Source organism: Azonexus sp. MM2026_4 (assembly GCF_055901855.1).
The window spans coordinates 2414744-2864306 of record NZ_CM148380.1 but is presented as its reverse complement, the minus strand read 5'-3'; the positions used below and the strand labels follow the sequence as shown (position 1 = coordinate 2864306).

424 protein-coding genes, 2 tRNA genes, 2 other RNA genes and 3 riboswitches (2 of these 431 cut by a window edge) are annotated in these 449563 nt (G+C 66.4%); of the genes, 223 read left to right on the top strand and 205 right to left on the bottom strand.

What is annotated here, in order from left to right:
* Both mpl and AC0KWY_RS13525 read left to right on the top strand, forming a co-directional pair.
* Positions 1-1156, top strand: the 3' portion of a protein-coding gene (gene mpl / locus AC0KWY_RS13530; RefSeq protein WP_474026022.1) for a UDP-N-acetylmuramate:L-alanyl-gamma-D-glutamyl-meso-diaminopimelate ligase. Its footprint begins 191 nt before the window's first position; 1156 of the gene's 1347 nt are visible here — the last part of the coding sequence; its start codon lies off the left edge, out of view; its stop codon occupies positions 1154-1156.
* Positions 1153-1740: an SCO family protein gene (locus AC0KWY_RS13525; RefSeq protein ID WP_474026021.1), complete on the top strand. Its 588-nt coding sequence runs from the start codon at positions 1153-1155 to the stop codon at positions 1738-1740. Before mpl ends, AC0KWY_RS13525 begins: the two co-directional genes overlap by 4 nt.
* Positions 1741-1800: 60 nt before the next feature.
* On the opposite strand, the gene AC0KWY_RS13520 is transcribed toward AC0KWY_RS13525, so the two are convergent.
* From AC0KWY_RS13520 to AC0KWY_RS13490, 7 genes are all read right to left on the bottom strand, one after another.
* Entirely contained in the window at positions 1801-4077 is a 2277-nt protein-coding gene (locus AC0KWY_RS13520; RefSeq protein WP_474026020.1) for an NADP-dependent malic enzyme, read from the bottom strand.
* A gap of 129 nt (positions 4078-4206) precedes the next feature.
* Positions 4207-5001: an energy-coupling factor ABC transporter ATP-binding protein gene (locus tag AC0KWY_RS13515; protein WP_474026019.1), complete on the bottom strand. Its 795-nt coding sequence runs from the start codon at positions 4999-5001 to the stop codon at positions 4207-4209.
* On the bottom strand, positions 4994-5548 hold the full coding sequence (locus tag AC0KWY_RS13510; RefSeq protein WP_474026018.1) for a hypothetical protein: 555 nt from the start codon (positions 5546-5548) through the stop codon (positions 4994-4996). The genes AC0KWY_RS13515 and AC0KWY_RS13510 overlap by 8 nt, the downstream gene beginning before the upstream one ends.
* Complete coding sequence (locus tag AC0KWY_RS13505) at positions 5545-6189, bottom strand: energy-coupling factor ABC transporter permease (RefSeq protein ID WP_474026017.1); 645 nt, start codon at positions 6187-6189, stop codon at positions 5545-5547. The genes AC0KWY_RS13510 and AC0KWY_RS13505 overlap by 4 nt, the downstream gene beginning before the upstream one ends.
* A 9-nt stretch (positions 6190-6198) precedes the next feature.
* Entirely contained in the window at positions 6199-7185 is a 987-nt protein-coding gene (locus tag AC0KWY_RS13500) for a hypothetical protein (RefSeq protein ID WP_474026016.1), read from the bottom strand.
* Positions 7182-7607 (bottom strand): hypothetical protein, encoded by a 426-nt coding sequence (locus AC0KWY_RS13495; RefSeq protein WP_474026015.1) that lies wholly within the window; start codon positions 7605-7607, stop codon positions 7182-7184. The genes AC0KWY_RS13500 and AC0KWY_RS13495 overlap by 4 nt, the downstream gene beginning before the upstream one ends.
* Positions 7604-8296 (bottom strand): DUF4198 domain-containing protein, encoded by a 693-nt coding sequence (locus tag AC0KWY_RS13490; protein WP_474026014.1) that lies wholly within the window; start codon positions 8294-8296, stop codon positions 7604-7606. The genes AC0KWY_RS13495 and AC0KWY_RS13490 overlap by 4 nt, the downstream gene beginning before the upstream one ends.
* Before the next feature lie 286 nt (positions 8297-8582).
* On the opposite strand from AC0KWY_RS13490, the gene AC0KWY_RS13485 reads away from it, so the two are divergent.
* From AC0KWY_RS13485 to AC0KWY_RS13465, 5 genes are all read left to right on the top strand, one after another.
* Complete coding sequence (locus tag AC0KWY_RS13485) at positions 8583-9848, top strand: nitrate- and nitrite sensing domain-containing protein (RefSeq protein ID WP_474026013.1); 1266 nt, start codon at positions 8583-8585, stop codon at positions 9846-9848.
* A 338-nt stretch (positions 9849-10186) separates the two neighbouring features.
* Positions 10187-12706 (top strand): nitrite reductase large subunit NirB, encoded by a 2520-nt coding sequence (gene nirB, locus AC0KWY_RS13480; protein ID WP_474026012.1) that lies wholly within the window; start codon positions 10187-10189, stop codon positions 12704-12706.
* 21 nt (positions 12707-12727) lie between these two features.
* Positions 12728-13066: a nitrite reductase small subunit NirD gene (gene nirD, locus AC0KWY_RS13475; RefSeq protein ID WP_474026011.1), complete on the top strand. Its 339-nt coding sequence runs from the start codon at positions 12728-12730 to the stop codon at positions 13064-13066.
* 22 nt (positions 13067-13088) lie between these two features.
* Positions 13089-13901, top strand: a complete 813-nt coding sequence (locus tag AC0KWY_RS13470) for a formate/nitrite transporter family protein (RefSeq protein WP_474026010.1) — start codon at positions 13089-13091, stop codon at positions 13899-13901.
* Complete coding sequence (locus AC0KWY_RS13465; RefSeq protein WP_474026009.1) at positions 13888-15630, top strand: bifunctional protein-serine/threonine kinase/phosphatase; 1743 nt, start codon at positions 13888-13890, stop codon at positions 15628-15630. The genes AC0KWY_RS13470 and AC0KWY_RS13465 overlap by 14 nt, the downstream gene beginning before the upstream one ends.
* A 12-nt stretch (positions 15631-15642) precedes the next feature.
* Here AC0KWY_RS13465 and AC0KWY_RS13460 read toward each other — a convergent pair whose 3' ends face one another.
* Positions 15643-16968 carry a PAS domain-containing sensor histidine kinase gene (locus tag AC0KWY_RS13460; protein ID WP_474026008.1) on the bottom strand — a complete coding sequence of 442 codons (1326 nt, stop codon included), beginning with the start codon at positions 16966-16968 and terminating at the stop codon, positions 15643-15645.
* Positions 16943-17407 (bottom strand): nickel-responsive transcriptional regulator NikR, encoded by a 465-nt coding sequence (gene nikR / locus AC0KWY_RS13455; protein WP_474026007.1) that lies wholly within the window; start codon positions 17405-17407, stop codon positions 16943-16945. The genes AC0KWY_RS13460 and nikR overlap by 26 nt, the downstream gene beginning before the upstream one ends.
* Before the next feature lie 152 nt (positions 17408-17559).
* Here nikR and AC0KWY_RS13450 point away from each other — a divergent pair, with 152 nt between their 5' ends.
* Together AC0KWY_RS13450 and AC0KWY_RS13445 are read left to right on the top strand one after the other, a co-directional pair.
* Positions 17560-18525: an AAA family ATPase gene (locus AC0KWY_RS13450; protein WP_474026006.1), complete on the top strand. Its 966-nt coding sequence runs from the start codon at positions 17560-17562 to the stop codon at positions 18523-18525.
* Positions 18526-18641: 116 nt separating this feature from the next.
* On the top strand, positions 18642-21584 hold the full coding sequence (locus tag AC0KWY_RS13445; protein ID WP_474026005.1) for a PAS domain S-box protein: 2943 nt from the start codon (positions 18642-18644) through the stop codon (positions 21582-21584).
* 14 nt (positions 21585-21598) lie between these two features.
* Here the strand turns inward: AC0KWY_RS13445 and speG are convergent, their stop codons facing one another.
* Genes speG through AC0KWY_RS13420 form a run of 5 tightly spaced genes read right to left on the bottom strand, consistent with a single transcriptional unit; the run spans position 21599 to position 27728 of the window.
* Positions 21599-22120, bottom strand: coding sequence for a spermidine N1-acetyltransferase (gene speG, locus AC0KWY_RS13440; protein ID WP_474026004.1), 522 nt, complete (start codon positions 22118-22120; stop codon positions 21599-21601).
* 46 nt (positions 22121-22166) lie between these two features.
* On the bottom strand, positions 22167-23588 hold the full coding sequence (locus AC0KWY_RS13435; protein WP_474026003.1) for a nickel-dependent hydrogenase large subunit: 1422 nt from the start codon (positions 23586-23588) through the stop codon (positions 22167-22169).
* A complete protein-coding gene (locus AC0KWY_RS13430) occupies positions 23585-24580 on the bottom strand; it encodes an NADH-quinone oxidoreductase subunit B family protein (RefSeq protein WP_474026002.1) in 996 nt (331 codons plus the stop codon). Before AC0KWY_RS13430 ends, AC0KWY_RS13435 begins: the two co-directional genes overlap by 4 nt.
* Positions 24577-26055, bottom strand: coding sequence for a sigma-54-dependent transcriptional regulator (locus AC0KWY_RS13425; RefSeq protein WP_474026001.1), 1479 nt, complete (start codon positions 26053-26055; stop codon positions 24577-24579). The genes AC0KWY_RS13430 and AC0KWY_RS13425 overlap by 4 nt, the downstream gene beginning before the upstream one ends.
* A complete protein-coding gene (locus AC0KWY_RS13420) occupies positions 26052-27728 on the bottom strand; it encodes an enoyl-CoA hydratase-related protein (protein ID WP_474026000.1) in 1677 nt (558 codons plus the stop codon). Before AC0KWY_RS13420 ends, AC0KWY_RS13425 begins: the two co-directional genes overlap by 4 nt.
* 164 nt (positions 27729-27892) lie before the next feature.
* On the opposite strand from AC0KWY_RS13420, the gene AC0KWY_RS13415 reads away from it, so the two are divergent.
* Positions 27893-28099, top strand: coding sequence for a hypothetical protein (locus AC0KWY_RS13415; protein WP_474025999.1), 207 nt, complete (start codon positions 27893-27895; stop codon positions 28097-28099).
* A 9-nt stretch (positions 28100-28108) separates the two neighbouring features.
* Here the strand turns inward: AC0KWY_RS13415 and hypE are convergent, their stop codons facing one another.
* The 17 genes from hypE to AC0KWY_RS13330 form a co-directional block, all read right to left on the bottom strand.
* Positions 28109-29161 carry a hydrogenase expression/formation protein HypE gene (gene hypE, locus AC0KWY_RS13410; protein ID WP_474025998.1) on the bottom strand — a complete coding sequence of 351 codons (1053 nt, stop codon included), beginning with the start codon at positions 29159-29161 and terminating at the stop codon, positions 28109-28111.
* Positions 29162-29898: 737 nt separating this feature from the next.
* Positions 29899-31026, bottom strand: coding sequence for a hydrogenase formation protein HypD (gene hypD / locus AC0KWY_RS13405; protein ID WP_474025997.1), 1128 nt, complete (start codon positions 31024-31026; stop codon positions 29899-29901).
* Complete coding sequence (locus AC0KWY_RS13400; protein ID WP_474025996.1) at positions 31026-31274, bottom strand: HypC/HybG/HupF family hydrogenase formation chaperone; 249 nt, start codon at positions 31272-31274, stop codon at positions 31026-31028. The genes hypD and AC0KWY_RS13400 overlap by 1 nt, the downstream gene beginning before the upstream one ends.
* Before the next feature lie 21 nt (positions 31275-31295).
* Positions 31296-31793, bottom strand: coding sequence for a [NiFe]-hydrogenase assembly chaperone HybE (gene hybE / locus AC0KWY_RS13395; RefSeq protein WP_474025995.1), 498 nt, complete (start codon positions 31791-31793; stop codon positions 31296-31298).
* On the bottom strand, positions 31790-34099 hold the full coding sequence (gene hypF, locus AC0KWY_RS13390) for a carbamoyltransferase HypF (RefSeq protein WP_474025994.1): 2310 nt from the start codon (positions 34097-34099) through the stop codon (positions 31790-31792). Before hypF ends, hybE (AC0KWY_RS13395) begins: the two co-directional genes overlap by 4 nt.
* Positions 34096-35184, bottom strand: a complete 1089-nt coding sequence (hypB, locus tag AC0KWY_RS13385) for a hydrogenase nickel incorporation protein HypB (protein WP_474025993.1) — start codon at positions 35182-35184, stop codon at positions 34096-34098. Before hypB ends, hypF begins: the two co-directional genes overlap by 4 nt.
* 17 nt (positions 35185-35201) lie before the next feature.
* Positions 35202-35543, bottom strand: coding sequence for a hydrogenase maturation nickel metallochaperone HypA (hypA, locus tag AC0KWY_RS13380; RefSeq protein ID WP_474025992.1), 342 nt, complete (start codon positions 35541-35543; stop codon positions 35202-35204).
* Positions 35536-36435, bottom strand: coding sequence for a hypothetical protein (locus tag AC0KWY_RS13375; protein ID WP_474025991.1), 900 nt, complete (start codon positions 36433-36435; stop codon positions 35536-35538). The genes hypA and AC0KWY_RS13375 overlap by 8 nt, the downstream gene beginning before the upstream one ends.
* A complete protein-coding gene (gene hybE, locus AC0KWY_RS13370; protein ID WP_474025990.1) occupies positions 36432-36899 on the bottom strand; it encodes a [NiFe]-hydrogenase assembly chaperone HybE in 468 nt (155 codons plus the stop codon). The genes AC0KWY_RS13375 and hybE (AC0KWY_RS13370) overlap by 4 nt, the downstream gene beginning before the upstream one ends.
* Positions 36896-37096: a rubredoxin gene (locus tag AC0KWY_RS13365; RefSeq protein WP_416690409.1), complete on the bottom strand. Its 201-nt coding sequence runs from the start codon at positions 37094-37096 to the stop codon at positions 36896-36898. Before AC0KWY_RS13365 ends, hybE (AC0KWY_RS13370) begins: the two co-directional genes overlap by 4 nt.
* On the bottom strand, positions 37093-37956 hold the full coding sequence (locus AC0KWY_RS13360) for a hydrogenase expression/formation protein (RefSeq protein ID WP_474025989.1): 864 nt from the start codon (positions 37954-37956) through the stop codon (positions 37093-37095). The genes AC0KWY_RS13365 and AC0KWY_RS13360 overlap by 4 nt, the downstream gene beginning before the upstream one ends.
* On the bottom strand, positions 37953-38411 hold the full coding sequence (locus tag AC0KWY_RS13355) for a thioredoxin domain-containing protein (RefSeq protein WP_474025988.1): 459 nt from the start codon (positions 38409-38411) through the stop codon (positions 37953-37955). The genes AC0KWY_RS13360 and AC0KWY_RS13355 overlap by 4 nt, the downstream gene beginning before the upstream one ends.
* Positions 38408-38710, bottom strand: coding sequence for a HypC/HybG/HupF family hydrogenase formation chaperone (locus AC0KWY_RS13350; protein WP_474025987.1), 303 nt, complete (start codon positions 38708-38710; stop codon positions 38408-38410). Before AC0KWY_RS13350 ends, AC0KWY_RS13355 begins: the two co-directional genes overlap by 4 nt.
* Positions 38710-39324, bottom strand: coding sequence for a HyaD/HybD family hydrogenase maturation endopeptidase (locus AC0KWY_RS13345; RefSeq protein ID WP_474025986.1), 615 nt, complete (start codon positions 39322-39324; stop codon positions 38710-38712). The genes AC0KWY_RS13350 and AC0KWY_RS13345 overlap by 1 nt, the downstream gene beginning before the upstream one ends.
* Before the next feature lie 110 nt (positions 39325-39434).
* Positions 39435-40139 (bottom strand): Ni/Fe-hydrogenase, b-type cytochrome subunit, encoded by a 705-nt coding sequence (cybH, locus tag AC0KWY_RS13340; protein ID WP_474025985.1) that lies wholly within the window; start codon positions 40137-40139, stop codon positions 39435-39437.
* Positions 40140-40161: 22 nt separating this feature from the next.
* Positions 40162-41958, bottom strand: coding sequence for a nickel-dependent hydrogenase large subunit (locus tag AC0KWY_RS13335; RefSeq protein ID WP_474025984.1), 1797 nt, complete (start codon positions 41956-41958; stop codon positions 40162-40164).
* Position 41959: 1 nt separating this feature from the next.
* Positions 41960-43054 carry a hydrogenase small subunit gene (locus AC0KWY_RS13330; RefSeq protein ID WP_474025983.1) on the bottom strand — a complete coding sequence of 365 codons (1095 nt, stop codon included), beginning with the start codon at positions 43052-43054 and terminating at the stop codon, positions 41960-41962.
* Positions 43055-43326: 272 nt separating this feature from the next.
* Here AC0KWY_RS13330 and AC0KWY_RS13325 point away from each other — a divergent pair, with 272 nt between their 5' ends.
* On the top strand, positions 43327-47946 hold the full coding sequence (locus AC0KWY_RS13325) for an EAL domain-containing protein (RefSeq protein WP_474025982.1): 4620 nt from the start codon (positions 43327-43329) through the stop codon (positions 47944-47946).
* Here AC0KWY_RS13325 and AC0KWY_RS13320 read toward each other — a convergent pair.
* Positions 47928-48833 carry a hydrogen peroxide-inducible genes activator gene (locus tag AC0KWY_RS13320; protein ID WP_474025981.1) on the bottom strand — a complete coding sequence of 302 codons (906 nt, stop codon included), beginning with the start codon at positions 48831-48833 and terminating at the stop codon, positions 47928-47930. The two genes, AC0KWY_RS13325 and AC0KWY_RS13320, sit on opposite strands and share 19 nt — an antisense overlap.
* A gap of 162 nt (positions 48834-48995) precedes the next feature.
* Here AC0KWY_RS13320 and AC0KWY_RS13315 point away from each other — a divergent pair, with 162 nt between their 5' ends.
* The 10 genes from AC0KWY_RS13315 (at position 48996) to ccmI (ending at position 56729) form a co-directional block, all read left to right on the top strand.
* Positions 48996-50000, top strand: coding sequence for a cytochrome-c peroxidase (locus AC0KWY_RS13315; RefSeq protein WP_474025980.1), 1005 nt, complete (start codon positions 48996-48998; stop codon positions 49998-50000).
* A gap of 124 nt (positions 50001-50124) precedes the next feature.
* Positions 50125-50739, top strand: coding sequence for a cytochrome c biogenesis heme-transporting ATPase CcmA (ccmA, locus tag AC0KWY_RS13310; RefSeq protein WP_474025979.1), 615 nt, complete (start codon positions 50125-50127; stop codon positions 50737-50739).
* Between the two features lie 9 nt (positions 50740-50748).
* Complete coding sequence (gene ccmB, locus AC0KWY_RS13305) at positions 50749-51417, top strand: heme exporter protein CcmB (protein ID WP_474025978.1); 669 nt, start codon at positions 50749-50751, stop codon at positions 51415-51417.
* Positions 51414-52166, top strand: coding sequence for a heme ABC transporter permease CcmC (gene ccmC, locus AC0KWY_RS13300; RefSeq protein WP_474025976.1), 753 nt, complete (start codon positions 51414-51416; stop codon positions 52164-52166). The genes ccmB and ccmC overlap by 4 nt, the downstream gene beginning before the upstream one ends.
* Positions 52163-52351, top strand: a complete 189-nt coding sequence (gene ccmD, locus AC0KWY_RS13295) for a heme exporter protein CcmD (protein WP_474025975.1) — start codon at positions 52163-52165, stop codon at positions 52349-52351. Before ccmC ends, ccmD begins: the two co-directional genes overlap by 4 nt.
* A complete protein-coding gene (ccmE, locus tag AC0KWY_RS13290) occupies positions 52348-52839 on the top strand; it encodes a cytochrome c maturation protein CcmE (RefSeq protein WP_474025974.1) in 492 nt (163 codons plus the stop codon). Before ccmD ends, ccmE begins: the two co-directional genes overlap by 4 nt.
* A gap of 2 nt (positions 52840-52841) precedes the next feature.
* Positions 52842-54839, top strand: a complete 1998-nt coding sequence (locus tag AC0KWY_RS13285; protein ID WP_474025973.1) for a heme lyase CcmF/NrfE family subunit — start codon at positions 52842-52844, stop codon at positions 54837-54839.
* Positions 54836-55420, top strand: a complete 585-nt coding sequence (locus AC0KWY_RS13280; RefSeq protein WP_474025972.1) for a DsbE family thiol:disulfide interchange protein — start codon at positions 54836-54838, stop codon at positions 55418-55420. The genes AC0KWY_RS13285 and AC0KWY_RS13280 overlap by 4 nt, the downstream gene beginning before the upstream one ends.
* A complete protein-coding gene (locus AC0KWY_RS13275; RefSeq protein WP_474025971.1) occupies positions 55417-55896 on the top strand; it encodes a cytochrome c-type biogenesis protein in 480 nt (159 codons plus the stop codon). The genes AC0KWY_RS13280 and AC0KWY_RS13275 overlap by 4 nt, the downstream gene beginning before the upstream one ends.
* Positions 55893-56729 carry a c-type cytochrome biogenesis protein CcmI gene (gene ccmI, locus AC0KWY_RS13270; protein WP_474025970.1) on the top strand — a complete coding sequence of 279 codons (837 nt, stop codon included), beginning with the start codon at positions 55893-55895 and terminating at the stop codon, positions 56727-56729. The genes AC0KWY_RS13275 and ccmI overlap by 4 nt, the downstream gene beginning before the upstream one ends.
* Positions 56730-56737: 8 nt before the next feature.
* Here the strand turns inward: ccmI and AC0KWY_RS13265 are convergent, their stop codons facing one another.
* The 5 genes from AC0KWY_RS13265 to scpA all read right to left on the bottom strand — a co-directional run bounded on the left by AC0KWY_RS13265 (position 56738) and on the right by scpA (position 63838).
* Entirely contained in the window at positions 56738-56998 is a 261-nt protein-coding gene (locus AC0KWY_RS13265) for a hypothetical protein (RefSeq protein ID WP_474025969.1), read from the bottom strand.
* Between the two features lie 73 nt (positions 56999-57071).
* Positions 57072-59084 carry an acetyl-CoA carboxylase biotin carboxylase subunit gene (gene accC, locus AC0KWY_RS13260; RefSeq protein WP_474025968.1) on the bottom strand — a complete coding sequence of 671 codons (2013 nt, stop codon included), beginning with the start codon at positions 59082-59084 and terminating at the stop codon, positions 57072-57074.
* A 21-nt stretch (positions 59085-59105) separates the two neighbouring features.
* Positions 59106-60641, bottom strand: coding sequence for an acyl-CoA carboxylase subunit beta (locus AC0KWY_RS13255; RefSeq protein WP_474025967.1), 1536 nt, complete (start codon positions 60639-60641; stop codon positions 59106-59108).
* Between the two features lie 28 nt (positions 60642-60669).
* Positions 60670-61680, bottom strand: a complete 1011-nt coding sequence (meaB, locus tag AC0KWY_RS13250) for a methylmalonyl Co-A mutase-associated GTPase MeaB (RefSeq protein WP_474025966.1) — start codon at positions 61678-61680, stop codon at positions 60670-60672.
* A 7-nt stretch (positions 61681-61687) separates the two neighbouring features.
* Positions 61688-63838: a methylmalonyl-CoA mutase gene (gene scpA, locus AC0KWY_RS13245; RefSeq protein WP_474025965.1), complete on the bottom strand. Its 2151-nt coding sequence runs from the start codon at positions 63836-63838 to the stop codon at positions 61688-61690.
* A 168-nt stretch (positions 63839-64006) separates the two neighbouring features.
* Here scpA and AC0KWY_RS13240 point away from each other — a divergent pair, with 168 nt between their 5' ends.
* Entirely contained in the window at positions 64007-64675 is a 669-nt protein-coding gene (locus tag AC0KWY_RS13240) for a GntR family transcriptional regulator (RefSeq protein ID WP_474025964.1), read from the top strand.
* Between the two features lie 13 nt (positions 64676-64688).
* Here the strand turns inward: AC0KWY_RS13240 and AC0KWY_RS13235 are convergent, their stop codons facing one another.
* The 9 genes from AC0KWY_RS13235 to AC0KWY_RS13195 form a co-directional block, all read right to left on the bottom strand.
* Positions 64689-65393, bottom strand: a complete 705-nt coding sequence (locus tag AC0KWY_RS13235; RefSeq protein ID WP_474025963.1) for a phospholipase D-like domain-containing protein — start codon at positions 65391-65393, stop codon at positions 64689-64691.
* Positions 65390-70666, bottom strand: coding sequence for a DNA repair ATPase (locus AC0KWY_RS13230; protein ID WP_474025962.1), 5277 nt, complete (start codon positions 70664-70666; stop codon positions 65390-65392). Before AC0KWY_RS13230 ends, AC0KWY_RS13235 begins: the two co-directional genes overlap by 4 nt.
* Before the next feature lie 78 nt (positions 70667-70744).
* Positions 70745-72856 carry a flotillin family protein gene (locus AC0KWY_RS13225; RefSeq protein ID WP_474025961.1) on the bottom strand — a complete coding sequence of 704 codons (2112 nt, stop codon included), beginning with the start codon at positions 72854-72856 and terminating at the stop codon, positions 70745-70747.
* Between the two features lie 40 nt (positions 72857-72896).
* Positions 72897-73538 carry a hypothetical protein gene (locus AC0KWY_RS13220; RefSeq protein WP_474025960.1) on the bottom strand — a complete coding sequence of 214 codons (642 nt, stop codon included), beginning with the start codon at positions 73536-73538 and terminating at the stop codon, positions 72897-72899.
* Positions 73535-73876, bottom strand: a complete 342-nt coding sequence (locus AC0KWY_RS13215; RefSeq protein ID WP_474025959.1) for a hypothetical protein — start codon at positions 73874-73876, stop codon at positions 73535-73537. Before AC0KWY_RS13215 ends, AC0KWY_RS13220 begins: the two co-directional genes overlap by 4 nt.
* Positions 73873-74580 carry a PspA/IM30 family protein gene (locus AC0KWY_RS13210; RefSeq protein ID WP_474025958.1) on the bottom strand — a complete coding sequence of 236 codons (708 nt, stop codon included), beginning with the start codon at positions 74578-74580 and terminating at the stop codon, positions 73873-73875. Before AC0KWY_RS13210 ends, AC0KWY_RS13215 begins: the two co-directional genes overlap by 4 nt.
* 11 nt (positions 74581-74591) lie before the next feature.
* Entirely contained in the window at positions 74592-75011 is a 420-nt protein-coding gene (locus AC0KWY_RS13205; RefSeq protein ID WP_474025957.1) for a DUF2170 family protein, read from the bottom strand.
* Between the two features lie 196 nt (positions 75012-75207).
* Positions 75208-76875, bottom strand: coding sequence for a cation acetate symporter (locus AC0KWY_RS13200; protein ID WP_474025956.1), 1668 nt, complete (start codon positions 76873-76875; stop codon positions 75208-75210).
* A complete protein-coding gene (locus AC0KWY_RS13195) occupies positions 76875-77195 on the bottom strand; it encodes a DUF485 domain-containing protein (RefSeq protein WP_474025955.1) in 321 nt (106 codons plus the stop codon). Before AC0KWY_RS13195 ends, AC0KWY_RS13200 begins: the two co-directional genes overlap by 1 nt.
* A gap of 115 nt (positions 77196-77310) precedes the next feature.
* On the opposite strand from AC0KWY_RS13195, the gene AC0KWY_RS13190 reads away from it, so the two are divergent.
* Complete coding sequence (locus AC0KWY_RS13190; RefSeq protein ID WP_474025954.1) at positions 77311-78087, top strand: enoyl-CoA hydratase/isomerase family protein; 777 nt, start codon at positions 77311-77313, stop codon at positions 78085-78087.
* Between the two features lie 10 nt (positions 78088-78097).
* Here the strand turns inward: AC0KWY_RS13190 and AC0KWY_RS13185 are convergent, their stop codons facing one another.
* The 11 genes from AC0KWY_RS13185 to dctP are packed head-to-tail and all read right to left on the bottom strand — an operon-like array spanning position 78098 to position 87918.
* Positions 78098-78904: a sulfite exporter TauE/SafE family protein gene (locus tag AC0KWY_RS13185; protein ID WP_474025953.1), complete on the bottom strand. Its 807-nt coding sequence runs from the start codon at positions 78902-78904 to the stop codon at positions 78098-78100.
* A gap of 10 nt (positions 78905-78914) precedes the next feature.
* Positions 78915-79829, bottom strand: a complete 915-nt coding sequence (mdcH, locus tag AC0KWY_RS13180; protein ID WP_474025951.1) for a malonate decarboxylase subunit epsilon — start codon at positions 79827-79829, stop codon at positions 78915-78917.
* Between the two features lies 1 nt (position 79830).
* Complete coding sequence (mdcB, locus tag AC0KWY_RS13175; protein ID WP_474025950.1) at positions 79831-80709, bottom strand: triphosphoribosyl-dephospho-CoA synthase MdcB; 879 nt, start codon at positions 80707-80709, stop codon at positions 79831-79833.
* A complete protein-coding gene (mdcG, locus tag AC0KWY_RS13170) occupies positions 80702-81370 on the bottom strand; it encodes a malonate decarboxylase holo-[acyl-carrier-protein] synthase (RefSeq protein WP_474025949.1) in 669 nt (222 codons plus the stop codon). Before mdcG ends, mdcB begins: the two co-directional genes overlap by 8 nt.
* Positions 81371-81374: 4 nt before the next feature.
* On the bottom strand, positions 81375-82097 hold the full coding sequence (mdcE, locus tag AC0KWY_RS13165) for a biotin-independent malonate decarboxylase subunit gamma (protein WP_474025948.1): 723 nt from the start codon (positions 82095-82097) through the stop codon (positions 81375-81377).
* Positions 82094-82996, bottom strand: coding sequence for a biotin-independent malonate decarboxylase subunit beta (locus AC0KWY_RS13160; RefSeq protein WP_474025947.1), 903 nt, complete (start codon positions 82994-82996; stop codon positions 82094-82096). The genes mdcE and AC0KWY_RS13160 overlap by 4 nt, the downstream gene beginning before the upstream one ends.
* Entirely contained in the window at positions 82993-83307 is a 315-nt protein-coding gene (gene mdcC, locus AC0KWY_RS13155) for a malonate decarboxylase acyl carrier protein (protein WP_474025946.1), read from the bottom strand. The genes AC0KWY_RS13160 and mdcC overlap by 4 nt, the downstream gene beginning before the upstream one ends.
* Positions 83308-83312: 5 nt before the next feature.
* Positions 83313-84977: a malonate decarboxylase subunit alpha gene (gene mdcA, locus AC0KWY_RS13150; protein ID WP_474025945.1), complete on the bottom strand. Its 1665-nt coding sequence runs from the start codon at positions 84975-84977 to the stop codon at positions 83313-83315.
* Between the two features lie 13 nt (positions 84978-84990).
* Positions 84991-86343 carry a TRAP transporter large permease gene (locus AC0KWY_RS13145; protein ID WP_474025944.1) on the bottom strand — a complete coding sequence of 451 codons (1353 nt, stop codon included), beginning with the start codon at positions 86341-86343 and terminating at the stop codon, positions 84991-84993.
* Between the two features lies 1 nt (position 86344).
* Positions 86345-86896 carry a TRAP transporter small permease gene (locus AC0KWY_RS13140; RefSeq protein ID WP_474025943.1) on the bottom strand — a complete coding sequence of 184 codons (552 nt, stop codon included), beginning with the start codon at positions 86894-86896 and terminating at the stop codon, positions 86345-86347.
* Positions 86893-87918, bottom strand: a complete 1026-nt coding sequence (gene dctP / locus AC0KWY_RS13135; protein WP_474025942.1) for a TRAP transporter substrate-binding protein DctP — start codon at positions 87916-87918, stop codon at positions 86893-86895. Before dctP ends, AC0KWY_RS13140 begins: the two co-directional genes overlap by 4 nt.
* Positions 87919-88111: 193 nt before the next feature.
* Here dctP and AC0KWY_RS13130 point away from each other — a divergent pair, with 193 nt between their 5' ends.
* Positions 88112-88798: a GntR family transcriptional regulator gene (locus AC0KWY_RS13130; RefSeq protein ID WP_474025941.1), complete on the top strand. Its 687-nt coding sequence runs from the start codon at positions 88112-88114 to the stop codon at positions 88796-88798.
* A 6-nt stretch (positions 88799-88804) separates the two neighbouring features.
* Here AC0KWY_RS13130 and AC0KWY_RS13125 read toward each other — a convergent pair whose 3' ends face one another.
* From AC0KWY_RS13125 to AC0KWY_RS13105, 5 genes are all read right to left on the bottom strand, one after another.
* Entirely contained in the window at positions 88805-89605 is an 801-nt protein-coding gene (locus tag AC0KWY_RS13125) for a sulfite exporter TauE/SafE family protein (RefSeq protein WP_474025940.1), read from the bottom strand.
* Positions 89602-90054 (bottom strand): EVE domain-containing protein, encoded by a 453-nt coding sequence (locus AC0KWY_RS13120; RefSeq protein ID WP_474025939.1) that lies wholly within the window; start codon positions 90052-90054, stop codon positions 89602-89604. Before AC0KWY_RS13120 ends, AC0KWY_RS13125 begins: the two co-directional genes overlap by 4 nt.
* A gap of 67 nt (positions 90055-90121) precedes the next feature.
* Positions 90122-90301, bottom strand: a non-coding RNA gene (gene ssrS, locus AC0KWY_RS13115) — 6S RNA.
* A gap of 24 nt (positions 90302-90325) precedes the next feature.
* Positions 90326-90652 carry a cell division protein ZapA gene (locus tag AC0KWY_RS13110; protein ID WP_474025938.1) on the bottom strand — a complete coding sequence of 109 codons (327 nt, stop codon included), beginning with the start codon at positions 90650-90652 and terminating at the stop codon, positions 90326-90328.
* Positions 90652-90849 (bottom strand): hypothetical protein, encoded by a 198-nt coding sequence (locus AC0KWY_RS13105; protein WP_374325247.1) that lies wholly within the window; start codon positions 90847-90849, stop codon positions 90652-90654. The genes AC0KWY_RS13110 and AC0KWY_RS13105 overlap by 1 nt, the downstream gene beginning before the upstream one ends.
* A 114-nt stretch (positions 90850-90963) precedes the next feature.
* Positions 90964-91169, top strand: a riboswitch (cobalamin riboswitch).
* Positions 91170-91274: 105 nt separating this feature from the next.
* Here AC0KWY_RS13105 and AC0KWY_RS13100 point away from each other — a divergent pair.
* From AC0KWY_RS13100 to AC0KWY_RS13075, 6 genes are all read left to right on the top strand, one after another.
* On the top strand, positions 91275-93104 hold the full coding sequence (locus AC0KWY_RS13100; protein WP_474025937.1) for a TonB-dependent receptor domain-containing protein: 1830 nt from the start codon (positions 91275-91277) through the stop codon (positions 93102-93104).
* Positions 93105-93110: 6 nt separating this feature from the next.
* Positions 93111-94088 (top strand): FecCD family ABC transporter permease, encoded by a 978-nt coding sequence (locus AC0KWY_RS13095; RefSeq protein ID WP_474025936.1) that lies wholly within the window; start codon positions 93111-93113, stop codon positions 94086-94088.
* Entirely contained in the window at positions 94085-94858 is a 774-nt protein-coding gene (locus AC0KWY_RS13090) for an ABC transporter ATP-binding protein (RefSeq protein ID WP_474025935.1), read from the top strand. Before AC0KWY_RS13095 ends, AC0KWY_RS13090 begins: the two co-directional genes overlap by 4 nt.
* A gap of 4 nt (positions 94859-94862) precedes the next feature.
* Entirely contained in the window at positions 94863-95453 is a 591-nt protein-coding gene (gene cobO / locus AC0KWY_RS13085) for a cob(I)yrinic acid a,c-diamide adenosyltransferase (protein WP_474025934.1), read from the top strand.
* Positions 95453-96733, top strand: a complete 1281-nt coding sequence (locus tag AC0KWY_RS13080) for a cobyrinate a,c-diamide synthase (protein ID WP_474025933.1) — start codon at positions 95453-95455, stop codon at positions 96731-96733. Before cobO ends, AC0KWY_RS13080 begins: the two co-directional genes overlap by 1 nt.
* Before the next feature lie 98 nt (positions 96734-96831).
* Positions 96832-97713, top strand: a complete 882-nt coding sequence (locus tag AC0KWY_RS13075) for a Tim44 domain-containing protein (protein ID WP_474025932.1) — start codon at positions 96832-96834, stop codon at positions 97711-97713.
* Positions 97714-97771: 58 nt separating this feature from the next.
* Here AC0KWY_RS13075 and cobA read toward each other — a convergent pair whose 3' ends face one another.
* The 19 genes from cobA to AC0KWY_RS12980 all read right to left on the bottom strand — a co-directional run bounded on the left by cobA (position 97772) and on the right by AC0KWY_RS12980 (position 111775).
* On the bottom strand, positions 97772-98521 hold the full coding sequence (cobA, locus tag AC0KWY_RS13070) for a uroporphyrinogen-III C-methyltransferase (protein WP_474025931.1): 750 nt from the start codon (positions 98519-98521) through the stop codon (positions 97772-97774).
* The gene (locus AC0KWY_RS13065; RefSeq protein ID WP_474025930.1) at positions 98515-98889 is read right to left on the bottom strand and encodes a (2Fe-2S) ferredoxin domain-containing protein; all 375 of its coding nucleotides are present in this window, start codon (positions 98887-98889) and stop codon (positions 98515-98517) included. The genes cobA and AC0KWY_RS13065 overlap by 7 nt, the downstream gene beginning before the upstream one ends.
* On the bottom strand, positions 98879-99865 hold the full coding sequence (gene cobJ / locus AC0KWY_RS13060; protein WP_474025929.1) for a precorrin-3B C(17)-methyltransferase: 987 nt from the start codon (positions 99863-99865) through the stop codon (positions 98879-98881). Before cobJ ends, AC0KWY_RS13065 begins: the two co-directional genes overlap by 11 nt.
* Positions 99852-100256, bottom strand: a complete 405-nt coding sequence (locus AC0KWY_RS13055; protein ID WP_474025928.1) for a cobalamin biosynthesis protein — start codon at positions 100254-100256, stop codon at positions 99852-99854. The genes cobJ and AC0KWY_RS13055 overlap by 14 nt, the downstream gene beginning before the upstream one ends.
* A 352-nt stretch (positions 100257-100608) precedes the next feature.
* A complete protein-coding gene (locus AC0KWY_RS13050; RefSeq protein ID WP_474025927.1) occupies positions 100609-101340 on the bottom strand; it encodes a cobalamin biosynthesis central domain-containing protein in 732 nt (243 codons plus the stop codon).
* Positions 101337-101810 (bottom strand): GNAT family N-acetyltransferase, encoded by a 474-nt coding sequence (locus AC0KWY_RS13045; protein ID WP_474025926.1) that lies wholly within the window; start codon positions 101808-101810, stop codon positions 101337-101339. Before AC0KWY_RS13045 ends, AC0KWY_RS13050 begins: the two co-directional genes overlap by 4 nt.
* Complete coding sequence (gene cobI, locus AC0KWY_RS13040; protein ID WP_474025925.1) at positions 101803-102597, bottom strand: precorrin-2 C(20)-methyltransferase; 795 nt, start codon at positions 102595-102597, stop codon at positions 101803-101805. The genes AC0KWY_RS13045 and cobI overlap by 8 nt, the downstream gene beginning before the upstream one ends.
* The gene (locus AC0KWY_RS13035) at positions 102590-102946 is read right to left on the bottom strand and encodes an antibiotic biosynthesis monooxygenase family protein (RefSeq protein ID WP_474029728.1); all 357 of its coding nucleotides are present in this window, start codon (positions 102944-102946) and stop codon (positions 102590-102592) included. Before AC0KWY_RS13035 ends, cobI begins: the two co-directional genes overlap by 8 nt.
* Positions 102947-102951: 5 nt before the next feature.
* Positions 102952-104256 carry a precorrin-6y C5,15-methyltransferase (decarboxylating) subunit CbiE gene (cbiE, locus tag AC0KWY_RS13030; RefSeq protein ID WP_474025924.1) on the bottom strand — a complete coding sequence of 435 codons (1305 nt, stop codon included), beginning with the start codon at positions 104254-104256 and terminating at the stop codon, positions 102952-102954.
* Entirely contained in the window at positions 104253-105404 is a 1152-nt protein-coding gene (locus tag AC0KWY_RS13025) for a cobalt-precorrin-5B (C(1))-methyltransferase (protein WP_474025923.1), read from the bottom strand. Before AC0KWY_RS13025 ends, cbiE begins: the two co-directional genes overlap by 4 nt.
* On the bottom strand, positions 105401-106072 hold the full coding sequence (locus AC0KWY_RS13020; protein ID WP_474025922.1) for a precorrin-8X methylmutase: 672 nt from the start codon (positions 106070-106072) through the stop codon (positions 105401-105403). Before AC0KWY_RS13020 ends, AC0KWY_RS13025 begins: the two co-directional genes overlap by 4 nt.
* Before the next feature lie 12 nt (positions 106073-106084).
* Complete coding sequence (locus tag AC0KWY_RS13015; RefSeq protein WP_474025921.1) at positions 106085-106993, bottom strand: sirohydrochlorin chelatase; 909 nt, start codon at positions 106991-106993, stop codon at positions 106085-106087.
* Positions 106990-107799 (bottom strand): precorrin-4 C(11)-methyltransferase, encoded by an 810-nt coding sequence (gene cobM, locus AC0KWY_RS13010; RefSeq protein ID WP_474025919.1) that lies wholly within the window; start codon positions 107797-107799, stop codon positions 106990-106992. The genes AC0KWY_RS13015 and cobM overlap by 4 nt, the downstream gene beginning before the upstream one ends.
* Positions 107800-107839: 40 nt before the next feature.
* Entirely contained in the window at positions 107840-108670 is an 831-nt protein-coding gene (locus tag AC0KWY_RS13005) for an energy-coupling factor ABC transporter ATP-binding protein (protein WP_474025918.1), read from the bottom strand.
* Positions 108670-109401 carry a cobalt ECF transporter T component CbiQ gene (gene cbiQ / locus AC0KWY_RS13000; protein WP_474025917.1) on the bottom strand — a complete coding sequence of 244 codons (732 nt, stop codon included), beginning with the start codon at positions 109399-109401 and terminating at the stop codon, positions 108670-108672. Before cbiQ ends, AC0KWY_RS13005 begins: the two co-directional genes overlap by 1 nt.
* Complete coding sequence (locus AC0KWY_RS12995) at positions 109391-109723, bottom strand: energy-coupling factor ABC transporter substrate-binding protein (protein WP_474025916.1); 333 nt, start codon at positions 109721-109723, stop codon at positions 109391-109393. Before AC0KWY_RS12995 ends, cbiQ begins: the two co-directional genes overlap by 11 nt.
* On the bottom strand, positions 109720-110397 hold the full coding sequence (locus AC0KWY_RS12990; protein ID WP_474025915.1) for an energy-coupling factor ABC transporter permease: 678 nt from the start codon (positions 110395-110397) through the stop codon (positions 109720-109722). The genes AC0KWY_RS12995 and AC0KWY_RS12990 overlap by 4 nt, the downstream gene beginning before the upstream one ends.
* A gap of 118 nt (positions 110398-110515) precedes the next feature.
* Positions 110516-110722: riboswitch (cobalamin riboswitch) on the bottom strand.
* Between the two features lie 100 nt (positions 110723-110822).
* Positions 110823-111038: a hypothetical protein gene (locus AC0KWY_RS12985; protein ID WP_474025914.1), complete on the bottom strand. Its 216-nt coding sequence runs from the start codon at positions 111036-111038 to the stop codon at positions 110823-110825.
* Positions 111038-111775, bottom strand: a complete 738-nt coding sequence (locus tag AC0KWY_RS12980) for a sulfite exporter TauE/SafE family protein (RefSeq protein ID WP_474025913.1) — start codon at positions 111773-111775, stop codon at positions 111038-111040. Before AC0KWY_RS12980 ends, AC0KWY_RS12985 begins: the two co-directional genes overlap by 1 nt.
* An 83-nt stretch (positions 111776-111858) precedes the next feature.
* Between AC0KWY_RS12980 and AC0KWY_RS12975 the strand changes: the two genes are divergently transcribed.
* Both AC0KWY_RS12975 and AC0KWY_RS12970 read left to right on the top strand, forming a co-directional pair.
* A complete protein-coding gene (locus tag AC0KWY_RS12975; RefSeq protein ID WP_474025912.1) occupies positions 111859-112773 on the top strand; it encodes a LysR family transcriptional regulator in 915 nt (304 codons plus the stop codon).
* A gap of 233 nt (positions 112774-113006) precedes the next feature.
* Positions 113007-113870, top strand: coding sequence for a hypothetical protein (locus AC0KWY_RS12970; RefSeq protein ID WP_474025911.1), 864 nt, complete (start codon positions 113007-113009; stop codon positions 113868-113870).
* An 85-nt stretch (positions 113871-113955) separates the two neighbouring features.
* Here AC0KWY_RS12970 and AC0KWY_RS12965 read toward each other — a convergent pair whose 3' ends face one another.
* The 6 genes from AC0KWY_RS12965 to AC0KWY_RS12940 form a co-directional block, all read right to left on the bottom strand.
* On the bottom strand, positions 113956-115320 hold the full coding sequence (locus AC0KWY_RS12965) for an IS110 family RNA-guided transposase (RefSeq protein ID WP_474025910.1): 1365 nt from the start codon (positions 115318-115320) through the stop codon (positions 113956-113958).
* Positions 115321-115577: 257 nt separating this feature from the next.
* Positions 115578-116252 (bottom strand): DsbA family oxidoreductase, encoded by a 675-nt coding sequence (locus AC0KWY_RS12960; RefSeq protein ID WP_474025909.1) that lies wholly within the window; start codon positions 116250-116252, stop codon positions 115578-115580.
* A complete protein-coding gene (locus tag AC0KWY_RS12955) occupies positions 116249-116938 on the bottom strand; it encodes an HD domain-containing protein (protein WP_474025908.1) in 690 nt (229 codons plus the stop codon). The genes AC0KWY_RS12960 and AC0KWY_RS12955 overlap by 4 nt, the downstream gene beginning before the upstream one ends.
* Positions 116939-116951: 13 nt before the next feature.
* Positions 116952-117317: a hypothetical protein gene (locus AC0KWY_RS12950; RefSeq protein ID WP_474025907.1), complete on the bottom strand. Its 366-nt coding sequence runs from the start codon at positions 117315-117317 to the stop codon at positions 116952-116954.
* Positions 117318-117319: 2 nt separating this feature from the next.
* On the bottom strand, positions 117320-117685 hold the full coding sequence (locus tag AC0KWY_RS12945; protein WP_416690473.1) for a YajD family HNH nuclease: 366 nt from the start codon (positions 117683-117685) through the stop codon (positions 117320-117322).
* Between the two features lie 13 nt (positions 117686-117698).
* Complete coding sequence (locus tag AC0KWY_RS12940; protein WP_474025906.1) at positions 117699-118709, bottom strand: MBL fold metallo-hydrolase; 1011 nt, start codon at positions 118707-118709, stop codon at positions 117699-117701.
* A gap of 50 nt (positions 118710-118759) precedes the next feature.
* Between AC0KWY_RS12940 and AC0KWY_RS12935 the strand changes: the two genes are divergently transcribed.
* On the top strand, positions 118760-119005 hold the full coding sequence (locus tag AC0KWY_RS12935; RefSeq protein ID WP_474025905.1) for a hypothetical protein: 246 nt from the start codon (positions 118760-118762) through the stop codon (positions 119003-119005).
* Here AC0KWY_RS12935 and AC0KWY_RS12930 read toward each other — a convergent pair.
* The gene (locus AC0KWY_RS12930; protein ID WP_474025904.1) at positions 119002-120102 is read right to left on the bottom strand and encodes a YeeE/YedE family protein; all 1101 of its coding nucleotides are present in this window, start codon (positions 120100-120102) and stop codon (positions 119002-119004) included. The two genes, AC0KWY_RS12935 and AC0KWY_RS12930, sit on opposite strands and share 4 nt — an antisense overlap.
* Before the next feature lies 1 nt (position 120103).
* Positions 120104-120781, bottom strand: coding sequence for a 7-cyano-7-deazaguanine synthase QueC (gene queC, locus AC0KWY_RS12925; protein ID WP_474025903.1), 678 nt, complete (start codon positions 120779-120781; stop codon positions 120104-120106).
* A 98-nt stretch (positions 120782-120879) separates the two neighbouring features.
* Between queC and AC0KWY_RS12920 the strand changes: the two genes are divergently transcribed.
* The 5 genes from AC0KWY_RS12920 to AC0KWY_RS12900 are packed head-to-tail and all read left to right on the top strand — an operon-like array spanning position 120880 to position 125360.
* Positions 120880-122046: an ABC transporter substrate-binding protein gene (locus AC0KWY_RS12920; RefSeq protein ID WP_474025902.1), complete on the top strand. Its 1167-nt coding sequence runs from the start codon at positions 120880-120882 to the stop codon at positions 122044-122046.
* On the top strand, positions 122043-122957 hold the full coding sequence (locus tag AC0KWY_RS12915; protein ID WP_474025901.1) for a branched-chain amino acid ABC transporter permease: 915 nt from the start codon (positions 122043-122045) through the stop codon (positions 122955-122957). The genes AC0KWY_RS12920 and AC0KWY_RS12915 overlap by 4 nt, the downstream gene beginning before the upstream one ends.
* The gene (locus tag AC0KWY_RS12910) at positions 122958-123905 is read left to right on the top strand and encodes a branched-chain amino acid ABC transporter permease (RefSeq protein WP_474025899.1); all 948 of its coding nucleotides are present in this window, start codon (positions 122958-122960) and stop codon (positions 123903-123905) included.
* Positions 123898-124653 carry an ABC transporter ATP-binding protein gene (locus tag AC0KWY_RS12905; RefSeq protein WP_474025898.1) on the top strand — a complete coding sequence of 252 codons (756 nt, stop codon included), beginning with the start codon at positions 123898-123900 and terminating at the stop codon, positions 124651-124653. The genes AC0KWY_RS12910 and AC0KWY_RS12905 overlap by 8 nt, the downstream gene beginning before the upstream one ends.
* The gene (locus tag AC0KWY_RS12900; RefSeq protein ID WP_474025897.1) at positions 124650-125360 is read left to right on the top strand and encodes an ABC transporter ATP-binding protein; all 711 of its coding nucleotides are present in this window, start codon (positions 124650-124652) and stop codon (positions 125358-125360) included. The genes AC0KWY_RS12905 and AC0KWY_RS12900 overlap by 4 nt, the downstream gene beginning before the upstream one ends.
* On the opposite strand, the gene AC0KWY_RS12895 is transcribed toward AC0KWY_RS12900, so the two are convergent.
* From AC0KWY_RS12895 to ybgC, 10 genes are all read right to left on the bottom strand, one after another.
* Entirely contained in the window at positions 125357-127075 is a 1719-nt protein-coding gene (locus AC0KWY_RS12895; protein WP_474025896.1) for a putative bifunctional diguanylate cyclase/phosphodiesterase, read from the bottom strand. The genes AC0KWY_RS12900 and AC0KWY_RS12895 overlap by 4 nt on opposite strands.
* A gap of 102 nt (positions 127076-127177) precedes the next feature.
* On the bottom strand, positions 127178-127540 hold the full coding sequence (locus tag AC0KWY_RS12890) for a PilZ domain-containing protein (RefSeq protein ID WP_474025895.1): 363 nt from the start codon (positions 127538-127540) through the stop codon (positions 127178-127180).
* A gap of 17 nt (positions 127541-127557) precedes the next feature.
* Positions 127558-128196, bottom strand: a complete 639-nt coding sequence (gene queE / locus AC0KWY_RS12885; protein WP_474025894.1) for a 7-carboxy-7-deazaguanine synthase QueE — start codon at positions 128194-128196, stop codon at positions 127558-127560.
* A complete protein-coding gene (gene ybgF, locus AC0KWY_RS12880) occupies positions 128197-128922 on the bottom strand; it encodes a tol-pal system protein YbgF (protein WP_474025893.1) in 726 nt (241 codons plus the stop codon).
* Positions 128923-128924: 2 nt separating this feature from the next.
* Positions 128925-129473: a peptidoglycan-associated lipoprotein Pal gene (gene pal, locus AC0KWY_RS12875; protein ID WP_474025892.1), complete on the bottom strand. Its 549-nt coding sequence runs from the start codon at positions 129471-129473 to the stop codon at positions 128925-128927.
* Between the two features lie 19 nt (positions 129474-129492).
* On the bottom strand, positions 129493-130764 hold the full coding sequence (tolB, locus tag AC0KWY_RS12870; RefSeq protein ID WP_474025891.1) for a Tol-Pal system beta propeller repeat protein TolB: 1272 nt from the start codon (positions 130762-130764) through the stop codon (positions 129493-129495).
* A gap of 31 nt (positions 130765-130795) precedes the next feature.
* Positions 130796-131593 carry an energy transducer TonB gene (locus tag AC0KWY_RS12865; RefSeq protein WP_474025890.1) on the bottom strand — a complete coding sequence of 266 codons (798 nt, stop codon included), beginning with the start codon at positions 131591-131593 and terminating at the stop codon, positions 130796-130798.
* A gap of 4 nt (positions 131594-131597) precedes the next feature.
* Complete coding sequence (locus tag AC0KWY_RS12860) at positions 131598-131996, bottom strand: ExbD/TolR family protein (protein ID WP_474025889.1); 399 nt, start codon at positions 131994-131996, stop codon at positions 131598-131600.
* A 3-nt stretch (positions 131997-131999) separates the two neighbouring features.
* Positions 132000-132677, bottom strand: a complete 678-nt coding sequence (gene tolQ, locus AC0KWY_RS12855; RefSeq protein WP_474025888.1) for a protein TolQ — start codon at positions 132675-132677, stop codon at positions 132000-132002.
* Positions 132674-133096 carry a tol-pal system-associated acyl-CoA thioesterase gene (gene ybgC / locus AC0KWY_RS12850; protein WP_474025887.1) on the bottom strand — a complete coding sequence of 141 codons (423 nt, stop codon included), beginning with the start codon at positions 133094-133096 and terminating at the stop codon, positions 132674-132676. The genes tolQ and ybgC overlap by 4 nt, the downstream gene beginning before the upstream one ends.
* A gap of 124 nt (positions 133097-133220) precedes the next feature.
* On the opposite strand from ybgC, the gene AC0KWY_RS12845 reads away from it, so the two are divergent.
* On the top strand, positions 133221-134681 hold the full coding sequence (locus tag AC0KWY_RS12845; RefSeq protein WP_474025886.1) for a sensor domain-containing diguanylate cyclase: 1461 nt from the start codon (positions 133221-133223) through the stop codon (positions 134679-134681).
* A 1-nt stretch (position 134682) separates the two neighbouring features.
* On the opposite strand, the gene ruvB is transcribed toward AC0KWY_RS12845, so the two are convergent.
* The 6 genes from ruvB to AC0KWY_RS12815 are packed head-to-tail and all read right to left on the bottom strand — an operon-like array spanning position 134683 to position 139559.
* Positions 134683-135741 (bottom strand): Holliday junction branch migration DNA helicase RuvB, encoded by a 1059-nt coding sequence (gene ruvB / locus AC0KWY_RS12840; protein ID WP_474025885.1) that lies wholly within the window; start codon positions 135739-135741, stop codon positions 134683-134685.
* The gene (locus tag AC0KWY_RS12835) at positions 135738-136793 is read right to left on the bottom strand and encodes an AI-2E family transporter (protein ID WP_474025884.1); all 1056 of its coding nucleotides are present in this window, start codon (positions 136791-136793) and stop codon (positions 135738-135740) included. The genes ruvB and AC0KWY_RS12835 overlap by 4 nt, the downstream gene beginning before the upstream one ends.
* The gene (ruvA, locus tag AC0KWY_RS12830; RefSeq protein WP_474025883.1) at positions 136793-137371 is read right to left on the bottom strand and encodes a Holliday junction branch migration protein RuvA; all 579 of its coding nucleotides are present in this window, start codon (positions 137369-137371) and stop codon (positions 136793-136795) included. Before ruvA ends, AC0KWY_RS12835 begins: the two co-directional genes overlap by 1 nt.
* 34 nt (positions 137372-137405) lie before the next feature.
* Positions 137406-137930, bottom strand: coding sequence for a crossover junction endodeoxyribonuclease RuvC (gene ruvC / locus AC0KWY_RS12825; RefSeq protein ID WP_474025882.1), 525 nt, complete (start codon positions 137928-137930; stop codon positions 137406-137408).
* Between the two features lie 5 nt (positions 137931-137935).
* The gene (locus AC0KWY_RS12820) at positions 137936-138793 is read right to left on the bottom strand and encodes a DMT family transporter (protein WP_474025881.1); all 858 of its coding nucleotides are present in this window, start codon (positions 138791-138793) and stop codon (positions 137936-137938) included.
* 40 nt (positions 138794-138833) lie between these two features.
* Positions 138834-139559 (bottom strand): YebC/PmpR family DNA-binding transcriptional regulator, encoded by a 726-nt coding sequence (locus AC0KWY_RS12815; RefSeq protein ID WP_474025880.1) that lies wholly within the window; start codon positions 139557-139559, stop codon positions 138834-138836.
* Positions 139560-139572: 13 nt separating this feature from the next.
* Here AC0KWY_RS12815 and AC0KWY_RS12810 point away from each other — a divergent pair, with 13 nt between their 5' ends.
* From AC0KWY_RS12810 to AC0KWY_RS12785, 6 genes are all read left to right on the top strand, one after another.
* Entirely contained in the window at positions 139573-140031 is a 459-nt protein-coding gene (locus tag AC0KWY_RS12810) for a hypothetical protein (RefSeq protein ID WP_474025879.1), read from the top strand.
* A gap of 97 nt (positions 140032-140128) precedes the next feature.
* Positions 140129-140977 carry a DUF4034 domain-containing protein gene (locus AC0KWY_RS12805; RefSeq protein WP_474025878.1) on the top strand — a complete coding sequence of 283 codons (849 nt, stop codon included), beginning with the start codon at positions 140129-140131 and terminating at the stop codon, positions 140975-140977.
* A gap of 143 nt (positions 140978-141120) precedes the next feature.
* Positions 141121-142710: a helicase HerA-like domain-containing protein gene (locus tag AC0KWY_RS12800; RefSeq protein WP_474025877.1), complete on the top strand. Its 1590-nt coding sequence runs from the start codon at positions 141121-141123 to the stop codon at positions 142708-142710.
* A gap of 44 nt (positions 142711-142754) precedes the next feature.
* Positions 142755-143081, top strand: coding sequence for a DUF1294 domain-containing protein (locus AC0KWY_RS12795; RefSeq protein ID WP_474025876.1), 327 nt, complete (start codon positions 142755-142757; stop codon positions 143079-143081).
* A gap of 78 nt (positions 143082-143159) precedes the next feature.
* The gene (locus tag AC0KWY_RS12790; RefSeq protein WP_474025875.1) at positions 143160-143669 is read left to right on the top strand and encodes a DUF2059 domain-containing protein; all 510 of its coding nucleotides are present in this window, start codon (positions 143160-143162) and stop codon (positions 143667-143669) included.
* Between the two features lie 7 nt (positions 143670-143676).
* Positions 143677-144618 carry a LysR substrate-binding domain-containing protein gene (locus AC0KWY_RS12785; RefSeq protein ID WP_474025874.1) on the top strand — a complete coding sequence of 314 codons (942 nt, stop codon included), beginning with the start codon at positions 143677-143679 and terminating at the stop codon, positions 144616-144618.
* Here AC0KWY_RS12785 and AC0KWY_RS12780 read toward each other — a convergent pair.
* Together AC0KWY_RS12780 and AC0KWY_RS12775 are read right to left on the bottom strand one after the other, a co-directional pair.
* Positions 144543-145901 (bottom strand): tetratricopeptide repeat protein, encoded by a 1359-nt coding sequence (locus tag AC0KWY_RS12780; protein WP_474025873.1) that lies wholly within the window; start codon positions 145899-145901, stop codon positions 144543-144545. The two genes, AC0KWY_RS12785 and AC0KWY_RS12780, sit on opposite strands and share 76 nt — an antisense overlap.
* Before the next feature lie 52 nt (positions 145902-145953).
* On the bottom strand, positions 145954-146961 hold the full coding sequence (locus AC0KWY_RS12775) for a GGDEF domain-containing protein (RefSeq protein ID WP_474025872.1): 1008 nt from the start codon (positions 146959-146961) through the stop codon (positions 145954-145956).
* Between the two features lie 490 nt (positions 146962-147451).
* Between AC0KWY_RS12775 and AC0KWY_RS12770 the strand changes: the two genes are divergently transcribed.
* Positions 147452-148366: a branched-chain amino acid transaminase gene (locus tag AC0KWY_RS12770; protein ID WP_474025871.1), complete on the top strand. Its 915-nt coding sequence runs from the start codon at positions 147452-147454 to the stop codon at positions 148364-148366.
* A gap of 4 nt (positions 148367-148370) precedes the next feature.
* Here AC0KWY_RS12770 and AC0KWY_RS12765 read toward each other — a convergent pair whose 3' ends face one another.
* Positions 148371-149252, bottom strand: a complete 882-nt coding sequence (locus AC0KWY_RS12765; protein ID WP_474025870.1) for a LysR family transcriptional regulator — start codon at positions 149250-149252, stop codon at positions 148371-148373.
* Between the two features lie 98 nt (positions 149253-149350).
* Here AC0KWY_RS12765 and AC0KWY_RS12760 point away from each other — a divergent pair, with 98 nt between their 5' ends.
* The 11 genes from AC0KWY_RS12760 to AC0KWY_RS12710 all read left to right on the top strand — a co-directional run bounded on the left by AC0KWY_RS12760 (position 149351) and on the right by AC0KWY_RS12710 (position 160713).
* Entirely contained in the window at positions 149351-150523 is a 1173-nt protein-coding gene (locus AC0KWY_RS12760) for an MFS transporter (RefSeq protein WP_474025869.1), read from the top strand.
* A 9-nt stretch (positions 150524-150532) separates the two neighbouring features.
* Positions 150533-151450, top strand: coding sequence for a DMT family transporter (locus tag AC0KWY_RS12755; RefSeq protein ID WP_474025868.1), 918 nt, complete (start codon positions 150533-150535; stop codon positions 151448-151450).
* A gap of 75 nt (positions 151451-151525) precedes the next feature.
* Positions 151526-152578, top strand: coding sequence for a hypothetical protein (locus AC0KWY_RS12750; protein ID WP_474025867.1), 1053 nt, complete (start codon positions 151526-151528; stop codon positions 152576-152578).
* Positions 152565-152882, top strand: a complete 318-nt coding sequence (locus AC0KWY_RS12745) for a PqqD family peptide modification chaperone (RefSeq protein ID WP_474025866.1) — start codon at positions 152565-152567, stop codon at positions 152880-152882. The genes AC0KWY_RS12750 and AC0KWY_RS12745 overlap by 14 nt, the downstream gene beginning before the upstream one ends.
* Positions 152879-153013: a hypothetical protein gene (locus AC0KWY_RS12740; RefSeq protein ID WP_474025865.1), complete on the top strand. Its 135-nt coding sequence runs from the start codon at positions 152879-152881 to the stop codon at positions 153011-153013. Before AC0KWY_RS12745 ends, AC0KWY_RS12740 begins: the two co-directional genes overlap by 4 nt.
* A 160-nt stretch (positions 153014-153173) precedes the next feature.
* Positions 153174-155096, top strand: a complete 1923-nt coding sequence (locus AC0KWY_RS12735; RefSeq protein WP_474025864.1) for an asparagine synthase-related protein — start codon at positions 153174-153176, stop codon at positions 155094-155096.
* Between the two features lie 128 nt (positions 155097-155224).
* Positions 155225-155614, top strand: coding sequence for a PTS sugar transporter subunit IIA (locus AC0KWY_RS12730; protein WP_474029727.1), 390 nt, complete (start codon positions 155225-155227; stop codon positions 155612-155614).
* 3 nt (positions 155615-155617) lie between these two features.
* Positions 155618-155887, top strand: a complete 270-nt coding sequence (locus AC0KWY_RS12725) for an HPr family phosphocarrier protein (protein WP_121458751.1) — start codon at positions 155618-155620, stop codon at positions 155885-155887.
* 5 nt (positions 155888-155892) lie between these two features.
* Complete coding sequence (ptsP, locus tag AC0KWY_RS12720; protein WP_474025863.1) at positions 155893-157635, top strand: phosphoenolpyruvate--protein phosphotransferase; 1743 nt, start codon at positions 155893-155895, stop codon at positions 157633-157635.
* Positions 157636-157767: 132 nt separating this feature from the next.
* Positions 157768-160071 carry a TonB-dependent receptor plug domain-containing protein gene (locus AC0KWY_RS12715; RefSeq protein WP_474025862.1) on the top strand — a complete coding sequence of 768 codons (2304 nt, stop codon included), beginning with the start codon at positions 157768-157770 and terminating at the stop codon, positions 160069-160071.
* 66 nt (positions 160072-160137) lie between these two features.
* Complete coding sequence (locus AC0KWY_RS12710) at positions 160138-160713, top strand: Crp/Fnr family transcriptional regulator (protein WP_474025861.1); 576 nt, start codon at positions 160138-160140, stop codon at positions 160711-160713.
* Between the two features lie 16 nt (positions 160714-160729).
* Here the strand turns inward: AC0KWY_RS12710 and ssrA are convergent.
* The 4 genes from ssrA to AC0KWY_RS12690 all read right to left on the bottom strand — a co-directional run bounded on the left by ssrA (position 160730) and on the right by AC0KWY_RS12690 (position 163951).
* Positions 160730-161061, bottom strand: a transfer-messenger RNA (tmRNA) gene (gene ssrA / locus AC0KWY_RS12705).
* A 5-nt stretch (positions 161062-161066) separates the two neighbouring features.
* Complete coding sequence (locus tag AC0KWY_RS12700) at positions 161067-161579, bottom strand: hypothetical protein (protein WP_474025860.1); 513 nt, start codon at positions 161577-161579, stop codon at positions 161067-161069.
* Between the two features lie 5 nt (positions 161580-161584).
* On the bottom strand, positions 161585-162181 hold the full coding sequence (locus AC0KWY_RS12695) for a riboflavin synthase (protein ID WP_474025859.1): 597 nt from the start codon (positions 162179-162181) through the stop codon (positions 161585-161587).
* Positions 162182-162241: 60 nt separating this feature from the next.
* Positions 162242-163951 carry a response regulator gene (locus tag AC0KWY_RS12690; protein ID WP_474025858.1) on the bottom strand — a complete coding sequence of 570 codons (1710 nt, stop codon included), beginning with the start codon at positions 163949-163951 and terminating at the stop codon, positions 162242-162244.
* 142 nt (positions 163952-164093) lie between these two features.
* Here AC0KWY_RS12690 and mnmG point away from each other — a divergent pair, with 142 nt between their 5' ends.
* The 22 genes from mnmG (at position 164094) to mgtE (ending at position 184334) form a co-directional block, all read left to right on the top strand.
* A complete protein-coding gene (gene mnmG / locus AC0KWY_RS12685) occupies positions 164094-165992 on the top strand; it encodes a tRNA uridine-5-carboxymethylaminomethyl(34) synthesis enzyme MnmG (RefSeq protein ID WP_474025857.1) in 1899 nt (632 codons plus the stop codon).
* A complete protein-coding gene (gene rsmG, locus AC0KWY_RS12680; protein ID WP_474025856.1) occupies positions 165989-166606 on the top strand; it encodes a 16S rRNA (guanine(527)-N(7))-methyltransferase RsmG in 618 nt (205 codons plus the stop codon). The genes mnmG and rsmG overlap by 4 nt, the downstream gene beginning before the upstream one ends.
* Entirely contained in the window at positions 166603-167364 is a 762-nt protein-coding gene (locus tag AC0KWY_RS12675; protein WP_474025855.1) for a ParA family protein, read from the top strand. Before rsmG ends, AC0KWY_RS12675 begins: the two co-directional genes overlap by 4 nt.
* Complete coding sequence (locus AC0KWY_RS12670; RefSeq protein ID WP_474025854.1) at positions 167361-168221, top strand: ParB/RepB/Spo0J family partition protein; 861 nt, start codon at positions 167361-167363, stop codon at positions 168219-168221. The genes AC0KWY_RS12675 and AC0KWY_RS12670 overlap by 4 nt, the downstream gene beginning before the upstream one ends.
* A 96-nt stretch (positions 168222-168317) precedes the next feature.
* Complete coding sequence (locus tag AC0KWY_RS12665; protein ID WP_474025853.1) at positions 168318-168659, top strand: ATP synthase subunit I; 342 nt, start codon at positions 168318-168320, stop codon at positions 168657-168659.
* Between the two features lie 2 nt (positions 168660-168661).
* Complete coding sequence (atpB, locus tag AC0KWY_RS12660; RefSeq protein ID WP_474025852.1) at positions 168662-169528, top strand: F0F1 ATP synthase subunit A; 867 nt, start codon at positions 168662-168664, stop codon at positions 169526-169528.
* A gap of 78 nt (positions 169529-169606) precedes the next feature.
* Positions 169607-169861 carry a F0F1 ATP synthase subunit C gene (gene atpE / locus AC0KWY_RS12655; RefSeq protein WP_076097435.1) on the top strand — a complete coding sequence of 85 codons (255 nt, stop codon included), beginning with the start codon at positions 169607-169609 and terminating at the stop codon, positions 169859-169861.
* 42 nt (positions 169862-169903) lie between these two features.
* Positions 169904-170374: a F0F1 ATP synthase subunit B gene (locus AC0KWY_RS12650; RefSeq protein WP_374325118.1), complete on the top strand. Its 471-nt coding sequence runs from the start codon at positions 169904-169906 to the stop codon at positions 170372-170374.
* 5 nt (positions 170375-170379) lie between these two features.
* The gene (locus tag AC0KWY_RS12645) at positions 170380-170913 is read left to right on the top strand and encodes a F0F1 ATP synthase subunit delta (protein WP_474025851.1); all 534 of its coding nucleotides are present in this window, start codon (positions 170380-170382) and stop codon (positions 170911-170913) included.
* Between the two features lie 9 nt (positions 170914-170922).
* Positions 170923-172461, top strand: coding sequence for a F0F1 ATP synthase subunit alpha (gene atpA / locus AC0KWY_RS12640; protein WP_474025850.1), 1539 nt, complete (start codon positions 170923-170925; stop codon positions 172459-172461).
* A gap of 15 nt (positions 172462-172476) precedes the next feature.
* Positions 172477-173340, top strand: a complete 864-nt coding sequence (gene atpG, locus AC0KWY_RS12635; RefSeq protein ID WP_474025849.1) for a F0F1 ATP synthase subunit gamma — start codon at positions 172477-172479, stop codon at positions 173338-173340.
* Positions 173341-173377: 37 nt separating this feature from the next.
* The gene (gene atpD, locus AC0KWY_RS12630) at positions 173378-174781 is read left to right on the top strand and encodes a F0F1 ATP synthase subunit beta (protein ID WP_474025848.1); all 1404 of its coding nucleotides are present in this window, start codon (positions 173378-173380) and stop codon (positions 174779-174781) included.
* 25 nt (positions 174782-174806) lie between these two features.
* Complete coding sequence (locus AC0KWY_RS12625) at positions 174807-175232, top strand: F0F1 ATP synthase subunit epsilon (protein ID WP_474025846.1); 426 nt, start codon at positions 174807-174809, stop codon at positions 175230-175232.
* A 228-nt stretch (positions 175233-175460) separates the two neighbouring features.
* Positions 175461-176819: a chloride channel protein gene (locus tag AC0KWY_RS12620; RefSeq protein WP_474025845.1), complete on the top strand. Its 1359-nt coding sequence runs from the start codon at positions 175461-175463 to the stop codon at positions 176817-176819.
* Positions 176816-177064, top strand: coding sequence for a YkgJ family cysteine cluster protein (locus AC0KWY_RS12615; RefSeq protein ID WP_474025844.1), 249 nt, complete (start codon positions 176816-176818; stop codon positions 177062-177064). Before AC0KWY_RS12620 ends, AC0KWY_RS12615 begins: the two co-directional genes overlap by 4 nt.
* Before the next feature lie 31 nt (positions 177065-177095).
* Positions 177096-177917 carry an undecaprenyl-diphosphate phosphatase gene (locus AC0KWY_RS12610; RefSeq protein WP_474025843.1) on the top strand — a complete coding sequence of 274 codons (822 nt, stop codon included), beginning with the start codon at positions 177096-177098 and terminating at the stop codon, positions 177915-177917.
* A complete protein-coding gene (locus tag AC0KWY_RS12605) occupies positions 177905-178471 on the top strand; it encodes a YqiA/YcfP family alpha/beta fold hydrolase (protein ID WP_474025842.1) in 567 nt (188 codons plus the stop codon). The genes AC0KWY_RS12610 and AC0KWY_RS12605 overlap by 13 nt, the downstream gene beginning before the upstream one ends.
* A 7-nt stretch (positions 178472-178478) precedes the next feature.
* Positions 178479-180380 carry a ribonuclease catalytic domain-containing protein gene (locus AC0KWY_RS12600; protein WP_474025841.1) on the top strand — a complete coding sequence of 634 codons (1902 nt, stop codon included), beginning with the start codon at positions 178479-178481 and terminating at the stop codon, positions 180378-180380.
* Complete coding sequence (locus AC0KWY_RS12595; protein WP_474025840.1) at positions 180377-181264, top strand: energy transducer TonB; 888 nt, start codon at positions 180377-180379, stop codon at positions 181262-181264. Before AC0KWY_RS12600 ends, AC0KWY_RS12595 begins: the two co-directional genes overlap by 4 nt.
* Positions 181265-181272: 8 nt before the next feature.
* Complete coding sequence (gene aroE / locus AC0KWY_RS12590; protein ID WP_474025839.1) at positions 181273-182097, top strand: shikimate dehydrogenase; 825 nt, start codon at positions 181273-181275, stop codon at positions 182095-182097.
* Positions 182094-182789: a monofunctional biosynthetic peptidoglycan transglycosylase gene (gene mtgA, locus AC0KWY_RS12585; RefSeq protein ID WP_474025838.1), complete on the top strand. Its 696-nt coding sequence runs from the start codon at positions 182094-182096 to the stop codon at positions 182787-182789. The genes aroE and mtgA overlap by 4 nt, the downstream gene beginning before the upstream one ends.
* Positions 182790-182891: 102 nt before the next feature.
* Complete coding sequence (mgtE, locus tag AC0KWY_RS12580; protein ID WP_474025837.1) at positions 182892-184334, top strand: magnesium transporter; 1443 nt, start codon at positions 182892-182894, stop codon at positions 184332-184334.
* A 6-nt stretch (positions 184335-184340) separates the two neighbouring features.
* On the opposite strand, the gene AC0KWY_RS12575 is transcribed toward mgtE, so the two are convergent.
* From AC0KWY_RS12575 to thiD, 5 genes are all read right to left on the bottom strand, one after another.
* Positions 184341-186983 carry a cache domain-containing protein gene (locus tag AC0KWY_RS12575; protein WP_474025836.1) on the bottom strand — a complete coding sequence of 881 codons (2643 nt, stop codon included), beginning with the start codon at positions 186981-186983 and terminating at the stop codon, positions 184341-184343.
* Between the two features lie 209 nt (positions 186984-187192).
* On the bottom strand, positions 187193-187531 hold the full coding sequence (gene sugE / locus AC0KWY_RS12570; protein ID WP_474025835.1) for a quaternary ammonium compound efflux SMR transporter SugE: 339 nt from the start codon (positions 187529-187531) through the stop codon (positions 187193-187195).
* Positions 187528-188811 carry a glutamate-1-semialdehyde 2,1-aminomutase gene (gene hemL, locus AC0KWY_RS12565; protein ID WP_474025834.1) on the bottom strand — a complete coding sequence of 428 codons (1284 nt, stop codon included), beginning with the start codon at positions 188809-188811 and terminating at the stop codon, positions 187528-187530. Before hemL ends, sugE begins: the two co-directional genes overlap by 4 nt.
* 1 nt (position 188812) lies before the next feature.
* Positions 188813-189442 carry a thiamine phosphate synthase gene (gene thiE / locus AC0KWY_RS12560; protein ID WP_474025833.1) on the bottom strand — a complete coding sequence of 210 codons (630 nt, stop codon included), beginning with the start codon at positions 189440-189442 and terminating at the stop codon, positions 188813-188815.
* Positions 189429-190274: a bifunctional hydroxymethylpyrimidine kinase/phosphomethylpyrimidine kinase gene (gene thiD / locus AC0KWY_RS12555; RefSeq protein ID WP_474025832.1), complete on the bottom strand. Its 846-nt coding sequence runs from the start codon at positions 190272-190274 to the stop codon at positions 189429-189431. Before thiD ends, thiE begins: the two co-directional genes overlap by 14 nt.
* 218 nt (positions 190275-190492) lie before the next feature.
* Between thiD and AC0KWY_RS12550 the strand changes: the two genes are divergently transcribed.
* Genes AC0KWY_RS12550 through AC0KWY_RS12530 form a run of 5 tightly spaced genes read left to right on the top strand, consistent with a single transcriptional unit; the run spans position 190493 to position 199340 of the window.
* Complete coding sequence (locus AC0KWY_RS12550; RefSeq protein WP_374325082.1) at positions 190493-190867, top strand: response regulator; 375 nt, start codon at positions 190493-190495, stop codon at positions 190865-190867.
* A gap of 14 nt (positions 190868-190881) precedes the next feature.
* Positions 190882-191247 (top strand): response regulator, encoded by a 366-nt coding sequence (locus AC0KWY_RS12545; protein WP_374325081.1) that lies wholly within the window; start codon positions 190882-190884, stop codon positions 191245-191247.
* A gap of 5 nt (positions 191248-191252) precedes the next feature.
* Positions 191253-191765: a chemotaxis protein CheW gene (locus AC0KWY_RS12540; protein ID WP_474025831.1), complete on the top strand. Its 513-nt coding sequence runs from the start codon at positions 191253-191255 to the stop codon at positions 191763-191765.
* A 40-nt stretch (positions 191766-191805) separates the two neighbouring features.
* Positions 191806-193917, top strand: coding sequence for a methyl-accepting chemotaxis protein (locus AC0KWY_RS12535; protein WP_474025830.1), 2112 nt, complete (start codon positions 191806-191808; stop codon positions 193915-193917).
* A gap of 17 nt (positions 193918-193934) precedes the next feature.
* Positions 193935-199340, top strand: coding sequence for a hybrid sensor histidine kinase/response regulator (locus AC0KWY_RS12530; RefSeq protein WP_474025829.1), 5406 nt, complete (start codon positions 193935-193937; stop codon positions 199338-199340).
* Positions 199341-199380: 40 nt separating this feature from the next.
* Here AC0KWY_RS12530 and AC0KWY_RS12525 read toward each other — a convergent pair whose 3' ends face one another.
* The 15 genes from AC0KWY_RS12525 to AC0KWY_RS12455 all read right to left on the bottom strand — a co-directional run bounded on the left by AC0KWY_RS12525 (position 199381) and on the right by AC0KWY_RS12455 (position 215553).
* Positions 199381-200790 (bottom strand): cryptochrome/photolyase family protein, encoded by a 1410-nt coding sequence (locus tag AC0KWY_RS12525; RefSeq protein ID WP_474025828.1) that lies wholly within the window; start codon positions 200788-200790, stop codon positions 199381-199383.
* A gap of 81 nt (positions 200791-200871) precedes the next feature.
* A complete protein-coding gene (locus tag AC0KWY_RS12520; protein ID WP_474025827.1) occupies positions 200872-202944 on the bottom strand; it encodes an esterase-like activity of phytase family protein in 2073 nt (690 codons plus the stop codon).
* A 67-nt stretch (positions 202945-203011) separates the two neighbouring features.
* Complete coding sequence (locus AC0KWY_RS12515) at positions 203012-205237, bottom strand: PhoX family protein (protein WP_474025826.1); 2226 nt, start codon at positions 205235-205237, stop codon at positions 203012-203014.
* An 81-nt stretch (positions 205238-205318) separates the two neighbouring features.
* Positions 205319-206032, bottom strand: coding sequence for a hypothetical protein (locus AC0KWY_RS12510; RefSeq protein ID WP_474025825.1), 714 nt, complete (start codon positions 206030-206032; stop codon positions 205319-205321).
* On the bottom strand, positions 206029-206532 hold the full coding sequence (gspM, locus tag AC0KWY_RS12505; RefSeq protein WP_474025824.1) for a type II secretion system protein GspM: 504 nt from the start codon (positions 206530-206532) through the stop codon (positions 206029-206031). The genes AC0KWY_RS12510 and gspM overlap by 4 nt, the downstream gene beginning before the upstream one ends.
* Positions 206529-207683, bottom strand: coding sequence for a type II secretion system protein GspL (gene gspL / locus AC0KWY_RS12500; protein ID WP_474025823.1), 1155 nt, complete (start codon positions 207681-207683; stop codon positions 206529-206531). Before gspL ends, gspM begins: the two co-directional genes overlap by 4 nt.
* Positions 207680-208576, bottom strand: coding sequence for a type II secretion system minor pseudopilin GspK (gene gspK / locus AC0KWY_RS12495; RefSeq protein WP_474025822.1), 897 nt, complete (start codon positions 208574-208576; stop codon positions 207680-207682). Before gspK ends, gspL begins: the two co-directional genes overlap by 4 nt.
* Positions 208557-209114 carry a type II secretion system protein GspJ gene (locus AC0KWY_RS12490; RefSeq protein ID WP_474025821.1) on the bottom strand — a complete coding sequence of 186 codons (558 nt, stop codon included), beginning with the start codon at positions 209112-209114 and terminating at the stop codon, positions 208557-208559. The genes gspK and AC0KWY_RS12490 overlap by 20 nt, the downstream gene beginning before the upstream one ends.
* A complete protein-coding gene (gspI, locus tag AC0KWY_RS12485; protein WP_474025820.1) occupies positions 209114-209485 on the bottom strand; it encodes a type II secretion system minor pseudopilin GspI in 372 nt (123 codons plus the stop codon). The genes AC0KWY_RS12490 and gspI overlap by 1 nt, the downstream gene beginning before the upstream one ends.
* A complete protein-coding gene (locus AC0KWY_RS12480; protein ID WP_474025819.1) occupies positions 209482-210003 on the bottom strand; it encodes a type II secretion system protein in 522 nt (173 codons plus the stop codon). The genes gspI and AC0KWY_RS12480 overlap by 4 nt, the downstream gene beginning before the upstream one ends.
* Positions 209927-210361, bottom strand: a complete 435-nt coding sequence (gspG, locus tag AC0KWY_RS12475) for a type II secretion system major pseudopilin GspG (protein WP_474025818.1) — start codon at positions 210359-210361, stop codon at positions 209927-209929. Before gspG ends, AC0KWY_RS12480 begins: the two co-directional genes overlap by 77 nt.
* Positions 210362-210366: 5 nt before the next feature.
* Positions 210367-211566 carry a type II secretion system inner membrane protein GspF gene (gene gspF, locus AC0KWY_RS12470; protein WP_474025817.1) on the bottom strand — a complete coding sequence of 400 codons (1200 nt, stop codon included), beginning with the start codon at positions 211564-211566 and terminating at the stop codon, positions 210367-210369.
* A gap of 12 nt (positions 211567-211578) precedes the next feature.
* Positions 211579-213048, bottom strand: coding sequence for a type II secretion system ATPase GspE (gene gspE, locus AC0KWY_RS12465; RefSeq protein ID WP_474025816.1), 1470 nt, complete (start codon positions 213046-213048; stop codon positions 211579-211581).
* The gene (gspD, locus tag AC0KWY_RS12460; protein ID WP_474025815.1) at positions 213045-215075 is read right to left on the bottom strand and encodes a type II secretion system secretin GspD; all 2031 of its coding nucleotides are present in this window, start codon (positions 215073-215075) and stop codon (positions 213045-213047) included. Before gspD ends, gspE begins: the two co-directional genes overlap by 4 nt.
* Positions 215068-215553, bottom strand: coding sequence for a type II secretion system protein N (locus AC0KWY_RS12455; protein WP_474025814.1), 486 nt, complete (start codon positions 215551-215553; stop codon positions 215068-215070). Before AC0KWY_RS12455 ends, gspD begins: the two co-directional genes overlap by 8 nt.
* A 109-nt stretch (positions 215554-215662) precedes the next feature.
* Between AC0KWY_RS12455 and AC0KWY_RS12450 the strand changes: the two genes are divergently transcribed.
* The 6 genes from AC0KWY_RS12450 to AC0KWY_RS12425 all read left to right on the top strand — a co-directional run bounded on the left by AC0KWY_RS12450 (position 215663) and on the right by AC0KWY_RS12425 (position 219815).
* On the top strand, positions 215663-216223 hold the full coding sequence (locus AC0KWY_RS12450; RefSeq protein WP_474025813.1) for a YqgE/AlgH family protein: 561 nt from the start codon (positions 215663-215665) through the stop codon (positions 216221-216223).
* A 1-nt stretch (position 216224) separates the two neighbouring features.
* Entirely contained in the window at positions 216225-216650 is a 426-nt protein-coding gene (gene ruvX / locus AC0KWY_RS12445; RefSeq protein WP_474025812.1) for a Holliday junction resolvase RuvX, read from the top strand.
* Positions 216637-217143, top strand: a complete 507-nt coding sequence (pyrR, locus tag AC0KWY_RS12440) for a bifunctional pyr operon transcriptional regulator/uracil phosphoribosyltransferase PyrR (protein ID WP_474025811.1) — start codon at positions 216637-216639, stop codon at positions 217141-217143. Before ruvX ends, pyrR begins: the two co-directional genes overlap by 14 nt.
* Complete coding sequence (locus tag AC0KWY_RS12435; protein WP_474025810.1) at positions 217136-218095, top strand: aspartate carbamoyltransferase catalytic subunit; 960 nt, start codon at positions 217136-217138, stop codon at positions 218093-218095. The genes pyrR and AC0KWY_RS12435 overlap by 8 nt, the downstream gene beginning before the upstream one ends.
* 67 nt (positions 218096-218162) lie before the next feature.
* Complete coding sequence (locus tag AC0KWY_RS12430) at positions 218163-219407, top strand: dihydroorotase (protein WP_474025809.1); 1245 nt, start codon at positions 218163-218165, stop codon at positions 219405-219407.
* Between the two features lie 141 nt (positions 219408-219548).
* The gene (locus AC0KWY_RS12425; RefSeq protein ID WP_474025808.1) at positions 219549-219815 is read left to right on the top strand and encodes a ComEA family DNA-binding protein; all 267 of its coding nucleotides are present in this window, start codon (positions 219549-219551) and stop codon (positions 219813-219815) included.
* 33 nt (positions 219816-219848) lie between these two features.
* On the opposite strand, the gene AC0KWY_RS12420 is transcribed toward AC0KWY_RS12425, so the two are convergent.
* The 4 genes from AC0KWY_RS12420 to AC0KWY_RS12405 are packed head-to-tail and all read right to left on the bottom strand — an operon-like array spanning position 219849 to position 222170.
* The gene (locus tag AC0KWY_RS12420; RefSeq protein ID WP_474025807.1) at positions 219849-220139 is read right to left on the bottom strand and encodes a DUF167 domain-containing protein; all 291 of its coding nucleotides are present in this window, start codon (positions 220137-220139) and stop codon (positions 219849-219851) included.
* Positions 220139-220672, bottom strand: coding sequence for a YggT family protein (locus tag AC0KWY_RS12415; protein WP_474025806.1), 534 nt, complete (start codon positions 220670-220672; stop codon positions 220139-220141). Before AC0KWY_RS12415 ends, AC0KWY_RS12420 begins: the two co-directional genes overlap by 1 nt.
* Positions 220672-221484: a pyrroline-5-carboxylate reductase gene (proC, locus tag AC0KWY_RS12410; protein ID WP_474025805.1), complete on the bottom strand. Its 813-nt coding sequence runs from the start codon at positions 221482-221484 to the stop codon at positions 220672-220674. The genes AC0KWY_RS12415 and proC overlap by 1 nt, the downstream gene beginning before the upstream one ends.
* A complete protein-coding gene (locus tag AC0KWY_RS12405; protein ID WP_474025804.1) occupies positions 221481-222170 on the bottom strand; it encodes a YggS family pyridoxal phosphate-dependent enzyme in 690 nt (229 codons plus the stop codon). Before AC0KWY_RS12405 ends, proC begins: the two co-directional genes overlap by 4 nt.
* 55 nt (positions 222171-222225) lie before the next feature.
* Here AC0KWY_RS12405 and AC0KWY_RS12400 point away from each other — a divergent pair, with 55 nt between their 5' ends.
* The 5 genes from AC0KWY_RS12400 (at position 222226) to AC0KWY_RS12380 (ending at position 227612) form a co-directional block, all read left to right on the top strand.
* Positions 222226-223269: a type IV pilus twitching motility protein PilT gene (locus AC0KWY_RS12400; RefSeq protein WP_474025803.1), complete on the top strand. Its 1044-nt coding sequence runs from the start codon at positions 222226-222228 to the stop codon at positions 223267-223269.
* A gap of 30 nt (positions 223270-223299) precedes the next feature.
* Positions 223300-224436, top strand: coding sequence for a PilT/PilU family type 4a pilus ATPase (locus AC0KWY_RS12395; RefSeq protein ID WP_474025802.1), 1137 nt, complete (start codon positions 223300-223302; stop codon positions 224434-224436).
* 18 nt (positions 224437-224454) lie between these two features.
* A complete protein-coding gene (locus AC0KWY_RS12390) occupies positions 224455-225153 on the top strand; it encodes a DUF4197 domain-containing protein (RefSeq protein WP_474025801.1) in 699 nt (232 codons plus the stop codon).
* 71 nt (positions 225154-225224) lie between these two features.
* A complete protein-coding gene (locus tag AC0KWY_RS12385; protein WP_474025800.1) occupies positions 225225-225542 on the top strand; it encodes a hypothetical protein in 318 nt (105 codons plus the stop codon).
* Positions 225543-225623: 81 nt separating this feature from the next.
* Complete coding sequence (locus tag AC0KWY_RS12380; RefSeq protein ID WP_474025799.1) at positions 225624-227612, top strand: UvrD-helicase domain-containing protein; 1989 nt, start codon at positions 225624-225626, stop codon at positions 227610-227612.
* A gap of 69 nt (positions 227613-227681) precedes the next feature.
* On the opposite strand, the gene AC0KWY_RS12375 is transcribed toward AC0KWY_RS12380, so the two are convergent.
* Complete coding sequence (locus AC0KWY_RS12375; RefSeq protein WP_474025798.1) at positions 227682-228137, bottom strand: c-type cytochrome; 456 nt, start codon at positions 228135-228137, stop codon at positions 227682-227684.
* Between the two features lie 255 nt (positions 228138-228392).
* On the opposite strand from AC0KWY_RS12375, the gene pncC reads away from it, so the two are divergent.
* On the top strand, positions 228393-228893 hold the full coding sequence (pncC, locus tag AC0KWY_RS12370; RefSeq protein ID WP_474025797.1) for a nicotinamide-nucleotide amidase: 501 nt from the start codon (positions 228393-228395) through the stop codon (positions 228891-228893).
* 1 nt (position 228894) lies between these two features.
* Here the strand turns inward: pncC and AC0KWY_RS12365 are convergent, their stop codons facing one another.
* From AC0KWY_RS12365 to ubiB, 3 genes are all read right to left on the bottom strand, one after another.
* Positions 228895-229338, bottom strand: a complete 444-nt coding sequence (locus tag AC0KWY_RS12365; RefSeq protein WP_474025796.1) for a DUF302 domain-containing protein — start codon at positions 229336-229338, stop codon at positions 228895-228897.
* Between the two features lie 63 nt (positions 229339-229401).
* Positions 229402-232683 carry a DEAD/DEAH box helicase gene (locus tag AC0KWY_RS12360; protein WP_474025795.1) on the bottom strand — a complete coding sequence of 1094 codons (3282 nt, stop codon included), beginning with the start codon at positions 232681-232683 and terminating at the stop codon, positions 229402-229404.
* Positions 232683-234203 carry a ubiquinone biosynthesis regulatory protein kinase UbiB gene (gene ubiB, locus AC0KWY_RS12355; protein WP_474025794.1) on the bottom strand — a complete coding sequence of 507 codons (1521 nt, stop codon included), beginning with the start codon at positions 234201-234203 and terminating at the stop codon, positions 232683-232685. Before ubiB ends, AC0KWY_RS12360 begins: the two co-directional genes overlap by 1 nt.
* Positions 234204-234381: 178 nt before the next feature.
* On the opposite strand from ubiB, the gene AC0KWY_RS12350 reads away from it, so the two are divergent.
* The 6 genes from AC0KWY_RS12350 (at position 234382) to AC0KWY_RS12325 (ending at position 240553) form a co-directional block, all read left to right on the top strand.
* Positions 234382-235884, top strand: coding sequence for a GGDEF domain-containing protein (locus AC0KWY_RS12350; protein WP_474025793.1), 1503 nt, complete (start codon positions 234382-234384; stop codon positions 235882-235884).
* A gap of 10 nt (positions 235885-235894) precedes the next feature.
* Complete coding sequence (locus AC0KWY_RS12345; RefSeq protein ID WP_474025792.1) at positions 235895-236416, top strand: DNA-deoxyinosine glycosylase; 522 nt, start codon at positions 235895-235897, stop codon at positions 236414-236416.
* 33 nt (positions 236417-236449) lie between these two features.
* Positions 236450-238213 (top strand): arginine--tRNA ligase, encoded by a 1764-nt coding sequence (gene argS, locus AC0KWY_RS12340; protein WP_474025791.1) that lies wholly within the window; start codon positions 236450-236452, stop codon positions 238211-238213.
* Between the two features lie 8 nt (positions 238214-238221).
* On the top strand, positions 238222-238839 hold the full coding sequence (locus tag AC0KWY_RS12335) for an SPOR domain-containing protein (RefSeq protein WP_474025790.1): 618 nt from the start codon (positions 238222-238224) through the stop codon (positions 238837-238839).
* An 11-nt stretch (positions 238840-238850) separates the two neighbouring features.
* Positions 238851-239495, top strand: coding sequence for a thiol:disulfide interchange protein DsbA/DsbL (locus AC0KWY_RS12330; protein WP_474025789.1), 645 nt, complete (start codon positions 238851-238853; stop codon positions 239493-239495).
* 287 nt (positions 239496-239782) lie between these two features.
* Positions 239783-240553 carry an SDR family oxidoreductase gene (locus AC0KWY_RS12325; protein WP_474025788.1) on the top strand — a complete coding sequence of 257 codons (771 nt, stop codon included), beginning with the start codon at positions 239783-239785 and terminating at the stop codon, positions 240551-240553.
* 12 nt (positions 240554-240565) lie between these two features.
* Here AC0KWY_RS12325 and AC0KWY_RS12320 read toward each other — a convergent pair whose 3' ends face one another.
* On the bottom strand, positions 240566-240766 hold the full coding sequence (locus tag AC0KWY_RS12320) for a hypothetical protein (protein WP_474025787.1): 201 nt from the start codon (positions 240764-240766) through the stop codon (positions 240566-240568).
* Positions 240767-240865: 99 nt separating this feature from the next.
* Between AC0KWY_RS12320 and thiS the strand changes: the two genes are divergently transcribed.
* From thiS to AC0KWY_RS12290, 6 genes are all read left to right on the top strand, one after another.
* Positions 240866-241069, top strand: coding sequence for a sulfur carrier protein ThiS (thiS, locus tag AC0KWY_RS12315; protein ID WP_474029726.1), 204 nt, complete (start codon positions 240866-240868; stop codon positions 241067-241069).
* A 13-nt stretch (positions 241070-241082) separates the two neighbouring features.
* Positions 241083-241865 carry a thiazole synthase gene (locus AC0KWY_RS12310; protein ID WP_474025786.1) on the top strand — a complete coding sequence of 261 codons (783 nt, stop codon included), beginning with the start codon at positions 241083-241085 and terminating at the stop codon, positions 241863-241865.
* Positions 241862-242680 carry a tRNA (guanosine(46)-N7)-methyltransferase TrmB gene (gene trmB, locus AC0KWY_RS12305; protein ID WP_474025785.1) on the top strand — a complete coding sequence of 273 codons (819 nt, stop codon included), beginning with the start codon at positions 241862-241864 and terminating at the stop codon, positions 242678-242680. Before AC0KWY_RS12310 ends, trmB begins: the two co-directional genes overlap by 4 nt.
* Before the next feature lie 34 nt (positions 242681-242714).
* Positions 242715-243317, top strand: a complete 603-nt coding sequence (locus AC0KWY_RS12300; protein WP_474025784.1) for a c-type cytochrome — start codon at positions 242715-242717, stop codon at positions 243315-243317.
* Between the two features lie 76 nt (positions 243318-243393).
* On the top strand, positions 243394-244356 hold the full coding sequence (locus AC0KWY_RS12295; protein ID WP_474025783.1) for a recombination-associated protein RdgC: 963 nt from the start codon (positions 243394-243396) through the stop codon (positions 244354-244356).
* Entirely contained in the window at positions 244353-244739 is a 387-nt protein-coding gene (locus AC0KWY_RS12290) for a YchJ family protein (protein ID WP_474029725.1), read from the top strand. Before AC0KWY_RS12295 ends, AC0KWY_RS12290 begins: the two co-directional genes overlap by 4 nt.
* Positions 244740-244802: 63 nt before the next feature.
* Here AC0KWY_RS12290 and AC0KWY_RS12285 read toward each other — a convergent pair whose 3' ends face one another.
* From AC0KWY_RS12285 to AC0KWY_RS12230, 12 genes are all read right to left on the bottom strand, one after another.
* Positions 244803-245957: an iron-containing alcohol dehydrogenase gene (locus AC0KWY_RS12285; RefSeq protein ID WP_474025782.1), complete on the bottom strand. Its 1155-nt coding sequence runs from the start codon at positions 245955-245957 to the stop codon at positions 244803-244805.
* Positions 245958-246014: 57 nt separating this feature from the next.
* The gene (locus tag AC0KWY_RS12280; protein WP_474025781.1) at positions 246015-247013 is read right to left on the bottom strand and encodes an LLM class flavin-dependent oxidoreductase; all 999 of its coding nucleotides are present in this window, start codon (positions 247011-247013) and stop codon (positions 246015-246017) included.
* Positions 247010-247939, bottom strand: a complete 930-nt coding sequence (locus AC0KWY_RS12275) for a DMT family transporter (RefSeq protein WP_474025780.1) — start codon at positions 247937-247939, stop codon at positions 247010-247012. Before AC0KWY_RS12275 ends, AC0KWY_RS12280 begins: the two co-directional genes overlap by 4 nt.
* A gap of 63 nt (positions 247940-248002) precedes the next feature.
* Positions 248003-249079: an alkene reductase gene (locus AC0KWY_RS12270; protein ID WP_474025779.1), complete on the bottom strand. Its 1077-nt coding sequence runs from the start codon at positions 249077-249079 to the stop codon at positions 248003-248005.
* A 95-nt stretch (positions 249080-249174) separates the two neighbouring features.
* On the bottom strand, positions 249175-249756 hold the full coding sequence (locus AC0KWY_RS12265; RefSeq protein ID WP_474025778.1) for a TetR/AcrR family transcriptional regulator: 582 nt from the start codon (positions 249754-249756) through the stop codon (positions 249175-249177).
* Positions 249757-250398: 642 nt separating this feature from the next.
* Positions 250399-251277: a hypothetical protein gene (locus tag AC0KWY_RS12260; protein ID WP_474025777.1), complete on the bottom strand. Its 879-nt coding sequence runs from the start codon at positions 251275-251277 to the stop codon at positions 250399-250401.
* Between the two features lie 680 nt (positions 251278-251957).
* Positions 251958-252641 carry a DUF2894 domain-containing protein gene (locus AC0KWY_RS12255; protein ID WP_474025776.1) on the bottom strand — a complete coding sequence of 228 codons (684 nt, stop codon included), beginning with the start codon at positions 252639-252641 and terminating at the stop codon, positions 251958-251960.
* Entirely contained in the window at positions 252634-253278 is a 645-nt protein-coding gene (locus tag AC0KWY_RS12250) for an OmpA family protein (protein WP_474025775.1), read from the bottom strand. Before AC0KWY_RS12250 ends, AC0KWY_RS12255 begins: the two co-directional genes overlap by 8 nt.
* 2 nt (positions 253279-253280) lie before the next feature.
* Positions 253281-255758 carry a DUF802 domain-containing protein gene (locus AC0KWY_RS12245; protein WP_474025774.1) on the bottom strand — a complete coding sequence of 826 codons (2478 nt, stop codon included), beginning with the start codon at positions 255756-255758 and terminating at the stop codon, positions 253281-253283.
* A complete protein-coding gene (locus AC0KWY_RS12240; RefSeq protein WP_474025773.1) occupies positions 255755-256525 on the bottom strand; it encodes a DUF3348 domain-containing protein in 771 nt (256 codons plus the stop codon). Before AC0KWY_RS12240 ends, AC0KWY_RS12245 begins: the two co-directional genes overlap by 4 nt.
* 146 nt (positions 256526-256671) lie before the next feature.
* Positions 256672-257778 carry a methyltransferase gene (locus AC0KWY_RS12235; RefSeq protein ID WP_474025772.1) on the bottom strand — a complete coding sequence of 369 codons (1107 nt, stop codon included), beginning with the start codon at positions 257776-257778 and terminating at the stop codon, positions 256672-256674.
* Complete coding sequence (locus AC0KWY_RS12230) at positions 257775-258434, bottom strand: TetR/AcrR family transcriptional regulator (RefSeq protein WP_474025771.1); 660 nt, start codon at positions 258432-258434, stop codon at positions 257775-257777. Before AC0KWY_RS12230 ends, AC0KWY_RS12235 begins: the two co-directional genes overlap by 4 nt.
* 147 nt (positions 258435-258581) lie before the next feature.
* On the opposite strand from AC0KWY_RS12230, the gene AC0KWY_RS12225 reads away from it, so the two are divergent.
* Together AC0KWY_RS12225 and AC0KWY_RS12220 are read left to right on the top strand one after the other, a co-directional pair.
* Positions 258582-258992: a YidB family protein gene (locus AC0KWY_RS12225; protein ID WP_474025770.1), complete on the top strand. Its 411-nt coding sequence runs from the start codon at positions 258582-258584 to the stop codon at positions 258990-258992.
* 96 nt (positions 258993-259088) lie between these two features.
* Positions 259089-259472: a VOC family protein gene (locus AC0KWY_RS12220; RefSeq protein ID WP_474025769.1), complete on the top strand. Its 384-nt coding sequence runs from the start codon at positions 259089-259091 to the stop codon at positions 259470-259472.
* Here AC0KWY_RS12220 and AC0KWY_RS12215 read toward each other — a convergent pair.
* From AC0KWY_RS12215 to AC0KWY_RS12180, 8 genes are all read right to left on the bottom strand, one after another.
* The gene (locus AC0KWY_RS12215) at positions 259469-260146 is read right to left on the bottom strand and encodes a helix-turn-helix transcriptional regulator (RefSeq protein ID WP_474025768.1); all 678 of its coding nucleotides are present in this window, start codon (positions 260144-260146) and stop codon (positions 259469-259471) included. The genes AC0KWY_RS12220 and AC0KWY_RS12215 overlap by 4 nt on opposite strands.
* The gene (hemW, locus tag AC0KWY_RS12210; RefSeq protein ID WP_474025767.1) at positions 260136-261362 is read right to left on the bottom strand and encodes a radical SAM family heme chaperone HemW; all 1227 of its coding nucleotides are present in this window, start codon (positions 261360-261362) and stop codon (positions 260136-260138) included. The genes AC0KWY_RS12215 and hemW overlap by 11 nt, the downstream gene beginning before the upstream one ends.
* 5 nt (positions 261363-261367) lie before the next feature.
* Positions 261368-262477, bottom strand: coding sequence for a Fic family protein (locus AC0KWY_RS12205; RefSeq protein WP_474025766.1), 1110 nt, complete (start codon positions 262475-262477; stop codon positions 261368-261370).
* A 150-nt stretch (positions 262478-262627) separates the two neighbouring features.
* Entirely contained in the window at positions 262628-263668 is a 1041-nt protein-coding gene (locus AC0KWY_RS12200) for a PDDEXK nuclease domain-containing protein (protein WP_474025765.1), read from the bottom strand.
* Positions 263669-263744: 76 nt separating this feature from the next.
* Positions 263745-264341: an RdgB/HAM1 family non-canonical purine NTP pyrophosphatase gene (rdgB, locus tag AC0KWY_RS12195; protein ID WP_474025764.1), complete on the bottom strand. Its 597-nt coding sequence runs from the start codon at positions 264339-264341 to the stop codon at positions 263745-263747.
* A complete protein-coding gene (rph, locus tag AC0KWY_RS12190) occupies positions 264338-265054 on the bottom strand; it encodes a ribonuclease PH (protein ID WP_474025763.1) in 717 nt (238 codons plus the stop codon). The genes rdgB and rph overlap by 4 nt, the downstream gene beginning before the upstream one ends.
* Before the next feature lie 10 nt (positions 265055-265064).
* The gene (locus AC0KWY_RS12185; RefSeq protein ID WP_474025762.1) at positions 265065-265982 is read right to left on the bottom strand and encodes a PP2C family protein-serine/threonine phosphatase; all 918 of its coding nucleotides are present in this window, start codon (positions 265980-265982) and stop codon (positions 265065-265067) included.
* Positions 265979-266926 (bottom strand): serine/threonine protein kinase, encoded by a 948-nt coding sequence (locus AC0KWY_RS12180; RefSeq protein ID WP_474025761.1) that lies wholly within the window; start codon positions 266924-266926, stop codon positions 265979-265981. Before AC0KWY_RS12180 ends, AC0KWY_RS12185 begins: the two co-directional genes overlap by 4 nt.
* Positions 266927-267003: 77 nt before the next feature.
* Here AC0KWY_RS12180 and AC0KWY_RS12175 point away from each other — a divergent pair, with 77 nt between their 5' ends.
* From AC0KWY_RS12175 to AC0KWY_RS12150, 6 genes are read left to right on the top strand one after another with little or no spacing between them, the layout of a single operon-like run.
* On the top strand, positions 267004-267870 hold the full coding sequence (locus AC0KWY_RS12175; protein ID WP_474025760.1) for a YicC/YloC family endoribonuclease: 867 nt from the start codon (positions 267004-267006) through the stop codon (positions 267868-267870).
* A 14-nt stretch (positions 267871-267884) separates the two neighbouring features.
* Positions 267885-268493 carry a guanylate kinase gene (gmk, locus tag AC0KWY_RS12170; RefSeq protein ID WP_474025759.1) on the top strand — a complete coding sequence of 203 codons (609 nt, stop codon included), beginning with the start codon at positions 267885-267887 and terminating at the stop codon, positions 268491-268493.
* Between the two features lie 23 nt (positions 268494-268516).
* Complete coding sequence (gene rpoZ, locus AC0KWY_RS12165) at positions 268517-268723, top strand: DNA-directed RNA polymerase subunit omega (protein ID WP_416690607.1); 207 nt, start codon at positions 268517-268519, stop codon at positions 268721-268723.
* A gap of 22 nt (positions 268724-268745) precedes the next feature.
* Positions 268746-270899, top strand: a complete 2154-nt coding sequence (locus AC0KWY_RS12160) for a RelA/SpoT family protein (protein ID WP_474025758.1) — start codon at positions 268746-268748, stop codon at positions 270897-270899.
* Positions 270896-272152: a D-amino acid dehydrogenase gene (locus AC0KWY_RS12155; RefSeq protein ID WP_474025757.1), complete on the top strand. Its 1257-nt coding sequence runs from the start codon at positions 270896-270898 to the stop codon at positions 272150-272152. Before AC0KWY_RS12160 ends, AC0KWY_RS12155 begins: the two co-directional genes overlap by 4 nt.
* Complete coding sequence (locus tag AC0KWY_RS12150) at positions 272149-272907, top strand: TatD family hydrolase (protein ID WP_474025756.1); 759 nt, start codon at positions 272149-272151, stop codon at positions 272905-272907. The genes AC0KWY_RS12155 and AC0KWY_RS12150 overlap by 4 nt, the downstream gene beginning before the upstream one ends.
* A 53-nt stretch (positions 272908-272960) precedes the next feature.
* On the opposite strand, the gene AC0KWY_RS12145 is transcribed toward AC0KWY_RS12150, so the two are convergent.
* Positions 272961-287897 (bottom strand): retention module-containing protein, encoded by a 14937-nt coding sequence (locus AC0KWY_RS12145; protein WP_474025755.1) that lies wholly within the window; start codon positions 287895-287897, stop codon positions 272961-272963.
* A gap of 193 nt (positions 287898-288090) precedes the next feature.
* The gene (gene rpoH / locus AC0KWY_RS12140; protein ID WP_474025754.1) at positions 288091-288951 is read right to left on the bottom strand and encodes an RNA polymerase sigma factor RpoH; all 861 of its coding nucleotides are present in this window, start codon (positions 288949-288951) and stop codon (positions 288091-288093) included.
* A gap of 112 nt (positions 288952-289063) precedes the next feature.
* Between rpoH and gluQRS the strand changes: the two genes are divergently transcribed.
* On the top strand, positions 289064-289996 hold the full coding sequence (gene gluQRS / locus AC0KWY_RS12135; protein ID WP_474029724.1) for a tRNA glutamyl-Q(34) synthetase GluQRS: 933 nt from the start codon (positions 289064-289066) through the stop codon (positions 289994-289996).
* On the opposite strand, the gene clsB is transcribed toward gluQRS, so the two are convergent.
* From clsB to AC0KWY_RS12115, 4 genes are read right to left on the bottom strand one after another with little or no spacing between them, the layout of a single operon-like run.
* Complete coding sequence (clsB, locus tag AC0KWY_RS12130) at positions 289971-291173, bottom strand: cardiolipin synthase ClsB (protein WP_474025753.1); 1203 nt, start codon at positions 291171-291173, stop codon at positions 289971-289973. The two genes, gluQRS and clsB, sit on opposite strands and share 26 nt — an antisense overlap.
* Positions 291163-291918 carry an endonuclease/exonuclease/phosphatase family protein gene (locus AC0KWY_RS12125; protein ID WP_474025752.1) on the bottom strand — a complete coding sequence of 252 codons (756 nt, stop codon included), beginning with the start codon at positions 291916-291918 and terminating at the stop codon, positions 291163-291165. The genes clsB and AC0KWY_RS12125 overlap by 11 nt, the downstream gene beginning before the upstream one ends.
* A 10-nt stretch (positions 291919-291928) precedes the next feature.
* Positions 291929-293026 (bottom strand): quinolinate synthase NadA, encoded by a 1098-nt coding sequence (nadA, locus tag AC0KWY_RS12120; RefSeq protein ID WP_474025750.1) that lies wholly within the window; start codon positions 293024-293026, stop codon positions 291929-291931.
* Between the two features lie 43 nt (positions 293027-293069).
* The gene (locus AC0KWY_RS12115; protein WP_474025749.1) at positions 293070-293522 is read right to left on the bottom strand and encodes a rhodanese-like domain-containing protein; all 453 of its coding nucleotides are present in this window, start codon (positions 293520-293522) and stop codon (positions 293070-293072) included.
* 49 nt (positions 293523-293571) lie between these two features.
* Between AC0KWY_RS12115 and AC0KWY_RS12110 the strand changes: the two genes are divergently transcribed.
* The 3 genes from AC0KWY_RS12110 (at position 293572) to AC0KWY_RS12100 (ending at position 296902) form a co-directional block, all read left to right on the top strand.
* Positions 293572-294738, top strand: coding sequence for a cation diffusion facilitator family transporter (locus tag AC0KWY_RS12110; protein ID WP_474025748.1), 1167 nt, complete (start codon positions 293572-293574; stop codon positions 294736-294738).
* Positions 294739-294925: 187 nt separating this feature from the next.
* The gene (glnA, locus tag AC0KWY_RS12105) at positions 294926-296341 is read left to right on the top strand and encodes a type I glutamate--ammonia ligase (protein WP_474025747.1); all 1416 of its coding nucleotides are present in this window, start codon (positions 294926-294928) and stop codon (positions 296339-296341) included.
* Positions 296342-296452: 111 nt separating this feature from the next.
* Positions 296453-296902: a DUF4124 domain-containing protein gene (locus AC0KWY_RS12100; protein ID WP_474025746.1), complete on the top strand. Its 450-nt coding sequence runs from the start codon at positions 296453-296455 to the stop codon at positions 296900-296902.
* Here AC0KWY_RS12100 and AC0KWY_RS12095 read toward each other — a convergent pair.
* The gene (locus AC0KWY_RS12095) at positions 296894-300046 is read right to left on the bottom strand and encodes an efflux RND transporter permease subunit (RefSeq protein ID WP_474025745.1); all 3153 of its coding nucleotides are present in this window, start codon (positions 300044-300046) and stop codon (positions 296894-296896) included. The genes AC0KWY_RS12100 and AC0KWY_RS12095 overlap by 9 nt on opposite strands.
* Before the next feature lies 1 nt (position 300047).
* The gene (locus AC0KWY_RS12090; protein WP_474025744.1) at positions 300048-301136 is read right to left on the bottom strand and encodes an efflux RND transporter periplasmic adaptor subunit; all 1089 of its coding nucleotides are present in this window, start codon (positions 301134-301136) and stop codon (positions 300048-300050) included.
* Between the two features lie 86 nt (positions 301137-301222).
* Here AC0KWY_RS12090 and glnL point away from each other — a divergent pair, with 86 nt between their 5' ends.
* The 7 genes from glnL to AC0KWY_RS12055 all read left to right on the top strand — a co-directional run bounded on the left by glnL (position 301223) and on the right by AC0KWY_RS12055 (position 309493).
* Positions 301223-302284: a nitrogen regulation protein NR(II) gene (gene glnL / locus AC0KWY_RS12085; RefSeq protein ID WP_474025743.1), complete on the top strand. Its 1062-nt coding sequence runs from the start codon at positions 301223-301225 to the stop codon at positions 302282-302284.
* A gap of 44 nt (positions 302285-302328) precedes the next feature.
* Positions 302329-303741 carry a nitrogen regulation protein NR(I) gene (gene ntrC / locus AC0KWY_RS12080; RefSeq protein WP_474025742.1) on the top strand — a complete coding sequence of 471 codons (1413 nt, stop codon included), beginning with the start codon at positions 302329-302331 and terminating at the stop codon, positions 303739-303741.
* Between the two features lie 10 nt (positions 303742-303751).
* The gene (locus AC0KWY_RS12075; protein ID WP_474025741.1) at positions 303752-304546 is read left to right on the top strand and encodes a biotin--[acetyl-CoA-carboxylase] ligase; all 795 of its coding nucleotides are present in this window, start codon (positions 303752-303754) and stop codon (positions 304544-304546) included.
* A 236-nt stretch (positions 304547-304782) separates the two neighbouring features.
* Positions 304783-305511, top strand: coding sequence for a type III pantothenate kinase (locus tag AC0KWY_RS12070; RefSeq protein ID WP_474025740.1), 729 nt, complete (start codon positions 304783-304785; stop codon positions 305509-305511).
* Between the two features lie 3 nt (positions 305512-305514).
* Positions 305515-306819 carry an HD-GYP domain-containing protein gene (locus tag AC0KWY_RS12065; RefSeq protein ID WP_474025739.1) on the top strand — a complete coding sequence of 435 codons (1305 nt, stop codon included), beginning with the start codon at positions 305515-305517 and terminating at the stop codon, positions 306817-306819.
* Complete coding sequence (locus tag AC0KWY_RS12060) at positions 306800-308491, top strand: putative bifunctional diguanylate cyclase/phosphodiesterase (RefSeq protein WP_474025738.1); 1692 nt, start codon at positions 306800-306802, stop codon at positions 308489-308491. The genes AC0KWY_RS12065 and AC0KWY_RS12060 overlap by 20 nt, the downstream gene beginning before the upstream one ends.
* Positions 308492-308506: 15 nt before the next feature.
* On the top strand, positions 308507-309493 hold the full coding sequence (locus AC0KWY_RS12055) for an SPFH domain-containing protein (protein ID WP_474025737.1): 987 nt from the start codon (positions 308507-308509) through the stop codon (positions 309491-309493).
* A gap of 8 nt (positions 309494-309501) precedes the next feature.
* On the opposite strand, the gene AC0KWY_RS12050 is transcribed toward AC0KWY_RS12055, so the two are convergent.
* The gene (locus AC0KWY_RS12050; protein ID WP_474025736.1) at positions 309502-310164 is read right to left on the bottom strand and encodes a glycine-rich domain-containing protein; all 663 of its coding nucleotides are present in this window, start codon (positions 310162-310164) and stop codon (positions 309502-309504) included.
* Positions 310164-311615, bottom strand: coding sequence for an NAD-dependent succinate-semialdehyde dehydrogenase (locus AC0KWY_RS12045; RefSeq protein ID WP_474025735.1), 1452 nt, complete (start codon positions 311613-311615; stop codon positions 310164-310166). The genes AC0KWY_RS12050 and AC0KWY_RS12045 overlap by 1 nt, the downstream gene beginning before the upstream one ends.
* 62 nt (positions 311616-311677) lie before the next feature.
* Here AC0KWY_RS12045 and AC0KWY_RS12040 point away from each other — a divergent pair, with 62 nt between their 5' ends.
* Together AC0KWY_RS12040 and AC0KWY_RS12035 are read left to right on the top strand one after the other, a co-directional pair.
* Entirely contained in the window at positions 311678-312169 is a 492-nt protein-coding gene (locus tag AC0KWY_RS12040) for an NlpC/P60 family protein (protein ID WP_474025734.1), read from the top strand.
* A 54-nt stretch (positions 312170-312223) separates the two neighbouring features.
* Positions 312224-312300: transfer RNA gene (locus tag AC0KWY_RS12035), tRNA-Arg, on the top strand.
* Positions 312301-312525: 225 nt separating this feature from the next.
* On the opposite strand, the gene AC0KWY_RS12030 is transcribed toward AC0KWY_RS12035, so the two are convergent.
* Complete coding sequence (locus AC0KWY_RS12030; protein WP_474025733.1) at positions 312526-313695, bottom strand: multidrug effflux MFS transporter; 1170 nt, start codon at positions 313693-313695, stop codon at positions 312526-312528.
* Positions 313696-313963: 268 nt separating this feature from the next.
* Between AC0KWY_RS12030 and AC0KWY_RS12025 the strand changes: the two genes are divergently transcribed.
* From AC0KWY_RS12025 to AC0KWY_RS12015, 3 genes are all read left to right on the top strand, one after another.
* Positions 313964-314998, top strand: coding sequence for a TRAP transporter substrate-binding protein (locus AC0KWY_RS12025; RefSeq protein ID WP_474025732.1), 1035 nt, complete (start codon positions 313964-313966; stop codon positions 314996-314998).
* Between the two features lie 68 nt (positions 314999-315066).
* Positions 315067-315591, top strand: a complete 525-nt coding sequence (locus AC0KWY_RS12020; RefSeq protein WP_474025731.1) for a TRAP transporter small permease — start codon at positions 315067-315069, stop codon at positions 315589-315591.
* On the top strand, positions 315584-316909 hold the full coding sequence (locus AC0KWY_RS12015) for a TRAP transporter large permease (RefSeq protein WP_474025730.1): 1326 nt from the start codon (positions 315584-315586) through the stop codon (positions 316907-316909). The genes AC0KWY_RS12020 and AC0KWY_RS12015 overlap by 8 nt, the downstream gene beginning before the upstream one ends.
* Before the next feature lie 38 nt (positions 316910-316947).
* Here the strand turns inward: AC0KWY_RS12015 and AC0KWY_RS12010 are convergent, their stop codons facing one another.
* The gene (locus tag AC0KWY_RS12010) at positions 316948-317820 is read right to left on the bottom strand and encodes a helix-turn-helix domain-containing protein (RefSeq protein WP_474025729.1); all 873 of its coding nucleotides are present in this window, start codon (positions 317818-317820) and stop codon (positions 316948-316950) included.
* A 407-nt stretch (positions 317821-318227) separates the two neighbouring features.
* Between AC0KWY_RS12010 and pobA the strand changes: the two genes are divergently transcribed.
* Entirely contained in the window at positions 318228-319397 is a 1170-nt protein-coding gene (pobA, locus tag AC0KWY_RS12005; protein ID WP_474025728.1) for a 4-hydroxybenzoate 3-monooxygenase, read from the top strand.
* 21 nt (positions 319398-319418) lie between these two features.
* Here pobA and AC0KWY_RS12000 read toward each other — a convergent pair whose 3' ends face one another.
* Together AC0KWY_RS12000 and AC0KWY_RS11995 are read right to left on the bottom strand one after the other, a co-directional pair.
* Positions 319419-320315, bottom strand: coding sequence for a LysR substrate-binding domain-containing protein (locus AC0KWY_RS12000; RefSeq protein WP_474025727.1), 897 nt, complete (start codon positions 320313-320315; stop codon positions 319419-319421).
* 58 nt (positions 320316-320373) lie between these two features.
* Positions 320374-320877, bottom strand: coding sequence for a MarR family winged helix-turn-helix transcriptional regulator (locus AC0KWY_RS11995; protein WP_474025726.1), 504 nt, complete (start codon positions 320875-320877; stop codon positions 320374-320376).
* Positions 320878-321097: 220 nt separating this feature from the next.
* Between AC0KWY_RS11995 and AC0KWY_RS11990 the strand changes: the two genes are divergently transcribed.
* The 19 genes from AC0KWY_RS11990 (at position 321098) to AC0KWY_RS11900 (ending at position 342249) form a co-directional block, all read left to right on the top strand.
* Positions 321098-321934: a p-hydroxycinnamoyl CoA hydratase/lyase gene (locus AC0KWY_RS11990; RefSeq protein ID WP_474025725.1), complete on the top strand. Its 837-nt coding sequence runs from the start codon at positions 321098-321100 to the stop codon at positions 321932-321934.
* 65 nt (positions 321935-321999) lie between these two features.
* Complete coding sequence (locus AC0KWY_RS11985; RefSeq protein ID WP_474025724.1) at positions 322000-323454, top strand: aldehyde dehydrogenase; 1455 nt, start codon at positions 322000-322002, stop codon at positions 323452-323454.
* 75 nt (positions 323455-323529) lie between these two features.
* Positions 323530-325314 (top strand): acyl-CoA dehydrogenase, encoded by a 1785-nt coding sequence (locus AC0KWY_RS11980; protein WP_474025723.1) that lies wholly within the window; start codon positions 323530-323532, stop codon positions 325312-325314.
* 36 nt (positions 325315-325350) lie between these two features.
* Positions 325351-327210, top strand: coding sequence for a feruloyl-CoA synthase (locus AC0KWY_RS11975; protein ID WP_474025722.1), 1860 nt, complete (start codon positions 325351-325353; stop codon positions 327208-327210).
* Between the two features lie 7 nt (positions 327211-327217).
* Complete coding sequence (locus AC0KWY_RS11970) at positions 327218-327967, top strand: crotonase/enoyl-CoA hydratase family protein (RefSeq protein WP_474025721.1); 750 nt, start codon at positions 327218-327220, stop codon at positions 327965-327967.
* On the top strand, positions 327964-328854 hold the full coding sequence (locus AC0KWY_RS11965; protein ID WP_474025720.1) for an amidohydrolase family protein: 891 nt from the start codon (positions 327964-327966) through the stop codon (positions 328852-328854). Before AC0KWY_RS11970 ends, AC0KWY_RS11965 begins: the two co-directional genes overlap by 4 nt.
* Complete coding sequence (locus tag AC0KWY_RS11960; protein ID WP_474025719.1) at positions 328851-329600, top strand: electron transfer flavoprotein subunit beta/FixA family protein; 750 nt, start codon at positions 328851-328853, stop codon at positions 329598-329600. The genes AC0KWY_RS11965 and AC0KWY_RS11960 overlap by 4 nt, the downstream gene beginning before the upstream one ends.
* Before the next feature lie 2 nt (positions 329601-329602).
* Complete coding sequence (locus tag AC0KWY_RS11955; protein WP_474025718.1) at positions 329603-330547, top strand: electron transfer flavoprotein subunit alpha/FixB family protein; 945 nt, start codon at positions 329603-329605, stop codon at positions 330545-330547.
* A 468-nt stretch (positions 330548-331015) separates the two neighbouring features.
* Positions 331016-332104, top strand: a complete 1089-nt coding sequence (locus AC0KWY_RS11950) for a 4-oxalomesaconate tautomerase (protein ID WP_474025717.1) — start codon at positions 331016-331018, stop codon at positions 332102-332104.
* Between the two features lie 49 nt (positions 332105-332153).
* Positions 332154-333548 carry an MFS transporter gene (locus tag AC0KWY_RS11945; RefSeq protein ID WP_474025716.1) on the top strand — a complete coding sequence of 465 codons (1395 nt, stop codon included), beginning with the start codon at positions 332154-332156 and terminating at the stop codon, positions 333546-333548.
* A gap of 163 nt (positions 333549-333711) precedes the next feature.
* Positions 333712-334854, top strand: coding sequence for a porin (locus AC0KWY_RS11940; RefSeq protein WP_474025715.1), 1143 nt, complete (start codon positions 333712-333714; stop codon positions 334852-334854).
* A gap of 224 nt (positions 334855-335078) precedes the next feature.
* Positions 335079-336104, top strand: a complete 1026-nt coding sequence (locus AC0KWY_RS11935; protein ID WP_474025714.1) for an amidohydrolase family protein — start codon at positions 335079-335081, stop codon at positions 336102-336104.
* A gap of 10 nt (positions 336105-336114) precedes the next feature.
* On the top strand, positions 336115-336810 hold the full coding sequence (gene ligK, locus AC0KWY_RS11930; RefSeq protein ID WP_474025713.1) for a 4-carboxy-4-hydroxy-2-oxoadipate aldolase/oxaloacetate decarboxylase: 696 nt from the start codon (positions 336115-336117) through the stop codon (positions 336808-336810).
* Between the two features lie 2 nt (positions 336811-336812).
* Positions 336813-337754 (top strand): amidohydrolase family protein, encoded by a 942-nt coding sequence (locus tag AC0KWY_RS11925; protein WP_474025712.1) that lies wholly within the window; start codon positions 336813-336815, stop codon positions 337752-337754.
* 3 nt (positions 337755-337757) lie between these two features.
* On the top strand, positions 337758-338201 hold the full coding sequence (gene ligA, locus AC0KWY_RS11920; protein WP_474025711.1) for a protocatechuate 4,5-dioxygenase subunit alpha: 444 nt from the start codon (positions 337758-337760) through the stop codon (positions 338199-338201).
* Positions 338202-339056, top strand: coding sequence for a class III extradiol dioxygenase subunit beta (locus tag AC0KWY_RS11915; protein WP_474025710.1), 855 nt, complete (start codon positions 338202-338204; stop codon positions 339054-339056).
* Positions 339053-340009, top strand: a complete 957-nt coding sequence (locus tag AC0KWY_RS11910; protein WP_474025709.1) for a Gfo/Idh/MocA family oxidoreductase — start codon at positions 339053-339055, stop codon at positions 340007-340009. Before AC0KWY_RS11915 ends, AC0KWY_RS11910 begins: the two co-directional genes overlap by 4 nt.
* A gap of 12 nt (positions 340010-340021) precedes the next feature.
* Positions 340022-341017, top strand: coding sequence for an aldo/keto reductase (locus AC0KWY_RS11905; RefSeq protein ID WP_474025708.1), 996 nt, complete (start codon positions 340022-340024; stop codon positions 341015-341017).
* Entirely contained in the window at positions 341014-342249 is a 1236-nt protein-coding gene (locus AC0KWY_RS11900; RefSeq protein ID WP_474025707.1) for an MFS transporter, read from the top strand. Before AC0KWY_RS11905 ends, AC0KWY_RS11900 begins: the two co-directional genes overlap by 4 nt.
* On the opposite strand, the gene AC0KWY_RS11895 is transcribed toward AC0KWY_RS11900, so the two are convergent.
* Entirely contained in the window at positions 342221-343129 is a 909-nt protein-coding gene (locus AC0KWY_RS11895) for a LysR family transcriptional regulator (protein WP_474025706.1), read from the bottom strand. The genes AC0KWY_RS11900 and AC0KWY_RS11895 overlap by 29 nt on opposite strands.
* Before the next feature lie 121 nt (positions 343130-343250).
* On the opposite strand from AC0KWY_RS11895, the gene AC0KWY_RS11890 reads away from it, so the two are divergent.
* From AC0KWY_RS11890 to AC0KWY_RS11880, 3 genes are all read left to right on the top strand, one after another.
* Positions 343251-343607, top strand: coding sequence for a protocatechuate 4,5-dioxygenase subunit alpha (locus AC0KWY_RS11890; protein WP_474025705.1), 357 nt, complete (start codon positions 343251-343253; stop codon positions 343605-343607).
* Between the two features lie 3 nt (positions 343608-343610).
* The gene (locus AC0KWY_RS11885) at positions 343611-344447 is read left to right on the top strand and encodes a class III extradiol dioxygenase family protein (RefSeq protein ID WP_474025704.1); all 837 of its coding nucleotides are present in this window, start codon (positions 343611-343613) and stop codon (positions 344445-344447) included.
* Positions 344448-344608: 161 nt separating this feature from the next.
* Positions 344609-344950 (top strand): hypothetical protein, encoded by a 342-nt coding sequence (locus tag AC0KWY_RS11880; protein ID WP_416690661.1) that lies wholly within the window; start codon positions 344609-344611, stop codon positions 344948-344950.
* Between the two features lie 14 nt (positions 344951-344964).
* On the opposite strand, the gene AC0KWY_RS11875 is transcribed toward AC0KWY_RS11880, so the two are convergent.
* On the bottom strand, positions 344965-345741 hold the full coding sequence (locus AC0KWY_RS11875; RefSeq protein WP_474025703.1) for a ferredoxin--NADP reductase: 777 nt from the start codon (positions 345739-345741) through the stop codon (positions 344965-344967).
* A 97-nt stretch (positions 345742-345838) separates the two neighbouring features.
* Here AC0KWY_RS11875 and AC0KWY_RS11870 point away from each other — a divergent pair, with 97 nt between their 5' ends.
* The 26 genes from AC0KWY_RS11870 to AC0KWY_RS11745 all read left to right on the top strand — a co-directional run bounded on the left by AC0KWY_RS11870 (position 345839) and on the right by AC0KWY_RS11745 (position 373378).
* Positions 345839-346762 carry a LysR family transcriptional regulator gene (locus tag AC0KWY_RS11870; protein WP_474025702.1) on the top strand — a complete coding sequence of 308 codons (924 nt, stop codon included), beginning with the start codon at positions 345839-345841 and terminating at the stop codon, positions 346760-346762.
* Positions 346763-346926: 164 nt separating this feature from the next.
* Complete coding sequence (locus AC0KWY_RS11865; protein ID WP_474025701.1) at positions 346927-348210, top strand: hemolysin family protein; 1284 nt, start codon at positions 346927-346929, stop codon at positions 348208-348210.
* A gap of 96 nt (positions 348211-348306) precedes the next feature.
* Entirely contained in the window at positions 348307-349326 is a 1020-nt protein-coding gene (locus AC0KWY_RS11860) for a sulfate ABC transporter substrate-binding protein (RefSeq protein WP_474025700.1), read from the top strand.
* Between the two features lie 152 nt (positions 349327-349478).
* Positions 349479-350477, top strand: coding sequence for a sulfate ABC transporter substrate-binding protein (locus AC0KWY_RS11855; protein ID WP_474025699.1), 999 nt, complete (start codon positions 349479-349481; stop codon positions 350475-350477).
* A complete protein-coding gene (cysT, locus tag AC0KWY_RS11850) occupies positions 350477-351313 on the top strand; it encodes a sulfate ABC transporter permease subunit CysT (protein ID WP_474025698.1) in 837 nt (278 codons plus the stop codon). Before AC0KWY_RS11855 ends, cysT begins: the two co-directional genes overlap by 1 nt.
* Positions 351313-352212, top strand: a complete 900-nt coding sequence (gene cysW / locus AC0KWY_RS11845; RefSeq protein ID WP_474025697.1) for a sulfate ABC transporter permease subunit CysW — start codon at positions 351313-351315, stop codon at positions 352210-352212. The genes cysT and cysW overlap by 1 nt, the downstream gene beginning before the upstream one ends.
* On the top strand, positions 352209-353288 hold the full coding sequence (locus AC0KWY_RS11840) for a sulfate/molybdate ABC transporter ATP-binding protein (RefSeq protein WP_474025696.1): 1080 nt from the start codon (positions 352209-352211) through the stop codon (positions 353286-353288). Before cysW ends, AC0KWY_RS11840 begins: the two co-directional genes overlap by 4 nt.
* Before the next feature lie 560 nt (positions 353289-353848).
* The gene (locus tag AC0KWY_RS11835; RefSeq protein WP_474025695.1) at positions 353849-354214 is read left to right on the top strand and encodes a response regulator; all 366 of its coding nucleotides are present in this window, start codon (positions 353849-353851) and stop codon (positions 354212-354214) included.
* On the top strand, positions 354214-355470 hold the full coding sequence (locus AC0KWY_RS11830; RefSeq protein ID WP_474025694.1) for a methyl-accepting chemotaxis protein: 1257 nt from the start codon (positions 354214-354216) through the stop codon (positions 355468-355470). Before AC0KWY_RS11835 ends, AC0KWY_RS11830 begins: the two co-directional genes overlap by 1 nt.
* A 10-nt stretch (positions 355471-355480) precedes the next feature.
* Entirely contained in the window at positions 355481-355786 is a 306-nt protein-coding gene (locus AC0KWY_RS11825; protein ID WP_474025693.1) for an STAS domain-containing protein, read from the top strand.
* A gap of 16 nt (positions 355787-355802) precedes the next feature.
* A complete protein-coding gene (locus AC0KWY_RS11820; RefSeq protein WP_474025692.1) occupies positions 355803-358028 on the top strand; it encodes a chemotaxis protein CheA in 2226 nt (741 codons plus the stop codon).
* Between the two features lie 15 nt (positions 358029-358043).
* Complete coding sequence (locus AC0KWY_RS11815) at positions 358044-359657, top strand: methyl-accepting chemotaxis protein (RefSeq protein WP_474025691.1); 1614 nt, start codon at positions 358044-358046, stop codon at positions 359655-359657.
* Positions 359658-359666: 9 nt separating this feature from the next.
* Entirely contained in the window at positions 359667-360212 is a 546-nt protein-coding gene (locus tag AC0KWY_RS11810) for a chemotaxis protein CheW (RefSeq protein ID WP_474025690.1), read from the top strand.
* A gap of 32 nt (positions 360213-360244) precedes the next feature.
* The gene (locus AC0KWY_RS11805; RefSeq protein WP_474025689.1) at positions 360245-360838 is read left to right on the top strand and encodes a chemotaxis protein CheD; all 594 of its coding nucleotides are present in this window, start codon (positions 360245-360247) and stop codon (positions 360836-360838) included.
* Positions 360838-361650: a CheR family methyltransferase gene (locus tag AC0KWY_RS11800; RefSeq protein WP_474025688.1), complete on the top strand. Its 813-nt coding sequence runs from the start codon at positions 360838-360840 to the stop codon at positions 361648-361650. Before AC0KWY_RS11805 ends, AC0KWY_RS11800 begins: the two co-directional genes overlap by 1 nt.
* Complete coding sequence (locus AC0KWY_RS11795) at positions 361647-362183, top strand: chemotaxis protein CheD (RefSeq protein WP_474025687.1); 537 nt, start codon at positions 361647-361649, stop codon at positions 362181-362183. The genes AC0KWY_RS11800 and AC0KWY_RS11795 overlap by 4 nt, the downstream gene beginning before the upstream one ends.
* Before the next feature lie 4 nt (positions 362184-362187).
* Positions 362188-363024 (top strand): HDOD domain-containing protein, encoded by an 837-nt coding sequence (locus AC0KWY_RS11790; protein WP_474025686.1) that lies wholly within the window; start codon positions 362188-362190, stop codon positions 363022-363024.
* A 588-nt stretch (positions 363025-363612) separates the two neighbouring features.
* Positions 363613-364806, top strand: coding sequence for a methyl-accepting chemotaxis protein (locus tag AC0KWY_RS11785; protein ID WP_474025685.1), 1194 nt, complete (start codon positions 363613-363615; stop codon positions 364804-364806).
* A 12-nt stretch (positions 364807-364818) separates the two neighbouring features.
* Positions 364819-365187: a response regulator gene (locus tag AC0KWY_RS11780; RefSeq protein WP_416691645.1), complete on the top strand. Its 369-nt coding sequence runs from the start codon at positions 364819-364821 to the stop codon at positions 365185-365187.
* Between the two features lie 14 nt (positions 365188-365201).
* Positions 365202-365522, top strand: coding sequence for an STAS domain-containing protein (locus AC0KWY_RS11775; protein WP_474025684.1), 321 nt, complete (start codon positions 365202-365204; stop codon positions 365520-365522).
* A gap of 7 nt (positions 365523-365529) precedes the next feature.
* A complete protein-coding gene (locus tag AC0KWY_RS11770) occupies positions 365530-367794 on the top strand; it encodes a chemotaxis protein CheA (RefSeq protein ID WP_474025683.1) in 2265 nt (754 codons plus the stop codon).
* A 59-nt stretch (positions 367795-367853) separates the two neighbouring features.
* Positions 367854-370295, top strand: a complete 2442-nt coding sequence (locus tag AC0KWY_RS11765) for a methyl-accepting chemotaxis protein (protein ID WP_474025682.1) — start codon at positions 367854-367856, stop codon at positions 370293-370295.
* An 18-nt stretch (positions 370296-370313) separates the two neighbouring features.
* Positions 370314-370871 carry a chemotaxis protein CheW gene (locus tag AC0KWY_RS11760; RefSeq protein ID WP_474025681.1) on the top strand — a complete coding sequence of 186 codons (558 nt, stop codon included), beginning with the start codon at positions 370314-370316 and terminating at the stop codon, positions 370869-370871.
* An 84-nt stretch (positions 370872-370955) separates the two neighbouring features.
* Positions 370956-371774: a CheR family methyltransferase gene (locus AC0KWY_RS11755; RefSeq protein ID WP_474025680.1), complete on the top strand. Its 819-nt coding sequence runs from the start codon at positions 370956-370958 to the stop codon at positions 371772-371774.
* 12 nt (positions 371775-371786) lie between these two features.
* Complete coding sequence (locus AC0KWY_RS11750) at positions 371787-372290, top strand: chemotaxis protein CheD (protein ID WP_474025679.1); 504 nt, start codon at positions 371787-371789, stop codon at positions 372288-372290.
* Positions 372287-373378: a protein-glutamate methylesterase/protein-glutamine glutaminase gene (locus AC0KWY_RS11745; protein WP_474029723.1), complete on the top strand. Its 1092-nt coding sequence runs from the start codon at positions 372287-372289 to the stop codon at positions 373376-373378. The genes AC0KWY_RS11750 and AC0KWY_RS11745 overlap by 4 nt, the downstream gene beginning before the upstream one ends.
* A gap of 13 nt (positions 373379-373391) precedes the next feature.
* Here AC0KWY_RS11745 and AC0KWY_RS11740 read toward each other — a convergent pair whose 3' ends face one another.
* Both AC0KWY_RS11740 and mutM read right to left on the bottom strand, forming a co-directional pair.
* Entirely contained in the window at positions 373392-375341 is a 1950-nt protein-coding gene (locus AC0KWY_RS11740) for a dynamin family protein (RefSeq protein WP_474025678.1), read from the bottom strand.
* 65 nt (positions 375342-375406) lie between these two features.
* Positions 375407-376240, bottom strand: coding sequence for a bifunctional DNA-formamidopyrimidine glycosylase/DNA-(apurinic or apyrimidinic site) lyase (gene mutM, locus AC0KWY_RS11735; protein WP_474025677.1), 834 nt, complete (start codon positions 376238-376240; stop codon positions 375407-375409).
* Positions 376241-376327: 87 nt separating this feature from the next.
* Between mutM and AC0KWY_RS11730 the strand changes: the two genes are divergently transcribed.
* The 14 genes from AC0KWY_RS11730 (at position 376328) to AC0KWY_RS11665 (ending at position 388339) form a co-directional block, all read left to right on the top strand.
* Positions 376328-377992 (top strand): tetratricopeptide repeat protein, encoded by a 1665-nt coding sequence (locus tag AC0KWY_RS11730; RefSeq protein WP_474025675.1) that lies wholly within the window; start codon positions 376328-376330, stop codon positions 377990-377992.
* Entirely contained in the window at positions 377989-378558 is a 570-nt protein-coding gene (gene lolB / locus AC0KWY_RS11725; RefSeq protein WP_474025674.1) for a lipoprotein insertase outer membrane protein LolB, read from the top strand. Before AC0KWY_RS11730 ends, lolB begins: the two co-directional genes overlap by 4 nt.
* Positions 378555-379406 (top strand): 4-(cytidine 5'-diphospho)-2-C-methyl-D-erythritol kinase, encoded by an 852-nt coding sequence (gene ispE / locus AC0KWY_RS11720; RefSeq protein WP_474025673.1) that lies wholly within the window; start codon positions 378555-378557, stop codon positions 379404-379406. The genes lolB and ispE overlap by 4 nt, the downstream gene beginning before the upstream one ends.
* Positions 379407-379478: 72 nt before the next feature.
* Positions 379479-379555: transfer RNA gene (locus tag AC0KWY_RS11715), tRNA-Gln, on the top strand.
* 86 nt (positions 379556-379641) lie between these two features.
* Entirely contained in the window at positions 379642-380592 is a 951-nt protein-coding gene (locus tag AC0KWY_RS11710; protein ID WP_474025672.1) for a ribose-phosphate pyrophosphokinase, read from the top strand.
* 57 nt (positions 380593-380649) lie between these two features.
* Entirely contained in the window at positions 380650-381249 is a 600-nt protein-coding gene (locus AC0KWY_RS11705) for a 50S ribosomal protein L25/general stress protein Ctc (RefSeq protein ID WP_474025671.1), read from the top strand.
* 67 nt (positions 381250-381316) lie between these two features.
* A complete protein-coding gene (gene pth / locus AC0KWY_RS11700; RefSeq protein ID WP_474025670.1) occupies positions 381317-381895 on the top strand; it encodes an aminoacyl-tRNA hydrolase in 579 nt (192 codons plus the stop codon).
* Between the two features lie 10 nt (positions 381896-381905).
* A complete protein-coding gene (ychF, locus tag AC0KWY_RS11695) occupies positions 381906-382997 on the top strand; it encodes a redox-regulated ATPase YchF (protein ID WP_474025669.1) in 1092 nt (363 codons plus the stop codon).
* 8 nt (positions 382998-383005) lie between these two features.
* Positions 383006-384751, top strand: a complete 1746-nt coding sequence (locus AC0KWY_RS11690; RefSeq protein ID WP_474025668.1) for a putative bifunctional diguanylate cyclase/phosphodiesterase — start codon at positions 383006-383008, stop codon at positions 384749-384751.
* A 60-nt stretch (positions 384752-384811) separates the two neighbouring features.
* Entirely contained in the window at positions 384812-385933 is a 1122-nt protein-coding gene (gene ribBA, locus AC0KWY_RS11685; protein ID WP_474025667.1) for a bifunctional 3,4-dihydroxy-2-butanone-4-phosphate synthase/GTP cyclohydrolase II, read from the top strand.
* A 3-nt stretch (positions 385934-385936) separates the two neighbouring features.
* Positions 385937-386413 carry a 6,7-dimethyl-8-ribityllumazine synthase gene (ribH, locus tag AC0KWY_RS11680; protein WP_474025666.1) on the top strand — a complete coding sequence of 159 codons (477 nt, stop codon included), beginning with the start codon at positions 385937-385939 and terminating at the stop codon, positions 386411-386413.
* Positions 386406-386876 (top strand): transcription antitermination factor NusB, encoded by a 471-nt coding sequence (gene nusB / locus AC0KWY_RS11675; protein WP_474025665.1) that lies wholly within the window; start codon positions 386406-386408, stop codon positions 386874-386876. The genes ribH and nusB overlap by 8 nt, the downstream gene beginning before the upstream one ends.
* Positions 386877-386880: 4 nt before the next feature.
* Positions 386881-387861 (top strand): thiamine-phosphate kinase, encoded by a 981-nt coding sequence (gene thiL, locus AC0KWY_RS11670; protein WP_474025664.1) that lies wholly within the window; start codon positions 386881-386883, stop codon positions 387859-387861.
* Positions 387854-388339 carry a phosphatidylglycerophosphatase A family protein gene (locus tag AC0KWY_RS11665; RefSeq protein ID WP_474025663.1) on the top strand — a complete coding sequence of 162 codons (486 nt, stop codon included), beginning with the start codon at positions 387854-387856 and terminating at the stop codon, positions 388337-388339. The genes thiL and AC0KWY_RS11665 overlap by 8 nt, the downstream gene beginning before the upstream one ends.
* Before the next feature lie 4 nt (positions 388340-388343).
* Here the strand turns inward: AC0KWY_RS11665 and AC0KWY_RS11660 are convergent, their stop codons facing one another.
* The 3 genes from AC0KWY_RS11660 to AC0KWY_RS11650 are packed head-to-tail and all read right to left on the bottom strand — an operon-like array spanning position 388344 to position 397505.
* The gene (locus AC0KWY_RS11660; protein ID WP_474025662.1) at positions 388344-390194 is read right to left on the bottom strand and encodes a TolC family outer membrane protein; all 1851 of its coding nucleotides are present in this window, start codon (positions 390192-390194) and stop codon (positions 388344-388346) included.
* Between the two features lie 3 nt (positions 390195-390197).
* Positions 390198-390524: a helix-turn-helix domain-containing protein gene (locus AC0KWY_RS11655; protein WP_474025661.1), complete on the bottom strand. Its 327-nt coding sequence runs from the start codon at positions 390522-390524 to the stop codon at positions 390198-390200.
* Between the two features lie 24 nt (positions 390525-390548).
* Complete coding sequence (locus AC0KWY_RS11650) at positions 390549-397505, bottom strand: retention module-containing protein (protein ID WP_474025660.1); 6957 nt, start codon at positions 397503-397505, stop codon at positions 390549-390551.
* A 239-nt stretch (positions 397506-397744) separates the two neighbouring features.
* A riboswitch (cyclic di-GMP riboswitch) is annotated at positions 397745-397824 on the top strand.
* Positions 397825-397918: 94 nt separating this feature from the next.
* Between AC0KWY_RS11650 and AC0KWY_RS11645 the strand changes: the two genes are divergently transcribed.
* Both AC0KWY_RS11645 and AC0KWY_RS11640 read left to right on the top strand, forming a co-directional pair.
* Entirely contained in the window at positions 397919-398158 is a 240-nt protein-coding gene (locus AC0KWY_RS11645) for a hypothetical protein (protein ID WP_474025659.1), read from the top strand.
* A 53-nt stretch (positions 398159-398211) separates the two neighbouring features.
* Positions 398212-399900, top strand: a complete 1689-nt coding sequence (locus AC0KWY_RS11640; RefSeq protein WP_474025658.1) for a two-component system response regulator — start codon at positions 398212-398214, stop codon at positions 399898-399900.
* Here the strand turns inward: AC0KWY_RS11640 and AC0KWY_RS11635 are convergent.
* The 6 genes from AC0KWY_RS11635 to AC0KWY_RS11610 form a co-directional block, all read right to left on the bottom strand.
* The gene (locus tag AC0KWY_RS11635) at positions 399893-401329 is read right to left on the bottom strand and encodes a TolC family protein (RefSeq protein ID WP_474025657.1); all 1437 of its coding nucleotides are present in this window, start codon (positions 401327-401329) and stop codon (positions 399893-399895) included. The genes AC0KWY_RS11640 and AC0KWY_RS11635 overlap by 8 nt on opposite strands.
* Positions 401326-403482, bottom strand: coding sequence for a peptidase domain-containing ABC transporter (locus tag AC0KWY_RS11630; protein WP_474025656.1), 2157 nt, complete (start codon positions 403480-403482; stop codon positions 401326-401328). The genes AC0KWY_RS11635 and AC0KWY_RS11630 overlap by 4 nt, the downstream gene beginning before the upstream one ends.
* A 28-nt stretch (positions 403483-403510) precedes the next feature.
* Complete coding sequence (locus AC0KWY_RS11625) at positions 403511-404779, bottom strand: HlyD family secretion protein (RefSeq protein ID WP_474025655.1); 1269 nt, start codon at positions 404777-404779, stop codon at positions 403511-403513.
* Between the two features lie 165 nt (positions 404780-404944).
* Positions 404945-405160: a hypothetical protein gene (locus AC0KWY_RS11620; protein WP_474025654.1), complete on the bottom strand. Its 216-nt coding sequence runs from the start codon at positions 405158-405160 to the stop codon at positions 404945-404947.
* 59 nt (positions 405161-405219) lie between these two features.
* Positions 405220-405426 (bottom strand): hypothetical protein, encoded by a 207-nt coding sequence (locus AC0KWY_RS11615; RefSeq protein WP_474025653.1) that lies wholly within the window; start codon positions 405424-405426, stop codon positions 405220-405222.
* 49 nt (positions 405427-405475) lie between these two features.
* A complete protein-coding gene (locus AC0KWY_RS11610) occupies positions 405476-405688 on the bottom strand; it encodes a hypothetical protein (RefSeq protein WP_474025652.1) in 213 nt (70 codons plus the stop codon).
* A gap of 182 nt (positions 405689-405870) precedes the next feature.
* Here AC0KWY_RS11610 and AC0KWY_RS11605 point away from each other — a divergent pair, with 182 nt between their 5' ends.
* From AC0KWY_RS11605 to AC0KWY_RS11535, 15 genes are all read left to right on the top strand, one after another.
* Positions 405871-408072: a PAS domain-containing sensor histidine kinase gene (locus AC0KWY_RS11605; RefSeq protein WP_474025651.1), complete on the top strand. Its 2202-nt coding sequence runs from the start codon at positions 405871-405873 to the stop codon at positions 408070-408072.
* The gene (locus AC0KWY_RS11600; RefSeq protein ID WP_474025650.1) at positions 408069-408434 is read left to right on the top strand and encodes a response regulator; all 366 of its coding nucleotides are present in this window, start codon (positions 408069-408071) and stop codon (positions 408432-408434) included. Before AC0KWY_RS11605 ends, AC0KWY_RS11600 begins: the two co-directional genes overlap by 4 nt.
* A gap of 74 nt (positions 408435-408508) precedes the next feature.
* On the top strand, positions 408509-408673 hold the full coding sequence (locus tag AC0KWY_RS11595; RefSeq protein WP_474025649.1) for a Flp family type IVb pilin: 165 nt from the start codon (positions 408509-408511) through the stop codon (positions 408671-408673).
* Between the two features lie 48 nt (positions 408674-408721).
* On the top strand, positions 408722-409201 hold the full coding sequence (locus AC0KWY_RS11590) for a prepilin peptidase (RefSeq protein WP_474025648.1): 480 nt from the start codon (positions 408722-408724) through the stop codon (positions 409199-409201).
* 15 nt (positions 409202-409216) lie between these two features.
* Entirely contained in the window at positions 409217-409648 is a 432-nt protein-coding gene (locus AC0KWY_RS11585) for a TadE/TadG family type IV pilus assembly protein (protein ID WP_474025647.1), read from the top strand.
* Positions 409649-409709: 61 nt separating this feature from the next.
* On the top strand, positions 409710-410600 hold the full coding sequence (cpaB, locus tag AC0KWY_RS11580) for a Flp pilus assembly protein CpaB (protein ID WP_474025646.1): 891 nt from the start codon (positions 409710-409712) through the stop codon (positions 410598-410600).
* Entirely contained in the window at positions 410597-411952 is a 1356-nt protein-coding gene (locus tag AC0KWY_RS11575; protein ID WP_474025645.1) for a type II and III secretion system protein family protein, read from the top strand. The genes cpaB and AC0KWY_RS11575 overlap by 4 nt, the downstream gene beginning before the upstream one ends.
* A gap of 17 nt (positions 411953-411969) precedes the next feature.
* The gene (locus tag AC0KWY_RS11570) at positions 411970-413157 is read left to right on the top strand and encodes a CpaE/TadZ family protein (protein ID WP_474025644.1); all 1188 of its coding nucleotides are present in this window, start codon (positions 411970-411972) and stop codon (positions 413155-413157) included.
* A gap of 4 nt (positions 413158-413161) precedes the next feature.
* Positions 413162-414463, top strand: a complete 1302-nt coding sequence (locus tag AC0KWY_RS11565; protein ID WP_474025643.1) for a CpaF family protein — start codon at positions 413162-413164, stop codon at positions 414461-414463.
* Positions 414456-415370 carry a type II secretion system F family protein gene (locus tag AC0KWY_RS11560; RefSeq protein ID WP_474025642.1) on the top strand — a complete coding sequence of 305 codons (915 nt, stop codon included), beginning with the start codon at positions 414456-414458 and terminating at the stop codon, positions 415368-415370. The genes AC0KWY_RS11565 and AC0KWY_RS11560 overlap by 8 nt, the downstream gene beginning before the upstream one ends.
* Positions 415371-415372: 2 nt before the next feature.
* Entirely contained in the window at positions 415373-416326 is a 954-nt protein-coding gene (locus AC0KWY_RS11555; protein ID WP_474025641.1) for a type II secretion system F family protein, read from the top strand.
* On the top strand, positions 416323-417042 hold the full coding sequence (locus AC0KWY_RS11550) for a hypothetical protein (RefSeq protein WP_474025640.1): 720 nt from the start codon (positions 416323-416325) through the stop codon (positions 417040-417042). The genes AC0KWY_RS11555 and AC0KWY_RS11550 overlap by 4 nt, the downstream gene beginning before the upstream one ends.
* 68 nt (positions 417043-417110) lie before the next feature.
* On the top strand, positions 417111-417773 hold the full coding sequence (locus AC0KWY_RS11545) for a helix-turn-helix domain-containing protein (protein ID WP_474025639.1): 663 nt from the start codon (positions 417111-417113) through the stop codon (positions 417771-417773).
* Positions 417760-418059 (top strand): DUF3613 domain-containing protein, encoded by a 300-nt coding sequence (locus AC0KWY_RS11540; protein WP_474025638.1) that lies wholly within the window; start codon positions 417760-417762, stop codon positions 418057-418059. The genes AC0KWY_RS11545 and AC0KWY_RS11540 overlap by 14 nt, the downstream gene beginning before the upstream one ends.
* A 20-nt stretch (positions 418060-418079) precedes the next feature.
* Positions 418080-419717 (top strand): TadG family pilus assembly protein, encoded by a 1638-nt coding sequence (locus AC0KWY_RS11535; protein WP_474025637.1) that lies wholly within the window; start codon positions 418080-418082, stop codon positions 419715-419717.
* A 77-nt stretch (positions 419718-419794) separates the two neighbouring features.
* On the opposite strand, the gene AC0KWY_RS11530 is transcribed toward AC0KWY_RS11535, so the two are convergent.
* Genes AC0KWY_RS11530 through AC0KWY_RS11510 form a run of 5 tightly spaced genes read right to left on the bottom strand, consistent with a single transcriptional unit; the run spans position 419795 to position 423762 of the window.
* Positions 419795-420052 (bottom strand): YfhL family 4Fe-4S dicluster ferredoxin, encoded by a 258-nt coding sequence (locus tag AC0KWY_RS11530; protein WP_474025636.1) that lies wholly within the window; start codon positions 420050-420052, stop codon positions 419795-419797.
* 20 nt (positions 420053-420072) lie between these two features.
* Positions 420073-420558, bottom strand: coding sequence for a pantetheine-phosphate adenylyltransferase (gene coaD / locus AC0KWY_RS11525; protein ID WP_474029722.1), 486 nt, complete (start codon positions 420556-420558; stop codon positions 420073-420075).
* Between the two features lie 5 nt (positions 420559-420563).
* Positions 420564-421106: a 16S rRNA (guanine(966)-N(2))-methyltransferase RsmD gene (rsmD, locus tag AC0KWY_RS11520; RefSeq protein WP_474025635.1), complete on the bottom strand. Its 543-nt coding sequence runs from the start codon at positions 421104-421106 to the stop codon at positions 420564-420566.
* Positions 421103-422392, bottom strand: a complete 1290-nt coding sequence (locus AC0KWY_RS11515) for a M16 family metallopeptidase (RefSeq protein ID WP_474025634.1) — start codon at positions 422390-422392, stop codon at positions 421103-421105. Before AC0KWY_RS11515 ends, rsmD begins: the two co-directional genes overlap by 4 nt.
* Positions 422393-422403: 11 nt before the next feature.
* On the bottom strand, positions 422404-423762 hold the full coding sequence (locus AC0KWY_RS11510) for a M16 family metallopeptidase (RefSeq protein ID WP_474025633.1): 1359 nt from the start codon (positions 423760-423762) through the stop codon (positions 422404-422406).
* A gap of 108 nt (positions 423763-423870) precedes the next feature.
* On the opposite strand from AC0KWY_RS11510, the gene ftsY reads away from it, so the two are divergent.
* The 5 genes from ftsY (at position 423871) to AC0KWY_RS11485 (ending at position 428268) form a co-directional block, all read left to right on the top strand.
* The gene (gene ftsY / locus AC0KWY_RS11505; protein ID WP_474025632.1) at positions 423871-424848 is read left to right on the top strand and encodes a signal recognition particle-docking protein FtsY; all 978 of its coding nucleotides are present in this window, start codon (positions 423871-423873) and stop codon (positions 424846-424848) included.
* Positions 424845-425495 (top strand): cell division ATP-binding protein FtsE, encoded by a 651-nt coding sequence (locus AC0KWY_RS11500; protein WP_474025631.1) that lies wholly within the window; start codon positions 424845-424847, stop codon positions 425493-425495. The genes ftsY and AC0KWY_RS11500 overlap by 4 nt, the downstream gene beginning before the upstream one ends.
* Positions 425492-426391 (top strand): permease-like cell division protein FtsX, encoded by a 900-nt coding sequence (gene ftsX / locus AC0KWY_RS11495; RefSeq protein ID WP_474025630.1) that lies wholly within the window; start codon positions 425492-425494, stop codon positions 426389-426391. Before AC0KWY_RS11500 ends, ftsX begins: the two co-directional genes overlap by 4 nt.
* A 571-nt stretch (positions 426392-426962) precedes the next feature.
* A complete protein-coding gene (locus AC0KWY_RS11490) occupies positions 426963-428033 on the top strand; it encodes an IS30 family transposase (protein ID WP_474025629.1) in 1071 nt (356 codons plus the stop codon).
* On the top strand, positions 428014-428268 hold the full coding sequence (locus AC0KWY_RS11485) for a hypothetical protein (protein WP_474025628.1): 255 nt from the start codon (positions 428014-428016) through the stop codon (positions 428266-428268). Before AC0KWY_RS11490 ends, AC0KWY_RS11485 begins: the two co-directional genes overlap by 20 nt.
* A 55-nt stretch (positions 428269-428323) precedes the next feature.
* Here the strand turns inward: AC0KWY_RS11485 and purD are convergent, their stop codons facing one another.
* From purD to dusB, 4 genes are all read right to left on the bottom strand, one after another.
* Positions 428324-429601, bottom strand: coding sequence for a phosphoribosylamine--glycine ligase (gene purD / locus AC0KWY_RS11480; RefSeq protein ID WP_474025627.1), 1278 nt, complete (start codon positions 429599-429601; stop codon positions 428324-428326).
* Between the two features lie 133 nt (positions 429602-429734).
* On the bottom strand, positions 429735-431327 hold the full coding sequence (gene purH, locus AC0KWY_RS11475; RefSeq protein ID WP_474025626.1) for a bifunctional phosphoribosylaminoimidazolecarboxamide formyltransferase/IMP cyclohydrolase: 1593 nt from the start codon (positions 431325-431327) through the stop codon (positions 429735-429737).
* A 6-nt stretch (positions 431328-431333) separates the two neighbouring features.
* Entirely contained in the window at positions 431334-431567 is a 234-nt protein-coding gene (locus tag AC0KWY_RS11470; protein WP_028994262.1) for a Fis family transcriptional regulator, read from the bottom strand.
* Positions 431564-432598, bottom strand: coding sequence for a tRNA dihydrouridine synthase DusB (dusB, locus tag AC0KWY_RS11465; RefSeq protein ID WP_474025625.1), 1035 nt, complete (start codon positions 432596-432598; stop codon positions 431564-431566). Before dusB ends, AC0KWY_RS11470 begins: the two co-directional genes overlap by 4 nt.
* 310 nt (positions 432599-432908) lie before the next feature.
* Here dusB and AC0KWY_RS11460 point away from each other — a divergent pair, with 310 nt between their 5' ends.
* The gene (locus tag AC0KWY_RS11460) at positions 432909-436274 is read left to right on the top strand and encodes an autotransporter domain-containing protein (RefSeq protein ID WP_474025624.1); all 3366 of its coding nucleotides are present in this window, start codon (positions 432909-432911) and stop codon (positions 436272-436274) included.
* 18 nt (positions 436275-436292) lie between these two features.
* Here the strand turns inward: AC0KWY_RS11460 and AC0KWY_RS11455 are convergent, their stop codons facing one another.
* The 8 genes from AC0KWY_RS11455 to AC0KWY_RS11420 all read right to left on the bottom strand — a co-directional run bounded on the left by AC0KWY_RS11455 (position 436293) and on the right by AC0KWY_RS11420 (position 443221).
* On the bottom strand, positions 436293-436853 hold the full coding sequence (locus AC0KWY_RS11455) for a hypoxanthine-guanine phosphoribosyltransferase (protein WP_474025623.1): 561 nt from the start codon (positions 436851-436853) through the stop codon (positions 436293-436295).
* A gap of 28 nt (positions 436854-436881) precedes the next feature.
* A complete protein-coding gene (gene menA / locus AC0KWY_RS11450; RefSeq protein WP_474025622.1) occupies positions 436882-437760 on the bottom strand; it encodes a 1,4-dihydroxy-2-naphthoate octaprenyltransferase in 879 nt (292 codons plus the stop codon).
* A gap of 82 nt (positions 437761-437842) precedes the next feature.
* Positions 437843-438976 (bottom strand): FAD-dependent monooxygenase, encoded by a 1134-nt coding sequence (locus AC0KWY_RS11445; protein ID WP_474025621.1) that lies wholly within the window; start codon positions 438974-438976, stop codon positions 437843-437845.
* On the bottom strand, positions 438969-440267 hold the full coding sequence (locus tag AC0KWY_RS11440) for an aminopeptidase P N-terminal domain-containing protein (protein ID WP_474025620.1): 1299 nt from the start codon (positions 440265-440267) through the stop codon (positions 438969-438971). The genes AC0KWY_RS11445 and AC0KWY_RS11440 overlap by 8 nt, the downstream gene beginning before the upstream one ends.
* Positions 440268-441119: a DNA damage-inducible protein D gene (gene dinD, locus AC0KWY_RS11435; protein WP_474025619.1), complete on the bottom strand. Its 852-nt coding sequence runs from the start codon at positions 441117-441119 to the stop codon at positions 440268-440270.
* A gap of 43 nt (positions 441120-441162) precedes the next feature.
* On the bottom strand, positions 441163-441840 hold the full coding sequence (murU, locus tag AC0KWY_RS11430) for an N-acetylmuramate alpha-1-phosphate uridylyltransferase MurU (RefSeq protein WP_474029721.1): 678 nt from the start codon (positions 441838-441840) through the stop codon (positions 441163-441165).
* Between the two features lie 5 nt (positions 441841-441845).
* Complete coding sequence (locus AC0KWY_RS11425; RefSeq protein ID WP_474025618.1) at positions 441846-442208, bottom strand: hypothetical protein; 363 nt, start codon at positions 442206-442208, stop codon at positions 441846-441848.
* On the bottom strand, positions 442205-443221 hold the full coding sequence (locus AC0KWY_RS11420) for an aminoglycoside phosphotransferase family protein (RefSeq protein ID WP_474025617.1): 1017 nt from the start codon (positions 443219-443221) through the stop codon (positions 442205-442207). Before AC0KWY_RS11420 ends, AC0KWY_RS11425 begins: the two co-directional genes overlap by 4 nt.
* Positions 443222-443308: 87 nt before the next feature.
* Between AC0KWY_RS11420 and AC0KWY_RS11415 the strand changes: the two genes are divergently transcribed.
* The 5 genes in view from AC0KWY_RS11415 to AC0KWY_RS11395 are tightly spaced (at most 55 nt apart) and all read left to right on the top strand, a layout consistent with a single transcriptional unit that may run on beyond the window.
* Entirely contained in the window at positions 443309-445807 is a 2499-nt protein-coding gene (locus tag AC0KWY_RS11415) for an LPS-assembly protein LptD (protein WP_474025616.1), read from the top strand.
* 5 nt (positions 445808-445812) lie between these two features.
* The gene (locus AC0KWY_RS11410) at positions 445813-447108 is read left to right on the top strand and encodes a peptidylprolyl isomerase (protein WP_474025615.1); all 1296 of its coding nucleotides are present in this window, start codon (positions 445813-445815) and stop codon (positions 447106-447108) included.
* Entirely contained in the window at positions 447105-448097 is a 993-nt protein-coding gene (pdxA, locus tag AC0KWY_RS11405; RefSeq protein ID WP_474025614.1) for a 4-hydroxythreonine-4-phosphate dehydrogenase PdxA, read from the top strand. The genes AC0KWY_RS11410 and pdxA overlap by 4 nt, the downstream gene beginning before the upstream one ends.
* The gene (rsmA, locus tag AC0KWY_RS11400; protein ID WP_474025613.1) at positions 448094-448864 is read left to right on the top strand and encodes a 16S rRNA (adenine(1518)-N(6)/adenine(1519)-N(6))-dimethyltransferase RsmA; all 771 of its coding nucleotides are present in this window, start codon (positions 448094-448096) and stop codon (positions 448862-448864) included. The genes pdxA and rsmA overlap by 4 nt, the downstream gene beginning before the upstream one ends.
* Before the next feature lie 55 nt (positions 448865-448919).
* A protein-coding gene (locus tag AC0KWY_RS11395) for a DMT family transporter (protein WP_474025612.1) crosses the window boundary here: on the top strand, positions 448920-449563 show its 5' portion. The gene runs 232 nt beyond the window's last position; 644 of the gene's 876 nt are visible here — the first part of the coding sequence; its start codon is at positions 448920-448922; the stop codon falls past the right edge of the window.

Here is a 449563-nt window from a genome sequence, read left to right as displayed (position 1 = left end):
CTTCGTCGTCGGCAACGCGATCTCGCGCGGCAATCCCCTGCTCGAAGCCATTCTCGACCGCGGTCTGCCCTACGTTTCCGGGCCGCAATGGTTGGCCGAAAACGTCCTGCAGGGGCGCTGGGTACTCGGTGTCGCCGGTACCCACGGCAAGACGACGACCAGCGCGATGCTGGCCTGGATCCTGGAGGACGCGGGCCTCGCGCCGGGTTTCCTGATCGGCGGCGTGCCGCTCGACTTCGGCGTCTCGGCGCGGCTTGGCGAAACCCCCTTCTTCGTCATCGAGGCCGACGAATACGACACCGCCTTCTGCGACAAGCGTTCCAAGTTCATTCACTATCGGCCGCGGACGGCGATCCTCAACAACCTTGAGTTCGATCATGCGGACATCTTCGCCGATCTGGCGGCGATCGAAACGCAGTTCCACCATCTGGTGCGGACCATGCCGGCTTCCGGGCTGATCGTCGCCAACGCCGGCGAAGCCAGTCTCGAACGCGTCCTGCAACGCGGATGCTGGACGCCGGTTGAGCGTTTCAATGCGCCCGCCGGCTATCGGACGACCGGCGACGACGCCGATGGCAGCCTGATCCTGCACGACGCGAACGGTGAGATCGGTCGCTGCCAGTGGCAACTGACCGGCGAGCACAACCGCGCCAACGCCTGCGCCGCGCTGCTGGCGGCGCGCCATGTCGGCGTGCCCTTCGCCAAGGGGCTGGAAGCGCTGGCGCGCTTCGCCAACGTCAAGCGGCGCATGGAAGTGCGCGGCGTGGTCAATGGCGTCACCGTTTACGACGATTTCGCGCATCACCCGACGGCGCTGGCGACAACGCTCGCCGGCCTGCGGCGCAAGGTCGGCGCGGACCGCATCCTGGCCGTCTTCGAGCCGCGTTCGAATACCATGAAGCTGGGCACGATGAAGGCACTGTTGCCGGACAGCCTGCGCGATGCCGACCTCGCCTTCTGCTACGCCGGCAACCTGGGCTGGGATGCGGCGGCGACGCTGGCGCCGATGGGCGAGCGCGCCGTCGTCAGCGAGGATCTGCCAGCGCTGGTGGCGGCCATCGTTGCTGCCGCCCGGCCGGGCGATCATCTGCTGGTGATGAGCAACGGCGGTTTTGGCGGCATCCACCAGAAATTGCTGGAAAGGCTGGTCCGATGAAGCGCCGCGCCTTCATCACTCTGGCCGGCGCGCTCGCCCTGGCGGGTTGTGGCAGCGAGGCGCCGGGTTTCAGGAACACCGACCTTTCGTCGGGCCAGCTGTTTCCCCGGGCGACCCTCTATGACGGTCAGGGTCACACCCGCAGTTTCGAGGAGTTCCGCGGCAAGGCGGTGATCGTTTTTTTCGGCTATACCAGTTGCCCGGACATCTGCCCAAGCGCACTGCGCAAGTTCGCCAGCCTGTTGCGCACGCTGCGCGACCGCGACGCGGCGCGGGTTCAGGTGGTCTTCATCTCGGTCGATCCAGAGCGCGATACGCCGGAGCGGACCGACACCTTCGTCAAGTGGTTCCATCCCGATTTTCTCGGGCTATCCGGAACGGCCGAGCAGATTGCCGAAGTTGCCACCCAGTTCAAGGTGGTTTATGGCAAGAAAGAGATCGGTGGCGGCATGGGTTACGTCATCGACCATACTGCCGCCGCCTACGTGCTCGATCCGGCCGGCCAGCTACGCCTGATGCTGGCCGAGACGGCGCCGCTGGAGCCGATCATCGCCGATCTGCAGAGCCTGCTGGCGACGCCATGAAAAAGGCCCCGCCGGTTGGCGGGGCCTTGTCGTGCAGCCGTTCGGCAGATGTGCCGGCGCTCAGCGTTCCATCGATTCGACGACGGCCAGCGCCGTCATGTTGACCAGGCGACGGACGGTGGCCGTCGAGGTCAGCACGTGCACCGGGCGGGCTGCGCCGAGCAGGATGGGGCCAATGGTGACGCCTTCGCCGCCGGTCATCTTCAACAGGTTGTAGGAGATGTTGGCGGCGTCGATGTTGGGCATCACCAGCAGGTTGGCTTCGCCCTTGAGCGGCGAATCCGGGTTGGCTTCCCGACGGATTCCCTCATTCAGCGCCGAATCGCCGTGCATTTCGCCGTCGACTTCGAGCTCGCCGGACGACATCGCCGAGATCAGGCTGGCGGCGACGCTCATCTTGCGCGCCGATTCCGAGCTGCCGGAACCGAAGTTGGAGTGCGAGAGCAGCGCGATCTTCGGCTGGCTGCCGAAGCGCTTGACCTGTTCCGCCGCCATCAGCGTCATTTCGGCGATTTCCTCGGCGTTCGGATTCTCGTTGACGTGGGTGTCGCAAATGAACAGCGAACGGCCCGGCAGCATCAGGTAGTTCATCGCCGCCAGGGTGTTCACGCCGCTGCGCTTGCCGATGATCTGGTTGATCACGCCGAGGTGATGGCTGTACTGGCCGGTCATGCCGCAGATCATGCCGTCGGCGTAGCCAAGCTTGAGCAGCATGGCGCCGATCACCGTCGGCTTGCGGCGCAGCGATTCCTTGGCGATCGCCGGCGTCACGCCGCGGCGGGCCATCAGCTTGTGATAGGCGGTCCAGCATTCGCGGTAGCGCTCGTCGGATTGCGGATTGACGATGTCGAAATCGACGCCGGGCTTGATCCGCAACTTGGCCTTGTCGAGGCGGTGTTCGATGATGTCGGGGCGACCGATGAGGATCGGACGGGCGAATTTTTCCTCGATCACGACCTGAACGGCGCGCAACACGCGCTCTTCTTCACCTTCCGCGAAGATGATGCGCTTGCCCTTGGCTTGCCGCGCGGCCTGGAAGATGGCGCGCATGCCGACGCCGGTGTGATAGACGAATTCCGACAGCTTGGCGCGATAGGCGTCCCAGTCGGTGATCGGCCGCGTGGCGACGCCGGAGTCGATGGCGGCCTGGGCGACGGCGGGGGCGATCTTGACGATCAGGCGCGGGTCGAAAGGCGTCGGGATCAGGTATTCGGGACCGAAGGTCAGGTCGCGGCCGGGATAGGCCATGGCCACTTCGTCGGTGGCTTCGGCTTCGGCCAGCTCGGCGATGGCGCGTACCGAAGCCAGCTTCATTTCCTCGGTGATGCGAGTGGCGCCGACGTCGAGGGCGCCGCGGAAGATGAACGGGAAGCAGAGGACGTTGTTGACCTGGTTCACGTAGTCGGAACGGCCGGTGGCGATGATCGCCTCCGGGCGGACTTCCTTGACCAGTTCCGGCATGATTTCCGGGGTCGGGTTGGCCAGTGCGAAGACCATCGGCTTCTCAGCCATGCTCTTGACCATGTCCTGGTTGACCACGCCGGCCGCCGACAGACCGAGGAAGATGTCGGCGCCGACCATCGCCTCGGCCAGAGTCCGCTTGTCGGTGTTCTGGGCGTAGCGGGCCTTGGTTTCGTCCATGCCGCCCGGACGGCCGACGTAGATGACGCCCTTCGAGTCGCAGATGGTGATGTTCTCGCGCTTGACGCCGAGATCGCACCACAGGTTCACACAGGAAATCGCGGCCGCACCGGCGCCGGAGACGACGACCTTGATCTCGTCGATCTTCTTGCCGACGACTTTCAGGCCGTTGAGCATGGCGGCGCCGGAAATGATCGCGGTGCCGTGCTGGTCGTCGTGGAAGACCGGGATGTTCATCCGCTCCTTGAGCTTCTGCTCGATGTAGAAGCACTCGGGGGCCTTGATGTCTTCCAGGTTGATGCCGCCGAGCGTTGGCTCCAGCGCGGCGATCATGTCGATCAGCTTGTCCGGGTCGTTCTCGGCCAGTTCGATGTCGAAGACGTCGATGCCGGCGAACTTCTTGAACAGGCAGCCCTTGCCTTCCATCACCGGCTTCGAGGCCAGAGGGCCGATGTTGCCGAGGCCGAGGACGGCGGTGCCGTTGGTGACGACGCCGACCAGATTGGCGCGCGAGGTGTACAGCGCGGCGGTCGATTCGTCTTCGACGATCGCGTCGCAGGCGGCGGCGACGCCCGGCGAGTAGGCCAGCGCCAGGTCGCGCTGGTTGGTCAGGCCCTTGGTCGGGCGGACGGAAATCTTGCCCGGGGTGGGCCAGCGGTGATATTCGAGTGCGGCTTCGCGCAAATCCTTTTCCACGGATAATCCTCGGCAAACGTGTTGGGGAAAACCCTGTAGGTTACTCCAAAGCTTCGTGACAGGGTGTGTAATTATGGATTATGGGGGAGCCCGCGGCTTTTGACTACTGGCCGGAAAATGGCACCCGGATCACGACGATTCCCAGTCATGCACGTGCAGATGGGCATGCGTTTCGCCGCCGTGGCGATGCCGGTGGCGGTGTGCCAGGCCGGCGGCCTGCAGCAGCGGCAGATCGCCCAGCGCGCGCTCGAGCGGGCCGTCGTAGAGCAGGCGGCCGTTGCCGTCGAGAATCAGCGCGCGTTCGCCGAGTTCGGCGGCGAGGCCGAGGTTGTGCGTGCTGATCAGCAGGGTCCGTCCGGAATCGAGCAGGGTGTCGATCAGCCAGCCGACCGTCGCCGGGTCGAGCGAGGCGCTCGGTTCGTCGAGGGCGAGGAATTCTGGGTCGAGGGCGAGCAGGCAGGCCAGCGCGACTTTCTGCTTCTGGCCGCCGGAAAGGGTGAACGGCGCCGCATCGAGCAGCGTTTGCAGGCCGAGTTCGGCCGCCCAGCGCTCGACGCGGGCGGCGCTGTCGGCGAGGCCGAGCTGCTGCGGGCCGTAGGCGATTTCCTCGCGCACCGTCGGGTTGAACAGCATCGCTTCAGGGTGCTGGAAGAGCAGCACGTTGGCCTGCCGGAAGACGCGCACGAAATCGCGCTGGCGCAGCAGCGTCGGGCTGAGTGCCTGGCCCTGCCAGGCGATGCTGCCGGCGCTCGGGGTCAGCAGGCCGTTGGCGAGGCGCAGCAGCGTCGACTTGCCGGCGCCGTTGGCGCCGAGCAACACCACCTTCTCGCCGGCGGCGATGCGAAAGCTCAGGTCGGCGAAAACCGGCCGGCCATCCGGCCAGGCGTAGGCGACACCGGAAAATTCAAGCAGCGCGTCAGGCATCGAAAGCTCCCCGGGAACGCATGGCCTGCGCCGCCTGTTCGGCGTCGTGCAGGGATTTGTCGAGCAAGCTGCCGGCCTGTGCGCCGGCGTGCCGGAGCATGGCGGCGGCGCCAGGCGGCGCCGGGTTGCGGCTGCGGAAGGCGAGCCGGAAGTCGTCGAGCAGCCGGCGATAGACGGCGATCTGGCCGAGCGCCAGGGTGGCGATCATCGACAGTACGGGCCAGCCGGCCAGCGCGTCGAGCAGGCGCACGCGGTCGACCAGCCAGAAGCCGAGAAAGACCAGCAGCAGCACGCGCAGGTTGATCAGCAACAAGGCGTCGCCGAGCGGCCGGCCCTGCCACCAGGCGAGGCCGGCGTAGGCCAGGCTGACGCTGGCGTTGACCAGCAGCAGCGCCAGCGCCGCCCGCTGCAGCAGCCGCCAGCGCGCCGCGCCGGCGGCGGCCAGGGCGCCGGCCAGGCCGGCGGCGAGTGTAGCGGGCTGGTGGATAAAGCTGATCGCCAGCACGGCGGCGACATAGGCGAGCAGCCAGGCGCGCGCCCGGTTCATGCGGCGACCCAGCCCTTGCGCTTGGCGTAGCGCCAGACGAGGACGGTCAGCGCCGCTTCGCCGATGCCGATCAGCAGGTGCGGCAGCAGCACGGCCGGCACGGTGACGGCGAAGCCGAGCGGGAAGAACAGCGGGCTGCCATCCTCGCGTTGGGCGATCAGCGGCTGGACGCCGAGCACCAGGGCGACCAGCAACGCCGACACCTGCAGCGAGACGAAGGCGGCCAGCGCCACCGCGACGCTGTCGCCGCAACCGGCGAGCAGGCGGCGCAGGCCGACGGCGACGGCGGCGCCGACCAAGCCGAGGGCCAGCGCATTGACGCCGAGCGCGGTGATACCGCCGGCGCCGAAGAGCAGCGCCTGCAGCAGCAGGACGCCGCTGTAGGCGAGAAAGGCCAGGCGAACGCCGAAGATCAAGGCCAGCGCGGCGACACCGATGGCGTGCCCGGAAGTTCCGCCGGGCAGCGGCAGCATGATCAGGCCCAGCGCGTAAGCCAGCGCGGTCAGCATCGCCAGCCGTGGCACCAAGGTTTCGTCCAGCCGCTGCGCCAGGCCGCGGCCGGCCCAGGCCCAGGCCACCGTCGCCACGCCCCAGGCCGGCAGGTAGGTCTGCGGTGACAGGAATCCGTCGGGAATATGCATCGATCAGCCTTAGAACATCAGCGAAGCGGAGAAGATCAGGCGGTATTTCTCCTTGCCTTCGGCGCCCTGCTGCGTGCTCGATTCGTTGAGGTCGGTCCACACCGGCTTCTTGATGCCGAGCGCGAAGCTGGCATTGTGCCAGTAGGCGCGGACGCCAGGCACCAGATAGACCATGCGGCCGCCGGTACCGTCTTCGCCGACGCCGTTGCTGCGGTCGCGGCCGATGCTCAGGTATTGCACTTCAAGCACCGGGTCGAGGCGGAAGGATTTTTCCGGCACGGTCAGCGCCCGCCAGGCGAGCGCCGCGTTGAGGCGGTTCTCGGCGCCGAACTGCACGCGTTCGCCGCTATCGTAGGTATAGGGCTGGAAGCGGAAGGTCAACGCCTCCAGGCTCAGGGTCAGCGTCTGGCTGAGCATCTTGCTGGCGGTGACGCCGAGCGTCCACGCCGGCTTGCCGAAACCGAGCGACTTGCCGGGGTCGATCGAACCGTCGCTCAGGCGGTGGTTGGGCGCGCCGGTCGGCAGCGTGGCGCCGGCAAAGACGCTGAAGTGCCAGTCCTCGAGGTCGTCAAGGCTCTCGCTGGCCGGGGTCAGGCGCCAGCCGTCCTGATCGTACTTGAAGCCAACCTGGCCCATCAGCGACATGTCGGCCCAGCCGCGCGAATCGAGACCGCCGGATTCCTCGACCTTGGTGTTGTGCGGCACGAAGGCGTAGGCGGACAACCACGGGGTGACGCCGTAGCCGAGGCCGAGCATGGTGAAGCGGGCGTAGTCGGCGTTCGGCGCCGCCCAGTTGTATTGCTTGAAGCGCGCCTGGTTGACCTTCAGGTAGGCGAGCACGCCGCCCTCCGGCAACAGCGAGGAGGCTGCCGATTCGATCGGCGCCCCCGGTCCCTGCAGGCCAACCGCGCCGACGCCGGCGACGCCGTGGTGGGCGAGCGCCGGTGGCGTTGCCGCCGCCAGGAAAGCGAGAGCGCAAAGCCAGGATCGTTTCATCGTTTTTTCCTCCCCAGATAGAGTTGCGCCAGGCCGAACAGGCCGAAAATCGTTCCCAGGCCGCCCAGCCAGAGCGCGGCGCGCGGCGTTTCGGCGGCGGGCGCCGTGGCTGCCGCCGGGTCGCCGGCCAGTGCCGTGAGCTTGCGGTCGACGCCATGGCCGTCGTCCGACCAGGCTTTCAGCCGCCACTCGCCGGCGCTGTCAGCGAGCAGCGCGATGCGGCCCCGGCCGTCCGTGCGGCCGACCTGGCCCGGCGTCTCGCTGCCGGCCGGGTAGAGTTCGTAGGCCTCGAAGGCGAAGGGCTGGCCGTCGGCGTAGTGCAAGGTGATCACCGTCGCGCTCGACCCGCTAACGTCGAGCCGGATTTCGTGGGCCGTTGCCGTCGCGGCGGCGAACAACGCGAGTAAGGGCAGCCACTTCATGGCGCGATCTCGAACTGCAGCGTCGCGCTGCGCAGCGAACGGTCGGCCTTGCCGTCGGTCAGCGGCGCCTCCTGCGTCGTCGTGATCAACTGGGTGCCGCCGTGGCGCAGGCGGATGGCGATTTTGCCGTCGCCGTCGCTTACGCCGCGGGTGTCGTCGCCGTAGGCCACCGGCACGCCGGCCACTGGCTTGCCGTCGTCGCTGACCAGAACAGTGAGCTTGTCGCCCGGCTGCAGTGGCAGCGGATCGCGCAGCGGGGTGATTTCCAGGCCGCGACCGAGCGGCTTGCCGGCGGCGGCAATCCACTGGCCGATGCGTTTCACCGATTCGGCCGAATGCCAGCTGCGCAGCACGCCGGCGATCCCGGTTTTCGGGATGTTCTTCGTTTCCCAGGCGGTCTTGGTCCAGTAGCCGGAAACGTAATCCGCCTGCAGCACCGCGCAGGGACCGGCAAACCGCACGGGAGCGTTGGGCGATGGCGTGGCCGGGCGGGGTTTGCCTGCGCCATCGAGGCACAGCGAGCTCGTCACCTTGCGGCCGTCGTAGTCGATGCTGTCGGCGCCGGCATGACCGGAATGGCGGTGGCCTTGCAGCAGCAGGTAATCGTTGCCTTCGGGCGCAAACCACAGGTCGTGGGCGTAGCTGGCCGAAGACGTCAGGCAGAGCAGCAGGAAGAGCGTGCGGCGCATGATGGGCTGGTTGTATGAAAGAAGTAAATATCTTCATACAAATTCCGTGCCCAGGCAATAAGTCATTGAACGTATTGCCTGCTGGCGCAACGCCAGGAGCGTCAGGGGGCTAAACTGGAATGTCGGCTTCCATCTGGATGGAAAGAAATCATCCGTTGTTTCCGCGGAAGCTTTTCAACGGGTATCGAGGACGATGCCGGATGTCCGGCACTGGTTTGCATCTTGCTTGACCACAGCGGCGGTACCCGATCGGGCGGTGCCGCGAACGATCACCCTGGAAAAAGCGATGAACAGTGTCCTGAGTTACCTGGCGGCCGCGCGGCGCAGCGAGGAAAGCGAACTGGAAAATCTGGCGCGCACCTGCGACCTGGTGCTGGCGGCGAGCGAACTGGTGCATCACCTGCAGCAGGAGCGCGGCAGTTCGAATCTCTTCCTCGCTTCGGCCGGTCGCCGCTTCGCCGAGTTGCGGGCGCAGCGCGTGGCCGCCAGCGATCAGGCGATGCTGCTGCTCGACGCCTGGCTGGAACGGCGCGAAAGCCAGCTCGGCATGAGCGGCGGCGCCCGCTTCTACACCCGGGTGGCGATCGCCCTGCAAGCGCTGGCCGGCCTGCCGGAAATCCGCCGCGGCGTCGCCGCGCTGACGCTGACGCCGGCCCAGGCGAGCGAGCAGTACAGTCAGTTGGTCGCCGCCCTGCTCGCCCTGGTGTTCGAAGCCGCCGACGTCGCCATCGATCCGGCCATATCGCGCCTGCTGATCGCCCTCTTCCACCTGATGCAGGGCAAGGAGTCGGCCGGCCGCGAACGCGCCACCGGCGCCGCTGCCTTCGCCGCCGGCCGGATCGGCGAAGCCGAGGTGCAGGCCATCGAGTACCTGATCGAGATGCAGGAAAATTCCTTCCGGCATTTCGTTGCCTTCTGCGACGAGTTGGGCGCCGAGTGGCGCGCGCTGCAGTCGCTGCTGCCGCTGTCCTCGCTCGAACGGCTGCGCCGCAAGCTGCTGTCCGGGCTTGGACGGCAGCTCGACAGCGCGCTGGCGGACGAGTGGTATACCTGCTGCTCGGCGCGGATGGACGAACTGCATCGGGTCGAGAACCATCTCGCCGGTCTGCTGCAGGGACTCTGCCGGCAGCGCATCGAGCAGTTGCAGCGCGATAGCGCCGACCAGCAGCAACGTTTGTCGGAACTTCGCGGATCGCTCCCGCTGCCGCCGCAGGCGGCGTTCGCTGCCGGCATCGGCGGGCCCGTCGCCGCTGCTGGCGACGGCATCGGTCCGCACCTGACCCAGGCGGTGGTCGACATGCTGCAGTCGCAGTCGCAGCGCCTGCAGACGCTGACCGACGAACTGGCGACGGTGCGCGCCAACCTCGAGGAGCGCAAGCTGATCGAACGGGCCAAGGGCATCCTGATGGCGACGCAGGGCCTCGACGAGGCGGCCGCCTACCGCTTGCTGCGCCAGAACGCGATGAACCAGAATCGGCGCCTGGCCGATGTTGCCGAAGCGCTGCTCGGCGTCGCCGGTTTGCTGCCGGGTCAGGTCGGGCTGGAGCGTTAGGTCGGCGTTTTCGGCACCAATTTGGCGGGCGACGCACAGGCCTGGTGCAGAAAATTCCCGGCGGCGCCCGTCCCCAAACCCGGAAACCCTTGCCGATCCGTGATGAAACGGTTCTGGCATGCAAGCTGCTAATCACTCCCTGCCCGCGTGCAATGTTGCATCGGGCAACAGCCTCCGCCAATGACGGTGGAATCCGGTAGCCGCAACCCCTGTTGCGCCTGCCGTCATTTCAGACCGACATAACCGCGTACCGCGGGGGCTTCCATGCTGGCGACGGGCTTCAGTGCCGTCGCCCGGGTATCACGAAGTCTCCGCCGAAGCGAGAGAGTGATACCGACATGAAGATCATCGTCATCGGCCACGGCATGGTTGGCCACAAGTTTCTCGAGGAACTGCATCAGCTTGGCCTGCCCGGCGCGGAAGTCACCGTGCTGGGCGAGGAAAGCCGCGCCGCCTACGACCGCGTCCACCTGTCCGAATTCTTCGCCGGCAAGACCGCCGAAGACCTGTCGCTGGTCGCCCCCGGTTTCTTCCCGACCAGCGGTTTCACGCTGCGTCTGGGCAGTCGGGCCGTCGCCATCGACCGCCGGACGCGCACGGTGAGCACGGCGGACGGCCAGACCCTCGCCTACGACAAGTTGGTGCTGGCCACCGGCTCCTATCCCTTCGTTCCGCTGCTCAAGGGCAACGACCGCCCCCACAGCTTCGTCTACCGGACGCTCGACGATCTCGAGGCGATGCGTGCCTCGGGCGTCGTCTCGCGCAGCGGCATCGTCGTCGGCGGCGGTCTGCTCGGGCTCGAATGCGCCAAGGCGCTGCGCGACCTCGGCCTGCAGACGCATGTCGTCGAATACGCGCCGCGTCTGATGGCGGCGCAGGTCGACGACGACGGCGGGCGCGTCCTCCGGGCCAAGATCGAGGCGCTCGGCGTCAAGGTCCATACCGAGCGTAATACGGTCGATATCCGCGACGGCGCGACGGCGCGCCATCGCATGGTGTTCAGCGACGGCAGCCATCTCGAGGCCGACATGATCGTCTTCTCGGCCGGCATCCGGCCGCGCGACGAACTGGCGCGCAATAACGCACTGGCGGTCGGCGCCCGCGGCGGCATCGCCATCGATGACCACTGCCGGACCAGCGATCACGACATCTACGCGATCGGCGAATGTGCCGCCTGGAAGGACCAGCTGTTCGGCCTGGTCGCGCCGGGTTACGACATGGCGCGCATTGCCGCCCGCCATCTGGCCGGCGATGCGAGCGCCGCCTTTGCCGGCGCCGACATGAGCACCAAGCTCAAGCTGATGGGCGTCAACGTCGCCAGCATCGGCGACGCGCACGGCCGCACGGCCGGCTGCCGCAGCTTCCGCTATGTCGACGAATGCAAGCAGATCTACAAGAAGATCGTCGTCAGCGCGGACGGCAAGCACCTGCTCGGCGCCGTGCTGGTCGGCAACGCCGACGAATACGGCACGCTGCTGCAGATGGCGCTGAACGGCATCGCCCTGCCGGCCGACTCGGAATTCCTCATCCTGCCGGCCGGCGACGGCAAGGCCAAGCCCGGCCTCGGCCCGGACGCCCTACCCGACAGCGCGCAGATCTGTTCCTGCAACAACGTCAGCAAGGGGCAGATTGCCGCCGCCGTTGCCGACGGAGCGACGACGATCGGCCAGATCAAGGCCTGCACCAAGGCCGGCGCCACCTGCGGCGGTTGCGTGCCGCTGGTGACGCAGATCATGAAGGCGGAAATGGCGCGCCGCGGCATGACGGTCAACAACCACCTGTGCGAGCACTTCCCCTATTCCCGCCAGGAACTGTTCCATTTGATCCGCGTCGGCAACATCCGCAGCTTCGCCGACTTGCTGGAAAAGCACGGCCAGGGCCTCGGCTGCGACATCTGCAAGCCGACGGCGGCGTCGATCTTCGCCTCGTGCTGGAACGACTTCGTGCTGCAGGGCGAACTCGCCAGTCTGCAGGACAGCAACGACTACTTCCTCGGCAACATCCAGAAGAACGGCACCTACTCCGTGGTACCGCGCATGCCGGGCGGCGAGGTGACGCCGGACGGGCTGATCGCGGTCGGCCAGGTGGCCAAGAAGTACGGCCTGTACACCAAGGTCACCGGCGGCCAGCGTGTCGACCTGTTCGGCGCCCGCGTCGAGCAGTTGCCGCTGATCTGGGAAGAGCTGATCGCCGCCGGCTTCGAATCCGGTCACGCCTACGGCAAGTCGCTGCGCACCGTGAAGTCCTGCGTCGGCAGCACCTGGTGCCGCTACGGCGTCGATGACTCGGTCGGCCTCGCCGTCGAACTGGAACACCGTTACAAGGGCTTGCGCGCGCCGCACAAGATCAAGTTCGGCGTCTCTGGCTGCACCCGCGAGTGCGCCGAAGCGCAGGGCAAGGACATCGGCGTGATCGCCACCGAACGCGGCTGGAACCTCTACGTTTGCGGCAACGGCGGCATGAAGCCGCGCCACGCCGAGCTGCTCGCCGCCGACCTCGACAAGGCGATGCTGATCCGCCTGATCGACCGCTTCCTGATGTTCTACGTGCGCACCGCCGACCGCCTGCAACGCACCAGCACCTGGCGCGAAAGCCTGGAAGGCGGGCTCGACTACCTGAAGTCGGTGCTGCTCGACGATACGCTCGGCCTCTGTGTCGAACTGGAAGGGCAGATGCAGTACGTGGTCGATACCTACCAGTGCGAGTGGAAGACGGCGGTCAGCGACCCCGATGTCCGCAAGCGTTTCCGTACCTTCATCAACGACGAACAGGCCGACGCCGGCATCGTTTTCGTCAGCGAACGCGGCCAGAAGCGGCCGGCGCGCGCCGACGAATGCGACAGCGTGTCGCTGGCCTGAACCTGCCCGGAGAACTCTGCCATGAAAACTCCCGAACCCCTTTGGCTGCCGGTCTGCGGGATCGCCGACATCCTGCCCGGCACCGGTGTCTGCGCCCTGCTCGGCGCCAAGCACATTGCCGTCTTCCGCGTCGGCGACGATCAACTGTTCGCCCTCGACAACGTCGACCCGCGTTCCGGGGCGAGCGTCCTGTCGCGCGGCCTGACCGGCAATCTCGGCGACCACCTGGTCGTCGCCTCGCCGCTCTACAAGAACCACTTCGACCTGCGCACCGGCGAATGTCTGGAATCCCCGGAACATTCGGTCCGCACCTACCCGGTGCAGGTGCACGACGGCGTCGTTTCCGTTTCCCTTTCCTGATCCTTCACAAGAGGTAAATACCATGGCCTACCTTGCTCCTGCCGAATTCGTCACCAAAATGATCGACGCTGGCGAATCCAAACTCCTGATGTCCACCCGCGACACCCTGATCCGTTCCTACATGGCCGGCGCCATCCTCGCGCTGGCCGCCGCCTTCGCCGTGTCCGTCACGGTCAACACCGGCAACCCGCTGATCGGCGCGCTGCTCTTCCCGGTCGGCTTCTGCATGCTCTATCTGCTCGGCTTCGACTTGCTGACTGGTGTGTTCACGCTGGCTCCGCTCGCCGTGCTCGACAAGCGCCCGGGCGCTACCTGGAACGGCGTCATGCGCAACTGGTCGCTGGTCTTCTGCGGCAACTTCGCCGGCGCGCTGACCGTTGCCGTGTTCATGGCGATCATCTTCACCAGTGGCTTCTCCGAAGCGCCCAACGCCATCGGCCAGAAGATCGGCCATATCGGCGAAGGCCGCACCCTCGGTTACGCCGCGCACGGTGCCGCCGGCATGCTGACGCTGTTCGTGCGCGCCGTGATGTGCAACTGGATGGTGTCGACCGGCGTCGTCGCGGCGATGATGTCGACCTCGGTGTCGGGCAAGGTGATCGCCATGTGGATGCCGATCCTGGTCTTCTTCTACATGGGCTTCGAACACAGCATCGTGAACATGTACCTGTTCCCGTCCGGCCTGATGCTCGGCGGCAACTTCACGATCATGGACTACCTGATCTGGAACGAAATCCCGACCGTCCTCGGCAACCTGGTCGGCGGCCTGACCTTCGTCGGCGCCACGCTCTACTCGACGCACTACAAGACGGCGCCGAAGCGTGCCATCGCCTGAGAGCGGACCGCGTGTCTCGCTCGGCCAGCACTCGCTGGCCGGCGAGCATCCGGTCAATCAGGATTTCCACGGCGCGCTGCTGCCCGGCGGCCACCTGCTGGCCGCCAAAGGCATCGCCCTGGCCATCGCCGACGGCATCAGCTCAAGCCGGGTCGGCCATGTCGCCAGCCAGACGGCGGTACGCAGTTTCCTCGACGACTATTACGCCACCGCCGAAGCGTGGACCGTCCGCCGCTCGGCGCAGCGCGTGCTCGATGCCGTCAATGCCTGGCTGTACAGCCAGACCATGCACGGCGCTGGTCGTTTCGACCGCGATAGCGGCTACGTCTGCACCTTCAGCGCGCTGATCCTGAAAGGGCGGCAACTGCACCTGCTGCATGTCGGCGATGCGCGCATCTACCGCCTGCACGCGCAGGCGCTGGAACAGTTGAGCGAAGACCATCGCGTCCGTCATGCGCCGGGCGAAAGCTACCTGGCGCGCGCGCTCGGCGTCGGCAGCCATGTCGAGATCGACTACCACTGCTGGGATGCCGAGCCGGGTGAGATCTATCTGCTCGCTACCGACGGCGTGCACGAATTTCTCGACGCCGCCCGCGTGCACGCTGCGCTGGATCAGCATGGCGACGCGCTCGACGCCGTCGCCGCCAGCCTGGTTGAAGCGGCGCGCGCCGCCGGCAGTCGCGACGACGCCACCGTCCAGCTACTGCGCATCGACGCCCTGCCGCCGCCCGCGGCCGACCAGCTACGGGCGCAGCGCCAGGCTTTGCCGTTGCCGCCGCCGGTGCGGCCGGGCATGCGTTTCGAGGGCTTCAGCATCGTCCGCGAGCTGCAGGTCAGTGCGCGCAGCCATGTCTATCTGGCCGAGGACGAAGCCAGCCGGATGCCGGTCGTGCTCAAGCTGCCGTCCATCGATCTGCGGGAGAACGCCGCCTATCTCGACGGCTTCGTGCTCGAAGAGTGGGTGGCGCGGCGCGTCGACAGCCCGCACGTGATCAAGGCCTGGCCCGGCGCGCGGCCGCGCCAATCGCTCTATGTGGCGCTGGAGTACATCGCCGGCCAGACCCTGGCGCAGTGGATGATCGACCATCCGCAACCGCCGCTCGACGCGGTGCGCGGCATCATCGTCCAGTTGGCGCAGGGCCTCCAGGCGCTGCACCGGCGCGACATGCTGCACCGCGACCTGCGTCCGGAAAACGTGATGATCGACGCCAGCGGCACGGTCCGCCTGATCGATCTGGCCAGCGTCCAGGTCGGCGGGCTGGCCGAAGCCGGGCAGACCGCCGAGGCCACGCCGCCGGGCACCGTGCAGTATCTGGCACCGGAATGCCTGACCGGCGAGCCGGCGACCCCGGCCGCCGACCTCTACGCGCTGGCCGCCATCGCCTACCGCATGCTGAGCGGTGAACTGCCCTACGGGCTGGCCGCGGCACGCGTCCGCACGGCGCCCGAGGCACGCCGTCTGCGGCGGCAGCCGATGGCCGCCTTCCGGCCCGATCTGCCGGCCTGGGTCGACGCCGTGCTGGGCAAGGCGCTGCAGGTCGACCCGCGACGCCGCCAGGAGGCGCTCAGCGAGTTCGTCCGCGACTTGCAGCAGCCCGGGCCGCAATTTCTGCGCACGCGCCGCCTGCCGTTGCTCGAACGCGATCCGCTGCGTTTCTGGAAGCTGTTGAGTGCCGGACTGGGCCTGCTGGTCTTCGTCCTGCTCTGGCGCTGCCGCTTGGGTGGCTGAAGCGTCGCCGCTTCAGAGCGGCAGGCGCAGGACGAACTCGGCACCGCCTTCGGGCCGGTTGCTGGCGCTCAGGTTGCCGCCGTGGCGTTCGACGATGCCGTAGCTGATCGACAACCCGAGGCCGGTGCCCTGGCCGACCGGCTTGGTCGTGAAGAAGGGCTCGAAGATGTGCGCCAGGTTGGCTTCCGGGATGCCGGGACCGTTGTCGGCGAAACGCAGGACGATCTGCTGGTCGACGATTGCGCCGCTGATGCGCAGCTTGGCATCGCCGCGGTCGGCGGTGGCATCGCAGGCGTTCTGCACCAGGTTCATCACCACCTGCTGCAACTGCCCTGAAGAACCCCGGCAACGCATGGCCGGCGGCAGTTCGAGATCGACCGCGAACTGGCCCGGACCGCTGCGCGTCACCCAGCGCACCGAGCGTTCGATCACCTCGTTCAGGTCGACCTCTTCCGGCGCCGCCTTGTCCACCGCCGAGAAGCGCTTCAGCGCATCGACGATGTCGCGGGTACGCTCGGCGCCCTCGATCATGCCGTCGATCAGGTTGGGCATGTCGGCCAGGACGCGGTCGATGCGCAGTTCGTCGCGCAGCGCCGGCAGGCCGTCCTGATCGCCGGCGCCGCTGCTGTGCACGGCGTCGAGGTAACGGCCGAGGCGGGTCGCGTAGCGCTGCAGCGAGAGCACGTTGCCCAGGACGAAGCTGATCGGGTTGTTCAGTTCGTGAGCGACGCCGGCGACCAGGCGGCCGAGCGAGACCATCTTCTCGGCGTGCAGCAACTGGCCCTGCGTCCGCTTCAGGTCTTCGTGCGCCTGGCGCAGCGCCTGGTAGGCCTTGCGCAACTCGCCGACCGGTCGGCCGGTGACGACGACGCCCATCAGCTTGCCGGTCTGCGAGACGCGCGGCGTGCAGTTCATCGACACCGGCACCGTCGAACCGTCGCTGGCGCGCAGGAAGAACTCGCAATCGTGCAGGCCGTCGCGCGCGTAGCGGGTGAAGGCATCGCGAGCCTTGGCCTGCTCCGTCTCGTCGGCGAAGAGGTTGAACACCGGCGTGCTGACCAGTTCGTCGGACGAGCGGCCGGAAAGGTGGCAGAGCGCCGGGTTGACCTCGACGATGCCGCCGTTGCGGTCGCAGACGATGAGGATGTCCGACATCGCCGCCAGCACGCTCTCGATGAACTGGTGCGATTCCTCGAGGGCGGCGTTCTTTTCTTCGAGCGCCACTTCGTATTGGAGGAGGTCGTTGTACACCTCGTCCATCTTCTGGATCACCTCGATCCAGGCCTGCTCGCCGGTGGCGGCGAGCAGCGGGTCAGCGGGTGGGATGGTAGTGGACATGGTCGCTGCCGTGCGCGTCGTGGGCGTGGTGGTATTCCGCTTCGAGGGCGATCATGTTGAGCTTGCCGTGGCGGACGCCGCGCTCGGCGATCATGGCGTCGGCGAATTGTCGGACAGCCGCGGTCGAGCCCTTGAGAATGACGGATTCCAGACAATGGTTGTGGTCGAGGTGGGCATGCATCGCCGCCACCGTCAGGTCGTGGTGGTCGTGCTGCAGGCCGGTCAGGCGTTCGCTCAGTTCGCGCTCGTGGTGGTTGTACACGTAGGACAGGTTGGCGACGCACTGGCCGGTCGGCTCGCCCTGCTGGCGGTCGTGCTCGATGGCGCCGCGGATCAGGTCGCGCACCGCTTCCGAGCGGTTGACGTAGCCGCGGGCGGCGATCAGTTCGTCGAACTGGCGGGCCAGCGATTCATCGAGCGAAATGGTGAAGCGTTCCATGGCGTTCCTGCGGTCGGGGGCGATGCAACGCATTATTTCCCAAACCGGTTGGAACGGGAAATGCTTGTTGAAACCGGGGTGGCCGGATTCAACCCCGGCCATCGTCCACCCGTTAAGGCAGTCAACTGCAGTCGCGTCAGGAGGAAGTCATCATGGCAAGCACCGACATCCGTCTCACCGTCGCCGAGGAGCGCACCATCTACGACGTCGCGGCGATCGACCGCGCCCTCGAGGACGCCGCCGGCAACCGCAACGAAGCGCTGGCCGCCCTCTACGAGAAGATGAAGCAGCGCGGTGGCGGCCGCTTCCTGATCCGGCCGAGCGGTACCGACATGCTCGACGACCTCTACGACAGTTGCCCGAACTTCGGCGAAGTCGTCGACGACCTGCGCAAATACCTGGCGCTGTCGGTCGCCGGCAACGAGCCGATGCAGTTCACGCCGATCCTGCTGCTCGGCGAGCCGGGCATCGGCAAGACCCACTTCGCGCGCGAACTGGCGGCCCGCCTGGGCACCGGCCACGAATTCGTGTCGATGAGTTCGCTCACCGCCGGCTGGGTGCTGTCCGGCGCCTCGGCGCAGTGGAACAACGCCCGCCCGGGCAAGGTGGCGCACACCTTGGTGCATGGCGACTACGCCAACCCCATCGTGGTGCTCGACGAGATCGACAAGGCCGGCGGCGATTCACGCTACGATCCGATGGGCGCCCTCTACAGTCTGCTCGAACACGATACCGCGAAGGCTTTCAAGGACGAGTTCGTCGATATCGACATCGACGCCTCGCACATCCTCTGGGTGACGACGGCCAATGACGAACGCGGCATCCCCGAGCCGATCCTCAACCGGATGAACGTCTACGAAGTGCCGCGTCCCGACGCCGACGCCTCGCTGGCCATCGCCCGCAGCCTGTACCGCGACTGCATCGCCGAACACGACTGGGGTTTCCCCGAACAGGCCGACGACGCCGTGCTCGAACGGCTGGCGGCGCTGCCGCCGCGCGACATGAAGAAGCGCCTGCTGGCCGCCTTCGGTACCGCCAAGCTGGCTGGCCGTAGTTGGCTGGAAGCGGGCGATTTCGAACAGATGCGCAGCGGGCGTAGTCGCAAGATCGGCTTCTAGGGTACGCCTGCCGCGGCTGGCGCGGCATGCTGGAGAGGAGTAACCTGAGACGCTAAAGAGCAACGACTCAGGGGGGGTTCGTGTCGCCTAGCAAGCATTCCGTCAGCCGGCCTGCCGTGCCCGCTAGCCGCCTGCCGCTGGCCGGCTGGTTGCTGGCCGGCATCCTGCTGATCAATGCGCTGGTCATGACGCTGGGTGCCCTGAATCTGCTCGACAGCCACCGCCACAAGTTCGAAGCGGTACGCAGCAACACCGCCAACATCGCTCGCCTGCTCGAGAGCAATCTGGCCGAATCGGTCCACCGTATCGATCTTGGCCTGCTCAACGTCGTCGACCATGTCGAGCACGAGCTGCGCCGCGGTACCCTGGACGGCGCCGAACTGGAGGCCGTGTTGCGTCTTCAGGTCGAGCACATGAATTCGGTCGACGCCATGCGTGTCACCGATGCCCGGGGCGTCGTGCGCTGGGGCGGCAACCCGGGGGCCGGTGTCTCCTATGGCGATCGGGACTTCTTCAAGCAGCACCTGCAGTCGGCAACGTCGACGCTGATCATTTCGTCGCCGCTCGCCGGCCGTCTCGATGCCCGGCCGCTGATCGCCTTCAGCCGCCCCTACCGCCTGCCCGACGGGCGCTTCGGCGGCGTCGTCAGCGCCGCCGTGCCGATCGCCTGGTACCAGAGCCTGCTGTCCACGCTCAATCTCGGCCCGCACGGATCGGCCGTCCTCCGCGGGCTCGACCTCGGTCTCATCACCCGTTTCCCGCCGGTTGCCGGCAAGGCCGGGGAAACCGGGAACAAGGGGGTGTCGCCCGAGTTCAGGGCGCTGTTCGACAGCGCCGTCGAGGCGGGGCATTTCCATACGCCGCAGGCGCCGGACGGCTATGCGCGGACCTACGCCTTCCAGCGCATCCGTAACATGCCGGCCCTGATCACCGTCGGCATGGCGCCCGAGGACTATCTCGAACCGTGGTGGCGGGAAGTCTGGAAAACCGTTTCCCTGCTCGCCGTCTTCGCCGCGGTCACCCTGCTCGGCGGCTGGCTGATCTGGCGCTCCTGGCGCCGCCACGAGGCCGACACGCGCAACCTGCAGGCCAACGAAGCGCTGCTCGAGCAGATTTATCAGGCCTCCAGCGTCGCCATCTTCCTGGTCGATCCGGCGGGCCGGATCACCCGCGCCAACCAGCGGATGGCCGACATGTTCGGCGTCGCCCCGGGCGAGCTTTCCGGCGCCGAATATGTCTCGCTGATCGATCCCAGCGAGCGCGAGACGGGGCGGGCCCGGATGCTCGCCCTGCTCGCCAGCCAGACCGATGCCGTCGACCTCGAACGGCTCTACTGGCGCAGCGACCACACGCAGTTCTGGGGGCATCTCACCGGCCGTCGTCTGCTGGCGCCGGATGGCAGCCTGCAGGGACTGGTCGGTGTGATCGCCGACATCAACGAGCGCAAGCTGGCCGAGGCGGCGCTGCGCGAAAGCGAACAGCACTTCCGCACCCTCGCCGACGGTGGCTCGGCGCTGATCTGGACCTCCGGGCTGGACAAGGGCTGCGACTATTTCAACCGGCCCTGGCTCGAATTCACCGGGCGCGCCCTGCGCCAGGAACTCGGCAACGGCTGGGCGGAAGGCGTGCATGCCGACGATTTCGCGCGCTGCCTGGAGATTTACGTCGACCATTTCGATCGTCGCCAGCCGTTCTCGATGGAATACCGGCTGCGTCACCGCAGCGGTGAATACCGCTGGATCCGCGACGACGGCAACCCCCGCTACGACAGCAAGGGCAATTTCCTCGGCTTCATCGGCTTCTGCTACGACATCACCCGGGAAAAGGCGGCGGCCGAGGTGCTGGCCCTGCACCACCAGCAGCTCGAACAACTGGTCGAGCAGCGCACCCTGGACCTGCGCCAGGCCAAGGAGGCGGCCGAGGCCGCCAACGTCGCCAAGAGCGCCTTCCTGGCCAACATGTCACACGAGATCCGGACGCCGCTCAACGCCATCACCGGCATGGCCTACATGCTGCGCAAGAGCGGCCTCGACGCGCGGCAGACCGACCGCCTGGACAAGCTGGAAGCGGCGAGCCACCACCTGCTCGACATCATCAACGCGGTGCTCGACCTGTCGAAGATCGAAGCCGGCAAGTTCGCCCTTGAGGAAGTCCGCCTCGATGTCGGGTCGTTGGTCGCCAATCTGCTGTCCATCATGCAGGGCAAGGCGGCGGAAAAGGGGCTGGGCATCCACAGCGAGCTGCCCGCCGAGCTGCCGCCCTTCCTCGGCGACCCGGTCCGCCTGCAGCAGGCCCTGCTCAATTTTGTCGCCAACGCGGTCAAGTTCACCGATCAGGGAGCGATCGGCATCCAGGTCGAGGTGCTCGAGCAAGCACCGGACAGCATGCTGCTGCGTTTCACCGTCAGCGATACCGGGATCGGCATCGCCCCAGCCGACCTGCCGCGTTTGTTCCAGGCTTTCGAACAGGCCGACAACTCGCTGACCCGCCGCTACGGCGGGACCGGGCTCGGCCTGGCGATCACCCGCAAGATCGCCGAGATGATGGGCGGCACCACCGGCGTCGAAAGTCAGCCCGGCATCGGCAGCCGTTTCTGGATGACGGTGCGGCTGCGCCTGGCCGGGCAAAGCAGCGCCGAGCGCAGCCGCTTGGCGGGTGCCGGCAGTACGCCCGGTTTCGCCGGTCAGCGTCTGCTGCTGGTCGACGACGAACCGATCAATCGCGAGATCACCCTGCAGATTCTCGAGGATAGCCAGCTCGACATCAGCGTCGCCGAGGATGGCGAAGCCGCCGTCGCCGCGGTTGCCGGCGGCGATTACGCGCTGCTGCTGATGGACCTGCAGATGCCGAAGATGAACGGTCTCGACGCGACGCGGGCGATCCGCGCGCTCGGCGCGCGCGGCACCATGCCGATCATCGCCATGACCGCCAACGCCTTTGCCGAGGACCGGGAGCAATGTCTGGCCGCCGGCATGGACGATTTCATCGCCAAGCCGGTGGCGCCGGACGAACTGCTGGCCAAGCTGCGGCAGTGGCTGGCGCCGCACGGCCAGCCTTAGCCAGTGCCGGTCAGCTACTTGCCGCGGGCGCGCAGGTATTCCGGTTGGAAAATCGCCATCCGCAGCACGTCGCGGTATTCGCCGCCGACGAAGAACTCGTGGCGCAGTCGTCCTTCCTCGCTGAAACCGAGTTTCTGATAGACGCGGGTCGCCCGTTCGTTGTCGCAATCGACGATCAGGTAGAGCTTGTACAGGTTGAGTACGGTGAAGGCGTAATCCATCGCCAGTTTGGTCGCGAGCGTTGCGTAGCCTTTTCCCTGGTGAGTCGGCGCGATGATGATCTGGAATTCCGCCCGGCGGTGGATGTGGTTGATCTCGACCAGTTCGACCAGTCCGACCCGTTCGCCGTCCATCTCGGCGATGAAGCGGCGTTCGCTCTGGTCGTGGATGTGGCGGTCGTAGAGATCGGCGAGTTCGACGAAAGCCTCGTAAGGCTCCTCGAACCAGTAGTGCATGACCGTTTCGTTGTTGTCCAGCTCATGGACGAAGCGCAGGTCTTCGCGCTCCAGCGGGCGCAGGATCAGAGATTCCGGCATGGCGGCTCCAGGCGATGGCAGACCCGGAGGATTCTACGCTGTGGCCTCAGTGGACCGTACATACCATGCACGGATCGAAGCTGCGTACCACGTGCTGTACGGTCGGCGGTGCGCCGTCGCCGGCGGGCAGGCCGACCAGGGCTTGTTCGAGGGCGCCGGGGGTGCCGGCGGCGTCGCGTGGGGAGAAGTTCCAGGTGGTCGGGGCGATGATCTGGTAGCGCTCGATGCGCCCGCGTTTGACGCTCAGCCAGTGGCCGAGGCTGCCGCGCGCGGCTTCGACGAGGCCGACGGCGTGGCCGCTGTCGGGCAGCGGCGCCGGCAGGCAGAAGGGGGCGCCGGGTTCGATCGCGCGTAGCCAGTCCTCCATCGCCGGCAGCACGCGGGCGACTTCGATCAGGCGGGCGACGATGCGGGCGACGACGTTGCCGCCGTGGCGGGCGACCAGCGAGCGCAGCAGCGGCTGACCGGCGACCAGTTGGCGGGCGAGCGCGCCGGTCTCGACGACCTCGCCGGCGTAGCGCGGCGCCTTGCACCAGGTGTAGGCACCGGCCTTGTCGGCAGCGACACGGGTTTCGCCCTCGGTCGGCGGCAGCGGCGCGTCGCCGTAGAGCCAGGCGTGGCTGACATCTTCGGCGATCTTGCCGGTATCGAGCGCGGATGCTTCACTGCCGGGTTGCCAGACGCCTGCCGGGAACAGTTCGTAGGCGCCGTAGGAGAGGAAGCGCTCGCTGCCGCGGCCGATGGCGTCGAGGCCGAGATCTGTGGCGGCGCGCAGGAACGGCGCGGCGTCGCTGCTGCGGCCGGCGGCCCAGGCGTGCAGGGCGTCGGCGTCGGGCAGCGCGGCGAAGGCTTCGAGGCGGTCGCCGAGCAGCCGCCCCTCGACGAAGGCGCGGAATTCGCGCAGCAGCGCCTGGATGCGGATGCGTTCGCCGGCGCCGATCGCTTTGGTGCTGCCGCCGGCCTGCAGCGCCAGCGTGTGCGGCCAGCGGCCGGCAAGGAAGCCGGCCAGGTTGAACAGCCGAGCGCGTGCCTGCAGCCAGGGGGCGACGGCACTACCGGTCTGCGCCGTGAAGCGTTCGGCGGTGGCGGTATGCCAGGGCCGGTCGCCGTAGGCCGGGCGGCAGAAGTCCGGCATGAAGAAGAGGTAGAAATGGGTCAGGTGGTCGGCCAGGTTTTCGGCCGCCAGCACCAGACGGGCGGCGAGTTCGCCGTTCGGCGGCGGCGTGACGCCGGCCAGCCGGCTCAGCGCGTTGGCGGCGGCGGCCGACTGGGCGACCGAGCAGATGCCGCAGATACGCGGCACGACGGCCAGCGCATCGGCCGGGTGGCGGCCGACCAGGACTTGCTCGAAACCGCGGAACAGCGGCGAATTGACACGCGCGGCGACGACCCGGCCGGCGTCGACGTCGAGGCCGATCTCGAGGTCGCCCTCGACACGGTTGAAGGGGCCGACCTGAATTCGCTTCACTTGCCGCCCTTCTTGACGCCCGGACGGACCACGGTGTGGTCGACGACGGCGTTGTCGCGCACCCGCTTCGGCGTTGCCGACTTGGACAGCGCGGCGAGCGCGACGAACCAGGCCTTCGGCATGTCGGCCGGCAGGCCGATCGGGATGCCGGCCAGCTTGGGCGTTTCCTGGAAAGCGTGGCCGGGCGACTCGAAGCCCGGCTCGGTGCAGGCGATGCAGGCGTAGCCGCCCTTCAGGCAGGAGCCGACGCCGTTCCACGGCCGCGTGTTGCAGTCGGCGTGCGCCTGGGTGCCCTTGCAGCCGAGGTTTTCCATCATGCAGCCGAGGTCGGAGTGCTTTTCGGCGCTCGCCTTGAATTCGTAGAACTCATTGCGCGGGCAGCCGTGGTGCACCAGTTGCTCGGCGTAGAGCAGCGGGCGGCCGACCTCGTCGAGGTCGGCGGCACTCAGTCCTTCGAGTGCCAGTTTTTCCAGCGTATCGACGATCCAGCCCGGGTGCGTCGGGCAACCGGCGAGATTGACCACCGGCAGGCCTCCTTGCGAGCGGAAGGTCTTGCCGAGCAGGCCGCCGGGCGTGTCGGTGTCGTACTGCAGGCCGCAGGCTTCCAGCGGATTGCCCGGCGTGTTCGCCGAAAAACCGCCCCAGGCGGAGCAAGAGCCAATGGCAAAGACCCATTTGGCGCGCTCGGCGAGGCGCTGCACCCATTCGGTCAGCGGTCGGCCGCTGCCGGCCATCAGGTGGAACTTGCCGCTACCGTTGGGGCCGCGCAGCATCGCCCCCTCGATACAGAGGACGTCGAACTCGCGCCGGCCGCTGGCGCAGTCGTCGAGGATGGCCAGCGCTTCCTCGCCGCTGGCTTCCGACAGCGCCGGGTGCCAGACGAACTCGATGCCGGCGCCGCGCAGCTCGTCGAACAGCGGGCGCGGCTCGTGGCAGAGCAGCGACTGGGTGCAGCCGCCGCAGCCGCCGCTTTGCAGCCAGAGCACTTTCATTCGTCGCCCTTCCCGTCGTCGGCCAGGCCGTGGCGCGCCAGCTTGGCGCGCAGGCCGACGCGCGACAGCCCGAGTTCGTTGGCGGCGCGCGACTTGTTGCCGTGATGGCGCTGCATCGCCGCCAGCAGGACACGGCGTTCGAGTTGGTCCATGCGCTGGCGCAGGTTGCCGGAGAGGCCATCGGTCCATTCGTCGCTCGCCGGCGTCGCCGGTCCGTGCAACAGGCGTGGCGAGAGCAGTTCGGGGCCGAGCAGGTCGCCGTCGGCAAGCGCCACCAGGCGCAGGATCTCGTTCTGCAGTTCGCGCACGTTGCCCGGCCAGGGGTAGGCGGCGAGGCGGGTGAGCGTTGCCTCGGCGAAACCGCGCACGCGCTTGCCCAGCGTCGCGCAGCTCTGTTCGAGCAGGCGGGCGGCGAGCAGCGGCAGGTCCATCGGCCGCTGGCGCAGCGGCGGCACATGCACCGGGATGGTCGCCAACCGGTAGTAGAGGTCTTCGCGGAAGCGGCCGGTGCGCACGTCTTCTTCGAGGTCGCGGTTGGTGGCGGCAATCACCCGGACGTCGACCGAGACCATCTTGTTGCTGCCCAGCGGCCGGAATTCTCCCTCCTGCAGCGCGCGCAGCAGCTTGACCTGGAAGGCCGGGCTGGTCTCGCCGATCTCGTCGAGAAAGAGCGTGCCGCCGTCGGCCTGCTGGAACAGGCCGATGCGGTCGTCGACGGCGCCGGTGAAGGCGCCGCGCTTGTAGCCGAAGAGTTCGGATTCGAGCAGGGTGTCGGGAACGGCGCCGCAGTTCTCGGTGATGAAAGGCTTGTCGGCGCGGCTGCTCTCGTAGTGGATGGCGCGGGCGACCATTTCCTTGCCGGTGCCGGATTCGCCGGTGACCATCACCGACAGGTCGTAGGGGGCGATGCGCGCGACCAGGTCGCAGACCGGGTCGAGCGGGCTGCCCGGCGCGCGTACCAGCGCGGCCAGACCGAAGGCGCTGCGTACCTTTTCCTGCTTGTGTTCGACCCGGCGGCGCAGCGTCGGCTCGGCGGTGCGCAGGTCGAGCGACAGGCGCTGGTTTTCCTGCTGCAGCCGCCAGACTTCCGAAGCGCGCAGCAGGGTCAGCAGCAGTTGCTCGGGCTGCCAGGGCTTGAGCAGGTACTGCCAGATGCCGGCCTCGTTGACGCCGCTGATGATGTCCTCGGCGTCGGTGTAGCCGGAAAGGATGATGCGGACGATGTCCGGCCAGCGCTGGCGCACTTCCTTGAGGAACTGGACGCCGGTGGTGCCGGGCATGCGCTGGTCGCAGAGGACGACGCGGATGCCGGCGCTGGCTTCTTCCATCTCCAGGATTTCCCAGCCTTCGGCGGCGCTGGACGCGCAGAACACCTCGAAATCCTCTTCCAGCGTGCGGCGCAACGCTTCCTGCGAACGCAGCTCGTCGTCGATGACGAGGACGGCGGGCAGGCGGCGCAACACGGGTGGGGTCATGCGGGGGGGTTCCAGTCGAGGTCGCGGTGCCGGGCGAGATGCCGCGGCGTCCACGAATGCGGGCTCTTATGGACGAAATGATAACGCGCGACGTGGTAGGCCGGATCGAAGCCGTAGAAATTGCGCCGCATCGCCGCCAGTTCCTCGGCGCGGTACTGCGCCAGCGGTTTCGCCGCTTCGTCGGCGGCCCGGCGCGCCGCCTTGTCCGCCAGTTGCGCGGCGAAATCCGGCGCCTGCGCCATTTCCAGCGCCCGCCGGGCGACATCGACGGCGAAGCCGGGCGCCGGCAGGCAGGCGTCGTAGAAGCCGCAGGCGACCGCTTCGGCGGCCGGCATCGGCAGGCGGTGCTGCATGATCGCCCGGGCACCGTCGGCGCCGACGCGCGGCGGCAGCAGGTAGGTCCAGAACTCGGAACCGTAGAGGTTGCCCATGTTCTTGTAGTGCGGGTTGAGGACGACGCCGTCGCGCACCCAGACCCGGTCGCAGGCACGCGCCAGGAAACAGCCGCCGGCCCCGGCATTGCCGCCGACCGCGGCAACCGTCAATTGCGTGTCACAGCGCAGGATGGCCTCGGCGAGGTCGTCGATCGCGTTGATGTTGGCCCAGGATTCGTCGGCCGGGCTGTCGGCGGCCTCGATCAGGTTGAGGTGGATGCCGTTCGACCAGAAGTCGCCACCGCCGTCGAGGACGATCACCCGCACCGGCCGCGTCGTCGCCCAGCCGAAGGCCTCGGTCAGCCTGCGGCACTGCGCCGTGCCCATCGCCCCGTTGTAGAAGCGGAAGGACAGGAAACCCACGTCGTCGGCCTCGCGCCAGGCGATGTCCTGCCAGGTCGAATGGTCGGCCTGCCACCAGTCGGTCAGCGGCGCCTCGGGCAACTCAGCCGCTTCCGGGAAGGCGACGGTGGCCGGCAGCTTGATTCCGTCCGGCTTCTTGACGTGGCCGATCCACACCGCACCGTCGGCGGTCGCCCGGCACAGTGCCGTCTCGCGGCGCGCCAGCAGTGTTCCCGGCGCACCGCGCAGGCGCCCTTCCGGCCAGGCGTCGAACAGTTGGCAGGGTTGGCCGAAGAGTTCGTCGGCAACACCCGGGAAACCGTCGGCGGCGCGCAGCCGGGCGAGGACGTCAGCGGTCGATTGCGTCGTCCAGTCGATCTGGCGGTCGGCCTGGCGGATCGCCGGATGCGCGGCGCCGGGCACGCGTTGCGGCTGGAAATCGCCGGCGGCGAAACGCTCAACCGCCTGCAGCACGGCGCGCACCGCCGCTTCGGTGACCTCGTTGCGGTAGAGCGAACCCTTGCTCGCCGGGCGCATCGCGAACTCCGCCGAGGCCCAGACCGGACCGGCATCCATCTCCGCCTCGGCCTGCAGCACGGTGACGCCCCAGCGCGTCTCGCCACGCTGGATCGCCCAGTCGAGCGCGGCCGGGCCGCGGTCGCCGGGAATGCCGGGGTGCACGATGAAACAGGGAACGGTTGACCATACCGATTCGGGAATCGCCCGCTTCAGGAAGGGCGCCAGCACCAGGTCGGGTCGGAAGCGGGCAACGGCATCTTCGGTCACCGAATCGGCGATGTCGAACTCGATGCTGAGCAGGTGACCGCGTTGGGTCAGTTCGCAGAAAAGTCGTTGGGTCAGACTGTTGAATCCATGCGTTAGGAATAACAGCCGCATGCTGGGAGTATTTTTTTTCATCATCTATTCATCATGGATCGCGCTGCGGTGGCCTTTGCCGGGGTGGGCATTGTCCGAATCGGGCGCTGTATGACCTTCGCGCTATTTTTCAGGGACTTGCCATTCGCTACGATGCGCAAAAATGTCACAGGGAGAACAACATCATGGCCGCAACGCAACGCAAGGCATCTCGTCCCCGGGTTCAACCCGTCACTCAACGTCGGGTCGAATACGTCGCCGCCGTCCGTTATCCCGATGGTGGCCGCGAACTGTTTTACGTCCGCAATGCCGACAATCTGGCCGATGCCCGCGAGCTGGTGATGCTCGAAGTGGGTGACGTACGCAGCCTGATGATCGCCGAACGACACTGAATTCTTCCCCTAACAGATTCTTGGCAGTTGTTCGCCGGACAGCCAGTCCACGATGCGCCGGCCGCCGAAAGCGGTGGTCATCTGGACAAAATGGTGATCGTCCGCGTGAACTTCGCCGATGATCGCGGCATCCCTGCCCAGCGGGTGCGTGCGCATGGCGGTTAACACTGTTTCGGCATCCGCCGCCGCGCAGATGGCGATCAGTTTTCCTTCGTTCGCCACATAGAGCGGGTCCAGCCCGAGCAGCTCGCAAGCCGCATTGACCGCCGGTTTCACCGGCAGCGCCTTTTCCTGCAGCATCATGCCGACGCCCGACTGACGGGCGATCTCGTTCAGCGTCGTGGCCAGCCCGCCGCGCGTCGGGTCGCGCAGCACGCGCAGGTCGGCGCTTGTCGCCAGCAGCGTTTCGATCAGCCCGTGCAGCGCCGCCGTGTCGGAAACGATCGGCGACTCGAAACCGAGGCTTTCGCGTTCGGCCATGATCGCCATGCCGTGATCGCCGAGCGTGCCGGAAACCAGGATCACATCGCCCGGCCGCGCCCGCCGCCCGGACAGCTCGCGCCCCGGCGGCACGACGCCGACGCCGGTGGTGGTGATGAACACCCCGTCGCCCTTGCCACGCTCGACCACCTTGGTATCGCCGGTCACCACGGGCACCCCGGCGGCGCTCGCCGCCGCCGCCATGCTCTGCACGATGCGGGCGAGATCGCCGAGCGGGAAGCCCTCCTCGAGGATGAAACTGGCCGCCAGATAAAGCGGCTTCGCCCCCATCACCGCGACGTCGTTGACCGTGCCATGCACCGACAGACAGCCGATGTCGCCGCCCGGGAAGAACAGCGGCGAGACGACGTGGGCGTCGGTTGCCATGACTAGCCGGCCTTCACTCGGCAGCGGCAGCACGGCACCGTCGTCGCCCTGGCCGAGGTATTCGTTGCCGAGGTGGCGGGCGAAAAGTTCGTCGATCAACTGCGCCATCGCCCGGCCGCCGGAACCGTGGGCCATGTTGACCTGGCCGTGCTTGAGGTCGAGGGGGCGGATGTAGGGTTTACGGGAGGAGGTCATGGTTTTGGGTATGGGTTTTTAGGGGTGGTTGCTTTTGCTGAACCGCTGGCTGTCGTCGCTGACTGGTGGGGCAGTGGTGTTTCTGAACCGTCGGGTTCTGCGCCTGACGGGCGGGCGTTTTTGATTTCTGAACCGCTGGGTTCCGCCGCTGACCGGCGGGCGTACTTTCTTCTTGTTTCGCCAAGAAGAAAGTAGCCAAAGAAGAAGGCGACCCTAGGTCGGCGCCCGCTACGCGGGTACCCTGCGCTACTCGTCGTTGGCGGGGGCTGCGCAACTCGGGGCTGCGCCCCTCAAACAGTGCTCGCCCTTTTTCCGCCAACGCCTGCGTTGCTCGGCGCCTCCCAAGGGGCCCGGCAAACCGATCGCTGCTGGACGCGCAATGTTCTTTCAACCGCCTGTTTTCGTGAACCTCCGGTTTTCGGGGCCCCCCTGAGAGGCGCTGAGCAACGCAGGCGTGCCGGGGGAAGTCGGCGAGGACTGTCTGAGGCCCGTAGGGCCGAGTTCCGCAGCCGCCCGGCGCGCCGAGTAGCGCAAGGGACCGGGCGTAGCCCGGCGCCGACCTGGGGGTGGCTTTTTCTTTGGCTACTTTCTTTTTTCCACAAAAAAGAAAGTACGCCCGCGCGTCAGGCGCGGAACCCAGCGCTTCAGAAACCAAAGTCGCTCGCCGGTCAACGGCGGAACCCAGCGGTTCAGCAAACAAGCACGCCCGCACGTCAGTAACCAAAAAGGCCCGCGCCTCAGGCCACATCCTTATACCGCCCGTAAGTGTAATGCGCCGCACAGGCGCCCTCCGACGACACCATGCACGACCCCACCGGATTCTCCGGCGTACACACCGTCCCGAAGATCTTGCAGTCCTGCGGCCGCTTCACCCCGCGCAAAATCGCCCCGCATTCACAAGCCTTGTGATCCGCCACCGAGGCATAGGCCACAGGAAAGCGCTTCTCCGCATCAAATTCGGCGAACGCGCCGCGAATGCGCAGCGCCGAGTACGGCAACACATTCAAGCCCCGCCATTCGAAGTGCTTGCGCATCTCGAAAACTTCGGCGACCAAGGCCTGCGCCTTCAGGTTGCCGTCACGGTTGACGGCGCGCGAGAACTCGTTTTCGACTTCGGCGCGGCCTTCGTTGACCTGGCGGATCAGCATGCGGATCGCCTGCATCACGTCGAGCGGCTCAAACCCGGCGATGACTACCGGCTTGCGGTATTCCTCGGCGAAGAATTCGTAGGGCCGGCTGCCGATGATCGTCAACACGTGCGCCGGGCCGACGAAGCCGTCGAGCGGGACGGTGCCCCACTGGCGCACTTCCGGCGATTCGAGGATGCTGGCGATCGCCGACGGGGTCAGCACGTGGCAGCAGAGCACCGAGAAGTTCTTCAGGCCGAGCGCGGCGGCCTGCTTGATCGCCACCGCGGTGGGCGGCGTCGTCGTTTCGAAGCCGATGGCGAAGAAGACGACCTGTTTGTCCGGGTTCTTTTGCGCCAATGTGACGGCGTCGGCGCTGGAGTACACCATGCGGATGTCGCCGCCCTTGGCCTTCGCTTTCAACAGCGACAGGCTGTCGGAGGCCGGCACGCGCAGGCAGTCGCCGTAGGTGCATAGCGTCACACCTTCGTCGAGGGCCAGGCGGATGGCCTGGTTGACGCGGCCGATCGGCAACACACAGACCGGGCAGCCGGGGCCGTGGATCATGCGCACGTTGGCCGGCAGCAGGTCGGAGACGCCGTAGCGCGAGATGGCGTGGGTGTGGCCGCCGCAGAATTCCATGAAATGGTAGTTGCGCTTCGGGTCGGCCTCGGCGCGGATGCTGGCGGCTATCTTCTGCGCCACCTCGCCGTCGCGGAATTCGTCGATGTATTTCATCAGTGCAGCGTCAGTCCGTCGCCATCGGCGGTCAACTGGCCCATTTCGGCGAAGAGCTTGAGCGTTTGCTCGGCTTCTTCCGGGTCGAGCTTGTTCAGCGCGAAACCGACATGGACGATGACGTAGTCGCCGACGGCGACGCCGTCGACCAGCGACAGCGAGATTTCCTTGCGCACGCCGGCAAGATCGACGACGGCGTTGTCGCCGTCACGCAGTTCAACGACCTGGGCGGGAATCGCGAGACACATGGGGCTTCCTTTCGGGGGAGTTCAACCGCGCCCGGCCAGGCGGCGGAAGAAGCCGCGCCGGTCGACCGGTTGCGGCTCGGGGTTCTGGGGCGTCGGCGCGGCGGCCGGCGGTTCGAAAAGCAGGTGCAGCGCATCCATCGCGGTGCGCAGTGCGGCGTCCTGGTCGGCGAGTTCATCGACCGGCGCCAGGATGGAGATGAAGAAGCTCGCCGGCAGGTCGGCGTCGTCGCTGCGTTCGCTGATCAGGTCGAGATCGCCGGCCGGGAAGCCGACGCGCAGGGTCTGTTCGACCGGCAGCTCGCGCCACAGTTCGCCGCCGCCGGGGAGCAGCAAGAGGTGGATGAACCACGGGGTGACGACGGCGCCGATCCAGTCGCCGCGATAGCGCCGGAAGCCGGCGATGTCGACCGAGAGGCCGGGGTGGCCGCCGTTCAGCGCGGACTGCCAGCGCCGGTAACGGGCGAGCACGCGCGGCGCCGGGTTGTCGGTGTGGATGGCGGCGCTGGCCAGATCGTTCATGCCTTGTCTCCGTGCATCTGCCGCGCGACCCAGGCCTGGCCCAGCGCCAGACCGCCGTCGCCGGCGGGGACGGCGCGCGCTTCGAGGACTTCGATGCCGGCCGCTGTCAAACGGCGGCGCAGCGCGTCGAGGAGGATCGCGTTCGCCGCGCAGCCGCCGCCGACCGCCATTTTCGCAAGTTTTTCGCGGTCGACCGCAAACATCGCCCACTCGGCGAGGCCGGCGGCAACGGTGGCGTGGAACAGCGCGGCGCCTTGTCCGGCATCCGTGCTGTCGAGCAGCGCCGGCAGCAGCGCCGGCAGCAGCGGCGAGAAGTCGAGCACTCCGCCGGCTATCCGCCAGCCGCCGGCCAAGGGTTCGACCGGTCTGTGCGCCGCCGCCCGGCCTTCGAGTTCCATCGCCGCCTGACCTTCGTAGCGCGAAACGTCGCGCACGCCGAGCAGGCCGGCGGCGGCGTCAAACCAGCGGCCGAGGCTGGAGGTCGGCGGGCAGCGCAGTTGCCGGTCAAGCAGCGTCAGCAGCGGGCCGGCCTCGCGTTCCGGCCAGGTCCGTGCCAGCCAGCCGGCGACCTGGTCGCCGAGGCCGGCGCCGTGCAGCGCGGCAATCGCCATTCGCCACGGCTCGCGCGCCGCGCGGTCGCCGCCAGGCAGCGCCAGCTGGCGCAAGTGGCCGAGGCGACGACAGTTGGCACCGTCGACGCGCAGCAGTTCACCGCCCCAGGCGCTGCCGTCCGGGCCGAGGCCGACGCCGTCGAGCGCCAGCCCGAGCAGCGGGCCATTGACACCATGTTCGGCGCAGATCGCACCAACATGCGCGTGATGATGGCCGACGGCGCGCGTCGGCACGCCGAGTTCGCCGGCCAGACGCAGGGCCAGCGCGGTCGACGCGTAGTCGGGGTGCAGATCGTGGGCAATCAGCGCCGGTTTGACGTCGAGCACGGCGAGCAGATGAGCGACGGTTTCTTCGAGGAAGGCCAGCGTCGCCGCGTTGTCGAGGCTGCCGATGTGCTGCGAGACGAAAGCCTCGCGCCCGCGCAGCACGCAGACGGCGTTCTTCAGGTGGGCGCCGAGCGCCAGCACCGGCGGGCCGTCGTCGGCGAGCGTGATGGGCAGCGGCACGTAACCGCGGGCGCGGCGCAGGAAGGCTGGCGCGCCATCGGCCACGCGAACCACCGAATCGTCGCAGCGGACGACGATGTCGCGGTCGTGCATCAGGAAGGCGTCGGCGATGCCGTTCAGGCGCTGCAGCGCTTCGGCGTTGCCGGTGACCAGCGGTTCGCCCTGCGGGTTGGCGCTGGTCATCACCAGCAGCAGCTCGTTTTCCTCGGTGAGCCAGGCGGTACCGGCGGGACGGCCGGCGGCTTCGTGCCAGAGCAGCAGATGCACGGGCGTCGCCGGGCGCATGACGCCGAGCCAGGGCAGGCCGGGGGCGACGCCGGCCAGTTCGGCGGCGCCCTTGCGGCAGAGGACGATGGGCGCGGCGACGTCGGCGAAAAGCGCCCGCTCGCCGTCGCCGAACTCAGCAAAAGCAGCGAGCGCGCCGGGGTTGAGGCCCATCACCGCGAAGGGCTTGGCCTCGCGCGCCTTGCGCCGACGCAGTTCGGCGACGGCTTCAGGGTTGCGCGCGTCGCAGGCGAGGTGGAAGCCGCCCAGACCCTTGATCGCGACGATGCGGCCGGCGCGTAGCAGGGCGAGCGTGGAGGCCACCGGATCGTCACCGTCGGCAGCAAGATCAGCGCCGTTTTCATCGAGCAGTTGCAACTGCGGGCCGCAATCGGGGCAGCAGGTGGTTTCGGCGTGGAAGCGGCGGTCGGCGGGATCGGTGTATTCGCTCGTGCACGGCGCGCACAGCGGAAAAGCAGCCAGGCTGGTGCGGGCGCGGTCGTAGGGAATGCCGGCGCTGACGGTATAGCGCGGGCCGCAGTGGGTGCAGGTGGTGAAGGCGTAACGCCAGCGGCGGTTGGTCGGGTCGCAGAGGTCGGCGATGCAGGCCGGGCAGATCGCTGCGTCCGGGCCGATGGCGGTGCGCACCGCGCCGGCGACGCTGTCGCGGATGACGAAGCCGGGCGCGGGGCGTTCGTCGCTGCTGCCGCTGTCGATGGCGTCGATGCGGGCGAGCGGCGGGATTTCGCGCGGCAGCCGGGTGAGGAAGTCGTCCAGCCGCGCGCCGGCGGCGAGCAGCGTGACGCCGTCGCCGTCGTTGCGCACCCAGCCGGCGATGCCGAGTTCGCCGGCCAGGCGCCAGACGTAGGGGCGAAAGCCGACGCCCTGGACGAGGCCGCGGATGTGCAGCAGGCGAGCGTTCACTTGGCCGCCAGCTGTCGCTCCAGGTCGGCGATGCGCGCCTTCAGCGCGGCGACGTTATCGGCCAGGCGGGCGCGCTGGCCGGCGACGCCGGCTTCGATCCAGGCTAGCCAGTCGGCCATCCCCTCGCCGCTGGTCGCCGAGACGCGGAACACGGTCAGCTTGGGATTGACGCGGCGGGCGTTGGCTTCGGCGAGGTCGGCGTCGAACTGCAGGTAGGGCAGCAGGTCGCACTTGTTGAGCAGCATCACGTCGGCGGCGGCGAACATGTCCGGGTACTTGAGCGGCTTGTCCTCGCCCTCGGTGACCGAGAGGATCGCCACCTTGTGCTGCTCGCCGAGGTCGAAGGCGGCCGGGCAGACGAGATTGCCGACGTTCTCGATGAGGAACAGCGAGCCGTCGGCCGGCTGCAGGCGTTCCATCGCGTGGCCGACCATGTGCGCGTCGAGGTGGCAGCCCTTGCCGGTGTTGATCTGCAGCGCCGGGGCGCCGGTGGCGCGGATGCGCTCGGCGTCGTTGGCGGTCTGCTGGTCGCCTTCGACGACGGCGATGGCGAGCCGCGCCTGCAGCGCCTCGATGGTCTTGACCAGCAGCGTCGTCTTGCCCGAGCCCGGGCTGGACACCAGGTTGAGCGCGAAGACGCCGTGCTCGTCGAACCAGGCGCGGTTCTTGGCGGCGTAGCCGTCGTTCTTGGACAGGATGTCGCGCTCGATCTGCACCATGCGCGCCTGGCTCATGCCGGGAACGTGGGCGCGCGCCGGGCCGCTGCCGTAGTCGAGGTCGCCGTGGTGGTGATCGTGACTGTGTCCGTGCTCGCCATGCGCCGCCTTCTGCGGCCGGTAGGCGTGGTCGTGACCGTGGGCGTGTTCGCCGTGATGGACGTGCTCGTGCACATGCGTCGTACCGTCGGCGTGCGTATGGGCATGGCCGTGGGCGTCGGCGATCTCGCTGGCGTGGTCGTGCGCATGTTCGTGATCGTGCGCGTGGCCGTGCTCATGCACCGTCCCGTCGGCATGGACATGGCGGTGCGCGTGCGCCCCGCCTTCGATTTTCACTTCGCCGTCACCGCAGCCGCAAACTGTACACATCCTTGTCCCCTTGTTATCTAGTCGATGGCGATTTCGCGCACCCGCATCTCGGTGCCGGCCGTCGGTTGTACCTGGTGGCTGCCGCAGACCGGGCAGGCGCCGTAAAGCTCGCTGATCGGCACCGTTGCCGCGCACGGCATGCACCAGCCGGCGCCGGGTACGGCGACGATCTCCAGCGCCGCGCCGTCGGCGATGCCGCCCCTGGTCACGACGTCGAAGCAGAAGCGCAGCGCTTCCGGCTCGACCGACGCCAACTGGCCGATCTCGAGCACGACCAGGCCGACCCGGGCGGCGTTCTCGCGCCGCGCGGTGTCCTCGACCAGTTCGATGATGCCTTCGGCCAGCGACATTTCATGCATCTTGCCACTCCACTTGGTAAGGCAGGCAGGGATCGAGCGCCAGGATCGCCGCCTCCAGTCCCTGGCGGGCTGCCTCGGCCGTTGCATAGCGCCGGTCGACGAGCAGTGCCGCGAGTTTTGCCGGCCCAGCAAAACTCGCATCGGTCGGCGCTTCGAGATGATACCGCGCGACCTTGCCGTCGCGTAGCGCGATCGCATGCGTCAGGACACCGCGCGCGGTCAGCGTCTGGGCGACGCCCAGCCCGTCGCCGCCGGCGGCGGCGAGCGGAAACGGCTGGCCGGCTTCGAGCGCGGCGGCCGCCCGGGCAACGTCGGCGACGCGCGCCAGGTAGGCGGCGGCGATGTCGGCGGTACTGGCCAGGGCTGGCCGTTCGCTTCCCGGCGTACGCCACCAGGCGAGCCAGGCGGCGACGTCGAGTTGCGGCCAGGTCGGCGCGACGCCACGGTCGTCGAGGATGATCCGGCAGCGCTCGACCAGCGGACACAGCGTTTCCTCGATCAGGCGGCGGGTGGCGCCGTTGCCGTCGACGCCGAGACGGGCGGTGCGCCAAGCGGCGAATTCCTCGCGCGCCGCCGGCAGAGCACAGGCCACCGGCCAGTCGAGGAGCAGCCGCCACAGGTTTTCGTGCAGCACTTCCAACCACAGCAGGCGGGTGTCGATCGCGTCGCAGGCGGCGCTGCGCCCTTCGGCGGCGGCCAGGGCGGCGCGCGCGGTGACCCGCTGTGCTTCGGCACATAGCGCGTAGAGATGCGGGATCAGGCGCACCGCGGCGTCCGGGTTCTGGCCGACGAAGAGGCGCGTCATCGCCGGCCGTTCGAGGACGACGCCGTCGATGCGCACCCTGTTTTCCGTGAAACCGGCGCGGATGGTCAGGCTGCCGGCTGGGTTCATCCGCGCAGGCCGAGGAAGGCGCGCCGGCTGGCGGGCGGCGTGGCCGCCGCTGGTGCCGCGAGCGGGTCGTTGAAGAGCGCGGTGAGCGCCGCCAGTGCGGTCAACCGCGCTTGCTCGTGACTGGCGAAGTCGCCGGCCGGCGAGAACAGCGAGCAGAGGTGATAGCGGCCGAGCCGGTCCTCGTCGGCGACGATGAACTCGTAGACGCCGGACGGAAAGCGCCAGTCGCAATGGCTGCCGGCCGCCGCCGCCGGCCAGTCGGCGTGGCCGGGCAGACACAGCAGGTTGATCGCCCACGGGGTAACCAGGGCGCCGACCCAGTGACCGGATTCGGCACGCCGGAAGCCGAGCGCTTCGACGCGCAGCGCCGGGTTGCAGATCGGCAGGCCGGCCATGCGCGTCGCCGCGATGTCGGCGAAGACGGCCGCAATGTCGGCCGTCGGATCTTCCGTCCAGGGGGTCACGCGGCGATCACCATGAACTTGTGCTTCGGCGCGTCGCAACCGGGGCAGCACCAGTCGTCGGGCAGCTCGGCGAAGGGCGTGCCGGGGGCGATGCCGCGCACGTCGTCGCCCTCCGCCGGGTCGTAGACCCACCAGCAGACGCCGCATTCGAGGCGGTCGGCGGGCTGCACGGCGCGGAAGCTGCCCTCGAAGATCACAGCGGCTCCGCCATCATGTCGAGGTATTCGATCAGGCGTTCCAGCGAATCGGTGAAATCGTCGTCGGCGGCGAGCGCCACTTCCGGCATGCCGACGATCTCGATCGAATTGAGGATCAGCGCGTCCATGCTGTTGAAGTACTGCACCCACCAGACGTTCTTCAGTCGCGTGCTGGTGATCCGGCAGTTGCCGTAGCCGCGCGACAGGATTGACACCTCGCGGTGGCCGAGCCAGCCGTAGAGCGCGTCGAGGTCGCCTTCGCTGACCGGCAGCAGGCTCAGGTTGATGACGTGGGCGGCGTCGCCCGGCTGCCAGGCGGCGGCCTGCATGCGGATTTCCTCGACCAGGGCCGGCGCGTTCATGCAGTCGGCGGCGTATTCCGGCGCGGCGAGGACGCTGCTCGCGCACTCCTGCATCGCGTCGACGAGGACCGCGGGAATGCTGGCGGTTTCCAGGCGATCGGCGAGGATGGCGCCGTCGTCGGCGATTTCCAGCACGCGCCAGACGCCGGCGAAGGCGGTTTCCTGGACGCGCCAGTGGCGCGGCGCGGTGGTGAAGGCGCTGACTTCGCCGAAACCGAGCGACTGGGTGATCACGTCGCGCACGCCGGCCGGCAGTCCGGCCAGGTCGGCCGTCGCGCCGCCGTCGAGGCCGGCGTCGGCGGCGCGGACGACGAAGTCGCCGAGCAACTGGAGCACGGCGGCGACGGTTTCGGGTGCCACGTTCTCCGGCAGGTAGGGCGCCGCGAAGGTCTGCATGTCCTTCGGCATCGGCAGGTAGTCGGGCGCTTCTTCGCCTTGCGAGCCGGGACCCATGGCGACGACGGAAATCGGGAAGGGACGCAGGGTGGACGGGTTCATGCGCAGGCTCCGGGTTGGCCGGCGCCGAGCACCGGGATGGAAATCGGGCGCGGCCGGGCCGGGCCGGCGGCGAGACGGGCGACTTCGTCGCGGTATTCCTGCCAGTTGCGGATGCCGTTCAGGCTGCCGAGATAGTCGCCGTCGCGCAGGAAGACGACGGCCGGGGCGCGCGCCACGGCAAAGCGCTGCAGCAGCGCGGCGGCGGCTTCCGGGCCGGCGACCAGGCGGGCGACGTCGGCACCGAGCGCGAGCAGCGCTTCCGGCAGGATGACGCAGGCGTCGAGCACTTCCAGGTTGCGTTGCGGGTCGTCGGTCAGCAACAGCGCCGCCAGGCCGGCCGGGAAAGCCGGCTGGTCGGCGCTGACGCGGACGAAGCCGTGCTTCTGCTGCATGCGGGCGATGGCGGTTTCCAGGCGTTCGAGCGAGGTCGGGCCGGCTTTCAGTTCGAAACTCATGGGTGCGTCGTCCTCAGGAATTCGGGCAGTTGGGGTTCGCGGTCGAGATCGGCGAAGAAGGCGGAAAGATCGGTCTCTCCGGCGTTGACCGCGTCCAGTGCGGCAAGGGCGGCGGTGATGGCGGCGGCGCGTTCGGCGTCGATCACCTCGCGCGCCGCGTCGAGAAAACAGAGCAGCCAGGTGCCCGGCGCCTGGGCGCCGACCAGCCGGATGTCGATGCGCAGTTCCTGGCCTCGGCTGAGGCAGCGCGCGTAGTGCTCAGCGCAATCGACGACCTGCGCCGGAATGCCGAGGCACATCAGGCCGCCTCCAGGTTGAGGAAACGGGCGTCGCCCAGGCGGTAGGCCTGGTCGGCGGGCGGCCGCTCGCCTTCGTAGAGGTCGATGGCCAGCGCCGCGTCGGTGATCGGCTCGGCTTCGCTGTCGCGCAGGCGGCCGGTGGCACCCCAGCGCTCCAGCCAGTCGAGGGCGAGGTTGAGTGCCGGCGCCATCTGCGCCTTGACCACGTCGCGCAGGCTGCCACCAAAGTCTTCCAGCTCTTCCGGCTGGACGCCGATGAGGACCAGTTCGGCCGGCAGCTTGCCGGTCAGTTCGGCGGCCATCAGCACTTCCTGGAAGCCGGTCTGGTGCAGGCTCATCTTCTTGGCGCCCATGAAACGCGGCACCTGGTCGCCGACCACCTCGCGCAGGTCGCCCGGTGTGTCGCCGTAATCGACGGCGTCGAAGACCAGCAGACAGTCGGCTTCCTGGACGTAGGGCAGGAGATAAAGGCCCTGCGTGCCGCCGTCCATCAGCGTCACCTGCGGCGGAAACTGCCAACTGGCGTTGAGCGCCTCGACGCAGCGCACGCCGAAGCCTTCGTCGGCCCACAGCAGGTTGCCGATACCGAGTACGAGAATTCTTTTCGGGTTCATGGGTTCCAGTTACCTCTGACGGAAAAGCGCCGCCGGAGCAAGGCGGCCTGCGCGCAGACAGTGCGTGAGCACGGCAAGCGCAGGCCAACGCTGCTCCGGCAAGCTTCCTCCTAGTCCTTGAACATCCGCCAGCCGCTGACCATGGTCGAGATCAGCGACTGCCGGCTCATGATGTCCTCGCGGACCGCCGCGTAGATATGGACGACGGCGAAGGTCATCATGATCCACATGCCCAGGCGGTGCAGGTTATGCACCTGCAGCGAACCGCCGAGGGCCGGGATCACCCAGCCGAACAGCGCGTCCTGCCAACTGCCCAGGCCGGCGCCTTCGCTGTACAGCGCGAAGCCGGTGAACACCATGCCGACGGCCAGCACCGTGAAGAAGAAGAACATCATCAACTGCGCCATCGGGTTGTGGCCGACGTATTTCTTCGGCGTCTTCTCGAGGAAAAGATACCAGCGCAGTTCGAAGAAGACTTCGCTCCACCATTGCGGGTTGGTGATCGGCAGCTTGAAGATCTGCCGCGCGTGGTGGTTGCCGACCAGCGCCCAGTAGATGCGGCCGAGCAGGCCGACGGCGAAGATGTAGGCGGCGGCAAAATGAGCGAAGCGGATGTAGCCCATGACGAAGTTTTCCGCCGCCTCGCCCGGAACCGTCGGCAAGGGCTTGCCGATGAAGTAGCCGGTCACCGCCAGCACGACCATCGCCAGCGCGTTGATCCAGTGCCAGAGGCGTACCGGCGCCTCGTACACGTAGATCGAACGTACCTGCCGACCGTGTCGCTCGGCCTCCAGCATGTCCTGTTGTGAAAGCATTTCAGCCTCCTTTCCGGCCCGCTCAGCGGACCTTGACCGACGTCATTTCCTGGCCGTCCGGGCTCATCACGTGCGTCGAGCAGGCCAGGCAGGGATCGAAGGAATGCAGCGTGCGCAGGATTTCCAGCGGCTCGTCGGCCTTGGCCACCGGGGTGTCCATCAGCGACGCTTCGAAGGCGCCGATCTGCCCCTTGTGGTCGCGCGGACCGCCGTTCCACGTGGTCGGCACGACGCACTGGTAGTTGTCGATCTTGGTGTCCTTGATCTTGATCCAGTGACCGAGCGCGCCGCGCGGGGCTTCGGTGAAGCCGGCGCCCATGGCTTCCTTCGGCCAGGTGCTCGGCTCCCACTTCTCGATGTTGGCGGTGTTGAGGTCGCCGGCCTTCAGGTTGGCCATCAGCTTGTCGAACTGCTGGCTCTGCAGCTTGACGCAGTACGCCGTTTCCAGGCCGCGCGCGGCGGTCCGGCCGAGCGTCGAGAACAGCGCGGTGACCGGCACGTCGAGGTGCTTGAGGGCGCCGTCGACCAGGGCGTGGATTTCCGGGTACTGCTTCGGCTGCAGGTAACCGAGCACCATGCGCGACAGGCAGCCGACTTCCATGGCGTGGCCGCGCCAGCGCGGGGCCTTGATCCAGGAATACTTGGCGCCTTCGTCGAGTTCCTTGATGTTGGTCTTGGTCCCCTTGGTGTTGGGGCCGAGCACGAAGTTCGGTTCGGTGACGCCGTCGAAGGGGTGCAGGCCGACGGTTTCGTCCGGGTACTTGTACCAGCTATGGGCGACGAACTCCTGCACCTGTTCCGGGTCCTTGAGGTCGACCGGATGGATCTCGTCGAGCTTGCCGTTGATGATCGCGCCGCGCGGCAGCAGCAGGTTGCCGGCCGAGTAGTCATTGGCGATCTGCGGGATGTCGCCGTAGGAGAGCAGGTTCTTCGACGACAGGCCGCCGCCGTGCAGCCAGCCCTTGTAGAAGGAGCCGATGGCGAGCAGGTCGGGGATATAGACCTGTTCGACGAACTCGGTGCAGCGGTCGATGATGCTCTTGACCAGGTTCAGGCGTTCCATGTTGATGGCGCCGACCGCTCCCGTGCCTTCGAGGTTGATGGCGCAGGGCACGCCGCCGACCAGCCAGTTGGGGTGCGGGTTCTTGCCGCCGAAGATGGTGTGCACCTTGACGATTTCCTTCTGGAAATCGAGCGCTTCCAGGTAGTGGGCGACCGCCATCAGGTTGGCTTCCGGCGGCAGCTTGTACGCCGGGTTGCCCCAGTAACCGTTCATGAAGGGGCCGAGCTGGCCGGATTCGACGAACTTCTTCAGGCGGTTCTGGATGTCGCGGAAGTAACCGGGCGACGACAGCGGCCACGACGAGATGCTCTGCGCCAGCGTCGAGGTTGCCTTCGGATCGGCCTTCAGTGCCGACACGACATCGACCCAGTCGAGCGCGTGCAGGTGGTAGAAGTGCACCAGATGGTCATGAACGTAGAGGTTCAACTGCATCAGGTTGCGGATGGTGTTGGCGTTCTCCGGAATCTTGATCGCCAGTGCGTCCTCGACGGCGCGCACCGAGGTCAGCGCGTGGGTGCCGGTACACACGCCGCAGATACGCTCGGTGAAGGCCCAGGCGTCGCGCGGATCGCGGCCCTTGAGGATGACTTCCAGACCGCGCCACATGGTGCCGGTGGACACCGCGTTGCGGATCACGTTGTTGGAATCGAGGTTCACTTCCACCCGCAGGTGGCCCTCGATGCGGCAGACCGGGTCGACGACGACGCGCTTGCCGGTGTTGTCGAGCTTGAAGCCCTGGGTTTCGTACACGCCCATCTCAGTTTTCCCCCTGTTGTTCGGTTGCGGACTCGCCGGCCTTCTGGCGGGCACGGGCCAGCGCGGTCACCGCGGCATGCGCGGCGATCGCCGCGCCGACGGTGCCGGCGGCGGCCTTGCCGATGGTGTCGGCGTTGTGTTCGGCGCCGAACGGCGTGATGCTGGTGACGCGGTCGTAGAAGCTGCCCTTGTCCCAGAAGCCCTCTTCCGAACAGCCGATGCAGCCGTGGCCGGATTGCACCGGCCACGACACGCCGCCGTTCCAGCGCATCGACGAGCAGGCGTTGTAGGTGGTCGGGCCCTTGCAGCCCATCTTGTACAGGCAGTAGCCCTTGCGCGAACCTTCGTCGTCCCAGGCTTCGGCGAACTGGCCGGCGTCGAAGTGGCCGCGCCGGTAGCACTTGTCGTGGATGCGCTGGCCGTAGAACATCTTCGGCCGGCCCTGACGGTCGAGTTCGGGAATGCGGTCGAAGGTCAGCATGTAGGTGACGACGCCGGTCATCACTTCGGCGATCGGCGGGCAGCCCGGGACGTTGATGATCGGCTTGCCGGAGATCACCTTGTGCACCGGCGTGGCGCGCGTCGGGTTCGGTTTGGCGGCCTGCACGCAGCCGTAGGAGGCACAGGCGCCCCAGCTGATGATGGCCTTGGCGTCGGCGCAGGTTTCCTTGAGCACTTCGACGAAGGGCCGGCCGCCGTGGATGCAGAACATGCCGTCCTCGTTGAGCGGCGGATTGCCTTCGACGGCGACGATGTAGTTGCCCTTGTACTTCTTCTTGACCTCTTCGATGATCGCCTCGGCCTGGTGACCGGCGGCGGCCATCAGCGTGTCGTCGTAATCGAGCGACAGCATCGACAGCACGACGTCCTTGGTCAGCGGATGCGCCGAGCGGATGAAGGACTCCGAGCAGCAGGTGCATTCGAGGCCATGCAGCCAGATCACCGGCGTCCGTGGCTTGGTTTCCATCGCCTGGGCGATGCGCGGCGCGGCGGCGCTGCCCAGCCCGAGCGAGGTCGCCGTCAGGCTGCAGAATTTCAGGAAGCTGCGCCGGGTGATCCCCTGGCGACGCAGCACTTCATAGAATGTTTCAGTCACTTTGCTCCCCCCGATGGTCAGTCTTGCGGTGGTGAGCTTCCGCAAAGGTCGTGCCACACCCGGTGTTTCGCCGATTAGTGTTGAAAACCAAGGCTTTGGCTGGAAGCTCCCGGTATCGGCGCCGGCCCTTGCGAAGGTGATGATGAAAGCTTGATTACCGCTTGTGGAAACTAATTTTGCATTGCTTGGCAATCGCCGAAAATTGCCGTGAATGCCCCGAGAATCTTGCACTCGATCAACACAAGCCGGCCGCGCCTGAATAGAATCCGGGGATGCCGACCGTAGCCGACCTGATGACCCTGCACGCCGACAGCGTGGCCCCTTCCGCAACGCTTGCCGAAGCGGCGGCACTGATGGTCGAGGCGAGAATTTCCTCGGTGGTTGTCGTCAACGCGACGCGGGTGGTCGGCATCCTGACCGAACGCGACATGCTGCACGCGATGCGCCGGCACGAGGATCACCGGCGGCCGGTGGCGCACTTCATGACCGCGCCGGTGCACACGGTGAGCCACGATACCGAGGTGCGCAGCGCCTTCCGCCAGGCGACGCGGCTGGGCATCCGTCATCTGGTGGTGACCGGCAGCGAAGGCCGGCTGCTCGGCATCGTCAGCGAGACCGATTTCCGCCGCTTCTTCGGGCTCGATTTCTACCGCCAGCTCAATACCGTCGAAGGCCTGATGGACCGGGTCTTTCCCCGCCTGCCGCGGCAGGCGTCGCTGGACGAGGCGCTGGCGGCGATGGAAACGGCGCGGGCGACCAGCGTCGTCGTCGTCGACGCCGGTCAGCCCTGCGGTATCGTCACCGAGCGCGATGTCGTCCGCCTCTACCTGCAGGCTTCCGGCAATCCGACGCTGGGCGAGGTGATGACGCAGCCGCTGACCAGCGTCCTGCCCGAAACCTCGGCCGCCGAAGCGGCGGCGCTGATGCTGGAAAGTCGCATCCGCCACCTCACCGTGGTCGATCGCGAAGGTCGCCTGCTCGGCCTGCTCACCGAGCACAGCCTGATCCGGCCGCTGGAAATGGACCTGCTCGACGAGACGATCAGCGAGCAGCGCGGCCTGCAGACCCGCTACGACGAGGCGCTGCTGATCCGCAACGCGGCGATGACCGGCATGCTGCGCGGCGAACGGCTCGCCGGCCTGCTCGAACTGATCGCCCTCTCCGCCGAGCACGAGGTGCCCGGCATCCTGTGCTCGATCATGCTGGCCGATGCCGACGGCGCCCACCTGCAGGTCGTTGCGGCGCCGGGGCTGGCCGAGGATGCGCGCGCCCTGCTGGCGAAGATGCCGGTCGCCGAAGGGGTCGGTGTTTCCGGGGCGGCGGCCTGGCGGCGCGGCGAAGCCTACATCGAGAACATCAATGACCATGCGGGCGGCGTCGATTACCGCGATTTCGCCCGCCGGATCGGCGTTACCTCCGGCTGGGCGGAAGCCCTGCTTGGTCCCGACGGCCGCCTGCTCGGCACCTTTGCCGTCTATCGCGAGCAGGCCGGTCGCCTGCCCGACGGCAGCCGCGAAACCATCCGCCAGGCCAGTCGCCTGGCCGCCCTGCTGATCGCCCACCAGCAGCAGGCCGAGGAACTCGGGCGCAGCCAGCAGACCTTCCGCGAATTGTTCGAATCGGCGGGCGATGCGCTGTTCGTCATCGACGGCAACGGCCGCTGCCTCGACGCCAACCCGGCTGCCGAGCGGATGACCGGCTACCGGCGCGAGGAACTGCGCGGCCATGCGCCGGATTTCCTGGCCGCCCAAGGCTTGAACGACCTCGCCCGGACCGCCTCGGCGATCCGTTCGGCCGTCGAGGGGGCGCCGCAGGAACTGGAGTTCTGGGGGCGCGACCGCGACGGCCGGGTGCTGCTGGTGCGTCTGCAGATTTCCGCCACGCAGTACGCCGGCAAGCCGGCGCTGATCGTCACCGCGATCGATATCAGCGTCACCCGTGCCGAGCAGTTGCGGCTGGGCATCGAGCGCGATCTGGCCAACGCCCTGAATGCCGAGGGCGACCCCGAAGCGCTGCTGGCGACGATGCTCGACCTCGCCTTGCGTTACCCGGAATTCGACAGCGGCGGATTCTATTGGCAGAACGCCGGCGGCGATTACGAACTGCGCGTGCACAAGGGGCTGTCGCCGGCTTTCGTCGCCGCCGCCCGCTGTTGCCTGGCGAATTCCCCGAAGGCCGAACTGATCCGCAGCGGCAAGGTGGTGTGCAGTTGTCATTCCTGCTGTCAGCAGCTCGATCACTGCCGCCTGTTCGATCCCGCGCAATACGCCGGCGAAGGCCTGCGCTGCCTGATCGCCCTGCCGATCGTCGTCAACGGGCGGGCGATCGCCTGCCTCAACCTCGCCGGGCACCGCACGGCGCAGATTTCCGTCGCCACTTGCCAGGCGGTGCAGCATCTGGTCAGCCAGTACGCGATGGCACTCGAACGCATCGAAGCCCGCGAGGCGGCGCGGCAGTCGCGGGACAACCTGAGCGGGCTGTTCGCTTCGCTCGACGACCTGATCTTCGTCATCGATGCCGAGCGGCGCATCGTCCATTACAACCCGGCGGTCGATCAGGCGCTCGGCTACGCGCCCGGCGTCCTCAACGGCGAGCCGGCCGCCCGCCTCTACCCGGCGGCCTGGTGCGAGCAGGCGCAGCGCGATCTCGACGAGATGTTCGGCGGTCGCCTGAGCGCCTGTCCGGCGCCCTTGCTGGCCGCCGACGGTCGCCTCGTGCAGACCGAGTTGCGGGTCGTCCACGGGCACTGGAATGGCAAGACGGCGCTGATCGCCGTCGCCCGCGACGTCGGCGAAAGGCTGGCGGCGGAAGAGCGCCTGCGCCTGGCGGCCAGCGTCTTTGCCAACGCCCACGAAGGGATCATGATCACCGATGTTTCCGGGCACATCGTCGAAGTGAACCCGACCTTCAGCGAACTGACCGGCTACAGCCGCGACGAGGCGATCGGCCAGAACGCGGGGATGCTCAATTCCGGCCATCATGACGCCGCCTTCTACCGCAACATGTGGGAAGCGATCCGCGATCAAGGCCACTGGCGCGGCGAAGTCTGGAACCGCAAGAAATCCGGCGAGATCTTCGTCGAGCTGCTGACCATCTCGGCGGTGCGCGACGCCGAGCGGACGATCACCCACTTCGTCGGCATCTTCTCCGACATCACGCTGCTCAAGGAGCACCAGCAACGCCTGGAGCATCTCGCGCATTTCGACGCCCTGACGCAGTTGCCCAACCGCATGCTGCTCGCCGACCGCCTGCAGCTGGCGATGGCCAATGCCGCCCGCAATCGCGGCCTGCTGGCGGTCTGCTACCTCGACCTCGACGGCTTCAAGCCGATCAACGATCGCTTCGGCCACGCCGCCGGCGACCACCTGCTGGTCGAGGTTGCCCAGCGCTTGCGCAACTGCGTGCGCGGCGGCGATACCGTGGCCCGGCTGGGCGGCGACGAATTCGTGCTGCTGCTGTCCACGCTCAACGACCTCAACGAGTGTGACCTGGCGCTGAACCGGATTTCCGGGTCGCTGACCCAGCCCTTCCCGGTGGCCGACGAGCTCGTGACGATTTCGGCCAGCATCGGCGTCACCCTCTACCCGCACGACGGTTCCGATGCCGACACCCTGCTCCGCCACGCCGACCAGGCGATGTACGTCGCCAAGCAGGCCGGGCGCAACCGTCATCACCTGTTCGATCCCGAGAAGGACCGCCGGGCGCGCCGTCGCCGCGAGGATATCGCCCGCATCGGGCAGGGCCTGGCGGCTGGCGAGTTCGTCCTCCATTACCAGCCCAAGGTCAACATGCGGCAGGGCCGCGTGGTCGGCGCCGAAGCCCTGATCCGCTGGCAGCATCCGCAACGCGGCCTGCTCTTGCCGCAGGAGTTCCTGCCGGCGATCGAAGGCAGCGAGCTGGCGATCGACCTCGGCAACTGGGTCATCACCACGGCGCTCGACCAGTTGTCGAGCTGGGCGGCGGCCGGTATCGACCTCAAGCTGAGCATCAACATTGCCGGCGAACATCTGCAGCATCCCGGCTTCGCCGCTGAACTCGGGCGTCAGTTGGCGGCGCACCCGGAACTCGATCCGTCGCGGCTCGAGCTGGAGGTGCTGGAAACCGCGGCGATCGAGGATGTCGGGCGCGTCGCCCAGCTATTTACCGAGTGCCGCCAGCTCGGCGTCAGCTTCGCGCTCGACGATTTCGGTACCGGCTATTCGTCGCTCACCTATTTCCGGCGCTTGCCGGCGGAAATCCTGAAGATCGACCAGTCCTTCGTGCGCGACATGCTCGACGACCCGGAAGACCTCGCCATCGTCGAAGGGGTGATCGGCCTGACCCGTGCCTTCCGCCGCCAGGTGATCGCCGAGGGGGTCGAATCGATCGAGCACGGCCTCGTCCTGCTGCTGCTCGGCTGCGACCTGGCGCAGGGCTTCGGCATCGCCCGGCCGATGCCGGCGGCGAGCCTGCCGCAATGGATGGCGGAGTTTCGCCCGGACGAACTGTGGTCGGCGGCCTCCGCCTTCACCTGGGCGCGCGAGGATCTGCCGATGCTGATCGCCGAAGTCGATCACCGACGCTGGATGAAGGCCCTGGAGGCCGGCCTCGCGGCGGCGCCGGGCGGCGCGCCGGCCGTCGAGCTCGATCACCTGGCCTGCGGCTTCGGGCGCTGGTACCAGGGGCCGGGCCGCAAGCGCTACGGGGAAATGCCGACCTTCGCGGCGATCGACCCGATCCACCAGCATCTGCATTCCCTCGCCCGGCAGATGCTCGATCAGCAGCAGGCCGGCTGCGAGGAATCGCTGGCCGAGTCCTGGCAAGCGCTATATGCGGCCAGCCGGGAAATGAGCGAGCTGCTGCAGCAACTGCAGGCCGAAATCCTGATCGGCAGTCAGACCAGCAAGCGGTAGGCCGGCGAATCCAGGGCGCGCACGGCGGCGAGCAAGGCGTCGATCGCCTTCGGCCGGACGAAGCAACTGCGCCAGGCCAGCGCGACACGGCGCGACGGTTCCGGGGCGAGGAAGGGAATGGCGCTGATCATGTCGTTGCCGTAAGGCTCCTGCAGCGCGCTTTCCGGTAGCACCGAGACGCTCAGGCCGGACGCCACCATGCAGCGGATGGTTTCGATCGAATGGCCGAGGCGGATGTCGGTTTCCGGGCTGCTCACCTGCGGACAGGCGTCCAGCACCTGGTCGCGGAAACAGTTGCCGGCCTTGAGCAGCAGCACCTCGTCGCCAGCGACTTCTTCCGGCGCGATGGCGGTGCGCTTTTCCCAGGGGTGGCCACGCGGCACGATGACCTTGAAACGCTCGTCGTACAGGGGGCGGTTGAGGACACCCGGGAGGTCGAAGGGCAGCGCGATGATGGCGACGTCGATGTCGTTGTCGCGCAGCATGTCTGCCAGCTTGGCGGTCATGTTCTCCTCGATCGCCAGCGGCATGTTCGGCGCGATGTTCTTCAACGAATGGATCAGTTGCGGCAGCAGGTAGGGACCGATGGTGTGGATGATGCCCAGGCGCAGGTGGCCGTCGAGCTGGTCGCGGCCGCGCTGGGCGATCTGCCGCACTTTCTCCGCCTCGTTGAGGGCCAGTTGCGCCTGTTCGACGACCTTGCTGCCGACCAGGCTGGGGCTGACGAAGCCCTTGCCACGCTCGAACAACTGCACGCCAAGCTCGTCCTCGAGGCGGGCGATGGCCACGCTCAGGGTCGGTTGGCTGACCGAACAGCGCTCGGCGGCACGGCTGAAATTCTTTTCCTGGGCAAGCGCGACGATGTAACGCAGTTCGGTCAGGGTCATGCCGGTTTCCTCCTCAGACCGCGGATCATACCCTCAAGATTTATAGGGGATACCTATGGTCACTATAGGAAAATCCCATAAAAGCCATTGATTTGGATCAAGTTTTTAAATCTCTCGGGGGTGAGAATGGCCCGGCAAATTTCACAACGAGGGAGATCAATAATGAAACCTACCGTCCTTTCCGCCGCCATCCTCCTGCTCTCCGGCATGGTTCTGCAGGGCGCCGTGCAGGCCGCCGGCGACGAACCGATCCAGCCGATCAAGCCGCCCGCCAGCATCAACGTCGGCATGGTCGAACTGGGCAAGAAGCTGTACTTCGACCCGCGCCTGTCGAAGTCCGGCATCATGTCGTGCAACACCTGCCACAACCTGTCGATGGGCGGTACCGACAACATTCCAACCTCGGTCGGCGACCACTGGCAGCAAGGCCCGATCAACGCGCCGACGGTGCTCAACTCCAGCCTCAACCTGGCCCAGTTCTGGGACGGCCGCGCCGCCGACCTCAAGGCGCAGGCCGGCGGTCCGATCGCCAACCCGGGCGAGATGGCGTTCACGCACACCCTGGCGATCAACGTCCTCGAATCGATCCCGGCCTATGTCCGCGAATTCAAGATGGTCTTCGGCAAGGACAGGATCGACATCGACCAGGTCACCCTGGCCATCGCCGAATTCGAAAAGACGCTGGTCACGCCGAACTCGCGCTTCGACCAGTGGCTGCTCGGCAACAAGGCGGCGCTGACCCAGCAGGAGCAGGAAGGTTATGCGCTGTTCAAGGACAGCGGTTGCGTCGCTTGCCACAACGGCGAAGCGGTCGGCGGCAATTCCTTCCAGAAGATGGGTCTGGTCGAGCCGTACAAGGGCAACACCAAGGGCGTCGAAGGTCGTGCCGGCGTCACCGGCAAGGATGCCGACCGCTTCAACTTCAAGGTACCGACGTTGCGCAACGTCGAAATGACCTATCCCTACTTCCACGACGGTGCCGCCAACACGCTGACCGAAGCGGTCAACATCATGGGCCGCCTGCAATTGGGCAAGAAGTTCACCAAGGACGAGAACGCCAAGGTCGTCGCTTTCCTGAACACCCTGACCGGTGAGCAGCCGAACTTCACGCTGCCGATCCTGCCGCCGTCTTCCGATACCACCCCGCGTCCGACGCCGTTCAAATAAGCAGCCGTACCGCCTCTCGATTTACGGGGGCTGCGGCCCCCGTTTTTTTCGATTTGATTCACCGCAAACTGTCGGTACACTTGCGCGTCCATAATACGCGCCGGATAGATCCCGGGCCCTGACCATGCTGGAAGCCGACAATCTGGAATGCGTGCGCGGCGAGCGCCGCCTGTTCGCAGGCCTGAGCTTCACGCTGGAAGCCGGTGAACTTCTTTACCTGCAGGGGCGCAACGGTGCCGGCAAGACCAGCCTGCTGCGCATGCTGATCGGCCTGCTGCCGCCGGAGGGCGGCGAAATCCGCTGGCAGGGCGAAGCGATCGGTCGCCACCGCGACGACTACCACGCCGCCCTCTGTTATCTCGGCCACCTCAACGCGATCAAGGAAGAGCTGACGCCGCTCGAAAACCTGCTCGCCGGCGCCCGCCTGGCCGGCGAAGTCCTGTCCGAGGACGACGCGATCGACGCCCTCGAACAGGTCGGCCTTGCCGGGCGCGAGGATCTCGCCTGCAAGTACCTGTCGCAGGGGCAGAAGCGCCGCGTCGCGCTGGCCCGCCTGGTGACCGACCGGCGGCCGCTGTGGATCCTCGACGAACCCTTCGTTGCCCTCGATGTCGGCGCCGTCAACTGGCTGGCCGGGGTGATCTCGGCACATCTGCAGCGCGGCGGCATGGCGGTGATGACGACGCACCAGCCGGTGGCGATCCCCGCCGGCACGGTGCGCGAACTGCGCATCGGCTGAGGACGACAGATGTTCGATATCGTATTCACCGTCATCGGCCGCGACCTGAAGCTGGCCATGCGTCGCCAGGCCGACATCGTTTCCGCGCTCTTCTTCTTCATCATCGTGGTCAGCCTTTTCCCGCTCGGGGTCGGTCCGGAGCCCGACCTGCTGCGCCAGCTGGCGCCCGGCGTGCTGTGGGTTGCCGCGCTGCTGGCGACGATGCTCTCGCTGCCCCGCCTGTTCGCCGACGACCTGCGCGACGGCACGCTGGAGCAACTGGCCCTGTCGCCGCACCCGCTGGGCCTGGTGGTGACCGGCAAGGTGATCGCCCACTGGCTGGTTTCCGGCCTGCCGCTGGCGCTGATCGCGCCGGTGCTCGGCGTCCAGTTCGATCTCTCGGGCGACGCCCTGTTCGTACTCACCGCCGCCATCCTGCTCGGCACCCCGGCGCTGTCCGGCATCGGCGCCATCGGCGCGGCGCTGACCCTGGGCCTGCGCGGCGGCGGTGTACTTTTGTCGCTGCTTGTTCTCCCTCTCTACATTCCGGTGCTAATATTCGGCGCTGGCGCAGTTGATGCGACGGTGTCCGGTCTCGGGGGGGAAGGACACCTATCACTGCTCGCTGCAATGACCATCGCCGCAATCGGTTTTGCCCCCTGGGCGTCGGCTGCGGCCCTGAAGATCGCCCTCGAATGAACGACCGTTTCAACCTATACCGTTTCGCATCACCGGCCCTGTTCTATCCGCTGGCCGGCAAGATGATCCCCTGGTTCGTCGCCCTCGCCGTCCTCTTCGGGATCGCCGGCCTTTACATCGGGATGCTGGTGGCGCCGACCGATTTCCAGCAGGGCGAGGGTTACCGGATCATCTTCATCCACGTGCCCACCTCCTGGCTGAGCATGTTCATCTACCTGGTGATGGCTTTCTGGGCGGCGATCGGGCTGGCCTTCAACACCCGTCTGTCGGGCATGATGGCGCGCGCGCTGGCGCCGACCGGCGCGCTGATGGCCTTCCTGTCGCTGTGGACCGGCGCCCTGTGGGGCAAGCCGATGTGGGGCACGTGGTGGGTCTGGGACGCGCGTCTGACTTCGGAGCTGATCCTGCTCTTCCTCTACATCGGTTACCTGGCGCTGGTCGCCGCGATCGACGACGCGCGCCGCGCCGACAAGGCCGGCGGCATCCTGCTGCTGGTCGGCGTGGTCAACGTGCCGATCATCTATTTTTCGGTCAAATGGTGGAACACCCTGCACCAGGGCTCCAGCGTCAACCTCGCCAAGTCGTCGATGGCCGAGGTCATGCTGTGGGGCATGCTGCTGATGGCCCTGTCGTTCTGGATGTACAGCATTGCCGTCGCGCTGGCGCGGGTCCGTACCCTGATGCTCGAACGCGAGCGCAACACCGACTGGGTCAGGGCAGAACTGATGCGGACCGGGGAAATGCAATGATCTACTGGAACAGTTTCGCCGATTTCATCGCCATGGGCGGCTACGGATTCTATGTCTGGGGCTCCTTTGGCGTTACCGCGCTGGTCATGGCGATCGAACCGATAGTTGTCGGTCGCTCGCGCAAGACGACCATCGCCCGCCTGAAGCGCCAGTTGCGCGCAGAATCCCGGAGCAAGGAAGCATGAAGTCCCGCCACAAGAAACTGGCCCTGATCGTCGGGGCGCTGGCGCTCGTCGGTGTCATTTCGGCCCTGGTGCTGAACGCGCTGAACAGCAACATCGCCCTTTACATCTCGCCGACCGACGTCGCCAAGGGCAAGGCCCCGCAGGACAAGCTGTTCCGCATCGGCGGCCTGGTCAAGGAAGCCAGCATCCAGCGGCAGGCCGACGGGGTGACCATCCGTTTCATCGTCACCGATACCGAACACGACATCGTCGTAGACTACGTCGGCATCCTTCCCGACCTCTTCATGGAAGGCAAGGGCGCGGTCGCCCAGGGCCGCCTGTTGCCGGACGGGACGTTCAAGGCCCAGGAAGTCCTGGCCAAGCACGACGAGAACTATATGCCACCGGAAGCGGCCAAGGCGCTCAACGACGCGCACGAGCGCGGCGTCCAGAAGGCCGCCGCCCAGGGACAGCCGGCGGCGACGGCACCGAAACCCGCGAGTAACTGAGCATGATTCCTGAACTTGGCCATTTCGCCCTGATCCTGGCGGCGCTGGTAGCGCTCCTGCTGGGCACGCTTCCCCTGCTCGGCGCCCATAACGGTCACCAGCCGTGGATCGCCATCTGCCGGCCGGCGGCCAGCGCTTTTTCGCTGCTGATCACGGTTTCCTTCGCCTGCCTGACCTGGGCCTTCGTCAATAACGATTTTTCGGTTGCCTACGTCGCCCAGCATTCCAATTCCCTGCTGCCGCTTCCCTATCGCGTCGCCGCGGTGTGGGGCGGCCACGAGGGCTCGCTGCTCTTGTGGATGCAGATGCTCGCCTGCTGGCTGCTGGCGGTGCGCTTCTTCTCCCGGCAACTGCCCGAGGTGATGCTGGCCCGCGTGCTCGGCGCTCTGGGGCTGGTCTCGTTCGGTTTCCTGCTCTTCATCCTGATCACGTCGAATCCCTTCGAGCGCCTGCTGCCGGGCGTCGCCGAAGGGCGCGACCTCAATCCCCTGCTCCAGGACCCGGGCATGGTCATCCACCCGCCGCTGCTCTACATGGGCTACGTCGGTTTCTCGGTGGCCTACGCCTTTGCCATCGCCGCCCTCCTCTCCGGCAAGCTCGATGCCGCCTGGGCGCGCTGGTCGCGGCCGTGGACGACGGGGGCGTGGATCTTCCTCACCCTCGGCATCGCCATGGGCTCGTGGTGGGCCTATTACGAACTGGGCTGGGGCGGCTGGTGGTTCTGGGACCCGGTCGAGAACGCTTCCTTCATGCCCTGGCTGGTCGGTACGGCGCTGATCCATTCGCTGGCGGTTACCGAGAAGCGCGGCAGCTTCAAGAACTGGACCGTGCTGCTGGCGATTTCGGCGTTTTCGCTGTCGCTGCTCGGTACCTTCCTGGTCCGTTCCGGCGTGCTGACCTCGGTGCATGCCTTCGCCACCGATCCGACGCGCGGCATCTTCATCCTGGTCTTCCTGGTCGCCGTGATCGGCACCTCGCTCGCCCTGTTTGCCTGGCGGGCGCCGTCGGTCGGCCTCGGTGGCCGCTTCGGCCTGGTTTCCCGGGAGTCGCTGCTGCTCACCAACAACGTGCTGCTGGTCGTCGCCTGCGCCACCGTCCTGCTCGGCACGCTTTACCCGCTGCTCATCGACGCCCTCGGCATCGGCAAGATTTCGGTCGGTCCGCCGTATTTCGACACGGTCTTCTTCCCGGTCATGATGCCGGTGCTGTTCCTGATGGGGATCGGGCCTTTTGCCCGCTGGAAGGATGCTTCGCTGAACGAGGTCGCGCGCCTCCTGCGCTGGGCCTTTGCCGTCGCCGTCGTGGTGGCGATCGCTGTGCCGCTGCTGTATGGACAGTGGAAGGCGCTGACGGCGCTCGGCCTGCTGCTGGCGGCCTGGATCGTCGTCACCGCGGTGATCCACTTCGTTCGCCGCGTCAACCAGACCCGCGGCGGCCGCAGCTTTGTCGCTGCCGCGCTGGATCAGCCGGCCAGTTTCGTCGGCATGCATGTCGCGCACATCGGTATCGCCGTCTTTGTCGTCGGCGTCGGCATGGTCAGCAGCTTCGAGCAGGAAAAGGACGTCAAGATGGGGCCGGGCGATGTCGTCGAAGTCGGCGGCTACCAGTTCCGCTTCAACGGCGTCCAGTCGCTGCAGGGGCCGAACTACCAGGCGGCGCAGGGCGATTTCGACCTGCTCCTGGGCGGCAAGCTGGAGCGCAAGCTGTACCCGGAAAAGCGCAACTACTTCTCGTCGTCGATGCCGATGACCGAGGCGGCGATCGATGCCGGTCTGCTGCGCGATGTCTATGTCTCGCTCGGCGAGCCGATCGATCCCGATCAGCCGCAAGCGGAGTGGGCGGTGCGCGTCTATTACAAGCCCTATGTCAACTGGATCTGGGGCGGCTGCGGGATCATGGCGCTGGGCGGCTTGCTGGCCATCCTTGACCGCCGCTATCGCGGTCGGCGCAAAGTCGCTGCTGATGTTGCCGCGAACGCGGCGGGGGGAAATCAGGGATGAATCGCTATTACTGGATACTCGGCGCCTTCGCCGCGCTGGTCGTGCTGTTGGCCGTCGGTCTCAACCTGAATCCGCGCGAGGTGCCGTCGCCGCTGGTCGGCAAGCCGGCACCGGCGTTCCGCCTGGCCGTCCTGGGTAAGGAGGGCGCGACGATGGGGCCGGAAGACATGAAGGGCAAGGTCTGGCTGCTCAACGTCTGGTCCACCTGGTGCGTTTCCTGCCGCCAGGAACACCCGGTGCTGGTCGAATTTTCGCGCAACGGCCAGGTGCCGGTGGTCGGCCTGAATTACAAGGAACTGCGCGGCGACGGCGAGATCGACATGCGTCGCGTGCCGGCCGAGCAGGAGGTGCCGTTGGCCGTGAAGCGGGCCGAGGGCTGGCTGACCGAGCACGGTAACCCTTACCTGCTGACGGTGATGGACATCGACGGCCGGGTCGGCATCGACTACGGCGTTTACGGCGTGCCGGAAACCTACGTCATCGACAAGATGGGCGTGATCCGCATGAAACATACCGGGCCGATCAGCCCGCAGGTCTTGAGCGAGAAGATCCTGCCCCTGGTGACGGAGCTGAATCGATGAACTTCGCCCGTACCCTGTTCCTGGTCCTCAGTCTGCTGTCGACGGCGGCCTACGCCTCGCGCACCAACGAAGCGGCGGTGGCCGACGATCCGGTCGCCGAGAAGCGCCTGCAGGAGTTGTCCAAGGAACTGCGCTGCCTGGTCTGTCAGAACGAGACGATTGCCGATTCCAACGCCGAACTGGCGGTGGACCTGCGGCGGGAAATCCGCGGCATGATCCACGACGGCCGCTCCGACAGCGAAATCCTCGATTTCATGGTCACCCGCTACGGCGATTTCGTGCTCTACCGGCCACCGGTCAAGGGCATCACCATGCTGCTCTGGGGCGGACCGCTTGCCTTGCTGCTGATCGCCATCTTGTCCCTGCGTTCCTATCTCAAGCGGCGCACTCAGCAGACCGCTGCCCAGGCCAGGCCGCTATCGGTCGAGGAAGCCCGTCGCGCCGAAGCGCTGCTCAAGGAAAACGAAGAGAAATGACCCAGTTCGCCCTGTTTGCCACCCTCCTCGTCGTCGTCACGGCGCTGCTGATCCTTCCCGGTCTGTGGTTCGGGCGTCGCCGCGGTCGTCCGACCGATGCCGATCGCAAGGCCGCCAACCTGGAAATTTTCCGCGACCAGCTGGCCGACCTCGAACGCGAACGCGTCGAGGGCAATCTTGGCGAAGCCGATTTTGCGCAGGCCAAGGTGGAGCTGCAGAAGCGTCTGCTCGAAGAAGTGGGCGAAGTCCAGGCGGCCGAGGCCGGGCCGGCCACCAGCCGCAAGACCGCGGTGGCGGTGATGCTGCTGCTGCCGCTGACGGCGGTGGCGGGCTACCTCCTGCTCGGCAATCCGCAGGCGATCGATCCGGCGGCAACGGCGCCGCAAAAGCAGATGACGGCGGCCGATATCGACGCCATGGTCGCCAAGCTGGCGGCCCGCATGCAGGAGAACCCTGACGACATGAACGGCTGGCTGATGCTGGCGCGTTCGTACAAGATGCTGGGTCGCTACGGCGAGGCGGTCGACGCCTATGCCAAGGCCGAACCGGCGGTCGAGAAAGATCCGGAGCTGCTGGCGAGCTATGCCGAAACGCTGGCGATGGCGAACGGCAAGGGATTGACCGGCAAGGCCAGGGAATTGATCGACAAGGCGCTGAAGCTCGATCCCAAGCACGCCCACACCCTGTTCCTGGCTGGCGCCGCAGCAATGGAAGCCGGTGACCGGAAGAACGGCATCGCCTACTGGGAAGCCCTGCTGCCGCAGGTCGAAGCGGGTTCCGAACTCGATCAGATGCTGCGCAAGGGTATCGAGGAAATGAAGAAGGGCGGCTGAGACGTCGCTCAGTCTTCGGTCGTCACCGGCAGCAAGGGCGGTGGCGACATGCCCTGTTCGATCATTTCCGTTTCCACCTTGATGCGCAGGATCAGCAGCCCGCGCAGCGATTCCCGGGACTTGTCGTCAGCCCAGGCGTCGTGATGCTCGGCGAGGCAGGCGTCGATTTCGTGCCGCTTGCCGAGATCGACACCGCAGAGCATGGCGTATTTGTGAATCTCGTGGTCCAGGCCGGCAATTTCCTGCCGGTAGTGTTCGAAGCCGCTCATCGTCGTTATCCCTGAAATGAAAAGGGCCTGTTCGCGAACAGGCCCTTTTTGCTGCTAGACCGTGCCGGTCAGTTTATTCGAACTCGATGATGATCTGGTCGACCGACAGGCTTTCGCCGACGGCGGCGGAGATCTTCTTGACCTTGCAATCCTGCTCGGCCTTGAGGATGTTCTCCATCTTCATCGCTTCGATCACCGCCAGCTTCTCGCCGGCCTTCACTTCCTGGCCGACCTGGACGGCAACTTCGCGCAGCAGGCCGGGCATCGGCGAGAGCAGGAACTTCGACAGGTCGGGGGCGGGCTTCTCCGGCATCAGCGCCAGCAGTTCGGCGGCGCGCGCGCTCATCACCATGAAATCGGCGCGCGTGCCCCAGTGGAACAGCGAGTACTTGGTCTTGTGACGCTCGACCTGCAGCGTGAATTCCTGGCCGTTGCAGGTGCCGGTGAACAGCGACTCGCCGAGCTTCCAGTTGGACAGGATCTCGTAGGGCTGGCCGGCGTATTCGACGTGGTAACCGCCCGGGATCGGCCGTGCCGTGACCGGGTGGTTTTCCTTCTCGGCGCCGTTCAGGCGCACCACCATCCACTGGTCGCCGACGATGCGCTCGTGGCCTTGCAACTGGCCGGTGATCGAGGCGGAACGGTCGGTGAAGGCGCGGTAGACGTAGGCGGCAACCGAAACCAGAAGGGCGGGATCGTCGTGCGGCACCATCGAGGCGTCAAAGCCCTTCGGGTATTCCTTGGCGATGAAGCTGGTGTCGAAGATGCCGGACTGGAAGCGCGGATGCTGCATCAGCGCGGCCTGGAACGGAATGTTCGAGGAAATGCCGCGGATCACGAAGCCGTTCAGCGCATCGCGCATGCGGGCGATGGCGGCGTCGCGGTCCTTGCCGTGCACGATCAGCTTGGCGATCATCGAGTCGTAGAACATCGAGATTTCGCCACCGTCGTAGACGCCGGTATCGACGCGGGTGGCGCCGTTGGCGTCAACGCTTTCCTTCGGCGGCAGGAATTTGACCAGGCGGCCGGTGGAAGGCAGGAAGCCGCGGAACGGGTCCTCGGCGTTGATCCGGCACTCCATCGCCCAGCCGTCGATCTTGACGTCGGCCTGGGTCAGCGGCAGCTTCTCGCCGTAGGCGACGCGGATCATCTGCTCGACCAGGTCGAGGCCGGTGATCAGTTCGGTGACCGGGTGCTCCACCTGCAGGCGGGTGTTCATTTCCAGGAAGTAGAATTCCTTGGTCGCGCCGGAGACGACGAACTCGACCGTACCGGCCGATTCGTAATTCACGGCACGGGCCAGGGCGACGGCCTGCTCGCCCATCGCCTTGCGCATTTCGGCGTTGACGAAGGGGCTCGGCGCTTCTTCGATGACCTTCTGGTGACGACGCTGGATCGAGCAGTCGCGCTCGTTCAGGTACACGTAGTTGCCATGGCTGTCGCCGAGCACCTGGATTTCGATGTGGCGCGGTTCGAGCACGTACTTTTCGATGAAGACGCGGTCGTCGCCGAAGGAGTTGCGCGCTTCATTGACGCAGGAGGAGAAGCCTTCGTGCGCTTCGGCGTCGTTGTAGGCCACGCGCAGACCCTTGCCGCCGCCGCCGGCGGAGGCCTTGATCATCACCGGGTAACCGATGCCCTGGGCGATCTTGACGGCTTCGTCGGGACCGGCGATGGCGTCGTTGTAGCCGGGAATGGTGTTGACCTTGGCTTCGATGGCCAGCTTCTTGGACTCGATCTTGTCGCCCATCTTGGCGACCGAGTAGTGCTTCGGACCGATGAACTTGATGCCTTCTTCTTCCAGACGACGGGAGAAGGTGGCGTTTTCCGAGAGGAAGCCGTAGCCCGGGTGAACCGCTTCAGCGCCGGTCTGCTTGCAGGCGGCGATGATCTTGTCCATGACCAGGTAGGACTCTTTCGACGCGGCCGGTCCGATGCAGACGGCTTCGTCGGCCAGATCGACGTGCAGCGCGTCCTTGTCGGCTTCGGAATAGACGGCGACGGTGGCGATGCCCATCTTGCGGGCGGTCTTGATGACGCGGCAGGCAATTTCACCGCGGTTGGCAATCAGAATTTTCTTGAACATGTTCCTTTTTCTCCCTGACGCTTACAGAGGAATATTGCCGTGCTTGCGCCACGGATTTTCGAGTTTCTTGTCGCGCAGCATGGCCAGCGAGCGGGCGATCCGCTTGCGCGTGGCGTGCGGCATGATGACGTCGTCGATGAAGCCGCGGGCGCCGGCGACAAACGGATTGGCGAACTTTTCCTTGTACTCGGCTTCGCGCTGGGCGAGCTTGGCGGGGTCGTTCTTTTCTTCGCGGAAGATGATCTCGACCGCGCCCTTCGGGCCCATGACGGCGATTTCAGCCGACGGCCAGGCGAGGTTGACGTCGCCGCGCAGGTGCTTGGACGACATCACGTCGTAGGCACCGCCGTAGGCCTTGCGGGTGATGATGGTGACCTTCGGCACGGTGCATTCGGCGTAGGCGTAGAGCAGCTTGGCGCCGTGCTTGATGATGCCGCCGTATTCCTGTTGCGTGCCCGGCATGAAGCCCGGGACGTCGACGAAGGTGACGACCGGAATGTTGAAGGCGTCGCAGAAGCGGACGAAGCGGGCGGCCTTGATCGACGACTTGATGTCCAGGCAGCCGGCCAGGACCAGCGGCTGGTTGGCGACGATGCCGACCGGGTGGCCGTCCATGCGGCCGAAGCCGATGATGATGTTCTTGGCGTAGTCGGCCTGCAGTTCGAAGAAGTCGTTGTCATCGACCACCTTGATGATCAATTCCTTCATGTCGTACGGCTTGTTCGCGTTGTCCGGCACCAGGGTGTCGAGCGAATAGTCGAAGCGGTTGACCGGGTCGTTGGTCGGCGTGACCGGCGGCTTTTCCTTGTTGTTGGCCGGGATGAAGTTCATGAAGCGGCGCAGCATGGAGAGCGCTTCGACGTCGTTCTCGAAGGCGAGGTCGGCCACACCGGACTTGCTGGTGTGGGTGACGGCGCCGCCCAGTTCTTCGGCAGTGACGTCTTCGTGGGTGACGGTCTTGACCACTTCCGGACCGGTCACGAACATGTAGGACGAGTCCTTGACCATGAAGATGAAGTCGGTCATCGACGGCGAGTACACCGCGCCGCCGGCACAGGGGCCCATGATCATCGAGATCTGCGGCACGACGCCGGAGGCCATCACGTTGCGCTGGAAGACGTCGGCGTAACCGCCGAGGGAGGCAACGCCTTCCTGGATACGGGCGCCGCCCGAATCGTTGAGGCCGATCACCGGGGCGCCGACCTTCATCGCCTGGTCCATGACCTTGCAGATCTTCTCGGCGTGGGTTTCCGACAGCGAGCCGCCGAAGACGGTGAAGTCCTGCGAGAAGACGAAGACGAGACGGCCGTTGATCGTGCCGTAGCCGACGACGACGCCGTCGCCCGGGGTCTTCTCGGCCTGGTCCATGCCGAAGTTGACGCAGCGGTGCTCCTTGAACATGTCCCATTCTTCGAAGGACTCCGGGTCGAGCAACAGTTCGATGCGTTCGCGGGCGGTCAGCTTGCCCTTCTTGTGCTGGCTGTCGATACGCTTCTGGCCACCGCCGAGGCGGGCCAGTTCACGCTTCTTCTCAAGCTGGCGGATGATGTCATGCATGGAAAAACTCCCTCAATGGAACGGGTGATCAGTGTTTCAGATAGTCGAGCAGCGCATACGCGGCGGCGGCCGGGGTCGTATATCCTGCTTCGACGGAACGGGTCAGCGCGGGCAGGTTTTCCTGCACGCGCGGATGATTGCGGAAATGCTGGCGCAGGCCGGCGTCGATCAGTTGCCACATCCAGGCCAGCGACTGGTGCTGGCGCTTGGCGGCGAATTCGCCGGTCGGCTTGAGCGCCGCCTGGTATTTCTCTACTTCGGCCCAGAACTCGGCGATGCCCAGCTTGTGCAGCGCCGACAGCGCGATCACTGGCGGTGCCCAGTTGGGCGAGGCCGGGCGCAGCATGTGCAACGCATTGCGCCACTGGGCACGGACAACGGCGGTAGCCTGCTTGTCGATGTCGGCCTTGTTGATGACCACCATGTCGGCGATCTCGACGATACCCTTCTTGATTGCCTGCAGGTCGTCGCCGGCGTTCGGCAACTGCAGCAGGCAGAACATGTCGACCATGCCGGCGACCGTCGTTTCCGACTGGCCGACCCCCACGGTCTCGATGATGATCACGTCGTAGCCGGCCGCTTCGCAGAGCAGCATGGCTTCGCGCGTCTTCTCGGCAACGCCGCCGAGCGAACCGGCCGACGGACTGGGGCGGATGAAGGCTTCCTCGCGCTGGCTGAGCAGTTCCATGCGTGTCTTGTCGCCGAGGATGGAACCGCCGGAGACCGACGACGACGGATCGACGGCGAGTACGGCGAGCTTCTTGCCCTGCTCGATCAACCAGACGCCGAGCGCCTCGATGAAGGTGGATTTGCCGGCCCCGGGAACGCCCGAGATGCCGACCCGGATCGCGCCGCCGGTCTTCGGCAGCAGCGCGGTCAGCACCTGCTGAGCGCGCCGCTGGTGATCGGCGCGGGTCGACTCGATCAGCGTGATCGCCTTGGCCAGCGCCCGGCGCTGACCCTGGCTCACGCCATCGACCAACTGCCGGTCGGCGTCCGAGAGGAGATTCGCCTGCACCGGCGCCTCGTCCAGTTTCATCCCGGCCTTAGCCGCGTGCCTTGCGGATTTCTTCGAGCACGCGCTTGGCCGAATCCTCGATCCGGGTGCCCGGGCCGAAGATCGCCTTGGCGCCGGCCGCGTACAGCGCATCGTAGTCCTGCGCCGGAATCACGCCGCCGGCGAAAACGATGATGTCGTCGGCGCCCTGATCCTTCAGCGACTGGATGATCTGCGGCACCAGCGTCTTGTGGCCGGCGGCCAGCGACGAGCAGCCGATGGCGTGCACGTCGTTCTCGATCGCCTGGCGGGCGGCCTCTTCCGGCGTCTGGAAGAGCGGACCCATGTCGATGTCGAAGCCGAGGTCGGCGTAGGCCGTGGCGACGACCTTGGCGCCGCGGTCATGGCCGTCCTGACCGAGCTTGGCGATCATGATGCGCGGGCGACGGCCTTCTTCCTCGGCGAACTTGGCGACGTCGGCCTTGATCTCTTCCCAGCTTTCCATGCCTTCGACGACGCCTCCGTAAACCCCGGAAATGGTCTGGTTGTTGGCGCGGAAACGGCCGAAGACCTTTTCCAGCGCATCCGACACTTCGCCGACCGTGGCGCGCAGGCGGATTGCCTTGACGGTCAGGTCGAGCAGATTGCCTTCGCCGGTTTCGGCAGCCTTGGTCAGCGCGTCCAGCGCCGCGTTTACCGCAGCGCTGTCGCGCGTGGCGCGGATCTGCTTGAGACGGGCGACCTGTGCCTCGCGCACGGCGTGGTTGTCGATATCGAGGATGTCGATCGGGTCTTCCTTGGCCAGCTTGTACTTGTTGACGCCAACAATGACGTCCTTGCCCGAATCGATGCGCGCCTGTTTGTCGGCGGCACAGGTTTCGACCTGCATCTTGGCCCAGCCGGATTCGACGGCCTTGGTCATGCCGCCCATCGCTTCGATTTCCTGGATGATGCCCCAAGCCTTGTCGGCCATGTCCTGGGTCAGCTTTTCCATCATGTAGGAACCGGCCCACGGGTTGACGACGTTGGTGATGTGCGTTTCTTCCTGGATGATCAGCTGCGTGTTGCGGGCGATGCGGGCCGAGAACTCGGTCGGCAGCGCGATCGCTTCGTCGAGCGCATTGGTGTGCAGCGACTGGGTGCCGCCGAAGACCGCCGCCATCGCTTCGATGGTGGTACGCACGACGTTGTTGTACGGGTCCTGCTCGGTCAGCGACCAGCCGGAGGTCTGGCTGTGCGTGCGCAGCATCATCGACTTCGGGCTCTTGGCGTTGAAGCCGGACATGATGCGGTGCCAGAGCAGACGCGCGGCGCGCATCTTGGCGATTTCGAGATAGAAGTTCATCCCGACCGCCCAGAAGAAGGACAGGCGGCCGGCGAAGGTGTCGACGTCCATGCCGGAAGCGATGCCGGTGCGCACGTATTCCATGCCGTCGGCCAGCGTGAAGGCCAGTTCGATCGCCTGGTTGGCGCCGGCTTCCTGGATGTGATAACCCGAAATCGAGATCGAGTTGAACTTCGGCATGTGCTGCGCCGTGTAGCCGAAAATGTCGGCGATGATCTTCATCGACGGCTTGGGCGGATAGATGTAGGTGTTCCGCACCATGAACTCTTTGAGGATGTCGTTCTGGATCGTGCCGGACAGCTTGTCCTGGCTGACACCCTGTTCCTCGGCGGCGACGATGTAACCGGCGAGGATGGGCAGGACGGCGCCGTTCATCGTCATCGACACGGAAATCTTGTCGAGCGGGATGCCGTCGAAGAGGATTTTCATGTCCTCGACCGAGTCGATCGCCACGCCGGCCTTGCCGACGTCGCCGGTGACGCGGGCGTTGTCCGAGTCGTAGCCGCGGTGCGTGGCCAGGTCGAAAGCGACGGAAACGCCCTGGCCGCCGGCGGCGAGCGCCTTGCGGTAGAAGGCGTTGGAGGCTTCGGCGGTGGAGAAGCCGGCGTACTGGCGGATGGTCCACGGCTTGACCGCGTACATCGTCGGTTGCGGGCCGCGCAGGAAAGGCGCGACGCCCGGCAGGGTGTCGGCGAACTCGAGGCCGTCGACGTCCTTTTTCGTATACAGCGCCTTGACGGCAAGGCCTTCGGGGGTATTCCACACCAGGTTGTTGACGTCGCCACCCGGGGACTGTTTTGCTGCAGCCTTTTCCCAGGCATCCAGGTTGTTGGAATCAAAGAACTTTTCAGACATGAAACACCTCTCGCCGATTCGATTTTTTCGGGCCGATGATGCAGAATTCAAAATTCTACGCTTTCAGGGCCCAGCTTGACATGGTCAGCCCTAGATAATACTGTATCCATAATTACAGAGGCAAGCCGGCAATGCACCGGCCTGTCCGGCTCACAACTCTTCGAGACAATGAACCGCATCGCTCCCACCGCGCTTTACCAGGAAGTCGCCGAACGTCTGCGACAACGCATCTACGCTCACGAACTGCCGCCCGGCACCTGGATCGACGAGCAGAAGCTGGCCGAACAGTACGGCATCTCGCGCACGCCCTTGCGCGAAGCCCTGAAAGTGCTCGCCTCGGAAGGCCTGGTCGAATTGAAACCGCGCCGCGGTTGCTACGTCACCGAAATCTCCCGCCAGGATCTCGACGACATCTTTCCGCTGATCGCCCTCCTCGAGGGCCGCTGCGCGGCGGAGGCCGTGAAGCGGGCCAAGGCGGCGGATCTGACAGCACTCCGGACGATCCACGAGAAGCTCGAAGCGGCGGCGCGCGACACGCGTGTCGATGCCTTCTTCGAGGCCAACCAGGAATTCCACCGGAAGATACAGGAGCTGTCCGGCAATCGCTGGCTGCTGTCGGTGATCCAGGACCTGCGCAAGGTCCTCAAGATGTCTCGCCTGCATTCGCTGTCGCTGGAAGGCCGCCTGCAGCAATCGCTGGAAGAGCACCGGGCGATCCTCGCCTGCATGCTGGCCGGCGACGCGGCGGGCGCCGAGCGGCAGATGTACGAGCACTTGCTGTCCGGCCGCGAGGCGCTGGCCAGGATGCAGGAACAGCCGGGCAGCAAGGCCGCCTGAGCCGGGGCGGCGCTCAGTCGCCCAGTTGGCGCCAGAGTTTCTCGAACTGCGCCGAAAATTCCCCGACCAGTTGCCGGTCGTTGCTGAGCACCAGATTTTCCTCGTTGTACTGGCCGGCGCTGCGCGTCCAGTTGTAGCTGCCGTTGAGCAGCTTTTCGCCGTCGAAGATGGCGAACTTGTGGTGCATGTGCGCCTCCGTTCGGTCGACGACGACGGCGATCCCCACGTCACGCAGGCGGGAGATGTCGCTGCCGGCGTCGTACTCCTTGTCGTTGTCGGTGATGATGCGGACCGCGACGCCGCGCCGGTGGGCGGCCAGGACTTCTTCGGCGATGCGGTCGTCGGACAGCGTGAACACGCAGATGTCGATGCGCTGGCGGGCGTGGCGCAGGCAGCGCTGGATCGTTTGCAGGCACTCGGCGCCGGGGCTGAAGCTGGCTTCCTGGACAATTTGCGCGCTCGGCAGGCGCTGGGCGTCGAGGCTGCGGACGACGCCTTCCAGCCATTTCAGCAGCGCCAGTTGCAGCGGGTCGGCAAGGCGTTCCCGGACCAGGTCGAAGGAGTGGTTGCGCAAGCGGCGCAGGTCCTCGTCGCGCAGTGCGGCGGCATCCAGGGCGGCGGCCAGCGCGCGTTTCTCGTCGTCGCTCAGCCGGCCATCGGCGATGCCGCCGGCGAGCAGGGCCAGGATGTCCTCGATGCTGATCGCTGCGCCGCTCATGGTTTGCTCCGGGGTTTGGGTTTTTCCGGCGGCGGATTGCCGCCGGCTTCCTTCTCGAGCTTGTCGAGGTAGGTGCTGACCCGCTTCATCTCGTCCCACATCGAGTGGTCGAGGCGGATCTTGTGGTAAGTCGCGGTGACCAGCGGCAGCAGCACCTTTTCGTAGGCCTTGACCATGTCGCCGACGACGCCGGCGAACTGCGAGAGGTCGCCGGACTCGACATGGACGCTCGGCTTGACCGCGCGCAGCCCGGCCTCGATGCGGTCGAGGCCGTCGCCCAGGCGTTCGGCGAGCGCGCTGTCGGGCTTCAGGCCGTCGACGGCTCGAGCCACGTCGAGCAGCGAGGCGGCAATGCGCGTGCCGGCATCGCTGTCGTCGCCGCCCAGCTTGCGCTGGCGGACGAAGGCTTCCTTGATCGCGGTCCACCGCGCCCGCTCGTCGGCGCTTGGGGTGCCGAGCAGTTCGGCGAGCTTGAGCAGGTTTTCCTCGGCGCCGGTGGTCAGCGTCTGCGCTTCGCCGCGGTAATGGTCGCGCAGCAAGGCGTCGATCTCTTCGTCGCGCATGATCGCGGTGACCTTGCCGGCGAGCTTGGTCATGTTGCGGTAGCTGCCCTGCAGCTTGAACGGCGGCTCGCTGCGGTAAGCGTCCTTCTGCGCCGCCGACTCGATGTAGGCCAGGTTGACCTTGAGCAGCAGGTCGCGGATGCGGAACAGGCGTCGCATCAGGGCGACCAGCTCTTCCTGTTCGAGAGCGCTGTAGGGATGGCTGAAAGCGCTGCCGGGGATTTCCTCGCCTTCGGCGAGGCGGACCAGCAGCTGGACATCCTTCGGATCGCGCGAGGCGAGTGGCAGCAGTGCCGGGTTGGCGGTCAGGCTGTTCTCGATGTAGGAGAGGGCGAACAGCGCTTCGCGGCCGTCGAGGACGTCGCCCAGGTTGTAGATGTCGGCGCGGTTGGCCAGCATGTCGGGAATCTTGAAGACGTCGCCGGACTCGGTGTAGGGGTTGCCGGCCATGACCACGGCGAAACGCTTGCCGCGCATGTCGTAGGTGCGCGCCTCGCCCTTCCAGACGCCTTCGATACGCCGCGTGCCGTCGGCCAGGGCGATGAACTTCTGCAGGAACTCGGGGCTGGTGTGCTGGATGTCGTCGAGGTAGAGCATCACGTTGCTGCCCATGGCCAGGCCGAGGTTGAGCTTCTCCAGCTCCTGGCGCGCGGCGCCGTTGGTGGCGGCGGGGTCGAGGGCGGTGACCGAGTGGCCGAGCACCGGGCAGTTGATGCGGACGAAGACCAGGCCGAGACGGTCGGCGACGTATTCCATCAGCGTCGTCTTGCCGTAGCCGGGCGGCGAGATCAGCAGCAGCAGGCCCATGCGGTCGGTGCGGTTGCCGGCGCCGGCGGTGCCGAGCTGTTTGGCCAGGTTGTCGCCGAGCAGCGGCAGGTAGACTTCGTCAATCAGCCGGTTGCGGACGAAGGTCGACAGCGGCTTGGCCTGGAACTGGGCGAGGCCCAGGCGGGCCTTTTCGGCACCGAGCAGTTCGTGGCGCAACTGGTGGAACTGCTCGAAGGCGGGAACGATGCGGCTGCGATGGTCGTGGAAGCGCTGCCAGAAATCGTTGAGGTTGAGCGCCAGGCGCCCGTCGACGATGCGCGGGTGTTCGCTGCGCAGGCCGTCGATGCCGACCGCGAGGTCGGCGTTGATGCGCAGGCGCGGCAGGGCGACGGCCAGGCGGCCGGCGGCGTCGTCGATCCAGTCGGCGGCGCCGGCATGGTGCGCGGCGGCGAAGGCCGCCACCCAGGCGCGGACCAGTTGCCAGCGTTCGGCCGGTTCGGCGCTGTCGAGGTCGCGCTGCCAGTCGGCCAGTTGCTGCGTGCGTTCGAGTTCCTTCAATAGCGCGTCGGCAAGGTCGTCGGCCGGGCCGGCGATCACCCACCTGGCCTCGCCGCGTTCGGCGGCCAGTTGGCGGATCAGGTAGGCCGCCGCCTGGGCGCAGAGGACCGGCAACTGTGCCTCGGCCTCCGCTGCCGTCGGCGGCGCGAATTCCCGGGCGAAGCGCAGCAGGGCCTGGGCGGTGGCGGCTTCGAGTCGGCTCAGGGCGTCGCCGGCGGCGAAGCGCTGCTGCAGGTGCAGCGCGCTGCGCGCCTGGCGCAACAGCGCCTCGCGCTCGCCGACGAAGCAGCCGTGCTGCCAGTAGAGGAGCGCCAGCACGCGCTGCTGCGGACTCCAGGCGAGCAGCCCGGCTTCGTCCTGCATGCGGATCAGCGCGCCGAGCAGGCGGGCCGCATCGTCGTCGTGGATGCCTTTCTGGTAACCCTCGCGGTAGCGCGTCGCGGCGTGTTGGCGAACCAGCGCCGGCAAGGTCGGTGTGTCGCCGCTTGCCGCCTGGCGCAGTTCCGCCCAGCCCGGGGCATCGGGCTGGCCGTTGAGGGCGGCGTGGAGCAGGCTGCCGGCCAGGTATTCGGCGCGCGCCAGCGCTGGCGTCTCCGACACCAGCGGCTGTTCCCAGAAGGCGCGGTAGGCGGCGAGACGGCTGTCGTCCACCGCATCGTAGTAATCGGTGCCGGTCAGGTGCCAGGCCAGTCCCTGTTCGCGCGGCAGCAGCGTCAGGTCGAGCGCCTGCTGGCTGACGGTGAAGGCATGGCGGCCGAAGCGCAGCGTGTTGCCGTCGTCGCCGAGCAGTTCGCGGCGGTCGCGGACGCTGCGCAGGGCCTGGTCGCGGGCAGTCTTGATGCGGGTGTCGAGGTCGTCGGCGGCGACGCCGTCGCCGAGCGCGCGCAGGTCTTCGACCAGTTTCTGCAGCTTGCCGATCAGCGGGTCGGCGGCGAAGTAGCCATGAACTTCGGCAATTTCCTGGAACTTGGCGACGCGTCGGGGGATGCCGTCGAGGATGCGGGCGCCGGCCTCGTTGAGCGAGCGAACGCGTCGCTGGCGGGCGTCGAGCAGGCTCTGGCGGCGCGCCGACAGGGCTTCATAGACGGCTTCGCGCTGGCTGGCGATGTCGGCCAGGAAATTGTCCTGCTCGGCAAAGCGCCCTTCCAGTTCCTCCAGCCGGGCGAGCAGCCGGGTCAGCGCTTCGTCGCATTTCTCCGGGGTGTCGGCGAACTCCAGCGCGCTTTCGACGGTCTGGCCGAACAGCTTGAACTGGGCGCCGAACTCGGCGGCGGCTTCGGCGCTGCCCAGGTTGCGCCGGCGGTTGCGGGCTTCGGCGCGCAGGCGGTTGGTTTCGGCGTAGAGCGCCGAGATGCGGTCGAGGATGTCGGTGCGCTGCACGGCGTCGCCGCCGGGCAGGCCGCCCAGTTGTTCGCTCAGCAGATCGAGACCGGCGGCGACGGCGTCGAGCTCGCCGAGAATCTGCTCGAGCACCTGGGCGGTCGCCGCCTGCGGGATGCGCGCAGCGAGGCCGTCGAGCAACTGGCGCTGGCCGCTAAAGGCGTCCGCCGTCGCCAGGAATTGCATGGCGCGCTCGCCGACCCGATTCTGTTCCTCGGCCAGCGCCTGATCCATCGCCTCGATCCGCGGCAGGTCGGCGTAGCGGAGCTCCTTAAGGGGCTGCAGGCGGCCGCGCCGTTCGCGCAGCAGGTTGAGGGCGCTGACGAATTCGTCCGAACTGCGCCACAGCATGCCGGCGATCCGGTTCAGCAACTCGCGCTGCTCGGTCTCGGCGGCAGCCAGCGCCTGCGCCGTCTCGCGGCGGATGCTGTCGACCTTCTCGAATTCGGCCAGGGTCAGCCGGGCGCCTTCGGCGATCGCCTGCAATTCGCCGCCGAGGCCACCGGCCTCGGCTTCGGATAGCCAGAAATAGGCGTCCTGGGCCCGGCTGCACTGGCGGATCAGGTCTTCGTAGGCGGTGCGCGTCGGCACCTGTTCGCGCACGGCGCGGGCGATCGCGTTCAGTTCGGAGATGCCGCGCACCAGGTCGGCATTGCCGATGCGGCCGAAAAAGCCCTGGCCGGCGGCCTGCTTGCCGGCGTGTTCGTCGCTGCAGAATGGCGTCTGCCACAACTGCATCGGGTGCACCCGGGTCGGCTCGCCGCCGTCGGCCTGGAAGACCAGGATGCGGCCGTCCGGGAAGCGGGCGTAGCCGTTGCCGAGAATCGGCGCGCCGAGGGTCTTGTCGATCAGGTTGTAGGTGAACAGCGCGTAATGGCCGAGGCCGGGCTGGTAGAAGACGTAGAGCACGTCTTCGCCGTTCGGCGAGCGCAGGACGCGCTTGAAGCGCAGGTTGTCGAGCATCGCTTCCGGCAGGTCGAAACGCTTGTGCTCGCCGGACTGCAGGTAGTAGCCACCGGGAAAGATGATGCCGTGGTCTTCCGGCAACTGGATGCAGGAGACGCCGATGGCGTCGATCCGGGTGACGCTTTGCGTGCGCGTGTTGTAGACCAGGTAGCGCACCGTCTGCTCGCGGTAGGGCTTGATGCGCAGCAGGATCAGCAGGCCGAGCCGGGCGTAGGCGACTTCGGCGTCGTCGAGCGACTGCGTCTTGTCCTCGACCGCTTCGCTGTAGATGCCGAGCCCGCTCTCGGTGTTGTTTTCGATCTTGACCGTCAGGTCGCCGCCGATGGTTTCGACGAAGACCGTGTCGAGAATGTTGACGTGCGGATGGCGGCCGCCGACCTGGTCCTCGCGCCGGGTCGGCGTCCATTCGAAATCATGGCTCGGCGGCAGCGCCATGTCGCGCTCGCCGCGGTTGTCGATGTAGCGCAGGCTGCCGTCGTTTTCCAGGCTCCAGCGGAAGACGCGCAGGTCGTGCAGTTGCTGGCCGATCTGGAAGGCGGCGAGCAGCTTGTCCTGGGTGACGCGCAACTGGATCAGCGTCGCCTGCTTGTAATAGGCGTGCAGTTCGCGGAAATCGGAAACGAAGCGCTGGTCCTCGAGGAAGCTGCCGGTCAGCGGCAGGGCTTCGAGTTCGTCGCCGCCGCCCGCCTCGGCCAGCCGGTAGAGGGCGAAGACGTCGCCGACCGCGGTTTCCTTGCGCAGGCCGATGAAGACGTTGTAGCCGAAGAGCAGGCGGTCGCCGATGCGGACGATGTCGCGGGCGACGCAGTTGTTCTCGGTGCGGGCGCGGGTGCGCAGGATCAGCGACTGCTCGTTGCGGCCGAATTCGGCGACGCGCGCCGCGTTCAGCGCCTGGGTCCGGGTCAGCAGCGCGTCGCCGTGACCGGCGAGGCGTTTCTTCAGTAGCTCGTAACTGCCGCTGTCGCCGACCATCGCGTCGGTCGGGTCGGTCGTCGCGGTAGCCGGGATTTCAGGTGCAGGCGTATTCGTGGAAGCCATGGCGGGGCGCCCCTAGAGGTGGTTCACAGCGCTCCGCCCGGCGGCGGGCGGAGCGTATCCGGAGAATCGCGCCGGTCGTCAGTCGGCGCGCTTGCCGATGCCGGCGAGCAGGGTGCGCAAGGCTGCCTGCTGTTCGGCGCTGCCGTCGCGCATGACCTTGGTCAGCAAGGCGGCGACCGAGAGATTCTGCAGTTCGCCGGCCGAACCGCCGAGGGCGCCGACGATGTCGCGGACGTCGCCGACCAGGTCGCGGTCGCCGCTCAGGTGATCCTTGAGCGCCACCTGCAGCGTGCTGCTCTTGCCGATCGTCGCGTCGATGCCCTTGCCGATCGACAGGGCGTTGACGAAGCGGTCGAAGTAATCGCCCTCGCCGCCGACGATGTCGATCTTCGCGTTGGCCAGCGCGGTGCCGAGCACTTCCGCCTGCTGGCGGGCGATCGAGGTCTGCGCGTCGATTGCCTTGAGGGTGGCGATCTGCGCGTTGTCGAGACGCATGCGGAATTCTTCGTGTTCGCGCGTCGCCGGGTTCATCGCCTGCATCGCCTCGAACTTCTCGCGCAGGCCCTTGGCTTCGGCCTGGAAGCGGGCTTCGACGACTTCCGCCTCGGCCTGGCCGGTCTTGGCGATGACCTCGGCGTCGGCGGCACGCACCGTGACCTCGGCCAGGCCCAGCTTTTCCTTGCCTTGGGCTTCGGCTTCGAGCTTGGCGCGCAGCGCCTCGGCCTCGGCCAAGCCGAACTTGCTGACCGCGTCGGCGTCGGCCATCTTTACCTTGGCGGCGACCATGCCCTGCTTTTCCTCGGCGTCGGCGGTGACCATCATCACCTTGGCCTGGGCCAGGCCGGTGGCGGCGGCCAGCGCTTCGACACCTTCGGCTTCGCGCTTCTTGGCTTCGGCTTCCTTCTCGGCGACCTTGAGGTGGGCTTCGGCCAGGGTCTGTTCCTCGGCCGCCTTGTGCCGCGCCTTGCGTTCCTGCGCTTCGGCCGCCTTGACTTCGAGGACCAGTTTTTCTTCCGCCTGACCCTCGGCCAGGATGACGACCGATTTCTTGGTGCGGTCGGCTTCGGCGACGACGCGGACTTCCTTGATTGCCTCTTCCTGCTCGGCAACCGTGCGCTCGACGATGACCCGTTCGCGGATGACGTCGGCGATTGCCTTCTTCTGTACTTCGACGGCGCGGTCCTTGTCGATGCGCTGCAGCGTGACTTCCTTCTCGCGGTCGACGATTTCCAGTTCGCGGGCGCGGGTGACCTTTTCTTCCTCGACGGCGACCGCTCGCTTGCGGTTGTTTTCTGCCACTTCCTTCTCGCGCTGGGCGTTTTCCTGCTGCACGGCGATCGCCTGTTCGGCGAGCAGACGAGCGAGTTCGGCCTTGGTGTGTTCCTCGGCCTGGATCTTGGCCGTTTCCGCCTGTTCGCGGGCGCGCACCGAGGCGACCTCGCGCTGCTGGCGCGACTGGGCATCGGCCTGCTGGCGCTCCAGTTCGAGCAGCGCTTCCTGGGTCTCGACGTCCTTCTTCTTGATCTGCATTTCCTCGTTGCGGCGCAGCTCGTTGGTTCGCACGTGCTCGACGGCGGTCAGTTCGGTGATCTTCTTGATCCCCTGGGCGTCGAGGATGTTGTTGGTATCCAGCTTCTGCAGCGGCGTTTGTTCCAGGTAGTCGATGGCGGCATCTTCGAGCACGTAACCGGAAAGATCGTCGCCGATCTGGCGCACGATCTCGTCGCGGAAACGGTCGCGCGCCTGGTAAAGCTCGATGAAGTCCATCGCCTTGCCGACCGTCTTCAGCGCTTCGGAGAACTTCGCCGAGAACAGGTCTTCGAGGATTTCCGGGCTGGAGGCACGCTCGCAACCGATCCCCTGGGCCACCTTGAGGACGTCTTCGGCGGTCTTGTTCACGCGGACGAAGAACTTGACCTTGATGTCGGCGCGGATGTTGTCCCGGCAGATCAGGCCTTCGCTGCCCGAACGGTCGATCTCGATGGTCTTCAGCGAGATTTCCATCAGTTCGGCCTTGTGGATGATCGGATAGACCATGCGGCCGGTGAAGGTGACTTCAGGTTCGGCGCGCAGCGTGTTGACGATCATCGCGTAGCCCTGTTCGACCTTGTGATAGAACTTGGCGAACAGCGCGATCATGCCGAGGCTGAGCAATACCAGCACCGCGACGGCGATTATTACCGGCTCCATGGATTTCCCCTTGCTTGTGTTTGAGTGAATTGAAAAAGGATCAGTCGATGCGTTCGTCGGCAGCGATCAGATAGCGGGCGCCGGCTGCGTCGTAATCGAGGATGCGGGCAGCCGAACCCTTGCTCAGGGTATTCGGCGTTTCCGCCCAGACCCGGATGTTGACCGGGGTGCCGCGGGTGGCGACTTCGGCGCGCCCGAATTTCTCGTCCACTGTCGCCGTCAGTACCTTGCATTCCTGACCGACCAGCGCCGCGTTGGAGATCGCGGTGTGGGTGACGAACAGGCCGCGCAGCGGGCGGATCAGGCGGGCGGTGACGGGAATCGCCAGGGCCAGCGCGACGGCCATGACGGCCAGTCCGGCAATGCCGCGCAGCAGGCTGGTCGGCACCAGCGGCAGCAGCCACATCGCCGCCAGGCAGGTGACGGTCCACGAGACCAGCACGAGCAGGCTGAGGACGACCGAGAACGGTACGCCGTTCAGCCCCATGGCGACCAGGTAACTGGCCAGATCGCCGATTTCGTCGACGTCGGCATCGGTATGCAGTTCGGCCTCGATGACCGGGCCCGAGTCGATATCGACGATGCCGATCAGCGAGAGTAGCCAATACACCAGGACGACGCCGAGCAGGACCGTGTAGATCACGCTGGGGAAGGAAGTTGCTGCGTCGAGGAAACCGATCATGCTGTCTGTCTTTCTGCCCGCGAGTTTGCGAAGTCGATCAATACGCGCGTCACCCGCTCCTTGATCGCCAGCCGGTCGTCCGCCGCTAGCCCATAGCGTTCGCCCAGCAGCGCGTAGTCGGCGGCGGTCAGCGAGACGGTCAGGCGCGGGCGTTTCGGCCGGCTGGCGGTGGGCAGGCCGAGCAGGTGACGAATCTGGTCGGAGGTCGAGCGGTTCTCCTCGAAGGCGGTGCGGCGCACCGTCTCGAGTACCTTTTCCTCGACGTCGAAGGCCACCTGGACGGCCTTGATCGCTGCGTCCGAACTTTGCCAGCGCGCCGGTTTGCGGGCGACGCTCATGCGTTTCCGGTCGGCTTCGCTTGGCGGGCGCGGATGCGCTCCATGACCTTGCGCTGGCGGTCGGCATCCTGGCCGATGCCGGCCTCGGCGAGCTTGGTCGCCAGCGCCTTTTCGCCCAGTTCGCGGTCGAGCTGGTCGGCCGCCTGCATGCGGTCGGCCAGGTGTTCGTGACGCTGCTTGATGCGCTCCAGCGATTCGCGGGCGCTGGCCAGGCGCGAGCCGCTGCTGCCGATGTTGTCGGAAATCGACTGGGTCGCCTTGTAGACGCTTTCGGTGGTCTTGGCGATGGCGATTTCGCGCTCGTGTTCGCGGATTTTCGCTTCCGAGGCTTTGATCAGTTCCTTCAGCTTGCTCACCTGGCTGGCGAACGAGGCCTGCGCCTTGCGCTGTTCCTCGAGTTCCAGTTCGATCGCCGCCACCTTGCCGGCGACTTCTTCGGCCAGCGTTTCCTGGGATTTCTCCAGGGCTTCCAGCGCCAGACCTTCGTAGCGCGCCATCTCGCCTTCCAGGCGGGTGACCGCCCGGGCGCTCTGCATTTCCCTGGCCATCACGTCAGCCAGACTGCTGCGCGCTTCGAGGATGCTCTGCTTGGCGTCGATGATTTCCTGCTCGTAGATGCGCGTGGCGTTGGCGTCGACGACATTTTCAGCCAGTTCGCGGGCGCTGCCGCGCAGCAGGGTCACCACTTTCTTGATCACGGACATGTTCGTCTCCTTCAGTGCAGAAATTCGGACAGGGCGTCCAGCGCGTCGAGTGCGTTGTCGCTCAGGGCGGCGATGTCCTGCGCGATGTCCTCGCCGCGCGCGTCGCGCGCCAGGGCGCCGGACAGCACGTAGCGCTCGCCGATGCGGCCGAACGAGGAAAGCGGTACCGACGGGTTGAGGTCGAGCAGCGTTTCGAGCAGTTCGGTGCGGCGTTCCGGCATGACTTCGCTGTCGCTCCACAGGTAGCACAGGCACAGGATTTGCGAATCCGAACAGGTGATGAAGATTGGCAGTTCTTCGCGCGTCTCGATGCTGACCTGGACCACCGGCACCGGTCCGGCAATCGGATGCAGCTGCACGGCGAGGCCGCCCATCAGGCCGCCGACCAGCGTATCCAGTCCCTCCAGCTTTTCCTTCAGTGTGTTTTCCATGTTGTCCTCGTTATGGGTCGTGTGGCATCCAGACTAGGGGTGCTGACATAAAATGTCAAGACATTTTATGTCGAGAAACGTATCCCGCTATGATATGACATTTGCCCGGAATTCATGACAAGGGTGTGATGCGAAGACAATAAAAAAACCCCGACCGGCGAACCGGTCGGGGTTTCGGGTGAAAGCCGCAGCGGGTTTAGTGCTTGGCTGCGCCAGCAGCGCCGTAGCCGGTCTGGGCACGGACGTACTGGTCGTCGAAGGCTTCGATTTCGCTCTTGGCGCGGACGCTCGAGTCGCTCTTCGAGAAGATGAAGGCGAGCAGGAAGGCGACCGGCATCGCGAACAGCGCCGGCTGGGTGTAGGGGAAGAGCGGGGCGGCATTGCCCAGCACGTTGACCCACACCGACTTCGAGAAGAGCACGAACAGCACCGCCGAGATCAGGCCGCCGTAACCGCCCCACAGCGCGCCGCGGGTGGTCAGGCCCTTCCAGTACATGGAGAGGATCAGCACCGGGAAGTTGGCAGCGGCAGCAACACCGAAGGCGAGGCCGACCATGAAGGCGATGTTCTGCTTTTCGAAGGCGATGCCGAGGATGATGGCGACGAAGCCGAGGGCGATGGTGGCCATCTTGGAGACGCGGATTTCCGCAGCTTCGGAAGCCGTACCCTTCTTGATCACACGGGCATAGATATCGTGCGAGATCGCCGAAGCGCCGGCCAGTGCCAGGCCGGAAACGACCGCCAGGATGGTGGCGAAGGCAACCGCAGCGAGGAAGCCGAGCAGCATGTCGCCGCCGACCGCCTTGGCCAGGTGCATGGCGACCATGTTGCCGCCGCCGATCAGCTTCTTGCCGATTTCGCCGCCTTCGAAGAACTCGGGGTTCTGGCCGACGATGATGACGCCGGCGAGGCCCATCAGGAAGATGACGTTGAAGAAGTAGGCGACGAAGCCGGAAGCGTAGAGCACCGACTTGCGGGCTTCCTTGGCGTCGGTGACGGTGAAGAAGCGCATCAGGATGTGCGGCAGGCCGGCGGTACCGAACATCAGGCCGAGGCCGAGCGAGATTGCGGTGATCGGGTCGGCGAGCAGGCTACCCGGGTGCATCAGCTTTTCACCCAGGGTGTGCACCGACATCGCTTGGTCGACCAGGGTGCTGAACGAGAAACCGAATTGGCTCATCGCCAGCACCATGACCAGCGTGCCACCGGCCAGCAGCATGCAGGCCTTGATGATCTGCACCCAGGTAGTGGCGACCATGCCGCCGAAGGTGACATAGACCATCATCAGGATGCCGACCGCGAAAATCGCGACGTTGTACTCGAGGCCGAAGAGCAGCTTGATCAGTTGGCCGGCGCCGACCATCTGGGCGATCAGGTAGAAGCAGACGACGACCAGCGACGAAATCGCGGCCATGGTCCGCACCTTGCCCTGGTCGAGGCGGTAGGCGGTGATGTCGGAGAAGGTGAATTTACCCAGGTTGCGCAGGCGTTCGGCCATCAGGAAGAGGATGATCGGCCAGCCGGCGAAGAAGCACAGCATGTAGATGTAGCCGTCGTAACCCTTGCTGTAGACCATGGCGGTCAGACCGAGCAGGGTCGCTGCCGACATGTAGTCACCGGCGATCGCCAGGCCGTTCTGGAAGCCGGTGATGCCGCCGCCGGCCGTGTAGAAGTCGGACGTCGACTTGGTGCGGCTGGCTGCCCAGTAGGTGATGCCCATCGTCATCGCGACGAACAGGCAGAACATCACGATGGCGTGCCAGTTGGTCGCCTGTTTCTCGGTCGGACCGAGGGCATCGCCGGCGGCAACGGCGAGGGTGCACAGGCCGAGCAGGCCGAGTGCGGGAATGATCTTGCGCAGCATTATTTGTTCTCCTTCCAGGCGTCACGCACCACTTCCTGGGAAAGGGCGTCGAATTCGGTATTGGCGCGGCGGACATAGACCGCGGTCAGCACCCAGAAGAAAATGAACATGAAAAGTTCGGCGACGACGCCAACGGTCCACCGCGAACCTTCGGCAATCGGTTGGCCCAGCGACGCGGGCGCGAAGGCCACGATCATCACGAAACCGTAGAACATGGTCAACACAATCGCGGCCAGGGTCCAGGCAAAACGTCCCCTCTTTGCGACCAGCTCCTGGAATTTGGGATTTACCCGCATCCTTTCGTACATCACGCTGCTCATATCTGTTCTCCTTATTAATAATTACCGCAGGACGGCGACAGCATTGTATCTTATACAAGACCTCATAACCTTACAGTGTATGTAAGTTTACGCATGCGTAATTTTGGAACGAAGAATGAGCAGCATCGACCTGAAAATTGACGGCGAAATCGCCACCCTGACCCTGAACAACCCGGACAAGCTGAACGCCATCGATCTGGCGATGTGGCGCGCGTTGAGCCGCCACATGGCAAGCCTTGCCGCCGATTCCAGCGTCCGTTGCATCGTCCTGCGCGGTGCCGGCGAAGCCGCCTTCGCCGCCGGCGGCGATCTCGAGGAATTCGTCAGCGCCCGGACGACACTGGATCAGGCGCTGCTGTACCACGGCGAAGTCGCCGCAGCGCTCAACGCCATCGCCGATTCGCCGCACCCGACGGTGGCGTTGATCCAGGGCGCCTGCATCGGTGGCGGGCTGGAAATCGCCGGCGCCTGCGACCTGCGCATCGCCGGCGAGAGCGCCAAGTTCGGCGCGCCGATCAACAAGCTCGGCTTCTCGATGTATCCCGGCGAAATGGAAGGCCTGCTGCGTCTCGCCGGTGCCGCCGTGGTCAAGGAAATCCTGCTCGAAGGACGCATCCTCGGCGCCCGCGAGGCGTATGAAAAGGGGCTGCTGACGCGCGTCGTGCCGGACGTTCAGGTCGGCGACGAAGCCTATGCCACGGCCCGCCGCATCTGTCAGGGGGCGCCGCTGGTTGCCGGCTGGCACAAGCAGTGGATACGCCGCCTGCAGGACAGCCGGCCGCTGACCGACGCGGAAAAGGCCGCCTCCTTCGCTTTTCTCGAGACCGAGGATTACCGCGAGGGGCTGGCCGCCTTCCTGGAAAAGCGCAAGCCGCAGTTCAAGGCGCGCTGAAGCGCCGGACTCAGGGGGCGAAAAGGTTCCACAGCATCTTCGCCGAAAGCAGCAGCAACAGCCCGGCGAAGATGCCGCGCAGCAGGCGCACCGGTAGCTGGTGCGTGAGGCGCGCGCCGAGCGGCGCGACCAGCATGCTGGCGACGAGGATGACCGCCAGCGCCGGCAGATAGACGAACCCGAGACTGCCCGGCGGCAGCGCGGCATATCCCCAGCCGTGCCAGACATAGCCGCAGGTACCGCCGATGGCGATCGGCAGGCCGACCGCGGCCGAGCTTCCGATCGCCTGCTGGGGGCGAACGCCGCACCAGATCAGGAAAGGTACCGTCAGGGCGCCGCCGCCGATCGCCACCAGACTCGAGAAAGCGCCGATCACGCCGCCGGCCAGGCTCAGACCGAGCGCGCCGGGCAGGCTGCGGCCGGCTGGCGGACGTCGTTGAGCAATCATCTGGCCGGCGACGAAGAGCATGAAGACAACGAAGATCAAGGCCAGGACCCGCGACGAGACGAAAGCCGCGAGATAGGCGCCGCACAAGGTACCAAGCAGGATGCCCGGGGTCAGCCGATGCACCACTGGCCAGAGCACGGCCCGGTGGGCGTGGTGGGCGCGCAGACTGGAAGCCGCGGTGAACAGGATGGTCGCCATCGAGGTGCCGAGCGCCAGATGCAGCACTTCGTTTTCCGGGAAGCCTTGCCCGGCGAACAGCAAGGCCAGCATCGGCACCACCACGACGCCGCCGCCGACGCCGAGCAGGCCGGCGAAGAAACCGGCGACCGCGCCGGTCGCCAGGTAGGCGGCAAGCAGCGCCAGCGACATCAGGCCTGCGTCAGCCGGCGCATGAGGCCAGCCAGCCGACGATGCCATCGATGCTGCGGAAATCGTCGCAGGCACGCACCGGAATCTCCGGCGCCAGTTCGCCGAACAGGCGTGCCAGGGCGTTGCCCGGGCCGATTTCGAGGACCGCATCCGGCTGCATCTCGCGGATCGCCTGCAGGCAGGCCGCCCAATCGAGCGGCTCGGCCAGTTGACGGGCCAGCGCAGCAAGGGCCGGCGCGGCGCGGCGCGCCGACGTCGCGTCGATGGCGCTGAATACCGGGAAACGCAGACGGGCGTCGGCCAGCGTCGCTAGCTGCTGCCCGAAGGCCTGTGCCGCCGGCGCCAGCCGCGCCGTATGCGAAGGCGTCCGCACCGCCAGTGCCACCAGGCGCGTCGCGCCGGCCGCCGCCAACTCGCTGGCGAGCGCGGCCTGGGCGGCCTGCGGACCGGCCAGGACCAGATGACGCGGCGCGTTGCGGATGGCGATGGCGAACCCGGCCGCGGTCGCAAGCCGGGCGACCCGCGCTTGATCCAGGCCGAGCACGGCGAGCATGCCGTACTCGCCGGGGGCCGCCCGATCCATCAAGGCCGCCCGCAGCGCGCACAAGGCAACCCCCTGAATCGGCGAAAAAGCGCCGGCGACGCAACAGGCGGCCATTTCGCCGAGCGAATAACCGGCGACACAGATCGGTTGCGGCAGGCGATCGCGCAACTCGCCCCACAACGCCATCTGCTGGGCGAAAATCAAGGGCTGGGCGACCGTGTTGTCGGCCAGCCGGTCGGGCGGTGGCGGATTTTGCGAAGAGAGTTCGGGCACAACCGCCGACAACGCGGAAAGCAAAACGGCATCGCCGGTTTCGACGAGCTGCCGCCAGTGTGCCGGCGTCTGCCCGCCCTGACCGCTGAACAGAAGCGCCAGCCGCATCTCAGGCGAGCCCGTCGAGTTCGGCCAGGAACAGCGTCACCCCGAGCAGGTCGGCGCTGCCGCCGGGGCTCAGGCGGCGGGCGATGAAGGCGGCATCGATCGCCTTCGCCCGGTCGCGCCAATCGCTGGCCAGGACGCCGCCGGCGGCGAGAAAGTCAGCCGCCAGTTGGCGCCCGAAAACGAGCCCGTCCGGACCGCCGCGCCATAGGAGATTGCTGTCCTCGACTTCGGCGATCAGTGCAAAGAGGGCTTGTTCAGCCGCCAGTTCGGGATCGCCGGTGGCGGCCAGGATGCCGCGGTAGGCCGGCAAACCGATCGCCAGCGCCGCCGGGAAACCGGCCGCCGCTTCCTGACGGGCGCCGCCGCTACCGTAACGCCTGGCGACGACCAGCCCATGGCTGTCCGCCGGCGCTTGCGCAAGATCGGCCAGAATTTCCTCGCTCCAGCGCTCGGCCACGCAGCGGCAGGCGCTGGCCGCGTCGAGCGCGCGACCGCCGGCGAGCAGGTAGCCGCTGGCGGCACACAACAAGCCGAGATTGAAAATGGCGCCGCGGTGCGTGTTGATGCCGCCGGTCGCCGCCAGCATGCGCCGCTCGGCGGCGATCCCCAGCGTTTGCAGCGAAGCCAGTGCGGGATCGTGGCGGCCGCAATCGGCGATTGCCGGAAAATAGTCGCGCAGCGCCTGCAGACTGCGCACGAAACTGGTGAAATCCATATCGGCATGGCTGCCCGGGCTGCTCGGGCAGACCAGCCCGGGTTTCAGCGCCAGGGCCACCTCGCGGTAGAGGCTGCGGATCGCCAGGCGGCCGACGTGCCCGAGCGCCGGGGTCAGGCCCTGAAACCCGGGTGCGATCGATGCGCGCGCGGCAATTTCAAGCATCACAATGCTCCGGCGCCAAGGTCGCGATCAGGCGCGCCAGCGGCAGCAGGGCGACGTCGCGCTGGCCTTTTGCCAATACCGGCGTCTCCGGGGTCTGCCGATGGGCAAGGATTTCCCGCCAGGCAACGGCATTGCCGTCGGGAAAACGGATTTCGCCGTCGAGACGACAAGGCAAACGGGCCGCCGTCCGCTCCAGTTCGCCAAGCATGGCAATCAACTGCCCCTCGCTGGCGACATCGCAGATCAGGTCGATATCCGACGCCTGGTGGCGATAGGACTCGCCGCTGATCGCTTCCCAGGCCAGCGAGCCGTAGACGCCAAGCGCGATTGCGCCGGCCCGCGCCCGTTCGGCCAGCGTGCGGAGTTCCAGGGCGTGCGCGGCGGGCAGGCGATGCAGGCACTGCTCCAGTTTCAAGGGCGGCCGGCAGCGCGCCACCGCCGCTGCCGCGACGCGGATGGCCAGGCGTTGCCGCCCCTGCTCCGTCGGCAGCGTCAGACCGAGCAGCAGCATTTCGTCATCGGCTGGCTGGCGCGCCGCCACCAATGGCCGGCCAGCGGCGAGCCAGCGCTGCGCAGCCTGCGCCAGCGGGCTGCCGGGCGCCGCGCAAGGCGATTGCCAGGCTGCCTCCGGCTGCAGATAAACCAGGTCGTGGCGCAACATGCGGTCAGCCGGCGAACACCGCATGTTGCACCTGTCCGCTCACGCCGGCCGCCAGTTGCCGCCCGCCACGCGCCGTGGCGAGGGTTTGGCGTTGGTCGCCGCCATCCCGGGTCTGAGCGACTTCGCGCAAGGCATCGAGCAGTAGCGTCGCCGTCGGTGCCGGCCAGATCGCCGCGATCGCGCCCATCTTCTGGTAGTTTTCCGCGCCCGGGGCGAAGGTCGGTGAACTCGCCGCCAGTTCGACCAGCCGTTCGTGGGCGATCTTGGTCACCCGCGCCATTGCCCGCAAGTCCATCACCCGGACCTGGGCATCGGCCAGCGCATAGGCCCGGTCGGCCATCAGGCCGAAGGACAGGAAGCCGCCGCTGACCGCATTGGCGGTCACCAGGGCGAGCGAGGGATGACCCTGACGACGGGCGAAATCGACACAACTGGCGAGATGCGCCAGCGAACCGTTCAGGCAGAGCAGTTCCTGGCTGCGCGACAGCGCCTGGCCGCTGGTGTTGACCAGGAAGACCAGCGGCCGGCCGGGGTGTTGTTCGACCGTGTCGAGGACAGCGCCGGCCAGCGCCAGCGCCATCGCATGATCGATTGCCGCCGCGTCGGTGGTGCCGAGCACGGCGACCGGTCCCAGAGCGGTCTGCGCTTCGCCGGTGATCACCTGGTTGGCCACGGTCACCGCGTGACCGGCCGGAAACAGCGCATCGAGAATGACGTTGAGCTTCATGTCGGCAATCCTTCCTTCAAGGCGACCAGGTCGTCGCAGTCGAGCAGCGGTACGCGTTCCGGCTCGGCGACACCGAGCGCCGCCCAGACTTCGAGGCCGTCGCGGCAACCGGCGTAGGTGGCCAGTCGGCCTTGCAGACGCACCTGTTCGGCGCGCAGGCTGGCCAGCGTATTCGGCCTTTCCTGCCAGCCGTCGAGGAGCGCGCTGGCGCCGTCGCGGAAAGCGGCGATATCGTCGTCGACCAGCGCCGCGCAATCGTCCATCAGGTAGCGGTGCTTGCCGCCGGTGACGCGCCAGACCAGGGCGCGATCCTTGGCGTCGAACTCCTCGACGCCGGCCACCGTTTCGATGACCTCGGGACCGGACAGCGCCAGCCGCCCTTCTTCGGACATGATCACCGCCGAACACAGTTTGGCGACGATGCCCATGCCGCCAAAGGCGCCGCAACTGCCGCCGACCAGGGCAATGACCGGCACGCCGGCAGCACGCGCATCGAGCACGGCGCGCATGATTTCCGAGATGGCGATCAACCCGGCATTGGCCTCGTGCAGGCGAACGCCGCCGGAATCGATGAGAAACAGCAAGGCTGCCGGCTTTTCGGCGACGGCGCGCCGCAGCAGGCCGACGATCTTGGCGCCGTGGATTTCGCCGACGGCGCCGCCCATGAACTGCCCCTCCTGGGCAGCAACCAGGACCTGCCGGCCGACCAGTCGGCCTGCGCCAACGACGACGCCGTCGTCGAAAGCGCCGGGCAGGTCGAGCTGGGCCAGGTGCGGACTCGGTTGCGCGACGGCCGGCGGCAGGATTTCGCAGAAGCTGCCGGAATCGAGCAGACCGGCCAGGCGCTGGCGGGCGGTGGCCTCGAAGCAGCTATGACGGGCGGCGAGTGACAGGCTCATTGCGCAGCTCCACGATAGTCGGCCAGCGCCTGCGCCAGGCGCAGACTGACGACCGCCGGGGTCGCCCCCATGTCGTTGATGGCGATACTCGTCCCACCGACCGCCTGGCTGGCGGCGAAAGTCGCCAGCACAGCGCGCCAGGTTTCGCCGAAACCGCGCGCCGAAGTATTGACGCTGACTGCGCAAAGCTGCGGGTCGACGCCGGCACGGACCAGGATTTCGAGGTTGCCGGAGCCGACCACGCCGCACAGCGCGGGCGGCGCGGTGGCGACCAGCGCTTGCGAGGGGAACTTGAATTCGAGTTTTTCCATGGCGTTCACCAATTGCGGAAACGGGAAGGCGGCGCGTAGAGACCGCCGGACCAGCGCACCAGGTCCTTGACCGAGCGCGCCGCGAGCAGGTCGCGGCTGGCCTGCCGGGGGTTGATGCCGAGGTCTTCGGGACGGCGGACGATGCCGCGGTCGCGCAGGTTCTCCACCATCGCCTTGTCGCGCGCCATGCCCACCGGGGTGAAGCCGGCGACGCCGCGGATCGCCTGCTCGCGCTCTTCCGGCGTCCGGCAGAGCAGCAGGTTGGCGATCCCTTCCTCGGTGACGATGTGACTGACGTCGTCGCCGTGGATCATGATCGGCGGCAGCTCGGCGCCCATGCTGCGCTGCAGTTGCCAGGCGTCGAGCTCCTCGACGAAGACCGGTGCCATGTGTTCGCGGAAGGTCTCGACCATCTGCACGACCAGCTTGCGCCCGCGCGTCGCCTGCGGCCCGTAGGCCTCGCGGCCGGCCTTGAGCCAGGCCGGACTGGCGTGACGGCGGCCGTGCGGGTCGGAACCCATGTTCGGGGCGCCGCCGAAGCCGGTGATCCGGCCCAGCGTCGCCGTCGAACTGTTGCCGGCGAGATCGAGCTGCAGGGTCGAGCCGATGAACATGTCGCAAGCGTACAGCCCGGCCGTCTGGCAGAAGGCGCGATTGGAACGCATGCTGCCGTCGGCGCCGGTGAAGAAGACGTCGGAGCGGGCGGCGATGTAGGCGTCCATGCCGACTTCGGAACCGAAGCAATGCACCGATTCGACGAAGCCGGATTCGATCGCCGGGATCAGCGTCGGATGCGGATTCAGCGCCCAGTGGGTGCAGATCTTGCCTTTCAGGCCAAGCTCGGCGGCGTAGGTCGGCAACAACAGCTCGATCGCCGCCGTGTCGAAACCGATGCCGTGGTTCAGGCGGGTGACGCCGTATTCGGCGTAGATGCCCTTGATCGCCATCATCGCCATCAGCACCTGGACCTCGGTAATCTGCGCCGGGTCGCGGGTGAACAGCGGCTCGATGTAGTTCGGTTTCGGGGCGAGAACGGTGAAATCGACCCAGTCGGCCGGTACATCGACGCGCGGCAACTGGTCGAGGCGTTCGTTGACCTGGGCGATGACGATGCCGCCCTTGAACGCGGTCGCTTCGACGATGGCCGGCGTATCTTCGGTGTTCGGCCCGAGGTAGAGATTGCCCTGGGCGTCCGCCGCCTGCGCCGCGATCAGCGCGATGTTCGGCGTCAGGTCGAGGAAGTAGCGGCCGAACAGTTCGAGATAGGTGTGGATGGCGCCGATCTCGATGCGCTGTTCCTGCACCAGCTTGGCCAGGCGGGCGCCCTGCGGGCCGCTGAAGGAAAAGTCGAGGCGGTTTGCCAGGCCGCGCTCGAAAAGGTCCACATGGCTCGGTAGCGCCAGGACAGACTGGACCATCTGGAGTTGATTGATGCGCGCCGGATCGCAGTCGGCCAGCGACTCGGCGAGGAAGTCGGCCTGCTTCTGGTTGTTGCCTTCCAGGCAGACGCGGTCGCCCGGCTGGATGATGGCTTCGAGCAGGTCGATGATGCGGTCGGCCGGGATTTCCTTGCCGTTTTTGCCAACCAAGCCGAGGCTGGCCGCCCGTTCGAGGCGCTTGCCGCGGCTCTGGCGCAGGCTGTCCCATTCGCGATGAAGAGGTGCGTTCATGATCGTCGCCTGCTCAGCTCGCCACGCCCATGACCACGTCCGGCAACCAGGTTGCGATACCGGGGAACAGGCAGAGCAGGATTACGGCAAGGAACATCAGGCCGACGAAGGGCAGCACGCCCCAGACGATGTCCTTGAGCGGAATGTCCGGTGCGACGTTCTTGATGACGAAGATGTTGAGGCCGACCGGCGGATGGATCAGGCCCATTTCCATGACCACGGTCATCACGATGCCGAACCAGATCAGGTCGAAACCGGCATCTTTCAGCGGCGGCAGGATGATCGGCGCAGTCATCAGGATGATCGAGACCGGCGGCAGGAAGAAGCCGAGAATGATCACGAAGATCAGGATCGCCGAGAGCAGCAGCCACTTCGACAAGTGCATGGCGACGATCCATTCGGCCGCCGACTGGCTGATGTGCAGATAGCTCATCACGTAGGAGTAGAGCAGCGACATGCCGATGATGAACATCAACATCGTCGATTCCTTGAGCGTGCTGTTGAGGATCGGCTTCAACTGGTGCGGCCGCCAGACGCCGTAGATGCCGGCAATCAGCGCAAGAGCCAGAATCCCGCCAAGGCCGGCGGTTTCCGACGGTGTTGCGTAGCCACCATAAAGCGCAGCCATGACGCCGATCAACAGCAGCACGAAGGGAATGACGCGCGGCAGCATGCGGGTCTTGTCGGCCCGGGTCATTTTCATTTCGTCGAGGTAAGCCGATTTGGCGCCGCCGGAATGCCAGACGTCGAGTGCCGAGTTGTATTCGACCTTGAAGCGGAACACGGCGTAGCCAGCGAAAAGACCGACCAGCAACAGTCCCGGGAAGATGCCGGCAAGGAACAGACGGCCCAGCGACTGCTCGGCGGCGACCGCGAAAAGGATCATCGTGATCGACGGCGGCAACAGGATGCCGAGCGTCCCGCCCGCCGCGATGATGCCGGCGGCGAAGCCCGGCGAATAACCGCGCGAGCGCATTTCCGGAATGCCGGCACCGCCGATCGCGGAGCAGGTTGCCGGGCTGGAGCCGGCCATCGCGGCGAACAGCGCGCAGGCAAAAACGTTGGCAATGCCCAGACCACCGGGAATCTTGTGCATCCAGGCATGAATCGCCAGATAGAGATCGGCACCCGCCCGCGAGCGGCCGATGGCGGCCCCCTTCAGGATGAACAAGGGAATGGACAGCAGCGTGATGTTGGCCATTTCCTCGAACACGTTCTGGGTAATCGTGTCAGTGGCCGCGGCCGGCATGAACACCAGCATGAACAGCACGGCAATGGTGCCGAGGGCAAAGGCAATCGGGATGCCGGAGAACATCACGATCAGGGTGCCCAGCCCGTAGAGAATGCCAATAGTGGATTCGGCCATGTTATTTCTCCTTGCGAACGAGGCCGGCGACCAGTTGCAGCAGGATCTGCAACGACAACAGAGTCATACCGAGGGTCATGAAGCCGTAGGGAATCCACAGCGGTGGCGCCCACGAGGACGAGGTCGTCTGACCGTCAACCCAGGCTTCGTGCAGCAGCAACATCGATTTCCAGGTGAAGAAGCTGCAGAACAGGAAGGACACCAGATCGCAGAAGATCAGCCGCAGCTTGTTGATGAAGGGCGGCAGCAGGCCGCCCAATGCCTCGATGCCGATGTGGCCGCGCTGCGACTGGACGTAGGCGGCGCACATGAAGGTGGCACCGACGAGCAGGAAAACCGACATCTCGTCCTGCCAGTCGGTCGGGATCTTCAGGAAATAGCGCAGGAAGACGCTGCTGCACAGGATCAGCGAAGCGGCGAGCAGCGCGATGGACGACAGGAACATGATCGCCGTGTTCAAACCCTGCATCAGGCGATTGATTCCCCCCAGAATCCCCTCCTCGGGGATTTCGGGCGCCTTGACGGCGCCCTCCAGTTCGAAGCCGTGGCTCACAGCGTTGCCTCGGCCAGCTTGAGGATGCGGGCGCAGCTTTCATTCTTGCCGGCGAAGTCCTTCCATGCCGTATCGCGGGCAATCGCCTGCCAGCGCTTGACGGTCGCGTCGCTCATGTCATAGGCCTTGCCGCCAGCCTTCTGATAGACCGCCGCCACTGCCTGGTCGTCAGCCTTGGCGCCTTCCAGCGCGAAAGCCTCCATCTCGGCACCGACTGCCATGATCACATCCTGCTGCGCCTTCGGCAGCCTCTCGAAAACAGCACGCGAGATCAGCAGCGGCTCGAACATGAACCAATAGGTCTTGCCACGTCCGGTGGTCAGCGCCTTGCCGACTTCTTCCAGGCGGAAGGAGATCAGGCTGGTCGACGAAGTCATTGCCGCATCGAGCGCGCCGGTCTGCATCGCGGCGTAGATTTCGTTCGAAGGCAGGGTCAGCACGGTGGAACCGGCCGCCTTCAACACCATGTCCATTTCGCGACTGCCGCCGCGTACTTTCAGGCCCTTGGCGTCTTCCGGCTCGATGATCGGCTTGGCGCGGCTGGCAACACCACCTGCCTGCCAGATCCAGCTGACGATCAAAACCCCCTTGTCGGCCAGGATATTGGCCAGCGCCTTGCCAATCTCGGCCTTCTTCCAGCTTACCGCTTGCTCGTAGGAAGTGACGATGCCCGGCATCAGGCCGATATTGGTTTCCGGCACTTCGCCGCCGGCGTAGGACAGCGGAACCAGTGTCATGTCGAGCGCCCCCTTGCGCACCGAACTGAACTGGGCGTTGGTCTTCATCAGCGATGAACCCGGGTAGACCGTGCCTTTCAAGGCACCATTGGTCCGCTTGGCAATCTCGGCACTGAAACGACGGCAGAGGCGGTCGCGGAAGTCACCTTCGGTCGCCGTGCCGCCGGGAAACTGGTGCGAAATCTTGAGTTCACCGGCTGTTTGCGCCCACAGCAGATTGGGAGCGAAAGCCAAAGCTGGCGTAGCAGCCAGGCCTTTAAGGATATTGCGCCGTGTTTCGTTCATGATGTCTCCTCCTGATGAATGAACAAATAACGAAGACGGTGAAACCTCACTGGCTGGCTCCTCCTCGCCTCAGGAAGGCCGCTCTATTGTTTTGTGTTCAAAAATCACCGTCGTGTATACAAGATATCAGAGATTGAATACTGGTCAACTAATTTCGTATAATTCAATCACTGCCAATCGTTGGAGACCAAGCGTGAACAGTCCTGTTGAAATTCCAGCTACCGCACGACAGTCGGAGCGGCTTGGCGAGTTGATCGAAGAGCGCATCGTTACTGGTGTTTACCCGCCTGGTACGCGACTTGACGAGCAAGAACTCGCCGATACCTTCGGCGTCTCACGAACCCCAGTACGCGAAGCGCTGATTCAGCTTTCTTCGGCTGGCTTGATCGAGATTCGTCCTCGGCGCGGCGCCACCGTGCCGGAAGTGGGGGCCGATCGGGTCTGCGAGATGTTCGAGGTGATGGCCGAACTGGAGGCCATGTGCGGGCGCCTGGCCGCCCGGCGGATCACTGCGGGCGAGCAGCTTGCCCTGCAGGAGGCGCATCGTGCCTGCGAAGCGGCGCGCGATGCCGGCATGCCGGATGTCTATTACCAGTTGAATGAGGTATTCCACCAGCGCATCTACGAAGCCAGTCACAACGGCTTTCTGGTGGAGCAGGCGACTGCCCTGCACCGCCGCCTGCGTCCCTACCGGCGGCTGCAACTGCGCGTCAGGAATCGCATGGCGACATCGTTCAACGAGCATCAGGCCATCGTCGATGCCATAGTCAAGGGGGACAGCGACCTCGCCTCGGCACAATTGCGAGCCCACGTGACGGTCCAGGGCGAACGCTTTGCCGACCTTGTCGCTACCTTGCGCGACTTCAAGGCCGGCACTTGATCCGTTTCAGCCGATCAGGCTATGCAGCATCTTGGTGGCGAGCAAGGCGAGAAAACCGCCGAAAGCCCGTTTCAGTTGCTTGACCGGCAATTTGTGCGCCAGTCTGGCACCGACCGGTGCCATCAGGATGCTCATGACGACGATGCCGATGAAGGCGGGCAGATAGATGTAGCCCACCGTGTAATCGGGCAAACCGCTATCGCTCAGACCGGCAACGAGATAGCCGAGCGCCCCGGCGACGGCAATCGGGAAACCCAGCGCTGACGAGGTACCGACGGCGTTGTGGATCGCCACGTTGCAGAACAGCATGAAGGGCACCGAGAGGAAACCGCCGCCGGCGGCAACCAGACTGGAGATGACGCCGATAACGCCCCCGGCGATGAAGCGCCCCCAGCCATTGGGCATCTGGCGATGGGCGTGCGGCTTGAAATCAAGCATCATCTGGATGGACGCGTAATAGACGATAACGACGAAAATCGCCGTCATCGGTCCGGTTGGTACCTGGCCGGCAACCAATGAGCCGCCGAAGGTGCCGAGTACCAAGCCGGGTGCCATCGTCCGAACGATGTCCCAGCGCACGGCGCCGTGCGCATGATGGGCGCGCATGCTCGAAATCGACGTGAACATAATGGTCGCCATCGAGGTGCCAAGCGCCAGATGCATCACGTGCGCGGGCGGGAAATCCTGGGCGACGAACAGCATGTACATGAAAGGCACCAGCGTCAGTCCTCCGCCAACGCCGAACAGGCCGGCGACAAAGCCGCCAAAAATTCCCAGCAGAGGATAAGTGAGCCACCAAAGCGTCATGTATCGGTTTCCAGCAAGCGGTTAATGAAGATCCATTCGGCCGTCGTCACCGGCGTGATCGACAGCCGGTTGCCGCGCGCCAGCACGCGCATGCCGGCCAGTTCCGGATGGCGGCGCAGCTCGCCGAGGCCGAGCAGCCGGGAGCGGCTGACGAAACGCACGTCGCGCAGCCACCAGCGCGGCTGTTCGTGTGTCGATTTCGGGTCGTGATACTTGTCGGTGGCGGAAAACTGGGTCGGGTCCGGATAGCTGTCCGAGCAGATTTCGCAAATGCCGGCGATGCCCGGTTCGGCACAGCCGGAATGGTAGAAGAAGGCGAGGTCGCCGGGCTGCATGGCGTCGCGCATGAAGTTGCGCGCCTGGTAGTTGCGCACGCCGGTCCACGGAAAGGCGCGTTGCGGCGCGGCCGCCAGATCGTCGATCGAAACCTCGTCCGGTTCCGATTTCATCAGCCAGTACTGCATCTTCCGGTCACAAAATGAAAACAGGTGGCAGACCAGCTGCCACCTGTCAAAAAAAGCCCCCGCGAGTGCCGTCAGGCCGGCATCCTGAACCTGGGTTCAGAGTGGCTGCTTCCCTTCCGCATCAGGCACGTTCGACGAAGAGCGCGCACAACAGCGGGTTTCTGGTCCGCAACCGATGCCAATCAGCATTGGTTCAAGGAATATATGGCCTTAACAAACACCGCAGGGGACACTCGGCGGGCCACCCCGCAACCGGTCAGAAGTCCAGTTGCTGCTGGGGTGCCAGCACGGCATCCAACCGTGCTCCCATGACTTCGATTCTACGCTTCGTTTCCGGCGACGCAACCGTTTCTTGGTTGTCTTCCGGCACGGGCTGGCCGAGGTGCTCGTGGGCGATGTTGAGCGCCGCCATCACCGCCACGCGTTCGGCGATGGTGCTGCGCGTGCGCTGGGCGATGTCGCGCATCTTGCCGTCGACCATGTTGACCGCCGCCAGCAGGGCATCGCGTTCTTCGGGCAGGCAGGCAACGCGGTACTCGCGGCCCATGATCTTGACGTCGAGAAAATTCTGCTCGCCGCTCATCAGGCATCCTCGGGAATCTGTTCGATCAGGCCTTCGAGGCGTTCGCGGGCGGCCGTCATGGTCGACCGCAAATGCAGGCGTTCCGCTTCGGCAGCGGCGATCTGGTTCTTCAAGACTTCGTTTTCGGCGCGCAACTGGTGCACCAGGGCGACGACCTGATCGATCTTGGCTTCGAGCGCTTCGAGTTCGCTATTCATGGGCCGCACTATAGAGGGATAAATGTAGTCCGGTCAAGGACTAAGCGGCTATTTTCAAAGTGATTTATTGCTTTGGCGCCGGGGCGTGGCTCGCGCTGCTCGGAGCGGCGATGTAGAATGCGCGGCTTGTCAGGTGCCGTACTCGGAATTCATTCCATACGGTTAAACGGGAAAGCGGTGCGTCTCCAACGAGACCAAGCCGCTGCTGCCCCCGCAACGGTAAGCAAGTGCGGGCGTATCACGAAGCCACTGGGGAAACCTGGGAAGGCGATGCGTCAAGACTTGCGAGCCCGGATACCGGCCTGCCATGCCTCACGGAAATGCCACGGGGTGGTGGCGCCGGTTTCTCGACCTGCGCTCCGCCCGTGCGTTTCCTTTTCAACGCATTCCGGCATGCGGGGACGCCTGCCGGGAAAGGGAAAACCATGTCCATCCGTTTCCGGCCCCTGCTCGGCCTGGTACCGGCCGCTTTCGTCGCGGCCGCTGGCGGCGCTGAATCCGTCAGCCTCGACGATGTCGTCGTCACTGCCACCCGCCAAGCCATGCGTGCCGACGAAGTCCTCACCGATACGACCGTCCTCGAGCGCGCCGAGATCGAGGCCGCCGGCCATTCCAGCCTGGAACAGATCCTCGCCGCGCAACCCGGCATCCAGATGGCGGCCAACGGCAGTCCGGGCGCAGCGTCCTACTTGTACGTCCGCGGCGCCAATCCCAAACACGTCCTGCTGCTGATCGACGGCATGCGCGTCGGCTCGGCAACTTCCGGCGAGCCGACCTGGTCGCGCATCCCGGCGGCGCAGATCGAGCGCATCGAGATCGTCCGCGGGCCGGCGTCGTCGCTCTACGGCAGCGATGCGATCGGCGGCGTGGTCCAGGTATTTACCCGGCGTGGCAGCGGGCCGCTGCAGTTCTCGGTGGCGGCCGGCGGCGGCAGCGACGGCGCCCGCTCGGCCAGCGCCGGGTTGGCCGGCAGCCAGAGCGGCTGGCGCTACGCGCTGAATCTGAGCGAAGACGCGAGCGACGGCTTCAACAGCAAGCCGAAGGACCCGAAAGCCAATCCCGACCGCGACGGTTTCCGCAACCGGGCGGCCGCCGGCAGCCTCGGCTACCAGTTCGCGCCCGGCCACGAACTCGGCCTGACTGTCCTGCATGCTGAGGGGCGCAGTCGCTACGACGGTTCCGGCGCCAAGGTGAACTGGGTCAATAGCACGCGCAACGGCGCGGCCAGTCTGGTCCTGCAGAACGCCCTGAGCGCGCAATGGACCAGTCGCCTCAGCGTCGGCCGCAGCATCGACGATTCCAGCAACCTCAAGGACGGTATCCGTAACAGCCGTTTCAACACCGAACAGCGGCAATACGCCTGGCAGCACGACATTCAGGGCAGCCTCGGCAATTTCCTGGTCGGTGTCGAGCGTCTCGAACAACAGATCGACACCAGCGGCAACTATGCCCGCGACGAGCGCCGCAACGACGCCGTCCAGCTCGGCTGGAACCGCGGCTTCGGCGCGCACCGGCTGCAGGCGTCGGTTCGCCACGACGACGATTCGCTGTTCGGCGACAAGACTTCCGGCTCGCTCGCCTACGGCTACCGCTTCTCGCCCAACTGGCGGGCCAGCCTGAGTGCCGGCACCGCCTTCAAGGCGCCGACCTTCAACGAACTCTACTATCCGGCGAGCGGCAGCTACGTCGGCAACCCGGACCTGCGCCCGGAGTCGTCGCGCAACCGCGAAGCGGCGCTGCATTACGAAACCGGTGCCCAGCATGTCTCGCTGACCTGGTACCTCAACCGGATCGAGGACATGATCGTGTGGACCAAGGTCGGCGCGCTGAATCAGCCGACCAACGTCGAAAACGCACGCATCGAGGGAACGACGCTCGCCTGGCAGGGGCGACTGGCCGGCTTCGACCTGCAGGCCAGCCACGACTGGCTGGACGCCGCAGACCGCAGCAACCACCGCCAGTTGCCGCGTCGGGCCCGGCACACGGTAGCGGCGGCGGTGGCGCGCAGCGTTGGCGACTGGGACTGGCGGGTCGAGCTGACGGCAAGCGGCAAGCGCTACGAGTACAAATCGAATGCGCGCGTCGGCCTGAGCGGCTACACTCTCGCCAACCTTTACGCCGCCTACCGTTTTTCGCCGGACTGGGCCGTCTTCGCCCGCATCAACAACCTGTTCGACCGCGACTACACGCTCGCCGACGGTTATGCGACGGCGGGACGCAACGCCTTCATCGGCATCCGCTACAGTCCGAAGTAAGTCCGCATGCCGACCCGTCGCCGCGCTTTCCTGATCCTTTCCTCGCTCGCCCTGCTTAGCCTGGCGAGTTTTGCGCTGGCGCTGGCGGCCGGCAGCCTGCGCGTGGCGCCGGGGGAAATCGTCGCCGCGCTGTTTGGCCAGGGCGAAGGGGCCGGCGACGTGGTCGTCCAGTTGCGCCTGCCGCGCGCCCTCGCCGGCTTTGCCTGCGGTGGCCTGCTGGCGCTGGCCGGCGCGCTGATGCAGGTGCTGCTGCGCAATCCGCTGGCCGATCCCTATGTGCTGGGGATTTCCGGTGGTGCCGGAGTCGGCGCGATGTTCGCGATGCTGCTCGGGTTGCCGCTGCTGGCTGTCGACGGACTGGCCTTTGCCGGCGCTTTCGGCGCCATGTTCCTGGTTTTCGGGCTGGCGCACGGCGACGGCAGCTGGACGCAGACCCGCCTGCTGCTCACCGGCGTCATCGTCGCTGCCGGCTGCGGCGCGCTGATCGCGCTGATGCTGTCGATTGCCGAAGAGAGCAAGCTGCACGGCATGCTGTTCTGGCTGATGGGCGACCTCGGCCAGACCTTCACCTGGTGGCCGCCGCTGCTGGTCCTGGCGCTGGCGCTGCTGGCGGCCATGCCCTTCGCCCGCGAACTCAACCTGCTGTCGCGCGGCCTGATGCAGGCGCAGGCGCTGGGGGTGGCGATCGACCGCCTGCGCGTCGCCATCTACCTGCTCGCCTCGCTGGCCACCGCCGCTTCGGTGACCACCGCCGGCTCGATCGGCTTCGTCGGGCTGGTCGTGCCGCATCTGGTGCGGCTGGCGCTCGGCAACGACCAGCGCCTGCTGCTGCCGGCCTCGGTGCTGGCTGGCGGTTCGCTGCTGGTCTTCGCCGACACCGCGGCGCGCACCGTGATCGCCCCGCAGCAGTTGCCGGTCGGCGTCCTCACCGCGCTGATCGGCGTGCCGGTCTTCCTCTTCCTGCTGTCGAGGCAGCCGAAGTGAGCGCCCCCTTGCTCGAAGCTCGGCAGCTCAGCGTCGATATCGGCGGCAAGACCGTTGTCGACCGCCTGAACCTGAGCCTGCAGCCGGGCGAAAGCCTGGCCATCCTCGGTCGCAACGGGGCCGGCAAGTCGACGCTGCTGTCCACGCTGGCCGGACTGCGCCCGCCGCAAGCCGGCGCCGTGTTGCTCGACGGCGAGGACTGCGCTTTGCTGCCGCCACGCCAGGCGGCCTTGCGCCGAGCCTGGCTCGGCCAGTTCCAGAACGATCCGTTCGGTTCGACCGTGCTCGAAACCGCGCTCACCGGCCGCCATCCCCACCTCGGCCGCTGGGACTGGGAGTCGAAGCGCGACGCCGAACTGGCGCGCGGTGCGCTGCAGGCGCTCGGCCTGGCCGGCATGGAAGCGCGCCAGGTGCACACGCTGTCCGGCGGCGAACGCCAGCGCCTGGCGATCGCCACCCTGCTCACCCAGGCGGCGCCGCTCTACCTGCTCGACGAACCGCTGTCGCACCTTGACCTCAACCACCAGATGGCGGTCCTCGAACTGTTCGCCGGCACCGCCCGCGACTGCGGCGCCGCTGTCGTCATGGTCCTGCATGACCCGGCGCTGGCCCACCGCTTCTGCGACCGGGCGCTGCTGGTTTACGGCGACGGCCGTTGCGAGCAGGGCGCGGTCGACGCGATCCTCACCGCGGAAACGCTGTCCGGACTCTACGGCTACGGGCTGCGGCAGATCGAAGACCACGGCCAGCGCTGTTTCATTCCGGAGTAAGCCCATGACGATCAGCCACGAACAACGCATGCAGAAGAAAAAGGCCGTGATCGACGGCAAGATCGACGCCGCCCAACAGGAACGCGGCGTGCTGGTGATCAACACCGGCAACGGCAAGGGCAAGTCCTCGGCCGCCTTCGGCGTCGTCGCCCGGGCGCTCGGCCACGGCTTCAAGGTCGGCGTCGTCCAGTTCGTCAAGGGGCGCTCGGACACCGGCGAGGAAGCCTTCTTCCGCCAGCAGCCGAACGTCGCCTGGCACGTCGGCGGCGAAGGCTTCACCTGGGAAACCCAGGACAAGGAGCGCGACGCCCAGGCCGCCCAGGCCGCCTGGGAAGTCGCCTGCCGTCACCTGCAAAATCCGGAGATCGGCCTCGTCGTCCTCGACGAAATGACCTACGCCTTCAAGTACGGCTGGCTCGACCTCGACGCGGTGATCGCCAAACTGCGTTCGCGCCCGGCGCTGCAGCACGTCATCGTCACCGGCCGTGCCGCCCCGCAGGCATTGCGCGACGCCGCCGACACGGTGAGCGAGATCGGCATGGAAAAACACGCCTTTCAGGCCGGCGTGAAAGCCATGCCCGGACTGGAATACTGATGCCCGCCTGCCCCGCCCTGCTCGTCGCTGCCCCCGCCTCCGGCCAGGGCAAGACCACCGTCACCGCCGCGCTGGCCCGCCTGCATGCGCGCCAGGGGCGGCGCGTGACCGTGTTCAAGTGCGGGCCGGATTTCCTCGACCCACAGATTCATGCCTTCGCCAGCGGTCAACCGTGCCAGAACCTCGACCTCGGCATGTGTGGGGAGGCCGATGCGCGCTGGCGGCTGGCGCGGGCGGCGGCGGAATCCGACCTGATCCTGGTCGAGGGCGTGATGGGCCTGTTCGACGGCCAGCCGTCGGCGGCCGACATCGCCGAGCGTTTCGCCATCCCGGTGCTGGCGTTGATCGACGCCGGTTCGATGGCCCAGACCTTCGGGGCGGTCGCCCACGGGCTGGCCACCTACCGGCCCGGCTTGCCGTTCGCCGGGGTGCTCGCCAACCGCGTCGCCAGTGCGCGGCATGCTGCCATGCTTCAGGAAAGCTTGAGGCCGGGCATGGGCTGGTTCGGCGCCCTGCCGAAGAGCGGCGACAGCCTGCCCGAACGCCACCTCGGCCTGCTCCAGGCGGTCGAGATCGACGACCTGGAAAGTCGCCTCGACCGCCTGGCCGACGCACTCGCCGACAGTGCCACGGTCAACCTGCCCGCACCGGTGAATTTCACCGAAGTGCCACCGCCGACCTTGCCACCCCTGCTCGCCGGCCGGCGCATCGCCATCGCCCGCGACGCCGCCTATGGCTTCATCTACCCGGCGAACCTGGAAACTCTGCAAGGGCTTGGCGCCGAACTGCGCTTCTTCTCACCGGTGGCCGGCGATGCACTGCCCGAGTGCGATGCCGTCTGGCTGCCCGGCGGCTACCCGGAACTGCACGCCGCCGCACTGAGCGCCAACGCTGGGCTGTGGCAGGCGTTGCACGCCCATGTCGACGCCGGCAAGCCGCTGCTCGCCGAATGCGGTGGCATGATGAGCCTGTTCGAGGAAGTGGTGGATAAGGCCGGCCAGGCCCACCGCTTCGCCGGCCTGCTGCCCGGGCGGGCGGTGATGCAGCCGCGGCTGGCGGCGCTCGGCACGCAGTTCGCCGAACTGCCGGAAGGCCGGCTGGCCGGCCACACTTTCCATTATTCGAAGAGCGAGACGCCGCTGTCGCCGCTGTGCCGTGCCGTCACTGCCGAAGGCCGCGAGGGCGAGGCGATCTACCGCCGGCAGCGGCTGACCGCCTCCTACGTGCATTTCTATTTCCCGTCGCTGCCGCCGGCAGCGGCAGCCTTGTTTGGCGTCTGAAGATTCGTCTTTTTCGGATCGTCAATTAGCGTCACCCTGTTTTTTGGAAGGGGTTAGCTGCGTACAATGGCCCCACTTGTTCCCCAAAGGAGACATTCATGAACAAATTCATCGCCATGGCGGCTGCCGTGATCCTCGGCCTGACGCTCAACATCAACGACGCCGAAGCCAAGCGCCTGGGCGGCGGCGGCTCGACCGGCATGCAGCGTCAGGCGACGCCGCCGAGCAACAACTTCAACCAGGCCCAGCGCCCGCAGCCGGCAGCCCCGACCGCGGCCCCGCAAGCCCAGCCGAAGCGCTCGTGGATGGGGCCGCTTGCCGGCCTCGCCGCCGGTCTCGGTCTTGCTGCGCTGGCTTCCCACTTTGGCTTCGGCGAGGGACTGGCCAACTTCATGATGATCGCCCTGCTCGCTTTCGCCGTGATTGCCGCCATTGGTTTCTTCATGCGCAAGAAGGCCGGCGCTCAGGCGCAGGGCATGCAGTATGCCGGTGCCGGCGCCAATTACGGCGGTCAGCCTGGCAATGTCGCTCGACCGGATTTCACCCCGGCCGGTGGTTCTGCCTTTACGCCGGCGGCCCAGGCCGTTGAATCGACCGGTGGCAAGATTCCGGCCGACTTCGACGTCGAAGCCTTCGTGCGTAGCGCCAAGGTCAATTTCATCCGCCTGCAGGCCGCCAACGACGCCGGCAACCTCGACGACCTGCGCGAATTCACTTCGCCGGAAATGTTCGCCGAGATCAAGATGGCGATCGCCGAGCGCAACGGTGCCAGCCAGGAAACCGATGTCGTCAAGCTTGACGCCCAGGTCATCGACGTCGTCGAGGAAGCCAGCCGCTACATCGTCAGCGTCCATTTCAGCGGCCAGATCCGTGAGGAGCGCAATGGTCCGGTCGAGAACTTCTCGGAGGTCTGGCACATGACCAAGCCGGTCGATGGCAACCGCGGCTGGGTCATCGCCGGCATCCAGCAAGTTCAGTAAGCGCTGCTGCGCTAGGATGCAAAAGCCGACCGGGGCAACCCGGTCGGTTTTTTTTCGCTCAGGGATTCTCCGCCAGCGCGACGACGTCGCCGATGACGAGCAAGGCCGGCGGCGCGACCGCGTGGCGCTGGGCGATTTCCGGCAGCGTTGCCAGTGTCGCCGGGTAGATCTTCTGGTTCGGCCAGGTGGCGCGGTAGATCAGCGCTGCCGGTGTCGTTCCGGGCAGCCCGTGCGCCTGTAGCTGGTGGGCGATGATGTCGAGCCCCTTGACGCCCATGTAGATCGCGATCGTCTGCTGCGGCTGGGCGAGCGCCTGCCAGTTCAGGTCGATGCTGTGATCCTTGTAGTGCCCGGTGACGAAGACGCAGCTCTGGGCATGGTCGCGGTGTGTCAGCGGAAAGCCGAAGGCGGCAGCGGCGCCGAGCGCGGCGGTGATGCCGGGAACGATCTCGACTTCGATGCCGTGCTCGACGAGCAGCGCCATCTCCTCGCCGCCGCGCCCGAAGACGAAGGGATCGCCGCCCTTCAGCCGGACCACGCGGCGGCCGGCGCGGGCCAGGTCGAGCAGGCGCTGGCTGATTTCCTCCTGCGGCAGCGTGTGGTTGCCGGCCGATTTGCCGACATAGATGCGGTCCACGGTCAACGGGCAGAAATCGACGATTTCCGGGCTGACCAGGTTGTCGTAGAGCATCACCTCGGCCTGCTGCAGGCGCCGGTAGGCCTTCAGCGTCAGCAGCTCGGGGTCGCCGGGGCCGGCGCCGATCAGCGCGACGCGCCCGGCCGGAAATTCGCTGCCGCGGCTCAGCATGCTTCGTCTCCGCCGTCGTTACGGTGAAAGACCAGGTCTTCGACGACCTCGCCGCCTTTCAGGTGCTGTTCGACGATGCGGTCGATGTTCTCGTCGCTGACGTTGTAATACCAGACGCCGTCCGGCTGCACGGCGACAATCGGCCCGCCCTGGCAGGCGGCGACGCAGCCGGTGCGCGTGCGCTTGACCCGCGCCGGGCCGGCATCGACGCCGAGACCGGCGGCGCGCAGCTTGCCCTGCAAGGCGTTGAACAGCGCCTCGCCCTCGCCGTTCTGCGTACAGCGCGGGCCGGTGCACACCAGGATCTGCCGGCTGTAGTCGCGGATCTTCGGCTTGATGATCTTGCTCTCGTCGCGTTCAGCGTTCAATTTCGGTCTCCTCGCCTGCCGGCGGCAGTTCGCTCAGCAACGCGGCGGCGATGTAGTCCTCCGGCAGGCCGTAGTCGGCGGCCAGTTCGGCGGCGCTGCGGCTGCTCGCCTGGATCGTCGCCAGCCAGCCGTTGAGGCCGGTGGACAAGGAACGCCCGGCCTGTTCGCCGACATGCGTGTTGCGCTCGCCGGCCTCCACCGCGTATTTGTTGGCGTAGCCGCGCGGCGTCACCATCAGGCCGTGCCGCACGAAGGTGTTGGAATTGCCGATCAGCACCGTCGACAGCATGCCGATCTCGGCCTCGGCCATGCGTTCCAGCGTCGTCAGCTCGATGCGCTGCTTCGGGCGGTGGCCGGACTTGACGATGGCCACCGGCGTCTGCGGGTCGCGGTGGCGCAGGAACAGGCGCTGTGCCTCGACGATCTGCTGCGTGCGCCGGCCGCTCTTCGGGTTGTACAGCGCGACGACGAAATCGGCGTAGGCCACCGCATCGAGCCGGCGGGCGATGGTCGGCCACGGCGTCAGCAGGTCGGACAGCGAAATGGCGCAGAAATCGTGGGTCAGCGGTGCGCCGACCAGCGCCGCGCAGGTGTTGATCGCCGAGGCGCCGGGGACGATCTCGACCTCGATATCGCTGTCGGGGGTCCAGCCGGCCTGGAACAGCACCTCGAAGGTCGGCCCGGCCATGCCGTAAACGCCTGCATCGCCCGAGGAAATCAGCGCCACCTTCTTGCCCTGACGGGCGCGCTCGAGCGCCTCGACGGCGCGGTCGAGTTCTTCGGTCATCGACTTCTTGATGACTTCCTTGCCCTCGACCAGGTCGGCGATCAGGCGGATGTAGGTGACGTAGCCGATGATCGTGTCGGCCTCGGCAATCGCCGCGCGGGCGCGCGCCGTCAGGTGGTCGTGGCTGCCCGGGCCGAGGCCGACGAGCATGATCTTGCCTTGGGCGGCGGGATGTTCAGGTGCGTTCATGGGGAATCCTGGCAATGGAGACGGTAGCGTTGCGGCCGTCCGGGCCGCGCAGCCGGTGTTTTTCGATAAGGAGATGCGTTTTGTCGGCACCGGCCGCAAGCAACGCTGCCGCTTCCGAGACCGATGGCGTGCCGGTGTACTTGCGCACGGTTTCCGACGGATTGGGCACGGCGACCGCGGCCAGTTCGCTGGCCGGGTAGAACAGCGCCGGCCAGCCGTGGCGGGCGATGACTTCGAGCAGGCCCGGTTCGTCGGCCTTGAGGTCGATGCTGGCCACGGCGATGACATCGCCGGGCAGGCGCCCGCAGGCGGCCAGTGCCTCGCGGATGCAGCGTTCGAGGGTGCTGGCGGAGGTATTGCGGTCGCAACCGAGGCCGAGGGTGATTTTCAAAATACCCTCGCTCTCGGTGCGCAACTACGGAGCGCGGCTCCTTCCTCCTTCGAGAGCGCCGAGCCGCGCGAGCCAGGCGAATACGAGCGGCGTTCCAATTCGGCCGCTGTTTTCCGCCGTTGACCGGCGTCTCCCTTTCTTTGCTTCGCCAAAGAAAGGAAGCAAAGAAAGGCGACCCCCACGTTCGCGCCGGGCCGTCGGCCCGGTTCCCTGCGCTGCTCGACCGGCCGGGCGGTTCGCAAAACTCGCCTGCGGCTCAGACATTGCGAACCGACTGCCCCCGGCCGACCTGCGCTGCTCGGCGCTCGCGAGGGGGGAAGTGGCGCTCCGTGGCTGCGCATGCGGTGGTCTTTCATGGGCGATAGATCACGCGGCGGCCGGCCAGTTGAGCCGTGTAGCTTGCCGGCATCGCCCGTTCGCTGATCCACAGCACGGCGGCGTAGCGGTCAACGTCAACTTCCTCCAGTTTTGCGAAGCGCGTCACGTTGGCCGGCAGCGGCCCGCTGCGGCCGTTGGCGTGGCTTGCCCACCAGTCCGGCGAGCCGGCTTCCTGAACGAGGGCGACCGGCTCGTCGTTGACCATCGCCGCGCTGCAGCGCACCAGTTCGTTGTGCGTCGCCTCGAAGCTCCAGCCGAGTTCGCGGCCGAGGATGTCGACGCCGATGGTTTCGCGCGCGTCGGACGCGGTGGTCAGCACCGCCTGGGCGCCGAGCGCGGCGGCGAGGTGGCCGGCGAGCTGGTTGGCGCCGCCGAGGTGGCCGGAAAGGACCGGGATGGCGAATTTGCCGGCTTCGTCGACGACGACCACCGCCGGGTCGACTTCCTTGCCCTTCAAGTGTGGCGCGATCAGGCGGACGACGGCACCGAGCGAGACGATGGCGACGATGCCGTCGAAAGCGGCGAACAGCGCCGGCACCTGCTCGCCGACCTTGCCGGTGTAGCAGTGGGCGGCGCCGGGCGCGGCGGCCTCGGCTTCGGCGCGGAATTTCTCCGGTGCGAACAGTTGCGCGCCGGGCAGCGCGGCGACGACCCGGCCGGCCAGCGCGATACCGTGTTTGGTGATGGAGACGACGGCAAATTTCATTCAGTTGCTCCGACAAGGTCGGGCGCGCGGCGCATCGGGACGTAGCGCACGCCATTCCGCTCCTGTACTTCTGCCGTCGCGACGAACCCGAAGCGTTGATAGACCGGTACGGCAAATTCGGAGGAGTTGACGGTGACTGTTGCCGGTACGGGCAACTCGGCCTGGATGGCACGCCATAGACTGCGGGCGATCCCTCGGTGATGCGCGTCCGGGCTGACGAAGAGATGGTGCAGATGAGCCGGGCGGTGCAAGGTGATGACGCCGAGCAGACAGCCGGCTTCTTCTATCGCCAGACAGACGAACTCCGGCTTGGCCAGCAACTCGGCGATGGCAGGTGGGTGAAAGGTCGCGAGGAAAGGCTGGACGCTGGCGGCTGCGGCATCGGCAACAAAATAATGACTCAGCTTGCCGATCAGGGCCGCAATCGCTTCGGCATCGGCCGGCGTACACCTGCGGATTGTTTCAGGCAATTGTCACCTCCTGGCGCTTGCGGCAGCCCCGGCGCAACTCGCCGCGCACGCGTTTGGGGTTCTGCACCAGCAGCAGCGACAGGTAATTGACCTTCTCGCCCTTCAGGCTGGCGACGTCGCGCACGATGCGTTCTTCCGGCGAGCCGACTTTTTCGATGAACACCGAGGTCGCCAGCAGCTCGCGGCGTTCGAGCAGGTCGATGACCTCGTCGAGCAGCGGCTTCACTTTCAGCAGCGCCAGCGTGTCGAATTCGTCGAGCAGGTAGTTGATGACCTCGACGCCGTAGGCGGCCGGGATGATGGCGAAGGTTTCGTCCTCCTCGGCGAGCGTGACGCCGGTGGTCGCCGCGGCGGCGGCGAAGGAGGAGACGCCGGGAATGGTCTCGACTTCGACCTCAGGCGCCAGTTCGCGCACGACGCGGGCGAGGTGGCCGAAGGTGGCGAAGGTCGAGGCGTCGCCTTCGACCAGGAAGACGAGGTCGCGGCCGCTGGCGAGCAGTGCTACGGTCTGTGTTGCGGCGCGCGCCCAGGCCTTGGCCAGGATCTCGGCGTCGCGCGTCATCGGGAAGACCAGTTCGACCGCGTCGGCCGGCACGGCGATGCCGCCGCGCTCGACGATGGCCAGTGCGTAGGACGATTCCTCGGCCTTCTTCACCGGGTACAGCCAGCGCGCGCCGGATTGCAGCGCCGCCCAGGCGCGGCGGGTGATCAGTTCGGGGTCGCCGGGGCCGAGCGAGGCGCCGATGAGTCGGCCGAAATTCGGGCCGTAGTGTTTTCGTTCACTCATGGTCTTGTCTGTTGAGTGAGCGATCTTTCGGCTCGCTGCCCGGAAGCTGGGATAGTTTGCCGTCGCCATAAGTTCGGACGACTTCTGAAATGATGACCTGGTATCCGTCGAGCCAGTTCGCCTGCGCAGCTTTGGCCTCCAGGTGAGCGGGATGTTGCATCAGCGCCTGTAGCGCCTCGAGCGATTCCCAGTAATAGACATTCAAGACGAGGCCCGATGCCGCGTTTTCCCATGCTTCTTCACCCAGGTAGCCCGGCGTTTCCTTGGCGGCTTGCGCAATGATTTTGTCCAGACGATAAAACTCGTCGTCAAAGGGCTTCGCGGCAAAAATAAAACTTGATGAGTACATGTGTTTCAACTTTCTCCATCTGCGAGAGATTTCAGCTTTCTAGCGGGCGATTGTGCCGTCACCACCCACACCGGGTTCTGCGCCGCCATGCGGTGCATGTCGAGAATCGGCTGGCTGCGGCTGGCCTGCAGTTGCACCACGTCCCAGCCGGCGCCGACGGCCTTGAGTGCGCTCGTCGCCGTCGCCAGGTTTTCCAGCGTGACGAAATTCATCACCAGCCGGCCGCCCGGCTTCAGGCGGGCGAGGATCAGGCGGATCAGTTCGTCCAGCTCACCGCCCGAACCGCCGATGAACACCGCGTCCGGGTCCGGCCAGGTGTCGAGCAGCGCCGGCGCCTTGCCTTCGCCCAACGTGTAGTTGCCGATGCGGAAGCGCTCGGCGTTGGCGCGCGCGTTGGCGGCGTCGGCGGCGTTCTTCTCGATCGCCCAGACATGGCCCAGCGGCGCCAGCCCGGCGGCTTCGAGGCCGACCGAACCGGAACCGGCGCCGATATCCCAGACCACGCTATCGGCCTTCAGGCGCAGTTTGGCCAGCGATAGCGCGCGCGCCTCCTGCTTGGTGATCAGGCCCTTTTCGGGCGAGCGCTGGAGGTAATCGAGGTCGTCGCGGCCGAAGACCGGCGCGGCGTCCAGCGAACGCTCGATCAGCACGACGCTGGGGTCGGAAAATTGCCGATGGGCGACGTCGACCGCCGACAAATCGCAGGCCACCATTTCATCCGCCAGCAGCAGCCGGCTGGCCACCGACAGGCGGACTTCGTCGCCGTAGCCGGCGGTGATCAGCGCCCGTGCCAGCCGCGCCGGGTCGTTGTCCGGGCCGGTGAAGGCGAAGACACGGCGGTTCAATGCAACCGCCCGCAGCAAGGGGTAAAGCCCGTGCGCCGGCGTCGCGCCCAACTGCCATTCGCCGGCGTCCTGGCTGTGGCAGGAAGCGATGGCCACGTCCTGCCAGGGTTTCTGCCAGCGGGCGAAAGCGATCTGCAAGGTCGAAGGCGCCGGCAGCACGCAGACGCCGGCGCCGCCAATCTGCCCGAGCAGGTAGCCGCCAATGCCGTGGCAGAGCGGGTCGCCGGTCGCCAGCACGGCGACCGTCTGGCCGGCGGCGCGCGCCTCGGCAATCCAGCCCGGCACGCGCGCGAGCGCGCCGTCCATGGCGCGCAGTTCGGCGTCCGGCAACTGCGTTTTCAGCAGGTCGAGCGTGCGGCCGACGCCGATCACCAGCCCGGCCCCGCTCAGCGCCTGGCGAGCGGCGTCGCCGAGGCCGGCCCAGCCATCATCGAGGATGCCGACGATGAAAACCTCAGCACTCATAGCGCTGCCTCCTCATCGACGCGGCAAATGAAATTGCCGTCGAAATCGCAGACCAGCACAGCCAGCCGGTAACTGCCGGGGTATTGGCCCTTCAGCGCGCGGATCGCCTTCTGCGCCAGTTGTTCATGGAAGGCCACCGACAGGCCGAGCGTCGCCAGGCGTTCGGCGGCGAAGCGGGCGGTTTCGGCGGCGCGGATTTCCTCGACCAGTTCGTCCGGCGCGCCGACTTCGCGCGCCGAGTCGGCGAGGATGTCGCGGTCGACCTCGGCCTTCCAGGCGTGCGTCACGGCCAGGCCCTGGCACATCTTGGTCAGCTTGCCGACCATGGCGCCGATGTAAACCTGCGGCAGCTTGCGCTTGAGCGCGCTGGCAAAGGCCGCCTTGACGAAGTCGCCCATCTGTACGAAACAGGATTCGTCGAGTTCGGGCAACTGGCGCATGGCGAATTTCTCAGTACGCCCGCCCGTCGTGAACACCACGCTGGTCTGCCCCTGCTTCGCCGCGACATCGACCGCCTGCACGACGCTGGCGCGGAAGGCGGCGGTCGAGTACGGGCGGACGATGCCGGTGGTGCCGAGGATGGAAATGCCGCCGAGGATGCCGAGACGGGCGTTCAGCGTCTTCTTCGCCATCTCGTCGCCGCGGGGCACCGAAATGCTCACTTCCAGGCCGTCGTGTTCGAGCAGCTCGCCGGCCACGGCGCGCACGTTGTCGAGAATGTTGCGGCGCGGCACCGGGTTGATCGCCGGCCCGCCGACTTCCAGCCCCAGCCCTTCCTTGGTCACCACGCCGACGCCGACGCCGCCCTTGAGCACGATTTCGCCGGCGCGGTGCGGCAGCAGGCGGACGTCGGCGGTCAGGTGGGCGCCGTTGGTCGCGTCGGGGTCGTCGCCGGCATCCTTGACGACGACGGCGTGCGCCAGCCCGGCGGCTTCCTCGACGCTGCCGTCGAGCACCGGAAAGGCCTGGTCCTGGCCGTTGGGCAGGCGGCTGACGATGCTCTCCGGCACTTCACTGAGCAGCAGCCCGAGGCTGGCGGCGCGCGCCGCCGCCGCGGCACAGGCGCCGGTGGTGAAGCCGGTGCGGTTGCCGCGCGCGCGCTTGCCGTCGCCCTTGCGGACCTTGGCGGGTTTTTCGGCGGCGCTCATGCGGCCTTTTTCTGTTCCGCTTCGGCCAGCGACAGCATCGCGTGGATCGCCGCGACGACCAGCGTCGAGCCGCCCTTGCGCCCCTTGATCGCGACCCAGGGCACTTCATCGACCGTCATCAGCAAGTCCTTCGATTCGGCCGCCGAGACGAAGCCGACCGGCATGCCGACGACCAGCGCCGGGCGCACGCCTTCCTCGCGGATCAGGCGGACCAGTTCGATCAACGCGGTCGGCGCATTGCCGATGCCGACGATGGCGCCGTCGAGCTGGCCGAGGCGCTGCGCCTTGCGCATCGCCTGCACGGCGCGCGTCGTATCGGCGGCCTTGGCCGCTGCGATCACATCGGCGTCGGAAATGTAGTGGTGCGTGCTCAGGCCGAAATGCTGCAAGCGCGGCTTGGACAGGCCGACGCAGATCATCTCGACGTCGGCGACGATGGGCGTGCCGCCCTTCAGCACCGCTTGCATGCCGGCCTGCATGGCATCGGGGTGGAAGGCGGTGAGGCCGTTGAACTCGAAATCGGCGTTGGCGTGGATCATCCGCCGCACCAGCGGCCATTGCTCGGCGCTGTAGGCGTGCGGGCCGGCCTCGGCGTCGATGATGGCGAAGGAGTCGTGCTCGATGGCGCGGCCGGCGGCGGTCAGTTGTTCGGTGACGGTGTTGGACATGCGGTTTCCGGGTCAGGCGTGGCTGTGGGCGCAGCCGTGGTGGGCGTGCTCGTGCGCATGGTCGTGGCCATGGGCCGGGCTGGCGATGGCGGTGTGGCTGTGGTCGTGCAGGTGCTCGGCCTCGGCCAGCTCGCGGTACTTGCAGCCGTCGCATTCGAGCAGGCCACCGGCCAGCGCGTCGGGCGACACACGGGCATCGAGCAGCGCGAAGATGCCTTCGTCGAAACCGAAATGCTGGCCCAGCGCAAAGGCCAGTTGCGGGTACTGCTGGCGCAGGCGGGCGACCTGCTCGCCGATGCGCTCAATAAGCACGCCGGTGAACAGATAGACCGGGATGATGGCGATCTGCATCATGCCCAGCCGTGCCTGCCGCTGCACGATGGTTTCCAGACGCGGCCAGGTGACGCCGGTGAAAGCCAGGTCGACCAGTTCGTGCTCGTTTTCCTCGTACAGCCAGCGCGCCATCTTGGCCAGTTCGCCGTTGGCGCCGACATCGGAGGAACCGCGGCCGAGCAGGACGACGCCGGTAGTCTGCGGGTCGGGCACGGCCAGTTGCTTCATCAGGTGGTCGAGCTGGCCTTGCAGGACGGCAAACAGCTCGCGCCCCATGCCGAGGTGGCGGGTGACGATGAACTGCACCTGCGGATGCCGCGCGCGCGCCGCTTCCACCGCCGCCGGCAGTTCCATCTTGACGTGACCGGCGGCGTTGAGGATGAAGGGAATGGCGACCACCGTGCCGGCCCCGGCGGCGGCGCGGTCCAGGCCTTCGTCGAGCAACAGGTCGGCGTGCTCGATGAAGCACACCTCGATGCGCCAGTCCGGGTGGCGGGCCTGCCACTGCGCGGCGAAGGCTAGGGTTTCCCGGTTGCCGTCGCGGCCGCGCGAGCCGTGCGCAACGAGCAGGTAGGTGGTGGATTTCATGAGCTGGACTCCGGAGAAAGTTCGGGGGAAAGGCTGGCGCGGCGGAAGCGGTGGGCAAAGGCCGGGTCGTAGAGCTTGGAGCGGATGAGGTCGGGCCAGTCGGCGGCGCCCAGCGTCGGGCTGGCGACGATCATCGCCTGGCTGCCGATCTTCGCGGCCTGGCAGCGCTGCTTGATGTCGGCCAGGGTGCCGCGCACGATCTTTTCCTCGCCCGGCCAGCTCGCCTTCTGGACGACCAGGATAGGCGCGTCCTCGGCCCAGCCGGCGGCGCGCAGCGCGTCCTGCACCTTGTGCAGGAGCGTGATCGACAGGTAGATGCACAGCGTCGTCTGGTGCGCGGCCAGGGCTGCGAGTTCCTCGCCCGGCGGCATCGGCGTGCGCCCGGCGACGCGGGTGAGGATCACCGTCTGCGTCACTTCCGGCAGGGTCAGCGTCTCGCCGGCCGCCGCCATCGAAGCCATCGCCGACGAGACGCCGGGGACCACCGCCCATTCGATGCCGGCGGCGGTGAGCGGGCGCGTCATCTCGATCAGCGCGCCGTAGAGGCCGGGGTCGCCGGTTTGCAGGCGGACCACGGTTTCATGCCGGGCGGCGGCGGCGAGCAGCCAGTCGGTCATTTCCTCCAGAGTCATGTCCTTGGAGTCGCGGATGTCGCAGCCGGCCGGCGCGTACAGCGTCGCCGCCTGATCGACCAGCGAACCGGCGAAGAGCACGGCACCGGCCTGTTCGAGCAGCTTGCGCCCCTTGACGGTAATCAGGTCGGGATCGCCGGGGCCGGCGCCGACAAACCAGATCTTGCCGCTCATCGGCAAAATCCCACGGTCAACCGCAAAAATCGGCCAAATTTCATCGAGCTTCCTCCAGGGAAAGTTGCGCCAGCAGCGCGTCCAGGCTGCGGGCCGGTGTGCCAGCGGCGATGCCGCGCGCGGCCAGCGCGCCTTGCAGCGCGACGACCGCCGGCAGCGGCTGCCCGGCCTGGCGCAGCGCCTCGGCCTGCGCCGGCAGTTCGGCGGCGGCAAAGGACGCGAGGCAGCGGCCGGCGGCAAGCAGATGGATGTCGTCGGCCCAGCGATAGGCGAAATCGACGTCGTGCGTAGACAGCACGATGGTGATGCCCTGCCCCGCCAGGCGGTCGAGCACGGCCAGCAACTCGTGCTGCATGGCGGCGTCGAGCCCGGCCATCGGTTCGTCGAGCAGCAGCACCTCCGGCTGCATGGCGAGCACGCCGGCAATGCACACGCGCTTTTTCTGGCCGAAGCTGAGGTGATGCACCGGCCGCTTGGCCTGTTCGCTCATGCCCACCGCCGCCAGCGCCTCGGCGACGCGACCGCGCACCGTCGCCTCGTCGAGGCCGAGATTGAGCGGGCCGAAGGACACGTCCTCGACGACGCTGGCCGAAAACAACTGCCGGTCCGGGTTCTGGAAGACCAGCCCGACCCGCCGGCGCAAAGCGGCCAGCCCGGCGCGGCTCATGTCGAGCGGCGCGCCGGCAAAGCGCAGGCTGCCGGCGCTCGGTTGCAGCAGGCCGTTGCAATGCATGAGCAAGGTGGTCTTGCCGGAGCCATTGGCGCCGAGCAGCGCATTGCGGCTGCCACGGCGGATGGCCAGCGAACAGCCGTCGAGGCCGAGGCTGCCGTCGGCGTAGCGGTGGCTGAGCGAAACAGCTTCGAGCAACATCAGGAGGCCCACCGCGCCAGGATCAGCAGGCCGCCGCCGGCCAGCACGGCGAGCGCGGTGTCGCGCCCGGTGTGGGCGAACTGCGGCGTCAGGAAGCGCAGGCTGCCGTCGCCGTTGCGCGCCAGCGCCGCCAGATGCAGCGCCTGCGCGCGCTGCCAGACCTGCAGCGCCAGGTTGGCCGTGAGTTGGCCGAGCGAGCGCAGGCTGTGGCGCAGCGTCGCATCGCCCAGACGCGCCTGCTGCGCCGTGCGCACCTCATGCACCGCCTGCGAGAAGACGAAGAGCATGCGGTAGCAAAGCACCATCAGGTCGAGCAGCACGGCCGGGCAGCGCAGGCGGCGCAGCAGCGCGATCAGGTCGGACAGCGGCGTCGTCAGCACCAGCCCGAGCAAGGCCGCCAGCGCGGCGAGCGAGCGGCCGGCGAGCGCGGCGACCTGCGGCCAGGCTTCCGGCGCCCAGCGCCAGCCGCTGTCGGGATCGACCGCCACCAGCAGCCCGACGCAGGACAAGCCGAGAAAACCCGCCGCCGGCGCCGCGACGCGCAGGTAGAGGCCCGCCGGCACGCCGGCACCGACGCAGGTCAGCACGGCGGAGCACAGTGCCAGGCGCAGCGCTGCCCCCGGCGACACCGCGGCAAAGGCCGCCAGTAGCCCGGCCAGCGCGAACGCCGCCTTGGCCGCCGGGCTGACGCCGCGCCAGCGGTTGGCGTAGGCCGCCTGCTCAATCAGCATGCGGCGCCTGTGCTTCGCCTTGTTTGCGCAGCTTGTCGCGGGTTACCGCGCAACCCAGCCAGTAACCGATGACGCCGGCCCCCAGCGCCGCCTGCAAGGCAAACAGCAAGGAGGCGATCTCGCCGCTGGCCGGTTCCAGTAGCGGCTCGAACCAACGCTGGTAGCCCGGCGCGACGGTAGCGATGGCCTGCTGCGCCTTGTCGTCGGCGCCGCCGAACAGCTCGCCGTCGGCGCCGCCGATGCCCAGATAAGGCACCAGCCACAGCGGCAGCACGGTCAACAGCACAACGGCGGCCAAAATCAACAGATTCTGCTTCTTCATGCCTTGCCCCCGTTTCCGGCAAACAGCGGCAAGCCTTGCAGTTCCTGAGCGTTGAAGCGGGTCAGGGTATTGACCACCAGCACCGTCAGCAGCCCTTCGCTGATCGCCAGCGGAATCTGCGTGATCGCGAAGATGCCGCCGAACTTGAGCAAGGAGGCGGCAAAACCGCCGGCCGGATCGGGAAAGGCCCAGGCCAGCTGGATCGCGGTGGTCAGATAGGTGGCGAGATCGCCCAGGCAGGCAGCAGTGAACACGCAGACGGCGAGCGACAGGCCGAGCCGGCGACCGAGCCGGAACAGCCCGGCGGCGACGAAAGGCCCGACGATGGCCATCGAAAACACATTGGCGCCCAGCGTCGTCAGCCCGCCGTGCGCCAGCAACAGCGCCTGGAACAACAGGACGACGAAGCCGACCGGCACCATCGCCAGCGGCCCGAACAACAGCGCGCCGAGCCCGACGCCGGTGGGATGCGAGCAACTGCCGGTGACCGACGGCAGCTTGAGCGCGGAGAGGACAAAAGCAAAGGCGGCGGCAACGCCGAGCAACATGCGCTGCTCCGGCTGCGCCTGCAATTGCCGGCGCACCGAATGCACGCCCCAGGCAAGAAACGGCGCCGACGCCAGCGACCAGCCGATGGCATGGTCCACCGGCAAAAAACCTTCCATGATGTGCATGACTTCCTCCCCGAAGCGATGAAACCCCCGGGGAAAATCAGCACGAATCGGAGAAGGTCAGGGCGTGCCCAGCACGCGCGCATCTGTCTCAGAACCGCTCTCATCACCCCGGAGAATGGCACTACCTGGCTTTGAGGTCGGTCTTCTGGCTCGCCGTCATCCTTCCCTGCACCTTCCCGTGTGCGAACACACAGTGGCAAAAACAGGGTCGTCAGGCTTACAGCAGCGGGGGCTGCGCCGGAATTGCCACGCAAGGTGACGCACCGGCTTCCCGTTTAAACCCGATCCGCAATGCGAAACGGGTACCTGAAAGCGGGGCCGATTCTAACACCGGCATCATGGCGAAGGAAACCGCAGGCGGGGAAAAGCCGGTTTGCCCACCCGTTTCGGGAAAATGGGGACGGGCTGGATGGCGATTGACGCAGTCATGAGCGAGGATCGAACGGTACCAGCAGTCCCGCGCGCAGTTCATCGAGGAGGCTGAGGAGTTCGGCAGCAAGCAACCACTGCGTCAGATCGACGAAAGCGGGATCGCCATCGCCCAATCTTTGCCGCGCGGCGGCCTCCACACCCAGCGCCATACGGTAAGCCCGCTCCAGGGCCTGCGCCGGCGCTTCCCGAGCGCTCGCCTTGGGGATCATCACAGGGCCCGGCTCAGCATGATCGAGCCCAGCGCGACAAAAACCCCATAAAGCGCGCGCTGAAACTGGCTCGGATTCAACCGCCCTCGCAGTCGGCCACCCATCCAGAGGCCCAGAAAGGCGGCGACCAGGGCCGTGGCGCAGCCGGGAAGGTTGGCGAGCAGTTCCTCCGCGTTGGCCGTGCCAAGCCGGATGCTCAGCGCCACGGTGGCAATCATGAAACTGATCCCCAGCCCTTGCATGAACTCCTCCTTGGCCAGGCGCAGCGACTGCAGGTAAGGCACCAGCGGCATCACGAACACGCCGGTCGCTGCCGCGACCAGACCGGACAAGGCACCGACGAGCGCTGCGGTCCACCGGGCTTCTGCGCGCATTTCCGGCAGGCTCGGCTTCCACAGACCCCAGATTCCATAGGCGATCAGCACGACAGCGAGGATAGCGGTGGCCCGACTTCCCGCCGTCTCGATGCTGGCGAGCGGGCTGTAGAGGGTGAGCAGCGCCAGGCAAGCCCACAGGGGCCAGAAATTCCGGGCCAGGCGCCGCCAATGCGGACCGAAGCACTGCGCGATATTGGTCGCAAACGAAGGCAGGACCATGAGCATCGCGGCCTTGGCCGGCGCCATCAGCAAGCTGAGCAGCGCCATCGAAATGGTCGGCAGTCCCAGCCCGGAGATTCCCTTGACCACCCCGGCGGCGAGAAACACGGCAGCAATGATCAGATACGTTTCGGTGTCCATGTCTCGATGATCAGCCAGAGGATGGCGCCTGTCGATCACAGCTTGGCGGTGGTAACCTCTGCCAAAACCGAAGGATGACGACCATGCCGCTCAACCGATCCGTCTTGCCGCATCGTATTTCCACTTACGACCTGCACGTCTTCGCAGCCATTGCCGAGGCCGGATCGATCACCCGTGGCGCAGAAAATGTGCATCTTTCGCTGGCCGCCGCCAGCACGCGCTTGCAGAAGATGGAGCATGCCCTGGGCACGGCGCTGCTGCAGCGCTCGAAACACGGCGTCAAATTGACCGACGCCGGGCGGACGCTGCTCAGGCATGCGGGCCGGCTGGAGCGCGAACTGGAGATGCTGCACGCCGAAATGGCCGCCTTCGCGCACGGCGTCCGCAGCACCGTCCGGGTGCTGTGCAATACCGCCGCGATGACGGAATACCTGCCGCCGCTGATCGGCCGCTTCCTTGTCGAACACCAGGCGCTTGATATCGATCTGCGCGAACTGGGTAGCCAGGATGTGCTGTCGGCGATGCGCCAGGAGCAGGCCGACATCGGCATCGTCGCCAACTACGTGCGGACCGAGGGGCTGAACACCCGTTTCTTTCGCGAGGATCGGCTGGTGGCGGTATTTCCTACCGCGCAGTGCCCGCGACAGAAAGCCAGTGTGCCATTCGCCGACCTCCTGCAACATCCCTTCGTCGGCCTGCCGTCCGAAAGCGGCCTGAGCCGCTTCATACAAAACCAGGCCATCCAGTACGGGCGCGGCATCCACTACCGCGTGCGGGTACGCAGCCTGGACGCGGTAGTGAGCCTCGTCGCGGACGAGGTCGGCATCGCGATCCTTCCCGAGACCACCGCCCGCCGCCTGACCAGCCCGAAAATCGATTGGCTGCCGCTGGCAGACCCGTGGGCGAACCGGAAACTGCTGCTGTGCACCGCCAGCGACGCGACCCTGGCAGGCCCGGCGGCGGCGCTTCTGGATTTTCTGTCGGGGGCGGTTCGGTAGGGGGCGTGCTTGCAGATGATTTCCATGAAAGGCTTTTGGTGACGCTGGAAATCGGCCGGCGTGCCGCTCTTCGTCTTGGGTGCATTGGAACCTTGATATTCCATATGGTTCACGGCACGATCCGGGCATGAAGATGTTTTTTACAGCACCGTTAGGCGTCAGAGGAACTCTTGGCTACTCGTTGCATATTCTGCAAGCGCGACTCATCAGGTTCACGCAGCGTTGAGCACATCATGCCCGAGTCAATCGGAAGTAAGAGACGCATCCTCCCATCGGGGGTTGTCTGCGACAAGTGCAACAATTACTTTGCGCGAAAGGTTGAACAGCCGGTACTGAATCATTCGTGGATGAGGAACCTTCGAGCTTGGCATCAGGTTCCAAATAAAAAAGGCACCTACCCGTCGATGCTTGGTTACATTGCTAGCTCTGAGATTCAGGTTAACTGGCGTCGCGGACAGGATGGCCAACCGCTGCTTTCTGCAGAAAACCAAAGCGACAGTTCCCACTTGGCAAGGACCATTGCTGGAGGCTTCGAGCAGCCGCTTATCTTCACAATCGAAGACAATCCCCCACCAAGAGAAATGTCGCGGTTTCTGTGCAAGATGGCGCTGGAGGCCGTCGCTGAAGTATTCAGTGCCGAGCCAGGAAAGATAGAGCACCTAGTAGATGAACCTTTCTTCGACAACATACGGGAGTATGCTCGCCGTGGTATGAACTTCAAAGAGTGGCCGTATTCGCAGCGTCGAATTTTTCCTCTAGACACTCTGATGCGTCATCCGGAGACTGATCAATGGGTTCAGGCGGGATTTGGCTGTTGCCTCTTCATGAACAAACGCCAGGAAACGCTATTTGCGTTCGTCTTCTACGGCGTTGAGTTTGTTGTCAATGTCGGTGGGCCATCCATAGCCGGCTATCAAGAATGGCTGCGGCTTCACAATGACATTAGCCCGCTTATTGAGCGTCTTGGTTGTCTGCTGGTTGTTGAGGGTGAAGGCGATTCAAGAGTTCATTACTTACACGGCAGCTTCAATTCGAACGCGGGCTTGCAGTTCGACAAAGCACATGGCTACCATCAGTTCCGAAGCACTAATGCCTAAAGCTGTGTTCGAAGCAACCTGCGCAAAAAGCCGCGCAGGAACCTCTCAAGAAACACCACCCAAGTGATTGATTTTAATGAGTGACTCAAGCGAGCTGTTCGGAGGCAACGAGTTTCATACCCATTTTTTCGGCACGCTGCGCCAAATGGCGGAGTACCCGTTGGCGGTAGCGTTCCTCGTAGTAATCCTGTCCTTGATCGGTGTATTCCTCGCCCTTGGTCAGGATCGTATAAATCAGGCGGGCCAGCTTGTGAGCTGCTGCGGTCACGGCCTTGGGCTTGTCCATACGAGCGCACATCCGCCGGAAGTAGGCGCCCAAAGCCGACTGACTACTACGCAGCGCCGCGGCGGCCAGCCGCAAGGCCTGGGCCGCCCGGTTTGCGCAGCGCTTGGTCTTGCCGCTCATGACCTTGCCGCCAGTAATCTTGGTGCCCGGGCAGAGGCCCAGCCAACATGTGAAGTGCTTGACCGTGGCAAAGCGTGACATGTCCGTGCCGGTCTCGGAGATCACCGCCAGCGCCGTGGTTACGTCGATGCCATCGATGCGCGTCAGATCCACACCACACATCCGGAAGAGTTGGGTACGCAGATCAAACTTCGGTGCGTTGCGGGCACGACCCCGCTTCTTGCCTTTGGCCGGATCGCCGTCATGAACCTGCAAACCTTCGAGTTGCGCCTCGATCTCCCGGTCGCACTCGGTCAGCTGGGTACCGATGAAATCGAAGGCCGCCAGTGCTTGCTTGAGTGCGAACAGGTGCTCGGCACGCCAGTTACCTTGCAGACTCTTGGCAATTTCATCAACGCTGGCCCGAATGCGGACGTTCTTCATGGCGGCCAGCACCCGACCATCACGCTCGCCGGCGACGATAGCCCGCAGAATCTTCTGGCCGGTTTCGCCCACCACATCCGAGATGACGTTGCTCAACTGAATGTTCATCTGGGTCAGCGCCTTTTGCATGTGCTGCACATGCCGCCCCTGACTCTTCAAGAGCATGCCGCGCTGACGCCACAGCGAACGCAAGGCACAGACTTCATCGTTCGGCCGAAACGCCCCACTGAGCAGTCCATAGGTCATGAGTTGTTGCAGCCACTGGCAGTCGAGTACGTCGGATTTGCGCCCCGAGACGTTCTTGACGTGACGGGCGTTGACCAGCAGCACCGTGAAGCCCCGCGTCTCAAGCAGTTCGAACAGGGGAATCCAGTACACGCCCGTCGATTCCATCGCCACGGTATCCACGCCACAACGGGTCAGCCAGTCGGCCAAGGCGTTGAGGTCGACCGTGAAACTGGGAAACTCTCGCACCGGTTCGTCATCCCGCTCCGGCGGCACAGCCACGAAATGGGAGGCGCTGCCAATATCGATGCCGGCGGCGTTGGGGTGGGTGATCGTCAGGGCGGCTCGGGACTTGCCCGGTTTAAGGTTGAGGCTTGCACGATTGCGTTGGGCCATGGCTTGCTCCATCATTCGTTGCGGAAAGTGGTGCCGCATCGGGTACGTCGTCTTGCTCACTCTCTCAAACGGGATATTGGCCCGACGGCTGCGAACCGCCTGACCAATTCACCAATGTCGATGACGTCACCCAGGACCACGCTAACCCGCGGGCAATATGCACCATTGCTACTCCGGTCTTCCGCGGCACCGCTTTCCACCTTGCCACAACGCGCTCGCCGCGTGTTTCTTCGGGGCGATTTGCGGCGCCGACCCGATTACTTCGCTAACCCCTCCATCGCAACCCACGCCTGCCGAATCCCATCCGCCAGCACGCGCGGTTCCTCCGCCCCCTGAATACCTGACTGGCGGGCGAAGACGAAGGTCGGTACGGAGCTGACGCCCCAGCTTCGGGATTCGCGTTCCATTTGCTGGACGGTGGCGGCGTCTTCGTCGGAGTGCAGGTAGGCAAGCACGGTGGCCGGGTCGTGGCCGCAGGTTGCGGCGACCTGGGCGAGGACTTCGGGGGCGCCGACGTTTTTGCCCTGCTCGAACTGGGCCTTGAACAGTCCTTCGACCAGGCCGGCGGCGTCGCCCTGTTGTTGCGCCCAGTGGATCAGGCGGTGCGCCGCCAGCGTGTTGGCGCGCACTTCGATTTTCTCGAAGCGGTAGTCGATACCGAGCGGGGCGCCGATTTCGCGGATGCGCTGCCAGATGCCTTCGACTTGCGCCCGGCTGCCGAATTTCTGCACGAGAAAAGGCAGGTAGGGTTCGCCTGCCGGCGGCGTGTCCGGGTTGAGGAAGAAGGGGCGCCAGCGGATTTCATGGCGGAAGTCGGGCACTTCGGCGCGGAGAAGGTCGATGGCTTTCGCCAGTCGGCGTTGGCCGATGAAGCACCAGGGGCAGACGACGTCGGAGACGACTTCGATGATCAGTGGTTGGTGGTGGCTCATGCGCTTCCCCATTCTTCGAGAAAGCGTGAGACAAAGCTTTCCATGAATTGGTGCCGTTCTTCCGCCAGTTTGCGGCCGCTGGCGGTGTTCATGCGGTCCTTGAGGAGGAACAGCTTCTCGTAGAAGTGGTTCAGGCTGTGCCCCTTGGCGGCCTTGTATTGCTCGGCGCTGGCGTGCATCACCGGCGGCACGGCGGGGTCGTAGAGTGGCCGGCCGGCGTGGCCGCCGTAGGCGAAGCAGCGGGCGATGCCGATGGCGCCGATGGCGTCGAGGCGGTCGGCGTCCTGCACGCACTGGCCTTCCAGCGTGCGCATCGCGGTGTGCACGCCGGCACCCTTGAACGAGATGCTGCGGACGATTTCCACCACTGCCGCGATGACTTCCGCTGGTGTGCCTTCTTCGGTCAGCAGGCGTTCGGCTTCGCGCGGGCCGATGGCGTCGTCGCCGCCGTGGAATTTCCAGTCGGCGATGTCATGGACGAGCGCCGCCAGTTCGGTGATTTCTGGGTCCGCGCCTTCGGCGGCGGCGATCCGCCGCGCCAGCCGGCGGACGCGGTCGATGTGGTGCCAGTCGTGGCCGGAGCCTTCGCCGCTGAATCTGGCCTGGATGTGGGCGGCGACGCGGGAAATCAGGTCGCTCGGTAGCGGGGTCGGCGGTGCGGAGGGGGTTGGCGCTGGGGCAGTCATCGGTGATGGTGTGTCAGTCGGCATCGAGCAGACGCTCGCACTCGACCATCAGCGTCCGGGCGAGCTCGGAGTGGTAGTTGGGATCGAGCGCCTGCATCATTTCGTGCGCGGTGAACAGGCCGGCTTCGCGGGAGAGCGTGCTGCGCATGGTGCGCGCCATGTCGTCGCTGAGGCGGGAGAGATGGAGCCGCTCTTCCTGCGTCAGGCTGCGCCTGCTGCGGGCAAGCCAGTCGGCGGCGAGGGCGGCGCCCTGGGCCGGGGTGAGTTCCTGGCCGTGTTCGTAGTAGCTGTCGAGGCGCTGGGCGACCAGCGCGAACAGCAGGGCGATGCGGGCTCCCCGGTCGGTGGCTGCCGGGCTGGGGCGTTGCGGGCGCTGCATTGTTACTTGTCTTTGTCGAGCAGTGATTTCAGCGCGGCAAACGGCGAATGGGTGGCCACTGACGCGTTGTTGCGGCTGTCGGTATAGCCGCGGTCGGCCTCGATCTGCTTCTGGTGCTCGTTGTCGTGACAGTACAGACAGAGCAGCTCCCAGTTGCTGCCGTCGGCCGGGTTGTTGTCGTGGTTGTGGTCGCGGTGATGCACGGTCAGTTCGCGCAGGTTGGCGTGCGTGAATTCGCGGGCGCAGCGGCCGCATATCCACGGGTAAAGCTTCAGCGCCCGCTCGCGGTAGCCCTTTGCGCGCTCGTCGGCGGCCTTGCGGGCGTCGGCGACGACTTTATCGAGGCGTTGGTGGTTGATCTCTTTCATGCATCTTTCCGGTTCAGAAGGCAGCCGCTTCGGCTTCCAGGTAGGCGAGACTGACATACTTGCCGATGTTGTTGTCGAAGCCCTTGGTTTCCTTGGCCCGGCTGGCGACGCGCGGGTCGCGCAGGACCAGCGCCTTGGCTTCCTCCATCGGCTGGCCGGCCTGCACGGCTTTGACGCAGCTTTCGTAGATGCCGGCGAACAGTTCGCGGTTCCATTGCAGCACGCCGGCGCCGGCTTCGCCGTGGCCGGGCAGCCAGATTTTCGTTTTGGTGTTCTTTTCCAGCGCCTCGTAGGCTTTCAGCGTGCCGACGTAGGAGCCGTCGTCCATGTTGGCGATGCGCCCGTTCATTGCCACGTCGCCGACGCAGGTCAGGCCGTCGCCGACCACTTCGACGCAGATGTCGGACGGCGTGTGCGCCTTGCCGTAATGGTGCAGGCGCAGCACGACGTCGCCGAATTTGAGTTCCTGGCCGTGGTCGACGGCGACGGTCGGCGCCACCACCTTGGTCCCCATCGTCGCCTGGTTGGTCCATTGCTCCATCAGGCGGCGCCAGGTGTTGCCTTCCATGCCCTTGATCTGCTCGATGGTGCCGGCGTGGGCGTGGATCGGGATGTCGCCGTAGGCTTCGACGAAGGCCTGGTTACCGAGGAAATGGTCGCCGTGGTAATGCGTGTTGATGATCGCAACGACCGGCTTCTTCAGCGTCTTCTTCAACTGGCGGATGGCCATTTCGCCGATCTGCACCGAGGCGCCGGTATCGACGGCGACCAGGCCCTTGGGCGTGTCGATGAAGGTGAGATTGCACATCATCCCCTGGTTTTCCGGGGTCGGGAAACCGTCGGGTGAGAAGATCATCCAGACGTGTTTCGACAGCTGGCGCAGCGGATGATCCTTGACTGCCGGACCGCGCACGAAGTTGTCGAGGTCCTGGGCGAAGGCGCCGACGGCATGCCAGGGGGCAAATTCGGCGGCGCTGGCGGCCGATACGGCGGCCAGGGCGCGAAGGAAATGGCGGCGGTTCATCAGTGTCTCCTGAATTATTAAAGTGTCCGCCTATCTTCGCGCCGAAGCCGGTGCTCGTCTACACTTGCCGCATGCGACGTTTCCCGATTTCCTTCCTGCTTCTCACGGCGCTCGGCGCGCTCTGCGCGCTGGTCGGCCTGCTCAGCGTCGCCGGCTTCGGCGCCCTGCTGCACCCGGTGCTCGACGACCCGATGGCCGGTCTCGCCTTTCTTGTTTCCGCGGTGGCGCTGATCGGTTCCGGCGCCTTCCCGCTGGTCATCGAGAAATTGAAGGAAGACGACGGCCAGACCGGTTAGTCGCGCATCAGCCGCCAGTACTGGACCTTGATCGCCAGCACCGAGCCGGCGATGATCGCTGCCAGCGTGATGAAGGAGCCGAGCGCCAGCGTGGACACGCCGGTGATGCCCTGGCCGACCGTGCAGCCAAAGGCGGTGACGCCGCCGAAGCCCATCAGCGCGGCGCCGATCAGGTGGCTGGCAGTGTCCTCGACGCTGGCGAAACCTTCCCAGCGGAAGCTGCGGGTAGCCAGCGACCACGCCGCCGAGCCGGCGATGACGCCGAAGACGGAAACGATGGCGACGGTCAGGACGCGGCTGCTGTCCGACCACAGCATGAACAGCTCTAGCGTGTAGGCGACCGGCGCGACGAAGGTCAGCGATTCCATGCGCCCGCTGTTGGTGGCGAGGAAAGCCTCTTCCAGCGTGTCCGGATGTTCCGGGAGATAGCCGAGGTGGCCGCTGACATACCAGGCGCCGACGACGAGCAGGCCGGTGCCGAGACCGCCGAGCAGGTTGTCCAGGGTCCAGAAGTCGCGGCGCAGCAGGCAGAAGGCGAGCAGGCCGCCGCCGATGGCGAGGACGGCCAGTGTCGCGGCGCTCGTTTCGTCGAGGCCGAGGCCGCCGAGCAGCGACGGAATGTCCTGCCCTTCCGGCATGGCCACGGCGACCGGGTCGAGGAACTTGACGCGGAAGACGCCGAAGACGCCGCGCATCGTCATGTAGGCGAAGAGGCCGAGGACGAGGAAGACGACCAGCGACTTCAGGTTGCCGCTGCCGATGCGGATCAGCGTCTTCGAGCCGCAGCCGGAAGCCAGCACCATGCCGACGCCGAAGCTGAAGCCGCCGACCAGGTAGGACAGCCAGGTCAGGCTGGTAGTCCGGTAGATCGACTTGTCGAGGTCGATCAGGCCGCCGGCGTCAAGCGCGCCGGCGCCGAGGATGGCGACGGCAATGGCGAGCAGCCACATGCGCATGCGGCTCCAGTCATTCATGTTGAGGATGTCGGAAACCGCGCCCATGGTGCAGAAATGGGTTTTCTGGCCGATCGCCCCGAAGACGAAGGCGATGGCGAAAGTGAGCCAGAGTACGGTGTTCGGGGAAACGTTGACGTCCATGTCAGGTCCGGTAAGGCGTGGGATCGGGAAGGCCGGCGGCGGCGAAGCCCTCGGCGCGCAGCCGGCAGGAGTCACAGACAGCGCAGGCGCGGCCGAGTTCATCGGCCTGGTAGCAGGAAACGGTGAGCCCGTAGTCGACGCCCAGCGCATGGCCGGTGCGGATGATTTCGGCTTTGGAAAGGTCGATCAGCGGCGCGTGGATGTGCAGCTTCTGCCCTTCGACGCCGGCCCGGGTCGCCAGGTTGGCCATGGTCTCGAAGGCGGCGATGTATTCCGGGCGGCAGTCCGGGTAGCCCGAGTAGTCGACCGCGTTCACGCCGACGAAGATGTCGCGGCTGCCCAGCACTTCGGCCCAGGCCAGGGCCAGCGAGAGCATGATGGTGTTGCGCGCCGGCACGTAGGTGACCGGGATGCCCGGTTGCACGCCGCCGGTCGGCACGGCGATCGAGGTGTCGGTGAGCGCCGAACCGCCGAACTGGGCGAGGCCGAAATTGATCACCCGGTGTTCGGCGGCGCCGAGCGCCTTGACCACGCGGTCGGCGGCCTGCAGTTCGGCGCTGTGCCGCTGCCCGTAATCGAAGGACAGGCAGTAGCAGTCGAAACCCCGGCTGCGGGCGATGGCGAGGCAGGTGGCGGAGTCCAGGCCGCCGGACAGAAGGACTACGGCTTTTTCGTTCATGGGGCGCGAATATACCCGAATTTGCCGGTCCACCGGGACGGTATCTGCTTGTTCCTGCGCTACAATTTGCCGCTCGCCCCACCGCTCCGGAGAACCAGATGCCGATCCGCCTGACCGCCCTCGCCGCCGCTTTGCTGCTGGCCGGCGCCGCCCACGCCGCCGACCAGATCAAGGTCGGTTTCGTTTCCACCCTGTCCGGTCCCGGGGCCGGTCTCGGCGTCAACATCCGCGACGGTTTCCAGCTGGCGATGAAGCAACTGAACGGCAAGCTCGGCGGCCTGCCGGCCGAAGTCCTGGTCGCCGACGACCAGCAGAACCCGGATGTCGCCAAGCAGGCGACCGACAAGCTGTTGAAGAAGGACAAGGTCGATTTCATGACCGGCATCGTCTTCTCCAACCTGATGCTGGCCGTCGGGCCGGCCGTCTTCCAGAACCAGACCTTCTACATCTCGGCCAATGCCGGTCCGTCGCAGTACGCGGGCGAGCAGTGCAACCCCTTCTTTTTCAACGTCGCCTGGCAGAACGACAACCTGCACGAGGCAGTCGGCAAGGTCGTGCAGGACAAGGGCTTCAAGAATGTCGTCATCGTCACCCCCAACTACCCGGGCGGCAAGGATGCGGTGTCCGGCTTCAAGCGCTACTACAAGGGCCAGGTCAGCGAGGAGATCTACACCAAGCTCGGCCAGCTCGATTACGCCGCCGAACTGGCCAAGGTCCGCGCCGGCAAGCCGGATGCGCTGTTCTTCTTCCTGCCGGGCGGCATGGGCATCAACTTCGTCAAGCAGTTCGTCGCCGCCGGCCTGTCGCGCGACACCCAGCTCTTCGCGCCCGGCTTCTCGGCCGACGAGGACGTGATCAAGGCGGTCGGCGCGCCGATGATGGGCATGTTCAACTCGTCGCACTGGGCGCACGACATGGACAACGCCGAGAACAAGCGCTTCGTTGCCGCCTTCGAGAAGGAATACGGTCGCCTGCCGTCGCTCTACGCCTCGCAGGGTTACGACGCGGCGCTGATGATGGATGCCGCGGTGCGCGACGTGAAGGGCAACGTCGCCGACAAGAAGGCGCTGCAGAAGGCGCTGGAGGCCAAGCGCTTCAAGTCGGTGCGCGGCGACTTCAAGTTCAACAGCAACCATTACCCGGTGCAGAACTACTACCTGCGCGTGATCGGCAAGGACGCCCAGGGTCGCGTCACCAACAAGACGATGGGCACCATCTTCACCAACCATGCCGATGCCTACGTGGCGCAGTGCAAGATGAAGTGACCCAGCTGTTCCTCGAACAGGCCCTCAACGGCCTGCAATTCGGCCTCATGCTGTTCCTGCTCGCCGCCGGGCTGACGCTCGTCTTCGGCATCATGGACTGCATCAACCTGGCGCATGGCTCGCTGTACATGGTCGGCGCCTACTTCGTCGCCGCCGCGGCGCAGGCCGCCGATTCGTTCTGGCTCGGCCTGGGCGCCGGTGTCGCCGGCACCGCCGGGCTCGGCCTGCTGCTCGAACTGACGCTGTTTCGCCAGCTCTACCGGCGCGACCACCTGTCGCAGGTGCTGGCGACCTTTGCCCTGATCCTGATCGCCAACGAGGCGGTGCGCCTGATCTGGGGGCCGGCGCCACTCATGCTCAACCCGCCGGAAGCGCTGGCCGGGCCGGTCGAGATCGGCGGCTTCTTCTATCCGGCCTACCGGCTGCTGATCATCGGCTGCGGCCTGGCGGTCGCCGCCCTGCTCTACCTGCTGGTGGCGAAGAGCCGGGTCGGCATGTGGGTGCGCGCCGGCGCCGCCAACCGGGAGATCACCGAAGCCCTCGGCATCAACGTGCGGGCGCTGTTCACCGCCGTCTTCGTCTTCGGCGCCGCCCTCTGCGCGCTCGCCGGCGGTCTGCTCGGGCCGCTGCTGGCGGTCCAGGTCGGCATGGGCGAGAGCGTGCTGATCCTCGCTTTCGTCGTCATCATCATCGGCGGCATCGGTTCGATCCGCGGCGCCCTGGTCGGCGCACTGATCGTCGGCGCCGTCGATACCCTGGGCCGGGCGCTGCTGCCGACCTTGCTCGGCGCCGTCCTGCCGACGGCAGCGGCGTCCACGCTGGGGCCGGCGCTGGCGTCGATCCTGATCTACCTGCTGATGGCCGGCATCCTCTTCTTCCGGCCGCAAGGCCTGTTCCCGGCGCGCGCCTAGATGGCCTTCCACCGTTCCGCTCCCTGGCAGCCCGTTGCCGCCCTCGTCGCCCTGCTGGCGCTGGGCGCCCTGCCCCCATTGCTCGACGCCTTCGAGCAGAGCTACTACCTTGGCCTGGCGACGCGCATGCTGATCTTCGCGCTGGCCGCCAGCAGCCTCAACCTGGTGCTCGGCTTCGGCGGCATGGTGTCGCTCGGTCACGCCGCCTTCCTCGGTATCGGCGCCTACGTCGCGGCGATCTGCCACCAGGCCGGCATCCAGCAAGGGCTGCTGGTGCTGCCGCTGGCGATGGCGGTGGCCGGGCTGTTCGCGCTGCTGGTCGGGGCGATCAGCCTGCGCACGCGCAGCGTCTACTTCATCATGATCACGCTGGCCTTCGCCCAGATGGTCTATTACCTGTTCGTCTCCGCCAGCGCCTGGGGCGGCGACGACGGGCTGCCGATCTATGAGCGCCTGCAACTCGGCAGCTTCAGTCTGGTCGGCGACGCGGCGCTCTACTACACCGCGCTCGGCGCGCTGGCGCTCGCCATGTTCCTTTTCGGGCGCCTGGCCGAGGCCCGTTTCGGGCGCACCGTGCAGGCGATCCGCGAGAACGAGACGCGCATGGAGGCGCTTGGCTACCCGGTCTTCCGCTACCGCCTGGTCTGTTTCGCGCTGGGCGGTGCCTGCGCCGGCCTGGCCGGGGCGCTGCTCGCCAACCAGAGCGGGCTGGCCAGCCCCAGCCTGCTGCAATGGACGCAGTCGGGCACGCTGCTGGTGATGGTGATCATCGGCGGCGTCGGCTACCTCTACGGCGGCGTCGTCGGCGCCATCGTCCTGCTCGGTCTGGAGGAGCTGCTGCTGAGCTGGTTCGCGCACTGGCACATCGTTCTCGGCCTGCTCCTGCTCGGCATCGTGCTGTTCGCGCCAAAGGGCGTCGCCGCGCTGTTCGGGAGGTCGCGTGACTGACAATCTGCTCGAAGTTGCCGGGCTGACGCGCCGCTTTGCCGCGGTCGAGGCGCTGAAGGCGGTCGATTTCGCGGTCGCAGCCGGCGAGGTGCATGCGCTGATCGGCCCCAACGGCGCCGGCAAGACGACCTTCATCCATCACCTGTCGGGGGCGCTGTTGCCCGACGCCGGCCAGATCCGTTTCGCCGGCCGCGAGGTCACCCGGCTGTCGATGCACGAGCGGGTGCGCGCCGGCATGGCGCGTTCCTACCAGATCACCAACGTCTTCCTCGGCCTCGCCGCCCTCGACAACGTCGCGCTGGCGGTCCAGGGGCGGCCCGACGCCGGCAGCAGCTTCCGCTTCTGGCGGCCGGTCCGGCGCGAGGCCCGGCTGTTCGACGAAGCCCGGGAGTTCCTCGCCCAGGTCGGCCTCGCTGCAAAGGCGGCGACGCTCGCCGGCAATCTCTCGCACGGCGAGCAGCGGGCGCTGGAGCTGGCGATGGCGCTGGCGACCCAACCGCAACTGCTGCTCCTCGACGAGCCGATGGCCGGCACCGGTCCCGAGGAATCGGCGCGCATGGTCGAGTTGATCGAACACCTCGCCCGCCACGTCACGATCCTGCTGGTCGAGCACGACATGGACGCCGTCTTCCGCCTCGCCGACCGCATCTCGGTGCTGGTCAACGGCGACCTGATCTGCACCGGCACACCGGACGCAGTGCGCAACGATGCCGGCGTGCGCCGCGCCTACCTGGGAGACCACCTGTGAGCGCGCTGCTCGAAATCGTCGGCCTGGAAGTCGCCTACGGCCCGAGCCAGGTACTGTTCGGGATCGACCTGACCATGGCCGAGGGCGAGGCGGCGACCTTGCTCGGTCGCAACGGCATGGGCAAGACGACGACGCTGCGCGCGCTGTGCGGCCTGCAGCCGGTGCGCGCCGGCAGCATCCGCTTCGCCGGCGAGCGGATCGACGGCTGGCGCCCGGACCGCATCGGCCGTGCCGGCATCGCGCTGGTGCCGGAAGGCCGGCAGTGTTTTCCCAACCTGACGGTCGACGAGCATCTGCTTGCCTTCCAGGCCAACCGGCGCGGCATCACCGGGCCGTGGACGCCGGCCCGCGTCTACGAACTCTTCCCGCGCCTCGCCGAACGCCGCAAGAACCTCGGCAACCAGCTCTCCGGCGGCGAACAGCAGATGCTGGCGATCGGCCGGGCGCTCGTCACCAACCCGCGCCTGCTCGTCCTCGACGAGGCGACCGAGGGCCTGGCGCCGCTGATCCGCGACGAGATCTGGGCCTGCCTCGACCGCCTGCGCGGCGAGGGACAGAGCGTGCTGGTGGTCGACAAGTACGTGGAAAAGCTGATTGCGCTGGCCGACCGCCACACCATCGTCGAACGCGGTCGCGTCGTCTGGGCGGGCAGTTCGGCCGAGCTCGATGCCGATCACGCGATCTGGCATCGCTACCTGGGGATTTAGGGCGCTGCCTCGAAGTCCGCGAGCGGTGCGGGGCGGCCGAACAGGTAGCCCTGGAAGGCGCGGCAGCCGTGCTCGGTGAGGTAGGCGTACTGGGCCTCGTTTTCGACCCCTTCGGCGACGACGTCGAGGCGCAGCGCGTCGCCCATGGCGACGATGGCGCGGACGATCGCCGCGTCGTCCGGGTCGCTGGTGATGTCGCGGATGAAGGAGCGGTCGATCTTCAATTGCTCGAAGGGGAAGCGCTTCAGGTAGGCGAGCGAGGCGTAGCCGGTGCCGAAGTCGTCGAGCGAGAAACGGACGCCGAGCGCGTGCAGCGCCCGCATCTTGGCCACCACCTCGTCGACCTTGTCGAGCAGCAGGCTTTCGGTCAGTTCGAGTTTCAGGCGTTGCGGCGCGATACCGTGGCGGGCCAGCGCGCCGGCCACCTGTTCGACGAAATCGGGCTGGCGGAATTGCCGGGCGCTGACGTTCACCGCCAGCGACAGGCCGGCGCGCCGCGGATCGGCGGCCCAGCGGCGCAGCGTGATGCAGGCGCTGTGCAGCACCCAGAGGCCGATCGGCACGATCAGGCCGCTTTCCTCGGCGAGCGGGATGAAATCGTTGGGCAGCACCAGCGCTTGTCCCGGCGGCTGCCAGCGCAGCAGCAGTTCGGCGCCAATCAGGGCGCCTTCGGCATTCACTTGCGGCTGGGCGTAGAGGACGAATTCGTCGCGCGCCAGCGCGTGGCGCAGGCCGGCTTCGAGACCGGCGCGGTGGTCGAGCGTCGTCTGCATCGCCTGATCGAAGAAGCGGGTCGCGTTGCGGCCGGCTTCCTTGGCCTTGTACATGGCGATGTCGGCCTGCTTGAGCAGGGTATCGACGGATTTCTCGCGGCCGCGGAACAGGGTGACGCCGATGCTCGCGGTGCAGTAATGCTCATGCCCTTCGGCCAGCGGGACCGGATGGGAGAGCACTTCGCGGATTTTTTCGGCGATCGCTCCGGCGCTGATCGCCGCCGATTGCGGATGGGGGTCGAGGTCTTCGAGCATCACCGCGAATTCGTCGCCGCCCTGGCGGGCGGCGGTGTCGCATTGCCGGATGCACTGCCGGAGGCGGCAGGCGATCTCGATCAGCAGGTGGTCGCCGATGTCGTGGCCGAGGGTGTCGTTGAGGATCTTGAAATTGTCGATGTCGATGATCAGCAACGCCCCGTGTTCGCCCCGGCGCTTCCCTACCGTGCAGGCCTGGGCGAGACGATCGCGCAGCAGGCGGCGGTTGGGCAGGGCGGTCAGCGGATCGTAGAAGGCGAGGTGCTGGACCTCCGATTCGGCATGTTTCAGTTTGCTGATGTCGGAAAAGGTCGCGACGTAACCGGAAAGATCGCCGGCTGCGTCATGGCAGCGATTGATGATCAACCACTCGGGGTAAATTTCACCGTTCTTGCGGCGGTTCCAGATTTCGCCTTCCCAGTGTCCGGCGCTGTCGAGCGCCTGCCACATGCGCGAATAGAAGATCGGCGACTGGCGCCCGGAAGCGAGGAGTTTCGGCGTCCGGCCGATGATTTCGTCGGGGCGGTAGCCGGTCAGGCGGGTGAAGGCCTCATTGATCCACAGGATGCGCTCGTCGGCATCGGTGAACATGACGGCGGCGCCAATCTGGTTGAGGATGGCATGCTGCTGGCTCCCCGAGGCGAGCGAATTATCAGCAGGCGCCTCCGGAAACTCGAAATTCGACATGACACTCCCTCATGCCCATGGTTCTAAAGGCGATTTCCATCTTTTTTGTATGGATAACGGAGTATGCCTTAAGTAAGGTCTGACCAGCAAGAACGCTTCTCATCAGGCCCGGGACAGCAGGCCGATTTCGCGCTCCAGGACGGATTCGTCGCCGAGATTGAGTTCGACCAGACGGCGCAGGTGGGTCACGCTGTCGAGGTCGATTTCATGGCAGGCCAGGCCGTAGGTGTCGCCCTGGTGGTGGACGACGGTGACCGCCATGCGGATGTCGGTTTCACCGCCGTCGAGGCGCAGATGCAGTACGCCCTGGCCGCCGATGCGGGTGTACATCTCGGCGCAGGGACGGATCAGGGCGCCTTTCAGGGAGAGGTCGAGGACGTCGACCGGGTGCTCGCCGTCGGCCAGGAACAGGCGGGCCGGTCCGGAAAACACGATGCGGGTGAATTGCCTGCGATTCTCGGCCATGTTTGTCTCCGGGTGGGCTATTTGCCCTGCATGTTACCCCAAAGCAGCTTGTGTAACTGCAACTGAAAGCGCACCGGCAGGCCATCTTCGAGGATCCAGCCGGCCAGCGCCGCCGGCTCGACGCTGCCTTGCGCCGGCGAAAAGAGGACCGGGCAGCGCGCGTCGAGGCCGTGCGCGTGGACGACTTCGCGCGCCCATTCGTAGTCCTCGCGCGAGGCGATGACGATCTTGATCTCGTCGCGTGGCTTCAGATGCGCCAGGTTGGCCCACAGGTTCTTTGCCGTTTCCCCGGAATCTGGCGCCTTGAGGTCCATGATGCAGGAAACGCGCGCGTCGACCGGCGCGATGTCGAAGGCGCCGGAGGTTTCCAGCGAGACGTCGTAGCCGGCATCGGACAAGGCCGTCAGTAGCGGCAGGCATTCCTTCTGTGCCAGCGGCTCGCCGCCGGTGACGCAGACCTGATGCGCCGGGTGAGCGGCGACAGCAGCCAGGATGTCGGCGATTTCCATGATTTCGCCGCCGCTGAAGCTGTAGGTGGTGTCGCACCAGGTGCAGCGCAACGGGCAGCCGGTGAGGCGGACGAAGACGGTCGGCAGGCCGACGCGCGACGCTTCGCCTTGCAGCGAGTAAAAAATTTCGGTGATGCGCAATGCCACTTAGTTCTTCTTCAGGCGTTCCCTGGCCTTGTTGGCGGCCGGCGAGGACGGGTATTTCTGGAGCAGGGTTTCCAGCGATTGCGCGGCGCCCTTGCGGTTGCCCAGTTCCTGCTGACAGGTCGAGATTGCCAGCAGCGCGTCCGGTGCCTTGTCGCTGTCCGGATAGCGGGTGATGACCTGGCTCTGGGCTTCGATCGCCTTGTTGCAGTTGTGTTGCGCCGACCAGGCATTGCCCAGCCAGTACTGCGCGTTGGGCGCCAGCGTGGCGGTCGGGTATTGCTGCACGAAGCTGGCGAAGGCGGCGGCGGCTTCCGCGTATTTCGCCGCCTTGAAGAGGTCGAGGGCGGCGTCGTAGCTGCGCGTTTCCGCGCCTTGATCGCCGGCCACCGTCGCCTGCGGGCCGGCAGCGTTGCCGGCCGCGGGGGCGGTCTCGAAGCGGCGCAGCCGGCTGTCGAGGTCGAGATAGAAGTCCTGCTGCCGCTGCTTGGCTTGTTCCAGTTCGTAGCTCAGGGTTTCGACCTGGCCGCGCAGGCGGGCGATTTCTTCCGCCTGACGCTGGATCTGTGCCGCTAGTTCGAGTTGGGCCCGGGCCTGTTGGTCGAAGCGTGATTCGCTGGCGATCTTCAGATCGGCGATCTGGCGCCGGGCCTCGTTGTCGTCGAACAGCGCCCAGGCAGGCTGGCTGCCCAGGAGCCCGACCAGCATCAGCAGCGGCAGGCGGCGCATGATCAGAACTCGCCGCGGCCGTCGGGGGCGCGATAGAGGATGTCGGCGCGACGGTTTTCGGCGAAGGCCGTTTCGTCATGACCCGGGTTGCGCGGCTTTTCCTCGCCGAGGCTGACCGATTCGACCTGGTCTTCGCGGGCGCCGAGCAGGACCAGAGCACGCTTGACGGCATCGGAACGCTTCTGGCCGAGCGACAGGTTGTATTCGCGGCTGCCGCGTTCGTCGGTGTTGCCTTGCAGCAGGACCTTGAAGTCGCGGTTGGCGACCAGGAACTTGGCGTGGGCAGCGACCAGTGCCTGGTATTCGCTCTTCACTTCGTACTTGTCGAGGTCGAAGTAGATGCTGCGCTGCGACAGCTGGCTCTTCGGGTCGGTCAGGACGCGCGGCAGGCCGCTGGCGTCGAGGCCTTCGGCAACCACCGAGGTGACGTCGGGCTGCTGGCTGCCGGTGCGGCTTTCGACCGGGGCGCCGGCGTTTTCATCGGGGGCGGGGGTGGTGCTGCAACCGGCGATCAGGGCGAGCAGCAGGGAAATCGACAATAGTTTTTTCATGAGTTTCTCCGACGAGGTTCTATTTCAGGAATGGGCCCCATGCCGGCTCGCGGACGTCGCCAGCGGCAATGGTGAGGCGTTGTTTTATGCGACCGTCGGCGGAGACGGCGGAAAGTACGCCGCGCCCGCCGGTTTCCGTGGCGATCAGGATCATCCGGCCGTTCGGGGCAAAGCTCGGCGATTCGTCCTTGGTCGAATCGGTGAGTACCTGCACCTGACGACTGGCGAGGTCCATGACCGCCAGCTGGAAACGTCCCTCGCGCCGGGAGATGAAGGCCAGCGTGCGGCCGTCCGGCGAGGGACGGGGCGAAACGTTGTAGCTGCCTTCGAAAGTGACGCGCTGGGCGGAGCCCCCGTTGGCGTCAACCCGGTAGATCTGCGGACTGCCGCCGCGATCCGAGGTGAAATAGATGCTCGATCCGTCCGCCGCATAGCGCGGCTCGGTGTCGATGCCGGACGACTGGCTCAGGCGTTGCAGGCCGCTGCCGTCGGCGTTGACCGAGTACAACTGGGAATTGCCGTCCTTGGAGAGGACGACCGCCAGCTTGCGACCGTCCGGCGACCAGGCCGGGGCCGAGTTGGAGCCCTTGAAGTTGGCGACGATGCGACGCTGGCCGGAAGCCAGCGAATGCACGTAGATCATCGGCTTCTTCTTTTCGAAGGAGACGTAGGCCAGGCGGCTGCCGTCCGGCGACCAGACCGGCGAGATGATCGGCTCGGCCGAGGTCAGCGCGGTAGCCGCGCTCTGGCCGTCGGCGTCGGCGACCTGCAGCAGGTACTGGCCGCGCGACTTGACGACGTAGGCGATGCGCGTCGAGAAGACGCCGCGTTCGCCGGTCAGCTTTTCGTAGATGAAATCGGCGATGCGGTGGCCGGCCATGCGCATCTGCGCCTTGCCAGTGACGTAGACGGCGCCGCCCAGTGGCTCGCCCTTCTGCGTGTCGTAGAGGCGGAAACGCGCTTCGATGCGGCCGTCGGCCGAGCGCAGCACGCTGCCGGCGGCCAGCGCATCGGCGCCACGCGCTTTCCAGGCGGCGTAATCGACCGGCGCGTTTTCATCCATCGCGCCCGCGTTTGGCGGAAGCATGCGGAACAGGCCGCTGCGTTCGAGGTCGGCGCGGACGACGTCGGTGATGTCGCGCGACAACGCGGCATCACCGGCAAATTCGGCGATGGTGACGGGAATCCGGCTGGCGCCGGCGCCGGTGATCTCGATCGAGAGCTGGGCCTGGGCCAGGCCGGCGCCGAGCAGGCCAAAAATCAGGAAGATACGGCGGGAAATTCTGGACATTGGTGGCGGTTTCTCTGAATTGTGCGCGATTTTACTCTTCAAACGGCTTGTATTTGATTTCGAGCGTGCGCTGGAATTGGTTGGGGTCGTCGGGTTTCGGCAGCGGCGAGGATTTGCGGATCGCCCGTTCGATGGCTTCGTCGAGCGCCGGTACGCCGCTCGAACGCTTCAGGCGGATCGACAGGACGTCGCCGCCGGGCAGCTGGGTGAGCTCGAACACCGCTTCCGGGTTGCCGGGAAGGTTGGGCGGCAGCACGATGTTGCCGCGCACCTTGTTCCGGATCTTCGCCGCGTAGCTTTCCAGGCCGCGCCGGTTGGCGGCCGCCTTCTGCGCCTGGTTAGCGAGTTCGGCCAGGCGGTCCTGCTCGGCGACGGCCTGGCGCTGGTGGTTTTCGCGTTCGAGCATTTCCTTGAACGGGTCGTTCTTCGGCTTCGGCACCGGCTTGGGTTCGGGCTTCGGTTCCGGTTTGGGCGGCTCGGGCTTGGGCTCCGGCTTCTTCGGTTCGGGCTTCTTCTGCTCTTCCTTGACGACGATGGCCGGCGGCTTCGGCGTTTCCACCTTTTTCGGCGGCTCGGGCTTCGGTTCCGGTTTCGGCTCGGGCTTGGGTTCGGGCTTGGGTTCGGGCTTCGGCTCCGGCGCCGGTTCCGGCGGGGCGGCGCGCGTCGCCTTCTGCGGCGTCGGCGACCACAGCTCGACCTGCATCGCCTCCGGTTCGCTGCGTTTCCACTGCACGCCGAGGAAGAGGGCGCCGATCAGCGCCAGGTGGACCAGCAACGTGAAGGTCAGCGCCTTCTTGCGGCCGGGTTCGACGGGGGTTTCCGGGCGCATTGCCTTACTTGACTGCCGTTTCCAGGGCGACGCGGGAGAAGCCGGCCTTCTTGACCTCGTCCAGCACGCGGATCACTTCCTTGTACGGCGCTTCGCCGTCGCCGGCGACCAGGACCGCAGTCTCGCGGGCTTCCCGGCGACCGGCGAGCTGTTCGCGCAGCTCGCGCATGTCGGCCAGCGGGCGTTCCTTGCCGTCGAGGTCGAACAGCACCAGGGCGCCGTCCTTGTCGACCTGCACCTTCAGGTACTTGTCCGGCTTCTGCGGCGCCGTGCCGGCGCTCGGCAACTCGACCGAGCCGGTCGTCATCATCGGCGTCGCCACCATGAAGATGACGAGCAGCACCAGCATCACGTCGATGTAGGGGACGACGTTGATTTCGTTCTTGAGGCGGCGCTGGCGCATGGCTTAACGCATCTGCCGCTGCAGGATGTTGGAGAATTCTTCCATGAACGACTCGTAGCGCACCGCCAGGCGGTCGATGTCGTGCGAGAAGCGGTTGTAGGCGAGCACCGCCGGGATCGCCGCGAACAGGCCGATCGCCGTCGCCACCAGGGCTTCGGCGATGCCGGGAGCGACCGAAGCGAGCGTCGCCTGGCCGACGTTGGAGAGGCCGCGGAAGGCATGCATGATCCCCCAGACGGTGCCGAACAGGCCGATGTAGGGCGATACCGAGCCGACCGAGGCGAGGAAGGCGAGGTGCGCTTCCAGCCCGTCCATCTCGCGCTGGTAGGTGGCACGCATGGCGCGCCGCGAACCGTCGACCACGTCCTTCGAATCGAGGTGCTTCTGGCCGCGCAGCTTGGTGAATTCGCGGAAGCCGGCCTCGAAGACGCGTTCCATCGAGCCGGTCTGGTGGCGGCCTTCGACCGCGCTCTGGTAGAGGTTGCTGAGGTCGCCGCCGGACCAGAAGTCGCGTTCGAAATCCTCGGTCTTGGCGCGCGCCTGGCGTACCGCGAACCACTTCATCGCGATGTAGTACCAGGACATGAAGGAGACGCCGGCAAGCAGCGCCATGACGACCTGAACGACGGCCGAAGCCTCGAGGATCAGGTGGAGGATGGAAAGGTCCTGGGTGACGTTCATTTGAGCTGTTCGAGTCGGGAATGCAGGAAATCGGGGATCGGGGCGGGGGTCATCGTCGCCATGTTGACGCAGGCGATTTCAATCTCGCCGGTAACCAGTTCCTCGTCGCCGCGGCGTACCGACTGGCGGAAGACGACGCGGACGCGGGTGAGTTTTTCAACGCTCAGGCCGACCTCGATCAGGTCGTCGAGCCGCGCCGGTTTTAGGTACTCGCAACTGGCCTTGCGGGCGACGAAGCCGATGCCGGCGTCATTGGCGAGCTGGGCCTGGCCGTAGCCGGCGCTGCGCATCCATTCGGTGCGGCAGCGCTCGAAGAAGCGCAGGTAATTGGCGTAATAGACGACGCCGCCGGCGTCCGTGTCTTCGTAATAGACGCGGACCGGGATGGAGAAACTGGGCTGGTGGGGCTGGGATGACATCCGGCGATTTTATCTTGTGCTGGAACATCCTATTGTAACGGCTTGTTTCCACGAAAATATCGCCATATTGAACTGTCGCCCGGGAGGCTGGTCTTCTGGCGGCCCCTTGCGCATAATGTCCCCCATGCCCGGAAAACTCCGCCTCATCGATCGCCGCAGCCTGATCCTGCTGCTCGGCCTGCTGCTCAGCGTTGGCTTCTTCGCCACCACGCTGTTCGGCTACTTCGTCTCGCGCGAGGCGATCCGCAGTGCGATCATCGGCCAGGACCTGCCGCTGACGGCGAGCAACATCTACTCGGAAATCCAGAAGGACCTGGTGCGGCCGGTGCTGATCTCGTCGACCATGGCGCACGATACCTTCCTGCGCGACTGGGTGCTCGGCGGCGAGCACGACGTGCGGGCGATGGCGCGCTACCTGCAGGAGGTCAAGATCAGGCACAAGGCGTTCAGCAGCTTCTTCGTTTCCGAGAAGAGTGCCAACTACTACACCGGCGACGGCATCCTGAAACAGGTGGCGCCTGGCGAGCCGCGCGACCTCTGGTACTACCGGGTGCGCGACATGGCCGAGGACTACGAGATCAACGTCGATCCCGACCTGGCCAACCGCGACGCGCTGACCATCTTCATCAACTACCGGGTCTTCGATTTCGACAACCGCTACATCGGCGCCACCGGCATCGGCCTCACCGTCGATTCGGTGCGCCGGCTGATCCGCGAATACCAGGCGCGTTTCCATCGCACCATCTACTTCACCGACGCCAGCGGCCGCGTCGTCGTCCAGGGCGATCAGGCGCCGGTGCCCGACCTGCGCCAGCGGCCGGGGCTGGCGGCGCAGCTCGACAGCATCCTCAAGCAGGGCGGCGGCATGTACCAGTTCGTCGATGACGGCGACAATCACATCCTCAACGTCAATTACCTGCCCGAGCTGAAGTGGTACCTGTTCGTCGAGCAGAACGAGGACGTCGCGCTCGCCGGCGTTCGCCAGACCCTCTACATCAACCTGGCGATCAGCTTGCTGGTGACGCTGATCGTCACCTGGCTCTGCTACATCACGCTCGGCCATTACCAGTCGCGGATCGAGAAGATGGCCTCGACCGACAAGCTGACCGGGCTGCTCAACCGGCACGCCTTCGGCATCCTGATCGACAAGCTGATCGCCAGCTACCGGCGCAGCCCGCGGCCGATCAGTTTCCTCCTCGCCGACATCGACCACTTCAAGGCGGTCAACGACGGTTACGGGCATCGCGTCGGCGATCGCGTCCTGGTCCAGGTCGCTGCCGCGCTGCGCGCCCAGTTACGCGAGGCCGATTTCGCGGTGCGCTGGGGGGGCGAGGAATTCTTGCTGGTATTGCCCGGTTGTACTGCCGACGAAGCGCGCGGCGTCGCCGAGAAACTGCGCCAGGCGGTTGCCGACGCGACACCCTGCGCCGAATGGCAGGAACTGCGGGTGACGATCAGCATCGGGGTCAGCGAGTTCGACGGCGAGGAAACCCCGGACCAGGCGATCGGCCGCGCCGACAACGCGCTCTATGCGGTCAAGCAGGGCGGCCGCAACGGCGTGGCGATGGCCGCCGCCAACGCCTGAATCAGCTGTCCGAGAGCAGGTCGCGCACCGCCGCGCCGGCCGGTTCCTGCAGGCCGAGGTGGCGGTAGATCGCCGGCGTCGCGATGCGCCCGCGCAGCGTGCGCTGCAGGTAGCCCTGCTGGATCAGGTAGGGTTCGAGGACGTCCTCGATCGTGTCGCGTGCCTCGCCGATCGCCGCCGCCAGGTTGTCCACGCCGACCGGTCCGCCGCCGAACTTGTCGATCACCGCCGACAGCAGCTTGCGGTCCATCAGGTCGAGGCCGGCCGGGTCCACGTCGAGCATGTGCAGCGCCAGGTCGGCAATTCCGCGGCTGATCTTGCCGTCGGCCTTGACCTCGGCATAGTCGCGCACCCGGCGCAGCAGGCGGTTGGCGATGCGCGGCGTGCCGCGTGAGCGCTTGGCGATTTCCAGCGCGCCGTCGGGGTCGATCGGCGCATTCAACAGCGTCGCCGAGCGGCTGACGATGCTTTTCAGTTCCTCGGCGTTGTAGAACTCGAGCCGGGCGACGATGCCGAAGCGGTCGCGCAGCGGGTTGGTCAGCATGCCGGCGCGGGTGGTCGCGCCGACCAGCGTGAATGGCGGCAGGTCGAGTTTCACCGAGCGCGCCGCCGGGCCTTCGCCGATCATGATGTCGATCTGGAAATCTTCCAGCGCCGGGTAGAGGATTTCCTCGACGACCGGGCTCAAACGGTGGATTTCGTCGATGAACAGCACGTCGTGCGGTTCGAGGTTGGTCAGGATGGCGGCCAGATCGCCGGCGCGTTCGAGCACCGGGCCGGAAGTCTGGCGCAGGTTCACGCCCATTTCGGCGGCGACGATGTGCGCCAGCGTCGTCTTGCCCAGGCCGGGCGGGCCGAACAGCAGCACGTGGTCGAGCGATTCGCCGCGCTTCTTCGCCGCCTCGATGAAGATCTCGAGTTGTTCGCGGATCTTCTGCTGGCCGGTGTAGTCGGCCAGGCGCTTGGGCCGCAGCGCGCGTTCGAGCGCCTCTTCCTGGGCGGATTTGGCGGTCGGCGCGATGATGCGTTCCAGCGGCGCCAGCTTGTCGGTTTCGATCATGATTTCGTTTCCTCGCGCAACCAGCGCGTCAGGAGCATGTGGCCGAGCGCCAGCAACACCGGGCCGAGGAAGATACCGATGAAGCCGAACACCAGCACGCCGCCGAACACGCCGAGGGCGACGATGAGCACGGAAAGGCCGGCGCCGCGCGCCATCAGGACGGGTTTGACGACGTTGTCGATGCTGCTGATGATGAGCAGGCCGTAGAGCGCCATGAAGATTGCCCAGCCGGTCTGGCCGTCGCCGTAGAGCCAGAGGGCGGCGCCGCCCCAGATCAGTGGCGGGCCGACCGGGATCATTGACAGGAAGAAGGTGGCGAAGCCGAGCAGTACCGGCGCCGGCGCGCCGGCGACGAAGAAGCCGAGCATTGCCACCGAACTTTGCGCAGCGGCGGTGCCGACGATGCCGAGCATGACCCCGAGGACGGTGCCGCGCGCCTTGTCGACCAACTCCTTGCCCAGTTCTCCGCCGAGTTTGCTGGCGCCGCCGTAGAGTGCGGCGGCGACGACTTCGCCGTCGCGGTAGAGGAAGAAGACGACGAACAGCACCAGCGCCAGTTGCAGCAGGCCGTTGGCGACGATCGTGCCGGCGGCCAGGAAGAACTGGCGGGCCGGCGCAACCATCTGGCCGAGCAAGGTGTTGAGCGCTTCGCGGCTGCTTGCCACCTCGTGCCAGAAATCGATCATCCGCTGCCCGAACAGCGGCACCTCGGCAAACCAGGCCGGCGGCTCGGCCGGCAGGCCCTGATCGACGTAGGGCTTGACCAGGTCGATCAGGTGATCGGCGCCGCTGGCCAGCGCGCCAGCCAGAAAAATGGTCGGTACCAGCAGGATCAGCACCAGCAGCAGGACCATCAGCGAAGCACCGAGCGTGTCGCGCCCGCGCAGCCGCGGCAACACATGGTCGCGGTAACTCTCCCAGGTGCACACCCAGATCACCAGCGCGAACAGCAGCGCGCCGACGAAGGGCAGCAGCACGGCGACGCAGCCGACGATGATCAGCACCACCAGCGCAATCTGCGCCAGCCGTTTGGGTTCGTCGTCGAGCAGCATCAGCCCTTGGACAACAGCTTGAGTGCCTGGCGGATGCCGTCGGAGGTGCCGACGTCGGCCGGCAACTGCTTCATCGCGGCGGCAGCTTCCTTCTCGTTGTAGCCGAGCGCCAGCAGGGCATTGGCAATGTCGGCGCGGGCGTCGTCGGCGGCGACATTGAGTGTCACGCCACCGACCTGGGCCAGCTTGCCTTTCAGTTCGAGGAGCAGGCGTTCGGCGGTTTTCTTGCCGATCCCGGGAATCTTCACCAGGCGGCCGAGTTCCTGCTGCGCCACGGCCACCGCCAGGTCATTGACCGACAGGCCGGAGAGCACCGACAGCGCGGTGCGGGCGCCGATTCCCGAAACCTTGAGCAACTGGCGGAAAGCGAAGCGCTCGGCCTCGCCGAGAAAGCCGTAGAGGAAATGCCCGTCCTCGCGCACCGCGAAGTGGGTGAGCAGCGTCACCTTCTCGCCGACCGAGGGCAGGTTGTAGAAGGTGCTCATCGGCACGTCGAGCTCGTAGCCGACGCCGTTTACGTCGAGCACGATCTGCGGCGGGTTCTTTTCGACGACGAGGCCGGTGAGTCTTCCGATCATGGGGCAATCCGATACTGTATGTCCAAACAGGTTCTCATCCTATCAGCCGCCCGCCGCGAACGCGATACCCCGCTGTCGCCAGCGCCCCCAAACCCTGTCCGCCGTGCGCGTGGGCAATCGCGCAGGCGAGCGCGTCAGCGGCATCCGCCGTCGGCGCGCCGGGCAGGTTCAGGAGGCGGACAACCATCTCCTGCACCTGTTCCTTGGCCGCCTTGCCGTGCCCGACCACCGCCTGCTTGACCTGCAGCGCGGTGTATTCGGCCACCGGCAGCCCGCCATGAACCAGCGCCGACATCGCCGCCCCGCGCGCCTGGCCGAGCAGCAGCGTGGACTGCGGATTGACGTTCACAAACACCTTCTCGATCGCCGACTGATCCGGCCGGTAGGTCGCGATCACCTCGCCGATGCCGGCGAACAAGGTGCCGATGCGCTCGGGCAACGATTCCTTGTCGTTCGACTTGATGCAGCCGCTGGCGACATAGACCAACTGGCTGCCGTGCTTCTCGATGACGCCAAAGCCGGTCACGCGCAAGCCCGGATCGATGCCAAGGATACGCACGCCGCTCACTTCGCCGGCCTCGCCACCAGATACACGCCGCCGACCGCCACCGCCATGCCGAGCACCGCAACCGGCGTCAGCGTCTCGCCGAACACCACCCAGGCGATCAGCGCCGTCGTCGGCGGCGTCAGGTAGAAGAGGCTGGCGACATTGACCGCGCTGCCGTTGCGGATCAAGAGGTTGAGCAGGCTGATCGCGCCGAGCGAGAGGACCAGCACCAGCCAGCCGAGCGCGAACAGGAATTCGCCGCTCCAGTCGATGCGGTAGTCCTCGAACAGCGCGACAGCGATACCGGTGACGATGGCGCTCGGCACGAACTGGATCAACGCACCGGTGCGCAGATCGAAGCGGGCGCAGAAACGTTTCTGGTACAGCGTGCCGGCGGTGATCGCCAGCAGCGCGACCAGCGCTGGCAGCAGCATCGGGCCGAGCGCGCCGTCGCCGAACTTGCCGGAGACGACCAGGGCGACGCCGACAAAACCCATCGCCAGCCCGCCCCACTGGCGGCCGCTGACTTTCTCGCCAAGCAGCCAGCCGGCGCTGCAGGCGGTGAGCAGCGGCTGCATGCCGACCACCAATGCGGTGATCCCGGCCGGCAGGCCGTGGCCGATGGCGACAAAGACGCCGCCCAGGTAAAGCGCGTGGACCAGCAAGCCGGAAACCGCGATGTGCAGCCATTGTTGCGCATCGCGCGGCCAGGGCGCGCGCGTCGCCAGCGCCACCGGCAGCATCAGCGCGACGACCAGACAGTAGCGGGTAAGCAGGAAAGACAGCGGTTCGGTGTGCGGCAGGCCGAACTTGGCACCGATGAAACCGGTGCTCCACAGGAAGACGAACAACAGGGGCCAGGCTGCGGCGGTCATTGCCCGGCCCCGCCCCGCGATGTCGTCTCCCGTCCCAGGGTCACTCCTCGATGACCGCCGTGGTGTAGATTTCCTGGACGTCGTCCAGGCCTTCCAATGCGTCGAGCAGCTTCTGCATCTTCAGCGCGTCGTCGCCGACAAAGACGTTCTCGCCTTCCGGCTTCATCGTCACTTCCGAGAATTCCGGCGTGAAACCGGCCGCTTCCAGCGCGTCCTTGACGGCGATGAACTCGGTCGGCGCGGTCAGCACCTCGATCGAACCGTCGTCGTTGGTCGCCACGTCGTCGGCGCCGGCTTCGATGGCGGCGTCCATCAGTGCTGCCTCGTCGGTGCCGGGGGCGAAGATCAGCTGGCCGCAGTGCTTGAACTGGAAGGCCACGCAGCCGTCGGTGCCCATGTTGCCGCCGTACTTGTTGAAAGCGTGGCGGACTTCGGCCACCGTGCGGGTCTTGTTGTCGGTCAGGCAGTCGACCATGATCGCCGCGCCGCCGATGCCGTAGCCTTCATAGCGGATCTCGACGTACTCGACGCCTTCCAGCTCGCCGGTGCCCTTCTTGATCGCCGTGTCGATCTTGTCCTTGGGCATGTTGACGCCCTTCGCCTTGTCCACGGCAACACGCAGGCGCGGGTTGAAACCCGGATCACCCCCGCCCATCTTGGCGGCGACGGTGATTTCCTTGGCGATCTTGGAGAAAGTCGCGCCGCGCTTCTCGTCCTGACGGCCCTTGCGGTGCTGAATGTTTGCCCACTTCGAGTGACCTGCCATGCTGATTTCCTGAATGCGAATAACGAAGAAGCGGCGATTTTACCCGTCCGGCGTTTTCCCGTCAGGCCGCCGCGCCGCTTTTTGGGTCCGCTTGTTGCTTGCTTTGTCGATCTTCTCGCCGGAATCCGACCTCATCATGAAAAAACCCACCCTCAGCCAGAGCCTCAAAGCCCGCCGCCGCAGCCGGCAGATGGTCATCGGCGTCACCTGGTACACCCCGGAAACCTGGGCCCGCGTCAAAGCCACCGCGACCGATCCGGAATGCTTCGAAGACAGCTTCGACAAGTGGAAAGCCATGGCCGTCGCGGCCCGCCGCAATTTCCAGCGCTCCGGCGTGATGGCCCTGGAATGCCAGATCGACCCCGACGAGTTCGCCGCCTGGTGTGCTGCCAATCAGCAGGAAAACAACTCGACCTCGCGCGGGGAGTTCGTTTCGGTGGTGCTCGGGGCGGTACACGACAAAATGGGGTGAAGTCGTCAGGAATTGGCGCAGAAAGAACAAATGGCTTGCTTGGTGACAATGACATAAGCACAATCGGCAGCACCATGTTGCCTCTTGGATATCCGCCATGCGTAGATTCGTCTCGTTTGTTCTTTGCGTTTTCCTTCTTGGTCATCAGTTGCTGCATGCGCAAACATCGGCTCCGCTTGAGCAACTGAGGTCAAACAGCGTTGCGCAAGTTGAAGCTGCGTATGCCGGGCTTCAAGAGCGATTCGAAGCAGGGGCGGCATCCGAATATGAACTCCTGGATGCCTACAAGGCTTTTTATCAACGCCAGGATCAATATCGTGCTGATTTAGGAAACTGGATAAAACAATACCCGGCTTCCGCCTCCGCGTATCTTGCGCGCGGGGTCTACTATCGAAAACTGGGCGAGTTCACTCGCGGTACAGCCTATATTTCCCAGGTGCCCCAGGAGAATATCGCCTACATGCAACGCATGCATCAGCTTGCGAAGGAAGACCTGTCGACATGGTTGCGTTTGAATCCCAAGTCGTACATCACCATTCTTCATTTGCTCAATATCGCGCAATTTGAGAGCGATGATCGTGCAGCCGACAAGTATCTCGCGCTGGGAAATGCTGTTTTGCCATCCAACTTTCTTGTCCGGGCACGCTATCTGATTCACTTGACGCCGAAATGGGGTGGTTCCCATCAACAAATGAAACAGTTTATTGAGCGATGCCGAACCGAAGGGCTTTCTCAAGACAAGCTCGACATGCTGAATGCGATCAGGTTTGACGATCAGGGTACTGTTGCAGAAGAAGGAGGAAGCATCGGTCAGGCACGTGCTGAATATGTCAAGGCACTTGTCCTTGCGCGTTCCTCGGGAAAGAGGTTCCGCCAGGATTATCTGTGGCGTTCCGCCAGGATGTGCGAGGAACCCGGGCACAAGGGGAAAGACTACTGTTCCTGACTTGTCGGAACGCTCGAGGGGGGCGGTCAAGGCGCTCGGAAGGTGAGGGGTTTCCCGAAGATGATCGCTTTACCCTCCTTCACCCCAGCCAGCCGCCCGGGCGCTAGAATGCCGGCATCTGATCCCGCCCGGAGTTTTTTCCCATGTCCGAACCGCTTTACCTCGCCAAATCCGCCGACGATTTTCCCGCCCTGCTGCCGCAGATGACCAACCGCCACGGGCTGATCACCGGGGCGACCGGGACCGGCAAGACGGTGACCCTGCAGACGCTGGCCGAACGGCTGTCCTACATCGGCGTGCCGGTGTTCATGGCCGACGTCAAGGGCGACCTGTCCGGCATGGGGGCGGTCGGTACGCCGAGTCCCAAGCTCCTGAAGCGGGTCGAGGAGCTGGGGCTGGAGGGTTATGCCAACTACGCCAATACCGTCGCCTTCTGGGATGTCTTCGGCGAGAACGGCGTGCCGGTGCGGGCGACGGTGTCCGACATGGGGCCGCTGCTGCTGGCCCGCCTGCTCAACCTCAACGACACCCAGTCCGGCGTGCTGCAGATGGTGTTCAAGATCGCCGACGACCAGGGCCTGCTGCTGCTCGATCTCAAGGACTTGCGGGCGATGGTCCAGCACGTCGGCGACAACGCGGCGCAGTTCAAGACCGAGTACGGTAACGTGTCGACGGCGTCGATCGGCGCCATCCAGCGCGGCCTGCTGACGCTCGAGGAGCAGGGCGGCGACGTCTTCTTCGGCGAGCCGATGCTCGACATCGCCGACCTGATGCAGGTCGACAGCAACGGCCGCGGCGTCATCAACGTGCTCGCCGCCGAGAAGCTGATCCATGCGCCGGCGCTCTACTCGACCTTCCTGCTCTGGCTGCTCGCCGAACTGTTCGAGCAGTTGCCGGAAGCCGGCGATCTCGACCAGCCGAAGCTGGTGTTCTTCTTCGACGAGGCGCATCTGCTCTTCGACGGTGCGCCGGCGGCGCTGGTGGACAAGGTCGAGCAGGTGGTGCGGCTGATCCGTTCGAAGGGCGTCGGCGTCTTCTTCGTGACGCAGAACCCGCTCGACGTCCCGGAAAAGATCCTCGGCCAGCTCGGCAACCGCGTCCAGCACGCGCTGCGCGCCTTCACGCCGCGCGACCAGAAGGCGGTGCAGTCGGCCGCCGAGACGATGCGCGCCAACCCCAAGTTCAACGCCGCCGAGGCGATCACCGAACTGGGCGTCGGCGAGGCGCTGGTTTCCTTCCTCGACGACAAGGGGCGGCCCAACATCGTCGATCGCGCCTTCATCTTCCCGCCCGCTTCACGCCTCGGCCCGCTGAGCGTCGACGAACGGCGCGCCAGCATCGAGGCCTCGCCGATGCTCGCCACCTACGGGACGACGGTCGATCGCGAATCGGCCTACGAAATCCTGCGCGGCCAGCCGGCGGCGCCGAAGAAGGCCGGTCCCGGCGCCATTCCGGCGCCGGCCGCGCCCGGCGGCCCGGCCCGGCCGACGGCGATGCCGCGCCCGCAGCCGGCGCCGGTACCTGAGGTAGCAGAAACCTCGGGCGGCGGTTTCCTGGGCGGGCTGGGTGACATGCTGACCGGTACCACCGGCCCGCGCGGCGGCCGCCGCGAAGGGGTGCTGGAAGCCGCCGCCAAGAGCGCTGCACGCAGCGTCGCCGGCACCGTCGGCCGCGAGCTCGGCCGGCAGATCCTGCGTGGCGTGCTCGGTTCCATCCTCGGCGGCCGGCGCTGAAGCGCAGCGGCCGCCGCTCGCCGGCGATCCGGCCGGGTCTGCCGGTGAGCGCCGCCTTCCTGCTCCTGCTTGGCGGGCTGGCGGCAAGCGGGCGTTTGCCGGTGGCGCTGGCCGCGGTCTACCTGGTCGCCAGCGTTTGCGCTGTCGTCATCTACTGGCGGGACAAATCGGCCGCCCGTCAGCAGCGCCCGCGGACGCCGGAGCGCCGGCTGCACCTGATCGCCTTGTTCGGCGGCTGGCCGGGGGCGCTGGCGGCGCAGCAAGTGTTGCGGCACAAGTCGGCGAAGCCGTCCTTCCTGCGCGTTTTCCGGCTTACCGTGCTGGCCAATTGCGGCGCGCTCGGCGCCTGGCTGTGGCTGGCAAGGCCCTGAAGGCGATTATTGTCGGCGTCGGGGCGGTCGCCGGACTACAATGGCAGGCCAATTCCTTGTCATAACCCGAGAAGTGCCATGACCCGACTGCGCCTGCTCTTTGCCGCCCTGTTGTTTTCCACCTCTACCGCTGTTCTTGCCGCCGAGCCGGCGAGCGAAGCATCGATTCGCGCGTTGCTGGCGGTCACCCAGGCGCGCGAACTGCTCGACGGCATGAATGCCCAGTTCGAAGCGCAGATGAACGCCGGCATCCTCGCCGCACTCGGCGAACGCCGGCCGAGCCCGCGCCAGCAACAGGCGATCGACCGCATGAAGGCGCGCATGCTGGTGGTGCTGCGCGAGGAGCTGGCCTGGGAACGGATGGAGCCGATGCACCTGCGCATTTACCGCGAAACGCTGACCGAGGACGAGGTCGCCGGCATGCTCGCCTTTTACCAGACGCCGGCCGGCCAGGCCCTGATCCGCAAGATGCCGCTGGTGATGCGGAAGATCATGCCGGAGATACAGGGGCTGATGGCCTCGGCCATGCCGAAGATGCAGCAGATTCAGAGCGAATTCATGGCCGAAATGCGGGCCACCGGCGAATAAGTCCGCGATGACCGACCTGCCGCCGCTGCACACGCTGCCCGCCTTCGAGGCGGCGGCGCGCCTGGGCAGTTTCCTGGCGGCGGCGCAGGCGCTGCATCTGACGCCGTCGGCGATCAGTCACCGCATCCGGTTGCTCGAGGCGCACCTCGGCCAGCCGCTGTTCGAACGCCGTCACCGGGCGGTGGCGCTGACCCCGGTCGGTCGCCGTTACCTCGCCGTGGTGCGCGATGCGCTGCTGCGTGTCGACGAAGCGAGCGCTCACCTGCGCTCGCCGCGCCAGGAGCGCCTGCGCATTTCGGCGGCGCCAGCGCTCGGCAGCCAGTGGCTGGTCGGCCGCGTCGCCGCTTACCAGGCGCGCCACCCGGCGCTGGAGTTCGCGCTTGCCACCGCCACCGGACTGGGGCCGCTGCTCGCCGGCGAGGCCGACATCGGCCTGCGCTACGGCGAGGAGGAATGGCCCGGCCTGCTCGCCTGGAAGTTGTTCGAGGAACGCGTCTTCCCGGTGTGCAGCCCGGCGCTGGCCGCCGGCCTGACGGTGCCGGCCGATCTCGACGCCTGCCGCCTGTTGCGTCACCCGCTGCTCTCCTGGGCTCGCTGGTTCGCCGCCGCCGGCTTGCAGCGGCCGGAGCCGGCGAGCGGGCCGCTGTACGAGGATGCACTGCTGATGCTCGAAGGCGCCGTCGCCGGGCACGGCGTGGCGCTGATGGCCGGCAGCCTGGCCGCGCCCTACCTGACCGACGGGCGGCTGTGCCGGCCGTTTGCTGTCGATTGTCCGGACCGCAGTTTCTACGTCGTGGCGCCGCCGGCGATCCAGGAGCGGCCAGCGGCGATGGCCTTCATCCGCTGGCTGGTGCGCGGCGCGCACGACGCCGTTCAGGTGGCGGCGAAGGCACCGAGCGCGGCGGCGACAGCATCGATCACCGGCGACCAGCCGCCGCCCGGCGGCTGACGGAAGAGACGGACGACGCCCGGGTACCAGGGCGTATCGGTGCGCCCGTCCAGCCAGCGCCAGTCGGTCTTGTAATCCGGCAGCAGCACCCAGCACGGTTTGCCGAGCGCGCCGGCAAGGTGGGCGACAGCGGTGTCGACGGCAATCACCAGGTCGAGGTTGGCGACGATCGCCGCCGTATCGGCGAAGTCGTCGATTTCCGCCGCCAGGTCGGTGAGCGGGAAGGGCGGCGCGGTCGCTTCGTCCTCGCCAGCCCCCTTCTGCAGGCTGAAGAAACGCAGGCCGGGGATGCCGGCCAGCGGGGCCAGCGTGCCTAGCGACGGTAGCGAGCGCTCGCGGTCGTTCTCGAAGCGCGGGTTGCCCTTCCACACCAGGCCGACACGCCGTCCCTCGTCAGCCCCAAGGCGGGCGGCCCAGGCGGCGACGGCAGCAGGCTCGGCGCTCAGGTAGGGGAGTTCGGCGGGGATCGAGTCGAGCCGGGTGGCGAAGCGGTAGGGCAGGCTCAGGGGCGGCGTCCAGTAATCCCAGTGCGGGTCGGCGACGCCGTCGCCGAGCGCGATGCAGTCGTTGACGCCGGGCAGGCCGCGCAGCAGACGGGCCAGCGGCGGGTGGCAGAGCACCGAGACGCGCCGCGCTCCGGCTGCCTTCAGTTGCGCCGTGTAGCGGCAGAACTGGATCATGTCGCCGTGCCCGGCTTCTAGCCCGATCAGGATCGCCTTGCCGGAGAGCGGCTCGCCCTGCCAGCGCGGCAGGCCCAGTTCGCGGTCGAGCGCGGCGTACCAGTCGCGCGCTTCCAGGCGGGCCCAGCCTTCCTCGTAGCGCCCCTGGCGCAACAGCACGTAGGCCAGGTTGAAGGCGGCGCCGCCATGCCCGGGGTCAAGCGCCAGCGCCGTGCGGTAGCACTGCTCGGCTGCGGCCTCCCGCTTGTGGCAGGCGTAGAGGACGCCGAGCTGGCTCCAGGCAGCCGCCGCCTGCGGCTCGTCCTGCAGAGCGCGCAGGTAGCAGCCCTCGGCCTCGGCGAAACGCTTCTGCGCGGCGAGCAGCAGGCCGAAATTGAGGCGCGCCTGCACTAGCTCCGGCGCCAGCGCCAGGGTTTGCCGGTAGGCGGCTTCGGCCAGTTCGCTGCGGCCCTGCCGGTCGTACACCAGGGCGAGGTTGGCCCGGGCTTCGGCGAGGTCGGGCGCGGCGCGCAGGATGTCCTGCAGCAGCACCTCGGCGGCGCCTAGTTCGCCGTCGCCGAGCAGGCGGCTGGCGCTCAGGAAGAGGGTTTCGAGGTCGGGCATGTGGTGGTGGACAGCGTCGGTGCTGGCGATTTAGACAATTTGCTTCGTCGCATCATCCTTGGGGCACGCCGTATGCGCCCCGGATCTGCTTGCGGCCGTCCGCCTTGGCCCGATACATGGCACTGTCGGCCTCGGCCAGCAATTGGGAAAAACACGCTTCGATGTCCGGTGCGATTCCCCGTTCCGGTGTCAGGGTCGCCACGCCGATACTGATGCTGCAGGGGACGACGGTCTCGGTATCAAGGGGAAGCGCTTGTTCGGCGACCGAGTCGCACAGCCATTGGGCGAGTCGCCAGGCGTCGGAGTAGCCGGTTGCCGGCAACAGGATGGCGAACTCTTCGCCACCGATCCTGGCCACGACGTCGATGTCGGAACGGAAGCGGCTCCGGCAGAGATCGGCGACCGCCCGGATCACGCGGTCGCCTGCCGGATGCCCCCAGGTGTCGTTGATGCATTTGAAGTGATCGATGTCGACGATCAGCAACGACAGGGGCTGGTCTTGGCGCTGGGCGCGGCGGCATTCCTTCTCGCCCATCTCGAACAGACGGCGCCGGTTGGCCAGGCCAGTCAGCGCGTCGGTGGTCGCCAGCGTCTGCAGGATTGCGTTCATGCGGTCGAGTTCGCGGTTCTGCTCGGCCAGCTTGTAATTGGCGGCGGAGATTTCCTCTTCGCGGCGCTTGCGGTCGTCGATATTGAAAGTGACGCCGATGAAGCGGCGGCCGGCGGGCTCGGCAACCGTCATGATCTTGCCGTAGTTGGCATACCAGACCCAGGCGCCGTCGCGCGAGCGCAGCCGGAATTCGCAGCGGTACTGCCGCGTCTTGCCGTTCAGGTGGTCGGCGATGGCGGCCTGCACCCGCGCCAGGTCACCCGGATGCACGAGCGCGAACAGATCGTCCATGTAGGCCAGCGATTCCTGCTCGTCGTAGCCGAGGTCGCAGAGTATGCGGGAGACGCGGTGCGTCACCTCGCCGCTGATCAGATCGTTCTCCCAGAGATCCATGCCGGCGGCTTCCAGCGCCAGGTGCAGGCGCTCCCGGTAAGGTGCGCTATCGATCACGATACTCGGCGCTGCATTCCGGCATTGCACCGGCGCAACCGATGCGGCGCGACAGCCCGACCGGCGATGCGCAGGAAGTCGTCAAGCCTGTACTCGTCGTACCTCACTGCGTCTCCTCCCGAATATCGTTTTGCGCACGCCAGAGCACGCCGATGTGTCGAAATAGTATTGCCGTGGAATCTGTTCTCCGTCAATGCAAGCGGCGCAAAGCGCCGCGGTCAACCGGCCGGGCGAGGCAGCGGCGTGGCGCGTGGCGGTTTTCTGCGTCGGGAGCGCGGCTGAGGGAGCTATGATGAATCAATTTCATTCGATATGGTGACAATTCGTTTGTTTTCACCATTGGCGACCCTCATCCTTTCCTCACCGTTCATTCCGTCAGCGCGCGCCTACCCGGTGCTTGTCGCAGCGGACACCGTCGCGCTCACCCGGGCGCGCGCTTCAGTGGGCCGCGGTCGCGGTCAACCGAGATATCTCAATGAGGAAAACCACCATGCAAGACAAGGACGGATTCATCTGGCTCGACGGCCACTGGTTGCCCTGGCGCGATGCCAAGGTGCACGTGCTGACCCATACCCTGCACTACGGCTACGGCTGCTTCGAAGGCCTGCGCGCCTACGCGACGCCGGCCGGCCCGGCGATCTTCCGGCTCGCCGAGCACCTCAAGCGCCTGGAAGATTCGGCGCACATCCTGGCCATCGACCTGCCTTTCGACCGGGCGACGCTGGCCGCCGCCTGCCGTGAAGCGGTGACACGCAACGGTCTGCAGAGCGGCTACATCCGGCCGCTGCTCTTTCTCGGCGCCGAAAAGACCGGCGTCGACCCGGCCGGCGCCGCCACCCACGCCATGGTCGCTGCCTGGGACTGGGGCGCCTACCTCGGCCAGTCAGCGCTGGAGAACGGCATCCGCGTGCGCGTTTCGTCGTACGCGCGGCACCACCCGAACGTGCAGATGTGCCGGGCCAAGGCGATCTCGATCTACGCCAACTCCATCCTCGCCGTGCGCGAAGCGCGCCGCGACGGCTACGACGAGGCGCTGCTGCTCGACACCGAGGGCTACGTCGCCGAAGGTTCGAGCGAAAACCTCTTCCTGGTCCGCGACGGCGAGCTGCTGCAGCCGGAAACCACCTCGGCGCTCGACGGCATCACCCGCCGCACGGTGTGTACGCTGGCCGGCGAACTCGGTCTGGCGGTGCGCAGCAAGCGCATCACCCGCGACGAGCTGTACTGCGCCGACGAGGTCTTCCTGACCGGTACCGCCGCCGAAATCACGCCGGTAATCGAGGTCGACCGCCGGAAAATCGGCAGTGGCTGTCCCGGCCCGCTGACCCGCCGGTTGCAGCAGGCCTTCTTCGCCTGCGTACGCGGCGAGGATGCGCGCCACGTCGACTGGCTGACCCTGGTCTGAGGTCTCAGTTGCTCATCGCCGCCAGGTGGTCGAACAGGGCGCGCGCCGCCGGATTCAGTGCGCTGCGTTCGCGGACGCACAGGTGAAGGTCGCGCGGCGCCCAGGCGTCGGCGATTTCCACCGTCTGCAGGCGCTCGTCGGCGGCAACCGACGAGCGCGGCACCATGCCGATGCCGACCCCGGCGCCGACCATGCGGCAGACGGCGGCGAAGCTGCGTACCTGGATGCGCACGTCGAGCCGGCCACCGAGGCGCGCCGCGTGGTTCATCATGAAGGTATGGATGGCGCTGCCGGCGTGCAGGCAGACGAAGGACTCGCTCAACACGTCGGCGAAGGCGATCTCGGTTTTTTGTGCCAGCGGATGCTCGGCGGGAACGATCAGCACCAGCCGGTCGCGCCGGTAGGGCGTCACTTCCAGGCCGCCGAAATCGCCTTCGGCGGCGACCACGCCGATGTTGACCTGGCCGGCGGCGACCGCGCCGACGATCGCCGGGCTCGGCTGTTCTTCCAGGCTGACGCGAATCTGCGGATGCTCGCGCAGGAAGTCGCCGAGGTCTTCGGGCAGGAAGCAGTTGATCGCGTTGGTGTTGGCGAATACCGTGACCTGGGCGTTCAGGCCGCTGGCGTAAGGCGCCAGGTCAGCGTGCATCTGTTCGAGCTGGGCGAACACCTGGCGGGCGTGGCGGAGCAGCGACTCACCGGCGACGGTCGGCGTCAGGCCGCGCGCGTGGCGTTCGAACAGAGCCACGCCGAGGCTTGCTTCGAGTTGCGTCAGGCGGTGGCTGGCCGACGACGGCGCCAGGTGCACGCGCTCGGCGGCGCGGCTCAGGGCGCCGCAGTCGGCGATCGCGGCGACGAGCCGGAGGTCGGGAAGGTCGTAATGCAAGGTTTCGTCCTGGGCGAATGCTCGCTTGCGATAATACCAATTGCCGACGGCGCCGGCCCGGCGTTCAATCGATCCCCTGAACCTTGCCGGGAAACGCCTTGTCTTCGCCCCTTTCGTTCCGCATCACGCTGGCCTTGTCGCTGGCGGGATTTTCCTGCTTCCTGCTGCTCTACGGCACGCAGCCGCTGCTGCCGCAACTGACGGTCGCCTTCGGCATCACGCCGGGAAGCGCCAGCCTGGCGGTGACCGCCGGCACCGGCATGATGGCCTTGCTGCTCATCCCGCTCAGCCTGATCGCCGACCGCTGGGGGCGCGAACGGCTGATGCGCATCGGCCTTGCCGGCGCCGCTGTCTTTTCGCTGGCCTCCGCCTGGGCGCCCGATTTCTGGTTGCTGGTGCTGGCCCGCGCCGGGCTCGGCGTCTGCATCGCCGGCGTGCCGGCGGCGGCGATGGCTTACCTCGGCGAGGAACTGCCGGCCGCCGAGCGGGCGCGAGCGATGGGCCTCTACATCGGCGCCAACGCGCTTGGCGGCATGGCCGGCCGCCTGCTCGCCGCCGCCGTCAGCGACTGGGCCGGCAACTGGCACGACGGCCTGCTCGCCGTCAGCCTGCTCGGCCTGCTGGTTGCCGTCGCCTTCTGGCGCCTGCTGCCGCCGGCCGCGCATTTCCGGCCACATTCGCTGCAGCCGCGGCAGCTGTTTGCCGATGTCCGCCGCATCTACGCCGATCCCGGGCTGCCCTGGCTGTTCTGCACCGCCTTCCTGAGCATGGGAACGCTGGTCGGCCTCTACAACTACCTGCCCTTCCGCCTCGGCCTGGCGCCTTACGAACTGGGGCCGGCGGCGATCGGCAGCATCTTCCTGCTCTATGCGGTGGGCAGTTATTCGTCGGCCTGGGCCGGCCGCCAGGTTGCCCGCCATGGCCGCCAGCGCATGCAGTTGCTGATGGCGCTGCTGATGACCGCCGGCATCGCGCTGACGCTGGCGACGCCGCTGTGGCTGATCGTCGGCGCGCTGGCGCTGTATACCTTCGGCTTCTTCGCCGTCCATTCGGTGGCCAGCGCCTGGGTCGGCCACCGCGCCGGGCCGCGTCGCGGTTTCGTTGCGGCGCTTTACCTGTCGAGCTACTACCTCGGCGGCAGCGTCGTCGGCACCGCCACCGGCTGGGCCTGGAGCCATGCCGGCTGGCTCGGTGTCTGTGCGGCGATGCTCGTCTGCGGGCTGGCGGTGATCGGTATTGCCTGGCGGCTGCGCCGCCTGTTCGCCGACTGAGCAGGCAATATGGAGAAAGCAAATTCCTTCGGCATTTTGCTGGCACTGATCGCCGCGCTGGGTTTCTCGATGAAGGCGATTTTCATCAAGCTCGCCTATCCCTACGGCGTCGATGCGATCACGCTGCTGGCGCTACGCATGGCTTTCGCGCTGCCTGTCTTCCTCTGGGTCGGGCTGGCCCGGCATCGCCCGGATGCGGCTCTGAGCAGTGCTGACTGGGTGCGCGTCGGCATCCTCGGATGCCTTGGCTACTATGGTGCAAGCATTCTCGATTTCATGGGTCTGCAGTACATTTCGGCCGGCCTGGAACGGCTGATCCTGTTCACTTACCCGACGCTGACCCTCCTCATTGGCGTGCTTTTTCAGGGCAAGACTTTCAGCCGCCGCGAGTTCGTCGCCTGCTTGTTGTGCTACGCCGGAATCGGTTTCGCCTTCGTCCATGATCTTGGGCTCGGCGAGCCGCGCGATGTTCTCGTCGGGGGGGCGCTGGTCTTCGCTTCCAGCGTCGCTTACGCGTTATATCTGTCAGGCAGTGCGCCGATGATTGCAAAACTGGGTGCGATGCGCTTTTCGGCATTGGCGATGCTGGTATCGACCGCCATCACGCTGCTGCATTTCTGTCTTGTCCAGCCGCTGACCGCAATCGTCCAGCCACTGCCTGTCTATGGCTGGAGCCTGGCGATGGCGGTCCTCTCGACGGTAATCCCTGTATTCGCGCTGTCGGCGGCGATCCGCCAGCTCGGTGCCGGACGAACTTCGCTGTACGGCATGGTCGGGCCGATGCTGACCATCGGCTTCGGGTGGTGCTTGCTTGACGAACAGATATCGATGCCTCAGTTGGCCGGTGCCGTGCTAGTCGTCGCAGGCGTCCTCAAGGCAAGTATGCCAATGCCAAAATCCGAGATGTCAAAAGACTCCAGCTCCTGAGAGTTTGTCTCGCGGTGTGCCGGTGAAATTAATGGTCAGTCGAGAAGCAATGAACTCGGGGGTAGGCGTTTAGGGATGCGTCCTTGTAACAGAGGCGGCGCGTCAAGCGATACAACACGATCCAAAGATGCAATACTGGCCATTGGTTTGGTTGAGAAGTCGATTTGTCTTATGTATTTAAACGATCTGTCCGCTGGGGCCCGGAATGCTGTTACTTACAGTGTGTTTGGCCTGACGGTCGTATCGGAACTCACGCTGCCCGAACTTCCACTGGCGCATGGCAATGCCGATGTATACATTCGCTACGGCAAGGTACCGCTCGACCTCGACAATGTGCTGTTCAGACAAGAAAACTGTCAGGTCGGCCCGTCTCAATTACTGCTCAATGTCCCCGCAGCCGGTCGTTTCCATGTTGAAAATGGCAAAAATATAACTATTGAGCCCGCTGCGGCTGCCGATGAAAAGACGGTTCGTCTCTTCCTGCTCGGTACAGCCTTCGGTGCACTTCTAATGCAGCGGGGCATTCTGCCGATACATGGCAGTGCGATTGCACTCGATGGGCGTGGCATCATCTTTACCGGGGCCTCGGGGGTGGGCAAATCCTCCTTGCTCGCTGCTTTCCGTCAGCAAGGGGCGAAGTTTCTGACCGACGATGTTGCAGCAGTGAGTTTCGAGGCCGACGGCGCACCTTGGCTGAGCCCGGCCTATCCTCAGCAAAAATTGTGGCGCGACAGCGCCGAAGCGATGGGGTTGAACATCGATGGACACGCTCGCGTGCTACCAGATATGGATAAATACGCACTGCCCTCGGCCGCAGGATTCTGCTCCACGGCTGTTCCACTCGTCGCAATTTGTGAATTGCAGCCTACACCGTGTGCGGATGTCAGCATTCACCCTTTGGACAAAGGGGATACGTTGTCCATTCTTATTCAGAACACCTACCGGCCGTGGCTGGTGCGCGGGTTGGGGCTTAAGCCTCAGCATTTCAGGCAATGTGTGGAATTGTGCGCCAGAATTCGCGGCTTGCGTCTGATACGGACATCTGGGACTTTTTCGCTTGCCGAACAAATGCGCGTGGTGCGGGCACAAATGGATATCGCTCAGGAGGAAAGTCATGGCCATTGTTGAACAGTTGGGACCGTACAGCGTCGTCGCCCGAATGCCGGATTTGATTGCCACAGACCTTGATGGCAACAAGGTGATGATGAATATGGAAAGCGGAAAATATTACATGCTTGATGGAATTGCGAGTCGAATCTGGCAGTTGCTGGAGACTTCTCCCTCCATTATCGAGATTGTGAGCGCACTTATTCGTGAGTATGATGTCGATCCGGAGCAATGTCTGGCGGACCTGCTTCGATTTTTCACCAAAATGGCACAGGCCGGTCTTGTTGCCCTTCCTTCCAATCGATCAGATAGAGACCAAGCATGATTGAAGATACCAAGGTCGTTGTTCAGAACGTCAAACAGGTCTGGGCCCAACCGGATGTCAAAGAGCTTGCTGTCGAAGACACGGCAGGCAATGGAGTAGCCGGCACCGACTTCGCCTCCGAATTGAGTTGAGCCGCTGCTGGAACATCGACGCTTCCAGCCACCGGTATTCGGCCGGAAGCGCCAGGAGCCGGCACCATAAAATCAGCGCTGCCTTGCGGTGTAGCGTTGATCTCCCTTGATACTATCGCCGCTCATTCGTGGTTTCTGATCTTCTTCCTGCGAACGCTCGATGAGCGCTATCTGCGGCATTTTTTTTGCTGACGGAAGGCCACTTGATCCATCCCTGTTGGCGCGGCAGTTGCAAACTCTGGATCACCGCGGCATCGATGGCCGCGGCGCTTGGCATGCGGGTCCGGTCGGCCTTGGCCACCAGATGCTGCACATTACGCCAGAGTCCCTGACCGAAACTCTTCCATTTCATCAAGCCGCGCCCGCTCTCGCCATTACCGCGGATACCAGACTCGATAACCGCGAACAGCTATTCGCCCTTTTGTCCATCGACAAGCAGGCACAGCGGGAAATGCCGGACAGCCAGCTGCTGATAAAGGCCTATGAGCGCTGGGGTAAAAACTGTCCTGAATATCTTCTCGGCGATTTTGCCTTTGCCATTTGGGATGCGGCGCGCCAGGAGCTCTTCTGCGCCACCGACCCCATGGGTCTCCGGCCGCTGTTTTACCATTGGCGGCCCGGGATGTTCGTCTTTGCGTCTGAAATCCGGGCCATCCACTCCATTCCTTCTATCAAGAGATCGCCGGATCTGCGAAGCCTTGCGTCGATAAGCACGCCGGGGCTGTTGTATGCCGATGGAGAATGGACTTTTTTTGAGGGCATTCGTTGTCTTCCGGCATCATCAACGCTGACGGTTGGCGCTAACGGCCTGTCTCTTCGGCGGTACTGGGAGCCTGACAGCGCACGGCGCCTAACTATCAGCACCGAAGATGATTGCGTTGACGCCTTTCAGGAGTTATTTCGCCAGTCCGTTGGCGCACGCCTGCGCAGCGCCTTCCCCGTCGCCAGCATGTTCAGTGGAGGGCTCGATTCATCGGCGATAACCGGCGTAGCAGCAGACCTGCTCGCCGAGCGGGGGCAGCGTCTGACAGCCCTTTCAGCTGTACTCCCTCCGGGTTACAGCGGCCAGGTTTGCGATGAACGTGCTTACATCGATTCGCTGAAGGTCAAAACCAATCTCGATATCGAATATGTCTGTGCTCCCGGACGTGGTCCATTCGACAATCTCGCGCAGTTGATTGCCAGCGCCGAAATGCCAAGCTGCCCATCCACCCACTACCTGACTACGGCAATGGCGGAAGCGGCTAGCCACCACAAGGCACGCGTGATACTCAACGGTATTGGCGGAGAAACCGGCGCAACCTTCAATGGCGTCGGCGTTATGGTCGAATGGTTACTGAAGGGAAAGCCAGGGCTGCTGCTAAGGGAATTGCGAGCTCGCACCAGTCAGGAACAACGCTCGTGGACAAGTCTCGTCAAGGGCGAGTTGATCCTGCCGCTCCTACCCGATTGGCTGGTCTCACGTTGGAGGCCTCATTTTGCCCTCGCACAGCTTCAACGATCTTCGGTTATTCGGAATAGTTTCGTCGCGCGACAGTTAGGTGGCTACGCAGATGCAGCCATAGCGTCCAATGCGTATGGCCGCACATCGGTTGACCATCGCACCAATCAGATCAATCTGATCAACTACTACCGCAACTATGGTCGGCGCCTGCTAAATTTTGGAGCCCATGTCGGCCATGAACAAACGACTCTGTGGACGCCGTTTTTTGACAAGCGCATCATTGAATTCTGCCTCGCGCTACCCGGGCACATGAAGATCCACAACGGTTACAAGCGCTACATGATCCGTTCCGGCATGCGCGGCATCCTGCCTGATGCGCTGCGTTGGCGTACCAGCAAAGAGCCCTATTCCGCCGATTTCCATGACCGTTATAACCGCCAGTTGCAGCAGGTACGGCAAGCCGTTCACGTATGCCGCCGAACAGCCTTGATCGATGAAATTATCGATATGGAACGGCTGGTTGCGCTGCTGGAATATCGCATGCAGGGTAATCGTGGCAATACTCCTGATGAATTTGCCGCGATGCATAACGTGCCCCGAGCTTTGTACCTGTTATTTTTCCTGCAGACATTTGGTTAGGGCTGGCCAAGCACTTGCGTAGCTGGCTTCTAAAGCGCTAAGACGACCGCAGTCAATGCGTAGCAGTGGGGGTAGGCTCATCCGCGTCGTCAGCCGAAAACTAGGTCTCGCGGGTTAGAATGGCCCGCATGATCGGCATCTTCCTCATCACTCACGGTTGTTACGGCGAAGCGCTGGTGCAGGACGTCTGCAACGTCCTCAACCAGCGGCCGCCGCTGCTGGCCCAGCTCGGCGTCGCGCCGCAGGACGATCCGCTCGACCTGCTGCCAGCGGCGCGCGAACTGCTGGCCACGGTCGACCGCGGTAGTGGTGCGCTGGTGCTGAGTGACCTGTTCGGCGCGACGCCGGCCAATCTTGCCCTCAAACTCCTGCAGCCCGGCCGCGTTGTCGGGCTGGCCGGCGTCAACCTGCCGATGCTGCTGTCGGCGCTGACCCACCGCGACAAGGACCTCGAAACCCTGCTCATGCGCGCCCGCGATGGCGGCCGCAACGGCATCCTCAACCTGCTCGACCACTGAACCATGCTCACCCGGGAAACCCAGATCATCAACAAGCTCGGCCTGCACGCCCGCGCTTCCGCCAAACTGACCCAGCTCGCCGGCAAGTTCGCCTGCGAGGTGTGGATGAGCAAGGGCAGCCGCCGCATCAACGCCAAGAGCATCATGGGCGTGATGATGCTGGCCGCCGGCAAGGGCTCGACGGTCACCATCGAAACCGACGGCAAGGACGAGGCCGAAGCGATGGAAGCCCTGCTGGCGCTGATCGCCGACTATTTCGGCGAGGGGGAATAGGCGCGATGAGCTTCATCCTGCACGGACTGGGCGTTTCCACCGGCATCGCCATCGGCCGCGCGATGCTGATGTCGCACGCGACGCTGGAGGTGTCGCACCTGACGCTGGCGCCGCGTCTGGTGGACAAGGAAATCGCCCGTTTCGACGCCGCCGTCGCGGCGGTCAAGCAGGAACTGGTGCAGATGCGCGAGCACGCCGAGCACGCGCCGGCCGAACTGGGCGCCTTCATCGACATCCACACGATGTTCCTCGAGGACAACGAACTGGTCGGCAAGCCGCGCGAGATCATCCGCGAGCGTCGCTGCAATGCCGAGTGGGCGCTGGTCCAGCAGATGGAGCACCTGGTCGGGCAGTTCGAGCAGTTCGACGACATCTACCTGCGCGAGCGCCGTTTCGACGTCATCCAGGTGGTCGAGCGGGTGATCAAGGAACTGCTCGGCCATCCCGGGCGCGCCTCGCTGAAGGCCGGCAAGCAGACCAAGGAAGAATCGCTGATCGTCGTCGCCCACGACCTGTCGCCGGCCGATACCATCGCCTTCAAGGACCACCGCTTCGCTTCCTTCATCACCGACGTCGGCGGCGCCACCTCGCACACGGCGATCCTCGCCCGCAGCATGGCGATTCCCGCCGTGCTCGGCCTGGAAAACGCCCGCGCGCTGATTCGCGATGGCGAGCAACTGATCGTCGACGGCCTGCGCGGCGTCGTCATCGTCAATCCCGACGCGCGCGTGCTCGACGAATACCGCTTGCGCGCCGAGCAGATCGAACTCGAAAAGACCAAGCTGCGACAACTGCGCAGCGCGCCGACGCAGACCATCGACGGCATCGAGGTGGCGCTGCACGCCAACATCGAACTGCCCGGCGACGTGCCCGACGCGCTCGACGGCGGTGCCGAGGGCGTCGGCCTGTTCCGTACCGAGTTCCTCTTCCTCGACCGCGGCGACATGCCCGACGAGCAGGAGCAGTTCGATGCCTACAAAAAGGTGGTCAAGGGCATGGGCGGTCGGCCGGTGACCATCCGTACCTTCGACCTCGGCGCCGACAAGGACATCAAGCCGGAGGCCACCGCCGGCGACCGCGTCAAGACCAACCCGGCGCTCGGCCGGCGGGCGATCCGCCTGTCGCTGGCCGAGCCGAAGATGTTCCAGACCCAGTTGCGGGCGATCCTGCGCGCCTCGCGCTTCGGGCCGATCAAGCTGCTGATCCCGATGCTGGCGCACGCGCACGAGATCGACCAGACGCTGGCCGCCGTCGAACAGGCCAAATCCAGCCTGCGCGGCGAGAAGATCGTCTTCGACGAGCACATCCAGGTCGGTGGCATGATCGAGATTCCCGCCGCCGCGCTGGCCGTCGGCATCTTCCTGCGCCGTCTCGATTTCCTGTCGATCGGCACCAACGACCTGATCCAGTACACGCTGGCCATCGACCGTTCCGACGAGCAGGTCGCCGCGCTCTACGACCCGCTGCACCCGGCGGTGCTGATGCTGCTGGCGCATACCATTTCCAGCGCCGAGAAGGCCGGCGTGCCGGTCTCGGTATGCGGCGAAATGGCCGGCGACCCCAAGCTGACCCGCCTGCTGCTCGGCATGGGGCTGCGCATTTTCTCGATGCATCCGTCGCAGATCCTCAAGGTCAAGAGCCGCGTCCTCAAATCGGAACTCGCCGAGCTGGCGCCCAACGTGCGCAAGATGCTGCGTCTGGACGAGCCGGCCCGCTTGCGAGAGGCGCTGGAAAAGCTCAACGCCTGAGCCGGCGGCCCCGGAAACGGCGTCGCGGCGCCGTTTGCCGCAGGGGTGCGACGATTTGTCACATTCCCGTGGGCAACTTCCTTGCCGACAATCGCCCCCTTGTCGTCCATCAAAAAATAATCGGGGGTTTGCATGTCCTTTCCTGTCCGGCCGCTGGCGGCGGCCATCGGCTTTGCCTTTTCTTCGCTCGCCCTGAGCCTTCCCGCAACGGCGCAGACCCTCGGTGAAATCACCGTCAGCGCCGAGCGCGACAAGAGCGCCGGCAGCACCACTCAACTCGACGCCGCAGCCTTCCGCCGCCAGGGCGCGCGCAGCAGCGATGTCGCCGGCCTGTTGCAGGACGTGCCCGGCGTCAGCTTCTACGGTGCCGGGGCCGTTTCCAGCCTGCCGGCGATCCATGGCCTGGCCGACGACCGCCTGCGCATCAAGGTCGATGGCATGGACTTCATCGCCGCCTGCCCCAATCACATGAACCCGGCGCTTTCCTATCTCGATCCGAGCCAGGTCGGCGCGCTTACCGTCTATGCCGGGATCAGCCCGGTCAGCGTCGGCGGCGACAGCATCGGCGGCAGCATCGTCGCCGAGACGCGGGCGCCGGAATTCGCCGCCCCGGGCGAGCGCCTGGTCAAGGGCGAAGTCGGCGCCTTCTACCGCAGCAACAACGACGCCCGCGGCGTCAACGCCAGCGCCACCGTCGCCAGCGACAACCTCAGCCTGAGCTACACCGGCGCCTACAGCGCCGCCGACAACTACAGCGCCGGCAGCAACTTCAAGAACTACACCGCCACCGGTCGCGCTGGTCACCGCCTCGACCGCGACGAAGTCGGCTCGACCAGCTACCGGACCGGCAACCACACCCTCGGCCTGGCCTTCCGCAACGCCAACCACCTGTTCGAAGCCAAGCTCGGTTACCAGGACATGCCCGAGCAGCTCTACCCCAACCAGCGCATGGACCTGCTCGACAACGAACAGAAACGCATCAACCTGCGCTGGCTCGGCGACTACGACTGGGGTCGCATGGAGGCCCGCGTCTACCACGAGAGCGTCGATCATTTCATGGACTTCGGCGACGACAAACGCTACTGGTACGGCTCGAATTCAGGCGGCGTCGATGGTTCCCCCTGTACGCCGATCCGCTACGCCGGCGATCCGGCCGGTACCTGCGCCGCCGGGATGCCGATGAAGACCGCGAGCAAGACCACCGGCGCCAGCCTGAAGGCCGATGTGCGGCTCGGCAGCAAGGATCTGCTGCGCGTCGGTGGCGAACTGCAGAAATACCGCCTCGACGACTGGTGGCCGGCATCCGGCGGCGGCATGGGGCCGGGGACCTTCGTCAATATCAACGACGGCCAGCGCGACCGCAGTGCCTTGTTCGCCGAATGGGAAAGCCGTCGCGGCGAACGCTGGACGACCTCGCTGGGCCTGCGTTTCGAGCGGGTGACGATGGATGCCGGCAAGGTGCGCGGCTACGACGTTGACCCGGCGCCGCCGGGCAGCTTCGGCATGACCAGCGCCGATGCCGCGCGCTTCAATGCCAGCGACCGTTCGCGCCACGACAACAACTGGGATTTCACGGCGCTCGCCCGCTACGCGGCCAGCAGCTCGCTCGACATCGACGTCGGTTTCGCGCGCAAGACGCGCTCGCCCGGTCTGTACGAGGCCTATCCGTGGTCGACCTGGCCGATGGCGGCGACGATGAACAACTACGTCGGCGACGGCAACGGTTACGTCGGCAACCCCGATCTCGATCCGGAGAAGGCCTACACGCTGTCGACCACCTTCGACTGGCACAACGCCGAGCGCAGCCGCGAACTCAAGCTGACGCCGTACTACACGCATGTCGACGACTACATCGACGCCGTCCAGTGGAACGCCGCCACCAACGCGCCGCGCAGCACGCTCCTCACCGACCAGTTCACGGTGCTGCGCTATGCCAACCAGTCGGCTCGTCTCTATGGTCTCGACCTGTCCGGCAAGACGCCGCTGGCCAGCACCGGTTTCGGCCAGTTCGGCCTGAAGGGCGTGCTCAGCTACACGCGTGGCAAGAACCGCAAGACCGGCGACGATCTCTACAACATCATGCCGCTCAACGCGACCCTGACGCTGACCCAGAAGCTGGCTGGCTGGGACAACGCGCTGGAAGTGGTCGGCGTGGCGGCGAAGAACAAGGTGTCCGACATGCGCAACGAGGTCAAGACGTCAGGTTACGGGCTGGTCAATCTGCGCCTGAGCCACACCTGGAAGCAGGTCCGTCTCGACTTCGGGATCGAAAACCTGTTCGACCGCTACTACGAGATGCCGTTGGGCGGCGCTTATCTGGGCCAGGGACGGACGATGTCGATGAATCCGCCGGTGGCCGACGGCATGATCGGCTGGGGCAACCCGGTGCCCGGCATGGGACGGTCGCTGTATGCCGGCATCAACATCAAGTTCTGAGATGTCCGCTTGAAATGACCCCGGTCGATTCCGACCGGGGTCTTGTCGTTTGCGAAGGAGTGAAAGATGGGCTTGTTCAGGATCGATCGCCAGACGCCGGCTGTCGCCGGACCGCGTCGTCTCGACTGCGGCGCCAGTCTCTACCGCGCCGGCGACGAAGGGGTGGCCTGGCGTCTGCGCCGCGGCGTGCTACGCCTCGACAGCCCGCAGGCGGGCGGCGAGCGCTTCGCCAGCCTGGCCATCGGCAACGACATCGTCGGTTGCGAAACCCTGCTGTTCGGCGTTTATACCTTCTCGGCGAGCGCTCTGACCGATTGCGAAATCGTCCCCTGGCCGGAGGGCGAGGCCGGGCTGGCCGGCGAGTCCCTGCTCGCCACGCTGGCCCGCGCCCAGCAGCGGGCGGCCGAAGTGGTGGCGCTGCGCGGAGGTCAGGCGGTCGACCGCATCCTGGCGCTGGTCCGGCTGCTGGTCGAGGGCGACGGGCAGGTGGTGCTGCCGACCCGCCAGGCCATCGCCGACATCACCGACCTGCGCTTCGAGACGGTGTCGCGGGTGATCAAGCAACTGGAGCGCAGCGGCGTCCTCAACCCGGCGCGCGTCGTCGGTGTCCATGCCACGCGCAGCTTCCATTACGCCGGCTGAACGCCGGTCGTAAACGTGACGACGGGGACCGAAGTCCCCGCCGGCTGTCTTTGGTAACAAGGCTTCAGCAGCCCCGGCTATCCGTTTTTAGGCGGCAATAGCGAATTGCTCATCGTTGGCAATTATGGATTTGCGCGGATTACGTCCGTCGCCTTTCGAGTTGCCTGCGCACCTTTGTCCGCCCTGTCGAAACCAGTACACCCCCATCGCAAGGACACTCTTGGAATGTCCTTGGGTGGAGGTGAGGGGAATCGAACCCCTGTCCAGAACGCCTCCAGATTGCCGGAATTACAACCATGCTCTGGATTATGGGGGCGGCCGGGGGCTTTTTCAAGGGCGCCGCGGAAATCGTTTCAGCGACTGCACCAGCCGCGGAAGTCGCCGAATCCGCCGAGGCCGCGCAAATCTTCGGAGGCGGCGTAGGTCGAGCGGACGCGCCGGGTGCTGCCGTCGAACATGACGTCGAAGCGGGCGGGTTCGTTCCAGTCGTCGCAATAGCGCCATTCCCAGACCAGCTCGTCGCGTGCTTCGAAGTAGGTGGTCCAGTGCGGGACCGGCGGTCCGAACAGGCGGAGGACTTCTTTCTCGCTCATCTGCGGCCGGATTTTCGCGAACTGCGCGGCGACCAGCACGTTGTCGCGGGCGATGACGCGGCCGTCGCCGTCGCTGCGCACGAACCAGGTCCGGTAGCCGAGCGGTCCTTCCGGGTAGGCCAGGGTTTCGCCGCCGTCCGCCTCGGTCCAGCGCATGGCTGGCGGGCCGAGGCGCTGTTCGAGTTCGGCGACGGTGAGACTGGCGGGGAGCGGCCCGCCGCCGGCGCAACCGGCGAGCAGGGCGGCCGCCAGGAGGCTCGCGGCGGCGCGCATCGGGGTCAGCCGGCGTGGTCGGCGCTGAGCAGGCGTTCGCAGTAGCGGGCGATCAGGTTGACTTCGAGATTGACCTTGCTGCCCGGTTGCAGGCGGTTGAGCGTGGTGTTTTCCAGCGTGTGCGGGATCAGGTTGATGGTGAAGTCGGTGCCCTTGACCTCGTTGGTGGTCAGGCTGGTGCCATCGACGGCGACCGATCCCTTGCGCGCAATGTACTTGGCAATGTCTTGCGGGGCGCGGATTTCGAGCAGTCGGTTGTCACCGACGGCATCGAAGCGCAGCACCTCGCCGACGCCGTCGACGTGGCCGGAAACGAGGTGACCGCCGATGACGTCGGCCAGGCGCAGCGCCTTTTCCAGGTTGACCGGGCCGGGGGCGTCGAGGCCGACGGTGCAGGACAGGGTTTCCGGCGAAACGTCGACCATGAAGCAGTTGCCCGTCTTGGCGACGACGGTGAGGCAGACGCCGTTATGGGCCATCGAGTCGCCGATGGCGAGGTCGCTGATGTCCAGCTTGCCGGCGTCTACGGTCAGACGGTAGCCGACTTCGCGCGGCGTGAGTTCGGTGATGCGGCCGACGGCCGCGACGATTCCAGAGAACATGGCAGGGTCCGTGGTGGGAAAGACGGCGACTTTATCACGCCGCTCCCGGTACGAGATGTCTCAGACCTCCGGTCCGACACCGTATTTCTTGGCTACGGCGAGCTGCATCTGCCGGGCCGACACGACTTTCGGGCTCTTGCGGTCCTTCTGCTGGGCGCGCGCCAGGTATTCCCCGGCGCGTTGGGCGAGATCGTCGTTCCAGCCGCGCTTGTCGAGCAGGGTGTAGATGGCCTTTGCCGCGTTGACCAGGAACTGCAGGTTGGGCATCTGGTCCGCGGCCTGCATCAGCAACCTGACCGATTCCTCGAAATTGCCGGCGCGCGCGCCCATCACGCCTTCGTTGTTGAGGCGGACGATTTCCTTGCTGACTTCGGCGAGCAGCGCCTTGCCGGTGTCGGCCTGGCCGGTTTTCTCGAACACGTTGTGGATGTGGCCGAGCAGATGGTTGTCGTCGTTGTTCTCGGCGGCGACCTGGCGCATGATGCGCTCGGCGTCGCTTTGCTTGCCGGTGGCGATGCAGGCGTGGGCGAGATCGACGGCGAGACGTTGCGATACCGGGCGGCCTTTTTCGGCGGCTTCGGTGCTCAGCTCCTGCTGCATTTCCAGTGCCTGATCGATCAGTTGGGAGGCCTTGGCCGGCGCTCCCTCGCGTTCGAGGCAAAGGCTTTCGACGACCAGCGCGGCAAGCGTCGCCTGTTTGTCGCCGCGCAGTTCGCGCTTCATTTCGCCGACGATGCGCCGCGAGGCTTCGACATCGCCGCGTTCGACGAGGACGCGCGACAGGTTGGCGAAGTCGTTGACGCTGCGCAGCGTCGATCCCCGGCTGCGTTCCATCACCTTGCCGTAAGCTTTTTCGGCGACCAGGAAATCCTTGTTGCGGGCGGCGACGTCGCCGACCAGACGCTGCCGCACCGTGTTGTGCGGCGAGGCGTCGGCAGCCCGCTGCAGGACCTGCTGCGCTTCCTGGAGGCGGCCCTGGGCCTCGTGAACCGAGGCCAGGAAGTCGTAGGCGGAGAGAAACTCCGGGGATTCGAGCAGCACCTGCTCGGCGAGCTGCTTTGCTTCGTCGAGTGCGTCGCGGTCGCGCAGTGCGGTGGCCAGGCCCATTTTTGCCCAGGGCACGACGCGGCCTTCGAGCACGCGCCGATAGACCTCTTCGGCCTCCCGGGGGCGGCCCAGCTGGTGCAGCAGTTCGCCCTTGAAGCGCAGCGCGTCGTACATGTAGAGCGGTTGCTGCTGGATGACGCGGTCGCAGGCGGCAATCGCTTCCAGCAGTTCGCTGGCTTCGATGTGTTCGTAGATCTTGCGCAGGACGTGTTTCTTGTAGATGGCACGGACCAGGCGTCCCTGCAGTTGCTCGGCGGTGAAGGGCTTGATCAGGTAGTCGTCGGGGGCCAGTTCGGCGAGGGCGACGACATTGGTGTAGCCGCGCTCGCTGGTGATGATCATGTACACCGTCGCCAGCGGGATCAGGTGGGCGTAGCGCAGTTCCTCGAGCAGTTGCTGGCCGTCGCGGCCATCGTCGAGGACGAAGTCGGAGAGGATGATGTCGAACCGGTTGGCCTTGACCTGGCGGATCACTTCGGCCGAATTGCCGGCGCCATGCACGGCGGTCACGCCGAGTGCGCCGAGCATCAGGCGTAGCGCGTCGCGCGCCGGCGGGTGGCGGTCGATGAGCAGGACGCGTTTCTTGGTCAGAGAATGCTGGAGGACGAGCAGCATTTCCTCGTCGTCGAGCGGACTTCCGTTGCCGGCGGTTTTTCGATTCATTTCCGGAAAATTACTGTAGAAGGCCGACGACGGCAAGCCGAACCTCGTGTTGTCGTCGGCCGGCGTGCTTAAGTCTGTGTTTTTCCAGTTGCCTGACGTAAAATCGCCGGTCCCATACTGCGCCGCAACATACCCTTTCCCCATGCTTTATCCCACCCGTTTCGATGTCATCGTCGTCGGCGGCGGTCACGCCGGCACCGAGGCCGCGCTTGCCGCGGCGCGGGCCGGTGCGGCCACGCTGTTGCTGACGCACAACCTCGAAACCCTGGGGGCGATGAGCTGCAACCCGTCGATCGGCGGCATCGGCAAGGGCCATCTGGTGCGCGAGGTCGATGCGCTGGGCGGCGCGATGGCGGCGGCGACCGACGAAGCCGGCATCCAGTTCCGCATCCTCAATGCGTCGAAAGGCCCGGCGGTACGCGCGACGCGCGCCCAGGCCGACCGCGTGCTGTACCGCCAGGCGATCCGCTCGCGGCTGGAAAACCAGCCCAAGCTGACCCTTTTTGCGCAGGCCGTCGACGACCTGATCGTTGACGGCGACCGAGTCTGCGGCGCAATCACCCAGTTGGGCATCCGTTTCATGGCCGACGCCGTCGTCCTCACCGCCGGCACTTTCCTCAACGGCAAGATCCACGTCGGGCTGGAGAACTACACCGGCGGTCGCATGGGCGATCCGGCGTCGGTTTCGCTGGCCAGCCGCCTGCAGGAACTGCAGTTGCCGCAAGGGCGCCTGAAGACCGGGACGCCGGCGCGCCTGGACGGCAAGACGATCGATTTCTCGGTGATGGAGGAGCAGCACTCGGACGATCCGCTGCCGGTCTTCTCCTTCCTCGGCAACGCCGCCCAGCATCCGCGCCAGTTGCCGTGCTGGATCACCGAGACCAACGAGCGCACGCATGAGATCATCCGCGGCGGGCTTGACCGCTCGCCGATGTACACCGGGGTCATCGAGGGGGTCGGTCCGCGCTACTGCCCGTCGATCGAAGACAAGATCCATCGCTTCGCCGACAAGACCAGTCACCACGTCTTCCTCGAACCGGAAGGCCTGGGGACGCACGAGATCTACCCGAACGGGATTTCCACCAGTCTGCCCTTCGACATCCAGCTGGCGCTGGTGCGCTCGATCCGTGGCCTGGAAAACTGCCACATCCTGCGTCCCGGCTACGCCATCGAATACGACTTCTACGATCCGCGCGGACTCAAGGACACGCTGGAGAGCAAGGCGATCAGCGGCCTTTTCTTCGCCGGTCAGATCAACGGCACCACCGGTTACGAGGAAGCGGCGGCGCAGGGCCTGCTCGCCGGCATCAACGCGGTGCGTCACGGGCGCGGCGAGGCTGGCTGGTGTCCGAAGCGCAACGAGGCCTACCTCGGCGTGATGGTCGACGACCTGGTGACGCGCGGTGTCGCCGATCCTTACCGGATGTTCACCAGCCGCGCCGAGTACCGCCTGAGCCTGCGCGAGGACAACGCCGACTTGCGCCTGACCGAGCAGGGCCGCGCACTCGGCCTGGTCGACGACGTGCGCTGGGCGGCCTTCTGCCGCAAACGCGACGCGATCGCCGCCGAACAGGAGCGGCTGAAGACGACCTGGATCAATCCGAAGATCGTCGCCGCCGACGACTGCCAGCGCGTGCTGGGCAAGCCGATCGAGCACGAATACAGCCTGTTCGAGCTGCTGCGGCGGCCGGAGGTGGTCTGGCGCGAACTGGTCTCGCTGCCGATCGACGGCGTCTTGCCGGCGGCGCCGGAAATCGACGCGGCGGTGATCGAGCAACTTGAGATTGCCGCCAAGTACCAGGGCTACATCGACCGCCAGGCCGAAGAAGTGGCGAAGTCGGCCAGCTACGAAAGCACCGAACTGCCGGTCGATCTCGATTACGCGACGGTCGCCGGTCTGTCCAACGAGGTCCGCCAGAAGCTGCAGCAGCACCGGCCGCAGACCATCGGCCAGGCGTCGCGCATTCAGGGCATCACGCCGGCGGCGATTTCGCTGCTGCTGATCCACCTGAAGCGCCTCAACCTGTCGCGGGCGGCATGAGCGCGATCACCCTTCCGGAAGGTCTCGCCGCACTCGGCATCGACCTGCCCGACGCCGCGCAGCAGCAACTGCTCGCCTTCCGCGACCTGCTGCTGAAGTGGAACAAGACCTACAACCTGACCGCGCTGCGCGATCCGGCGCAGGCGATCTCGCATCATCTGCTCGATTCGCTGGCGATCCTGCCCTACGTCAATGACGGCGCCCTGCTCGACGTCGGTTCCGGCGGCGGCCTGCCCGGCATCCCGCTGGCCATCGCCCGCCCGCAGCTTTCCGTGCGCATGGTCGATACCGTGCAGAAGAAGGCGACCTTCCTGCAGCAGGCGGCGATCCAGCTCGGCCTGAAGAACGTCGCGGTCGATCATGCGCGGGTCGAGGAGCTGGGCGGCCAGTACGCGCAGATCAGTTCGCGTGCCTTTGCCGAACTCAAACTTTTCGTTGAACTCACCCGCCACCTGCTGGCCCCCGGCGGTCGCTGGCTGGCGATGAAGGGCGTCCGCCCCGACGCGGAAATCGCCGCCCTGCCGGCCGACATCGTCGTCGACCGCATCGTCCCCTTGGCCGTGCCCGGGCTGGACGCCGACAGACACCTGATCATCCTGAAAGCGGGCCAATGAAAGTACTCGCCATCACCAACCAGAAGGGCGGCGTCGGCAAGACGACCACCGCCGTCAACCTCGCCGCCTCGCTCGGTGCCGAAGGTCAGCGCGTGCTGCTGATCGACATGGATCCGCAGGGCAACGCGACGACCGGTTCGGGCATCACCAAGAAGGAGGCGTTGCCGACCGTCTATCAGTTGCTGATCGGCGCCGCTTCCCTGCTCGAAGTCTGCATCAAGACCGATTTTGACTTCGACATCCTGCCCGCCAACCGCGAACTGGCCGGTGCCGAAGTCGAGTTGATCGAACTCGACCGGCGCGAATACCGGCTCAAGGAAGCGCTGGCCCAGAATCACGACGAATACGATTTCGTCCTCATCGACTGCCCGCCGGCGCTCAACATGCTGACCGTCAACGCGCTGGTTGCCGCCGATTCGGTGCTGATCCCGATGCAGTGCGAGTACTACGCGCTGGAAGGTCTCTCCGATCTCGTCGAGACGCTGCGCAAGGTGCGCCACCACCTCAATTCCCGGCTCGAAATCGAGGGCCTGCTGCGCACCATGTACAACGGCCAGAGCACGCTGACCCAGCAGGTCTCCAACGAACTCGAAAGCCACTTCGGCAGCAAGGTCTACCAGACCATCGTGCCGCGCAACGTCCGGCTCGCCGAGGCGCCGTCGTACGGCAAGCCGGTCAATGCCTTTGACAAAAACTCCAAGGGGGCGCAGGCCTACACCTCGCTTGCCCGCGAAATTCTCGAAAGGGTCGCCAAATGATCAAGATGAAGGGACTCGGCCGCGGCCTCGACGCGCTGCTTGCCGGCAGCGATGCGAAACCCGAGGACGAATTGCGCAACCTGCCGGTTGATCGCCTGAAGCCCGGCAAGTACCAGCCGCGCACCCAGATGGACCCGGAATCGCTCGCCGAACTGGCAAGCTCGATCAAGGCTCAAGGCGTGATGCAGCCGATCCTGGTGCGTGCCGTAGACAGGACGCCGGGCGCCGAGCGCTACGAGATCGTCGCCGGCGAACGGCGCTGGCGGGCGGCGCAGCAGGCCGGCCTCGGTGAAGTCCCGGTGCTGGTGCGGACGATACCCGACGAGCAGGCGCTGGCGATGGCGCTGATCGAGAACATCCAGCGCGAAAACCTCAATCCGCTCGAAGAAGCGCAAGGCCTGCAGCGCCTGATCCAGGAATTCGGCCTCACCCATCAGCAAGCCGCCGACGCCGTCGGCCGCTCGCGTCCGGCAGCGTCCAACCTGATGCGCCTGCTGCAGTTGTCGGCGCCGGTCCAGGAACTGCTGATGAGCGGCAAGCTCGACATGGGTCACGCCCGCGCCCTGCTGCCCCTGCCCGGCGCGCAACAGGTGGCGGTGGCGCAGCGGGTGGTGCAGAAGGAACTGACCGTCCGCGAGACCGAGCGACTGGTGCAGCAGATCGTCAATCCGCCGAAAAAAACGTCGGCGCCGGCCGTCGATCGCGACCTGGTGCGTCTGCAGGAAGAAATCTCGGATGCTGTCGGGGCGGCCGTCGCCATCCGCAGCAACAAGAAGGGAGCGGGCAAGGTGACTATCGAATTCGGCAATCTCGACCAGCTCGAAGGCATCCTCGGCAAGTTGCGTCAGGGAACTTAGATTGCGGTAAACCCTTATTTTTCATTGACGCTATTTTTTGAAGTCTTGTATCATTTAGGTCTGTGTGGCTAAGCCGGTCAGCGATTGCGTGACACCATGTTGAAAGCGATATACCTGCAACTTGGTGCAGCATTGATAACAGCGATCGCGGCTGGTGCTATCGTGGGAACCCGGGGGCTGGTTTCGGTTGGGATTGCAGCTGTGGCTGCTATCGTGCCCAACCTGTTCTTTGCTGTCCGGCTGACGATGTTGAAGAATCGCGCGGGGGCGTCCTACGCTGCGAACTTCTTTGTCGGCGAATTCCTGAAGATTGGCGCCACCATAGGATTATTGGCAATCGCCATCAAGGGGTATCCCGGGATGCACTGGCCCAGCTTGCTGATTGGTCTGGCGATTGTTTTACATGCTGGTTTTATTGCGTTTTGGAAGAAATCCTGATCATGTCTACAGCAGGCCACGAAGCAGCAGCGAACGCGCCCACCGCCGGCGAATATATCGTTCACCACCTGACCCATCTCAACAGCACGGGTCACGCGCAGAAGAGCATCATCGACTTCAGCGTCATCAACCTCGATACGGTGGTTTTTTCCGTATTGATGGGCGTTCTCGGCCTCTTCGTCATGTGGCGCGTCGCCAAGAGCGTGACCTCGGGCGTGCCGGGGCGCATGCAGGCTGCCGTCGAAATCGTTCTCGAAATGGTCAATGAACAGGCCAAGGGCATCGTCCATAGCGCCGAGTCGCGCAAGGCTGTCGGTCCGCTGGCGCTGACCGTCTTCATCTGGATCTTCCTGATGAACTCGATGGACTTCCTGCCGCTCGACCTGCTGCCGACCATCTGGCAGACTGCTACCGGCAATCCCCACGCCTACCTGCGCGTGGTGCCGACCGCCGACCTGAACGGCACGCTGGGCATGTCGATCGGCGTCCTGCTCGTCTGCCTCTACTACAACGTCAAGATCAAGGGTTTCGGTGGCTGGATGCACGAACTCTTCACGGCGCCTTTCGGCAGCCATCCGCTGCTCTACCCGATCAACTTCGCGATGCAGATGATCGAGTTCCTGGCCAAGACCGTTTCGCACGGCATGCGGTTGTTCGGCAACATGTACGCCGGCGAACTGGTGTTCATGCTGATCGCCCTCATGGGTGCCGCCTGGGCGGGGACCACCACCGGTGTTTTCCTGTTCATCGGACACATCCTGTCCGGTTCGATCTGGGCTATCTTCCACATTCTGATCGTTGCCCTGCAGGCTTTCATCTTCATGATGCTGACCCTGGTGTACATCGGTCAGGCTCACGAAGCACACTAAGACTCACCCAACAGATTTTCCTGTAGTAACCCTGTTTTCGCTTTATCTTTTCATTACTTAAACTAGCAAGGAGTTGTCATGGAACACGTTCTCGGTTTTGTTGCTCTGGCTGCCGGCCTGATCATTGGTCTGGGTGCTATCGGTGCCTGTATCGGTATCGGCCTGATGGGCGGCAAGTACATTGAAGCTTCGGCTCGTCAGCCGGAACTGATGAACGCCCTGCAGACCAAGATGTTCCTGCTGGCCGGTCTGATCGACGCCGCATTCCTGATTGGCGTCGGTATCGCCATGATGTTCGCCTTTGCCAACCCGTTCCAACTGGTCGCAGGTTAATTACTCCTCTTCCGATCAACCCTTTAGAAGAGGACTAACACCGTGAATCTGAACGCAACGTTGTTTGCACAGCTCGTTGTGTTCTTCATTCTGGCGTGGTTCACGATGCAATTCGTGTGGCCCCCCATTGTGAAGGCGCTCGACGAGCGTGCGAAGAAGATCGCGGATGGTCTGGCTGCTGCTGAACGCGGCAAGCAGGATCTTGAACTGGCCACCAAGCGCTCCACGGATGCCCTCCGTGAAGGCAAGGAAAAGGCTGCCGAACTGATCGCCAACGCTGAAAAGCGCGGCGCCCAACTGATCGAGGAAGCCAAGGCGAATGCCAAGGTCGAAGCCGACCGCATCGTCGCCGGTGCCAAGGCCGAAATCGAACAGGAGGCCGTCCGTGCCAAGGAACAGCTGCGCGAACAGGTCGCTGCCCTGGTGGTCACCGGTGCCGAGCAGATTCTGCGCCGCGAGATCAACGCCCAGGCTCATTCCGACATTCTGGCCACGATCAAACAGGATCTGTAACGCTTATGGCTGAATCCGTCACCATCGCTCGCCCCTACGCCGACGCCGCTTTCATGCTGGCCAAGGAAGGCGGGGCCCAGGGCATCTGGTCGCAGCGCCTGCAAAGGCTGGCGCTGATCGCCCAGGACGGGGACATGGCTCAGGTCATGGGCAATCCCCGGCTCTCCGCTGAACAGATTGCAGAATTGTTCATTTCGCTGTCTGATGACAGCGACCCGATTCTCGCCAATTTTGTTCGTACCCTCGCAGAAAACCGGCGTCTCGCACTCCTGCCGGAGGTTTCCCGGCTTTTCGATCTGGCGCGCAGCCAGGAAGAAGGGGTCCAGGAGGCGGTGGTGTATTCCGCATTCCCGATTGACGACGCCCAGGTCGCTGCTCTGCTGCAGCAACTGGAGCCGCGTTTCGGAACCCGCCTGACCGCCCGCGTCGAAGTCGATGCGAGCCTGATCGGTGGTGTGCGGGTTACCGTCGGTGACCAGATGCTGGATGCTTCAGTCCGCGGCAAGCTTGACGCGATGGCCGTGGCACTGAACAACTAGGAGATTTTCATGCAGTTGAATCCTTCCGAAATTTCTGAACTGATCAAGAGCAAGATCCAGAACCTGCAAGGCGCATCGGAAGTGCGTACGCAGGGCACCGTGGTTTCCGTCACCGACGGTATCTGCCGCGTGCATGGCTTGCAGGACGTCATGCAAGGTGAAATGCTGGAATTCCCCGGCAACACCATCGGCATGGCACTCAACCTCGAGCGCGACTCCGTCGGCGCCGTCATCCTGGGCGAATACGAGCACATCTCCGAAGGCGACACGGTCAAGACGACCGGCCGCATCCTGGAAGTGCCGGTGGGTCCGGAACTGCTCGGCCGTGTGGTCAACACCCTCGGTCAGCCGATCGACGGCAAGGGCCCGATCAACGCCAAGGAAACCGACAAGCTGGAAAAGGTCGCCCCTGGCGTCATCTGGCGTAAGTCGGTTTCGCAGCCGGTGCAGACCGGTCTGAAGTGCGTCGACTCGATGGTTCCGGTTGGCCGTGGCCAGCGCGAACTGATCATCGGCGACCGCCAGACCGGCAAGACCGCCGTCGCTGTCGATGCGATCATCAACCAGAAGGGCAAGAACCTCTTCTGCGTTTATGTCGCTATCGGCCAGAAGGCCTCCACCATCGCCAACGTCGTGCGCAAGCTCGAAGAGCACGGCGCCATGGAATACACCATCGTCGTCGCTGCCTCCGCTTCGGAATCGGCCGCGCTGCAGTACCTGGCCCCGTACGCCGGCTGCTCGATGGGCGAATACTTCCGTGACCGCGGTCAAGATGCCCTGATCATCTACGACGATCTGACCAAGCAAGCTTGGGGCTACCGTCAGGTTTCCCTGCTGCTGCGCCGTCCGCCGGGCCGTGAAGCTTACCCGGGCGACGTCTTCTACCTCCACTCCCGTCTGCTGGAACGTGCTGCCCGCGTTTCCGAAGCCTGGGTCGAGCGTTTCACCAACGGCGCCGTGACGGGCAAGAGCGGTTCGCTGACCGCACTGCCGGTCATCGAAACGCAAGCCGGTGACGTTTCCGCTTTCGTTCCGACCAACGTGATCTCGATCACCGACGGTCAGATCTTCCTGGAAACCGACCTCTTCAACGCCGGTATCCGTCCCGCGATCAACGCCGGTATCTCGGTGTCGCGCGTCGGTGGCGCTGCTCAGACCAAGCTGATCAAGAAGCTCGGCGGCGGTGTCCGTCTGGCCCTGGCCCAGTACCGCGAACTCGCGGCCTTCGCCCAGTTCGCCTCCGACCTCGACGAAGCGACCCGCAAGCAGCTGGAACGCGGCCGTCTGGTCACGGAACTGATGAAGCAGCCGCAATACGCACCGATGAGCATCTCCGAGATGGCCGTTACCCTTTACGCTGCCGACAAGGGCTACTTCGACGACGTCGAAGTCAAGCGCGCGCTGGAATGCGAAAAGGCCATGATCAGCTACCTCAAGGCCAATCACGGCGAAGTCATGAACACCATGGAATCGTCGGCCGACCTGAGCGGTGATACCGAAAAGGCGCTGGCTGCCGGCATCCAGGCTTTCAAGAGCACCTGGGCCTGATCTTAGGAGAACGCCATGCCTAGCGGCAAGGAAATTCGCAACAAGATCAAGAGCGTAGAAAATACGCGCAAGATCACCAAGGCCATGGAGATGGTGGCTGCATCCAAAATGCGCAAGGCGCAGGACCGGATGCGGGCCGCCCGCCCCTACGGCGAGAAGATCCGGCGCGTGGCCAGCAACTTGTCGCATGCGCTGACCGAGTACAAGCACCCCTTCCTCGAGAAGCGCGAGCAGAAGGCGATCGGCATTGTCCTCGTCACTTCCGACAAGGGTCTTTGCGGCGGTCTGAACTCCAACGTCCTGCGCCTGGTTCTGGGCAAGATGAAGGAACTCGACAGCCAGCAGATCAAGTTCCAGGCAACCTGCATTGGCAACAAGGGGCTGGGTTTCATGCAACGCGCCGGCGCGAAGATCGTTTCGCACGTCGTCGCGCTGGGTGACACCCCGCACCTGGAAAAGCTGATCGGCCCGCTCAAGGTTCAGCTCGACGCCTACATGAAGGGCGAAATCGACGCGCTGTACATCGGCTACACCCGCTTCATCAACACGATGAAGCAGGAACCGGTTTTCGAAAAACTGCTCCCGCTGGCTGACGATATCGTCAAGACCGATCATCAGCCGGGTTGGGACTATGTCTACGAGCCGGAAGCCCAGCCAGTTATCGACGATCTGTTGATCCGCTATGTCGAAGCTTTGATTTACCAGGCCGTGGCTGAAAACATGGCCTCCGAGCAGTCTGCCCGGATGGTCGCCATGAAGTCTGCTTCCGATAACGCCAAGAACGTCATCGGTGAATTGAAGCTGGTCTATAACAAGGCCCGTCAGGCCGCGATTACCAAGGAACTCTCGGAAATCGTCAGCGGCGCCGCCGCAGTCTGACGCCTGCGCGCAGCTTTTAATTATTGGGGATTTGAATATGAGTCAAGGTTCCATCGTTCAGTGTATCGGCGCAGTTGTGGACATCCACTTCCCGCGCGACGCGATGCCGAAGGTCTACGACGCACTCAAGCTCGACGCCTCCGAAGAAAACGGCATGGTTGAAGCCGGCCTGACCTTCGAAGTGCAGCAGCAACTGGGTGACGGCGTCGTCCGTACCATCGCCATGGGTTCATCCGACGGCCTGCGCCGCGGCATGAAGGTTAACAACACCGGTGCCGGCATCTCGGTGCCGGTCGGCATGGGCACGCTGGGTCGCATCATGGACGTGCTTGGCCGTCCGATCGACGAAGCTGGCCCGATCGACAGCAACGAGCTGCGTGAAATCCACGCCGCCGCGCCGAAGTTCGACGAACTGTCGTCTTCCGTCGATCTGCTCGAAACCGGCATCAAGGTTATCGACCTCATCTGTCCGTTTGCCAAGGGCGGCAAGGTCGGTCTGTTCGGCGGCGCCGGCGTCGGCAAGACCGTCAACATGATGGAGCTGATCAACAACATCGCCAAGCAACACTCGGGTCTGTCCGTGTTTGCCGGCGTTGGTGAGCGTACCCGCGAAGGTAACGACTTCTATCATGAAATGAAGGACTCCAACGTTCTCGACAAGGTCGCGATGGTGTTCGGTCAGATGAACGAACCCCCGGGCAACCGTCTGCGCGTCGCGCTGACCGGTCTGACCATGGCCGAACGTTTCCGTGATGATGGTCGTGACATTCTGTTCTTCGTCGACAACATCTATCGCTACACGCTGGCCGGTACCGAAGTGTCCGCACTGCTCGGCCGTATGCCTTCCGCCGTGGGCTATCAGCCGACGCTGGCTGAAGAAATGGGCCGTCTGCAAGAGCGTATCACCTCGACCAAGGTTGGCTCGATCACCTCGATCCAGGCCGTATATGTGCCTGCCGATGACTTGACCGACCCGTCGCCGGCCACCACCTTCCTGCACTTGGACTCCACGGTCGTGCTGTCGCGTGACATCGCCTCGCTGGGTATCTACCCGGCCGTCGATCCGCTCGACTCCACTTCCCGCCAGCTCGATCCGCAGATCGTCGGCGAAGAGCACTACTCGGTCGCCCGTGCCGTGCAGATGAACCTGCAGCGCTACAAGGAACTGCGCGACATCATCGCGATTCTGGGCATGGACGAACTGTCGCCGGAAGACAAGCTGGCCGTCAGCCGCGCCCGCAAGATTCAGCGCTTCCTGTCGCAGCCCTTCCACGTTGCCGAAGTGTTCACCGGTTCCCCGGGCAAGTTCGTTCCGCTCAAGGATACGATCAAGGGCTTCAAGGGCATCGTCAGCGGCGAATACGATCACCTGCCGGAACAGGCCTTCTACATGGTCGGCGGCATCGAAGAAGCTGTCGAAAAGGCGAAGACGCTGCAGTAATGCGGCCTCAGCATAGGAGCCAGTAATGGTTATGACCGTTCATTGTGATGTCGTCAGTGCCGAAGAATCGATTTTCTCCGGCCTGGTGGAAATCGCAGTGTTCCCCGGCGAAGCCGGGGAACTCGGCATCCTGCCGCAACATACCCCGCTGTTGACCCGCATCAAGCCCGGCACCATTCGTCTCAAGGTGCCGGAACAAAGCGAGTTCGAACTGGTGTATGTCTCCGGCGGCATGCTGGAAGTCCAGCCCAACATGATCACCGTGTTGGCGGATACCGCGATTCGTGCCCATGACCTCGACGAGGCCAAGGCACTGGAAGCCAAGAAGCGCGCCGAGGAAGCACTGGCCAATCGTCAGGCGGAGATGGACTACGCCGCAGCGGAGGCCGAGTTGGCCGAAGCCATTGCCCAGTTGCAGGCGATTCAGCGTCTGCGCAAGCATACCCACTGATACGGCGACGTATCCTGCACAAAGAGCAGCCTTCGGGCTGCTTTTTTATTTCTTGCTGCCGGTACGCCCGACGCATTTGCCAGACTGGGCTGTGTCCGGCTGACGAATCCTGTCAAAATGCCGCCATGGATTGTTCTTCATTTCGTTTTGGGCGCTCGATCGTCCGTCAGGGTACGGAGCGCTGCGGTGGCTGACGATGCCGCAAAAACAGCGGGCCTGACCGGAAAAATGCGCAGTTTCCTGGAAGACAGGTTCGTCCGTGCGCAAACCTACATCCGCGCCAACCAGAACTATCTGCTGGCGCAAGTCCGAATCTGGCTCGGTCAACTGGTTTTCTGGGGCTGCGGCATCGTCGTCGGGCTGGCCGCCGTGGCTTTCGCGCTACTCAGCGACGGCGCTGGCGAGAGCTTTGCCCACTGGGCGGCACTGTATCCCTGGCTGCCTTTCGCCGTCACGCCGCTGGCCGGCGTTGCCCTGCTCTGGGCGACCCGCAACTTCTTTCCCGGCGCCCAGGGGAGCGGCATCCCGCAGGTGATCGCGGAGATGAAGCGGCCCGCCGTCCCGGGCTGGAAGCCGCTGGTGTCGTTGCGGATTGCCGTCGGCAAGATCCTGCTCGGCGTCGCCGCGGTGGGCAGCGGCTTCTCTTTCGGGCGCGAGGGGCCGACGGTGCAGGTCGGCGCCAGTCTGATGGCAGCCGCCGGACGCTTCATGCCGGCAACCTTGCGCATCCACCGCCAGCACCTGCTGGTCGCCGGCGGCGCCGCCGGCATCGCTGCCGCCTTCAATGCCCCGCTGGCGGGAATCGTCTTCGCCATCGAGGAACTGTCGCGTTCCGTAGAATCGCGCCTGAGTGGTGTGGTCATCGCGGCGATCGTGCTGGCCGGCGTGATCGCCCAGCATTTTCTGGGCAGCGACAACTACTTCGGTCGCGTCGTGGTATTCGGCGAGAGCGGCGAACTGCTGACGACCATTCTCACCTGCGCCATCGTCACCGGCGTCGCCGGCGGTCTTTTTGCCCGCATGCTGATCGTCTCTGCCACCGCCTGGAAGGGCTCGCTGGCGACCTTGCGCAACCGCCATCCCTATCTCTTCGTCGCTTGCTGTGGCCTGCTGCTCGCCGCCCTGGGCTGGGTGACGGGCGGTGTCACCTGGGGCAGCGGGTTCGCCGAGACCAAGGCTCATCTGATCGGTCAAGCCGATCTGCCGTGGTATTTCGGGCCGACCAAATTCGTCGCTACCGTCGTTTCCTACCTCAGTGGCCTGCCCGGCGGGATTTTCGCGCCGTCCCTGGCGATCGGCGCCGGCATCGGCCAGGATCTGGTGCCTGTCCTCGACGGCCAGGCTTTCCCAACCACCATCGTCGTCCTCTGCATGGTCGGTTTCCTGGCCGCCGCAACGCAGGCGCCGATCACCGCCTTCATCATCGTCATGGAGATGGTCGATGGCTACTCGCTGGTGATCGGCCTGATGGCGACCGCGCTGATTGCCTCGGCGGTGTCCCGGATGTTTTCCAAGTCGCTGTACACGACCCTGGCTGAACACATGCTGCGGCAGCAGTTGCCGGCGGAAAATCCGCCAGCGCGATGAGTGCTGTCTGCCGTCCCGGCTGCGCTGCCTGCTGCATCGCGCCGTCGATTTCCTCGCTCGACAAACCGGCGGGCGTGCCCTGTGCGCATCTCGATGCCGACCGGCGTTGCCGGATATTCGGCCGGCCGGAGCGACCCGCCTGCTGCGCCGGCTTGCAAGCCTCGGCGGAAATGTGCGGCGAAACCCCTGTACAGGCGCTGCAATGGCTGGCCGATTTGGAGGCGGCGACGCGCCCGCAGGGGTAAAATGCGCGCTCTTGTCATAGCGCTTCCCCCCATGGACCCGATTCTCCTCCTCAAAGCCCTGTTCCTCGGTATCGTCGAGGGGCTGACCGAATTCCTGCCGATTTCCTCGACCGGCCACCTGATCATCGTCGGCAGCCTGCTCGACTACACCAACGAACAGAGCAAGGTGTTCAAGATCGTCATCCAGCTCGGTGCCATCCTTGCGGTCTGCTGGGATTTCCGTGAACGGATCGGCAAGGCCTTGGGCGGACTGGGCAGCGATCCGGTGCAGCAGCGTTTTGCCAGCCTGCTGCTGCTTGGCTTCCTGCCCGCCGCCATCCTCGGCCTGCTGTTTCACAGCACGATCAAGACTTACCTGTTCAATCCCTTGAGTGTTGCCGGGGCGCTGATCGTCGGCGGTTTCCTGATTCTTTACATCGAGCGCAAGGCTTACCATCCGCGCGTCAACAGCGTCGACGACATGCGCTGGCCGGATGCACTGAAGGTCGGTTTCGCGCAGGCGATGGCGATGTTCCCGGGGACCTCACGCTCCGGGGCGACGATCATGGGCGGTCTGATCTTCGGTCTGTCGCGCAAGACGGCGACCGAATTCTCCTTTTTCCTCGCCATCCCAACCATGTTCGCCGCCACCGTCTATGACGTGTACAAGAACTGGTCGCTGCTGCACATGGCGGACCTGCCGGTCTTCGCCGTCGGTTTCCTGGCCTCCTTCGTCGCCGCGATGCTCACCGTCAAGGCCTTGCTGCGCTACGTGTCCAACCACGACTTCACGGTGTTCGCCTGGTATCGCATCGTCTTCGGCGTGATCGTCCTGCTCACCGCGGAGATGGGCTGGGTCGAATGGACGGCCTGATCCTCTACCTGCACGGCTTCTGTTCGTCGCCGGCGTCGTGGAAGGCCCGCCTGCTCGGCGAGGAAATGGCCCGCCGCGGTCTGGCGGCGCACTTCGTCTGTCCGGCGTTGTCGCCAGTTCCGGCGCAGGCGGTTGCCGACCTGTCGCGCTTTCTCGAAAGTGCCGGGTGCCCAGTGACGCTGATCGGCTCGTCGCTGGGCGGCCATTACGCCAGCTATCTGGCGGCGAAGTTCGGACTGCCGGCGGCGCTGATCAATCCGGCGGTGGTCAGCGCGCTGTCGGCGGAGCAGTTCATCGGCGAACATGCCAATTTCCACAGCGGCGAGCGTTTCGTGTTCACCGTCGAGCACGCGGCGCAACTCGCCGCCCAGGTAGCCCGGCCCGACCCGGCACAGCTCTGGCTGCTGCTGGAAACGGGCGATGAAGTGCTCGATTACCGCGCCGCCCAGGCGCACTGGTTCGGTTGCCGGCAAAGCGTCTACGAAGGCGGCGACCACAGCTTCACGCGGTTTCCCGAATTGATGCCGCAACTCATTGAATTTGCCGGGTTATAATCCGCCGATGAACGTATTGTTTGAAGAAGATGGCGGTTTCAAGGCGGGCAGCATCCTGGCCGACAACGACAGCTCGTTGCAGGTCGAAATGCCCTCCGGCAAACGCAGCAAGATCAAGGCGGCCAGCATCCTGCTGCGCTTTGCCCAGCCGGCGGCCGGTGCCCTGCTCGAACAGGCGACGCCGCTTGCCGCAGAGATCGAGGCGGATTTCCTCTGGGAGTGTGTCAGCGATGGCGAATTTTCGTTTCTGGATTTTGCCCGTGATTACTACGGACACGACCCCGCGCCGGTCGAAGCGACGGCGGTGCTGCTTGCCCTGCACGCTGCGCCCGTCTATTTCCACCGCAAGGGCAAGGGCCGCTTCCGCAAGGCGCCCGCCGACATTCTCGCAGCTGCTCTGGCCAATCTTGAAAAGAAGCGTCAGCAAGCGCTGGCGATGGAAGGCTGGCTCGCCGAGCTGAAGGAATTCCGTCTGCCGCCGGAGATCGCCGTGCTGACCGACGCGCTGCTCTACGCGCCGGACCGCAACAAGCCGGAAACCAAGGCCTTCGAGACGGCCTGCGCCGAAACCGGCCTTTCTGCTGCTCAGCTCCTGTTCAAATGCGGCGCCATCAAGTCGCCCTACCACCTGCACTACAAGCGTTTCCTGCACGAGCAGTTCCCCCGCGGTACGGGTTTCCCGGTGCTCGACGCGCCGCCGCTGCCGGTCGACCTGGCGCGCGCCGAGGTGCGTGCCTTCTCGATCGACGACGCCAACACCACCGAGATCGACGACGCGCTGTCGGTCACCTGGTTGCCCGGCATCGGCAGCCGTATCGGCATCCACATCGCGGCGCCGGGGTTGGCCATCGAACACGGTTCGCCGCTCGACGGCGTTGCCCGCGCCCGGCTGTCGACCGTGTACATGCCCGGCAACAAGATCACCATGCTGCCCGACGCCGTGGTCCAGAATTACACGCTGGCCGGCGGCACCGATTGTCCGGCGATATCGCTCTACCTGACGGTCAACGAGCAGTACGAAGTGCTGGCGCATGAATCCTGCATCGAACGCGTGCACATCGCCGAGAACCTGCGTCACCACGATGTCGAGCCCTGGTTCAACAGCGAGACGGTCGCTGCCGCGCTGCCCGACAAGCCCTTCGCCCGCGAGCTGCTTCACCTCTGGCACTTCGCCAACGCCTGCGAAGGCCGGCGCGGCAAGCCGTCGGCGATGCAGGGCGTGAACGACTACAACTTCGCGATCGCCGGCGACCTCGCCGACCCGGAAACCTGCAGCGTCGACATCAGCGAACGCAAGCGCGGCAGTCCGCTCGACAAGCTGGTCGCCGAGTTGATGATCGTCGCCAACTCGACCTGGGGCGGCCTGCTCGCCGAGAACAACATCGCCTGCCTGTACCGCGCGCAGACCCAGGGCAAGGTGCGCATGACCACCTCGCCGCTGCCGCACGAAGGCCTCGGGGTGCCGCAGTACGCCTGGATGACTTCGCCGCTGCGCCGCTACTGCGACCTGGTCAATCAATGGCAGTTGATCGCCTGTCTGCGGGAAACGCCGCCGCCCTTCCCGCAGAAGTCGGCCGAGCTGTTCGCGGCGATGCGCGATTTCGAGCTGACCTACGCCGCCTACGCCGAGTTCCAGCGCCTGATGGAACGCTACTGGTGCCTGCGCTGGCTGCAACAGCACGGCATCGCCGAAATCGATGCCACCCTGCGCCGCGAGCAGATGGTCAAGCTCGACCACCTGCCGCTGCTGGCGCGGGTCGCCTCGGTACCCGCCGATCTGCCGCCCGGTCAGCGTTTGCACCTGGCGATCGAGGAGATCGACCTGCTGCGGCCGGAAGTGGCGCTGCGTTTCGTCGGCCTGCTTGACGTCGCCGATGACGCTGCGCTCCCGGAGGAGGAGGCCGCGTGACCCGCCAGCTCCGCCCGCTGACGACCCCGCGCGGCGATCGTCGCCTATGGCTGGCGATCGGCATTTCCGTGCTGTTGCACGGGGTGCTGCTCAGCCTGCATTTCGCGTTTCCGGAAGCCTCCCGGGTTGCCCGCGAAAAGGCGCTCGACATCATCCTGGTCAATGCCGGCGCTCAGCGCCCGCCCAGCGATGCGCAGGCGCTGGCGCAGGCGAATCTCGACGGCGGCGGCAATACCGACGAAAACCTGCGCGCCAAGACGCCCTTGCCGCCGACCGAGCAGCAATCCAGCGGCGAGGACATGCAGCAGATGCGGCGCCGGGTCCGCGAACTCGAGGCGGCGCAACACAAGATGCTGACCCAGGCGGCCAATCTCGCCCGCGTCGCGGCCGCCGAAACACGCAGCGAACAACCCGAGCCGACGCCGCAGCTGACCGGTACCGACCTCGCCGACACGGCGCGGGCGATGGCCCGTCTCGAAGGCGAGATCGCCAAATCGATCGAGGAATACAACAAGCGGCCGCAGAAGAAGTTCATCGGCGCGCGTACCAAGGAGTACCGTCTGGCGCCGTATTTCGACGCCTGGAAACAGAAGATCGAGCGCATCGGCACGCTCAATTACCCGGAAGCGGCGCGCGGCAAGCTCTACGGCAAGGTGGTCATCTTCGTCGAATTGCGGGTCAACGACGGCAGCCTGTACAACGTCGAAATCTCCCGATCGTCCGGGCACAAGCTGCTCGACGAAGCGGCCCTGCGCATCCTGCGCATGGCGGCGCCGTTCGGGCCGATCCCGCGCGAGGCGATGGATGGCGCGACGGTGCTGTCGTTCGCCCGGGAATGGAATTTCGTCCCCGGCGATACCCTGGCGACCCGCAACAGCAACTAGCCCTTCCCATGCCCGACCTTTACGCCGTTTTCGGCAACCCGATCGCCCACTCGAAATCGCCTTTCATTCACGCCGCCTTCGCCGCGCAGACCGGCGCCGACCTGGTTTACCAGGCGCGTCTGGCGCCTGTCGATGACTTTGCCGGCGCCCTGCGCGCCTTCGTCGCCGAGGGCGGGCGCGGTGCCAACGTCACGGTGCCGTTCAAGGAACAAGCGTTCCGCCTGTGCGACGAGCTGACGCCACGGGCGGCGCGGGCCGGCGCGGTCAACACGCTGAGCTTCGCCGATGGTCGCGTAGGTGGCGACAATACCGACGGTGCCGGTCTGGTCGCCGACATCGAGGGCAACCTGGGCGTTGCCCTGGCCGGCAAGCGGGTGCTGCTGCTCGGCGCCGGCGGTGCCGCACGCGGCGTCATCGAGCCGCTGCTGGCGGCAGGTGTCGGCGAGCTGGCGGTCGCCAACCGCAGTGCCGACAAGGCGGTCGCCCTGGCGGCGGCGTTCGCCGATCTGGCGCCGGTCGCCGGCGGCAGTTTCGCCAGCCTGACCGGGCGCCGCTTCGACGTCGTCATCAACGCCACCTCGGCCAGCCTGGCCGGCGACCGCCTGCTCTTGCCGGAAGGACTTTTCGCCACGGGCGCGCTGGCCTACGACATGATGTACGGCAAGGGCGAAACGCCCTTCCTGGCGCAGGCCCGGGAGGCGGGCGCGGCGCAGCGGGCCGACGGTCTCGGCATGCTGGTCGGCCAGGCGGCGGAAGCCTTCGCGGTCTGGCGCGGCGTCCGTCCCGCCAGTGCGCCGGTGTTGCAGGCGCTGCGCGCCCAACTGGCGGCATGAAACGTTTCGGCCGCTGGTTGCGCTGGGGGCTGCTGGCGCCGTTCGCGCTCGCTTTTCTCTGGCTGCTCTGGCTGTTCCTGTGGGTCGTCTATTGGGGGCAGTTCAACCCGGGAACCACCCGCTTCATGGAAATCCGCCTCGCCGAGCTGCGCGAGAAGAACCCGGAAGCCGTGCTGCGTCAGCAGTGGGTGCCCTACGCCAACATCTCGCCGCACCTGAAGCGGGCGATCATCGCCGCCGAGGACGCCAAGTTCGTCGATCACGAAGGCTTCGACTGGGAAGGCATCCAGAAGGCGATGGAAAAGAACCAGAAGAAGGGGCGTTTCGTCGCCGGCGGGTCGACGATCAGCCAGCAACTCGCCAAGAACCTGTTCCTGACGCCGACCAAGTCCTACTTCCGCAAGGCCGAGGAAGCGGTGATCACGCTGATGCTGGAGAACCTGTGGAGCAAGCGCCGCATCTTCGAGGTCTATCTCAACGTGATCGAATGGGGCAATGGCGTCTTCGGCGCCGAAGCGGCGGCCCGCCATTACTTCGCCATCGGTGCCGGCCAGCTCGGCCCGGCGCAGGCGGCACGGCTGGCCGGCATGGTGCCCAATCCGCGCTTCTACGACCGCAATCGCAATGCGCCGGGGCTCGGTCGCAAGACGGCGATCATCCTGGCCCGCATGCCGTCGGCCGAAGTGCCCTGAGTCGTTCGAGAAAGCGCCGGCCTAAGGGAAATCCGCAGCAATTCGGCGGCTGGCCGGCACCATGGCGGTGCTAAAATGGCGCACCTATTGCGGCGCTGCACCATGAGCGAAGAAAACCAGCTGACCGATGCCGAAGACCTGCAGGAGCGCCTCGCCGAGGTGCAGACCCTGCTCGCCCGGCACAAGCTGGTGGAAGATCTGGTGCACCGGCAGGAAGGGCCGCGTCACGACCTGGTCGAAGACATCGTGCACAAGCAGCACCTGTACGAACTCCAGCACAAGCTGGAGCCGATGCACCCGGCCGACGTCGCCTACATCCTCGAAGCGCTGCCGCCCGACGAACGCCTGATCGTCTGGGACCTGGTCAAGGCCGAACACGACGGCGAAATCCTGCTCGAAGTCTCGGATGCGGTCCGCGAAAGCCTGATCGAGTCGATGGCCCGCAACGAGCTGGTCGCCGCCGCCGAAACGCTGGACGCCGACGAGCTCGCCGACCTCGCCCCCGACCTGCCGCAGGGCGTCATCGACGACGTCTTCCGCAGCCTGCCGGCCGAGGAGCGCGAGCACCTGCGGGCGGCGATGTCCTATCCCGAGGAATCGGTCGGCTCGATCATGGACTTCGACATGGTCACCGTGCGCGAAGACGTCACGCTCGAAGTCGTGCTCCGTTATCTGCGTCGTTTCGACGAACTGCCCGACCACACCGATCAGCTTTTCGTCGTCGACCGCGACGAGCACCTGAAGGGCGTGCTGCCGCTGAACATCCTGCTGGTCAACGAAGTCGAGGTTGAGGTCGGCAGCCTGATGCATACCGATTTCGTCGAGTTCGAGCCGGACGACGAGGCCGAGGACGCCGCCAAGGCCTTCGAGCGCTACGACCTGGTGTCGGCGCCGGTGGTCGATGCCGACGGCAAGCTGCTTGGCCGGGTCACCGTCAATGAGGTGGTCGACTTCATCCGCGAGGAAGCCGAGCAGGAACAACTGGCCAACGCCGGTCTGGCCGAGGAGGAAGACATCTTCGCCTCGGTCTGGGATTCGGTGAAGAACCGCTGGGCCTGGCTGGCGGTCAACCTGATCACCGCTTTCGTCGCCTCGCGCGTGATCGGCGCTTTCGAGGATTCGATCGAGAAGCTGGTGGCGCTCGCCGCGCTGATGCCGATCGTCGCCGGCATCGGCGGCAATTCCGGCAACCAGACGATCACCATGATCGTCCGCGCGATCGCCATGGGCCAGGTCCAGCCGGACGCGATGCGCCGGTTGCTGCGCAAGGAGCTCGGCGTCGCCAGCATCAACGGCCTGATCTGGGGCGGCTTGCTCGGCGTCGCCGCCTGGTGGTTGTACGGCAGCTACCAGCTCGGCCTGGTGATGACCGCGGCGATGACCCTCAACCTGTTGCTCGCCGCCTCGGCCGGCGTCGGCATTCCGCTGATGCGGCAGAAGTTCGGTGCCGATCCGGCAATCGGCGGCTCGGTGATGATCACCGCGCTCACCGACTCCGGTGGCTTCTTCATCTTCCTCGGCCTGGCGACGCTGTTCCTGATGTAGCCTCGCTCAGGGGTTCCGGCCAAGCAGGCCGGGCAGCCAGCTACCTTCTTCCGGCAGGGCGCTCATGCCGCTCCGCCTGAGGATGCGGTCTACGCCGAGAACCATCAGGATGCGCCGCTCGTCATCATCGCCGCCCGGCCTGACCAGGCTTTCGATCAAGGAATCGCCCTCGCTCATCAGCGCCGGCAGCGGCTCGATGCGGGCCAGCGGCACCTCGCGCACCGGCGCCAGGCGGTCAACCAGGATGGCGAACATCGCCTGCCGGGTCGGCGAGCGCAGCACCAGGATCTGTCGCCGTCCGGCTGCCGGCGGCCGGCGCCGTTCCTCGTCCGGCTGGCGGGCGCGCAGCATGAGCGCCGGATCGATGACGCCGATCGCCTGTTCGCCGTACATCAGGCAGCCGCACTGACCATCGGGCAGGCCCGGCATCGGTGTCAGGCGGTCGATATCGACCGCCTCGATGACGCAGTCGGCGCGCAGTCCGTACCAGTTGCGACCGACATGGAAACAGGCGATGTCCACGCTTTCGCCGTGGCCATGCCGCCGGTAGGGCGCGGCGCCTGCCGCGCCGGGCTCGGGCAGCATGGCTGGATCGATCACCCGCTCCGAGAGCGGCGTGAAGATCAGCGCCTGCAGCGCTCCCGTCCGTCCGTCGCGGTCGGCCGGGTATTCGCGGTAGCCGGCGCCGGCCGCCGAGCCGACCGCGTAGTAGCGGCCGTCGTAGATGATCACGTTGCTGTAGTGTGCGCCGGGCTCGACATGGAAGAACTCGTTGCCGATCATGAGCGGCGTGCCCGGCGGCAGAGCGTGGTCGGTGCTGGCGATCACATGCCCCTGGCGGTCGGCAAAGACGGCGAAGGCGCCGCCAGCGACCCGGCCGTCGGCGCCGCGCGGCAGCGCATCGTGCAGCATGGCCTGTAACTGCGGCTCGGCGTCGAACACCACGGCAATGCCGCCGACCGGCTCCCGGCTTTGCGGATCGAGCACCGGTGCAGCGAAGACGTAGGTCGGGCGGCCGTCGTAAAGGGCGCTGGCGCGGAACGGAGAAACGACGTAGCGGCCGCTGTCGGTCAGCGCCAGCGTCGGCCGCAGCCAGGGTTCGTCGAGGACGCGGCCGACGCAGTCGTTGTAGGCCGGACTGGAAACCGCGACCACCCGGCCGCCCTGGTCGAACAGGATGAGGTTGGTGTAGACCGTGTAGAGGCTGTTGAGCTGGCGCAGGATCGCGGTCAGCGGCGCCCGTTCCGGCGTTGCGCCCTGCTGGGCGGCGGCCAGCGCGCTGCGGAAGCGGCCGGTCAGCGCCCACCAGCGGCAATCGTTGGCCCGTTCGTAGAGATTGCGCTCCAGGATGTCGATGGCCATCGCCGCATGCGCCGAAGCGTCGAACAGCGCCGACGACACTACCGTCTTGTACAGGTTGTTGATCGATTCGCCGAATACCGCCCGCGTCCGCACGCCGGTATTGCCGATCTCGCCGAGCAGGACCTTGGCGAAGCTGCCGCTTTGCGCCGCTTCCGGTTCCCGCGCCAGCCAGACGTGGCCGTTCCACACCGCCCGGTTGAGGTCGTTTTCGATCCGCGCCGCCTCGCGCGGGACGCGGCGCAGTTCGGAAGAGAGCAAGGTGGTCGTTTCCAGCACGCAAGCCAGGAAATCCTCCGCCACCGCCGCCAGCTCATGGGCCTCGGAGAGGTCGAAAGCATGTTCCAGCGGTGCCAACGCCAGCCCGTGCCAGCCCGGGCCGGCATAGCCCTGGTAAGCCTGGGCCGGGCGGCCGCAGGCGAGGTATTCGCGGCCGGCGAAGCGGGCGATGCGGGGAGCGCCGTCGGCGCACACGGCAAGCCGGGCACCGGCGGGAAATTGCCAGGGATCGCTGCTGGCCAGGATGCGCCCATCGTCGTCGACCAGGGTGATCACCCGCCAGTCGTCGCCGCTCAGCAGGTTGGCGAAGATCCGTTCGCATTCGTCCTGGAAGCGGAAGCACAGGCAGAGGACGCCGAGCGGCGTGCCGTCGTCACCGACCACCCGGCTGGCGTAGAGGAGCGGGCTGGTTTCGTCGGGCAGCAGGTCGGTACGGCGGAAGACCTCGAGGTAGGGGCGTTCGCCGCTCAGCGCGGCGGCGACGAAGGCATCGTTCGTCCGCCGGCATGGGTTGCCGGCATCGAGGCGCGCGAGGACGTCGCCTTGCGGGGAAAGCAGGACGACGTCGTGATACACGGTGTATTTATCGACGTAATCGGCAAAGCGTTCCCGCAGCCGCTCCCGGGCGGCCTCGTCGGCAGCGGCGCCCGCCGTCTGCGCGAAGGCGACGATCTCGGCATCGGTGGCCAGGAAACCAATATCGGCGGTGCGCTCGTAGAGGTTGCGCACCATGACGTCGATCGCGGCGCGGGCCGAGGATTCGAGGCCGAGCACCGCCTTGCGGAAATGTTCGTCGGCGAGTTGCGCGAGCAGGCTGTCGGCCAGTTCGCCGAAAGCCTGGCGCATCGCCGAGATGTCGGTGCCGGCGCACAGCAATTGGCCGAGCAAGGCCAGGTTGTCGTAGGCCGACTGGATCTCGGCCAGGCGTTTGGCGTCCGGCCGCAGCCCGCGCATGTACTCGCGCAATTCCCCGGCCCGGGCGGGCAGTGGCTTGGCTTGCTGTTTTTTCATGGTTCCCTTTCTGCTGTTCTACCGTGGCGCACCACGCAGGCGCGACCTGGCGGGTTCAGCAAGAAGGGTGCCGGGCGGGAAATGCACGAAAACGGTGAAAAGCGCCGCCTGGCAATCGCCTTTGCAGGCGCCCGGATGAGGCATCAGCACCAGAATGGTGCTTGTCCGGGCTTCGTCGGCCGCGTTGCGCCGGCTGGCGCGGCGGCGATCTAGTGCGGGTCCGGCGTCAGCAGTTTGAGACCGACGATGCCGGCGACGATCAGTGCGATGCTGGCCAGGCGCAGCGCCTCGCGCGATTCGCCAAAGAGGATCATGCCGCAGAGCGCGGTGCCGACCGCGCCGATGCCGGTCCACACCGCGTAGGCGGTACCCAGCGGCAGGACGCGCAGCGACCAGCCGAGCAGGACGACGCTAGCCACCATCAGGCCGACCGTCCACACGCTCGGCCAAAGCCGGGAAAACCCCTCGGTGTATTTCAGCCCGACCGCCCAGCCGACCTCGCAGAGGCCGGCGAAGAAGAGGACGATCCAGGCGGCGCCGGCGTTCATGATTGCTGCGCGAACCAGGCGTCGGCGGCGGCGACGGTCGCCGCGATCTCGGCGTCGCTGTGCGCGGCCGAGACGAAACCGGCCTCGAAGGCTGACGGCGCGAAGTAGTGGCCGGCGGCGATCATGGCGTGGAAGAAGCGGTTGAAGGCTTCCTTGTCGCAGGCCAGCACTTCGTCGTAGCTGCCCGGGCAGCGCTCGGCGAAGTAGAGGCCGAACATGCCGCCGACGTTCTGGGCGGCGAAGGCGACGCCGTGTTTCCTGGCGGCGGCGACCAGGCCGTCGCACAGCGCCTTGGTTTTCGCCGTCAGCGCCGCGTGGAAGCCCGGCGCCTGGATCAGCTTCAGCGTCGCCAGGCCGGCGGCGGTGGCGATCGGGTTGCCGGATAGCGTGCCGGCCTGGTAGACCGGGCCGAGCGGGGCGATCTTTTCCATGATCTCGCGGCGGCCGCCGAAGGCGCCCAGCGGCATGCCGCCGCCGACCACCTTGCCGAAGGTGGACAGGTCCGGGGTGATGCCGAACAGGCCCTGCGCGCACTTCAGGTCGACGCGGAAGCCGGTCATCACTTCGTCGAAAATGAGCACGGCGCCGTACTGCGCGGTCAGTTCGCGCAGTGCTTTGAGGAACTCCGGGGTCGGCGCGATCAGGTTCATGTTGCCGACCACCGGCTCGAGGATGACGGCGGCAATTTTGTCGCCGTGCGCCTTGAACGCTTCGGCCAGACCTTGCGGGTCGTTATAGGTCAATACCATGGTCGTTTCGACGGTGCCGGCGGGGACGCCGCCCGACGACGGATTGCCGAAGGTGAGCAGGCCGGAGCCGGCCTTGACCAGCAGGTGGTCGGCGTGGCCGTGGTAGCAGCCCTCGAACTTGACCAGGATGTCGCGGCCGGTGAAACCGCGCGCCAGGCGGATTGCGCTCATCGTCGCCTCGGTGCCGGACGAAACCAGGCGGACCATGTCGAGCGACGGCACCATTTCACACAGCAGGTCGGCGATGTCGACTTCGCGCTCGGTCGGCGCGCCGAAGGACAGGCCGTCGACGACGGCTTCCTGGACGGCGGCGATGACTTCCGGGTGGGCGTGGCCGAGGATCATCGGGCCCCAGGAGCCGACGTAGTCGGTGTACCACTTGCCGTCGGCGTCCTGCACCTGGCTGCCAACGCCTTTCTGGAAGAACAGCGGCGTGCCGCCGACCGAGCGGAAGGCGCGCACCGGCGAATTGACGCCGCCGGGGATGTGTTTCTGGGCACGGGCAAAGAGTTCTTCGTTACGCGAGGTCATGTCAGGCTTTCTCGAAAAGTCGTTGGTATTGGGCGGCGCGGGCGGCGATGTCCGGCGCCGAGAAGAGGTCGGTGATGACGGCCAGCAGGTCGACGCCGGCGTCAAGCAGCGGCGCCGCGTTGGTGGCGGTGATGCCGCCGATGGCGCAGACGGCGATCGGTAGCTCGGCGCGCGCCCGGGCATAGAGTTCGCGCGGGGCGCGGACGGCGTCCGGCTTGGTGGGCGACGGGAAGGCGGTGCCGAAGGCGACGTAGTCGACACCCGCCGCAGCGGCGGCGCGGGCACGCTCGAGGTCGGCATAGCAGGAGGCGCCAAGCAGTCGTTGCGGGCCGAGGATGGCGCGGGCGACACGCAGGTCGCCGTCGTCCGCGCCGAGGTGCAGGCCGTCGGCATCGACCAGTTGGCAGAGGGCGAGGTCGTCGTTGATGATCAGTCGGGCGCCGTGCTCGCGGGTCAGCCGGCGCAGGGCGTGGGCGCGGGCGAGACGTTCCGGCATCGGGCTCGTCTTGTCGCGCAGTTGGACGATGCGGCAGCCGCCGGCCAGCGCGGCGGCGACGCCAGCGAGCAGGGGCTGCCGCGGCAGATCGTCGGGGGTGACCGCGTACAGGCCGCGCAGTTCAGCTTGCGGCATCGGCGGTTTCCTTGTTGTCGTCTTCCCGGGCCCAGAACAGGCGGTCCGGGATGAACTGGCCCATGCCGCCGCGGAAACCGTGGCGGAGCGCCTGCCAGGTGTAGTCCTGGGCATCGCGCACCGCTTCTTCGACGCTGGCGCCGCCGGCCAGGCAGCCGGCAATCGCCGAGGCCAGCGTGCAGCCCGAACCGTGATAGCTGCCGGGCAGGCGTTCCCAGCGATCGTGGCGGATCACGCCGTCCGGGCCGTAGAGGGTGTTGATCACCTCCGGCGTGCTTTCGTGGGTGCCGGTGATCAGCACGTACTGCGCGCCCATTTCGATCAGCCGGGCGGCGCAGACGTCGAGCGCCGGCTCGTTCTCGTCTTCGTCGCTTTCGGCGAGGCGGCGTGCCTCGGGCGCGTTGGGGGTGATGATCGTCGTCTGCGGCAGCAGCATCTCGCGCATGGCGGCGATGATCTCCTCGCCGGACAGGGAATCGCCGCGGCCCGAGGCGAGCACCGGATCGAAGACGAGCGGGATCTCCGGGTAGTCGCCGACGATCTCGGCAATCGCCAGCACGTTCTCGACGCTGCCGATCAGGCCGATCTTGAAGGCGGCCACCGGCATGTCCTCAAGCACAGTGCGCGCCTGCTGTTCGAGCAGTTCGGCAGCGACCGGCTGCATCGAGACGACACCCGAGGTGTCCTGCACGGTGAGCGCGGTGAGCGCGCTCAGCGGGTGGCAACCGAGGCTGGCCAGAGTCAGCAGGTCGGCCTGGATGCCGGCACCGCCGGTCGGGTCGCTGGCGGCGAAAACGAGAACTTGCGGCAGATTGGCGGAAACAATGGGCATGGGCGGGTGTGGCGCGGATGTCCCGGCGCGGGCGGTAAAGCGCGATTTTATCCGAATACGCTGTACTGCCGCGGGATTCTGGGCTTATGCTTGGCGACTTCCGGTTGGCGATTGTTATCCGTTCCGTAGTAATATGTTCGCCATATGCTAAGTGCGCCAAGAGACACTCGGGGAGCTGGGAATTGACTGATTTATCGAGACTGCGCGGTATCCGTGTCATGGTCATCGACGACAGCAACACGATACGCCGCAGTGCCGAGATTTTTCTCGTCCAGGCCGGTTGCCAGGTCGTTCTTGCCGAAGACGGCTTCGACGCCCTGGCCAAGATCGCCGATCATCAACCTGCGGTCATCTTCTGCGACATCATGATGCCGCGTCTGGACGGTTATCAGACCTGCGCGCTGATCAAGAAGAATCCCCGTTTCAAGGCAACGCCGGTGATCATGCTGTCCTCCAAGGATGGCCTGTTCGACCGGGCGCGCGGTCGCATGGTCGGTTCCGACCAATATCTCACCAAGCCATTCACCAAGGATAGCCTGCTGCAGACTGTCGCCAGTTTCGCGCTGCCGGCCGAACCGGAAATCAAACCGTAGTCCAGGGAGCAACAATGCCCGTGAAGAACATTCTCGTTGTCGACGACTCTCCGACAGAGCGTTTTTTCGCCGTCGACCTGCTGACCAGAGCGGGTTATCTGGTGGCCACCGCTGAAAACGGCGAAGAAGGGATCGCCAAGGCCAAGGCGACCAAGCCCGACCTGATCCTGATGGATGTCGTGATGCCCGGCCTCAATGGCTACCAGGCGACGCGCACGCTGACCCGCGACGAGGAAACCAAGCACATCCCGATCATCGTCTGCACCTCGAAGGGGCAGGAAACCGACAAGATCTGGGGGTTGCGTCAGGGAGCGGTGGATTATCTGGTCAAGCCGCTCAACCCGGAAGAGCTTCTGCAACGCATCGCCGCGCTGCCGTAAGCGATATGGCCCGCAAGAGCAGTCTGCGCGATTTCCAGACCTACCTGGCCGGTCGCCTCAGCGACGCGGCGCAGGGTCATGGTGGCGCTTCCTGGCTGGGGCTTGAAATCGGCGACGACGGGTGGTTGATCGATCTCGCCGACGGCGGGGAAATCGTCCAGGCGCCGCAACTGGCCGGCGTGCCGCTGGTCCGGCCGTGGTTTTCCGGGATCGCCAACGTGCGCGGCAACCTTTACGCGGTGACCGATTTTGCCGCTTTCCTCGGTGCCCGGCCGACGCCGAGGAATGCCAATGCCCGGCTGCTGCTGGTTGGCGTCCGTCATGGCTCGAACGCGGCGCTGCTGGTGCCGCGCATGCTGGGCCTGAAGAAGCCGGAAAATTTTACCGAACAGGCTGCCGACGAAGCGTTCCCGGCATGGGGGCGGCGACGCTACGTCGATGAAGAAGGGCGCCTGTGGCGCAAGTTATCGGTGCGCGAGCTGCTTGCCGATCCGGATTTCATGAATATCGGACTATGAAAAGGGGTCCCGCCGGGGCGGGGTCGAGTGGAGGTAAGACATGGCTTTAGGCTTCAAACTCCCGAAAATCGGGTCATCCAGGAAAAACGAGGCGCCGCTGACGGTGACTGGCGACGAACCGCCGGGCAAGCCTTCGCGGGCGGCTGCCGCGCCGGCGCTGCTGGCTGGCAAGTCGGCCAACCAGCAGATGAAGGTGCTGGGCGGGGTGTTCGTGCTGATCCTCGTGCTGGCAGCCATTCTCGTTGCCCGCGATGGTCGGGATTCCTCCAATACCACCGCCTATGTTTCCGCCGCCGGTGAAATGCGCATGCACTCGCAGCGTTTGGCCAAGGCCTCGTCGCTGGCGCTGCAGGGGAACTCGGCGGCCTTCGCGCAATTGCGCGAATCGCGGTTGACCTTCAACGACCTGATCCAGAAGCTCGCCGCTGGCGGCGAAATCGGACTGGTCAGCGTGCCGCCGTCGCCGGATTCGGTCCAGGCGCAGCTCGATGCCTTGAACCAGCGTTGGGCGCAGGTCGACAAGGATGCGGCGAGCGTGCTCGGTCAGGAGAAACAGCTGATCGAGCTGGGCAAGAGTGTCGCCCTGATCGACAGCAAGAACCCCGCCCTGCTGGAACTGGCGGAAAGCGTCGCCGCCGCCAAGCTGCAAGGCGGTGTGGCGCGCGAGATCGGCGCCGCCAACCACCTGGTGGTGCTGACCCAGCGCATCGCCAAGAATGCGTCGGCGCTGCTGGTCGGCGCCGAAATCAATCCGCAGGTCGCCTTCGCACTGGGCAAGGATGCCAAGAGCTTCCACGAGTTGCTGCAGATGCTCGGCCGCGGCGGCGATGCCGGCAAGGTCGAGGCACTGGAAGCCGCCTTCAAGGATTACGACGTGGCGATCAGCGGCATCCTCGCCAACATGCAGCCGCTGGTGCTGTCCAAGCAGGCCGGTTCGCGCATTTTCCGCGACAGCGAGGAATTGCTGGCGGCGACCGATGCGCTGGCCCAGGGCTACCAGGAATCGCGCGGCAGCAAGCTGTTGTTCATCCTCTTCATGTTCATTCTGGTTGGCGCCGCGCTGGCCGTGCTGGTGATGCTGGTGCGCGTCTATCTGGAAGATGCGAAGCGCCGGACCCAGGAAGTCGATAAGCAGCGCCAGGTGTCCGAACATACCAACCGCGAGAATCAGGAAGCTATCCTGCGCCTGATGAACGAACTGGGGGACCTCGCCGACGGCGACCTGACGGTGACGGCGACGGTGTCCGAGAACATCACCGGCGCCATCGCCGACTCGATCAACTACACCATTGAAGAACTGCGCGTGCTGGTCGGCCGCATCAACGATGCGGCGAACCGAGTCACCGCGGCAACCGAGATTGCCCGCCGCACGTCGGCCGAACTGCTCGACGCGGCGGGACGTCAGTCGAGCGAAATTCAGGAAGCCGGCCAGTCGGCGCTGGACATGGCGCGCTCGATGAACGAAGTGTCGGGCAACGCCGCGCAGTCGGCCCAGGTTGCGAACCAGTCGCTGTCGGCAGCGGAAAAGGGCACGCAGGCGGTGCAGGACTCGATCAAGGGCATGAACGAAATCCGCAACCAGATCCAGGAAACCTCGAAGCGGATCAAGCGCCTTGGCGAAAGCTCGCAGGAAATCGGCGAAATCGTCGAACTGATTTCCGACATTACCGAGCAGACCAACGTGCTGGCGTTGAACGCCGCCATCCAGGCCGCTTCCGCCGGCGATGCCGGGCGCGGCTTCACGGTGGTTGCCGAGGAAGTGCAGCGACTGGCCGAACGCTCCGGCGAGGCGACCAAGCAGATCGCGGCGATCGTCAAGACGATTCAGACCGATACCCAGGACGCGGTTTCCGCGATGGAGCAATCGACCCAGGGCGTGGTCGAGGGGGCCAAGCTGTCCGACGCCGCCGGTCAGGCGCTGGCCGAAATCGGCCAGGTGTCGCGCAATCTGGCCGAACTGATCGAGGGTATTTCCAGTTCCACGCAGAGCCAGGCCGATTCTGCGACCAACGTGGCCCGCTTGATGCAGGACATCCTGCGCGTCAACGAGCAAACCACGGCAGGTACCCAGCGGACCGCCGAGGCGGTGGATGAACTGTCGGCACTGGCTTCCGAACTCAAGGGTTCGGTCGCTGGCTTCAAGGTCGACTGACCGGCGAACGAGAGAGCATGAACGCGGCAACGGAATTCGATTTGGGCCCGCTGACGTGGGTCAAGGGCGAGATCGACCAGGCGCTCGGACGCGCCGACGAAGCGCTGGGCCTGTTCGCCGACAATGGCGACCGGACGCAGCTTAAGTTCTGTCGCACCCATGTCCACCAGGTTCATGGCGCGCTCGACATCGTCGGTCTCAACGGCATCACCGAACTCACCGAGTCGCTCGAGGAAGTCCTCAAGGCGCTCGAGGAAGACCGCCTGGCGGCCGGCGCCGCCGCCCTGCCGGTGGTCCGCGAAGCGATCGCCGCCCTGCGCCAGTACCTCGACGACCTGATGGCCGGCGAACCGCACCAGCCTTTGCGCATGTTGCCGGTGTGCAGCCGGCTGGCCGAACTGCGCGGTTTGCCGCCGGTGCACCCGGGCGATCTCTTCTACCCCGACCTCAGCCTGCGTCCGCCGCGTTCCGGCGTGGTGCCGCCGGTCCTGCCGCCGGAACAGATGCAGGCCGTGCTGCGCAAGCAGCGCATGCGTTTCCAGAAGGGCCTGCTCAAGTGGCTGACCAGCCCCGAACAGCGCGCCAGCGGCAAGGAGGCAATGGCCGAGGCGCTGGCCGCCATCGAGGCGCTGCAGCCGACGCCCGGTGCCCGTTCGTTCTGGTGGGTGTCGCAGGCCTTCCTCGAAGCGCTCGACGATCCCGAGGTTTCCGCCGACCAGCTGGCGCGTCAGCTATGCGCCCGCATCGACCTGCAGATCCGCCGCCTGCTCGAAGGCTCCGGCAACCTCGCCGAGCGGGTGATGCGCGAGGCGCTGTACTACGTCGCCCGCACCCCGGCCACGCCCGATTCGCTGGTCGCCCAGGCGCAGCAGATCTATGCCCTGCCGGCGCAACTGCCCAGTCTGGCCGCGGTGCAGACCCTGCCCAAATCCCAGGAACAGGCCCTGCGTCAACTGCGCGAACTGCTTGCCGGCGTCGAGGAGGTCTGGAACAAGTACTGCGCCGGCAGCCCGGCCAGCCTGAACACCTTCTGCGACCAGGCGCGCGCCTGCGCCCAGGTCACCGGCGACCTCGGCCACACCGATCTCAAGCGGCTCGGTCAGGCGCTGGCGGCGATCGCTGGCTGGCTCCAGGAAGACGCCAAGCGTTTCAGCGACGGCGTCGCCATGGAAGTGGCGACGACCATCCTGCTGCTGCAGAACGCCCACGAGAATTTCCGCCATCTCGGCAACGATTTCGCCCAGCAGGTCGATCTCATGGTCGATCGCATCCATGCCTGCATTGCCGGACGGCCGGCGGCGGGCGGCGATCTGCCGCTGCTCGACGAGATGACCCGGCGCGCCCAGGAAAAGCTGCTGATCGCCCAGGTCGGGCGCGAGATCCAGAGCAACCTGGCGCAGATCGAACAGACGCTCGACGCCTTTTTCCGGGCGCCGACCAAGGGCTTTTCGATGGCCCAGGTCGAAGGCCCGCTCAAGCAGGTCAGCGGCGCCTTGGCAATGCTCGGCCACTTTCCGGCGGTCAGCAGCCTCAAGAACATCATCGCTCATATCGAGACCTTCGCCGCCGCCGATTATCAAGCGCAGGAAAGCGACTTCCAGCGCGTCGCCGACGAACTCTCGGTGCTCGGCTTCTTCGTCGATGCCCTGCAGCACGGCGAAAGCAGTTTCGACGCCTTTGTCCGTCGCCTGAACGGCGAGACCGTCGTCGTCGCCGAGGAGGCGCCGACGCCGAGCGTCGAGGCCGAAGTTGCCGCCCAGACCCGGCAGGCCCGGGCGCTCGCCGAAGCCCTGCGCGAAGCACCGGACGATCGCCGGCTGCAGGACGAGCTGAAGCAGAACCTGGAAAGCCTGCAGAAAGATGCCGACCTCGTCGCTGACCGCGAACTCGGCGAATCGACGAAGGCGGCACTGGCCGCGCTGGAATCCGGCGAAGCCGTCGCCGCGCTGGCCGGTCTGCTGACGCCGCAGGTCGAAGCGCCGCAGCCGTCGGCCGAGACCCTGCTGCTCGCCGAGTCCAGCCACGAGGAAATCGACGCCGAGCTGCTCGCCATCTTCATCGAGGAAGGTCATGAGGTGCTGGCCGAGATGGCGACGCAGAAAGCAGCGCTGGCCGTCGATCCGCTCGACCGCGAAGCGCTGACGACGATCCGTCGCTGCACGCACACGCTCAAAGGCTCCGGCCGCATGGTCGGGCTGACCGATTTCGGCGAAACCGCCTGGGCCGTCGAGCAGACGCTCAACCTCTGGTTGCGCCAGGACATGGCGGTGACCCCGGAACTGCTGGCGCTGATCGACGAGGAACAGCGCGTGTTCGCAATCTGGATCGAGCATCTGGCGCAAGGCAGCGGGATGGCGCCCGACCCCTCGGGACTGGTGGCGCAAGCTGTTGCCCTGCGTGGCGGCACGGTCAACGCCCTGCCGGCGGTGCCGGCTGCCGCAGCGCCCGTCGAGCCGCCGCCGGCGCCTGTCGAACCGGCACCGGCCGAGCCGGGGGTAGCGCCGGCAGCGCCGGCTGAGCCGGTTGGCGAGCCGCTGCTCGACGCTTTCGAAATCGATTTGCCCGAAGCCAGCGACATCGCCGAGGAACTGGCCGAAGCGGAAGCCGAAGTGATCAGCGCCGCTGCCGCGGCGCCGGCGACCGACAGTGCGCAGACGCTCTACGAGATTTTCCGGACCGAAGCGCAAGGCCACCTGCAGTCGCTGGCCGAATCCTTTGCCGTGCTCGAAGCTGAACCGGCGACGCCGACCAATTCCGAAATGACGCGGGCGGCCCACACGCTGGGCGGCATCGCCGCCATCGTCGGTCTGAAGCCGCTCAATCACCTGTCGATCGCCCTCGAACACGCCTTGCTGCGCCGCGATGCCGCGCTCCAGCCGGACAGCCTGGAAGGCCTGGAAGCGATGCGCCAGGCGATCCTGATGCTGCACGAAATGTACGCCGGGCTGGCCGAAGAACGGGCGCCGGTGGAACAGCCGGCGCTGGTAGCAGCGCTTGAGGACAGTTACCCGCCGGCCCCGGCCTCGGAAGTCGACAGCAGCGGCGGTCGGGTCATCCCGCTACCCGGCCTGGCCGGCGAATTCACCCTCGACCGTCCGGTCGAAGCCGCACCGCCACCACCGGCGGAGCCGGTTCGCCAACTGGTCGACGAGCTCGACGAACAATTGCTGCCGATCTTCCTCGAGGAAGCCGCCGACCAGGTTCGCGAGCTGACCGAACAACTGCGCGCCTGGCGTGCGGCACCCGGCGACGGTGCGCCGCCGCAGGCGATCGCCCGTCTGCTGCATACCTTCAAGGGCAATTCGCGGATGGCCGGGGCGATGAACCTAGGCGAAGCCACCCACCTGCTGGAAACCCGTGTCCAGGACGCGCTCCGGGCCGGTACGGCAAGCCCGCAACTGATCGACGAGATCGAGGCGGGTTGCGATGCGCTGGCGCTGGCCGCCGACGAATTGCGCAACGGGCCGGCGCCGGCTGTCGAAGCGGCGCCCGCTGTCGCCACCCCGGCCATGACCACGCCCGCCACCCCGCTCGCGCCGGTCGTTCCGACCCCGCCGGCGGCGGATGCCGAAAGCGAAGGCGAGAGCGGTGGCCAGCGAGCGATGCTGCGGGTCCGTGCCGACCTCGTCGACCGCCTGGTCAACGAAGCCGGCGAACTGTCGATCGCCCGGGCGCGGATCGAAGGCGAAATGCGCAGCCTGAAAACCTCGCTGCTCGACCTCACGGAAAACGTCATCCGCCTGCGCCGCCAGTTGCGCGAGATCGAAATCCAGGCGGAAACCCAGATCCAGGCGCGGGTTGCCCAGGCGCACGACGGCCAGGCCGATTTCGACCCGCTCGAACTCGACCGCTTCACCCGCTTCCAGGAACTGACCCGCTTCATGGCCGAGTCGGTCAATGACGTGGCGACGGTGCAGCAGAACCTGTTCAAGAACCTCGACGACGCCAACGCGGCGATCCTCGCCCAGGCGCGCCTCAACCGCGGTCTGCAGCAGGAACTGATGGGCGTGCGCATGCTGCCCTTCTCCAGCCAGGCCGAGCGTCTCTACCGCATCGTCCGGCAAACCGCCAAGGAAGTCGGCAAGCGCGCCAACTTCGACATCGTCGGCGGTCAGGTTGAAATCGACCGTTCGGTGCTGGAAAAGATGATGGCGCCGATCGAGCACATGCTGCGCAACTCGGTGACCCATGGCGTCGAGACGCGCGAGCAGCGCGCCGCGGCAGGCAAGCCGGAAACCGGCGAAGTGACGCTGAAGCTGGCCCAGGAAGCCAACGAAATCGTCCTCAGCCTCAGCGACGACGGCCGCGGTCTCGACCGCCAGCGCATCCGCGCCCGCGCCGAGGCCATGGGCCTGCTGCAGCCGGGCCAGGAAGTCGCCGATGGCGCCCTGCTCGACTTCATCTTCCGGCCGGGTTTCTCGACCGCCACCGAAGTGACCCAGGTCGCCGGTCGCGGCGTCGGCATGGACGTGGTCAGGAATGCCGTGATCGAACTCGGCGGGCGTATCGAAATCGTCTCCGAAGCCGGTCGCGGCAGCACCTTCCGGCTTTACCTGCCGCTCACCCTGGCCGTCACCCAGACCCTGCTGGTCCGCGCCGGCAGCACCGTGTATGCGGTGCCCTCGACGATGATCGAGCAGGTGCTCGAGGTCAAGGAAAAGGGCCTGGCCGAAATCCGCGACGCCGGTGCTGCCGACTGGCAGGGACATCGTTACCCCTTCCATTTCCTGCCCTGCTTGCTGGGCGACGCCGGAGCCCTGCCGGAAACCCGCCGCCGCTACTGGATCCTGCTGCTGCGCGCCGGTTCGCAACGGATCGCCCTGCTCGTCGATGAACTGCAGGGCAACCAGGAAGTCGTCGTCAAGAACATCGGTAGCCAGCTCGCCCGCGTCGCCGGCATCGCCGGTGCCACCGTGCTCGGCGACGGCCGCGTCGTGCTGATCCTCAACCCGGTGGCGCTCGCCGCCCGGGCGCCGCAGATCGCGCTGGCCGAGGTCGCCAGTCCGGCCGCCGCCTCGGCGCCGGCCCCGCTGCCGGTCGCCGCGCCGCACCTGCCGACGGTGATGGTGGTCGACGACTCGCTGACCGTGCGCAAGATCACCAGCCGCCTGCTGCTGCGCGAAGGCTACCAGGTGGTGGTCGCCAAGGACGGCGTCGATGCGCTCGAACAACTGATCGACACGTTGCCCGACGTCATCCTCTCCGACATCGAGATGCCGCGCATGGACGGTTTCGACTTCGTCCGCAACCTGCGTGCCGACGAGCGCCTGCGCGAGATCCCGGTGATCATGATCACCTCGCGCACCGCCGACAAGCACCGCAATTACGCGCTCGAGATCGGCGCCAACCACTACCTCGGCAAGCCCTACGACGAAGACGCGCTGCTCGGTCTGCTCGCCGGCTACTGCGGGAAATCCGCGTAAAACGACGGTCGATCGCGGCGTCTCCCGCGATCGACCGTGTTCAATCCGCCTTCTTCACCACCGCATAGCGCGCCAGCGTTTGCTCGCGTGCTGCCGCGTGGTCGACGATCGGCGCCGGATAGTCGCGGCCGATGACGACGCCGAGCGCTTCCTGCGCCAGCCGGCCCATGGTCCACGGCGCGTGGATGAACTTGTCGGGCACCCGCGCCAGTTCCGGGACGTAGTGGCGGATGAATTTGCCCTCGGGGTCGAATTTCTCCGACTGCGTCACCGGGTTGAAGATGCGGAACCAAGGCTGCGCATCGCAGCCGCTCGACGCCGCCCACTGCCAGCCGCCGTTGTTGGCGGCGAGGTCGAAGTCGTTGAGGCGCTCGGCGAAGTAGCGTTCGCCAAGCCGCCAGTCGAGGCCGAGGTCCTTGCACAGGAAGGAAGCGACGACCATGCGCAGGCGGTTGTGCATCCAGCCGCTGTGGTTCAACTGGCGCATCGCCGCGTCCACCAGCGGGTAGCCGGTGCGCCCCTGCTGCCAGGCGGCCAGGCCTTCCGGCCAGTCGGCCCAGCGGATGGCGTCGTATCCCGGCTTGAAGGCGCGGTCGACGACATGCGGGAAGCGGTCGAGGATCATGAAGTAGAAATCGCGCCAGATCAGCTCGTTGAGCCAGGCCTCGGCCTTTTCCGCAAGCGCGGCGCTGACCAGTTCGCGAATCGAAATGGTGCCGAAGCGCAGGTGCACCGACAGGTAGCTGACGCCTTTCTCCGCTGGAAAATCGCGCAGCGCGCCGTAGCGGCGGATACGTCCGGCGCGGAATTCGTCCCACAACCGGCGGGCGCCGCTCATCCCGGGAACGATGCCGAGTTGGCCGAGATCGGTCGGCGCGAAGCCGAGTTCGGCCAGCGTCGGCAGGCTGGCCGGCGCTGGCGCGAAACGCCCTTGCGGGGTGAAGGGCGCATGGTCGGCGGCGCTCAGGCGCTTCAGCCAGGCGTTCTTGTACGGCGTGAACACCGTATAAGGACGCCCGGCGCCGGTGAGCAGCTCGTCGCGCTCGAAGATGACCTGGTCCTTGTATAGCTGCAGGCGACCGCCGGCCGCCACCAGTTGCCGGTCGACGGCGGCGTCGCGGGCCAGGGCCGCCGGTTCGTAGTCGCGGTTGGCGTAGACCTCGGCGACGCCGAGTTCGCCGGCGAGCCGGGGAATCTCGTCGACGGCGCGGCCATGGCGGACGATCAGCCCGCCGCCGCGGCAGCGCAGCGCAGCGTCGAGTTGCTGCAGGCTGCCGAGGATGAACTCGACGCGGCGGTCGGTGCGGCTGGGCAGGGCATCGAGGATGTCGCGGTCGAAGACGAAGGCGCAATGCACCGGGCGGCCGCTCGCCAGGGCGGCGGCGAGGGCGGCGTGATCGTGGTCGCGCAGGTCGCGGCGGAACCAGACGAGGGTGGGGGCGTTTTCCATCGGCCGATTATAGAGGCCGGCGGGCATGAAAAAGGCCACCCCGCGCGGGGTGGCCGAAAGTGAGTCGCTCTGGCGGCGGCTTCAGTTGATCGTGTAGCTGTTCAGCAGTTGCGGCAGCTTCAGCAACCACAGCCGGGTCGGCCTTTCGGAAGGCTTGCCGCGGGTGACGCGGGCGCCAGTGGCAGCGTTCGGGCAGTTGCTCAGCGCACCGGTCGAGGCGTCGAGCGTGCAGTCTTCCGGGCTGCCATCGACTTCGTTGCCGGCGGCGTCGACCAGGATCGAGCGCAGGCCGAAGTCGTTGTCGTTGATCAGAGCGACCGTCTGCCCGTCGACCAGGGTCAGCCCCTCGGCCTTCTCGGCCTTCCAGCCGAGTGCGTTGAGATCGACCAGCAGGCGCTTGCGCAGCGGCACGACGCTGGCCCAGCTACGTGTCGTGTCGGTCAGCGTGCTGCCGTCGATGCTGTTCATTTCCAGACCGTAACCGTCGCCCGCGATGTCGGTCGCGTTGGCCGGCAGCTCGACCAGCATCAGGAAGTTGCGGACCACACCGTTGGCGTCGGCGCCCTGTTCGATGACCAGGAAGCGGTTGTTGCCCAGCGCCAGCACGTCGCCCAGCTTGGCGCTGCCGCTCCGGTTCTTGGACCACTTTTCGCCGGCAATCGCGTAATCGAGCGGATAGGCGTAAAGGCGCGAAGTGCCGGTCGCCGGGTCGAAGGCGAGCCAGCGGGCGAAGCGGGCGAAGTCCTTGACCTTGACCTTGTCGCCGGTCTTGCCGTCTTCGTCGAGATCGCTGACGTTGACCGCCTCGATCGACTTGCCCTTGGCGTCGAGCGGGTCGATCGGGCTCTGCAGGAAGCCGTGCAGGATGCCGCCGCTCAGCGTCAGGCCTTCCATGCCGCGGTTGGCGCGACGATGGGCGAGCACCGCCGGCAGGTCGCCGGCGGCGCTGCCCGGCTGGTACTTCTGCAGGATCTTGCCGGTGGCGGCGTCGATCTTGGCGATGAAGGGGCCGTACTCGTCGGAGGTCCAGAAGACGCCGTTGGCGCTGTCGTAGACCAGGCTTTCCGGGTCGAGACCGTTGCTGTCGTAGCCGGCGCGCGCGGCGTCGTAGGTGAAGGCGTCGGTGAGCGGGATTTCGCCCGAATTGCCAACTGCGCCGGCCGGCACCGGGCGGCCGCTGAGCGGCGTGCCGGCGGCGGTCTGCAGCGGCAGCAACTGATCGATGCGGGCGCCGTTGCGGTCGATGACGATGGTGGCGATCGACGGTACGAAGTCGGGCGCCGGAAAGACCTTGCTCGCCTTGCCGTCGGGATTGCTGACCGTGGCCGGCGCGTCGCCGTTGGGGCCGCGGTCGGTGATGCCGTAGAAGCTCAGGGTGCCGTCGCTGGCCTTGCCCTTGAAGGCGAGGCCGGAGCCGGCGGCGGGAAAGAAGCCGTGCGGGAAATCGGCGCGGATGGCGGCGTTGCTGCCCGGGTAGGGGACGTGCAGGGCGTCCGCGGCGGTGATCGTGTACTTGCTGACGGCGATCGTGCCGCCGGCGCTGGCCTGCGTCTGCGACGAGGTCTCGCCCTGGCCGAGCGCGGTCGCCAGGGTGCCTTCGAAGTGCTCGCGGGCGAGCGCTTCGCGCTCGTCGTCCGGGACGCGGGCGGCGTAGGGCTGGCCGAAGGCGTCATTGACGCCAGCCGGCAGCAGGGCTGCCAGCGCGTTCCGGAACTCGCCGGCGGCGAGGTTGAAGTCAATGGTCTTGCCGGCCAGGGCGGCGATCACTGCCGGCGTGATGCGGATGCCGTTGGCCGGGTTGTCGTCGTCGTCGAGGATCTGCAGCAACAGCAGGCGGTTGTAGACGCCCTGGGTGCTCGCGCTCCAGGCGGTGACGCCGGCCAGTTCGAGCGGGGTGACGGTGGCGGCGCAGGCGGCGTTGCCGAGTTCGATGTCGGCCAGCGAGAAGCTGACGGTGTCGCCCTTGCGGCATTCGAAACGGCCGTCGTCGCCAGTCGTGCCGCTCTTGCCGGAACGCGAGGCCTGCCAGTCGATGCCGCTCACCGCGGCGTCGAGGAAGCGGCCGCTGACGGTGCTCGAGCCGCCGTCGCTGCCAAGGCAGCCGGCGAGGCTGAAGAGGAGGGCGCAGGCGAGGGCGATGCGGGTTTTCTTCATCTGGATTCTTCCCTGGTAAAAAAACTGCCCACCGTCGCGGGTGGGCAGTGATGGGTGGCGGAGAGGATCAGGCGCCGACGATGCCGCCGTCGTCCTTGGTGATGACGACGGTCGTCGAGCGCGGCCGGGCATTGCCGCCTTCCGGCCAGTGGCTCTGGAAGTTGGCCGGGGTGGCGATGTCGGCGGCGGTGGTGCGTTCGCCCGGGTGCTGGATGTTGACGAAGATCGTCTTGCCGTCCGGCGTCTCGGTGATGCCGGTGATCTCGCAGCCCTTCGGGCCGACCAGGAAGCGGCGCAGGGTGGCCGCCGTGGCGTCGGTGCCGGCCTGCGTGGTCACCGTCTGATCGGCGTTGCCGTTGCTCGGTACGGCGGTGCTGGTGACGTTGACCGGTCCGCCGTCGCCCTGTTTGCCGGGCAGCGCTGCCAGCATCATGCAGTTGGTGACGTCGGTGTAGGCGCCGTCGTCGGTCTGCAGCCACATCAGGCCGGGAACCGCCTGGCTGAACCAGAGACCGTCCGGGCTCGAAAAGTCGTTGTCGTTGGTGAGGCCGGAGATGTTGATCGAGGCGTTGCCGAACTGGTCGTTCTCGGCGCCGAACAGGTAGACGTCCCAGGCGAAGGTGGTTGCCGCGTGGTCGCCGCCGGTTTCGTGGATGCGCACGATATGGCCGTTGGGATTGCCCTTGCCGCCTTCGCCGTCGTCGTAGTAGCGCGGGTTGGCGGCGTCCAGAGCATAGGACTTGCCGCCGGTGGTCAGGCTGGTCGAGCCGCGCTTGCTGTTGTTGGTCAGCGTGACGTAGATGTCGCCGGTGACCGGATGGACGCCGGTCCATTCCGGGCGGTCCATCGGCGTCGCGCCGACGGCGTCGGCGGCCAGGCGGCAGTTGATGCAGACGTCGGCCTGGTCGGCGAAGCCGTAGGCGGCAGCGGCAATCGCCGCGTTGGTGATGGTGAGTTCGGTCCACGTACCCGAGCCGTCGGCGTTGAAGGTAGCGACGTAGAGCTTGCCGTCGTCCAGGTACTTGTTGCCGGCGGTCAGGCCGCCGTTGGCGTCGGCGGCGTCCCAGTTGGCGTTGGAGACATACTTGTAGATGTATTCGCCCTGGGCGTCGTCGCCCATGTAGTAGACCAGCGGCTTGCCGGCAACCGCCTTGGCCGGCATCGCGCCTTCGTGGCCGAAGCGGCCCATGGCGGTACGCTTGCGCGGCGTCGCGCCGGGGGCGAAGGGATCGATCTCGACCACCCAGCCCATGGTATTGGCGGCGTTGCGGTAATCGTCGGCGGCGCTGGCGCCGGTCGGCGCGATGTTCCAGCGATCGTACTGACCCGTGCCGCTGGTATCGCCACCGGCCGGGTTGGCCCAGCCGTAGCTGCCGTTGCTGGCGCCGCTGCCCAGATAGCGGTTCTGCGCGGCGGCGGCCTTGGCGCTCAAGGTGCTGCTCGCCGGACGCTTGAAGTAGCCGGCCCAGTTTTCCTCGCAGGTCAGGAAGGTGCCCCACGGGGTGACGCCGTTGGCGCAGTTGTTCAACGTGCCGCGGGTGGCGCTGCCGGTGGTCGAGTAATGGGTGACCAGCAGGTCGTCGGCGGCGGCCGGACCGCTGATCGCCATCTCGCTCGCCGCCGTGTAGCGGCGGTTGAAGCCGGAAACCTGGTTGATCGAGAAGTTCGTGCCCTTGACGACTTCGATCACCGAGATGCCGTGCGCGTTGACTTCCTTGTCGATCTGCGCCGGAACGCGGGCGCTGTTGTTGAAGCCGGCACCGACTTCGGCAGCGGTGTGCAGGAAGATCTGCGTGATGTTTTCGTGGTTCATGCACAGCAGGCCACGCGCGTTGTTGCTCAGGTCCTTGGCCAGGCCGGCGGTGTTGAGGCCGAAGTAGGCCATCCCGTCGTGGTGGTCGCCGGCGCGGAACTGGAAGCTGGCGGCGCTGTCGCTGCCGTCGTTGGCGAAAGCGCCAGTGGTCGCGTTGAGCGGATCGCCGAGGCGGTAGAGGGCGCTGAAGCTGTAGCCGGTCGGGATGCGCAGCGCATCGTCGATGCCCTTGGCGACCGCGCTGAAGCCGAGCTTGAAGGCATCGTCGTTTTTGCTGCTGCCGCCGCTGCTCAGGCAGCCGGTCAGGCCGAAACTCATGAAGCTGCTGGCAGCCAGCCCGAAGCCGCCCTTGAGCAGGTTGCGGCGCGACAGGCGGGCGTCGAGGACGCTGGCAAATTCGGTGTTGCCGGAATCGTTGTGGCGAATCTCGTCGCAGCCGTTCGGCGACTCGGGATGGTGCTTGGTCAGGGTTTCGGACATGAGCGTGGTCTCGGAATGGAGTGGGAGGAAAACGCCGCTGATTATCGGTAGCGATGATGACGTGCCGATGACCGGGGTGTTTCAGCGCCAGCGGTAATCGACCGCGTAGCGGCCATCTCCGCCGCCGGCAACGGCCGGCAGCAGGCTCAGGTAAGGGGCGAGCGCGGCGCGGGCAGCACCCTGCAGTTCGACCTTGCCGTGCAGGCGGGCGGGTTCGAGGCGGCCATCGATGCGGATTTCGCCGGGGCGGCCGCCGCTGATCACGGCGCCCGCCGTCTCGCCGTCCCAGCGCCAGTCGAAACGATAGTCGCCGAGCGCTCGTGCGCCGAGCAGGCCGCTGGCTGCGCCTAGCCAGAGAACTTCGCCGCTCGCCCGTGGTGTTCTTGATGTGAGCGCCCACTGCAATTGGGTTGCCCGTATTTGCATGGTGCCCTGCCAGCTGGCGAGCGGCAGCTCGAGCGCCGGCTGGGAGAGCAGCGCGGCGGCGGGGAGAGCGATGCCGTCGAGGTTGACGCGACCGGGCGCCGACCAGACGAGACTGCCCTGCGCCAGCCGGGCGCGCGCGAGCGCGTCGGCGGCCGGCACTTGCCAGGCGACCTGGCCGAGGGCGTACCAGTCCTTGCCGCTGGCGACGTACAACTGACCCTGGCCGCGCCACAGCGTGCCGCTGGTCGCCGCCAGCCGGCACTGGTCGGCGCAGGCGGCGGCGAGCAGGCGGCCGGCGAGGTGGGCCGGCAACTGGGCCAGGATCAGCATCAGGCAGGCCAGCGCCAGCAGCAGGCGGGCGCCGTTCATGACGCCTTGCCGGCGGCCCGGTAGCTGGCCTCGATCTGCAAGGTTTCGCCGCTGCCGGTGATGCGGCAGCTTTCCAGGCGCAGTCGGTGCTCCTGATGCACGGCGGCGGTCCATCGCAGCCAGCCGGCCAGCCCGGCGCTACCACGCAGCGTCAGGCGGCCGTCGTCTTCCCAGTGCGCGGCGATGCCCGGTCCGAGTTCGCCCAGGCGCGTCTGCACGACGCTGCGCAGCGCCGCCGCGTCGACCGGGGCGGCCGGTGTCGCCGCCAGGCGCTGCCAGGCGTTGGCGAGTGCCGTCATCTGCGCCGCCTGCGCGGCGAGTTCCGGTAACTGGCGCAACTGGCGGCGCCGGGCGTCTTCCAGTTGCCACAGCAGTTGCCCGGCAAGCGCCAGGGCAAGGACGCCGGCGGCCAGGCGCAGGATGCCCTGTTCGCGCGGCGAGCGGGCGGCCCAGAAGATGGCGGCGCGGCGCCGCCAGGCGGGGGCGAGATCGGCTTTCATCGGCGTTCTCCGGCACTCAGGGTGAATTCGGACGGCGTTCCGGCCGGCTGGCTCAGCGTCAGGTCGCGCTGGCGGGCGGCGGCGGCAAGGCGTTCGGCGGCAGCGGCGTCGAGGCCGGCGACGCTGACGCGCAGGCGGCCGTCGGCGTAAGCCAGTGCCTGCAGCGGCAGTTGTTCGGGGGGCAGATCGGCGAGCGCATCGGCGAGGACCAGGAAGTCGTCGGCGGCGAGGGCGCCGCTGTTCTGCAAGCGGCTGGCGAGCTGGCGCTGCGCTTGCAGGACGGGATCGACCATTGGCGTTTGCGGCAGGATTTCGTGGAACTGGCGGGCGATCTCGCCGCGCAACTGGCGCGCCTGCCAGGCGTGCCAAGCCCATTGCCCGGCCGCCGTGAGCACGAGCAGCGCGCCGAGGCCGGCGGCGAGGCGCAGCGTAGGCCGCAGGCGGCGCGCCCAGTCTACATGCGGCCGGGGCGGCGCCAGCTCGTCGACCAGGAAGCCGGGGCCATCGGGGATTTGCAGCGCCGGCAAAGGAGCCGTTTGCAGGAGGGGGCTCGCCGCCGCCAGGGCATGCGCGGTGTCGGCGTCGAGCGCGCTGGCGCGGATCGGCGCGGCGGGCGCCAGCAGCGCCAGCCAGTCGGCCAGCGTGGCATCGAGCGGCAGGGCGATGAAGCCGTCGTCCTGGCGCAAGCTCAGTTCGCCGCCGAGCGCTGCCGCCTGATCCGGCGCCAGCGTCAGCGCCAGCGGCCAGGCGGCGGTGGGCGGCCAGCCCAGTTCGCGCAGGCGCTGGCAAAGGGCGGCGAGGCGGGCGCGGCCGACGCTGGCGACGCAGCGCCGACCATCGGCCAGCGGCGTCGGGGCAAGCGCGAACAGGAGGTGCTCGGCCGGTTCGAGCAGGCTGTCTTCCAGGGCGGCGGCGATCACCGCCTGGCGTTCGCCCTGCGGGGGCGGCGGCAGGCGGGCCGGCTGGGCGGCGACCTGGCGGCCGGCGAGCAGCAGGCGGCAATGGTCGCCGTCGCCCGCCGTCGGCCATTGGCCGGGGTCGTCGCAGCCCTGCGCCAGCAGGCGGCCGTCGGTGGCGTGCAGTTGCCAGGGGCAGGCGCGGGTTTCCTGCGGCCAGCCGGAGGGGACGATCAGGGTCAGAATCTGGTTCATAACAGGGTTTGCCAGACGATTTCCGGCAGTTTGCCGTTGGCGTTGCGGCGGACCAGACTGGCGACGCGGCTGCGCGCCCGGTCGCGGTCGACCGCGATTTCGATCAGGAAATGCCGGCTGGCGGCAGCGATCGGCAGCAGGCTGCCGGGCAGGCCGGGGTCGCCTAGGCGGTTGCGGAAGTCGGCGCTGTCGCGGAAGGGCAGGCCGCGCCGGCCGGCGGCGAGGCTGGCGGCGGCGGCCGGCGACAGCCCCGGCTGCAGCGCCGAGAGCACGGCCGGCGACGCCGTGTTGACGTTGACCGGCTGAACACCGGCCAGCACGCAGACATGCTCGGCCAGCCGGGCGCGGGTTGCCGCGTCGTAGCCGGGCAGGCCGGCCAGTTCGCCGAGGCTGGCCAGGGGGCGGCCGGCACCGGTGGCGGCCGGGGCTTCGGTGTCGCGCTCGCCGCTCAGGTGAGCGGCCAGTTCGCCGGCCAGCCGGTCGGGCAGGCCGAGGATGGCGAGCAGGCGGCGGTAGGCGGCAAAGGCCTGGCGGTCGAGGCGGCCGTCCTCGCGGCGCAGGTTGTTGAGGTTGAAGCGGCCCTGCTGGTCGGCGATATGGCCGCCGATCAGAGCGCCTTCGTGGCGCAGCGGCGGCAATTGGCGCGCCCAGTCCTCGTCCAGCGTGTCGATGGCGTTGCCGGCGCCGTCGGCGGCGAGCAGGGCGCGCGCATAGCCGACCGCGTTGCGCGCCAGTTCGGCGGCCTGCGCCTTGTCGCGGGCGCCCGTCACTTCTTCGATCCAGGCGTCGATGCCGGCGAGCAGCGTCGTCATCGTCGCCGCCACCAGGGCGACGACGAGCAGCGCGGCGATCACGGCGGCGCCGCGCTGGCGGTCATTCGGCGGCGGCGACATCGAAGATCCTCTCGATCATTCCGCCTTCGGCGAGCGTCAGGCGCAGGCGCAGGGCGCGCGGCAGCGCCCGCCCGCCGGTCGCTGGCCAGGCGGCGTGCCAGCGCCGTGCGTCGTCGAGCACCGTCAGCTCGCAGCCGGAGACGCCGTCGAGCAGGCGGTGGCGGTGGCCGGCGGCCGGCGCGTCGTAGGCCGGCCAGAGCAGCAGTTCGAGTCCGCCATCCTGGCAGCGATAGGCGAGGCGGCGCAGTTCGCCGCCGGCGACGGCACGGCTCAGGGTCAGTTGCGCCGGCCGCCCGCCCAACTGCCAGGCCGGCAGTTCGCGGCCGTCGGCGTCGCGGCCGGCGACGGCGATCGCCTGCCGGCTGTCGTCGCCGACCCGGGCCAGGGCCAGTGCGATGTCCTGCCAGCGTTCGGCCGTACCGGCGAGATGGGCGGCGTTGGCGGTGGCCGCGGCGACGCCGCGGTAGCCGAGGACGCCGAGCACCGCCAGCAGGCTGACGGCGACGAGGATTTCGATCAGCGTGAAGCCGCGCTGCATCACGGCTGCTCCAGGTAGCCGACGAAGCGGGCGGCGACGCTGTCGGCCGGTGCGCCGGCGCTGCGGACGACGACCTCGACGCGCCGGAACTGCCCCTGGGCGGCCGCCGTCACCTGCATCCGCCAGGCGAAGTCCTGCCCGGCCAGGCGGCTGCTGCCGTCGCTGCTGCCGGGGTCGGGCCAGGCCCGCTCGGCGTGCAGCAGGGCCAGCCGGTTCTCGGCGACCCAGCCGGCGAGCAGGCGTTCGCGCAGCGCGCCGGCGCTCTCGCTGGCGTTGCCGCCGGCGCGCGCCGCGGCCCCCAGGGCAAGGGCGAGGATGGCGAGGGCGACGAGAATCTCGAGCAGGGTGAAGCCGGCCGCCCGGCGCTTCATGGCAGTTGCTCCAGCGTCACCCGGCCGTTCGGCTGACCGGCGATGCGCCAGCGGCGGCCGGCGGCGGCTAGGTTGACGGCGAAGATCGGCGGCACCGCGGCGAAAACGATGGCGGTGCCGGGCGGCCGCCGGACGCCGTCGATTTCCGGCCCGCCAATGCCCAGCCCGGTACTGCCGACGCGCTCGCCGACCGCCTGCCAGCGGCCGTCTTCCTCGACCAGAAGGCGGCCGCCGTCGGCGTTGACCTGCCAGGCCCAGGGCCGGGCCTCGGCGCGTGCGCGGCGGGCGGCGTGCGCCGCCTGCGCGTGCAGGGTCTGCACTGTCGCCAGTTGGGCGGCGCGCGCCGGATCGGGCAGGGTCAGCGCGACGCCGCCGGCCAGGATGGCGACGATGGCCAGCGCGACCAGGATCTCGACCAGCGTGAAGCCGGCCTGCCCGGTCTCACAGCGCCCAGTTGCCGATGTCCGCATCTGCGCCCTCGCCGCCCGCGACACCGTCGGCGCCGAAACTGAAGACATCGATCTCGCCGCGCAGCCCGGGGTTCAGGTACTGGTAGGGCTGGCCCCAGGGGTCGAGCGGCAGGCGCTCGACGTAGCCGCCGGCCTTCCAGTTGTCGGGCAGCGGCTGCTGCGCCGGCTTTTCGACCAGCGCCGACAGCCCCTGTTCGCTGCTCGGGTAGCGGCGGTTGTCGAGGCGATACAGCTTGAGCGCCTGCAGCAGGCCGCCGATGTCCTGGCGGGCGGCGACCAGGCGCGCCTCGTCGGGGCGGCTCATCACCTTGGGCACGACGAGGGCGGCGAGGATGCCGAGGATGACGACGACGACCATGACTTCGATCAGGGTGAAGCCGGTCTGGCGGGCGGGGGTTTTGGGCATGGCGTTCAGTGCAGCAGTTGGTTGATCTCGATGATCGGTTGCAGGATGGCGAGGACGATGACCAGGACGATGCCGCCCATGGCCAGGATGAGCAGCGGTTCGAGCAGCGCGGTGGCGGTGCCGAGGCGGGCGGCGACCTCGTCGCTTTGCTGGCGGGCGGCCTTCTCCAGCATTTCGCCGAGGCGCCCGGACGCTTCGCCGCTGCCGATCATGTGCACCAGCAAGGGCGGAAAACGCCCGGAGCGGGCGAGCGCGCGGTGCAGGCTGGCGCCTTCGCGCACTTCGCCGCTCGCCGTCGCCAGCGCGCGGCGCAGCGGCAGCAGCCAGAGCACGGCACAACCGGCGTCGAGGGCGGCAAGCAGCGGCACGCCGCTGGCCACCAGGATGGCCATGGTCTGCGCCAGGCGGGCGCTGTCCAGTGCCTGCAGCAGGCGGCCGAGGACCGGCAGGCGCAGCAGTTGCAACTGGCGGGCGTGGCGGAAATCCTCGTTGTGCCAGGCGCGGCGGAAGGCCCACAGGCCGCCGCCGAAAACGACGGCGAGCAGCGGCCAGGTGGTGCGCAGGAGATCGCTGACGGCGATCAGCGCCCGCGTCAGGAAGGGCAGCGCGTGCTTGCCGCTGTTGAAGACGGCGACCACCTGCGGCACGACGTAGAGCATCAGGGCGCCGATCACGGCACTGGCGACGATGACCACAAGGACCGGGTAGATGGTCGCCTGCAACACCTTCTGGCGCAGCGCGCCGCTGCTTTCCAGGCTGTCGGCGAGGCGCTGCATGACCTGGTCGAGCTGGCCGCTCTGCTCGCCGGCGGCGACCAGCGCGCAGTAGAGGCGGTTGAAGGTGTGCGGGAAATTCTCCAGCGCCCGGTGCAGCGGATGGCCGGCCTGCAGTTCTTCGCGGATGGCGCCGAGCAGGCTGCGCGTCGGGGCGTCGTCGCTCTGTTCGGCGAGCGCCGCCAGCGCCCGCTCGACCGGGATGCCGGCAGCGAGCAGCGTCGACCACTGGCGGGTGAGCAGCATCAGCGCCGTGTTGCCGAGGCGCGGCAGCTTGCGCTGGGTACCGGCGGCCCGCGCCGCCTGCAGGTCGACGGCGAGCAAGCCTTGCTCGCGCAAGCTGGCGCGCGCCTGGCGGCTGCTCTCGGCGTCGACGGTGCCGCTGCTTTCGCGGCCGTCGAGGGCAATGGCGCGGTAGTGGAAGGCGGGCATGCTCGGCGTCCGTCAAGCGCGCGTCACGCGCAGCAGTTCTTCAAGCGAGGTTTCGCCGCTCTGCAGCCAGCGTTGCCCGTCCTCGTGCAGCAGGCGCAGCAGGCTCGCGCCACGGGCGGGGTCGCGCGCCGCCGCGCGCAGCGCCGCCTCGCCGCTTTGTTGATGGACCAGCGGGCGCAGCGCGTCGTCGATCTCGAGCAGTTCGTAGATGCCGAGCCGCCCGAGGTAACCGGTGTGGCCGCAGTGCGCGCAGCCGACGGCCTGCCAGAGGCGGCCGATCTCGGCCGGCAGGCCGGCGTCGCTGGCCGCTGGGCCGGGTTGCCGGCAATGCGGGCAGAGGCGGCGCACCAGGCGTTGGGCGAGGACGCCGAGCAGCGACGAGGAGAGCAGGAAGGGTTCGATGCCCATGTCGGTCAGCCGGGTGGCGGCGCTCACCGCGTCGTTGGTGTGCAGCGTGGCCAGTACCAGGTGGCCGGTCAGGCTGGCCTGGACGGCAATCTGCGCGGTTTCGGCGTCGCGGATTTCGCCGATCATGACGACGTCCGGGTCCTGGCGCAGGATGGCGCGCAGGGCCTTGGCGAAATCGAGTTCGATGCGCGGATTGACTTGGGTCTGGCCGATCCCCGGCAGGTCGTATTCGACCGGGTCCTCGACCGTCATGATGTTGAGGCGGCGGGCGTCGAGGCGGGACAGCGCGGCGTACAGCGTCGTCGTCTTGCCCGAGCCGGTCGGCCCGGTGACGAGCAGGATGCCGTGCGGCTGGCGGATCAGGCCGTCGACCCGGGCCAGCGTGTCGGCGGCCATGCCCAGGCGGGCGAGGTCGAGACGTTGCGGGTCCTTGTCGAGCAGGCGCAGGACGACGCGTTCGCCGTGGCTGGCGGGCAGCGTCGATACACGCACGTCCATGCCGCGGCCGGCGATGCGCACGCTCAGCCGGCCGTCCTGCGGCAGGCGTTTTTCGGCGATGTCGAGGCCGGCCATGATCTTGATCCGCGACACCATCGCCGCGTGCAGCGCGCGCTTCGGCGCGACGACGTCGTGCAGCACGCCGTCGAGGCGGAAGCGGACGACCGATTGCCGCTCGTAGGCCTCGATGTGGATGTCGGAGGCGTTCTCGCGCGCCGCCTGGGTGAGCAGGGCGTTGATCATGCGGATGATCGGCGCGTCGTGGCGGGCGTCGAGCAGGTCCTCGACTGGCGGCAACTCCTCGACCAGGCGGGCGAGGTCGAGATCCTGGCCGATGTCGCTGGCGACTTCGGCGGCGCTCTGTTCGCCGCCCGCATAGGCGCTGGCGAGGCGGCGCTCGAACTCGTCGGCGGGCAGCGGCAACGGGCGCAGCGGGCGGTCGGCGGTGCGCGCCAGTTCAGCCAGCGCGGCCAGCGGCGAGGCGCCGTCGGCGCGGTAGAAGACGCTGTCCGCCTGCTCGCCGGGCAGGATGCCGGCGGCGCGGGCGAAGGCGTAGGGCAGGCGGGGCAGGCTCATGGCGTCGCCGGGGGCGCGGGCAGCGCCGGCAGCGTCGGCGTCGAACGGTCGCCCCAGGGCGGCGGATTGAGCGTGCGTTGCCGTGCCTGGACGTCGAGCAGTTCGCGGTAGCGGTCTTCGGTCAGTGCTTCGTAGTCGCGCGTGTCGCGGACGATGCTCGGGCGCAGGAAGACCATCAGGTTGGTCTTCTTGCGGCTGCGGTTTTCGTAGCGGAAGAGGTTGCGTAGTACCGGCACGTCGCCGAGGACCGGCACCTTTTCCTCGTCGTTGCCCAGCTTGTCCTCGATCAGTCCACCGAGGACGATCAGCCGGCCGTCGTCGACCAGCACGCTGGATTCCAGCGAGCGCTTGTTGGTGACCGGGCCGGACGCGTTGCTGGCGGTGCCGGTCTGCACCGACGAGGCTTCCTGGTAAATCTGCAGATGGACGACGCCGCCCTCGGTGATCTTCGGCTTGACCTTGAGCGTCAGCCCGACGTCGCGCCGCTCGTAGGTCTGGAACGGCGTCACCGCGTTGCTGCCGCTGGTTGCGCTGTAGGAGCCGGTGATGAAGGGCAGGTTCTGACCGATGACGATCTTCGCCTCTTCGTTGTCCAGCGTCATGATGCTCGGCGTCGACAGGATATTGGCCTGCGCTTCGCTTTCCAGGAAACGGGCGAGCAGGCCGAGGTTGGTGATGGTGCCGAGACCGGGCACGTTGATGGTGCCGTTGACGATGCCGAAGTTGAGGCCGCGCCCGGCATTGGCGACGCTGGTCGCGGCCGAGACGATGTTCTGGCTGCTGTTGCCGAAGTTGGTGCCGCCGATGACGCTGACGCCGTTCTTCGACAGCCCGCTCAGATCCTGCCACTGGATGCCGAACTCGGCGGCGCGCTCGGCCGATAGTTCGACGATCAAGGCCTCGATGTGCACCTGGGCGCGGCGCCGGTCGAGCATGCCGACGACGTTCTGCAGGTTGGCGAAGATGCTGTCGGGGGCGGTGATGAGCAGCGAATTGCTGGCCGCGTCGGCCTGGATCATGCTGCCGGCGAGCAGCCCGTTGCCGTTACTGTTGCCGCTGCTGAAGCTGGTGGTTTCGGCGGCCTTGGCGGTCGAATTGTCGCTGCCGGTCTTGGCTGTGCCCGAACTGGAAAGCGGCGCGCTGGTCGTGGCGTTGCTCGTGCCGCCGCCGTTTTCGCCGCCGAGCAGGGCGCGCAGGGTGTCGGCGATGCGCGTCGCGTCGGCGTGGCGCAGCGGGATGACGCGGATGTTGCCGAGACCGGCCTCCGGCTTGTCCATCGCCACCGCGATGCCGGCGGCGCGCAGCAGCAGCGCCGGGTTGTCGGCGCGCAGGAAGAGGCGGTTGCCGCGCAGGTCGGCGCTGACCGCGAAGGCGCCGTTGCCGCCGCCGCCGAACAGGACCTGCAGGTGGCGGGCCACCTCGAGCGCCGAGACGTGCTGCAGCGTCAGCGCCTGCGGCTCGTCGCCGCGCGGCACGTCGATGGCGGCCAGGATGCGCTCGATGCGGCGCAGGTTGTCGGCCGATTCCGAAATGACCAGCGTGTTGCTGGCGGCATTGGCGGTGATCGACTGGTTGGCGCCGACCAGCGGCTTCAGCGCGTTGACCAGTTGCGGCGCCGATTCGTAGCGCACGGTGAACACCCGGGTGACGATCTCCTCGCCGCTGCCGGCGTTGCCGCGCACCGGGCCGGGCTGGGCGCGCGCGTCGGCCTCGGGCAGGATGCGCGTGACGTTCTTGCCCTCGACGACCGCGAAGCCCTGCAGGCGCAGCGCGGCGACCAGCGTCTGGTAGGCGGTTTCCGGCGCCATCGGCCGGCTCGAGACGATGTTGATGCTGCCCTTGACGCGCGGGTCGATGACGAAATTGCGCCCGGTTACCTGGCCGACCGCCTTCACCGCCGATTCGACGTCGACGCCGACGAAGTTGATGGTCAGCGGTTCCTGCGGCGCGGCGTGGCCGGCCAGCGGCAGGCAGAGGCCGGCCAGCAGCCCGGCAAGGCGGCAGACGTGGCGGAACGGATCAGTCATCGGAATGGGGCGTGGCAGAAAGAGGTGCGGGTTTGGGCAGGCTCAGCCGGCTGTCGCCGGCGGGCCCGGCGAGGGTTACGGCATCGGTTTCGATGGCGCGCAGGCGCAGGCCGTTGCCGACCTCGTCGCCGATGGCGAGCAGGCGCAGGCCGGGCTGGCCTTCGACGCGGATCAGCGCGCGTGCCACGCCGGCGTTGGCGGAGGCGCTGATGCCGGCCAGCGTCAGGTTGAGCGGTGCCGTCGTCGCGCCCGGCGCGCTGCCGGCAAAGGCGAGCCGGCCGGCCAGGCGTTCGGCGAGCGGCAGCGGGCGATGTTCGGCGATGCGCACCGGGGCACTGTCCGGCAGCAGGAAATCGCCGGCCAGCCCGCCGAACAGCCAGCTGGCGGCGAGCGCCACGCACGCCGTCGCCGTCGGCGCGACGAAGCGCTGCAGGGCGGCCGGGGAGGGCAGGTGGCGGGGAAGGGAAAGGCTGGGCATGCCGGAGGTCTGCGAGGCGCTGGGGAGGGCAGATTAATGCAGCGCTGTTACCGTTCCGTGACGGCGATCGCCGCCGAGGCGGCCAGGTTTTCCTTTAAAATTGCCGCCCATGGACAACGTCAACCTGACCGACAACTTCCTGATCGCCATGCCGGCGCTGGAAGACCCCTATTTCTCGAATGCGCTCGTCTATATCTGCGAGCACAACGAGAACGGCGCGCTGGGCATCATCGTCAACCGGCCGATCGACATGAATCTCGCCGCTCTGTTCGAGAAGATCGATATCCAGCTCGAACAGCCGACGCTGGCCGGCCTGCCGGTGTATTTCGGCGGACCGGTGCAGCTCGACCGCGGTTTCGTGCTGCACCGGCCGGTCGGTCACTGGCAGTCGACGCTGGCGATCAACAGCGAGATCGGGCTGACCAGCTCGCGCGACATCCTCGCCGCCGTCGGCAAGGATGGCCTGCCGGCGGAAATCCTGGTGACACTCGGTTATTCCGGCTGGGATGCCGGCCAGCTCGAGGAGGAGCTGGCGCAGAACTCCTGGCTGACGGTGCCGGCGAAGTCGGCGATCCTCTTCGACCTGCCGCCGGAAGAGCGTCTGCCGGCGGCGATGCAGAAACTGGGCGTCAGTTTCTCGCAGCTTTCCGACGTCGCCGGTCACGCCTGACGTGGGAACGGTGCTCGCCTTCGATTTCGGCGAAAAGCGGATCGGCGTCGCCACCGGCGAGACGTTGCTGGCTTCGGCGCATCCGCTGACGGTGATCCATGCCGAATCGAACGACGCGCGCTTTACGGCGATCGGCAAGCTGATCGCCGAATGGCAGCCGGAGCGGCTGGTCGTCGGCCTGCCGACGCACGCCGACGGCACCCCGCACGAAATGACACGGCTGGCGACGAAGTTCGCCGAGCGTCTGCAAAAACGGTTCAATCTGCCGGTTGCCATGGCCGACGAGCGGCTCAGTTCGCTCGACGCCGAGGCGCGCCTGCGCGAGACCGGACGCAATGCCAAGTCGGCGAAACCGCTGCTCGATGCGGTCGCCGCCCAACTGATTCTCCAAACCTGGTTCGAAAGTTCGTCGCATGCTAGCCAATGACCCCCTGCCCGATGCCGAAGCCCAGTGCCGGCAACTGGCCGAACTGATCCGTCCGCTGTTGCCGAAGAATCCCGCGCTGGTCGGCATCTACAGCGGCGGCGCCTGGATCGCCGAGCGCCTGCGCGAATTGCTCGGCCTCACCGAGGAAATCGGCCTGATCGACGTTTCCTTCTACCGCGACGATTTCGCCGAGAAGGGCCTGCATCCGCAAGTCAAGCCGACGCTGATTCCGTTCGAGGTCGAAGGCCGCCACTTGGTCCTGGTCGACGACGTGCTCTATACCGGGCGGACGACGCGGGCGGCGATCAACGAACTGTTCGATTACGGGCGGCCGGCGGCGGTCGATCTCGCCGTCCTCGCCGACCGCGGTGGGCGCGAGCTGCCGGTGGCGGCGACCTGGCGGGTCTGGGATGTCGATCTGGCAGCCGGGCAGAGCCTGGTCCTGGGCCGCGACGAACGCGATCAACTGGCCTGGAGGCTGGAAAATGCATAATCCGCAGCTGAACAAGAACGGCGAACTGATCCATCTGCTGTCCACCGAAGGTCTGCCGCGTTCGATCATGACGCAGATCCTCGATACTGCCGAGTCCTTCATGGAGGTTTCGGCGCGCGAGGTGAAGAAGGTGCCGCTGCTGCGCGGCAAGAGCGTCTTCAACCTGTTCTTCGAGAACTCGACGCGCACCCGCACCACTTTCGAGATTGCCGCCAAGCGCCTGTCCGCCGACGTCATCAACCTCGACATCGGCCGTTCGTCGACGGCCAAGGGCGAGACCCTGCTCGACACCATCGACAACCTGTGCGCGATGGACGCCAACCTGTTCGTCGTCCGCCACGCCTCGTCCGGCGCCCCCTACCTGATCGCCGAGCACCTGCGGCGCATCGGCCGCGACGACATCCACGTCGTCAACGCCGGCGACGGCCGCCATGCGCACCCGACGCAGGGCATGCTCGACATGTACACGATCCGTCACTACAAGAAGGATTTCTCCAACCTGCGCGTCGCCATCGTCGGCGACCTTCTGCACTCGCGCGTCGCCCGCTCCGACATCCACGCGCTGACCACGCTCGGCGTCCCGGAAGTCCGCGCCATCGGTCCGGAAACCCTGCTCCCCAAGCACCTCGACAAGCTCGGCGTGCATGTCTTCCACGACATGGCGGAAGGCCTCAGGGGCTGCGACGTGGTGATCATGCTGCGCCTGCAGAACGAACGCATGAACGGCGCCCTGCTGCCGTCGGCCGGCGAGTATTTCCGTCATTACGGCCTGACGCCGCAGAAGCTGGCGCTGGCCAAGCCGGACGCCATCGTCATGCACCCGGGGCCGATGAACCGCGGCGTCGAGATCCATTCGGCGGTCGCCGACGGGCCACAGGCGGTGATCCTCGACCAGGTCACCTTCGGCATCGCCGTGCGCATGGCGGTGATGAGCATCGTTGCCGGGAACTGAACATGACGACCCCCTCACTCACTTCGTTCCTTGCCTCCCTCGGGGCGGCCCTTCGGGAGTCCTGCGCATGAACATCGAAATCAGCAACGGCCGCGTCATCGATCCGAAATCCGGTGTCGACCGCAGCAACACCTCGCTCTTCATCGTTGACCGCAAGATCGCCGGCATCGGCGAGGCGCCCGCCGGTTTCGTCGTCGAGCGGACGATCGACGCCGCCGGCTGTGTCGTCTGTCCCGGCCTGATCGACCTCGGCGCCCGCCTCAATTCGATCGAGGCGGAACTGGCGGCGGCGGTCGCCGGCGGCGTGACCAGCGTCGTCGTGCCGCCGGACGCCGATCCGCCGCTCGACGAGCCGGAACTCGCCGATCGTCTGGTGCATCGCGCCAAGGAAATCCGCAAGGCGCGCGTTTTCCCGCTCGGCGCGCTGACCCTGGGCCTGAAGGGCGAGCGCCTGTCCGAATTGGTCGGCCTCAAGAAGGCCGGTTGCGTCGCTTTCTCGCAGGCCAAGGTGCCGGTGGTCGACACCGAGGCCCTGCTGCGCGCTCTCGAATACGCGGCCAGCTTCGACTTCCCGGTCTTCCTGCACCCGCAGGACTACTGGCTGTCGCGCAACGGCATCGCCCACGACGGCGAAGTTGCCGCCCGCCTCGGTCTGGCCGGCATCCCGGTCGCCGCCGAGACCATCGCCATCGCCACCATCGTCCAGTTGGTGCGCGATACCGGCTGCCGCGTGCATCTGACCCGGCTGTCGTCGGCGGCCGGCGTCGCGCTGGTCAAGGCGGCGATCGCTGAAGGTCTGCCGGTCAGCTTCGATATCGGCGTCCATCATCTGCTGCTGACCGAGAACGACATCGGCTTCTTCAATGCGCACGCCCGCTTCCTGCCGCCGCTGCGTACCCAGGACGACCGCGCCGCGCTGTCGGCGGCGGCCGCCGCCGGCCTGGCGGCGATCTGTTCCGACCACACGCCGGTCGGCGCCGACGACAAGCTGGTGCCCTTCGGCGAAGCGAAACCCGGCGCCACCGGGCTCGAGGTGCTGCTGCCGCTGACCCTGAAATGGGCCGAGCAGGAAGGCATTGCCCTGCCTGCCGCGCTGGCCCGCATCACCTGCGCGCCGGCGGAGATCCTCGGCCTGGCCGGTGGCACCCTGGCGGTGGGCGCTGCCGCCGACATCTGCATCTTCGATGCCGGGGCGAACTGGACACTGACCCCGGAAGCCCTGAAGAGCCGCGGCAAGAATTCGCCCTGGCTGGGTTACGAGATGAGCGGCAAGGTCCGTCACACGCTGGTTGACGGTCGCCCGGTTTACTGAGTTCCGCTTTCCCCGATGCGGCCCGCGTGGCCGCATTATTTTGTCGACGACGACATTGTCATATTCATCTAGAATAAATTCGCGTGCCGGGTGGGCCGGCGCGAATAATCCTGAAGCATCGTTACTCCGGAGGAAATTCAGATGAAGCGTGTCACCACATTGCTGTTCGGAATGCTGGCCGGTATCGGCGCCGCACTCGCCGCCGTCAACCTGAATACGGCGAGCGTCGGCGAACTCGACGCGGTCAAGGGGATCGGCCCGGGCAAGGCCAAGGCCATCGTCCAGTACCGCGAGAAGAACGGGCCCTTCAAGTCGGTCGACGACCTGAGCCAGGTCAAGGGTTTCGGCCAGAAAAGCGTCGACAAGCTGCGCCCCGAACTGACGGTTGGCAATGCGACGAAGAAGTAGACGGTGCCGGGCGGCTGTTGCCGGCCGCCCGGTTCAGTCGGCGAGCGGAGCGATCTGTGCTTCGCTGCAGCCGGTGATTGCCAGCACCTTGCGCCGCGACGTCTGGCCGCTTTTCAGGTGAACTGCCGAGCGCGGGAGTCCGAGGCGGTCGGCCAGGAACTCGGTCAGCGCGGCATTGGCCTTGCCGTCGACCGGCGGTGCGGCGAGCCGGATCTTCAGCGCGTCGCCATGCCGGCCGGCGCATTCGCTCTTCTTGGCGCCAGGCTGGATGTGCAGGGTGAGGGTGATCGTGCCGTCGGCGGCGACCCGGTACCAGTCGGCCATCAAACGAACATCAGGACGACCTGCAGCAGCAGGATGGCGACCAGCGGCGACAGGTCGATGCCGGAAATCGGTGGCACGAAGCGGCGGATCGGCGCCAGGATCGGCCGCACCAGCTGGTTGACCGTCGGCGCCAGCGGCGAATACGGATTGACCCAGGACAGCACCGCCTGCAGGATCAGCGCGCCGATCAGGATGTAGACGGTGAGCTGGATCAGGCCGCGTACCGCCAGCATCAGGATCATCAGCAGCATGCCGGCTGTGTCGGCGCCGAGCGGCAGCGGCGACAGCGCGAGGAGCAGGCCGGCGAGCATCAACTGCAGCCAGAGGGCGGCGATCAGGCTGGCCCAGTTGACGCCGGCGACGCCGGGAACGATCCGGCGCAACGGCTTGACCGCCCAGTTGGTGAGCTTGATCACGAAGTCGCCGATCTGGCCGGCAAACGAGACGCGCGCCAGCTGCATGATGAAGCGCAGCAGGAAGAGCGTGCAGAAGAAGCCGGCGAGGGCGTTGGCCAGGAACAGGACGGCCTGCATCAGTCGCCCCCGAGCAATTTGCCGAGCTCGCGGCCGCGCGCGTCGGCAGCCAGGCAGCCGGCGACGATGCCGTCCTTGACACCACGCGCCAGCATCACCTGCAACGCGGCTTCGGTGGTGCCGCCCTTCGAGGTGACGCGCTCGCGCAGCAGCGAGGCCGGGTCGTTGGAAGCCGCGGCCAGCGCCGCCGCGCCGCGTACCGTCTCGACGGCGAGCTGGCGTCCCTGTTCGGGACTGAAGCCGAGTTCGCCGGCGGCCTGCTGCAGCGCTTCGATGAACAGGAAGACGTAGGCCGGGCCGCTGCCGGAAATTGCGGTGACGCCGTCCATCTGTGCCTCGTCGTCGATCCAGACGGTACTGCCGACGGCGCGCAGGACGCGGTCGGCGAGCGCCCGGCCGGCGGCGTTGACCGCGGGCAGTGCGCACAGGCCGGTGATGCCGGCGCCGACCAGGGCCGGCGTGTTCGGCATGCAGCGGACGATGCGCCGGTGGTCGCCCAGCCAGCGCGCCAGCGCCGCCATGCCGAGGCCGGCGGCGATGCTGACGACCAATGCGTCGCCGAGACGACCGGCGAGCGGCGCGACGGCTTCCTGCATCTGCTGCGGCTTGACCGCCAGCACCAGCACGTCCGGCGCCGCCGGAGCATCGCCGGCAGCGGCGTGACAATTGACGCCATAGCTTTCGGTGAGGCGCTGGCGCGCCTCGTTGCCGGGATCGATGACATGGATGTCGGCTGCGGCAAAGCCCTGTTTGACCATGCCGCCGATCAGCGCGTTGGCCATGTTGCCGCCGCCGAGGAAGAGGATTTTCATGCGTAGTTTCTTTCACCAAAAATGGCCGTGCCGACGCGCACCAGGGTGGCGCCTTCGGCGATCGCGGCCTCAAGATCGTGGGTCATGCCCATGGACAAGGTGTCGAGTGCCAGGCCTTCGGCACGTAATTGCTCAAGGAGTTCGCGCAACTGGCGGAACGGCAGACGCTGCGTTGCGAAGTCGTCGCTCGGCTCGGGGATTGTCATCAGGCCGCGCAAGCACAGATTGGGCAGGGCGGCGACAGCGTGACAGAGGGCGCTGGCCGTGGCGGGGGCGCAGCCACTCTTGCTGGCTTCGCCGGAGACGTTGACCTGGACGCAGACCTGTAGCGGCGGCAGCGTCGGCGGGCGTTGCGCGGACAGGCGTTCGGCGATCTTCAGGCGATCGATCGAATGGACCCAGTCGAAGTTCTCAGCGACCGGCCGGGTCTTGTTGCCTTGCAAGGGGCCGATGAAATGCCATTCGAGTGCGTGATTGCCGCTCGCCCGGCGTTTTTCGACGCCCTCCTGGACGTAATTTTCACCAAAGGCGGTCTGTCCTTCCGCAAACGCTGCCAGAACGTCGTTCAGCGGCTTGGTCTTGCTCACCGCCAGCAGACGCACGCTGCCGGGGAGGCGCTCCCAGTTGCGCTCGGCAGCGGCGATTCGTATGCGTACAGCTTGCAGGTTGTCGGCGATTGCGCTCATAATCCATTGGCAATTTTTGTCTCCAAAGTATACACGGGCTCCGAGGACCGATCGCATGGACATCACCGAACTGCTGGCCTTCAGCGTCAAGAACAAGGCTTCCGACTTGCACCTTTCGGCCGGACTGCCGCCGATGATTCGCGTTCATGGCGACGTTCGGCGCATCAATCTGCCGCCGATGGAGCACAAGGATGTGCACAGCATGGTGTACGACATCATGAACGACGCGCAACGCAAGGTTTACGAGGAAACGCTGGAATGCGATTTTTCGTTCGAGATTCCCAATCTGGCGCGTTTCCGGGTCAATGCCTTCAACCAGCAGCGGGGCGCGGCGGCGGTATTCCGGACCATTCCGACCAAGGTGCTGACGCTCGAGGAATTGAACTGCCCGCGTATTTTCAAGGACATCGCCGAGTACCCGCGCGGGATCGTGCTGGTCACCGGTCCGACCGGTTCCGGCAAGTTGACGACCCTGGCGGCGATGGTCAACCATGTCAATGAAAACGACTACGCGCACATCCTGACCATCGAGGACCCGATCGAATTCGTTCACGAGTCGAAGAAGTGCCTGATCAACCAGCGCGAGGTCGGTCCGCAGACCCTGTCCTTCTCGAATGCCCTGCGCTCGGCGCTGCGCGAGGATCCGGACGTGATCCTGGTCGGCGAAATGCGCGACCTGGAAACCATCCGCCTGGCGCTGACCGCGGCCGAAACCGGCCACCTGGTGTTCGGCACCCTGCACACTTCATCGGCGGCGAAGACCATCGACCGTATCGTCGACGTTTTCCCGGCCGAGGAAAAGGAAATGGTCCGCGCCATGCTTTCCGAGTCACTGCGCGCGGTGATCTCGCAGACGCTGTTGAAGACCAAGGACGGTCAAGGGCGCGTTGCCGCGCATGAAATCATGATCGGCACCCCGGCGATCCGCAACCTGATCCGCGAAAACAAGGTGGCGCAGATGTATTCGGCGATCCAGACCGGCCAGGCGATGGGTATGCAGACGCTGGACCAGTGCCTGATCGATCTGGTGCGGCGCAATGTCGTTGCAAGCAGCGAAGCGCGCGTGCGTGCCGCCAACAAGGATGCCTTCCCGGCCTGAGGGGCGGAAGGACACAATTAAGGGGAATTCATGGAACGCGATCAGGCGATGAAATTCATGCACGATCTTCTGCGTCTGATGACGCAGAAGCGTGGCTCTGACCTTTTCATCACCGCCGGCTTTCCGCCGGCGATCAAAATTGACGGCAAGATCACACCGGTTTCCAATCAGGTGCTGACTTCACAGCACACGGCGGAACTGGCGCGGGCGATCATGAACGACCGCCAGGCGGCGGAGTTCGAATCGTCGCGTGAGTGCAACTTCGCCATTTCGCCGACTGGCATCGGCCGCTTCCGGGTCAATGCGCTGGTTCAGCAGGGGCGTGTTGCCGTCGTCTGCCGGACCATCAACATGACCATCCCGACCCTTGACGACCTCGGTCTGCCCGCCGTGCTCAAGGATCTGGCGATGACCAAACGCGGCCTGATCATCTTCGTCGGCGGCACCGGTACCGGCAAGACCACCTCGCTGGCGGCGCTGACCGATTACCGCAACGAAAACAGCTACGGTCACATCATCACGATCGAAGACCCGATCGAATACGTGCACGAGCACAAGAACTGCATCATCACGCAGCGCGAAGTCGGCGTCGATACCGACGATTGGGGCCCGGCGCTGAAGAACACCCTGCGTCAGGCGCCGGACGTCATCCTGATGGGCGAAATCCGCGACCGCAACACCATGGACTACGCCATCGCCTTCGCGGAAACCGGCCACCTGGCACTGGCAACGCTGCACGCCAACAGTACCAACCAGGCGATCGACCGGATCATCAACTTCTTCCCCGAGGAGCGGCGTCAGCAATTGCTGATGGACATGTCGCTCAACATCCGGGCCATGGTCTCGCAGCGTCTGCTGCCCAAGAAGGACGGCAAGGGACGGGTCGCGGCGGTCGAGATCATGCTCAACTCGCCGCTGATTTCCGACCTGATCTTCCGCGGCGAAGTCCAGGAGATCAAGGAAATCATGAAGAAGTCGCGCGAACTGGGCATGCAGACCTTCGACCAGGCCTTGTTCGATCTTTACGATGGCGGCAAGATCACTTACGAAGACGCGTTGCGCAACGCCGATTCGCTCAACGACCTGCGCCTGCAGATCAAGCTCAACGGCAAGGACTCCAAGGACCGGGACCTGACCAAGGGCATCGGCCATCTCGACATCGTCTGATCACTCCGGAAGCGCATCATGAACCTCGTCCCGACCCGCTGGCTGGCGCCGATCCTGGCGCTGTTCCTGGTTTTTGCCGCGCCACCGGCGCAAGCCGGGGCGCTCGACGCCATCAGCAGTGCCGATGCCGGTTCCGGGGTGCGCGAAGCGCTGGCCAAGGGCGCCGAATTCGCGGTGTCGTCGCTGGGGCAGCAGAATGGCTTCCTCGGCAACAAGAAGGTCAAGATTCCGTTGCCGGGCTACCTTGACGATGCAGAATCGGCACTGCGCATGTTCGGCCTTGGCAAGCAGGCCGATCAACTGGTCGAGACGATGAACCATGCGGCGGAGAACGCCGTCGCCGAAGCCCTGCCCATCCTTTCCGACGCCATCCGCCGGATGACGCTGCAGGATGCCAAGGCCATCCTCACCGGTGGCGACGACAGCGTTACCCAGTATTTTCGGCGTTCGTCGAGCGACCAGTTGGTGACCCGCTTCCGGCCGATCGTCAAGGCGGCGACCGGCAAGCTGCAACTGGCCGAGCAGTACAACAGCTTCGCCGGCAAGGCGGCCAATTTCGGCCTGATCGACAAGAAGGACGCGGACATCGACAGCTATGTCACGCACAAGGCGATGGACGGGCTCTTCCTGGTGATCGCCGAAGAAGAGCGCAAGCTGCGCGCCAACCCGCTCGGCGCCGGCAGTGCGCTGCTGAAGAAGGTGTTCGGCGCGCTGTAAAATCGCCCTAAGTTACCGCCGGCATTCAAGTTTTTCGGCGGCGTGCCGTAGATCGGGTCAGGAGCCCGATCATGAAGATGTCACGCCTGCCCTCGACCACGCAGCAAGCCACGCCGGAAGCGGCGGAGCGGGCAGCGCTCGTCCAGGCCGGGACGGTGCGTCGGGTCGAACCGATGGAAGGCGTGGTCAACGAGCGTGAGCGCTCGCTGCAGCAGGACATGGCCGAGGTTGATCCGCGTGCGGTCGGCCCTTATCAGGGGGTCGAGCGGCGGCGTCAGCAGGCCGATCAGTTGGCCCGGCGCTTGGTCGGCATGGGCTCGGATGCCCTGCAGTTGCTGCGCTTTGATACCCGTGCCCGGCGTCCGGGCAAGATCGACGAGAAGGCCTGAAGGCAGCGTTCCTGCATGAGGTAAAATGCGCGGCCCCGTCGGCGACCCGCTCGACGCGCCCCTTTCGGTTCCAGCGCAGATATGTCCGGCCTCAATCCCCAGCAACGCGAAGCGATCTACTACCTCGACGGTCCCTTACTGGTGCTGGCCGGTGCCGGCTCGGGCAAGACCCGCGTGATCACCCAGAAGATCGCCTATCTGGTCCAGGACTGCGGCTTCCAGCCGCGCAACATCGCCGCCATCACCTTCACCAACAAGGCGGCGAAGGAAATGCAGGAGCGCGTCGGCAAGCTCCTCTCCGCGTCGCAGGCCAACGAGTTGCAGATTTCGACCTTCCACTCGCTTGGCGTGCGTATCCTGCGTGAGGAAGCGAAGGCGCTCGGTTACAAGCCGCGCTTCTCGATCTTCGATTCGGCCGATTGCGCCGGCATCATCGGCGACTGTGCGAAGACGGTGGACAAGGCGACCTTGCGCCGCCTGCAATCGATCATTTCCAACTGGAAGAACGCACTGGTCACGCCGGAAGCCGCCCGCCACCTGGCCGGCAACGAACACGAAGCGCTTGCTGCAGGCGCCTACCTCAGCTACGAGGCGACGCTGAAGGCCTATCAGGCGGTCGATTTCGACGACCTGATCGGTTTGCCGGTGAAGTTGTTCAGCGAGCATCCGCAGATCGCCGAGAAGTGGCAGAACCGCCTGCGCTACCTGCTGGTCGACGAGTACCAGGACACCAACGCCTGCCAGTACCAGCTACTCAAGCTGTTGACCGGCATCCGCGCCCAGTTCACGGCGGTGGGCGACGACGACCAGGCGATCTACGGCTGGCGCGGCGCCGACATCGACAACCTGAAGAAGCTGCCGGCCGAATTTCCGGCGCTCAAGGTGATCAAGCTCGAGCAGAACTACCGCTCGACGGTGCGCATCCTGAAGGCCGCCAACAACGTCATCGCCCACAACGAGAAACTCTTCGACAAGACCCTGTGGTCGGAGCTCGGCCATGGCGACCCGATTCACGTCACCGCCTGCCGCGACAACGAGGCCGAGGCCGAGAGCGTGGTCATGAAGCTGCAGGCGCACCGCTTCGAGCATCGCGGCAAGTTCCGCGACTACGCCATCCTGTACCGTTCCAACCATCAGGCGCGCCTGCTCGAAACCCAGCTGCGCAACCAGAAGATTCCTTACCTGCTGTCCGGTGGCCAGTCCTTCTTCGACAAGGCCGAGATCAAGGACATCATCAGTTATCTGCGCCTGCTCGCCAACGAGGACGACGATCCGGCCTTCATCCGTGCCGCCACCACACCGCGCCGCGGGATCGGCGCCTCCACCTTGCAGGCGCTCGGCACCTATGCCGGCGAACGCCACGTCTCGCTGTTCCATGCCGCTTTCGAAGAAGGCTTTGCCCATCGCGTGCAGGGGCGCCAGCTCGAACCTCTGCTCGAGTTCTGCCATTTCATCAACCGCATGCAGGCACGGGCCACGCGCGAGCCGGCACAGCAGGTGCTGCCCGATCTGCTCAAGGCGATCGATTACGAAGCCTACCTCTACGACAGCGAGGAGCAGCGCACGGCGCAGACGCGCTGGACCAACGTCGGCGAGTTCGCCGACTGGATCAACCGCAAGGGCGAGGAAGGTGGCAAGACGCTGATCGACATGGTGCAGAGCATCGCCCTGATCAACATGCTCGACAAGCAGAACAGTGACGAGATCGATGCCGTCCAGCTATCGACGCTACATGCAGCGAAGGGGCTGGAGTACAAGCATGTCTTCCTGGTTGGTGTCGAGGAGGGCATCCTGCCCCACCGCGAATCGCTCGACCCGGCCAAGCTGCAGGAGGAGCGCCGGCTGATGTACGTCGGCATCACGCGCGCCCAGCGTTCCCTGCACATCAGCTATTGCGAGAAACGCAAGCAGGCGCGCGAGCTGATTCCTTGCGAGCCGTCGCGTTTCATTGCCGAGATGGGCCAGGAGGATGTCCGTTTCAGCGGCGGCAAGCAGGCGGCGGCCCCGGACAAGGCGACCGGCAGTGCGCGCCTCGATGCCCTGAAGGCGATGCTGTCGGCGAAGCGCTGAAGCGCGAATTCCGGTCAACGAAAAAAGGGAGGCCGTAGCCTCCCTTGTGTATTGCTCAGGGCGTTTGTCTTACTTGACCTTGCTCAGGATGTAATCGACAGCGCCCTTGATCTCGTCGTCAGAGAGCGTCGAAGCGCCACCCTTGGGCGGCATCGCGTTCTTGCCGTTGAGTGCGGAAGTATAAAGCGCGGCAGCGCCGGTGGCGACGCGCGGCGCCCAGGCGGCCTTGTCGTCGATCTTCGGCGCGCCAGCGGCACCGGTGTTGTGGCAGGCGCCGCAGACAGTGTTGTAAATCGTCGGGCCATCCTTCGGTGCGCCGGTGGCCGCAGCGGCGTCGGCCTTGGCCAGCGCGAAACCGGCAACCGGCTGGATGCGCAGTTCGGCTTCGTCAGCCCCGGCACCCGCGCCGGCGTCGGCGGGGGAATTGAAGGACTTGTTGGTCAAAGGATAGAGGATCGCGATCAAAACGATGGCGACGACGATCATCGCCCACATGATGCGCTTGGAAAAGTGTGCTTCGGCCATGCTCAAGACCCCGTTTGTAAAATGGACTAAATGTCCGATTATAGCGATTCGCGTATTATTGAGCCAAAAAAAACCCCCGCGGAGGGCGGGGGGAGCAAATGTCTCGAATGGGGGAATTCGAGAGGAGGGGTTCAATGCCCTTGCAGTTTATGACGGCGGCAGCCTGTCGTCTGTCGCTCTTTCGTGCCCCTTGTGTAACCAAATGTGGCGCAGCCACCGGGGTTTCCCGCGGCAGGCTGGGCTGCGGAATGCGTCATGAACGATCTTGAATTGCTTGCCGGTCGAGTCGGTGTCGCGCTGGCCGGGCGCGGCGAATGGCTGGCTTGCGCCGAATCCTGTACCGGTGGCTGGGTCGCCCAGTCAGTGACGGCGATCGCCGGCAGTTCCGGCTGGTTCGACCGCGGTTTCGTCACCTATTCGAACGCCGCCAAGGTCGAGATGCTGGGCGTTGCCGAAGCGACGCTGGCGCGTCATGGTGCGGTCTCGGAGGCGGTGGCGCGGGCGATGGCGCAGGGGGCGCTGGCGCACAGCCGGGCCGACTGGACGCTGGCGATCACCGGCATTGCCGGACCGGGCGGTGGTTCGCCGGAGAAGCCGGTGGGTACCGTCTGTTTTGCCTGGGCCGGGCGCGAGGGCGGTTGTCTGGCGCAGACCCGGCGCTTTGCGGGAGACCGGATGGAGGTGCGCGAACAATCGGTCAGGCACGCCTTGAGCGGCCTGCTGAATCTGCTGGAAGGCGCCGACAGTCAGGCCTGAATCAGTGCAGGGCTTCGGCGACGATGTCGGCGAGCATCCGTTCGAGGGCGGCGGCCGATTTTCCGGACTGTCTGCGGTAGCCGACCCAGGTGGTCGCCGGTTGTCCGGCGAGGGTGTAAATGGCGATCGTGAACGGGCAATTGACGATGTCGTGCGGGTCGCTCTCCATCATCTGCCGCGATAGCGAGGCCGAGCAGAACTCGAGGATTTCCGCCTGCTCGTAGAGACGCCGCGATTGGCCGAGGTCGTTGCCGGTGCGTTCGAGCATGTCGCCGATATGGCTGGTGGCGTTGATCACCAGTCCGCGGTTTTCGATGGCGGTGACGACGGCGTCGCGGGTGTCGGCGAAATTGCCGCGCGTCGCCTCGTTGACCCGCCAGTCGCCGGCACTGGCGAGGAGCGGGGCGCAAAGCAGCAGGAGCGCGCTCAGGGTGATGCGGGGCATGGGCTTCTCCGGTTTCATGACATCGGTCGATTGTAAGGGCGGCCGACCGCCGCCGGCCAGAGGTCAGCCGGGGAGCGGTTCGAACAGGGCGGCGAGGTCGTCGTCGCCGAACTTGATGTCGACCTGGCGATCCTCGGAGAGGATGCCGGCGGCGAGCTCGGCCTTGCGTTCCTGCAGGGCGAGGATCTTTTCCTCGATGCTGCCGCTGACGATCAGCTTGTAGACGAAAACCGGCTTGTCCTGACCGAGGCGGTGGGCGCGGTCGGTGGCCTGGTTCTCGACCGCCGGGTTCCACCACGGGTCGTAGTGGATGACGGTGTCGGCGGCGGTCAGGTTGAGGCCGACGCCGCCGGCTTTCAGGCTGATCAGGAAGATCGGTACGGCGCCTTCCTGGAAGCGGCGGATCGGCGTCTCGCGGTCGACCGTCTCGCCGGTCAGCTTGGCGTAGGCGAGGCCGGCGGCCTGGAGTTCCTCCTCGATCAGCGCCAGCATGCTGGTGAATTGCGAAAAGACCAGGATGTGCCGGTTCTCGTCGACCAGTTCGGGGATCATCGCCATCAACAGGTCGAGCTTGGCGCGTTCGCTGACCTTGCGTGCCGAGCTGGCACGGACCAGGCGCGGGTCGCAGCAGACCTGGCGCAGCTTGAGCAGGGCGTCGAGGATGACGATCTGGCTGCGCGCGAAGCCGCGCTGGGCGATCTCGTCGCGCACCTTGGCGTCCATCGCCGCCCGCACCGTCTCGTAAAGGTCGCGCTGGCCGCCTTCGAGTTCGACGCTGCGGACGATGATCGTCTTCGGCGGCAATTCCTGGGCGACATCCTCCTTCTTGCGGCGCAGGATGAAGGGACGGATGCGGCGGGCCAGCAGGTCGCGGCGGTCGATGTCGCCGGACTTCTCGATCGGCGTCCGCCAGTGGCGGGTGAATTGCTTGTTGCTGCCGAGGAAGCCGGGGAGCAGGAAGTCGAACTGACTCCACAGCTCGCCGAGATGGTTTTCCAGCGGCGTGCCGGTCAGGCACAGGCGGTGCCGCGTGTCGATCTTGCGCACCGCTTCGGCGCTGCGGCTCTGCGCGTTCTTCACCGTCTGTGCCTCGTCGAGGATGAGCAGGTGGTAGCGGTGGCGCATCAACTCGTCGGCGTCGCGCCAGAGCAGCGGGTAGGTGGTGAGGACGACGTCGTGCTCGGCGATCTCGGCGAAGCGCTGCTTGCGCTCCGGGCCGTGCAGCGAAAGCACGCGCAGGTCGGGGGCGAAACGCGCCGCCTCGCTCTTCCAGTTGAAGATCAGCGACGTCGGCAGGATCACCAGCGCCGGTCGGTCGAGGCGGCCGCCTTCCTTTTCCAGCAGCAGGTGGGCCAGCGTCTGCGCCGTCTTGCCCAGGCCCATGTCGTCGGCGAGGATGCCGCATAGCTTCTGCTCGCGCAGGAACTGCAGCCAGGCCAGGCCTTCCCTCTGGTACGGCCGCAATTCCAGGCGCAGGCCCTGCGGTGGCGCGATGTCGACGATGCCCTGCGCCGCCTGCAGGCGCTCGGCCAGCGCCAGCACGTCGTTCTGGCCGCGGAATTCCCAGCGGCTGGTATCGGTCAGTTCGGCCAGGCGCGGCGCGTCGAAGCGCGACAGGCGCAGCGTCGGGCCGCCGCTGAAACCGTCGAAGAGATCGATCAGCGTCATCGCCAGCGGCTTGATGCGGCCGGCCGGGACGCGCAGCCGCTTGCCGGCCGGGGTCAGCAGTTCGATGCCTTCATCGTCGGCGATGCGCGCCAGTTCGAAACCTTCCAGCCAGCGTGGGTCGCGGCGGAAGAGCGTGGCCAGCAGCGGGGCCAGCGGCAGGCGCTCGCCTTCGACCAGAATGCCCATGTCGAGGTCGAACCAGCCGTCTTCGCTTTCGATCAGTTCGGCGTCCCAGGCATCGACTTCGACGACGTGGTGGCGGAAGTCCTCGGGAAACTCGACCTGCCAGCCGCATTCCCGCAACTGCGGCACGCGGTGCTGCATGAAGTCGTGCCAGGCGGTCTCCTCGGCCAGGCCGTAGATGCTGTCCGGCGGGCTGCCGAAGGTGTTCAGCGTGTTGGCCGGAATCTTCTGCAGGCCGCTGTCGGCGAGGCAGGTCAGCGCCTTCTTCTCCTCGTCGGGGCGGCGCCTGATGCGTACCGTCTCGCCCTCCGGCAGGGTGATGAATTCGCTCTCGTGCTGCGGCTTGAGGTCGGCGTCGCCGTAGCGGAACAGGACGTGGGCGACGTCGAAGAGGCCGCCGCCGAAACTGTAGGCGTACTTGCGCCAGGGGCGGTGGCCGTGCGTGCGCAGGGTTTCCAGTTGCAGCACCGGTTGCGGCGGGCTGTCGATCTGGCGCAGGCGGGCGCTGGCGTCTTCGGCGGGCAGCGGCAAATCGGGCGCCAGTTCGGAAAGGGCGTCGGCAACCAGCGCGGCTTCCTTGGCCGACAGCGGCGGCAGCGAGAACAGGCGGCCGATCACCGCCGGGTTGCCGGTGACGGTCAGCGGCCCGGCCTCGCCCTCGGTCAGGTCGACGTACCAGGGCGGATCGACGGCGATCACCAGTTCGGTCGGCGGTTCCGACTTGAGGTAGGGGCGTTGCAGCCCCTGGCCGTCGATCTGCCAGCCGACGCTGGCCGGTCGTGCGTCGCCGGCGTGCAGCGGCAGGCCGAGATCGATCGCCGGGTAGAGGCGGTGCGTCGCCGCCATCCGCTCGAGGATTTCGGCGCCGTGTTTCGGTCCCAGGCCGTAGGCGCGCAGGCCGCTATCGTGGCCGCGCTCGGCCCAGATCAGGCGGAGAATGCCAAGATCCTCCTCGGTGACGAATTGCGGCGGCGTGACCAGCGCGCGGTCGACCTTCCACCATTCCTCGGCGTTTTCCGGGTACTTGCCCTTGCGCAGTTCGATGCCGAAGCGGCGCCGGTCGGGCGACCATTTCAGGAGGTAGTAGAGCTGCTGGCGGGCGCTGGCCGGGCGCGCCTTCTTCTTGGCGACGGCGATCGAGGCGCGGCGCAGGTCTTCGACCCAGGACAGGACGCTACCGCTGACCCGTTCCTTGGGATTGCGTACTTCGATGGCTTTCAGCAGGACGGCGGCGACGTGCTTGCAGTTGCGGCCGACCGGGCAGGTGCAGCGGGCGATCAGCCGGCCGCTGCCGCTATCCGGGGCGATCAGCGCTTCGACGCGGTAGGGTTGGCGCGCCGAACCGGGAACCACGGCGCGCATCTCGCCGTCGTCGATCTCCAGGTCGCGCACCAGGTCAACGTAGGGGCGGCCCTTGGCGATTTCGGCCTCGCCCAGCCAGTCGACGATATCGTCCTCGGTGAAGCTGTCGGCGAGTTCGGCGGCGTTCTGCATCACAGGTACTGGCTGCCGAGCAGCGCGGCGAGCAGCAGGGCGATCGCCGTCAGCAGCAGGTTCTGCCGGCGCTGGGCGGCGATCAGGCGTTCCAGTTGCGGCTGCGGGTCGGCGTGGCGCGGCGCCGCCAGCGCCTGATGGACGAGACGCGGCAGTTGCGGCAGCGTGCGTGCCAGTTGCGGCGCCTCCTGCTGGAAGCTCTTGAGCAGGCCGCGCCAGCCGATCTGCTCGCTCATCCAGCGTTCGAGGAAGGGCTTGGCGGTTTTCCAGAGGTCGAGATCGGGGTCGAGTTGGCGACCGAGGCCTTCGATGTTGAGCAGGGTCTTCTGCAGCATCACCAGTTGCGGCTGGATTTCGACGTTGAAGCGGCGCGAGGTCTGGAACAGCCGCAACAGCACCTTGCCGAACGAAATGTCGCGCAGCGGCCGGTCGAAGATCGGTTCGCAGACGGCGCGGATCGCTGCTTCGAACTCGTCGACCCGGGTGTCGCGCGGCGCCCAGCCGGATTCGATATGGGTTTCGGCGACCCGCTTGTAGTCGCGGCGGAAGAAGGCGAGGAAGTTCTGCGCCAGGTAGTTCTTGTCGGTGTCGGTCAGCGTGCCGACGATGCCGAAGTCGAGTGCGATGTAGCGGCCGTCGGCGGCGACGAAGATGTTGCCGGGGTGCATGTCGGCGTGGAAGAAGCCGTCGCGGAAGACCTGGGTGAAGAAGATCTCGACGCCGGCCTCGGACAGTTTCTTCATGTCGATGCCGTCGGCGATCAGGCGCGCGGTCTGCGAGATCGGCGTGCCGTGCATGCGCTCCATGACCATCACCGTCGAGGTGCAGAAATCCCAGTAAACCTCTGGCACCAGCAGTAGCTGCGAATCGGTGAAGTTGCGCCGCAATTGCGAGGCGTTGGCCGCTTCACGCATGAGGTCGAGTTCGTCGCGCAGGTACTTGGCGAATTCGGCGACGACTTCCCGCGGCTTCAGGCGTTTGCCGTCGGCCCACAGCTTTTCCAGGAGCATGGCGCCGCTGTCCATCAGCGCCAGGTCGTGTTCGATCACCGACAGCATGTTCGGGCGCAGGATCTTGACCGCCACCTCGTGGCCGCCGTCGCGTTCGTGCAGTTTGGCGAAATGCACCTGGGCGATCGACGCCGAGGCCACCGGCACCGGGTCGAATTCCGCGAAAACCTCGCTCGCCGGCCGGCCGTAGGCCTTCTCGACTTCGGCCAGGGCAAGCGCCGAGGCAAACGGAGGCACCCGGTCCTGCAGCTTGGCCAGTTCGTCGGCGATGTCGGCCGGCATCAGGTCGCGGCGGGTGGACAACACCTGGCCGAACTTGACGAAAATCGGCCCCAGCGTTTCCAGCGCCAGGCGCAGGCGTTCGGCGCGCGGCGCCGACAGGTTGCGCCAGAACTGCAGCGCGTTGGCCAGACGGACGAGACGGCCCGACGGCTCGTGCTCGAGCACCATTTCGTCGAGGCCGAAACGGCTGGCTACGGCAGCGATCTTGAGCAGGCGGAAAAGGCGCATCGGCAGTGCGGGCCAGATTGGGTCAAACGGGCATGTTAACACGCCGGGGCGGCTTGCGTTGCCTGCTTCTGCAGTGGATGGCGATTGGCGCTCGCCGGATGGCGTGCTTGGGATAAACTTGCCGGACAAAACCGGTTGCCGAGTACAACCGCAACGCAGCTCCCCATTGGATGTCGTCATGGCCGACTCACGCAGCAATCCCTCCGAAATCGCCCGCGAAGCCCTGAAGCGACTGGCGGAGCGCCGTGTCGCGCCGACCCCGGCCAATTATCAGGCCTGTTATTTCGAAATCGCCCGCCTGCCCAACGTCCTGCCTTTCCCCGAGCCGGCGTTGCGCCAGTTGGCTGGCGCCCTGTGCGCCCACGGCGATGCGCAGGCGGCACAACTGGCGCGGCTGGATTCGGCGATTGCCGGGCGTAGCTGGCAGGGCGTGCAGGATGCGCTGCTCGGCTACATCGCCGCCGGCCAGGCGAGCGGTAGCGCGGCGAACCTGCCGCACGAAACGACGCTGCTCCTGCTGCGCCTTTGCGAACCGCTGTTTGCCGCCATGGGCAAGGAAGATCGGCGCTTTTCCCAGGCCGCCGACGAAATGCTCGCCGTGCTGCGGGTCAGCCCCTGCGAGGCGAAGCGCTTCGAGCAGGCGGCGCGGCGCGTCGTCGACATGCTGCCTTGCGTGGTCGAGGAAGAGGTCGAAATCCGCGAGTCGCTGCTCAAGCTGCTGCACATGATCATCGAGAACATCGGCGATCTCGGCATCGACGACGCCTGGTTCAAGGGGCAGATCGACGGCCTGCTCGCCGCCGTGGCACCGCCCTTGACCTTGCGCCACCTCGACGAGATGGAGCGGCGCCTGCGCGACGTCATGGAGAAACAGGCGCAGGCGCGGGTTCGTTCGCTCGAGGCGCAGCAGGAAATGCGCGAGATGCTGGCCGCCTTCATCGAACGCCTTGGCAGCATCAATCAGAGCAGTGAGGTCTTCCAGGCGCGCATCGAGAGCAGCGCGCGGCAGATCGAAGCCGTCAAGCGGATCGAGGACCTGGCGCCTTTGCTGGCCGACGTGGTGTCGGCGACGCATTCGATGGCCGAGGAAACGGCCGGTTCGCGCGAGCAGTTGCGCGCCCTGCAGGAGCGCGTGCTGGCGACCGAGGCGGAGCTGCTGCAGTTGCACCGCGAACTCGACAACGCCAGCCTGCTGGCCCGCCACGATCCCCTGACCGAAGCGCTCAACCGCAAGGGGCTGGACGAAGCGCTCGAGCGCGAGATCGGCGCGGTGCGCCGGCACAACACGCCGCTGTCGCTGAGCATGCTCGACATCGACAACTTCAAGCGCCTCAACGACCAGCTCGGCCACGAAGCCGGCGACAAGGCGCTGATCCACCTGGTCAACCTGGCGCGGCGCTGCATGCGGCCGAGCGATACGCTGGCCCGTTACGGCGGCGAGGAGTTCGTCATCCTGATGCCGGATACGACGCAGGCCCAGGGGATCGAGGCGATGACCCGGCTGCAGCGCGAGCTGACCAAGGCCTTCTTCCTCGCCGACGGGCAGAAGGTGCTGATCACCTTCAGCGCCGGCGTCGCCGAACTGCGCGAGGGCGAGAATGGCCACGACGCGGTGTGCCGCGCCGACAAGGCGATGTACCTCGCCAAGCGCGCCGGCAAGAACCGCGTGGTCGGCGCCTGAGGCGGACGGCGTGGACGAGGTCGCCAGCTTTCCGCCGGTGGCGGCGGCCGATGCCCGGCTGCTGATTCTCGGCAGCATGCCGGGCGTCGCCTCGCTGCAGGCCGGCCGCTACTACGCCCACCCGCGCAACGCCTTCTGGCCGATCATGGGCGAGTTGCTCGGCTTGCCGCCCGATCTCCCCTACGCGTCGCGCCTGCTTGCCCTGCAGGGCGCCGGCATCGCCTTGTGGGACGTCATCGCCGGTTGCCAGCGGCGCGGTAGCCTGGACGCCGACATCGTCGGCAGCAGCGTGCGGGCCAACGACTTTGCCGGATTCTTCGCCGCCCATCCGGCGATCCGCCGCGTCTGCTTCAACGGCGCCGCCGCCGAGCAGGCCTTCCGTCGCCACGTCCTGCCCGGAATCGCCGCCGATGGCCTGCAACTGTGCCGGCTGCCGTCGACCAGTCCGGCCCACGCCGGGCTTTCCCGCGCCGACAAGCTGGCCGCCTGGTCGGCAATCCTCGACCTGCCGCGGGCGGCGGGCAGCGTATAATCCCGCCTTTACATTTTTTTCCGCCAAAGCTCAATGGCCCAAGATGTCAAGAACCAGCTGACCGCCCTGTTGCAACAGGCCCTGGCCAGCGTCGCCCCGACCGCCACCGCCACGCCGATTCACCTCGAACGCCCGCGCGACCCGACGCACGGCGATTTCGCCACCAATCTGGCGATGCTGCTGGCCAAGGCGCTGAAAAAGAATCCGCGCGAGATCGCCCAGCAACTGGTCAACGAACTGCCGCCGTCGGCGCTGGTTACCGCCGCCGAAGTGGCCGGTGCCGGCTTCATCAACTTCCGCCTCAATGCCGGCAGCAAGACCGACGTGGTCAAGGCCGTGCTCGCCGAACGGGAAAACTTCGGCCGTTCCACCGCCGGCGGCTGGCAGAAGGTACAGGTCGAGTTCGTCTCGGCCAACCCGACCGGCCCGCTGCACGTCGGCCACGGCCGCGGCGCCGCCTACGGCGCCTCGCTGTCCAGCCTGCTGACCTTCGCCGGCTGGGACGTCACCCGCGAGTACTACGTCAATGACGCCGGCCGGCAGATGGACATCCTCGGCCTGTCGACCTGGTTGCGCTACCTCGAACAGCACGACGTGGTCGTGCCCTTCCCGCCGAATGCCTACCAGGGCGGTTACGTGCGCGACATGGCGGCGCAGTTGAAGAGCGCCCACGGCGACAAGTACGTGCGTGCCGCCGATGCCGTCCTTGCCGGCACCCCCGGCCTGCCGGAAGCCGGGCGCGCCGACGACGAAGCCAAGCAGCAGCGCGAGCTGCATCTCGACGCGCTGATCGCCCGCGCCAAGGAACTGCTCGGTGGCGACTGGCACTACGTGCACCAGCACGCGCTCAACGAACAGCTTGAAGACTGCCGCGACGACCTCAAGGAATTCGGCGTCGAGTTCGACGTCTGGTTCTCGGAAAAGGCGCTCTACGACACCGGCCTGGTCGCGCGCTGCGTCAACCTGCTGGAGAAGAAGGGCCACCTCTACCTGCAGAACGGCGCCCGCTGGTTCCGCTCGACCGCCTTCGGCGACGAGAAGGACCGCGTCGTCCAGCGCGAAAACGGCCTGTACACCTACTTCGCCTCCGACATCGCCTACCACCTGAACAAGTTCGAGCGCGGTTTCGACAAGGTCATCAACATCTGGGGCGCCGACCACCACGGCTATATCCCGCGCGTCACCGGCGCGATCAAGGCGCTCGACCTCGACAGCGACAAGTTGCAGGTGGCGCTGGTCCAGTTCGCCGTGCTCTACCGCAACGGCCAGAAAGCCTCGATGTCCACGCGCTCCGGCGAATTCGTCACCCTGCGCGAACTGCGCGGCGAAGTCGGCAACGACGCCTGCCGCTTCTTCTACGCGCTCAGGAAGTCCGACCAGCACCTCGATTTCGACCTCGACCTGGCCAAGAGCCAGACCAACGAGAACCCGGTCTATTACATCCAGTACGCCCACGCCCGCGTCTGTTCGGTGCTCAACCAGTGGAGCGGCGACCTCGCCGCGCTCGCCGACGCCGACCTCGCGCTACTGTCGAACCCGCGCGAACTGGCGATTGCCAACCAGCTCGGCCAGTTCCGCGAAGTCATCGAAAGCGCGGCGCGCGACCTGGCGCCGCACATGATCGCCTTCTATCTCAAGGACCTGGCCGGCGAATTCCACGGCTGGTACAACGCCGAGCGCATGCTGGTCGACGACGCCGCCCTGCGTGACGCCCGTGTCGCCCTGGCGGCCGCCGTCCGTCAGGTGATCCGCAACGGCCTGGCGATCCTCGGCGTCAACTGCCCCGAATCGATGTAAGGAAAGCCATGACTCGCGACATGAAATCCTCGAAGCGCCCGCCGGCGAAGAAAAAGTCCGGCGGCGGCACGCTGGTCGGCATGTTCATCGGGCTGGTGCTCGGTGTCTGCATTGCCGCCGGCGTCGTCTGGTACATCAACAAGGCGCCGCTGCCGTTCAACGGCAACGTCCAGCAGCCGCAGCAGGAACGGCCGGTACCCGAGCAGCCGCTGGCCCTGCCCGGCAAGCCGGGCGATCCGGTGCAGGAAAAGCGCTTCCAGTTCTACGACATCCTGCCCGGCAAGGCCGAGGGCGAACCGGACAAGGCCGCCGCGGCGCAGGCGCCCAAGGCCGAGGTGGAGAAGGAAGCGGCGAAGGTCGCCGACAAGGAACCCGCCAAGGAAACCGGCAAGGAATCCAAGGTGCCGCTGTTCCTTCAGGCCGGTTCGTTCAGCACGGCGCAGGATGCCGACAACCAGAAGGCCAAGCTTGCTTTCATGGGCATCGAATCGGCCGTCCAGCAGGTGATGATCGAGGAACGGACGCTGTACCGGGTGCGGATCGGGCCCTACCTGAAGCTCGACGAATTGAACAAAGTCCGTGCCGAGCTTGCCAAATCCGGTATTGAAGCCCAGTTATCCAAGTAAAGGAGTCATGCATGGCCATTGATCGTCGCCGCTTCGTTTCCGCCGCGCTTACCGTCGGCGCCTCGCTTTCGCTTCCCGCTGCGGCGCTCGCCCAGACCGCCGGGCGTGATTACACGGTGCTCAACCCGGCGCAGCCGACCGACAACCCGGGGAAGGTCGAGGTACTCGAATTCTTCAGCTACGGTTGTCCGCATTGCAGCGATTTCAATCCCCTGCTCACCCTGTGGGCGGAGAAACTGCCGGCCGACGTCGTGCTGCGCAAGGTGCCGGTCAGTTTCGGCCGGGCCGCCTGGGGCAACGCTGCCCGCCTGTTCTATGCGCTGGAAGTGACCGGCGACCTGAAGCGGCTGGAGGGCGACGTGTTCAAGGCGATCCACCAGCAGCGGACCAACCTCTTCGACGAGAAGACGATCCGCGAATGGGTCGCGGCGCGCGGGGTGAATGCCAAGAAATTCAACGAAGCCTTCGCCTCGTTCGGCGTCCAGAGCAAGGTGCGGCGCGGCGATCAGATGGCGCAGGCGCATCGCATCGAAGGCGTGCCGGCGCTCATCATCGACGGTCGCTTCCAGGTCGGGACGCTGGCTTTCGAGCAGCAACTGGCGGTTGCCGACAAGTTGATCGAGCGGGTGCGCGCGGAAAAACGCGGCAAGAAGTAATCCTCGAAACCTCAGTTGACCGCTTTCTCTCCTCGTGTCGCCGCATGAATGCTGACCTCCGCGCCTGCGATACGACGCCTCCTTTGGGTGATGGCGCTACGCGGCCGCTGGCACGTCCGGACGGGCGCCCGGCTTTGTGGCTGCGCCGAAACTCGCCGGCTGCCGAAATTTTCGCCGGCTCGTTTTCGCTCCTCCTTGCAGGCATGAGCCTGCCGCGTCGTCGCTTCGCGCCGGCCATCCCGTCCAAACGCGCCATCGGCCGCGTCTAACTGAGGTTTCAAGGATAATTGACGCAACGCGTATTCATCACGGGCGCCTCGTCGGGAATCGGCGAGGCGCTTGCCGTTTACTACGCCGCCCAAGGCGCCCGCCTCGGCCTGGCGGCACGGCGCGGTGACGCGCTGGCGGCGTTGAACGAGCGTCTGGGCGGCGGGCATGCCTGCTACGTGCTTGACGTCACCGACGCGGCGGCGCTGGCGGCGGCGGCGAGCGATTTCTGCGGGCGTTTCGGTACGCCCGACATCGTCATCGCCAGCGCCGGCGTCTCGGTCGGCACCCTGAGCGAATGCGCCGAGGACCTTGCCGTGTTCCGGCGCGTCATGGAGATCAACGTCTATGGCATGGCGGCGACCTTCGCCGCTTTCATCCCCGCGATGCGCGCCGCCAGCGGCGAGCGCCGGCTGGTCGGCATCGCCTCGGTGGCTGGCATCCGCGGCCTGCCGGGGGCGGAAGCCTATTCGGCGTCGAAGGCGGCGGCCATCGCCTACCTGGAAAGCTTGCGTCTTGAGATGCGGCCGGCCGGGATCAAGGTGGTGAGCATCGTGCCGGGCTACATCGCAACGCCGATGACGGCGATCAATCCCTACCGGATGCCCTTCCTGATGTCGGCGGAGCAAGCCGCCGCCCGCTTCGCCCGGGTCATCGCCGCCGGTAGTTCGTATGCGGTGATTCCCTGGCCGATGGGCATCGTCGCCAAGCTGCTGCGCCTGCTGCCGAACTGGCTTTACGACCGGCTGTTTACCAACGCGCCGCGCAAGCCGCGCGGCCTGGCAAGCTAGCCGGGGTTTTGCTCAATGCAGGCGGGTTGTCTGCAACTGGATTTCGGTAACGTCTTCGCTGACCCCGCTGCGTTCGGCAAAGCAGCCGTGCAGCGGGCAATCGCGACCGGGCGGGCAACCGTGTTCGTGGGCGCATTCGCGTTCGGTTTCGTCGGTCAGCACCATTTCATGGATCGCTTCGCAGCGGGAGATCGGGGCGTCGAAAATGGACATGGCGGAACCTCCTTGGGTATCTGATTTGAATATAGACGCTTTGTCGGCAATTGCCCGCAAAAACCAATCGTCAGGGCGAGTCCTGCTAAAATGCCCGACATGCCCGAACTCAAGATCAACGGCGAAATCCGCCAGTTTTCCGACCCGCTTACCGTCGCCGGCCTCGTCGAACAGCTGGGCTACGCGGGCAAGCGCATCGCCGTCGAGAGAAACGGCGAAATCGTCCCGAAGAGCCAGCACGCGGCGACCGAGCTCGCCTCGGGCGATCAACTCGAAATCGTCGTCGCCGTCGGCGGCGGCTGAACCGGAGTATTCCATGCATCAACTGACCATCGCCGGCAAGGCGTACCGTTCCCGTTTACTGGTCGGCACCGGCAAGTACAAGGATTTCGCCGAGACCCGCGCCGCCATCGACGCCTCCGGTGCCGAGATCGTCACCGTCGCCGTGCGCCGCGTGAACATCGGCCAGGACGCCAGCCAGCCGAGCCTGCTCGACGCCGTCCCGCCGTCGCAATTCACCATCCTGCCCAACACCGCCGGCTGCTATACCGCCGACGACGCCGTGCGCACGCTGCGCCTGGCGCGCGAGCTGCTCGACGGCCATCCGCTGTGCAAGCTCGAAGTCCTCGGCGACCCGACCAACCTCTTTCCGAACATGCCGGAAACGCTGAAGGCCGCGGAAACCCTGGTCAAGGACGGTTTCCAGGTCATGGTCTACTGCGCCGACGACCCGATCCAGTGCAAGATGCTCGAAGAGATCGGTTGCGTCGCGGTGATGCCGCTCGCCTCGCTGATCGGCTCCGGCATGGGCATCGTCAATCCGTGGAACCTGCGCCTGATCATCGACAACGCCAAGGTGCCGATCATCGTCGATGCCGGCGTCGGCACCGCCTCGGACGCCACCATCGCCATGGAACTCGGCTGCGACGGCGTGCTGATGAACACCGCCATCGCCCACGCCAAGAACCCGGTGCTGATGGCCAGCGCCATGAAGAAGGGCATCGAGGCCGGCCGCGAGGCCTTCCTGGCCGGCCGCATGGCCCGCAAATACTACTCGGCCGACCCCTCGTCGCCGACCAGCGGGCTGATCGGTTCATGAGCGACGACCTGCTGATCCACCCCGCCGCCGAAGGCGACGAAGGCGAATACACCGCCGGCCGTACCGGGCATGGCCACATCAAGAGCTTCGTCCGCCGCGCCGGCCGCATGTCGGAAGCGCAGCAGCGCTACTACGAGACGATGCTGCCCAAGATCGGCGTCTCTTACCAGCCGGAAAACATCGACCTGACGGCGGTGTTCGGCCGCCAGGCGCCGAAGATCCTGGAAATCGGCTGCGGCATGGGCGAAACCACGGCGCGTATCGCCGAGGCCCACCCGGAAAACGACTACTTCGGGCTGGAAGTGCATGTCCCCGGCGTCGGCGCGCTGTGCAAGCTGATCGCCGAGAAGAACCTGAGCAACCTGCGCATCGGCAACCACGACGCGGTCGAGGTGGTGCGCGACATGCTGCCGGAAGGCTCGCTCGCCGGCATTCACATCTTCTTCCCCGATCCCTGGCACAAGACGCGGCACAAGAAGCGCCGGCTGATCCAGCCGCCCTTCGTCGCGCTGCTCGCCTCGCGCCTGAAGGCGGGCGGCTACATCCACTGCGCCACCGACTGGGAAAACTACGCGCTGCAGATGCTGGAGGTGCTCGGCGGCGAGCCGAGCCTGGAAAACAGCGTCGCCAACCCGTCGCCCGAGGCGCTGGCGGCTGCGCTGGAAGCCGATTCCGCAGCCGGCCTCGCCGGCTTCGCCCCGCGTCCGGATTACCGGCCGTTGACCAAGTTCGAGAACCGCGGCCTGCGTCTGGGCCACGGGGTCTGGGATCTGGTTTTTCGCAAGCGGTTGATGAGCGGTAGCGGGTACGAATGAAGGTCCCGATAATAACCAAGAAGGAGGAGTTGCCATGAAATACCCGAATATCCTTGCAGTTGCATTGCTGACTTCACTGGGCGCGCTGCCGGCGCAGGCTGCCGAGCGTACCGGCAAGGAAGTGGTCGACGGCGTTTGCGCGGCTTGCCACGCCAAGGGAGAAAACGGCGCGCCGCGCCTCAACGACCGTGCCGAATGGAGCCGGCGCGCGTCCAAGGGCCTGGGCCAGCTGACCGCCAACGCGATCAGTGGCGTGCGCAACATGCCGGCACACGGCGGGCAGGCGCAGCTCAGCGACATCGAGATGAGCCGCGCGGTGGCCTACATGGTCAGCGGCGGCAATGCCGCCGATCCGGGCAAGGCCTATGCGGCGCCGCAACGCCGTACCGGCGAGCAGATCGTTGTCGAGCGCTGCCAGACCTGCCATGCCGACGGCAAGAACGGTTCGCCCCGTCTCGGCGTCATGGCCGAATGGCAGGAGCGCCTGAAGAAGGGCACGCCGGCGCTGGTCAAGTCGGCCATCAACGGCCATAACTCCATGCCGGCACGCGGCGGCATGGACAACCTGAGCGATGTCGAAATGCGCAGTGCCGTCGAATTCATGATCGCCAAGCTGGGCCACAACGCCAAGAAATAAGCGTTGCGCCTGCCGGGGGATTTCCCCATCCAGACCGCGCCATCGCCATGGCGCGGTTTTCATTGCCTAGACCGATATGTGGTTCAAAAACCTGCTGTTGTACCGTTTGCCCGCGCCGTGGGCGATTGACCTGGCCAAGCTCGAAGAGCAACTGGCGCGCGGTGAATTCACCCGCTGCCCGTCCAACCAGCCGATGTCGCGTGGCTGGGTGTCGCCGCGCAAGGACGGCGCGCTGATCTACGCCAACAACCGCCAGTGGCTGATCGCGCTGGCCGTCGAACAGCGCCTGCTGCCGTCGTCGGTGGTCAATGAAACGGCGCAGGAACGCGCCGAGCAGATCGCCGACCAGCAGGGCTACCCGCCCGGCCGCAAGCAGATGAAGGAAATCAAGGAGCGCGTCACCGAGGAACTGATGCCGCGCGCTTTCACCCGCAAGCGCACGAGCTTCGTCTGGATCGATCCGACCAACGGCTGGTTCGTCGTCGATGCCGGCAGCCCGGCCAAGGCCGAGGAAGTCATCGAACACCTGCGCCACTGTCTCGACGAGTTGCCGCTGAAGGCGCTGCACACGCAACTTTCGCCGCAATCGGCGATGGCCGACTGGCTGGCCGGCGGCGACGCGCCGGCCGGTTTCACCGTCGACCGCGACTGCGAGCTGAAATCGGTCGCCGAAGAAAAGGCGGCGGTGCGCTACGTCCGTCATCCGCTGGGCGACGAAGTCGGTGCCGAGATCAAGGCCCACCTCGCCGCCGGCAAGCTGCCGACGCGCCTGGCGCTGACCTGGGACGAGCGGATCAGCTTCGTCCTCACCGAGAAGCTGGAAATCAAGCGGCTGGCCTTCCTCGACATCCTCAAGGAAGAAGCCGAGAAAAGCGCCGAACGTGCCGACGAGCAGTTCGACGCCGATTTCGCGCTGATGACCGGCGAACTGGTGCGCTTCCTGCCGCAACTGATCGAAGCCCTGGGCGGCGAACAGGTCGAAGCCGAGACGCCCGCTGCGGCCCCGGCCGCCGCCGGCACCCCGCCGTGGGAAGCCTGAAGCCCGCCGATACCTGTCCCTGCGGCAGCGGCAAGCCTTACGCCGCCTGCTGCGGGCCGCTGCACGCCGGCGAAAAACCGGCGCCGACGGCCGAAGCGCTGATGCGCTCGCGCTACGCCGCCTACGTCCTCAAGCTCGAAGACTACCTGCAGGCGACCTGGCACGCGTCAACGCGGCCGAGCGAACTCGACCTCGCCGCCGACGACAGCAAATGGCTGGGCCTGGAAGTACGCGCTCACCTCACGCAGGACGAGACGCACGCGACGGTCGATTTCGTCGCCCGCTACCGCATCGCCGGGCGCGGCCACCGGCTGCACGAACTGAGCCGTTTCGTCCGCGAGGACGGGCGCTGGTACTACGTGGACGGCGAGTTCCTGGCCTGAGCCGCTGACGGTCGACGCGGCATTTTTGCCAAAAATGCCCGGTCGACCGTCAACGTCCCGATTTCAAGCGCAAGCCGCGCGCACGATCCTTTCCGTCTTCGCTTCGTCGATCCCGGCGTGGCCGCCGAGCGCCATCTTGCCGTGGGCGCGCAGGCCGGCGAGCACCCGGTCGGCGGCGTCGGCTTCGTTGATGCCGGCGTCGCGGAGGTGGAGCGGCATGTTGACGCTGCGGTAGAAGGCTTCCATGGCGGCGATGGCGTCTTCGGCGCTCGGCGCGTCGAGGCCGAAGACCTCGCGGCCGAATTGTTCCAGCTTTTCCCGCTTGTACTCGATCAGCTCGCGCAGCAGCGCCGGCTGGATGATCGCCAGCGTGCGGCCGTGGTCGATGCCCCACAGCGCGGTCAGTTCGACGGCGATGCGGTGCGTCGCCCAGTCCTGCGGCACGCCGACGCCGATGATTCCGCACCAGGCCTGGTTGGCGGCCCACATCAGGTTCTGTTGCCATTCCGGCTCGGCGTGCCGGTCGAAGGTCGCGGCCAGCCTGACCAGCGCCTTCATCACTGCCTCGGCATAGCCGTCCTGAACCAGCGCGCCGACCGGATAGGTCAGGTATTGCTCGCAGACATGGACAAAGGCATCGACGATGCCGTTTTCCAGCTGGCGCGGCGGCAGGCTGGTCATCACCAGCGGGTTGAGCACGGCGAACTGCGGGTGGGCCGGTGGGACGAAAAAGGCGCGCTTGTCCTGGGTGCGCGCGTCGGTTACGACAGCAGCAAAATTCGATTCCGAACCGGTGGCCGGCAGCGTCAGCACGACGCCGACCGGTAGCGCCTGCTGCGGCTGGTGCTTGCCGATCACGATGTCCCAGCCGTCGCCGTCGTAAAGCGCGGCGCAGGCGACGTACTTGGCGCCGTCGGCAACCGAACCGCCGCCAACGCCGAGGATGAAGCCGATTTTTTCGCGTCGGACCAGATCGACCGCCAGATTCAGCGTCGCCAGCGTCGGGTTGGCCTCGACGCCGCCGAACTCGACCAGGTCGCGCCCGGCCAGCGCAGCGCGGATGCCGTCGTAGACGCCGTTCTTCTTGATCGAGCCGCCGCCGTAGAGGAGCAGCACGCGCGCTTCGGCCGGCAGTAGCGCCGGCAACTGGGCGAAGCTGTCGGGGCCGAAGACGATGCGCGTCGGGTTGTGGTAATCGAATGCGAACAGGTGGCTCATGCTTGTCTCCGTTTTGGCTTCAGTTTTGCGGTCGACCGCAGGATAGGCGGAAAAATCTCAGGCGCAAGCGGCGGCGGCGATGTCGAGCGCGCGCAGGCGCAGCGCCGGGTCGAAGATGTCGCAGACCAGCATCAACTCGTCGGCCTGCGTCGCCTGGCGCAGCGCGCTCAGTCCTTCGCGCACGCGGTCCGGCCCGCCGATCACGGCGGCGCCGAGGAAATCGCCAATGCCGGCCTTTTCCTGCACCGACAGTCCGGCGAGGAAGCCGGCCACGGGCGGCGGCAGCGGCCGGCGGTCGCCGCGCAGGATGCCGAGCACGCGCTGGAAGATGCTGGTGGCGAGGAAATCGGCTTCGTCGTCGGTTTCGGCCGCGACCAGTGGCACGCCGACGATCACGTAGGGTTTGTTCAGCGTCGCCGACGGCCGGAAGTTGCCGCGATAGACGGCCAGCGCCTGATGCAGCAGGGCTGGCGCGAAGTGCGAGGCGAAGGCGTAGGGCAGGCCGCGCTCGGCGGCGAGGCGGGCGGAGAACAGGCTGGAGCCGAGCAGCCAGATCGGCACCTCGGTGCCGGCGCCGGGCACGGCGACCAGCGGCTGGCCGGGCTGCGCCGGGGCGAGCAGGCGCTGCAGTTCGGCGACGTCGCGCGGGAAATCGTCCTCGCGCTCGATGCGGTCGCGGCGCAGCGCGTGCATGGTCAGTCGGTCGGTGCCGGGGGCGCGGCCGAGGCCGAGGTCGATCCGCCCTGGATACAGTTCGGCGAGCGTGCCGAAGGCTTCGGCGACGACCAGCGGCGCGTGGTTGGGCAGCATGACGCCGCCGGAACCGACGCGGATCGTCTTCGTGGCGCCGGCCATGTGGCCGACCAGGACGGCGGTGGCCGAACTGGCGATACCCGGCATGTTGTGGTGCTCGGCCAGCCAGTAGCGGGCAAAGCCGAGCTTTTCGGCGTGGCGCGCGGCGTCGGTGGCGATCCGCAGCGCCTCGGCCACGCTGCCGCCCTGACGCACGGCAACCAGGTCGAGTAGCGACAGTTTCACATCGGCGAGCGGGTTCATGCCTTTTCCTCCTGTAGACGTTGTTGGATGGCAGCGACCGCCGGGCGCCGGCTGGCGATCCAGCCGAGCAGCGAGAGCAGCGCCAGGCCGCCGCCGATGAGCAGGATGCCGGCCACTTCGATGCTCTTGAACGCTTCGCCGAAGGTCAGGCGCGACGACAGGATGGCGACCACCGGCGTGCCCAGCACCGACAGGCTGGCTTCCCAGGCCGGTACGCGGTCGAGGATGTAGATCCACAGCCACCAGCAGAGCGCCGTGCTGAACACCGACATGAAGCCGAGGATGCCGGCGTAGCTCCAGGTCCAGTCGGTCGGCCGTTCCGGTACGAGCAGCGCCAGGATGACCAAGGGGATCGAGCCGAGCGCCATCTGCCACGCGGTCAATGTCAGCAGGTCCACCGGCTGGCGACCGCGCAGGCGCTTGACCAGAATGGTGCCGATTGCCCAGCAGATGGCCGCGACGATGCCGAGCGCCGGGCTCAACAGGCCGCCGTGCATCTCCCACGGTTCGATGATCAGCAGCAGGCCGATCAGCGTGCACGCGGCGGCGATCCACTGCGTGCCGCGCACCCGTTCGCCGAGGATCGGCCAGGCCAGCAGCAGCGTCCAGATCGGCATGGTGAAGATGAGCACCGCCGTCTTGCCCGGTCCGCCTTCGACCAGCGCCCAGGTCTGGAAGATCATGAAGCCGGCGACCTGGGTCAGCGCGATGCCCAGCGTCGCACCGGGGGCGGTCAGCGTCAGCTTGCGGCCGGTCAGGCGCAGCGCGATGAACAGCGCCACGGCGCTGCCGATGCAGCGCTCGGCGGCGAAGGCGAAGGGCGGCGAGTATTCCAGCCCGTGCTTGGCCAGCACCCAGGTGTAGCCCCAGATCGAAGAAAGGACGATCAGCGCCAGGATCGGGCGCCAGCGATCGGAGGAGGTCATGGTGTTCTCTGTCTGGCGCGGCGGCATCTGCGCACCGCCGCGCCCGGGGTTGGGCGTGGGCGTTTACGCCAGCGTCGGATAGTCGGTGTAACCCTCGGCCCCGCCGCCGTACAGCTTGTCGGCGCGCAGCTCGTTCCACGGTGCGCCTTCGCGCAGGCGGCGGACGAGGTCCGGGTTGGCGATGAAGCCGCGGCCGAAAGCGATCAGGTCGGCACCGCCGTCGGCGATCACCTGTTCGGCCAGCGCCTTGTCGTAGCCGTTGTTCACCAGCCACGGCCCCTTGAAGGCGCGGCGGGCGGCGGCGTAGTCGAAGCTGGCGGCCGGCGTGCGCGTGCCGCCGGTTTCGCCTTCGATGATGTGCAGGAAGGCCAGGCCGTAGCCGGCCAGCTTGTCGACGACGTAGCCGTAGAGCGCCTGCGGATTGCTGTCGAGCGGCGCGGTGAAGGTGGTCAGCGGGCTCAGGCGGATGCCGGTGCGGCCGGCGCCGATCTCGCCGACGATGGCCTCGACCACCTCGAACAACAGGCGGGCGCGGTTCTCGATGCTGCCGCCGTAGGGGCCGCTGCGGTCATTGACGCTGTCGCGCAGGAACTGCTCAAGCAGGTAGGTGTTGGCGGCGTGGATCTCGACGCCGTCAAAGCCGGCGGCGATGGCGTTGCGCGCCGCCAGTCGGTAATCATTGACCAGACCGGGCAACTCGTCGTCGCGCAAGGCGCGCGGCGCCGACACCGGCACGAAGCCGTCGCGGGTGAAGGTGCTGGCCTCGGCGGTGCGGGCGGTTGACGACACCGGCGCGGCGCCGTCCGGCAGCAGCGACACATGCGAAATGCGGCCGACGTGCCACAACTGCAGCACGATCTTGCCGCCCTCGGCATGCACGGCGTCGGTCACGGCGCGCCAGGCGGCAACCTGCTCGGCCGACCAGATACCCGGGGTGTCGAGGTAGCCCTGCGCCATCGGCGAAATCGGGCTGGCCTCGGCAATGATCAGGCCGGCGGTGGCGCGCTGGCGGTAATACTCGACGGTCAGCGGGCCGGGGCAGTTGCCGGCAACGGCGCGATTGCGCGTCAGCGGCGCCATCACGATACGGTTGGCGAGGGCGATGTCGCCGATCTGGATCGGGTCGAACAAAGTGGTCATGTCGATTCTCCTGAGGGTTGATTAGACCGGTCGTCTAGTTTCTTGCGTCAAAAAAGGGCCGTCGACGGACGGCCCGGAAATCAATCAGCGGTTGATCAGCAACTGAGCAACCGCCGGGTGAACTGCAGCGCATTCTCCAGCGGCTGCGCCTGCCGCTGCAGCTTGGCCAGCAGGCTGGCGCCCAGCCACAACTGGTACAGCGTCTGCGCCGTCGCGGCGGCATCGAGCGGCGGGATCGAACCGTCGGCCATGCCGGTTTCGAGCAGCCGGGCTATGCGGCTGACGATCTGCCCGGTGCCGTCGCGCAGCGTCTCGCGCATCGGATCGGACAAATCTGCCACCTCGCCGCCGAGCTTGACCACCAGGCACTGCTGCTCGGCGCACGCCGCCTGCTTGTCCAGCCAGCGCTGCCAGTAACACGCCAGCCGCTCCTGCGCAGTCAGCGCCTCGGCCGCGAACAGCGCATCGAGATCGGCCAGGTAACGCGCGAAGTAATCCTCCAGCAAGGCCTGCCCGTACTGCTCCTTGGACTCGAAGTAATGGTAGAACGACCCCTTGGGCACCCCGGCCGCGGTCAGAATCTCGTTCAACCCGACACTGGCAAAGCCCTTGCCGGCAATGATGCGCTGGCCGGTTTCAAGGACGTGCTGGCGGGTGTTGTCGTGACGGGTTTTCATGGGGTGGGATTGTGTACTGGATTAGACCAGTCGTCTAGTGGTTTGTAATGGGTGCGTACTCGATCAGGGCGGTCAAATTCGTGGGGCATCGGATATATAGCGTTGGGGGGCCAACTTACCGTTGCTACCGCATTCGGCCAGAAACGGAAATTCGTCATGTCAGGAGCGCCGTCACTTGAACGGCTGCGACGCCCTGAAACCTACCAGAAGGCCTGCGGAAGGACCTCGGGCCTGAACTGCCATTGAGGGCGGCGAGGATGTACTGGCGGTGTCGCGCAGGTTGTTGTCGTTGGAGTTTGGATCATCCGAATGGCCGCTTCCACCGAAGCCGAACTGGTGCTCTCGACCCTAAGGAGTCACTGGCCACAAATGAAAGCGGTCGTTCGCCGATTGGGCATGAAACGCAAGAGCGGTCTACGCTGCGCCGGAAATCGGTCCAGAAGGGTTCGGCTTCCGGGGCGCCAAGCTGCATGCCAAGCACCTCGCGACGGTCACGCTGTTTGCACCAATGGTGACCATTGCCGCGACCGAGACAATACGCCCGGCCTGACCTACCTTGAGGTAGTTCGCATGAAAAACTTGATTGCTCCCCTTTTTTGCTCGAGCGTGTTTAAGCGTCGAGAAAATTATCCAGGACGCCCATCATTGCGGCAACATTGGCAGGCTCACCGGGCCAAACGCCACAATGCGCTTGAACATCGCGCGCGCAACGTAACGTTCTTCGAGCTTCGGAAAGTCCGCCTTGAGCTTGTCGGCGCATTCGTTGTGTACTCGGCCAGAGATGTCCATGGGCGAGCGCTGACGGTCGTCGCCAACGAAGGTCGGATCGAACACACTGCTGCTTTCGATGGTGGCGAACAGGAACATCAGCTTGCCGTCTTTGACACGGAGGTCTTCCTTGAAGAGAGGCTTGAGCAAAGGTGCTTCATAGCTTATTTGATGGTTGACGACACCGCGCATGTTCTTAAACATCGCCTGCATCCGGCGCTGGGTATCATGCAGTTGTGGATTGCTTGTTTCTCCTGCCTTGGTGGTTTTGCCGGCTAGGTCTTCGAACGAATATTCGGTCTCGGGAATCCGTTCATCGGGCCTGAAGCTCAGCATGCAATGTACGGTGCGCGAACGGACGGAATTCAGTTCGGCCAGTCCCGGAAGCATGCCAAATGCTTCGGTCACGACATAGGCATTGATCTCGGCCTGGCCCCAATTGAGTGCGACGTCGAAGTTACGTTCCTTGGTAGCGAGCAGTGCATCGAGTTCATGCCCCTCGTCGATGAACACCAGCTTGGCCTTCCAATTGCGCTCGCCCGCGTAGCCCTCAAGCTTCTTGGCGATCTGCCCCAACAAAGCCGGCGGCAATGTCTTTTCGCCGACCACGCGGAATGCATTGTGATGTGTCGCCTCGTCGTACACCACCCGCACTTGATCGCGCTGCAATCCTTCGACGGCCAGATAGTCGAGTACCGTTTCCCGCAGCGCATTCCTGTCTTTGCTATCGGTTGCCGGCATATCAAGCGTCATGGTCGATTCGAGCTGGGTCGGAGGATCTCTGAACCAAGTGCACGATGCAAGCGTCGCGCAAACAAGCGCTCCAACGAGAAAATGGCGGGTTGAGTGAAGTCGCATGGTCAGAAAGTGGAGATGTACGGATCGAACGAATGAGGGAACGCTGGTACTAATTGATCGCTAGGAAGTTCCAAGTGCAAATCAATGCCCCTATCGGAGAATGCATCCCACACGTTGCTGTCGACAACCAGAGAAACTGGCATGGCGCTCATGATTGCTAACCGTTATTTAGGCGCAGAAGCGCCCGCGTTTTTGCCAATAATGCGGACACGATTGGATTACCCGTACGGTTATGAATGACATGGAGATTATCCGAAGCCGGTCTTCTTATCAATCAACAATCATACGGACATAGCCAACGTCCCCAATGTGGCGATTTCCTGAGGGACCGCTCCTGGCCGCTTGCTGCCAGCCGTCAACTGGTCAAAACCTCGATATCGTTTGGTCAGATGCAATGAGATTATGCGGTCAGCTCCGTCGAGATTCCGCAGTGAGGGACTGAACGGCGCTTATGCGGCGAACCGCTGCCTGTTCCGGGGCTGATCAACAACGCCAGGAAGGCATTGATGCCGAGCGTCGGCAGCGTGCGCCGTAAATTGTTGCGGTAATTGGCCGGGGCCAGGGGCAGGGTTCGATCAGCGACGCTTCGGGCTGCTCTTGGCCGCCCGCTTCGCCGGTGCTCCCTCGCTGGCGGCGGCTCGCGCCGGCGCTGGCTTGACCGGGGCCGCGTGTTCCAGCCAGATCAGCGCGTCGATGTAGGACATGAAACCGTGCAGATAATCCGGCGCGATGTCGCGCATGAGCTGCAGGCTGCGCAGCACGAGGTGCTGGGAATTCATCGGGCCGGCGTTTTCCGGGGCCTGGGCCAGGGTCTGCGTCAGTTGCTGCTCGGTGCTGAGCTTGGACCACTCGTCGCGGAAGTAGGCGACGGATTTGAGTTCCGGTGCTGGCGGGCGGCTAGCGCCAACCGAATCCTTTGCTCTGGGTCGCTGGTCGCCTGGCGTGCGTGCAGGAGTGTTGGCCAGTGGATTGGACTCTGGCTGAGCGTGGGCCTGCTGGCCGATGTAGGCGAGCAGCGTGGCGAGCGGGCTGACGCGGTCGCTCGGCACGCTCGCCGTTGGCGTCGGTGCCGGGCGGCTGAGCAGTTTGTCGGCGCCAGCGCCGAATTTGCCGGCGAGCACCTGGCGGATGCTGGCCGGCTGCGTCGCGGCGCGGCGGGCCAGGGCGTCGAGGTAGGCGAAGCGGACGGGATCGCGCTCGGCGGCGCCGCTGGCGCGCAGGGCATCGAGTCGGCGCTGAAGGTCTCCCCGGTCAGCCATTGGCGTCCTTGGCATTGGTCCGCGACTTGGGCACCGGCGCCATTTCGACGCGGCGGTTGCGGGCGCGGCCTTCGGCGTCGGCATTGTCGGCGACCGGCTGCTGCGAACCGAAGGCGGCGGCGAAAATGGACGACGAAGGCACGCCGTCCTCGATCAGCGTGCGGGTGACGGTCAGCGCGCGCTGAGCCGAGAGTTCCCAGTTGTCGGCGAAGCGGCTATTGCTGCCGCGCACCGGCATGTCGTCGGTGAAGCCGCTGACCATCAGCATCTGTTCGCTGGCGCCGAGGTAGGCGGCGATGGGCTGGGACAGGCTCTTCAACAGTTGCTTGCCTTCCGGCTGCAATTGGTCGGAATTGAGCGCAAAGAGCACGTTGCCGCTGATGCCGATCTTGCCGTTGTCGAGCGTCACGCGGCCGGAAGCGAGCGGGCCGGCCAGCGCCTTTTCCAGCGCCAGGCGGCGTTGCTCTTCCTGCTGGCGCTTCTGGATTTCGGCTTCGAGGCTGCTGACCAGTTCGAGCTGCACACCGAGCACGCCGACCAGGATCAGCACGAAGGCGCCGAGCAGCCCGGCCATGAGGTCGCCGAAGACCGCCCAGACCGGTGTGCCGTGGTTGACGCTGGCGTCGATGTCTTCCATGATCAGGCCTCGCTAGCAGCGACGCGCTGCAGGTCGTCGACCATCTTCTTCTGCGACAGGATGCTGAGGTCGATGATTTCGCGCGCCTGGGCGACGTAGTAGGCGAGTTGCTCGTCGCTGCGGGTCAGCGACTTGGCCAGGCCGTTTTCGATGCGTTGCAGGGCACCCATCATCTTGTCGTTCGATTCGGCGAACAGCTTGACCGCAGCGCCGAAGGCCTCGCCCAGGCTGGCCACTTCGAGCGCACCACCGGCGATGCCGCTGCCGACCTCGACCAGCTTGCCGGCTTCGCTTTCGACCCTGGCGGCGAACTGGCTGCCGGCGCGTTCGAGCAGTTCGGCCGAGGAGGCAACCAGCGCGTCGATGGCGCTGCGCTGCTCGGTCGAGGCGTGGTTGATGGCGTCGAGCAGGGCGCCCAGGGTTTCCATGATGCGGCTGCGCTCTTCGAGCAGGCTGTTGTCGCGCGCCATGCTGGCCGACAGTTCGTGGCGCAGCTGGCCGATGACCTCGGCCGCGGCCTTGGGCGCTTCGGCGGCGGTGTGCATCAGGCGGGTGACTTCGGCGATGGTCGTCTCGGCCTGGCGCTGGTGCGCGGCGACCAACTCACGGGCGGTGTCGCCGAGCGTGCGGGTGATCTGTTCCTGCTGCGCCAGTGTGGCGTCGCCGTGTTGCTGCCATTGCGCTTCGAGCTTGCCGGCCATGGCTGCGAGGGCATCGGCGAATTGGGACTGGCGGGACTGTTCACCGCTGGCCCAATCGCGCTGCCAGTCAGCCTGAGTGGCGCGCATGTCGGCGAGCAGGGCGGCGCTGCGCTGGGCGAAAGTGTCGGCGAGGCTGGTTTGGGTTTGCGCTAGCGCTTGGGTCAAGCGGTCGCTGGCCTGTTCGTGTTTGGCGAGGGCGCCGGTCCAGGTTTCCGCAACCGTTTGCACAGCGCCGTCGAAACGCCGGGCGATGCCGTCGAGCTGGCCGGCGACCTGCTCGCTGATTGCTGCCTGCTGCGCCTGCGTGGTCTGGGCGAAGGCGGCATGACTGGTGGCCAGTTCGCCCTTCAGCGCGGCGTGCGTACCGGCCACCGAGTCGAGCAAGGCTTGCGAGCGTTGGCCGAAGGTGTCGGCGAAGGCGCTCAGCGTCGTGTCCAGTTTCTCGCTCAGCGCATCGCTGGTGCTGGTGTGTTGGCCCAGCGCGGCTTGCCAGGTGTCGGCCACTTGGCTGACGGCCTGATCGAGGCGCGCAGTGACGCCGTCGAACTGGCTGGCCAGCGTGTCGGCCAGTTGTTGCTGATGGGCGGCGGTGGTCTCGGCCAGGGCCGCCTGTTGCTGCGCGGCGGCGGCCTGCAGCTTGGCCTGGGTGTGGTCGACCGAGGCGAGGAGCGCAGCGGCGCGTTGCTCGAAGGTCTCGGCGTAGGCGGTGAGCGTGGCTTGCAGTTGCTGGTGCTGGCTCTCGGTGGCCTGTTTGTGATGGGTCAGGGCCTGCGTCCAGGTCTCGCTGACGCTGCCGACGACTTGCGCAAATTGCCCGGTGATGCCGGCCAACTGCGTTTCGACGGTGCCGAACAGCTTGTCGTGCAGGCCGCGTGTCTCGTTGGCAATGCTCGTCATGGTGGCGGTGACGACCGGCTGGATGGTCTGCGCGGCGACCGTTGCGCTGTCCTTGAGGCTGGCTTTGAGCGACTGGTTGACGGATTGCGCCAGGTTGCCGTACAGCCCCCTGGCTTCGTCGTGGAAGCGCTGCTGACCGGCCAGCAGCTGCTCGCCGAGCAGGCGGTTGTGTTCAGCCATTTGGCCCATCATCGCGTCGAGCTTGCCGACCAGTTCGGGCAGCGCCTGGGCCTGCGCCTGCAGGGCCTTGAAGGTTTCCTGGCGCTGGTGGGTGAGCGAAAAGTCGCGCAGCACGCCGGCGATCCGGCTGTCGAGCAACTGGCCGACTTGCAGGCGTTCGCGTCGGCACAGCGCCGAGATCAGGCCGAGCATGGCCGAGGTGGCGACGCCGGCGACCGAGGTGCCGAAGGCGACGCCGAGGCCCTTGACCGGCGCGGCCAGCGCGGCGCGGATGGTGTGCAGATCTGTGGTGCTTTCCAGCGCCAGCACGGCGCCGTTCAGCGTGACCACCATGCCGAGGAAGGTGCCGAGCATGCCGAGCAGCACCAGCAGGCCAACCAGGTAGGGCGTGATGCCGGGGCCTGGCAAGGCGACGCGTTCGCCTTCGATGCGCAGGCGAACGGTGTTCTGCAAGGCGGCCGGCACCTGTTGCAGCCATTCGCCGAGGTGGCCGATGTCGTCCGGGATGTTGCGCAGCGCCGCGGCCAGCGCCGCCGTGTTGGCGTGGAAGCGCCGCATTTCCAGGGCGCCGGCGACATAGACCACGGCGATGATGCAGGAGACGGAGAAGGCCAGCGCGTGGCCGTCGAGGTAGCCGATGGCGACCCAGACGACGGCGAGCAGGCCGAGGGTGAAGGCGAAGAGACTGAGGTTGCGGTTCATCGGGGATTCGTTTCGTGGTTGGCGCTGCCCGGCGGGGCAGCCAGGGCGGCGATCAGCCCGGCGACGGGCTTCAGGCGCAGTTCCAGCTCGGCCAGCAGCACGGTCTGGGCATCCTGACAGAAGGCTTCGAGCCAGCTGCCCGGCTGTGCCCAGGCGGCGGTGTCGTCGACGCCGCCCTCGCCGAGCGTGGCGCGGTGGTCGGCGTAACGCTGCTGGAAGCGCTTGCTGAGCAGGATCGGGATGTTACCGAGCAGCGTGCGCTCGCGGGGCGCCAGCGACTGGTCGAAGGTGGCGTCGAGTTCGGCCAGTTGCCGACCGGCCGCCGAGCGAGCGGCCAGCGCCTTGCGGGCATGGGCGCGCAGGGCAGTGATGGCGGCGTTCATGTCGCGCTGGTGGGCGAGGTAATAGCGGTGGTAGGGCGAAAAGTCGGCGGCACTTTCCGGCGTCGCATTGGGCAGCGGCACCGGAAACGGAATGCGCGCCGGCGGCGCGTTGAAAACGCCGTCGGCCTTGATCGAATCGCTCAGATGGCGGCGCACGCGGGCCAGTTGCTCGGGGAGGTCGTCATTTGCCGAACACCCGGCCGCCCCGCCGCCGGCCCGGGGGGCAAGGGCCGAATACAGCGTTAACGCTTCGGAAACGTCCAGCCATTGCCCGAGCCGTTCGCCGAAATCGTAATTCAGCGCGGAGACTTCTGGCAGGGCGCCGGAGAGAACGCGGACGAGCGCTGAGCGGTTGAATGTGGCGTGCTGCAATAGACGCGCCATGATCATGTCCTGGATCGACAAAAAGGGGGCGCAAGGCTACTACAACTTTGCGCTGGGGTCAGCGGGATGGGTTCCCATGCTGTCAACTTCCGCACTGGGGCGGATGCCGCCTTTTACCGATCTCCGAGATTCTTCTGGGCGCCTGGTTATCGCAAAACCAAAATACTTCCCAGCGAACGGAGGTTGACGACTTCTTCGAGGGCCAGACCTCCGGCCTGAATGACCGACTTCCACTCGGTCAGCGTTCGTTCCCGTCCGCGACAGCCGACGAACATATGCATGTCGAAAGAGGCACTGGCGACGTCGGCGTTGGTTTCCGGGACGATCATTTCCAGGATTGCGACGCGTGCGCCGCTGTTGCCGATGGCTGCGCGTAGCGTCTGTAATGCCTGCACGCAGGTGGCGTCGTCGAAGCCGTGGAGTACCGCCGAAAGCAGGTAGATGTCTCTCGGCCCGGTCGCCGCCGGAATCGTTTCGAGCAGGTTGCCGGCCTGGAAGTGAAGGCGGTCGACGCCTTCCGTGGGGTGTTCTTGCCAGTGCCGTCGGGCTTCTTCCACGACCTGGGGGCGGTCCACGATCAGTGCGGATAGGCCGGGATGATGTTTCAGGATGGCCAGGGCTTTTGTGCCGCGCGAGCCGCCGATGTCGATGAGGCGCTCGAACCGGCCCCAGTCCAGGTCGGTGGCGAAGCCGTCGCCGGCCAGGGCTTCGACGCTGTCCATGGCGGCGGAGAATAGTTGGTCGAAATCGCCGTGGCGATCCAGGTAATCGAACAGATCTTCGCCATGACTGAGCGTGAATGGCGCCTTGCCGCTACGGATGCCGGCTTCAAGCTGCTCGCACCAGGGGCGGCTCATGGCCGCCGAGTTGTGCATCAGGATCATGGCGCGAACGCTTTGCGCATCGTCGCTGCTCAGGCAGCGGGAGAGCTTGTTGTTGCGGAAGACCATCGCTGCCGTTTCCTCGAAGACGCCGATGGCGGCGAGGAAGCGCAAAAGGCGCCCGAGGGCGTTGGCGTCGGCGCCAAGGCGGCTGGCCAGTTCGGCGGCGGGCAGGCTTTCCGTGCCTAGGACGGTGGCCACGTCCAGTTGCGCCGCGACGAAAAGCGCCCGCGATTGCCAGTAGGCCGAGCCGATCTGGACAAGCCGGAACGGTGCCGGCGTCAGCTTGTTGGGAATGTTCTGAAGCCAGGCGCCGAATTTCATGGCCTTGCCGAATCGGCGCACGGCGCCGGCGTTTTTCTGGAGTGTCATGCGCTTTCTCCGGGTGAATTGACCGTCGTCGGGGCCAGTCCGGCGGCGAACAGATGGCCGTTGAAGGCGGCCAGATTGTTCAGGAAAGCCTCGTCCATCGGGCGTTCCATCTGTTCCTCGAAGATGTCCTTAAGCAGCATCGGGGTCATCGCCAGGCTGACGAACGCCAGCCGCAGGATGTCGGGGTCGATGGCCGGGGCGACTTGCCCCTGGGCTTTCAGCTCGGCGACCTTGCGCGCGCCGCGAGTGCGGCCGCGTTCGAGCAGCTGATGAATGAAACGCCGACCCGGCCCGTGGCGCAGTGCCAGCACCTTGAGGATCAGTTTGGGAAATTCGGGACGGGCGTTCATCGTTCGGTAGTACAGGCCGAGGAATTCCGCGAACCCGGCGGTCGACGACAGTAGCGGCCCGTCGAGGACGTCAAGCAGCGGGCTCAGGGTCTCGCGGATCATTTCCTCGTACAGTCCTTCCTTGTTGCCGAAGTAATAGCGGATCATCGACACGTTGGCGCCGGCATGCTCGGCAATGCGCCGGGTGGTGACGTTGTGGTAGTCGTCGGCAAGGAAGCAGTCGAGCGCCGCCCCGATCAGTCGGCTTCGGAGCGGTTCGGCAGGATTGGGGTTTTCCATGGTCGGCAGGAATGGCTGGAATGACAATCAGGTTAACAGGGGCGGTGGCGCGGCCGCCAGGTATTCCGTCAATCAATTCCGGGGCCGTGATTGATCCGTCCGACATGACAATTTTTAACCCACCCCCCACCCTGCCCCGGTACGATGGGGTCTTTCCCCCCTCAGGAGCAAATCATGGGTCTTCTCGATCAGGTAGTCGGCGGTCTGGCCGCCAATGCACTCGGCGGCAAGGGTAACGGGCTGGCCGAGATGGCCATGCAGTTGGTCAATCAGTATCCGGGCGGCCTTGGCGGGCTGGTGCAGGCTTTCCAGCAGGGCGGGCTGGGCGAAATCGTCAATTCCTGGGTGTCGACCGGGCAGAATCTGCCGATCTCGGGGGATCAGCTGAGTTCGGTGCTCGGTGGCGACTTCCTCGGCAAGCTGGCCGGGCAGGCCGGAATGGCGCCGCAGGAGGTGTCGAGCGGGCTGGCCGATATCCTGCCCGGGCTGGTCGATCAACTGACGCCGAACGGCCAGTTGCCGCAGGGCGGCGACCTGCTCAGCCAGGGGCTGGGCATGCTGAAGAAGGGCGGGCTGTTCGGCTGAGGCCTTTTCGCCGGTAGCGCCTGTCGGTTTCGTTCAAGACGCGGGCTGCGGGCGCTGCGACAATGCCTACTCCATTCTTTTGCGGAGTACGGCAAGATGAAATTCGGCTACACCATCCTTTACGTCGACGACGTTCGCCGGACGCTCGACTTCTACGTTGCCGCCTTCGGGCTGAGCGTGCGCTTCCTGCATGAGAGCGGCGATTTCGGCGAGCTGGAGACGGGCGGCACGGCGCTCGCCTTTTCCTCGCGGGTGCTGATGCGCCAGCTGGGCAAGCAGCCGGCGGCGCCCGATAGCGGTGCACCCTGTTTCGAGATTGCTTTCGTCTGCGACGATGTCGCGGCGGCGGTCGACCGCGCGCTGGCGGCCGGGGCGCGCCTGGTGCAGGCGCCGGAGGCGATGCCCTGGGGGCAGACGGTGGCTTACGTGGCCGATCACGAGGGCTACCTCGTCGAACTGTGTACTGCGGTCGGCGGCTAGATCGCGGCGGTGGCGAAACCGCTGGCGCGGGCCAGCGACAGGAGTTGCGGCGAGCGCCGGAATTGCGCCGGCGAGGCAGCGAACCAGCGGCGGAAGGCGCGGTTCAGGTGGGCCTGGTCGGCGTAGCCGCAGAGGCCGGCGATGTCGGTTAGCGGCAGTTCGCTGTCGATGGCGACGGCGGCGCGGCGGACGCGCGCCAGTGCAATCCAGAAGCCGGCGGTTTGCCCGGTGTCGCGCCGGCACAGTCTTTCCAGCGTGCGTTCGCGGATGCCCAGGCTTTGCCGTGCGGCGGCCGGCGTGGCGACTTCGGCCAGGGTGGCGAGAATCTCCTGCGTTGCCGGGTCGCGGCGGGTGAAGTCGGCGAGCAGATTGCCGATTTCGCGGTACGCGTCGGGTGCCCGGGTGGCGACTGCAGCGAGCAGGCCGGTTGTGTCGATGCGGGTGCCGGGGTGCAGGCGAAAGCCCAGGTAACGGCTGCCGCCCGGGCTGGCGACCTGCTCGGTGGCGGTGGCCAAGGGGCTGACGAACCAGTGTGGCTGTTGCCCGGCGTCGATCCGGCAGATCAGGTCCTGGCAGCCGTCGGGCAGCACCGGCGACAGTTCCGCCGCCGCGACTTCGTGCTGCCAGGCGGCGAGGACGGTGTCGGGCAGGCGGCCGGCCGTTTCACTGGCCATCGTCGAGGAAGCGTTCCAGCAACACGTTGAGGAAGCGCCGGCCCTTGGCAGTCGGTGCGATCTTTTCCGGGCCGAGGTCGAGCAAGCCGTCGGCCTGCGCTGCCTTGAGCTGCGGCAGGATCGCGGTCAGCGGCCGCGAGGTGCGCAGTTCGAACAGGCTGGGGGCGAAGCCGTCGGCCAGGCGCAGCGCGTTCATCATGAATTCGAACGGTAGTTCGGCGGCGGCGACCTCGTGTTCTTCCTGGATAATCCGGCCGGCGCGGACGTGTTCCAGGTAGGCCTTGGGGTGCTTGTGGCGCATCTGGCGCAGCACGCGGTCGTGCAGCGTCAGCTTGGAATGGGCGCCGGCGCCGATGCCAAGGTAGTCGCCGAAATGCCAGTAATTGAGGTTGTGCAGGCACTGCCGGCCGGGCTGGGCGAAGGCCGAGGTCTCGTAGTTGGCGTAGCCGGCGGCGGCCAGCCGGGCTTCGATGGCTTCCTGCATGTCGGCGCACAGGTCGCCTTCGGGCAGGTCGGGCGGGAAGGCGGCAAAGTGCGTGTTCGGCTCCAGCGTCAGCTGGTAGCAGGAGAGGTGCGGCGGCGAAAATGACAGCGCGGTGTCGATGTCGGTGAGCGCTTGCTCCTGTGTTTGATAAGGCAGGCCGTACATCAGGTCGAGGTTGAAGCGCTCGAAGTGCTCGCCGGCCAGTTGCGCCGCGCGCCTGGCTTCGGCGCTGCCGTGGATGCGGCCGAGCGCCTTGAGGTGCTCGTCGTTGAAGCTCTGGATGCCGAGCGACAGCCGATTGACCCCGGCGGCGCGAAAGCCGGCGAACTTGCCGGCCTCGACCGTGCCGGGATTGGCTTCGAGCGTGATCTCGGCCTCCGGCGACAACATCGCCAGCGCCCGGAAGGCGCCGATCAGCTCGTCAATGGCGCCCGCCGACAGCAGGCTGGGCGTGCCGCCGCCAAAGAAAACCGTCTGCACCGGCCGCCCCCAGATCAGCGGCAGCGCCGACTGCAGGTCGGCGATCAGCGCAGCGACGTACTCGCGCTCGGGAATCTCGCCGCCGTTCTCGTGCGAGTTGAAGTCGCAATACGGACACTTGCGCACGCACCAGGGGATATGGACGTAGAGCGAGAGGACCGGGGATTTGCGGAATTCGAGCGGGTTTTCGGGGTTCTCTGCGGTCGACCGTGAGGTTTCGGCAAAAATCGGGATGGTGCGGGTTGGCGTCATGGGGTTCAGTCGGTTTCACCCTGGGAGAGCAGGTCGACCAGGGGAACGTTGATGAAATAGAGGTGCTTGCCCTGGCTGTGTTCGCGGACCAGGCCGGCGTCCGCCAGTTGGCGCAGGTAGCGGGCGGCGGTCTGGCGGGTGACGTTGAGGTCGCGTTGGACGAATTCGATGCGCGTGTACGGGTGGCGGAAGAGGTTGTTGAGCAGGTCCTGCGAGTACAGCTTGGGCAGTTCGCGGCGCATGCGTTGCTTGGTTTCCGCCATCAGGCTGCGCATGTCGCCGACCAGGCGGACGGCGCGCCGCGCGGTTTCGGCGACGCCCTGCAGCATGAAGCTGACCCAGGCCTGCCAGGCTTCGCCATTCGGCGTTTCGTCACGCACCGCTTGCAGCAGGCGGTAATAGTCGCCCTTGTTGCGGTTGATGTAGCGCGACAGGTAGAGCACCGGCGAGTCGAGCAGGCCGGCCTGGACCAGATGCAGCACGCAGAGGATCCGCCCGATGCGGCCGTTGCCGTCGCTGAACGGGTGGATGCTCTCGAACTGGTGATGGATCAGTGCCATCCTGACGATGGGGTCGAGATCGTCGCCCGGGTCGTCGTTGATGAAACGCTCCAGCGCCTGCATGTGGGCCTGCACGCTGCCGCCATCCTGCGGCGGGACGAAGACGGTTGCCCCGGTGCGCTCGTTCTTCAGCACCGTGCCGCCGCTGGTACGAAACGCCTCGCTGCTGTTCTTTAGCAACTGGAACATCGAAATCAGCGTGCCGTTGCCGAGGATGCCCTGCTGCTGGCGCATGCGTTCGTAACCGTGCATCAGCGCCTCGCGGTAGCGGGCGACTTCCTTGGCCGACGGCGAAATCCATTCGGCGATGTGAAGGTCGGCCTGGAACAGTTCGTCCTGCGTCGTTACGTAGCTTTCGACTTCCGAACTGGCCTTGGCTTCCTGCAGCGCCAGGGTGTTGATCAGGATCGCCTGGTTCGGGATGCTGGCCGCGCAGCCCTTGAGTTCCGCCAGGTGCCGATGCGCCGCGACCAGCGCCCGGAGCAGTTCCGGCGTCTGGAAATCGACGCCGGCCGGCGGCAGGTCTGGAATTTGATAGTGCGTTTGCAGACTCATGACGAGACTCTGAAATTCAGGTGGCGAAATAACACGAGCGATTTGTCGTGTTAAAAAAACGCTCTATTTTTAACACGACAGCGGGCTCATGTTAAAAAAAGTCGCGGAATCCTGTTGATCGGCTAGCGAACTTCTCGGGCAAGCGCTCAATCATGGCGCAAGTCGGGCCAGTTCTGCCTCGATCCGTTCAATACTCGGCAAGCTCGTCTGCAATTCCTCGGGCAGGGATTCCAGCAGCTTGTACTCGGCGATGCCCATCGGCTGGCCTTTGTCGCCCAGCGCATATTCGGCCACTAACTTGTTCTTGCTCTTGCACAGCAGCAGGCCGATGGTCGGGTTGTCCTGGGCGTGCCTGATCTGGCGATCGACGGCGGTCATGTAGAAGCCGAGTTGTCCCAGGTGTTCCGGCTTGAACTTGCCGCCTTTCAGTTCGATCACGACGTAGCAGCGCAACTTGAGGTGATAAAAGAGCAGGTCGATGAAGAATTCCTCACCGCCGACGTTCAGCAACACCTGCCGGCCGACGAAGGCAAAGCCGGCGCCCAGTTCGAGCAGGAAATCGGTGACGTGCTGCATCAGGGCGTTTTCGATGTCGCGTTCGTGTGCCGCCTCGGTCAGGCCGAGGAAGTCGAAACGGTAAGGGTCTTTCAGCGCTTCGCGGGCGAGGTCGGATTGCGCTGCGGGCAGGGTGTCGGGAAAGTTCGAGACGAGATTGCCGTTGCGCTCCAGTAGCCGAGCTTCAATCTGCATCGCCAGGACATTGCGCGACCAGTTGTGCTCGATGGCCTTGGCGGCGTACCAGCGGCGGGTTTCGGGGCCGGGGAGTTTGTCCAGAAGCACCAGGTTGTGCCCCCACGGCAATTGTGCAATAGCCTGTTGCACAATTACCTCGTCCGGCCAGGCCTCGGCAAAGGCGCGCATGTACTTGAGGTTGCGCGGCGAGAAGCCTTTCATGGCGGGGAAGGCCTGGCGCAAATCCTCGGCCAGGCGGTCGATGACCTTGGCGCCCCAGCCTTGTTCGCCTTGCCGGGCCAGGATGTCGCGGCCGATCTGCCAGTAGAGCAGCACCAGTTCGCGGTTGACCGCCAGCGTTGCGCGCTGCTGGGCCGTGTGGATGCGGGTTTTCAGGTCGGCCAGCCAGTCGGTGTAGCCGGCCGGCGGTTCAGTGAAGCGGATTGGGGGTTCGCTCATGGCTGAATTCCGGATGACATATGAATCAAGTCTGCTGGGCGACCAGCATACCGGAAACGGCGGGCGAGGTGAGTCGTCAGAGTTCCGGCAGCCGCTCGATCAGTTTCTGCATCGCCTGGCCGCGGTGCGAGAGCTTGTTTTTGACCGCCGGGTCGAGTTCGGCGGCGGTGCACGCGTAGGTGGGGACGTAGAACAGCGGGTCGTAGCCGAAGCCGTCGGCGCCTTGCGGGGCGGCGAGGATTTCGCCGGGCCATTCGCCTTCGGCGATGATCGGCTGCGGGTCGTCGGCGCTGCGCACGAGGACGAGGACGCAGACGAAGTGCGCCTTGCGTTCGGTCATCTGCGGGAAGGCGGCGAGGTCGGAAAGCAGCTTTTCGTTGTTGCGGGCGTCGGATTTCGGTTCGCCGGCATAGCGGGCAGAGATCACACCGGGGGCGCCGCCGAGGGCCTTGACGCACAGGCCGGAATCGTCGGCGAGCGCCGGCAGGCCACTGTGCTGCGCGGCGTGGCGGGCCTTGGCGAGGGCGTTTTCGACGAAGGTGCAGTGCGGTTCCTCGGCTTCCGGGATGCCAAGCTGGCCTTGCGGGATGACTTCGAAACCGAGCGGCGCGAGCAGCGCGTTCAGCTCCTTCATCTTCTTGGCGTTGTTCGAGGCGAGGACCAGCTTCTTCATGCGGCGAGCGCCTTTTGCTGCTCGGCGACCAGCTGGCGGATGCCCATCTGGGCGAGGTCCATCAGCACGTTCATCTGTTCGCGGCTGAACGGTTCGCCTTCGGCCGTGCCCTGGACTTCGACGATGCCGCCCTGGCCGGTCATGATGACGTTCATGTCGGTGTCGCAGTTGGAGTCTTCCGGGTAGTCGAGGTCGAGTACCGCGCTGCCCTCGAAGATGCCGACCGAGACGGCGGCGACGTGATCCTTGACCGGGTTGGCCGGCAGCTTGCCGGCCTGTACCAGCTTCTCGCAGGCTTCGTAGAGGGCGATCCAGGCGCCGGTGATCGAGGCGCAGCGGGTGCCGCCGTCGGCTTGCAGGACGTCGCAGTCGAGCGTGATCTGGCGTTCGCCGAGGGCCTTGAGGTCGGTCACGGCGCGCAGGCTGCGGCCGATCAGGCGCTGGATTTCCTGGGTGCGACCGGTCTGCTTGCCCTTGGCCGCCTCGCGCGCCGAACGGGTGTGCGTCGAGCGCGGCAGCATGCCGTATTCGGCGGTGACCCAGCCCTGGCCCTTGCCGCGCAGGAAGGGCGGCAGGCTTTCTTCGACGGAAGCGGTGCACAGCACGCGGGTGTCGCCCATTTCGATCAGCACCGAACCTTCGGCGTGGCGGGTGAAGTTGCGGGTGATGCGGACGGCACGGAGCTGGTCCGGCTGGCGCTGGCTGGGACGCATGGGGATTCCTTTATTTCTTGGGGTTGAACTTGTCGATGGCGGCGCGGATTTCCTCGATCGCCGCTTCGATCTCGTCGTCGGAGAGTTCGCTCTTGTAGGTCGGGTTGCGGCCGAACTCGTCGAGCTTGGTGGTGACTTCGCCGACCGGCATGGTCTGCGTCGAGATCGCGCTGCTCAGCGCTTCGACGTAGTTGTCTTCCCAGCAGACGGCAACCGCCGACAGGTTGTCGCCATGGCTGCCGGCCTTGGTTTCCGCCTGGTTGAGCAGCATCGGCAGGGCCTGCAGCAGGTTGGCGCCTTTCAGTGCGACCGCCATCATCTCGCCGGAGGTGACTCCCCACAGGCCGTCGGTGCACAGCAGCACGACGTCGCCCTGTTCGAGCGGCGTCTTGCGCGAGAAGTCGATGTCCGGCGTGCTCGGCCCGCCCAGGCAGCTGTAGATCTTGTTGCGGTCGGGATGGCGGGCGGCCTGGGCCTCGGTGATCAGGCCTTCGTCGAGCAGCAGGCGGATGCGCGAGTGGTCGCGCGTCTGGGCGATGACGCGGCCGTTGCGCATCAGGTAGAGGCGGGAATCCCCGGCGTGCGCCCAGTAGGCGACGTTGTCCTGGATCACGCAGGCGACGCAGGTGGTGCGCGGCGAGTCGTCGAGGTCGTGGTGCGCGGCGTAATCGCGGATCGCGTGGTGGGCATGGGTCATGCCGCGGTGCAGGAAGTCGAAGGGGTCGTCGAGCAACGGCTTGGCTTCGTTCTGGAACGCCGCGGCCATGGTCTGGATCGCCAGTTGGGCGGCGATCTCGCCATGGTGATGACCGCCCATGCCGTCGGCGATCACCATCAGCAGCGCGTCGCGCGAATAGCAATAAGTGCTGCGGTCTTCGTTGTTGGCGCGTCCGCCCTGGCGGCATTCCTGGTAGATGGTGAATCTCATCGCGGCGAATTCCTGAATTTGTTGACGAAGCGGCCAATCCAGCCACCTTCCAGGCGGGCATGCGGCGGGTGCGTGTCGGCGACCAGCGCCTTCTGCAGCGCGAAGACGCTTTGCGGACGGTAGAGGTGGTTGAGGCTGAGGCACCAGTCGATGATTTCGAGCAGGCGGTCGGAATACTGACCTTCCCAGCGCACCATGGCCGGTGTCAGCGTGTCCTTGCGCAGGCGCTCGTCGGCGGCCTGCGGCGCGGCGCCGTCGAGGCAGGCGTACATCGAGGCGCCGACGCTGTAGATGTCGCTCCACGGGCCGAGATCCTGGCGGTTGCCGTAATGTTCCGGCGAGGCGAAGCCCGGGGTGTACATCGGCTTGAGCATCGGCTGGTCGCTGACCAGCGTCTGGCGGGCGGCGCCGAAGTCGATCAGGACCGGTGTGTTGTCGCCGCGCAGGTAGATGTTCGAGGGCTTGAGGTCGAGGTGCAGGAGCTTGTGCGAATGGACTTCGCGCAGGCCGTTGAGCATGCGGGTGAAGACGCCGCGGATGAACCGTTCGGAAATATGCCCCTGGTGTTTATGGATGAATTCCTGCAGGGTCCGGCCATGTTCATATTCCATGACCATGTAAACGGTTTCGTTGGCGCGGAAGAAGTTCAATACGCGGATCACGTTCGGATGCGACAACCTGGCCAGCGCCCGGCCTTCCTCGAAGAAGCACTTCATCCCGTAACGGAAGGCGCCGAGATGCTCTTCGGTGATGATCGGGCAGATGTCGCCCTTGGCGCGCAGGGCCAGGCTGTTGGGCAGGTATTCCTTGATCGCGACCTGGTTGTTGTCGGGGTCGCGGGCCAGATAGACGATGGAAAACCCGCCCAGCGACAACTGGCGCTCTATGGTGTATTCCTCCAGCTGGTGGCCGCCAGGTAGCGGGTGGTTGGCTTGTTGCGCCATCGATCTCGCGGTTATCATGCAATCGCAGGCATTGTCGGGCGTGTTGTCCGACCTGTAAAGCTGGAGAGCGAGCCCCGATGATTTGCAGCATGACCGGATATGCAGTGAAAACCCGCGATCTTGAGCGGGGAACGCTGCAATTGGAACTAAAAAGCGTCAATTCCCGCTATCTGGATTTTCATTTCCGGGTTGCGGAAGATTTGCGCAGCATGGAATTGCCGCTGCGCGAGCTGCTCGCCAGCCGTCTGTCGCGGGGCAAGGTCGAATGCCGCCTGTCGTTCAATGCGGCAGTGGCGCGCGGCGAGCAACTGACGCTCAACGACGAATTGCTCGCTGCCCTGCGCGGCCTGGCCGACCAGGTGCGCGCGGCGATGCCGGAAGCGGCGCCGCTGTCGGTCAATGAGGTGTTGCGCTGGCCGGGCATGTTCGGCGACCAGGAAATCGATTTTGCGGCGCTCGGCCCGGTCGTCCTGGCGCTGGCCCGCGAAGCGCTCGACGATTTCACGGCGACCCGCGCCCGCGAAGGCGAAAAGCTGGCGGCGATGATCGTCGACCGGGTCAATGCCATGCGCGCCATCGTCGCCGCTGTCGCGCCGCGCATACCCGAGGCGCAGGCCGTGTTCACCGACAAGCTGCGGCAACGCCTGCAGGAAGCGCTGGGCAACGCCAGCGACGACCGCATCCTGCAGGAAGTCGCGGTGTTCGCGACGCGCATCGATGTCGCCGAGGAACTATCGCGCCTGACCGCCCACCTCGACGAGGTCGAGCGGGTGCTCAAGGCCGGCGGCGCCAGCGGCAAGCGACTCGATTTCCTGATGCAGGAACTCAACCGGGAAGCCAACACGCTGGCCTCGAAGTCGGCGATCACCGAGGTTTCGCAGGCGGCGATGGAACTGAAGCTGCTGATCGAGCAGATGCGCGAGCAGATCCAGAACCTGGAATAAGCGGGAGGCTGATGATGGCGGGCGATCTCTATATCGTTGCCGCGCCCTCGGGCGCTGGCAAGACGACGTTGGTCAGGATGCTGCTCGAACGCGAGCCGGCGATTCGCCTGTCGATCTCCCACACCACGCGCAGTCCGCGACCGGGCGAGGCGGACGGGCGCGAATACCATTTCGTCGCCGTCGACGCCTTCCGGGCGATGATCGCCCGCGACGAATTCCTGGAGTGGGCGGAAGTCCACGGCAACTTCTATGGCACCTCGAAGCAGTGGATCGCCGACCAGCTTGCCGGCGGTCGCGATGTCCTGCTCGAGATCGACTGGCAGGGCGCGCAGCAGGTGCGCCGGCTGTTCCCGGAGGCGATCGGGGTGTTCATCCTGCCGCCGTCGCTGGACGAACTGACCCGTCGGTTGACCGGGCGCGGCACCGATGCGCCGGATGTCATCGAGCGCCGTCTTGCCGCGGCAGAGGCGGAAATGCGCCATGTCGGGGAATTCGACTATGTTATTATTAACGATCAATTGGAGCAGGCGCTGGACGATTTGCGCGCCATCGTGCGCGTTCCCCGCCTGAAGCCCGGTCGTCAGCGATTGCATCATCCCGCGCTGTTCGCCCGGCTGATATAAACGGATTTGAACTGAGGTTAGACATGGCTCGCGTTACCGTCGATGATTGCCTGAAAAGGATTCCCAACCGCTTCCAGATGACCCTGGCGGCCGCCCACCGGGCCCGTCAGATTGCCAACGGCGCAACGCCGCTGGTTGACGCCGAGAAGGACAAGCCGACCGTCATCGCCCTGCGCGAGATGGCCATCGGCAAGGTCGGCCTGGAAGTGCTCAATCGCGGTCAGGCCTGAACGCGCGGGGCGGTGAACCCTGATGGAGCCTGCGCCCCACCACCGCCCCCCTGTTGTCGGAGATGAGGTCTATCGCCAGTTCATAGACCGTCTCGACTACCTGCCGCCGTCTGATGTAACACGCATCGAGGCGGCCTATGCCTACGCCGAGCAGGCGCATGCGCACCAGAAGCGCATGTCGGGCGAACCCTACATCACCCATCCGCTGGCGGTGGCCGGCGCTGTCGTCGAATGGTGCATGGACGCCGACGCGATCTGTGCCGCCCTCCTGCACGACACGATGGAGGACACCGGGGCGACCAAGCAGGAACTGGCCGAAAAGTTCGGCAAGGAAGTCGCCGAAATGGTCGACGGCCTGTCCAAGCTGGACAAGATGGAGTTCGCTTCCTACAAGGAGGCGCAGGCGGAAAACTTCCGCAAGATGTTGATGGCGATGGCGCGCGACTTGCGCGTCGTGCTGATCAAGCTGGCCGATCGCCAGCACAATATCCGGACGATGTCGGCGATGCGCGCCGACAAGCGCGTCCGCATCGCCCGCGAGACCCTGGAAATCTATGCGCCGATCGCGCTGCGCCTGGGTTTGAGCAAGCTCTACCGCGAGTTGCAGGACACTGCCTTCCGCCTGATCCACCCGCATCGTGCCGACGTCCTGGCGAAGGCGCTGAAGGCGGCCAAGGGCAACCGCCGCGAACTGCTGACCCGGATCCAGGAAAGCGTCTGCGACAAGCTGGCGCATGCCGGACTGGAAGCGGAGGTGTTCGGCCGCGAGAAAAGTCTCTATTCGATCTTCTGCAAGATGAAGGAGAAGCGGCTTTCCTTCTCGCAGGTGCTCGACATCTACGGTTTCCGCGTCGTCGTCGACAAGGTGGCGAGCTGCTACCTGGCGCTGGGCGCCCTGCACAGCCTGTACAAGCCGGTGCCGGGCAAGTTCAAGGACTACATCGCGATTCCCAAGGCGAACGGCTACCAGTCGCTGCACACGACGCTGATCGGGCCTTACGGCACGCCGGTGGAAATCCAGATTCGCACCCGAGAGATGCATCACGTCGCCCAGGACGGCGTCGCCTCGCACTGGCTGTACAAGGACGGCAGCGAAAGCAGTGCCGAGTTGCAGATCAAGACGCACAAATGGCTGCAGTCCTTGCTCGAATCGCAGACCGGCAATTCCGCCGAGTTCTTCGAGGACGTCAAGGTCGACCTGTTCCCGGATGAGGTCTACGTGTTCACGCCCAAGGGCAAGATCATGGCCCTGCCCTACGGTGCGACGGCGGTCGATTTCGCCTACGCGGTGCATACCGACGTCGGCAACCACTGCTCGGCGGCGCGCATCAACCATGAACTGGCGCCGCTGCGCTCGGCGCTGAAGAACGGCGACCTCGTCGAAATCATCACCTCGCCCGACGCCACGCCGAACCCGGTGTGGCTCAACTACGTCAAGACCGGTCGCGCCCGCAGCAAGATCCGCCATTTCCTGCGCACGACGCAGAACGTCGAATCGGCTCGCCTCGGCGAGCGCCTGCTGCGTCAGGAACTGCTGTCGCTCGGCGTGGTGCCGATCTCGATCCCGACCGTCGCCTGGGAGGCGCTGATCAAGGCCGGCGGCCAGCAGTCGATCGACGAGGTTTACGCCGACATCGGGCTCGGCAAGCGCCTGCCCTCGGTTGTCGCCCGCCGTCTGCTGGCGCGCGAGGACATGGCGGCTTCGGTGCCGGGCGGGCTGACCCTGGCCATTCACGGCAACGAAGGCATGGCCATCCAGCTGGCACCGTGCTGCCAGCCGATTCCCGGCGATCCGATCATCGGCTCGATCCGCAAGGGCAGTGGCATGATCATCCACACCCACGATTGCCCGGCGATCCGCAAATCGCGTTCGAGCGAGCCGCAGAAGTGGATCGACGTCGAATGGGAGCCCGAGGAGGGCAAGCTGTTCGACCTGCGTATCCGGGTCGAGGTGAAGAACAAGCGCGGTGTGCTGGCACAGGTTGCCGCCGCCATTTCGGAAGCCTCCTCGAACATCGAACATGTGTCGATGGAAGCCGATCCCGAGCGCCTGTTCACGACCCTGCATTTCACCATCCAGGTCGCCAACCGCAAGCATCTCGCGGCGGTGATGCGCGGTATCCGGCATTTGCCCGAAGTCAGCCGCATTGCCCGGGAGAAGGGGGGCGAAGCTTGAGGATACTGGTCCTCGGGGCGGGCGTCGTGGGCACCGCCAGCGCCTGGTATCTGCATGCCGCTGGTCACCAGGTCACGGTCGTCGACCGGCAGCCGGCGGCCGGCCTCGAAACCAGCTTTGCCAACGGTGGGCAGATCTCGGTATCGCACGCCGAACCCTGGGCCAATCCGCATGTCCTGCCACGCCTGCTGAAATGGCTGGGGCGCCCTGACGCGCCCTTGCGCTGGCATTGGCGCGCCGATCCGGCGCAATGGCTGTGGGGCTTGCGTTTCCTGCGCCAGTGCCTGCCCGGCCGGACGCGGGCCAATGTCGCGGCGATCCTGGCGCTGGCGCTCTACAGTCGCAGCCAGTTGCAGCGTCTGCGCGAGGAACTGGCGCTCGAGTATGACCAGTTGCAGCGCGGCATCCTGCATATCTATACCGATCAGGACGAACTGGCGGCGGCGATGGGCGCGGCCCGCCTGATGGCCCGCTTCGGCCTCGACCGCGAGATGCTCGACGTCCGGGCCTGCGTGGCGCTCGAACCGGCGCTGGCGGGGGCCGAAAAGCTGCTGGTCGGTGGCGACTACACGCCCTCTGACGAGTCCGGCGATGCCCATCGCTTCACCCAGGCGCTGGCTGCCCGGGCGGCCGCCGCCGGCGTCGTCTTCCGTCACGGACTGAGCATCGAGCGGATCGCCAGCGCCGGCGGTCGCGTTGCCGGCGTCGTCGTGCACGACGCACAGGGCGAGTCGTCGCTGCTTACCGCCGACGCCTATGTCGTTGCCCTCGGCAGCTATTCACCGTTGATTTTGCGGCCGCTCGGAATCCGCCTGGCCATCTGTCCGGCCAAGGGGTATTCAGTGACGCTGCCGCTCGCCGAGGGGGCCGAGGCGCCCACCGTCAGCCTGACCGACGACGAGCACAAGCTGGTCTTTTCCCGTCTCGGCAACCGTCTGCGCGTTGCCGGCACCGCCGAGTTCGCCGGTTACGATCTGGCGCTCGACGAGTTGCGCTGCCAGTCGCTGATGCGGCGTACCCGGCAGTTGTTCCCCGACCTGCGTCTGGCCGGCGACCCGCAATTCTGGTGCGGTCTGCGCCCGGCGACGCCGTCGAACGTCCCTTATGTCGGGCGCTCGCGGCTGCCCAACCTGTGGTTGAACACCGGTCACGGCACGCTCGGCTGGACGATGGCCTGCGGTTCGGCCGCCGCCTTGAGCGACCTGATCGACGCTCGGCGCCCGGCGCCCGAATTTCCTTTCCGGCGCGGATGATCGACACCCACTGCCATCTCGATGCGGCGGAGTTCGACGCCGATCGGGGGGCGGTACTGGCGGCGGCGCAGGCCGCCGGGGTGAGCCGGATCGTCGTTCCGGGCGTCGCGTTCGGCGCCTTCGCCAGACAGCAACAGATCGTCGCCGACAGTCCGCTGTGCGTTGCCGCCTACGGTATTCATCCGCTCTATGTCGATGCCGCCGACGACGCCGACCTCGAGCGCCTGGGCGTCTGGGTGGCCGCCGAGCGGCCACTGGCGATCGGCGAGATCGGTCTCGATTTCTTCGTTGCCGGTAGCGACATCGAGCGTCAGACGCGCTTTTTCGTCAGCCAGCTCAAGCTGGCGCGGGCGCTCGACCTGCCGGTGATCCTCCATGTCAGGCGCGCGGTCGATGCCGTGCTGCGGGAATTGCGGCGGATTCGCGTGCGCGGCGGCATCGCCCATGCCTTCAACGGCAGCCCGCAGCAGGCGGCGGAATTTCTCAAGCTCGGCTTCAAGCTCGGGTTTGGCGGCGCCGCAACCTACCGCGGCTCGTCCCGCATCCGCGCCCTGGCCGCCGCCTTGCCGGCCGGGGCCATCGTTCTCGAGACCGATGCGCCGGATATTCCGCCGGCCTGGCTCAATCGCGGTCGCAACGCGCCGGCCGAGCTGTCGCGCATCGCCGAAGAAATTGCCGGCCTGCGCCGGATGCCGGTGGCGGCGCTGATCGCCGAGGCAGACAAAAACGCCCAGACGGTGCTGGGCGTTTTTTGAGGCCTGCCGCGCCGGGCGCGGTCAGGCGTTGAGGACGGCTGTCCGGCGGACGATCAGAGATCGACCTTGAGGTTGGCCTTCAGCAATTCGCTGATGATCTGCGCATCGCTGGCGCCGCTGCCGGCCAGGCTGTCGAGGGCGACACCCTGGAGGAGGATCGTCTGGTCGGTTGCCGTGGCGTGGTTGCTGCCGGTGTAGGCGCCGTGGCTGCTGATCTGGATCAGGGTATCGCTGCCGCTGGCCGAGAAGTGCAGGTAATTGGTCAGGTTGCCGCTGTTCTCACCCTGCAGCAGATCGTGCAGGTCGAGTACGTCGCCGCCGCTACCAACGGTGAAGTCCTTGATCACATCGCTGGCCGGCGTCTTCGTCGTCCCCTGGTCGCCGAACGACCACTGGAAGGTGTCGGCGCCGAGATCGCCAATCAAGGTGTCGTTGCCAAGGCCGCCGATGATCAGATCGTTGCCTTCGTTGCCGTCGATGTAGTCGCCACGGATGCCACCGGTCAGGGTGTCGTCGCCGCTGCTGCCGAAGATCTTGGCCGGTGGCGGTTCGACGGTCAGCGCCAGGGTCGAGGAAGCCTGGTCGCCATCGTTGTCGATGATGGCGAAGCCGATCTGTTCGGTGGTGGGGTTGGCCTTGATCGGCGGCGTGTAGATATATTCGCCGCTGAGCATGTCGACCACCAGCTTGCCGCCGGCATCGGTGAATACCGTCCATTTCTGGCCGTCGAACTTGTCGGTAGCACCGATTGCCGTGCCGCTGCTGGTGCCGTCGAGCAGATAGGTGGTGCCGTCGATGCTGAACGACGTCAGGTGGCCGCCATCGGCGCCGACCCCGGAGCCCTGGTGCAGGGTGCCGTCGAGGAAATTGCCCTTGAAGTTGGCATTGACGGTGTCACGCAGGATCGGGCCGAGTTCGCTTTCGTTGGCGACGATGACGGCGTCGGCATTGGTCTTGGTGACGCCGTTGTAGGCAACCGGGTCCATGCTGCTCTGCGTGGTACCGGCACCCATGCCGAAGGCGAAGGCGTTGATCTTGTTGGTTTCAAGGAAGGATTTCCAGAGCGCTTCTTCTTCCAGTTGGATCCCTTGCCGTGCCGGCAGGGGGCCGGAGCCGTCCCAGTCGGAGGATTGGTTGGGTTCGCCGTCGGAGAGGAAGTAGGCGACGTTGGTAGCGTCGGGGATCTTGCCGGCGGATTGGAAGGCCTCCATCGCCTTGAGCAGCGCCGCGTCGTAGTTGGTGGCGGAGCCGAGGCCCAGCCCGTTGACATAGGCGATGGCGTCGGCGGCGCTGACCCAGCCTTCGGTGTAAGCCTTGGCCGAAGAGCTATAGACGACGATGCGGACGGCGACATCGCCAAGCATGTCGTAACTCTGGATCAGTTCGCGCACCGAGTTGCGCAGGATCTCGATCCGGCTGCCGGCCATGCTGCCGGAGTTGTCGAGGATGAGCAGGATGTTGGTGTCCTGGTGCCGCATGGCGTCGGCTTCGGCTTCCGGGACCGCCTTCGGCGCGTCGTCCTCAATGTCGAGCGTCAGGGTCGCCTGGGTGGTGCTCAATCCATCATTGGCGGTGATGTCGAAGTGCAGGGATTCGACGTTCTCGTCCTGCCCGGCCGGATGGTCGATGGCTTGCGACAGCTTGATTTCGTAGTTGCCGTTGCTGTCGACCGTGATCCGGACCACCTCGGGGCCGCCCTGGCCGGCCGTGCCGATCAGCGGCGAAGCGCTGCTGCCGCTGCCCGACCAGACGATCTGGACGCCGTCGGCGGTCAGGGTTTCGCTCGGTGGCGCGATGCTGACCAGCAGGGAGGCACCGCCGGCGCCGGTGACGCCGATGTTGCCGGTGGCAATCGCGCTGTCGGAGACATCGCCCGGATTGCCGCTGGTGTCGATGATGCCGCCACTCAGGCCTTCCTCGGAAACGGTGGCGAGCAGATCGCCAAGCTGGATCAGGGCGAAGCGCGCCTGGTCGCTGCCGGTCTTGCCGACGTTACCCGCCGGGTCGAACATGTAGGCGTCGACGGTGATGGTTTCGCCGGCGGGACGCGCCGGGAAGTCGGTGGTGATGTAGCCGTTGGCCTTGTCGCCGGCAGTGATGACGAAATCCTTGGTGCTGACGCCGTCGGAGACGCGCAGGGTGTCGCCGACCTCGACCTTGGTGCCGTCGAATTCGATCTTGACGTCGGCGTTGCCGGTGAGTTCGGGGGCGCTGATCAGGCCGTCGTTGTTGGCATCCTCGGTGATGGTGACGGTGGGCGGATTGCCGCCGTTGGGGATGCTGGTGTCGATGGTCGCGCTGTCGGAACCGATCTTGCCGAGATTTTGGGCGGCGTCCTTGATCTGGGCCTCGACAACCAGTTTTGTGCCGTCGCCCGGATTGGCGATGCCGGGCAGGGCGATCGAGCCCTTGAGGATATCGGCCTGGGTGATGACGATCGCCGCCTGGGCCACGCCATTGACCGTGGTCAGCAGGGTGTCGCCGGCGACGGCGGTGGCCGGCAGGGTGACGCTGACGTCGATGTTGCCCTGCAGTTCGGTGGCGTTGATCCAGGTGTCGTTGTTGGCGTCCTCGAGGATGGTGACGATCGGCTCGCTGGGCGGCGAGGTGACGATGACGGCACTGTCGTCGACCGGGCCGGCGCTGTTGCCGGCGGCATCGACGATGCTGGCGGTGACCTTGAAGTCGGTGTTGTCGGCGGTCGGGTTGAACTTGACGTCGATGAAACCGGCGGCGATCTGGGCGGCGGTCAGGGTGAACACCTTGTCGACGTTGCCGGCGGCAGTGACGGTCAGCGTGTCGCCGACGGCGGCGCCGCTGGGCAGCGTGACGCGGACGTCGATGTCGTTGTCTTTCAGCTCGGCCTTGTTGATATAGCCGTCGTCGTTGGCGTCCTCGGTGATGGCGATGGCCAGACCGGAGAAGACGGTGGGATCGACCTGGGCGGAATCGGAGCCGGTGGGACTGAAGTTGCCGGCGAAATCCTTGACCTGGGCGGTGACTTCGAAGGGCTGGTCGTTGCCGGGGCTGGGGAAGTCCAGGCTGACGCTGCCACTGGCGATGTCGGCGGCGGTGAGGACGATCGGCGCCTGGGCGACGCCGTTGATCGAGACGAGCAGGGAGTCACCGGCCTGGGTACCGCTGGGCAGCTTGATGCTGACGTCGATGTTGCCCTGCAGTTCGGCGGCGTTGATGTAGCCGTCGTTATTGGCATCTTCGGTGATGCTGACGATGGGTGCGCCGATCGGATCGGTGACGATGGTGGCATCGTCGCTGGCGACGTTGGACTTGTTGCCGGCGGCGTCGGCGACCTGGGCGGAGACCTCGAGCTTGGTGCCGTTGGGCGGCGCGTTGAGCTCGACGGTGAGCTTGCCGGCGTCGATCTGCGGCTGGATCAGGGTGATGGTCTGGGTGGCGTTACCGGTGGCGTTGATGGTGATGAGGTCGCCGGCGATGGCGTCCTTGGGCAGGACGATGTCGACGCCGACGGTGCCCTTCAACTCGGTGGCGTTGATGAAGCCGTCGTTGTTGCTGTCCTCGGTGATGGTCAGGGTAAGGCCCTGCAGGGTGCTGAGGTCGACCTTGGCGTAATCGGTGCCGGTGGCGGACTGGTTGCCGGCCGGGTCGAAGAGGAAGGCGGAGACGTTCAGCGAGCTGCCGTCGGCGGGCATGGCGAAGTCGGTGGTGACGTAACCGTTGGCCTTGTCGGCGGCGCTGATGACGATGTCTTTGGTCGTGGTGCCGTCGGTGACGCGGACGGTATCGCCGACCTCGACCTTGTCCTTGTTGAAGGCGACCTTGACGTCGGCGTTGCCATTGGCCTCGGCGCGGTTGATGAAGCCGTCGTTGTTGGCGTCTTCGGTGATCGTCACTTCCGGCGCCTTGCCGTCATTGGGCAGGTCGGTATCGATGGTTGCAGCGTCGGAACCTGGTTTGGACTGGTTGCCGGCCGGGTCGGAGAGGTAGGACGTGACGGTGATGGTCTGGCCGGAAGCCGGAGCCGGGAAGTCGGTGACGATGTAGCCGTTGGCCTTGTCGCCGGCGGTGATGATGAAGTTCTTGACGGTGCTGCCGTCGGAGACATGAACGGTATCGCCGACATCGACCTTCGACCCGTCGAATTCAACCTTGACGTCGACGTTGCCCTTGAGTTCGGCGGCGTTGATCAGGGTGTCGTTGTTGGCATCCTCGGTGATGGTGACGGTGGGCGGATTGCCGCCGTTGGGGATGCTGGTGTCGATGGTCGCGGTATCGGAACCGATCTTGCCGAGATTTTGGGCGGCGTCCTTGATCTGGGCGTCTACGGTGAGCTTGGCGCCATCGCCGGGGCTGACGATGCCGGGCAGGGCAATCGAACCCTTGAGGATGTCGGCCTGGGTGATGACGATCGGTGCCTGGGCGACGCCGTTGACCGTGGTCAGCAGCGTGTCGCCGGCGACGGCGGTGGCCGGCAGGGTGACGCTGACGTCGATGCTGCCCTGCAGTTCGGCGGCGTTGATCCAGGTGTCGTTGTTGGCGTCCTCGATGATGGTGACGATCGGCTCGCTGGGCAGGGTGTCGATGATGCGTGCGCTGTCGTCGACCGGGCCGGCGGCGTTGCCGGCGGCATCGACGATGCTGGCGGTGACCTTGAAGTCGGTATTGCTGGCAGTCGGGTTGAACTTGACGTCGATGAAGCCGGTGGCGAGCTGGGCCGCGGTCAGGGTGAACACCTTATCGACGTTGCCGGCGGCGGTGACGGTCAGCGTGTCGCCGACGGCAGCGCCCTGCGGGATGGTGACGCGGACGTCGATGTCGTTGTCTTTCAGCTCGGCCTTGTTGATGAAGCCGTCGTTGTTGGCATCTTCGGCGATGGCGATGGCGAGGCCGGAGAAGACGGTGGTGTTGACCGTCGCGGAGTCGATGCCGGTCGGGCTCAGGTTGCCGGCGCTATCCTTGACCTGAGCGGTGACTTCGAAGGGCTGGCCGTTGCCGGGGCTGGGGAAGGCGAGGTTGAGGCTACCGCTGGCGATGTCGGCGGCGCTGAGGACGATCGGCGCCTGGGCGACGCCGTTGATCGAGACGAGCAGCGACTCACCGGCCTTGGTGCCGGCCGGCAACTCGATGCTGACGTCGATGTTGCCTTGCAGTTCGGCGGCGTTGAGGTAGCCGTCGTTGTTGGCGTCCTCGGTGATGCTGACGATGGGGGCGCCGGGCGAGACGAGGGCGATGGTGGCGTCGTCGCCGGCGACGTTGGACTTGTTGCCGGCGGCGTCGGCGACCTGAGCGGAGACCTCGAGCTTGGTGCCGTTGGGCGGCGCGTTGAGCTCGACGGTGAGCTTGCCGGCGTCGATCTGCGGCTGGATCAGGGTGATGGTCTGGGTGGCGTTACCGGTGGCGTTGATGGTGATGAGGTCGCCGGCGATGGCGTCCTTGGGCAGGACGATGTCGACGCCGACGGTGCCCTTCAACTCGGTGGCGTTGATGAAGCCGTCGTTGTTGCTGTCCTCGGTGATGGTCAGGGTAAGGCCCTGCAGGGTGCTGAGGTCGACCTTGGCGTAATCGGCGCCGGTGGCGGACTGGTTGCCGGCCGGATCGAAGAGGAAGGCGGAGACGTTCAGCGAGCTGCCGTCGGCGGGCATGGCGAAGTCGGTGGTGACGTAACCGTTGGCCTTGTCGGCGGCGCTGATGACGATGTCTTTGGTCGTGGTGCCGTCGGTGACGCGGACGGTATCGCCGACCTCGACCTTGTCCTTGTTGAAGGCGACCTTGACGTCGGCGTTGCCATTGGCCTCGGCGCGGTTGATGAAGCCGTCGTTGTTGGCGTCTTCGGTGATGGTGACGACCGGCGCGAAGCCGTCGTTCGGCGTGCTGGTGTCGATCTTGGCGCTATCGCTGCCGGGCAGGGTGGTGTTGCCGGCGGGATCGAAGATGGTCGAGGTGACGGTGATGGTCTGGCCGGAAGCGGGGGCCGGGAAGTCGGTGGTGATGTAGCCGTTGGCCTTGTCGGTGGCGGAGACGGTGAAGTCCCGGGTAGTCGTGCCATCGGAGACGCGGATGGTGTCGCCGACAGCGACCTTGGCGCCGTCGAATTCAACCTTGACGTCGACGTTGCCCTTGAGTTCGGCGGCGTTGATCAGGGCATCGTTGTTGGCATCCTCGGTGATGGTGACGGTGGGCGGATTGCCGCCGTTGGGGATGCTGGTGTCGATGGTCGCGCTGTCGGAACCGGTCTTGCCGAGATTGCCGGCGGAGTCCCTGATCTGGGCGTCGACGGTGAGTTTGGCGCCATCGCCCGGATTGGCGATGCCGGGCAGGGCGATCGAACCCTTGAGGATGTCGGCCTGGGTGATGACGATCGGCGCCTGGGCAGCGCCATTGACCGTGGTCAGCAGCGTGTCGCCGGCGACGGCGGTGGCCGGCAGGGTGACGCTGACGTCGATGCTGCCCTGCAGTTCGGCGGCGTTGATCCAGGTGTCGTTGTTGGCATCCTCGAGGATATTGACGATCGGTGCGCTGGGCGGCGAGATGACGATCAGGGCGCTGTCGTCGACCGGGCCGGCGCTGTTGCCGGCGGCATCGACGATGCTGGCGGTGACCTTGAAGTCGGTGTTGTCGGCGGTCGGATTGAACTTGACGTCGATGGTGCCGGCGGCGATCTGGGCGGCGGTCAGGGTGAATACCTGGTCGACGTTGCCGACGGCGGTGATGGTCAGCGTGTCACCGACGGCGGCGCCCTGCGGGATGGTGACGCGGACGTCGATGTCGTTGTCTTTCAGTTCGGCCTGGTTGATGAAGCCGTCGTTGTTCTCGTCCTCGCGGATGGCGATGGTGAGGTTCTTGAATTCAGTGAGGTCGACGATGGCGCTGGCACTGCCGGTGTTGCTGGCATTGCCGGCGGCATCGACGATGAAGGCGCTGACCTTGAGGGTGGCGCCGTCGGCGGGCAGCGGGAAGTCGGTGCTGACGTAGCCGTTGGCCTTGTCGGCGGCGGTGATGGTGACGTCGCGGGTGGTGGTGCCGTCGGATGCCTTGACGACATCGCCGACATTGACCAGGTCCTTGGCGAAGCTGATGCGGACGTCGGCGTTGCCGGTGGCTTCACTGCGGTTGATGTAGCCGTCGCCGTTGGCGTCTTCAACGATGAGGACGGAAGGCGGCTGCAGGTTGTTGGGGATGCCGGTGTCGATGGTCAGGTCGACGGTGGTGCTGGTCGAATTGCCGGCGACGTCGGTGGCGGTGACCTTGACCGGATTGGCGCCGTCGGCGAGCGGCTGGAGCGGGGTGACCGACCAGGTGCCGCCCGGGGTGACGGTGGTTTTGAGGATTTCGCCGGTGCCGGGGAGGGTGACGACGATGCTGGCGCCGGGTTCGCCGGTGCCTGAGATGGTCGGGGTGTTGTCGTTGGTGATGTTGTCGCCCTTGGTGCCGCTGTCGGAAGCGGGGTCGAGCTGGGCGGTGACGGCGGGCGGGGTGGTGTCGATGCGGGCGTCGTTGCTGCCGATGCTGCCGAGGTTGTTGGCGACGTCGCGGACCTGGGCGGTGACGGTGAGGGTGGCGCCTTCGCCGGGGTTGGCGATGCCGGGCAGGCTGACGCTGCCCTTGGCGATGTCGGCGGCGGTGAGGAGGATTTCCGACTGGGCCACGCCATTGACCGTGGTGATCAGGGTGTCGCCGGCGGCGGCGGTAGGCGGCAGGCCGATACTGACGTCGATGTTGCCCTGCAGTTCGGCACCGTTGATCCAGCCGTCGCCATTGCTGTCTTCGCTGATCGTGACGAGCGGGGCGTTGGGTGCCGAGAGCTGGAGACGGGCGCTGTCGCTGACCGGGCCGGCGGTGTTGCCGGCGGCATCGGCGATGGCAGCGGTGACGACGAAGTCGGTGTTGTTGGCGGTCGGCGTGAAAGCGAGGTCGACGTAGCCGGCGGCGATCTGGGCGGCGCTCAGGGTGACGGTCTGGGCGGCGTTGCCGGAGGCGGTGACGGTCAGCGTGTCGCCGGCGGCGGCGCCGTTGGGCAGCGTGACGCGGACGTCGATGTCGTTATCCTTGAGTTCGGCGAGGTTGATGAACTTGTCGTCGTTCTCGTCTTCGAGGAGGGAGACCGCGAGGCCGTTGAATTGCGTGGTATCGATGACCAGCGGCAGGGTCGCCGTGTTGCTGTTGCCGATGGCGTCGACGGCCGTTGCCTGGACGGAGGTCTGACCGTCGGGCAGCGGCTGGGTCGGCGTCACCTGCCAATTGCCATTGCCATCGGCGACGGTGTTCAGTTGTTCGCCGGTACTGGGAATGGTGACGGTGATTTTCGCGCCGGGGTTGCTGACGCCGACGATGGTCGGGGTGTTGTCGCTGGTGATGTTGTCGCCCTTGGTGCCGCTGTCGGACGCCGGGTCGAGTTGGGCCGTGATGGTCGGTGGCGTGGTGTTGACGGTGGCGTCGTCGCCGGCGACGTTGGACTTGTTGCCGGCGGCGTCGGCGACCTGAGCGGAGACTTCGAGCTTGGTGCCGTTGGGCGGCGCGTTGAGCTCGACGGTGAGCTTGCCGGCGTCGATCTGGGGCTGGATCAGGGTGATGGTCTGGGTGGCGTTGCCGGTGGCGTTGATGGTGATGAGATCGCCGGCGATGGCGTCCTTGGGCAGGACGATTTCAACACCGACGGTGCCCTTCAGCTCGGTGGCATTGATGAAGCCGTCGTTGTTGCTGTCCTCGGTGATGGTCAGGGTAAGGCCCTGCAGGGTGCTGAGGTCGACCTTGGCGTAATCGGCGCCGGTGGCGGACTGGTTGCCGGCCGGATCGAAGAGGAAGGCGGAGACGTTCAGCGAGCTGCCGTCGGCGGGCATGGCGAAGTCGGTGGTGACGTAACCGTTGGCCTTGTCGGCGGCGCTGATGACGATGTCTTTGGTCGTGGTGCCGTCGGTGACGCGGACGGTATCGCCGACCTCGACCTTGTCCTTGTTGAAGGCGACCTTGACGTCGGCGTTGCCATTGGCCTCGGCGCGGTTGATGAAGCCGTCGTTGTTGGCGTCTTCGGTGATGGTGACGACCGGCGCGAAGCCGTCGTTCGGCGTGCTGGTGTCGATCTTGGCGCTATCGCTGCCGGGCAGGGTGGTGTTGCCGGCGGGATCGAAGATGGTCGAGGTGACGGTGATGGTCTGGCCGGAAGCGGGGGCCGGGAAGTCGGTGGTGATGTAGCCGTTGGCCTTGTCGGTGGCGGAGACGGTGAAGTCCCGGGTAGTCGTGCCATCGGAGACGCGGATGGTGTCGCCGATAGCGACCTTGGCGCCGTCGAATTCAACCTTGACGTCGACGTTGCCCTTGAGTTCGGCGGCGTTGATGAAACCGTCGTTGTTGGCATCCTCGGTGATGGTGACGGTGGGCGGATTGCCGCCGTTGGGGATGCTGGTGTCGATGGTTGCGCTGTCGGTGTCGATCTTGCCGATGTTGCCCGCGACGTCCTTGATCTGGGTCTCGACCTTGAGGGTGGCGCCATCGCCGGGGTTGGCGATGCCGGGCAGGGCGATCGAGCCCTTGAGGACGTCGGCCAGGGTGATGACGACGGGGGGCTGGGCGACGCCATTGATGGTGGTCAGCAGGGTGTCGCCGGCGACCACGGTAGCCGGCAGGGTGATGCTGACGTCAATGTTGCCCTGCAATTCGGCGGCATTGATCCAGCCGTCGTTGTTGATGTCTTCGATGATGGTGGGGATTGCACGCCCTTCCGAATTGGTGAGCATCCGGGCGCTATCGTCAACCGGGCCGGCGCTATTGCCGGCGGCATCGGCGATGCTGGCGGTGACCTTGAAGTCGGTGTTATCGGGGGTTGGGTTGAACTTGACGTCGATGAAGCCGCTGGCGATCTGGGCGGCGGTCAGGGTGAACACCTGGTCGACGTTGCCGACGGCAGTGACGGTCAGCGTGTCGCCGACGGCGGCGCCCTGCGGGATAGTGACGCGGACGTCGATGTCCTTGTCCTTGAGTTCGGCGAGGTTGATGTAACCGTCGTTATTGGCATCTTCGGTGATGGCGATGGCCAGACCGGAGAAGGCAGTGGTGTCGACCCGGGCGGAATCGGAGCCGGTCGGGCTGAGGTTGCCGGCGAAGTCCTTGACCTGGGCAGTGACCTCGATGGGCTGGCCGTTGCCGGGGCTGGCGAAGTCGAGGTTGAGGCTGCCGCTGGCGATGTCGGCGGCGCTGAGGACGATCGGCGCCTGGGCGACACCGTTGATCGAGACGAGGAGCGATTGACCGGCCTTGGTGCCGGCCGGCAGTTCGATGCTGACGTCGATGTTGCCCTGCAGTTCGGCGGCGTTGAGGTAGCCGTCGTTGTTGGCATCCTCGGTGATGCTGACGATGGGCGCGTCGGGCGAGACCAGGGCGATGGTGGCGTCGTCGCTGGCGATGTTGGACTTGTTGCCGGCGGCGTCGGCGACCTGGGCGGAAACCTCGAGCTTGGTGCCGTTGGGCGGGGCGTTGAGCTCGACGGTGAGCTTGCCGGCGTCGATCTGCGGCTGGATCAGGGTGATGGTCTGGGTGGCGTTACCGGTGGCGTTGATGGTGATGAGGTCGCCGGCGATGGCGTCCTTGGGCAGGACGATTTCAACACCGACGGTACCCTTGAGTTCGGAGGCGTTGATGAAGCGGTCGTCGTTGCTGTCCTCGGTGATGGTCAGGGTGAGGCCCTGCAGGGTGCTGAGGTCGACCTTGGCGTAGTCGGTGCCGGTGCCGGACTGGTTGCCGGCGGGGTCGAAGAGGAAGGCGGAGACGTTCAGCGTGGTGCCGTCGGCAGGCATGGCGAAGTCGGTGGTGACGTAGCCGTTGGCCTTGTCGGCGGCGGTGATGACGATATCTTTGCTGGTGGTGCCGTCGGTGACGCGGACGGTATCGCCGACCTCGACCTTGTCCTTGGCGAAGGCGACCTTGACGTCGGCGTTGCCACTGGCTTCGGCGCGGTTGATGAAGCCGTCGTTGTTGGTGTCTTCGGTGATGGTGACGACCGGCGGCAAGCCGTCGTTCGGCGTGCCGGTGTCGATCTTGGCGCTGTCGCTGCCGGTGTCGGTCTTGTTGCCGGCGGGGTCAGCGATCCAGGCATCGACCTTGATGCTGTTGCCGGAAGCCGGTGCCGGGAATTCGGCGGCGACGTAGCCGTTGGCCTTGTCGGTGCTGCTGATGGTGATCTTCTGGGTGGTGCTGCCGTCAGTGACATGAACGGTGTCGCCGACCTCGACCTTGCTGCCGTCGAATTCGATCCTGACGCCGAGCTTGTCCTTGCCACCGAGTTCGGCGGTATTGATCAGGCCGTCGTCGGGGTTGTTGTCCTGGGTGAGCGTGACGGTCGGCGCATCGCCGTCGTTGGGGATGCGGGTGTCGATGGTGGCGCTGTCGCTCCCGGTTTTGCCGATGTTGCCGGCGGCGTCCTGGATCTGGGCGTCGACGGTGAGCTTGACGCCTTCACCCGGGTTGGCGATGCCGGGCAGGGCGATCGAACCCTTGAGAATGTCGGCCTGGGTGATGACGATCGGCGCCTGGGCGACGCCATTGACCGTGGTCAGCAGCTTGTCGCCGGCGACGGCGGTGGCCGGCAGGGCAATGCTGACGTCGATGCTGCCCTGCAGTTCGGCGGCGTTGATCCAGGTGTCGTTGTTGGCATCCTCGAGGATGGTGACGATCGGCTCGCTCGGCGGCGTGTTGATGATGCGGGCGCTGTCGTCGACCGGGCCGGCGCTGTTGCCGGCGGCATCGACGATGCTGGCGGTGACCTTGAAGTCGGTGTTGCTGAACGTCGGGTTGAACTTGACGTCGATGGTACCGGCGGCGATCTGGGCGGCGGTCAGGGTGAATACCTGGTCGACGTTGCCGACGGCGGTGATGGTCAGCGTGTCGCCGACGGCGGCGCCCTGCGGGATGGTGACGCGGACGTCGATGTCGTTGTCTTTCAGTTCGGCCTGGTTGATGAAGCCGTCGTTGTTCTCGTCCTCGCGGATGGCGATGGTGAGGTTCTTGAATTCGGTGAGGTCGACGATGGCGCTGGCGCTGCCGGTGTTGCTGGCATTGCCGGCGGCATCGACGATGAAGGCGCTGACCTTGAGGGTGGCGCCGTCGGCGGGCAGCGGGAAGTCGGTGCTGACGAAGCCGTTGGCCTTGTCGGCGGCGGTGATGGTGACGTCGCGGGTGGTGGTGCCGTCGGATGCCTTGACGACATCGCCGACATTGACCAGGTCCTTGGCGAAGCCGATGCGGACGTCGGCGTTGCCGGTGGCTTCGCTGCGGTTGATGTAGCCGTCGCCGTTGACGTCCTCGACGATGAGGACGGTGGGCGGCTGCAGGTTGTTGGGGATGCCGGTGTCGATGGTCAGGTCGACGGTGGTGCTGGTCGAATTGCCGGCGACGTCGGTGGCGGTGACCTTGACCGGATTGGCGCCGTCGGCGAGCGGCTGGAGCGGGGTGACCGACCAGGTGCCGCCCGGGGTGACGGTGGTTTTGAGGATTTCGCCGGTGCCGGGGAGGGTAACGACGATGCTGGCGCCGGGTTCGCCGGTGCCGCTGATGGTCGGGGTGTTGTCGTTGGTGATGTTGTCGCCCTTGGTGCCGCTGTCGGAAGCGGGGTCGAGCTGGGCGGTGACGGCGGGCGGGGTGGTGTCGATGCGGGCGTCGTTGCTGCCGATGCTGCCGAGGTTGTTGGCGACGTCGCGGATCTGGGCGGTGACGGTGAGGGTGGCGCCTTCGCCAGGGTTGGCGATGCCGGGCAGGCTGACGCTGTGGTTGGCGATGTCGGCAGCAGTGAGGAGGATTTCCGGCTGGGCCACGCCATTGACCGTGGTGATCAGGGTGTCGCCGGCGGCGGCGGTGCTCGGCAGGCCGACGCTGACGTCGATGCTGCCCTGCAGTTCGGCGGCGTTGATCCAGCGATCGCCGTTGGCGTCTTCGGTAATGGTGACGACCGGCGCGTCGGGCGCCGAGAGCTGGATGCGGGCGTTGTCGCTGACCGGGCCGGCGGCGTTGCCGGCGGCATCGGCGATGGCGGCGGTGACGACGAAGTCGGTGTTGTTGGCGGTCGGCGTGAAGGCGAGGTCAACGTGGCCGGCGGCGATCTGGGCGGCGGTCAGGGTGACGGTCTGGGCGGCGTTGCCGGAGGCGGTGACGGTCAGCGTGTCGCCGGCGGCGGCACCGCTGGGCAGAGCGACGCGGACGTCGATGTCGTTGTCCTTGAGCTCGTTCAGGTTGATGAACTTGTCGTCGTTCTCGTCTTCGAGGAGGGAGACCGCGAGGCCGTTGAATTGCGTGGTGTCGATGACCAGCGGCAGGGTCGTGCTGGTCGGGTTGCCCGCCGCGTCGGTCGCCGTGATCTGGACCGGGATCGTGCCGTCAGGCAGCGGCTGGAGCAGCGTGACCTGCCAGTTGCCCTTGTCGTCGGCGGTGGTGGTCAGTGTTTCGCCGGTGATCGGCACGGTGACGGTGACCGTGGCGCCCGGGTCGGTAACGCCGCTGATGGTCGGGGTGTTGTCGCTGGTGATGTTGTCGCCCTTGGTGCCGCTGTCGGACGCCGGGTCGAGCTGGGCGCTGAGCTTGGGGGCTTCGGCGTCGATCAGCACGGACTTGCTGGCGATCGCCGACTTGTTGCCGGCGGCATCGGTGACCTGAGCGGTCACTTCCAGCGTGCTGCCCTTGACCGAGGGCGGCGTCAGTTCGACGGTCACCTTGTGAGCGTCGATCTGCGCCTGGTTCAGGGTGATGGTCTGGGTGGCGTTGCCGGTGGCGGTGATGGTGACCAGGTCGCCGGCCACCGCGTCCACGGGCAGGACGATGTCGACGCCGACGCTGCCGTTGAGTTCGGCGGCGGTGATGGTGCCGTCCTGGTTGCTGTCTTCGGTGACCTTGATCTGGACGTCGAGCAGGGCGCTGAGGTCGACCTTGGCCAAGTCGGTAGCGGCCGGAGACTGGTTGCCGGCGATGTCGAAAATCTGGGCGCTGATATTGAGCAGGGTGCCGTCGGCCGGCAGCGGGAAGCTGGTGCTGACGTAACCGTTGCTCAGGTCGGCGGCGCTGACGACGATTTCCTTGGCGGTGATGCCGTCGCTGACGCGGACGGTATCGCCGACCGCCACCTTGGTGGTGTCGAAGGAAACGCGGATGTCGGCTTCACCGCTGGCTTCGGCGCGATTGATGAAGCCGTCGTTGTTGGCGTCTTCGACGATGTCGACGGTCGGGGCCGGGATCGGCGTCGCGTCCACGGTGAGGTCGACGTTGGTCGTCGTTTCGTTGCCGGCCTCGTCGCTGGCAACGACGACGATCTTGTGCGGACCGTCGGTCAGCGGCTGGGTCGGCGTCACGCTCCAGGTGCCGTCGGCGGCAGCGACGGTGGTCAGGACTTCGCCGGTCTCCGGGAAGGTGACGGTCAGCGTGGCGTTGGGTTCGCTGGTGCCGGTGATGGTCGGCGTGTTGTCGTTGGTGATGGCGTCGCCAATGATGCCGGTGTCGGAGCCGGCGTCGAGTTCGGCGGTGACCGGCGGCGGCGTGGTGTCGAAGATGCCGGGCTGTTCGCGTTCGAGATCGGGCGAGTTGAGCGCGTTGGCGTCGATGCGGTAGCTGTTGCCGTCGCCGACGGCTTCGCTGATGCGCTGGAATTCGACGAAGGAGTGGCCCTCGCTGGAATCGCCGGCATTGCCGGCGGCGGTTCCGCCTTCCTCATCAATCACGTCGTCCAGATTGCCGCCCGACTTGACCAGTTTGGCCAGCTTGCCGAGCGCGGCCGGCTTGGTGAACACGGCGCTGTTGCCGGCATCGGGCTGGGAATGAACGGCGGCGACTTCGGCGTCGACGCTGACCGACTCGCCGGGGCCGACCGAGACGTTGCGGCCGTCGGCCAGTTTGAGCATGGCCTGTCCGTCATGGCCGGCGATGATCGTTTCGCCTTCGAAAATGGCATCGCCGCTCTTCAGGCGGCGGACGCCACCATTGGCGGCACGGGCGACAACTTCACCGGAAACGGCGGAAATCCTGGCGATGACGGCAGACATGGCATTGCTCCATTGAATATGAGTACGCCGGGATCATATTCCGATGTCAACTATGTCGATATCGTACGATGGTGCTACGCCATTGGTATTAGATGAGGCTGCGGCGGCGAGGCGGCAGATTGTCGTCGGCCGATGCAAAAGGCCCATCCCGGGTTGGGGATGGGCCTCTGGTGCGGCAGCGTCGGAGGGGCAGTCAGGCCGCTACCAGCAGTCCGCGCATTTTCTGCAAGGCCTTGGCTTCGATCTGCCGGATGCGTTCGGCGGAGACCTCGAACTCGGCGGCCAGGTCGTGCAGCGTCGCAGTTTCGCCATCTGCCAGCCAGCGGGCTTCGACGATGCGCCGGCTGCGCGGGTCGAGGGCGGCCAGCGCCTGGTGCAGGCCTTCGTCCTGCAGACGGGCTTGGGCCTTGTTCTCGAGCATCCGGGTCGGTTCGTAGCGGCTGTCGGCCAGGTAGTCGATCGGCGCGAAGCAGTCATCGCCATCGTCCGGGTTGCCTTCGAGTGCCAGGTCGCGACCGCTGAGGCGGGTTTCCATTTCGACCACTTCGTCGCGCTTGACGCCGAGGCGCTGGGCGACTTCCTCTGCCTGCTGGCCGGAAAGGGTGTCGACGCCTTCGTAATCGGCCTTCATGCTGCGCAGGTTGAAGAACAGCTTGCGCTGGGCCTTGGTCGTTGCCACCTTGACCAGTCGCCAGTTCTTCAGGATGTATTCGTGAATCTCGGCCTTGATCCAGTGCATCGCGAACGAAACCAGACGGACACCGCGGCCCGGGTCGAAGCGCTTGACCGCCTTCATCAGGCCGATGTTGCCTTCCTGGATCAGGTCGGCATGGGGCAGTCCGTAGCCAAGGTAGCCGCGGGCGATCGAGATGACCAGACGCAGATGCGAGAGCACGAGCTGGCGGGCGGCATCGACATCGCCATCGTTATGGAAGCGCTCGGCCAGCCGGATTTCCTCCGCTTCGGACAGCATCGGGTAGCGGTTCGCCACCTGGATGTAGGCATCGATGTTGCCGACGGCCGAGGGTACGGGAAGCGCCAGGGCATGGGTCATAGCGTAGAATCCTCCGTAATCTGACAGAACTATTTTAGCACTCGCTGCCTGAGAGTGCTAAGTATGGGGCAAGTTTCCGGCGCGTGTGTAACAAAATTCAACTGCCATGTTCATGAGTGCTGCCGCGCCGCCCGCCGGGCGGTATCGCGGGCGTTTCGCGCCGTCGCCGAGCGGTCCGCTGCACTTCGGTTCGCTGATCGCCGCGCTGGCGAGTTGCCTGGAAGCCCGCTGCCGGGGCGGCGAATGGCTGCTGCGCATCGAGGATGTCGATACCCCGCGCAATGTGCACGGCGCCGCCGATGCGATCCTGCGCACGCTGGACGCCTGCGGGTTCGCCTGGGACGGTCCGGTGCTCTACCAGAGCAGCCGCTTGTCCGCTTACGAGGCGGCACTGGACGTGCTGCGCGGGCGGGGGCTGGTCTATCCCTGTGCCTGCTCGCGTAGCGAGATCGCCGCGGCCGCGAGCCGGACGGCGGTCGATGGCGGTCTCCTCTATCCCGGTACCTGCCGCAATGGGCTACGTTCCGGCGGCGGGGCGCGTGCCTGGCGCTTGCGGGTGGATGACGCGGTGCTCGCTTTTGCGGACCGCTTGCAAGGTGTGGTCGAGCAGCACCTGGCGGACGAGGTCGGCGATTTCGTCTTGCGCCGCGCCGACGGCATTCATGCCTACCAATTGGCGGTGGTCGTCAACGATGCCAGCCAGGGCATCACCGACATCGTGCGCGGCGCCGACCTGCTCGCCTCGACGCCGCGGCAACTATGGCTGCAGCAATGCCTGGGTTATCCTCGGCCGGGTTACGCCCATCTGCCGGTGGCGACCAATCCGGCCGGCGAGAAATGGTCCAAACAGACCTTGGCGCCGGCGCTGGCGGCGGGGCAGGCGGCATCCGAACTGGTGCGGGCGCTGCGTTTCCTCGGTCAGCCGGCGCCGGCCGAACTGGCGGCGGCAAAGGTGGATGAGGTCTGGGCCTGGGCGCTCGCCAACTGGTGCTTTGCCGCGATTCCCCGGGGGCCGGCGATCAGCGTTCCGGCGACTGTTGGCTGACCTGTTCGCTGGTTCGCCAGTGGCGGTCGCCGTAGCCGGCGAAGCCAACCAGCAGGCGCACCAGGCCGTAACTGAGCCAGCGCAGGAAGCGCGAGTGCCAGGGCTGGCCAGCGACGTCCTGCGCGCGTAGTTCGCGGCTGCCATCGCCGATCGCTTCATGCAGGCTGGCGTGGAGCTCTTCGGCGAAAGCGCGGTCGTGGGCGACGATATTGGCCTCCTTGGCGAGCAGCAGGCTGAAGGGGTCGATGTTGGACGAGCCAACGGTCGCCCAGTGGCGGTCGATGACCGCAACCTTGGCGTGGAGGAAGCTCTTTTCGTATTCGAAGATGCGGATGCCGGTGGCCAGTGCGCTGGCGTAGAGAGCCTGGGTGGCGTAGCGCATCAGAGGATGGTCGGTCTTGCCCTGGAGCAGGATGGTGATGTGTACGCCGCGTCGGGCGGCGGCGTAGAGGGCGCGACCGAAACGGAAGCCGGGCAGGAAATAGGCGTTGGCGATGAGGATTTCGTCCTGCGCGGCCTCGATCGCGTCGATGTAGGCGTTGAGGATGTCGTTGCGGTGGCGGATGTTGTCGCGGATCAGGAAGGCGGCGGTCTGCCGGCCCGCTGCCGTGCAGCAGGGCTGGAGCAGCGGTGCCAGGCGGAAGCGGCGGCGGAAGTTGACCCAGGTGACGATTTCCCACATGCGCCGGACGGCGTGATGGATCGGCGCCAGCAGCGGGCCTTCGACGCGCACCGCGTAGTCGTAACGCGGCCGCATCTCGACCGGCGCGTTGTCGTCGTCGACGATGTTGATGCCGCCGACGAAGGCGATCATGCCGTCGATCACCGCCAGCTTGCGGTGCAGACGGCGCAGGCGATGGCGCTGCATGTGGAAGCGGCGGATCTCCGGTCGGTAGAACAAGGCGCGGACGCCGGCGGCGGCCAGTTGCGGCCGGAAGTCGTCGGCGAAATTGCGGGCGCCGAAACCGTCGACCAGCAGATTGACGACGACGCCTCGACGCGCCGCTTCGCACAGCGCCGAGGCGACTTCGTGGCCGATCGGGTCGGCGGCGAAGATATAGCTCTCCAGATAGATTTCCCGCTGCGCGCCGGCGATCGCCGCGAGCAGCGCGGGAAAGTAGTCGCGCCCGGAGTTGAGCAGCGTCAGGCGGTTGCCGGGCAGGAAGTCAGGACTCATGCCTCGTCAGTCGCGCCGACAGCGCGGCGTGGTCGGAAATTGCCGACCACGGCGGGCCGTGGTGCACGCTGGTTTCGCGGACGGCAAAGCCGCGCACGTAGATGCGGTCGAGCCGGAACATCGGCATGGCGGCGGGAAAGCTGCGCACCGGACGGCCGCCGACTTCCTGCGAGAAAACTTCCTGCAGGTTGAGGCGGCCGGCCAGTTGCTGGCAGGCGCGACTGCGCCAGTCGTTGAAATCGCCGGCAACGATCAGCGGCGCGGCGGGATCGTCGAGACGATCCAGGTAATCGGCCAGGGCGTCCATCTGGCGGCGGCGCGAATGGCCGAACAGCGAAAGATGGACGCAGACGCAGTGGGCTGGCGGGCCGCCGGGCAGTTCGATCCGGCAATGCAGCAGGCCGCGTTTCTCGAACTGCAGGTGAGTGACGTCCTGGTTGTGGATGTCGATGATCGGGAAGCGCGAGAGGATCGCGTTGCCGTGGTGGCCGCGGTCGTAGATCATGTTGCGGCCGTAGGCCGCCTGCCAGATGTCTTCGGCGAGGAATTCGTGCTGCGGCGAGTCCGGCCAGTCGGCGTGGCGCTCGGCATGGCCGAGGTGCAGGCCCTGCACTTCCTGCAGGAAGACCAGGTCGGGGTTGAGGTGACGCAGGCGCTCGCGCAGTTCGTGCACCATCATCCGCCGGTTGAACTGCGAAAACCCCTTGTGGATGTTGTAGGTGACGACGTGCAGGGCCTGCGGCATGGGCGTCCGGTCAGGAAATGGCGAGCATGCGGTCGAGCGCCAGACGGGCCAGCCTGGCCTCGTGCTCGGGCACCCGGATCGGATTGACGACCTTGCCGTCGGCCAGGTTTTCCAGCGTCCAGGCGAGGTGCTGCGGGTCGATGCGCTGCATCGTCGAACACATGCAGATGGTGGTCGCCATGAACTGGACGATCTTGTCCTGCGGCAGCACTTCCTTCGCCAGGCGGTCGACCAGGTTGAGTTCGGTGCCGACCAGCCAGCGCGTGCCGGCCGGCGCTTCCTTGATGGTCTTGACGATGTGCTCGGTCGAGCCGACGTAGTCGGAAGCCGCGCAGACCTCGAAATTGCACTCGGGGTGAGCGATCACTTTCCCTTCCGGGTACTTGGCGCGGAAGGCGTCGATGTGCGATTTCTGGAACATCTGGTGCACCGAGCAGTGGCCCTTCCACAGCAGGATGCGCGCCTTGCGGATCTGTTCGGGGGTGAGGCCGCCCATTTCCAGGTCGGGGTCCCAGACCACCATCTCGTCCATCGGGAAGCCCATGTTGTGGCCGGTCCACCGGCCGAGGTGCTGGTCGGGGAAGAACAGCACCTTGGGGCGCTGGGCGAAGGCCCATTTGGCGATGGTGCCGGCGTTCGACGAGGTGCAGACGATGCCGCCGTGTTCGCCGCAGAAGGCCTTCAAGTCGGCCGCCGAGTTGATGTAGGTGACCGGCGTGACTTCCTTTTCGACGTCGAGCACTTCGCCCAGTTCGCGCCAGCAGCGTTCGACCTTGGCCAGGTTGGCCATGTCGGCCATCGAGCAGCCGGCGGCGAGGTCGGGCAGGATGGCGATCTGGTTGGGGGCGGTCATGATGTCGGCGACTTCGGCCATGAAGTGGACGCCGCAGAAGATCACGTATTCCGAATCGGTCTGCGCGGCGAGTTTGGATAGCTTCAGCGAATCGCCGGTGAGGTCGGCGTGCTGATAGATGTCGGCCCGCTGGTAATGGTGGCAGAGGATCACGGCCCGCTTGCCGAGCCTGGCGCGGGCGGCGCGAATGCGCTCCTGGCAGGCGTCGTCGGCGAGGTCGTTGAAGGGAGCGAAGGAAAGGGTCGCAGTGTGCATGCTGATTCCGGAAATGGCGCGGACGGCCGCGCGAAAGGACGAATTATCCCTGATGCCAGGGCAGGCCGGCGCGCCGCCAGCCACCAACGGCATTGCGATGGCCGTTGGCGTCCTTGTCGCCCTCGAAGCCTTCGAGCACGTTGTAGCAGTTGGTGTAGCCGGCGTCGCTGGCGGCCGCGGCGGCACCGATCGAGCGGACGCCACTGCGGCAGATGAAGATGAGCAGCGCTTCCGGATCGACCTGGCGGCGCAGTTCGGCAAGGAAATGCGGGTTGCGGGTGCCGCCCGGGTACTGGTTCCATTCGATCTCGATGGCACCGGGAATGCGTCCGACCCAATCCCATTCGGCGCGGGTCCGCACGTCCACCAGGCGGGCGCCCGGGGCATGCAGCAGGAGTTCGTGGGCCTCGGTCGGCAACAATTCACCCTGGTAGGGGCGTTCCAGCCCTTCGGCCCGGGAATGTGCGATGTCGAGAATGTCGCTGAGTTTGCCCATGGTGGATCGCTGCTAGAATCTTGGCCCTACAGTATATAGGACAGACCCGATGGGAAAAGTGGATTCCGGGCCGCCGGGCAGTGCCGCAGCGCGTGCCGGCGAGGCGCAAAGGGCGACCTGGGTCAGCGTGCTGGTCAACCTGGCGTTGACCGTTGTCCAGTTGATCGTCGGTTGGCTGGCGCATTCGCAGTCGCTGGTCGCACACGGCCTGCACTCCTTTTCCGACCTGCTGTCCGACTTTCTCGTCATCTGGGCGAGCCGGCAGAGCGTGCTGCCGGCCGACCGCGCTCATCCCTACGGGCATGGTCGCGTCGAAACGGCGGCGACGTTGGCGCTCGGGGTGTCGCTGGTGCTGATCGGCGCCGGTATCCTGTGGGATTCGGGTATGCGCCTCGGCGAGCACGCCAGCCAGCCGGCGATCGCCATGCTGGCTTTCTGGATTGCCGTCCTCACCGTTGTCGCCAAGGAAGTCCTGTATCGCTACCTGATCCGGGTTGCCGAAAAACTGCGTTCCCAGTTGTTGACCGCGAACGCCCTGCATACCCGGGCTGATGCGGCGTCGGCGCTGGTGGTCGTGGTCGGCATCGGCGGTGCGCTGCTCGGCTGGGGCTTCCTCGATTTGCTGGCGGCGGCGCTGATGGGTTTCATGATCCTGCGCATGGGCGGCAAGCTGGCCTGGGAGGCGATCGAGGAGCTGATCGACACCGGGCTCGACGAGACCCGTGTCACGGCGATCCGCAACACCCTGCGCACGACACCCGGCGTGCTCGATCTGCATGCCCTGCGCACCCGGCGCATGGCGCATCAGGTGCTGGTCGACGCCCATGTCCAGGTCGATCCCCGGATCAGCGTCTCGGAAGGTCACCATATCGCCGAGTCGGCACGGGCGGCGGTGCTCCGGGCGCACCCGGAAGTGCTCGATGTTCTCGTACACGTCGATCCGGACGACGATGTCGAGCCCGATCGTTCAGCGCTTGGCCTGCCTGATCGCGAAGCCCTGTTGCCGCAGCTCGCGCCCCTGCTGACTGATTTGCCGGCGCCGGCCAGGATTGTCCTGCACTATGTCGGCGGGCAACTCGAAGTCGATCTTTATTTCGCTTACGGTTCGTTGGCGGATTGTTCCTCCCTCGCTGATATCGAGGCCGGCCTGGCTGGTCGTTTGCGGGATTTGCCGGTGGTTCATGCGCTGCGCTTGAACTACTCGTCGGCACCGTAATGGTGCTGCGTTCTTTTGTGTGCACTATAATGGTGCGCAAGATTGCTGGTGCTTGATCGCAGTCCCTTGTGGCACAATGAAAAACTTCGCTCGGGACCCTTGGCATGCTTTCTGCTACCTCTCAGGCGCTGGATTTTGAATGTTGCCGGCCCGGCCGGCATCCTGTTTTCTTAGGAGACTAACGCGTATGGCAACCCCGCAAGACGTGATCAATCTGATCAAGGAAAATGACGCCAAGTTCGTCGATTTCCGCTTCACCGACACCCGTGGCAAAGAACAGCACGTTACCGTGCCGGTCTCCGCTTTTGATGAAGACAAGTTCGAAAACGGCCATGCCTTCGATGGTTCCTCGATCGCCGGCTGGAAGGGCATCCAGGCTTCCGACATGCTGCTGATGCCGGATCCGGCAACTGCCTACATCGATCCCTTCTTCGACGAAACCACCGTCGTCCTCAGCTGCGACGTCGTTGATCCGGCCGACGGCCGTGGCTACGACCGCGACCCGCGCTCGATCGCCAAGCGCGCCGAAGCCTACCTGAAGTCCTCCGGCATCGGCGATACCGCCTACTTCGGTCCGGAACCCGAATTCTTCATCTTCGACGGCGTCGAATGGTCGGTCGACATGTCCGGCTGCAACCTGAAGATCCACTCCGCCGAAGCGGCCTGGAATTCCGGCGAGAAGAACGACGGCAACGGCGCCACCGGCCACCGTCCGGGCGTCAAGGGCGGCTACTTCCCGGTTCCCCCGGTCGACAGCCTGCACGACATCCGTTCGGCCATGGTTCTCACCCTCGAATCGCTGGGTGTGCCGGTCGAAGTGCATCACCACGAAGTGGCCAACGCCGGCCAGTGCGAAATCGGCACCGTGTTCTCGACCCTGGTCAAGCGCGCCGACTGGACCCAGATCCTGAAGTACGTGGTGCACAACGTTGCCCACCAGTACGGCAAGACCGCCACCTTCATGCCGAAGCCGATCGTCGGCGACAACGGCTCGGGCATGCACGTTCACCAGTCGATCTGGAAGGACGGCAAGAACCTGTTCGCCGGTGACCAGTACGCTGGCCTGTCGGAAACCGCCCTCTACTACATCGGCGGCATCATCAAGCACGCCAAGGCGCTGAACGCGATCACCAACCCGGGCACCAACTCCTACAAGCGTCTGGTCCCGCACTACGAAGCTCCGGTCAAGCTGGCCTACTCGGCCAAGAACCGTTCCGCTTCGATCCGCATCCCGTTCGTCGCTTCGACCAAGGCCCGTCGTATCGAGACCCGCTTCCCGGATCCGATCGCCAACCCGTACCTGTGCTTCGCCGCGCTGCTGATGGCCGGCCTCGACGGCATCCAGAACAAGATCCACCCGGGAGATCCGGCCGACAAGAACCTGTACGACCTGCCGCCGGAAGAAGATGCCAAGATCCCGACCGTCTGCGCCTCGCTCGAAGAAGCGCTGGACAGCCTGGACAAGGATCGCGAGTTCCTGACCCGCGGTGGCGTTTTCTCCAACGACTGGATCGATGCCTACATCGCCCTGAAGATGGAAGAAGTGAACAAGATCCGCATGACCACGCACCCGGTCGAGTTCGATCTGTACTACTCCTGCTGATCGCCAGCGGAAGCAGAAAGGGCGGGGATTTCCCCGCCCTTTTTTTGTTCACCTTTCGGCAAGTCGGTCGTTTACTCCGGTACACTGACCCGGTTTCCAGGAAGCATGACGATGACACGCAAGCTGCTAATTTTCTCCCTGGCGCTGGCACCGCTGGCGCTGTCGGCCCAGACCATCTACAAGTGCACCGATGCCGGTGGCGGGGTCCTGATCTCCAATAGCCGGGTCAATAAGAATTGCCAGGCGATCGTCAGCGAAGAGCACAACACGGTCCCGGCAGCGCGCAGCGCGCCGCGCGCGGCGGGGAATCCGACGCCGGCGGGTTTTCCACGGGTCCAGGAAGATACCCAGAAGGCGCGCGACGGCGACCGTCGCCTGATTCTCGAACAGGAACAGGCCGGCGAGCAGCGCAAGCTGGAGCAGGCGCGCAAGGAACTGGCCGAACAGGAAGCCATTCGCACCGGCAACGTTGCCGAGCGGACCGCGCCCTACCGTGACCGCGTCGCCCAGCACGAACGCAATCTGCAGGCGATCCAGAAGGAACTGGGCGGATTACGCTGAGGCGCCGCGCTTGCCGACCTTGTACCAGGCGGCGTAGAGCGCCGGCAGGAAGAACAGCGTCAGCGCGGTGGCGACGATCAGGCCACCCATGATGGCGATCGCCATCGGTCCGAAGAAATCGTTGCGCGACAGCGGGATCATCGCCAGCACGGCAGCCGCGGCGGTGAGCACGATCGGCCGCAGGCGGCGCACCGTCGATTCGACGATCGCCTCGCAGCGGGCGCGGCCGCTCGCCAGGTCCTGCTCGATCTGGTCGACCAGGATCACCGAGTTGCGCATCACCATGCCGAACAGGGCGATCGTTCCGAGCAGCGCCATGAAGCCGAAGGGCTGGTTGAAGACGAGCAGGAACAGGGTGATGCCGATCATGCCGAGCGGCGCGGTGAGCAGCACCATGACGACGCGCGAGACGTTCTGCAACTGGATCATCAGGATGGTGACGACGGCCAGGATGAACAAGGGCAGGCCGGCGCCGACCGAGTTGCCGCCCTTGGCCGATTCCTCGACCGAGCCGCCAGGAACAATGCTGAAACCGGCGGGCAGTCGCTGGCGCAGGCTGTCGATGGGGCCCTGCAGATGGTCGACGATGGTCGCCGGCTGCGTCGTGCCGTAGAGGTTGGCGCGCACGGTGATGGTTGGCACGCGGTCGCGGCGCCAGACCAGGCCGGGTTCGAAGACCGGCGTCAGGCGCGCGATCTGCGACAGCGGCACGCTGCGTCCGGCGGGCGTCGGCAGCATCAGGCCGGCGAGGGCGGCCGGGTCGTGGCGCTCCTTGTCGCCGCCGCGCAGGACGACCTCGATGCGCTTGCTGCCTTCGCGCAGCGCGCTGACGCTGTAGCCCTGCAGCGACATGGCGAGCAGGGCGGCGACGTCCTGGCTGGAAACGCCGAGCAGACGCGCCTTGTCCTGGTCGATGTCGATGGCGATGGTCTTCGACAGTTCGTGCCAGTCGAAATTGACGTTCGACAGCCGTTCGTCGCTGCGCATGATGCTCGCCACCTCGTCGGCGATGCGCCGCAGTGCGGCGATGTCCTCGCCGGCCACCCGGTACTGCACCGGGTAACCGACCGGCGGTCCGTTCTCGATGCGGGCAACGTTGGCGCGGACCCCGTCGGGCGCCAGCCGGTAATGGTTGATCAGGCGTTCGCGCAGGGCTTCGCGGGCCGCCATGTCGCGCGTCTCGATGATGAACTGGGCGACGTTGCTGGCCGGTAGCTGGCGGTCGAGCGACAGGAAATAGCGGGGGACGCCGCTGCCGATCCACGAGACGTAATGGGAGAAATCGTCGTGGCTGGCGCGGTCGGCCTCCAGCCAGTTTTCTAGCGCCCGCGCGGCGTCCGCGGTGGCGGTTAGCGAGGCGCCTTCCTGCAGGCGCAGTTCGACGTTGAGTTCGAGTCGGGTCGAGTTCGGGAAGAACTGCTTCTGCACCTTGCCCATGCCGAAGATGGCGAGCACGAACAGCAGCAGCGTGACGCCGATCACCAGCCAGCGATGATCGACGCAGAAGCCGACGAAGCGCCGGAAGCGCTGGTAGAACGGCGTGCCATAAACATCGTGGTCGACCGGATGGGACGGTCCGTAGGCGCCGAGCCGGCGCGCCAGGCGGTCGAGGCGCGGCCAGCGCGCGGCCAGCCGGCCAGGCGTCTGCGCCGCGCGCGGGTCGGGCAGCAGCTTGTAGCCGAGCCAGGGAATGGCGATGACGGCGGCCAGCCAGGAAATCAGCAGGGCGATGGCGTTGATCTGGAAGAAGGCGAAGGCATACTCGCCGGTCGACGATTTGGCCAGGGCGATCGGGATGAAGCCGGCGACGGTGACCAGGGTGCCGGAGAGCATCGGCCCGGCGGTGCTGGTGAAGGCGAACGAGGCGGCGCGGGTGCGCTCCCAGCCCTGTTCCATCTTCACCCACATCATCTCGACGGCGATGATCGCGTCGTCCACCAAAAGGCCCAGCGCCAGCACCAGTGCGCCGAGCGACACCTTGTGCAGGCCGATGTCGAGGCTGTGCATGGCGAGGAAGGTGGCGGCCAGGACCAGCGGGATCGAGACGGCGACCACCATGCCGGTGCGCAGGCCGAGGCTGATGAAGGTGACGGCGAGGACGACGATCACCGCTTCGGCCAGGGCTTTGACGAAGGCGTCGATCGAGCGCGTCACGGCGGCCGGCTGGCTGACCGCCTCGTGGATGTCGACGCCGACCGGCAGCGTTGGCCGCAGGCTGGCGAGTTTCTGTTCCAGCGCCCGGCCCAGCGCGATGATGTCGCCGCCCGGCGCCATGGCGACGCCGATGACCAGCGCCGGCTTGCCGGCGAAGCGGACCTGGATGCCGGGCGGCTCGCTGGTGCTGCGGTGCACGGTAGCGATGTCGCCGAGCCGGAAGCTGCGGTTGTTGCTGCGGATCAGGGTGTCGGCGACTGCCTGTTCGCTGGCGAAGGCGCCGCTCGGCCGCAACTGGATGCGCTCGTCGTCCATCTCGAAGAAGCCGGCGCCGTTGACCGCGTTCTGCTGCGCCAGCGCCTGGCCGATCGCCGCCGGGGCGATGCCCAGCGTCGCCAGCTTGGCATTGTCGATATCGACGAAGATCTTCTCGTCCTGGATGCCGAAGATGTCGATCTTGCCGACGCCCTTGACCGGCAGCAGTGCGTCGCGGATGCGTTCCGCCTGGTCCTTGAGCAGCGGATAGTCGAGGCCTTCGCCGGTGACCGCGAACAGGTTGCCGAAGACGTCGCCGAACTCGTCGTTGAAGAAGGGCCCCTGGATGCCTTCGGGCAGGGTGTGGCGGATGTCGCCGATCTTCTTGCGCACCTGGTAGAAGATTTCCGGCATCTGCGCCGAACGGAAGCTGTCCTTGGCGAAAAAGATCACCGTCGCTTCGCCGGCGCGCGAATAGCTGGTCAGCCGGTCGACCGAAGGCAGTTCCTGCAGCTTCTTCTCGATCCGCTCGGTCAGTTGCTGTTCCACCTGCTGCGCGGTGGCACCCGGCCAGTAGGCCTGGATCACCATTGCCTTGAAGGTGAACGGCGGGTCTTCCGCCTGGCCCAGTTGACCGTAGGCGACGATGCCCATCAGGGCGAGGGCGAGCATGAAGTAGCCGACCAGCGTCCGGTGGTGCAGCGTCCAGTCGGACAGATTGAAGCGCTGGCTCATCTCAGCGCTGCGCGGCCGCTGCTGGGGCGCTGCGGGCGACCACTGCCTGGCCCTCAAGCAACTGCGAGATGCCGGCGATGACCACGGCTTCGCCGCCGCGCAGGCCGCCGACGATCTCGGCACCGTCGGCGCGGAAGTTGCCGACGCGCACCGGCACCCGGCGCAGCTTGTCGGCTTCGACGATCCAGACGAAAGCTCCCTGGCCGTTGTCGCCGACCGCTGCCAGCGGCACCACCACGGTGGCGAGCGGTGCCGCATCGAGACTGACGCTGGCCGTCATGCCCAGCATCGCCTGCGGCGGCGCTTCAAGCAGGCTGATGCGCGCCGGATAGGTGCGCGTCTGCGGATCGGCGACGGCGCCCAGTTCGCGCAGTTTGCCGGCGATCGCCAGCTCGGGCGCCGACCACAGGCGGACGGTGATTTTTTCGGCCTGGCGCAGCGCGGCGACGCGGCCTTCCGGCACGGCGACCAGGACTTCCTTTTCTTCCGGGCGGGCGATGCGCAGCACCGCTTGGCCGGCGCCGACCACCTGGCCGGCGTCGGCGAGGACGGCGGCGACGACGCCCGGGAAATCGGCGCGCAGACTGCCGTAGTCGGCCTGGTTGGCGCTGATGCTGCGCTGCGCGCGGGCTTGTTCGAGGCGCGCCTGGGCGGCGTTGAGGGCGTGCTGGCGGGTGTCGAAGGCGGCCTGGCTGACGAACTTGCGCGCCAGCAGACCGGCGTAACGCTCGCGTTCGGCAGCGGCTGTCGCCACTTCGCTCTCGGCGGCGGCGACCTGGGCGGCGGCAGCGCTCGCCGCCAGTTTCAGGTCCTGCGGGTCGAGACGGGCCAGCACCTGTCCGGCACGGATTTCGCTACCGGCATCGACAAGGCGCGCCTCGATCTTGCCGCCGACCCGGAAAGCCAGCTCCACCTCGTGCCTTGCGCGGACCTCGCCGGTCAGTTGCATGCCCGGGGATGGTGCGGCTGTGGCAATATGCACCATCACGGTGCGTTTTTCTTCAGTGCGCTCGGGCGCTTTGCCGCAGGCGCCCAGGGAGGCCAGCACGGCAAGCAGCAGCAAGCGGGAGGCGCGGATGGCGACGGTCATGGCGCAAGCGGGAAAAGGAGTTTCTGGATGATAATGAACAGCGGGTCATTAAGGCAAGCAAGGCGGCACCGCCGCGGGGGCGTCGCATGGGTGTGACCCATGCCAACTTCGCCGGGCTCGATCTCCTGGCGTCGGCGGTATTGCTGATCGACGACGACCAATGCATCCGCTACCTGAACCCGGCCGGTGAGAACCTGCTCGCGATCAGCAGCCGGAGCGTGCTCGGGCGGCGCCTGAGCGAGGTCTGCAAATGCTCGTTGACGCTGCAGTCGGCGATCGACAACGGCCTGCAGAACAACTGGGGCTACACCGGCCAGAACATCGCTCTCGGCCGTGCCGACGGCGAAACCCTGCACCTCAACTGCACGGTGACGCCGCTGCGCCCGGACATCGCCGCCGGCATGCGGCTGCTGCTCGAACTGCAGCCGATCGAGCACCATCTGGCGGCGACGCGCGAGGAAAGGCTGCTCGAACAACAGCAGGCCAACCGCGAACTGATCCGCAACCTGGCGCACGAGATCAAGAATCCGCTCGGCGGCATCCGCGGCGCCGCGCAACTGCTCGAACACGAACTCGGCAACCCGGCGCTCAAGGAATACACCCAGGTCATCATCAAGGAGGCCGACCGCCTGCAGGACCTGATGCAGCGCCTGCTGACGCCGCACCGGGCGATGCTGCCGACGACGGTGAACATCCACGAAATCCTCGAACGGGTGCGCAGCCTGCTGATGGCCGAGTTTTCCGAAGGCCTGAAGATCCGCCGCGACTACGACATCAGCCTGCCCGAACTGGTTGGCGACCGCGAGCAACTGATCCAGGCCGTCCTCAACATCGCCCGCAACGCGGCGCAGGCGATGGCCGGCCAGGGTGAGATCGTCCTCCGCACGCGGGCGTTGCGCCAGGTGACGCTGGCCAAGAAGCGCTACCGCATGGCGCTGGAACTGAAGGTCATCGACAACGGCCCGGGGATTCCCGAGGACATCCGTGAGCGCATGTTCTATCCGCTGGTCTCCGGGCGCGAGGGCGGCAACGGTCTGGGGCTGACGATTGCCCAGAATTTCGTCCAGCATCATCACGGTAGCATCGACTGCTACAGTCGGCCGGGGCAGACGGTATTCACCATCCGCTTGCCCATCGAGCCGGCCTGAGTCTTGCTACAAGGATCGGACAGACAAAGAGAACGAGGCATGACATGAAACCGGTATGGATCGTTGACGACGACCGCTCGATACGCTGGGTGCTGGAAAAGACGCTGTCGCGCGAAGGCATTGCGTTTGCCAGCTACGCTTCGGCAAGCGAAGCGATCGCCCGTCTGGAGAGCGGCGAGGAAGCGCCGCAGGTGCTGGTCTCGGACATCCGCATGCCCGGCCAGTCCGGCCTCGATCTGCTGCAGGAAGTGAAGACCCGCCACCCCGGCGTGCCGGTCATCATCATGACCGCCTACTCCGACCTGGAAAGCGCGGTCGCCGCCTTCCAGGGCGGCGCCTTCGAATACCTGCCCAAGCCCTTCGACGTCGATCAGGCACTGGAACTGATCCGGCGGGCGATCGACGAGTCGATGCACCAGAGTGGTGCGGCTGAGGAAGAGGGCCTGGTGCCCGAAATTCTCGGCCAGGCACCGGCGATGCAGGAAGTCTTCCGCGCCATCGGTCGCCTCGCGCTGTCGCACGCGACCGTGCTGATCACCGGCGAATCGGGCTCCGGCAAGGAATTGGTGGCGCGGGCGCTGCACCGGCACAGCCCGCGCGCCGAGCGGCCCTTCGTCGCGATCAATACCGCGGCGATTCCCAAGGACCTGCTCGAATCCGAACTCTTCGGTCACGAGCGCGGCGCCTTCACCGGCGCCCAGGCGCAGCGGCGCGGCCGCTTCGAGCAGGCCGAAGGTGGCACGCTGTTCCTCGACGAAATCGGCGACATGCCCTCCGAGTTGCAGACCCGCCTCTTGCGCGTGCTGTCGGACGGACACTTCTACCGGGTCGGCGGGCATTCGCCGATCAAGGCCAACGTCCGCGTCATCGCGGCGACCCACCAGAACCTGGAAAGCCGGGTCAAGGACGGGCTGTTCCGCGAGGACCTCTTCCACCGTCTGAACGTCATCCGCATCCGCCTGCCGGCGCTGCGCGAACGGCGCGAGGACATTCCGCTGCTCACCCGCCACTTCCTGCAGAAGAGCGCGCGCGAACTCGGCGTCGAACCGAAGCGCCTGTCCGAAGGCGCGCTCAAGTACCTGTGCGGTCTGGAATTCCAGGGCAACGTCCGGCAACTGGAAAACCTCTGCCACTGGCTGACCGTGATGGCGCCGGGGCAGCAGGTCGAAGTCGGCGACCTGCCCAGCGAGCTGCGCGAAGCGCCGCCGCAGGTGCTGGTCGGCGACTGGGAGAAGGCGCTGGAGGGCGAAGTCGACCGCCTGCTGGCGCGCGGCGTGCCCGACGTGCATGGCCTCTTGTCGCAGAGCTTCGAGCGCATCCTGATCTCGCGCGCACTGGCCCACACCGGCGGTCGCCGCATCGAGGCGGCGCAGGCGCTGGGGATCGGCCGCAACACGATCACCCGCAAGATCGCCGATCTCGGCATCGACGGCGGCAAGGAGGCGGCGGGAGAGTAAAATCTTCCGCATGCCCCTGATCGATCCTGTACTGTTGAAAGCGCGGCTCGGCCCTCTGGCCGGCCGTTTCGACGTCGACGCGCTGGCCGAGTGCGACTCCACCAGCAGCGAATTGTTGCGCCGCGCCGAGCGTGGCGCGCCCTCCGGTACCGTCATCGTTGCCGACCGGCAATCGGCCGGTCGCGGCCGGCGCGGGCGCAGCTGGCTGGCGAGCGCCGATGGCGGCCTGATGTTTTCCGTCCTCTGGCGCAGCCAGCGCGGGCTGGCCGGCCTCGGAGGCCTGTCGCTGGCGGTCGGCGTCGCCCTGCTGCGGGCGCTGGAACGCCTGGGCGCCACCGGCGTCCGCCTGAAATGGCCGAACGACGTGCTGCTCGCAACCCCGGCCGGTGACGCCAAGCTGGCCGGTATCCTGATCGAGCTGGCCGGCGGTCGGCGCGAGGCGCAGGTCTGCATCGGCATCGGCCTCAACCTGCAGACGCCGGCAGGCGAGTTCGCGCAGCCGGTCGCCGGGCTGGCGCAGGCGCTGCCGGTGCTGCCCGAGCGCCATCAACTGCTGGCGACGATCCTCGCCGCCCTGCTCGGCGTGCTCGACGACTTCGCCGAGCGCGGCTTTGCCGCCGTCAGGGACGAATGGCAGGCGCGCCATGCCTGGCAGGACCGGGCCGTGCGGTTGATCGAGGACGGTTGCCCGGAGCGCAGCGGCATCTGCCGCGGCGTCGCCGACGACGGCGCGCTGCTGCTGGAAACCGCCACCGGCTGCGAGCGCATCCTCGCCGGCGATGTCAGCCTGCGGGTGGGCGCATGATCCTTGAAACCTCAGTTGACCGCTTATTTCTCCTTGTGCAGCCGCATGAATGCTGACTTCCGCGCTTGCGATACGACTCATTCGTTGGGTGATGGCGCTACGCGGCCGCTGGCGCGTCTGGACGGGCGCCCGGCTTTGTTGCTCCTCCTTGCAGGCATGAGCCTGCCGCGTCGTCGCTTCGCGCCGGCCATCCCGCCCAAACGCGCCAGCGGCCGCGTTCAACTGAGGTTTCAAGGATGATCCTCTGCATCGACAGCGGCAACAGCCGCATCAAGTACGGCCTGTGGGACGGCGCGGGCTGGTGTCGTAGCGGCAGTTGCCCGCAGGCCGACGGCGCCGCCCTGAGTGAAATCCGGGCCGAGTGGCCGGTACCGCGTCGCATCATGCTCGCCAACGTCGCCGGCAGCGATGCCGAGGCCAGGATACGGGGCGCGCTCGGCGACTGGGGCGGGCGGCTCGAAGCGGTGCGGAGCACGGCGCAGGCCGCTGGCGTGCGTAACGGCTATCGCGATCCCGGCCGTCTCGGCGTCGACCGCTGGTGCGCGCTGATCGGTGCCCGGGCCCTGCGCCCGGGGGCGCTGCTGGTGGTGATGGCCGGCACCGCGACGACGATCGACGCGCTGGATGGCGACGGCAACTTCCTGGGTGGCCTGATCCTGCCCGGACAACAGTTGATGCTCGGCGCGCTGGCCCGCGACACCGCCGGCTTGCCCTTTGCCGCCGGGGAACATCGCGCCTGGCCGCAATGCACCGACGACGCCATCGTCAGCGGTGCCATCGAGGCGCAGGTCGGCGCCATCGAACGGGCCTGGTCGCGGCTGCCGGGGAGCGCGCGGCATTGCCTGCTGTCGGGCGGCAATGCCGGATTGTTGCAGCCTTTCCTTGCCATGAGCATGTCGCGGATGGACAATCTACCCATGTACGGGCTGCTGGAACTGGCCCGCGAAACGTCCAGAGAGACCTGATCCATGGAAATCATTCCGGTTGCCGAACTGAAGATCGGCATGTTCATCACCGAACCGGACTGCCCGTGGACCGAATTTTCGTTCGCCCTGCAGGGTTTCATCATCAGCAAGCCCGAGCAGGTCGAGATTTTTCGCAAGAAGTGCCGTTTCGTGCAGATCGACCGTTCGCGCTCGTTGAACGAGCACTTCACGCCGCCCAAGGAGCGCGTCGATCGCCAGTTGCAGGCGGCGCCGTTGAGCGGGGCAGGCAGCCAGGACGAGGAATTTGCCGGCAGCGCCCTGCCGCCGACGGCGGAACAGGTCGTGCTGCGCCAGCGCCGCCGTCGCTTCCTCGACCTCCTGCACGGCCAGGAAGGCGACGAGCACGTCCGTTCGCTGACCCGCGAACTCGATTACATCGAGCCGCGCTACGACGACCTGCTCGAAGCCCTGAAGCAGACCTTCCGCAACGTCACCGCGGAAATGCAGTTCGATTTCGCCAATGTCCGCGAAGGCGTGCGCGACATCGCCGGCAGCCTGAAGCGCAATCCCGATGCCGTGATGTGGCTGCTGCGCCTGAAGAGTCTCGACCAGTACAGCTTCGACCATGCCATGGACGTCGCGGTCCATGCCCTGCTGCTCGGCGGGCATATCGGCTGGCGCGGCCAGCAACTGCTCGAACTGGGGATCGCCGGGTTGCTGCAGGACGTCGGCAAGACCCAGGTGCCGGCCGAAGTGCTGGCCAAGAAGGAAGCGCTGACCGACGCGGAGCGGCAACTGGTGCGCTCGCACGTCGCCAGTTCTCTGGAAATCCTGACCACCCAGGGCAAGCTGCCGGGCGACGTGCTGCAGATCGTCTCCCGCCACCACGAACGCTGGGACGGCAGCGGTTATCCGCGCGGCCTGCGCTTCGAACGCATCGGCCTGGCCGCGGAAATCGCCGGCCTGGTCGATGCCTTCTGCGCGATGTTGCGCAACAAGCCGTACCGCAACGCCATCGGCCACCAGGAAGCGCTCGAGGAGTTGTTCCAGCAACGCGGCAAGCAGTTCAACCCGGTGCTGATGGAGCAGTTCGTGCAATGCGTCGGGCTTTACCCGATCGGCGTGCTGGTCGAATTCGAATCCGGCGAGGTCGGCGTGGTGATCCAGCAGAACCGCGTCCAGCGTTCGCGCCCGCGCGTGCTGTTGATGCTCGATCAGGGCAAGCTGCCGGTCCGCGATTACCGCCTCGTCGACCTGCGCCAGCCCGAGCTGGCCGCGCTGCGTATTGCCCGGGCGCTGCCGAACGATGCCTATGGACTGTCGTCGCATGACTACTACCTCGGCTAGCCCGGAATCGCTGATCGATTTTGCCGCCTTCAATCTGGGTGAAGACGACCTGCGTTCCCTGGCCAGCCTGGCGCCGCTGTGGAAGGCGTCGCTGGCGGCGGAATTCGCGCGCAGCGAGCCGGACGCCGCGCTGCTGCATTTCCTCGAGCTAACCGATGTGCTGCCTGGCGAAATCGCCGATCCCGACTGGCAGCAGCGCTGGATTCGCGCCTGGCACGAACTGCTGGGCCGGGGTTACGGTCAGGTCGAAATCCTGCGCTGGTTCTTCGATATCGTCGAGGCCTGCGAAACGGTCTTGCTCGGCGGGCGCGACAGCGTCGGCCGGGTGCTGCTCTCCCTGGTCGCTACCTTGCGCCGCAGCGTCAACGCCGCCGTCACCTGCGTGCTGGAGGTGGACGAGCTGGCGCAGCAGGAAGCCATTGGCCTGCCCGGCGAGCTGGCCGCCCTGCGCTTCCTGCGCGAGCTCCTGCAGGGCGGCCGGGTGGTCGGCCTGCTGTCGATCTCGCTGACCAACCGCGATTCCTTCACCTACCTCGACGCCAACGACCTGCAACGCCTGCCGGCGACGCTGGCGCGGCGCATGGCCCGCCATCTGCGCGAGGAGGACCGGGTCTTCATCGGCCGTGAAGGCGAGTGGCTGGTCGTCCTGCCGGATATCAAGGTGATGTCGCAGCCGACCCTGGCCGCCGCCCATATCGAACGGATGTTCGGCGAACCGGTACCGCTGTTCAGTGGCCGCAAGGTCATGGTGCGGCCGACCATCGGTGCGGCGCTGCTGCCGCAGCACGGAGCGAGCGCCGAGACGGCCCTGCATGCCGCACGTCTGGCGCGCTGGGGCGCGCAGGGGCGGCGGCAGTCCTTCGCCTGGTTCGACGCCGGTTTTGCCGAAAGCTGGCAGCAGCGCCACGAGCTGGCCGATGAATTGCGCGAGGCACTGTTCCAGGAAACGCTGGAGCTGCACCTGCAGCCGCAGAACGATCTGGCCGATGGCCGCTGTATCGGCGGTGAGCTGCTGTTGCGCTGGCGACACGAGCGAACCGGCTGGGTGCCGCCGCCGCTGATCATGGAAATGATCGAGGAAAACGGCTGGCGCCTGATGTTCAACGACTGGCTGCTGCGCGCCGTCATGCGGGCGGCCGCCGAACTGGAAAAGGCCGGCATCGGCATCGGCCTCTCGTTCAATCTCACCGCCGCCGACATGCTCGACGACGATCTGCCCGACTTCCTCGAACAGAACCTGCTGACCTGGCGCATCCCCGGCGAACGGTTCACCCTTGAACTGACCGAGTCGGCGCTGATGTTCGACCGCGCCAAGGGTTCGTCGATCATGCACCGGCTGCGCAAGCTGGGCTGCCGGATCGCCCTCGACGATTTCGGCACCGGCTATTCGTCGCTCAGTTACCTGGTCAGCCTGCCGCTCAACGAACTCAAGGTCGATCGCTCGTTCGTCGTCGCCATGCTCGATTCGCCGGACAGCCTGCGCGTCGTCAGCACCATTGTCGACCTCGCCCGCGATCTCGGCATGATGCCGCTGGCCGAGGGCATCGAAGACGAGCAGCAGCGCGATCAGTTGCTGGCGCTTGGGTGTACGGCCGGCCAGGGTTATTTTTACGCGAAGCCGATGGCGATCGAGGAATTCGTCGTCTGGTATCAAAGCGAACAGCAGCACTGAACAAGGGAGTTGCAGATGTCACTGGGAAGCTTCATCCGCAAGCAGTTCATCGACGTCCTGGAATGGACGGAGCCCGGCGACGGCACGCTGGTCTGGCGTTACCCGGTGGCCGACCAGGAAATCCAGAACGGCGCCAGCCTCACCGTCCGCGAAGCGCAGGCTGCGCTGTTCGTCGACGAAGGGCAGATCGCCGACAGCTTCGCTCCCGGTCGCTACCGGTTGACGACATCCACGCTGCCGCTGCTCACCAACCTGCGCCACTGGGACAAGCTGTTCGAATCGCCGTTCAAGAGCGACGTTTACTTCTTCTCGACCCGGCGCCAGATCGACCGCACCTGGGGGACGGCGACGCCGGTGACGGTCCGCGACCGCGAATTCGGCGCCGTCCGCCTGCGCGCCTACGGCACCTACGCCTATCACGTTGCCGACCCGACGCTCTTCTTCCGCCGGGTCTCCGGCAGCGCCGAGCGCTACGACCGCGATGAACTGGAAGGCCAGTTGCGCAGCCTGCTGGTGGCCGGCCTGGGCGATCTCTTTGCCCAGTCGGCGATTCCCTTCCTTGATCTGGCCGCCAACCAGGCAGCGCTTGCCCAGGCGATGCAGGCGCGGGCGGCGGCAGCTTTCGGCGAACTCGGCCTGCAGCTCGATACCCTGGTGCTGCAGAATTTCTCCCTGCCCGACGAACTGCAGAAGGTGCTCGACCAGCGCATTGCCATGGGTATGGTCGGCGACCTGACGCGCTACACGCAGTACCAGGTGGCGAGCAGCATTCCCGACGCGGCGCGCAACGAAGGCGGGTTGGCGGCGATGGGCGCCGGTCTCGGCTTCGGCCAGATGGTTGGTCAGGCGGTGGCCGCGGCGACGCCAGCGGCGCCGGTTGCGCTCACTGCCGACGAGGTGGTGGCGACGCTGGAAAAACTGCACGCGCTGGTCGGCAAGGGCATCCTGTCCCAAGAAGAATTCGACGCCAAGAAGGCGGAACTGCTGAAGAAGCTCGGCTGAACAAGGCGTCAGTCGCCGCCGCCACCGCCGCAACCGCCACCACACCCCCCGCCGTCGCTGCCACCACCGCCGTCGGCGCTGCCCGAATCGCCGCTGCAGCCGCTGCTGCAACCGATGTGGCTGGCGCAGTAGCCGTCGCGACCGGTGCCGCCGGCGGCCAGGCAGTCGAGCTGGTAGACGAAGCCGCCGGCGATGCCCAGCGCCGCATCGAGCGCGAACAGGCGCGGCAGGCGCTGCGGCTGTTTCGGGTTAATCCCCTCGTGCGCGCAGGCCAGCCGCCAGGCGCGCCTGAGCCCTTCGCCGGCCTCGGTCGGCGAGCGCATCGCTTCGACCGGCGTGTGATGCAGGAAGCGGCCGAAGGCGCGGTCGCAGAATTGCCGGTAGTGGCGGGTGAACAGGATGAACTCGTGCCAGGCGTCATCGACCGCCTGCGACGGCATCGCCACCATCTGCCGGCCGGCGGTGTTGCAGATCAGGAAGTAGTCGCGCAGGCCCGCGAAGACTTCGCTGCGCTGTGCTGCATCGAGTTCCGGGCGGCGTGCCGCCAGGCGCCGGTCGAGCTTTTCCTGCAGCGGGAACTGCTCGATGAAGCGCGTCCTCCCGGCTTGCCGCCACTTGCGCCAGGCCAGCCAGACGCCGCACAGGACGGAAGCGAGGAGGACGAACTTCATCAGCGCACGTCGAAACAGAGGTATTTGACCTCGAGGTATTCCTCGATCCCGTACTTCGACCCTTCGCGGCCGATTCCCGACTGCTTGATGCCGCCGAAGGGCGCCACTTCGTTCGAGATCATCCCGGTGTTGACGCCGACCATGCCGTATTCCAGCGCCTCGCCGACGCGCCAGCAGCGGCCGACGTCGCGGCTGAAGAAATAGGCGGCGAGGCCGAACTCGGTGTCGTTGGCCATCGCCACCGCTTCTGCCTCGCTGTCGAAGCGGAAGAGCGGCGCCAGCGGGCCGAAGGTTTCCTCGCGGGCGACGCGCATCGCCGGCGTCACGTCGGCCAGCACGGTGGGCTGGAAGAAGTTGCCGCCGCGTTCGTGGCGGGCGCCGCCGCACAGCACGCGGGCGCCCTTGGCAACGGCGTCGGCGACGTGGGCCTCGACCTTGGCCAGGCCGGCGGCGTTGATCAGCGGCCCCTGGGCGACACCCGCTTCGCTGCCGGCGCCGACCTTGAGCTGCGCGCTGCGCTCGGCGAAGCGGGTGGCGAAGGCTTCGTAGATGCCCGACTGGACCAGAAAGCGGTTGGCGCAGACGCAAGTCTGGCCGGTGTTGCGGTACTTGGCGGCGAGCGCGCCTTCAACCGCGGCGTCGACGTCGGCGTCGTCGAAGACGATGAAGGGGGCGTTGCCGCCGAGTTCGAGCGACAGCTTCTTGACGGTCGGTGCGCACTGCGCCATCAGTAGCCTGCCGACTGCGGTAGAGCCGGTGAAGGAGAGTTTGCGCACGGTCGGATTGGCGCACAGTTCGCCGCCGATCGCCGCCGGCTGGCCGGTGACGACGTTGAAGACGCCCGCCGGGAAGCCCGCCTGCTCGGCCAGGGCGGCCAGCGCCAGGGCGGTCAGCGGCGTCGCTTCGGCCGGTTTGACGACGACCGTGCAGCCGGCGGCCAGCGCCGGCGCCACCTTGCGCGTGATCATCGCCAGCGGGAAATTCCACGGCGTGATCGCGGCACAGACGCCGATCGGCTGCTTGACCACGAGCAGCCGGGTGGTTGACGCCGGGCTGGGGATGCTCTCGCCGTAGGTGCGCTTGCCTTCCTCGGCGAACCACTCGACGAAGGAGGCGCCGTAGATCGTCTCGCCCTTCGCCTCGGCCAGCGGCTTGCCGCCTTCGGCGGTGATCAGGGCGGCGAGATCGTCGGTGTGCTCGAGGATCAGGCGGTTCCAGTTCTGCAGCAACTGCCCGCGGCGGCGCGCGGTGAGCGCCCGCCAGGCCGGCAGTGCGGCGTCGGCGGCGGCGATCGCCCGCCGTGTCTCGGCGGCGCCGCAGCAGGGAACCTCGGCGATGCGTTCGCCGCTGGCCGGATCGACGACGGTCAGCGTGGCGCCGTCGTCGGCACCGACCCATTGACCGTCGATCAGGTTGGCGGTGCGCAGGAGAGTCGGGTTCTGCAAGTTCATGGGCTTGAAAAATCCTGTAAAAACGTTAAGTTACGAATAACTTCAAGAAAAGGCTTTAAGCGATGCGTCGATTGTTCTGTTGGTTGTCGCTGCTCGTCTGCCTGGCGCTTGCTGCTTGCGGCAGTCCCGGGCCGCGCGGCGGATCAACTATAACCCAGGCGCCGCGGGCGGTCAGCGGGCAAGCCAGCGAGGTCGTCATGCTGGCGATGGGGCTGATCGACACCGGCTACCGCTTCGGTGGCAAGAACCCGGAAGCCGGCTTCGACTGCAGCGGCATGGTCGCCTACGTGTTCGACAAGGCGGCCGGCGTCAAGGTCAGCGGCAGCGCCGCCGACATCGCCCGCCGTGGCCGCGCCGTCGGCCGCCACGAACTGCAGCCCGGCGACCTGGTCTTCTTCAACACGATGAATCGCCCGTTCTCGCACGTCGGCATCTACATCGGCGAACAGCGCTTCGTGCACGCGCCATCGACCAACGGCCGGGTCCGCGTCGAGCGTCTCGACAGCGAGTACTTCGCGCGTCGTTACGAAGCCGCGCGTACCCTGCTCGATTGAAACAGCGCGAGTCATGGACGCGCTTCCGCTGATGAGGGTACAATTGCGGCCTTTCCGCCCGTAGCTCAGCTGGATAGAGTACTGCCCTCCGAAGGCAGGGGTCGTGCGTTCGAATCGCGCCGGGCGGGCCAGAATATCAGAGGGTTGGATCGTCGAGGTCCAACCCTCTTTTTCGTTGGCCCTCGGTTAGCCCTCCTCGACCTCTGCTGGCCTGGTCCACCTTCACTGCGCATGAGGATCGAGCAGCCCAGCCTGATCGGAGTTCGTGACTGCCTGATTGCGCCTTATGCCGCGTGTCGGGACACGATCCCATGTTCTTCCGAGAACGAATCTCGGCGCGTTGAACGGTCTGAATCCTACTGGCCCAGGCTCAGCGTCCGGTTGTGATGGCTGCGGCGCAGCAGCGACCATTGCAGCAACCCGGTGATGGCGGCCAGCAGGGCGAGCGGCAGAACGCTTTCGTTCAGCAGGAGGCCGACCAGATTGCTGATGGCCAGCGCACCGGTCATGCTGATTGCCCCGAACAGCCCGGCCGCGCGCCCTGCCGAGCCGGGAAACGGTGCCAGCGAGCCGATCTGGGTGCAAGGGAAGATGATGCCGTGCGAGAACATCGACAGGCATTGAAAGGCGACCAGCAACCACCAGTTCATCACCCCCAGCAGGCAGCAGGCGACGAATGCGACACCGGCCAGCGCCATTGCCGTGCTCCCGGCGAGCAGGGTTCTTTCCGTTCCCAGCGCGATGAGCAGGCGTCGGCAGAGAAAGGCGCCGGCGAGATAGCCGGCGCAGCCAATGGCGAAGCAGTAGCCATAATTGCCGGTCGAGACGCCGAGCAACTCGATCAGCGCGAATGCCGAGCCGGAGATGAAGACGAAGATGTTGCCGTAGCTGAGGGCCGCAGTGAGGGCGTAGCTGCGAAAAGCCGGGTGGGCGAGCATGGCGCGATAGCCGGCCGCCGGTCCGGTTGGGCCGGCGGCCGGTGTTTCCCGCCAGTGCCAGGCCAGTGCCAGCAGCAAGGGGGCGGCGCCGGCGAGAAAGATGAAGGCTGCCTGCCAGCCAAAATGAATCTGTAGCTGGGCGCCGATCACCGGTCCCGAGACGACCGCGAAGGCCATGTAGCTGGAGGCCTGGGCCAGTTTGCTGGCGCCGATGGCGGGGGGGTAACGATCACGGATCAGCGCGCGCGCCGTGACGATGGCGATGCAGCAGCCGCATGCCTGGGCAAAACGTGCCGCGATGAGCAGGTAGATGTTCGGCGACAGTGCGCAGGCGGCACTTGCCAGCAGGTAGAGGGCGAGTCCGCCAAGCATGACGCGGCGCCGGCCGAAGCGGTCGGACAGCGGCCCGCCGAGCAACTGGATCAGCCCGAAGCCGACCGAGAAGAAAACCAGGGTCTGCTGGACCAGTATCTTTGGCGCCGCGAATGCGGTGGCCAGATGGGGCAGGGAAGCCAGGTAGAGGTCGGTGGATAGCGGCTGCAGCATCAGGCAGCCGGCAATCAGCAGGATAAGCCGGGGTTCGCTCACGAATCTGTCCGTAATGAGTGTGGGAACAAACTCTAGCGGTCGGCATCGTTTTGCCCAATGCCGGAAAGCCACTAGGAGCTATTCCGCATTTGGCTAGCCGGGCTTGGCGATAAACATCGAGCAACATGTATCGCAATATTCAATACCTGATATGGGCCGGCCGGGCTATGCGAGGGATGGGCCTTTGACGACAATCGGTGCAGCTAACGGGCATTCCAGCGGTGTGTTTTTAGCGACTCGACAAAATTGACTTACGGAGACAATAAACATGAACGTCAAACATGTACTTGCGGCTGCCGCGTTGGCCGTGCTGATTCCCGGGGCTGTTTCGGCCCAGGAGGTCGTTCTCAAGGTTGCCCATTTCGTGCCCCCGACCGCCCCGGGGCACACCAAGTTCATCGCGCCGTGGTGCGACAAGGTTGCAAGCGAGTCGGCCGGGCGCATCAAGTGCCAGATCTATCCGGCCATGCAATTGGGCGGGACGCCGGCACAACTGCTGTCCCAGGTCCGCGACGGTGTTGCCGACGTGGTGTGGACCCTGCCGGGCTATACCCCCGGTCGTTTCCCGGTGACGGAAGTTTTCGAGCTGCCGTTCATGACCCGCGAGCAGGAAGGTTCTTCGCGCGCGCTCTGGGATTTCGTGCAGAAGAATACCCTGGCCACCGAGTTTGCCGGCCTGCGCCCGCTGGCGACCTGGGTGCCCGGCCCTTACACCCTGCACCTGCGTGCCGCCCAGCCCAAGGTGATGGCCGACCTCAAGGACATGAAGATCCGCAGTTCTTCCCGTCTGACCACCCGCCTTCTGTCGGCGCTCGGCGCCAGCCCGGTCGGCATGCCGGTGACGCAGATGTCCGAGGCCCTGTCCAAGGGGGTGATCGAAGCCACCATGCTGCCGTGGGAAGTGGTGCCGGCGATGAAGGTCCACGAACTGACGAAGTTCTCCGCTGAATTCGGCGGCGACCACACGCTGACGACGACGACCATGGTTTTCGTCATGAACAAGAAGAAGTACGACAGCCTGCCCGCCGACCTGAAAAAGGTGATCGACGCCAACAGCGGTCGCGAGACCTCGGCCTGGGTCAGTGCCCAGCTGAAGAGCGCCGACGCTGCCAGCCGTAGCGCGACCCTGAAGAACGGCAACGTGATCTACCAGATTCCGGCAGAAGAAACCGCCAAGTGGAAAAACACCGCCAGGACGGTCAACGACGAATGGGTCAAGGAGGTGTCGGCCAAGGGCGTCGATGGCAACAAGTTGCTCGCCGAGGCCAACGCCCTGGTCGATCAATACGCGACCAAAAAATGATTCGGGGGCGGGCCGGTGGCACGCCAGGTTGTGCTGCCGGCCCGCTGTCGAAGGAAGCGGAGAGCGAGATGGCTGAAGTGATGGATGAGCCCCGGGCGCGCAAGCTGGGGGCGGTGGGGCGGACGATCGAGAAGTTGTGTCAGGCGATGGCGATCATGGCCGGTGCGGCGTTCGTGATCGAGATGCTGCTGTCGGCGGTCAGCGTGCTGTTGCGTATGGTCATCGGGCGCGGGGTGGGCGGTGACTTCGAGTTGGTGCAGATGCTGTCGGCAGTGGGTATCGCCCTCTGTCTGCCTTACTGCCAGTTCCAGAAAGGGCATGTGTTCGTGGATTTCTTCACGCTTTGGGCGCCGGCTTCCCTGAAACGCCTGCTCGACGCGTTTGCCGCCTTGCTGTTGGCGGCCTGCGCATTTTTTCTGGCCTGGCGGATTTGGGAAGGCATGGGCGAACTGCGTGAGTTCGGCGAGGCGAGCATGGTCCTCAACCTGCCGGTCTGGTGGGGTTATGTTCCGGTCGTGCTGGCATTCGTCATGCTCGGCATTGCCGCATTGCATACCGCCCACGGCGAATTGCTTGGAGATCAAGATGAGTAGCACGACGATAGGCTTGATCATGGGCGGGGTCATGATGTTCTTCATGGCGGCGCGGATTCCGGTCGGCATCACGATGTTCCTGACCGGGGCCATCGGCTATGTCTGGGTTTCCGGGCTCGATCCCCTGCTTGGCTTCCTGAAGAATGCCCCTTACGGACGGTTTTCGCTGTACGACCTGTCGGTCGTTCCCCTGTTCCTGCTGATGGGGCAGTTCGCCACTCACGGCGGCCTGTCGCGCTCCCTGTTCAAGGCCGGCAACGCCTTCATCGGGCACTGGCGGGGCGGCATGGCGATGGCCGGCACGGCCTCCTGCGCCGGCTTCGGCGCCATCTGCGGTTCGTCGCTGGCGACGGCGGCGACCATGGCCCACGTCGTTTTGCCCGAACTCCGGCGCCATCAATACAAGCACTCGCTGGCCGCCGGTTCGCTGGCCGCCGGCGGCACGCTCGGCATCCTGATTCCGCCGTCGGTGCCGCTCGTCATCTACGGCATCCTCGCCGAGCAGAACATCGCCAAGCTTTTTCTCGCCGCCTTCGTGCCGGGCGTGCTGGCCGCGATCGGCTACATGGTGGTGATTTCGATCGTCGCCCGCGTGAATCCGGAGTCCGCCGGTCCCGGGTCGCCGCGTCACAGTTGGCGGGAACGCCTGGAGGCGCTGATCGAAACCTGGCCGGTGCTGCTGGTGTTCCTGGTGGTGATCGGCGGCATCTACGGCGGCCTGTTCACGCCCACCGAGGCGGCTGCCATCGGCGCCCTGGCGACCGGGGTCGTCGCCTGGAAATCCGGCGGCCTGAAGGGCAAGGGGCTGCTGGAGTGCTGTTTCGGCACGGCCAAGGGCACCGGCATGATGTTCCTCATCCTGCTCGGCGCCGACACCCTCAATTCTTTCATGGCGATTTCCCAGCTTCCCGCCGAGGCGGCGAACTGGGTGCAGCAGATGGGCTTCGGACCGTGGACGGTATTGCTGGCGATCATCGTCGTCTACCTGCTGCTCGGCTGCGTCATGGACAGCCTGTCGATGATCCTGCTGACCATCCCGATCTTCCTGCCGATCATTCTCGGCATGGATTACTGGGGGCTGAGCGCCGACGACAAGTCGATCTGGTTTGCCATCGTCGCCCTGGTCGTCATGGAGGTCGGCTTGATCACGCCGCCGGTCGGGATGAATGTCTACATCATCGGCGGCATCGCCCGGGACATCCCGATGGCCACCATTTTCCGCGGTGTGATGCCTTTCCTGGCCTGGGATGTGCTGCGTATCGGCATCCTGCTGCTTTTCCCCAGTATTTCCCTCGTTGCCTTGAAGTTCTTCGGCTGAAGCCTAGTGCCGCACGGCCGCCCTCGGGCGGCCGTTGCCTATTGCTGGTTCTGTCCGCGGAAGGTGCCCGGCGAGTGCCCGGTCAGGCGTTTGAAAAAGCGGCAGAAGTACGGCGGGTCGGAAAAGCCCAGTTCGTAGGCAAGCTGGGAAACCGGAACGCCGGTGTAGATCAGGCGTCGCTGGGCTTCCAGCAACAGGCGCTCCTGAATCAGGGCGAATGCCGTGCGGCCGAAGCGTTTCTCGCACAGGCGATTGAGCCGGCTTTCGCTGAGATTGAGATGCTGGGCATAGCGGCCGACTGACCAGTGCTCAAGATGGTGTTGCTCGATCATCTGCTGAAAGCGTTGGGCCGTCGCACGCATGCCGTCGTCCGGCTGCGCGTCCTCCTGACGTAGCGTGGCGCGTACCAGAAGCAGCAGCAGCGAACGAACCAGCCAGACGTAGAGCGTTGTGCTGCCAGCCCCCGGGTTCGCGAACTCGGCCTCGATCGGCTCGAGGATGCCGCGGATGCGTCCCGCCATGTCGTCGGCGGACAAGGCGATCACTTCCGCTCCGCCGCGCAGCACCGAAAACATCTGGGTGCCGTCCGGCGAGGCGCTGGCAAGACCTCCGGCATCGAGGGTCAGCACGCAGCCCTCGGTGCCGGGCTGGAACTTGAAGGCATGGATGACGCCCTCGGGAATGACCACGGCAAACGCGGCGCCGTAGTCCTGTTCCTCGCTGTCGAGACGGATGCGTGCGTTGCCGGAAAAAACGAACAGCAGTTGCAGCAGTCCGTTGTGCACATGGGTTTCGATCTGCCAGTTGCGTGCCGCACTGCGGGCGGAGATTTTCTCGATATGGAGAAATTCCCGGACGATTTCGGTTCGGGTTTCGCCATAAAGCGAAAACTCTGGAACAAGAATGCTCATCTCTCTTCGCTACCCTTTGGTCGGCGTAATCCCCGGGTATTTTGACCTGTGTTGTCGAAAAAGTGCAATTCGTTGCGCCCGGCGAGATTTTTCCGACGTGGTTTGTGCGGCCTTCGCCCGCCGCGACCGCGGGGGCACCGGATGCTGCGCTGCACCAAGCTGCTATGCCTGTCTCGCCGATTTCGCGGAGGGCTCTCGGGAAACCGCGATCGGTCCATTCCCGCATAGCAGATATATGGTTTTTGCTAAATGAAAAGTCCAATTGATTGCCTTGATCGTCCAATACTTTGAGCGCGCCAGCCCCTAGTCTTGCAAGCAGTCCGGAGCCACGGACGTAACGATTCGATTGCCGGAAGGCCCGACGCGGGTTTCTCCGGGCGGTTGCTTCAATCCAACAGGAGACAAGGATGAAAACCAGTGTTTGTATCATCGGCGGCGGCCCCTCGGGCCTGATGCTTTCCCAGTTGCTGCACCTGCAGGGCATCGAGACGGTCGTTCTCGAACGGCAGAGCCGCGAGTACGTGTTGAGTCGCATCCGGGCCGGCGTTCTCGAACATGGCTTTGCCGAGTTGATGCGCGAGGCGCAGTGTGGCGAGCGCATGGACCGCGAGGGCGAAATCCACGAGGGCTTCATCATCGCCCACGATGGCAAGCAGAGCCGCGTCGATCTGCACAAGTACAGCGGCGGCAGCTCGGTCGTCGTCTACGGCCAGACCGAACTGACCCGCGATCTTTACGAAGCGCGCGACCGGATGAACGGTATCGTCATCCACAACGCCGAGGACGTGCAGCCGCACGACCTCACCGGGACGCCCTACGTGACTTACCGCCAGGGCGACGAGATCGTGCGCATCGACTGCGATTACGTGATCGGCGCCGACGGCTTCCACGGCGTCAGCCGCAAGTCGATTCCGAAGAACGTGCTGAAGGAGTACGAGAAGGTCTATCCCTTCGGCTGGCTGGGCGTGCTGTCGCGCACCAAGCCGGTGTCGCCGGAACTGATCTATGCTCGCCACGAACGTGGTTTCGCGCTGTGCTCGCTGCGCTCGCAGGTACTGAGCCGTTATTACGTCCAGGTGCCGCTCAGCGACTCGGTCGAGGACTGGTCGGACGAGCGCTTCTGGGAAGAACTGAAGCGGCGCCTGCCGGAAGAAGTGGCCGGGCGCCTGATCACCGGCCCGTCGATCGAGAAGTCGATCGCCCCGCTGCGTTCCTTCGTCGCCGAGCCGATGCGTTACGGCAATCTGTTCCTTGCCGGCGACGCCGCCCACATCGTGCCGCCGACCGGCGCCCGCGGTCTGAACAGCGCCGCTTCCGACATCTATTACCTGTATCACGCGCTGGTCGACCACTACAAGCAGGGCGACGACAACGGTCTCGACAACTACTCGGCCAAGGCGTTGGCCCGGGTGTGGAAGGCGCAGCGCTTCTCGTGGTGGATGACGACGATGCTGCACACCTTCCCGGACAGCCTGCCTTACGACCAGAAGCTGCAGCAGACCGATCTCGACTACCTGTTCTCGTCGGAGGCGGCGCAGCGCTCGCTGGCCGAGAACTACGTCGGCCTGCCGTTCTGAGCCGGCCTTGCCACCCGCCGGCTACTGCGCCAGGCGGGTGGCGACGACACGCTGGATCAGCTCGATCAGCGCCCGCTGCGTCGCGGTGATCTGGCGGTGCGAGTTCATCCCCAGCGACAGCTTGGCTTTCAGCCCGTCGCCCTGGACCGAGCGCAGCCGGAACTTGCGCTCGCCGGCCAGGTTGGCGACGGCGGTCTGCGACAGGATCGCGTAGCCGAAACCTTCGCCGACCAGGTCGAGAATGGCGTTGATCCCGTCGACCTCGAAGGCGATGCTCGGCCGCAGCCCGAGGTTGGCGAGTGCGCTTTCGATCAGCATGCGGATCGCGTTGGGGCGGCTGGGAACGATCAGCGGATAGTCGGGCAGCTCGTCGATGGCGACCGGTGTGGTCGGCCGGCTGTCGGTTTCAGGGCTGACCAGGAAGAGCTCTTCTTCCAGCAGCGGCGTCAGGTCGACGTCGGGCGATGGCGTCGCGTTGTAGAGCAGGGCGACGTCGAGGCGGCCGGAAACAAGCGATTCGTGCATGCCGGTGCTCATGCCCTCGCGGATCGCCAGTTTGGCGGCGGGGAAGTTCTCCTTGAATTCGCGGAAGATCGGCACCGCCAGGATCTTCAGCAGGCTCGGCGGCAGGCCGAGGGCGACGTGGCCGACCAGCGCGCCGCGCGCCCGGCCGAGTTCCTCGCGCATGCGTTCGACCTGGTAGAGGATGCCGCGACCGTATTCGAGCAGCAGCTTGCCGGCGTCGGTGGTGACGACGCCGCGGCCGTTGCGCAGGAGCAGGTTCTGTTCGAATTCCAGTTCGAGCATCCGGACCTGGCGGCTGAGCGCCGGCTGGGCGATGTCGAGGAGGATCGAGGCGCGCGTGAAACTGCCGAGCTCGGCGACGCGGACAAAATACTCCAGCTGTTTGAGATCCATTCAAGTGACTCCGGTAACAGGTCGCGATGGCCGATGGCGGCCGCTGTCGGCGTGCATTTCAGCTGTCCTTGCCCGCTTCGCCGGCCAGGGCGGGATCGATCATGATCGCGCTGAGCGTATGCAGCACCTGCCGTAGATTCTGCTGCAGCGCGCTGCGCTGGGTGGCGCTGAGCTTCGTCAGCATGCCGCTCTCGAGGCGGGCAACCTGTTCATGCGCCTGGTCGAGCAGCGCCTGGCCGGCCGTGGTCAAGCTGAGGCGGACGATGCGGCCGTGCGAGGGGTCGGGCGCCCGTTCGACCCAGCCCTTCTTCTCCATCAGCTTGATCATCTCGTTGGCCGACTGCGGCGAGATCAGCGAGCGCTCGGCGAGTTGGGCGTTGCTGATCTGCGACTGCGACTCGAGGAAGGAGAGCGCGGTGTATTGGGCGACGCTCAGCCCGAGCGTCGTCAGCGCGTCGCGGATGCGCCGGTTGACCGCGTGGTCGAGGCGGCCGATCAGGTAGCAGAAGCCGCTGGGGCGGAGCTTGTCTTGGCTGCTCAGGCCGCCGATCAGTGAGTTCATGGCGATTCTCGATGGATTCCCGGTGGTTTTCTGGATAGGTGACTGTTGGCAGGTTGCCTGATATCGAGGTGCGATCTTACCGCAGCCGACTGTCGTCAGGGGAGTGGCAAAAATTAATCATTGGGGAATCGATTGCAGGGTATTGCGTTTTTATTTTTATCCCTTATTATTCGTCTCATATCAGGTAGCCTGATATTTCCAACCACTAAGGAGACAGAATATGTCCAAGTATGAAGGCCGCTGGAGCTGCGTGAAGGTCGAGCTCGAAGAGGGCATTGCCTGGGTCACGCTGAATCGCCCGGAAAAGCGCAACGCGATGAGCCCGACGCTCAATCGCGAGATGATCGATGTACTGCAGACGCTGGAACTCGACGAGGAGGCCGTGGTCCTGGTGCTGACCGGCGCCGGTGATTCCTGGACGGCCGGCATGGACTTGAAGGAATACTTCCGCGAGACCGACGGCAAGCCGGAAATCTTCCAGGAACGTTCGCGTCGCGAGGCCTGCGAATGGCAGTGGAAACTGCTGCGCATGTACAACAAGCCGACCATCGCCATGGTCAACGGCTGGTGTTTCGGCGGCGGTTTCTCGCCGCTGGTCGCCTGCGACCTGGCGATCGCCGCCGACGAAGCGACCTTCGGCCTGTCCGAAATCAACTGGGGCATCCCGCCGGGCAACCTGGTCAGCAAGGCGATGGCCGATACCGTCGGTCACCGCGAATCGCTGTACTACATCATGACCGGCGAGCCGTTCAGTGGCCAGAAGGCGGCCGCGATGGGCCTGGTCAACAAGAGCGTGCCGCGCGCCCAGTTGCGCGACGAGGTCGTCGCCCTGGCCAGGAAGCTGCTCGCCAAGAACCCGGTCGTGCTGCGCTACGCCAAGAACGGCTTCAAGCGCTGCCGCGAACTCGACTGGGATCAGAACGAGGACTACCTGTACGCCAAGCTCGACCAGTGCATCGGCCGCGACCCGGAGCAGGGGCGCAAGGAAGGCATGAAGCAGTTCCTCGACGACAAGACCCTGAAGCCGGGTTTGCAAACCTATCAGCGCGCCAAGTAAGCGCCAGCGTGAAAAAAATACCGGTGGCCCCACGGGGCGCCGGAATTCCTATCCAGGAGGAGACGATGAGAAAAGTTGAATTGCTGATTGGCGGCGAAAGCCGTCCGGCCGCCAATGGCGCCAGTTTCGAGCGGCGCAATCCGGTCAGCGGCGAAGTTGCGACGCTGGCTGCCGCGGCCACGCTGGCCGATGCCGATGCCGCGGTGGCTGCTGCTGCCGCCGCCTTTCCGGCCTGGTCGGTGCTGGCCCCGAGCGCCCGCCGCGCGTTGTTGCTGAAAGCGGCCGACATCATGGACCGGCGGGCGCCGGAGTTCGTCGCCACCGGTGTTGACGAAGCGGCCTCGACGCCGATCTGGTACGGCTTCAACGCCATGCTGGCGGCCAACATGCTGCGCGATGCGGCCGGTCTGGTCACCCAGGTCGGCGGCGAGGTGATTCCCTCCGACATCGACGGCAACCTGGCGATGGCGGTGCGGCAGCCGGCTGGTGTCGTGCTCGGCATCGCGCCGTGGAATGCGCCGGTGATCCTCGGCACCCGTGCCATCGCCGTGCCGCTGGCTTGCGGCAACACCGTCGTGTTGAAGGCTTCCGAACTGACCCCGGGCCTGCACCGGTTGATCGGTGAGGTCTTTGTCGAAGCCGGCTTCCCGGCCGGCGTGGTCAATGTGATTTCCAATGCGCCGGCCGACGCGCCGGCCATTGTCGAGCGGCTGATCGCCAACCCGGCGGTCAAGCGCGTGAATTTCACCGGTTCGACCCACGTCGGCCGGATCATCGGCCAGCTCGCCGCCAAGTACCTGAAGCCGGCGGTGCTCGAACTGGGCGGCAAGAACCCGATGCTGGTGCTCGACGACGCCGACCTCGACGAGGCGGTGACGGCGGCGGCCTTCGGCGCCTACTTCAACCAGGGCCAGATCTGCATGTCAACCGACCGCATCATCGTCTCGCGCAGCATTGCCGCGAGCTTCGTCGAGCGGCTGGCAGCCAAGCTGGCGACGATGCGGGCCGGCAAGCCGGGCAGCGAAGGCTGCATCCTCGGCGCCATGGTGACGCCGGAAGCGGCGGCGCGCGTCGAGCGCCTGGTCGCCGATGCCGTCGCCAAGGGCGCCAGCCTGCCCACCGGGGCAGTCCAGTGCGACGGCGCCGTGCTGCAGCCGGTGCTGGTCGACGGCCTGACGCCGGAAATGGAGCTGTACCGGGAAGAGGCTTTCGGCCCGGTGGTCACGGTGCTGCGCGTCGATAGCGACGAAGAGGCGATCCGCCTGGCCAACGACAGCGAGTATGGCTTGTCGGCGTCGGTGTTCAGCAAGGACATCGGGCGGGCGCTGGCGGTTGCCAAGCGCATCGAGTCGGGCATCTGCCACATCAACTCGTCGACCGTGCATGACGAGGCGCAGATGCCTTTCGGTGGCGTCAAGGCGTCCGGTTACGGCCGCTTCGGCGGCAAGGCCGGCGTTGCCGAATTCACCGACCTGCGCTGGATCACCATCCAGACCACGCATCGCCACTACCCGGTGTAAGGCACTGCCTCAAGGGCGGGGCGGTCCGTTGCCGGGCCGTCCCGCCGCGTCAAACGATCAATTCTGGAAATTCGTATGGACAGTTACGCTGCGCCCCTGCGCGACATGCGCTTCATCCTCGACCATCTGGTCGGCATCGACCGGATCGCCGCCCTGCCGGGTTGCGCCGACGCCGAACCCGACCTCGTGCACAGCATCCTCGAGGAAGCCGACAAGTTCGCGGCCGGCGTGCTGGCGCCGCTCAACAAGGTCGGCGACCGTGAAGGCTGCCGCCTCGACGGCGACCGGGTCGTCGTGCCGAACGGTTGGCAGGAAGCCTGGGACCAGTTCGTCGCCAGCGGCTGGCTCGGCCTGTCGCTGCCTGCCGAGTACGGCGGTCAGGGGCTGACCAAGTCGCTGTGGGCGCCGGTCTGGGAAATGTGGTTCTCGTCCAACCTGGCGTTCACCATGCTGCCGCAGCTCACCCTCGGCCAGACCGAGGCGCTCGAAGTGGCCGCCGACGAAACGCTCAAGGCGCGCTATCTGCCGAAGATCGTTTCCGGCGAATGGGCCTGCAACATGAGCCTGACCGAGCCGCAGGCCGGTTCCGACCTCGCCGCCGTGCGCATGCGCGCCGACGCGGCCGGCGACGGCAGCTACCGGCTGTCCGGCCAGAAGATCTTCATTTCCTACGGCGACCACGAACTGGCCGCCAACATCGTGCATCTGGTGCTCGCCCGGCTGCCCGACGCGCCGCCCGGCATCAAGGGCATCTCGCTGTTCCTGGTGCCGAAGTTCCTGGTCAATGCCGACGGCAGCCTGGGCGAGAAGAACGACGTGCGCGCCGTCGCCCTCGAACACAAGCTCGGCATCCACGGCAGCCCGACCTGCACGCTGGCCTACGGCGATCATGGCGGTGCCGTCGGCTATCTGGTCGGCGAGCTGAACCGCGGCATCGAATACATGTTCGTGATGATGAACGACGCCCGTTTCGGCGTCAGCGTCCATGGCGTCGCGCTCGCCGAGCGCGCCTACCAGATGGCGCTGCGCTACGCCGGCGAGCGCGTCCAGGGCAAGGTGCTGGGGGCGGCCGGCCTGCCGATCGCCGCGCATCCCGACGTCAAGCGCCAGTTGCTGGCGATGCGCACGCGCATCTTCGCCATGCGCGCGCTGGTGTACACCGCCGCCGGCTGGTTCGACCACGCCCGGCACAATCCCGACCAGGAAGCCGCTGCCCGCTGCCGCCGCTACATCGACCTGCTGATGCCGGTGCTCAAGGCCTGGAACACCGAAACCGGCAACCTGGTCTGCGACGACGCGATCCAGGTCTTCGGCGGCATGGGCTTCGTCGAGGAAACCGGCATCACCCAGCATTACCGCGATTCGCGGGTGACCCGGATCTACGAGGGAACGACTGGCATCCAGGCCAACGACCTGGTCGGCCGCAAGATCCTGCGCGAGAACGGCGCCACGCTGCGCGAGCTGCTTGCCGACATCCGCGCCGAGACCACCGCCCTGGCGCTGGTGAACGACCTGGCCGGCCACGCCCACGCCTTGTCGGTCAATCTTGCCGACCTCGAGCGCGCGCTCGACTTCCTGCTCGCCCAGGGCCAGGGGGCGCCGGCGCTGGTCCAGGCCGCCGCCGTGCCCTTCCTGCATCTGAGCGGCCTGGTCTGCGCCGGCTGGCAGGTGGCCCGGGCGGCGCGCGCCGCGCACGCCGGGCTGGCCACCGGTGCCGATAACGCCGACTACCTGCGCGGCGTGCTCGCCATCGCCGATTTCTGGTTCGCCACCTACGCGCCGCAGGTCCGTGCCTGGAGCGAGACGGTGCAGGCCGCGGCCTGCGTCGTCGCGGCGCCGGATGCGGCGCTGCACGGCTAGCCGGCGCCAGACCCACAGAAAAAAAGAGGAGACAACATGAACAACCCAGCTTTCCAAACCGTCATCGACAGTGATTTTCGCCCGGTCAGCATCGGCCATCCGCCCCCCGAAATCCACCACGACGCCGACGGCGTCTGGCATATCCGGCCGCTCGAAGCGCTCGGCGATTACCCGCCGCGCCTGACCGACCGTCTGGTCGACGGCGCCCGCGATTTCCCGGAACGCACGCTGATGGCCGCCCGCGGTCCGGATGGCGAGTGGATTCGCATCGGCTACGGCGAGATGCTCCAGCGTGCGCGGCGCATCGGCCAGTGGCTGCTCGACCACGGTGTCTCGGTCGAACGGCCGCTGCTGGTGCTGTCCGGCAACGACCTCGAACACATCCAGTTGATGCTCGGCGCGATGTACGCCGGCGTTCCGTATTCGTCGGTGTCGCCGGCCTACTCGCTGGTCGCCACCGACTTCGGCAAGCTGCGCCACATCGTCGGCACGGTCACTCCGAGCGTCGTCTATGCTGCCGCCGGCGAGCCCTTCGCGCGGGCGATCGCCGGCGCGATCGACGCTGAGGTCACGGTCGTTCTCGGCAAAGGCGAGTTGTCCGAGCGCGCCAGCATTCCTTTCGCCGAACTGCTGCAGGTCGAACCGACCACGGTCGATGCCGCCAACGCTGCCGTTGGCCCCGATACCATCGCCAAATTCCTGTTCACCTCCGGCTCGACCAAGCTGCCGAAGGCGGTGACGACGACCCAGCGCATGCTCTGCGCCAACCAGCAGATGCTGCTGCAGACCTTCCCGGTGTTCGCCGAAGAAGCGCCGGTGCTGGTCGACTGGCTGCCGTGGAACCACACTTTCGGCGGCAGCCACAACGTCGGCATCGCGCTCTACAACGGCGGCAGCTTCTATATCGACGACGGCCAGCCGACCCCCAAGCGCTTCGCCGAAACCCTGCGCAACCTGCGCGAGATTTCGCCGACCGTCTATTTCAACGTGCCCAAGGCCTGGGAAGACCTGACCGTCGTCCTTGAGCACGACGCCGAGTTGCGCGAGGTCTTCTTCGCCAAGCTCAAGCTCTTCTTCTTTGCCGGCGCCGGCCTCTCGCAGGCCGCCTGGGACCGCCTCGACCGGGTTACCGAAGCGCATTGCGGGCACCGCATCCGGATGATGGTCGGCCTCGGCATGACCGAGACTTCGCCGTCCTGCCTGTTCTCCACCGGCGGCGTCATCGGCGCCGGCTACGTCGGCCTGCCGGCGCCCGGCTGCGAGGTCAAGCTGGTGCCGACCGACGGCAAGCTGGAGGCGCGCATGCGCGGCCCGCACGTGATGCCCGGTTACTGGCGCAACGCCGAGCAGACGCGGGCGGTGTTCGACGCCGACGGCTATTTCTGCACCGGCGACGCGCTGAAGTTCGTCGACGAAGCCCGGCCCGAACTGGGCATGGTCTTCGACGGCCGCATCGCCGAGGACTTCAAGCTCTCCTCCGGCACCTTCGTCAGCGTCGGGCCGCTGCGCGCCAAGGTGATCACCGAGGGCGCGCCCTATGTCCAGGACATCGTCGTCGCCGGTATGAACCGCGACGAGATCGGCGTGCTGGTTTTCGCGCGGGTTCCCGAGTGCCGGCAACTGGCCGGCCTCGGCGACGATGCCGACCTCTTCGCGGTGATGACCCACCCGAAGGTGCGCGAGCATTTCGCCGGCCTGCTGACGCGCCTCAACCGCACGGCGACCGGCTCGGCCAACCGCATCGCCTGGCTGCGCCTGCTCGAAACCCTGCCGTCGATCGACCACAGCGAAGTCACCGACAAGGGCTCGATCAACCAGCGCGCGGTGCTGACCCGCCGCACCGAGCTGATCGAGGCCTTGTACGCCGGTCAGGACCCCTTCCTGATCGCCGGCTGAGACGCCCATGCTCGACGTCAACTTCAGCGACCGCCTGCTGCGCCTGACGCTGGCGCGGCCGGCCAAGCGCAACGCGATCGACAGCGCGCTGCTCGGCGCGATCGAGCGGGCGGTCGACAACCTGCCGGAAAGCGCCGGGGCGATCCTGATCGCCGGCCAGGGGCCGCATTTCTGCGCCGGTCTCGACCTCGCCGAACATCGGGCGCGCGATGCGCAGGCGGTGTTCGCCATCTCGCAGCGCTGGCAGCGGCTGTTCAGCCGCCTCCAGGAAAGCGGCCGGCCGATCATCGTCGCGCTGTCCGGCGCGGTGATCGGCGGTGGCCTCGAACTGGCGGCGCTCGGTCATATTCGCGTCGCCGACAGCACCAGCTTCTACCAGTTGCCGGAAGGGCGCCACGGGGTGTTCGTCGGTGGCGGCGGCTCGGTGCGCATTGCCCGCCTGATCGGTGCCGACCGCATGGGCGAGATGATGCTGACCGGGCGCCGGCTCGACGCCGAGGAAGGCGCCCGCCTTGGCCTGTCGCACTACCTGGTCGGTCCCGGCGAAGCACTGGCCCGGGCCGAAACGCTGGCGCGCCAGGTGCTGGAAAACGCCAGCCTGGCCAACTGGGCGATCGTTTCGGCGCTGCCGCGCATTGCCGAAATGAGCGCCGGCAACGGCTTCTTCGTCGAATCGCTGACCGCGGCGCTGACCCAGACCGGGCCCGAAGTTGCCGGGCGGATCGGCGCTTTCCTGGATAGGGGGCAAGCGTCATGAATTGCGACGAGCTGATTGCCATCGATTTCCATACGCACGCCGAAGTCTCGTGCTGCCAGGGCCACGACCCCTTTGGCGACGAATTCGATCGCGCCGCCGACAAGTATTTCGGTTCGGACCGCCGGCCGACCATTGCCGAGACCGTCGCCTACTACCGCGAACGCAAGATCGGCCTGGTCATGTTCACCGTCGATGCCGAGGCGCAGATCGGCCGCCGGCGCATTCCCAACGAGGAAATTGCCGAGGCGGCGCGGGCCAATGCCGACATGATGATCGCCTTCGCCAGCATCGATCCGCACAAAGGCGTCATGGGCGCCCGCGAGGCGCGGCGGCTGATCGAGGAGCACGGCGTGCGCGGCTTCAAGTTCCACCCGACGGTGCAGGGCTTCCAGCCTTACGAGCGTTTCGCCTGGCCGCTCTACGAGGTGATCGCCGAGTACCAGTTGCCGGCGATCTTCCATACCGGCCATTCCGGCATCGGCAGCAGCATGCGCGCCGGCGGCGGGCTGCGCGTCGGCAATTCCAATCCGATGCTGCTGGAAGACGTCGCCATCGATTTCCCCGACATGCAGATCGTCATGGCCCACCCCAGTTGGCCGTGGCAGGACGAGGCGCTGTCCTTGTGCCTGCATAAGCCGAACATCTGGATCGACCTCTCCGGCTGGTCGCCGCGCTATTTCCCGCCGCAACTGGTGCAGTACGCCAACACGCTGCTCAAGGAGCGCACCCTGTTCGGCTCCGATTTTCCCCTGATCACCCCCGACCGCTGGCTGGCCGATTTCGCGAAGGCCGGCTTCCGGCCGGAAGTTGCGCCGCTGATCCTGAAGCAGAACGCGATGCGCCTGCTCGGTCTCGGTCGCCCTCATTCCACGGAAGGAAAGCCATGAAGATACTGGTCCCGGTCAAACGGGTCGTCAACTACAACGTCAAGATCCGCGTCAAGGCGGACGGCAGCGGCGTCAACCTGGCCAACGTCAAGATGAGCATGAACCCCTTCGACGAAATCGCCGTCGAAGCGGCGGTCCGCCTCAAGGAAGCCGGCATCGCCAGCGAGGTCGTCGCCGTCTCCTGCGGTGTCGCCGCCTGCCAGGAAACCCTGCGCACGGCGCTGGCCATCGGCGCCGACCGCGCCATCCTGGTCGACAGCGATGCCGAACTGCAGCCGCTGGCCGTCGCCAAACTCTTGCAAGCCCTGTGCGACCGGGAGCAGCCGCAACTGGTGATCTGCGGCAAACAGGCAATCGACGACGACGCCAACCAGACCGGCCAGATGCTGGCCGCGCTCGCCGGCTGGCCGCAGGCGACCTTCGCCTCGAAGATCGCGATCGCCGACGGCCAGGCCACGGTCACCCGGGAAATCGATGGCGGCCTGGAAACGCTGCAGCTCGCGCTGCCGGCTGTGATCACCACCGACCTGCGCCTGAACGAACCGCGTTACGCGACCTTGCCCAACATCATGAAGGCGAAGAAGAAACCACTCGCCACGCTGACGCCCGCCGAGCTGGGCGTCGACGTGACGCCGCGCCTGCGCACCCTGAAAGTCGCCGAACCGCCCTCGCGCAGCGCCGGGGTCAAGGTGGCGGACGTCGCCGAACTGGTGGCCAAGCTGAAGAACGAAGCGAAGGTGATCTGATCATGAGCATTCTCGTCATTGCCGAACACGACAACGCCAATCTCAAGGCGTCCACCCTCAATACCGTAGCTGCCGCCAGCAGGATCGGCGGCGAAATCCATGTGCTGGTTGCCGGGGCCGATTGCGCTGCCGTCGCCCGCCAGGCGGCCAGCCTGCAGGGCGTGGCCAAGGTCCGCCTCGCCGACGCCGCGCATTACCAAAGCCAGACGGCGGAAAACCTGAGTGCCCTGGTGCTCGCCCAGTCCGCCGGCTACTCCCACATCCTGGCGCCCGCCACCACCTTCGGCAAGAACCTGCTGCCGCGCGTTGCCGCCTTGCTCGACGTGGCGCAGATTTCCGAGATCGTCGGCGTCGACTCGGCCGATACCTTCGTGCGCCCGATTTACGCTGGCAATGCCCTGGCCATGGTCAGGAGTGCCGATGCGGTCAAGGTCGTCACCGTGCGCAGCACCGCCTTCGAAGCTGTCGCCAGCGGTGGCTCTGCTGTCATCGAGAACGTCGCCAACGCTACCGACACGGCGCAGTGCGCGCTGCTCGGCCGCGAACTGAGCAAGTCCGAACGTCCCGAACTCGCAGCGGCCAGCACCATCGTTGCCGGCGGTCGCGGCCTGGGCAGTGGCGAGAACTATCGCACCCTGCTCGAACCGCTGGCCGACAAGCTCGGCGCCGCGCTCGGCGCTTCCCGCGCCGCCGTCGATGCCGGTTTCGTGCCGAACGACTACCAGGTCGGCCAGACCGGCAAGATCGTCGCGCCCGATCTCTACCTCGCGGTCGGCATTTCCGGCGCCATCCAGCACCTGGCCGGGATGAAGGATTCGAAGGTGATCGTCGCCATCAACAAGGATCCCGACGCGCCGATCTTCCAGGTTGCCGATTACGGCCTGGTCGGCGATCTCTTCGAACTGGTGCCGCAACTGATGACCCAACTGGCGGTAGCGACGCCCTGATTTCTCTGCTCCTCTGCGAACCTGGGACGCTTTTCCGGTCCCAATTTGCCGGTTCGGCGCGCAAGCGCCGGGCCGGTTTTTTTCTTCTCCAGCGCAGCGCGACATGCCGTGTCGGCTGGGCAAGCCTGCCCGCTTCGGCAGGTGCGGGGGGGGGGGGCTTTAATTACTGATTGGTGGATTGTTTCACTATTGTGTTTTTCCGGTAATGGCGTAACATCGGTTTTGTGTCAGGGTTCCTGATAACAAACTGACTCAAACCGTTGTCATTGCGGGGCCCCGGGAGAAACCGGGGGCGCGCCCGCAAATCCTGTGCTGGAGAGGAAATGGAAGGATCGCATGGACTGCCGGTGTGGCTTTGCGGAGGTTCGCTTCGGCGCCGTCCGGTGCCTTCCCCCATAACGAAAGCGTATAGCTGTTAGTCGTTCCCTTTCCTGTTCGGCGGGAAAAGCGAAGTTCACAATGATTTCCATGCAAACTCCGATCAAAACCCTGTTCATGCGCGGCGGCACCTCGCGCGGTCCCTTCTTCCGGGAAGCCGATCTGCCCGCCGATATCGCCAGCCGCGACCGCGTGCTGCTGGCGGTCATGGGCTCGCCCGACAAGCGCCAGATCGATGGCCTGGGCGGTGCCCATCCGCTGACCAGCAAGGTCGGCATCGTTCGCCCCAGCCAGAGCGCCGGCGTCGCCCTCGATTTCCTGTTCGCCCAGTTGCAGCCGGAGAAGGACAGCGTCGATACGACGCCCAACTGCGGCAACATGCTGGCCGCCGTCGTGCCGTTCGCGCTGGAAACCGGTATGGTCGCCGCGCAGGGCGAAACGACGACGCTGCGCGTGCTGACGCTCAATACCGGCATGCAGTGCGACATCACCGTCGAAACCCCGGGCGGCCGCGTCAATTACGCCGGCGACGCGCACATCGACGGGGTGCCGGGTAGTTCGGCGCCGATCACGATCAACTTCCTCGATACCGCCGGTTCGGTCTGCTCCGGCCTGCTGCCGACCGGCAAGGTGCGCGACACCATCGACGGCGTCGAGGTCACCTGCATCGACAACGGCATGCCGCTCGTCATCCTGCGCGCCGCCGATGTCGGTTGCAGCGGCTACGAGAGCGTTGCCGAACTCAATGCCGATGCGCCGCTGAAAGCGCGTCTCGAGCGCCTGCGCCTGGCTTGCGGCGAGGCAATGGGCTTGGGCGACGTCAGCGCCAGGAACTACCCGAAGATGACGCTGATCGCGCCGCCACGAGCGGGCGGCAGCATCACGACGCGCAGCTTCATCCCGCACGTCTGTCACGACGCGATCGGCGTCCTGGCGGCGGTGACCGTTGGCACCGCCTGCGTCCTCGACGGTTCGGTGACCGCCGGCATCGCCGTCGTTGCGGCCGGCCACGGCAAGAAGATCTCGGTCGAGCATCCGAGCGGCGAATTCAGCGTCGAGCTCGAACTCGATCCGGAAAACCCGCAGAACGTCCGCCGTGCCGCGCTGCTGCGCACGGCGCGGCTGATCATGCGCGGCGAGGTGATGGTGCCAGCGGAGGTCTGGTCAGGGAAGGCATAGCAGCAATTTCGACATAACAGACCGCCAGCCAAGGCGGAGGAGACATTTCATGACAACAAAGAATCGACCGCTCGATGTCCAGCAGTTCATCGACGACAACAGGTTTTCACGCTTCCAGTGGCTGGTCTTCGCCGTCAGCTTTCTGGTCATCCTGCTCGATGGCTTCGATACCGCCGCCATCGGCTACATCGCTCCGTCGCTATTGAAGGAATGGGGCATCGCCAAGCCGCAACTGGCGCCCGTGCTGAGCGCCGCGCTCGCCGGCCTGGCGGTCGGCGCCGTGCTGATCGGGCCGTTTGCCGACCGCTTCGGGCGCAAGTATCTGCTGACCGGCGCCGTTGCCCTGTTCGGCGTCGCCAGCCTGGCGTCGACGACCTCCGGCTCGCTCGACGAACTGGTGCTCTGGCGTTTCGTCACCGGTCTCGGCCTCGGTGCCGCGATGCCGTTGGCGGTGACCTTGGCCAGCGAGTTCGCGCCGACCCGTCGGCGCGCCGTCCTGACCAGCGCGATGTTCACCGGTTTCCCGCTCGGCGCCGCCCTGGGCGGTTTCCTGGCTGCCTGGATGATCCCGCAGTGGGGCTGGCGCAGCGTTCTTGAACTGGGTGGTGTGCTGCCGATTGGCCTGGCTCTGATCATGTTGTTTGCCTTGCCGGAGTCGGTGCGCTACCTGGTTGCCCGCGGCGCTCCTGGCGAACGCATCCGCGCCGTGCTGGCGCGCATTTCGGCAAGCATCGGTAACGCGGACCGTTTCGTGCTCGGCGAGACCGTCATCGCCAAGGTGGCCAACGATCAGGGCAAGTCCGGCGTGGCGCTGATCCTGTCGCGTTCCTATGTCGTCGGTTCGGCGATGCTGTGGCTGACCTACGGCATGGGCATCGTGATTTTCTACGCGCTGATCAACTGGATGCCGATCCTGTTGAAGGATGCCGGCCTCGAGCCGCAGACGGCCTTGCTCGTGACCTCGCTGTTCCCGCTCGGCGGGGTCGGGGCGATCGCCTTCGGCTTGCTGATGGACAAGTTCAACGCCAACCGCGTGATCATGATCGGCTACCTGATCACCGCCGCCTGCGTCTATGCGATCGGCCAGGCCGCCGGCAATCTCGGCTGGCTGGTGGTCATGGTCTTCGTCGGCGGTGCCGTGATGAACACCACGCAGACCAGCATGCCGGCGCTGGCCGCGGCTTTCTACCCGACCGCCGGGCGGGCCACCGGGGTCGCCTGGATGATGGCGATCGGCCGCATCGGCGCGGTGGCGGCGCCTTTCCTGGTCGCCGAGTTGCAGCGCCGCCACTTCGATTTCGCGCAGATCTTCGCGGTGCTGGCGATTCCCGGCGTGGTCGCGGCGATCGCCCTGTTCGTCAAGAACGCCTCGCACCCGGAAATGTCCATCGCCGACGCGGAGCCGGACGAGGCGCCGGCCGTCCCGGTCACCAGCCAGTCCTGAACGGGAAGGAACACAGCGACCGTCGCTGCAGGATGCCTGTGCAGCCGGGGAGGGTCGCTTTGCAGGTTGCCGGAATCCATCCGGCAGCCGGAGGAGGGCGGATGTCATTCGCCGATGCTTTCCGTGATCCGGAAGGTCAATTTGTTTGAGGAGGAGTACCGAATTGAAAAAGAAAATCATCGCCCTGGCAGTGCCCGCCGTGCTTTGCGCACCGGTTATGGCGCAGGAGAATGTTCAGGTCTACGGCATCGTCGATGTCGGTGTCGCCAGCATCGATGCCGGCGGCAAGGAGCGGCGCAACAAGGTCGATAGCGGCCTGCTGCGTACCTCGCGTCTCGGCTTCAAGGGCAGCGAGGATCTCGGCAACGGGCTGAAGGTCAACTTCGTGCTCGAGTACCGGCTCAACGTCGATCTCGACGAAGGGATCGGCGGCAACTACCGCAGCGATGCGGCCGGCGTCCAGGGCAGCACCTCCGGCCCGGCCCGCCAGCAACTGCTCGGCCTGAGCGGCAATTTCGGTACCGTCGCTTTCGGCCGCATGAACACCACGGCCTTCGACTGGGCGGTCAAATACACGGTGCTCGGGGCTTCCGCCTTCGACGTCACCGGCAACAACGCGATGGCCGCCGGCAGCCGGATCAATCCCGTCGGCGACATCCGCCTGTCGAACGTCATCGCCTACAAGTCGCCAGCGTTTGCCGGCTTCCGTTTCGACGTGAACTATGCCCGCCCGATCGAGGAGGCCGCCGCCGGCAATGGTCGCCTCGAGACCGCCCAGCTCGGGCTGTACTATGAGAACGGTCCGCTGTCGGTCGGCGCCGTCTTCGACAATATCGATGGGCATGGCAACGCCACGCTGACCCTGAGTTCGCTGGCCTTCGCGCGCGGGGCCGGCTTCCCGGCGGGGACGACGGTGGTGCGCTACGACGATCTCGAAGTGAAGAGTCAGAACCTCGGCGTCGCCTACGATTTCGGCGTGCTGAAGGCGAAGGCGACGTATCAGCGCGACAAGTTCATGGATCTCTCGGCCAACAAGGTCTGGGGCGTCGGGGTGGAAGTGCCGGTATCCGCCAAGGGCACCGTGCATGCCGTCTACTCCGCTTCCTCGGTCAATACCCAGAAAAAGGCGGATTCGCAGGGCTTCTCGCTGGCCTACACGCACAACCTGAGCAAGCGCACCATCGCCTATGCCGGCCTCTCCTGGCAAGACAACGAGCGCAACGGTACTTCCGGGATCTGGGCGACCGCGCCGGATGCCGGCAAGGACGTCAAGATGCTCGCCGCCGGCATCACGCACATGTTCTGATCGCCGCTTCCGGCATCACCTGCGGCCCGTGTTCCGTCACTGCAAACTGGCGGAACACGGGTTTTTTTGCAAATTTCGCCTCTTTCATAACGAAAAGGCATAGCAGCTAGTCGGGGCCTTTCCTGTTCAGTGGCCGGGGGCTTGCGCAGAATCCTTTCCTGAAATCACTGCGGCGCCGGGCAGCCGGTGCACGACGGACGACAACGAACGAAAAGGAAAACGGCATGATCATCGACATCCATGGCCACTACACGACGGCGCCCAAGGCGCTGGAAGAATGGCGCAATCGCCAGGTCGCCAGCCTCAAGGACCCGGCGCTGGCGCCCAAGCTCAGCGAACTGCAGATCAGCGACGACGACCTGCGCCAGACCATCGAACAGAACCAGCTCAAGCTGATGAAGGAACGCGGCGCCGACCTCACCATCTTCAGCCCGCGCGCCAGCTTCATGGCCCACCACATCGGCGACTATCAGACCTCGGCGACCTGGGCGGCGATCTGCAACGAGCTGTGCTTCCGCGTTGCCGAGCTGTTTCCGGACAACTTCATCGGCGCCGCGATGCTGCCGCAGTCGCCGGGTGTCGATCCGCAGACCTGTGTCGCCGAACTGGAAAAGTGCGTCAAGGAATACGGCTTCGTCGGCATCAACCTCAATCCCGATCCCTCGGGCGGTCACTGGACCAGCCCGCCGCTGACCGACCGCCACTGGTACCCGATCTACGAAAAGATGGTCGAGTACGACATCCCGGCGATGATCCACGTGTCGACCAGTTGCAACGCCTGCTTCCACACCACCGGCGCGCACTACATCAACGCCGACACGACGGCGGTGATGCAGTTGATCCAGGGCGACCTGTTCAAGGACTTCCCGACCCTGAGGTTCGTCATCCCGCACGGCGGCGGCGCCGCGCCCTACCACTGGGGCCGTTACCGCGGCCTGGCGCAGGAACTGAAGAAGCCGCTGCTCGACGAACACCTGCTCAACAACGTCTTCTTCGACACCTGCGTCTATCACCAGCCGGGTGTCAACCTGCTGACCCGCGTCATCCCGGTCAAGAACGTGTTGTTCGCGTCCGAGATGATCGGCGCCGTGCGCGGCATCGACCCGCAGACCGGCCACTACTACGACGACACCAAGCGCTACATCGAGGCCGCCGACCTGACCGCCGAAGAGCGCTACATGATCTACGAAGGCAACGCCCGCCGCGTCTATCCGCGGCTCGATGCCGCCCTGAAGGCCCGCGGCCGCTGAGGAGAACACCATGAACCAACCGATGAACCAGCTTGGCATCGTCAAGCGCAACATCCAGCGTGCCGAGCGCGCCGCCGTCGAAAAACTGTCGCGCTACGGCGTCGCCACCATCCACGAAGCGATGGGACGGGTCGGCCTGATGAAGCCGACGATCCGCCCGATCTACGCCGGCGCCCACCTCTGCGGCACGGCGGTCACCGTCCTGCTGCAGCCCGGCGACAACTGGATGCTGCACGTCGCCGCCGAACAACTGCAACCGGGCGACGTCTGCGTCGCCGGCTGCACCGCCGACAGCACCGACGGCTTCTTCGGCGACCTGCTCGCCACCTCCTATAAATCGCGTGGCGCCGCCGGCCTGATCATCGACGGCGGCGTGCGCGACGTGAAGGACCTGACGGCGATGGGCTTCCCGGTGTTCAGCCGGGCGATCCACGCCAAGGGCTGCACGCGGGCGACGCTCGGCTCGGTCAACATCCCGGTGGTCTGCGCCGGTGCCATCGTCAATCCCGGCGACGTGGTGATCGCCGACGACGACGGCGTTGTCGTCGTGCCGGCCGCCCTCGCCCAGCAGGTGGCCGACGCCGCCGAAGCGCGCGAGAACAACGAGACCGCCAAGCGCGCCCGTTTCGCCGCCGGCGAACTGGGGCTCGACATGTACGCGCTGCGCGAACCGCTGGCCAAGGCCGGCCTCAAGTACATCGACTGAACATGAACGCACCGACGCCCAAGGAAATCATGGAATTCACCAAGACCCCCGGCTGGCTCGACTGGTATGCCGGCCCGAGCCGTCCCGCTTTCAAATTGCCGGCTGGCGCCGTCGACGCGCACTGCCACGTCTTCGGTCCCGGCGCCGAATTCCCCTACGCCCCGGAACGCAAGTACACGCCTTGCGATGCCTCGAAGCAGCAGCTCTATGCGCTGCGCGACCACCTCGGCTTCGCCCGCAATGTCGTCGTCCAGGCCACCTGCCACGGCGCCGACAACCGGGCCATGCTCGACGCGCTGGTCCATAGCGGCGGCAAGGCGCGCGGCGTCGCCACCGTGCGCCGCAGCGTCAGCGACGAGGAACTGCAGGCGATGCACGACGCCGGCGTGCGCGGCGTGCGCTTCAACTTCGTCAAGCGCCTGGTCGATTTCACGCCGAAGGACGAACTGCTGGAAATCGCCGGCCGTATCGCAAAGTGGGGCTGGCACGTCGTGATCTACTTCGAGGCGGTCGATCTGCCGGAACTGTGGGATTTCTTCACCGCCTTGCCGACCACCATCGTCGTCGACCACATGGGCCGGCCCGACGTCGGCAAGCCGGTCGACGGCCCGGAATTCGAACTCTTCCTGAAGTTCATGCGCGACAATCCGAACGTCTGGAGCAAGGTCAGTTGTCCCGAGCGCCTGTCGCTGACGGGGCCCAAGGCACTCGCCGGTGAACGCAATGCCTACGCCGACGTCGTGCCCTTCGCCCGCCGCGTCGTCGAGGAGTTTTCCGACCGTGTGCTGTGGGGCACTGACTGGCCGCATCCGAATCTCAAGGAGCACATGCCGGACGACGGCCTGCTGGTCGATTTCATCCCGCACATCGCGCCGACCGCCGAATTGCAGCAGAAACTGCTGGTGGCCAACCCGATGCGCCTTTACTGGCCCGAGGAGGTCTGAGCGATGGCGCTCGACAAACCCTACCAGGACATTCCCGGCACGATCATTTTCGACGCCGAGCAGTCGCGCAAGGGCTACTGGCTCAACCAGTTCTGCATGTCGCTGATGTCGGCCGAGAACCGCGCCCGCTTCAAGGCCGACGAACGTGCCTACCTCGACGCCTGGCCGATGAGCGAGGAACAGAAGCAGGCGGTGCTGGCGCGCGATCTCAACTGGTGCATGCGCAGCGGCGGCAACATCTACTTCCTGGCCAAGATCGGCGCCACCGACGGCAAGAGCTTCCAGCAGATGGCAGGCTCGATGACCGGCATGACGGAAGACGAATACCGGGCGATGATGCTGGGCGGCGGCCGTTCGGCCGACGGCAACCGCCGCCTCGGCGAGGACGGCGACGCGCAGCCGCAACACCAGCCGCAGGGCGCGGCCGGCAAGAAAGGAAACGCATAAATGGCCCGCATCACCGCCTCCGTCTATACCTCGCACGTGCCGGCGATCGGCGCCGCGCTCGACCTCGGCAAGACCGGCGAGGACTACTGGCAACCGGTATTCGCCGGTTACGACTTCGGCAAAGAATGGATTGCCGAGCAGAAGCCGGACGTCGTCTTCCTGGTGTACAACGATCACGCCACCGCCTTCTCGCTCGACCTGATCCCGACCTTCGCGCTCGGCACCGGCAGCGAGTTCAAACCGGCCGACGAAGGCTGGGGGCCGCGGCCGGTGCCGACCGTCCACGGCCACCCGGAACTCGCCGCGCATATCGCGCAGTCGATGATCCAGGATGACTTCGACCTCACCCTGGTCAACAAGATGGACGTCGACCACGGCCTGACCGTGCCGCTCTCCTTGATGTTCGGTCAGCCAGACGCCTGGCCGTGCCAGGTCATCCCGTTCGCGGTCAATGTCGTGCAGTACCCGGTGCCGTCCGGCCGGCGCTGCTTCCAGATCGGCCAGGCGATCCGCCGCGCGGTCGAGTCCTTCGATGAGGATTTGAACGTTCAAATCTGGGGCACCGGCGGCATGAGCCACCAGTTGCAGGGGGCGCGTGCCGGCCTGATCAACCAAGAATGGGACAATCGCTTCCTCGACCGGCTGATCGACGATCCCGCCGGACTGTCCCAACTGCCGCACATCGACTACGTGCGCGAAGCCGGCTCCGAGGGCATCGAACTGGTCATGTGGCTGATCGCCCGCGGGGCGATGGCCGATATCGCGGGCGGACCCAAGCCCGTGCTCAAGAAACGCTTTTATCATGTACCGGCGTCGAACACCGCCGTCGGCCATCTGATTCTGGAGAACCCATGAAACAAACCATCAAGGTCGCGCTGGCCGGTCCCGGCGCATTCGGCATCAAGCATCTCGACGCCATCAAGAAAATCGCCGATGTCGAGGTCGTCTCGGTGATCGGTCGCGATCCCGAGCAGACCGCCAAGGTTGCCGCCCAGTACGGCATTCCGCACGTCGCCACCGACCTCGCGCAGTCGCTGGCGCTGCCCGAGGTGGACGCGGTGATCCTGTGCACGCCGACCCAGGTCCATGCCGCGCAGGCCATCGCCTGCCTGCAGGCCGGCAAGCACGTCCAGGTCGAGATTCCGATGGCCGATTCCTGGGCCGACGCGCAGGCGCTGGTCGACGCCCAGAAGGCGGCCGGCAAGGTGGCGATGGTCGGCCATACCCGTCGCTTCAACCCCAGCCACCAGTGGGTGAACAAGAAGATCGCGGCCGGCGAGTTCAACATCCAGCAGATGGACGTGCAGACCTATTTCTTCCGCCGCAGCAACATCAACGCGCTCGGCCAGCCGCGCAGCTGGACCGACCATCTGCTGTGGCACCACGCCGCCCACACGGTCAACCTCTTCGCCTACCAATGCGGTTCGCCGATCGTCAAGGCGAACGCCATCCAGGGGCCGATCCACCCGACGCTGGGCATCGCCATGGACATGTCGATTCAGCTCAAGGCCGCCAACGGCGCGATCTGCACGCTGTCGCTGTCCTTCAACAACGACGGCCCGCTCGGTACCTTCTTCCGTTACATCGGCGACAGCGGCACCTACATCGCCCGCTACGACGACCTCTACAACGGCAAGGAAGAGAAGATCGACGTCTCGCAGGTCGATGTCTCGATGAACGGCATCGAACTCCAGGACCGCGAATTCTTCGCCGCGATCCGCGAGGGGCGCGAGCCGAACGCCTCGGTCGGCAAGGTCTTCGACTGTTACCGGGTGCTCGGCGAGCTGGAAAAGCAGCTTGCTGCTTAAGCGGGGTTGAGCGTGCTGAAGAGAAAAGTCGGGCCGTTCGAGGTCGGGGCCATCGGCCTCGGCTGCATGAACCTGAGCCACGCCTACGGCCAGCCGCCGAGCGCCGAGGCGGCGGCCGCCCTGCTGCTGCAGGCGCTCGACAGCGGGGTCGATTTCTTCGACACCGCCGCGCTGTACGGCTTCGGCGCCAACGAGAGCCTGCTCGGCCGGGTCCTCAAGCCGCAGCGCCAGCGTTTCGTGCTGGCCAGCAAGTGCGGCATGACCGGGGTCGATGGCAAGCGGGTGATCGACGGCCGCCCGGCAACGATCAAGGCGACCTGCGACGCCGCCCTGCAGCGTCTGCAGACCGAGGTGATCGACCTCTACTACCTGCATCGGCGCGACTTCAAGGTGCCGATCGAGGACAGCGTCGGCGCCCTGGTCGACCTCGTCGCGGCCGGCAAGATCCGCGCGATCGGTCTCTCGGAGGTGTCGGCCGAAACCCTGCGCCGGGCGCACGCCGTGCATCCGGTCAGTGCCGTGCAGAGTGAGTATTCGCTCTGGTCGCGCGAGCCGGAAATCGCCGTTCTCGAAACCTGCCGCGAGATCGGCGCCGCCTTCGTTGCCTTCAGTCCGCTGGCGCGCGGCTTCCTCGGCGGCGAACTCAGCGACCCGGCGGCGCAACTGTCGCCCGGCGACCTGCGCCTGTCGATGCCGCGTTTCGCGCCCGACAACTACGCGCGCAACCGGCGCCTGCTCGACGGTTACCGCGCCATCGCCGCCGAAGCCGGCTGCAGCCCGGCGCAACTGGCGCTGGCCTGGGTCCTGCACCGGCAGCCGCATACCCTGGTCATTCCCGGCACCCGTTCGCCGGCGCATCTCGCCGACAACCTCGGCGCCGCCCAGGTCAGCCTGGGGAGCGACCTGATCGCCCGCCTCGATGCACTGATCAACCGGCATACCGTCAGCGGTCCGCGCTACAACGCGGCGACGCTGGCCGAAATCGACACCGAGCGCTTCCCGGAATGAGCGCGGCGGGCCTCGCCAGCCGTATCGTCAACCGCGCGCCGGCGCTCGGCCAGCCGAATTTCCGGCGCTATTTCTACGGCCAGATCTGTTCCGTCCTCGGTACCTTCATCCAGGCTGTCGCCATGTCCTGGCTGGTGTACCGGATCAGCGGTTCGCCGGTCCTGCTCGGGCTGACCGCCTTCCTGTCGCAGGCGCCGCAACTGGTGGTGGCGCCGCTCGCCGGCGTGATGATCGACCGCTACGACCGGCGCCGGCTGATGATCGGCCTGCAGTGCGTGTTTGCCGCGCAGGCCCTGGTCCTGGCCGGGCTGGTCTTCTTCGACGCGGTCGCCGTCTGGCACCTGCTGCTGCTCGCCGGCCTGCTCGGCGTCCTCAACAGTTTCGACCTGCCGACCCGGCAGAGTCTGCTGCTCTATCTGGTCGACGACCGGACGACGCTGCCCAACGCCGTCGCGCTCAATGCCGCGGTGGTGCACAGCGGGCGCCTGATCGGCCCGCCGGTCGCCGGACTGCTCCTTGCCGTCGCCCCCGAAAGCCTGTGCTTCCTGATCAACGCCCTGTCCTACCTGGGGCCGATTTCGGCGGTGCTCGCCATCCGCGCCGAGATTCCCCGGCAGCGCGGCCTGAAGACCGCCAGCGCGCTGGTCGAGGTCGCCGCCTTCGTCCGTAGCACCGTAGACGCCAGGGTCGCCCTGCTGGCGGTGGCGATGGTCAATGTCACCGCTTCCTCCTACGTCGTGCTGATGCCGGTTTTCGCCAAGGAAGTCTTCGCCGGCAGCGCCCAGTCGCTGGGCTGGCTGCTCGGCATGGGCGGCGCCGGCGCGCTGGTCGCCTCGCTCTATCTGTCAACCCGGGCGCGCAGCGAAATCCGGCCGGATTTCGCGCTCGCCAGTTGCGCGCTCGCCGCCGTCGGCCTGCTCGGTTTCGCGCTGGCCGGCTATGTCGGCAGCCTGGCGTTGGCGCTGCCCATGGTCTGCCTGATCGGCGCCGGCATCGGCGCCACCAACATCGCCGCCAATACCCGCTTGCAGCAACTCGCGCCGGAAGGATTGCGCGGCCGGGTGATCTCGATCTTCGGTTCGACCCGCTTCGGCTTCGATGCGCTGGGCGGCCTGCTTGCCGGCGCGCTGGCCTCGCTGCTCGGCGTGCTGCCGGTGGTCGGTGCGCTCGGCCTGCTCCTGCTGCCCGGCAGCCTGGCGCTGCTCAGGCGGTCAACTCGAGCCCCTGGCTGACCCGGTACAGCTTGTCGAGCAGCCAGCGCATCATCGGGTCGTGCTGGTAGCGTTGGTGCCAGATCGCGTACATCGGCATTTCCGGGCCGGCGAAGGGCGTCGCGGTGCGGGCGAAACCCGCTAGCTGGTTGCCGCCCAGGCGATGCGGCAGGGTCGCCAGGTAGTTCGAACCCTTGAGGAAGGCGCGGATGCCGCCGAAGCTGGCGACGCTGACGGCAAAGCGGCGCTGGATGCCGCGGCTTTTCAGATGGTCGTCGATATCCAGATTGCGTTGCGGCTCATAAACCACGGTGATGTGCTCGGCCGCCAGGTAGTCGGCGAGGTCGGCGGGGGGCGGGCGCACTGCCGGGTCGAAGAAGACCGCGTAGCTGTCGTTGAACAGCCGGCGTTGCAGGATGTCGGCGCCTTCCGGCGGGCGCGGCGAAATGGCCAGTTGGCAGCGGTCCGAGCGCAGCAGTTCGGCGCTCGGGATGTTGGACGGAATGACGCGTAGGCTGATTCCCGGCGCCTCTTCCTTGAGCAGCCCGAACAGCGCCGGCAGCAGCAGGTCGCGCTGCAGGTCGTTGGCGGCGATGGTCAGCGTTCGTTCGAGGCTGGCCGGGGTGAAGCCGGCCTTGCTGCCGAATTGGTGCAGGCGGTCGAGCAACTCGCGCGCCTCGGCGACCAGCGCGCCGGCCTGGGCGGTGGCGACCACCGAGCGGCCGGACTTGACGAACAGCGGGTCGCCGACGATGCCGCGCAGCTTGTCGAGCATGTGGCTGACCGCCGACTGGGTGACGCCCAGGCGCTGCGCGGCGCGGGTCACCGAGCCTTCTTCATGGACGGCGATCAGCAGGCGCAGCAGTTTTCCGTCGAGGTCCAAATAATCGAAATCGTTCATGAATTGCATTATAAGCAATCTATTTATTTTGTTGTTCGCTGGATGGAGAATCCCTCTCGGACTAAGGGTTATCGCAGTCCCTCAGCAAGCAGCGATTCACAACACTTACAGGAGACGCAACATGAGCATTCGTCCGCCGAAGCGAACGATTCCCGGCGCACCGATCTTCGATCACGAGGCCGCCCGTCGCGGTTACGCGCTGAACAAGATGTGCTATTCGTTCAACAGCAAGGCCAACCGCGACGAGTTCGTCAGCGATGAAGCCGCCTATTGCCGCAAGTTCGGCCTCAGCCAGGAACAGACCCAGGCCATCCTCGACCGCGACGTGCTGTCGCTGATCCGCGTTGGCGGCGGCGTCTATTTCCTCGGCAAGCTGGCCGGTGGCGTTCTGGGCCTCGACATGCAGGACATCGGCGCCCTGCAGACGGGGATGAGCAAGGAAGAATTCAAGGCCAAACTGGTCGCGGCGGGGAACTGAATCATGGCAAAAATCGTAGGCATCCTGACCACTTCGCACGTGCCGGCACTGGGCAAGGCGATCCATCTCAACCTCCAGCAGGACCCGTACTGGAAGCCCTTCTTCGACGGTTTCCCGGCGATCCGCGAATGGCTCGACCAGGTCAAGCCGGACATCGTCGTGTCCTGCTACAACGACCACGGCCTGAATTTCTTCCTCGATAAGCAACCGACCTTCGCCATCGGCACCGCGCCGGAATACGTCAGCGAGGACGAAGGCTGGGGCATCCCGACGATGCCCAGCTTTCCGGGCGCCGAAGACCTTTCCTGGCACATCCGCGACAGCCTGGTCCGCGACGATTTCGACATGGTCACCTGCCAGGAAATGCTGGTCGACCATGCCTTCACGCTGCCCATGGCGCTGCTCTGGCCGGAACAGAAGTGGCCGGTGAAGAGCGTCCCGGTCTGCGTCAATACCGTGCTCTTCCCGTTGCCGTCGGCGCGTCGCTGCTACCGGCTGGGCGAGGCGATCGGCCGCGCCATCGCGGCTTTCCCGGAAGACGCCAAGGTCCTGGTGATCGGTTCCGGCGGCTTGTCGCACCAGCTGGAAGGCGAGCGCGCCGGCTTCATCAACAAGGAGTTCGACCTCAAGTTCATGGACAGCATGGTGAACGACCCGACCTGGGCCACCCAGTTCTCCGACGTCAACCTGGTCGAGCAGACCGGCAACGAAGGCGTCGAGCTGCTCAACTGGCTGGTCGCCCGCGGCACCGTGCCGGGCGCGGTGCGGGTGGTGCATTCCAACTTCCACATCCCGATCTCCAATACCGCGGCGGCGACCATGCTGTTCGAGCCGGTCTGAGACGGCGTCAGTCTCAAGGGAGAAGGGCGGGTCCGGGTGGCCCGCCCTTCGTCATTTGCGGCACAATGACGGCGCTGGCGCCGAAGCCGCCCGCGCGCTGCGGGCGCAGCCACTGACGCTTCACGTCGCCAACTGTCTGATTGCAACCGAAGGCGCATTCCATGGAAAAGACCCTACCCGAAGGACATCCCGACCTGCAGCGCATCGTCCAGGCGGCGCACGCCGACGTGCCGGCGGCCGATGCCAAACCGGCCGGCAATTCGCTGGCCGGCGCGCTCGCCGCCGCGCTGGGCCGCCAGCCGGGCGATGCCGAGGACCGCGAGAACATCGAATTTCTGGTCCAGGTGCTGGCGGTCAATCGCGCCGAAGGCAACATCGACGACGCGGCTTTCGCCGCGCTGCTCGAACGGATCGCGACGCGCGCCGGACGCGCCGCGCTGGTCGCCAGCTTCACCGCCGAGCTCGAGGCCGAGCACGGCTACGCCGACGATCCGCCGGCCTGAGGCCGGCGTCCGGCTTACTGCTCGACGAAGGCGCGCTCGATCACGTAGTCGCCCATTTCGCCGATGTGCTTCGAGATGCGAAAGCCGAAGCCGTCGAGCATGGCCGAGATTTCCCTGAGCATCGCCGGGCTGCCGCAGATCATGCCGCGGTCGGTGGCCGGGTCGAGCGGTGCGATGCCGAGGTCGGCGAACAGCTTGCCGGTGAGGATCAGGTCGGTCTGCCGGCCCTTGTTGCGGAAGGGCTCGCGGGTCACGGTCGGGTAGTAGATCAGCTTGTCGCGGATTTCCTCGCCCAGGTACTCGTGTTCCCTGAGGTCGTTCTCGATGTAGTCGTGGTAGGCCAGTTCGCTGGTCCAGCGGACGCCGTGGATGAGGATCACCTTCTCGAAACGCTCGTAGGTTTCGGGATCGTGGATCAGGCTCATGAACGGCGCCAGCCCGGTGCCGGTGGCAAACAGGAACAGACGCTTGCCCGGATTCAGGTCGCGCAGCACCAGCGTACCGGTCGGCTTGCGGCTGACCAGCAGTTCGTCGCCCGGCTGCAGGTGCTGCAGGCGCGAGGTCAGCGGGCCGTCCGGGACCTTGATGCTGAAGAACTCGAGGTGTTCCTCGTAGTTGGCGCTGGCGACGCTGTAGGCGCGCATCAGTGGGCGGCCGTTCACCTCCAGGCCGATGGTCACGAACTGGCCGTTGATGAAACGCAGGCCGGGGTCGCGCGTGGTGCGGAAGCTGAACAGGCTGTCGTTCCAGTGATGGACGGAAACGACGGTTTCGCGGTTGAAGTTGCTCATGATCGGCGGCTGGCAGGGAGGAAGTGAGTACAGCTTAGGCTTGGTGGCTTTGAAACAAAAGCGGATAATTTTTCTATTCGTTATTGATGAAATCGATATGAAATTCAGTCTGCGCCAGCTCGAAATCTTCGTCGCCATCGCTCGCAGCGAAAACGTCTCGCTCGCTGCCGGGCGGTTGGCGTTGTCGCAGTCGGCAGCGAGCAGCGCGTTGGTCGAGCTGGAGCGGGCCTACGACTGTCCGCTGTTCGACCGCGTCGGCAAGCGTCTGCACCTGAACAGCAGCGGCCGCGGCCTGCTGGCGCTGGCCGAGTCGCTGCTCGCCCAGGCCGGCGAGGTCGATGACTATCTCGGCGGCGGCCGTCCCGGACCGCTGGCGGTGGGGGCGACGCTGACCATCGGCAATTACCTGGCGACGCTGATCGTCGTCGATTACATGCGCCGCTATCCGGATTCGCCGGTCAGCCTGCAGGTGGCCAATTCGGAAACGGTCGCCGGCCGCCTGCTGCGGGGCGACTGCGACTTCGGCCTGATCGAGGGCGAAGTGGCGCATCCCGACCTGCTGGTCGAGCCCTGGCTGGCCGACGAACTGGTCGTCTTCTGCGCGCCGGGGCACGCGCTGGCCGGCAGCCCGGCGGTCGATACCGCGACCCTGGGCGAACAGTCCTGGGTCCTGCGCGAACCGGGGTCGGGCACGCGCAGCCAGTTCGACCGTTGCATCGGCAGCCGCCTGCCGGCGTTCCGGTTGGCGCTCGAACTCGAGCACACCGAGGCGATCAAGCGCGCCGTCGAATCCGGCATCGGCCTCGGCTGCCTGTCGCGGCTGGCGCTGCGCGAAGCCTTCCGGCGCGGCAGCCTGGTCGAACTGCCGACGCCGCAGTTCGACCTGCGCCGGCACTTCTACTTCGTCCGCCAGCGCAGCCGCCACCCCGGCCTCGCCGGCCGCCTGTTCCGCGAAGCCTGCCTGGCAGTCGGCGGCGGCGCCGGCGACACGGCGGGGTTGCAGTTGCCCTTCATTCCCTGAGCCGGCACGATGCCAAGTGGCGCGCCGTATTCCCTCGCGCCGGCGGTACGGCGGGCCGCGCCACTGCCGGCCTTGTTCCTTGGTGTAGAGTAGGCATCGGCTGCCGGCGCCGACCGGCATCGAGTCTTTCAACCGCGCGGTGCGCGTTCGTCAGGTGGTGCATGATGGAAATCTGGATTCTGGTCTTCCTGATTCTGGGCTGTGGCCTGCTCGCCATGGCGGAGATGGCGATCGGCGCCAGCCGCAACACCCATCTGGCGATCCGCGCCGAGCAGGGCAAGGCGGCAGCAGCGGTGGTCATCGGCTTCCGCCAGAACGCCAGCCGTCTGCTCGGCACGACGCAGCTCGGCATCACCGCGCTGGCGATGTTGTCTGGCGTCTATGGCGAGGCGCTCTGGGTGCCGCGTGTCGAAACCTGGTTGCACGGCCTCGGGCTGACGGCGGGGCCGGCCTATGCGCTGGCGCTCGCCCTGGTGGTGATCGTCATCACCTTCTTCTCGCTGGTTTTCGGCGAGGTGATTCCCAAGCGGCTGGCGCTGGCTCACCCGGAAGCCGTCGCCGAGGCGCTGTCCGGCCTGATCGCCTTCCTGATCCGCCTGACCCGGCCGCTGGTTTCGGTCGTCTCGAAAACCTCCGACTGGCTGCTGCAGTTCTTCCCGCTCAAGGGCTCGGCGGAAGCGACGGCGGCCGACGAGATCCGCTTCCTGATCGAAGCCGGGCGCAAGCACGGCGACCTCGATCAGACCGAAAGCGAAATCCTCGGCAACGTCTTCCGCCTCGACAACCGGAAGGTGGCGGCGATCATGACGCCCGCCGCCGACATTGCCTGCCTCGACCTGAGCGAATCGCACGAAGCCAATATCCAGCTGCTGCGCGAGCGCGCCGTGTCGCGCTACCTGGTCAGCAAGGGCGGGCTCGGCAACGCGCTGGGCTTTGTCAACAGCGGCGACCTATTGCGCGAACTGCTTTCCGAACGCGAACTCGACTTCGGCAAGCTGGCGTTGCAGCCCCTGCAGTACGTGCCGGGCAGCCTGTCGCTGATCGGTCTGCTCGAATTCTTCAAGGCCAACCGGACGCAGATCGCGCTGGTCTCCAACGAGTTCGGCGCCACCGAAGGCTTGGTCACGCTGTCCGACCTGATGGGCACGGTCGTCGGCGACGTCCTTTCCGGCGCCGTCGAGTCGCCGATGGCGGTGCAGCGCAACGACGGCAGCTGGTTGCTCGATGGCCTGCTGCCGATCGACGAGATGAAGCAGTTGCTCGATATCGGCGAGCTGCCGCAAGAAGAGCTGGGCAACTACCACACCGTCGGCGGCTTCGTGATCGTCCAGCTCGGGCGGATTCCCCGCAAGACCGAAGCCTTCGACTGGGGCGGCTGGCATTTCGAGGTCATGGACATGGAAAAGAACCGCGTCGACGAGGTGCTGGCGACCCGCCTGAGCGACTGAGTCCGGCAGCGTATAAGCAACGCAGTTTTTATTATTTTTGGCGCGGCTGGCGGGCGCTTAGAGTGTGCTCACTTATTTCAACCGAGGAAGTGAAGCATGAAGCACTCAGTCATCCGTCGCGCGCTGCTGGCCAGCGCGCTGTTCGCCGGGCTGGCCGGCGCTGGCCTCGCCCAGGCGCAGACCACGCTGCTCAACGTCTCCTACGACCCGACGCGCGAACTGTACGTCGAATTCAACAACGCCTTCGCCAAGCACTGGAAGGCGACGACCGGCCAGGACGTCTCGGTCAAGCAGTCGCACGGCGGTTCGGGCAAGCAGGGGCGGGCGGTGATCGACGGCCTGGAAGCCGACGTCGTCACCCTGGCGCTCGCCTACGACATCGACGAGATCGCCCAGGTGTCGAACCAGAAGCTGCTCCCCGCCAACTGGCAGAAGCGCCTGCCGCACAACAGTTCGCCCTACACCTCGACCATCGTCTTCCTGGTCAAGAAGGGCAACCCGAAGGGGATCAAGGACTGGGACGACCTGCTCAAGCCGGGCGTCGAAGTGATCACGCCGAACCCGAAGACTTCCGGCGGGGCGCGCTGGAACTACCTGGCCGCCTGGGGCTACGCGCTGAAGAAATACGGTAGCGAAGCCAAGGCCCAGGCCTTCGTCAAGGACCTGCTGCAGCACGTGCCGGTGCTCGATTCCGGTGCCCGCGGCTCGACCAACACCTTCGTCCAGCGCGGCATCGGCGACGTGCTGCTGGCCTGGGAGAACGAAGCCTTCCTGTCGATCAACGAACTCGGCCCGGACAAGTTCGAGATCGTCGTGCCGTCGGTCTCGATCCTCGCCGAGCCGCCGGTGACGGTGGTCAATGGCGTGACCGAGAAGCGCGGCACGACCAAGGTGGCGACCGCCTATCTCGAGTACCTGTATTCGGCCGAGGGCCAGAAGATCGCAGCCAAGAACTACTACCGCCCGATCAAGCCGGAACTCGCCGACAAGAAGGACCTGGCGCGCTTTCCCAAGCTCAACCTGATCAAGATCGATGAGCTTGGCGGTTGGCAAGCCGCCCAGAAGAAGCACTTTGCCGACGGCGGCACCTTCGACCAGGTGTACGGCAAGAAGTAAGTCGCCGGGGTGTCACCCTCCTGAAGCCGGCCGCGCCGATGGCGCGGGCCGGCTTTATCCGTTTTGTGGATAACGAAATCAGTTTTTCTTCGTTGGGCGGCGCTGTCGCTCTCCCTAGACTGCGCTCATCAATCACAAGAACGGAGCCCCCGATGATCCCCAAGCTCAAGACCACCCTGCTCGCGCTGTCCTGCCTGCTGGCCGGTGCGGTGCATGCCCAGAGCTCGCTGCTCAACGTTTCCTACGACGTCTCGCGCGAGCTGTACAAGGAAATCAACCCGGCCTTCGTCGCCGCCTGGAAGAAGCAGGGCGGGGCGGACGTCAGCATCAACCAGTCGCACGGCGGCTCGTCGAAGCAGGCCGGGGCGGTGATCGGCGGCCTGGAAGCCGACGTCATCACGATGAACCAGGCGCCGGACATCGACATCCTGGTCGAGCGCGGCGGCCTGGTCGCCGCCGACTGGCGCAAGCAGTTTCCGCACGAAGCGACGCCGTACACGACGACCACCGTCTTCCTGGTGCGCAAGGGCAATCCGAAGCAGATCAAGGACTGGGGCGACCTGACCCGCGCCGGCCTGCAGGTCATCGTGCCCAACCCGAAGACTTCCGGCAACGGCCGCTACACCTACCTCGCCGCCTGGGGTTACGCCCTCGACAAGAGCGGTTCCGACGCCGGCGCCAAGGACTTCGTCAGCAAGCTGTTCGCCAACGTGCCGGTGCTCGACGGCGGCGGTCGCGGCGCGACCACCACCTTCACCCAGCGCGATGTCGGCGACGTGCTGGTGACCTTCGAGAACGAAGCCATCCTGATCGCCCAGGAACTCGGTGCGAGCAAGTTCGACATCGTCTATCCGTCGCTGTCGATCGAGGCCGCGGCGCCGGTCGCCGTCGTCCACAAGGTGGCCGCCAAACGCGGCAGCGAGAAGCTGGCCAGGGCCTACCTCGACTTCCTGTTTTCGCCGGCCGGCCAGGAAATCATCGCCAAACACGACTTCCGGCCGCGCGACCCGGCGGTACTGAAGAAGCATGCCGCCAAGTACCCGGCGATCCGCACCTTTACCGTCGAACAGAAGCTCGGTGGCTGGGTTGCCGTGCAGAAGGCGCATTTCGCCGACGGCGCGCTCTACGACCAGATCGTCGCGAGGAAGTGATGGCCAGCGCCAAAACCTTCCGCGTCCTGCCGGGGTTCAACCTGACCCTCGGCTACACGCTCGGCTACCTGTCGCTGCTCATCCTGATCCCGCTCGCCGCCGTCTTCCTGAAGGCCTTCGAGCTGGACTGGGAGCGTTTCGTCGAGGTGGTGACGGCGCCGCAGGTGGTCGCCACCTACCAGCTATCGTTCGGGGCTTCGTTGATCGCCGCTTCGATCAACGCGGTATTCGGCCTGCTGCTCGCCTGGTCGCTGGTGCGTTACTCGTTTCCCGGCAAGAAGCTGGTCGATGCTCTGGTCAACCTGCCGTTCGCGCTGCCCACCGCCGTCGCCGGCATCGCGCTGACCGCGCTGTACGCGAAGAACGGCTGGCTTGGCCAGTACCTCGAACCGCTCGGCATCAAGGTCGCGTTCGGACCGCTGGGCGTACTGGTGGCGCTGATCTTCATCGGCCTGCCTTTCGTCGTGCGGACCGTGCAGCCGATCCTCGAAGACCTCGACACCGAACTCGAAGAAGCCGCCGCCAGTCTCGGCGCGCAACGCTGGCAGACCTTCCGCCACGTCATCCTGCCGATCCTGCTGCCGGCGCTGCTGACCGGCTTCGCGCTGGCCTTTGCGCGCGCCGTCGGTGAGTACGGCTCGGTCATCTTCATCGCCGGCAACCTGCCTTATGTTTCCGAGATCACGCCGCTGATGATCATTACCAAGCTCGAACAGTACGACTACCGCGGCGCGACGGCGATTGCGGCGGTGATGCTCGTGTTCTCCTTCATCCTGCTGTTGATCATCAACGGGCTGCAGGCGTGGACCGCCAAACGTACCGGGAGGGATCGGTAATGGCCGGCGCAACCACCATGCATCTGGGCGGCGATCATGCCCAGCGCTTCGAGAGCAAGGCAGCGACCAGCGAGACGCCGCTGGTCAAATGGACGATCCTGGCGCTGGCGCTCGGCTTCTTCGCCATTTTTCTGCTGATGCCATTGATCGCGGTCTTTGTCGAAGCCTTGCGCAAGGGCTGGGAAACCTACCTGACGGCGCTGGTCGATCCCGACGCCCTGTCGGCGATCAAGCTGACGCTGCTGGCGGCGGCGATCTCGGTGCCGCTCAACCTGGTCTTCGGCGTGGCCGCGGCCTGGGCGATCGCCAAGTTCGAGTTCCGCGGCAAGCAGTTCCTGATCACCCTGATCGATCTGCCGTTCTCGGTTTCGCCGGTCATCGCCGGTCTCGTCTTCGTGCTCGTCTTCGGCGCCCAGGGCTGGTTCGGCAGCTGGCTGTCCGACCACGACATCAAGATCATCTTCGCAGTGCCTGGCATCGTACTGGCTACCGTTTTCGTCACTTTCCCCTTCGTCGCCCGCGAACTGATCCCATTGATGCAGGCGCAAGGCAAGGAAGAGGAAGAGGCGGCCGTGGTCCTCGGTGCTAAAGGCTGGCAGGTGTTCTGGCACGTCACGCTGCCCAACATCAAGTGGGGGCTGATGTACGGGGTGATCCTGACCAATGCCCGGGCGATGGGCGAGTTCGGCGCGGTCAGCGTCGTTTCCGGCCACATCCGCGGGCAGACCAATACGCTGCCGCTGCACGTCGAAATTCTCTACAACGAATACCAGTTCTCGGCGGCCTTCGCCGTGGCTTCGCTGCTGGCGCTGCTGGCGCTGGTCACGCTGGTCATCAAGAACTGGGTCGAACATCAGGCCGCCCGGTCGTACCGGGACACCCAGGAATCCGCATCATGAGCATTCAAGTCAAGAACATCCACAAGCAGTTCGGCAGCTTCACCGCGCTCGACGACATCACCCTCGACTTCCCGACCGGCGAGCTGGTCGCCCTGCTGGGGCCCTCGGGCTGCGGCAAGACGACGCTGCTGCGCATCATCGCCGGGCTGGAACAGGCCGATGCCGGCCAGGTCCTGCTCGACGGCGACGATGCTTCCAGCACACATGTGCGCGAGCGCCAGGTCGGTTTCGTCTTCCAGCATTACGCGCTGTTCAAGCACATGACGGTGTTCGACAACGTCGCCTTCGGCATGCGCATGAAGCCGCGCGGCCAGCGGCCGTCGGCAGCGAAGATCAAGGAAAAGGTGCATGAGTTGCTCAATCTCGTCCAGCTCGACTGGCTGGCCGACCGCTTTCCGTCGCAGTTGTCCGGCGGCCAGCGCCAGCGCATCGCGCTGGCCCGGGCGCTGGCGGTGGAGCCGCGGGTGCTGCTGCTCGACGAGCCGTTCGGCGCGCTCGACGCCAAGGTGCGCAAGGAACTGCGGCGCTGGCTCCGGAAGCTGCACGACGAGCTGCACATCACCTCGATCTTCGTCACCCACGATCAGGAAGAAGCGCTCGAAGTCGCCGACCGCGTCGTCCTGATGGATCACGGCAAGGTCGAGCAGATCGGCACCCCGGAAGAAGTCTATCGCCACCCGGCGACGCCCTTCGTCTATGGTTTCCTCGGCTCGGTCAATCTCTTCCACGGCCGGGTCAACGGCGAATCGCTGCGCGTCGGCGACGACACGCTGGTCCATGAAGCGCACGATTTCGACCACGGCGCCGAGGTCGTCGCCTTCGCCCGGCCGCACGAGCTGGAGATCGACACCGATCCGGCGTCTACCGCCGGCATCGCCGCCCGCATCAACCGCATTCTTGCCTTTGGCGTCACCGCCCGGGTCGAACTCGATGGCATCAACGGCGCGAGCGGCCAGCACTTCGAAGTCGAGATCACGCGCCAGCGCGTACTCGAACTCGGCCTGCACGACGGCCAGGACGTCCGCTTGCTGCCGTCGCGCCTGAAGGTCTTCGGCAAGGCCGCCAGCGCCGGCTGAGCCGGGCGCGGCGCAGGCCGTATCGCGCTCGGCTGGTGGCGCTTACCGCAGGTCGAGGCGCTGGCCGAGTCTCCGCTCATCAGCGACCACGCAGGCCGCGCCTTCGCCACCGCCGACTTCACCGAGCGCACGCGGGCAGGGAGCGTCGCCGCGGCCGCCCGTCACTCGCAACAGGCGCCCAGCCGGCAACCGGTCGAGGGGGCGCTCCCGCTCCCGGGCAAGCCCGCGCCCCCGGCCAGCCCTACGCCCTTGCCGTCATCGAGAGGCGCTGCCCGGACCGCCCAAACCCCGGTGCCGGCGGTCGGCTGCGCGACGCTTCAGGCGGGGTTGTCCAGGAAGCACGGAAGCGGGTTTGGCCCGGATACGCGGTGCGCCTCGCTTCGTTCTGGAAGCCCGGTCATGTCGGGGAAATATGCGAAAAATGCTGGTTCGTTGTCGGCGCCGGATTTCGCGTAGGATGTCGCTACACCGTGCATGGTCATCAGCGTCTTTCGCTGATGCGTCCGCATGCGGAAAATCACTATCTGGATGAACCGATTGCCAGGGGGCTTGTTGTAAAAATGAAAACCATCTTTCTCGTCAACGATTCGGCAACCATCCTGTTGAGCATTTCCGGGATTCTCGCCAAGGCCGGCTATGCCACCGAGAAGGCGGCAAGTGGCGAGGAGGCGCTGCGCAAGCTGCAGGGCGGGATGAAGATCGATCTTCTGATCACCGATCTCAACATGCCGGGCATGAATGGCATCGACCTGATCAAGGAAGTACGCAAGCTGCCGGCCTACAAGTTCGTGCCCATCCTTTTCCTGACCACCGAATCGCAGCAGTCGCGCAAGATGGAAGCGAAGGCGGCCGGGGCCTCGGGCTGGATCGTCAAGCCGGCGACGGCGGACGAATTGCTCAACACGATCAAGTTGGTCGTCCGCTGATGAACCAGACCACCTTCATGTGGCGGGCATTGCTGGTCGCCAGCATGGTGGCGCTGGGGGCCGGCGGTACGGTCTACTTCTTTCACGACTGGTTTCACAAGGTGTTCGCGCCGGCCAGGCTGCCCGATACGCTGGGCACGATGTTCATCGTCTATTTCACCTTTGTCGCCCAGTACATCGTTTCCCGCGCTTTCTTCCGCGATTATTCGCTCGGCCTGAGCAATCTCGCCGACTCCAGCGCCAGCCATGAAGTCGTCTTCCGCCAGGTGGTCGAGGAGGTTTCGGGCGAACTGCAGCAGGTCGGCGACTTCAACGAAGTGGTGCGCGGCCAGTTGCAACGGGTCGTCGACGATACCGAGAAGGCGGCGTTCACCATCGTCAGCCAGTTGCAGACGATCGACGAGGTGGTCAGCAAGCTCGATCGTTTCGTTAGCCAGACGACGCAGGAAAATGTCGAGCTGGCCAGGGATTCCGAGGCGCGCATCGAGCAGAACCAGGGGGTCATCCAGCGCATGGAAGGCTATATCCGGCAGCGTCTGCAGGAGACCGAGCAGGATCAGCAGCGGGTGACGCAGGTGGTCCAGGAGGCGCGCTCGCTCGAATCGCTGGTGCAGTTGATCAAGCACGTCGCCGGCCAGACCAACCTGCTGGCGCTCAACGCCGCCATCGAGGCGGCCCGCGCCGGTGAGGCCGGACGGGGCTTTGCCGTGGTCGCCGACGAGGTGCGCAAGCTCTCGGGCGAGACCGAGACCGCCGTGGTCAAGATCAGCCGGGGGATCGCCGCCGTCGCGGAAAGTATCGAGGTGCAGTTCCAGGACAAGCTGTCCAACGTCAACCTGGCCAAGGAAAGGGAACTGCTCGATTTCTTCTCCGGTCAGCTACGCGCGCTGGGTCACAGTTACGAGGAACTGATGCGCCACGAGGCCGACGTGCTGGGGCAGATTCGCGACAGCAGCCGGCAACTGGCGGCGATGTTCATGGAAGCGCAGGCCAGCGTCCAGTTCCAGGATGTCAGTCGGCAGCAGATCGAGCAGGTGATGCAGGCGTTGTCCCGCCTCGACGGTCACGCCAGCCTGCTGGCGGATCGCTTGCGCGCCTTCGACGATCCCGCCTTCAAGTACGAGCCGATCGCCGAGCACCTGCAGGCGCTGTACAGCCGCTATGTCATGGAAAGCCAGCGCACCACCCACCAGAGTGCGCTGAAGCAGGAGTCGGCCGGCGCGGCGCCGGCAACTTCCCGCATCGAACTGTTCTAGGGAGGACGTGATGTCTGCCAAGCCCCCTCTCGTCGTCAGTCAGCCGCTGACCATCTACTATGCGCTCGAGCAGAAGCAGCAACTGCTCGACGCGCTGGCTGCCACCGACGAACTTGAACTGAACCTGTCGCAGGTGAGCGAGATGGATGCCGCCGGCCTGCAGTTGCTGGTCCTGCTGAAGAAGGAAGCGCTGCGGGCCGGCAAGCGGGTGCGTATCGTCGCCCACAGTCAGGCCGTCAGTTCGCTGATCGATTTCTGCAACATGGCCGCCGAGTTCGGCGACCCGTTGGTCATCCCGGCCCACGAAGCCGGCTGAGTCAAGGAAAACCAGCATGGATGAAATCACCAGCGTCTATCTCCAGGAAAGCCGCGAGCAGCTTGCCGACATGGAATCCTGCCTGCTCAGCCTGGAACAGAACCCGGACGATCCGGACAACATCAACGCCATCTTCCGCGCCGCGCATACGATCAAGGGCGGCGCCGGCGTCATCGAATGTCACTTCATCGAGGCGTTCACGCACCGCGTCGAGAACGTGCTCGATGCGCTGCGCAACGGCGCCCTGTCCGTGACCCCGGCGCTGACCACGCTGCTGCTCGGTTGCTGCGACCACATGCTCAGCCTGATCGAAGTGCTGGCGGCCGGCGAAACCGGGCCGGCCGGCGACCTGCAGACGCAGGGCGAGGCCCTGAGCGGGCAGCTGCAGGGTTTCCTCGACGGCATCGGCCAGCCTGGCGGAGCTGCAGCGGCGTCGGAACTGACCGTCGCCGACAGCACGGTCGAGGTCGAGAGCTCCGGCGGCGGTATCGTCCTCAACGACAGCTGGCACGTTTCGGTGCGTTTCGGCGAGAACGTCATGCGCGGCGGTATGGATCCCTTGTCCTTCATCCGCTATCTGGCGTCGCTGGGCGAAATCCTCAGCATCGAAACGATCACCGACGCGATTCCGGTCGCCGCCGAGATGGACCCGGAATCCTGCTACCTCGGTTTCGAGATTCGGTTGCAGACCCGCAGTTCGAAGGCCGACATCGAACGCGTCTTCGATTTCGTGCGCGACGAATGCGAGCTGCGCATCCTGCCACCGAACAGCCGGCTCTCCGAATACATCAAGCACATCCAGGAACTGCCGGAAGACAGCATGCGCCTGGGCGAAATGCTGGTGCGCTGCGGCGCGCTGACCCAGGCCGAGCTCGAGCAGGGACTGAGCCAGCAGAAGCGCGCCAGTGCTGACGAGGGCGCCCCACCCCCGCCCTTGGGCGAAATCCTGGTCGACCACAAGGTGATCAGCCAGGAAGTCGTCGAGGCGGCCGTCGTCAAGCAGGCGCAGGTCAGCGACAGGAAAGCCAGGGAAGCTCGCCTGGTCCGGGTTCAGGCCGACAAGCTCGACCAGTTGATCGACCTCGTCGGCGAGCTGGTGATCGCCGGTGCTTCGGCCAACCTGCTGGCGCAGAAGAGCCGGCAGAGTGGCCTGGTCGAGGCGACCTCGGTGCTGTCACGGCTCGTCGAGAACATCCGCGACGCGGCGCTGCAACTGCGCATGGTGCAGATCGGCGACACCTTCAACCGCTTCCAGCGCGTCGTGCGCGACGTCTCGAAGGAACTGGACAAGGAAATCGAACTGCAGATCAGCGGCGCCGAGACCGAACTGGACAAGACGGTGGTCGAGAAGATCGGCGACCCGCTGATGCACCTGGTGCGCAATTCGCTGGATCACGGCATCGAGCCGCCCGCGCTGCGCCTCGAACGCGGCAAGCCGGCCTGCGGCCGGGTCTCGCTTAACGCCTATCACGACTCGGGCAGCATCGTCATCGAGATCGCCGACGACGGCGGCGGTCTGAACAAGGAAAAGATCACCGCCAAGGCGATCGCGCGCGGCCTGATCCAGCCCGGCGAAACGCTGTCCGAGCACGAAGTGGTCAACCTGATCTTCGAACCCGGCTTCTCGACCGTGGACAAGGTGTCCAATCTGTCCGGGCGCGGCGTCGGCATGGACGTCGTGCGGCGCAACATCCAGGCGCTGCGCGGCACCGTCGATGTCGCCTCGGTCGACGGCCAGGGGGCGACCTTCACCATCCGCCTGCCGCTGACCCTGGCCATCATCGACGGCTTCCTGGTCGGCGTGAACAAGGCGGCCTACGTGATTCCGCTCGATACCGTCGTCGAGTGCATCGAACTGAAGAACCTGCAGTCCGACCGCAACTTCATGAACTTGCGCGGCGAGGCGCTGCCCTTCATCCGCCTGCGCGAACTGTTCGATATTCCGGGCAGCGCGCCGCCGCGCGAGAACATCGTCGTCGTCCAGTTCGCCGGGCAGCGCGCCGGCATCGTCGTCGACCAGTTGATGGGCGAGTTCCAGACGGTGATCAAGCCGCTCGGCGCGATGTTCCGGCATCTGCGGGGGATCGGCGGCTCGACCATCCTGGGCAGCGGCGACGTCGCGTTGATCCTCGATGTCGCCGCGCTGGTGCAGGCGGTGACGCAGAGCGAACAGAACCGATTCTCCGAAAGGCTCCAGGCAGTACCGGCAGCGCTTTCCAACAACCCATTCTCACAACATTAATTACGGGGTGCTCAAATGTTCAAGAATCTGAAAATCGGCGTCCGGCTTGGTCTGGGCTTTGGCTTTGTCCTGATTCTGCTGGTCAGCATATCGACCATTGCCGTCCTCCGCGTCGGGGCGCTCAACGATGAAATCGCCAACATGCTGCATGACAAGTTCCCGAAGACGGTACTTGCCAACGACGTCATCGACCAGGTCAACCTGGTAGCCCGTGCGCTGCGCAACGCCGTCCTGCAGAGCAAACCGGAAGAGGTCGAGAGGGAATTGCAGCGTATTAACGAAGCGAGCAAGATCATCACCGACCGTCTGGAAAAACTCGACAAGACCATCCTCTCGGACGATGGACGACGGGTCCTGAATGCCGTCAGCGAGGCGCGCAAGGTCTATGTCGTCGAGCTGAACAAGGCGCGCGAGCTGATCGTGGCCGGCAAGCGCGAAGAAGTGACGGCCCTGCTCTTTGGCTCGCTGCGCAAGGCGCAGACGGAGTATATGGATGCGGTCAACAAGCTGATCGATTTCCAGAGCGAACTGATGGAAGAGGCCGGCAAGCAGGCGGCCGAGCAGGCGCAAAGCGCCCGGAACCTGATCCTCGGCTTCGCCGCCAGCGCCATCCTGCTCGCCCTCGGCTTTGCCTGGTGGGTGACCCGCTCGATCACCACGCCGATCAACCGGGCGGTCGAAGCGGCCGGTCGCTTGGCCGAAGGTGACCTGACGGTCAAGCTGGAAAGCGACAGCAAGGACGAAGTCGGTCAGTTGCTGAACGCGATGCAGAACATGATCGGCAAGCTGACGCAGATCATCGGCGAAGTGCGCACCGCCGCCGACAACCTGACCAGCGCCGCCGGCCAGGTGTCGGCCACCGCCCAGTCGCTGTCGCAATCGTCGAGCGAGCAGGCAGCGTCGGTCGAGGAAACCACGTCGTCGATGGAGCAGATGACCGCATCCATCTCGCAGAACACCGAGAACGCCAAGGTCACCGACGGCATGGCCTCGAAGGCCGCCGCCGAGGCCGCCGAAGGCGGCACGGCGGTGAGCCAGACGGTCGAGGACATGAAGAGCATCGCCAGCAAGATCGGCATCATCGACGACATCGCCTACCAGACCAACCTGCTGGCCTTGAACGCCGCCATCGAGGCGGCGCGCGCCGGCGATCACGGCAAGGGCTTCGCGGTGGTGGCCGCCGAAGTGCGCAAGCTGGCCGAACGCTCGCAGATCGCCGCCCAGGAAATCGGCGACCTCGCCTCGTCGTCGGTCAAGCAGGCCGAACGCGCCGGCACCCTGCTCACCGAGATGGTGCCGACCATCCGCAAGACTTCCGACCTGGTCCAGGAAATCGCCGCCGCCTCCGCCGAGCAATCGTCGGGGGTCGCCCAGATCAACGGCGCCATGGGCCAGTTGAACCAGGCCACGCAGCAGAATGCCTCGGCCTCCGAGGAACTGGCGGCGACCGCCGAGGAACTCGGTTCGCAAGCCGAACAACTGCAGCAGACGATGACCTTCTTCCGCCTTGCCGACAGCGGTGTCGCCGCCGCCCGCAGCTTTGCCCCGCCGGCCCGTGCCGGTGGCCGCCCGGCGGCTGCGCGCAGCCACGCCGTGCAGGTCAACGCGGGCGATTTCGAGCGTTACTGAGGAAGCGCCATGGGACAAGTCGTGCACCACAAAGGCTCAGCCGTCGCCGCCAATCGCGGCGCGGCGCCGGCCCAATACCTGACCTTCCTGCTCGGCGGCGAGATGTTCGGCGTCGGCATCCTCAACGTCAAGGAAATCATCGAGTTCGGCAGCATCACCGAGATTCCGATGATGCCGGCCTTCATCCGCGGCGTCATCAACCTGCGCGGCGCCGTCGTCCCGGTCATCGACCTGGCGGCGCGCTTCGGCGGCAAGGTCACCGAGGTCGGACGCCGCACCTGCATCGTCATCATCGAGGTACCGGACGAGGAAAGTCGTCACGATATCGGCGTCATCGTCGATGCCGTTTCCGAGGTGCTGGAGATTCCCGGCAGCGAGATCGAGCCGCCGCCGTCATTCGGCGCCCGCATCCGTGCCGAGTTCATTCAGGGCATGGGCAAGGTGGCCGGCAAGTTCGTCATCCTGCTCGACATCACCCGGGTGCTTTCGGTCGAGGAGATCGCCATGCTGACCGGGGTCGAAGCGGGCGCCGGCGAAGCGGCGGGCGAGGGCTGAGCCGCCACCGCCACCTGGGCGCCGCCTGAACGATGGACCCCAGCCAGCTTTCCACCCAGGAGATCGAACGCCTGGCCCGGGTCATCCACCCCGGCGCCTGGGCGATCGAACCCGAACGGCCGTTGTCCACGCTGCTCGGCTCCTGCGTCGCCGTCTGCCTGTTCGATCCGCAGGCGCGGGTCGGCGGGCTCAACCACTTCATGCTGCCGAACATCCGGCGGGGCAGTCACGACGACGTCGACACCCTGCTCTCCGGCGCCTACGCCATGGAGTCGCTGCTCAACGCGCTGCTCCTGCGCGGCGCCAAGAAAGTCCGCCTGCAGGCCAAGGCCTTCGGCGGCGGCACCATCATCAATGCCGAGGGGGCGGCGATGAACATCGGCCAGCGCAACGCCGAGTTCGCCAAGGAATGGCTGGCGCGCGAAGGCATCCCGCTGCTCGCCGCCGATTTCCTCGGCCCCTGGTCGCGCAAGCTGTTGTTCCTGCCGGCCAGCGGCGACGCCTACTGCCGGCGCATGGTGACCAACATGGCGACGGCCGAGACGATCGCCCGCGAAGAGCGCAGCTACGCCGAGACGCTGCTGCAGCAGACGAAAACCACCGACAAGAAGATCGAGCTGTTCTGATGGCCGAACCCAGTCCCATCACCGATCAGGAATTCGCGCTGTTCCAGCGCCTGATCTACAAGATTGCCGGCATCAGCCTGAGCGAGGCCAAGCAGACCCTGCTCGTCGGCCGCCTGACGCGGCGCCTGAAGGCCTACGCCTTCACCAGCTTCAGCCAGTACTACCGGATGCTGGCGAGCGGCGAGCATGCGGAAGAACTGCAGACCATGGTGGACCTGCTGACCACCAACGAAACCTATTTCTTCCGCGAACCGAAGCACTTCGAATTCCTGCGCGAGCGGGTCCTGTCACAGCGCAACAGTGCGGCACCGTTCCGGGTGTGGAGCGCCGCCTGTTCGAGCGGCGAGGAGGTCTACACGCTGGCCATGGCGCTCGCCGAGGCGCTGGGCGACAAAGCCTGGGAAATCGTCGGCTCCGACATCAGCACCCAGGTCCTGGCCAAGGCGGCCGGCGGCCACTACTCGCTGGCGAGGACGGAAGGCATTCCGCCCGGTTTCATGAAGAAATACTGCCTGCGCGGCGTCCGCTCGCAGGCCGGGACTTTCCTGATCGCGCCGGAGTTGCGCCAGCGCACGCGTTTCTACCAGATCAACCTGATGCACCCGGTCGAAGCCGAGATCGGCGATTTCGAGGTGATCTTCCTGCGCAACGTGATGATCTACTTCGACCCGCCGACCAAGACCCGCGTCGTGCATAACCTGCTGCCCCGGCTGAAATCCGGCGGTTACCTGGTGATCGGCCATTCGGAAACGCTCAACGGCATCACCGACCGCGTCCAGGCCGTGTTGCCGACCATCTATCGCAAGCCATGAAGGATCTGCCCGAGCCGCTGCGCGAAGTCGTCCTCAGCCCCGGCGAATTCCATTTCGGCGGCGGCAGAACGCGCATCTCGACCCTGCTCGGCTCCTGCGTTTCGATCACCCTCTGGCATCCGCGCCAGCGTATCGGCGGCATGTGCCACTTCATGCTGAGCGGCCGCCAGCGGCCGGCCGCCGCGCCGCTCGACGGCCGTTACGCCGACGAGGCCGTTGCGCTTTTCCTCGAACGCGTCGCCGCCGCCGGCACCCAGCCCAGCGCCTACCAGGCCAAGCTGTTCGGCGGCGCCAACATGCTGCGCGACCTGGCCGGCGAGAACATCGACATCGGCCGCCGCAACGTTGCCCGTGCCAGAGAGCTGCTGGCGGCGCACAATATCGCATTGCTGTCCGAGCACGTCGGCGGCAGCGGACGCCGCAAGCTGCACTTCGATTTGTGGAGCGGCGATGTCTGGCTGGCTTTCCCGGACGGCAGCGATGCCCGTATCAGGAAGGCTTCCGCCGATGTGAATACGCCCCAGGAGAAATGACACCATGGATGTCGAACGCGCATTGCAAACCATCGTTGCCGAGGCCGAGCGGGGGCGCATGGTGTTTCCCACCCATGCCGAGCTGGCGCTGAGCGTCAAGCGCCTGCTCGACGATCCCGAGTGCGCGATCGAGCCGCTGACCCGGCTGATCGGCGCCGAGCCGTTGCTCGCCAGTCGCGTCGTGGCGATGGCCAATTCGGTGGTCTACAACCGTTCCGGCCGGCGCAGTGCCGACCTGCGCGGCGCCGTCTCGCGCCTCGGTTTCAATACCCTGCGCACGCTGGCGATGGCGATCGTCGTCGGCCAGATGGCGAACATGGTCCACGAGCCGGCGCACCGCGCGCTGGCTGCCCGGCTCTGGGAGCATTCGGTGCATGTCGCCGCGCTCGCCCGCGTGATCGCCAGCCGCGTCACCCGCCAGGACCCGGAAACGGCCTTTTTCGCCGGTGTCGTCCATGAGATCGGCGGTTTCTACCTGATCGCCCGCGCCGCCGCCTTTCCCGGACTGCTCGAAAGCGACCTGGCGGCCTGGGTCGGCGAACGCGAGGCGCAGGTCGGCCGTTTCGTGCTGCGCGCCCTCGATGTTCCGGAAAACGTGCTGAACGCGCTGGAAATCCTGTGGAGCGGTTACCTGGCGATGCCGGCGGCGTCGCTCGGCGACACCCTGTTGCTCGCCGATTACCTTTCGCCCGTCGAATCTCCGCTGGCCGAGCTTTCCGGCATGGGGCGCCGGGGGATGGCGACGGATATCGAACAGCAGGTCGATGGCGCCGCCCTCAGTGCCATCCTCGCCGATTCGGCGGACGAAGTCGCTGCCCTGATCGCCGCCCTCAAGGGTTGAGCCGCGCCTTTGCGCCATCGGCAACGGCTTCCCATTTGCGTAATTTGCCGAGAGGGAAACACGAAGGTGAAAACCCCCTAGGGAAAACCATTGCGCCGGATTATTACCTTAGTTATAGTGGTTTGCACCCAGTCCACCCTCGACGGTTGACGGGACAAGGCGGCACCGCTGCCAATCAAAACAAGACAATTCGTGATGCGGGGTAAGTCAATGGTTCCAGGCAACTTCAGCAGCGACACGTAGCGCCCCGGCGCGGCAAGCGCAGCGTCCGTGAAGCCTTCCCGACGTCACGCGCCGTCCGCCACCGACAAAGACCCGAATTGCCCCGGCGTGCCATGCCCATGAGCACCCGGACGGGCTCTGTCGCGCCGCGCACGGCAGGTCTTCCCGCTTTCCCGACGCTGTCCATGGCTTTTCCGCGTCTCCTCATCGTGCCCAGTTCGCCGGGCGAGGGTGCTGGGGCGAGCGAAAATCTCGGGTGTTGAATAATATATTTGACACTATTGTTATAGATAGTATTATGTTGATGTTGTTTTGCGTTGCTCACCCCGCAACGTTTTTATTTTTGTGCAACCGAGGAAATGGACCATGAGGCAGGACTCCGCATCGCTCGCCCCGCTAGGCCGTCCGCGCGCCGTAGACCTCTGGCCGATCGCCGTCAGCGGTGGGCTCGGCATCATTGCCATGGCACCGGATACGCCGGGAGCGGTGGCGATCGCCGGCGGCTTCCTGCTGGCCTGTCTCGGGCTCGGCTGGTATGCGCTGTACCGTCAGGCGCGGGCGCATGCCGCGCAATGCGCGGCGGCTTGCGACAGTTGTCGTGAGGAAACGGCGCGTTTGCAGCCGCAAGGGCTGAACGGTCTCGACCGGCTCTGTCTCGACCTGCTGCCGATCTGGTCCGGGCAGGTCGAAACCGCCCGCACCCATACCGAGGAAGCGGCGGTGTCGTTGAGCACGCGCTTTGCCGATATCTCGCAACGCCTGCAGCAGGCCACCGCCAGCAGTGAAGCTGCCGCCGGCGACGGCAACCTGCTGCAACTGCTCAATTCGGCGCAGGACGAACTGCATGCGATCATCGACTCGCTGCGCACCGCGCTTGGCACCAAGGAAAGCCTGCTCACCGAGGTCGGCGCGCTGGCCAGTCACACCGATACGCTGAGCCGGATGGCCAGGGAAGTCGCCGAGATCGCCAAGCAGACCAATCTGCTGGCGCTCAATGCCGCCATCGAGGCCGCCCGCGCCGGTGAAGTCGGCCGCGGTTTCGCGGTGGTCGCCGACGAAGTGCGCAAGCTGTCGACGCTCTCCGGCGACACCGGGATGAAGATCAGCCGCACCGTCGATACGGTCAACCACGCGATCGCCGAGGCGCAGCGGGTTTCCCGCCAGTACGCCGAGCAGGACGAAGCGCTGGTCAATCATTCCGGCGCCGTCATCGAGAGCGTCGTCGAGCGCTTCAGCGGCGCGGCGACTGCCCTTTCCCAGTCGTCCGCCGCGCTGCGCCAGCAGAACCAGGAGGTCGCCGAGGAAGTGGCCGAAGTCCTGGTCGCCCTGCAGTTCCAGGATCGCGTCAGCCAGATGCTCGGTCACGTCAGCTCGGACATCGGCAAGCTGCATGCGCACATCGGCGACAGCCGGCAGACCGTTGCCCAGGGCGGTTCGATCGACGCCGAGCAATGGCTGAGCGAACTGTCGCAAACCTACACCACGCCGGAGCAGCACGCGGTCCACCGCGGTGGCGCTGCGCGCCGGGCGCCGGACGAATCCGGCATCACCTTCTTCTGACAGGAGACACTCATGGCCAAAACCATCCTCATCGTCGACGATTCGGCATCGCTGCGCCAGGTCGTCGCCATCGCCCTCAAGGCCGCCGGCTACGACGTGCTCGAAGCCTGCGACGGCAAGGACGCGCTGGGCAAGCTCGACGGGCGCAAGATCCACCTGATCATCAGCGACGTGAACATGCCGAACATGGACGGCATCAGCTTCGTCAAGGCGGCCAAGCAACTGCCGGCCTACAAGTTCACGCCGGTGATCATGCTCACCACCGAAGCCGGTGCCGACAAGAAGGCCGCCGGTCAGGCCGCCGGCGCCAAGGCCTGGGTGGTCAAGCCCTTCGTGCCGGCGCAGATGCTGGCCGCCGTTTCCAAGCTGATCCTGCCCTGAGCCGGGAGCGCACCATGACTGCCGAAGCCGCAACTTCTCCCGCCCTGAACATCGTCGGCGAATTCACGATCTTCACCGCGCAGGACTGCAAGGAACAGTTGCTGGCGCTGATCGCCGCCACCCCGGACGGCGCTGGCGGCGAGGTCGATCTTTCCGGCGTCACCGAGATCGACAGCGCCGGTCTCCAGCTGATGCTGATGGCCAAGCGCGAGGCGGCCATCCTCGGCAAGGAAGTGCGTTTCGTCCGGCACAGCGATCCGGTACTCGAACTGATCGACCTGTGCGCCCTGGCCGGCCAGTTCGGCGATCCCCTGCTGATTCGTTCCCCCGTGTGAGCGCACCATGAATCTTGACGACGCCCTGCAAACCTTTGTCATCGAAAGCCGCGAACTGCTCGACAACATGGAGGCCGCGCTGCTCCAGATCGAACATGCGCCGGACGATGCCGACCTGATCAACGCGATTTTCCGCGCCGCCCACACGATCAAGGGTTCGGCCGGGCTGTTCGGTCTCGATCACCTGGTCGCCTTCACCCACGCCGCGGAAAACGTCCTCGACGAGGTGCGCGCCGGCGCGCTGGCGATGGACGACGAGCTGGTCGCGCTTTTCCTGGAAGTGGGCGACCACATCGGCATCCTGATCGATCACCTCGCCGCCGGCAGCGTGCCCGGCGACGACGATCAGCAGCGTTCCGCGGCGCTGATTTCCCGCCTCAAGGCGATCCACGGGGCGCCGCCGGAAACCGCCGCCCAGGTCGTCGAACACGCCACGCCGCTGACCCGCGAAGGTGGCGGCGAGGGCGTCGAGACCGACAACTGGCACATCTCGCTGCGCTTTTCCCGGGACGTGCTGAGAAACGGCATGGACCCGGTGTCCTTCATCCGCTATCTGAGCACCTTCGGCGAGATCGTCTCGATCGTCACCCTGAGCGAGGACATCCCGCGTGCCGCCGAGATGGACCCGGAGGCCTGCTACCTTGGTTTCGAGATCAGCTACCGCAGCACGGCCGACAAGGCGACCATCGAAGGCGCCTTCGAGTTCGTCCAGGACGATGCCCAGGTGCGCATCCTGCCGCCGCACAGCAAGGTCTCGCAATACCTCGACCTGATCCTCAGCCTGCCCGAGGAGGACATGCGCGTCGGCGAAATCCTCGTCCGTTGCGGCACGCTGACCCGCCACGAGCTCGAACAGGCGCTCAGCGCCCAGGCCGACGCGCGCCAGGAAGGCGGCGCCGGGCAGGAGCTCGGTGCCGTGCTGGTCGCCCGCAATGTGGTCCAGCCGGCGGTGGTCGAAGCCGCCCTGCAGAAACAGAAGCAGGTCAAGGACAACAAGGCCGGCGACGCGGCGCTGATCCGCGTCAACGCCGACAAGCTCGACGAACACATCAACCTGATCGGCGAGCTGATCATCGCCAGCGCCGGCATCAATCTCGCCGCCCAGACCAGCGGCCAGGCCGAACTGCTCGAAGCCGCCTCGCTGCTCAACCGCCTCGTCGAGAACATCCGCGATTCGGCGCTGCAACTGCGCATGGTGCAGATCGGCGCCACCTTCAACAAGTTCCAGCGCGTCGTGCGCGACGTCTCGCGCGACCTCGGCAAGGACATCCGGCTGGAAATCGCCGGTGCCGAAACCGAGCTCGACAAGACCGTGATCGAGAAGATCGGCGACCCGCTGACCCACCTCGTGCGCAACTCGATGGACCACGGCATCGAATCCGCCGAACTGCGCCTTGCCCGCGGCAAGCCGGCGCACGGCACGCTGCGCCTGAACGCCTTCCACGACTCGGGCAGCATCGTCATCGAAGTCGGCGACGACGGCGGTGGCCTGCCCAAGGCGAAGATCCTGGCCAAGGCGATCGAACGCGGCCTGGTCAAGCCCGAGCAGGCCTTGAGCGACGACGAGATTCACGCGCTGATCTTCGAGCCCGGCTTCTCCACCGCCGACCAGGTCAACAACCTGTCCGGGCGTGGCGTCGGCATGGACGTCGTGCGCCGCAACATCACCGCGCTGCGCGGCAGCATCGAGATCGACAGCGAAGAAGGCTTCGGTACGACGATCCGCGTCCGTCTGCCGCTGACGCTGGCGATCATCGACGGTTTCCTGGTTGGCGTCGGCAATGCCTCCTTCGTCGTGCCGCTGGAAATGGTCGTCGAATGCGTCGAACTGACGCCGGAAGAACTGAAAGCGGCACAAGGGCGCGACCAGCTCAACCTGCGCGGCGAAGTCCTGCCCTTCATCCGCCTGCGCGAACTGTTCGACATGCCCGAACCGCCCGCGCCGGAGCCGACCGTACTGGCCGAGGGGATGCCCGAGGTCAACGCGGAACTGGCCTTCCTGCTGCAACCGGTGCAGCGCGAAAACGTCGTCGTCGTCAATTACGCCGGTTGTCGCGCCGGTCTCGTCGTCGATGCGCTGCAAGGCGAATACCAGACCGTGATCCGCCCGCTCGGCGCCGTCTTCAACGGCCTGCAGGGCGTCGCCGGCTTCACCATCCTGGGCAGCGGCCAGGTTGCCCTGATCCTCGACGTGCCCGGCCTGGTCGGTCGCGTCAGCCGCCGGGAAAGTCGCCGCGACATCCAGCTCAACCGCCTTGCCGCTGTCGATTGAACGGCCAGCCCCCACCCCACCAACAACTCACCCCCACCGTTTCTGAATCGGAGACTCTCATGAAACTCACCGTCGCCAAGAAAATGATCTTGCTTGCTGGCGCCGCGTTGCTCGGCATATTGCTGCTGGCCACGCTCAACTACCAGCAGATGGGCAAAGTGTTCGAAGCTGCCAACTACGCCTCGGTCAATTCCGTGCCCAGCATGGCCACGCTGGATTCGGTAAGAGCCCATTTCGGGCGCCTGCGGGTCCGCATCGACCGTCACGTCCTCAATACGGATTCGGCGAAGATGGCGGAGATCGAGCTGAGCATCAAGGAAAGCCTGAAGCTGACGGAAGAGTCGATGAAGGCCTATGCGTCGATGGTTTCCGACGACCGCGATCGTGCCATCTACGAACAGGAAAAGACGCTCTTCGCCCAGTTCGTCACCGGCATCGAACCCATCCTCGAGCTGTCGCGCAAGAATCAGAACGAACAGGCTCGGGATCTGCTTGAGAAAAACGCCGCCATCGCCCGCCAGGTCAACCAGGTGATGAACGAGCATTTCGACTACAACCACGAACTGGCCAAGAAGGCCGCCGCCGACGCCGCCACCACCCGTGACAGCGCCACCACCCTGGCCCTGGCCATCGTCCTGCTGACGCTGGCGACGGTTGCCTTCCTGAGCATTGCGATCACCCGCAACCTGCTCCGTCAGTTGGGTGGCGAGCCCGATTTCGCGGCCGAGGTAGCGAACAAGATCGCCGCCGGCGACCTGAGCAGCAAGATCGCGCTGCAGGCCGGCGATACCACGAGCCTGATGGCGGCGATGAAGCACATGAGCGACACGATCCAGAAGCTGATCGACGAGATGAACCACATGTCGACCGAGCACGACAAGGGCGACATCGACGTCAGGATCGACGAAGCCAGCTTCCAGGGCTCGTTCAAGGCGATGGCCGAAGGGACCAATACGATGGTTTTCGGCCACATCGCGGTGAAGAAGAAGGCGATGGCCTGCATCAAGGAGTTCGGCGAGGGCAATTTCGACGCGCCGCTGGAAGCTTTCCCGGGCAAGAAGAAGTTCATCAACGACACCATCGAACAGATGCGCAGCAACCTGAAGGACTTCATCGCCCAGATGAACCGCATGTCGCGCGAGCACGATGCCGGCGAGATCGACGTCAGGATCGACGAAACCAAGTTCAGGAACGATTTCCAGAGCATGGCCAAGGGCGTCAACGACATGGTCTTCGGCCACATCGCGGTGAAGAAGAAGGCGATGGCCTGCGTCAAGGAATTCGGCGAAGGCAACCTCGAAGCCGCGATCGAACAATTCCCGGGCAAGAAGAAGTTCATCAACGAGACCATCGAGCAGTTGCGCGCCAACCTCAAGCGCATCGTCACCGAAATCCAGGAAATCACGGCGGCCGCCAACCGTGGCGATTTCTCGGTGAAGATTCCGCTGGAAGGCAAGGTCGGCTTCCCGAAAACCTTGTCCGAGCTGCTCAACCAGCTCTCCGACACGGTCGATACCGCGTTCAGGGACACCATCTACGTCGCCCAGGCGCTGGAGCAGGGCGACCTGACCAAGCAGGTGACGCGCGATTACCAGGGGGCTTACGACCAGGTCAAGCAGAGCCTGAACAATACCGTCGCCAAGCTGGCGCAAACCATTTCCGAGGTGAATAACACCGCCGAGACGCTGGCCTCGGCCACCGTCCAGGTGTCGTCGACGGCGCAGTCGCTGTCGCAGGCGTCTTCCGAACAGGCGGCGTCGGTCGAGGAAACCTCGGCGTCGATCGAGCAGATGGCGTCGTCGATCCAGCAGAACACCGAGAACGCCAAGGTCGCCGACGGCATGTCGGCCGACGGCAGCAGCAAGGCGGCGGCGGGTGGCGAGGCGGTCAGCGAGACGGTCGGCGCGATGAAGCAGATTGCGCGCAAGATCGGCATCATCGACGACATCGCCTACCAGACCAACCTGCTGGCGCTCAACGCGGCGATCGAAGCGGCCCGCGCCGGCGAACACGGCAAGGGCTTCGCCGTCGTCGCCGCGGAAGTGCGCAAGCTGGCCGAACGTTCGCAGGTTGCCGCCCAGGAAATCGGTCAACTGGCGGTCAATTCGGTCGGCCTCGCCGAAAAGGCGGGCAAGCTGCTCGACGAGATCGTGCCGGCGACCAAGAAGACCGCCGACCTGGTGCAGGAGATCACCGCCGCTTCGGAAGAACAGAGCGTCGGCGTCAACCAGGTCAACACGGCGATGAGCCAGTTGTCGCAGATCACCCAGCAGAACGCTTCGGCGTCCGAGGAACTGGCGGCGACGGCTGAGGAAATGTCGTCGCAGGCCGGTAACCTGCAGGAGCTGATGGCCTTCTTCGATGTCGGCAGCCGTGCTGGCGGCGCCAGCCGGCGTGGCGGAGCGGCACCCGCCGCACGCAACGCTGGCCGCCGTCAGGCCGAGTCGGCGCCGGCCAGCTTCGGCGGCTCGCTGGACGACAGCAGCTTTGCCCGCTTCTGATCGGCCGGGGAGCTTGCCATGACCCAAGACCAGCATCCCGTTCAGGCAAGGCCCGGCCAAGCGCCGGTCCTTGTCGGCGATACCGAGCAGCAGCAATACCTGACCTTCCTGCTCGGCGAGGAGATGTTCGCCATCGGCATCCTCGCCATCCGGGAAATCATCGAGTACGGGCAGCTCACCGAGGTGCCGCTGGTGCCGCGTTTCATCCGCGGTGTCATCAACCTGCGCGGCGCCGTCGTGCCGGTGATCGACCTGTCGGTGCGTTTCGGCCGGGCGGCCGGTGAAATCACCAAGCGCACCTGCATCGTCATCATCGAGATTGCCGAGACCGCCGGGGCCCAGGCGCAGCAGATGGGCATCGTCGTCGATGCGGTTTCCGAGGTGCTGGAAATCGCGCCGACCGACATCGAGCCGCCGCCGGCTTTCGGGACACGCATCCGCACCGATTTCATTTCCGGCATGGGCAAGGTTGGCGGCCGTTTCGTCGTCCTGCTCGACGTCGAGCGCATCCTGTCGCTCGACGAGGTGGCGGTGATCGCCGCGATCAACCAGGGTGAGGCCGGCGCTGTCGCCTGACGCCGCTCATCCCGCCGTGCCGGGTTTGCTGCGGCAAGCCCGGCGTGGACCATTCCCGTTCGATACCGCCATCGGAAAGCCGCGATGCCCAGTACCCAACCTGCCGGCGTAGACATCACGCCCGCCGAGTTTGCCAATTTCCAGCGCCTGATCTTCGAGCTGGCCGGCATCAGCCTGGCGGACGCCAAGAAGGTGCTGCTCGTCGGCCGTCTCGGCAAGCGTCTCAAGCACTTTGGTTTTTCGCGCTTTGCCGAGTACTACCAGTTCGTCCGGGAGAAGGAGAACCAGGCCGAACTGCAGTTGATGATCGACCTGATCACCACCAACGAAACCTATTTCTTCCGCGAACCCAAGCATTTCGATTTCCTGCAAAGTCGCGCCAGCCAGTCGCGCGGCAACACTTTTCGGGTGTGGAGCGCGGCGTCGTCGAGCGGCGAGGAGGCCTATTCGATGGCCATGGTGCTGGCGGAAACGCTGGGCGAAGCGCCCTGGGAAGTGGTCGGCACCGACATCAGCACGCGCGTCCTGCGCAAGGCCGAGCAGGGGCATTATTCGCTCGACCGGATCAGCGGCATTCCGCCGGCGATGCTCAAGAAATACTGCCTGAAAGGCATCCGCGAGCAGGCGGGCACCCTGCTCATCGTCCGTGAGCTGCAGCAACGCGTGCGTTTCCTGCACAGCAACCTGCTGGCGCCGCGCAAGGATATCGGCGTCTTCGACCTGATCTTCCTGCGCAACGTGATGATCTATTTCGACAACCCGACCAAGCGCAAGGTGGTCGCCAACCTGCTGCCCTATCTGAAGCGCGACGGGCAACTGGTGATCGGTCATTCCGAATCGCTGTTCGGCATCACCGACGATTTCGTGGCGCTGCGCCCGACCATCTATCAACGCGCCCACTGATCCCTCGCCATCATGTCCGCCGGCCTTGCGCGTCCGGAAGTCTTCCTTCATCCCGGCGAATTCCATTTCGCGGCGGCGCCGACCCGCATCGGCACCCTGCTCGGTTCCTGCGTTGCCGTCACCGTCTGGCATCCGCTGCACCATTTCGGCGGCATGAGTCATATCCTGCTGCCGGGCCGCGAGCGGCCGCCGGGCTCGCTGCCGAATTGCCGTTACGCCGACGAGGCGGTCGAACGCTTTGTCTACGAACTGCGTTCGCGCCGGGTGACGCCGGCGAGCTGCCAGGTCAAGCTGCTCGGCGGCGGCAACATGTTCGCCGGGACGCGCGCTGGTAACATGGACGTCGGTGGTCGCAACGTCGAGGCAACGCGCGCGGCGTTGACTGCCTACGGTTTCCGGGTGACGCGCGAGCATGTCGGTGGCACCAGCCGGCGGCGGCTGACCCTCGATCTGGCCAGTGGCCATGTCTGGCTGGCGCTGCCCGGCGCCAAGGACTTTTCCAAGGAACAAAAATAATGAACAAGATCAAGGTCATGATCGTCAACGATTCGGCACTGGTCCGCCAGGTGATCACCCAGGCGATCAGCCGCGAACCCTCGATCGAGGTGATCGCCACCGCGCAGGATCCGGTTTTTGCGATCGACAAGCTGAAGGCGCAGTGGCCCGACGTTTTCATCGTCGATATCGAAATGCCGCGCATGGACGGCCTGACCTTCCTGAAGAAGATCATGGCCGAGCGGCCGACGCCGGTGATCATCTGCTCGTCGCTCGCCGACAAGGGGGCGCAGGTGACGATGGAGGCGCTGGCGGCGGGAGCCATCAACATCATCACCAAGCCCAAGCTCAACCTGAAATCCTTCCTCGAGGACTCGAGCAACGACATCATCTCGGCGATCAAGTCGGCGGCGCGCGCCAACATGCGCGTCCTGCGCAGCATGACCGGCGGGCCGCGCAGTCCGGCCATGGTGGTGCCCAAGCAGTCGGCCGACGCCATGCTGGCCAGCGCGCCGCACCAGGGGGCACGGATGTACGGGACGACCGACCGGGTGATCGCCATCGGTACCTCGACCGGCGGCACGCAGGCGCTCGAGGCCGTGCTGTCCCGCCTGCCGGCGGTGACCACCGGCATCGTCATCGTCCAGCACATGCCGGAGAAGTTCACCGCGATGTTCGCCGAGCGCCTGAACGGCCTGTGTCCGATGGAAATCCGCGAGGCCAAGGACGGCGACCGGGTGCACCCCGGGCTGGCGCTGATCGCGCCGGGCGGCCGGCACATGATGCTGCGCCGCAACGGCGCCCAGTATCTGGTCGAAGTGCGCGACGGGCCGCTGGTCAACCGGCACAAGCCGTCGGTCGACGTGCTGTTCCGTTCGGTGGCCCAGGTCGCCGGCCGCAACGCGCTGGGCATCATCATGACCGGCATGGGCGACGACGGCGCGCGCGGTTTGAAGGAAATGCGCGATGCCGGGGCGACGACGATCGGCGAGGACGAATCGACCTGCGTCGTCTATGGCATGCCGAAGGAAGCGTTCAAGCTCGGCGGCGTCGGCCGCGAACTGCCGCTCGACCAGATTCCGCGCGAGATCGTCGGTTTCGGCAGTTGAGCGCGGGCCGCGCTCAGGCGGCGCGCAGTTCGGCCATCTGCGCCGGCGTCATCAGGTCGCGCACGCGGTATTCGATGTCGGCCAGCATCGCCAGCTGTTCCTCGAGCGTCTTGCCGACGCTGTCCAGTTCGGCGATGCGGTCTTCCAGCGTGTCGGTCGCCTGGTGGATGCGCTTGATGCTTTCGAGGCGGCGCTTCAACTGGATCTGGTGCTCGCGGACCTGGGTTTCCATCGGCGCCATGATCGCCCGCAGCCAGACTTCGGCGTCGCGGTTGGCGCGCTCGAAGGCGCGGCGGACCTGGATCGCCACTTCCTCGAAGAACTTCTGCGTGATGTTGCGCTTGTCGTGGGTGAGCAGCGTGACGACGGTGTTGAGATGGGTGTCGCACCAGGCCTGCAGGCGGTCGATCTCGCGCTCGTAGCGGAGCAGCGAGAAGGCCGTCGGGGCGCCGAGCTTGAGCCCGTGTTCGACGGCGAACTTCCGGTAGACGGCGTCCATCATGGCGAGGATTTCGGCGATCTCGGCGTTCGACTTGGCGAGCGCCTCGCGGGTGCGGGCGAAGAAGCCGCCCATGGCGTCCGACAGGGTCTTCGAGAACCTGGCTTCGAGCATGTTCTCGCGGGTCTCGCCGGTGAGCTGGCGCAGGCGGTCGATGCCGAGGTGGCCGAAGAGGTTGTTGGTCAGCGTCGAGAAGACGCTGCGCACGGCGTAGTAGCGTTGCAGGCCGGCCTCGAATTCCTCCTTCTCGGCGCGGATCTTGCCCATCATGTATTCGACGACGCCGCGGTTCTTGCCGCGCAGTTCGGCCAGTTCGGCGAGCTGTTCGCGCAGGCCGGCGAAACGGGAGTCGAGCAGGGCGCGGACGCGGGCGACGACATCGCCGAACTCGGCGTCGGTGCTTTCGCAGACGATTTCGCGCTTGGCCGGGATCAGTTCGCCGGACAGCGCTTCCTCGAGCGCCGGCAGGCGGCTGCGGGCGAGCAGCGCGGCGTCGTCGTTGATCTTGGCGACCAGCCCCTTCTGGGCCGACACCGGGAAGATCTGGCTGGCCGGCAGGTTGAGGATGGCGGCGCAGCTATCGACCTGGCGGGCGATTTCGGCGTCGATCGCCGCTGCCGATTTCAGTTCGTCCCATTGCCCGTCGATCTTGTTCAGTACCACCATGCGACCACGCCGGGCATTGCCGGCGCTGGCGATGTGTTCCTTCCAGATGGTCAGGTCGGACTGGGTGACGCCGGTATCGGCGGCCAGGATGAACAGCACGGCATGGGCGTTCGGCAGTTGCGACAGGGTCAGCTCGGGTTCGGCGCCGATCGCGTTGAGTCCCGGCGTGTCGAGGATGACCAGGCCCTGCTTGAGCAGCGGGTGCGGGAAGTTGATCAGGGCGTGGCGCCAGCGCGGCACTTCGACCAGCCCGTCGTCGCCGATGCGGTAGAGGTCGGATTCGCTGCCGCCGACTTCGAAGCCGAGTTCGCCGGCTTGTGCCGGGGTGACGCGGATCGTTTCGCTGACGTGATGCAGTGCCGCCTGCATGTCCTCCGGCGCCTCGCCGTCGAGCGGCAGGAATGTCCATTCCTCGGGGAAGCGCTTGTACTCGCTGACGCTGGCGTTGTTGGCGCGGGTCTGGATCGGCAGCAGTTCGATGCAGGGCTTCTTGTTGCCGTCGAACAGCAGTTCGGTCGGGCACATCGTCGTCCGTCCCGCCGACGACGGCAGCATCCGGTTGCCGTAATCGGCAAAGAAGATGGCGTTGATCAGCTCCGACTTGCCGCGCGAGAACTCGGCGACGAAAGCGACGTTGAGCCGGTCTTCACGTAGCCGCTCCTGCAGTTGCGAGAGGCGAAGGTCGATCTGTCCGTCGGACAGCTCGTTGTCCGCCAGCCAGCGCTGGAACTCGGCGATATCGTTGGAGAGCAGCGTCCGCCAGGCGGAATAGGCGGCAAATTGATTGGCGAGCGACATGAGGGCGGTTCCGACGACTGACGAATGTCCAATTTAGCATAAATGGCGCGCCCTGCCGCGCGCTTTCAGTGCTGACAGGCCGGGCAATAGTAAGTGCTGCGGCCGCCCTGGCGGATTTGCCGGATGCTGCCGCCGCAGCGCAGGCAGGGTTCGCCGGCGCGATCATAGACGCCGGCCTGGATCTGGAAGCAGCCGGCGCCGCCGTCGCTGTGCACGTAGTCGCGGATGCTGCTGCCGCCGGCGGCGATGGCGTCGCTCAGGGTGGCGCGGATGGCGTCGACCAGGCCGGCGCAGCGCAGGCGGCTGATCCGGCTGGCCGCGCGCAGCGGCGAGATGCCGGCGCGGAACAGGCTTTCCGCGGCGTAGATGTTGCCGATGCCGACCACCAGATGGCTGTCCATCAATACCGGCTTGACCGGCCCGTGGCGCCGCGCCAGGGCCTCGTGCAGCCAGTCGCCGGTGAAGCCGTCGGCGAGCGGCTCGATGCCGAGCACGGCGAGCAGCGGGTGGCGCTCGACCGCCGGCGGCGGTCCCGGCTGCCAGAGGACGACGCCGAAACGCCGGGGATCGGCGAGGCGCAGCGTCTGGCGGGGCAGGACCAGGTCGAAGTGGTCGTGTTTTTCCGGCGGCAGGTCGGCGGGGACGAAGCGCAGGTTGCCCGACATGCCGAGATGGATGATCAGCGTGCCCTCGACGTCGGCCCGCCGGCAGTCGATCAGCAGGTACTTGCCGCGTCGGCGCACGGCGACGATCCGGCAACCCGGCAGCAGCTCGCGCAGTTCGCCCGGAATCGGCTGGCGCAGCCTGGGCGCCCGCTGCACGACGGCGCGCACCACCTCTCCTTCAAGCTCGGGGGCGATCCCCCGGCGACAGACTTCGACCTCCGGCAGTTCCGGCATCGCTTGTACCCCCGTCGATTCCCAAATAACATCGCAAACTACTTCGTTATTATGCGTTCAAATACGCACGCCAATCGGAAAGCCATCATGTCCCCGAAGCAACTCGTCGTCGCCCTCTCCCTGGCCCTCGGCCTGCCGGCATGGGCTGCTGCTCCGCCGCCCAACGAGGATCTGCTCGGGCGTACCGTGTTCCAGGTCCTGCTCGGCGAACTGGCGCTGCGCCAGGGGGCGGTCGGACTCAGCGTCCAGGCCTGGGCCGACCTCGCCGAGCGCACCCGCGACCCGAAAGTCATCGCCCGCGCCGTTGAGGTTGCCGGATTCGCCGGCGACAACGCCCGTGCCCTGGCGCTGGTCGAACTGTGGCTGAGCGTCGAGCCGGAATCGACGCCTGCCCGCCAGGCGCAACTGGCGCTGCTCGTCCATGCCCGCCAGGTCGATCAGTTGCAGCCGCACCTGGTCGCCCTGCTGGCGAGCGACAAGGAAAACCTCAGCGAAAACCTGTTGCACCTGAACCGCATGCTGGCGCGCATTCCCGACAAGAAGGCTGTCCTCAGCCTGCTCGACGCCGTGCTGCCGCCTTATCTGGAACTGCCGGAAGCGCGTTTCGCGCTGGCCCAGGGCGCGCTGGCCGCCGGTGACGAGGCGCGGGCGCTGCGCGAGAGCGAAGCGGCGCTGGCGCGCAAGCCGGACTGGGACCTGGCGGCGATCGCCCGCGCCAAGCTGCAGTCGCGCCAGGATTCGGCGGCGGCGATCGCCGGCCTGCGGCGCTTCGTCGATGCCTACCCGGCGGCGCGCGATGCGCGGCTGGCGCTGGCCCAGATGCTGGTCGCCGAAAAACGCCTGGACGACGCCCGGCTGCAGTACGACCGACTGCTCAAGGATTTCCCGGAGGAGCCGGCAGTGCTATATCCGGCCGCCATCCTGACCCTGCAGCACGGTGACCGCGAAGCCGGCATCGCCCTGCTCGAACGGCTGCTGGCGACGCCTTTCGCCGACCGCGGCAGCATCCATTACCTGCTCGGCCAGATTGCCCAGGAAGCCGGTCAGAACGAGCAGGCGATCGATCATTACCGGCGTGTCATCAGTGGCGAGCGGCACGTCGCGGCGCGTGCCCGCATCGCGACGATCCTGCTCGAACAGGGCAAGAGCGACGAAGCCCTGCGCCTGCTCCGCGACACGCGCGGGGCGACGCCCGGCGAGCGGGTCCAGTTGGTGCTCGCCGAAGCCCAGCTGCATCGCGACGGCGGCCGCGAGGACACCGCCTACGCGACGCTGCGCAAGGCGCTGGAAACCGACCCCGACAGCCCCGACCTGCTCTACGACGCGGCGCTGACCGCCGAACGCCTGGGCCTGTACGAGCCGATGGAGTTCCACCTGCGCCGTCTGCTCCGTAAGCATCCGGATCACGCGCACGCGCTCAACGCGCTCGGCTATTCCTTCGCCGACCGCAACATCCGCCTCGACGAGGCCGAGCCGCTGCTCACCCGGGCGGTCGAACTGGCGCCGGAAGACCCCTTCATCATGGACAGCCTGGGCTGGCTGCAGTACCGCCAGGGCAAGCTCGACGCCGCCCTGCAGACGCTGCGCGCCGCCTACCGGATCAAGCCCGATCCGGAGATCGCCGCCCACCTGGGCGAAGTGCTGTGGCAGGCCGGTCGCCAGGACGAGGCGCGCGGCCTGTTCCGGGAAGCGCAACGCAACGCGCCGGACAACAAGACGCTGGGCGCGGTGATCAAGAAGTACCTGCCTTGATCCGTCGTCTGCTCGGGCTGTTCGCCGCGCTGCTCGTCGCCGGCTGCGCCCAGTTGCCGGCGGGGCCGCTGCCGCAACGCGAGCAATTGGAGCATTTCGCCATTGCCGGCCGTTTTGCGCTGATCGCCCGCCAGGCCGACGGCGGCAGCGAAAGCAGCGGCGGCCGCCTGGACTGGACGCATGGCCGGGACGGCGACCGCCTGCTGCTCGCCAACCCGCTCGGCATCGGTGTCGCCGAACTGTACAACGGCGGCGGCCGGGCGCGCCTGATCACCAGCGACGGCCAGACCCGGGAAGCGGCCGACGCCGAACAACTGCTTGCCGAGGTCACCGGTCACGCGCTGCCGATCGGCCGCCTCGCCGGCTGGCTGCTCGGCCGTCCCGGTCCCGGCGGCAGCCTCAGCCGCGATGCCCTCGATCGCCCGCTGCGCCTCGCCGATGCCGGCTGGCAGGTGGATTACGCCTACGCCGACGACGATCCCGGCGCGCCACCGTCGCGCCTGACGGCGATCGGCGCGGCGCTCGAACTGCGGCTGCGCATCGAAACCTGGAAAGCCCTGCCATGAACGACTGGAACTGGCACAGTCGCTGGCCGGCGCCGGCCAAGCTCAACCTCTTCCTGCACGTCGTCGGCCGTCGCGCCGACGGCTACCACCTGCTGCAGACGGTATTCCGCTTCATCGACCGCTGCGACTGGCTGCAGTTCGCGCCGCGCGCCGACGGCCGCATCGAACTGGCGACACCGATTCCGGGCGTCGCCCCGGAGTCCGACCTGACCGTGCGCGCCGCCCGCCTGCTGCAGCAGCACACCGGCAGCCGGCAGGGAGCGACGATCCATCTCGAGAAGACGTTGCCGATGGGCGGCGGCCTCGGCGGCGGCTCGTCGGACGCGGCCAGCGTGCTGCTCGCCCTCAATCACCTGTGGCGGACCGGCGTGCCGCGCGGCGAACTGGAAAAGCTGGGCCTGGCACTGGGCGCCGACGTGCCGGTCTTTATCCACGGCCGCAACTGCTTCGCCGAGGGCGTCGGCGAGACTTTCACCGACGTCGCTCTGCCGCCGGCCGCCTACCTCGTGCTGCAGCCGCCGGTGCAGGTGCCGACCGCGGCGATCTTCGGTTCGCCTGATTTGCGCCGCGACACGCCGGCGATCCGCCCCGCCGACTGGCGGCCGGGCGTCGGCGGCAACGACCTGGAAGCCGTCGCCTGCGCCGGTTTCCCCGCCGTCGCCAGCCATCTCGCCTGGCTGCGCCGCTACTCGCCGGACGCCATGATGACCGGCTCCGGCGCCTGCGTCTTCGCCGCTTTCGACCGCGAAACGGCGGCGGCCGCCGCCTGTGCCGGACTGCCCGCCGGCATGACCGGCTGGGTCGCCAACGGGCTGGCGCAACATCCATTGGCAGAAATTGCACAATAGGGCTGGCTTTCCGGAAAACCCTCCTGTATCATTCGCGCCTCGTTCGAACGAGACCCCGTCCGAACGAACCGCTGGGGAGTCGCCAAGTTGGTCAAGGCACCGGATTTTGATTCCGGCATTCGAAGGTTCGAATCCTTCCTCCTCAGCCAGTTTCCCTTCGGGCAGGTCTTTGGCCTGCCCGATTTTCATTGTATCGGGCCTTCGCGGCGCGCGCGGAGCCCGGAGGAATGCGGAAATGGCCTATAACAGCCTGATGGTCTTCACCGGCAATGCCAACCCCAAGCTGGCATCCGATGTCGCCAAGCATCTCAACGTCGATCTTGGCCGTGCCAACGTCGGCCGCTTCTCGGACGGCGAAGTCAGCGTCGAACTGCAGGAACACGTCCGCGGTCGCGACATCTTCGTGCTGCAATCGACCTGCGCCCCGACCAACGACAACCTGATGGAACTGCTGGTCATGGTCGATTCGCTGAAGCGCGCCTCGGCCGGCCGCATCACCGCCGCCATCCCCTATTTCGGCTACGCCCGCCAGGATCGTCGTTCGCGTTCGTCGCGCGTGCCGATCGCTGCCAAGCTGGTCGCCAACATGCTGGTCGCCTCCGGTGTCGACCGCGTGCTGACGATGGACCTGCACGCCGAACAGATCCAGGGGTTCTTCGACATTCCGGTCGATAACATCTACGCCCTGCCCATTCTGCTCGACGACATCCGCAAGCAGAGCTACGAAAACCCGATGGTCGTTTCGCCCGACCACGGCGGCGTCGTCCGCGCCCGTTCGCTGGCCAAGCGCCTCGAGTGCGACCTGGCGATCATCGACAAGCGCCGCCCGAAGGCCAACGTTTCCGAAGTGATGAACATCATCGGCGACGTCAAGGGCCGTAGCTGCATCATCATGGACGACATGGTCAACACCGCCGGCACGCTGTGCAAGGCCGCCACCGCGCTGAAGGCCAACGGTGCCAGCAAGGTCGTCGCCTACTGCACGCACCCGGTGCTCTCCGGCCCGGCGGTCGAGCGCGTCAATGATTCCGACCTCGACGCCCTGGTCGTCACCGACACCATTCCGCTGCGCGACGATGCCGCTGCCTCGCCGCGCATCCGCCAGCTTTCCGTGGCCGACATCATGGCCGAAACGATCCGCCGCATCAGCAACGACGACTCCGTCTCGTCCTTGTTCATCGATTGAGTTTTTTCAACCTTCCCGGTCTGGTCGCGGATCGGGAACCCATCGTGGAGTAACACCATGCAATTCGAAGTCATCGCCAACGTGCGCAATCTGCAGGGAACGAGTGCGAGCCGCCGCCTGCGTCGCGCCGGCACCGTTCCGGGCATCGTCTATGGCGGCAATGCCGCGCCGATCGCCATCGAAACCAACCACAACGACCTGCTGCTGAAGCTGAAGAAGGAAGCCTTCCATTCCTCGATCATCAACCTGCTGATCGACGGCAAGAAGGAACAAGTCCTGCTGCGCGATTTCCAGAAGCACGCCTACAAGCCGCTGGTCCTGCACATCGATTTCCAGCGCGTCGACGCCGACCATGAGCTGCACATCAAGGTGCCGCTGCACTTCGTGAACGAAGAAAACGCCCCGGGCGTCAAGCTGGGTGGCGGCCTGGTCAACCACGTCATCGGCGAACTGGACATCCACTGCCTGGCCAAGGACCTGCCGGAATACCTGACGGTCAACGTCGGTGCCCTGAAGGTCGGCGAAAACATCCACGCTTCCCAGATCGCGCTGCCGCAAGGCGTTGCGCTGGTCAAGCATGGCGAGGAAGATCCGATCGTCGTCAGCATCGTCGGCAAGGGCGGTTCCCAGGCTGGCGAAGGCGAAGCTGCCGAGTAATTTCCGCCAATCCGCTACACTGGCCGCCGCAGGCATTTGCCCCGGCGGCCTTTTCGCATAAGTCACCATGACCACGCCCCGTCTCGTCGTCGGCCTCGGCAATCCCGGCCAGGAATACGAAACCACCCGGCATAACGCCGGCTTCTGGTTCGTCAACCGGCTGGCCGAAGCGTTGCGGGTCAGTCTTGCGCCGCAGGCCAAGTTCTTCGGCAGGGCGGCGCGCGCCGGCGAACTCTGGCTGCTGCAGCCGACCACCTACATGAACCGCTCCGGTCAGGCGGTGGCGGCGCTGGCCAATTTCTACAAGATTTCCCCGGCCGAGATCCTCGTCGTGCACGACGAACTCGACCTGCCGCCGGGTGGCATCCGCCTCAAGCAGGGCGGTAGCAACGGCGGCCACAACGGCCTCAAGGACATCCAGGCCAAACTGGGTACGCCGGATTTCTGGCGCCTGCGGCTCGGCATCGGCCACCCGCGGACGCTCAACCTGGCCCAGCCGGTGGTCGACTTCGTCCTCCACCCGCCGCGCAAGGAAGAAGCACCGGACATCGAACATGCCCTCCAGCGCAGCCTGCTGGCGTGGCCCCGCATCGCCGCCGGTGACTACCCCGGCGCCCAGCAACAGTTGCACGGCAAAGCCGTCTGAGGAAAAGAACATGTCTTTGAAATGCGGTATCGTCGGTCTGCCCAATGTCGGCAAATCCACCCTGTTCAACGCGCTGACCAAGGCCGGCATCGAAGCCGCCAACTACCCGTTCTGCACCATCGAGCCGAACGTCGGCATCGTTGAAGTGCCGGACCCGCGTCTCAAGGCGCTGTCGGCGATCGTCAAGCCGCAGAAGATCCAGCCGGCGATCGTCGAATTCGTCGATATCGCCGGCCTCGTCGCCGGCGCTTCCAAGGGCGAAGGGCTGGGCAACCAGTTCCTCGCCAACATCCGCGAAACCGACGCCATCGTCCACGTCGTCCGCTGCTTCGACGACCCGAACGTGGTGCACGTCTCCGGCAGCGTCGATCCGATCCGCGACATCGAAATCATCGACACCGAACTGGCGCTCGCCGACATGGCTACCGTCGAAAAGGCGCTCAACCGCTACAAGCGCCCGGCCAGCGCCGGCGACAAGGAAGCCAAGATCCTGGTCGCCGTGCTGGAAAAATGCTTCGCCCAGCTCGACCAGGGCAAGGCGGTGCGCGCCCTCAACCTGTCGAAGGAAGAGTGGGCCAGCCTCAAGCCCTTCTGCCTGATCACCGCCAAGCCGGTGCTCTACGCCGCCAACGTCGCCGAAGACGGTTTCACCGACAACGCATTGCTCGCTCAGGTCGAGGCGCATGCCGCCGCCGAAGGCTCGCAGGTGGTTGCGCTGTGCGCGTCGATCGAAGCCGAGATCGCCGACCTCGAAGACGCCGACAAGGCCGAGTTCCTCGAATCGATGGGCCTGCACGAACCCGGCCTCGACCGCCTGATCCGCGCCGGTTACACCCTGCTCGGCCTGCAGACCTACTTCACCGCCGGGGTCAAGGAAGTGCGCGCGTGGACCATCCACGCCGGCGACACCGCGCCGCAGGCGGCCGGCGTCATCCACACCGACTTCGAGCGCGGCTTCATCCGCGCCCAGACCATCGCCTACGAGGACTTCATCCAGTACAAGGGCGAGGCCGGCGCCAAGGAAGCCGGCAAGATGCGCGCCGAAGGCAAGGAGTACGTGGTCCGCGACGGCGACGTCCTCAACTTCCTGTTCAACGTCTGACCACCGCCATGGACCGGGACGAAGCGCAAGCCATCGGTGAATCGCTGGCGGCGCTCGCCCCGGCGGTGCTGCATCGTCTCCTGCTGCAGTCGACCGAGGCGGCGCTGGTCACCGACGCCGACAACCGCATCGTCGCCGCCAACGCCGCCTTCTGCCATCTTTCCGGGTACCGGCTGCACGAAGTGCTCGGCCGCAACCCGTCGCTGCTGGCCTCGGGGCGCCAGAGCAAGGACTACTACGCGGCGATGTGGCAGGCGATCCGCGCCGACGGCGTATGGACCGGCGAAATGTGGAATCGCCACCGCAACGGCAGCATCCATCCGCTGTGGGTGGTGGTCTCGGAAGTGCGCGACGCCGCCGGCAAGCTGCTCAACCACGTCGCCACCTACGCCGACATCGGCGAACGCGTCGAAGCGACGCAGAAGCTGCTGCATCTCGCCTACCACGACCCGCTGACCGGCCTGCCCAACCGGCTCGCCTTCGAATCCCAGCTCGAACTGGCGATCCGCAGCGCCGAGCGCGACGGCCGCCAGGTGGCGCTGATGCTGATCGACCTCGACCACTTCAAGACGGTCAACGACACCCTCGGTCATCCGGTCGGCGATGAGCTGCTGAAGAGCGTCGCCCTGCGCCTGCGCGACTGCGTGCGCGCCAGCGACATCGTCGCCCGCCTCGGCGGCGACGAATTCGTCGTCGTCCAGCCCGACATCGATAGCGCGATGGCGGCCGTCTCGCTGGCCGGCAAGGTGCGTCACCGGCTGGCCGAAGAGGCGCACGTGATCGGCCCGCACCAGTTGTTCGCGACGCCCAGCATCGGCATCAGCCTCTACCCGACCGACGGCCGCGACCGCGAGACCCTGCTGCGCAACGCCGACGTCGCGATGTATCACGCCAAGGACGCCGGTCGCAACAACTACCAGTTCTACGCCCGCTCGATGAACGAGGCAGCCGGCGAACGCCTGCGCCTGGAAAATGCGCTGCGCCGGGCGCTGGCCTCGGTGACGCCGGAACACTCGCCGTTCGCGCTGCACTTCCAGCCGCAGATCGACACCCGCAACGGCGCGATCTCCGGTCTCGAAGCGCTCGCCCGCTGGCACGATCCCGAGCTGGGCGACGTCCCGCCCACCCGCTTCATCCGCATCGCCGAGGAAAGCGGCCTGATCCAGCCGCTCGGCGACTGGGTGATCTGGGAAACCTGTCGCCAGGTCCGCCGCTTCCGCGACGCCGGCCTCGATCGCCTGCGCGTCGCCGTCAACATCTCGGCCCAGCAACTGCGCCACGAGAACCTGCCCGGCCTGATCCGCGGCATCCTGTCCTGCTACGAGCTGAGCTCCGCCGACCTCGAGCTGGAAATCACCGAGAGCACGGCGATGCAGAACCCGGAACTGACGCTGTCGATTCTCGACCAGTTGTCGGATATGGGCATGATGCTGGCGATCGACGATTTCGGTACCGGCTATTCCTCACTCGCCTACCTGAAGCATCTGCCGATCCAGCGCCTCAAACTCGACCGCTCCTTCGTCAAGGACCTCGAAACCGACCTCAACGACGCCGCCATCTGTTCCGCCACCGTCGCCCTCGGCCACAAGCTGGGGCTGGAGCTGGTCGCCGAAGGCGTCGAGACCGAAGGGCAGCGCGATTTCCTGGCCGGCCTCGGCTGCGATTTCGTGCAGGGTTTCCTCTACAGCCGGCCGTTGCCGGCCGACGCCGTGATCGAATTCGTCAAGGCCCACCGGGCCGGGCAGGCCGGCTGAGCCCCCGGCTCCGCCGCTTTCTGCGAAAATACCCCCCTTTCCCCTCACCCCCGGAATTCCATGCCTCCGCATCCCGCCATTGCCTCAACCGAAGAAATCGTCGCCGAACTGAAGGCCGGCCGCATGGTCGTCCTGGTCGACGAGGAAGACCGTGAAAACGAAGGCGACCTGGTCATGGCCGCCGAGCACGTCACGCCGGAAGCGATCAACTTCATGGCCAGGTTCGGCCGCGGTCTGGTCTGCCTGACGCTGACCGAAGCCCGCTGCCGCCACCTCGGCCTGAGCCAGATGGCGCGCAGCAACGGCACCCAGTTCGGCACCGCCTTCACCGTCTCGATCGAAGCTGCCGAAGGCGTCACCACCGGCATCTCGGCCGCCGACCGGGCGCATACCATCCGCACCGCGGTGGCGCGCAACGCCAGCCCGGCCGACATCGTCCAGCCCGGCCACGTCTTCCCGATCACCGCCCGCGACGGCGGCGTCCTGGTCCGCGCCGGCCACACCGAAGCCGGTTGCGACCTCGCCGGCATGGCCGGCTTGGAGCCGGCGTCGGTGATCTGCGAGATCATGAACGACGACGGCACGATGGCCCGCCTGCCCGAGCTGATCGAATTCTCGAAGCAGCACGGCCTGAAGATCGGCACCATCGCCGACCTCATCCATTACCGCGCCGCCTCGGAGAAACTGGTCGAGCGCGTGAGCAGCAAGAACATTGCCACCGCGCACGGCGAATTCGCGCTGCACGCCTACGTCAACCGCGCCGGCGGCGGTACCCACCTGGTTCTGGTCAAGGGCGAGATTCCCGCCGGCGGCGAGACCCTGGTGCGCGTGCACGAACCCTTGTCGGTGCTCGACTTCCTCGACCCGGCGAGCAGCCGCCAGTCCTACTCGATCGACCAGGCGCAGGCGGCGCTGGCCAGGAACGGCCACGGCGTCATCGTCCTCATGCACCGCCCGGAGGACGGCGCGGCGCTGCTCGAGCGCCTGACCCGCCCGGAAAACACCGGCGCCCCGCGGCCGCAGCAGAAATGGGACCCGCGCACCTACGGTATCGGTGCGCAGATCCTGCGCGACCTCGGCGTCGGCAAGATGCGCCTGCTCTCCAGTCCGCGCAAGATGCCCTCCATGACCGGCTTCGGCCTCGAAGTCACCGGTTTCGTCACCTCACCCGCGGAGCTTTGAGCCATGTCCCGTTTTGACAACGTATTCGAATTCGACAGCAACCTCGACGGCAATGGCCTGTCCATCGGCATCGTCATGAGCCGTTTCAACCTGCCCATCTGCGAAGGCCTGCTTTCCGCCTGCGTCGCCGAACTCAAGCGTCTCGGCGTCGCCGACGAGGACATGGCGATCGCCACCGTCCCCGGTGCCCTGGAAATCCCGCTGGTCCTGCAGACGATGGCGCAGACCGCCCAGTACGACGCGCTGATCGCGCTCGGCGCGGTGATCCGCGGCGACACCTACCACTTCGAAGTGGTGTCCAACGACGCCTGCCGCGCCATCATGGAACTGCAACTGCACACCGGCGTGCCGATCGCCAACGGCATCCTGACCTGCGACACCGACGAGCAGGCCGAAGTCCGCATGCAGCCGAAGGGCACCGACTGTGCCCAGGCCGCCGTCGAAATGGCCAATCTGCAAGGAGCGCTGAGCAATGACTGAGCAGGAACAGACCCCCAAGGCGCCGCCCAAGTCGGCCCGCCGCCGTGCCCGCGAATTCGTTCTGCAGGGCCTCTACCAGTGGCGCGTCGGCGGTGCCGACGAGGCCGCCATCGAAGCCTACGCGCCGGAAATGGAAGGTTTCGCCAAGGCCGACCGCGAGTTCTTCGTCGGCACCTTGCGCGGCGTCATCGGCCAGCATGAGGCGCTGATCGCCCGCATCGCCAGCCATATCGACCGCCCCTTCGGCGAGCTGTCGCCGGTCGAGGCCTCGCTGCTGATGCTCGGCACCTTCGAGATGGTCAATCATCCGGAGACGCCCTACCGCGTCATCATCAACGAAGCGATCGAGCTGGCCAAGGCCTTCGGCGGCACCGACGGCCACAAGTACGTCAACGGCGTGCTCGACAAGGTCGCCGCTGTCGTCCGCCCGGACGAGGTCGCTTCGCGCCGGCGCGGCAAGTAAGGCGATGGCGGGCGAGTTCGCGCTGATCGACCGCTACTTCGCCCGTCCGACGCCGTCGGCGGTGCTCGGCCCCGGCGACGACTGCGCGCTGGTCCAGCCGACGCCCGGCAAGCAACTGGCGGTGACCACCGACATGCTGGTCGCCGGCACCCATTTCCTGGCCGATACCGATCCCCGCAACCTCGGCTGGAAGGCGCTCGCCGTCAATCTCTCCGACCTCGCGGCGATGGGCGCCACGGCGCGCTGGGTGACGCTGGCCGGCGCGCTGCCGGCGGCCGACGCGGCGTGGATCGAGCGCTTTGCCGACGGTTTCTTCGCCTGCGCCAAGGAGTACGGCGTCAACGTGATCGGCGGCGACACCACGCGCGGCCCGCTCAACCTGTGCGTCACCGCGCTCGGCGAAGTCGAGCCGGGGCGCGCCCTGCGCCGCGACGGCGCCAGCCCCGGCGACCAGGTCTGGGTGTCCGGTCGGCCCGGGCTGGCGGCGCTCGGCCTCGCCCAGTTGCAGGGCCGGGTCAGCCTGCCCGAACCCTGGCCGCGCTTGTGCATCGCCGCGCTGGAAAAGCCGCGCCCGCGGCTCGCCCTCGGCCAGGCGCTGGTCGGCCTGGCGAGCGCGGCGATCGACGTTTCCGACGGCCTGCTCGGCGACCTCGGCCACATTGCCGAACGTTCTGGCTGTGCCGCCGCCGTCCGCCTCGTGCAACTGCCGCAACTGCGCGACCTGGTCGGCAGCGGCGAGCGTTACGACGCCGACCTGCGCCGTCTCGCCCTCGACTGCCAACTGGCCGGCGGCGACGACTACGAACTGTGCTTCACCGTGCCGGCGGCGCGCAGCCCGGAGGTGGCGGCGCTTGCCGCGGCGCTCGAACTGCCGCTCTGGCCGATCGGCGAGATCGTTGCCGGCACGCCGGGCACGGTCGAGGTCTTCGACCCGGACGGGCAGCCGGTGGACATCGCACGCAAGGGGTACGACCACTTTGCCTAAGCCGCCCAGCGTCCGCTTCCTGCTCGCCCACCCGGCGCATTTCTTCGCCTGCGGCTGCGGCAGCGGGCTGACGCCGTGGGCGCCGGGCACTTTCGGCACGCTGTTCGCCTGGGCCAGCTTCATCCTGTTCCGCCCCTTCTTCGGCGACGGCCAGTTGCTTTTCCTGTTCGCCGTCGCCTACCTGGCCGGCATCTGGTTCATCGAGGTCGCCGGCCGGGCGCTCGGCGAACCCGACCACGGCAGCATCGTCTGGGACGAGATCGTTCCCTTCTGGTTCGTCCTGCTGCTCGCCCCGCCGGGCTGGCTGTGGCAACTGGCGGCCTTCCTGCTGTTCCGACTGTTCGACATCAGCAAGCCGCAACCGGCGCGCTGGTTCGACGAAAACGTCAAGAACGGCTTCGGCGTGATGGCCGACGACCTGGTGGCCGCCGGCTACACGCTGTTCGTGCTGGCGCTGCTGCGCCACGCCCTTTCCTGAACCGTCAGCGCTGCCCTGGGTTGCAGCCGCCGACCGTGTTGCCGCGGCAGGGCACGGCGGTTTCGCCGGTGATCAGCCACTGGCTGTTCTGGCGGATCATCTGCAGGGTCTTCAGCACGCGGTCGTTGTAGAGGTTCGAACGGTAGGTCTGCTCGAACTTCGCGGTCGCCCGGTCGGCACCGTGCATCTGCACGTCCAGCTTGTCCACCGTCACCGAGATGCTTTCGCGCGGCATGATGCGGGTGCGCCGCAGGCGGTCCCAGGCGTCGCGCGAGAGGCCGCGGTCGGGGGTGAAGCCGGGCGCGTAGAAGGCGGTGTAGGCGGTGTAGTCCTTTGCCGACCAGGCCTGCGCCCAGGCGCGGATGCGCGCCTGCACGTCGGCGTCGCTGGCGGGCGGCGGCGGCGTCACCACCGGCGGCTTCTTGCCCAGCATGTCCTGCGCCCGGGCATCGAGATCGGCGCGCGGCGTACCGGTCAGCGCCACCGGCTCCGACGGACACAGCGTTGCCGCGTCGACTTCGGCCAGCTCGCCGCTCTCCGGCGTCGCCGTCTCCAGCTTCTGCAGGCCCATGAACTCGAGCAGCGAGCCCATCCCGGCCTGGCTGCGCAGGTAGGCCAGCGTCAGGTCGGTATCGGCATTGATCGCCGAACGCTTCGCCGACAGCAGTTCGTTCTCGGTGTCGAGCAGGTCGAGCAGCGTGCGCTGGCCGACGTTGAACTGGTCGCGGTAGGCGTCGCGCGTCTTCTCGAGCAGTGCCACCTGCGTCGTCAGGTCTTCCTTCTGGTCGCGCAGGCGCTGCACGTCGTTATAGGCGATCAGCAGCGTCTGCCGGGTGTCGCGGCAGGCCTTCTCGCGCATTTCCAGCGCCATGTGCTTGCGCTCGACGTATTGCCGCTCGCGCGCCGTGTCCGAACCGCCGTTGAACAGGTTCCACGACATCACGACTTCGGCGACGTTCTGGTCGCGGTCGCCGCTGACGCCCTGGTAGTTCTTGGTCGTCTCGGTGCGAGCCCGCAGATCGACGCGCGGCATGTAGGCGGCACGCCGGCCTTCGACGTCGTACTGCGCCGCTTCGATGTTCTCGACCGCCGCCAGCAGCGTCGGGTTGCGCTTGTAGAGCACGTCGAGCGCCGCCTTCGGGCTCGCCGGCAGCGCCGTGCCGGTCAGTTGCTGCGGCGTCAGCGTGCCGGCCGGCAGCTCGCCGACCAGGCGCTGGTAGCGCGCCATCACGTCGTGCAGGTTGGCCGTTTCCGTGGTCAGGTTGACCTCGGCCAGCGCCAGCCGGCTACCCGCCTGTTCGAGGTCGACCCGGCGGCCGACGCCGGACGCGGTGCGCGCCTTGATCTGCTCGTAGGTCGCCTTGTGCCGCACGTAGTTGTCTTCGGCCAGCGCGACCAGCGAGCGGTAGCGCAGCACGTTGACGTAGGCCTTGCTGGCTTCGAGAGCGACGTTTTCCGAGGCTTCGAGCAGTTCGTAGTAGCGCACCAACTTGGCTTTGCCCAGCTTGCGCACTTCGCTGCGCGTCGCGAAGCCGTCGAACAGCATCTGACTCAGCGTCAGCGCGTAGCCGCGCCGGGTGTAGCTGTCCTTGGCCGAGCCCGGCACTTCCAGGCTCTCGCGGCCAGCCCCGGCGGTCAGGTCGAGTTTCGGGAAGTAGCCGCCGCGGGCGACGCCGATTTCTTCCTCGGCGGCCTTGTAGTTGCGCCACTTGATGGTTACTTCCGGGCTTTTCTGCACCGCCTGCTGGGCGACCTGGCGCAGCGCTTGCTGGACTTCCGGGACTGCCGCTTGCTGGGCATGCAGCGGCAGGGCGAGGCTGGCGAGCAGCCAGGGGAGGGTCTTGAGTTGGGTCATCGCTCAGCAGGCTCCGGCCTGGACCACCACGCTTTGCGCGCGGCCGCCATGGGTGCGCCGGACGCGCGGCCGCTCGCTGATTTCGCGCAGCATCGGCACCGGCTTGCCGGCGTGCAACTGCTTGAGCAGCGCTTCCGATTCCTTGAGCGGGCTGTAGGCGAGGTGGATCAGCAGCAGCACCTGCTTGGGAATGGTGCGCCCGGTTTCGTAGCGCGAGCCGCCGGACTGGGTGACCAGGATGCGCTTCCAGAAAGTGCTTTGCTTGAGGCCGAGCTGATTCCGCAGCTCGCGGATGTCCTGGCCATTCTTGCAGATGAGTTCGGTGTTCATGCGGGTTCTCCTAGTACCAAGGGTTCAATCGACCAGCAGGCGTCCCTGCTGGATCAGGTTTTCGAGGATTTGGGCGGTGCCGGCATGGAGGCCGCCGGCCGACAGATCGACGCCGTCGAGGATCAGTTGCTGGGTCGGCGCGCTGCCGTCACCGAGCGGGTTGATGCGGATCAGCGTGTGGTCGCTGGCGGTCTCGATCTGCAAGTACTGGGCGAGATTGCCGAGGTCGCTGCCGTCGTGGAATTCGCCCTGCAGCAAGTCGCGCAGGTCGAGCACGTCGCCGCCGGCGCCGACCGTTGCCGTCGCGTTGAAGTCGAGGATGACGTCGGTGGCCGGCGTCGCTGCCGTCCCCTGGTCGCCGAATTCCCAGCGGAAGACGTCGCTGTCGGCGCCGCCGATCAGGATGTCGTTGCCGCGCCCGCCGATCAGCAGGTCGATGCCGGCACCGCCGTCGAGTCCGTCGTTGCCGTCGCCGCCGCGCAGCAGGTCGCTGCCGCCGGCGCCCTGCAGCAGGTCGTCGCCGCCATGGCCGTAGAGGCGGCTGCCGGCGGCGATCGCCTGCAGGCTGTCGGCGCCGTCGCGGCCTTCGACTAGGCGCGGATCGCTGTCCGGGCTGTGGATCAGGCTGACTTCGGCAAGCGAGCCGACGTTCGCCGTGCTGCTCAGGCCGTGGCTGTCGGTGGCGGTGATGCTGGTCGCGCTGAGCACGCTGACGTCGAGCAAGGACTGTTCGTAATGCACGGTGCCGAGCAGTTCGTTGAGCGCCAGGTTGTCGATGCTGCCGCCGTCGGCGGCGGTGATGACCAGCGTCGAGCTGGGCAGGACCAGGCCGAGCAGGCCGGGATCGTTGGTGATCTCGACGTGCAGTCCGAGTTCGGCGGCCAGCGCGAGCGAGGCCTGGAGATGGTAGGGGCCGAGATTGACCAGCGCCCGGTAGGCGATTTCGACGCGCATCAGGTCGTTGTTGGCGTCCAGCGCGGTGAACCGGGTGCGGGTGCCGAGGTCGATCAGGTCGAGCGCTTCGAGGCCGATGATGCCGAGCAGGTTGTTGCCGGTCTCGATGCCGGCCACCGGCGCGACGTTGGCCGGGGCGCCGGTGCCGACGAAACCGAGCGAGCCGCTGGCGCTGTCGCCGTCGCCATCGACCAGCGTGTACTGGAGGTCGGTGTGGGTGCCGCGCACCGGCGTCTCATCGACGTGGTAGCGGAAGCTGCCGTCGCAGAGGCCGATGCACAGCGTTTCGCCATGCACCGTGGTCAGCGTCAGAGTGCGCGCCAGCGGGTCGAATTGGTAGGCGGTGACGCTGTCCGAACTGCCGCTGGCGGTCAGCGTGTTGCTCTGCGCGTCGTAGGCGAAGCTGTAGCCGCCGATGCTCAGGCTGGCGACGTGGCCGCCGTCGGCGCCGAAGCCGCCGAGGCTGCCGGTGAGGGTGGTCGGGCCGCTGACGGTGTTGGAGAAGACGCAGGCCATCTCGTTGAAGTCGGCGATCCAGTTGCTGTCCAGGTCGCAGCCGACGGCGCCGTTCCAGGCGATCGGGCTGAGCTGGTCGGGATAGATGACGCCGCGCGGGCCGACGCCGATCGCCTGCGAGACGATCTGGTGCTGGGCGAGGAAGGCCTGCCAGGCGAGTTCTTCGCCCTGGTCGATGCCGTCGCCGAGGAAGGGGTCGAACTGGCCGCTGTAGTTGAACGGGTGGCCGCTGTTGTCGGTGGTCGGCTCGCCGTCGGAGAAGAAGTAGGAGACGTTCTGCGCCGTGGCGAGGCGGCCGGGGTCGGCGTAGGCCTGGACGGCGGTGGCCAGCGCCGCGTCGTAGTTGGACGCTTCGCCGCTGACGCTGATGCCGGCCAGCGCGGCGCGCGCCTCGTCCACCGTCAGCCAGCGGTCGCCGATTGCCTGGCCGTCGTTGCCGAAGATGACGAGGCGAACCATGACGTCGCCCAGCCCGTCGTAGCGGTCGAGCAGGTCGTTGATCGCCTGCTTGGCGAGGTCGAGGCGGCTCAGCTCCTTGCCGGCCAGATCCTTGACGCAGGCGCATTCGCTCATGCTCGACGAGACGTCGAGGACGATCATCAGGTTGGTGTCGGCGCCGTCGCCATTGCCGACGCGGAAGCTCTGGTCGCGGGCGAGCGGCGCGTCGTCCTCGATGTTCAGGGTCAGCGTCGCGCTGTGCTGCTGGTTGCCGTCACTGGCCTTGACCGTGAAGTTGAGGGCGGCGATGTCCTCGCCGTTGCTGTCGAGGTGGTCGACCGGCTGCAGCAGGCGGATTTCGTAGTTGCCCTGGGCGTCGACCTTGGCGCAGATCACTTCCGGGCCGAGCAGGCCAGCGCGGCCGACCAGCGGCGAGGCTTCGGTGCCGTCGCCGGACCAGACGATGCGCACCCCGTTCGAACAAAGCTCTTCGCTCGGCGCCTGCAGGCAGTAGCTGAGCGCCGGGGTGCCGTTGGCGACGATCAGCGAGCCGCTGACGACCGCCGAGTCGGTAGTGTCGGCGGGCAGGCCGAGGCTGTCGGGCAGGCCCTTGGCCAGGCCTTCCTCGGAAACGCTGACGGTCAGGTCGTCGATGATCAGCGCGGTGCGGAATTCGGCGCTGTCGCTGCCGCGCGGCGTCGCATTGCCGGCCGGATCGCGGATCAGCGCCTCGACGGTCAGTGTTGTGCCGTGCGCTTGCGGCGGGAAGGCGGTGCTGACGTAACCGTTCGCCTTGTCGGCGGCGGTGACGGTGATTTCCCGGGTGATCGTGCCGCTGCTGACGACGACGATATCGCCAGCATCGACCTTGGCCGGGTCGAAGGCGATCTTCACATCGACCTCGCCGTTCAGTTCGGCGGCATTGATGTAGCCGTTGTTGTCGGCGTCTTCGGTGATGGTGACGGTCGGCGCCTTGCCGCCGTTGGGCGGCAGGGTATCGACGGTGGCGCTGTCGCTGCCGGTCTTGCCGAGGTTGCCGGCAGGGTCGCGGACCTGGGCGGTGACTTCAAGGCTTTGCCCTTCGCCCGGATTGGCGACGGCGAGTGCGATGCTGCCGCGGTTGATGTCGGCCAGCGTCAGGACATGCGGCGCCTGGGCGACGCCGTTGATCGAGACGAGCAGGCTGTCGCCGACGCGGGCGGTGCCGGGCAGGGTGATGCTGACGTCGATGTCGCCGTTGAGTTCGGCGGCACTGATCCAGCCGTTGTTGTTGGCATCCTCGGTGATGGCGACGAGCGGGGCGCCGGGCTCGGAGAGGAGCAGGCGGGCGCTGTCGCTGACCGGGCCGGCGGCGTTGCCGGCGATGTCGGTGATGCGGGCGGTGGCGACGAAGTCGGTATTGTCGGCAGTCGGGTTGAACTTGAGATCGACGTGGCCGGCGGCGAGATGGGCGGCGGTCAGGGTGATCACCTGATCGACGTTGCCGCTGCCGGAGACGGTCAGCGAATCGCCGACGGCGGCGCCGGCGGGCAGGGTGACGCGGACGTCGATATCGTTGCCCTGCAGTTCGGCGATCGAGATGAAGCCGTCGTTGTTGCGGTCTTCGGCAATCTCGACGGCGAGGCCGGTGAACACCGTGGTATCGACGGTGACGGCATCGCTGCCGGTCGGGCTGAGGTTGCCGGCGGGATCGCGCAACTGGGCGACGACGGTCAGCGTATGGCCGTCGCCGGGACTGGCGATGCCGGCGAGGTCGATGTGACCGGCGGCGATGTCGGCGGCGGTGAGCAGCACCGGCAGGCGGGCGACGCCATTGACCGAGACCAGCAGGCTGTCGCCGGCACGGGCGGTGTCGGGCAGATCGACGCGGACATCGACGTTGCCCTGCAGCTCGGCGGCGTTGAGCCAGCCGTCGCCGTTGGTGTCCTCGGTGATGGTGACGGTCGGCGCGGCGAGGTCGCCGATCATCAGCGTGGCGCTGTCGCTGGCGGTGTTGGAGATGTTGCCGGCCGGGTCGGACACCTGAGCGGAGACTTCGATGCGGGTGCCGTTGGCCGGCGCATCGACGTCGATCAGAACATGGTGGGCGTCGATGTCGGCCTGGCTGAGGACGATGCTGCGCGTTGCGTTGCCGGTGACGCGCACGGTCAGCAGATCGCCGGCGATGGCCTCAAGCGGCAGGTCGATGCGGATGTTGACCTTGCCGCTGAGTTCGGCCTTGTTGATGAAGCCGTCGTTGTTGGCGTCTTCAACGATGGTTACGGCGAGGCCCTGCAGGTTGCTGGTGTCGATCTTGGCGCTGTCGTGGCCGGGCTGCGTGCTGTTGCCGGCCGGGTCGACGATGGTCGCGCTGACGACCAGGGTGTTGCCCGGCGCCGGAATCGGGAAGTCGGTCAGGACATGGCCGGCCGCCTTGCTGGCGGCGTCGATGACGATCTCCCGGGTGGTGCTGCCGTCGGTGACGCGGACGATGTCGCCGACCTCGACCAGCGCCGGCTTGAAGTCGATGCGGACATCGGCCACGCCCTGCGCTTCGGCACGGTTGATGAAGCCGTCGTTGTTGGCGTCCTCGACGATGGTGACGGTCGGCGCATCGCCCTTGTTCGGCACGTCGGTATCGATGATCGCGCTGTCGCTGCCCGGCGGCGTGCTGTTGCCGGCCGGATCGACGATGCGGGCGCTGACCGCGATGCTGTCGCCGGACGGCGGCGCGGCGAAGGCGGTGGTGACGTAACCGCGGCTCAAATCGGCGGCAGTGACAGTGATTTCCCGGGTGATCGTGCCGCTGCTGACGACGACGATATCGCCGGCGTCGACCTTGGCCGGATCGAAGGCGATCTTCACATCGACGTCGCCGTTCAGTTCGGCGGCGTTGATGTAGCCGTTGTTGTCGGCGTCTTCGGTGATGGTGACGGTCGGCGCCTTGCCGCCGTTGGGCGGGATGGTATCGACGGTGGCGCTGTCGCTACCGATCTTGCCGAGATTGCCGGCAGGGTCGCGGACCTGGGCGCTGACGCTGACTTCCTGACCTTCACCCGGATTGGCGACGGCCAGCGCAATGCTGCCGCGGTTGATGTCGGCGAGCGTCAGCACGTGCGGCGTCTGGGCGACGCCGTTGATCGAGACGAGCAGGCTGTCGCCGACGCGGGCGGTGCCGGGCAGGGTGATGCTGACGTCGATGTCGCCGTTGAGTTCGGCGGCACTGATCCAGCCGTTGTTGTTGGCATCCTCGGTGATCGCGACGAGCGGGGCGCCTGGCTCGGAGAGGAGCAGGCGGGCGCTGTCGCTGACCGGGCCGGCATGGTTGCCGGCGATGTCGGTGATACGGGCGGTGGTGACGAAGTCGGTATTGTCGGCAGTCGGGTTGAACTTGAGATCGACGTGGCCGGCGGCGAGATGGGCGGCGGTCAGGGTGATCACCTGATCGACGTTGCCGCTGCCGGAGACGGTCAGCGAATCGCCGACGGCGGCGCCGGCGGGCAGGGTGACGCGGACGTCGATATCGTTGCCCTGCAGTTCGGCGATCGAGATGAAGCCGTCGTTGTTGCGGTCTTCGGCAATCTCGACGGCGAGGCCGGTGAACACCGTGGTATCGACGGTGACGGCATCGCTGCCGGTCGGGCTGAGGTTGCCGGCGGGATCGCGCAACTGGGCGACGACGGTCAGCGTATGGCCGTCGCCGGGACTGGCGATGCCGGCGAGGTCGATGTGACCGGCGGCGATGTCGGCGGCGGTGAGCAGCACCGGCAGGCGGGCGACGCCATTGACCGAGACCAGCAGGCTGTCGCCGGCACGGGCGGTGTCGGGCAGATCGACGCGGACATCGACGTCGCCCTGCAACTCGGCGGCGTTGAGCCAGCCGTCGCCGTTGGCATCCTCGGTGATGGTGACACCGGGGGCGGCGAGGTCGCCGATCATCAGCGTGGCGCTGTCGCTGGCGGTGTTCGAGAGGTTGCCGGCCGGGTCGGAGACCTGGGCGGAGACCTCGATGCGGGTGCCGTTGGCCGGCGCATCGACGTCGATCATCACGCGGTGGGCGTCGATGTCGGCTTGCGAGAGGACGATGCTGCGCGTTGCGTTGCCGGTGATGCGCACGGTCAGGAGATCGCCGGCGATGGCTTCGGCCGGCAGGTCGATGCGGATGTCGACCTTGCCGCTGAGTTCGGCCTTGTTGATGAAGCCGTCGTTGTTGGCGTCCTCGACGATGGAAACGGCGAGGCCCTGCAGGTTGCTGGTGTCGATCTTGGCGCTGTCCTGGCCGGGCAGGGTGCTGTTGCCGGCCGGATCGAGGATCACCGCTTCGACGGTCAGCGTGCTGCCATGGGCGGCCGGCGGGACGCTCAGTGAGACGTAGCCGTTGGCTTTGTCCTGGGCGTTGACGACGACGTCGATGACGAGGCCGTTGGCATTGACGCGGACGGTGTCGCCGACATCGACCAGGTTGCCGTCGAAGGCGACGCGGATGTCGACGTCGCCCTGCAGTTCGGCGCGGTTGATGAAGCCGTCGTTGTTGGCGTCCTCGACGATGGTCACGGTCGGCGCGGCGCCGCCGTTGGGCGGCGTGGTGTCCGGTTCGGGTGGGGTCAGGTCGCCGTTCTGGCGCTCGGCGAGGGCGTAGCGGTCGCCGGCGCCGAAGCGGTAGGCGGAGTCGCTGCTGCCGATGCTTTCGACGATGCGCTGGAACTGCACGAAGTTGTGGCCGCCTTCGCTGGCGGCGCCACTTTCGCCGGCGGCGGGCGCTTCCTCGTCGAGCAGGTCGTCGAGCGGCCGGTTGGCGGCGAGCGCCGAACCCAGCTCGCGAATGCCGGCGCTACCCGCCGCCAGCGCGCTGTCTTCCTGGCCGGTGCTGCCGGCGACATCGCCGTCGAGTTGCAGGCTTTCGCTACGGTCCAGGCTGATTTCCCGGCCGTCGGCAAGTTTGACGACAGCTTGCGCGTCGCGCGCGGTGACCACCTTCTCGCCGGGGAAGAGCGGATCGCCGGGGTGCAAGGGGCGAACCTTGCCGTCGGGCGAGATGGCGAAAACCTGGCCGGTGACGGAAGCTGCTATGGCGATGCTGATGGCGGCTGACATGGCTTGAACTCCTTGCGCGCTGGGGCTTGCTCTGACGAGGAAAGAAGTTGCAGTCAGAGTTAATTGAAAGTCGTGTTTTCAAATTATACGTATACATCAATTAAATGCTATACGTGAAAACCAAGTTTCATTTTATTCGTTTGGCAAGCAGCGGAATGCTGAATGTAGTTTTTGTGATTATTAAGCGAATAAACGATAAAAATAGTTGACGTGCCTGTATTTGCGATCTAGCATGCAGTCGTGATCAACGGCAAACCTGCGGCGACGCAGGGACGCAAAGCCTCCGGTCTGGCGCTTGTCAGATAGCGGGGTTGCCCAGCCCAAGATCTCGGCCATCTGCCGGGACCTGCCCGAAAACTCCAACGGGCGCTCGCGTGATGGTCTTTCCAACGTATCAAGGCAAAGGAAAGATCATGATCAAGAACCACCAGGCTTTCGCTCCCACTCCCCTGCACGGTCTTTATCGCCGTCGGACGACGGCTTGCGCGCCCGCACCGGCCAGCGTCTGGCTGAGTCGCTACCTGCCGGGACTGATCCTGAAACTTGCGCTGCTGATTCTGGTCTGTCAGTGGGTGCCGCTATACGGCGGTCTAATTGAAGACCTGTTCGGGCCGCTCACGCAGAGCTTGAGTTTTGCCCTGACTCGCCTTTAGTATGACGTATCATTTTTGCGGCGTTAATTCACTTTTAAAGTGGCGGACCGAGCGTGCCTTTCAGAAACCTCCTGCTTGATGACGACAAGGCTTGCGTGCTGGCGGTCGATGACACGCCGGCCATCCTGCAACTACTGGAGATGGCGCTCGGCATCGATTACGAGGTGGTGACCGCCGAGTCCGGGGCGCAGGCGCTGGAAATCTTCCCGCAGCGGCGCTTCGACCTCGTGCTGCTCGATCTGCTGATGCCGGGCATGAACGGTTTCGAGACCCTGGCCGAGTTGCAGAAACTGCCGTCGTTCAACGGCACGCCGGTGATCTTCCTGACCGCCATGGACGACCTGGCGAGCGAGTGCAGCGCGCTGGAAATGGGCGCCGACGACTACATCACCAAGCCGTTCAAGCCCAACCTGGTGCGTTTGCGCATCGCCAACATCCTGCACCGCGTCCGCTTGCAGCGCCATTTGTCGCTGGCCCTGGCCGGCGCCGACCAGGGTTTGTGGTCCTGGGACCTGGCGAGCGACCAGGTGCGCGTCGCCGCTGGCTGGAGCGAGCCGCTCGGCTGTGCCAACGGCGAGGCGGCGGGCGAGGTCGCCGGCTGGGCGGCGCTGGCGCACGCCGATTGCAGCGCCGTCATCGAGCAGGCGCGGGCGGCCTACCTGGCCGGCGAGCGTCCGGCCTTCGAGGCCGACGTCCGGCTACGCACGCTGAAGGGCGCCTGGAAGTGGTTCAACATCTACGGCAAGTCGGGCAACCGGCAGTCGCTGGTCGGCACCTACCGCAACATCGACGCCAAGAAGGCGGCCGAGCTGGCGCTGCGCGACAGCGAGGAAAGGTTGCGCCACGTCATGGATGCCACCGGCGAAGGCATCTGGGACTGGCAGGTGGGCAGCGCGACGGCCCGCCACAACGCCGCCTGGAGTCGCATCCTGGGGCTGGACGAGGCAGCGCACGAGCACGAAATCGCTTCCGTCAGTTCGCTGATCCATCCCGACGACCGGCCGGCGCACGCTGCCGCCGTCGCCGCCTGCCTGGAGCGGGCGCCGTCCTTCGCCATCGAATACCGGATTCGCCACGCCAGCGGCAACTATCTCTGGGTCATGGATCGCGGCAAGGTCGTCGAGCGCGCCGCCGACGGTGCGGCGCTGCGCCTGGTCGGCGCCTTCCAGGATATTTCCGAGAGCAAGCGGCTGGAGGAGGAATACCGGCGGCTGGCCTTGTTCGACACCCTGACCGGCCTGCCCAACCGCCGCCTGCTGGTCGACCGCATGGAACAGGCGATCGTCCAGAACCGCCGCCAGGCGTCGCTCGGCGCGCTGATGTTCATCGACATGGACCGCTTCAAGGAGCTCAACGACAGCCTCGGCCACGATTTCGGCGACCTCCTGCTGATCGAGGTCGGGCATCGCCTGCAGGCCTGCGTGCGGCGGATGGACACGGTGGCCCGCCTGGGCGGCGACGAGTTCATCGTCATGCTGCCGCTGCTCTCGGCGGAAGAGGAAATCGCCCTGAAGCACGCGCAGGCGGTCGGCCACAAGATCCTGCTCGCCCTCGGCCAGCCTTACCGGCTCGGCGAATGCCGCTACGACAGCTCGCCGAGCATCGGTCTGACGCTGTTTTCCGGCGCCCCGGAAGAGAGCGTCAACGCTGTCCTCAAGCGCGCCGACGCCGCCATGTACGAGGCCAAGCACCGCGGCCGCAACCAGTTGGCGCTGGCCGCGCCGCCGCCTGGGCTTACCTGATCGCCCACAGGCCGAGCCGGCCGATGCTCGCCGCCAGTTTCAGGCGGGCGCCCTGCCAGCCGGCGTAGGCTTCGATGCGCCGCTGTTCGGCGGAAGCGACGGCGCTCTGCGCGCTGAGCAGTTCGAGGATGTTGCCGACGCCGGCGCGGAAGCGCCCTTCGGCGACCTCGAACGAGCGGCGCGCGCTGTCGAGCAGGGTGCTGGCGGCTTCGATGTGTTCCTGGCGGGTGTTCAGCGCCTGGTAGCTCTTCCAGACTTCGAGGGCGACCTGCTGTTCGAGCTGGTTCAGCTTGGCCGCCCTGACCTCGACCTGGCTGCTCGCGGCGCGCACCTTGTAGCCGCGGCCGAAACCTTCGAACAGCGGGATGCTCAACTGCATGCCCAGCGCGCTGTCGCGGAAGACGGCGCCGGTCGGCGGGTAGCCGGAAATCGGGATGTGCTTGTCCTGCTGGCGCTCGCTCGCTTCGGCGGAAAACACCAGGGTCGGCCGGCCTTCGGCGCGGGTGGCGCGGACCCGCGCTTCGGCCGCCTGCAGCTCGGCGCGCGCGGCGAGCAGCGCCGGGTGGTGGCTGCGTGCGTCCTCGAACAGATCGCCGACGCTGCGCGGCGCCGGGCCGGGTAGCTTGAGTTCGCGCTCGGGCAGGCGCAGCGGCGTGTCCGGCGAGAGGCCGAGGGCGGTGGCCAGGCTGCCCAGCGCGTTCTGCACCTCGCCTTCGGCGGTGACCCGCTTGAGGCGGGCATCGGACAGGGCGACCGCCGCCTGCAGCTTGTCGGTCAGGGCGCCGACGCCGGCCGCGTACTTGGCCTCGGTCGCCTGGTGGCTCTTGCCGGCCGCCGTCTCGGCGGCTTGCGCGGCGCGCAGCAGCGCCTGCGCCATCTGGACGTCGAAATAGGCTTGGGCGGCATCGAGCAATGCCCGTTGCAGCGTCAGGTCGTGGCTGGCGTTGGCGGCGTCGAGCAGGGCGCTGGCCTGGTCGGTGTTGGCGGCGCGCAGGCCGGAATCGAACAGCGTCCAGCTCAGCTTGAGGCTGCCGGCGCGGGTACGCGGCCGGGTTTCGGCGTCGAGCACGGCGTACTTGCCCTCGTAGGCGCTGCTCGATTTCTGCGCCAGGTAGCTGACGCTGGCCGCCACGCTGGGCAGGTAGGCGCCGCGGGCGACCCCGAGCAGGGCCGCCTGGGTGCGCGCTTCGCCCCAGGCGGCGCGGGTCTGCGGGTTCTGGCAGAGGGCGCGTTCGATCGCTTCGGTGAGTTCGAGCGGCGTCGGCAGCGGGCCGAATTGGCAGGGATTGGCTTCGCTCTCGTCGCCCAGCGCGCGGCTGGCGCTGGCGGCGGTGCGCGCTTCGGTCGAGAACGGGTCGGGCGCTGCTGCCAGCGCGGCGCCGGCCAGGGCGATGCCGGCGAGCAGGCCGGTCAGTCGGCGCAGGCTCACCAGCCACCTCCGCTGGCGATGCGGCCGAGGTCGAGTTGCGCCGCCGGCAGGTCGCGCAGCACCCGGCCGGCGTCGAGGACGATGACGCGGTCGGCGCTGGCGATGGTTTCCGGGCGGTGGGCGACGATGACGCGGGTGATGTTGAGCCGCTTGATCGCCTGGTTGACCCGCTTTTCGCAGGAGATGTCGAGGTGGCTGGTGGCTTCGTCGAGGAAGAGGATCGCCGGTTGCTTGTAGAGGGCGCGGGCGAGCAGGACGCGCTGCTTCTGGCCGCCGGAAAGGGCGGCGCCCATGTCGCCGATCAGCGTGTTGTAGGCCATCGGCATCGCCTGGATGTCGTCGTGGATCGCCGCCAGCTTCGCGCATTCCTCGATCCGCGCGAAATCCGGACGAGGATCGAAGAAACTGATGTTGTCGGCGATCGAACCGGCGAACAGGACGTCGTCCTGGAGGACGGTGCCGACCATGCCGCGCAGCGCCTCGATGCCGACCTGGGCGACGCTGGCGCCGCCGACCAGGACTTCGCCCTCGTTCGGCGTGCGGATGCCGAGCATGGCGCTGATCAGCGTCGACTTGCCGCAGCCGGACGGGCCGACGATGGCGACCGATTCGCCGGGCGCGATGCGCAGGTCGATGCCGTCGAGCACCCAGGGTTCGCCGTCGGCGTAGCGGTAGCGCAGGCCGCGCAATTCGATCGAGGCTGCCGGCGCCACTGGCGCCGTCGCGCCCAGCGGCGCGCCACCCGGCTCGGCCTCGGCGAGGACGATGTCGGCTAGGCGCTCGCCCTGCAGTTGCAGCATCTTCAGGTCGACCAGCTTGTCGATCAGGGCGCTGACCCGCGAATCGAACTGGTCCTTGTAGGCGGAAAACGCCATCAGCGCGCCGACCGTGAAGTTGCCGTCGAGGATCAGCCTGGCGCCGAGCCAGATGACCAGGATGCGCTCGACGCCGAACAGGATGCCGTTGATCAGGCGGTAGAAGATCTGCAGCTTCTGGTTGCGCAGGTCGGCGTTGATCTGGTCGACCAACAGGCTGAGCCAGGTCGAGCGGCGCTCCTCCTGGCGCTGGAACAGCTTGATGCTGCGCACGCCGCGCACCGTTTCGAGGAAGTGGCTCTGCTGCTTGGCGGCGTGGATGATCTGTTCTTCGGTGGCGTTGCGCAGCGGCCGGTACCAGAGCCAGCGGACGATGCCGTAGAGCGCCATGGCGCCGACCGCGATCCACGCCAGCGAGGGGCTGTAGATGAACATCATGACCAGCGTGACGATGGTCATCAGGCCGTCGAGGATGCCTTCGACGAAGGCGGTGGTCAGCGTCTTCTGGATGACGTCGATCGAACTGAAGCGGGAAACGACGTCGCCGAGGTGGCGTTTCTCGAAGTAATCGACCGGCAGGCGCAGCAGGTGGCTGAAGATGTTGGCCCGCCATTGCAGGTTGAGCGTCGTCAACATGTGCATGATGACCCACGAGCGCAGGGTGCCGATCCCCTGCTGGAGCAGCATCAGCAGGCCGAAGCCGAGGGCGAGCGTGGTCAGCAGGTCGCGGTCGCCGGAGACGACGACGTTGTCGATCACCCATTGCAGGAAGAAGGGACTGACCAGGGCGAAGATTTCGAGCGAGACGGCGAGCAGCAGGATCTGGCCGAGCGAGCGGAAAAGCCCGGTGACGTGGCCCATCAGGTCGCGCAGGCGGATGCGCTGGCGGAAGCTGAGCGGCTTGAACTCGGGGTTCGGCCACAGTTCCAGGGCGACGCCGGTGAATTGGCCGGAGACCTCGTCGAGGCTCAGTTTGCGCAGGCCGAAGGCGGGGTCGTGGATGGTCACCGTGTTGCGCTCGACCGCCTTGAGCACGACGAAGTGGTTGAAGTTCCAGTGCAGGATGCAGGGCAGGCGCAGTTGCGGCAGGTCTTCGAGTTCCAGCTTGACCGGCCGCGTCGTCAGCTTCAGCGAGTGGGCGATCTGCATCAGGTGGCCGAGCGTGCTGCCCTTGATCGAGACCAGGAAGATGCGGCGCAGCGTGGCGAGGTCGGTGCGCAGGCCGTGGTAGCCGGCGACCATGGCGATGCAGGCGAGGGCGCATTCGGTCGCCTCGGTCTGCAGGATCAGCGGCAGTTTGCGGCGCAGGCCGAAGGAAACGTTGTCGAGGAAGGACATGGGAGACCGGAAGTGAGGTGACGGACGATCAGAGCTTGCCGCTCAGGCTGAACAGGGGTTCGAGCACCCACTCGTAGAGCTTGCGGCTTTCCTGGAGGACATCGGCTTCGAGCAGCATGCCCGCCTGCAGCGGCTGGGCGACGCCGTAGGCGTTGATGCTCTGTTGTTCGAGGGCGACGCTGATCAGGTAGAGCGGCTCGCTGCCCTGGGCTTCGACGCCCGGTGCCAGCAGGCTGGAAATCTCGCTGCCGGGCAGCGCGGTGCGCGCCACCGAAACGACGGTGCCGCGGGCGTGGCCGAACTTCTGGTAGGGGTAGGCCTGGTAGCGCATCAGCACCTGGGCACCCGGGCGGACGAAGCCGACCGCCCGGCTCGGTGCGTACAACTGCGCTTCGAGCCGGCTGCCGGCGGGGACGATGCTGAGCAGCGGGCGCCGGCCATCGACCGCCTGGCCGACTTCGGCGACCACCGCGGTGGCGGTGCCGTCGATCGGCGCCGTGATCGCCAGCATGCGGCGCCCCTCGCTTTCGCTCAGTTCCTGGCTGGTCGAGGAAATGACGCGTTCGATCTGGGCCAACTGGTTGGCGTGCTTGAGGCGCAGCGCGGCGAGGCTTTCCTGGCGCATGCCGAGTTCGCGGCGCAGGGCGATCTGCTCGCGCTCGACGCTCTTCAGCCGGGTCTGCTGGTCGAGCAGTTCCTCGCGTTTCTGCTGGCGCTGTTCGCGCGAGATGTAGTCCTGCTCCAGCAGCGACTGGTAGCGGCCGCTGGTTTCCTCGGCCAGGGCGACGCGGGCGCGCTGGCCTTCGAGCAGGCTGTCGATCTTCTCCAGTTCGCTGCGCAGCGCCGCCACCTGCCGGGTCAGTCCTTCCTGCTCCTCGCGCTGCAGTTGCCGGGTGCGTTCGAGTTCGCCGGTCAGCGACTCCTTGCGCGCGCCGAGCTGTTCGCTGACGCTGGCGAAGACCGAGCCCAGGGTGCTGCTCTGGCGTTCGCTGGATATCAGGTAGAGGGTGTCGCCGGCCTTGACCGACTGGCCTTCGGCGACCAGCTTCTTGCCGACGATGCCGGTCTGCGGCGGATAGATGCGCAGCAGGCCGGCGCTTGGTACCAGTTGGCCGGTGACGCTGCTGCGCTTGGTGTAGCTGCCCCAGGTGAACAAGGCGACGATGGCCAGCGTGCAGACGAGGGCGGCCAGGCTCAGCAGGCGGTAACTGAGCGGGCGGACGAGCAGGATTTCGCCGCAGGACTTGGGTTTTTGCGCGTCGAGCGCGGCGCGTCTGAACAGGGGCTGGTGGGCCATGCTGGATGAAGTCGTTGAGCGCGTGATGCTGTTGGGATTTTTCGGGGCGGCCGAAATCGAGGCCACTGAAGGCGCCGGGAATTCGTCAGGAGAGCTCTCGGGAGGGCAGGCGCGAGGCGGGAGAGGGCAGGTCGTTCAGGGCCCGCCCCGCGCTGCCGGGGCGGATTACTGGCAGGAACCGCCGAACAGGCCGCCAAGCAGGCCGCCGAGCAGGCCGGTAACGGTGCCGACGAGGCCGCTGACCAGACCGATCACCGGCGTCAGGATGCCGCCGACCAGGCCGAGGACCGGGTTCAGGATGCCGCCGAGCAGGCCGCCGAGGTCCAGGGCGCCGCCGGAAACGGCAGCGATTTCGGTCTTGCTGAGTTCTTGAATTGCCATGTTGCTACTCCTTGGATTTTCGTAACGTCGAAACTATTCGTCAGATCGAAATGACGCGATCAGTTGCCCAGCAGGCCACCGAGCAGGCCGCCCAGCAGACCGGTGACGGTACCGAGCAGGCCGCTGACCAGGCCGAGAACCGGCGTCAACAGGCCGCCGACGAGGCCGAGCACCGGGTTCAGGATGCCGCCGAGCAGGCCGCTGAGATCCAGGGCGCCGCCGGAAACGGCAGCGATTTCAGTCTTGCTGAGTTCTTGAATTGCCACGTTGCTACTCCTTGTGTTGAACGAAAACTGGTGAAGGTGAATTGTTTTTTTAGCGGCTCAGCAGACCGCCGAGCAGGCCGGTGACAGCGCCGAGCAGGCCGCCGACCAGGCTGAAGGTCGGGGCGACCAGAGCGCCGACGAGGCCGAGCACCGGGCTCAGGATGCCGCCCAGGAGGCTGCCGACGTCGGCATGCAGGTCCAGGGTCAGGGTGCCGCCGGAGACGGCTTCGATTTCGGTCTTGCCAAGTTCTTGAATTGCCATGTTTGTTACTCCTTGACTGATTGAAAAACGCCACACCGGGTGGCATGCATTGCCCGTAGACAATCCTGTTTTGCAGTTATGCACATTTGGGTTTCAAAATCAGTACAAACAATGCACAATGCAAATTGTTGCGACATGATAATCAAATTATGCGGAATTGCAATCTTGCTCAGAGGGTTTTCGTGAATTTGCATAAGAGCGATGTAAAAAGTGAAAATCGGCTGTCCCGGCGATGCCGCCGCTTCGCTCGCCCGGCGCTGTCAACCCTCGCCATTCATGCCGGCGCCGCGCTGGCCGAGGGCGAGGTGCACGAAGCGGCGGCTTTGTCTTATCCTGATGCAATGATTGCCAGCTTCCTGCTCCTCGCCCTGTGCGTCCTTTTCGCTCTTCTGGTGTTCTGGCGGGCGGCCAGGATCGAGCGGGTGTTGCAGCGGCTCGGCGACGGCGAGTCGGCGGCGCGCACCGGGCTGGCATCGTGGGCGCCGCTCGGCCGGCTGGCGCAGCGCGTCGATTGGGCGGCCGAGCGCCTGGAAGAAGAGCGGCGGCGCCTGGCCGACAGCGAGGGGCGGCTGCGCATCGCCCTGCAGGGCTGCGACATCGGCGTCTGGGACTGGCAGCTCGACAGCGGCCGCATCTATTACTCGCCGCGCTGGAAGACCCTGCTCGGTTTTGCCGAAGACGAGACACCGGGGCACGCCGAGACCTGGCTGACCCGGGTTCATCCGGACGATCTGGCGCAGGTGACGGCGGCGCTCGACGAGCACCTGTCCGGGCGCAGCGAAATCTTCCTCTGCGAGCACCGGCTGCGCCACAAGCGCGGCGACTACCTGTGGGTGCAGCAGAGCGGCGTTGCCAGCCGCGACGAAAGCGGCAAGGTGCTGCGCATGATCGGCGCGCTGGCCGACGTTTCGGCGCACAAGGCGGCGCAGGCCGAACTGCTGAGCAGCCGGGAAGCCTATCGCTCGGTGGTGGAAGGCGTGACCCAGGTGATCCTGCGCAGCGATGGCGAGGGGCGGTTGAGTTTTCTCAACCCGGCTTGGCAGGAGCTGACCGGGCACCGCATCGACGAGGCGCTCGGCAAGCCGCTGGCGAGCTTCGTGCACGACGATGAGCGTCACAGTGTGGCGGCTTTCTTCGCTGCGCTGGCCGAAGGGCGCGCCGGCGATCTTGCCTGCGAGCTGCGCCTGCGCTGCCGGGACGATAGCTGGCGCTGGTTCGCCCTCCATCTGCGGGCGACGCCGGCGGCCGGCGCGGCGTCGGCGGCCGGCGTGCTGAGCGACATCACGGCGCAGAAGGCGAGCGAGGCGGCATTGCTGCGCAGCAATCGCGAACGCGATGCGATCCTCACCCTGGGGCCGGACGGTTTCGTCTTTGCCGACGATCAGGGGCGGGTCAGCTTCGTCAACCCCGCCTTCGTCGGCATGACCGGGCTGGCGGCCGGGCTGGTGGTCGGCCGGCCGCTGGCCGAGCTCGACCTGCAGATCGCCCAACTGGGTGGCGGGTCGCCGGGTTTTGCCGGGGTCGACGAAGGCGCCGACGGCCTGCTCCAGCTGGAACGTCCGCGCAAGACGGTGATCCGCTGGCTGGCCCGGCTGATTCCCGACGGCGCCGGCGGCATCCACGGCCGCGTCATCTACCTGCGCGACATCACCCGCGAAAGCGAGGTGGACCGGATGAAGAGCGATTTCCTGTCGACCGCGGCGCATGAACTGCGGACGCCGATGGCGAGCATTTTCGGCTTCTCCGAACTGCTGCTGTCGCGGGAGTTCGAGCCGGCCATGCAGCGCGACCTGCTCGAACGCATCCACCGCCAGACGCGCAACCTGATCAACCTGGTCAACGAGCTGCTCGACCTGTCGCGGATCGAGGCGCGCGGCGGCAAGAGCTTCAAGATGCAGGTCCAGGAGATCACCCCGGTGGTGCTCAACGCGGTGGCGGCGCAGTACGTGCCGGCGCCGACCCACAAGCTGGCGTTCGACTGGCCGAAAGAGCTGCCCAAGGTCAGGATCGACGCCGAGAAATTCCAGCAGTGCCTGATCAACGTGCTGAGCAACGCCGTCAAATATTCGCCGGGCGGCGGCGTCATCCGGGTCAACGCGCTGCGCCGCGGCGAAGCGGAGACGGCGCGGATCGGCGTCGCCATCAGCGACCCCGGGATCGGCATGACGCCGGAGCAGAGCGCACGTATCTTCGAGCGCTTCTACCGCGCCGACCCGAGCGGCGCCATCCTCGGTTCCGGCCTCGGCATGTCGTTGGTCAAGGAATACATGACGATTTTCGGTGGCGACATCGAGGTGGTCAGCGCGCCCGGGCAGGGAACGACCGTCGTCCTCTGGCTGCCGGTCGCCGATGCCCTGGGCGAAGCTGGCGGGGGCGCGCGGTGAAGCCCTTGCAGCGGGTGTTGATCGTCGAGGATCAGGCCGATCTGCGCCTGCTGATCCGCCTGACGCTGGAGCCGCTGGGGCTCGAACTGCGCGAGGTCGCCAACGGCATGGAGGCGCTGCTGGCGGCGCGCAGCTTCAAGCCGGACGTGCTGATCCTCGATGTCATGCTGCCCGGTGGTGTCAACGGTTACCAGATTTGCCAGGCGATCAAGCAGGACCCGCTGACCCGGGCGACGCGCGTGATCATGGTCAGCGCCCGCGGCCAGAAAAGCGATATCGAACGCGGCTACCAGGCGCAGGCGGATCGCTACCTGGTGAAGCCCTTCAGTCCGGCTCAACTGCTCAAGGAAGTCGGGGCTTGACAATTATGCTGGAAGGTGAATAATTGCAGCAAATGAATAAATCATATTTTTTTGAAAATTTTATGGAGCGTGTCATGTGGGATTCGATCAAGAAATTCGTTAAAGATGAAGAAGGTGCAACTGCCGTCGAGTACGGTCTGATTGCCGCCCTGATCGCGGTGGCGATCATTCTTTCGGTCACCGAGGTCGGTACCAAGCTGAAAGCCGTTTTTAATTCGATCAAGGCCGCCCTGCCCTGATTTGCCGGCCTTGCGCTGACGCCCTGTCTACTTTTTGAGACCGAACGCGTGTCGCTGGCAGCACAGTTGCTGTTGAGCTTCTGGGCGGGGGTGCTGGCCTTTGCCGACTGGCGTCACCGGCGTTTGCCGAACGCCTGGCTGGTGTTTGGTTTTGCTTTCGGGGTGGTGCATCTGGCGGTGCGCGGGGCGATGCCTTTCGGCGGCTCGCCGCTCGATGCGGCAGTGGCTTCGGTGGCGGCGCTGCTCTGTTTCCTGCCGCTGTATGCGGCGGGCTGGATGGGGGCGGGAGACGTCAAGTTTCTGGCCGTCATCGGCTGGCTGGGCGGTTTGCCGCTGCTGGCCGGGGCCTTGTTGTGCGGCTCGCTGCTGGCGGGAGGGCTGGCCTTGCTGCTGCTGCAGTCGGGCGGTCTGCCGGGGTCGCGGGTGGCGGGCGTCTTGCAGGGGCGGATTCCCTACGGAAGTTGTCTGGCGGTGGCGCTACTGCCGCAGTTGTGGGGGTGGCTGGATCTCGGGTTCGTGCTGCCGTAGTCAGGGGAGTGCATGGTGTCACAGAGGGCTGGTCGGAGCGCCCAGCGCGGTGCGGTGGTCATCGAGTTCGCGTTGGTGTTCGTGCTGTTTTTCATCGTCATGTACGGCATCGTCGCCTACGGCGTCATTTTCGCCGTCAAGCACTCCCTGGTGCAGGCGGCGAACGAAGGGGCGCGGGCGGCGGTGCGCGATGTCGGCGGCGTCACGGCGCGCGTCGAGCTGGCTCGCACGGTGGCCGCCGAAAACCTCGCCTGGCTCGGCGACAAGGCGCCCGAGCCGCAGGTCAGCGCGGCGCTTTGCGCGGCGACCCCCTACGTCTGCCTGAAGGTCGAACTGGCCTACGACTACGCCGCCAATCCGCTGGTTCCCGCACTGCCGGCGCTGGGCGTCGCGCTGCCGGAACGGCTGACCGGGCAGGCCATGGTGCAGCTCGACGCGGTTTATTGATTGCTTTGGAGTCCTCAGGGAGTAAGGCAAATTGGGCAAGACGCAAAGGATAGTGGGGGCATTGCTGATCGTCGCGGCCATCGGGCTGGCGGCGTATGCATGGGTGCTCAGCAAGGACATGGCGGCGCAGCAGCCGGCGCCGATGCAGCAGGTGGTGGTGGCCGCGCAGCGGATTCCCGCCGGCACGCTGCTGACGGCGCAACACCTGCAACTGATGGCTTTCCCGTCGCGCCCGGCCGGTAGCTACGCGGCGGTCGAAGCGGTGCTCGGCAAGACGGTGCCGGTCAACCTGGCTGCCGGCGAGCCGCTGCTCGCCGAACGCATCGAAGGCCCGGCGACGCCGTCGCTGAAGCAGTTGCAGCCCGGCGAGCGGGCAGTGGCGATCAAGGTTGACGAAGTGGTCGCCGTCGGCAACCGGCTGGCGCCGGGCGACCTGGTCAACGTCTTCGCCACCTTCCGCCGCAACAACGAAGAAATTGCCGACAGTCACGCCCGCCTGCTGCTGTCCGGGTTGCGCATCCTGGCCTTCGGCGGGCTCGACGCGCCGGAAGCGAAAAAGACCGGCAGCACCATGCGCAATGTCGCCGACACCCCACGTACCGCCGTCCTCGCCGTGCCGCTGGCCGATGTCGACCGGCTGGCGCTGGCCGCCGAGGCCGGCCGCCTGCTGCTCGCGCTACGCCCGCTCGATGCCGCGGTGCCGGCAACCGCGGCAGCACCGGCAACGGCGCAGGCTTCGGCAGCGGCGGCGCCCGCCGCGCTGCTGTCGGTGCCGGCGCAGGCGGTCAGCCTGCGCGAGCTGGCCGGCAAGGTCGGCGCCCAGCCGCTGCCGGCCAAGTCGGCAGCCGGTGCGGCGGCCAGGCCGGTGGCGGCGGCGCCGACGGTCAAGGTGATGCACGGGCTCAAGGAGGCCAGCGTGCAGGTCAGTAATCGGAATGGGGCTGGGCAATGAACAAGACGAGTTTCCGCTACCTTCAATTGGCCGCCAGCCTGGCGCTGGCATTGCCGATCTTGCTGGCCGCGCCGGCGGCCATCGGCGAAGCCCTGCCGGCGTCCGGCGAAGTCGAACTCGCCGCCGGCGGGCAGCGTCTGGTCGATACGCCGAAGACGGTCAGCCGGCTGGCCGTCGGCAACGAAGCGGTGGCCGCGGTCAAGGTGATCGGCAGCCGCCAGTTCGTGATCCAGGGCAACCAGCCGGGCGTCACCACGCTGATGGTCTGGCTGCGCGGCGAAAAGACGGCGGACAGCTATCTCCTGCGCGTCAACAAGGGGGTGGCGCTGCCGCCCGAAGGCGCCGGCGAGCTGCAACTGAAATCGGCCGGCGACCTTGCCGTGCTGTCAGGCACCGCCAGCGACCTGGCGGCGCAGGCCGTCGCCCGCGAATACGCGGCGCGCGGCGCCGGCGACGCCAAGCCGGCGGTGGTCAACCGCAGCGTCATGGGCTTCGGCGGCGAAGTGCAGATCGACGTCCGGGTCGTCGAGTTCAGCCGCAAGATCCTCAACAAGGCCGGTCTCAGCATCCTTTCCAACAAGTCGGGCTTCACTTTCGGCAGCTACGCGCCGGGCAGCCTGAGCAAGGTGCAGATGAGCAACGGCGCGATCAGCACCGAAGCCGAGCTGCCGATCAACCAGGCGCTCAACCTGCTGGTCGGCAACGCCAAGAAGAACCTGCTCGGTGTCGTCAGCGTCCTCGAAGGCAACGGCTTCGCCCGCACCCTGGCGCGGCCGACGCTGGTCGCGCAGAGCGGCCGCGACGCCGAATTCCTCGCCGGCGGCGAGTTTCCGGTGCCGGTGCCGCAGGCGCTCGGGCAGACGACGATCCAGTACAAGCCTTACGGCATCCGCCTGCAGGTGACGCCGACCGTGCTCGCCGACAACCGCATCGCACTCACCGTGGCGCCGGAAGTCAGCGACCTCAACTTCGAGAACGGCATCACCATCAACGGCGTCAGCGTCCCCAGCCTGAGCACGCGGCGGGCGACCACCAGCATCGAACTGGGCAACGGCGAGAGCTTCGTCATCGGCGGCCTGGTCAGCCAGGCAATGATGCGCAACGTGAACAAGATTCCCGGCCTCGGCGACCTGCCGCTGCTCGGCGCCTTCTTCAAGAGCATCAGCCTGTCGCGCGAGGACAAGGAACTGCTGTTCATCGTCACGCCGCGCCTGGTGCGGCCGCTGGCGGCGGGCACCGACCTCGGGCCGATGCCGGGCGAGGAACTGGCCAACCGCGAATCCGGGCTGTGGCGCGACTGGCTGCTGTCCGATCAGGATGTGAATACCCGCTACACCGGATTTTCCAGGTAAGCCGACGGAGAACAGGCATGGAACAACGCTTCATCGTGGTCACCGAGCATGAAGGTCATTTCAACGCGCTCAGCGAAGCCATACAGAGCCAGGGGGTGTCGGTCTGGCTGCACTGGAACAGCGACGTCCTGGTCCAGCTGGTCGGTTCGATGGGGACCAACGTGGTCTTCGTCGAATTCGCCGAGGACCGGCTGGCGCAGGCCGCCGATCTCGTCGGCAAGCTGCTGTCGGTCTATCCGCGCCTGTGGATCATCGGCTTCGCGCAGCGCGCCGACAACAGCCTGATCATCGAGGCGATGCGCGCCGGCGCCCGCGACTTCGTCGAGCTGCAGTCGGCACCGGAAATCATCTGCCGCTCGCTGCGCCAGGTGCTCGCCCAGTCGCCGCAACTGCCGGCGCAATCGAGTGGGACGATGATCAGCCTGCTCGGCGCCCGGCCCGGGGTCGGCACCTCGACGGCCGCGGTGCATCTGGCGTTGCTGCTGAAGAAGGAAGTGATGCCCGGCGAGCCGGTGCTGCTGCTCGATTTCGGCTTCCCGGCCGCCGATGCGGCGCTCTACCTCGACACCAAGGTCAATTTCAACTTCTGCGACGCCGTGCGCAGCCTGCGCCGTTTCGACCACGCCCTGCTCAACTCGGCCTTCGCCCACCACAAGAGCGGCCTCTCGCTGCTCTCGCTGCCGCAGAACCTGGCCGAGCTGCGCGACGTCTCGCCGGTCGATGCGATGACCCTGCTCAGCCTGCTCAAGTCCTACTTCAAGGTGGTGGTCGTCGATCTCGGCGGTTTCGCCGGCACCGACCTGCTGCTCTACGCGCTCGGCGTCAGCGACCGTACCCTGCTGATCAGCGAACAGAGCATCCCGTCGGTGTTCTCGGCGCGCCAGATGCTGGCCAATTTCCGCGAGCGCGGCGTCGAGACCGAACGCATCGGCCTGCTCACCGGCAAGTACGACACGCGCATCGAGATGAGTTCGGCGCAGCTCGCCCAGCACCTGCAACTGCACTGGGTGGCCGACCTGCCGCAGCGCAACGAGCGGCTGATCGCCTGCGCCAACCAGGGCAAGCTGCTCTACGAACTGGCGCCGAACGATCCCTACGTCAACGTGCTGCGCGATCTCGCCGCCCGCGAGAGCGGCGGCACGGCGGCCGCCATGCCGAGCGGCGGCGGCTGGCGGCGGCGGCTGCAGGGATTGATCGGAGGCTGACGGCATGGATTTCGATTTCGCCCTCGGCAGCGACCCGCGCGGAGATTTCCGCCAGTCCGACGAATTCCAGGACATCAAGGCAGTGGTGCACCAGCGCCTGGTCGAGCGCATCGAGGAACTCGGCGTCGATTTCGCGACCTGGGCGCCGCACGTCACGCAGCGCTTCGTTGCCCAGGAAGTCGAAGATTTCGTCGCCGCCAACCGGGTGCCGCTCAACGTCGCCGACATCCAGGTCATCGTCAAGGAACTGAACGACGAGTTGACCGGCCTCGGCCCGCTGCAGGAACTGATGAACGACGACGCCGTCGCCGACATCCTGGTCAACGGCTACAAGGAAGTTTTCATCGAGAAGAACGGCCTGCTCCAGAAGAGCCGCGTCCGCTTCATCGACAACCGCCACCTGATGCGCATCGTCCAGCGCATGATCGCGCCGCTCGGTCGCCGCGTCGACGAAGGCAGCCCGATGGTCGACGCCCGCCTGCCCAACGGCGGCCGGCTCAACGTGATCATCCCGCCGGTGTCGCTGAACGGTCCGGTGGTGTCGATCCGCAAGTTCCGCAGCAAGCCGCTGCAGGCTTCCGACATGCTCGCCTACGGCACGCTCAACCAGGAAATGCTCGACTTCCTGGCGCACGCCGCCGAGATGCGCTGCAACATCCTGATCAGCGGCGGTACCGGCTCCGGCAAGACTTCCTTCCTCAACATGCTGGCCCAGTACATCCGCGAGGGCGAGCGGGTGATCACCATCGAGGACGCCGCCGAACTGCAGTTGCTGCACGAGCACGTCGTCCGCCTCGAATCGCGCCCCGGCGGCCTGGAGAACGTCGCCGAAGTGACGCCGCGCGACCTCTTGCGCAACAGCCTGCGCATGCGCCCGGACCGCATCATCGTCGGCGAGGTGCGCGGCGGCGAAGCGGTCGAGATGCTGCAGGCGATGAATACCGGCCACGACGGCTCGATGTCGACGATCCACACCAATTCGCCGCGCGAATGCCTGCACCGCCTGGAAATGCTGCTCCACTTCGGCGGCTGGCAGGGCAGCGAATTCAACCTGCGGCGGCAGATCGTCGGCGCCATCGACCTGATCGTCCAGCTCGCCCGCCTGCCGAGCGGCGCCCGTCGGGTGATGTCGATCAGCGAACTGACCGGCATGCAGGACGAAGTCGTCGCCATGCAGGAACTGTTCCGTTTCGAACCCTCGGTCAATGGCCGCGACGGCAGCTTCGTCACCGGCTGCAAGCCGCAGTCGCAGAAATTGAAACGCTACGCCGCCTTCCCGGGCCGGCCGGGAGGCAACGGTGCCTGAACTGGTCTGGCTCGTGCTCGCCGCCAGCTTCTGCCTGCTGGCCGCCGCCTTCGTCTTCCTCGGCGGCGCCTTGCGCCGGGCGCCGGGCAGCGGGCGGCGCATGAGCGAAGTGCTGGCCCGCCACGAGGCGCCGTTCGACGGCAAGGCACCGGCAGCGGCGAGCGGCTGGATTCCGTCGTGGTTCGAGCGCTACCTGCAGCGCGCCGGCCTGCCGGAAACCCCGCTGGTCTATGGCGCGCTGCTGGCACCGGGGGCCGTTCTCTTCCTGTTCGCCGAACTGCTGTTCGGTTTTGCCTACGCGCTGGCCGGCATCGTCGTCGTTTACCCCTGCCTGCTGTGGAGCTTCGTCCAGTGGCGGATCGCTGTCTATCGGCAGCAGGTGGTCGACCAGTTGCCGGTCTTTCTGGAAAGCGTGTCGCGCATTCTCAGCGTCGGCTGCAGCCTTGAACTGGCGTTCCGCAACGCCAGCGAGGAGTGCGACGACCCGCTGCTGACCATCACCCAGCAGGTGCTGCTGCGCACCCGCGCCGGCCAGTCGCTGGAAGACGCGATGATGCAGGTGGCCGATGTCTACGCGATCCGAGAACTCGGTTTCGTCGCTTCCGTCTTCCACCTCGGCATCCGTTACGGCGGCAACGCGCACGCCGTGCTCGAACGGCTGTCGACGACGATGCGCGAGCGCCGCCGCAGCCAGCAGGAACTCAAGGCGATGACCGCCGAAACCCGCGCCAGCGCGTGGATCCTGAGCGCCCTGCCGGTGGTCGTGGCGATCATGACCTTGGCTTCCAACCCGGGCTACCTGCTCGGCATGTGGATGGACCCGCTCGGCCGCAAGATCCTGCTCGGCGCGCTGGCCATGCAGATTGCCGGGATGGCGCTGCTGTTCCGCATGGCGAGGATCGATTGAGCATGGACGCCGCCCTCCTGCCCTGGCTGGTCGCCGCCAGCGTCGCCCTTGCCGTCCTCGGTGTCGGCGGGCTGGTCTATGGCCTGTTCCTCGCCGCCCAGCGCAAGATCCTGCGCCAGCGCCGCTTCGCCCGTCTCGACCAGATGCTGGCGCCGGCCGGCGAAGGCAGCGAGGCGATCCGCGAGGCCGAGGAACTGAGCTTCGCCGAGAAGCTGCTCCTCCTCTTCTCCGGACGCCTGCCCGGCGCCGCCGGCAGCGAGGCCGATTCGGAAGACCGCCGGTTGCTGATCCAGGCCGGTTATCGCGGCCTGCACGCGCTGGTCTTCTTGCAGAGCCTGCGCTGGCTGACGCTGCTCGCCGTGCTGGTCGGTTTCGGCGGCTACGCGCTGCTCGCCGGCAGCCTGCAGGATGGCCTGCGCGGCGTGGCGCTGGCCATCCTGGTCTTCCTCGGTTCGCGCTACCTGCTGCGCTACCTGGCGCACCGGCGGATGACGATGCTGGCCGAGGAGTTGCCGGTGTTCGTCGATTTCCTGCGCATGATGCACAGCGTCGGCATCAGCTTCGAGCAGGCGATCACGCTGTTCGCCGGCGATTCCAGGCTTGGCCTGCCGGTGCTGTCGAACGAGCTGGCGGCGGTCAGCCTGTCGATCCGCAGCGGCCGCTCGCGCGGCGACGCGCTGCAACTGATGGCCCGCCAGCTCGACGTCGATGACCTCAGCGAACTGGTCGCCTTGATCTGCCACACCGATTACTACGGCGCCGCGGTGCAGGAGCCGCTGCGTCAGTTCTCGCTGCGCCTGACCGAACGCAAGCGCTTCCAGATGCAGGAATACGTCGGCAAGCTGGCGACGCGCATGGTCATCGTCATGGTCCTCTTCCTGCTGCCGGCGCTGATCATCGTCACCGCCGGGCCGGGTTTCGTTTCGGTGATCAAGGCCCTCGGAGGCATGGCATGAAAAACTTGCGCTGGCTGCTCTGTCTCGCCTGCCTGCTGGCGGCGCCGGCTTACGCCCAGAGCGCGGCGACGACTGCGGAAACGGCGCTGGAAACGCGGCGCGACGAGAACAACCCCGATTTCTACCTTGAACTGATCGCCGGCATGCAGGAGAAGCGGCTCTATTACGCCTCGCTCGCCCACCTCGACCTGTTCGAGCAGCGCTGGCCGAAGGACCGTCGGGCGCTCCTGCTGCGCGCCGACGCGTTGCGCCAGACCGGCGACTACGGCCAGGCCCGCGACTGCTACCGGCGCCTGCTGGAGCAGGAGACGTCGGCCGGCGCCCATCACGGCCTCGGCCTGATCGCCGCCGCCGAGGGCGATCTGGCGCAGGCTTCCGCGTCGCTGCGCGAGGCGGTCCGGCTGGCGCCGATCGATGCGCGCATCCTCAACGACCTCGGCTACCTGCAACTGCTGCGCGGCGAGCGCGCCGCCGCCCGGCTGAACCTGTTCAAGGCGTCCGAACTGGCGCCGGAGAACCGCCAGGTCGCCGCCAACCTGGCGCTCTACCTGCTGCTCGAAGGGCAGACCGAGCGCGCCGAACAACTGATGGAGAAACAGGGCTTTACCGAAGCCCAGCGCGCTTCGGTGCGCAACGATGCCATGCGCATGGGCCGGGGCGCTGCCGAGCCCGGCAAGCCGCTTACCGACAGCGGTCGCGTGGAAATGGTGAAATGACGCTAATATTGAAACCCCTGGCGTTTTAGCCCCAATTCCAACCGATCGATCACGGTAATCGAGACAAAATGAATAAACAGCGAAAACTCAATAGTCCCGAAGGCACGGAAGTCTTCTGCACCACCCGCGAGGCGGCCGAAATGCTGCACGTCTCGTTGCGCACCGTGCAACTCTGGGTCGAAGCCGGCGTCCTCAAGGCCTGGAAGACCGATGGCGGCCATCGCCGTCTGCCGCTCAGTTCGGTGCAGGCGCTGATCAAGGAGCGCATGGGCGGCAACGCGGTGGCCGACGCGCCGGCGGCCGATCCGGCAGCCAACGACAGCGGCGAGTTTTCGGTGCTGGTGCTCGAGGACGACGAGGACATGCTGCAGCTCTACCGGCTGACCCTGCCGGCCTGGAAGCTGCCGGTCCGCTTCATCTTCGTCAGCAGCGTCTTCGAGGCCCTGGTCGAAATCGGCCGCCGGCCGCCCGACCTGCTGATCACCGACCTGCGCATCTCCGGCGTGGACGGTTTCGAGATCATCAAGGTGCTGCGCGCCGACCCGGTGCTCAGCGGCCTCAACGTCGTCGTCGTCAGCGGCATGGAGCCGGACGACATCGAAGCGCGCGGTGGCCTGTCGCCGGAAATCACGGTTTTTTCCAAACCCCTTTCGTTCGAACTGCTGCAGGGCTACGTCAAGGCCTGCCTGGCGCATCGGGCGCTCAAGGAGAGACGCAATGCAATACCCTAGAACGCTGTCCGCCATCACCCTCGGGCTGCTGCTGTCGCCGGCCTTCGCCGCCGACGAGGTCGCCCCGGCGCCGGCCGCCGAGCCGGCGAAGATCGCCATCGGCGCCACCACCGAAGCCTTGCTCGACCTGCAGCGTTCCGGGCTGGCCGCCGGCCAGTTGCAACCGGTGCAGGGCGAGGTCGCCAGCCGCAACTACCAGCGTTACCTCGACAGCTTCAAGAAGCCGACCACGGTCGGCCAGATCGACCAGCCGGCGACTGCCGCCGCGGTCGGCAACGCCCGCTGAACCGGCAGCGGAGACTTCCGATGAGAGCACTGCCCCGGGCAGCGCGCGCCCAGCGCGGCGCAGTCAGCGTCATGGCTGCCGTGGCGCTGTCGATGGTGATCGGTGCCGCCCTGCTGGCGGTCGATCTCGGCAGCCTCTTCAATACCCGCCGCGAACTGCAGACAGTGGCCGACACCGCCGCCCTGTCGGCGGTCAACAACCTGGCCGCGGCGCAGGCGATCGCCCTCGACGCCGCCGGTCTCAACCATTTCCCGGTCCCCGGTGACCAGCAGAACACGCTCGGTACGGTACTCGGCCACTACGACGTCGATGCCCGCGAATTCACGCCGGGCGGCAGCGCCGCCGAGTTCAACGCGGTGCAGGTGACGGTGACGACGCAGCAGCCGTATTTCTTCATGCTCGGCAGCCGGCAGGTGACGGCCAGCGCCGTCGCCATGCGCAACGACATCGCCGCGCTGTCGGTCGGCACTTCGCTGCTCGATGTCGATACCGAGAAATCGGTGCTGCTCAACGCGCTGCTCGGCAAGCTGCTCAACACCTCGCTCAACCTGTCGGCGATCGCCTACCAGGGGCTGGTCAATACCTCGATCCGCCTGCTCGACCTGGTCAAGGTGGTCGGCTCGGTCGGCACCGTCGAGGAACTGCTCAAGCTCGACCTGACCGTCGGCGAACTGCTCGAACTCTCGGCGCGCGCGCTCGAGCGCTCGAGCATCCTCGGCCTCGACGCCACCGTCGTGCAGACGCTCGACCTGCTGGCGCTGCGTGCCGACGGCAATCTCAACCTGAAGCTCGCCGACCTCATCAACGTCAACCTGGCGCCCGGCAACCAGGCGGCGGAAGCCAAGATCAACCTGATGCAACTGGTGACGCTGGCGGCGCAGGTAGCCAACCGCGAACATTTCATCGACATCCCGGTGCTCGGCATCAACCTGCCGGGGCTGGTCAAGCTCGACGCCGCGCTGACCATGATCGAATCGCCGGGCATCGCCATCGGCCCGGCCGGCCAGGACGCCAGCGGCAACTGGCGGACCTCGGTGCATACCGCGCAATGGCGGCTCAAGCTCGACCTGTTGGTCGGCGAACTGCTCGGCGGTCTGGTGCGCCTGCCGCTCTACCTGGAAATCGGCGCCGGCGAGGCCTGGCTCAAGGACATCGACTGCCGCTATCCGCGCGATGCCAGCATCGTCCAGGTCGGCGCCGCGTCGAGCGCGGTGCGCGCCTACGTCGGCAACGTCAATCCCGACGCGATGACCAACCGCTCGGTGGCGGCGACGGTGACGCCGGCGACCATCCTCAACGTGCTCGGCCTGGTCAAGGCGACGGCGCGGCTGCAGGTCGACCTGCCCGGCGCCAGCGGCGACCTCGAATTCACCGGCCCGTTCGACGGCAGCAACACGCAGCGCATCCACGGGCTGACGACGGCCGGGCTGGGCGAGATCCTGCTTTCCGGCATGGGGGCGGTGCTCGACGTCGAGCTGCTCGGCATCAAGCTCGGCCTGGGCGAGGTGGTTGAAGCGCTGGTGACGCTGCTGGCGCCGGTCTTCGCGCTGCTCGACAGCCTGATCGCGCCGGTTCTGTCGCTGCTCGGCATCCAGATCGGCATCGCCGACGTCACCACCTTCGACCTTTCCTGCGGCGCTCCGCAACTGGTGCGCTGAGCCGCCGGCCACAAAAGAAAACGCCCGCTGCAACAGCGGGCGTTTCGCAGCGGGCGCCGGGTCGGCGCCGCATTCGCTCAGTGGCGGGGATTGCCGGTCAGCTTCTCGTACTTGGTCCAGAGCTGGTCCTCGGTTTCCTCGTGGGCCGGGTCCTTGGGGATGCAATCGACCGGGCAGACCTGCACGCACTGCGGCTCGTCGTAGTGACCGACGCACTCGGTGCACTTGCCCGGATCGATGACGTAGATCTCGTCACCCTGGGAAATCGCTTCGTTCGGGCATTCCGGTTCGCACACGTCGCAGTTGATGCACTCGTCCGTAATAATCAGGGACATGTCAGTTGTTCCTCTCTCGTTTAAGCAGTGGTTGTTGCCCGCAGGCGCTTTTCTACCGATGGATGGACGAATTTTCCTACATCACCGCCCAGTCGCGCAATTTCCCTTACCATCGTTGCGGAAATGAACATGTATTGCTCGCCGGGGGTGAGGAATACCGTTTCGACCTCGGGATAGAGGCTGCGGTTCATTCCGGCCATCTGAAATTCGTATTCGAAGTCGGACACCGCGCGCAGGCCGCGCACGATGACTTTCGCCTCGCGCTCGTGGACGAAGCTCATGAGCAGCGTGTTGAAGCCGACGATCTCGATGTTGGGCAGGTCGCCGACCACCTCGTGCGCCATCTCGACGCGGTCGGCCAGCGTGAAGCGCGGCTGCTTGGCCGGGCTTTCGGCGATCGCCAGGATCAGCTTGTCGAACAGCGTCGCGGCACGGCGCACGAGGTCTTCGTGGCCGCGCGTGATCGGGTCGAAGGTGCCGGGGTAGATTGCTACGCGGTGGTTCAGTTTGTTCAATCCGTCGCTCGCCGCAACAAGTGGTAATGGACACCGCCCGCCTTGCCGTGGCGCACCGTGCGCCACTCGCCTAGCGATTCGATCTGATGTTCCGCCTCGGCGTACAGCGCGCCATCCTGCTTGAGGATGCCGTCCAGTTTCGGCGCCAGTTTTTCCAGCCAGCCCTGGTGATAGGGCGGATCGAGAAAAACGAGGTCGAAGCTGGCCTTGGTCGAGGCGAGGTATTGTAGCGCATCGCCGCGGCGCAGCTCGATCGCCGGCGGCTTGCCGAGCAGGGCGTGGTTTTCCTGCAACGCGGCGAGGACGCGCGGCGCCTTCTCGATCATCACGACGCGGGCGGCGCCGCGCGACGCTGCCTCGAAGCCGAGGGCGCCGCTGCCGGCGAAGAGGTCGAGGCAGTGCCAGCCGTCGAGTTCCTGGCCGAGCCAGTTGAACAGCGTCTCGCGCACGCGGTCCGGCGTCGGCCGCAGGCCCTCGCTGTCGGGAAAGCGCAGGACGCGGCGGCGCAGTTCGCCGCCGACGATGCGGACGCTGTTCAATCCGCCGCCACCGTCACGGTGACCAGCTTGCCCGGTACGACGTGGCGGGCGAAGGCGGCCTTGACCTCGGCGGCGGTGACCGCTTCGACCTTCTCCCGGTAGCGGTCGAGATAATCCGCCGGCAGGCCGTAGAAGCCGATGGCGGCGACGTTGGCGAGCAGCTTGGCGTTGCTGTCCAGGCGCAGCGGGAAACTGCCGCTGAGGTTGGCCTTGGCGGCGGCCAGTTCTTCCTCGCTCGGGCCCTGGGCGACGAATTCGTCGAGGACGCCGCGGACGACGCGGATCGCCTCGCGCGCCTGCTTGCGCTGCGTCTGCAGGCCGATCTGGAAGGGGCCGGCCTGGCGCAGCGGCGCGAAGTAGCTGTAGACGCTGTAGGCGAAGCCGCGCTTGTCGCGCACTTCCTTGACCAGCCGGGAGACGAAGCCGCCGCCGCCGAGCGTGTAGTTGCCGACGAGCAGCGGGAAATAATCCGGGTGGCCGCGTTCGATCGCCGGCAGGCCGAGGTAGATGTGCGCCTGGCTGGCCGGGTGGCCGATCGCGCTGACGGCGGCGCTGGCCGGCGCCGGTGGCGGCGGCAGTTCGGCCGGGGCGCCGGCGGGCAGGGCGGCGCTCAACTGTTCGGCAATCGCTTCCGCCTGCTTGCGGGTCAGCTGGCCGACCAGCGAGATCTGCGCGTTGGCGGCGTTGTACAGGCGGCCGTGGAAGGCGACGACATCGTCGCGGCCGAGCGTCGCGATGCTTTCCGGCGATGCCTGGCGGCCGTAGGGGTGGCCGGGGTAGAGCGCCTCCCAGAAGGCCTTGCCGGCAATGCTGTCGGGGCGCGTCATGGCGTCCTTGAGGCCGGCGATGGTGCGCGCCTTCTCGCGTTCGAAGATCGCCGGGTCGAAGTGCGGGCTGCGCAGCACGTCGCGCAGCACGGCCAGCGCCGGGGCGAGCTTGTCCTTGGCGGTCAGGGTGCGCAGCGCGACGCTGGCGCGGTCGGTGTCGGCGCTGCCGCTGAGCTGGGCGCCGAGGTCGGCGAGCTGCTCGGCGATCGCCGTTTCGTCGCGGGCGCCGGCGCCGAGGTCGAGCACGCCGCGGGTCAGCGCGGCCAGCCCGGATTTGCCAGCGGGATCGAACATCGAGCCGGCGGCGAAATCGACCTGCACGTCGAGCATCGGCAGGGTCGGCGCGGCGACGAAATTGACCCGGGTGCCGTTGCCGGTGGTCCATTGTTCGATGGTCACGCCGGCCTGCGCGGTGGCGGCGACGATCAGGGTGAAGGCGGCGGTGAGCAGTCGTTTCATGGCGGGCTTCATCAGTGACGGGTGGCGACGGCCGGACGGCGCGGCTTGCCGTCCAGGGCTTGCGGGTCGAGAACGCCGACGGTCAGCGCGTCGTCGTCGAAATACTTCTTCGCCACTGCCTGCACGTCGGCGGCACTGACCTTCTGCAGGCGCTCGCGCATCGTCTCCACGTCCTTCCACGGCAGGCCGACGGCTTCGGTCTGGCCGATTTCCATCGCCTGGCCAAACATCGAATCGAGCTTGTACACCTGGCCGGCGATCAACTGGGCGCGCGTCCGTTTCAGTTCGGCTTCGCTGACGCCTTCCTGGCGGATGCGGTCGATCTCGGCGCGCAGCGCGGCTTCCAGCTCGGCGACGCTGCGCCCTTCCGACGGCGTGCCGTAGAGGAAGATCAGTCCCGGGCCGCGCGCCGTGCTGTCGTAGCCGACGCCGGCCGACAGCGCGACCTTGTCTTCGCGCACCAGCTTCTTGTTGAAGCGGGCGGCGTCGTGGCCGTTGAGGATGGCGGTGAGGATTTCCAGCGCGTAGGGGTCGCGGTCGTTCTTCGGGTCACGCAGGATCGGCGCCTTGTAGGCGAGGATCAGAGACGGCAGTTCGGCCGGCGCCTTGACCGTGATCCGCCGCGCGCCTTCCTGGCGCGGTTCGACGATGCCGCGTCGCGCCGGCAGCGGCCGCGCCTCGAGCGCGCCGTAATGCTGGCGGGCGAGTTCGAACACCGCCTGGTGGTCGACGTCGCCGCTGACCACGACGTAGGCGTTGTTCGGCACGTACCAGGTGTCGTACCAGGCCTTCAGGCTGGCCGCGGTCATGTTCTGGAGGTCGTCCATCCAGCCGATGATCGGCCGCCGGTAGGGGTGGGCGAGGAAGGCGGCGGCGTTCATCTGCTCGAACAGCTTGGCGTCCGGGTCGTCGTCGGTGCGCATGCGGCGCTCTTCCATGATGACCTTGATTTCCTGCTCGAATTCCTTGGGATCGACGTTGAGGTGGCGCATGCGGTCGGCTTCCAGCTGCATCATCTCGCCCAGCTTCTCCTTCGGGATTTGCTGGAAGTAGGCCGTGTAGTCGCGGCTGGTGAAAGCGTTGTCACGACCACCGGCGGCCGCCACCAGGCGGTTGAACTCGCCCGGGCCGACGCTCGGCGTGCCCTTGAACATCATGTGCTCGAGCGCGTGGGCGACGCCGGACTGGCCGTCAACCTCGTCCATGCTGCCGATCCGGTACCAGACCATGTGCACCGCGGTCGGCGCCCGCCGGTCTTCCTTGACGATCACGCGCAGGCCGTTGGCGAGCGTCGTTTCGTAGGGATTGGCCAGCGCCGTGCCGAGCAGCCAGGGGGCAAGCAAAAATGGGATGAGGTGTCGCAGGGTCATGGGGAGGGGGGCTTTCTGCTAGAATTCAGCGCTGTTTCTGCATCGATCCGGACGGCATCTTAACGGCTGACTGTCCGCCTGTCAGCAAGGCCTGAGACCTTAACACCCATGTTCAGTTTCCTGAAAAAATCCGCGCCCGACGCCAAGACCGCCGTGCCGGCCGAGGTTGCGGCCGCTCCCTCGTGGCGCGAACGCCTGTTCAAGGGCCTGGCCCGGACCCGCGCCCAGTGGGGCGGCAAGCTCAAGTCGATCTTCGCGCGCGGCAAGGTCGACGACGAACTGCTCGAAGAACTCGAAACCCTGCTGCTGACTTCCGATGTCGGCATCGAGGCGACCACCCACCTGCTCGACGAACTGAAGAAGGCGGCCAAGCGCGACAAGCTGGAAACGCCCGAGGCGATCCAGCGGGCACTGGCCGATGCCCTGTACGCCACCCTCGCGCCGCTCGAGCAGCCGCTCGATGTGAGTACCCACAAACCCTACGTGATCATGATCGCGGGGGTCAATGGTGCCGGCAAGACGACCTCGATCGGCAAGCTGGCCAAGTATTTCCAGACCCAGGGCAAGAGCGTGCTGCTCGCCGCCGGCGACACCTTCCGCGCCGCCGCCCGCGAACAACTGCAGACTTGGGGCGAACGCAACAACGTGACGGTGATCGCCCAGGAATCCGGCGACCCGGCGGCGGTCATCTTCGACGCCGTGTCGGCGGCCCGTGCCCGCGGCATCGACGTCGTGCTGGCCGATACCGCCGGCCGCCTGCCGACGCAACTGCACCTGATGGACGAGATCGCCAAGGTCCGCCGCGTCATCCAGAAGGTCGAGCCGGAAGGCCCGCACGAAACCCTGCTCGTGCTCGACGCCAACATCGGCCAGAACGCGCTGCAGCAGGTCAGGGCCTTCGACAAGGCGGTCAACGTCACCGGCCTCGTCCTGACCAAGCTCGACGGCACCGCCAAGGGCGGCGTCGTCGCGGCGATCGCCCGGCAGTGCCCGAAGCCGATCCGCTTCATCGGCGTCGGCGAGCAGATCGACGACCTGCGCCCCTTCTCGGCGCGCGATTTCGTGGATGCCCTGTTCGACCAATGATCGTCGCCAGCCAACTGACCAAGCGCTACGCCGGCGGCTTCGAAGCGCTGCACGGCGTCAGCTTCGAGATCCGCGCCGGCGAACTGGTGCTGATCACCGGCCACTCCGGCGCCGGCAAGACGACGCTGGTCAAGCTGATCGCCTCGATCGAACGGCCGACCTCCGGCAGCCTCGTGGTCAACGGGCAGAACCTGTCGGCCCTGCGCCGCAGCGCGATTCCCTACGTGCGCCGCCACTTCGGCCTGATCTTCCAGGACCAGAAGCTGCTCTTCGACCGCAGCGCCCTCGACAACGTACTGCTGCCGCTGCAGATCGCCGGCCTGCCGCACCGCGAGGCGGTGCGCCGGGCCCAGGCGGCGCTCGACAAGGTCGGCCTGCTGGCGCGCGAGAAAGCCCACCCGATCGCCCTCTCCGGCGGCGAACAGCAGCGTCTGGCGATCGCCCGCGCCGTCGTCAACCGGCCGACCGTGCTGCTCGCCGACGAACCCACCGCCAACCTCGACCGCGAGTCGGCGCAGGACATCCGCGACCTGTTCGCCGACTTCCATCGCGTCGGCGTCACCGTCGTCGTCGCCACCCACGACCAGGCCTGGGTCGAACACTGCGGCGACAACGCCTTGCGCCTCGATCACGGGAGAGTCGTATGAGACGCTGGCTGTCGCAGCATCGCGCCGCTTTCGGGCGGGCCCTCCGCCGCCTCTTCGCGGCACCGCTCAACACCCTGCTGTCGCTGCTCGCCATCGGCATCGCCCTGACCCTGCCCGCCTTCGGCTATGTTGCCCTCGACAGCCTGCGCGACCTCGGTCGCGACGCCACCGCCGTGCAGCAGGTCAGCGTCTTCATGGAAGTCGGCGCCAGCAAGGCCGAAGTCGCCGAGATCGAGCAGCGTCTGCGCGCCCAGCCAGGCGTCCGCACCACCTTCGTGCCGCGCGACGAAGCCCTGCGTCGGCTCAAGGAAAACGGCGACATGGCGGAAATCGTCGCCAGCCTGCCGCGCAACCCGTTGCCCGACGCCTTCATTGTCGAGCCGCGCGACACCTCGCCGGAAACCCTGGAAGCCCTGCGCGCCGAATTCGCCGACTGGCCCAGGGTTGCCCACGTCCAGCTCGACGCCGCCTGGATCAAGCGTTTCGACGCCTTCCTGCGCCTCGGCAAGCTGGCTCTGCTGCTCCTCGCCGGCCTCTTCGGCGCCGGTCTGATCGCTGTCACCTTCAACACCATCCGCCTGCAGGTCATGGCCCAGGCGGCGGAAATCGAAGTGGCGCGCATGATCGGCGCCACCGACTCCTTCATCCGCCGTCCCTTCTACTACTTCGGCGCCCTGCAGGGCGCCCTCGGCGGCCTGCTCGCCGCCGGTCTCGTCATCGGCGCCCTGCGCCTGCTCGCCGGCCCGGTCGGCGAACTCGCCGCCCTCTACGGCGCCAGCTTCGCGCTGCACGCCCCGACGCTCGCCGAAATCGGCGCCCTGGCCGGGGTCGGGGCGGTGCTGGGGTGGGTCGGGGCGCAGCTTTCGGTGAGTTTGTCGCTGCGGACGTTTGACTGAGGTTTTTGGCGTTCAGGGTTCTGAACTGCTGCGTTCCGCTTTCTGACTCGTTGGCGTTGTGGTTTTCTGAAGCGCTGTTTTCCGCCGTTGACCGGCGGGCGTACTTTCTTCTTGTTTCGCCAAGAAGAAAGTAGCCAAAGAAGAAGGCGACCCTAGGTCGGCGCCCGCTGCGCGGGTGCCCTGCGCTACTCGTCGTTGGCGGGGGCTGCGCAACTCGGGGCTTTGCCCCTCAGACAGTGCTCGCCCTTTATCCGCCAACGCCTGCGTTGCTCGGCGCCTCCCAAGGGGCCCGGAAAACCAAACGTTGCTGGAAGCACTGCGGATTTTTCAACCGCCAGTTTTCGTGAGCCGCTGGTTTTCGGGGCCCCCCTGAGAGGCGCTGAGCAACGCAGGTGTGCCGGGGGAAGTCGGCGAGGACTGTCTGAGGCCCGCAGGGCCGAGTTCCGCAGCCGCCCGGCGCGCCGAGTAGCGCAAGGGACCGGGCGCAGCCCGGCGCCGACCTGGGGGTGGCTTTTTCTTTGGCTGGCGGTTTCAAATCCCAAGTGCAACACTTCATAACCGGAGGAGTTGCATGACGAGAACGTATCAACAATTGAGTGCGGAAGAACGCGGCGTGGTAATGGCGATGAAGGAGCAGGCCAGTAGTGCGCGGGCGATAGCCAAGGTGCTTGGCAGATCGCCCAGCACCATCACGAGAGAACTTCGCCGCAACGGCTACCAGAGCGAAGAGGAGCAATGCGTCATGGGACGCCCCCGAGTGGCTGGCGGCTACGATGCAAACCGCGCCGGCAAGCGAGCCCGGCGGGTGCGACGTGCGGCCTGGCCGGTGCGCAAGCTCCACCGCCAAGGCGCCTTGTGGGCCGAGGTCAGGGCGTTGCTGGAACGCAAGCTCTCGCCCGAGCAGATTGCTGCCAAACTCAAGCAACGCCACCCTGAGCAGCCCCAATTGCAAGCCTCCCACGAAACCATCTACACCGCGATCTATGCCATGCCCAAGGGCGATCTTCGCCGCGAACTGGTCGTCCTGCTGCGCCAGGGGCGAGGCGCACGCAAGCCTCGCACGCGAGGCAAAGATCGGCGGGGATCGCTGCAGGACATGCTGAGCATCCACGTACGCCCGCCCGAGGCCAGCGACCGCTTGCTGCCTGGCCACTGGGAGGGCGACCTGATCAAGGGCAAGGCCAACGCTTCGGCTGTCGGCACCCTGGTGTGCCGCAAGTCGCTGTTTGCCATGCTGGTCAAGCTCGACGGCAGTACGGCGATCGATGCGCTCAACGGATTCACGCAGGCCTTCAGCGGGCTGCCGCCTGAGATCCGACAGACCCTCACCTATGACCAAGGCAAGGAGATGGCGCTGCACAAGAAGCTGGCCGAGAACACCGGCCTGAAAATTTACTTTTGTGATCCTCACAGCCCGTGGCAACGTGGCATCAATGAGCACACCAATGGTTTGCTGCGCCAATATTTGCCGAAGGGCACTGACCTGAGTGTCCACTCCCAGCGCGAACTCGATCACATGGCCTGGGAACTCAATATGCGGCCGAGAAAAACCCTGGGGTGGCGCTCTCCCGCCGAGGTGTTCTTCGATAACATCTTCATGGACAAAGCAGGGCTGATTCCAAATGTTGCACTCGGTCTTTGAAACCGCCGCTACTTTCTTTTTTCCACAAAAAAGAAAGTACGCCCGCCGGTCAGCGGCGGAAAACGGCGTATCAATATCCAAAGCCTTCGCCGAAGCAAAGGGAAGGCTCGCGTTTGAGCAACCGAACACGCCCGCGCATCAGGCGCGGAAAACGGCGCGTCAGAAACCAAGGCAGCCCGCCGGCCAACAGCGGAAAACAGCTCTTCAGAAAAGCCAATACCCGCAAAGCGAATAAAAAAACCGGCATCCGGGCAGCAGCCCCGATGCCGGTTTGCTGACGGCTGACGCGTTCAGCGGCTGATCGCGCGGTGGCCGATGTCCTTGCGGTATTGCAGGCCGTCCCAGCTGATCTGGGCGGCGGCTTCGTAGGCGGCTTTCTGGGCGAGCCTGACATTTTCGCCGAGCGCGGTGACGCACAGCACGCGCCCGCCGCTGGTGACGACCTGGCCGTCCTGGTCGGCGGTGCCGGCGTGGAAGACGTGGCAGTCGTCACCGAAGCTGTTGCCCTTGGGCAGGCCGATGATGACGTCGCCCTTCTTCGGCGTTTCCGGGTAGTTGGCGGCGGCGAGAACGACGCCCAGCGCGACGCGGCGGTCCCAATCGGCCTCGATCTGGTCGAGCTTGCCGTCGATGGCGTGTTCGAGCAGTTTGACGAAGTCGGACTTCAGGCGCATCAGGATCGGCTGGGTTTCCGGGTCGCCCATGCGGCAGTTGAATTCCAGCGTCTTGACCGAGCCGTCCTTGCCGATCATCAGGCCGGCGTAGAGGAAGCCGGTGAAGGGGATGCCGTCGGCGAGCATGCCGCGCACCGTCGGCAGGATGATTTCGCGCATCGCCTTGGCGTGCACTTCCGGCGTCACGCAGGGGGCAGGCGAATAGGCGCCCATGCCGCCGGTGTTCGGGCCCTGGTCGCCGTCGAAGATGCGCTTGTGGTCCTGGCTGGAGGCCAGCGCGAGGACGTTTTTGCCGTCGACCATGACGATGAAGCTGGCTTCCTCGCCGTCGAGGAAATCCTCGATGACGACGCGGGCGCCGGCATCGCCGAGCTTGTTGCCGGAGAGCATGTCGTCGATGGCGGCGTGCGCCTCTTCGAGGCTCATGGCGACGACGACGCCCTTGCCGGCGGCCAGGCCGTCGGCCTTGATGACGATCGGGGCGCCCTGCTTGTCCACATAGGCGTGGGCAGCGGCGACGTCGGAGAAGGTCTCGAAGCCGGCGGTCGGGATGTTGTGGCGGGCCATGAAACGCTTGGCGAAATCCTTGGAGGATTCGAGCTGGGCCGCCGCCTTGGTCGGGCCGAAGATCTTCAAGCCGCGGGCGCGGAAGACGTCGACCACGCCGGCCGCCAGCGGTGCCTCGGGGCCGACCAGCGTGAGGTGGATCTTGTTCTGCTCGGCGAAATCGGCGAGGGCTGCCGGATCGGTGATATTCACGTTCTCCAGTTCATGCTCGCGCGCCGTGCCGGCGTTGCCGGGCGCGACGTAAACCTTCTGCAGGCCAGGCGTCTGCGCCAGCTTCCAGGCCATGGCGTGCTCGCGGCCGCCGGAACCGATGACGAGGAGTTTCATGGGGATTTTTCCTTGTTATACCAGAGGCGTGATTTCGTTCACGGGGCGCTCGTGACGCGAAGACGAGCCGCAGACAGTGCTATCAGCACGGCAAGGCGAAGTTGACAAAGTCACGGGCGTACCGGGAACGAAATTAATGGCGGAAGTGGCGGGCGCCGGTGAATACCATGGCGATGCCGTGTTCGTCGGCCGCCGCGATGACTTCCTCGTCGCGCATCGAACCGCCCGGCTGGATGACGGCCTTGGCGCCGGCTTCGGCGAGGACGTCGAGGCCGTCGCGGAACGGGAAGAAGGCGTCCGAAGCGACCACCGAGCCCTTGAGTTCGAGGCCAGCGTTCTGCGCCTTGATGCAGGCGATCTTGGTCGAATCGACGCGGCTCATCTGGCCGGCGCCGACGCCGAGCGTCATGCCGCCACCGCAGAAGACGATGGCGTTGGACTTGACGAACTTGGCGACGCGCTCGGCGAAGAGCAGGTCTTCGATTTGCAGCAGGGTCGGCTGGACCTTGGTGACTACCTTCAGATCCTTGACCTGGGCGGTGAAGTCGTCCGCGGTCTGCACCAGCAGGCCGCCGCCGACGCGCTTCAGTTCCAGCTTGTTGAGGTCGCGGCCGAGCGGTACGACGAGTACGCGCAGGTTCTGCTTGGCGGCCAGCGCCGCCTTGGCTTCGGCGGTGAAGGACGGGGCGATCAGCACTTCGACGAAGTGCTTGCGCTGGTTCATGGCTTCAACGATGTCGATGCCGACTTCGCCGTTGAAGGCGATGATGCCGCCGAAGGCCGAGGTCGAATCGGTGAGGAAGGCCTTTTCGTAGGCGCGCAGCAACTGGCTGTCGACCGCCACGCCGCACGGGTTGGCGTGCTTGATGATGACGCAGGCCGGGGCTTCGAAGGCCTTGACGCATTCCCAGGCAGCATCCGAGTCGGCGATGTTGTTGTAGGACAGTTCCTTGCCCTGCAACTGGGTGTAATTGGCGATGCTGCCCGGCAGCGCGCTGGTGTCGCGGTAGAAGGCAGCGGACTGGTGCGAGTTTTCACCGTAACGCAGGGTTTCGACGCGGTCGAAGGCCAGTTGCAGCTTGGCCGGGAACACGGCCGGGATCGGCGCGGCGGCTTCCGGTTGGGCTTCGGCGCCTTCGTCGAGGCCGGTCAGCCAGTTGGCGATCATGCTGTCGTAGCGGGCGGTGTGGGTGAACGCCTTCTTGGCCAGATTGAAGCGGGTGCCGAGTTGAAGGGCGCCGCCGTTGGCCTGCATTTCGTCGAGCAGCGGCTGGTAGTCGGTCGGGTCGGTGACGATGGCCACGCCGGCGTAGTTCTTGGCCGAGGAACGGACCATGGCCGGGCCGCCGATGTCGATGTTCTCGATGGCGTCGGCCAGCGTCACGCCGGCCTTGGCGATGGTGGCGGCGAACGGGTAGAGGTTCACGCAGACCAGGTCGATGGTCGGAATGCCGTGTTCCTCGATGGTCGCCAGGTGTTCCGGCAGGTCGCGACGGGCGAGGATGCCGCCATGCACCTTCGGGTGCAGGGTCTTGACGCGGCCGTCGAGCATTTCCGGGAAGCCCGTGTAGTCGCCGATTTCGGTGACGGCGAGGCCGGCGTCGCGCAGCATCTTGGCGGTGCCGCCGGTGGACAGCAGCTTGACGCCTTGCGCGGCGAGGCCCTGGGCGAATTCGAGTACACCCGTCTTGTCGGAGACGGAAATCAGCGCTTGCTTGATGGTCATGGCGATTTACAGAAGTTGATGTTCGGTGAGTTTCTTGCGCAGCGTGTTGCGGTTGATGCCCAGCATTTCCGCCGCCAGCGTCTGGTTGGTGCCGGCCTTGGCCAGCACCAGTTCAAGCATCGGTTTTTCGACGCTCTTCAGGACCATGTCGTAGATCGCCGCCGGCTTTTCGCCGTCGAGGTCCCGGAAATACTGCTCCAGTGCGTTGATCACGCACCGCCCCAAGTCATGTTGGCTCATGCTGCCAACGCCTCCCTATCCTGATGGTCCGATGTATCTTCGTAATGCAGGTGTTCCCCTGCTGCAGCCTGGTGGCGGAAGAAGTCGTCGACCGCCTGCCTCTGTTGTTCGATGGTCGGCAAGGTGTTCATCACCCGGCGGAAGGCGGCCGAACCGACCAGTCCCTTGGTGTACCAGGAAATGTGCTTGCGGGCGACCTTGACGCCCGTTTCCAGCCCGTAGAAGTCGTAAAGGTCTTCGAGGTGGGCGAGGAGGATGCCGTGGATCTCGGCGACGCTGGCCGGCGGCAGGTGCTCGCCGGTCTTCAGGTAGTGTTCGATCTCGCGGAACAGCCAGGGCCGCCCTTGCGCGGCGCGGCCGATCATGACGCCGTCGGCGCCGGTGTGGTCGAGCACGTATTTGGCTTTTTCCGGGGTCGAGATGTCGCCGTTGGCGATCACCGGGATGCGGATCAGCGTCTTGACCATGGCGATGGTGTCGTACTCTGCTTCGCCGGTGTACTGCTGGCAGCGCGTCCGGCCGTGGATGGCGACGGCGCGCACGCCGGCGCTTTCGGCGATGCGGGCGATGGTCGGCGCGTTACGGTTGGCGAGGTTCCAGCCGGTGCGGAATTTGAGCGTCACCGGGGTATTCGGCACGGCGCCGACGACGGCGTCGAGAATGCGGCCGACCAGCGCTTCGTCCTGCATCAGCGCCGAACCGGCCATCACGTTGCACACCTTCTTGGCCGGGCAACCCATGTTGATGTCGATGATCTGGGCGCCGTTATCGACGTTGTGCCGGGCCGCTTCGGCCATCATCCTGGGGTCGGCGCCGGCGATCTGCACCGAGATCGGTTCGACCTCGCCCTCGTGGTTGGCGCGGCGCAGCGTCTTGGCGCTGCCGTAGAGCAGCGAGTTCGAGGTCACCATCTCGGACACCGCCAGCCCGGCGCCCAGCTTCTTGCATAGCTGGCGGAAGGGGCGATCGGTGACACCCGCCATCGGGGCAACGAAGAGATTGTTGCGCAGGGTGAAACCGACGAATTCCATGGGCGAGGGATGGGCTTTGGCGCGAAACGGGAAGCCGTGGATTATAGCCGAATCGCTGCCTAAAAAATAGTCAGTTTCGGACTTGCCGGCGTTTCCCGGCAAGCCGGGATGTTCATCTTGGCCAGTTCTGGCGCAAGGCTTTCCGGTGGCGGCGCCCGGCGATGCCATGGTAATGTCGGCTCCGGGGGCAGCGCGCCAGGCGGCGGCAAGGCCTGGCGATTGCCGGATACCAGGAAGCAAAGGGGAAATGATGTCTGCGGAAAATGCAGCTCGGGGGCAAGGGTTTCGTGGTGCTTCCCGATCGACCGCCATGCTGCTGCTGGTCTGTGTCGGCTTGCTGCCGACGCGGGCGGCGCTCGCCCAATCCTGGCTCGCCGCCGACGGCAGTCTGAGCGCGGATCGCGAGCAGGCGGCCGCGACCTGGCGGGCCGATGCCGAATTCAACGGCAACTGGGGGCTCGCCGCGATTCGTGCCGAATACGCCTATGTTCGGGGTTACGCTGGACAGGGCGCGCGCATCGGCGTGCTGGACCAGCCGGTGTGGAGCGCCCATCCCGAATTTGCCGCCAGCGTTGCCGGCGATCCCAAGCTGAGCTTCATCACCACACGTGGCATCCGTACCTACGACGACCCCTATCTGCCATTCCGCGCCGGCGATCCCTTTGTCTACGACGGGCAACTCTATATCAACGGCTACGGCGGGATTGCCACGCATGGCACGCACGTCGCCGGCATTGCGGCGGCGAACCGCGATACCGTCGCCGGTCGCCCGGGCGTCATGCAGGGGGTGGCCTTCGCCGCGAGCGTCTTTGCCGCCGACGTCGGCGATCCCGGACCGGAGGACGGCATCGTCCGCGGCAACGACGGCGGCACCTACCTGGCGGCCTGGCGGGCGATGATCGACAGCCGGGTCGATGTCATCACCAACAGCTGGGGAATCGGCATCACCTGGGGCGGCGGTTGGCAGTTCGTCGATGCCGGCAAGCAGTTCCTCGAAATCCAGTCCCTGCTCGGGACGCCGGCCGGCGGCGCCTACGACGGCGCGCTGCAGGCGGCGCGCAGCGGCATCGTCGTCGAGTTTTCGGCCGGCAACGAAAGCGGGCAGCAGCCCGATGCGATGGCCGGTTTGGCGAGCTTCGTTCCCGGGATCGAAAACAACTGGATCACGACGATGAGTCTGGCGCGTACCGCCAGCGGCCTGCAAGCCAGCGGTTTTTCGACGATCTGCGGCTACACCAGGTATTACTGCGTCGCCGCGCCCGGCAGCGCCATCAACAGTTCGGTGGCGACCGGCGACATCTCGGGGCTGCAGGCCGGCGATCCGGTACGCGATCCGGTTGCCGCCTACGCGCCGTTAAGCGGCACATCGATGGCCGGCCCCTTCGTCTCTGGCGCCATCGGGGTGTTGAAGGGGCGCTATCCCTATCTCGCCAACGGCGATCTTGCGCAGATCCTGAAGACGACGGCGTGCGACCTCGGGGCGCCCGGCGTCGACGAAATCTACGGCTGGGGTCTGATCGACCTGCAGAAGGCGATGGACGGCCCCGGCCAGTTGATGAGCCGCCTGGTCGCCGACCTGCCCGCCGGCACGCTCGATGTCTGGGCCAACGACATCGGCGATGCCGCCCTGCAGCAGCGTCAGGCCGAAGCGCAGGTGGAGATTGCGGCCTGGCGGCAACGCAAGATCGACATGGGGTGGGAAAACGGCTGGGCCAGCGTCGATACCGCGAGCCTGAGCGAACGCCTTTACGTGGAATATCGACCGCTGGCGAGCCAGGCCAGGGTGCTTGCCCGCCGGTTGATGGTGGCGCGTGCGACGCCACCCTACGCCGACTTCCGAGCGGCGCTGGCGGCGGTCGAGAGCGATCCGCTGGCTTCGACGATCGTCAAGGAATACGGCAAGATCGAGGCCTGGTTGCCCTTGGGCCCCGATCTGGCGCGCTTCGAGCGTTTCCTGGCCAGCCGCTATCCGGACGACGAGACGCTGGCCAGGGAAGTGGTGGCGGCCAACGTCCAGGGGCTGGCGCAGGAGTACGTCGTTCAGGAAGCGCGGATCGCCAGCCTGCTCGCCGCGACCTATGAAAACGGCCTGACCAAGCGCGGTGCCGGCGAACTGCGGCTGACTGGCAACAACAGCTACCGTGGCGAAACCCGGGTCGAGGCCGGGCGTCTGCGTGTCGATGGCGCGCTGAGCGGCGCCGTTGCGGTCTACGGCCAGGGGATACTCGGCGGCAACGGCAGTGTCGGCACGCTGCTGGCGCAGGCCGGCGGCACGGTGGCGCCGGGGGCGTCGATCGGCACGCTGAGCGTTGCCGGCGACGCGCGCTTCGAGTCAGGCTCGCTGCTCGCCGTCGAAGTCGCGGGCGATGGGCGTTCCGATCGCCTGGCGGTGGCCGGCAAGGCGACCCTGGCCGGCGGACAGGTCGGCGTGCAGGCCGCGGACGCCGACGCCGCGCTGGATAGCTTCGTCGCCGCCGCGGCCGGGCGACATGCCTACACCTTCCTGAGCGCCGGGGGCGGCATCGAGGGGCAGTTCGCCGGCGCGCTGTCGCCCTATGCCTTCTTCCGGCCCCGCCTGAGCTATGCCGCCGACCGCGTCACCCTGGGCATCGACCGTCTGCCCTTCGCGAGCGCCGGGCGCAACTTCAACGAGCGGCAGACCGCCGCCGGCATCGACAGTCTGGCGCCGACCAATCCGCTGTACGCGCAGGTGCTCGCTGCTCCCGCCGGTTTTGCTGCTGGCCCCTTGTTCGCGGCGCTCTCCGGCGACATCCATCCGACTACCGGCGGCGTATTGCTCGCCGCCGGTCAGGTCCAGCGCGATGCGGCGCTGGATCGTCTGCGTCTGCTCGAAACGCAGTCGGCGACCGCGCCGCGCACCTGGGGCCAAGTGTTCGGGCGGCGCGGGCGGGGGGCCAGCGATGGCAACGCCGCCAGCTACGACAACGATGGCGACGGCTTTTTCGTCGGCGGCGACAGCGCGCTCGACGCTGGCTGGACGCTCGGTTTCCTGCTCGGTCACGAGAACGGTGGCGTCAGGACGGCGAACGCCCGTGCCGATACCGGCAGCTACCGGCTTGGGGTCCATGCCGGGACGCGCCTGGGCAAGCTGGGCCTGCGCCTTGGCGCGGGCTACGGACACCACGCCTTGTCCTCGCGGCGCCATCTGCCGCAGGCTAGTGCAAGCGCTCACTACACGGCCAACGACTGGCAGGTCTTCGGCGAACTGGCTTACGAATTCGCCGCCGGCCGCACGCATCTGGCGCCGTTTGCCGGCCTGGCCTTCGGTGCCATGCGGCGCGAAGCGTTCAGCGAAAAGGGCGGCGGCGCGTTCAATCTGACAGGTCGGGCCGCCAGCGCATCGATCGCCACCGGTTCGCTGGGGCTGCGTGCCGCACAGGATGTCGAACTGGGCGCAAGCAAGGGGCAATGGTCGGCGAGCCTGGCCTGGCAGCATGCGGCCGGCGACCTGACGCCGGAGAGCCGCCTGGCCTTCGCCGGCGGCGAGCGTTTCGTCAATGCCGGGGTGCCGCTGGCGCGCAATGCGCTGGCCGTGGCGGCCAGCCTGCGGGTGGCGATGTCGCCGACGGCCAGGCTGGGGATCGACTACGCCGGGCAGTTCGCTGCCGGGCGCCGCGAGCACGGCGTCGGCGCCAGCCTTGCCATCGACTTCTGAGCCGTCCGGGCGGCGCGCTCAGTGTCCCTTGAGCGCGTAGATGCCCGGCGGGTTGCGCCAGTAGCCCTTGTAATCCATGCCGCAGCCGAACAGGTAACGGTCGGCGATGTCGAGCCCGGAGAAATCGGCGCGCATGCCGGGCACGGCCTTGCGTTCGTGCACCTTGTGCACCAGCACGGCGGTCAGCACGCGGGCGGCGCCTTCGTCGCGCAGGTGCTGGCAGATCGCCTGCAGCGTGTGGCCTTCGTCGAGGATGTCGTCGAGGACCAGGACGGTGCGCCCCTTCAGATCCTGGGTCGGCCGCACGCGCCAGTCGAGCAGGCTGTTGCCTTTCAGTTGCTGGCCGTAGCGGCTGGCGTGCAGGTAGGACGTCTCAAGCGGGAAGTGCAGGCGCGACAGCAGCCGGCCGGCGAAGATCAGGCCGCCGTTCATCACCGTGTACACAAGCGGGTTGCTGTCGGCCAGCGCAGCGGTGATCTCGCCGGCCATGCGGTCGAGCGCCGCGGCGACTTCGGCCGGCGTCGCCAGGCAGTCGGCTTCGCGCATGGCGCGCTGGATTTCTTCGATGTCGGTGGTCATGTTCGGGGTCTCCTGGCAAGACGAAGGGTCAGGGGCGGATGAAGGCTAGCGCGAGCAGCGCGGCGAAACCCAGTTGGTGCGCCGCGGTGGCCGCGAGGATGCCGTTGAATGCCGGGCCGGGCGGCGTGCCGAGAAAGCGGCGGCAGAGCAGCAGGGCGAGCGGCAGGGTGAGCAGGGGCAGGGCGGCGTAGGCGCCGAGCGCTTCGCCGAGCAGGACGAGCAGCAGGTAGGGCAGCAACATTTCCGCGCAGTAGAGGCGGCAGGTGGCCGGACGGCCGAGGCGGACCGCCAGCGTGCGGCGGCCGGCGGCGCCGTCGGTGTCGAGGTCGCGGTAGTTGTTGACGGTGATCACGGCGGCCGCGTGCAGGCCGAGCAGGCCGCCGGCGAGCAGGGCGAGCGGCGACCAGGCCGGTACCTGCAGGTAGTGGCTGCCGACGACGGCGACGATGCCGAAGAAGACGAGGACGAAGAACTCGCCGAACGGACCGTAGGCGATCGGCCGCGGTCCGCCGGTGTAGGACCAGCCGGCGTAGAGCGAGCAAAGCCCGATGACGACGATCGGCCAGCCGGCGTGCACGACGAGATAGATGCCGCAGAGGAAGGCCAGCGCGAAGCTGATCCAGGCGCCGACGCGCACCGCGGCCGGCGTCAGCCAGCCTTCGGCGGTGGCGCGCCGGGGGCCGAAGCGGCCGGGGCGGTCGACGCCGCGCAGGTAGTCGCCGACGTCGTTGAACAGGTTGGTGCCGATCTGGATCAGCGCCGCGCCTAGCGCCGCGGCGAGCAGCGGCAGCCAGAGCAGGTGTCCGGCTTCATGCCAGCCGATGGCGGTGCCGACAAGCACCGGCGACAGCGATACGGTCAGGGTTTTCGGGCGGCAGGCGAGAAACCAGGCGGTACTGGGGTTCATGCGGGGCTTCGGTGACGGGCAGCCCGAACTTTAACCCGAATTTCCCGCCACCGCGGCGCCCGGCCGGTTTGGGGCGGCTGCTTTACGGCCAGGCGCGGGCGCCCCAGATCATGCGTCTGGCGACGAAATGGCGGGCCGCCGGGCAGAGGTCGAGGGCGAGCAGGCCGAGGCCGCGGGCCAGGCGCAGCGGCGGGAAATCGTTGGAGAAGGCACGTACCACCTGGTCGGTGAACAGCGCGCCGCCGCGCCGGTCGAGCCGGCGCAGGCCGGGGTAGCGGCTCAGGTCGTCGCCGTCGAGCAGCACTTCGGCCAGTTGCCAGGCGTCGCGCAGGCCGAGGTTGAAGCCCTGGCCGGACACCGGGTGCAGCGTCTGGGCGCTGTTGCCTATCCACACTTCGCGCCCCGCCACCAGCGTGTCGCGCAGGCGCAGGGCGAGCGGGAAGCGGTGGCGCGGCCCCGGTTTCGCGAAGCGCATGCCGCGCTGGAACTGGTTTTCGAGCGCGGCGACGAAGGCGTTGTCGTCAAGCGCCATCACCGCGTCGGCCTTGGCCGGCGGCAGCGTGAACACGATCGAGTATTCGTCGCCCAGCGGCAGCAGCGCCAGCGGGCCGTCCGGCGTGAAGCGCTCCCAGGCGCGCCGGTGGTGGCCGGGAATCGGCGTCACTTCGCAGATCACCGCCTGCTGCTGGTAATCGCCGACCAGCGTGCTGGGCTCGTCGAACGGCGTGCCTTCGGCATGCACCAGGGTGCGCGCGCGCAGCTTGCGCAGCGTGCCGGCGTGGCGCAGGGTGACCGTGACGCCGTCGGCGTCGGGCGTCTGGGCGAGGATTTCCGCCTCGCCAAGCAGCGCGTCGGCGGCGATGCCGGTGGCCAGCGCGCCGGCCAGGTCGCGGTAGCGGACGACGTAGCCGAGCGCCGGCAGACCGTGTTCGGCGCGGTCGATCAGGGTGCGGCCGAAGCCGCCGCGCTGCGAGATGTGGATCGTCTCGATCGGCGTCGCCGCCCTGGCCGGCCAGGCACCGAGCGTTTCCAGCAGCTCGCGGGCGCCGTGCGACAGCGCCAGGGCGCGCGGGTCGGCCTGTAGCGCGGCCGGTGGGCGGCGGTCGATGAGCAGCGATTTTCGTCCGCCGGCGGCGAGTGCCCGGTGCAGCGTCATGCCAACCGGGCCGGCGCCGACGATCAGGGTGTCGACGTGTTCAACGGCGGTTTCAGTCATGGCGCATCACCTCCTCGATTTCAGCGACGGTTTTCGGCGCTGTGGTGTACACCGCGCAACCGTCGGCGGTGACGCGCACGTCGTCCTCGATGCGGATGCCGATGCCGGCCAGCGCCGCCGGCACATCGGCGGCCGGGCGCAGGTAGAGGCCGGGCTCGACGGTGATCGTCATGCCCGGCTGCAGCGTCGTCCAGTCGTCGCCGACCTTGTACTCGCCAGCGTCGTGCACGTCGAGGCCGAGCCAGTGGCCGGTACGGTGCATGTAGAAGCGCTTGTAATCACCCTTCTCGATCAGGTGGTCGAGATCGCCGGTCAGCAGCTTGAGGTCGACCAGGCCTTGCGTCAGCACGCGCACGGCGGCGTCGTGCGCTTCCATGAAGTGGCGGCCGGGGGCGGTGGCGGCGATGGCGGCGGCCTGCGCGGCCAGCACGATCTCGTAGACGTCCTTCTGCGCCGGCGTGAATCGGCCGCCCACCGGGAAAGTGCGGGTGATGTCGGCGGCGTAGCCCTGGACTTCGCAGCCGGCGTCGATCAGCACCAGGCTGTGCTCGTTCAGGAGCTTGTTGTTGTCGACATAGTGCAGCACGCAGGCGTTGGCGCCGCCGGCGACGATCGGCGTGTAGGCGTGGCCGTCGGCGCCGCGTTTGCGGAATTCGTAGCTCAGCTCGGCTTCCAGCTCGTACTCGGCCATCCCCGGGCGGCAGGCGCGCATGGCGCGGGCGTGGCCGGCGCTGGCGATGTCGGCGGCGTGTTGCATGGTGGCCAGTTCGGCCTCGTCCTTGTAGAGGCGCATGGCGTCGAGTTCGGCGCGCAGGTCGTGGATCGCGCGCGGCGCCCGCTTGCCGGCGCGGGCCTGCGCGCGCACCGCGTTCAGCGCCTTGGCAATGCGCGCATCCCAGGCCTCGTCGTGGCCGACGGCGTGCCACAGGGTGTCGCGGTTGACCAGCAATTCGGGCAGCTTCTTGTCCAGTTGCTCGATCGAATACGCGGCGTCGAAGCCGAAGGCGGTCTTCGCCGCTTTCGGACCGTAGCGGTAGCCGTCCCAGATTTCCCGTTCTTCGTGCTTGTCGCGGCAGAACAGGATGGACTTCGGCTTCCTGCCGCCGACCAGCACGACCACCGCTTCCGGCTCCGGGAAACCCGACAGGTACCAGAAGTAGCTGTCGAAACGGTAGGGATAGTGCGCGTCGCGGTTGCGCACGACTTCCGGCGCCGTCGGGATGATGGCGACGCCGTCGCCGATGGTTTCGAGCAAGCGTTGGCGGCGGGCGATGAAGTGGGCGTGAGTCATTCAGTCGGTGTCTTTCTTCGCGATTCGTGGCTGCGCATGCTCGATCTGCTGGATGCTGCGCTCGGGCGTCGGCAGGTCTTCCGGCATGGTACCGCCGAGTTCCCTGATCGTCTCGCGCACTTTTCGGCCGACGGCGAGGTGGGTCTGGTTCGCCTCCTGCTTGCCTTTGACCCCGTCGCGGCGCAATTTCTCCTCGGTTTGCGTGGCGCGGAACAGGTTGGCGGCCAGCTCGGTGCTGCCCATGTGGTCGAGGATTTTCTGGCTTTTCTTCAAGCCCTTGCGGGCGTGGATGGCCTTGGCACCCAGGCCGCCGTACAGGCCGCGATAGCCGTGGTCCTGGAAAACGGCGAAGTCGAGGCCGCTTTCGACGCCGGCCTCGGCGGCAGCGGCCGCAAGGTATTTGTTGTGCTTGGCGAGTTCGTTGCGGATGGCGAGTCGCTTCTCGTCTTCGCTCAGTTGCCCGAAGGCGGTGTCGTTCGCCAGTTCCTGGCGGCGGGTCTGGATGGCAAAGTAGGTCTGGCCGTTGGCAATGACCGGCTTCGAGGGGTCGCCGTTCTGGACGATCAGGTAGCAGGCGTAGCGGGAGAGGCGGATGTCGGGGAGTTGCCGTTTTGCGCCCGAGCCGATGTCGACCATTTCGAGGACATCCTCGAAATGGTCCGTAATGGACTGGCTGCTTTTGCCGCAGGCCTCCTTGGCGCGCTCGACCACCGGCAGGAAATGGCGGTATTCCGAGTAGTCGAGCACCTTGGCCAGTTGGCGGGCCTGCCAGTATTCGTTGCCGGCGTCGTCGAGCTGGCGCAGGCCTTCAAAGCTGGCGTGGTGCTGGCGGGAAACGGGTGAGTCGGTCATCGCGGCATTCCTCCAGGGGCTGAAAACGCCATGCTATTGGAATTCAATCTGCCTGTGCTGCGCGCAATTCGGCATCCAGTTCGGCCAGTCGTTGCGGCGTACCGACGTCGACCCAGCGGCCGGCGTGGCGTTCCCCGGTCAGCGTGCCGGCGGCAATCGCCGCGTCGAGCAGCGGGCGCAGCTTCAGCGGCTGGTCGGCCGGCACATGGTCGAACATGGCCGGCGAAAAGACGCCGATGCCGGCGTAGGTGAGCGTTTGCTCACCGTTGGCGGGGACGATCCGTTCGCCGCTCAGCGAGAAGTCGCCGCCGCCGTGGTGCGCCGGGTTGTCGACCAGCAGCAGGCGGGCGCCGCCGGGCGGGCAGCCGCGCGCGGCGAAGGCGGGGAGAGCGACGTCGCAGTAGACGTCGCCATTGACCACCAGAAACGGGGCGTTGCCGAGCCGCGGCAAGGCGTGGGCGATGCCGCCGGCGGTTTCCAGCGCGCCCGGCGGTTCCGGGGAATAGGCGATGCTGAGTCCCCACTGCGATCCGTCGCCGAGCGCGTTTTCGATCTTTTCGCCGAGGTGGGCGTGGTTGATGACCACTTCGCGGAAGCCGGCAGCGGCCAGCTTTTCCAGGTGCCAGACGATCAGCGGCTTGCCGCCGGCGGCGAGCAGCGGTTTCGGCGTGTGGTCGGTGAGCGGCCGCATGCGTTCGCCGCGGCCGGCGGCGAGGATCATCGCTTTCAAGGGGCAGGGTTTCCGGGAGTCGGGCGATCGCCGGCGCGGGCGAGCAGCAGGTAGGCGTTGAGGTGGGCGCCGATTGCGGCAGTGGCGGCGATTCCCCAGTAGAGGAGGGCAAACGGGTTGAGGCTGGTCAGTTTGCCGAGAACGAGGACGACCAACCAGACCGGGAAGGCGGCGAGCAGCCCCCAGGGCAGCGCCAGCGCGCAGGCACCGATGCCGGCTGCGAACACCCACTGCCCGGTCGGTTCCCAGATCCAGATAACGGTGGCGACGGCCAGCACCGGGCCGCTCAGCCACAGGCCCTGGCGGGCGAACTGGCGGGCTTCGCCGCGCCGGTCGGGTAACGGGGCGGGGTGGCTCACTTGTGACGGTAGCCGATCTGCTCGGTCTGACCGTCGAGGCGGTCGAGCAGGTTGAGCAGCGGCTTCAGTTGCAGGTAGCGGCTGGCGGTCTTCTTGGCGTAGGTCATGAAGCGCGGCAGGTCGGCGATGTACTTGTCCTTGCCGTCGCGGTAGTTGAGGCGGCAGAAGATGCCGAGCACCTTGAGGTGGCGCTGCAGGCCCATCAGTTCGTAGTCGCGCCAGAAGGCGCCGAAGTCTTCGCGCACCGGCAGGCCGGCGGCGCGTGCCTTTTCCCAGTAGCGGACGACCCAGTCGATTTCCTGCTCTTCTTCCCAGGAAATGAAGGCGTCGCGGAACAGCGAGACGACGTCGTAGGTGATCGGGCCGTACACCGCGTCCTGGAAGTCGATGATGCCCGGCGTCAGCGTCTGCGCGCTTTCGACGACCATCAGGTTGCGCGGCATGAAGTCGCGGTGCACGAAGACCTTGGGCTGGTTGAGCGCCGAGTTGATGAGGAACTTGAAGGTCCGGTCGAGCATCAGCCGGTCGTTGGCGTCGAGTTCGATGCCGAGGTGGCGGCCGATGAACCATTCCGGGAAAAGGTCGAGTTCGCGGCGCAGCAGCGGGGCGTCGTAGGGCGGCAGCGTGGCGGCAGTGGACGACAGCTGCCATTTGACCAGCACGTCGAGCACCGGGCGGATCAGCAGGTCGGCCAGCGAGAGATCGGCGTTGAGCGCGTCGAGGTAGCCGATGCGGCCGAGGTCGGTGAGCACCAGGAAACCGTTGTCGAGGTCCTGGTCGAGGATGCGCGGCGCCGCCAGGTCGGCCTTGGCGAGCAGGCCGGCGACCTTGATGAAGGGCTTGCAGTCTTCCTTCTCCGGCGGTGCATCCATCAGGATGCGGGTGCTGCCGTCCGACCAGGTCAGACGGAAGTAGCGGCGGAAGCTGGCGTCGGTGGAAGCCGGCGTGATGGAAACGGACTGTTCGGGGAAGCGACTGGCGACCCAGTCGGTAACAAGTTGATCGCGCGACATCGAGGAGGGGAAGGTTCGTTGTAAAATGGCGCGATTTTAACACCCGGGCATCGGCCTTTCCGGTCCCGGCACCTCCTGAATGCCCCGATGACTGGTTTTTCCCGACGTCCGATTGCCGCGCTGGTCTGTTGCCTGTTTGCCGGCGTTCCGTTCGCTCAGGCGAGCACGGGCGAGGCCGAAGGCGGCGCGGCCAGCGAGGTGATCGGTGCCGCGCCGCTGCGTCTGGAAAAGCGTTTCAACCTGCTGGCGACGCGCAAGACGGCGCCCAAGCTGGCCGCCGCCGGCGGCCTGGTGCCCCTGTCCAGCATCGACGATCCCTTGCCGCTGTTCCTCACCGCCGACCGCCTGGAGGGGCAGACCTCTGAACTGGCCGTCGCCGAAGGCAATGTCGAACTGCGCAAGTCGGGGCTGGAACTGCGCGCCGACCGCCTGACCTACAAGCCGCTCGACGACGAGGTCGATGCCAGCGGCAATGTCGTGCTGCTGCAGGACGGCGCCGAAATCGAGACGACCCACCTGCGCATGAAGCTGGCGGACCGGCTCGGTTTTGCCGAGGAATCGCGTTACTCGGTGACCAAGGAAGTTACCAGCCGCGTCTACGAGACCAGCCAGAACGTCGTCACCGTGGCCAGCGTCAGCGGCGCCAACAGCGGTGCGCCGATGATGCTCAACGTCGCCAACGTCTACGGTCTGCCGACCGAGCAGGCGCCGCCGCGCCAGGTTACCGCGCAGGGCACCGCCGAACGCATCGAATTTGCCGGCGAGAACCGCATGCGTCTCGACAACAGCACCTTCTCCACCTGCAAGCCGGCGTCACCGGACTGGTACCTGAAGGCCGGCGAGATCGACCTCGATTACAACGAGAACTACGGCAACGCCAGCGATGCCTCGCTGTGGTTCAAGGGCGTGCCGCTGTTCTACGCGCCGAAGGCCTGGTTCCCGATGAACAGCCAGCGGCGTTCCGGCTTGCTGACGCCGTCGTTCAAGCAGTTGACGAAGACCGGCCTCGACATCAGCCTGCCTCTCTACTGGAACATCGCGCCCAACTACGACGCCACCTTCTATCCGCGCTACATGAGCAAGCGCGGCACCCAGCTCGGCGTCGAGACGCGCTACCTGAGCGAGCGCAGCGAAGGCGAATGGCGCGGCGAATACCTGGGCGACGACGCGAGCGATCACACCCGTCGTTACGCCTACTCGATCCGTCACCTGCAGCGCTTCACCGACGACATCACCGGCGCCCTGAACTGGAACGGCGTTTCCGACGACACCTACTGGGAAGACATGTCGTCGCGCCTGCTGCAGACCTCGCAGGTGCAGCTCGAACGGCGGGCCTCGCTCAACTACTCGCCCAGTCCGTGGTGGCAGGGCTCGCTGCAGGTGCTGCGCTACCAGACGCTGCAGCCCGACGCGGCCAACCCGGTGGCCCGTCCCTACTTCCTCGAGCCGCAACTGAACCTGCTCGGCTACAAGCCGGACCTGAAGGGCTTCGACTTCACGCTGCTCGGCCAGTATTCGCGTTTCACCCACGACGACCATGCCAACAAGGACCGCGGCGACCGTTTCGTCCTCTATCCGCAACTGAGCTACCCGGTGATCGGCGCGGCTTACCAGGTCACGCCCAAGCTCGGCCTGCACATGAGCAGCTACGCGATCGACCGGGCGACGCTGAGCGGCGGCGGTTCCGACAACATCACGCGGGTGCTGCCGACCTTCTCGGTGGACGCGACGACCGTCTTCGAGCGCGACCTCGACCTCCTCGGTCACCGCTTCCTGCAGACGCTGGAGCCGCGGCTCTACTACGTCTACATCCCGTACAAGGACCAGAGCGACATTCCGGTCTTCGATACCGCGCTCTCCGACTTCAACTTCGCCCAGGTCTTCTCCGAGAACCGCTACAGCGGCTACGACCGGATCAACGACGCCCACCAACTGACAGCGGCGCTGACCACCCGCATCCTCGACGGCGAAACCGGCGCCGAACGCTTCAAGGCGATGATCGGCCAGCGCTACTACTTCGCCAAGCAGCGCGTCATCCTGGCCGGCGAAACCTCACGGCCGGACAATTTCTCCAACCTGATCGCTTCGGTCGCCGGCCTCGTCGCGCCGAAGACCTACGCCGAGGCGACCTGGGAATACAACTACGAGGCGCGCACCAACGACCGCTTCTCGGCCGGTGTCCGCTTCCAGCCCGATTACGGCAAGGTGCTGTCGGCGAGCTACCGCTACACGCGCGATCCGCTGACCAACAAGTCGGTGGTCGACCAGGTTGACCTCGCCGGGCAGTGGCCGCTGGCGCCGCGCTGGTACGCGGTCGGCCGCTTCAACTATTCGCTGCGCGACAACCAGACCCTGGAAACCATCGGCGGTCTCGAATACAACGCCGGCTGCTGGGCCATGCGCGGCGTCGTGCAGCGCCTGGCGGCGACTTCCGGCTCCGCCAACACCAGTTTTTACCTGCAGCTCGAACTGCAGGACTTCACCAGTATCGGTTCCAATCCGCTCGGTCTGTTGCGGCGTAGCATCCCGGGTTATGGTAAAACCAACGAACTGCCCGTCGACGGCAACCTGATCGCCAATCCATGACCGCCATGTCCAAGACCCTCATCCTTTTCCTTTCCCTGTGCTCGCTGTTCGTTCCGGCCGCCCAGGCCGCCCCGGCGGAAGCCGTCGAGGCGGACTACATCGTCGCCGTCGTCGGCGACGGCGCGATCACCCGCAACGAGCTGCGCTCTCGCCTGGAAGTGGCGCTGCGCCAGTTGCAGAAGCAGGGCACGCCGCTACCGCCGCAGGACGTGCTGGAAAAGCAGATGCTCGAACGGCTGATCATGGAGCAGGTGCAGTTCGCCTACGCCAAGGAAAGCGGCATGCGCATCGATGAAGCCCAGCTCGACCAGGCAATCGGCCGCATCGCCGCCAACAACAACATGACGCTGGCCCAGTTCCGTGTCGCCCTGGAAAAGGACGGGATCGGCTACGGCGAATTCCGCGAGGAAATCCGCGGCGAGATGATCATGGCCCGCCTGCGCGAACGCGAAGTCGAGAGCCGTCTCGCCGTCTCCGACAGCGAGATCGACAACTACCTGGCCAACCAGGCGGCCAACGGCGGCGGCGACGAGTACCGGCTGGCGCACATTCTGTTGCGGGCGCCGGAATCGGCGACCCCGGAACAATTGCAGAAGCTGCGCCAGCGCGGCGAGCTGGCCTTGGCCCGGGCGCGTGCCGGGGAAAACTTCGCCGAACTGACGGCGGCCTTCTCCGACGCCCCCGATGCCCTGCAGGGCGGCGACCTCGGCTGGCGGCCGCTGGAGCGCCTGCCGGTCCTCTACGCGGAAGCCGCCGGCAAGCTGCAGGCGGGTGGGGTCAGCGAACTATTGCGCTCGTCGGCTGGTTTTCACGTCGTCAAGCTGGTCGAACGGCGTGGCGGCAACCAGCCGGCCTCGGTCCAGCAGACCCATGCCCGCCACATCCTGATCCGGACCAACGAAGTGATGTCGGAAGCCGACGCCCGCCATCGCCTGGAAACGGTGCGCGAGCGCATCGTCAATGGCATGGACTTCGCCGAACAGGCGCGCATCTTTTCCCAGGACGGCTCCGCCGCCAAGGGCGGCGACCTCGGCTGGCTCAATCCGGGCGACACCGTGCCCGATTTCGAGCGGGCGATGGACGCCCTGAAGCCGGGTGAACTCAGCCAGGTCATCAAGTCGCCGTTCGGCATGCACCTGATCCAGGTCGACGAACGCCGCGAGCGCGATGTCTCCGCCGAGCGCCAGCGTTCGGTCGCCCGCCAGGCGCTGCGCGAGCGCAAGCTCGACGAAGCCTACCAGGACTGGCTGCGCCAGTTGCGCGACCGCACCTACGTCGAAAACCGCCTGGAGCAGCAATGATCCTACCGGTGATCGCCGTCACCAGCGGCGAGCCGGCCGGCATCGGTCCCGAACTCTGCCTGACGCTCGCCGACTGGACCGGTGAGGGTCGTCCGGTCGTCCTCGGCGACCGCGAGTTGCTGCGCCAGCGCGCCGAACAACTCGGCCTCGACATCGTCCTGCGCGACTATGCGCCGGCCGTGCCGGCGGCGCCCGGTACGCTCGACGTCATCCATCTGCCGCTCGCCGCGCCGGCCGAAGCGGGTAAGCTCGACGCCGCCAACGGCCGCTATGTGCTGGCATTGCTCGACCGCGCGCTGGCCGGCTGCCAGTCCGGCGAATTCGCCGCGATGGCGACGGCGCCGGTGCACAAGGGCGTGATCAACGACGCCGGCGTCGCCTTCACTGGCCATACCGAATACCTCGCCGAGAAGACCGGCACGCCGCTGGTGGTGATGATGCTGGCCGGCGATACCGAACGTGGTCCGCTGCGCGTCGCCCTGGTAACCACGCACCTGCCGCTGAAGGACGTGCCGGCGGCGATTACCGGCGATCTGCTGGAGCGCACGCTGCGCATTGTGGACGCCGACCTGCGCGGCAAGTACGGCATCGCCGAACCGCGCATCCTGGTCGCCGGGTTGAACCCGCATGCCGGCGAGGGCGGCTACCTCGGGCGCGAGGAAATCGACATCATCGAACCGGCGCTCGCCCGGCTGCGCAGCGAAGGCCTGCAACTCTCCGGTCCGCATCCCGCCGACACCATGTTCACCCCGCCGGTGCTCGCCGGCGGCGACGCCGTGCTGGCCATGTACCACGACCAGGGCCTGACCGCGCTCAAGTACGCCACCTTCGGCAACGGCATCAACGTCACCCTCGGCCTGCCGATCATCCGTACCTCGGTCGACCACGGCACCGCGCTGGCGCTTGCCGGCAGCGGCCAGGCCGACGCCGGCAGCCTGTTCGCCGCGGTCGGCGAAGCGGCGCGCATGGCGCAAAGGAAACTGCAATGAAGGGACACGTCGCCCGCAAACGGTTCGGGCAGAATTTCCTGATCGACCAGGGCATCATCGGTGCCATCGTCTCGGCGATCGATCCCAAACGCAGCGATACCCTCGTCGAGATCGGCCCCGGCCTCGGCGCCATCACCGTGCCGCTGCTCGAGCGCGTCGACCGGTTGCACGTCGTCGAGATCGACCGCGACCTGATCGCCCGCCTGAAGAAGCAGCACCCGGCCGAGCGCCTCGCCATCCACGAGGGCGACGCGCTCGCCTTCGATTTCGCCGGCATCGGCAGCGACCTGCGCCTGGTCGGCAACCTGCCCTACAACATCTCGACGCCGCTGCTCTTCCACCTCGCCAGCTACGGCCAGCAGGTGCGCGACATGCACTTCATGCTGCAGAAGGAAGTCGTCGAACGCATGGTCGCCGAACCCGGCTGCGCCGACTACGGCCGGCTGTCGGTGATGCTGCAGTACAGCTTCTGGCTGGAATGGCTGATCGACGTCCCGCCGGAGAGTTTCGACCCGCCGCCCAAGGTCGATTCGGCCGTCGTCCGGCTGATCCCGAAACCTCCGGAGCAGCTCACCGCGAAGCATCCGGAACGCTTGTCGACGCTGGTCCAGTCTGCTTTCGCCCAGCGCCGCAAGATGCTGCGCAACAACCTCAAGGGCATCCTCGACGACGCCGGCTTCGCCGCCCTGGGCATCGCCCCGACGCTGCGTCCGGAAGACCTGCCGGTCGAGGACTACGTGCGCATCGCCAACTTCCTGGCCGGCTGAACGGCGGCGCAAGAATCGGATTGCGCCGCTTGCCGGCGCTGCCATACTGCGGCCCATGTCCTCCGCCAACCTGTTCCGCCTCGTCCTGCTTGCCGCGATCTGGGGCGCTTCCTTCCTCTTCATGCGCATCGCCGCGCCGGTGCTCGGCGCCGCCTGGCTGGTCTTCTTCCGCGTCGGGCTGGCGGCGCTCTTCCTGTGGGGCGTCGCCCTCGTCCTGCGCCGGCCGCTGGCGCTGCGCGCCAACTGGCGCGCTTTCCTGGTCCTCGGCCTGCTCAACTCGGCGCTGCCCTTCCTGCTCTTCGCCTATGCGGCCCGCCTGACGCCGGCTTCGCTGCTCGCCGTGCTCAACGCCACGGCGCCGATCTGGGCGGCACTGATCGGCGCCCTGCTCGCCCGTAGCTGGCCGGAACCGCGCGTGCTGGGCGGTCTCGCCCTGGGCATCGCCGGCGTCGCCCTGCTCGCCGGGGTCGAGGTCGGCGCCCTGCCGGCCGGCGGCGGATTGGCCGTCCTGGCCGGGGTCGGCGCCGCGGTCTGCTACGGCATCGCCAGCCAGTACACGCGGCGGATCGGCAATCTGGAACCCCACGCCGGCGCCTTCGGCAACTTGGCGGCGGCGACCCTTTACCTGGCGCCGTTGGCGTTGCTTTCGCCGTTGCCGGTACAGATGCCTTCGCCCGGCGTACTCGGTGCAGTGATTGC

Coding starts and splice junctions, on each gene's coding strand:
- purH (WP_474025626.1), bottom strand. CDS start 431,327: ATGACCATCAAGCAAGCGCTGATTTCCGTCTCCGACAAGACGGGTGTA.
- AC0KWY_RS12330 (WP_474025789.1), top strand. CDS start 238,851: ATGGCCATTGATCGTCGCCGCTTCGTTTCCGCCGCGCTTACCGTCGGC.
- AC0KWY_RS12425 (WP_474025808.1), top strand. CDS start 219,549: ATGAAGCGTGTCACCACATTGCTGTTCGGAATGCTGGCCGGTATCGGC.
- AC0KWY_RS13500 (WP_474026016.1), bottom strand. CDS start 7,185: ATGAAACGATCCTGGCTTTGCGCTCTCGCTTTCCTGGCGGCGGCAACG.
- AC0KWY_RS13375 (WP_474025991.1), bottom strand. CDS start 36,435: ATGAACCCAGCCGGCAGCCTGACCATCCGCGCCGGTTTCACGGAAAAC.
- AC0KWY_RS12455 (WP_474025814.1), bottom strand. CDS start 215,553: ATGCCCAGCCTTTCCCTTCCCCGCCACCTGCCCTCCCCGGCCGCCCTG.
- AC0KWY_RS12695 (WP_474025859.1), bottom strand. CDS start 162,181: ATGTTCTCTGGAATCGTCGCGGCCGTCGGCCGCATCACCGAACTCACG.
- AC0KWY_RS12225 (WP_474025770.1), top strand. CDS start 258,582: ATGGGTCTTCTCGATCAGGTAGTCGGCGGTCTGGCCGCCAATGCACTC.
- AC0KWY_RS12295 (WP_474025783.1), top strand. CDS start 243,394: ATGTGGTTCAAAAACCTGCTGTTGTACCGTTTGCCCGCGCCGTGGGCG.
- AC0KWY_RS11880 (WP_416690661.1), top strand. CDS start 344,609: ATGGAAAAGACCCTACCCGAAGGACATCCCGACCTGCAGCGCATCGTC.
- AC0KWY_RS12300 (WP_474025784.1), top strand. CDS start 242,715: ATGAAATACCCGAATATCCTTGCAGTTGCATTGCTGACTTCACTGGGC.
- AC0KWY_RS12545 (WP_374325081.1), top strand. CDS start 190,882: ATGCCCGTGAAGAACATTCTCGTTGTCGACGACTCTCCGACAGAGCGT.
- AC0KWY_RS11460 (WP_474025624.1), top strand. CDS start 432,909: ATGCTGCTGCTGGTCTGTGTCGGCTTGCTGCCGACGCGGGCGGCGCTC.
- AC0KWY_RS13025 (WP_474025923.1), bottom strand. CDS start 105,404: ATGAGCGCCGCCGAAAAACCCGCCAAGGTCCGCAAGGGCGACGGCAAG.
- AC0KWY_RS13185 (WP_474025953.1), bottom strand. CDS start 78,904: ATGTCGCTGGCGCTGCTTGCCGCCTACCTGGCGACCGGCGCGGTCGCC.
- AC0KWY_RS11755 (WP_474025680.1), top strand. CDS start 370,956: ATGCCCAGTACCCAACCTGCCGGCGTAGACATCACGCCCGCCGAGTTT.
- AC0KWY_RS11545 (WP_474025639.1), top strand. CDS start 417,111: ATGAATAAACAGCGAAAACTCAATAGTCCCGAAGGCACGGAAGTCTTC.
- AC0KWY_RS12060 (WP_474025738.1), top strand. CDS start 306,800: ATGACTACTACCTCGGCTAGCCCGGAATCGCTGATCGATTTTGCCGCC.
- gspE (WP_474025816.1), bottom strand. CDS start 213,048: ATGAGCCTGCCCCGCCTGCCCTACGCCTTCGCCCGCGCCGCCGGCATC.
- gluQRS (WP_474029724.1), top strand. CDS start 289,064: ATGAGTGCTGCCGCGCCGCCCGCCGGGCGGTATCGCGGGCGTTTCGCG.
- AC0KWY_RS12835 (WP_474025884.1), bottom strand. CDS start 136,793: ATGCTGCTCGACGACGAACCCAAACGGCTGGCGCAGATTGCGCTGGTG.
- AC0KWY_RS12975 (WP_474025912.1), top strand. CDS start 111,859: ATGCCGCTCAACCGATCCGTCTTGCCGCATCGTATTTCCACTTACGAC.
- mutM (WP_474025677.1), bottom strand. CDS start 376,240: ATGCCGGAACTGCCGGAGGTCGAAGTCTGTCGCCGGGGGATCGCCCCC.
- AC0KWY_RS12010 (WP_474025729.1), bottom strand. CDS start 317,820: ATGAGCATTCTTGTTCCAGAGTTTTCGCTTTATGGCGAAACCCGAACC.
- rph (WP_474025763.1), bottom strand. CDS start 265,054: ATGCGTCCCAGCCAGCGCCAGCCGGACCAGCTCCGTGCCGTCCGCATC.
- AC0KWY_RS12980 (WP_474025913.1), bottom strand. CDS start 111,775: ATGGACACCGAAACGTATCTGATCATTGCTGCCGTGTTTCTCGCCGCC.
- AC0KWY_RS12965 (WP_474025910.1), bottom strand. CDS start 115,320: ATGGCCCAACGCAATCGTGCAAGCCTCAACCTTAAACCGGGCAAGTCC.
- AC0KWY_RS12865 (WP_474025890.1), bottom strand. CDS start 131,593: ATGCGCCCGGAAACCCCCGTCGAACCCGGCCGCAAGAAGGCGCTGACC.
- mnmG (WP_474025857.1), top strand. CDS start 164,094: ATGCTTTATCCCACCCGTTTCGATGTCATCGTCGTCGGCGGCGGTCAC.
- hemW (WP_474025767.1), bottom strand. CDS start 261,362: ATGACGCCAACCCGCACCATCCCGATTTTTGCCGAAACCTCACGGTCG.
- AC0KWY_RS12045 (WP_474025735.1), bottom strand. CDS start 311,615: ATGAACTTGCAGAACCCGACTCTCCTGCGCACCGCCAACCTGATCGAC.
- cobO (WP_474025934.1), top strand. CDS start 94,863: ATGACGATCAGCCACGAACAACGCATGCAGAAGAAAAAGGCCGTGATC.
- AC0KWY_RS12575 (WP_474025836.1), bottom strand. CDS start 186,983: ATGAAAAAACAGCAAGCCAAGCCACTGCCCGCCCGGGCCGGGGAATTG.
- hypA (WP_474025992.1), bottom strand. CDS start 35,543: ATGCATGAAATGTCGCTGGCCGAAGGCATCATCGAACTGGTCGAGGAC.
- AC0KWY_RS11610 (WP_474025652.1), bottom strand. CDS start 405,688: ATGGCAATTCAAGAACTTGGCAAGACCGAAATCGAAGCCGTCTCCGGC.
- AC0KWY_RS12895 (WP_474025896.1), bottom strand. CDS start 127,075: ATGTCGAATTTCGAGTTTCCGGAGGCGCCTGCTGATAATTCGCTCGCC.
- AC0KWY_RS12550 (WP_374325082.1), top strand. CDS start 190,493: ATGGTCATCGACGACAGCAACACGATACGCCGCAGTGCCGAGATTTTT.
- AC0KWY_RS13195 (WP_474025955.1), bottom strand. CDS start 77,195: ATGAGCAGCGTGATGTACGAAAGGATGCGGGTAAATCCCAAATTCCAG.
- AC0KWY_RS12390 (WP_474025801.1), top strand. CDS start 224,455: ATGAACCTCGTCCCGACCCGCTGGCTGGCGCCGATCCTGGCGCTGTTC.
- AC0KWY_RS11630 (WP_474025656.1), bottom strand. CDS start 403,482: ATGTCCTTCCTCGACAACGTTTCCTTCGGCCTGCGCCGCAAACTGCCG.
- AC0KWY_RS11410 (WP_474025615.1), top strand. CDS start 445,813: ATGTCCAAGACCCTCATCCTTTTCCTTTCCCTGTGCTCGCTGTTCGTT.
- AC0KWY_RS13335 (WP_474025984.1), bottom strand. CDS start 41,958: ATGGGCGTGTACGAAACCCAGGGCTTCAAGCTCGACAACACCGGCAAG.
- AC0KWY_RS12285 (WP_474025782.1), bottom strand. CDS start 245,957: ATGAGCCACCTGTTCGCATTCGATTACCACAACCCGACGCGCATCGTC.
- AC0KWY_RS12075 (WP_474025741.1), top strand. CDS start 303,752: ATGCCCCTGATCGATCCTGTACTGTTGAAAGCGCGGCTCGGCCCTCTG.
- AC0KWY_RS12710 (WP_474025861.1), top strand. CDS start 160,138: ATGGGCTTGTTCAGGATCGATCGCCAGACGCCGGCTGTCGCCGGACCG.
- AC0KWY_RS12740 (WP_474025865.1), top strand. CDS start 152,879: ATGATTGAAGATACCAAGGTCGTTGTTCAGAACGTCAAACAGGTCTGG.
- hypD (WP_474025997.1), bottom strand. CDS start 31,026: ATGAAATACATCGACGAATTCCGCGACGGCGAGGTGGCGCAGAAGATA.
- murU (WP_474029721.1), bottom strand. CDS start 441,840: ATGATCCTCGCCGCCGGCCGCGGCGAACGCATGCGGCCGCTCACCGAC.
- accC (WP_474025968.1), bottom strand. CDS start 59,084: ATGTTCAAGAAAATTCTGATTGCCAACCGCGGTGAAATTGCCTGCCGC.
- AC0KWY_RS12700 (WP_474025860.1), bottom strand. CDS start 161,579: ATGCGCGCCGCCGCGAGCCTCCTGGCGGCCGCCCTGCTCGCCGGTTGC.
- AC0KWY_RS12110 (WP_474025748.1), top strand. CDS start 293,572: ATGGGAAAAGTGGATTCCGGGCCGCCGGGCAGTGCCGCAGCGCGTGCC.
- gspM (WP_474025824.1), bottom strand. CDS start 206,532: ATGAAAGCCGATCTCGCCCCCGCCTGGCGGCGCCGCGCCGCCATCTTC.
- AC0KWY_RS12100 (WP_474025746.1), top strand. CDS start 296,453: ATGACACGCAAGCTGCTAATTTTCTCCCTGGCGCTGGCACCGCTGGCG.
- AC0KWY_RS13215 (WP_474025959.1), bottom strand. CDS start 73,876: ATGAGCGTCGCCCGCAAACCGGCGCGCTGGCAAAGTTCGGACGCAGCG.
- pyrR (WP_474025811.1), top strand. CDS start 216,637: ATGCTAGCCAATGACCCCCTGCCCGATGCCGAAGCCCAGTGCCGGCAA.
- ftsX (WP_474025630.1), top strand. CDS start 425,492: ATGAGACGCTGGCTGTCGCAGCATCGCGCCGCTTTCGGGCGGGCCCTC.
- AC0KWY_RS12845 (WP_474025886.1), top strand. CDS start 133,221: ATGCCCGGAAAACTCCGCCTCATCGATCGCCGCAGCCTGATCCTGCTG.
- ligK (WP_474025713.1), top strand. CDS start 336,115: ATGAACCAACCGATGAACCAGCTTGGCATCGTCAAGCGCAACATCCAG.
- AC0KWY_RS12000 (WP_474025727.1), bottom strand. CDS start 320,315: ATGGATCTCAAACAGCTGGAGTATTTTGTCCGCGTCGCCGAGCTCGGC.
- nusB (WP_474025665.1), top strand. CDS start 386,406: ATGACTGAGCAGGAACAGACCCCCAAGGCGCCGCCCAAGTCGGCCCGC.
- clsB (WP_474025753.1), bottom strand. CDS start 291,173: ATGAGTCCTGACTTCCTGCCCGGCAACCGCCTGACGCTGCTCAACTCC.
- gmk (WP_474025759.1), top strand. CDS start 267,885: ATGGCGGGCGATCTCTATATCGTTGCCGCGCCCTCGGGCGCTGGCAAG.
- mgtE (WP_474025837.1), top strand. CDS start 182,892: ATGAGCGAAGAAAACCAGCTGACCGATGCCGAAGACCTGCAGGAGCGC.
- AC0KWY_RS12145 (WP_474025755.1), bottom strand. CDS start 287,897: ATGTCTGCCGTCATCGCCAGGATTTCCGCCGTTTCCGGTGAAGTTGTC.
- AC0KWY_RS13225 (WP_474025961.1), bottom strand. CDS start 72,856: ATGGAGCCGGTAATAATCGCCGTCGCGGTGCTGGTATTGCTCAGCCTC.
- AC0KWY_RS11990 (WP_474025725.1), top strand. CDS start 321,098: ATGTCCAAGTATGAAGGCCGCTGGAGCTGCGTGAAGGTCGAGCTCGAA.
- AC0KWY_RS12785 (WP_474025874.1), top strand. CDS start 143,677: ATGACCGACCTGCCGCCGCTGCACACGCTGCCCGCCTTCGAGGCGGCG.
- atpE (WP_076097435.1), top strand. CDS start 169,607: ATGGAACACGTTCTCGGTTTTGTTGCTCTGGCTGCCGGCCTGATCATT.
- proC (WP_474025805.1), bottom strand. CDS start 221,484: ATGAAAATCCTCTTCCTCGGCGGCGGCAACATGGCCAACGCGCTGATC.
- AC0KWY_RS13265 (WP_474025969.1), bottom strand. CDS start 56,998: ATGAGCGGCTTCGAACACTACCGGCAGGAAATTGCCGGCCTGGACCAC.
- AC0KWY_RS11795 (WP_474025687.1), top strand. CDS start 361,647: ATGAAGGATCTGCCCGAGCCGCTGCGCGAAGTCGTCCTCAGCCCCGGC.
- nirD (WP_474026011.1), top strand. CDS start 12,728: ATGAAAACTCCCGAACCCCTTTGGCTGCCGGTCTGCGGGATCGCCGAC.
- AC0KWY_RS13425 (WP_474026001.1), bottom strand. CDS start 26,055: ATGACCCCACCCGTGTTGCGCCGCCTGCCCGCCGTCCTCGTCATCGAC.
- AC0KWY_RS12235 (WP_474025772.1), bottom strand. CDS start 257,778: ATGACACTCCAGAAAAACGCCGGCGCCGTGCGCCGATTCGGCAAGGCC.
- cybH (WP_474025985.1), bottom strand. CDS start 40,139: ATGCTTTCACAACAGGACATGCTGGAGGCCGAGCGACACGGTCGGCAG.
- AC0KWY_RS13355 (WP_474025988.1), bottom strand. CDS start 38,411: ATGAGTTTCGAACTGAAAGCCGGCCCGACCTCGCTCGAACGCCTGGAA.
- AC0KWY_RS12015 (WP_474025730.1), top strand. CDS start 315,584: ATGAGTAGCACGACGATAGGCTTGATCATGGGCGGGGTCATGATGTTC.
- rsmG (WP_474025856.1), top strand. CDS start 165,989: ATGAGCGCGATCACCCTTCCGGAAGGTCTCGCCGCACTCGGCATCGAC.
- ccmD (WP_474025975.1), top strand. CDS start 52,163: ATGATCTACTGGAACAGTTTCGCCGATTTCATCGCCATGGGCGGCTAC.
- AC0KWY_RS11950 (WP_474025717.1), top strand. CDS start 331,016: ATGCAAACTCCGATCAAAACCCTGTTCATGCGCGGCGGCACCTCGCGC.
- AC0KWY_RS12400 (WP_474025803.1), top strand. CDS start 222,226: ATGGACATCACCGAACTGCTGGCCTTCAGCGTCAAGAACAAGGCTTCC.
- AC0KWY_RS12515 (WP_474025826.1), bottom strand. CDS start 205,237: ATGTCCGAAACCCTGACCAAGCACCATCCCGAGTCGCCGAACGGCTGC.
- AC0KWY_RS11985 (WP_474025724.1), top strand. CDS start 322,000: ATGAGAAAAGTTGAATTGCTGATTGGCGGCGAAAGCCGTCCGGCCGCC.
- AC0KWY_RS12150 (WP_474025756.1), top strand. CDS start 272,149: ATGATCGACACCCACTGCCATCTCGATGCGGCGGAGTTCGACGCCGAT.
- trmB (WP_474025785.1), top strand. CDS start 241,862: ATGAGCGACGACCTGCTGATCCACCCCGCCGCCGAAGGCGACGAAGGC.
- AC0KWY_RS12600 (WP_474025841.1), top strand. CDS start 178,479: ATGAACGTATTGTTTGAAGAAGATGGCGGTTTCAAGGCGGGCAGCATC.
- ychF (WP_474025669.1), top strand. CDS start 381,906: ATGTCTTTGAAATGCGGTATCGTCGGTCTGCCCAATGTCGGCAAATCC.
- AC0KWY_RS12955 (WP_474025908.1), bottom strand. CDS start 116,938: ATGACTGCCCCAGCGCCAACCCCCTCCGCACCGCCGACCCCGCTACCG.
- AC0KWY_RS12320 (WP_474025787.1), bottom strand. CDS start 240,766: ATGTCCATTTTCGACGCCCCGATCTCCCGCTGCGAAGCGATCCATGAA.
- ccmE (WP_474025974.1), top strand. CDS start 52,348: ATGAAGTCCCGCCACAAGAAACTGGCCCTGATCGTCGGGGCGCTGGCG.
- AC0KWY_RS12450 (WP_474025813.1), top strand. CDS start 215,663: ATGGACAACGTCAACCTGACCGACAACTTCCTGATCGCCATGCCGGCG.
- AC0KWY_RS12535 (WP_474025830.1), top strand. CDS start 191,806: ATGGCTTTAGGCTTCAAACTCCCGAAAATCGGGTCATCCAGGAAAAAC.
- AC0KWY_RS13450 (WP_474026006.1), top strand. CDS start 17,560: ATGGCAAGCACCGACATCCGTCTCACCGTCGCCGAGGAGCGCACCATC.
- AC0KWY_RS13120 (WP_474025939.1), bottom strand. CDS start 90,054: ATGAAATCGGAACCGGACGAGGTTTCGATCGACGATCTGGCGGCCGCG.
- AC0KWY_RS13485 (WP_474026013.1), top strand. CDS start 8,583: ATGAACAGTGTCCTGAGTTACCTGGCGGCCGCGCGGCGCAGCGAGGAA.
- glnA (WP_474025747.1), top strand. CDS start 294,926: ATGGCAACCCCGCAAGACGTGATCAATCTGATCAAGGAAAATGACGCC.
- AC0KWY_RS11650 (WP_474025660.1), bottom strand. CDS start 397,505: ATGTCAGCCGCCATCAGCATCGCCATAGCAGCTTCCGTCACCGGCCAG.
- AC0KWY_RS11805 (WP_474025689.1), top strand. CDS start 360,245: ATGGACCCCAGCCAGCTTTCCACCCAGGAGATCGAACGCCTGGCCCGG.
- AC0KWY_RS12065 (WP_474025739.1), top strand. CDS start 305,515: ATGGAAATCATTCCGGTTGCCGAACTGAAGATCGGCATGTTCATCACC.
- speG (WP_474026004.1), bottom strand. CDS start 22,120: ATGCCGGAATCTCTGATCCTGCGCCCGCTGGAGCGCGAAGACCTGCGC.
- AC0KWY_RS11835 (WP_474025695.1), top strand. CDS start 353,849: ATGAAAACCATCTTTCTCGTCAACGATTCGGCAACCATCCTGTTGAGC.
- AC0KWY_RS12275 (WP_474025780.1), bottom strand. CDS start 247,939: ATGACCTCCTCCGATCGCTGGCGCCCGATCCTGGCGCTGATCGTCCTT.
- gspG (WP_474025818.1), bottom strand. CDS start 210,361: ATGCCCAAAACCCCCGCCCGCCAGACCGGCTTCACCCTGATCGAAGTC.
- AC0KWY_RS12645 (WP_474025851.1), top strand. CDS start 170,380: ATGGCTGAATCCGTCACCATCGCTCGCCCCTACGCCGACGCCGCTTTC.
- ntrC (WP_474025742.1), top strand. CDS start 302,329: ATGAAACCGGTATGGATCGTTGACGACGACCGCTCGATACGCTGGGTG.
- AC0KWY_RS12050 (WP_474025736.1), bottom strand. CDS start 310,164: ATGAAGTTCGTCCTCCTCGCTTCCGTCCTGTGCGGCGTCTGGCTGGCC.
- AC0KWY_RS13470 (WP_474026010.1), top strand. CDS start 13,089: ATGGCCTACCTTGCTCCTGCCGAATTCGTCACCAAAATGATCGACGCT.
- AC0KWY_RS12930 (WP_474025904.1), bottom strand. CDS start 120,102: ATGGACGTCAACGTTTCCCCGAACACCGTACTCTGGCTCACTTTCGCC.
- atpB (WP_474025852.1), top strand. CDS start 168,662: ATGTCTACAGCAGGCCACGAAGCAGCAGCGAACGCGCCCACCGCCGGC.
- AC0KWY_RS11935 (WP_474025714.1), top strand. CDS start 335,079: ATGATCATCGACATCCATGGCCACTACACGACGGCGCCCAAGGCGCTG.
- AC0KWY_RS11780 (WP_416691645.1), top strand. CDS start 364,819: ATGGCCAAAACCATCCTCATCGTCGACGATTCGGCATCGCTGCGCCAG.
- AC0KWY_RS12160 (WP_474025758.1), top strand. CDS start 268,746: ATGGAGCCTGCGCCCCACCACCGCCCCCCTGTTGTCGGAGATGAGGTC.
- AC0KWY_RS13510 (WP_474026018.1), bottom strand. CDS start 5,548: ATGAACCGGGCGCGCGCCTGGCTGCTCGCCTATGTCGCCGCCGTGCTG.
- AC0KWY_RS11785 (WP_474025685.1), top strand. CDS start 363,613: ATGAGGCAGGACTCCGCATCGCTCGCCCCGCTAGGCCGTCCGCGCGCC.
- AC0KWY_RS13525 (WP_474026021.1), top strand. CDS start 1,153: ATGAAGCGCCGCGCCTTCATCACTCTGGCCGGCGCGCTCGCCCTGGCG.
- AC0KWY_RS12730 (WP_474029727.1), top strand. CDS start 155,225: ATGATCGGCATCTTCCTCATCACTCACGGTTGTTACGGCGAAGCGCTG.
- ispE (WP_474025673.1), top strand. CDS start 378,555: ATGAACGACTGGAACTGGCACAGTCGCTGGCCGGCGCCGGCCAAGCTC.
- mdcH (WP_474025951.1), bottom strand. CDS start 79,829: ATGCGGCTGGCGCTTCTGTTCAGCGGTCAGGGCGGGCAGACGCCGGCA.
- ribH (WP_474025666.1), top strand. CDS start 385,937: ATGTCCCGTTTTGACAACGTATTCGAATTCGACAGCAACCTCGACGGC.
- AC0KWY_RS12755 (WP_474025868.1), top strand. CDS start 150,533: ATGGAGAAAGCAAATTCCTTCGGCATTTTGCTGGCACTGATCGCCGCG.
- AC0KWY_RS12945 (WP_416690473.1), bottom strand. CDS start 117,685: ATGAAAGAGATCAACCACCAACGCCTCGATAAAGTCGTCGCCGACGCC.
- AC0KWY_RS12990 (WP_474025915.1), bottom strand. CDS start 110,397: ATGCACATCATGGAAGGTTTTTTGCCGGTGGACCATGCCATCGGCTGG.
- atpD (WP_474025848.1), top strand. CDS start 173,378: ATGAGTCAAGGTTCCATCGTTCAGTGTATCGGCGCAGTTGTGGACATC.
- AC0KWY_RS12520 (WP_474025827.1), bottom strand. CDS start 202,944: ATGAAGAAAACCCGCATCGCCCTCGCCTGCGCCCTCCTCTTCAGCCTC.
- AC0KWY_RS11645 (WP_474025659.1), top strand. CDS start 397,919: ATGATCAAGAACCACCAGGCTTTCGCTCCCACTCCCCTGCACGGTCTT.
- argS (WP_474025791.1), top strand. CDS start 236,450: ATGGCCCAAGATGTCAAGAACCAGCTGACCGCCCTGTTGCAACAGGCC.
- AC0KWY_RS12860 (WP_474025889.1), bottom strand. CDS start 131,996: ATGCGCCAGCGCCGCCTCAAGAACGAAATCAACGTCGTCCCCTACATC.
- AC0KWY_RS12380 (WP_474025799.1), top strand. CDS start 225,624: ATGTCCGGCCTCAATCCCCAGCAACGCGAAGCGATCTACTACCTCGAC.
- AC0KWY_RS13235 (WP_474025963.1), bottom strand. CDS start 65,393: ATGAGCGGCGCAGCGATCAGCATCGAGGACATCCTGGCCCTGCTCGCC.
- AC0KWY_RS11825 (WP_474025693.1), top strand. CDS start 355,481: ATGTCTGCCAAGCCCCCTCTCGTCGTCAGTCAGCCGCTGACCATCTAC.
- ptsP (WP_474025863.1), top strand. CDS start 155,893: ATGAGCTTCATCCTGCACGGACTGGGCGTTTCCACCGGCATCGCCATC.
- AC0KWY_RS12725 (WP_121458751.1), top strand. CDS start 155,618: ATGCTCACCCGGGAAACCCAGATCATCAACAAGCTCGGCCTGCACGCC.
- AC0KWY_RS11765 (WP_474025682.1), top strand. CDS start 367,854: ATGAAACTCACCGTCGCCAAGAAAATGATCTTGCTTGCTGGCGCCGCG.
- cobM (WP_474025919.1), bottom strand. CDS start 107,799: ATGAGCGGCAAGATCTGGTTTGTCGGCGCCGGCCCCGGCGATCCCGAC.
- AC0KWY_RS13190 (WP_474025954.1), top strand. CDS start 77,311: ATGAGCAGCATCGACCTGAAAATTGACGGCGAAATCGCCACCCTGACC.
- AC0KWY_RS11955 (WP_474025718.1), top strand. CDS start 329,603: ATGAGCATTCTCGTCATTGCCGAACACGACAACGCCAATCTCAAGGCG.
- AC0KWY_RS11875 (WP_474025703.1), bottom strand. CDS start 345,741: ATGAGCAACTTCAACCGCGAAACCGTCGTTTCCGTCCATCACTGGAAC.
- AC0KWY_RS11490 (WP_474025629.1), top strand. CDS start 426,963: ATGACGAGAACGTATCAACAATTGAGTGCGGAAGAACGCGGCGTGGTA.
- AC0KWY_RS11575 (WP_474025645.1), top strand. CDS start 410,597: ATGAACAAGACGAGTTTCCGCTACCTTCAATTGGCCGCCAGCCTGGCG.
- AC0KWY_RS12070 (WP_474025740.1), top strand. CDS start 304,783: ATGATCCTCTGCATCGACAGCGGCAACAGCCGCATCAAGTACGGCCTG.
- AC0KWY_RS12665 (WP_474025853.1), top strand. CDS start 168,318: ATGTTGAAAGCGATATACCTGCAACTTGGTGCAGCATTGATAACAGCG.
- AC0KWY_RS12715 (WP_474025862.1), top strand. CDS start 157,768: ATGTCCTTTCCTGTCCGGCCGCTGGCGGCGGCCATCGGCTTTGCCTTT.
- AC0KWY_RS11420 (WP_474025617.1), bottom strand. CDS start 443,221: ATGTCGCGCGATCAACTTGTTACCGACTGGGTCGCCAGTCGCTTCCCC.
- atpG (WP_474025849.1), top strand. CDS start 172,477: ATGCCTAGCGGCAAGGAAATTCGCAACAAGATCAAGAGCGTAGAAAAT.
- AC0KWY_RS12540 (WP_474025831.1), top strand. CDS start 191,253: ATGGCCCGCAAGAGCAGTCTGCGCGATTTCCAGACCTACCTGGCCGGT.
- AC0KWY_RS11965 (WP_474025720.1), top strand. CDS start 327,964: ATGAATTGCGACGAGCTGATTGCCATCGATTTCCATACGCACGCCGAA.
- AC0KWY_RS13350 (WP_474025987.1), bottom strand. CDS start 38,710: ATGTGCCTCGGCATTCCGGCGCAGGTCGTCGATTGCGCTGAGCACTAC.
- ccmC (WP_474025976.1), top strand. CDS start 51,414: ATGAACGACCGTTTCAACCTATACCGTTTCGCATCACCGGCCCTGTTC.
- AC0KWY_RS12040 (WP_474025734.1), top strand. CDS start 311,678: ATGCGTCGATTGTTCTGTTGGTTGTCGCTGCTCGTCTGCCTGGCGCTT.
- AC0KWY_RS12790 (WP_474025875.1), top strand. CDS start 143,160: ATGACCCGACTGCGCCTGCTCTTTGCCGCCCTGTTGTTTTCCACCTCT.
- ybgF (WP_474025893.1), bottom strand. CDS start 128,922: ATGCGCCGCCTGCCGCTGCTGATGCTGGTCGGGCTCCTGGGCAGCCAG.
- AC0KWY_RS12920 (WP_474025902.1), top strand. CDS start 120,880: ATGCCGATCCGCCTGACCGCCCTCGCCGCCGCTTTGCTGCTGGCCGGC.
- pal (WP_474025892.1), bottom strand. CDS start 129,473: ATGAAAAAACTATTGTCGATTTCCCTGCTGCTCGCCCTGATCGCCGGT.
- AC0KWY_RS12415 (WP_474025806.1), bottom strand. CDS start 220,672: ATGCAGGCCGTCCTGTTCCTGGCCAACGCCCTCGCCGGCTTCTTCTGC.
- AC0KWY_RS13495 (WP_474026015.1), bottom strand. CDS start 7,607: ATGAAGTGGCTGCCCTTACTCGCGTTGTTCGCCGCCGCGACGGCAACG.
- AC0KWY_RS11500 (WP_474025631.1), top strand. CDS start 424,845: ATGATCGTCGCCAGCCAACTGACCAAGCGCTACGCCGGCGGCTTCGAA.
- rpoH (WP_474025754.1), bottom strand. CDS start 288,951: ATGACCCATGCCCTGGCGCTTCCCGTACCCTCGGCCGTCGGCAACATC.
- AC0KWY_RS12360 (WP_474025795.1), bottom strand. CDS start 232,683: ATGCAGAACGCCGCCGAACTCGCCGACAGCTTCACCGAGGACGATATC.
- AC0KWY_RS13020 (WP_474025922.1), bottom strand. CDS start 106,072: ATGTCCAACACCGTCACCGAACAACTGACCGCCGCCGGCCGCGCCATC.
- AC0KWY_RS13325 (WP_474025982.1), top strand. CDS start 43,327: ATGCCGACCGTAGCCGACCTGATGACCCTGCACGCCGACAGCGTGGCC.
- AC0KWY_RS11775 (WP_474025684.1), top strand. CDS start 365,202: ATGACTGCCGAAGCCGCAACTTCTCCCGCCCTGAACATCGTCGGCGAA.
- AC0KWY_RS11655 (WP_474025661.1), bottom strand. CDS start 390,524: ATGAACACCGAACTCATCTGCAAGAATGGCCAGGACATCCGCGAGCTG.
- AC0KWY_RS13075 (WP_474025932.1), top strand. CDS start 96,832: ATGAACAAATTCATCGCCATGGCGGCTGCCGTGATCCTCGGCCTGACG.
- AC0KWY_RS12115 (WP_474025749.1), bottom strand. CDS start 293,522: ATGGGCAAACTCAGCGACATTCTCGACATCGCACATTCCCGGGCCGAA.
- AC0KWY_RS13345 (WP_474025986.1), bottom strand. CDS start 39,324: ATGAACCCGAAAAGAATTCTCGTACTCGGTATCGGCAACCTGCTGTGG.
- AC0KWY_RS12245 (WP_474025774.1), bottom strand. CDS start 255,758: ATGAACCGCAACCTCAGTCTCTTCGCCTTCACCCTCGGCCTGCTCGCC.
- AC0KWY_RS12750 (WP_474025867.1), top strand. CDS start 151,526: ATGCGTCCTTGTAACAGAGGCGGCGCGTCAAGCGATACAACACGATCC.
- AC0KWY_RS11660 (WP_474025662.1), bottom strand. CDS start 390,194: ATGACCCAACTCAAGACCCTCCCCTGGCTGCTCGCCAGCCTCGCCCTG.
- AC0KWY_RS11760 (WP_474025681.1), top strand. CDS start 370,314: ATGACCCAAGACCAGCATCCCGTTCAGGCAAGGCCCGGCCAAGCGCCG.
- AC0KWY_RS12510 (WP_474025825.1), bottom strand. CDS start 206,032: ATGAACGGCGCCCGCCTGCTGCTGGCGCTGGCCTGCCTGATGCTGATC.
- AC0KWY_RS11690 (WP_474025668.1), top strand. CDS start 383,006: ATGGACCGGGACGAAGCGCAAGCCATCGGTGAATCGCTGGCGGCGCTC.
- AC0KWY_RS11895 (WP_474025706.1), bottom strand. CDS start 343,129: ATGAACGATTTCGATTATTTGGACCTCGACGGAAAACTGCTGCGCCTG.
- aroE (WP_474025839.1), top strand. CDS start 181,273: ATGCCCGACCTTTACGCCGTTTTCGGCAACCCGATCGCCCACTCGAAA.
- AC0KWY_RS13505 (WP_474026017.1), bottom strand. CDS start 6,189: ATGCATATTCCCGACGGATTCCTGTCACCGCAGACCTACCTGCCGGCC.
- AC0KWY_RS11595 (WP_474025649.1), top strand. CDS start 408,509: ATGTGGGATTCGATCAAGAAATTCGTTAAAGATGAAGAAGGTGCAACT.
- AC0KWY_RS11890 (WP_474025705.1), top strand. CDS start 343,251: ATGAGCATTCGTCCGCCGAAGCGAACGATTCCCGGCGCACCGATCTTC.
- AC0KWY_RS13160 (WP_474025947.1), bottom strand. CDS start 82,996: ATGAGCCTGTCACTCGCCGCCCGTCATAGCTGCTTCGAGGCCACCGCC.
- AC0KWY_RS13145 (WP_474025944.1), bottom strand. CDS start 86,343: ATGGCCGAATCCACTATTGGCATTCTCTACGGGCTGGGCACCCTGATC.
- AC0KWY_RS12255 (WP_474025776.1), bottom strand. CDS start 252,641: ATGGCTGACCGGGGAGACCTTCAGCGCCGACTCGATGCCCTGCGCGCC.
- AC0KWY_RS12125 (WP_474025752.1), bottom strand. CDS start 291,918: ATGCCGCAGGCCCTGCACGTCGTCACCTACAACATCCACAAGGGGTTT.
- AC0KWY_RS13490 (WP_474026014.1), bottom strand. CDS start 8,296: ATGCGCCGCACGCTCTTCCTGCTGCTCTGCCTGACGTCTTCGGCCAGC.
- meaB (WP_474025966.1), bottom strand. CDS start 61,680: ATGAAACTGGACGAGGCGCCGGTGCAGGCGAATCTCCTCTCGGACGCC.
- AC0KWY_RS12815 (WP_474025880.1), bottom strand. CDS start 139,559: ATGGCAGGTCACTCGAAGTGGGCAAACATTCAGCACCGCAAGGGCCGT.
- glnL (WP_474025743.1), top strand. CDS start 301,223: ATGGGTGTGACCCATGCCAACTTCGCCGGGCTCGATCTCCTGGCGTCG.
- dctP (WP_474025942.1), bottom strand. CDS start 87,918: ATGAACGAAACACGGCGCAATATCCTTAAAGGCCTGGCTGCTACGCCA.
- thiD (WP_474025832.1), bottom strand. CDS start 190,274: ATGCCCATTGTTTCCGCCAATCTGCCGCAAGTTCTCGTTTTCGCCGCC.
- AC0KWY_RS12200 (WP_474025765.1), bottom strand. CDS start 263,668: ATGAGCGAACCCCCAATCCGCTTCACTGAACCGCCGGCCGGCTACACC.
- AC0KWY_RS12335 (WP_474025790.1), top strand. CDS start 238,222: ATGACTCGCGACATGAAATCCTCGAAGCGCCCGCCGGCGAAGAAAAAG.
- AC0KWY_RS13210 (WP_474025958.1), bottom strand. CDS start 74,580: ATGTCCGTGATCAAGAAAGTGGTGACCCTGCTGCGCGGCAGCGCCCGC.
- AC0KWY_RS11900 (WP_474025707.1), top strand. CDS start 341,014: ATGAGCGCGGCGGGCCTCGCCAGCCGTATCGTCAACCGCGCGCCGGCG.
- AC0KWY_RS13360 (WP_474025989.1), bottom strand. CDS start 37,956: ATGAACCCGTCCACCCTGCGTCCCTTCCCGATTTCCGTCGTCGCCATG.
- AC0KWY_RS12350 (WP_474025793.1), top strand. CDS start 234,382: ATGGCCGACTCACGCAGCAATCCCTCCGAAATCGCCCGCGAAGCCCTG.
- cobJ (WP_474025929.1), bottom strand. CDS start 99,865: ATGAACGCACCTGAACATCCCGCCGCCCAAGGCAAGATCATGCTCGTC.
- AC0KWY_RS12480 (WP_474025819.1), bottom strand. CDS start 210,003: ATGTCTTCAGTTTCGGCGCCGACGGTGTCGCGGGCGGCGAGGGCGCAG.
- ftsY (WP_474025632.1), top strand. CDS start 423,871: ATGTTCAGTTTCCTGAAAAAATCCGCGCCCGACGCCAAGACCGCCGTG.
- AC0KWY_RS12805 (WP_474025878.1), top strand. CDS start 140,129: ATGCGTAGATTCGTCTCGTTTGTTCTTTGCGTTTTCCTTCTTGGTCAT.
- AC0KWY_RS12265 (WP_474025778.1), bottom strand. CDS start 249,756: ATGAAAACCCGTCACGACAACACCCGCCAGCACGTCCTTGAAACCGGC.
- hybE (WP_474025995.1), bottom strand. CDS start 31,793: ATGAACGATCTGGCCAGCGCCGCCATCCACACCGACAACCCGGCGCCG.
- pth (WP_474025670.1), top strand. CDS start 381,317: ATGACCACGCCCCGTCTCGTCGTCGGCCTCGGCAATCCCGGCCAGGAA.
- AC0KWY_RS13240 (WP_474025964.1), top strand. CDS start 64,007: ATGAACCGCATCGCTCCCACCGCGCTTTACCAGGAAGTCGCCGAACGT.
- AC0KWY_RS11710 (WP_474025672.1), top strand. CDS start 379,642: ATGGCCTATAACAGCCTGATGGTCTTCACCGGCAATGCCAACCCCAAG.
- AC0KWY_RS12940 (WP_474025906.1), bottom strand. CDS start 118,709: ATGAACCGCCGCCATTTCCTTCGCGCCCTGGCCGCCGTATCGGCCGCC.
- AC0KWY_RS13315 (WP_474025980.1), top strand. CDS start 48,996: ATGAAACCTACCGTCCTTTCCGCCGCCATCCTCCTGCTCTCCGGCATG.
- AC0KWY_RS13275 (WP_474025971.1), top strand. CDS start 55,417: ATGAACTTCGCCCGTACCCTGTTCCTGGTCCTCAGTCTGCTGTCGACG.
- AC0KWY_RS11910 (WP_474025709.1), top strand. CDS start 339,053: ATGAAACAAACCATCAAGGTCGCGCTGGCCGGTCCCGGCGCATTCGGC.
- tolQ (WP_474025888.1), bottom strand. CDS start 132,677: ATGAACGTCACCCAGGACCTTTCCATCCTCCACCTGATCCTCGAGGCT.
- mdcC (WP_474025946.1), bottom strand. CDS start 83,307: ATGGAAAAACTCGAATTCAAGTTCCCCTCGCAAGCGCTGGTCGCCACC.
- AC0KWY_RS11975 (WP_474025722.1), top strand. CDS start 325,351: ATGAACAACCCAGCTTTCCAAACCGTCATCGACAGTGATTTTCGCCCG.
- AC0KWY_RS12960 (WP_474025909.1), bottom strand. CDS start 116,252: ATGAGCCACCACCAACCACTGATCATCGAAGTCGTCTCCGACGTCGTC.
- AC0KWY_RS12375 (WP_474025798.1), bottom strand. CDS start 228,137: ATGGCCGAAGCACACTTTTCCAAGCGCATCATGTGGGCGATGATCGTC.
- AC0KWY_RS12950 (WP_474025907.1), bottom strand. CDS start 117,317: ATGCAGCGCCCGCAACGCCCCAGCCCGGCAGCCACCGACCGGGGAGCC.
- AC0KWY_RS12205 (WP_474025766.1), bottom strand. CDS start 262,477: ATGAGTCTGCAAACGCACTATCAAATTCCAGACCTGCCGCCGGCCGGC.
- AC0KWY_RS12280 (WP_474025781.1), bottom strand. CDS start 247,013: ATGAACCCGCTCGCCGATGTGAAACTGTCGCTACTCGACCTGGTTGCC.
- cobA (WP_474025931.1), bottom strand. CDS start 98,521: ATGCTGAGCCGCGGCAGCGAATTTCCGGCCGGGCGCGTCGCGCTGATC.
- AC0KWY_RS11705 (WP_474025671.1), top strand. CDS start 380,650: ATGCAATTCGAAGTCATCGCCAACGTGCGCAATCTGCAGGGAACGAGT.
- hypB (WP_474025993.1), bottom strand. CDS start 35,184: ATGTGTACAGTTTGCGGCTGCGGTGACGGCGAAGTGAAAATCGAAGGC.
- AC0KWY_RS11830 (WP_474025694.1), top strand. CDS start 354,214: ATGAACCAGACCACCTTCATGTGGCGGGCATTGCTGGTCGCCAGCATG.
- AC0KWY_RS13255 (WP_474025967.1), bottom strand. CDS start 60,641: ATGCATGACATCATCCGCCAGCTTGAGAAGAAGCGTGAACTGGCCCGC.
- AC0KWY_RS13515 (WP_474026019.1), bottom strand. CDS start 5,001: ATGCCTGACGCGCTGCTTGAATTTTCCGGTGTCGCCTACGCCTGGCCG.
- gspL (WP_474025823.1), bottom strand. CDS start 207,683: ATGAACCAGATTCTGACCCTGATCGTCCCCTCCGGCTGGCCGCAGGAA.
- scpA (WP_474025965.1), bottom strand. CDS start 63,838: ATGTCTGAAAAGTTCTTTGATTCCAACAACCTGGATGCCTGGGAAAAG.
- AC0KWY_RS13125 (WP_474025940.1), bottom strand. CDS start 89,605: ATGACGCTTTGGTGGCTCACTTATCCTCTGCTGGGAATTTTTGGCGGC.
- AC0KWY_RS12970 (WP_474025911.1), top strand. CDS start 113,007: ATGCCCGAGTCAATCGGAAGTAAGAGACGCATCCTCCCATCGGGGGTT.
- AC0KWY_RS12220 (WP_474025769.1), top strand. CDS start 259,089: ATGAAATTCGGCTACACCATCCTTTACGTCGACGACGTTCGCCGGACG.
- AC0KWY_RS11565 (WP_474025643.1), top strand. CDS start 413,162: ATGGATTTCGATTTCGCCCTCGGCAGCGACCCGCGCGGAGATTTCCGC.
- AC0KWY_RS13320 (WP_474025981.1), bottom strand. CDS start 48,833: ATGACCCTGACCGAACTGCGTTACATCGTCGCGCTTGCCCAGGAAAAG.
- AC0KWY_RS11815 (WP_474025691.1), top strand. CDS start 358,044: ATGTTCAAGAATCTGAAAATCGGCGTCCGGCTTGGTCTGGGCTTTGGC.
- AC0KWY_RS12385 (WP_474025800.1), top strand. CDS start 225,225: ATGAAGATGTCACGCCTGCCCTCGACCACGCAGCAAGCCACGCCGGAA.
- hemL (WP_474025834.1), bottom strand. CDS start 188,811: ATGACCTCGCGTAACGAAGAACTCTTTGCCCGTGCCCAGAAACACATC.
- AC0KWY_RS11970 (WP_474025721.1), top strand. CDS start 327,218: ATGCTCGACGTCAACTTCAGCGACCGCCTGCTGCGCCTGACGCTGGCG.
- tolB (WP_474025891.1), bottom strand. CDS start 130,764: ATGTCCAGAATTTCCCGCCGTATCTTCCTGATTTTTGGCCTGCTCGGC.
- AC0KWY_RS11540 (WP_474025638.1), top strand. CDS start 417,760: ATGCAATACCCTAGAACGCTGTCCGCCATCACCCTCGGGCTGCTGCTG.
- AC0KWY_RS12690 (WP_474025858.1), bottom strand. CDS start 163,951: ATGAATCGAAAAACCGCCGGCAACGGAAGTCCGCTCGACGACGAGGAA.
- gspI (WP_474025820.1), bottom strand. CDS start 209,485: ATGAAGCGCCGGGCGGCCGGCTTCACCCTGCTCGAGATTCTCGTCGCC.
- AC0KWY_RS12240 (WP_474025773.1), bottom strand. CDS start 256,525: ATGGCGCGTCTATTGCAGCACGCCACATTCAACCGCTCAGCGCTCGTC.
- AC0KWY_RS11840 (WP_474025696.1), top strand. CDS start 352,209: ATGAGCATTCAAGTCAAGAACATCCACAAGCAGTTCGGCAGCTTCACC.
- AC0KWY_RS12405 (WP_474025804.1), bottom strand. CDS start 222,170: ATGAGCGCAATCGCCGACAACCTGCAAGCTGTACGCATACGAATCGCC.
- AC0KWY_RS11485 (WP_474025628.1), top strand. CDS start 428,014: ATGTTGCACTCGGTCTTTGAAACCGCCGCTACTTTCTTTTTTCCACAA.
- rsmA (WP_474025613.1), top strand. CDS start 448,094: ATGAAGGGACACGTCGCCCGCAAACGGTTCGGGCAGAATTTCCTGATC.
- AC0KWY_RS11945 (WP_474025716.1), top strand. CDS start 332,154: ATGACAACAAAGAATCGACCGCTCGATGTCCAGCAGTTCATCGACGAC.
- AC0KWY_RS12605 (WP_474025842.1), top strand. CDS start 177,905: ATGGACGGCCTGATCCTCTACCTGCACGGCTTCTGTTCGTCGCCGGCG.
- AC0KWY_RS11535 (WP_474025637.1), top strand. CDS start 418,080: ATGAGAGCACTGCCCCGGGCAGCGCGCGCCCAGCGCGGCGCAGTCAGC.
- AC0KWY_RS12095 (WP_474025745.1), bottom strand. CDS start 300,046: ATGAGCCAGCGCTTCAATCTGTCCGACTGGACGCTGCACCACCGGACG.
- AC0KWY_RS12625 (WP_474025846.1), top strand. CDS start 174,807: ATGGTTATGACCGTTCATTGTGATGTCGTCAGTGCCGAAGAATCGATT.
- AC0KWY_RS13430 (WP_474026002.1), bottom strand. CDS start 24,580: ATGAAAGTGCTCTGGCTGCAAAGCGGCGGCTGCGGCGGCTGCACCCAG.
- ubiB (WP_474025794.1), bottom strand. CDS start 234,203: ATGCGCCTTTTCCGCCTGCTCAAGATCGCTGCCGTAGCCAGCCGTTTC.
- AC0KWY_RS12890 (WP_474025895.1), bottom strand. CDS start 127,540: ATGGCCGAGAATCGCAGGCAATTCACCCGCATCGTGTTTTCCGGACCG.
- AC0KWY_RS13460 (WP_474026008.1), bottom strand. CDS start 16,968: ATGTCCACTACCATCCCACCCGCTGACCCGCTGCTCGCCGCCACCGGC.
- AC0KWY_RS12260 (WP_474025777.1), bottom strand. CDS start 251,277: ATGACGCTTGATATGCCGGCAACCGATAGCAAAGACAGGAATGCGCTG.
- mdcA (WP_474025945.1), bottom strand. CDS start 84,977: ATGAACGCACCTCTTCATCGCGAATGGGACAGCCTGCGCCAGAGCCGC.
- AC0KWY_RS11770 (WP_474025683.1), top strand. CDS start 365,530: ATGAATCTTGACGACGCCCTGCAAACCTTTGTCATCGAAAGCCGCGAA.
- thiS (WP_474029726.1), top strand. CDS start 240,866: ATGCCCGAACTCAAGATCAACGGCGAAATCCGCCAGTTTTCCGACCCG.
- AC0KWY_RS12670 (WP_474025854.1), top strand. CDS start 167,361: ATGATCAAGATGAAGGGACTCGGCCGCGGCCTCGACGCGCTGCTTGCC.
- nadA (WP_474025750.1), bottom strand. CDS start 293,026: ATGCACACTGCGACCCTTTCCTTCGCTCCCTTCAACGACCTCGCCGAC.
- AC0KWY_RS11790 (WP_474025686.1), top strand. CDS start 362,188: ATGGATGTCGAACGCGCATTGCAAACCATCGTTGCCGAGGCCGAGCGG.
- AC0KWY_RS11445 (WP_474025621.1), bottom strand. CDS start 438,976: ATGACTGAAACCGCCGTTGAACACGTCGACACCCTGATCGTCGGCGCC.
- atpA (WP_474025850.1), top strand. CDS start 170,923: ATGCAGTTGAATCCTTCCGAAATTTCTGAACTGATCAAGAGCAAGATC.
- mdcG (WP_474025949.1), bottom strand. CDS start 81,370: ATGTTGCGCCACGACCTGGTTTATCTGCAGCCGGAGGCAGCCTGGCAA.
- AC0KWY_RS11625 (WP_474025655.1), bottom strand. CDS start 404,779: ATGGCCCACCAGCCCCTGTTCAGACGCGCCGCGCTCGACGCGCAAAAA.
- AC0KWY_RS12185 (WP_474025762.1), bottom strand. CDS start 265,982: ATGAGATTCACCATCTACCAGGAATGCCGCCAGGGCGGACGCGCCAAC.
- AC0KWY_RS12675 (WP_474025855.1), top strand. CDS start 166,603: ATGAAAGTACTCGCCATCACCAACCAGAAGGGCGGCGTCGGCAAGACG.
- ribBA (WP_474025667.1), top strand. CDS start 384,812: ATGCCTCCGCATCCCGCCATTGCCTCAACCGAAGAAATCGTCGCCGAA.
- gspF (WP_474025817.1), bottom strand. CDS start 211,566: ATGCCCGCCTTCCACTACCGCGCCATTGCCCTCGACGGCCGCGAAAGC.
- AC0KWY_RS13400 (WP_474025996.1), bottom strand. CDS start 31,274: ATGTGTCTCGCGATTCCCGCCCAGGTCGTTGAACTGCGTGACGGCGAC.
- AC0KWY_RS12530 (WP_474025829.1), top strand. CDS start 193,935: ATGAACGCGGCAACGGAATTCGATTTGGGCCCGCTGACGTGGGTCAAG.
- thiL (WP_474025664.1), top strand. CDS start 386,881: ATGGCGGGCGAGTTCGCGCTGATCGACCGCTACTTCGCCCGTCCGACG.
- gspD (WP_474025815.1), bottom strand. CDS start 215,075: ATGACTGATCCGTTCCGCCACGTCTGCCGCCTTGCCGGGCTGCTGGCC.
- AC0KWY_RS11870 (WP_474025702.1), top strand. CDS start 345,839: ATGAAATTCAGTCTGCGCCAGCTCGAAATCTTCGTCGCCATCGCTCGC.
- AC0KWY_RS12610 (WP_474025843.1), top strand. CDS start 177,096: ATGGACCCGATTCTCCTCCTCAAAGCCCTGTTCCTCGGTATCGTCGAG.
- ligA (WP_474025711.1), top strand. CDS start 337,758: ATGGCGCTCGACAAACCCTACCAGGACATTCCCGGCACGATCATTTTC.
- AC0KWY_RS12215 (WP_474025768.1), bottom strand. CDS start 260,146: ATGGCCAGTGAAACGGCCGGCCGCCTGCCCGACACCGTCCTCGCCGCC.
- cysW (WP_474025697.1), top strand. CDS start 351,313: ATGGCCGGCGCAACCACCATGCATCTGGGCGGCGATCATGCCCAGCGC.
- AC0KWY_RS13050 (WP_474025927.1), bottom strand. CDS start 101,340: ATGAAATTTGCCGTCGTCTCCATCACCAAACACGGTATCGCGCTGGCC.
- AC0KWY_RS12435 (WP_474025810.1), top strand. CDS start 217,136: ATGCATAATCCGCAGCTGAACAAGAACGGCGAACTGATCCATCTGCTG.
- AC0KWY_RS13105 (WP_374325247.1), bottom strand. CDS start 90,849: ATGAATAGCGAACTCGAAGCGCTCGAAGCCAAGATCGATCAGGTCGTC.
- rpoZ (WP_416690607.1), top strand. CDS start 268,517: ATGGCTCGCGTTACCGTCGATGATTGCCTGAAAAGGATTCCCAACCGC.
- gspK (WP_474025822.1), bottom strand. CDS start 208,576: ATGTCGCCGCCGCCGAATGACCGCCAGCGCGGCGCCGCCGTGATCGCC.
- AC0KWY_RS12615 (WP_474025844.1), top strand. CDS start 176,816: ATGAGTGCTGTCTGCCGTCCCGGCTGCGCTGCCTGCTGCATCGCGCCG.
- AC0KWY_RS11820 (WP_474025692.1), top strand. CDS start 355,803: ATGGATGAAATCACCAGCGTCTATCTCCAGGAAAGCCGCGAGCAGCTT.
- AC0KWY_RS13005 (WP_474025918.1), bottom strand. CDS start 108,670: ATGTTGCTCGAAGCTGTTTCGCTCAGCCACCGCTACGCCGACGGCAGC.
- AC0KWY_RS12770 (WP_474025871.1), top strand. CDS start 147,452: ATGCAAGACAAGGACGGATTCATCTGGCTCGACGGCCACTGGTTGCCC.
- AC0KWY_RS13035 (WP_474029728.1), bottom strand. CDS start 102,946: ATGTACTCATCAAGTTTTATTTTTGCCGCGAAGCCCTTTGACGACGAG.
- AC0KWY_RS12055 (WP_474025737.1), top strand. CDS start 308,507: ATGTCACTGGGAAGCTTCATCCGCAAGCAGTTCATCGACGTCCTGGAA.
- AC0KWY_RS11925 (WP_474025712.1), top strand. CDS start 336,813: ATGAACGCACCGACGCCCAAGGAAATCATGGAATTCACCAAGACCCCC.
- AC0KWY_RS11980 (WP_474025723.1), top strand. CDS start 323,530: ATGGACAGTTACGCTGCGCCCCTGCGCGACATGCGCTTCATCCTCGAC.
- AC0KWY_RS12820 (WP_474025881.1), bottom strand. CDS start 138,793: ATGACCGCCGCAGCCTGGCCCCTGTTGTTCGTCTTCCTGTGGAGCACC.
- AC0KWY_RS11810 (WP_474025690.1), top strand. CDS start 359,667: ATGGGACAAGTCGTGCACCACAAAGGCTCAGCCGTCGCCGCCAATCGC.
- AC0KWY_RS11960 (WP_474025719.1), top strand. CDS start 328,851: ATGAAGATACTGGTCCCGGTCAAACGGGTCGTCAACTACAACGTCAAG.
- menA (WP_474025622.1), bottom strand. CDS start 437,760: ATGAACCCCAGTACCGCCTGGTTTCTCGCCTGCCGCCCGAAAACCCTG.
- rdgB (WP_474025764.1), bottom strand. CDS start 264,341: ATGAAGAAGCTGGTCCTCGCCTCGAACAACGCCAAGAAGATGAAGGAG.
- AC0KWY_RS11620 (WP_474025654.1), bottom strand. CDS start 405,160: ATGGCAATTCAAGAACTCAGCAAGACCGAAATCGCTGCCGTTTCCGGC.
- ccmI (WP_474025970.1), top strand. CDS start 55,893: ATGACCCAGTTCGCCCTGTTTGCCACCCTCCTCGTCGTCGTCACGGCG.
- purD (WP_474025627.1), bottom strand. CDS start 429,601: ATGAAACTCCTCGTCATCGGTTCCGGCGGCCGCGAGCACGCCATGGCC.
- sugE (WP_474025835.1), bottom strand. CDS start 187,531: ATGAACGCCGGCGCCGCCTGGATCGTCCTCTTCTTCGCCGGCCTCTGC.
- AC0KWY_RS12175 (WP_474025760.1), top strand. CDS start 267,004: ATGATTTGCAGCATGACCGGATATGCAGTGAAAACCCGCGATCTTGAG.
- AC0KWY_RS12250 (WP_474025775.1), bottom strand. CDS start 253,278: ATGGAAGACATCGACGCCAGCGTCAACCACGGCACACCGGTCTGGGCG.
- mdcE (WP_474025948.1), bottom strand. CDS start 82,097: ATGAAGCTCAACGTCATTCTCGATGCGCTGTTTCCGGCCGGTCACGCG.
- AC0KWY_RS13420 (WP_474026000.1), bottom strand. CDS start 27,728: ATGCGGCTGTTATTCCTAACGCATGGATTCAACAGTCTGACCCAACGA.
- dinD (WP_474025619.1), bottom strand. CDS start 441,119: ATGACCGACTCACCCGTTTCCCGCCAGCACCACGCCAGCTTTGAAGGC.
- AC0KWY_RS13220 (WP_474025960.1), bottom strand. CDS start 73,538: ATGATCGGTTTCCTCGACGCAGCAACTTCCTTCCCCAGCGTGATCTAC.
- AC0KWY_RS11510 (WP_474025633.1), bottom strand. CDS start 423,762: ATGACCCTGCGACACCTCATCCCATTTTTGCTTGCCCCCTGGCTGCTC.
- AC0KWY_RS13100 (WP_474025937.1), top strand. CDS start 91,275: ATGTCCATCCGTTTCCGGCCCCTGCTCGGCCTGGTACCGGCCGCTTTC.
- AC0KWY_RS11530 (WP_474025636.1), bottom strand. CDS start 420,052: ATGTCCCTGATTATTACGGACGAGTGCATCAACTGCGACGTGTGCGAA.
- ruvA (WP_474025883.1), bottom strand. CDS start 137,371: ATGATCGGAAGACTCACCGGCCTCGTCGTCGAAAAGAACCCGCCGCAG.
- AC0KWY_RS12420 (WP_474025807.1), bottom strand. CDS start 220,139: ATGGCCGACTGGTACCGGGTCGCCGCCGACGGCACGATCACCCTCACC.
- AC0KWY_RS11800 (WP_474025688.1), top strand. CDS start 360,838: ATGGCCGAACCCAGTCCCATCACCGATCAGGAATTCGCGCTGTTCCAG.
- AC0KWY_RS12995 (WP_474025916.1), bottom strand. CDS start 109,723: ATGAAGAAGCAGAATCTGTTGATTTTGGCCGCCGTTGTGCTGTTGACC.
- AC0KWY_RS12525 (WP_474025828.1), bottom strand. CDS start 200,790: ATGGAAAACGCCCCCACCCTCGTCTGGTTCCGCCGCGACCTGCGCGAC.
- AC0KWY_RS13080 (WP_474025933.1), top strand. CDS start 95,453: ATGCCCGCCTGCCCCGCCCTGCTCGTCGCTGCCCCCGCCTCCGGCCAG.
- AC0KWY_RS13015 (WP_474025921.1), bottom strand. CDS start 106,993: ATGAAATCCACCACCTACCTGCTCGTTGCGCACGGCTCGCGCGGCCGC.
- nikR (WP_474026007.1), bottom strand. CDS start 17,407: ATGGAACGCTTCACCATTTCGCTCGATGAATCGCTGGCCCGCCAGTTC.
- AC0KWY_RS11860 (WP_474025700.1), top strand. CDS start 348,307: ATGAAGCACTCAGTCATCCGTCGCGCGCTGCTGGCCAGCGCGCTGTTC.
- AC0KWY_RS11515 (WP_474025634.1), bottom strand. CDS start 422,392: ATGAAACGACTGCTCACCGCCGCCTTCACCCTGATCGTCGCCGCCACC.
- mdcB (WP_474025950.1), bottom strand. CDS start 80,709: ATGCTTGAAATTGCCGCGCGCGCATCGATCGCACCCGGGTTTCAGGGC.
- pncC (WP_474025797.1), top strand. CDS start 228,393: ATGAACGATCTTGAATTGCTTGCCGGTCGAGTCGGTGTCGCGCTGGCC.
- nirB (WP_474026012.1), top strand. CDS start 10,187: ATGAAGATCATCGTCATCGGCCACGGCATGGTTGGCCACAAGTTTCTC.
- AC0KWY_RS12780 (WP_474025873.1), bottom strand. CDS start 145,901: ATGCCCGACCTCGAAACCCTCTTCCTGAGCGCCAGCCGCCTGCTCGGC.
- AC0KWY_RS12270 (WP_474025779.1), bottom strand. CDS start 249,079: ATGACCACTTTGTTCGACCCGATCCAGATCGGCGACATCGCCCTCGCC.
- AC0KWY_RS12180 (WP_474025761.1), bottom strand. CDS start 266,926: ATGGCGCAACAAGCCAACCACCCGCTACCTGGCGGCCACCAGCTGGAG.
- AC0KWY_RS13205 (WP_474025957.1), bottom strand. CDS start 75,011: ATGGAAAACACACTGAAGGAAAAGCTGGAGGGACTGGATACGCTGGTC.
- pobA (WP_474025728.1), top strand. CDS start 318,228: ATGAAAACCAGTGTTTGTATCATCGGCGGCGGCCCCTCGGGCCTGATG.
- AC0KWY_RS12310 (WP_474025786.1), top strand. CDS start 241,083: ATGCATCAACTGACCATCGCCGGCAAGGCGTACCGTTCCCGTTTACTG.
- AC0KWY_RS11740 (WP_474025678.1), bottom strand. CDS start 375,341: ATGTCGCTCGCCAATCAATTTGCCGCCTATTCCGCCTGGCGGACGCTG.
- AC0KWY_RS11885 (WP_474025704.1), top strand. CDS start 343,611: ATGGCAAAAATCGTAGGCATCCTGACCACTTCGCACGTGCCGGCACTG.
- AC0KWY_RS12985 (WP_474025914.1), bottom strand. CDS start 111,038: ATGATCCCCAAGGCGAGCGCTCGGGAAGCGCCGGCGCAGGCCCTGGAG.
- AC0KWY_RS13415 (WP_474025999.1), top strand. CDS start 27,893: ATGGCCGCAACGCAACGCAAGGCATCTCGTCCCCGGGTTCAACCCGTC.
- AC0KWY_RS13280 (WP_474025972.1), top strand. CDS start 54,836: ATGAATCGCTATTACTGGATACTCGGCGCCTTCGCCGCGCTGGTCGTG.
- AC0KWY_RS12735 (WP_474025864.1), top strand. CDS start 153,174: ATGAGCGCTATCTGCGGCATTTTTTTTGCTGACGGAAGGCCACTTGAT.
- AC0KWY_RS12620 (WP_474025845.1), top strand. CDS start 175,461: ATGCGCAGTTTCCTGGAAGACAGGTTCGTCCGTGCGCAAACCTACATC.
- AC0KWY_RS12020 (WP_474025731.1), top strand. CDS start 315,067: ATGGCTGAAGTGATGGATGAGCCCCGGGCGCGCAAGCTGGGGGCGGTG.
- AC0KWY_RS11730 (WP_474025675.1), top strand. CDS start 376,328: ATGTCCCCGAAGCAACTCGTCGTCGCCCTCTCCCTGGCCCTCGGCCTG.
- ruvB (WP_474025885.1), bottom strand. CDS start 135,741: ATGATCGAAACCGACAAGCTGGCGCCGCTGGAACGCATCATCGCGCCG.
- AC0KWY_RS12490 (WP_474025821.1), bottom strand. CDS start 209,114: ATGCAGCGCGGCTTCACGCTGATCGAAATCCTCGTCGCCGTCAGCCTG.
- ybgC (WP_474025887.1), bottom strand. CDS start 133,096: ATGTCATCCCAGCCCCACCAGCCCAGTTTCTCCATCCCGGTCCGCGTC.
- cobI (WP_474025925.1), bottom strand. CDS start 102,597: ATGAGTGAACGAAAACACTACGGCCCGAATTTCGGCCGACTCATCGGC.
- AC0KWY_RS12395 (WP_474025802.1), top strand. CDS start 223,300: ATGGAACGCGATCAGGCGATGAAATTCATGCACGATCTTCTGCGTCTG.
- AC0KWY_RS11440 (WP_474025620.1), bottom strand. CDS start 440,267: ATGACTCACGCCCACTTCATCGCCCGCCGCCAACGCTTGCTCGAAACC.
- AC0KWY_RS11915 (WP_474025710.1), top strand. CDS start 338,202: ATGGCCCGCATCACCGCCTCCGTCTATACCTCGCACGTGCCGGCGATC.
- thiE (WP_474025833.1), bottom strand. CDS start 189,442: ATGCCGCAAGCTGAACTGCGCGGCCTGTACGCGGTCACCCCCGACGAT.
- AC0KWY_RS13200 (WP_474025956.1), bottom strand. CDS start 76,875: ATGCTGCGCAAGATCATTCCCGCACTCGGCCTGCTCGGCCTGTGCACC.
- AC0KWY_RS12365 (WP_474025796.1), bottom strand. CDS start 229,338: ATGCCCCGCATCACCCTGAGCGCGCTCCTGCTGCTTTGCGCCCCGCTC.
- pdxA (WP_474025614.1), top strand. CDS start 447,105: ATGATCCTACCGGTGATCGCCGTCACCAGCGGCGAGCCGGCCGGCATC.
- AC0KWY_RS13095 (WP_474025936.1), top strand. CDS start 93,111: ATGCCGACCCGTCGCCGCGCTTTCCTGATCCTTTCCTCGCTCGCCCTG.
- AC0KWY_RS12810 (WP_474025879.1), top strand. CDS start 139,573: ATGCGAATAACGAAGAAGCGGCGATTTTACCCGTCCGGCGTTTTCCCG.
- AC0KWY_RS12745 (WP_474025866.1), top strand. CDS start 152,565: ATGGCCATTGTTGAACAGTTGGGACCGTACAGCGTCGTCGCCCGAATG.
- AC0KWY_RS11855 (WP_474025699.1), top strand. CDS start 349,479: ATGATCCCCAAGCTCAAGACCACCCTGCTCGCGCTGTCCTGCCTGCTG.
- hypE (WP_474025998.1), bottom strand. CDS start 29,161: ATGACCTCCTCCCGTAAACCCTACATCCGCCCCCTCGACCTCAAGCAC.
- cbiE (WP_474025924.1), bottom strand. CDS start 104,256: ATGAGTGCTGAGGTTTTCATCGTCGGCATCCTCGATGATGGCTGGGCC.
- AC0KWY_RS11570 (WP_474025644.1), top strand. CDS start 411,970: ATGGAACAACGCTTCATCGTGGTCACCGAGCATGAAGGTCATTTCAAC.
- AC0KWY_RS12090 (WP_474025744.1), bottom strand. CDS start 301,136: ATGACCGTCGCCATCCGCGCCTCCCGCTTGCTGCTGCTTGCCGTGCTG.
- AC0KWY_RS11750 (WP_474025679.1), top strand. CDS start 371,787: ATGTCCGCCGGCCTTGCGCGTCCGGAAGTCTTCCTTCATCCCGGCGAA.
- AC0KWY_RS13285 (WP_474025973.1), top strand. CDS start 52,842: ATGATTCCTGAACTTGGCCATTTCGCCCTGATCCTGGCGGCGCTGGTA.
- ccmB (WP_474025978.1), top strand. CDS start 50,749: ATGTTCGATATCGTATTCACCGTCATCGGCCGCGACCTGAAGCTGGCC.
- ccmA (WP_474025979.1), top strand. CDS start 50,125: ATGCTGGAAGCCGACAATCTGGAATGCGTGCGCGGCGAGCGCCGCCTG.
- cysT (WP_474025698.1), top strand. CDS start 350,477: ATGGCCAGCGCCAAAACCTTCCGCGTCCTGCCGGGGTTCAACCTGACC.
- AC0KWY_RS11455 (WP_474025623.1), bottom strand. CDS start 436,853: ATGACCACCGACATCGAAGAAATCCAGCGCGCCATGCGCGAAGCCGAC.
- AC0KWY_RS11415 (WP_474025616.1), top strand. CDS start 443,309: ATGACTGGTTTTTCCCGACGTCCGATTGCCGCGCTGGTCTGTTGCCTG.
- cbiQ (WP_474025917.1), bottom strand. CDS start 109,401: ATGCTGATTGAGCAGGCGGCCTACGCCAACCGCTGGCGCGGCGTCAGC.
- mtgA (WP_474025838.1), top strand. CDS start 182,094: ATGAAACGTTTCGGCCGCTGGTTGCGCTGGGGGCTGCTGGCGCCGTTC.
- AC0KWY_RS13110 (WP_474025938.1), bottom strand. CDS start 90,652: ATGAGCGGCGAGCAGAATTTTCTCGACGTCAAGATCATGGGCCGCGAG.
- dusB (WP_474025625.1), bottom strand. CDS start 432,598: ATGGAATTCGTCGGTTTCACCCTGCGCAACAATCTCTTCGTTGCCCCG.
- AC0KWY_RS12800 (WP_474025877.1), top strand. CDS start 141,121: ATGTCCGAACCGCTTTACCTCGCCAAATCCGCCGACGATTTTCCCGCC.
- queC (WP_474025903.1), bottom strand. CDS start 120,781: ATGAACGAAAAAGCCGTAGTCCTTCTGTCCGGCGGCCTGGACTCCGCC.
- AC0KWY_RS11865 (WP_474025701.1), top strand. CDS start 346,927: ATGGAAATCTGGATTCTGGTCTTCCTGATTCTGGGCTGTGGCCTGCTC.
- AC0KWY_RS11470 (WP_028994262.1), bottom strand. CDS start 431,567: ATGAGCCAACATGACTTGGGGCGGTGCGTGATCAACGCACTGGAGCAG.
- AC0KWY_RS11555 (WP_474025641.1), top strand. CDS start 415,373: ATGGACGCCGCCCTCCTGCCCTGGCTGGTCGCCGCCAGCGTCGCCCTT.
- AC0KWY_RS12025 (WP_474025732.1), top strand. CDS start 313,964: ATGAACGTCAAACATGTACTTGCGGCTGCCGCGTTGGCCGTGCTGATT.
- AC0KWY_RS12910 (WP_474025899.1), top strand. CDS start 122,958: ATGGCCTTCCACCGTTCCGCTCCCTGGCAGCCCGTTGCCGCCCTCGTC.
- AC0KWY_RS12430 (WP_474025809.1), top strand. CDS start 218,163: ATGAACATCGAAATCAGCAACGGCCGCGTCATCGATCCGAAATCCGGT.
- AC0KWY_RS11550 (WP_474025640.1), top strand. CDS start 416,323: ATGAAAAACTTGCGCTGGCTGCTCTGTCTCGCCTGCCTGCTGGCGGCG.
- AC0KWY_RS11995 (WP_474025726.1), bottom strand. CDS start 320,877: ATGAACTCACTGATCGGCGGCCTGAGCAGCCAAGACAAGCTCCGCCCC.
- AC0KWY_RS13230 (WP_474025962.1), bottom strand. CDS start 70,666: ATGGCTTCCACGAATACGCCTGCACCTGAAATCCCGGCTACCGCGACG.